Origin of the sequence: Micromonospora sp. NPDC000442 (assembly GCF_042898635.1) — a bacterium.
Taxonomy (GTDB): Bacteria; Actinomycetota; Actinomycetes; order Mycobacteriales; family Micromonosporaceae; genus Micromonospora.
Genome location: NZ_JBIAYZ010000004.1, coordinates 1 through 446321, shown reverse-complemented (window position 1 = coordinate 446321; position 446321 = coordinate 1). Strand labels below are relative to the sequence as shown.

The 446321-nt window shown below is 71.7% G+C and carries 405 protein-coding genes, 5 tRNA genes, 1 rRNA gene, 1 other RNA gene, 4 pseudogenes and 1 riboswitch; of the genes and pseudogenes, 167 read left to right on the top strand and 249 right to left on the bottom strand.

Annotated features, from left to right (window positions below):
- Positions 1–241 precede the first annotated feature (241 nt).
- Positions 242–691: a hypothetical protein gene (locus ACFY2A_RS09115; protein ID WP_387170076.1), complete on the top strand. Its 450-nt coding sequence runs from the start codon at positions 242–244 to the stop codon at positions 689–691.
- Here the strand turns inward: ACFY2A_RS09115 and ACFY2A_RS09110 are convergent.
- The 4 genes from ACFY2A_RS09110 to ACFY2A_RS09095 all read right to left on the bottom strand — a co-directional run bounded on the left by ACFY2A_RS09110 (position 675) and on the right by ACFY2A_RS09095 (position 3212).
- On the bottom strand, positions 675–1451 hold the full coding sequence (locus tag ACFY2A_RS09110) for a glycosyltransferase family 2 protein (protein ID WP_387170074.1): 777 nt from the start codon (positions 1449–1451) through the stop codon (positions 675–677). The two genes, ACFY2A_RS09115 and ACFY2A_RS09110, sit on opposite strands and share 17 nt — an antisense overlap.
- Positions 1439–2401, bottom strand: a complete 963-nt coding sequence (locus tag ACFY2A_RS09105; protein WP_387170072.1) for a GntR family transcriptional regulator — start codon at positions 2399–2401, stop codon at positions 1439–1441. The genes ACFY2A_RS09110 and ACFY2A_RS09105 overlap by 13 nt, the downstream gene beginning before the upstream one ends.
- Positions 2388–2732: a hypothetical protein gene (locus ACFY2A_RS09100; RefSeq protein WP_387170070.1), complete on the bottom strand. Its 345-nt coding sequence runs from the start codon at positions 2730–2732 to the stop codon at positions 2388–2390. The genes ACFY2A_RS09105 and ACFY2A_RS09100 overlap by 14 nt, the downstream gene beginning before the upstream one ends.
- A gap of 321 nt (positions 2733–3053) precedes the next feature.
- Positions 3054–3212 carry a hypothetical protein gene (locus ACFY2A_RS09095; RefSeq protein ID WP_387170068.1) on the bottom strand — a complete coding sequence of 53 codons (159 nt, stop codon included), beginning with the start codon at positions 3210–3212 and terminating at the stop codon, positions 3054–3056.
- 393 nt (positions 3213–3605) lie between these two features.
- Between ACFY2A_RS09095 and ACFY2A_RS09090 the strand changes: the two genes are divergently transcribed.
- Positions 3606–4028, top strand: coding sequence for a GntR family transcriptional regulator (locus ACFY2A_RS09090; protein ID WP_387170066.1), 423 nt, complete (start codon positions 3606–3608; stop codon positions 4026–4028).
- 306 nt (positions 4029–4334) lie between these two features.
- Here ACFY2A_RS09090 and ACFY2A_RS09085 read toward each other — a convergent pair whose 3' ends face one another.
- Positions 4335–5279, bottom strand: coding sequence for a helix-turn-helix domain-containing protein (locus ACFY2A_RS09085; RefSeq protein ID WP_387170065.1), 945 nt, complete (start codon positions 5277–5279; stop codon positions 4335–4337).
- An 84-nt stretch (positions 5280–5363) separates the two neighbouring features.
- Between ACFY2A_RS09085 and ACFY2A_RS09080 the strand changes: the two genes are divergently transcribed.
- Entirely contained in the window at positions 5364–6524 is a 1161-nt protein-coding gene (locus ACFY2A_RS09080) for a DNA cytosine methyltransferase (RefSeq protein WP_387170063.1), read from the top strand.
- Between the two features lie 1524 nt (positions 6525–8048).
- Here the strand turns inward: ACFY2A_RS09080 and ACFY2A_RS09075 are convergent.
- Positions 8049–8132: transfer RNA gene (locus ACFY2A_RS09075), tRNA-Tyr, on the bottom strand.
- Between the two features lie 148 nt (positions 8133–8280).
- Between ACFY2A_RS09075 and ACFY2A_RS09070 the strand changes: the two genes are divergently transcribed.
- Positions 8281–8775 carry a YajQ family cyclic di-GMP-binding protein gene (locus ACFY2A_RS09070; RefSeq protein ID WP_387170133.1) on the top strand — a complete coding sequence of 165 codons (495 nt, stop codon included), beginning with the start codon at positions 8281–8283 and terminating at the stop codon, positions 8773–8775.
- A 140-nt stretch (positions 8776–8915) separates the two neighbouring features.
- Here the strand turns inward: ACFY2A_RS09070 and ACFY2A_RS09065 are convergent, their stop codons facing one another.
- The 9 genes from ACFY2A_RS09065 to ACFY2A_RS09025 form a co-directional block, all read right to left on the bottom strand.
- Entirely contained in the window at positions 8916–9386 is a 471-nt protein-coding gene (locus ACFY2A_RS09065) for a GNAT family N-acetyltransferase (protein WP_387170061.1), read from the bottom strand.
- 409 nt (positions 9387–9795) lie between these two features.
- Positions 9796–11055 carry an MFS transporter gene (locus ACFY2A_RS09060; protein ID WP_387170059.1) on the bottom strand — a complete coding sequence of 420 codons (1260 nt, stop codon included), beginning with the start codon at positions 11053–11055 and terminating at the stop codon, positions 9796–9798.
- Between the two features lie 409 nt (positions 11056–11464).
- On the bottom strand, positions 11465–12340 hold the full coding sequence (htpX, locus tag ACFY2A_RS09055) for a zinc metalloprotease HtpX (protein WP_387170057.1): 876 nt from the start codon (positions 12338–12340) through the stop codon (positions 11465–11467).
- Positions 12341–12465: 125 nt separating this feature from the next.
- Positions 12466–13938: an NADH-quinone oxidoreductase subunit N gene (locus ACFY2A_RS09050; RefSeq protein ID WP_387170055.1), complete on the bottom strand. Its 1473-nt coding sequence runs from the start codon at positions 13936–13938 to the stop codon at positions 12466–12468.
- A 156-nt stretch (positions 13939–14094) separates the two neighbouring features.
- On the bottom strand, positions 14095–15633 hold the full coding sequence (locus ACFY2A_RS09045) for a NuoM family protein (RefSeq protein WP_387170054.1): 1539 nt from the start codon (positions 15631–15633) through the stop codon (positions 14095–14097).
- Positions 15634–15739: 106 nt separating this feature from the next.
- Complete coding sequence (locus ACFY2A_RS09040; protein WP_387170052.1) at positions 15740–17707, bottom strand: NADH-quinone oxidoreductase subunit L; 1968 nt, start codon at positions 17705–17707, stop codon at positions 15740–15742.
- On the bottom strand, positions 17704–18090 hold the full coding sequence (gene nuoK / locus ACFY2A_RS09035) for an NADH-quinone oxidoreductase subunit NuoK (RefSeq protein ID WP_387170050.1): 387 nt from the start codon (positions 18088–18090) through the stop codon (positions 17704–17706). Before nuoK ends, ACFY2A_RS09040 begins: the two co-directional genes overlap by 4 nt.
- Positions 18087–18698 (bottom strand): NADH-quinone oxidoreductase subunit J, encoded by a 612-nt coding sequence (locus ACFY2A_RS09030; protein WP_387170048.1) that lies wholly within the window; start codon positions 18696–18698, stop codon positions 18087–18089. The genes nuoK and ACFY2A_RS09030 overlap by 4 nt, the downstream gene beginning before the upstream one ends.
- The gene (locus ACFY2A_RS09025) at positions 18695–19330 is read right to left on the bottom strand and encodes a NuoI/complex I 23 kDa subunit family protein (protein ID WP_387170046.1); all 636 of its coding nucleotides are present in this window, start codon (positions 19328–19330) and stop codon (positions 18695–18697) included. The genes ACFY2A_RS09030 and ACFY2A_RS09025 overlap by 4 nt, the downstream gene beginning before the upstream one ends.
- 95 nt (positions 19331–19425) lie before the next feature.
- Between ACFY2A_RS09025 and ACFY2A_RS09020 the strand changes: the two genes are divergently transcribed.
- Entirely contained in the window at positions 19426–19998 is a 573-nt protein-coding gene (locus ACFY2A_RS09020; protein ID WP_387170044.1) for a Uma2 family endonuclease, read from the top strand.
- 144 nt (positions 19999–20142) lie between these two features.
- Positions 20143–21186: a glutathione S-transferase family protein gene (locus ACFY2A_RS09015; RefSeq protein WP_387170042.1), complete on the top strand. Its 1044-nt coding sequence runs from the start codon at positions 20143–20145 to the stop codon at positions 21184–21186.
- A 101-nt stretch (positions 21187–21287) separates the two neighbouring features.
- Here ACFY2A_RS09015 and ACFY2A_RS09010 read toward each other — a convergent pair whose 3' ends face one another.
- Entirely contained in the window at positions 21288–22250 is a 963-nt protein-coding gene (locus ACFY2A_RS09010; protein WP_363918370.1) for a complex I subunit 1 family protein, read from the bottom strand.
- Positions 22250–23065 carry an NADH-quinone oxidoreductase subunit C gene (locus ACFY2A_RS09005; RefSeq protein WP_387170040.1) on the bottom strand — a complete coding sequence of 272 codons (816 nt, stop codon included), beginning with the start codon at positions 23063–23065 and terminating at the stop codon, positions 22250–22252. The genes ACFY2A_RS09010 and ACFY2A_RS09005 overlap by 1 nt, the downstream gene beginning before the upstream one ends.
- A 263-nt stretch (positions 23066–23328) precedes the next feature.
- Between ACFY2A_RS09005 and ACFY2A_RS09000 the strand changes: the two genes are divergently transcribed.
- Positions 23329–24375, top strand: coding sequence for a glucose 1-dehydrogenase (locus ACFY2A_RS09000; RefSeq protein ID WP_387170038.1), 1047 nt, complete (start codon positions 23329–23331; stop codon positions 24373–24375).
- A gap of 18 nt (positions 24376–24393) precedes the next feature.
- Here ACFY2A_RS09000 and ACFY2A_RS08995 read toward each other — a convergent pair whose 3' ends face one another.
- Complete coding sequence (locus ACFY2A_RS08995; protein ID WP_387170036.1) at positions 24394–25710, bottom strand: DUF2252 domain-containing protein; 1317 nt, start codon at positions 25708–25710, stop codon at positions 24394–24396.
- A 130-nt stretch (positions 25711–25840) separates the two neighbouring features.
- Entirely contained in the window at positions 25841–26419 is a 579-nt protein-coding gene (locus ACFY2A_RS08990; RefSeq protein ID WP_210936482.1) for an NADH-quinone oxidoreductase subunit B, read from the bottom strand.
- A 135-nt stretch (positions 26420–26554) separates the two neighbouring features.
- Here ACFY2A_RS08990 and ACFY2A_RS08985 point away from each other — a divergent pair, with 135 nt between their 5' ends.
- Complete coding sequence (locus ACFY2A_RS08985) at positions 26555–27115, top strand: SigE family RNA polymerase sigma factor (RefSeq protein WP_387170034.1); 561 nt, start codon at positions 26555–26557, stop codon at positions 27113–27115.
- Positions 27108–28316: a hypothetical protein gene (locus ACFY2A_RS08980; protein ID WP_387170032.1), complete on the top strand. Its 1209-nt coding sequence runs from the start codon at positions 27108–27110 to the stop codon at positions 28314–28316. Before ACFY2A_RS08985 ends, ACFY2A_RS08980 begins: the two co-directional genes overlap by 8 nt.
- A 47-nt stretch (positions 28317–28363) precedes the next feature.
- Here the strand turns inward: ACFY2A_RS08980 and ACFY2A_RS08975 are convergent, their stop codons facing one another.
- The 3 genes from ACFY2A_RS08975 to ACFY2A_RS08965 are packed head-to-tail and all read right to left on the bottom strand — an operon-like array spanning position 28364 to position 31646.
- Positions 28364–29827, bottom strand: coding sequence for a pyridoxal phosphate-dependent decarboxylase family protein (locus ACFY2A_RS08975; protein WP_387170030.1), 1464 nt, complete (start codon positions 29825–29827; stop codon positions 28364–28366).
- A complete protein-coding gene (locus ACFY2A_RS08970) occupies positions 29824–31299 on the bottom strand; it encodes an MFS transporter (protein ID WP_387170028.1) in 1476 nt (491 codons plus the stop codon). The genes ACFY2A_RS08975 and ACFY2A_RS08970 overlap by 4 nt, the downstream gene beginning before the upstream one ends.
- Before the next feature lie 32 nt (positions 31300–31331).
- The gene (locus ACFY2A_RS08965; protein ID WP_387170026.1) at positions 31332–31646 is read right to left on the bottom strand and encodes an MGMT family protein; all 315 of its coding nucleotides are present in this window, start codon (positions 31644–31646) and stop codon (positions 31332–31334) included.
- Positions 31647–31707: 61 nt separating this feature from the next.
- Here ACFY2A_RS08965 and proB point away from each other — a divergent pair, with 61 nt between their 5' ends.
- Positions 31708–32817, top strand: a complete 1110-nt coding sequence (gene proB / locus ACFY2A_RS08960; RefSeq protein WP_387170024.1) for a glutamate 5-kinase — start codon at positions 31708–31710, stop codon at positions 32815–32817.
- Between the two features lie 28 nt (positions 32818–32845).
- A complete protein-coding gene (locus tag ACFY2A_RS08955) occupies positions 32846–34090 on the top strand; it encodes a glutamate-5-semialdehyde dehydrogenase (RefSeq protein ID WP_387170022.1) in 1245 nt (414 codons plus the stop codon).
- A gap of 183 nt (positions 34091–34273) precedes the next feature.
- Here ACFY2A_RS08955 and ACFY2A_RS08950 read toward each other — a convergent pair whose 3' ends face one another.
- From ACFY2A_RS08950 to ACFY2A_RS08925, 6 genes are all read right to left on the bottom strand, one after another.
- On the bottom strand, positions 34274–35194 hold the full coding sequence (locus ACFY2A_RS08950; protein WP_387170020.1) for a prenyltransferase/squalene oxidase repeat-containing protein: 921 nt from the start codon (positions 35192–35194) through the stop codon (positions 34274–34276).
- Positions 35195–35225: 31 nt separating this feature from the next.
- The gene (moeZ, locus tag ACFY2A_RS08945; protein WP_387170018.1) at positions 35226–36446 is read right to left on the bottom strand and encodes an adenylyltransferase/sulfurtransferase MoeZ; all 1221 of its coding nucleotides are present in this window, start codon (positions 36444–36446) and stop codon (positions 35226–35228) included.
- A gap of 99 nt (positions 36447–36545) precedes the next feature.
- Positions 36546–37262: a DUF3152 domain-containing protein gene (locus ACFY2A_RS08940; RefSeq protein ID WP_387170016.1), complete on the bottom strand. Its 717-nt coding sequence runs from the start codon at positions 37260–37262 to the stop codon at positions 36546–36548.
- Positions 37263–37452: 190 nt separating this feature from the next.
- Positions 37453–38250: a DUF3152 domain-containing protein gene (locus tag ACFY2A_RS08935; RefSeq protein ID WP_387170014.1), complete on the bottom strand. Its 798-nt coding sequence runs from the start codon at positions 38248–38250 to the stop codon at positions 37453–37455.
- A gap of 155 nt (positions 38251–38405) precedes the next feature.
- A complete protein-coding gene (locus ACFY2A_RS08930; protein ID WP_387170012.1) occupies positions 38406–39380 on the bottom strand; it encodes an alpha/beta fold hydrolase in 975 nt (324 codons plus the stop codon).
- A gap of 23 nt (positions 39381–39403) precedes the next feature.
- Positions 39404–41272 carry a hypothetical protein gene (locus ACFY2A_RS08925; protein ID WP_387170131.1) on the bottom strand — a complete coding sequence of 623 codons (1869 nt, stop codon included), beginning with the start codon at positions 41270–41272 and terminating at the stop codon, positions 39404–39406.
- Between the two features lie 1148 nt (positions 41273–42420).
- On the opposite strand from ACFY2A_RS08925, the gene ACFY2A_RS08920 reads away from it, so the two are divergent.
- Together ACFY2A_RS08920 and ACFY2A_RS08915 are read left to right on the top strand one after the other, a co-directional pair.
- The gene (locus tag ACFY2A_RS08920) at positions 42421–43059 is read left to right on the top strand and encodes a TetR/AcrR family transcriptional regulator (RefSeq protein WP_363918334.1); all 639 of its coding nucleotides are present in this window, start codon (positions 42421–42423) and stop codon (positions 43057–43059) included.
- Between the two features lie 63 nt (positions 43060–43122).
- Positions 43123–43350, top strand: coding sequence for a DUF3107 domain-containing protein (locus tag ACFY2A_RS08915; protein WP_111245996.1), 228 nt, complete (start codon positions 43123–43125; stop codon positions 43348–43350).
- A 109-nt stretch (positions 43351–43459) separates the two neighbouring features.
- Here the strand turns inward: ACFY2A_RS08915 and ACFY2A_RS08910 are convergent, their stop codons facing one another.
- A complete protein-coding gene (locus tag ACFY2A_RS08910) occupies positions 43460–44113 on the bottom strand; it encodes a ferritin-like fold-containing protein (RefSeq protein ID WP_387170009.1) in 654 nt (217 codons plus the stop codon).
- 334 nt (positions 44114–44447) lie between these two features.
- On the opposite strand from ACFY2A_RS08910, the gene ACFY2A_RS08905 reads away from it, so the two are divergent.
- The 3 genes from ACFY2A_RS08905 (at position 44448) to ACFY2A_RS08895 (ending at position 48147) form a co-directional block, all read left to right on the top strand.
- On the top strand, positions 44448–46169 hold the full coding sequence (locus ACFY2A_RS08905) for a DEAD/DEAH box helicase (RefSeq protein WP_387170007.1): 1722 nt from the start codon (positions 44448–44450) through the stop codon (positions 46167–46169).
- A gap of 231 nt (positions 46170–46400) precedes the next feature.
- Positions 46401–47576: a class I SAM-dependent methyltransferase gene (locus tag ACFY2A_RS08900; protein ID WP_387170005.1), complete on the top strand. Its 1176-nt coding sequence runs from the start codon at positions 46401–46403 to the stop codon at positions 47574–47576.
- 118 nt (positions 47577–47694) lie between these two features.
- Positions 47695–48147, top strand: coding sequence for a helix-turn-helix domain-containing protein (locus ACFY2A_RS08895; protein ID WP_363918325.1), 453 nt, complete (start codon positions 47695–47697; stop codon positions 48145–48147).
- Here the strand turns inward: ACFY2A_RS08895 and ACFY2A_RS08890 are convergent.
- Together ACFY2A_RS08890 and ACFY2A_RS08885 are read right to left on the bottom strand one after the other, a co-directional pair.
- Positions 48144–49169, bottom strand: coding sequence for a hypothetical protein (locus ACFY2A_RS08890; RefSeq protein WP_387170003.1), 1026 nt, complete (start codon positions 49167–49169; stop codon positions 48144–48146). The two genes, ACFY2A_RS08895 and ACFY2A_RS08890, sit on opposite strands and share 4 nt — an antisense overlap.
- Positions 49170–49238: 69 nt before the next feature.
- Entirely contained in the window at positions 49239–51419 is a 2181-nt protein-coding gene (locus ACFY2A_RS08885) for a DEAD/DEAH box helicase (protein WP_387170001.1), read from the bottom strand.
- Positions 51420–51511: 92 nt separating this feature from the next.
- On the opposite strand from ACFY2A_RS08885, the gene ACFY2A_RS08880 reads away from it, so the two are divergent.
- On the top strand, positions 51512–52309 hold the full coding sequence (locus ACFY2A_RS08880; protein ID WP_387169999.1) for a hypothetical protein: 798 nt from the start codon (positions 51512–51514) through the stop codon (positions 52307–52309).
- A 4-nt stretch (positions 52310–52313) separates the two neighbouring features.
- On the opposite strand, the gene ACFY2A_RS08875 is transcribed toward ACFY2A_RS08880, so the two are convergent.
- The 7 genes and pseudogenes from ACFY2A_RS08875 to ACFY2A_RS08845 all read right to left on the bottom strand — a co-directional run bounded on the left by ACFY2A_RS08875 (position 52314) and on the right by ACFY2A_RS08845 (position 59892).
- Positions 52314–53060, bottom strand: coding sequence for an SDR family NAD(P)-dependent oxidoreductase (locus tag ACFY2A_RS08875; protein WP_387169997.1), 747 nt, complete (start codon positions 53058–53060; stop codon positions 52314–52316).
- Between the two features lie 185 nt (positions 53061–53245).
- Complete coding sequence (locus ACFY2A_RS08870; protein ID WP_363918315.1) at positions 53246–54376, bottom strand: branched-chain amino acid ABC transporter permease; 1131 nt, start codon at positions 54374–54376, stop codon at positions 53246–53248.
- On the bottom strand, positions 54373–55263 hold the full coding sequence (locus ACFY2A_RS08865; RefSeq protein ID WP_093403525.1) for a branched-chain amino acid ABC transporter permease: 891 nt from the start codon (positions 55261–55263) through the stop codon (positions 54373–54375). Before ACFY2A_RS08865 ends, ACFY2A_RS08870 begins: the two co-directional genes overlap by 4 nt.
- A 134-nt stretch (positions 55264–55397) precedes the next feature.
- A pseudogene (locus tag ACFY2A_RS08860) lies at positions 55398–56120 on the bottom strand (ABC transporter ATP-binding protein); the annotation flags it as partial.
- Positions 56121–56181: 61 nt separating this feature from the next.
- The gene (locus ACFY2A_RS08855; protein WP_099849466.1) at positions 56182–56925 is read right to left on the bottom strand and encodes an ABC transporter ATP-binding protein; all 744 of its coding nucleotides are present in this window, start codon (positions 56923–56925) and stop codon (positions 56182–56184) included.
- 6 nt (positions 56926–56931) lie between these two features.
- Positions 56932–58137 (bottom strand): substrate-binding domain-containing protein, encoded by a 1206-nt coding sequence (locus ACFY2A_RS08850; RefSeq protein ID WP_363918312.1) that lies wholly within the window; start codon positions 58135–58137, stop codon positions 56932–56934.
- A gap of 633 nt (positions 58138–58770) precedes the next feature.
- A complete protein-coding gene (locus ACFY2A_RS08845; RefSeq protein WP_387169994.1) occupies positions 58771–59892 on the bottom strand; it encodes a glycerophosphodiester phosphodiesterase in 1122 nt (373 codons plus the stop codon).
- A 195-nt stretch (positions 59893–60087) separates the two neighbouring features.
- Between ACFY2A_RS08845 and ACFY2A_RS08840 the strand changes: the two genes are divergently transcribed.
- Together ACFY2A_RS08840 and ACFY2A_RS08835 are read left to right on the top strand one after the other, a co-directional pair.
- A complete protein-coding gene (locus tag ACFY2A_RS08840; RefSeq protein WP_387169992.1) occupies positions 60088–61422 on the top strand; it encodes a TrkH family potassium uptake protein in 1335 nt (444 codons plus the stop codon).
- Positions 61412–62083, top strand: coding sequence for a potassium channel family protein (locus tag ACFY2A_RS08835; protein WP_387169990.1), 672 nt, complete (start codon positions 61412–61414; stop codon positions 62081–62083). The genes ACFY2A_RS08840 and ACFY2A_RS08835 overlap by 11 nt, the downstream gene beginning before the upstream one ends.
- 9 nt (positions 62084–62092) lie before the next feature.
- Here ACFY2A_RS08835 and ACFY2A_RS08830 read toward each other — a convergent pair whose 3' ends face one another.
- The 7 genes from ACFY2A_RS08830 to ACFY2A_RS08800 all read right to left on the bottom strand — a co-directional run bounded on the left by ACFY2A_RS08830 (position 62093) and on the right by ACFY2A_RS08800 (position 71030).
- Complete coding sequence (locus ACFY2A_RS08830; RefSeq protein ID WP_387169988.1) at positions 62093–63751, bottom strand: serine/threonine-protein kinase; 1659 nt, start codon at positions 63749–63751, stop codon at positions 62093–62095.
- A 71-nt stretch (positions 63752–63822) separates the two neighbouring features.
- Positions 63823–65376: a fused MFS/spermidine synthase gene (locus ACFY2A_RS08825; protein WP_387169986.1), complete on the bottom strand. Its 1554-nt coding sequence runs from the start codon at positions 65374–65376 to the stop codon at positions 63823–63825.
- A gap of 36 nt (positions 65377–65412) precedes the next feature.
- On the bottom strand, positions 65413–66417 hold the full coding sequence (locus ACFY2A_RS08820; RefSeq protein ID WP_363918574.1) for a hypothetical protein: 1005 nt from the start codon (positions 66415–66417) through the stop codon (positions 65413–65415).
- Between the two features lie 324 nt (positions 66418–66741).
- Positions 66742–67551, bottom strand: a complete 810-nt coding sequence (locus ACFY2A_RS08815; protein ID WP_363918300.1) for an inositol monophosphatase family protein — start codon at positions 67549–67551, stop codon at positions 66742–66744.
- Complete coding sequence (locus ACFY2A_RS08810) at positions 67544–67996, bottom strand: response regulator (protein WP_363918298.1); 453 nt, start codon at positions 67994–67996, stop codon at positions 67544–67546. Before ACFY2A_RS08810 ends, ACFY2A_RS08815 begins: the two co-directional genes overlap by 8 nt.
- On the bottom strand, positions 67993–69783 hold the full coding sequence (locus tag ACFY2A_RS08805) for an ATP-binding protein (RefSeq protein ID WP_387169983.1): 1791 nt from the start codon (positions 69781–69783) through the stop codon (positions 67993–67995). The genes ACFY2A_RS08810 and ACFY2A_RS08805 overlap by 4 nt, the downstream gene beginning before the upstream one ends.
- The gene (locus ACFY2A_RS08800; protein ID WP_387169981.1) at positions 69780–71030 is read right to left on the bottom strand and encodes a PP2C family protein-serine/threonine phosphatase; all 1251 of its coding nucleotides are present in this window, start codon (positions 71028–71030) and stop codon (positions 69780–69782) included. Before ACFY2A_RS08800 ends, ACFY2A_RS08805 begins: the two co-directional genes overlap by 4 nt.
- A gap of 159 nt (positions 71031–71189) precedes the next feature.
- Between ACFY2A_RS08800 and ACFY2A_RS08795 the strand changes: the two genes are divergently transcribed.
- The gene (locus tag ACFY2A_RS08795; protein ID WP_387169979.1) at positions 71190–73568 is read left to right on the top strand and encodes a M28 family peptidase; all 2379 of its coding nucleotides are present in this window, start codon (positions 71190–71192) and stop codon (positions 73566–73568) included.
- 113 nt (positions 73569–73681) lie between these two features.
- Here the strand turns inward: ACFY2A_RS08795 and ACFY2A_RS08790 are convergent, their stop codons facing one another.
- From ACFY2A_RS08790 to ACFY2A_RS08780, 3 genes are all read right to left on the bottom strand, one after another.
- Entirely contained in the window at positions 73682–73936 is a 255-nt protein-coding gene (locus ACFY2A_RS08790) for a Smr/MutS family protein (RefSeq protein WP_013736060.1), read from the bottom strand.
- A 150-nt stretch (positions 73937–74086) separates the two neighbouring features.
- Positions 74087–74452, bottom strand: a complete 366-nt coding sequence (locus ACFY2A_RS08785; protein WP_363918291.1) for a tetratricopeptide repeat protein — start codon at positions 74450–74452, stop codon at positions 74087–74089.
- A 100-nt stretch (positions 74453–74552) separates the two neighbouring features.
- The gene (locus tag ACFY2A_RS08780; protein WP_387169977.1) at positions 74553–75305 is read right to left on the bottom strand and encodes an ROK family protein; all 753 of its coding nucleotides are present in this window, start codon (positions 75303–75305) and stop codon (positions 74553–74555) included.
- 61 nt (positions 75306–75366) lie between these two features.
- On the opposite strand from ACFY2A_RS08780, the gene ACFY2A_RS08775 reads away from it, so the two are divergent.
- From ACFY2A_RS08775 to ACFY2A_RS08760, 4 genes are all read left to right on the top strand, one after another.
- Positions 75367–77004 carry an ABC-F family ATP-binding cassette domain-containing protein gene (locus ACFY2A_RS08775; RefSeq protein WP_387169975.1) on the top strand — a complete coding sequence of 546 codons (1638 nt, stop codon included), beginning with the start codon at positions 75367–75369 and terminating at the stop codon, positions 77002–77004.
- Between the two features lie 37 nt (positions 77005–77041).
- Complete coding sequence (locus tag ACFY2A_RS08770; protein ID WP_093403497.1) at positions 77042–77353, top strand: hypothetical protein; 312 nt, start codon at positions 77042–77044, stop codon at positions 77351–77353.
- A 76-nt stretch (positions 77354–77429) separates the two neighbouring features.
- Entirely contained in the window at positions 77430–78155 is a 726-nt protein-coding gene (locus ACFY2A_RS08765; protein ID WP_387169972.1) for a methyltransferase domain-containing protein, read from the top strand.
- Between the two features lie 181 nt (positions 78156–78336).
- Entirely contained in the window at positions 78337–78873 is a 537-nt protein-coding gene (locus tag ACFY2A_RS08760) for a phospholipase (protein ID WP_387169970.1), read from the top strand.
- A gap of 68 nt (positions 78874–78941) precedes the next feature.
- Here ACFY2A_RS08760 and ACFY2A_RS08755 read toward each other — a convergent pair whose 3' ends face one another.
- Both ACFY2A_RS08755 and ACFY2A_RS08750 read right to left on the bottom strand, forming a co-directional pair.
- Complete coding sequence (locus tag ACFY2A_RS08755) at positions 78942–81770, bottom strand: adenylate/guanylate cyclase domain-containing protein (protein ID WP_363918281.1); 2829 nt, start codon at positions 81768–81770, stop codon at positions 78942–78944.
- Between the two features lie 166 nt (positions 81771–81936).
- Positions 81937–82155 (bottom strand): zinc ribbon domain-containing protein, encoded by a 219-nt coding sequence (locus ACFY2A_RS08750; RefSeq protein WP_387169968.1) that lies wholly within the window; start codon positions 82153–82155, stop codon positions 81937–81939.
- Positions 82156–82211: 56 nt separating this feature from the next.
- Between ACFY2A_RS08750 and ACFY2A_RS08745 the strand changes: the two genes are divergently transcribed.
- A complete protein-coding gene (locus ACFY2A_RS08745; protein WP_387169966.1) occupies positions 82212–83456 on the top strand; it encodes a lytic murein transglycosylase in 1245 nt (414 codons plus the stop codon).
- Between the two features lie 72 nt (positions 83457–83528).
- Positions 83529–84545, top strand: a complete 1017-nt coding sequence (locus ACFY2A_RS08740) for a GNAT family N-acetyltransferase (RefSeq protein ID WP_387170127.1) — start codon at positions 83529–83531, stop codon at positions 84543–84545.
- 19 nt (positions 84546–84564) lie between these two features.
- Here the strand turns inward: ACFY2A_RS08740 and ACFY2A_RS08735 are convergent, their stop codons facing one another.
- The 9 genes from ACFY2A_RS08735 to ACFY2A_RS08695 form a co-directional block, all read right to left on the bottom strand.
- Positions 84565–85071 (bottom strand): multiprotein-bridging factor 1 family protein, encoded by a 507-nt coding sequence (locus ACFY2A_RS08735; protein ID WP_387169964.1) that lies wholly within the window; start codon positions 85069–85071, stop codon positions 84565–84567.
- 483 nt (positions 85072–85554) lie between these two features.
- Positions 85555–86538, bottom strand: coding sequence for a porphobilinogen synthase (gene hemB / locus ACFY2A_RS08730; RefSeq protein ID WP_387169962.1), 984 nt, complete (start codon positions 86536–86538; stop codon positions 85555–85557).
- A gap of 35 nt (positions 86539–86573) precedes the next feature.
- The gene (locus tag ACFY2A_RS08725; RefSeq protein ID WP_387169960.1) at positions 86574–88154 is read right to left on the bottom strand and encodes a uroporphyrinogen-III synthase; all 1581 of its coding nucleotides are present in this window, start codon (positions 88152–88154) and stop codon (positions 86574–86576) included.
- Positions 88151–89122 carry a hydroxymethylbilane synthase gene (hemC, locus tag ACFY2A_RS08720; RefSeq protein WP_363918273.1) on the bottom strand — a complete coding sequence of 324 codons (972 nt, stop codon included), beginning with the start codon at positions 89120–89122 and terminating at the stop codon, positions 88151–88153. Before hemC ends, ACFY2A_RS08725 begins: the two co-directional genes overlap by 4 nt.
- On the bottom strand, positions 89119–90447 hold the full coding sequence (locus ACFY2A_RS08715) for a glutamyl-tRNA reductase (RefSeq protein WP_387169957.1): 1329 nt from the start codon (positions 90445–90447) through the stop codon (positions 89119–89121). The genes hemC and ACFY2A_RS08715 overlap by 4 nt, the downstream gene beginning before the upstream one ends.
- Complete coding sequence (locus ACFY2A_RS08710) at positions 90444–91214, bottom strand: redox-sensing transcriptional repressor Rex (protein ID WP_093403720.1); 771 nt, start codon at positions 91212–91214, stop codon at positions 90444–90446. Before ACFY2A_RS08710 ends, ACFY2A_RS08715 begins: the two co-directional genes overlap by 4 nt.
- Positions 91215–91557: 343 nt before the next feature.
- The gene (locus ACFY2A_RS08705; protein ID WP_363918269.1) at positions 91558–92220 is read right to left on the bottom strand and encodes an HAD hydrolase-like protein; all 663 of its coding nucleotides are present in this window, start codon (positions 92218–92220) and stop codon (positions 91558–91560) included.
- Positions 92221–92258: 38 nt separating this feature from the next.
- Complete coding sequence (locus ACFY2A_RS08700) at positions 92259–92510, bottom strand: glutaredoxin family protein (RefSeq protein WP_093403479.1); 252 nt, start codon at positions 92508–92510, stop codon at positions 92259–92261.
- Entirely contained in the window at positions 92503–94083 is a 1581-nt protein-coding gene (locus tag ACFY2A_RS08695; RefSeq protein WP_387169954.1) for an AMP-binding protein, read from the bottom strand. Before ACFY2A_RS08695 ends, ACFY2A_RS08700 begins: the two co-directional genes overlap by 8 nt.
- 462 nt (positions 94084–94545) lie before the next feature.
- Here ACFY2A_RS08695 and ACFY2A_RS08690 point away from each other — a divergent pair, with 462 nt between their 5' ends.
- From ACFY2A_RS08690 to ACFY2A_RS08680, 3 genes are all read left to right on the top strand, one after another.
- Positions 94546–94692 (top strand): hypothetical protein, encoded by a 147-nt coding sequence (locus ACFY2A_RS08690; RefSeq protein WP_363918265.1) that lies wholly within the window; start codon positions 94546–94548, stop codon positions 94690–94692.
- Positions 94689–95636 (top strand): ECF subfamily RNA polymerase sigma factor, BldN family, encoded by a 948-nt coding sequence (locus ACFY2A_RS08685; RefSeq protein ID WP_387169952.1) that lies wholly within the window; start codon positions 94689–94691, stop codon positions 95634–95636. The genes ACFY2A_RS08690 and ACFY2A_RS08685 overlap by 4 nt, the downstream gene beginning before the upstream one ends.
- A 282-nt stretch (positions 95637–95918) precedes the next feature.
- Positions 95919–96779, top strand: a complete 861-nt coding sequence (locus ACFY2A_RS08680) for a DUF5667 domain-containing protein (protein ID WP_387169950.1) — start codon at positions 95919–95921, stop codon at positions 96777–96779.
- A gap of 78 nt (positions 96780–96857) precedes the next feature.
- Here the strand turns inward: ACFY2A_RS08680 and ACFY2A_RS08675 are convergent, their stop codons facing one another.
- The 11 genes from ACFY2A_RS08675 to ACFY2A_RS08625 form a co-directional block, all read right to left on the bottom strand.
- On the bottom strand, positions 96858–97667 hold the full coding sequence (locus ACFY2A_RS08675) for a lysophospholipid acyltransferase family protein (protein WP_387170125.1): 810 nt from the start codon (positions 97665–97667) through the stop codon (positions 96858–96860).
- 164 nt (positions 97668–97831) lie between these two features.
- Positions 97832–98905: an NAD-dependent epimerase/dehydratase family protein gene (locus ACFY2A_RS08670; RefSeq protein ID WP_387169948.1), complete on the bottom strand. Its 1074-nt coding sequence runs from the start codon at positions 98903–98905 to the stop codon at positions 97832–97834.
- A 117-nt stretch (positions 98906–99022) separates the two neighbouring features.
- On the bottom strand, positions 99023–99124 hold the full coding sequence (locus tag ACFY2A_RS08665) for a 30S ribosomal protein bS22 (protein ID WP_007465623.1): 102 nt from the start codon (positions 99122–99124) through the stop codon (positions 99023–99025).
- A 221-nt stretch (positions 99125–99345) separates the two neighbouring features.
- Complete coding sequence (locus tag ACFY2A_RS08660) at positions 99346–99555, bottom strand: helix-turn-helix domain-containing protein (protein ID WP_007465625.1); 210 nt, start codon at positions 99553–99555, stop codon at positions 99346–99348.
- A gap of 226 nt (positions 99556–99781) precedes the next feature.
- Positions 99782–100966, bottom strand: a complete 1185-nt coding sequence (locus tag ACFY2A_RS08655; protein ID WP_363918257.1) for an ABC transporter permease — start codon at positions 100964–100966, stop codon at positions 99782–99784.
- Entirely contained in the window at positions 100963–101673 is a 711-nt protein-coding gene (locus ACFY2A_RS08650; RefSeq protein ID WP_387169946.1) for an ABC transporter ATP-binding protein, read from the bottom strand. Before ACFY2A_RS08650 ends, ACFY2A_RS08655 begins: the two co-directional genes overlap by 4 nt.
- Positions 101670–103055: an HlyD family efflux transporter periplasmic adaptor subunit gene (locus ACFY2A_RS08645; protein WP_363918253.1), complete on the bottom strand. Its 1386-nt coding sequence runs from the start codon at positions 103053–103055 to the stop codon at positions 101670–101672. The genes ACFY2A_RS08650 and ACFY2A_RS08645 overlap by 4 nt, the downstream gene beginning before the upstream one ends.
- Before the next feature lie 42 nt (positions 103056–103097).
- Positions 103098–104507, bottom strand: a complete 1410-nt coding sequence (locus tag ACFY2A_RS08640) for a hypothetical protein (protein ID WP_387169944.1) — start codon at positions 104505–104507, stop codon at positions 103098–103100.
- Between the two features lie 71 nt (positions 104508–104578).
- Positions 104579–105166 carry a TetR/AcrR family transcriptional regulator gene (locus tag ACFY2A_RS08635; RefSeq protein ID WP_387169942.1) on the bottom strand — a complete coding sequence of 196 codons (588 nt, stop codon included), beginning with the start codon at positions 105164–105166 and terminating at the stop codon, positions 104579–104581.
- Positions 105159–105959, bottom strand: a complete 801-nt coding sequence (locus ACFY2A_RS08630) for an alpha/beta fold hydrolase (RefSeq protein WP_387169940.1) — start codon at positions 105957–105959, stop codon at positions 105159–105161. Before ACFY2A_RS08630 ends, ACFY2A_RS08635 begins: the two co-directional genes overlap by 8 nt.
- Before the next feature lie 90 nt (positions 105960–106049).
- Entirely contained in the window at positions 106050–106970 is a 921-nt protein-coding gene (locus ACFY2A_RS08625; RefSeq protein ID WP_387169938.1) for a proline dehydrogenase family protein, read from the bottom strand.
- A 68-nt stretch (positions 106971–107038) separates the two neighbouring features.
- On the opposite strand from ACFY2A_RS08625, the gene ACFY2A_RS08620 reads away from it, so the two are divergent.
- From ACFY2A_RS08620 to ACFY2A_RS08610, 3 genes are read left to right on the top strand one after another with little or no spacing between them, the layout of a single operon-like run.
- Positions 107039–107347 (top strand): hypothetical protein, encoded by a 309-nt coding sequence (locus ACFY2A_RS08620; protein WP_363918243.1) that lies wholly within the window; start codon positions 107039–107041, stop codon positions 107345–107347.
- A gap of 2 nt (positions 107348–107349) precedes the next feature.
- On the top strand, positions 107350–108516 hold the full coding sequence (locus ACFY2A_RS08615; RefSeq protein WP_387169936.1) for a glutathionylspermidine synthase family protein: 1167 nt from the start codon (positions 107350–107352) through the stop codon (positions 108514–108516).
- Between the two features lie 18 nt (positions 108517–108534).
- Positions 108535–109092 carry a CGNR zinc finger domain-containing protein gene (locus ACFY2A_RS08610; RefSeq protein WP_387169934.1) on the top strand — a complete coding sequence of 186 codons (558 nt, stop codon included), beginning with the start codon at positions 108535–108537 and terminating at the stop codon, positions 109090–109092.
- A 25-nt stretch (positions 109093–109117) separates the two neighbouring features.
- Here ACFY2A_RS08610 and ACFY2A_RS08605 read toward each other — a convergent pair whose 3' ends face one another.
- Together ACFY2A_RS08605 and ACFY2A_RS08600 are read right to left on the bottom strand one after the other, a co-directional pair.
- On the bottom strand, positions 109118–109924 hold the full coding sequence (locus ACFY2A_RS08605) for a sugar phosphate isomerase/epimerase (RefSeq protein ID WP_363918237.1): 807 nt from the start codon (positions 109922–109924) through the stop codon (positions 109118–109120).
- A 75-nt stretch (positions 109925–109999) separates the two neighbouring features.
- A complete protein-coding gene (locus ACFY2A_RS08600) occupies positions 110000–110944 on the bottom strand; it encodes a Ppx/GppA phosphatase family protein (RefSeq protein WP_363918235.1) in 945 nt (314 codons plus the stop codon).
- 72 nt (positions 110945–111016) lie between these two features.
- Here ACFY2A_RS08600 and ACFY2A_RS08595 point away from each other — a divergent pair, with 72 nt between their 5' ends.
- Entirely contained in the window at positions 111017–111826 is an 810-nt protein-coding gene (locus ACFY2A_RS08595; RefSeq protein WP_387169932.1) for a hypothetical protein, read from the top strand.
- A gap of 112 nt (positions 111827–111938) precedes the next feature.
- Here the strand turns inward: ACFY2A_RS08595 and ACFY2A_RS08590 are convergent, their stop codons facing one another.
- On the bottom strand, positions 111939–112622 hold the full coding sequence (locus ACFY2A_RS08590) for a response regulator transcription factor (RefSeq protein WP_363918231.1): 684 nt from the start codon (positions 112620–112622) through the stop codon (positions 111939–111941).
- A gap of 56 nt (positions 112623–112678) precedes the next feature.
- A complete protein-coding gene (locus ACFY2A_RS08585; protein ID WP_363918568.1) occupies positions 112679–113944 on the bottom strand; it encodes an ATP-binding protein in 1266 nt (421 codons plus the stop codon).
- A gap of 225 nt (positions 113945–114169) precedes the next feature.
- Here ACFY2A_RS08585 and phoU point away from each other — a divergent pair, with 225 nt between their 5' ends.
- A complete protein-coding gene (gene phoU / locus ACFY2A_RS08580; protein ID WP_387170122.1) occupies positions 114170–114820 on the top strand; it encodes a phosphate signaling complex protein PhoU in 651 nt (216 codons plus the stop codon).
- A gap of 63 nt (positions 114821–114883) precedes the next feature.
- On the opposite strand, the gene ACFY2A_RS08575 is transcribed toward phoU, so the two are convergent.
- Entirely contained in the window at positions 114884–115651 is a 768-nt protein-coding gene (locus ACFY2A_RS08575; protein ID WP_387169929.1) for a phosphoglyceromutase, read from the bottom strand.
- A 151-nt stretch (positions 115652–115802) separates the two neighbouring features.
- Here ACFY2A_RS08575 and ACFY2A_RS08570 point away from each other — a divergent pair, with 151 nt between their 5' ends.
- Positions 115803–117110, top strand: coding sequence for an MDR family MFS transporter (locus ACFY2A_RS08570; protein ID WP_387169927.1), 1308 nt, complete (start codon positions 115803–115805; stop codon positions 117108–117110).
- A gap of 112 nt (positions 117111–117222) precedes the next feature.
- Entirely contained in the window at positions 117223–118491 is a 1269-nt protein-coding gene (locus tag ACFY2A_RS08565) for an MFS transporter (protein ID WP_387170120.1), read from the top strand.
- A gap of 370 nt (positions 118492–118861) precedes the next feature.
- On the opposite strand, the gene ACFY2A_RS08560 is transcribed toward ACFY2A_RS08565, so the two are convergent.
- The 3 genes from ACFY2A_RS08560 to mshA form a co-directional block, all read right to left on the bottom strand.
- Positions 118862–119782 carry a hypothetical protein gene (locus tag ACFY2A_RS08560; RefSeq protein WP_387170118.1) on the bottom strand — a complete coding sequence of 307 codons (921 nt, stop codon included), beginning with the start codon at positions 119780–119782 and terminating at the stop codon, positions 118862–118864.
- Between the two features lie 216 nt (positions 119783–119998).
- A complete protein-coding gene (locus ACFY2A_RS08555; RefSeq protein WP_363918225.1) occupies positions 119999–120532 on the bottom strand; it encodes a YbjN domain-containing protein in 534 nt (177 codons plus the stop codon).
- Between the two features lie 53 nt (positions 120533–120585).
- Entirely contained in the window at positions 120586–121935 is a 1350-nt protein-coding gene (gene mshA / locus ACFY2A_RS08550; RefSeq protein WP_387169924.1) for a D-inositol-3-phosphate glycosyltransferase, read from the bottom strand.
- 184 nt (positions 121936–122119) lie between these two features.
- On the opposite strand from mshA, the gene ACFY2A_RS08545 reads away from it, so the two are divergent.
- Together ACFY2A_RS08545 and ACFY2A_RS08540 are read left to right on the top strand one after the other, a co-directional pair.
- Complete coding sequence (locus tag ACFY2A_RS08545) at positions 122120–122884, top strand: SDR family oxidoreductase (RefSeq protein ID WP_363918221.1); 765 nt, start codon at positions 122120–122122, stop codon at positions 122882–122884.
- The gene (locus ACFY2A_RS08540; RefSeq protein ID WP_387169922.1) at positions 122884–123678 is read left to right on the top strand and encodes a class I SAM-dependent methyltransferase; all 795 of its coding nucleotides are present in this window, start codon (positions 122884–122886) and stop codon (positions 123676–123678) included. Before ACFY2A_RS08545 ends, ACFY2A_RS08540 begins: the two co-directional genes overlap by 1 nt.
- Positions 123679–123820: 142 nt before the next feature.
- Here ACFY2A_RS08540 and ACFY2A_RS08535 read toward each other — a convergent pair whose 3' ends face one another.
- On the bottom strand, positions 123821–124903 hold the full coding sequence (locus ACFY2A_RS08535; RefSeq protein WP_387169920.1) for a UDP-N-acetylmuramate dehydrogenase: 1083 nt from the start codon (positions 124901–124903) through the stop codon (positions 123821–123823).
- Between the two features lie 70 nt (positions 124904–124973).
- Here ACFY2A_RS08535 and ACFY2A_RS08530 point away from each other — a divergent pair, with 70 nt between their 5' ends.
- The 8 genes from ACFY2A_RS08530 to ACFY2A_RS08495 all read left to right on the top strand — a co-directional run bounded on the left by ACFY2A_RS08530 (position 124974) and on the right by ACFY2A_RS08495 (position 133689).
- On the top strand, positions 124974–125738 hold the full coding sequence (locus ACFY2A_RS08530) for a maleylpyruvate isomerase family mycothiol-dependent enzyme (protein WP_387169918.1): 765 nt from the start codon (positions 124974–124976) through the stop codon (positions 125736–125738).
- 237 nt (positions 125739–125975) lie between these two features.
- Positions 125976–127283: an ABC transporter substrate-binding protein gene (locus ACFY2A_RS08525; protein WP_387169916.1), complete on the top strand. Its 1308-nt coding sequence runs from the start codon at positions 125976–125978 to the stop codon at positions 127281–127283.
- 113 nt (positions 127284–127396) lie between these two features.
- A complete protein-coding gene (locus ACFY2A_RS08520; protein WP_387169914.1) occupies positions 127397–128404 on the top strand; it encodes a carbohydrate ABC transporter permease in 1008 nt (335 codons plus the stop codon).
- Positions 128405–128471: 67 nt separating this feature from the next.
- On the top strand, positions 128472–129305 hold the full coding sequence (locus ACFY2A_RS08515) for a carbohydrate ABC transporter permease (protein WP_387169912.1): 834 nt from the start codon (positions 128472–128474) through the stop codon (positions 129303–129305).
- Positions 129302–130675 (top strand): GH1 family beta-glucosidase, encoded by a 1374-nt coding sequence (locus ACFY2A_RS08510; RefSeq protein ID WP_387169910.1) that lies wholly within the window; start codon positions 129302–129304, stop codon positions 130673–130675. Before ACFY2A_RS08515 ends, ACFY2A_RS08510 begins: the two co-directional genes overlap by 4 nt.
- A 19-nt stretch (positions 130676–130694) precedes the next feature.
- Complete coding sequence (locus ACFY2A_RS08505) at positions 130695–131702, top strand: LacI family DNA-binding transcriptional regulator (RefSeq protein ID WP_387169908.1); 1008 nt, start codon at positions 130695–130697, stop codon at positions 131700–131702.
- Between the two features lie 26 nt (positions 131703–131728).
- The gene (locus tag ACFY2A_RS08500) at positions 131729–132649 is read left to right on the top strand and encodes an endonuclease domain-containing protein (protein WP_387169906.1); all 921 of its coding nucleotides are present in this window, start codon (positions 131729–131731) and stop codon (positions 132647–132649) included.
- A gap of 131 nt (positions 132650–132780) precedes the next feature.
- Positions 132781–133689, top strand: coding sequence for a GNAT family N-acetyltransferase (locus ACFY2A_RS08495; protein ID WP_387169904.1), 909 nt, complete (start codon positions 132781–132783; stop codon positions 133687–133689).
- On the opposite strand, the gene ACFY2A_RS08490 is transcribed toward ACFY2A_RS08495, so the two are convergent.
- Positions 133686–134201 carry an O-acetyl-ADP-ribose deacetylase gene (locus ACFY2A_RS08490; protein WP_387169902.1) on the bottom strand — a complete coding sequence of 172 codons (516 nt, stop codon included), beginning with the start codon at positions 134199–134201 and terminating at the stop codon, positions 133686–133688. The two genes, ACFY2A_RS08495 and ACFY2A_RS08490, sit on opposite strands and share 4 nt — an antisense overlap.
- 1 nt (position 134202) lies before the next feature.
- A complete protein-coding gene (locus tag ACFY2A_RS08485; protein ID WP_387169900.1) occupies positions 134203–135024 on the bottom strand; it encodes an EI24 domain-containing protein in 822 nt (273 codons plus the stop codon).
- Between the two features lie 128 nt (positions 135025–135152).
- On the opposite strand from ACFY2A_RS08485, the gene ACFY2A_RS08480 reads away from it, so the two are divergent.
- Genes ACFY2A_RS08480 through ACFY2A_RS08460 form a run of 5 tightly spaced genes read left to right on the top strand, consistent with a single transcriptional unit; the run spans position 135153 to position 139770 of the window.
- Positions 135153–136061, top strand: a complete 909-nt coding sequence (locus ACFY2A_RS08480; RefSeq protein WP_387169898.1) for an ABC transporter ATP-binding protein — start codon at positions 135153–135155, stop codon at positions 136059–136061.
- A gap of 10 nt (positions 136062–136071) precedes the next feature.
- Positions 136072–136806 carry an ABC transporter permease gene (locus ACFY2A_RS08475; RefSeq protein WP_387169896.1) on the top strand — a complete coding sequence of 245 codons (735 nt, stop codon included), beginning with the start codon at positions 136072–136074 and terminating at the stop codon, positions 136804–136806.
- Between the two features lie 4 nt (positions 136807–136810).
- Positions 136811–138130: a sensor histidine kinase gene (locus ACFY2A_RS08470; protein ID WP_387169894.1), complete on the top strand. Its 1320-nt coding sequence runs from the start codon at positions 136811–136813 to the stop codon at positions 138128–138130.
- Positions 138127–138777, top strand: a complete 651-nt coding sequence (locus ACFY2A_RS08465) for a response regulator (RefSeq protein WP_387169892.1) — start codon at positions 138127–138129, stop codon at positions 138775–138777. Before ACFY2A_RS08470 ends, ACFY2A_RS08465 begins: the two co-directional genes overlap by 4 nt.
- Positions 138778–138783: 6 nt before the next feature.
- The gene (locus tag ACFY2A_RS08460; RefSeq protein WP_387169890.1) at positions 138784–139770 is read left to right on the top strand and encodes a helix-turn-helix transcriptional regulator; all 987 of its coding nucleotides are present in this window, start codon (positions 138784–138786) and stop codon (positions 139768–139770) included.
- Here ACFY2A_RS08460 and ACFY2A_RS08455 read toward each other — a convergent pair.
- From ACFY2A_RS08455 to ACFY2A_RS08425, 7 genes are all read right to left on the bottom strand, one after another.
- Positions 139761–140681: an SDR family oxidoreductase gene (locus ACFY2A_RS08455; RefSeq protein WP_387169889.1), complete on the bottom strand. Its 921-nt coding sequence runs from the start codon at positions 140679–140681 to the stop codon at positions 139761–139763. The genes ACFY2A_RS08460 and ACFY2A_RS08455 overlap by 10 nt on opposite strands.
- Positions 140682–140799: 118 nt before the next feature.
- On the bottom strand, positions 140800–143454 hold the full coding sequence (locus tag ACFY2A_RS08450; protein ID WP_387169887.1) for a S8 family serine peptidase: 2655 nt from the start codon (positions 143452–143454) through the stop codon (positions 140800–140802).
- Positions 143455–143625: 171 nt separating this feature from the next.
- Complete coding sequence (locus ACFY2A_RS08445) at positions 143626–144594, bottom strand: helix-turn-helix domain-containing protein (protein ID WP_387169886.1); 969 nt, start codon at positions 144592–144594, stop codon at positions 143626–143628.
- A gap of 194 nt (positions 144595–144788) precedes the next feature.
- Positions 144789–145676: an alpha/beta fold hydrolase gene (locus ACFY2A_RS08440; protein WP_387169884.1), complete on the bottom strand. Its 888-nt coding sequence runs from the start codon at positions 145674–145676 to the stop codon at positions 144789–144791.
- The gene (locus tag ACFY2A_RS08435) at positions 145673–145987 is read right to left on the bottom strand and encodes a DUF2516 family protein (RefSeq protein WP_363918181.1); all 315 of its coding nucleotides are present in this window, start codon (positions 145985–145987) and stop codon (positions 145673–145675) included. The genes ACFY2A_RS08440 and ACFY2A_RS08435 overlap by 4 nt, the downstream gene beginning before the upstream one ends.
- A gap of 70 nt (positions 145988–146057) precedes the next feature.
- Positions 146058–146834, bottom strand: a complete 777-nt coding sequence (locus tag ACFY2A_RS08430; RefSeq protein ID WP_387169882.1) for a hypothetical protein — start codon at positions 146832–146834, stop codon at positions 146058–146060.
- A gap of 2 nt (positions 146835–146836) precedes the next feature.
- Positions 146837–147493, bottom strand: coding sequence for a helix-turn-helix domain-containing protein (locus ACFY2A_RS08425; protein WP_387169880.1), 657 nt, complete (start codon positions 147491–147493; stop codon positions 146837–146839).
- Positions 147494–147604: 111 nt separating this feature from the next.
- On the opposite strand from ACFY2A_RS08425, the gene ACFY2A_RS08420 reads away from it, so the two are divergent.
- Positions 147605–148402, top strand: a complete 798-nt coding sequence (locus tag ACFY2A_RS08420) for an alpha/beta fold hydrolase (protein WP_387169878.1) — start codon at positions 147605–147607, stop codon at positions 148400–148402.
- A gap of 194 nt (positions 148403–148596) precedes the next feature.
- On the opposite strand, the gene ACFY2A_RS08415 is transcribed toward ACFY2A_RS08420, so the two are convergent.
- The 4 genes from ACFY2A_RS08415 to ACFY2A_RS08400 all read right to left on the bottom strand — a co-directional run bounded on the left by ACFY2A_RS08415 (position 148597) and on the right by ACFY2A_RS08400 (position 152175).
- Complete coding sequence (locus ACFY2A_RS08415; protein ID WP_387169876.1) at positions 148597–149556, bottom strand: asparaginase; 960 nt, start codon at positions 149554–149556, stop codon at positions 148597–148599.
- 93 nt (positions 149557–149649) lie between these two features.
- On the bottom strand, positions 149650–150477 hold the full coding sequence (locus ACFY2A_RS08410) for a 3-keto-5-aminohexanoate cleavage protein (protein ID WP_387169874.1): 828 nt from the start codon (positions 150475–150477) through the stop codon (positions 149650–149652).
- Between the two features lie 160 nt (positions 150478–150637).
- The gene (locus ACFY2A_RS08405) at positions 150638–151750 is read right to left on the bottom strand and encodes a YgfZ/GcvT domain-containing protein (protein ID WP_387169872.1); all 1113 of its coding nucleotides are present in this window, start codon (positions 151748–151750) and stop codon (positions 150638–150640) included.
- Positions 151747–152175, bottom strand: a complete 429-nt coding sequence (locus ACFY2A_RS08400) for a Fur family transcriptional regulator (protein WP_210941211.1) — start codon at positions 152173–152175, stop codon at positions 151747–151749. The genes ACFY2A_RS08405 and ACFY2A_RS08400 overlap by 4 nt, the downstream gene beginning before the upstream one ends.
- A 68-nt stretch (positions 152176–152243) precedes the next feature.
- On the opposite strand from ACFY2A_RS08400, the gene ACFY2A_RS08395 reads away from it, so the two are divergent.
- Positions 152244–153092, top strand: coding sequence for an aminotransferase class IV (locus ACFY2A_RS08395; RefSeq protein ID WP_387170116.1), 849 nt, complete (start codon positions 152244–152246; stop codon positions 153090–153092).
- A 105-nt stretch (positions 153093–153197) separates the two neighbouring features.
- On the opposite strand, the gene ACFY2A_RS08390 is transcribed toward ACFY2A_RS08395, so the two are convergent.
- Together ACFY2A_RS08390 and mtfM are read right to left on the bottom strand one after the other, a co-directional pair.
- Positions 153198–153800, bottom strand: coding sequence for an FABP family protein (locus tag ACFY2A_RS08390; RefSeq protein ID WP_387169870.1), 603 nt, complete (start codon positions 153798–153800; stop codon positions 153198–153200).
- A gap of 63 nt (positions 153801–153863) precedes the next feature.
- A complete protein-coding gene (gene mtfM / locus ACFY2A_RS08385) occupies positions 153864–153968 on the bottom strand; it encodes a small membrane protein MtfM (RefSeq protein ID WP_387169869.1) in 105 nt (34 codons plus the stop codon).
- Between the two features lie 12 nt (positions 153969–153980).
- Here mtfM and ACFY2A_RS08380 point away from each other — a divergent pair, with 12 nt between their 5' ends.
- From ACFY2A_RS08380 to ACFY2A_RS08370, 3 genes are all read left to right on the top strand, one after another.
- Positions 153981–154355, top strand: a complete 375-nt coding sequence (locus ACFY2A_RS08380; protein WP_387169867.1) for a DsrE family protein — start codon at positions 153981–153983, stop codon at positions 154353–154355.
- Between the two features lie 94 nt (positions 154356–154449).
- Entirely contained in the window at positions 154450–154830 is a 381-nt protein-coding gene (locus ACFY2A_RS08375) for an SCP2 sterol-binding domain-containing protein (protein ID WP_387169865.1), read from the top strand.
- Complete coding sequence (locus ACFY2A_RS08370; protein ID WP_387169863.1) at positions 154827–156878, top strand: glycogen debranching N-terminal domain-containing protein; 2052 nt, start codon at positions 154827–154829, stop codon at positions 156876–156878. The genes ACFY2A_RS08375 and ACFY2A_RS08370 overlap by 4 nt, the downstream gene beginning before the upstream one ends.
- Before the next feature lie 34 nt (positions 156879–156912).
- Here the strand turns inward: ACFY2A_RS08370 and ACFY2A_RS08365 are convergent, their stop codons facing one another.
- Together ACFY2A_RS08365 and ACFY2A_RS08360 are read right to left on the bottom strand one after the other, a co-directional pair.
- The gene (locus ACFY2A_RS08365; protein WP_387169861.1) at positions 156913–157773 is read right to left on the bottom strand and encodes a hypothetical protein; all 861 of its coding nucleotides are present in this window, start codon (positions 157771–157773) and stop codon (positions 156913–156915) included.
- Positions 157774–157785: 12 nt separating this feature from the next.
- Positions 157786–158325 (bottom strand): winged helix-turn-helix domain-containing protein, encoded by a 540-nt coding sequence (locus tag ACFY2A_RS08360; RefSeq protein WP_387169859.1) that lies wholly within the window; start codon positions 158323–158325, stop codon positions 157786–157788.
- Between the two features lie 289 nt (positions 158326–158614).
- On the opposite strand from ACFY2A_RS08360, the gene ACFY2A_RS08355 reads away from it, so the two are divergent.
- Positions 158615–162991, top strand: a complete 4377-nt coding sequence (locus ACFY2A_RS08355; protein WP_387169857.1) for a S8 family serine peptidase — start codon at positions 158615–158617, stop codon at positions 162989–162991.
- A gap of 237 nt (positions 162992–163228) precedes the next feature.
- Here ACFY2A_RS08355 and ACFY2A_RS08350 read toward each other — a convergent pair whose 3' ends face one another.
- From ACFY2A_RS08350 to ACFY2A_RS08330, 5 genes are all read right to left on the bottom strand, one after another.
- Positions 163229–163564, bottom strand: a complete 336-nt coding sequence (locus ACFY2A_RS08350) for a DUF1416 domain-containing protein (RefSeq protein WP_357584044.1) — start codon at positions 163562–163564, stop codon at positions 163229–163231.
- A 1-nt stretch (position 163565) separates the two neighbouring features.
- Positions 163566–164414: a sulfurtransferase gene (locus ACFY2A_RS08345; protein WP_363918152.1), complete on the bottom strand. Its 849-nt coding sequence runs from the start codon at positions 164412–164414 to the stop codon at positions 163566–163568.
- Between the two features lie 211 nt (positions 164415–164625).
- Positions 164626–164703, bottom strand: a complete 78-nt coding sequence (locus ACFY2A_RS08340) for an Ms5788A family Cys-rich leader peptide (protein ID WP_311202345.1) — start codon at positions 164701–164703, stop codon at positions 164626–164628.
- 72 nt (positions 164704–164775) lie between these two features.
- Positions 164776–165561, bottom strand: coding sequence for a DUF2993 domain-containing protein (locus ACFY2A_RS08335; RefSeq protein WP_387169854.1), 786 nt, complete (start codon positions 165559–165561; stop codon positions 164776–164778).
- A gap of 107 nt (positions 165562–165668) precedes the next feature.
- Positions 165669–166700: a hypothetical protein gene (locus ACFY2A_RS08330; RefSeq protein WP_387169852.1), complete on the bottom strand. Its 1032-nt coding sequence runs from the start codon at positions 166698–166700 to the stop codon at positions 165669–165671.
- Between the two features lie 249 nt (positions 166701–166949).
- Between ACFY2A_RS08330 and ACFY2A_RS08325 the strand changes: the two genes are divergently transcribed.
- The 3 genes from ACFY2A_RS08325 (at position 166950) to mshD (ending at position 169622) form a co-directional block, all read left to right on the top strand.
- The gene (locus ACFY2A_RS08325; protein ID WP_387170114.1) at positions 166950–167693 is read left to right on the top strand and encodes a winged-helix domain-containing protein; all 744 of its coding nucleotides are present in this window, start codon (positions 166950–166952) and stop codon (positions 167691–167693) included.
- A gap of 87 nt (positions 167694–167780) precedes the next feature.
- Positions 167781–168638 carry a polysaccharide deacetylase family protein gene (locus ACFY2A_RS08320; RefSeq protein ID WP_387170112.1) on the top strand — a complete coding sequence of 286 codons (858 nt, stop codon included), beginning with the start codon at positions 167781–167783 and terminating at the stop codon, positions 168636–168638.
- Positions 168639–168695: 57 nt separating this feature from the next.
- Positions 168696–169622 (top strand): mycothiol synthase, encoded by a 927-nt coding sequence (mshD, locus tag ACFY2A_RS08315; RefSeq protein ID WP_387169850.1) that lies wholly within the window; start codon positions 168696–168698, stop codon positions 169620–169622.
- Positions 169623–169632: 10 nt separating this feature from the next.
- Here the strand turns inward: mshD and ACFY2A_RS08310 are convergent, their stop codons facing one another.
- Positions 169633–170463, bottom strand: coding sequence for an NUDIX hydrolase (locus tag ACFY2A_RS08310; protein ID WP_387169848.1), 831 nt, complete (start codon positions 170461–170463; stop codon positions 169633–169635).
- A gap of 69 nt (positions 170464–170532) precedes the next feature.
- Here ACFY2A_RS08310 and ACFY2A_RS08305 point away from each other — a divergent pair, with 69 nt between their 5' ends.
- Positions 170533–171501 (top strand): Gfo/Idh/MocA family protein, encoded by a 969-nt coding sequence (locus tag ACFY2A_RS08305; protein WP_387169846.1) that lies wholly within the window; start codon positions 170533–170535, stop codon positions 171499–171501.
- Between the two features lie 50 nt (positions 171502–171551).
- Here the strand turns inward: ACFY2A_RS08305 and ACFY2A_RS08300 are convergent, their stop codons facing one another.
- The 4 genes from ACFY2A_RS08300 to ACFY2A_RS08285 all read right to left on the bottom strand — a co-directional run bounded on the left by ACFY2A_RS08300 (position 171552) and on the right by ACFY2A_RS08285 (position 174866).
- Positions 171552–172556, bottom strand: coding sequence for an inorganic phosphate transporter (locus tag ACFY2A_RS08300; protein WP_363918140.1), 1005 nt, complete (start codon positions 172554–172556; stop codon positions 171552–171554).
- Between the two features lie 4 nt (positions 172557–172560).
- On the bottom strand, positions 172561–173187 hold the full coding sequence (locus ACFY2A_RS08295; protein WP_093403380.1) for a DUF47 domain-containing protein: 627 nt from the start codon (positions 173185–173187) through the stop codon (positions 172561–172563).
- Between the two features lie 133 nt (positions 173188–173320).
- Positions 173321–174253 carry a PPK2 family polyphosphate kinase gene (locus tag ACFY2A_RS08290; protein WP_387169844.1) on the bottom strand — a complete coding sequence of 311 codons (933 nt, stop codon included), beginning with the start codon at positions 174251–174253 and terminating at the stop codon, positions 173321–173323.
- A gap of 106 nt (positions 174254–174359) precedes the next feature.
- Entirely contained in the window at positions 174360–174866 is a 507-nt protein-coding gene (locus ACFY2A_RS08285) for a DUF402 domain-containing protein (RefSeq protein WP_363918136.1), read from the bottom strand.
- 139 nt (positions 174867–175005) lie between these two features.
- Between ACFY2A_RS08285 and ACFY2A_RS08280 the strand changes: the two genes are divergently transcribed.
- The gene (locus ACFY2A_RS08280) at positions 175006–177156 is read left to right on the top strand and encodes an ATP-dependent DNA helicase (RefSeq protein ID WP_387169841.1); all 2151 of its coding nucleotides are present in this window, start codon (positions 175006–175008) and stop codon (positions 177154–177156) included.
- A 55-nt stretch (positions 177157–177211) separates the two neighbouring features.
- Here ACFY2A_RS08280 and ACFY2A_RS08275 read toward each other — a convergent pair whose 3' ends face one another.
- Complete coding sequence (locus ACFY2A_RS08275) at positions 177212–178576, bottom strand: AI-2E family transporter (protein WP_387170110.1); 1365 nt, start codon at positions 178574–178576, stop codon at positions 177212–177214.
- A 100-nt stretch (positions 178577–178676) separates the two neighbouring features.
- Here ACFY2A_RS08275 and ACFY2A_RS08270 point away from each other — a divergent pair, with 100 nt between their 5' ends.
- Both ACFY2A_RS08270 and ACFY2A_RS08265 read left to right on the top strand, forming a co-directional pair.
- Positions 178677–179015: a co-chaperone GroES gene (locus ACFY2A_RS08270; RefSeq protein ID WP_093403375.1), complete on the top strand. Its 339-nt coding sequence runs from the start codon at positions 178677–178679 to the stop codon at positions 179013–179015.
- An 89-nt stretch (positions 179016–179104) separates the two neighbouring features.
- The gene (locus ACFY2A_RS08265; RefSeq protein WP_166458800.1) at positions 179105–179272 is read left to right on the top strand and encodes a hypothetical protein; all 168 of its coding nucleotides are present in this window, start codon (positions 179105–179107) and stop codon (positions 179270–179272) included.
- An 89-nt stretch (positions 179273–179361) separates the two neighbouring features.
- Here ACFY2A_RS08265 and ACFY2A_RS08260 read toward each other — a convergent pair whose 3' ends face one another.
- Together ACFY2A_RS08260 and ACFY2A_RS08255 are read right to left on the bottom strand one after the other, a co-directional pair.
- Entirely contained in the window at positions 179362–180858 is a 1497-nt protein-coding gene (locus ACFY2A_RS08260; RefSeq protein ID WP_387169839.1) for a PrsW family intramembrane metalloprotease, read from the bottom strand.
- 16 nt (positions 180859–180874) lie between these two features.
- Positions 180875–182137: an aromatic acid exporter family protein gene (locus ACFY2A_RS08255; protein WP_387169837.1), complete on the bottom strand. Its 1263-nt coding sequence runs from the start codon at positions 182135–182137 to the stop codon at positions 180875–180877.
- Between the two features lie 112 nt (positions 182138–182249).
- Here ACFY2A_RS08255 and ACFY2A_RS08250 point away from each other — a divergent pair, with 112 nt between their 5' ends.
- Entirely contained in the window at positions 182250–182888 is a 639-nt protein-coding gene (locus ACFY2A_RS08250; RefSeq protein ID WP_387169835.1) for a metal-dependent phosphohydrolase, read from the top strand.
- A 41-nt stretch (positions 182889–182929) separates the two neighbouring features.
- Here the strand turns inward: ACFY2A_RS08250 and ACFY2A_RS08245 are convergent, their stop codons facing one another.
- Complete coding sequence (locus ACFY2A_RS08245) at positions 182930–183244, bottom strand: DUF4031 domain-containing protein (protein ID WP_387169833.1); 315 nt, start codon at positions 183242–183244, stop codon at positions 182930–182932.
- A 66-nt stretch (positions 183245–183310) separates the two neighbouring features.
- Here ACFY2A_RS08245 and ACFY2A_RS08240 point away from each other — a divergent pair, with 66 nt between their 5' ends.
- Positions 183311–184711, top strand: coding sequence for an FAD-binding oxidoreductase (locus tag ACFY2A_RS08240; protein WP_387169831.1), 1401 nt, complete (start codon positions 183311–183313; stop codon positions 184709–184711).
- Between the two features lie 21 nt (positions 184712–184732).
- Here the strand turns inward: ACFY2A_RS08240 and ACFY2A_RS08235 are convergent, their stop codons facing one another.
- Together ACFY2A_RS08235 and ACFY2A_RS08230 are read right to left on the bottom strand one after the other, a co-directional pair.
- Entirely contained in the window at positions 184733–185257 is a 525-nt protein-coding gene (locus ACFY2A_RS08235) for a hypothetical protein (protein ID WP_363918124.1), read from the bottom strand.
- 85 nt (positions 185258–185342) lie between these two features.
- Entirely contained in the window at positions 185343–187166 is a 1824-nt protein-coding gene (locus ACFY2A_RS08230) for a glycerol-3-phosphate dehydrogenase/oxidase (protein WP_387169828.1), read from the bottom strand.
- 141 nt (positions 187167–187307) lie between these two features.
- Here ACFY2A_RS08230 and ACFY2A_RS08225 point away from each other — a divergent pair, with 141 nt between their 5' ends.
- The gene (locus tag ACFY2A_RS08225) at positions 187308–189992 is read left to right on the top strand and encodes a S8 family serine peptidase (RefSeq protein WP_387169826.1); all 2685 of its coding nucleotides are present in this window, start codon (positions 187308–187310) and stop codon (positions 189990–189992) included.
- 88 nt (positions 189993–190080) lie between these two features.
- On the opposite strand, the gene groL is transcribed toward ACFY2A_RS08225, so the two are convergent.
- From groL to ACFY2A_RS08210, 3 genes are all read right to left on the bottom strand, one after another.
- Complete coding sequence (gene groL / locus ACFY2A_RS08220; protein WP_203999680.1) at positions 190081–191703, bottom strand: chaperonin GroEL; 1623 nt, start codon at positions 191701–191703, stop codon at positions 190081–190083.
- A 275-nt stretch (positions 191704–191978) separates the two neighbouring features.
- Complete coding sequence (locus ACFY2A_RS08215; protein ID WP_363918116.1) at positions 191979–192881, bottom strand: hypothetical protein; 903 nt, start codon at positions 192879–192881, stop codon at positions 191979–191981.
- Between the two features lie 278 nt (positions 192882–193159).
- On the bottom strand, positions 193160–193363 hold the full coding sequence (locus ACFY2A_RS08210) for a cold-shock protein (protein WP_111217633.1): 204 nt from the start codon (positions 193361–193363) through the stop codon (positions 193160–193162).
- A gap of 212 nt (positions 193364–193575) precedes the next feature.
- Here ACFY2A_RS08210 and ACFY2A_RS08205 point away from each other — a divergent pair, with 212 nt between their 5' ends.
- On the top strand, positions 193576–194106 hold the full coding sequence (locus ACFY2A_RS08205) for a GNAT family N-acetyltransferase (RefSeq protein WP_387169823.1): 531 nt from the start codon (positions 193576–193578) through the stop codon (positions 194104–194106).
- Positions 194107–194170: 64 nt separating this feature from the next.
- Here ACFY2A_RS08205 and paaN read toward each other — a convergent pair whose 3' ends face one another.
- The 5 genes from paaN to ACFY2A_RS08180 all read right to left on the bottom strand — a co-directional run bounded on the left by paaN (position 194171) and on the right by ACFY2A_RS08180 (position 200228).
- Positions 194171–195847, bottom strand: coding sequence for a phenylacetic acid degradation protein PaaN (gene paaN, locus ACFY2A_RS08200; protein WP_387169821.1), 1677 nt, complete (start codon positions 195845–195847; stop codon positions 194171–194173).
- A gap of 53 nt (positions 195848–195900) precedes the next feature.
- On the bottom strand, positions 195901–196920 hold the full coding sequence (locus tag ACFY2A_RS08195; protein WP_387169820.1) for a GNAT family N-acetyltransferase: 1020 nt from the start codon (positions 196918–196920) through the stop codon (positions 195901–195903).
- A 50-nt stretch (positions 196921–196970) separates the two neighbouring features.
- Complete coding sequence (locus tag ACFY2A_RS08190) at positions 196971–197990, bottom strand: GNAT family N-acetyltransferase (protein WP_387169818.1); 1020 nt, start codon at positions 197988–197990, stop codon at positions 196971–196973.
- Between the two features lie 242 nt (positions 197991–198232).
- Positions 198233–199519 (bottom strand): threonine synthase, encoded by a 1287-nt coding sequence (gene thrC, locus ACFY2A_RS08185; RefSeq protein ID WP_387169816.1) that lies wholly within the window; start codon positions 199517–199519, stop codon positions 198233–198235.
- A gap of 9 nt (positions 199520–199528) precedes the next feature.
- A riboswitch (SAM riboswitch) is annotated at positions 199529–199664 on the bottom strand.
- A 117-nt stretch (positions 199665–199781) separates the two neighbouring features.
- The gene (locus tag ACFY2A_RS08180; protein ID WP_387169814.1) at positions 199782–200228 is read right to left on the bottom strand and encodes a DoxX family protein; all 447 of its coding nucleotides are present in this window, start codon (positions 200226–200228) and stop codon (positions 199782–199784) included.
- Positions 200229–200430: 202 nt separating this feature from the next.
- On the opposite strand from ACFY2A_RS08180, the gene ACFY2A_RS08175 reads away from it, so the two are divergent.
- Positions 200431–201168: a DUF4232 domain-containing protein gene (locus tag ACFY2A_RS08175; RefSeq protein WP_387169812.1), complete on the top strand. Its 738-nt coding sequence runs from the start codon at positions 200431–200433 to the stop codon at positions 201166–201168.
- Between the two features lie 75 nt (positions 201169–201243).
- Here ACFY2A_RS08175 and ACFY2A_RS08170 read toward each other — a convergent pair whose 3' ends face one another.
- Together ACFY2A_RS08170 and ACFY2A_RS08165 are read right to left on the bottom strand one after the other, a co-directional pair.
- Positions 201244–202143 (bottom strand): ABC transporter permease, encoded by a 900-nt coding sequence (locus ACFY2A_RS08170; RefSeq protein WP_387169810.1) that lies wholly within the window; start codon positions 202141–202143, stop codon positions 201244–201246.
- Complete coding sequence (locus ACFY2A_RS08165) at positions 202143–205010, bottom strand: alpha/beta fold hydrolase (RefSeq protein WP_387169808.1); 2868 nt, start codon at positions 205008–205010, stop codon at positions 202143–202145. Before ACFY2A_RS08165 ends, ACFY2A_RS08170 begins: the two co-directional genes overlap by 1 nt.
- A 368-nt stretch (positions 205011–205378) precedes the next feature.
- Here ACFY2A_RS08165 and ACFY2A_RS08160 point away from each other — a divergent pair, with 368 nt between their 5' ends.
- The 7 genes from ACFY2A_RS08160 to ACFY2A_RS08130 are packed head-to-tail and all read left to right on the top strand — an operon-like array spanning position 205379 to position 213713.
- Entirely contained in the window at positions 205379–206551 is a 1173-nt protein-coding gene (locus tag ACFY2A_RS08160) for a hypothetical protein (protein WP_387169806.1), read from the top strand.
- Positions 206538–209105 carry a nitrate- and nitrite sensing domain-containing protein gene (locus ACFY2A_RS08155; protein WP_387169805.1) on the top strand — a complete coding sequence of 856 codons (2568 nt, stop codon included), beginning with the start codon at positions 206538–206540 and terminating at the stop codon, positions 209103–209105. Before ACFY2A_RS08160 ends, ACFY2A_RS08155 begins: the two co-directional genes overlap by 14 nt.
- A complete protein-coding gene (locus tag ACFY2A_RS08150) occupies positions 209102–209572 on the top strand; it encodes a roadblock/LC7 domain-containing protein (RefSeq protein WP_363918092.1) in 471 nt (156 codons plus the stop codon). The genes ACFY2A_RS08155 and ACFY2A_RS08150 overlap by 4 nt, the downstream gene beginning before the upstream one ends.
- Positions 209569–210051, top strand: a complete 483-nt coding sequence (locus ACFY2A_RS08145; RefSeq protein WP_363918090.1) for a DUF742 domain-containing protein — start codon at positions 209569–209571, stop codon at positions 210049–210051. Before ACFY2A_RS08150 ends, ACFY2A_RS08145 begins: the two co-directional genes overlap by 4 nt.
- Complete coding sequence (locus ACFY2A_RS08140; protein WP_363918088.1) at positions 210029–210805, top strand: ATP/GTP-binding protein; 777 nt, start codon at positions 210029–210031, stop codon at positions 210803–210805. Before ACFY2A_RS08145 ends, ACFY2A_RS08140 begins: the two co-directional genes overlap by 23 nt.
- Before the next feature lie 41 nt (positions 210806–210846).
- Complete coding sequence (locus tag ACFY2A_RS08135; protein WP_387169803.1) at positions 210847–211380, top strand: hypothetical protein; 534 nt, start codon at positions 210847–210849, stop codon at positions 211378–211380.
- Between the two features lie 20 nt (positions 211381–211400).
- On the top strand, positions 211401–213713 hold the full coding sequence (locus ACFY2A_RS08130) for an AAA family ATPase (protein WP_387169801.1): 2313 nt from the start codon (positions 211401–211403) through the stop codon (positions 213711–213713).
- Between the two features lie 10 nt (positions 213714–213723).
- Here ACFY2A_RS08130 and ACFY2A_RS08125 read toward each other — a convergent pair whose 3' ends face one another.
- The 6 genes from ACFY2A_RS08125 to ACFY2A_RS08100 all read right to left on the bottom strand — a co-directional run bounded on the left by ACFY2A_RS08125 (position 213724) and on the right by ACFY2A_RS08100 (position 218977).
- The gene (locus ACFY2A_RS08125; RefSeq protein ID WP_387169799.1) at positions 213724–214230 is read right to left on the bottom strand and encodes a GNAT family N-acetyltransferase; all 507 of its coding nucleotides are present in this window, start codon (positions 214228–214230) and stop codon (positions 213724–213726) included.
- A gap of 103 nt (positions 214231–214333) precedes the next feature.
- Positions 214334–215290, bottom strand: coding sequence for a hypothetical protein (locus ACFY2A_RS08120; protein ID WP_387169797.1), 957 nt, complete (start codon positions 215288–215290; stop codon positions 214334–214336).
- A 111-nt stretch (positions 215291–215401) separates the two neighbouring features.
- On the bottom strand, positions 215402–215890 hold the full coding sequence (locus ACFY2A_RS08115) for a DUF3263 domain-containing protein (RefSeq protein ID WP_387169795.1): 489 nt from the start codon (positions 215888–215890) through the stop codon (positions 215402–215404).
- A 139-nt stretch (positions 215891–216029) separates the two neighbouring features.
- Positions 216030–217043, bottom strand: coding sequence for an ABC transporter permease subunit (locus tag ACFY2A_RS08110; RefSeq protein ID WP_363918076.1), 1014 nt, complete (start codon positions 217041–217043; stop codon positions 216030–216032).
- On the bottom strand, positions 217040–218050 hold the full coding sequence (locus ACFY2A_RS08105; RefSeq protein ID WP_363918074.1) for an ATP-binding cassette domain-containing protein: 1011 nt from the start codon (positions 218048–218050) through the stop codon (positions 217040–217042). Before ACFY2A_RS08105 ends, ACFY2A_RS08110 begins: the two co-directional genes overlap by 4 nt.
- 141 nt (positions 218051–218191) lie before the next feature.
- Positions 218192–218977, bottom strand: a complete 786-nt coding sequence (locus ACFY2A_RS08100) for a DeoR/GlpR family DNA-binding transcription regulator (protein ID WP_387169792.1) — start codon at positions 218975–218977, stop codon at positions 218192–218194.
- 194 nt (positions 218978–219171) lie between these two features.
- On the opposite strand from ACFY2A_RS08100, the gene ACFY2A_RS08095 reads away from it, so the two are divergent.
- Genes ACFY2A_RS08095 through nagA form a run of 3 tightly spaced genes read left to right on the top strand, consistent with a single transcriptional unit; the run spans position 219172 to position 222217 of the window.
- Entirely contained in the window at positions 219172–220101 is a 930-nt protein-coding gene (locus tag ACFY2A_RS08095) for an SIS domain-containing protein (protein ID WP_387169790.1), read from the top strand.
- A 41-nt stretch (positions 220102–220142) separates the two neighbouring features.
- A complete protein-coding gene (locus ACFY2A_RS08090; RefSeq protein ID WP_387170108.1) occupies positions 220143–221111 on the top strand; it encodes an ROK family protein in 969 nt (322 codons plus the stop codon).
- Positions 221108–222217, top strand: a complete 1110-nt coding sequence (gene nagA, locus ACFY2A_RS08085; protein ID WP_387169788.1) for an N-acetylglucosamine-6-phosphate deacetylase — start codon at positions 221108–221110, stop codon at positions 222215–222217. Before ACFY2A_RS08090 ends, nagA begins: the two co-directional genes overlap by 4 nt.
- A 4-nt stretch (positions 222218–222221) precedes the next feature.
- Here the strand turns inward: nagA and ACFY2A_RS08080 are convergent, their stop codons facing one another.
- Entirely contained in the window at positions 222222–223430 is a 1209-nt protein-coding gene (locus ACFY2A_RS08080) for a DUF4032 domain-containing protein (RefSeq protein ID WP_363918066.1), read from the bottom strand.
- 103 nt (positions 223431–223533) lie between these two features.
- On the opposite strand from ACFY2A_RS08080, the gene ACFY2A_RS08075 reads away from it, so the two are divergent.
- Both ACFY2A_RS08075 and ACFY2A_RS08070 read left to right on the top strand, forming a co-directional pair.
- Positions 223534–224295: a phosphatase PAP2 family protein gene (locus tag ACFY2A_RS08075; protein ID WP_387169786.1), complete on the top strand. Its 762-nt coding sequence runs from the start codon at positions 223534–223536 to the stop codon at positions 224293–224295.
- Between the two features lie 9 nt (positions 224296–224304).
- Positions 224305–225537: an APC family permease gene (locus ACFY2A_RS08070; RefSeq protein ID WP_363918062.1), complete on the top strand. Its 1233-nt coding sequence runs from the start codon at positions 224305–224307 to the stop codon at positions 225535–225537.
- Between the two features lie 5 nt (positions 225538–225542).
- Here the strand turns inward: ACFY2A_RS08070 and ACFY2A_RS08065 are convergent, their stop codons facing one another.
- Positions 225543–227333 carry an NAD-binding protein gene (locus ACFY2A_RS08065; protein WP_363918056.1) on the bottom strand — a complete coding sequence of 597 codons (1791 nt, stop codon included), beginning with the start codon at positions 227331–227333 and terminating at the stop codon, positions 225543–225545.
- A 92-nt stretch (positions 227334–227425) separates the two neighbouring features.
- On the opposite strand from ACFY2A_RS08065, the gene ACFY2A_RS08060 reads away from it, so the two are divergent.
- Entirely contained in the window at positions 227426–227944 is a 519-nt protein-coding gene (locus tag ACFY2A_RS08060) for an MSMEG_6728 family protein (protein ID WP_387169783.1), read from the top strand.
- Positions 227941–229467 carry an FAD-dependent oxidoreductase gene (locus ACFY2A_RS08055; RefSeq protein ID WP_387169781.1) on the top strand — a complete coding sequence of 509 codons (1527 nt, stop codon included), beginning with the start codon at positions 227941–227943 and terminating at the stop codon, positions 229465–229467. The genes ACFY2A_RS08060 and ACFY2A_RS08055 overlap by 4 nt, the downstream gene beginning before the upstream one ends.
- A 217-nt stretch (positions 229468–229684) precedes the next feature.
- On the opposite strand, the gene ACFY2A_RS08050 is transcribed toward ACFY2A_RS08055, so the two are convergent.
- Positions 229685–230452: an enoyl-CoA hydratase/isomerase family protein gene (locus ACFY2A_RS08050; RefSeq protein WP_387169779.1), complete on the bottom strand. Its 768-nt coding sequence runs from the start codon at positions 230450–230452 to the stop codon at positions 229685–229687.
- Between the two features lie 217 nt (positions 230453–230669).
- Between ACFY2A_RS08050 and ACFY2A_RS08045 the strand changes: the two genes are divergently transcribed.
- Positions 230670–231779, top strand: a complete 1110-nt coding sequence (locus tag ACFY2A_RS08045; protein ID WP_387169777.1) for a glycosyltransferase family 2 protein — start codon at positions 230670–230672, stop codon at positions 231777–231779.
- Positions 231766–232881 (top strand): glycosyltransferase, encoded by a 1116-nt coding sequence (locus tag ACFY2A_RS08040; protein ID WP_387169775.1) that lies wholly within the window; start codon positions 231766–231768, stop codon positions 232879–232881. Before ACFY2A_RS08045 ends, ACFY2A_RS08040 begins: the two co-directional genes overlap by 14 nt.
- 115 nt (positions 232882–232996) lie before the next feature.
- Here ACFY2A_RS08040 and ACFY2A_RS08035 read toward each other — a convergent pair whose 3' ends face one another.
- From ACFY2A_RS08035 to ACFY2A_RS08025, 3 genes and pseudogenes are all read right to left on the bottom strand, one after another.
- Positions 232997–234568 carry a hypothetical protein gene (locus ACFY2A_RS08035; protein ID WP_387169773.1) on the bottom strand — a complete coding sequence of 524 codons (1572 nt, stop codon included), beginning with the start codon at positions 234566–234568 and terminating at the stop codon, positions 232997–232999.
- A gap of 170 nt (positions 234569–234738) precedes the next feature.
- A pseudogene (locus ACFY2A_RS08030) lies at positions 234739–235542 on the bottom strand (hypothetical protein); the annotation flags it as partial.
- 125 nt (positions 235543–235667) lie between these two features.
- Positions 235668–235744: transfer RNA gene (locus ACFY2A_RS08025), tRNA-Thr, on the bottom strand.
- Between the two features lie 321 nt (positions 235745–236065).
- On the opposite strand from ACFY2A_RS08025, the gene ACFY2A_RS08020 reads away from it, so the two are divergent.
- Positions 236066–237157 carry a sn-glycerol-3-phosphate ABC transporter ATP-binding protein UgpC gene (locus ACFY2A_RS08020; protein WP_363918044.1) on the top strand — a complete coding sequence of 364 codons (1092 nt, stop codon included), beginning with the start codon at positions 236066–236068 and terminating at the stop codon, positions 237155–237157.
- A gap of 67 nt (positions 237158–237224) precedes the next feature.
- Here ACFY2A_RS08020 and rlmB read toward each other — a convergent pair whose 3' ends face one another.
- Both rlmB and cysS read right to left on the bottom strand, forming a co-directional pair.
- Entirely contained in the window at positions 237225–238346 is a 1122-nt protein-coding gene (gene rlmB, locus ACFY2A_RS08015) for a 23S rRNA (guanosine(2251)-2'-O)-methyltransferase RlmB (RefSeq protein ID WP_363918042.1), read from the bottom strand.
- A complete protein-coding gene (cysS, locus tag ACFY2A_RS08010; RefSeq protein ID WP_387169770.1) occupies positions 238346–239761 on the bottom strand; it encodes a cysteine--tRNA ligase in 1416 nt (471 codons plus the stop codon). The genes rlmB and cysS overlap by 1 nt, the downstream gene beginning before the upstream one ends.
- Before the next feature lie 306 nt (positions 239762–240067).
- Between cysS and ACFY2A_RS08005 the strand changes: the two genes are divergently transcribed.
- Together ACFY2A_RS08005 and ACFY2A_RS08000 are read left to right on the top strand one after the other, a co-directional pair.
- The gene (locus ACFY2A_RS08005) at positions 240068–240676 is read left to right on the top strand and encodes an IclR family transcriptional regulator (RefSeq protein WP_387170106.1); all 609 of its coding nucleotides are present in this window, start codon (positions 240068–240070) and stop codon (positions 240674–240676) included.
- Positions 240677–241027: 351 nt separating this feature from the next.
- Positions 241028–241930: a hypothetical protein gene (locus tag ACFY2A_RS08000; RefSeq protein WP_387169768.1), complete on the top strand. Its 903-nt coding sequence runs from the start codon at positions 241028–241030 to the stop codon at positions 241928–241930.
- A gap of 59 nt (positions 241931–241989) precedes the next feature.
- Here ACFY2A_RS08000 and ACFY2A_RS07995 read toward each other — a convergent pair whose 3' ends face one another.
- Genes ACFY2A_RS07995 through ACFY2A_RS07985 form a run of 3 tightly spaced genes read right to left on the bottom strand, consistent with a single transcriptional unit; the run spans position 241990 to position 245415 of the window.
- A complete protein-coding gene (locus ACFY2A_RS07995) occupies positions 241990–243666 on the bottom strand; it encodes a S8 family serine peptidase (protein WP_387169766.1) in 1677 nt (558 codons plus the stop codon).
- 35 nt (positions 243667–243701) lie between these two features.
- Complete coding sequence (locus ACFY2A_RS07990) at positions 243702–244442, bottom strand: HAD family hydrolase (protein WP_387169764.1); 741 nt, start codon at positions 244440–244442, stop codon at positions 243702–243704.
- Between the two features lie 13 nt (positions 244443–244455).
- On the bottom strand, positions 244456–245415 hold the full coding sequence (locus ACFY2A_RS07985; RefSeq protein ID WP_387169762.1) for a DMT family transporter: 960 nt from the start codon (positions 245413–245415) through the stop codon (positions 244456–244458).
- Positions 245416–245498: 83 nt separating this feature from the next.
- Here ACFY2A_RS07985 and ACFY2A_RS07980 point away from each other — a divergent pair, with 83 nt between their 5' ends.
- Entirely contained in the window at positions 245499–246044 is a 546-nt protein-coding gene (locus ACFY2A_RS07980) for a CGNR zinc finger domain-containing protein (RefSeq protein ID WP_387169760.1), read from the top strand.
- Between the two features lie 38 nt (positions 246045–246082).
- Here the strand turns inward: ACFY2A_RS07980 and ACFY2A_RS07975 are convergent, their stop codons facing one another.
- From ACFY2A_RS07975 to ACFY2A_RS07965, 3 genes are read right to left on the bottom strand one after another with little or no spacing between them, the layout of a single operon-like run.
- On the bottom strand, positions 246083–246478 hold the full coding sequence (locus ACFY2A_RS07975; RefSeq protein WP_387169758.1) for a pyridoxamine 5'-phosphate oxidase family protein: 396 nt from the start codon (positions 246476–246478) through the stop codon (positions 246083–246085).
- On the bottom strand, positions 246475–246663 hold the full coding sequence (locus ACFY2A_RS07970) for a DUF397 domain-containing protein (RefSeq protein WP_387169756.1): 189 nt from the start codon (positions 246661–246663) through the stop codon (positions 246475–246477). Before ACFY2A_RS07970 ends, ACFY2A_RS07975 begins: the two co-directional genes overlap by 4 nt.
- Positions 246654–247466 carry a Scr1 family TA system antitoxin-like transcriptional regulator gene (locus ACFY2A_RS07965; protein ID WP_387170104.1) on the bottom strand — a complete coding sequence of 271 codons (813 nt, stop codon included), beginning with the start codon at positions 247464–247466 and terminating at the stop codon, positions 246654–246656. The genes ACFY2A_RS07970 and ACFY2A_RS07965 overlap by 10 nt, the downstream gene beginning before the upstream one ends.
- Positions 247467–247814: 348 nt before the next feature.
- On the opposite strand from ACFY2A_RS07965, the gene ACFY2A_RS07960 reads away from it, so the two are divergent.
- A complete protein-coding gene (locus ACFY2A_RS07960; protein WP_387169754.1) occupies positions 247815–248084 on the top strand; it encodes a hypothetical protein in 270 nt (89 codons plus the stop codon).
- Between the two features lie 164 nt (positions 248085–248248).
- Here ACFY2A_RS07960 and ACFY2A_RS07955 read toward each other — a convergent pair whose 3' ends face one another.
- Complete coding sequence (locus tag ACFY2A_RS07955; protein WP_387170102.1) at positions 248249–249658, bottom strand: class II fumarate hydratase; 1410 nt, start codon at positions 249656–249658, stop codon at positions 248249–248251.
- A 195-nt stretch (positions 249659–249853) separates the two neighbouring features.
- On the opposite strand from ACFY2A_RS07955, the gene ACFY2A_RS07950 reads away from it, so the two are divergent.
- Positions 249854–252043 (top strand): hypothetical protein, encoded by a 2190-nt coding sequence (locus ACFY2A_RS07950; RefSeq protein ID WP_387169752.1) that lies wholly within the window; start codon positions 249854–249856, stop codon positions 252041–252043.
- A 60-nt stretch (positions 252044–252103) separates the two neighbouring features.
- On the opposite strand, the gene ACFY2A_RS07945 is transcribed toward ACFY2A_RS07950, so the two are convergent.
- The 3 genes from ACFY2A_RS07945 to ACFY2A_RS07935 all read right to left on the bottom strand — a co-directional run bounded on the left by ACFY2A_RS07945 (position 252104) and on the right by ACFY2A_RS07935 (position 256729).
- Positions 252104–253768 (bottom strand): fumarate hydratase, encoded by a 1665-nt coding sequence (locus ACFY2A_RS07945; RefSeq protein ID WP_387169750.1) that lies wholly within the window; start codon positions 253766–253768, stop codon positions 252104–252106.
- Between the two features lie 135 nt (positions 253769–253903).
- Entirely contained in the window at positions 253904–255340 is a 1437-nt protein-coding gene (locus ACFY2A_RS07940) for a hypothetical protein (protein ID WP_387169748.1), read from the bottom strand.
- 99 nt (positions 255341–255439) lie between these two features.
- Positions 255440–256729, bottom strand: coding sequence for an MFS transporter (locus tag ACFY2A_RS07935; protein ID WP_387170100.1), 1290 nt, complete (start codon positions 256727–256729; stop codon positions 255440–255442).
- Positions 256730–256810: 81 nt separating this feature from the next.
- On the opposite strand from ACFY2A_RS07935, the gene ACFY2A_RS07930 reads away from it, so the two are divergent.
- Positions 256811–257797, top strand: coding sequence for a helix-turn-helix domain-containing protein (locus ACFY2A_RS07930; protein WP_387169746.1), 987 nt, complete (start codon positions 256811–256813; stop codon positions 257795–257797).
- Positions 257798–257821: 24 nt separating this feature from the next.
- Here ACFY2A_RS07930 and ACFY2A_RS07925 read toward each other — a convergent pair whose 3' ends face one another.
- Positions 257822–258307 carry an Lrp/AsnC family transcriptional regulator gene (locus ACFY2A_RS07925; RefSeq protein ID WP_387169744.1) on the bottom strand — a complete coding sequence of 162 codons (486 nt, stop codon included), beginning with the start codon at positions 258305–258307 and terminating at the stop codon, positions 257822–257824.
- A 142-nt stretch (positions 258308–258449) separates the two neighbouring features.
- Between ACFY2A_RS07925 and hppD the strand changes: the two genes are divergently transcribed.
- Genes hppD through hisC form a run of 4 tightly spaced genes read left to right on the top strand, consistent with a single transcriptional unit; the run spans position 258450 to position 262495 of the window.
- Positions 258450–259655 carry a 4-hydroxyphenylpyruvate dioxygenase gene (gene hppD, locus ACFY2A_RS07920; protein WP_387169742.1) on the top strand — a complete coding sequence of 402 codons (1206 nt, stop codon included), beginning with the start codon at positions 258450–258452 and terminating at the stop codon, positions 259653–259655.
- A gap of 11 nt (positions 259656–259666) precedes the next feature.
- A complete protein-coding gene (locus ACFY2A_RS07915) occupies positions 259667–260407 on the top strand; it encodes an RDD family protein (protein WP_387169740.1) in 741 nt (246 codons plus the stop codon).
- 22 nt (positions 260408–260429) lie between these two features.
- Positions 260430–261398 carry an RDD family protein gene (locus ACFY2A_RS07910; RefSeq protein WP_387169738.1) on the top strand — a complete coding sequence of 323 codons (969 nt, stop codon included), beginning with the start codon at positions 260430–260432 and terminating at the stop codon, positions 261396–261398.
- Entirely contained in the window at positions 261395–262495 is a 1101-nt protein-coding gene (gene hisC, locus ACFY2A_RS07905) for a histidinol-phosphate transaminase (protein ID WP_387169736.1), read from the top strand. The genes ACFY2A_RS07910 and hisC overlap by 4 nt, the downstream gene beginning before the upstream one ends.
- 45 nt (positions 262496–262540) lie before the next feature.
- On the opposite strand, the gene ACFY2A_RS07900 is transcribed toward hisC, so the two are convergent.
- From ACFY2A_RS07900 to ACFY2A_RS07865, 8 genes are all read right to left on the bottom strand, one after another.
- Positions 262541–263461, bottom strand: coding sequence for a hypothetical protein (locus ACFY2A_RS07900; protein WP_387169734.1), 921 nt, complete (start codon positions 263459–263461; stop codon positions 262541–262543).
- Positions 263462–263690: 229 nt separating this feature from the next.
- Positions 263691–264233, bottom strand: coding sequence for a hypothetical protein (locus ACFY2A_RS07895; RefSeq protein WP_387169732.1), 543 nt, complete (start codon positions 264231–264233; stop codon positions 263691–263693).
- 59 nt (positions 264234–264292) lie between these two features.
- Positions 264293–264826, bottom strand: coding sequence for a hypothetical protein (locus tag ACFY2A_RS07890; RefSeq protein ID WP_387169730.1), 534 nt, complete (start codon positions 264824–264826; stop codon positions 264293–264295).
- 53 nt (positions 264827–264879) lie between these two features.
- Entirely contained in the window at positions 264880–266130 is a 1251-nt protein-coding gene (locus tag ACFY2A_RS07885) for a PQQ-binding-like beta-propeller repeat protein (protein ID WP_387169728.1), read from the bottom strand.
- Positions 266131–266385: 255 nt separating this feature from the next.
- The gene (locus tag ACFY2A_RS07880; RefSeq protein ID WP_387169726.1) at positions 266386–266856 is read right to left on the bottom strand and encodes an SRPBCC family protein; all 471 of its coding nucleotides are present in this window, start codon (positions 266854–266856) and stop codon (positions 266386–266388) included.
- Positions 266857–266946: 90 nt separating this feature from the next.
- Positions 266947–267156, bottom strand: a complete 210-nt coding sequence (locus tag ACFY2A_RS07875) for a DUF397 domain-containing protein (protein WP_387170099.1) — start codon at positions 267154–267156, stop codon at positions 266947–266949.
- A gap of 174 nt (positions 267157–267330) precedes the next feature.
- Complete coding sequence (fahA, locus tag ACFY2A_RS07870; RefSeq protein WP_387169724.1) at positions 267331–268527, bottom strand: fumarylacetoacetase; 1197 nt, start codon at positions 268525–268527, stop codon at positions 267331–267333.
- A 43-nt stretch (positions 268528–268570) separates the two neighbouring features.
- A complete protein-coding gene (locus ACFY2A_RS07865) occupies positions 268571–269437 on the bottom strand; it encodes a hypothetical protein (protein ID WP_387169722.1) in 867 nt (288 codons plus the stop codon).
- Between the two features lie 80 nt (positions 269438–269517).
- On the opposite strand from ACFY2A_RS07865, the gene ACFY2A_RS07860 reads away from it, so the two are divergent.
- Complete coding sequence (locus ACFY2A_RS07860) at positions 269518–270714, top strand: homogentisate 1,2-dioxygenase (protein WP_387169720.1); 1197 nt, start codon at positions 269518–269520, stop codon at positions 270712–270714.
- 43 nt (positions 270715–270757) lie between these two features.
- Here the strand turns inward: ACFY2A_RS07860 and ACFY2A_RS07855 are convergent, their stop codons facing one another.
- Genes ACFY2A_RS07855 through ACFY2A_RS07840 form a run of 4 tightly spaced genes read right to left on the bottom strand, consistent with a single transcriptional unit; the run spans position 270758 to position 273707 of the window.
- On the bottom strand, positions 270758–271960 hold the full coding sequence (locus ACFY2A_RS07855; protein ID WP_387169718.1) for a tetratricopeptide repeat protein: 1203 nt from the start codon (positions 271958–271960) through the stop codon (positions 270758–270760).
- A gap of 10 nt (positions 271961–271970) precedes the next feature.
- Positions 271971–272453, bottom strand: a complete 483-nt coding sequence (gene ispF / locus ACFY2A_RS07850; RefSeq protein ID WP_387169716.1) for a 2-C-methyl-D-erythritol 2,4-cyclodiphosphate synthase — start codon at positions 272451–272453, stop codon at positions 271971–271973.
- A 16-nt stretch (positions 272454–272469) separates the two neighbouring features.
- Positions 272470–273165: a 2-C-methyl-D-erythritol 4-phosphate cytidylyltransferase gene (gene ispD / locus ACFY2A_RS07845; RefSeq protein ID WP_363917985.1), complete on the bottom strand. Its 696-nt coding sequence runs from the start codon at positions 273163–273165 to the stop codon at positions 272470–272472.
- A gap of 56 nt (positions 273166–273221) precedes the next feature.
- Entirely contained in the window at positions 273222–273707 is a 486-nt protein-coding gene (locus tag ACFY2A_RS07840) for a CarD family transcriptional regulator (protein WP_007073334.1), read from the bottom strand.
- 372 nt (positions 273708–274079) lie between these two features.
- Between ACFY2A_RS07840 and ACFY2A_RS07835 the strand changes: the two genes are divergently transcribed.
- Positions 274080–274748, top strand: a complete 669-nt coding sequence (locus ACFY2A_RS07835) for a hypothetical protein (protein ID WP_387169714.1) — start codon at positions 274080–274082, stop codon at positions 274746–274748.
- Positions 274749–274785: 37 nt separating this feature from the next.
- Here the strand turns inward: ACFY2A_RS07835 and ACFY2A_RS07830 are convergent, their stop codons facing one another.
- The 4 genes from ACFY2A_RS07830 to ACFY2A_RS07815 form a co-directional block, all read right to left on the bottom strand.
- Positions 274786–275397 (bottom strand): hypothetical protein, encoded by a 612-nt coding sequence (locus tag ACFY2A_RS07830; RefSeq protein WP_387169712.1) that lies wholly within the window; start codon positions 275395–275397, stop codon positions 274786–274788.
- A gap of 26 nt (positions 275398–275423) precedes the next feature.
- A complete protein-coding gene (locus ACFY2A_RS07825) occupies positions 275424–276473 on the bottom strand; it encodes a type III polyketide synthase (protein ID WP_387169710.1) in 1050 nt (349 codons plus the stop codon).
- A gap of 92 nt (positions 276474–276565) precedes the next feature.
- On the bottom strand, positions 276566–277738 hold the full coding sequence (locus tag ACFY2A_RS07820) for an acyl-CoA dehydrogenase family protein (protein ID WP_387169708.1): 1173 nt from the start codon (positions 277736–277738) through the stop codon (positions 276566–276568).
- A gap of 47 nt (positions 277739–277785) precedes the next feature.
- Complete coding sequence (locus tag ACFY2A_RS07815; RefSeq protein ID WP_387169706.1) at positions 277786–278523, bottom strand: methyltransferase domain-containing protein; 738 nt, start codon at positions 278521–278523, stop codon at positions 277786–277788.
- Here ACFY2A_RS07815 and ACFY2A_RS07810 point away from each other — a divergent pair.
- The 4 genes from ACFY2A_RS07810 (at position 278522) to disA (ending at position 283128) form a co-directional block, all read left to right on the top strand.
- On the top strand, positions 278522–279409 hold the full coding sequence (locus tag ACFY2A_RS07810) for a UbiA family prenyltransferase (protein WP_387169704.1): 888 nt from the start codon (positions 278522–278524) through the stop codon (positions 279407–279409). The two genes, ACFY2A_RS07815 and ACFY2A_RS07810, sit on opposite strands and share 2 nt — an antisense overlap.
- A gap of 139 nt (positions 279410–279548) precedes the next feature.
- On the top strand, positions 279549–280277 hold the full coding sequence (locus tag ACFY2A_RS07805) for a hypothetical protein (protein ID WP_387169702.1): 729 nt from the start codon (positions 279549–279551) through the stop codon (positions 280275–280277).
- Positions 280278–280355: 78 nt separating this feature from the next.
- Positions 280356–281852, top strand: a complete 1497-nt coding sequence (radA, locus tag ACFY2A_RS07800) for a DNA repair protein RadA (RefSeq protein WP_363917969.1) — start codon at positions 280356–280358, stop codon at positions 281850–281852.
- Between the two features lie 97 nt (positions 281853–281949).
- Entirely contained in the window at positions 281950–283128 is a 1179-nt protein-coding gene (gene disA / locus ACFY2A_RS07795) for a DNA integrity scanning diadenylate cyclase DisA (RefSeq protein ID WP_363917967.1), read from the top strand.
- A gap of 73 nt (positions 283129–283201) precedes the next feature.
- Here the strand turns inward: disA and ACFY2A_RS07790 are convergent, their stop codons facing one another.
- The 3 genes from ACFY2A_RS07790 to ACFY2A_RS07780 all read right to left on the bottom strand — a co-directional run bounded on the left by ACFY2A_RS07790 (position 283202) and on the right by ACFY2A_RS07780 (position 285173).
- Positions 283202–283933 carry a hypothetical protein gene (locus ACFY2A_RS07790; protein WP_387169699.1) on the bottom strand — a complete coding sequence of 244 codons (732 nt, stop codon included), beginning with the start codon at positions 283931–283933 and terminating at the stop codon, positions 283202–283204.
- Between the two features lie 137 nt (positions 283934–284070).
- Positions 284071–284664 carry a peptide deformylase gene (locus tag ACFY2A_RS07785; RefSeq protein WP_387169697.1) on the bottom strand — a complete coding sequence of 198 codons (594 nt, stop codon included), beginning with the start codon at positions 284662–284664 and terminating at the stop codon, positions 284071–284073.
- On the bottom strand, positions 284661–285173 hold the full coding sequence (locus ACFY2A_RS07780) for an ACT domain-containing protein (protein ID WP_363917961.1): 513 nt from the start codon (positions 285171–285173) through the stop codon (positions 284661–284663). The genes ACFY2A_RS07785 and ACFY2A_RS07780 overlap by 4 nt, the downstream gene beginning before the upstream one ends.
- Before the next feature lie 95 nt (positions 285174–285268).
- Here ACFY2A_RS07780 and ACFY2A_RS07775 point away from each other — a divergent pair, with 95 nt between their 5' ends.
- Complete coding sequence (locus tag ACFY2A_RS07775; protein ID WP_387169694.1) at positions 285269–286171, top strand: A/G-specific adenine glycosylase; 903 nt, start codon at positions 285269–285271, stop codon at positions 286169–286171.
- 59 nt (positions 286172–286230) lie between these two features.
- Here ACFY2A_RS07775 and ACFY2A_RS07770 read toward each other — a convergent pair whose 3' ends face one another.
- The 4 genes from ACFY2A_RS07770 to lysS form a co-directional block, all read right to left on the bottom strand.
- Positions 286231–286884: a C39 family peptidase gene (locus ACFY2A_RS07770; protein WP_363918542.1), complete on the bottom strand. Its 654-nt coding sequence runs from the start codon at positions 286882–286884 to the stop codon at positions 286231–286233.
- A 340-nt stretch (positions 286885–287224) separates the two neighbouring features.
- Positions 287225–289759, bottom strand: a complete 2535-nt coding sequence (locus tag ACFY2A_RS07765) for an ATP-dependent Clp protease ATP-binding subunit (RefSeq protein WP_363918540.1) — start codon at positions 289757–289759, stop codon at positions 287225–287227.
- 439 nt (positions 289760–290198) lie between these two features.
- Complete coding sequence (locus ACFY2A_RS07760; protein WP_093409819.1) at positions 290199–290549, bottom strand: Lsr2 family protein; 351 nt, start codon at positions 290547–290549, stop codon at positions 290199–290201.
- 114 nt (positions 290550–290663) lie between these two features.
- Positions 290664–292172: a lysine--tRNA ligase gene (lysS, locus tag ACFY2A_RS07755; protein ID WP_387169691.1), complete on the bottom strand. Its 1509-nt coding sequence runs from the start codon at positions 292170–292172 to the stop codon at positions 290664–290666.
- A gap of 91 nt (positions 292173–292263) precedes the next feature.
- Between lysS and ACFY2A_RS07750 the strand changes: the two genes are divergently transcribed.
- Positions 292264–293004: a class I SAM-dependent methyltransferase gene (locus tag ACFY2A_RS07750; protein WP_387169689.1), complete on the top strand. Its 741-nt coding sequence runs from the start codon at positions 292264–292266 to the stop codon at positions 293002–293004.
- Between the two features lie 215 nt (positions 293005–293219).
- On the opposite strand, the gene ACFY2A_RS07745 is transcribed toward ACFY2A_RS07750, so the two are convergent.
- From ACFY2A_RS07745 to ACFY2A_RS07715, 7 genes are all read right to left on the bottom strand, one after another.
- Entirely contained in the window at positions 293220–293978 is a 759-nt protein-coding gene (locus ACFY2A_RS07745; protein ID WP_093409827.1) for a type III pantothenate kinase, read from the bottom strand.
- Positions 293979–293997: 19 nt separating this feature from the next.
- On the bottom strand, positions 293998–294894 hold the full coding sequence (gene nadC, locus ACFY2A_RS07740; protein ID WP_387169687.1) for a carboxylating nicotinate-nucleotide diphosphorylase: 897 nt from the start codon (positions 294892–294894) through the stop codon (positions 293998–294000).
- Entirely contained in the window at positions 294891–296585 is a 1695-nt protein-coding gene (locus ACFY2A_RS07735) for an L-aspartate oxidase (protein WP_387169685.1), read from the bottom strand. Before ACFY2A_RS07735 ends, nadC begins: the two co-directional genes overlap by 4 nt.
- A gap of 61 nt (positions 296586–296646) precedes the next feature.
- A complete protein-coding gene (locus ACFY2A_RS07730; RefSeq protein ID WP_387169683.1) occupies positions 296647–297543 on the bottom strand; it encodes a septum formation family protein in 897 nt (298 codons plus the stop codon).
- A 114-nt stretch (positions 297544–297657) separates the two neighbouring features.
- Entirely contained in the window at positions 297658–298077 is a 420-nt protein-coding gene (gene panD, locus ACFY2A_RS07725; protein ID WP_164448617.1) for an aspartate 1-decarboxylase, read from the bottom strand.
- Positions 298078–298104: 27 nt separating this feature from the next.
- The gene (gene panC, locus ACFY2A_RS07720) at positions 298105–298953 is read right to left on the bottom strand and encodes a pantoate--beta-alanine ligase (protein ID WP_387170097.1); all 849 of its coding nucleotides are present in this window, start codon (positions 298951–298953) and stop codon (positions 298105–298107) included.
- A gap of 38 nt (positions 298954–298991) precedes the next feature.
- Positions 298992–299954, bottom strand: coding sequence for a Rossmann-like and DUF2520 domain-containing protein (locus ACFY2A_RS07715; RefSeq protein ID WP_387169681.1), 963 nt, complete (start codon positions 299952–299954; stop codon positions 298992–298994).
- Positions 299955–300063: 109 nt separating this feature from the next.
- Here ACFY2A_RS07715 and ACFY2A_RS07710 point away from each other — a divergent pair, with 109 nt between their 5' ends.
- On the top strand, positions 300064–301305 hold the full coding sequence (locus ACFY2A_RS07710; protein WP_387169679.1) for an SAM-dependent methyltransferase: 1242 nt from the start codon (positions 300064–300066) through the stop codon (positions 301303–301305).
- A gap of 37 nt (positions 301306–301342) precedes the next feature.
- Positions 301343–302524, top strand: a complete 1182-nt coding sequence (locus ACFY2A_RS07705) for an NADH-quinone oxidoreductase subunit D (protein WP_387169677.1) — start codon at positions 301343–301345, stop codon at positions 302522–302524.
- 46 nt (positions 302525–302570) lie between these two features.
- On the opposite strand, the gene ACFY2A_RS07700 is transcribed toward ACFY2A_RS07705, so the two are convergent.
- From ACFY2A_RS07700 to ACFY2A_RS07685, 4 genes are all read right to left on the bottom strand, one after another.
- Entirely contained in the window at positions 302571–304241 is a 1671-nt protein-coding gene (locus ACFY2A_RS07700; protein WP_387169675.1) for a hypothetical protein, read from the bottom strand.
- A gap of 160 nt (positions 304242–304401) precedes the next feature.
- Entirely contained in the window at positions 304402–305403 is a 1002-nt protein-coding gene (locus ACFY2A_RS07695) for a glycine betaine ABC transporter substrate-binding protein (protein WP_363917939.1), read from the bottom strand.
- 260 nt (positions 305404–305663) lie between these two features.
- A complete protein-coding gene (locus tag ACFY2A_RS07690; protein WP_387170095.1) occupies positions 305664–306398 on the bottom strand; it encodes an ABC transporter permease in 735 nt (244 codons plus the stop codon).
- Positions 306395–307081, bottom strand: coding sequence for an ABC transporter permease (locus ACFY2A_RS07685; RefSeq protein ID WP_363917935.1), 687 nt, complete (start codon positions 307079–307081; stop codon positions 306395–306397). The genes ACFY2A_RS07690 and ACFY2A_RS07685 overlap by 4 nt, the downstream gene beginning before the upstream one ends.
- A 2-nt stretch (positions 307082–307083) precedes the next feature.
- Between ACFY2A_RS07685 and ACFY2A_RS07680 the strand changes: the two genes are divergently transcribed.
- On the top strand, positions 307084–308079 hold the full coding sequence (locus tag ACFY2A_RS07680) for an ABC transporter ATP-binding protein (protein WP_363917933.1): 996 nt from the start codon (positions 307084–307086) through the stop codon (positions 308077–308079).
- Between the two features lie 103 nt (positions 308080–308182).
- Here ACFY2A_RS07680 and ACFY2A_RS07675 read toward each other — a convergent pair whose 3' ends face one another.
- The 7 genes from ACFY2A_RS07675 to folP form a co-directional block, all read right to left on the bottom strand.
- Positions 308183–308674 (bottom strand): hypothetical protein, encoded by a 492-nt coding sequence (locus ACFY2A_RS07675; RefSeq protein WP_093409853.1) that lies wholly within the window; start codon positions 308672–308674, stop codon positions 308183–308185.
- Between the two features lie 77 nt (positions 308675–308751).
- Positions 308752–309057, bottom strand: coding sequence for a hypothetical protein (locus tag ACFY2A_RS07670; RefSeq protein ID WP_363917931.1), 306 nt, complete (start codon positions 309055–309057; stop codon positions 308752–308754).
- 55 nt (positions 309058–309112) lie between these two features.
- The gene (locus tag ACFY2A_RS07665) at positions 309113–310321 is read right to left on the bottom strand and encodes an ABC transporter permease (protein WP_387169671.1); all 1209 of its coding nucleotides are present in this window, start codon (positions 310319–310321) and stop codon (positions 309113–309115) included.
- Between the two features lie 191 nt (positions 310322–310512).
- Positions 310513–310998: a DUF3180 domain-containing protein gene (locus ACFY2A_RS07660; RefSeq protein WP_387170093.1), complete on the bottom strand. Its 486-nt coding sequence runs from the start codon at positions 310996–310998 to the stop codon at positions 310513–310515.
- Between the two features lie 109 nt (positions 310999–311107).
- Positions 311108–311635, bottom strand: a complete 528-nt coding sequence (folK, locus tag ACFY2A_RS07655; protein WP_363917927.1) for a 2-amino-4-hydroxy-6-hydroxymethyldihydropteridine diphosphokinase — start codon at positions 311633–311635, stop codon at positions 311108–311110.
- Positions 311632–311997, bottom strand: coding sequence for a dihydroneopterin aldolase (gene folB / locus ACFY2A_RS07650; protein WP_387169669.1), 366 nt, complete (start codon positions 311995–311997; stop codon positions 311632–311634). Before folB ends, folK begins: the two co-directional genes overlap by 4 nt.
- Positions 311994–312926 (bottom strand): dihydropteroate synthase, encoded by a 933-nt coding sequence (gene folP / locus ACFY2A_RS07645; RefSeq protein WP_387169667.1) that lies wholly within the window; start codon positions 312924–312926, stop codon positions 311994–311996. Before folP ends, folB begins: the two co-directional genes overlap by 4 nt.
- 342 nt (positions 312927–313268) lie before the next feature.
- Here folP and ACFY2A_RS07640 point away from each other — a divergent pair, with 342 nt between their 5' ends.
- The 7 genes from ACFY2A_RS07640 to ACFY2A_RS07610 are packed head-to-tail and all read left to right on the top strand — an operon-like array spanning position 313269 to position 321573.
- The gene (locus ACFY2A_RS07640) at positions 313269–313586 is read left to right on the top strand and encodes a hypothetical protein (RefSeq protein WP_363917921.1); all 318 of its coding nucleotides are present in this window, start codon (positions 313269–313271) and stop codon (positions 313584–313586) included.
- Between the two features lie 13 nt (positions 313587–313599).
- Positions 313600–313962, top strand: coding sequence for a hypothetical protein (locus ACFY2A_RS07635; RefSeq protein WP_164448629.1), 363 nt, complete (start codon positions 313600–313602; stop codon positions 313960–313962).
- A 49-nt stretch (positions 313963–314011) separates the two neighbouring features.
- Positions 314012–317311 (top strand): ATP-binding protein, encoded by a 3300-nt coding sequence (locus ACFY2A_RS07630; protein ID WP_387169664.1) that lies wholly within the window; start codon positions 314012–314014, stop codon positions 317309–317311.
- Between the two features lies 1 nt (position 317312).
- Positions 317313–319250, top strand: coding sequence for an MFS transporter (locus ACFY2A_RS07625; RefSeq protein WP_387169662.1), 1938 nt, complete (start codon positions 317313–317315; stop codon positions 319248–319250).
- The gene (locus ACFY2A_RS07620) at positions 319247–319807 is read left to right on the top strand and encodes a hypothetical protein (RefSeq protein ID WP_387169660.1); all 561 of its coding nucleotides are present in this window, start codon (positions 319247–319249) and stop codon (positions 319805–319807) included. The genes ACFY2A_RS07625 and ACFY2A_RS07620 overlap by 4 nt, the downstream gene beginning before the upstream one ends.
- Positions 319800–320966, top strand: a complete 1167-nt coding sequence (locus tag ACFY2A_RS07615) for a M23 family metallopeptidase (RefSeq protein WP_387169658.1) — start codon at positions 319800–319802, stop codon at positions 320964–320966. The genes ACFY2A_RS07620 and ACFY2A_RS07615 overlap by 8 nt, the downstream gene beginning before the upstream one ends.
- Positions 320967–320979: 13 nt before the next feature.
- Positions 320980–321573 carry a hypothetical protein gene (locus ACFY2A_RS07610; protein ID WP_387169656.1) on the top strand — a complete coding sequence of 198 codons (594 nt, stop codon included), beginning with the start codon at positions 320980–320982 and terminating at the stop codon, positions 321571–321573.
- Positions 321574–321575: 2 nt separating this feature from the next.
- On the opposite strand, the gene ACFY2A_RS07605 is transcribed toward ACFY2A_RS07610, so the two are convergent.
- Positions 321576–322130: a hypothetical protein gene (locus ACFY2A_RS07605; protein WP_387170091.1), complete on the bottom strand. Its 555-nt coding sequence runs from the start codon at positions 322128–322130 to the stop codon at positions 321576–321578.
- 198 nt (positions 322131–322328) lie between these two features.
- Here ACFY2A_RS07605 and ACFY2A_RS07600 point away from each other — a divergent pair, with 198 nt between their 5' ends.
- Together ACFY2A_RS07600 and ACFY2A_RS07595 are read left to right on the top strand one after the other, a co-directional pair.
- Positions 322329–324887 (top strand): FtsK/SpoIIIE domain-containing protein, encoded by a 2559-nt coding sequence (locus ACFY2A_RS07600; RefSeq protein ID WP_387170089.1) that lies wholly within the window; start codon positions 322329–322331, stop codon positions 324885–324887.
- Positions 324809–325588, top strand: coding sequence for a hypothetical protein (locus ACFY2A_RS07595; protein ID WP_387170087.1), 780 nt, complete (start codon positions 324809–324811; stop codon positions 325586–325588). Before ACFY2A_RS07600 ends, ACFY2A_RS07595 begins: the two co-directional genes overlap by 79 nt.
- Positions 325589–325609: 21 nt before the next feature.
- On the opposite strand, the gene folE is transcribed toward ACFY2A_RS07595, so the two are convergent.
- From folE to ACFY2A_RS07575, 4 genes are all read right to left on the bottom strand, one after another.
- Positions 325610–326272 carry a GTP cyclohydrolase I FolE gene (gene folE / locus ACFY2A_RS07590; protein WP_363918530.1) on the bottom strand — a complete coding sequence of 221 codons (663 nt, stop codon included), beginning with the start codon at positions 326270–326272 and terminating at the stop codon, positions 325610–325612.
- 38 nt (positions 326273–326310) lie between these two features.
- Entirely contained in the window at positions 326311–328329 is a 2019-nt protein-coding gene (ftsH, locus tag ACFY2A_RS07585) for an ATP-dependent zinc metalloprotease FtsH (protein WP_093409891.1), read from the bottom strand.
- A gap of 383 nt (positions 328330–328712) precedes the next feature.
- The gene (hpt, locus tag ACFY2A_RS07580) at positions 328713–329288 is read right to left on the bottom strand and encodes a hypoxanthine phosphoribosyltransferase (protein ID WP_363917904.1); all 576 of its coding nucleotides are present in this window, start codon (positions 329286–329288) and stop codon (positions 328713–328715) included.
- Between the two features lie 98 nt (positions 329289–329386).
- Positions 329387–329524 carry a hypothetical protein gene (locus ACFY2A_RS07575; RefSeq protein ID WP_387169653.1) on the bottom strand — a complete coding sequence of 46 codons (138 nt, stop codon included), beginning with the start codon at positions 329522–329524 and terminating at the stop codon, positions 329387–329389.
- A gap of 152 nt (positions 329525–329676) precedes the next feature.
- On the opposite strand from ACFY2A_RS07575, the gene ACFY2A_RS07570 reads away from it, so the two are divergent.
- Positions 329677–330639, top strand: a complete 963-nt coding sequence (locus tag ACFY2A_RS07570; RefSeq protein ID WP_387169651.1) for a GlxA family transcriptional regulator — start codon at positions 329677–329679, stop codon at positions 330637–330639.
- 25 nt (positions 330640–330664) lie between these two features.
- On the opposite strand, the gene ACFY2A_RS07565 is transcribed toward ACFY2A_RS07570, so the two are convergent.
- The 4 genes and pseudogenes from ACFY2A_RS07565 to dacB form a co-directional block, all read right to left on the bottom strand.
- Entirely contained in the window at positions 330665–332299 is a 1635-nt protein-coding gene (locus ACFY2A_RS07565) for a gamma-glutamyltransferase family protein (protein WP_387169649.1), read from the bottom strand.
- A gap of 68 nt (positions 332300–332367) precedes the next feature.
- Positions 332368–333360: pseudogene (gene tilS, locus ACFY2A_RS07560) on the bottom strand (tRNA lysidine(34) synthetase TilS); the annotation flags it as partial.
- A 16-nt stretch (positions 333361–333376) separates the two neighbouring features.
- Positions 333377–334444: a zinc-dependent metalloprotease gene (locus ACFY2A_RS07555; RefSeq protein WP_387169647.1), complete on the bottom strand. Its 1068-nt coding sequence runs from the start codon at positions 334442–334444 to the stop codon at positions 333377–333379.
- 153 nt (positions 334445–334597) lie between these two features.
- Positions 334598–336088: a D-alanyl-D-alanine carboxypeptidase/D-alanyl-D-alanine-endopeptidase gene (dacB, locus tag ACFY2A_RS07550; RefSeq protein WP_387170085.1), complete on the bottom strand. Its 1491-nt coding sequence runs from the start codon at positions 336086–336088 to the stop codon at positions 334598–334600.
- A gap of 540 nt (positions 336089–336628) precedes the next feature.
- On the opposite strand from dacB, the gene ACFY2A_RS07545 reads away from it, so the two are divergent.
- Positions 336629–337135 carry an inorganic diphosphatase gene (locus ACFY2A_RS07545; RefSeq protein ID WP_281582445.1) on the top strand — a complete coding sequence of 169 codons (507 nt, stop codon included), beginning with the start codon at positions 336629–336631 and terminating at the stop codon, positions 337133–337135.
- A 25-nt stretch (positions 337136–337160) separates the two neighbouring features.
- On the opposite strand, the gene eccD is transcribed toward ACFY2A_RS07545, so the two are convergent.
- The gene (gene eccD / locus ACFY2A_RS07540; protein WP_387169645.1) at positions 337161–338561 is read right to left on the bottom strand and encodes a type VII secretion integral membrane protein EccD; all 1401 of its coding nucleotides are present in this window, start codon (positions 338559–338561) and stop codon (positions 337161–337163) included.
- 101 nt (positions 338562–338662) lie between these two features.
- Between eccD and eccCa the strand changes: the two genes are divergently transcribed.
- The 3 genes and pseudogenes from eccCa (at position 338663) to ACFY2A_RS07525 (ending at position 344795) form a co-directional block, all read left to right on the top strand.
- Positions 338663–342598, top strand: coding sequence for a type VII secretion protein EccCa (eccCa, locus tag ACFY2A_RS07535; RefSeq protein WP_387169643.1), 3936 nt, complete (start codon positions 338663–338665; stop codon positions 342596–342598).
- A 73-nt stretch (positions 342599–342671) separates the two neighbouring features.
- Positions 342672–343994 (top strand): type VII secretion-associated serine protease mycosin, encoded by a 1323-nt coding sequence (mycP, locus tag ACFY2A_RS07530; RefSeq protein WP_387169641.1) that lies wholly within the window; start codon positions 342672–342674, stop codon positions 343992–343994.
- Positions 343995–344104: 110 nt separating this feature from the next.
- Positions 344105–344795 (top strand): annotated as a pseudogene (locus ACFY2A_RS07525) (phosphatase PAP2 family protein).
- A gap of 7 nt (positions 344796–344802) precedes the next feature.
- On the opposite strand, the gene ACFY2A_RS07520 reads toward ACFY2A_RS07525, so the two are convergent.
- From ACFY2A_RS07520 to ACFY2A_RS07495, 6 genes are all read right to left on the bottom strand, one after another.
- Positions 344803–345981 (bottom strand): MarP family serine protease, encoded by a 1179-nt coding sequence (locus ACFY2A_RS07520; RefSeq protein WP_387169639.1) that lies wholly within the window; start codon positions 345979–345981, stop codon positions 344803–344805.
- Positions 345982–346044: 63 nt separating this feature from the next.
- Entirely contained in the window at positions 346045–346749 is a 705-nt protein-coding gene (locus tag ACFY2A_RS07515) for a CoA pyrophosphatase (RefSeq protein WP_363918526.1), read from the bottom strand.
- Between the two features lie 2 nt (positions 346750–346751).
- Complete coding sequence (locus tag ACFY2A_RS07510; protein WP_363917886.1) at positions 346752–347360, bottom strand: TlpA disulfide reductase family protein; 609 nt, start codon at positions 347358–347360, stop codon at positions 346752–346754.
- Complete coding sequence (nth, locus tag ACFY2A_RS07505; RefSeq protein WP_363917884.1) at positions 347357–348136, bottom strand: endonuclease III; 780 nt, start codon at positions 348134–348136, stop codon at positions 347357–347359. Before nth ends, ACFY2A_RS07510 begins: the two co-directional genes overlap by 4 nt.
- A gap of 55 nt (positions 348137–348191) precedes the next feature.
- Positions 348192–349337, bottom strand: a complete 1146-nt coding sequence (locus ACFY2A_RS07500; RefSeq protein WP_387169636.1) for a CapA family protein — start codon at positions 349335–349337, stop codon at positions 348192–348194.
- Between the two features lie 58 nt (positions 349338–349395).
- Positions 349396–350058, bottom strand: a complete 663-nt coding sequence (locus tag ACFY2A_RS07495; RefSeq protein ID WP_387169634.1) for an adenosylcobinamide amidohydrolase — start codon at positions 350056–350058, stop codon at positions 349396–349398.
- Between the two features lie 220 nt (positions 350059–350278).
- On the opposite strand from ACFY2A_RS07495, the gene ACFY2A_RS07490 reads away from it, so the two are divergent.
- The 8 genes from ACFY2A_RS07490 to ACFY2A_RS07455 all read left to right on the top strand — a co-directional run bounded on the left by ACFY2A_RS07490 (position 350279) and on the right by ACFY2A_RS07455 (position 360358).
- Entirely contained in the window at positions 350279–350956 is a 678-nt protein-coding gene (locus tag ACFY2A_RS07490) for a Crp/Fnr family transcriptional regulator (protein WP_013736306.1), read from the top strand.
- Between the two features lie 115 nt (positions 350957–351071).
- Entirely contained in the window at positions 351072–351692 is a 621-nt protein-coding gene (locus ACFY2A_RS07485; protein ID WP_387169632.1) for a TetR/AcrR family transcriptional regulator, read from the top strand.
- A gap of 25 nt (positions 351693–351717) precedes the next feature.
- Complete coding sequence (locus ACFY2A_RS07480) at positions 351718–352506, top strand: TIGR03084 family metal-binding protein (protein WP_363917876.1); 789 nt, start codon at positions 351718–351720, stop codon at positions 352504–352506.
- A 55-nt stretch (positions 352507–352561) separates the two neighbouring features.
- Positions 352562–354304 (top strand): acyclic terpene utilization AtuA family protein, encoded by a 1743-nt coding sequence (locus tag ACFY2A_RS07475; RefSeq protein ID WP_387169630.1) that lies wholly within the window; start codon positions 352562–352564, stop codon positions 354302–354304.
- Positions 354301–355512 carry an acyl-CoA dehydrogenase family protein gene (locus ACFY2A_RS07470; protein WP_387169628.1) on the top strand — a complete coding sequence of 404 codons (1212 nt, stop codon included), beginning with the start codon at positions 354301–354303 and terminating at the stop codon, positions 355510–355512. The genes ACFY2A_RS07475 and ACFY2A_RS07470 overlap by 4 nt, the downstream gene beginning before the upstream one ends.
- Positions 355509–357110, top strand: coding sequence for an acyl-CoA carboxylase subunit beta (locus ACFY2A_RS07465; RefSeq protein ID WP_387169626.1), 1602 nt, complete (start codon positions 355509–355511; stop codon positions 357108–357110). The genes ACFY2A_RS07470 and ACFY2A_RS07465 overlap by 4 nt, the downstream gene beginning before the upstream one ends.
- A gap of 57 nt (positions 357111–357167) precedes the next feature.
- Positions 357168–359198, top strand: coding sequence for a biotin carboxylase N-terminal domain-containing protein (locus ACFY2A_RS07460; protein WP_387169624.1), 2031 nt, complete (start codon positions 357168–357170; stop codon positions 359196–359198).
- A complete protein-coding gene (locus ACFY2A_RS07455) occupies positions 359195–360358 on the top strand; it encodes an acyl-CoA dehydrogenase family protein (protein ID WP_387169622.1) in 1164 nt (387 codons plus the stop codon). The genes ACFY2A_RS07460 and ACFY2A_RS07455 overlap by 4 nt, the downstream gene beginning before the upstream one ends.
- Positions 360359–360435: 77 nt before the next feature.
- Here the strand turns inward: ACFY2A_RS07455 and ACFY2A_RS07450 are convergent, their stop codons facing one another.
- Together ACFY2A_RS07450 and ACFY2A_RS07445 are read right to left on the bottom strand one after the other, a co-directional pair.
- Entirely contained in the window at positions 360436–360771 is a 336-nt protein-coding gene (locus tag ACFY2A_RS07450; RefSeq protein ID WP_387169620.1) for a hypothetical protein, read from the bottom strand.
- Between the two features lie 154 nt (positions 360772–360925).
- The gene (locus tag ACFY2A_RS07445; RefSeq protein WP_387169618.1) at positions 360926–361279 is read right to left on the bottom strand and encodes a winged helix-turn-helix transcriptional regulator; all 354 of its coding nucleotides are present in this window, start codon (positions 361277–361279) and stop codon (positions 360926–360928) included.
- Positions 361280–361357: 78 nt separating this feature from the next.
- Between ACFY2A_RS07445 and ACFY2A_RS07440 the strand changes: the two genes are divergently transcribed.
- The 3 genes from ACFY2A_RS07440 (at position 361358) to ACFY2A_RS07430 (ending at position 364145) form a co-directional block, all read left to right on the top strand.
- Positions 361358–361969, top strand: a complete 612-nt coding sequence (locus ACFY2A_RS07440; protein WP_387169616.1) for a hypothetical protein — start codon at positions 361358–361360, stop codon at positions 361967–361969.
- 92 nt (positions 361970–362061) lie between these two features.
- On the top strand, positions 362062–363003 hold the full coding sequence (locus tag ACFY2A_RS07435; protein ID WP_387169614.1) for a transporter substrate-binding domain-containing protein: 942 nt from the start codon (positions 362062–362064) through the stop codon (positions 363001–363003).
- A complete protein-coding gene (locus ACFY2A_RS07430) occupies positions 363000–364145 on the top strand; it encodes a hypothetical protein (RefSeq protein ID WP_387169612.1) in 1146 nt (381 codons plus the stop codon). Before ACFY2A_RS07435 ends, ACFY2A_RS07430 begins: the two co-directional genes overlap by 4 nt.
- A 29-nt stretch (positions 364146–364174) precedes the next feature.
- On the opposite strand, the gene ACFY2A_RS07425 is transcribed toward ACFY2A_RS07430, so the two are convergent.
- From ACFY2A_RS07425 to ACFY2A_RS07390, 8 genes are all read right to left on the bottom strand, one after another.
- Entirely contained in the window at positions 364175–364909 is a 735-nt protein-coding gene (locus tag ACFY2A_RS07425; protein WP_387169610.1) for a hypothetical protein, read from the bottom strand.
- 97 nt (positions 364910–365006) lie between these two features.
- The gene (locus tag ACFY2A_RS07420) at positions 365007–366482 is read right to left on the bottom strand and encodes a serine/threonine-protein kinase (RefSeq protein WP_387169608.1); all 1476 of its coding nucleotides are present in this window, start codon (positions 366480–366482) and stop codon (positions 365007–365009) included.
- A 31-nt stretch (positions 366483–366513) separates the two neighbouring features.
- Complete coding sequence (locus ACFY2A_RS07415) at positions 366514–367050, bottom strand: hypothetical protein (RefSeq protein ID WP_387169606.1); 537 nt, start codon at positions 367048–367050, stop codon at positions 366514–366516.
- A gap of 241 nt (positions 367051–367291) precedes the next feature.
- Entirely contained in the window at positions 367292–370879 is a 3588-nt protein-coding gene (locus ACFY2A_RS07410; protein WP_387169604.1) for an adenylate/guanylate cyclase domain-containing protein, read from the bottom strand.
- Complete coding sequence (locus ACFY2A_RS07405) at positions 370876–371703, bottom strand: MBL fold metallo-hydrolase (protein WP_387169602.1); 828 nt, start codon at positions 371701–371703, stop codon at positions 370876–370878. Before ACFY2A_RS07405 ends, ACFY2A_RS07410 begins: the two co-directional genes overlap by 4 nt.
- Positions 371704–371815: 112 nt before the next feature.
- Positions 371816–372286, bottom strand: coding sequence for a RidA family protein (locus ACFY2A_RS07400; protein WP_387169600.1), 471 nt, complete (start codon positions 372284–372286; stop codon positions 371816–371818).
- Positions 372283–372438, bottom strand: a complete 156-nt coding sequence (locus ACFY2A_RS07395) for a DUF4177 domain-containing protein (RefSeq protein WP_013736319.1) — start codon at positions 372436–372438, stop codon at positions 372283–372285. The genes ACFY2A_RS07400 and ACFY2A_RS07395 overlap by 4 nt, the downstream gene beginning before the upstream one ends.
- A gap of 44 nt (positions 372439–372482) precedes the next feature.
- A complete protein-coding gene (locus ACFY2A_RS07390) occupies positions 372483–372977 on the bottom strand; it encodes a hypothetical protein (protein ID WP_387169598.1) in 495 nt (164 codons plus the stop codon).
- 326 nt (positions 372978–373303) lie between these two features.
- Here ACFY2A_RS07390 and ACFY2A_RS07385 point away from each other — a divergent pair, with 326 nt between their 5' ends.
- From ACFY2A_RS07385 to ACFY2A_RS07375, 3 genes are read left to right on the top strand one after another with little or no spacing between them, the layout of a single operon-like run.
- Positions 373304–373900, top strand: coding sequence for a hypothetical protein (locus tag ACFY2A_RS07385; protein ID WP_363917840.1), 597 nt, complete (start codon positions 373304–373306; stop codon positions 373898–373900).
- Positions 373901–373926: 26 nt separating this feature from the next.
- Positions 373927–374904: an ArsA-related P-loop ATPase gene (locus ACFY2A_RS07380; protein ID WP_363917838.1), complete on the top strand. Its 978-nt coding sequence runs from the start codon at positions 373927–373929 to the stop codon at positions 374902–374904.
- Between the two features lie 53 nt (positions 374905–374957).
- On the top strand, positions 374958–376109 hold the full coding sequence (locus tag ACFY2A_RS07375; RefSeq protein WP_363917836.1) for an ArsA-related P-loop ATPase: 1152 nt from the start codon (positions 374958–374960) through the stop codon (positions 376107–376109).
- 46 nt (positions 376110–376155) lie between these two features.
- Here the strand turns inward: ACFY2A_RS07375 and ACFY2A_RS07370 are convergent, their stop codons facing one another.
- Positions 376156–376476, bottom strand: a complete 321-nt coding sequence (locus tag ACFY2A_RS07370) for a WhiB family transcriptional regulator (RefSeq protein ID WP_363917834.1) — start codon at positions 376474–376476, stop codon at positions 376156–376158.
- Between the two features lie 402 nt (positions 376477–376878).
- Here ACFY2A_RS07370 and ACFY2A_RS07365 point away from each other — a divergent pair, with 402 nt between their 5' ends.
- The gene (locus ACFY2A_RS07365) at positions 376879–379338 is read left to right on the top strand and encodes a transglycosylase domain-containing protein (RefSeq protein WP_363917832.1); all 2460 of its coding nucleotides are present in this window, start codon (positions 376879–376881) and stop codon (positions 379336–379338) included.
- 114 nt (positions 379339–379452) lie between these two features.
- On the opposite strand, the gene ACFY2A_RS07360 is transcribed toward ACFY2A_RS07365, so the two are convergent.
- Complete coding sequence (locus ACFY2A_RS07360) at positions 379453–379908, bottom strand: GatB/YqeY domain-containing protein (RefSeq protein ID WP_363917830.1); 456 nt, start codon at positions 379906–379908, stop codon at positions 379453–379455.
- A 25-nt stretch (positions 379909–379933) separates the two neighbouring features.
- On the opposite strand from ACFY2A_RS07360, the gene ACFY2A_RS07355 reads away from it, so the two are divergent.
- From ACFY2A_RS07355 to ACFY2A_RS07345, 3 genes are all read left to right on the top strand, one after another.
- The gene (locus tag ACFY2A_RS07355) at positions 379934–380827 is read left to right on the top strand and encodes a metallophosphoesterase (RefSeq protein WP_387169595.1); all 894 of its coding nucleotides are present in this window, start codon (positions 379934–379936) and stop codon (positions 380825–380827) included.
- A 66-nt stretch (positions 380828–380893) separates the two neighbouring features.
- A tRNA-Pro gene (locus tag ACFY2A_RS07350) sits at positions 380894–380970 on the top strand.
- 135 nt (positions 380971–381105) lie between these two features.
- A complete protein-coding gene (locus ACFY2A_RS07345; protein WP_387169593.1) occupies positions 381106–381432 on the top strand; it encodes a hypothetical protein in 327 nt (108 codons plus the stop codon).
- A 39-nt stretch (positions 381433–381471) separates the two neighbouring features.
- Here the strand turns inward: ACFY2A_RS07345 and ACFY2A_RS07340 are convergent, their stop codons facing one another.
- Complete coding sequence (locus ACFY2A_RS07340) at positions 381472–381933, bottom strand: hypothetical protein (protein ID WP_363917824.1); 462 nt, start codon at positions 381931–381933, stop codon at positions 381472–381474.
- 113 nt (positions 381934–382046) lie between these two features.
- Positions 382047–382826 carry a phosphodiesterase gene (locus ACFY2A_RS07335; protein WP_387169591.1) on the bottom strand — a complete coding sequence of 260 codons (780 nt, stop codon included), beginning with the start codon at positions 382824–382826 and terminating at the stop codon, positions 382047–382049.
- A 188-nt stretch (positions 382827–383014) separates the two neighbouring features.
- Between ACFY2A_RS07335 and ACFY2A_RS07330 the strand changes: the two genes are divergently transcribed.
- Positions 383015–384433: a sensor domain-containing diguanylate cyclase gene (locus tag ACFY2A_RS07330; protein ID WP_363917820.1), complete on the top strand. Its 1419-nt coding sequence runs from the start codon at positions 383015–383017 to the stop codon at positions 384431–384433.
- 180 nt (positions 384434–384613) lie between these two features.
- On the opposite strand, the gene ACFY2A_RS07325 is transcribed toward ACFY2A_RS07330, so the two are convergent.
- Both ACFY2A_RS07325 and ACFY2A_RS07320 read right to left on the bottom strand, forming a co-directional pair.
- Positions 384614–385675, bottom strand: a complete 1062-nt coding sequence (locus tag ACFY2A_RS07325; RefSeq protein WP_387169589.1) for an aspartate-semialdehyde dehydrogenase — start codon at positions 385673–385675, stop codon at positions 384614–384616.
- 5 nt (positions 385676–385680) lie between these two features.
- Entirely contained in the window at positions 385681–386946 is a 1266-nt protein-coding gene (locus ACFY2A_RS07320) for an aspartate kinase (protein WP_363917816.1), read from the bottom strand.
- A gap of 222 nt (positions 386947–387168) precedes the next feature.
- Between ACFY2A_RS07320 and ACFY2A_RS07315 the strand changes: the two genes are divergently transcribed.
- From ACFY2A_RS07315 to leuA, 3 genes are all read left to right on the top strand, one after another.
- Complete coding sequence (locus ACFY2A_RS07315) at positions 387169–387999, top strand: hypothetical protein (protein ID WP_387169587.1); 831 nt, start codon at positions 387169–387171, stop codon at positions 387997–387999.
- Positions 388000–388084: 85 nt separating this feature from the next.
- Positions 388085–388633 (top strand): nitroreductase family protein, encoded by a 549-nt coding sequence (locus ACFY2A_RS07310; protein ID WP_387169585.1) that lies wholly within the window; start codon positions 388085–388087, stop codon positions 388631–388633.
- Between the two features lie 237 nt (positions 388634–388870).
- A complete protein-coding gene (gene leuA / locus ACFY2A_RS07305) occupies positions 388871–390628 on the top strand; it encodes a 2-isopropylmalate synthase (protein WP_387169583.1) in 1758 nt (585 codons plus the stop codon).
- 39 nt (positions 390629–390667) lie between these two features.
- Here the strand turns inward: leuA and ACFY2A_RS07300 are convergent, their stop codons facing one another.
- Positions 390668–392140: an MFS transporter gene (locus tag ACFY2A_RS07300; protein ID WP_387169581.1), complete on the bottom strand. Its 1473-nt coding sequence runs from the start codon at positions 392138–392140 to the stop codon at positions 390668–390670.
- Between the two features lie 108 nt (positions 392141–392248).
- Between ACFY2A_RS07300 and ACFY2A_RS07295 the strand changes: the two genes are divergently transcribed.
- On the top strand, positions 392249–392908 hold the full coding sequence (locus ACFY2A_RS07295) for an HNH endonuclease family protein (protein WP_387169579.1): 660 nt from the start codon (positions 392249–392251) through the stop codon (positions 392906–392908).
- A complete protein-coding gene (locus tag ACFY2A_RS07290) occupies positions 392890–393342 on the top strand; it encodes a hypothetical protein (RefSeq protein ID WP_363917804.1) in 453 nt (150 codons plus the stop codon). The genes ACFY2A_RS07295 and ACFY2A_RS07290 overlap by 19 nt, the downstream gene beginning before the upstream one ends.
- Before the next feature lie 82 nt (positions 393343–393424).
- On the opposite strand, the gene ACFY2A_RS07285 is transcribed toward ACFY2A_RS07290, so the two are convergent.
- From ACFY2A_RS07285 to ffs, 9 genes are all read right to left on the bottom strand, one after another.
- Entirely contained in the window at positions 393425–394528 is a 1104-nt protein-coding gene (locus ACFY2A_RS07285; RefSeq protein ID WP_387169576.1) for an ABC transporter ATP-binding protein, read from the bottom strand.
- 76 nt (positions 394529–394604) lie between these two features.
- A complete protein-coding gene (locus ACFY2A_RS07280; protein ID WP_363917800.1) occupies positions 394605–395720 on the bottom strand; it encodes an ABC transporter ATP-binding protein in 1116 nt (371 codons plus the stop codon).
- A gap of 63 nt (positions 395721–395783) precedes the next feature.
- On the bottom strand, positions 395784–396746 hold the full coding sequence (locus tag ACFY2A_RS07275; protein ID WP_164450034.1) for an ABC transporter permease: 963 nt from the start codon (positions 396744–396746) through the stop codon (positions 395784–395786).
- Entirely contained in the window at positions 396743–397747 is a 1005-nt protein-coding gene (locus ACFY2A_RS07270) for an ABC transporter permease (protein WP_093410022.1), read from the bottom strand. The genes ACFY2A_RS07275 and ACFY2A_RS07270 overlap by 4 nt, the downstream gene beginning before the upstream one ends.
- A 77-nt stretch (positions 397748–397824) precedes the next feature.
- Complete coding sequence (locus tag ACFY2A_RS07265; RefSeq protein WP_363917798.1) at positions 397825–399486, bottom strand: ABC transporter substrate-binding protein; 1662 nt, start codon at positions 399484–399486, stop codon at positions 397825–397827.
- A gap of 270 nt (positions 399487–399756) precedes the next feature.
- A complete protein-coding gene (recR, locus tag ACFY2A_RS07260) occupies positions 399757–400350 on the bottom strand; it encodes a recombination mediator RecR (protein ID WP_363917796.1) in 594 nt (197 codons plus the stop codon).
- An 8-nt stretch (positions 400351–400358) separates the two neighbouring features.
- Positions 400359–400667 (bottom strand): YbaB/EbfC family nucleoid-associated protein, encoded by a 309-nt coding sequence (locus ACFY2A_RS07255; protein WP_239093270.1) that lies wholly within the window; start codon positions 400665–400667, stop codon positions 400359–400361.
- A gap of 285 nt (positions 400668–400952) precedes the next feature.
- Positions 400953–404102: a DNA polymerase III subunit gamma and tau gene (locus ACFY2A_RS07250; protein ID WP_387169573.1), complete on the bottom strand. Its 3150-nt coding sequence runs from the start codon at positions 404100–404102 to the stop codon at positions 400953–400955.
- A 236-nt stretch (positions 404103–404338) separates the two neighbouring features.
- An RNA gene (ffs, locus tag ACFY2A_RS07245) (signal recognition particle sRNA small type) lies at positions 404339–404428 on the bottom strand.
- Between the two features lie 81 nt (positions 404429–404509).
- Between ffs and ACFY2A_RS07240 the strand changes: the two genes are divergently transcribed.
- Positions 404510–404594 (top strand) — tRNA-Ser (locus ACFY2A_RS07240).
- A gap of 88 nt (positions 404595–404682) precedes the next feature.
- On the opposite strand, the gene msrA is transcribed toward ACFY2A_RS07240, so the two are convergent.
- The 3 genes from msrA to ACFY2A_RS07225 are packed head-to-tail and all read right to left on the bottom strand — an operon-like array spanning position 404683 to position 406825.
- The gene (msrA, locus tag ACFY2A_RS07235) at positions 404683–405195 is read right to left on the bottom strand and encodes a peptide-methionine (S)-S-oxide reductase MsrA (protein ID WP_210940302.1); all 513 of its coding nucleotides are present in this window, start codon (positions 405193–405195) and stop codon (positions 404683–404685) included.
- A 26-nt stretch (positions 405196–405221) separates the two neighbouring features.
- A complete protein-coding gene (locus tag ACFY2A_RS07230; protein WP_387169571.1) occupies positions 405222–406121 on the bottom strand; it encodes a redoxin in 900 nt (299 codons plus the stop codon).
- Positions 406118–406825, bottom strand: a complete 708-nt coding sequence (locus ACFY2A_RS07225) for a DUF1223 domain-containing protein (protein WP_387169569.1) — start codon at positions 406823–406825, stop codon at positions 406118–406120. Before ACFY2A_RS07225 ends, ACFY2A_RS07230 begins: the two co-directional genes overlap by 4 nt.
- Before the next feature lie 151 nt (positions 406826–406976).
- Here ACFY2A_RS07225 and ACFY2A_RS07220 point away from each other — a divergent pair, with 151 nt between their 5' ends.
- Positions 406977–407342, top strand: coding sequence for a PadR family transcriptional regulator (locus ACFY2A_RS07220; RefSeq protein WP_387169567.1), 366 nt, complete (start codon positions 406977–406979; stop codon positions 407340–407342).
- A complete protein-coding gene (locus ACFY2A_RS07215) occupies positions 407339–408418 on the top strand; it encodes a hypothetical protein (protein WP_387169565.1) in 1080 nt (359 codons plus the stop codon). Before ACFY2A_RS07220 ends, ACFY2A_RS07215 begins: the two co-directional genes overlap by 4 nt.
- A gap of 102 nt (positions 408419–408520) precedes the next feature.
- On the opposite strand, the gene ACFY2A_RS07210 is transcribed toward ACFY2A_RS07215, so the two are convergent.
- Positions 408521–408763 carry a flavin reductase gene (locus ACFY2A_RS07210; protein ID WP_387169563.1) on the bottom strand — a complete coding sequence of 81 codons (243 nt, stop codon included), beginning with the start codon at positions 408761–408763 and terminating at the stop codon, positions 408521–408523.
- Between the two features lie 724 nt (positions 408764–409487).
- On the opposite strand from ACFY2A_RS07210, the gene ACFY2A_RS07205 reads away from it, so the two are divergent.
- The 4 genes from ACFY2A_RS07205 to ACFY2A_RS07190 are packed head-to-tail and all read left to right on the top strand — an operon-like array spanning position 409488 to position 411623.
- Positions 409488–410255: a Scr1 family TA system antitoxin-like transcriptional regulator gene (locus ACFY2A_RS07205; protein WP_387169561.1), complete on the top strand. Its 768-nt coding sequence runs from the start codon at positions 409488–409490 to the stop codon at positions 410253–410255.
- Positions 410246–410452 carry a DUF397 domain-containing protein gene (locus tag ACFY2A_RS07200; RefSeq protein WP_387169559.1) on the top strand — a complete coding sequence of 69 codons (207 nt, stop codon included), beginning with the start codon at positions 410246–410248 and terminating at the stop codon, positions 410450–410452. Before ACFY2A_RS07205 ends, ACFY2A_RS07200 begins: the two co-directional genes overlap by 10 nt.
- 43 nt (positions 410453–410495) lie before the next feature.
- On the top strand, positions 410496–411053 hold the full coding sequence (locus ACFY2A_RS07195) for a hypothetical protein (protein WP_387169557.1): 558 nt from the start codon (positions 410496–410498) through the stop codon (positions 411051–411053).
- A gap of 39 nt (positions 411054–411092) precedes the next feature.
- On the top strand, positions 411093–411623 hold the full coding sequence (locus ACFY2A_RS07190; protein ID WP_387169555.1) for a hypothetical protein: 531 nt from the start codon (positions 411093–411095) through the stop codon (positions 411621–411623).
- 6 nt (positions 411624–411629) lie between these two features.
- Here the strand turns inward: ACFY2A_RS07190 and ACFY2A_RS07185 are convergent, their stop codons facing one another.
- On the bottom strand, positions 411630–412859 hold the full coding sequence (locus tag ACFY2A_RS07185) for a cytochrome P450 (protein WP_387169553.1): 1230 nt from the start codon (positions 412857–412859) through the stop codon (positions 411630–411632).
- Between the two features lie 369 nt (positions 412860–413228).
- Here ACFY2A_RS07185 and ACFY2A_RS07180 point away from each other — a divergent pair, with 369 nt between their 5' ends.
- Together ACFY2A_RS07180 and ACFY2A_RS07175 are read left to right on the top strand one after the other, a co-directional pair.
- Positions 413229–413840 (top strand): hypothetical protein, encoded by a 612-nt coding sequence (locus tag ACFY2A_RS07180; RefSeq protein ID WP_387169551.1) that lies wholly within the window; start codon positions 413229–413231, stop codon positions 413838–413840.
- 9 nt (positions 413841–413849) lie between these two features.
- The gene (locus tag ACFY2A_RS07175) at positions 413850–414149 is read left to right on the top strand and encodes a hypothetical protein (protein ID WP_387169549.1); all 300 of its coding nucleotides are present in this window, start codon (positions 413850–413852) and stop codon (positions 414147–414149) included.
- 103 nt (positions 414150–414252) lie between these two features.
- Here ACFY2A_RS07175 and ACFY2A_RS07170 read toward each other — a convergent pair.
- A tRNA-Ser gene (locus tag ACFY2A_RS07170) sits at positions 414253–414339 on the bottom strand.
- A gap of 75 nt (positions 414340–414414) precedes the next feature.
- Here ACFY2A_RS07170 and deoD point away from each other — a divergent pair.
- The 3 genes from deoD to ACFY2A_RS07155 all read left to right on the top strand — a co-directional run bounded on the left by deoD (position 414415) and on the right by ACFY2A_RS07155 (position 416336).
- Positions 414415–415122: a purine-nucleoside phosphorylase gene (deoD, locus tag ACFY2A_RS07165; RefSeq protein ID WP_387169547.1), complete on the top strand. Its 708-nt coding sequence runs from the start codon at positions 414415–414417 to the stop codon at positions 415120–415122.
- Positions 415123–415248: 126 nt separating this feature from the next.
- On the top strand, positions 415249–415887 hold the full coding sequence (locus ACFY2A_RS07160; RefSeq protein ID WP_387169545.1) for a TetR/AcrR family transcriptional regulator: 639 nt from the start codon (positions 415249–415251) through the stop codon (positions 415885–415887).
- The gene (locus ACFY2A_RS07155) at positions 415884–416336 is read left to right on the top strand and encodes an acyl-CoA thioesterase (RefSeq protein WP_387169543.1); all 453 of its coding nucleotides are present in this window, start codon (positions 415884–415886) and stop codon (positions 416334–416336) included. Before ACFY2A_RS07160 ends, ACFY2A_RS07155 begins: the two co-directional genes overlap by 4 nt.
- A 4-nt stretch (positions 416337–416340) precedes the next feature.
- On the opposite strand, the gene ACFY2A_RS07150 is transcribed toward ACFY2A_RS07155, so the two are convergent.
- From ACFY2A_RS07150 to ACFY2A_RS07135, 4 genes are all read right to left on the bottom strand, one after another.
- On the bottom strand, positions 416341–416880 hold the full coding sequence (locus ACFY2A_RS07150; protein ID WP_387170082.1) for a nucleoside deaminase: 540 nt from the start codon (positions 416878–416880) through the stop codon (positions 416341–416343).
- Between the two features lie 145 nt (positions 416881–417025).
- Positions 417026–417556 carry a tRNA adenosine deaminase-associated protein gene (locus ACFY2A_RS07145; protein ID WP_387170080.1) on the bottom strand — a complete coding sequence of 177 codons (531 nt, stop codon included), beginning with the start codon at positions 417554–417556 and terminating at the stop codon, positions 417026–417028.
- 124 nt (positions 417557–417680) lie between these two features.
- Positions 417681–417848, bottom strand: coding sequence for a hypothetical protein (locus ACFY2A_RS07140; protein ID WP_170863604.1), 168 nt, complete (start codon positions 417846–417848; stop codon positions 417681–417683).
- 87 nt (positions 417849–417935) lie between these two features.
- Positions 417936–418316 (bottom strand): hypothetical protein, encoded by a 381-nt coding sequence (locus ACFY2A_RS07135; protein WP_387170078.1) that lies wholly within the window; start codon positions 418314–418316, stop codon positions 417936–417938.
- 29 nt (positions 418317–418345) lie between these two features.
- On the opposite strand from ACFY2A_RS07135, the gene ACFY2A_RS07130 reads away from it, so the two are divergent.
- From ACFY2A_RS07130 to ACFY2A_RS07120, 3 genes are all read left to right on the top strand, one after another.
- The gene (locus ACFY2A_RS07130; protein ID WP_387169541.1) at positions 418346–419119 is read left to right on the top strand and encodes a M23 family metallopeptidase; all 774 of its coding nucleotides are present in this window, start codon (positions 418346–418348) and stop codon (positions 419117–419119) included.
- Positions 419120–419282: 163 nt separating this feature from the next.
- Entirely contained in the window at positions 419283–422189 is a 2907-nt protein-coding gene (locus ACFY2A_RS07125) for a glycosyl hydrolase (RefSeq protein ID WP_387169539.1), read from the top strand.
- Between the two features lie 73 nt (positions 422190–422262).
- The gene (locus ACFY2A_RS07120; protein ID WP_387169538.1) at positions 422263–423321 is read left to right on the top strand and encodes a PHP domain-containing protein; all 1059 of its coding nucleotides are present in this window, start codon (positions 422263–422265) and stop codon (positions 423319–423321) included.
- A 35-nt stretch (positions 423322–423356) separates the two neighbouring features.
- On the opposite strand, the gene ACFY2A_RS07115 is transcribed toward ACFY2A_RS07120, so the two are convergent.
- Positions 423357–424367 (bottom strand): DMT family transporter, encoded by a 1011-nt coding sequence (locus ACFY2A_RS07115; protein WP_387169537.1) that lies wholly within the window; start codon positions 424365–424367, stop codon positions 423357–423359.
- 87 nt (positions 424368–424454) lie between these two features.
- Between ACFY2A_RS07115 and ACFY2A_RS07110 the strand changes: the two genes are divergently transcribed.
- Both ACFY2A_RS07110 and ACFY2A_RS07105 read left to right on the top strand, forming a co-directional pair.
- Complete coding sequence (locus tag ACFY2A_RS07110; protein ID WP_387169535.1) at positions 424455–425054, top strand: Uma2 family endonuclease; 600 nt, start codon at positions 424455–424457, stop codon at positions 425052–425054.
- A gap of 49 nt (positions 425055–425103) precedes the next feature.
- On the top strand, positions 425104–426774 hold the full coding sequence (locus ACFY2A_RS07105; RefSeq protein WP_387169533.1) for a DUF885 domain-containing protein: 1671 nt from the start codon (positions 425104–425106) through the stop codon (positions 426772–426774).
- A gap of 27 nt (positions 426775–426801) precedes the next feature.
- Here the strand turns inward: ACFY2A_RS07105 and ACFY2A_RS07100 are convergent, their stop codons facing one another.
- Entirely contained in the window at positions 426802–427773 is a 972-nt protein-coding gene (locus ACFY2A_RS07100; protein ID WP_387169531.1) for a helix-turn-helix transcriptional regulator, read from the bottom strand.
- A gap of 111 nt (positions 427774–427884) precedes the next feature.
- Between ACFY2A_RS07100 and ACFY2A_RS07095 the strand changes: the two genes are divergently transcribed.
- A complete protein-coding gene (locus tag ACFY2A_RS07095; protein ID WP_387169529.1) occupies positions 427885–428286 on the top strand; it encodes a RidA family protein in 402 nt (133 codons plus the stop codon).
- Positions 428287–428374: 88 nt separating this feature from the next.
- On the opposite strand, the gene ACFY2A_RS07090 is transcribed toward ACFY2A_RS07095, so the two are convergent.
- From ACFY2A_RS07090 to ACFY2A_RS07075, 4 genes are all read right to left on the bottom strand, one after another.
- Positions 428375–429517, bottom strand: a complete 1143-nt coding sequence (locus ACFY2A_RS07090) for a DUF3068 domain-containing protein (RefSeq protein WP_363917752.1) — start codon at positions 429515–429517, stop codon at positions 428375–428377.
- Positions 429518–429585: 68 nt separating this feature from the next.
- Complete coding sequence (locus ACFY2A_RS07085) at positions 429586–430407, bottom strand: class I SAM-dependent methyltransferase (RefSeq protein ID WP_387169527.1); 822 nt, start codon at positions 430405–430407, stop codon at positions 429586–429588.
- Positions 430404–434669, bottom strand: coding sequence for an alpha-(1->3)-arabinofuranosyltransferase (locus ACFY2A_RS07080; RefSeq protein WP_387169525.1), 4266 nt, complete (start codon positions 434667–434669; stop codon positions 430404–430406). The genes ACFY2A_RS07085 and ACFY2A_RS07080 overlap by 4 nt, the downstream gene beginning before the upstream one ends.
- On the bottom strand, positions 434666–436282 hold the full coding sequence (locus tag ACFY2A_RS07075; RefSeq protein WP_387169523.1) for a substrate-binding domain-containing protein: 1617 nt from the start codon (positions 436280–436282) through the stop codon (positions 434666–434668). The genes ACFY2A_RS07080 and ACFY2A_RS07075 overlap by 4 nt, the downstream gene beginning before the upstream one ends.
- A gap of 311 nt (positions 436283–436593) precedes the next feature.
- Between ACFY2A_RS07075 and ACFY2A_RS07070 the strand changes: the two genes are divergently transcribed.
- Positions 436594–437754, top strand: coding sequence for a glycosyltransferase family 4 protein (locus ACFY2A_RS07070; RefSeq protein ID WP_387169521.1), 1161 nt, complete (start codon positions 436594–436596; stop codon positions 437752–437754).
- 126 nt (positions 437755–437880) lie between these two features.
- On the opposite strand, the gene ACFY2A_RS07065 is transcribed toward ACFY2A_RS07070, so the two are convergent.
- On the bottom strand, positions 437881–438042 hold the full coding sequence (locus tag ACFY2A_RS07065; RefSeq protein WP_164449583.1) for a hypothetical protein: 162 nt from the start codon (positions 438040–438042) through the stop codon (positions 437881–437883).
- Positions 438039–439757: a hypothetical protein gene (locus ACFY2A_RS07060; RefSeq protein ID WP_387169519.1), complete on the bottom strand. Its 1719-nt coding sequence runs from the start codon at positions 439755–439757 to the stop codon at positions 438039–438041. The genes ACFY2A_RS07065 and ACFY2A_RS07060 overlap by 4 nt, the downstream gene beginning before the upstream one ends.
- 236 nt (positions 439758–439993) lie before the next feature.
- Between ACFY2A_RS07060 and ACFY2A_RS07055 the strand changes: the two genes are divergently transcribed.
- The 3 genes from ACFY2A_RS07055 to ACFY2A_RS07045 all read left to right on the top strand — a co-directional run bounded on the left by ACFY2A_RS07055 (position 439994) and on the right by ACFY2A_RS07045 (position 445647).
- Positions 439994–442381, top strand: coding sequence for a hypothetical protein (locus tag ACFY2A_RS07055; protein WP_387169517.1), 2388 nt, complete (start codon positions 439994–439996; stop codon positions 442379–442381).
- Between the two features lie 12 nt (positions 442382–442393).
- The gene (locus ACFY2A_RS07050; RefSeq protein WP_387169515.1) at positions 442394–443653 is read left to right on the top strand and encodes a polysaccharide biosynthesis protein; all 1260 of its coding nucleotides are present in this window, start codon (positions 442394–442396) and stop codon (positions 443651–443653) included.
- A gap of 179 nt (positions 443654–443832) precedes the next feature.
- Entirely contained in the window at positions 443833–445647 is a 1815-nt protein-coding gene (locus tag ACFY2A_RS07045; protein ID WP_387169513.1) for a VanW family protein, read from the top strand.
- A 416-nt stretch (positions 445648–446063) separates the two neighbouring features.
- Here ACFY2A_RS07045 and rrf read toward each other — a convergent pair.
- Positions 446064–446180 (bottom strand): 5S ribosomal RNA (gene rrf / locus ACFY2A_RS07040).
- Between the last annotated feature and the right edge of the window lie 141 nt (positions 446181–446321).

Sequence of the window (446321 nt, the reverse complement as noted above, 5' to 3'; positions counted from 1 at the left end):
CACCGCCGCCGACCCCCTACCCGACGACCTCCGCGACGCCCTCGAAGCCATCACCCGAGCCAGCCGACGTGCGCACTAACTTGAGCCAAGTCGGGTCGACCCCCAGATCTTTGCATCCTCACCTTTTACCGCACCCGTGGCGATGCTTGACTTGCATCCTCATGTCTTGTATTCGCGCTGCCCATGACCGGACGGCTGACGGAGCGGCTTAACTTCTTGAGGTAGGGGTATCGGAGCAGCCATGGCGGAACAAACAGGAGGTCGGTCCGTCGACGAGGCACACTCGCGGCCGGCAGGCATTGACTCCACGACCGTGGAAGCTCTCGGCGAACTGAGCAAAGCGCTGGAGACGATCCACCGCGTACGCGGTCATCTGTACTCCGCTCACCAGCTGGTAGGCGGCGCGGACCTGACCCTTGACCGGGTAGTCGAGCTGCTGCGGCACGCGGGGCACGACGAGGTGGCCGACCGGGTAGAGCGGGAGCTGCTGGGCCGCAACGTGCTACCAGGCCGGTGGACCTTCCAGATCATGGAGGAGTTCGACGATGGCTACTACGCGGCGTTCCAGGAGGTCGAGCGGTACGCCCGGGAGACTCTGGCCGGCGGTCGGCGGCACATCTATGAGGCAGAGATGAAGGAGCGTCGGCGCACCCATGGGATGCCGGGGCATGAGGCTACGCCGCAGGAGTGACCGGCAGTCCGTTCGGGAGCATCGAGGCCAGGGCTACGGCTCTGGCCTCGATGATCTTCATCCGTCCCTCGTACTCGACGGGTTCACGGTGGGCGGCTTGACTGGTGACCTGGCCGGGCCACTTGCGGTAGAGCAGGCCGTGTTCGCGGGTGAAGTAACCCTCGCTAACCGCGCTCGCGGCCAAAAGAAGGCCGGTGTCCTCGGAGGCCGGGAGCGCCATCCAGCCGCCGAGCGCCAAGAGCAGGTCCCGGCGAATGCAGAGGGTGGCGGGGTGGACCTGGGCGCGGTAGCCGTTGGCTTGCCAGAAGGCGAGGACGGCACCGCGGCCGATGGGTCCGCCGGCCGGGTCCTTGTCCCATCCGACTGTTGACCCGTCGGGCATCAGATCCAGGACGCGCGAAGTCGTCCATCCGATTTGCGGATGTGTCTCGAAGGCGGCGATGTCCCGGGCGAGCGCGCCAGCCATGAGCTGGTCGTCCGCATCCAGCACCTTGACGTATTGCCCAGTGACACGGGAAAGAGCGAGGGTACGGGCAACACCCGGGCCGCCAGGACGACCGCCGCCGATGCTGATGCGAGGGTCGTCCGGCAGCACCTGGGCCAGTGTTCCGGTCTGCCCGTCCTCCTGGACGAGCCACTGCCAGTCCCACCCGTCGGGCATGTCCTGCTTGACCAACGAGTCGTACGCGCCGGCCAGGTACTCGATACTCGGGGCGTGGACCGGGGTGATGACCGAGACGAGCTGCGTCACGTTTTCCACCGTTGCAGTTTGTGGGAGTAGACCAGTTCCGTTCGGTCCCCTGGCATCACTACATCGGCCACCTCGACGACGCGGCCGGTGGTGTCGATGGAGGTCTTGCGCACGGTCAGCACCGAGACGCCGGGGTCGATGTCGAGCAGTTCGGCCTCATCCGGCGACGGCGGACGCGCCCGGACCTCTTCGTCGATGCGGTCCAGCTCGACGCCGATCGTGTAGAGCTGGTGCTGTGAGCCGCCGGGCCAGGGCTCGTTGCTGGCGTCGAGCAGGCCCGGGTTCGCAGCCACCAGGTCATAGGGCAGGTACGAGTACGACATCGTCAACGGCGCGTTCTCATGCCGCGACGACGTCCAGTAGACCCGGCGCAGCAGCGGCGTTCCCGGCTCGACGTGCAAGGCCGCCGCCATGTCCGCGTCCGCCTCAACACGGGTGTACTCGGCGTGGAACTTGAGATCATCGACGGTCAGGCCGGTGTCATGCTCGGTCGCGCCGGTCTTGAGCCGCTCGTCCTGGTCGAGCAGGACCCGGTCCTTCTCCCACTGGTACCGCTCCGCATTGCGACGCCGTACCCGCTGGCGCGGTGCCCGCACGTAGGTGCCTCGCCCCTGCTCCGCGCGAACCAAGCCCCACTCCCGGAGCTGGCGGATAGCGTTGCGGACGCTGGTCCGCGACAGGCCCGACGTGTCGGCCAACTCCGTCTCAGACGGCATCAACGTGCCGGGGGCCAGTTCTCCGCTCGTGATCTTGACCCGCAACTCTTCGGCGAGTTGCAGGTAACGAGGGCGCCAGTCCCGGCCATGCACACCGGTCACCGTACCCCCTAGACGTTCCAACGACTGCCAGGTGGTCCCACCCGCCGGCCGCTCCGGCACCAGATCCACCGCCACCACCGGCCGACGCGGTCGATACGCGGGCACCGGAGTACGGCGGGAGCTGCGGTCAGTGACGGTCATAGTGTCCCTCCAACGGTTGTCCCTTGGTCATCACCCGCCACCGGGCGAAGGTCAGCTCGTAGATCAGCCGATCGAGCTGCACCCGCGACAACAGCACCGACTCCGTCGCACCGGAGCGGGTCGCGTCGACCTTGACAACCGGGTCGCGGCGTCGGAAGCGGTCCAGGAGCAGTTGCACGCTCACCCAGCCGCCGCCCTCGCTGCCGATCGTGGCGAGCAGCCGGCGATGCATCGGATCGTTCGGCCCGCAGCCCCGGCACCAGTCGGGACACGATGCCTCGTCTGCGGTGTTGGGCGTCTGGGTGTTGGTCGGGTCGTCACTGGCGCCCATGCCCGCCCTCCCCTGGGCTGGCGACTTGCGCTAGGAGCGAGCCGAGTTGGTCGACCAGTTGCCCTGCTTGCGGGAGGGTGAGTTCGGCCCAGCCAGAGCCGGCCCGGCACGAGGCATGCACCACGACCGTAGGCGGTGCGTCGTCGGAGCCGATCAGGTACGACACGACCAGCCCGGACGACCGGACCTCACCCACCCGCAGCAGCACACCCCGATGGCGTCGCGCCATGTGCGCCAGTACAGGCGGCACCAGATGCCCGCACCGATCCGGAGCACACCACGCAGGATGACTCGCCGCGACAGGCCGCCTGCTCGCCTGACTCATCGCGGCCACCGCCCACCGTCGCCCCGGAAGATCTGGCCCCGGCTGAGCAGCGGCGCATGATGCAACGCCGGCAGCTCACGGGTCCGCTCCATCGCCCAGCGCAGCGGAACGGTGTTACGAGCAGGAGCGGAACCGCCGGAGCGGCCCTCGGCCACGGATGCGGATCGGTCTCGCTGTTGGCGGGACCGCCAGAACGGGAACCAGGGACGTCGACGATGAGAGCCAGGCATCGCACCTCCAGATATAGGAGAGCCGGCGGCCGACCAGGGGGAATCAGCCGGCCACCGGCCCGACGCAGGGCACGGCGCACCGTCCGACACCGGACGGGTCGGGTATCACCGAGCCACCTTGTACGCGCGACTACCGCAACCGGCCCACCAGGACGCCGCGCCTCCCGCACGACCAGGCCGACGCAGCACCACCCCTGATACACACCGTCAACCCAGCCGTACAACCGGAAACGTACCTACAAGTGGACGACTTGTCTACACGTCAAAACGGCGCTCCGGCTGGCACTTGGTAAGACAAGTGCCAGGTACGGTGAACGAGTGCCCACCCCGCACTACGGACAGCCCCGCTACCGCGCCATCGCCGACGAACTGCGGAAACGCATCGAGAGCGGCACCATACCCCCGGGAGCCCTCCTCCCAACCGAGAAGGCGCTAACGGCTGAGTTCCGCGCAAGTCGGGGCACAATCCGGCAGGCCATAGCCGTCTTGCGCGAGGCTCGATTGGTCGCCACCGAGCACGGCCGTGGAACTTATGCGAATCCCAGCCGACCCGAAGGCGGTTCAGAGGAGTGTTTCGAAACAGAGACGCGCCAGCGCCAGGTGGACGCTGATCCGGAGCTTGCGGCTCTGTTCGCTGTTGAGGTGGGTGCGAGCCTGGTCGAACAACAAAGCGTCGTCCGGACAAGGGGATTCGTCGGAAAGGTCGTCAGAACCTATCAGCTACCGCGCGCTAAAAGATAAGGATTCGCTCGCCGCCTCGATTCGTCTAAGAGGCCAGGCGACATGGCTACATGACATGCGGGCGAGCTGCGCATGCCGCCGCTAGGGCACGCGGCCCGATCCCTCCGCAGCCGCGACGAAGGATACGCTGCTGCAGACAGCGAAAATCTCTTGTCTACGGCCTCAGACCGACAGCTGTGCGAACATGGGCTAGGTCAGTGTCCCGCACTGCGCTACGAACCGCACGCCCACCACACCGCCAGACGGGTGGGGTAAATTGCCGCGAAGTGCAACTTTGAACCCGCCAGCCACAACTCAGACCTGCGTTCATACCAATGGATCATCGCCATAAGGGCCGGAGCGACGAGCGTACGGCAAGAATCGCGGATCGTAGAAAACACGCGGCATCCGCAGGAAGGCTTCGCTCTTAATAACTGCGGTTTTCCCAGAGTCGCCTGCAGTATTGCTAATAGCGAAGTCCGACGCCATCAAGACACCTGCTCTAACCTCCCACACCCATACAGTGTCCCCACGACTTTCACGACCACGGGAAAAGCTTCCGTCTCTGCGACCCAAGACGTAGCGAAAGGTCAGATAGGTGCCCGGCTTTGGCAGGTGCCCCTTAGGGGGGTTGGACTCCAGCGCAGTCTTAACCTCAAGTTCCGGAAGCCCAGACCACTGAGGCATGAGGTCAGGAAAAGCGTGAGGTCGATTTCTCGAGTATGCGCCAGCAGACGCAGCCGCCAACCCAGCACCTACCAGGTTCCCAATCATCGACGACAGGTTGGCCAACTCTACTAAGCCAGAGACTGGCGGGGAGCCTCTACTGGTAAGTTCGTCGTCGATCAGATCAAGCGTCTCGTATGTGGATTCAATGGCCGACAAAATGGCGTCAGCGCCTAGGCCGGAGATACGACGCAACTCCGCCTCACGGGTGACCAACCTCGGATCAACGATCCGTTTCGATCCTCGCTCGACGATGGTGGCACCTGGGCGTGCGCTTAGAAGTCCTTCTTCTTCCTGGGCTGCCAAGGAGCGCTCAGCATGGGCCACTAGGTCGCTAAGCCGCATCCCTAGGGCAGCAGCGAGTCTAGCCGCGGAGTCAACCGACAGAGACCTCTCGCCGCGCTCAACCAGGCCGACACTCGTACGGTGCAGGCCCGCTCGGTCCGCCAGATCCTCCATGGTCAGGCCCGCTGCGCGCCTCAGCTCAGCTACCGCCCGCGCCGTCGCCGCCGCTAGATTGGGCCGAGGTTCATGATCAGCCGACACACGCACGAACCTAAGTGATTGAGGATCGCTTGACTACGAGACTATAGTCTCCACCGGACTGACTGGGCATCGAGAGGACCTCATATGCGCTTAAAGGTGATGGACCTATTTTGCGGTACCGGCGGTTTCTCGAAGGGTTTCGAAAACTCGGGGCATTACGAGGTGGTATACGGCATAGACGTTCTAGCGCCTTCGGTAGAAACCTTCCTGCTAAATCACCCTACGGCGCTTGGCATTCCCGGCGACATCCGCAAAACGTCGAGAGCGGAGGTGGCAGACCGCTTGGGACAGGGGCGAGGCGACATCGGGGTGATTATCGGCGGCCCGCCCTGTCAAGGTTTTTCATCGATCCGCCCTAACCGCTCGACAAACTACGATGATCCCCGCAACAACCTTTTCGAGGAGTTCGCGGCTTACGTCGGCTATTGGCAGCCGCTGGCCTTCGTGTTCGAGAACGTTGTCGGATTGGCGACCCACAACAAGGGTCTCGACATGGAGGCAGTCGAAGACACGTTCGGCAGGCTCGGCTATCAAACCGACTGGAAGATCTTGAATGCAGCCCACTTCGGAGTGCCACAGAAGCGTGAGCGGCTGATCTTAGTTGGCACTCAACCTGGGATTTCCTTTCACTGGCCGAAGCCGACTCACGCAGGTCGTTTCCGTACCATCGGATTCAAGGATTCCTCTCGGATGTTGACACCCTCCGAACCTAGCCTCTTGAACCAAGAGGCCGAGCCCCTGCCACCGGCAGTCACGGTCGCGGAGGCCATCGACGACCTCCCCCCAGTCGAGAGCGGCGAAACTGCTACCCGATACGATGCTCCGCCAAGGACCAGCTTCCAGAAGGAACGCCGAGCGGATGCCCTGGAGCTGACATGGCACGGATCCACCCGCCATACTGCAAAGATGCTTGAGATAATTAGGCACGCAGGCCCTAACATCTCCTCGATTCCGCCTCACCTCATTACGAGTGGTTTTTCGAGCTGCTATTCGAGGCTTGAGGCAGATGAACCATCCCCAACCATCACAGTAAATTTCGTTCACCCAGCGTCCAACAAGTGCATCCATCCGATACAACATCGCGCACTCACACCCAGGGAGGGGGCGCGACTTCAGTCGTTTGATGACACCTTTCTCTTTGCTCCGACGAACCGGAATCTCGTTGCTAAGCAGATAGGAAATGCGGTCCCACCGCTCCTTGGAAGGGTGATTGGCGAGGCACTCGCGGGCGCGCTTGGCTGTTGACATGACCCGCCTCGCGCCAAGGTCAGCAATGACTGGTAGCTGCGAGGATCAGGCGATAAAAAGGGTGACCGAGGAAGCGAGGGCGCGCGGGACGACGACGCAGGTCCAGTCGGGCCTGCTCGTCTATCTGTCTGGGGTGCGCTTCGTTTCGGATCTAGGACACCGAACTCCTGCTCGCTGAATGCGCAGGCCACGTCTCGGACGTAATCCTCGCTAGTTATAAATGGATGAGCCATGGCCGAACCCGGCTGCCCCTAGATGACATCAGCACCACGATCGCGTGTGCTGCTTTACGGGGTCCTTCAACTTCTGAGTAACTCACAGCCGCTGCACGTCGGCTGTCACACCTGCCAGACGAACACCCTTCGGGATCTGCCCACCAGTCACAATCTCCCAGCGTGAACGATGAGGACAACTGCCCGGCTGTCCTGAGCACCGACGGGCTACACGATCGACGTCAGCGGTCCGTGGTTACCGAGCGCCTTTGGAACTGCGGCTTGAACGGTACTCTCGCTCTGCTTTCATGCAGGGCTCGCACCGACATCCATTCGCATAGGTTGAGTAGCTGCCGTGGACGCCCGGGTAGTTGCCTGTCGCGGCCCACTCCGCACGCTTCGCTCTCGCGTAAGCCGCCCTTGCAGCACGGCACTCCGAACAGCGGCAACCCGCTACGTACCGCGTGGTCGTACCGTGGGCCGCCCTCGGCTTTGACATCAACGCTGGCCCTCATCAGGCCGGCTGCCACAGCACCTGGCAGCTTGAACACTCCCAAGCGCAACGCGACGCAGGACGTCCATCTCCCGTTCCCCTCAGCCGCATGGGTGGAAGCCACGCTTTGAGCACCCACATCTACCAGGCTAGCTAGCGAAACCTCTCCGCAGCAGTTCCCCATACTCCCACGCAGCGGGTAGAAGGCCAGCGAACGGTGGTCGACGTCAGTGAGACGCGTGACACTAACCACCCTAGATTCGTCTTGCGCGGCCGTGTCCGGCTTCCGGCCGTGCGCGGACGCGCTACGCGGTAGATGCAGGTAAACACTTTGCAAGCACGGTACTGCCGATTTCCCCTGTTCTGAATCAAGGCACCGCGCTTCGCGCGGTGCGGGGCGGTGAGCCCGGCCGGTGGCAAGCCGCCCCGGCCGCCTACGGCACCGGGGCGGTCAGCCACCGGCTGCCGCCGGGCAGCCGCCCTCACAACAGGGATCCCGACAGCGCCGCATCAGCTCCAGCCGGTACGGAAGCCGACCAACTCGGCTCAGGAAGCCGCTCAGGGCTTCCGTCTGCCGCGCCAGTCCAAACCCCGGACTGGCTTGCCCCCGACCCGTCTTCCGCAGCCATAGACCGCCTCAGCCGCCGAGATGTCACCATCCGCAACCTCAGCGCCGAACAACGAACGAGCCTTGATCAACCTGCCCACGATATGCCCACAACGAGTCGCAACGGGCTGGACTCAGCCGGACCGAGCTAGCTCAACGAGAACGGCCCCCGATCAGCATTTCTGCTGGTCAGGGGCCGTTGTCGCACCTGGTGGCGGGTAGAGGATTCGAACCTCTGTAGCTTTCGCGACGGATTTACAGTCCGCTCCCATTGGCCGCTCGGGCAACCCGCCAGGGCGTACCACCGCGCCGTGGCGCGGCAGCGGAAGCAAGGATAGCGGCTCCACCCGTTGCCGCCGCAACCGGGTACCGTCAGGGTTCGTACCCCTGGGCAACCAGGGCTAAAGGATCACAAACCAGCCGGACAGCAGGAGCATGAGTATGGCAGCGAACCCGTCGTTCGACATCGTGAGCAAGGTCGACCGTCAGGAGGTCGACAACGCCCTCCGGCAGACGGAGAAGGAGCTCGGGACGCGGTTCGACTTTCGGGGAACGGGCGCCGGGATCTCCTGGTCGGGCGAGGAGGCGATCAGCCTCCAGGCGGAGACCGAGGAGCGGGTCCGGGCCGCGTTGGACGTGTTCAAGGAGAAGTTGGTCAAGCGGAACATCTCGTTGAAGTCGCTGGACGCGGGCGACCCGCGCCCGTCGGGCAAGGTTTTCAAGCTCGACGCCAAGGTGATCCAGGGCATCGATCAGGACAAGGCGAAGACGATCAGCAAGAAGATCCGCGATGAGGGCCCCAAGGGCGTCCAGGCTCAGATCCAGGGCGACCAGCTGCGGGTCACCGGCAAGAAGAGGGACGACCTTCAGGCGGTCATCGCGCTGCTCAAGGCCGAGGACTTCGGCGTGGCCCTCCAGTTCACCAACTACCGCTGAGTCGTCTCGACCGGCCGCGCCGTCAGTCGTTACCAGCGACTGTTGCGCTCCGCGGCTTGAGGCGCGGAGGAAACCGCCAGCCGTGACCGCCGAGGTCGCGTTGCCGCGGATCTGGTGTGATCTCCAGAGCGTCCGGGGGTTCAGTCGTCGCGCCGGTGCCGCAGCCAGAGGTACGGGACGGGTTGGCCCTCGTTCCACTCGTCCGCTTGGTCCGGCGGCACCAGTTCGAAGCCGGCGGCGGTGTAGCACCGCAGCGCCGGAGCGTTGTCGGGGTGCGATCGCATCAGCACCGCCGGGTGGTGGTCCCGGGCCAGGTTGGTGAGCACAGTGACCATCCGCCGGCCCAGGCCCCGACCGCGCAGCGCCGGGGCCACGATGAGGCGGGCCAACTCCACCTCGGCCTCGGCGTCGTCGAGCCACAGCTCGCCGTAGCCGGCCGGCTCTCCGTCGACGAGCGCGAGGTACGCGAGCACGTCGGGCTCGTCGCCCCAGCGCCTGACGTCCTCCGATGTCACCCGGTCGCGTGAGCACCAGCGGCGGCTCTCCTCCGGTGAGGTCGCCCAGCTCGCCACGACGGCCGGGTGGGTCGGGCCCAGCGCGGTCAGCTCCATGACTCGCCTCCTCGGCGCGGGAGGCTACCGCCCAGCGTGCGGCCGGGGAAACCGGGTTTCGTCGGCGGCCGGCCCTGGCCGGAAGCCCGGGCCACCCGCAAGCCCTCCCCTCGCACGCAGGCGGCCTACCGGCCGGCGCGGTTCAGCACTAGAGCACGACCACGAGGAACCGCGCCGGCACCGAGGCGGTCCCGGCGGAGCTGCGCCACGTCCGCCGTGATCGTCAACTTCGCCTCGTGCGGATCTGCGGGAGCACCGATACGCGGAGCACGCGTCGGGTCCGGATCAACGGGTGAAGATCAGCAGCAGGACGACCGTCAGGATCGCGCTGACCAGGATCGAGCCAAGACAGCCGATCCGGTTGGAGAAGAAGAGGAACATCCGGTCGTCGTACCCATGATGGCGCGGGTCAGGCCGCGGCGGGCTGCTCGGCCCGGACGGCGGTGGCCTCCGCGCGGGCGATGGGGCCGGCCGGCAGCGCGGCGACCGCCGCCCCGACGGCGACTGCGGCCCCGGCGAACAGGAAGGCCCACGGCACCCCGCCGGCATGGTCGACGATCAGGCCGGAAACGGCGCCGCCGACCGCGCTCGCACCGACCGACATGGTCACCACCCAGGTGTACGCCTCGTTCAGCATGCTGCTCGGCGAGATCCGCCCGACCAGGGTGTTCTCCAGGGTCAGCGCGGGAGCGATGGCGGCCCCGCCGAACAGCAGGGCGGTGCCCAGCGCGCCCGGCGTGGGCATCACGGCGAAGACGGCGAAGCTGCCGGCGAGCACGGCGAGCAGCCAGGCGAACAGGCGGGTCATGTTGCGGGCCGGCCGGCGGACGCCGAACCAGAACCCGCCTATCGCGCTGCCGACGCCCCAGACAGCCAGCAGCACGCCGGCGAGGCCGTTCGGGTCGTCGGGGTTGTAGCGGGTGGCGAATGCCGGGACGGTCACGCCGGCCGCCCCGAAGGCGATGCCGATGCTGGCCACGCAGAGCAGCAGCGCCGGAAAGCCGGCGACCCGAAGCGGACCGAGGCCACGGGCATGATGTTCCCGGGAGTGCGGACGCCAGCCGCGCATGGCCTGGCCGAGTGCGACCGACAGGGTGCCGACCAGGGTCACCACCGCGGCGCCGACCAGCGCCGCCCCGGCGTCGGCGACCAGTACGAACCCGGCCACCAGCAGTGGACCGAGCACGAAAACGATCTCGAAGAGGGTGGTTTCGGCGGCGAGGGCGGTATTGCGCAGGTGATACCGACCGGAGTCGACGTTTGTCAGCCCGTTCCAGGCGCCACGGATCGCGGCGGTCATCGGCGGGTACGTCCCACCGGCCGCCGCCGAAGCGAGCAGGACCAGCACAAAGGGTGCGGCATCGGCGCGGGCCGCCCAGAGCAGCCCCATCAGGGCCAGCGGATGGGCGATCGCGGTGCCGAGGAGCACCGGGGTGGGACCGATCCGGTCGGCGACCCGGCCGGCCACCGGGCTCAGCGCGGCACCGGAGAGGGCGTAACAGCCGCCGGCCACGGCCGCCAACGAGTAGCGTCCGGTCACCCCTTCGACGACGAGCAGCAGCGCGAGCGGCGTCATGCCGATCCCGAGTCGTCCGATGATGCCGGTGATCAGCAGGGTCGGTGCGCCCGGAATCTGCCAGACAGCCAGATACCGGCGCAGCCCAGCCACAGCGGACCTCCACGAAATGTAATGAGCGAGACTCGGTTAGACCCTAACGCCCCACGCTCGACCGACCACCCCGTCCAGGTCTGTGGTGGCGCTCACCCACCCCCGGTGGCGGATGTGCCGAGGTTGCCGACGGTCTTCCTGGCGTCGTCGCCCGGCACGGCACGCCGCAAGCCCGTCTGCGAGCAGGACGTCGAGGTCCGGTGGCATGTCCGCACGGCTGCTCCCGGTTCCCGGGATGCCGCAATCTGCTCTCTCGAACCGCGTCCGAGCGGCCGACATACCGCAACTCGCGCCGCCCTTCCACCCCCGGCGAGACGGTGCCGCCCGCGCCGGGCGGACCGGGCGCGGGCGGCGACGGTGATGATCGGGCAGCGGCGGAGGCGCGCCGGCCCCGGCTGGCCGGGGCAGGTCAGCGCTGGTAGCGCACCGGGCCCAGCTGACTCGCCAACTGCTCCAGCCGGGCGACCCGCTGCTCCATCGGCGGGTGGGTGGCGAAGAGCGCAACCACCCCGCCGCCCCGGAACGGGTTGGCGATCATGAGGTGCGCGGTGCTGGTGAGCTGCCCCTCGGCCGGCAACGGCCGACGCTGGGCACCCATGTGGATCTTGCGGAGAGCGCTGGCCAGCGCCAGCGGATCCCCGGTCAGTTCGGCACCCGAGGCGTCCGCCTGGAACTCGCGACTACGACTGATCGCCAGTTGGATGACGGTGGCCGCGATCGGCCCCAGAATGATGGTGAGCAGCAGGACCAGCGGATTCGGGCCGTCCTCGTCGCTGTTGCCGCCCAGCGGGATGAACAGGGCGAGGTTCGCCAGCATGGTGATGATGCCGGCCAGGCCGGCGGCCACGCTGGAGATCAGGATGTCCCGGTTGTAGACGTGCGACAGCTCGTGACCGATGACGCCCCGCAGCTCGCGGTAGTCGAGCAGCTCGACGATCCCCTGGGTGACGCAGACGGCCGCGTTCTGCGGGTTGCGCCCGGTGGCGAACGCGTTGGGCTGGGCGGTCGGGCTCACGTAGAGCCGGGGCATGGGCTGCCGGGCCTCGGCGGCCAACTCCCGAACCATGTGGTACAGCTCGGGGAACTGTGCCTCGCTGACCGGTTGCGCCCGCATCGAGCGAAGTGCCAGCTTGTCGGAGTAGAAGTACGTGACGCCGTTCATCACCAGCGACACGAGAACGGCGATGACCAGTCCGCCACTGCCGCCGAACCAGTAGCCCACCGCCAGGATCAGCGAGGTGAGCAGGCCGAGCAGCGCGGCGGTCTTCAGACGGTTGTGGTGCACGATCACTCCTTCGGTGCACGGATGCCGGGATCCGCTGACCGGTACAACACACCGGTACCCGTCAACCATCCATCTCATGACTGAGAGTTACCTGAGGGGCGGATGGCGCGCTGGCCGGCCCGGGTTCAGCTCCCGGCGAGATCGAGCACGACCTGCGGTGCGAAGCCGACGACCAGGGCCACCACGGTCGCCACCGCCAGCGCCGCGGCCACCGCGCGGGCGGGTCGGGCGACAGGGGCTGTGAGGTCCCCGGCCGGGGCGTAGAGCAACGCGGCGGCCCGCAGGTAGTACGCCAGGCCGATGACCGCGTTGACCGCCACCACCAGGGCCAGCCAGCCGGCACCGCCGCCGAGCAGCGACCGGACCACCGTCACCTTGGCGAACAGTCCGGCCAGGCCGGGTGGCAGGCCCGCGAGGCCGATCAGCGCGAACGCCAGCCCGGCACCGACCCACGGGTGCCGCCGTGCCGCACCGCGCAGGTCTTCCAGGCTGCCGCCGTCCGCGCCGGCCGGGCGCAGGGCCACCACGCCGGCGAAGGCGGCCAGTTCCAGCAGCACGAAGAAAACGGCGTACGCCAGGGCGGCGGCGTACACGGCGGTGCGGGCGTCCGCGTCGGTGGTCAGGGCCAGCGCGCCGAGCGGGGCGAGAATGTAGCCGGCCTGGGCCACCGAGGACCAGGCGAGCAGCCGGACGGTACGCCGCTGGCGCATTGCCACCAGGTTGCCGACGGTCATGGTCAGCGCGGCGACCAGGGCCAGCACCGGCCCGGTCACCTCCGGCGGCAGCGCGTACCGCACCACCGCCAGCAGGGCGATCACCCCGCCGAGCTTCGACGCGGTCGACAGGTACGCGGCCACCGGCAGTGGTGCCCCGTCGTAGGTGGCCGGCGCCCAGGCGTGGAACGGCACCGCCGCCACCTTGAACGCCAGTCCCGCCACCACCAGCGTCACCGCGACCGTGGTCAACGGCAGGTCGAGCAAGGCCTCGTCGGCGAGGAGGGTGCCCAGCCGTTCCAGGTGCAGCCCGCCGGTCACCGCGTAGAGCAGCGCGGCGCCGAGCAGGGTCAGTGTGGTGGCGACCACGCTGACCACGAAGAAGGTCACCGCCGCCTCGGCGCTGGCCAGGCTGCCCCGGCGCAGCCCGACCAGGACGTACAGCGGCAGGGTGAGCACCTCCACCGCCACGATCAGGGTGATCAGGTCGCCGGCCGCGCCGAGCACCACGCCGCCGGTCATCGAGCAGGCGAGCAGGAAGCAGTACTCCCCCACCGGGGTGTTCCCGGCCCGCAGCAGCGGCCCGGACAACGCCAGCACGCCGAGCACGAGCAGCGCCACAAGGGCGGCGACCAGGGCGGCCCGGCCGCCGAAGACGTACGAACAGTCGGTGCCGACGCAGAACGTGCGTCGTTCGGCTCCCGAACCGACCACCCCTGCGCCGACCGCGGTGGCGACCGCCCCGGTGACCGCCGTGCCGACGGTGGCCGGCGGCCGGGCCGCCAGCAGGTCCACCAGCAGCACCAGCACCGCCGTCCCGGCGGCCAGGTACGCCGGCAGCAGCGCCACGTGGTCGACGGCCTGCACCAGACTCGACTCGCTCATCGCGCCACCTCGCTCCGCTCGGCGTCACGACGAGCCACCACCGCACTGAGCCGAATAACTCGCTCGCTACGCTCGCTCATCGCGCCACCTCGCTCCGCTCGGCGTCACGACGAGCCACCACCGCACTGAGCCGAAAGACTCGCTCGCTACGCTCGCTCATCGCAGCACTCCCACCAGGGCCTCGACCGGGGCTTCGGCGACGCCCAGCACCAACGTCGGAGCCAGCCCGACGGCCAGCGCGAGCAGCACCAATGGCGCCCAGGCGGCCAGTTCGACCCCGGCCAGCCCGGGCCCGAGCGCGGCGACCGCCGGGGTGGGCTCGCCATGGGTCACCCGCCGCAACAGTCGCAGCAGGTACGCCGCCGTCAGTGCCCCGCCGATCGCGGCCAGCACCGCCAGCGTGGTCCACAGCGCCCCACCGGACTCGACGGCGGCGACCACGGCGAACGCCTCACCCCAGAAGCCGGCCAGCCCGGGCAGCCCCAGCGAGGCGACCGCCGCGAACGCGAGCAGCCCGGACAGCCGCGGGGCGGTCTCCCGCAGCCCGGACAACTCGCTCAGCTCGCCGGTGTGGGTACGGTCCTTGATCGCCCCGGCCAGGAAGAACAGCAGACCCGTGATGATGCCGTGGGCGACGTTGCCGATCAGCGCCGCCTGGATGCCGGTGGCGGTCAGCGTGGCGACTCCCAGCAGGACGAAGCCCATGTGCCCAACGCTGGAGTACGCGATCAGCCGCTTCAGCTCCGTCTGGGCCAGGCAGACCAGCGAGCCGATCAGGATGGCGGCGACGGCGAGCACACCGAGCACGGGTGCCGCCCACCGGGCACCCTCGGGGGCCACCCCGACGGCGACCCGGATCAGACCGTACGTGCCCATCTTGAGCAGCACCCCGGCGAGCAGCACGCTGCCGACCGTCGGTGCCTGGGTGTGCGCGTCGGGCAGCCACGAGTGCAGCGGCCACAGCGGACTCTTCACCGCGAAGGCCAGCGCGAGCAGGGTGAAGGCGGCGAGTTGGGTGGTACGGGACAACTCCGTGCCGCCGGTCAGCGCCACGACGTCGGCGGTGCCGGCGGCGGCCACCACGACGTACACGCCGACCAGCAGCAGCACCGAACCGAACAGGGTGTAGAGGGCGAACTTCCGCCCCGCCCGCCGCCGCGCGTCAAGCGCCGCCGGGTCGGTGCCGTCGCCTCCCCAGCCGACGATGATCGCGTACATCGGCAGCAGGACGACCTCGAAGAAGAGGAAGAACAGCACCAGGTCGAGGGCGAGGAAGGTGCCGAGGATGCCGACCTCGACGACCAGCAGCAACGCCACCAGGGCCCGGCCGTCGCCGCCGCCCGGCACCCGCCAGAGGCTGTAGCCGCAGCACAGCAGGGTGAGCAGAGCGGTGAGCACCACCAGCGGCCAGGAGATGCCGTCCACGCCCAGGTGAAAGCGTAGGTCCAGCCCGGGCACCCAGGGTAGGTCGATCGAATGCCAGGGACGCACCGCTCCGGCGGTGCCCTGCGGCGCGTACGTCGACCAGGCGGTGTCCCGGCCAGCGAGCAGCCACACCGTCGCGACGAGGGTCAGCGCGGCGGCCACGGTGCCCACGATCCGGGCCGCCCGGCCGCGGGGCGTGGCCGCCACCGCCAGCGCGCCGAGCGCCGGCACCGCGAGCACCGAGACCAGCAGGAATTCCCCGGTGTTCATGCCCGCCCTCCGCTGACCTGCGGGCCGACGCGCGGCACCGAGACGCCGAGTTGATGGTTCGCTCGCTGGCGCTCGCTGAGTTGATGATCCCCTCGCTGGCGCTCGCTCATGCCGTCGCTCCGATCAGGGCCGCGGCCAGGCCGATCAGCAGCGCGCCGGCCAGCACCGCGGCCGCGGCCCGGGGCAACGCCGCCCGGTGCAGGACGCCCAGCCCGCCGCCGAGGGCACGGGCGGCGCGTCCGGTGCCGGTGACCGCACCGTCCACCACCCGCTCGTCGGCGGTACGCGCTGTTCGCGCCATCGCGGTGGTGGGCCGTACGACCAGGGTGTGCTGGACGTCGTCGAGCCGGAACGCGCGGGCGAAGACCGGCCGCAGCGGACCGAGCGTCGCCACCGGGTCGGCACCGCCGCCCCGCCGCCAACCGACCCACGCCAGTCCGGCGCCGATCACGAGCAACGCCAGCGGCAGCAGCACGGTCGGGGTGAGATGGATCAGCCCGTCCGACGGCATCAGGTCCGACATGGCGTCGGAATCAGCCGGCGGGGTGGGTTGCAGTTGGCGGGAGAACCAGCCCGGAAAGCCGGCCAGACCGAGCAGCGCCGCCGGCACGGCCAACGCCAGCACCGGCCAGCGCAGCACGGCCGGCGGGTCGTGCGGCGCGCCGGCCGCCCGGTGCCCGGGATCGGCCAGCGGGGCGCGGGGCGTACCGAGGAAGGTGCCCAGCAGCAGCCGGGTGGCGTACCAGGCGGTGACGGCGACACCGACCAGCCCGGCGAGCCACACCAGCCAGCCCACCCAGGCCGGTGCCGGGCCGTCGCCGTGCAGGGCGGCCTGCTCGGCGGCGGCGAGCACCCCTTCCTTGCTCCAGAAACCGGAGAGTGGCGGTACGCCGGCCAGCGCACCGAGCCCGATCAGGGTGCACCAGAAGGTCACCGGCATGCCGCGCCGCAGCCCGCCCATCCGGGACATCAGCGTGGTGCCGACGGCGTGGATCACCGCACCGGCGGCGAGGAACAGCAGCGCCTTGAACGCCGCGTGGGTGAGCAGATGGAACAGCGCGGCCGGCGGAGATCCGACGGCGAGTGCCCCGGTCATGTAGCCGATCTGCGAGACCGTCGACCAGGCGAGTACCCGCTTGATGTCATCCTGCGCGGTGGCGGCCAGCGCGCCGAGCAGCAGGGTCACCGAGGCCATCACGCCGAGTACGACCAGCGCGGTCGGGGTGGCCTCGAAAAGCAGCCACAGCCGGGTGACCGCGTACACGCCAGCGGCCACCATCGTGGCGGCGTGGATCAGGGCGGAGATCGGGGTCGGTCCGGCCATCGCATCGGGCAGCCAGGTGTGCAGCGGGAACTGGGCGCTCTTGCCGGCCACCCCGGCGAGCAGCAGCAGGCAGGCCGCGGTGAGCGTGGCGTTGCCGTGGTCGTGGGCGAGCACGTCGGCGATCCGGAAACTGCCCGCCGAGACGCCGAGCAACGCGATGCCGAGCAGGAAGCCGACGTCGCCGACCCGGGTGACCAGGAACGCCTTCATCGCGGCTGCCGGTGCCTCCGGCAGCCGCCGGTCGTGGGCGATGAGCAGGTATGAGCAGAGCCCCATCACCTCCCAGCCGACCAGCAGCAGGATCAGGTCCCCGGAGACCACCACCAGCAGCATCGCGGCGGTGAAGAGGCTGACCTGCGCCGCGTACGGCGGGTAGCGATGGTCGGGCTCGTCGGGCGGCCCCTGCCGGAGGTAGCCCGTCGAGTAGACCTGCACCGCCAGGGCGACCGCGGTTACCGCGACGGCGACCAGGGCTGCCGCACCGTCGAGACGTACCCCGAGGGTGACAGTGAGCCCGCCCAGCTCGATCCAGGTGGTCGAGGACTCGGCCGGGCCGTCCAGGGCGACCAGCAGGGCCACCGCCAGGGCGAGGGCACCGGTCGCGCCGGCCACACCGAGGGTGGCGGCCACCCGGCGGGTGGTCGCCGCACCGATGGCCGCGCCCCGCGGCGACGGAGGCAGCAGCAGGCCGGTCAGGCCGGCGAGCAGCGGTACGGCCGGCAGCAACGCACCAAACGTCGTGGCGCTCACCGCGGTCCCTCCGGTTCGCTTCCGGCGGCCGGTGACGCCCGTCCGCTCGTCGTGGCGGAGACCGGTTCTGCGGTGTGTGGTTCGGTCAGGGGAATCTCGTCGACGGCGACGCTGGCCCGCATCCGGTAGAGCTGGAGCACGATCGCCAGGCCCACCCCGACCTCGGCGGCGGCCAGCACGATCACGAAGAGCGCGAAGACCTGCCCGCCGTGCGGCAGCACCGCCTTCGCCGTGGTGTCGGCGGTGACCAGGATCAGGTTCACCGCGTTGAGCATCAGCTCGACGGCCATCAGCACCAGCACCGCGTTACGTCGCCGCAGTACGCCGTAGACGCCGAGGCCGAACAGGAGCGCGGCGGTGACGTACGGGATGACCGGTCTCACCGCGACCGCCCCCGATCGCCCGCCGCGTCGTCCCCGGCGGGCCCGTCGGCGGCCTCCGGGCGGGCGGCGCCGGTGGTCTCCGGGCGGGCGGCGCCGGTGGTCTCCGGGCGGGGAGCGCCGATGTCGGGGCGGGACAACACGATGGCACCCACCAGCGCCGAGAGCAGCAGCACCGACAGCACCTCGAAGGGCAGCACCCAGCTGCTGAAGACCTGCTCACCGAGGCGCTCGGCGGTGCCCGCCTCGGGCAGCTCCACCGTCGTCCAGCGGTACGCGTCGACAAGCAACGCCGCCAGCCCGAGCCCCGCCCCACCGCCGATCAGCGCGGCCGGCCAACCGGGACGGTCCAGATCGTCGGAGGCGCCGATCGGCGCGCGGGTCAGCATCACGGCGAACAGCAGCAGCACCACCACCGCGCCGACGTAGATCAGCACCTGCACCCAGGCGACCAGTTCGGCGGCGAGTACGAGGTACATGCCGGCCACCGCGCCGAGGCAGACCACCAGGTAGAGCCCGGCGCGGACCAGGTGCCGGGTGGCCACCACAAGCACCGCCGAGCCGACCGCCACCGCGCCGAGGGCGAGCAGCAGCGCGTCCACCCCGGTCATGCGGGCGTACCTTCGTCGTCGGCGCGGGGTGGTGCGGGTCGGCGCTCGGGGCGTACCGCCGGGGTGGTCGGACGGGCGGCGGGCGCGCTCGGGACGGCGGCCTTGCGCGCGGCGGCGGTCTCCTCCTTGGCCGGCTCGCCGTTGGGGTCGTGGGCCGGGGGCGGCGGCACCGTGGCCATCCACTCGCCCAGGTGATCCTTGTCGTGCAGCAGATCCTTGATGTCGTACTCGGCGTACTCGAACTCGGGCGACCAGTAGAGCGCGTCGAAGGGACAGACCTCGATGCAGATGCCGCAGTACATGCAGAGCGAGAAGTCGATGTCGAACCGGTCGAGCACGTTGCGCTGCCGGGCCCGGGCGGCCCCCGGCACCGCCACCTCCTCCTTGTGCGAGTCGATGTAGATGCACCAGTCCGGACACTCGCGGGCGCAGAGCATGCAGACCGTGCAGTTCTCCTCCAACAGCGCGATCACCCCCCGCGAGCGGGGCGGCAGCTCAGGGGCGACGTCCGGGTACTGCGCCGTGGTGGAGCGTTTCGTCATCGTCTTCAACGTGACGGCGAGCCCCTTGACCAGGCCGCTGCCGGGCAGACCGGTCGCCTCGCTTCGCTCGCGCTCGCTCATGCCGAACATCCTGCCCTGTGGGCACGGCGCGCGCGACCACCACCCGGGGGTAGCCGGTAGTACGGTGGCTGCGGGGAGAACGACGCACCGGAAAGGACCCGTCAATGACCGCCGCGCTGCACGACGACAACCCGGCGCCGGGCGAGTGGACGACGGACGCCCTCGACCGCCTGCCTGACGACGGCCGCCGCCGTGAGCTCCTGGACGGACAACTGATCGTGTCGCCCTCCCCCACGCGACTGCACCAATCCATCGCCGGCCGGCTCATGGCCGCACTGGAAGAGACCTGCCCCGCCGAATTCGACGTCACCCAGGGGGTGGCGGTGCGGATGTCCCGCACTCGGGCCTTCATCCCCGACCTGCTGGTCACCGAGCTGGACGCCGCCGCCCGCAATCCCTCCTCCTACCTGCCGAACGAGGTCCTGCTGGTGGTGGAGATCGTCTCGGAGGGTTCGCGCAGCATCGACCGGGTGCTCAAGCCAGCGCTCTACGCCGAGGCGGACATTCCCTTCTTCTGGCGGATCGAGACCGAGGCGGGGATCGTGGTGCACGCCCACCGGCTCGACCCGGTGAAGCGCGTCTACGTCGAACACGCCCGGATGAGCGACGGCATCCTGCTAGCCGATCCGTGGGAGATGGACATCCCGCTCGACCGGATCACCCCTAGGTCCCGCTGACCCGTCACGACGATCTCGGCCGGCTCTCCAGCCCGGCCGGCTCCCGATGCGCCGCCGGAACGCCGCACGCGCTCGCCCAGCCGGCGGACGGGGCATCAGCCATGATGGGACCGGACGGGAGCTGGCACGGCAGAGAGCGGGACGATGACGGAGAACAACGGCGCAGACCGGACGCAGACCGCCGGGAAGTACGTCGAGCCGGGTGAGTTCAAGCGGGACCAGAACTACATCACCACCCGGATCACCGCCGACGCACAGGACGGCTATCCGGTCGAGCCGGGTCGCTACCGCCTGGTGGTCAGCCGCGCCTGCCCGTGGGCGAACCGTCTGATCATCGTGCGGCGCCTGCTCGGCCTGGAGGACGCCATCTCGATGGGCGTCGCCGGTCCGACGCACGACGCACGGAGCTGGACGTTCGATCTCGACCCGGACGGACGGGACCCGGTGCTCGGCATCGAACGCATCCAGGAGGCCTACTTCGCGCGCTACCCGGACTATCCCCGGGGCATCACCGTGCCGGCCATCGTGGACGTGCCCACCGGGCAGGTGGTGACAAACGACTACGCCCGGATGAGCCTGGATCTGTCCACCGAGTGGACCGCGTACCACCGACCCGGTGCCCCGCAGTTGTACCCGGAACACCTGCGCGCCGAGATCGACGAGGTCAACGCCCTGGTCTTCGCCGACGTCAACAACGGCGTCTACCGGTGTGGCTTCGCCGGCAACCAGAAGGCGTACGAGCAGGCGTACCGGCGGCTGTTCGACCGGCTCGACTGGCTCAGTGAGCGACTGGCCGGGCAGCGCTACCTGGTCGGTGACACGATCACCGAGGCCGACGTACGGCTGTTCACCACGCTGGTCCGCTTCGACCCGGTTTACCACGGCCATTTCAAGTGCAACCGGCAGAAGCTGAGCGAGATGCCGGTGCTGTGGGCGTACGCCCGGGATCTGTTCACCACACCCGGCTTCGGTGACACGATCGACTTCGACCACATCAAGCGGCACTACTACGAGGTGCACCGGGACATCAACCCGACCGGCGTGGTGCCGCTCGGCCCCGACCTGTCGAACTGGCTCACCCCGCACGACCGCGAGTCCCTCGGTGGCCGCCCCTTCGGCACCGGCACCCCACCCGCACCCCCCACCCCCACCGAACGCGTAAACCCCACCCACACCCCCCTGCCCTAACCCACCCACCACCGGGTTGATCAAGAAGTTTGCATCTCTTTCGGCTCGAATCCAGACGCAAACTTCTTGATCAACGGGGCTGTCTCGGGCCCGGGGTGGGGTTAGAGGGTGAGGCGGATGGCGGCGGTGAGGACTAGCTGGGCCAGGGCGGCGGGGACCAGGACGAGCCAGCAGAGGCGTTGGAGTTGGTCCTCGCGGAGGCGGGGGTAGGAGACCCGGAGCCAGATGATCACGAAGCTGACCGCGGCGACCTTCAGCAGGGTCCAGAGCCAACCGAGCTGCGCGTCGGCGAACGGGCCCTGCCAGCCGCCGAGGAACAGCACGGTGGTGAGCGCGGCGATCACCACGATGCCGACGTACTCGGCCAGTAGCAGGAACGCGAAGCGCAGGCCGGTGTACTCGGTCAGATAGCCGAAGACCAGCTCCGAGTCGGCAACCGGCATGTCGAAGGGCGGCCGGCGGATCTCGGCCAGGCCGGCCACGAAGAAGATGACCATCGCCGGTGCCTGCCAGAGCAGCCACCAGGGCTGCCACGCCTCGACGATGCCGGAGAGGCTGAGCGTCCCCGCGGCCATCGCCACCGACGCGGCGGCCAGCACCAGCGGCAGCTCGTAGCCGAGTAGCTGCGCCGCACCGCGCAGCCCGCCGAGCAGGCTGTACTTGTTGGCCGACGCCCAGGCCGACATGAGCACGGCCAGCACGCCCACGCCGACCACCGCCAGTACGAAGAACAACCCGACATCGAGCGGCTGCCCGACCAGGTCGTTCGGGCCGAGCGGGATAACCAGCAGGGCCAACAGGTACGGCATCAGCGCCACCGCCGGAGCCAACCGGAACACCGGCCGGTCGGCGGCACGCGGAGTGACGTCCTCCTTCTGGACGAACTTCACCCCGTCGGCGATCAACTGCGCCCAGCCGTGGAACCCGCCCGCGTACATCGGGCCGAGCCGGCCCTGCATGTGCGCCATCACCTTGTGTTCCGCCTGCCCCACCAGCAGCGGCAGAACGAGGAAGGCGGCCAGCACGCCACCGATCCGGACAACCAGTTCCAGCCAGAGCGGCATCAGGCCCCACCTCCGTCATCCGGCGCCGGACCGTCCGTGGCCGCCGGGCCGCCGTGGGCTTCGGGCAGCGGACCGTTCTGGCCGGGCCGGGGCCCCGCCGGGTCACCGGGAGTGCCGGCAGCCCGGGGAGTACGCGGGCCACGGGTGCCCGGTGCCGGACGGGCCGGGCGCTCCCGGGCGGGGCGGGCCGGGGTGCCGCCGCGCGGGCCCTCCCCCATGCCACCGGCACCGGCGGGGGTCGGCACGACTCCCCACTCTCCGGGCGCAGGCACACCCGGCGGCCGGATCGGGCGGCGTCCGCCGCCGGCCTCCGACTCACCCGGCTCCTTCGCACCCGGCCAGGGCTTCGCCACCCGCGAGGCGAGTACGAACTCCTTGCGCAGCGGATGCCCCTCGAACTCCGGGGGCAGCAGCAGCGGACGCAGATCGGCGTGCCCGGCGAAATCGATGCCGAACATCTCGTGGGTTTCGCGCTCGTGCCAGGCGGCCCCCGGGTAGACCGCCACCACGGAGTCGACCGTCGGTGTCTGGCGGGACACCCGGGCGCGCAGCAGCACCCCGTGCCGGTGCGAGGTGGACCAGAGGTGGGCCACCACGTCGAAACCGTCGGCCAACTCGTCGACAGCCGACAGCCAGTCGAAGTAGTCGAAGTCCAGCTCGGTGTCGTCGCGGGCGGCCAGCAGCACGGCCCGCCAGGCATGCGGGGGTACGTCGACGGTGGCCCGGGAATGGACCTCACCGCCGGAGACCGTCGCGGTGGCCTCGACGGGCGCAAGCAGCGCGACGAGCCGCTGGCCGACCTCTTCCGGTGTCATGCCGCTGATCCTAGGCCCTGTGGCCGGAGTCCTCGGCCGAGCCGATGCGGAGCCAGGCGGCGGCCGGCAGGGGTGGGAACTGGTCCGGCCGGCGAGGTTCTGCCCGGAGCGGCACCCAACACCGCCGGGCATGTGCCAGGCCCGCTGCGGCGGCCAGGGGGTTCGACACCGGCCATTGCCGACCAACCGGTTCGGTGCACGCGAGCGGGTGACTCTCCCGCGCTTCGCCGGTGCCGATCGTCGGTGGCCACCAGGATGGACCCGTGCGCGCTGTGACCGTCATCCCCGGAGTACCCGGCTCGCTGCGGCTACTCGACGACTACCCGGAACCGGCCCCCGAGGAGGGGCCGATCCTGGTGGAGGCCCTCTCGGTGGGCGTCTGCGGGACGGACATCGAAATCATCGAGGGGCAGTACGGCGAGGCGCCACCCGACATCGACCAGTTGGTGCTCGGTCACGAGTCGCTGGGCCGGGTGCTGGAGGATCCGACCGGTACCCGGCAACCCGGCGACCTGGTGGCCGGAATCGTCCGGCACCCCGATCCGATGCCCTGCCCGAACTGCGCAGTGGGCGAGTGGGACATGTGCCGCAACGGCCTGTTCACCGAGCACGGCATCAAGGCGCTGCCGGGCTTCGCCCGCGAGCGGTGGCGGTTACAGCCCCGCTTCGCCGTGGGACTCGACCCCTCGCTGATCGAGGTGGGCATGCTGCTCGAACCGACGAGCGTGATGGTCAAGGCGTGGGACCACGTCGACCGGATCGGCCAGCGGGCGGAGTGGCAGCCTCGCACGGCACTGATCACCGGTGCCGGGCCGATCGGTCTGCTCGCCGCGCTGCTGGCCAGCCAGCGGGGTCTCGCCGTGCACGTGCTCGACCTGGCCACCGAGGGTCCCAAGCCGGCGCTCGCCGCCGCGCTCGGTGCGACGTACCACTCCGGGCCACTCGATCGTCTCGACCTCGAACCCGACGTCATCATCGAGTGCACCGGCGCGCCCGTGGTCGTCCTGGAGGCGATGTGCCGGGTCGGTCCCAACGGGATCGTCTGTCTGGCCGGGGTGTCCAGCGGCGGCCGGACGATCGACTTCGACGCGGGTGCGCTGAACCGGACCCTCGTCCTGGAGAACAACGTCGTCTTCGGCTCGGTGAACGCCAACCGACGCCACTGGGAGGGCGCTGCCGAGGCACTGTCCAAGGCCGACCCGGCCTGGCTCGCTTCGCTGATCACCCGTCGGGTACCGCTGGCTGAGTACGCCACCGCCTACTCGCCCGGACCGCAGGACATCAAGGTGGTCCTCGACTTCGCCGCCTGAACGGCCCGGGCGGGTCGGTCAGATGCCGGGAAGCCGGCCGTTGCGGAACAGGTCGACGAAGAGCTGGTGATCGTGGCGGGCACGTACCCCGTACGTGTGGGCGAAGTCGACCAGGTGCCCGACGAAGCCGGCGGTGTCCGCGTCGACGGCGGCGACGATGGCCTCCTCGGTCGAGTAGTCGACCAGGTCGTGGCTGGACTCGTCGTCGGCCACCGAGTGCATCCGGGCGACCGCCCGCCCGAGGTCGGCCAGCACCCCGGCCAGTTCCTCCGGTTCGTTGACGTCCGCCCAGTCGAGGTCGGCCGCGTACGGGGACACCTCGGCGACGAGTTGACCGACGCCGTCGAGTTCGGTGAAGCCCACCCACGGGTCGGCATGTGCCTGGAGGGCCCGCTGCGACTCGGCGGTGCGGTGTCCCTGGTGCCGGAAGTAGCCGCGGACCCGCTCGTCGTCGATGTACCGCGCCACCGCCGGCACCTGGGCCTGCTTCATGTAGATGACGACGTCGTTCTCCAGCGCCTGAGTGTGCCCCTCGAGCAGGAGGTTGTACGACGGCAGTCCGGCCGAGCCGATGCCCACCCCCTTGCGCAGCACCACGTCCTTGATCTGTGCGGCGAGCGGCCGGGCCTGGGCAGTGGTGGGCGGCAGCGTCTCCAGGTACGCCTCGAACGCCGCGCACACCCGCGCTCGCACGGCACCGTCGATCTCGTACACCCCGTCGCCGACGGAGAACCGCCGCTCGTAGTTGTCGATGGTGGTCTGTCCCCGCAGCAGGTCGACCCGGGTGTTCAGCCGCGCCTGCTGGAGCACCCGGCGCAGCACACCGTCGGCGTTGTCCAGGGTGATCGACCCGATGGCGTCGTCCCCGCCGGCGGCGATGGCCCGCAGTTCGACCAGGTACGCGTTCGCGAAGCAGGTCACCAGGTCGCTGATGACCCGGTCGGAGAGCGCCTTGGTGTAGCCGATCAGCGCCACGCTGGCGACGAACCGCCGCAGGTCCCAGGTGAACGGACCGACGTACGCCTCGTCGAAGTCGTTGACGTTGAAGACGAGCTGGCCGGAGCCGTTCATGTAGGTGCCGAAGTTCTCCGCGTGCAGGTCGCCGTGGATCCACACCCGGCTGGTCTGCGGGTCCAGGAAACGGTCGTCGGCGAAGTCGCCACGCTGGTCGGCGTAGAACAGGCTGGCACTGCCCCGGTAGAAGGCGAACGGTGAAGCGGCCATCTTGCGGAACTTGCGCCGGAAGGCGGCCGGGTCGAGCGCCATCAGGGTGCCGAACTCCTCGGTCAGCACCTCGATGATGAAGGCGGAACGCTGCTCCGCGACGTCGGTCATGATCCGTACGCTAGCGAAGCCGCACCACCCGGACGGCCAGCCGAGCGACCGGTCTCGCCGGACCGACCGGACCGCCACCCGCACCCGGCCGGGCACCGGCCGCGGCCCGACCCAGCAGCGCCGGCCCCGGTCAGGCGGTCGGCGGGCGTACCGGGGGCGAGGTCAGGGAGGCGACGGAGCGGACCGCGGTGCCGTCGCTGGGCGGCGCGTCGACCGGCGCGGCGAGCGGGTCGGTGCGGGGCACCCCACCGATGCCGGACTGCTCGGCGGCGATCTTCTCCTGAAGGCGGAGGATGCCGTGCAGCAGCGCCTCCGGTCGGGGCGGGCAGCCGGGCACGTAGACGTCGACCGGGATGAGCTGGTCGACCCCCTTGGTCACCGAGTACGAGTCCCAGTAGGGGCCGCCGCAGTTCGAGCAGGCACCGAACGAGATCACGTACTTCGGCTCGGGCATCTGGTCGTAGAGCCGCTTGATCGCCGGGGCCATCTTGTCGGTGACGGTGCCGGAGACCACCATCAGATCGGCCTGCCGGGGGCCGTGCGCGAACGGGATCACGCCGAGTCGCATGAAATCGTGGCGGGACATGCTTGTCGCGATGAACTCGATGGCGCAGCAGGCCAGGCCGAAGTTGAACACCCAGAGCGAGTAGCGGCGGCCCCAGTTCAGCACGAACCGGATCGGCTCACCGAGCACCGCAGGCAACTGCACCTCGGGCCTCCCTCCGCTGTCCCCGAGCCGACAGTCAACCACAGCAGCACGGGTGCCAACCGCCGCAACCCTCGTCCGTGTTCAGGCGTGTGACCGACGTCGATCGCATGACGGCGCGGTGAACGGGGAGGGCAGATGATGGTGACCAGGAAACCACGACTCGGGGAACCGCCCCCGGACGAGGCGACAGAGCCCGTGGAGCCGGCCGAGGGTATCGACTTCGACGGGCTCTACCACACCCATTTCCGGTCGCTGACGCTTCAACTGGCCGCGTACTGCGGCGACCTGGCGCAGGCGCAGGACCTGGTCCAGGAGGCGTTCTGCCGGGCGTACGCCCGCTGGTCCCGGGTGTCCCGGTACGACGATCCGGTGGGCTGGGTACGCCGAGTGGCCTGGAACCTCGCCACCAGCCGTTGGCGGCGGATGCGAACCGCCCAGTCGTGGCTGCGCCGGCAACGGCAGGAGCACGTGGCCGGGCCCGGACCGGATCGGGTGGCGTTGACCGCCGCCCTGGCCCAGCTGCCGCCCGCCCAGCGCAGGGCGCTGGTGCTGCACTACCTGGCGGATCTCAGTGTCACGCAGATCGCGGAGCAGGAAAAGGTGCCGACCGGCACCGTCAAGTCCTGGCTGCACCGGGGCCGAGTGACGTTGGCCGCGCAACTGACCGGCACCGGGGAGGTGCACGACCATGAGTGAGCCCAATGACATCCTGGTCAGCGGCGAGTTCGCCGCGTTCCGGGCGGAGTACGCCCCGGCGGTGCGACCGGCCGGCACCGACGCCGTACGCCTGACCGTGCGTCGGCGGCGTCAGCGGGCGGCCGTGGCCGTCGCGACGGCCGTGGTGATCGCCGTCGCGATCCCGATCGGCGCACACGCGGCCCTGAACCGCACCGACCCGACACCGGCCCAGACCGGCGAGCCGACGCCCGCACCGACGCCGCCTCCGCCGTCGGGAACGCCGACACCGACGGCAACGCCGGCATCGACACCGAGCGCTACCAGCCCCACCGCGACCAGACCGGACGGACGGATCAGCCGGGCGCAGCTCCTCGCGGCCCGTGTCGACCTGCCCGACTGGCCGCCGGGCGGCCCGTCGACCTGCATCACCGACAACGTTCGGCTGCTTGAGCCGCAGGACGAATCTCGGCCGGAGCTGTGGGACGAGATCCACTACGGCGACGTCGACGGCGACGGCGGCACCGACACCATCGCCCTGGTCGCCTGCCGGTACGGGGAGGCCCTGGACAAGCAGGTGGTCGCCTTGTCCCGGGACGACACCGGCCGGATCGTCACCCTTGGCCAGGTGATCGGCACCCACGACGGGCTGGACGACATCACCGACGTCGACTTGGGCGACGGTGGGTCGATCCGCGTGGCGGTGGCCGACATCCAGCCCTGCTGCGGCACGCCCAACTGGTGGCCACAGCAGCAGTGGCGGACGTACGCCTGGAACGGCACCCGTTTCGAGCAGACCGCCGGGCCGGCGAAGTTCGGGATCGACCCCCGGCTGACCGATCTCACCCTGAGCGCGGGTGAGCTGGTGCTCGACCCGCCTGACGCGCACGGCATCCGCACCGGTTCGGTGACCGTCACGGTGACCAACAAGGGCCCGGTGGATGTGCCCCGGCTCGGTTTCGGCGACTTCTACACAATCGGTGAGCCGGCCGGAGGCGACCTGTCCGGGTGCCGGATGGTGACGCCTGACGGCTCCGACACCTGCCTGCTCGATGGCCTACCCGCCGGTGAGGAGCGGAGCTTGACCTTCCGGTTCCAGATCGATCGGGACCCGGACGACCCTGCGCCGAGTCTGCGGGTAAAGCACATCGACGACCAGGATCGCGAGTGGAAGGACCGGAAGCCGACCGACAACTCCGCCGATCTGCGCATGAGCAACTGACCGCAGCGCTGCGGTCCCGACCTGTCGGGTGTCGCTGCGGGCCCGACCTACCAGGTGGGGCGTTGAAGCAGCCCGACGAACTCCACCAGCAGCCGCTCCCGCACCGCCGCCGGGGCGGCGTCGAGCAGCGTGTTGACCGCCGCCATCCGGTCCGGAGCGCCAGCGCCGTCGCCCAGGCCGAGCCCCTCGGCCAACTCCGCCACCAGCTCGGGTGTGAGCGCCTCCGGGGTGAGGCTGCCGGCGAGCGCCAGCAGGTCGGGCGGCAGCGCGACCGGCCCGGCGGCGCGGGCCGCGGCGACCGCGTCGACAAGCGCCGGGCCGAACTCGGCCACCCGCGGCGCCACCGCTGCGGTCACCGTGAGATGCACGCTGGCCGGCAGGTCGGCGTACCGGAGCTGGGGCTGGGTGTGCCAACCCCGCGCGGTCAGCTCGTCCACCAGCAGGAACAGGTCGAGCGTGGGGTCCTCGACGGTGAAACAGACCACTGTCGACTCCGGCTCGGCGACCAGCCGCAGCCCGTCGGTGGCCCGTACCGCGTCGGCCAACGTGCGCACCGCGGCCCAGGTGCGCCGGGTCAGCTCCAGGTAGCCATCGTCGCCCAGGTGCCGCAGGGTGGCGTACGCGGCGGCGATCGGCCCGCCGGAGCGGGTCGAGGAGATCACCGGGTTGATCATGGTGTACCCGGGCCAGTCGGCGTACGCGAAGTACTGCGGGGCGCGCAGTTGCGGATCGCGGTGCAGCAGCACCGAGACGCCCTTCGGCGCGTACGCGTACTTGTGCAGGTCCACCGAGATCGAGGTGACCCCGGGCACGGCGAGGTCGAACGGGGGCACCGGCAGGCCGAGACGACGCAGGTACGGCAGGGTCCAGCCGCCGAAGCAGGCATCCACATGGCAGCGGACCCCGGCGGCGGCGGCCACCTCGGCGATCTGTTCGACCGGGTCCACGACACCGTGCGCGTACGAGGGGGCGGAGCAGGCCACCAGCACCGTCTCCGGTCGAACGGCGGCGGCCACGTCGGCGACCGCCGGCCGCAGCGTGGTCGGGTCGACCGGCACCGTGTCGAGTGCCACCCGCAGGTAGTGGGCCGCCTTGGCGAACGCGGCATGGGCGCTGGCCGGTACCACGATCCGGGGTGCCGCGATGTCCGGCCGGGCGTCCCGGGCGGTCTTCACGGCCAGGATGAGCGATTCGGTGCCGCCGCTGGTGACGCTGCCGACGACCTCGGGAGCCCTCGTGCCCGGCCCGCCGCCGAGCAGTCGCGCCGCCGCAGCGACAAGCGCGTTCTCCATGGCCAGCAGGGACGGGAAGGCCGTCGGGTCGAGTCCGTTGACGTGGGCGCTCTCGGCGTACGCGGTAGCGGCGAGCGCGTCCAGCCCGGGCACCGCCGGGTCGTAGACGTACGCGAACAGCCGCCCCCCGTGCGTCGGCCGATCCATCGCCCGCAGCTGCCGGATCTCCGCCAGCACCTGCTCCGCCGGCATCCCGTCCGGTCGATTCTCGTCGATCATGGAGTTGTGGCGCCCTTTCCGTGGGTTTCAGCGGCTTCTGTTCCTGCCACGACTGCATGATCGGCGATGGCTGGGGGCGGGGTGGGGGCGGACAGGCGGTCGGGGGTGAGGTCGTAGGGGCGCAGCAGGAAAGTGGCCAGGCCGATGAGGAGAGCGGGGAGGATGGTGAAGCCGAGCAGGACGCCGAGGCGGGCGGTGTCGGACTGGGTGGCGGCGGTACCGGTGGTGGACGAGACGTAGCCGGTGAGGGCGAGCACCAGTCCGTAGATGCCGGGGCCCAGGGCCAGTCCGAAGGTCTCGCCGGCCGTCCACACCCCGGTGAAGACGCCGGCCTGCCGACGCCCGGTGCGCACGGTGTCGTACGCGATGCAGTCCGGGAGCATGGCCAACGCGAACACCTGCTGTCCGGCGTACCCGACGCCGAGCAACGCGACCAGCAGGTAGACCACGGCGGTGGGCAGCACCGGCGCGGCGACCAACGCCAGTCCACCGGCCGAGAGGATCAGCGACGCCGCCACCAGGGCGGCGAGCTTGCCCACCCGGGCGCCCACCCGGGACCAGAGCGGCATCACCACCAGCGCCGGGCCGACGAAACAGACGAAGAGCACGGTCGGGCCGGTCGTCGAGTCCCGGAGTACGTGGTCGGCGAAGTACTGGACCCCGGCGAGGATCGTGGCCACCCCGGCGGACTGCACCACGAAGCAGAGCAGCAGCGCCCGGAAGGGCCGGCTGCGGGCTGCGACGGTCAGTTGGGCGCGCAGGCTCGGCTCGCTCTCACCGGCCGCGCCCTGCGGGGCGGACCGGGTGCCGAGGAAGGCACCGACGGCGCCGAGCGCGATCAGGGCGGCCACGAAGACACCCATCCAACGGTGCCCGGGAACACCTCCGCCGGCCGCGTCGCGCACCAGCGGCGCCACCGCACCGGCGACCAGGATGGCCAGCGCCAGCACCGCGATCCGCCAGGTCATCATCCGGGTACGTTCGGCGTAGTCGCTGGTCAGCTCGGCCGGCATCGCCACGTACGGCACCTGGAAGAAGGCGAACGCGGTCGCGGTGGCCAGGAAGGCGACGGCGACGTACGCCCCGGCGGCGGGACCGGCACCGAACGGCGCGGCGAAGATGGCCCCGAAGAGCACGGCCAGTGCCAACCCACCGAAGAGCAGGTACGGACGACGGGCACCCCAAGGCGACCTGGTGCGGTCGGAGATCCGCCCGGCGACCGGGTTGACCAGCACGTCCCATGCCTTCGGCAGCAGCACCAGCAGGGCCGCCACGCCAGCGGCCACCCCGAGGGTGTCGGTGAGGTAGGGCAGCAGCAGCAGACCCGGCACGGTGCCGAAGGCCCCGGTCGCCAGCGAGCCGAGCGCGTAGCCGGCGTGCACCCCCCGGGGCAGCGCGCCCGGTGGGGCTGGGCTCTGCGCGGGCTGTCCGGGGGTGGGCGGTGGGCCGGAGCCACCCGGCGGCGCGATCATGGGTCCGAATGTTACTCACGTTATGGCGGGGGTCACATCCCCTGCCCGGGCCACCAAACGGCTGTCCGCATGTCCACCCCGGTACCGCGCAGCGGCGTCCCCTCGGCGAGCCAACGCGCCCGCGCCTCGCGGGCCAGCCGGGGCGGCAGCCCGCCGGACGCGTTCACCACCCGGTGCCACGGAGCCCCACCACCGTGGCGTGCCATGATCGCCCCGACCAGCCGCGCCGATGCCCGCCCGGAGCGCTCGGCCAACGCGTCGGCCACCGCCCCGTACGACATCACCCGGCCGGGTGGGATCCGGTCGACCAGTTCCAGCACCGCCTCGACGTACTCGTCAGGTGTCACAAGCGGCCAGACTATGGGAACGGCGGCGGGCCGTGCCGCGACGACAGCGCAGAATGGGCGGGTGCGCGACGCAGTCACGGCGGCCCGGCGGGTCGTTGTCAAGATCGGGTCCTCCTCGTTGACCACCGCCAGTGGCGGTCTGGACGACGGGCGGGTCGACGCGTTGGTCGACGCCCTCGGCCTACGGGCCGCCGACGGCCGCGAGGTGGTGCTGGTCTCCTCCGGCGCGATCGCCGCCGGCCTCGCCCCCCTCGGTCTGCCCCGGCGACCGCGCGACCTGGCCACCCAGCAGGCCGCCGCCAGCGTCGGCCAGGGCCTGCTGATCGGGCGGTACGCGGCCGCCTTCGCCCGGCACGGCCGCACCGTGGGCCAGGTGCTGCTCACCGTCGACGACGTGACCCGGCGGGCCCACTACCGCAACGCGTACCGCACCCTGCGCAAGCTGCTCGACCTGCGGGCGGTGCCGATCGTCAACGAGAACGACACGGTCGCCACCGAGGAGATCCGGTTCGGCGACAACGACCGGCTGGCCGCGCTGGTGGCCGCGCTCGTCGACGCCGACCTGCTGGTGCTCCTCTCCGACGTCGACGCGCTCTGGACCGGCGACCCGACCCGACCCGGCTCCCGCCGCATCCCCGAGGTACGCGACGAGGCGGACCTGGTCGGTGTCGAGATCGGCGGCAGCGGCCGCGCGGGGGTCGGCACCGGTGGCATGGTGACCAAGGTCGAAGCGGCCCGGATCGCCACCGGCTTCGGCATCCCGGTGGTGCTCACCTCCGCCACCCGGGCGGTCGCCGCGCTGGCCGGTGAGCCGGTCGGCACCTTCTTCCACCCCAGCCTCCGACGACCCGCCGCCCGGCTGTTCTGGCTCGCCCACGCCACCGCGCCCCGGGGCCGGCTGCACCTCGACCCGGGCGCGGTGGCCGCGGTGGTGGGGCGACGCAAGTCGCTGCTGCCCGCGGGGATCACCGCCGTGGACGGCGCCTTCACCGCGGGCGACCCGGTCGACCTCGTCGACACCTCCGGCGCACCGGTGGCCCGGGGGCTGGTCAATTACGACGCGATCGAGCTGCCCGGCCTGCTCGGGCGGTCGACCGCCGACCTCGCCGCGGCGCTCGGCCCGGCGTACGAACGGGAGGTCGTCCACCGCGACGACCTGGTGCTGCTGTAACAGACCGTCCAACCTGAGGAGTTGTGCAATGAGCGTGAGCGAGCAGGGCCGCCGGGCGCGAACGGCGGCGCAGACGCTGGCCGTGGCGACGCGTACCGCCAAGGACGCCGCGCTGCACGCGATGGCCGACGCGCTGGTGGCGCGTACGCCGGAGATCCTGACGGCGAACCTCGCGGACCTGGCGGCCGGGCGCGACGCCGGGCTGAGCGCGGCCGTGCTGGACCGGCTCGCCCTCGACGAGGGGCGGGTGGCCGGCATCGCCGACGCGCTGCGCCAGATGGCCGCGCTGCCCGACCCGGTGGGCGAGGTGGTCCGCGGCGCGACCCTGCCCAACGGGCTGGAGCTGCGGCAGATCCGGGTGCCGTTCGGGGTGGTCGGCGTCATCTACGAGGGGCGGCCCAACGTGACCGTGGACGCCGCCGGGATCTGCCTGAAGGCCGGCAACGCGGCGCTGCTGCGCGGCTCCTCCTCCGCCGCGCACTCCAACGCGGCCCTGGTGACGGTGCTGCGGGACGCGATCGACGGTGCCGGTCTGCCCGCCGACGCGGTGCAGCTGGTAGACGCCAGCTCCCGCGACTCGGTCAAGGAGCTGATGCGGGCCCGGGGCCTGGTCGACGTGCTGATCCCGCGCGGCGGGGCGTCGCTGATCCGCACCGTGGTCGAGGAGTCGACCGTGCCGGTGATCGAGACCGGGGTGGGCAACTGTCACGTCTACGTGGACGCCGCCGCCGACGTGTCGATGGCGGTCGCGGTCACCCTGAACGCGAAGACGCAGCGCCTGTCCACCTGCAACACGGCCGAGTCGCTGCTGGTGCACGCCGACGTCGCCGACGCCTTCCTGCCGGCGATGCTGGCCGCCTTCGCCGAGGCCGGGGTGACCGTGCACGGCGACGCGCGGGTCGCGGCCCACTCCGACGCCGTGGTTCCGGCCACCGACGAGGACTTCGGCACCGAATATCTCGCCGCGGACATCTCCGCCGCCGTCGTGGATTCGCTGGACGCGGCGGTCGCCCACATCCGGCGGTACGGCAGCGGCCACACCGAGGCGATCGTCACCGACTCTCAGTCGGCCGCCCGGGAGTTCGTGGCCCGGGTCGACTCGGCGGCCGTGATGGTCAACGCCTCGACCCGGTTCACCGACGGCGGCGAGTTCGGCTTCGGCGCCGAGATCGGCATCTCCACCCAGAAGCTGCACGCCCGCGGCCCCATGGGCCTCCCCGAACTGACCAGCACCAAGTACGTGGTAACCGGCACCGGCCACCTCCGCCCCTGACCCACCCACCACCACCCACCGCCACCCACCGCCACCCACCACCGCCCTCCACCGTCCTCCGCGATCTTGCACTTTCGGTCGGCAATACGAACCGATTGCCCCATTTTGAAGAGGCAAGAACTGCAAGATCGCGGGAACGCGGGGTGGGTGGGGGGGACGGGGGGGTGGGGGGTGGGGATGGGGTTAGCGGAAGGCGCGGATGACGGCGAGGGTGGCGTGTACGTCGAACTGGTGGCCGTCGTCGCTGCTCCAGCCGCCGTCGCTGCGCTGTGTCTCGGTGAGCCGGCGTCGGGCGGCCACCAGTGTCCACTCCTGATGGTCGACGCCCACCCGGCGCAGCGTCACCGCTAGCCAGGCGGCATCGGTCGCCGACGCCTGCGGCAGCCGCTCCGCCAGCACCGCCTTGATCTGCGCCGACTCGTAGAACATCTGCTGCCGGTGCAGGACGGCCGCGCTGAGCCAACCGGCAGCCAGGAAGGACGGCCAACTACCGTCGGGGCGCAGTTGGGTGGCGAGCGCCTGGCTGGCGGCCTGCACCACCCCGGCGTACGCCCCGCCGACCCGGTGGTCCAGCGGCCCGGCGGCCCGCGCGTCCAGGCCCGCCACGGTGAGCCAGAAGGCGGCGTTGGCGGTCAGGTACAGCCGCGCCTCCGGGTCACCCGGACGGGCCCACTCGGGCGCGGAGTCCGCGAGGGCCGGGTCCTCCTCCCAGCAGCCGTCGCGCTGCTGGCCGGCGGCGAGCCAGTCCAGCGCCCGACGGGCGCTCGGGCGGCCCAGCGCACCGAGGTCGTCCAGTTCGGCGAGGCGGAAGCAGGTGGCGTCGACCGAGGCGACCTCGTCGCCCCAGGATGCCGGCCAGCCGCCGCCGGGTGTCTGCCCGACCTCGGCGCTGTCGAGCACCTCCGGCGGTGGCTGCGTGCCGGTACGCAGCCAGGACAGGCGGGCACGCTCCACCGCATCTCCGTGAGCCACCACGAACCCGATCGCCGCGTCGATGTCGACCACGGCGGCCACGCTACCGGCGCAAACGTGATCTCGCCTCAGGAGGACGGGTAGGTGAGATCCGACCGACGGCAGGGCGGCGGCGAGGGGCCCCTCCCCCATGGACGTGGTGGAGGGGCCCGTCGGCTATGGATCAGTACGCGGGCAGCGAGGGATCGATCTGCTTGATCCAGGAGAGCACCCCGCCCTGCACGTGCACCGCATCGCGGAAACCGGCCGCCTTCAACGCGGCCAACGCCTCGGCGGAGCGGACGCCGGACTTGCAGTGCAGCACGATCTGCCGGTCCTGCGGAAGCTTGGACAGCGCCTCACCGGAGAGGATCTCGCCCTTGGGGATCAGGGTGGCCCCGGGGATACGGACGATCTCGTACTCGGCCGGCTCCCGGACGTCGACGAGGAAGATGTCCTTGCCGGCGTCCTGCCACTCCTTCAGCTCGGATGCGGTGATGGTCGCGTCGACCACCGCCTCCTGGGCCTCCACGGACACCGCGCCACAGAAGTCCTCGTAGTCCTCCATGAGATCGGTGAGTGTCGGGTTCTCACCGCAGAGCACGCAGTTCGGATCCTTCCGGACCTTGATCTTGCGGTAGCTCATCTCCAGGGCGTCGTAGACCATCAACCGGCCGACAAGCGGCTCGCCGATGCCGGCGAGCAGCTTGATCGCCTCGTTGACCTGGATCGAGCCGATCGAGGCGCAGAGCACGCCCAGCACGCCACCCTCGGCGCAGGAGGGCACCATGCCCGGCGGCGGGGGCTCCGGGTAGAGGCAGCGGTAGCAGGGGCCGTGCTCGGCCCAGAACACCGACGCCTGGCCGTCGAAGCGGTAGATCGACCCCCAGACGTACGGCTTGCCGAGCAGCACCGCCGCGTCGTTGACCATGTAGCGGGTGGCGAAGTTGTCGGTGCCGTCGACGATCAGGTCGTACTGGGCGAAGATGTCGCGGACGTTGTCCCGGTCCAGCGCGGTGTTGTGGATCTCGACGTTCACCAGCGGGTTGATCTCGCGGATGCTCGCCGCGGCCGACTCGGCCTTGGACCGGCCGATGTCGGAGACGCCGTGGATGATCTGGCGCTGGAGGTTGGACTCGTCGACGGTGTCGAAGTCGATGATCCCCAGGGTGCCGACCCCCGCCGCGGCCAGGTACATCAGGGCGGGAGAACCGAGACCACCGGCACCGACACAGAGCACCCGGGCGTTCTTCAGCCGCTTCTGCCCGGTGACCCCGACGTCGGGGATGATCAGGTGGCGCGAGTAGCGGCGGATCTCGTCAACGGTCAGCTCGGCGGCGGGTTCGACGAGCGGGGGCAACGACATGGTGGACTCCCCGGGATCGATGGTGGGCAACCGGGCCATTGTCGCTCGCCGACGCGCCCATCGACCATGAGCAGGGACACGTCGCCCGCTATGCGGGAGCGGGAATACCCACCGGGCCGGTAGCGCTCGCCGCCGTGGTCAGCCGATCAGCTCGCCGGCGTACCGGTGCCCGTCGAGGAGCGGCCAGGCGTTCGGCAGGCAGCCGTCCAGGCCGTACGTCTGCTGCTGCATGACCGGCGCCGGGTCCCCCGGTGCCGGACACGCCTCGTGCCCCTCCCCGAATTCGTGCCCGACCTCATGGTTGATCACGTATGCCCGGTAGACCTCCAGCGGTGCGCCGTAATCCGGTACCGCCTCCAGCCAGCGGGCCAGATTGATGATGACCTGCCCGGGCAGCCGGCACGAGGTGTAGCCCTCGGTACTCAGTCCCCCCTCGGCGCACATCGCCTCCGAGGTGCGCGGGGTGGCGAGATAGATGGTGAAGTCGGCCGATTCCGCCTCGGCGATCCGCTGCACGCGCAGCTCCCGGGTGCCGATCCAGCTACGCGGGTCGGCCAGCACCCCGTCGACCGCGGCGGCGAAGGCGGCCGGGTCCTGGCCGGTGCCGCGTTCGACGGCCACCCGGTAGCGGACCACCGGGCCATCCTCGCCATACACCGGCGAGTGGTCACCGGCCAGCGTGAAGCTGCCGGCACCCGCCCACGGATACCCGCTCGGCCCGGACCGCTCCTCGCCTCCCGATCCGGATGCGATCCGGTTGCCGAAGCCCTGGTCCGGGGCGGCCACCCGCTGACCGGTCCGGGCCAGCAGGACCGCCGCGGTGGCGGCCAGCACCAGCACCATGCCCAGCGTCACGACCCTCCGGTGCGGAACCACCGGCCTGCGGTGCCGATCCTCGGGCTCCGGCGGGTGGTCCGCGCGGCGATATTCCCGCCAAAGGGGTGAAGAGGGCATGTCATCATCGTCGCACCCTATTCCGGCACATCACCGCATTTTGATCGACTTGCTGCCGTTCGGACGCGATACCCGCTCAGCGCGGACGGGCTCAGAGCGGGGGACCCGCGTACCGCCGGCCGTCCAGGTACGGCCACGGGTTCGCGACGCAGCCCTTGAGGAAGAGCGTCTGCTGCATCATCACCGGAGCCGGGTCGCCACGGCCCGGGCAGCGCTCGTGCCGGTTACCCAACTCGTGCCCGACCTCGTGATTGACCACGTACGTCCGGTAGAGCGACAGTGGCACGTCGGCCTCGACGAAGTGCGGTACCGACAGCCGCCACCGGTCCAGGTTGATGATCACCTTTCCCGGTGCGCGGCAGGAGGTGTACGGCCGTCCACCGACCCGGATGTCGACACCCCCGGCGGCACACATCCGGCCCGCCGTCCCGGCCGTGGCCAGGTAGACGGTGAAGTCGTGACGAGCCGTGCGCTCGACCTGCCGCAGCCGCAGCCGACCGCTGTCCACCCAACTGCCGGGGCCGGCCAGCGCCGTCCGCACCGCCAGGGCGAACTCGCCCGCGTCCACGCCGGAGCCGGACTCCACCGCCACCCGGTAGCGCCGCAGGCCACCGGCCGTACCCAGCACCGGGCCGGTCCGGTCGTCGTACCCGAAGCGACCCGGGCCGGTCGACGGGATCGAACCGGGCTCCTGCAGGACGGGTGGCGCGGGCGACGGGGACCTCTCCGCAGGCGACGGGGACACCGGCGACGGCGTCGCCACCGGCGCCAGGGCCACGGCCGGCCCGGAGACCACCGGGTCGACCTCGTCGGCCGCCCCTGAGCCCACACCGGTGCCGCCGGCAACCATCGCCACCGCGGCACCGACGGCGGCCACCAGCGCCGCCACCCGGATCAGGGCACCGGTCCCGGGCCGCCTACGACGCCCCCCGCCCGCGGCGGACCCGGTCTGGTCCGCCGCCCGATACTGGTGGCCCCGCCGGACGGCATGACGGCCAGCGGAGTGAGCCGATCGACGACGGCTACCAGGGCTGCGCATCCCGGTCATCCTGCCAGGTCGGCCCGGCGGGCGGGTTCCCCCGTCTCGGCGAGCAGCCCCAGCACGGCCCGGGCCACCAGGCGCGGCACCTCAAGTTGGGCCACGTGACCGACACCATTGATCATCAGGAGTCGGCTGTCCGGGATCACCCGGGCGGCCTGCGGCGCGACCCGCACGTCGACCAACCGGTCCTGCCGTCCCCCGATGACCAGCGAGGGCGCACGCACCGTGCCGGCCATCCGCCACAGCGAGCCCGACCCGGGCAGGTACGACCGCACGAAGCTGGACACCAGGCCACGGAAGGTACGCACGTACGCCGCCGCGTAGTGCTCCGCCTCGTAGCGGACCCGGATCTCCTCCAGCGCCTCGCTCCGACGCTGGTCGCTGATCCGGGTGAGATCGGCCACGCACGCCTCCATCACCTGCTGGGCCATCACCTCCGGCGCGAGTTGGGCCAGCCGCCAGGCGGCCACCCGTTCGCCTCGGGGGATCGCCAGCAGCGGCAGCATCCGTCCCTGCAACGACCGGCGGAAGTCGAGGAACGGCAGGGCCGGCGACACCAGGGTCAGTGTCCGGACCAGATCCGGCCGGAGGGCGGCCACCCGTACCGAGATCGCCCCACCCAGCGAGTTGCCGAACAGGTGCACCGGCCCGCGGTCGGAGTACTCGATCCAGCGGATCACCCGGTCCGCGAAGACCGGCACGGTGTAGCGGCGGCCCGGCTCGCTGCGACCGAAGCCGGGCAGGTCGATCGCCTGACCGTCCAGCCGCTCGGCGAGCAGGCCCGCCAGGTCGGTCCAGTTCTGCGACGAGCCGCCCAGGCCGTGCACGTACAACGCCGGTTCGGCGTCCGGGCCGGTGGCCGGCGTCTCCCGGACGTAGGTGACAGCTCCGTCGAGTCGTACCTCGCGCCCCGGCCAGGGCGGCGGAACCGAGTGAGCGGGCAACAGCCGTTCGGGCCAGAGGGTGGCAGGCTTCACCGTTCCAGTCTGCCTGGAACGGCTCACGCCAGCAGCGCCTCCAGTCGACGATTGACCGCGGCCAGGGTCGCCCGCACCACCGCCTGCCGGGGATCGCCAGCCACCAGGGCGGACCCGGCCAACTGCTCGACCCACCCGTCGCAGACCAGCAGCACCACCACGGTGGCCACCTCGCAGTTGCCGAACGGCACCACCGCGGCGTGCTCCACGAAGCACCGTCCACGTTCCGCCGTGGGACCGGCGGCGTAGAGCAGCTCGTCGACCGCCGCCGCCGCCGCGACGCCGCACAACCGCAGCACGAAGCCGTCGACGGCAGGCCCGGTGGCGTACCCCGAGGCGTTCTGGTCGCCCGCGACCAGCCGGACCTCGACGTTGGCGTCAAGCCCGAACGTGCTCACCTGGACGTGGTCGAGTATCACCCGGGGGCCCGGCGCCCCGCCGGTGTCCAGCGGTCGCGACGGCGCGGACTCGGTCGTGGTGAGTTGCCCGCCGGAGTAGGAGGCACCGAGGGTCACCGGACTGCCCGGCGCACCCGGCTCGTCCACGACCGCGCGGCCCCGGTTCGGCGCCGGTGACTGCCGGCGCCGACGGGTGGTCTCCGGCACGGTCTCCGGCCGGCTCGGCGGAGTCTCCGTCCGGGTGCCGCCGGGTCGGGCCGACGGACGCCGTGGCTCGGCGGCCGGGCGCGTCTCACCCGCCTCGCTCCGGCTCTCCGCAGAGCGCCGACGCATCGGCACGGCAGGAACTCCGGGCAGGCCGCGCGGTGCCGCAGCCAGCCCCATCCGCTCCTGCAACAGCCGGGCGACCTGTCGACTCACCTCGGCCGGGTCGGCCCCGTCGGCGAGATCGAGACGCAGGCTGTGCGCACCGGCGGGGGTACGCCGCAGGGCGGCGTCGCGTACGCCCTCGACTCCTCGGACGGCAGCGAGGATCGCGTTGACGTCGAAGCCCTCCGGCCGGTCCCGCAGCGTGGCCGGCTCGTCGTCACGGCGGAGATGAGTGGCGATCCGGGCGAGTTCCGGGGTTTCGGCGGGTGGCTCCACAGCTGGCGGCTCCGGCACGACGGGCACGTCCGGTTCGGCAGGGACGCGCTGCGGCAACACCGCCGTGGTGCTGTCCCTCGAACGGTCGCCGGCCGGCTCAGTCGGCGGGACCGGATCGGGCGCGGACCGGCGTGCCGCATAGGGGGCTGCACTCGTCGGGACGGGCACAGAGGGGGTGCGCTCGCGGCGGCCGGGCTCACCTGGAACCTGGTCGGTCGCAGCCGCCCCGGCGGTCGGGTCCGGCGGGGCGGGAGCCGCGGCGGGCGCGGGTGTCGGCTCGTCCGGAACCGGCCGCAGCCGGAACGGTCGATACCCCGGAGGATCGGCGGCCGACCGGGCCTCGGTGACCGATGGCGTCGAGCCGGGCTCCGATGTCTCACGCCGGCTCGGCGGGCCAGGCTGCGGTGCGCTGCCGGTGGGGGCGGTCGATCGGGGTCCGGCCGGTGGGGCGCTGGTCGGATCGACGGCACCGGACGGCGTCCCGGCGGGCGGGGAACTGGCCGGATGCAGCGCCCACGGCAGGCGCTCGTCGGTCGACTGGCCGCCGGACCGGTTGCCCCAGGGCGGAGCCTCCTCGTGCCGGGTACCCCAGGGCGGGCCCTCGTTCGCCGGTGCACCGCTGACCGGCGGCAGCGCCCACGACGGACGCTCCTCCGCAGGCGGCACCTCGGACGCACGCGCCCACGACGGACGCTGGGGGGCCGGCGGTGCGCTGGTCGGGTCGCCGGCGGCCGGGGGCAGCGCCCAGGACGGACGCTCGTGGGCCGGCGGCACCTCAGACGCGCGCGCCCACGAGGGAGGTTGCGGGGTCGGGGGTGCGCTGCTCGGATCGGCGGCCGGCTTGTCCACCGAATCGGGCGCGGTGGATGACTGGCCTTCGGGGACGGGCTCGGCATCCCTGCGGGGTTCGTACGTTCGGGGCCGGTCCGCGCGGACCGGCTCGTACGGACGCGTCGGCTCGGCGCGGACCGGCTCGTACGGGCGGTTGGGCTCACCATCGTCGCGCGCCCACGGCGGCGCCCAGTCGCGGGCCGGGCCGGGCTGGGCCCAGTTGGGTCGGTCCGAATCGTCGGCGGGTTGTTCGACAGGCGACCAGCCGGCCGGCTGGTCAATGCCGCCCGACGCGTCCGACCAGCGGGCGGGCTGGTCGGTGCCGGCCGCCGAAGGGCGGTCAGCCGGCCCGGCGGCCTGCTCGGTGACCGGCACGGTCGGCCAGGGCTCGCCGACCGGCTCCGGCGGGAAACCGTCGTCCCAGCCCTGCTGCCGGCCGCCCGTCGGGCCCTCCCCGGACCGTTCGGCGGTGGGCGCGTGCAGGCCGGGCGGCATCTCGAAGCCGGAGGGGGCCGTGCCGACCGGCGGCACCTGCACGGCCGGGGGTGACGAGGTCGGCAGAACGGTACCGGTGGTGACCGGTTGCTCGCCGGACGGAGCCGGGCGGGGCGCCGGTACGACGAGCCGGTCCTGCCCGGGGTCCTGACCCGGCCCAAGCAGGCCGGGCGGTGCGCTGACCGGGGCATGCCGGTTGGCCGGCGTCTGGTCGGCGACGGGCGCGCCGTTCGTCCGGTGGCCGTTGACGTGGTTGCCGTTCACCCGCACGGGCCGCTCCGGCTCCGCCTGCTCACCGACGGGAGCGGGCAGGTCGGCGTGGCGTGACGAGGCGGTGGCCCAGCCGGACGGGACCTCCGGCCGCGGCCTGGTCGTGTCGGAGCCCGGCACGACCTCGGGGCCCCACGACCAGTCGACCGGCGGCGGCGCCCACCCGTTGCCGGAACGGGCCAGGTCATCGCGCTGACCCGTCCCGTCGCCGTGCTCTCCCGGGGTGGCGGCACCGGGTTGCCCTGTTTCACTCACCGCGCGCTCCTTGGTCGCCCCCGCTGAGGCTACCGTGTGGCGACAGTGGCGATAAGTTACAGCGGCGGGCCAATTCCGCGAGGGGCCGAGGGGCCCCGACCGGTTCGGGTGATATGCCGGCCCGTACGACAACCTCGGAGGTTCCCATGACCGCTGTGGGGAACGGCGCCCAGACCGCCGGACGACCCACGCGCCTGCCCCGTTCGGCGCGCCGCAAGCAGCTACTCGCCGCTGCTCAGGAGGTGTTCGTCGCGCACGGTTACCACGCTGCGGCCATGGACGACATCGCCGAGCGGGCCGGGGTCTCCAAGCCGGTGCTGTACCAACACTTCCCCGGCAAGATGGAGCTCTATCTCGCGCTGCTCGACACGCACTGTGACGCAATCGTCGCCAAGGTGCACGACGCCATGGCAAGCACCACCGACAACAAGGAGCGGGTCAGCGCGTCGGTGCGGGCGTACTTCGACTTCGTCGATCACGAGAGCGAGGCCTTCCGCCTGGTCTTCGAGTCGGACCTGCGCAACGAGCCGGCAGTGCGGCAGCGCGTGGAGCGGGTCGAGCAGGGCTGCATCGCGGCGATCACCGACACGATCATCTCCGACACCGGGGTCAGCCGGGCGCACGCCGAGTTGCTCGCCTCGGGCCTGGTCGGCGCGGCCGAGACCGCCGCGCAGTTCTGGTTGGCCGGCGGCCGTCAGGTGCCCAAGGCGGAGGCCGAGGCGTTGGTCGCGGCGCTGTCCTGGCGGGGCATCGCCAGCTTCCCGCTGCAAGGTGAGTCAGCCTGACCTTCGACCTTGTGATCGGATAGCCTTCGCAGGGCGGCCATTTCGCCCGATGGAGGAGGCACAGTGGAGGTCAAGATCGGCGTGCAGTACGCGCCGCGCGAGCTGGTCCTGGAGAGCGCACAGTCGCCGGCCGAGATCGAGCAGATCGTGACCGACGCCGTCGCCAGGGGCGAGGGCACTCTCTCCCTGACCGACGAGAAGGGGCGGCGGGTGATCGTGCCGGTCGGCAAGGTCGCCTATGTCGAGATCGCCGAGGCGTCCCCTCGGGCGGTCGGTTTCACCGTCCGCTGACGTTCTGACAGACCGGCGACAGGACCGGCCGGGCGGGGATGTCTCGCCACACCGCCCTGTTGCCGGTCTCTGCTCGGTTGCCGCGCTCGACTCGGTTGTCGAGCCCGACTCAGTTGTTGAGCCCGACGGCGGCCATCCGCGCGGTGTGCGCGGCGGTCAGCCGCCGGAACAATTCCGCCACGTCGACGTCACCACCTGCGGCGATCAGCCTGGTGAGGGCCCCCTGGTCGGCGGAGGCGACCCGCCCCGCCTGGGACAGCGCCTCGCCGACCAGACGTCGAGCCCACATCGACAGTCGGCCCGCCACGGTCGGATCGGCCCCGATGGCGAGCCGGATCTCGGCGGCGGCGAACTCCGCGTACCGCGACTCGTGCAGCACGTCGAGGACCAGTTGGCGGTCGGGCTCCCCCAGCGCGACGGCGATCTCCCGGAGGAAGTCGTCGGTGATCGCATCACCGACGTACGCCTTGGTGACCGCCTCCGCCCAGTCGCGGGGCTCGGTCGAGTCGTGGTACGCCTGCAACGGCGTGACGTACGCCGCCATCGCGTCGTCCGGCGGCACACCCAGCGCGGTGAGCCGGTCGGCCACCCGCCGGTAATTGGCGATCTCGGCAGCGGCCATCTCACTCAAGGCGGCCCGGCGGCGCAGGTCGGGCGCGAGCCGGGCGTCGGCCGCCATCCGGTCGAAGGCGAGCAGTTCGCCGAGGGCCACCAGGCCGAGCAGGTCGGCGACGGTCTGGCCGGGCGGGGTGGGGGCGGACACGTGCGCAGGCTACCGTCCGGCCGGAGCACCGGCAGGCCCGCACGAACCGCCCTCCCCCCGGCTATATGTGATACAGGTCACTTACAAACCTTTGCGCCGTCGCTCGTCGCCGCGGAATCGGGACTCTGTTTGGCCCGTTCAGGTAGCATGGAGGAGTTGCCGTAGGCGCCGATCCGGCCGGAGTCAACTCCGATCCGGTCGAAGTCCGACCCACGGCGCGCGTGCGGCCCGGTCGCGCCCGGCTCTCTGCCGCCGACCGTGTGGCCCGCGCCATACCGAACGCGCCCTGAGGACATGACGGGGCGCACCCACGAGAGGGCACCCCCAAATCCACATGAGTGAGCCGATTCAAGAAATCACCGACGGCCAGGAACTGGCCCCGACCGCCCCGGTCCGACCGGAGGCACCGACCTTTGCCGAGCTCGGCGCGCGTGCCGAGACCGTCGACGCGCTGGCCGCGGCCGGCATCACCCGCGCCTTCGCCATCCAGGAGTACGCACTGCCGATCGCGCTGCGCGGAGCCGACCTGATCGGGCAGGCACCGACCGGCACCGGCAAGACGCTGGGCTTCGGCGTCCCGCTGCTGGAGCGGGTCTTCGCACCCGACGAGGGCGGCGACGGACTGCCGCAGGCCCTGGTCGTCGTACCGACCCGCGAGCTGGGCATCCAGGTGGCCAAGGACATCGCCGCCGCCAGCCGCACCCGGGGCGTACGCGTGCTGCCGATCTACGGCGGCGTCGCGTACGAGCCGCAGATCGACGCGCTGCGCAAGGGCGTGGAGATCCTCGTCGGCACGCCGGGTCGCCTGCTGGACCTCGCCAAGCAGAAGCACCTGCGCCTGCACGGGGTACGCGCGCTGGTCCTGGACGAGGCCGACCGGATGCTCGACCTCGGCTTCCTCGACGACGTCGAGCGGATCCTGGCGATGCTGCCGGAGGATCGGCAGACCATGCTCTTCTCCGCGACCATGCCGGACCCGATCGTGACGCTGTCCCGGCGCTTCCTGCGCCACCCGATCACGATCCACGCCGGGCACAGCGCCGAGACCGGCCCCTCGCCGCAGACGGAGCAGCTCGTCTACCGCACCCACTCGATGAACAAGATCGAGATCGTGGCCCGGATCCTTCAGGCCGAGAGCCGTGGCCTGACCATCATCTTCACCCGGACCAAGCGGGCCGCCGACCGGGTCGCCGAGGACCTGGACTTCCGGGGCTTCGCGGTCGCGGCGGTGCACGGCGACCTCGGTCAGGGTGCCCGCGAGCGGGCCCTGCGGGCCTTCCGGGCCGGAAAGATCGACACCCTGGTCGCCACCGACGTGGCGGCCCGGGGCATCGACGTCAGCGGCGTCACGCACGTGATCAACTACGACTGCCCGGAAGACCAGGACACCTACACCCACCGGATCGGCCGGACCGGTCGGGCCGGCGCGAGCGGCGTCGCGGTGACCTTCGTCGACTGGGACGACATGCCCCGCTGGCGGATCATCGACAAGACGCTCGGACTGGACATGCCCGAGCCGCCGGAGACGTATCACACCTCGCCGCACCTCTACACCGACCTGCACATCTCCACCGAGATCACCGGCACCCTGCCGACCGCCGAGCGCACCCGCGCCGGGTTGGCCGCCGAGGTCGAGGAGGATCTGGGCGGTGGCCGTCCCCGGCGGGGTGAGCCGCGCGGCACCCGCCGCCGCGGTCAAGGCGAGGGCGGCCGTGGTGAGGGTGGTCGGAGTGAGGGCGGCCGTGGCGACGGTGGCCGTGGACGCGGCGGCAGCGGTCGCCGGCAGGACGGTGCCGACACCACGCCAACCGACGCCACCGGGAGTGACGCCGAGGAAGGCACCCGTACCCCCCGACGTCGCCGGCGTCGCCGGGCCGGCGAGGCGGTGGCGGGCGCCGAGACGGCCTCGACGGCCGTCGACAGCACCCCCGCCGAGGCGACCACCGGCCGCGGCGAGGACGTCGCCGGTGAGGCCGCTCCGCGCCCGCGCCGCCGCCGACGCCGCCGTGGTGCCGCTGCCGACAGCGGTACGCCAGCCGAGGCAACCACCGACTGACGACGTACCGCCCGAAGCAGCGGCGAGCGGCCAGTGCCACTGGACCGACCCGTCGCCGCCCGGGCGGTACTTCCTTGTCCGGCCCCTTTGCTCTGCTTCACTCCACGCACCGGCTTCGAGTCGAACCGGTGCGTCGGTTGAAGCAGAGCTGAGGGATGGCAGCGCGGGCGGCGGGCGGTTGCCGCCTGCCGGCTGACGATGCCGCCCAGTCGTCCCCGGAAAGATGGAGCGATGCCCGAACCACTGGACTCCGCGCTGGCCGAGGTCCGCTCGATGCTGCTCGGACCGGCTCTCACCCGGGCCGTGGCGGCCGGACGGCGGCGCGGCCAGCGTCCCTCGATGATCCGGGCCGAGTTGCGGCCGGTCGCTCTCAAGGCCGGTCAGCGGCTACAGATTTCCACCTCCGACGGGGCCCGGCCACACACCCGGAATCTGAGCCCCGGGCCGGAGGCGAACGCCGCGGTGGAGGCGCTGCTGGCCGAGCCGTTCGGCAACTGGCATGTGGAGACCGCCGACGCCACCCTGCAACTGCGGGTCACCAAGTCCGGTGAGGCTCAGGTGCACCGCAGCGCGGCGAGCCGGCCGGCCGCTCCAGCGGCAGCCTCCGGGCACGACCGGGCCAAGGAGTACCTGCTCGATCCGGGCGATCCGCTCTTCGCCGCGATCGGCGGCTCGGCGGCCAAGCGACGACAGGTGGACGCGTTCCTACGGGCGCTGACCGCCACCCTCCCCGACGGGCTGGCCGGGCAGTTGGACCGACCGCTACGAGTGGTCGACCTGGGCTGCGGCAACGCCTACCTGACCTTCGCCGCGTACCGCTATCTGTCCACGTCCGGCGTCGACGTCGAGCTGGTGGGTGTGGACGTGCGCGACGACCAGCGCCGCCGCAACACCGAGCTGGCCGAGCGGCTGGGCTGGGCCGGGCGGGTGCGATTCGTCGCCGGCACGATCGCCGACGCGGCCGTCGAACCGCCACCCGACCTGGTGCTCGCGCTGCACGCCTGCGACACCGCCACCGACGAGGCGCTGGCCCGGGCCGTGGGCTGGCACGCCCGTTGGGTGCTCGCCGCGCCGTGCTGCCACCACGACGTCGCGGCGCAGCTGCGTAACCGGCCGGCTCCGGGGCCGTACGACCTGCTCACCCGGCAGGGCATCCTGCGGGAGCGCTTCGCGGACGTCCTCACCGACGCGCTGCGCGCCGGGCTGCTGCGGCTGCACGGCTACCGGGCCGAGGTGGTCGAGTTCGTCGACTCCGCGCACACTCCACGGAACCTGCTCATCCGGGCCCGACGAACCGGCGCCGACCCGACCGCCGCCCAGCGTGCGGAGTACCGGGAACTGGTCGCCCAGTGGCAGCTCACCCCCCGGCTGGAGACGCTGCTCGCGCAGGTGTCGTCGGCGGTGTGACGGATTCGCGTCTCGCCACCGCAATCGTCTGGTCGATCAGTCAGTTGTCCGGCGTCGTTCCCGTACTACTCTCGAAGAGCGCACCGTCGGGTGCCGGTCGGGAGGGAAGACCCACCGGATGGGTTCGGCAGAGGTTTCGCCGCAGATGGCCTTCGCGCGTTTCGTGCGCCGTGCCATCGACGACGCCCGTGAGGAGCGCGGCTGGACCGTCACCGACCTGGCCGCCCACACCGGCGTCGGTCGCTCGACCGTCTTCCGCTGGCTCGCCGGTGACTGGCAGGACTATCCCGAACTGGCCAAGGTCCGCGGCTTCTGCGCCGCGCTCGACCTGCCGGTGGCGGCTGCCTTCCGCGCCCTCGGTCTGCCCGACGCCGGCCCCGGGTCGTGGCGACGCGGTGACGACGGCCCGGTGGAGGCCGATGTGCGGGTCATCCTGCAACGGCTGGCGGATCCGGCGGTGCCGGCGGAGGAGAAGCACCACATCCGCGACCTGCTGCGCTACCTCGCCCGACGGCCGATCCGCCGGTCGGTTGACCCCACCGCCGCACCGATCCGCCGGACGGCGGGCTAAGACACCGACACCGTGAACTCTGCCGTGCGTACCTCTCCCCCGGTCGCGAAGTCCAGGTAGAGGCGGTACCGTCCGGGCCCCGACGTGGTGAGCCAGAACCGGATCGCCCCGTCGACCAGCTCCGCCTCCGGGTGCACGTGCAGGTAGCCGAGGTCACCCTCGCGCAACGCGACGAGGTGACCGTACGCGCCGAGGTAGCGCTCCAGCGCCGGGCCCGCGCCGTCCGCCCCGGTGATCCGGAAGTCGACCGGCACGGTGAGCCCGGGCTGGGGAGCCCCCTGGTACTCGACGGTGAACTCGTCGGCCCTGGTCGTGGTCTCCGGACCGGGCAGGTCGCGGGGCGTGTAGCCACCGGGCGCGGCCAGATCCACCCCGAGCGTCGTCGCCGTCTGCCGGCCGTCGTCGGCGAGGGCGGTGAAGTCGGCGTACGCGCGCCAGACGCCGGGCGACGGCAGCGTCAGCGGCACCGACCAGGTGCCGTCCACCGCCATGGTCGGGTGCAGGTGCTGGTAGCCGGACAGGTCCCGACGTACCACGATCACGTGCATCGGCTTGTCGTGCACCACCGCGAACCGGGTGACCGTCCGACGCTGCCCGTCCCGGATCTGGAACCGCAGCTCACCTGCCTGCCCGGCGGTGAACTCGGCGGTCAGCGGGGTGAGGGTGTAACCGTCGCGGCTGACCGCCAGACCGCCGGCCTCGGCCGCCGCGCCCTGGTCGGCACCGTGCGAATGCGCGCCGGCACCCGGGGCGTGGGGGTGGTCGGCCAGCGCACTGTCGGTGCCGCCGGCCGCCGTGGAACCACCGCCCCCGTTGATCCGCCCGAGCCCGAACCCGAGCAGCACCGCCAGCACGAGCCCGCCGACCACCAGCGCCAACCGCAGTGTGGCCCGGTCCGGCACGGCCGAGGTCGCGCCAGGGTCCTGGCCAGCCGGAGTCGCGCCGGAGTCCTGGCCGGCGACTGGTCGCTCGGCGGTGCGTACCGACCCGAACGCGGGCGCGTCGGGTGCCTGGTCAGCCATGCGCCCACCGTACCGCCGGCCCGGTCGGGCACCCGGCGGGCCGATCGGATGGTGGTTCCGGTCGCATCCTCAGGCGGCCACGGCGAGAGCGAGTGGCAGCACGCCGGAGGCACCGGCGCGGCGGAGTTCCCGGGCCGCCATCGTCATGGTCCAGCCGGAGTCGACCAGGTCGTCCACCAGCAGCACCGGGCCGTCCAGGTCGGCGACGGCCTCGGCGAGGTCGCCGGGCACGGTGAGGGTGCCGTGCAGGGCGCGTACCCGCTGCGCGCTGTTGCCACGCGGACCGTCGGCGGCCACCGGCCCGGCGGGGATCACCTGGCCCAGCAGCGGCAGCCGGCCGACGGCGGCGATCCGCTCGGCCAGCGAACCGACAAGCGCCGGGCGGGTCCGCGAGCCTACCGAGACCACCCCGGTCGGGCGGTTGGGCCAGGGGTCGTCACCGTGCGCCCACGCCTTGAGCACCTCGACCACGGCGGCGGCCACGTCATCGGGCACCGGGCCGTCCGGCGCACCCGGGCCGACCAGCCCGCGCAGCCGACCACCCCAGCCGAGATCCGACAGCCGACCGACGGCGCGGCCCGGCAGTGCCTGTTCCGTCGGGGCGATGCGTCCCTTCAGCGGTACGCCGACCGGCTCCAGCCCGGTCGGCCAGAGCTTCTTCGGCGCGATCTGCACCCCGGGGCGGCCGAGGAAGGTCTGCGCAGCGGTAAGCGCTGCCGCCGACACCTCGGGCGGGAACAGCGCCTCGGCGCAACGGTCGCACCGGCCGCAGTCGACCGCTTCCGCATCGTCCAGGCATTCCCGCAGGTAGCGCATCCGGCAGCCGGTGGTCGCCGCGTACTCGACCATGGCTTGTTGTTCGGCGCTGCGGGCGGCGGCGACCCGGCGCAGCCGAGCCTCGTCGTAGGTCCAGGGCTCGCCGGTGGCGAGCCAGCCGCCCCGTACCCGCCGGACCGCGCCGTCCACGTCGAGCACCTTGAGCATCAGTTCCAACCGGGCCCGTCGCAGGTCCACCAGGGGCTCCAGGGCCTGCGTGGACAGCGGCCGGTCGGTGTGCAGCGCGGCCAGCACCGCGCGGACCTGCTCCTCGGGCGGGAAGGCCAGTGAGGCGAAGTACCGCCAGATGGCCGCGTCCTCCGCGCCGGGCAGCAGCAGCACCTCGGCGTGTTCGACGGCCCGCCCGGCCCGGCCGACCTGCTGGTAGTACGCGATCGGCGACGGTGGTGCACCGAGGTGCACGACGAAGCCGAGATCCGGCTTGTCGAAGCCCATGCCGAGCGCACTGGTGGCCACCAGGGCCTTGATCTTGTTGTCCAGCAGGTCCTGCTCGGCGGCGCGGCGATCGGCGTCGTCGGCCTGCCCGGTGTACGCGGCAACCGCCCAGCCCCGCGAGCGGAGGAATTCGGCGGTCTCGGTCGCCGAGGCCACCGTCAACGTGTAGACGATGCCGGAACCGGGGAGCTGATCCAGGTGGTCGGCGAGCCAACCGAGCCGGTGCGCCGGGCTCGGCAGGTCGAGCACGCCCAACCGCAGCGACTCCCGGTCCAGGCTGCCACGCAGCACCAGGACGTCCGGTCGCGGCCCGGTCGCCGCGGTCGGTTCGGTGCCCAGTTGCTCGGCCACGTCCCGGGTCACCCGGGCGTTGGCGGTGGCGGTCGTCGCGAGCACCGGGGTGCGGTCGGGCAGGTTACCGAGGAAGGTACGCAGCCGGCGGTAGTCCGGCCGGAAGTCGTGCCCCCAGTCCGACACGCAGTGCGCCTCGTCGACCACCAGCAGACCGGTGGTGGCGGCCAGCTGCGGCAGTACGGCGTCCCGGAAGTCTGGGTTGTTGAGCCGCTCCGGACTGATCAGCAGCACGTCCACCGTGCCGGCGTGGATCTCGGTGGTGATCGCGTCCCACTCGTCCAGGTTCGCCGAGTTGATCGTGCGGGCCCGGATACCGGCCCGGGCCGCGGCGTCGACCTGGTTACGCATCAGGGCCAGCAACGGCGACACGATGACCGTGGGCCCGGCGGGAGCGGCCCGGCCGTGCGTCTCGTCGCCGTCGCGCTCGCGCAACAGCGCGGTCGCCACGAAGTACACGGCCGACTTGCCCCATCCGGTGCGCTGCACACACAGCACCCGGCGCCGGTCCACCACCAGCGCCTCGATCGCCCGCCACTGGTCCTCGCGGAGCCGGGCCTGCGCGCCGGCCAGCCGCCGCAGCACCGCCTCGGCCCGCTCCCGTACCGCCGTCCGTTCCTGGCCCATCCGACGTTTCTACCAGCGGCGCGACAGCAGAGCCGGGCCGCGGCCGGAAGTGTGTTCTACCATTCCCGTTCGATACCGGAGAGAGAGACGAGATGACTCAGCGAACCGGCACCACCGCCACGACCCGCCGTCTCGCGGCCGTGGCCGCCGCCCTGCTGGCCGCGACCGTGGTGGCCGGCTGCGACGACGAGGCCACCCCGGAGGCGGCTCCCCCGCCGCCGGACCCGAAGCAGGAGTTGCTGGCGGCCGTGCCGGGTGAACAGGACCCGGCCTTCCGCTTCACCACAAGCGACTCCTCGGGTGACGTCTCCGGCGTGGTCGACCCGGCGAACCGGGGCATGGACATCGACACCGTCACCAAGGACAAGGACTTCACGCTTGAGATGTCCTTCCGGATGGTCGAGTCACGCACCTGGATGAAGGTGAACTTCAAGGGCGCCAAGGACATCCAGAAGCTGATGAAGCTGCCCACCAAGTGGATGGAGCTGGACCCGGCGAAGATCGAGGGACCGGAATCGCTGCCCACCTACGAGGGCACCGACCCGGGCAACGCCGACGCGATCATCCGCGCGGCCACCGACGTCCAGACCGGTGAGCCTGGCACGTACACCGGTGTGGTGGACCTGTCCGCCGTGCCGGAGCTGGCGGACGCGCTGGAGGGTGTGGCCGCGCTCGGCGACGGCGACGGGCAGCTACCGCTCAGCGCGGTGGTCGGCGCGGACGGCAACCTGTCCTCGCTGACGCTGGAGATCCCGGCCGCCGGCAAGAAGAAGGCGTCCGAGTACGTGGTCGAGTACTTCGACTTCGGCGCCGCCCCGGCGGTCGTCGCGTTCACCGAAAAGCAGGCCCAGCAGGCCCCGACCGCCGCCTACGACCTGCTCAACGGCTGATCGGTCAACGGCCGAGCACCGACCCCCCGTTGACCCCGAGCACCTGGCCGGTGACGTACCCGGCGGCGGGGCTGGCCAGGTAGCGCACCGACTCGGCGACGTCGTCCGGCACCCCGGCCCGTCCGACCAGGGTCGCGGCCACCCGCTGCGCATGGCCCTCCGGGGTCATCCGGCCGGCGAAGAACTCGGTCTCCGCCACGTAGCCCGGGCTGACCACGTTTACCGTGATCTGGTCCGGCCCGAGCTGGGCCGCGAGGCTGTACGCCCAGCCGTGCAGCGCCGCCTTCGCCGCCGAGTACGCGTCGCCGCCACCGCGCTGCGCGGCGATGGAGCTGACCAGGATCACCCGCCCGCCGGGCCGGCGCAGTGCCGGTCGCAACGCCTCGGTGAGCAGCACCGCGGTGAGCACGTTGGTGTCCAGGGTCGCCCGCCAGTTCGCGGCGATCCCGGCCAGCGTGCCGCTGTCCCCGCTGTGGTAGCCGCCAGCGTTGTTGACCACCACGTCGACCGGCCGTTCACCGACCGCCTCGACCACCTTCAGCACCTCGTCGGGGTCGGTGAGGTCCGCCGTCACGGCACGGATCGCCTCGGGACGGCCACATTCGGCTCCGATCCGCTCGGCCGTGGCCGTGAGCTTCTCCGCGCGCCGGCCCACGACCAGCACCGAGCACCCGTCCACGACGAGCGCCCGCGCCACGGCCGCCCCGATTCCCGTACCGCCGCCGCTGACCACGGCCAACCGCTCGCTCATGCTGTCCTTTCCCGCACCACTCGTCCCGTACCGGTCCGTCCGGATCCGCCACCGCTGTTCCGTAGCGCGAGGGTGGCCGCACCGGACACCGGGCCGGCCCGGACCACAGCGCCGGTCCGGGCCACCGATCATGAGGCTAGCGCGGCGGGACGACACGCCGTTGTGCCGTCCCGCCGACCTCGTGATCAGCCCTGGCGCCGGGTGCCGGGACGCAGGGAGTCACGGAGCAGGGACAGCCGAGGAGCGAGGCTGGCCAGGCCGCCGGGGAAGAAGTAGACGGCCAGGATGAAGACCGTGCCGAGCACGAACAGCGGCTGGGACAGCGGCCGGCTGAGGAACGCCGGCAACGCGTTCACCGCGTCGGAGGTGCCGAACGACACCAGTCGGTGATCGAGGTACATGTAGAGGATGCCGCCCAGCACCGGACCCCAGCGCGTACCGGGACCGCCGAGGACCACCATCACCAGCAGCGACAGGGTCAGTTCGCTGCTGGTGATGTGCGGCGAGGCACCACCGACGATCAGGCAGTAGACCACCCCGCCCGCCGCCGCGAGACCACCGGCCAGGGTGAAGGCGACCAGCTTGAACCGGTACGGATCCAACCCGAGCACGCCGATGCGGCGCTCGTCGTCACGCAGCCCGGCCAGCACCCGCCCGGTCGGCGAGCCACTGACCCGGTGCACCACGAACACCACCACCACGAGATACGCCAGCGCCAACCAGTACAGGTTGACCGTGTTGGCGACCCCTACCAGCCCGTCCGGCAGCCCGGCGACGTCCAGCGGCAACCCCTCCTCACCACCGGTGAGCCCACCGAAGTCCCGGGCCACCAGGATCGCCCCGACCTGCGCGAAGGCCAGCGTCACCATGGCGAAGGCGATGCCGACCGTACGCAGCGCCACCGCGCCGAGCAGCCCGGCGAGGATGGTTCCGCCGACGATGGCCAGCGGCGCGGCCTGCCACAGCGGCAGCCCGACCCGGGTGATCAGGATGTCGGTGCCGTAGACGCCGGCGGCGAAGTAGAGGGCGTGGCCGAAGGAGAGCATCCCGGTACGCCCGAACAGCAGGTCGTAACCGGCCGCCAGACCACCGAAGATCAGACACACGGCGAGCAGTTGCAGGGTGCCCGGCGAGTTCAGCGCGCCCTCGAAGATGCCCGGCAGGTGCAGCGTCGAGTACGGCAGGATCAGCGCCACCGCCAGCGCGACCAGCGGCAGAAACGGGCGGAGTCGGCCCCAACGGCCGGGTTGCTCGGTCAGCTCGTCGGGCACCGCCGCCGGCGGTGCCGGAACCTCGGGACTCTTGACCTCGGTCATGCCGTAACCGCCTTTCCGGCGATGCCCTGCGGGCGCAGCAGCAGCACCACGGCCAGCAACGCCACCACGCAGATGTCGCCCAACCCGGAGGTGCCGTAGTAGTTGACGAACTGTTGCAGCAGCCCGACCGCGACCGCCGCGTACGCGGAGCCGACCACCGAGCCCATGCCGCCGATGACCACCACGATGAATGCGAAGATCAGCAGTGAGCCGCCCTGCTGCGGCGAGACGGTGCCGAAGTAGACGCTGCCCAGCGCCCCGGCCAACGCCGCCGCCGCTCCGCCGATGGCGAAGACCAGGGTGAACGCCTTGCGGACGTCGATACCCAGCGCGGTCACCATCTCCCGGTTCTCCACCCCGGCCCGGATGATCAGGCCGTAGCGGGTCCAGCGGAGAAAGGCGAGGATAGCGCCGAGCACCAGCGCCGCGGCGACGATCAGCAGCAGCCCCCCGTTGGGCACCTGCGCGCCGAATATCGAAGTCACCTCGCGGGTCCATGCCGGGCGCGGGAACGGTCGCGCGTCCGCACCCCAGGTGGCCTGCAACAACGCCACGCCGGCAAGCGAGAGGCCGACGGTGACCAGCACCTGCTCGATGGTGCGCGAGTAGAGCGGCCGGATCAGGACCAACTCGACAAGCACCGCCATCAACGTGCCGGCGGCCACCCCGAAGGCGACCGCGACCACGAAGCCGAGGCCGTCGGGGCCGGCGCCGGGCAGGTTCCCCGCCGCCCACCAGGTGGCGTACGCGCCGACGCCGAGGAAGAGCCCGTGGGCGAAGTTGAGCACGTCGGCCAGGCCGAAGACCAGCGACAGCCCGGAGGCGACCAGGAAGTAGAGGGCTGCCAGGCCGAGGCCGGTCAGCGTCAACAGAATGATCGCGTCCATCAGCTACCGTCCTCCGGGGCCGACGCGGCGCCGGCCGGTCGGTCGGCGCTCCGATCGACGGCGGCGACCCCGGTGGGCTGGTGGTCGGCCGCCGGCCCGGTCGGGTGATGGTCGGCCGCCGGCCCGGTGGACTGGTGGCTCTCCGCCGAGCCGACGCCGAGCAGGGACCGGGTCAGCGCGGTCTCCAACAGCAACTCCTGGGCGTCACCGGCCCAGGCGACCCGCCCGGCGGCGAGCACCACCGCGTCGCGGGCCAGCCGCCGGACCACCGCCAGGTTCTGCTCGACCAGCAGCACCGGCACGGACTCCGCGACCCGTTCCAGCACCTCGGCCACCTCGGTCACCACCTTCGGCGCCAACCCCTTGGTCGGCTCGTCGACCAGCAGCAGCCGGTTGTCGTTGAGCAGCACCCGGCCGATGGCGAGCATCTGCTGCTGCCCGCCGGAGAGCGATCCGGCCCGCTGCCGGGAACGCCGGTCCAGCTCGGGGAAGAGTGCGAACACCCGGTCGTACGCCGGGGTGGTGCCGCGCCGCTCGGCGAGCCGCAGGTTCTCCGCGACGGTGAGTCCGGCGAAGACACAGCGGTCCTCCGGCACGTAGCCGAGCCCGCCGCGAACCAGGCGGTGGGTCCGCTGGGACAGCAGGCTCTGGGCCCCCATCCGGACCGTGCCGCGCACCTCGCCGTTACGCGGAGTCAGCCCCACGACGGCGCGCAGCGTGGTGGTCTTGCCCACCCCGTTACGGCCGAGCAGCACAGTGACCCCGGTCGGAGCGACCGTGAACGACACTCCCTGGAGGATGTGCAGCCCGGCGATCCGGACCGACAGGTCCTCGACGGTCAAGACCGGTTCGCTCATGCCGGCACTCCGCTTCGCTGCGCCCCGCCGCCGATCCTGGTGGTTCGCTGGCTGTACCCGCTCATAGCGACTCCCCGAGATAGGCCTCTTGTACGGTCGGGTTGGCCATCACCGTCTCCGGTGTGTCGCAGGCCAGCAGTGCGCCGTGGTGCATCACGGCGATCCGGTCGGCCAGTTCGAGGATCACGTCCATGTGGTGCTCGACCATCAGCACCGCCCGGCCGCTGTCTCCGGTCAACGACCGGATCACCTGGACCAGCTCCGGCACGTCCTCGGCGCTGACCCCGGCCATCGGCTCGTCGAGCAGCATCACCCGTGGCTCACCGGCCAGCAGCAGGGCGATTTCCAGCTTCCGCTTCTCGCCGTGGGCGAGGGTGCCGGCCAGCGCCGTACCCCGGTGGGCCAGGCCGACCCGGTCGAGCGCCGCGTCGGCGGCGGCGGCGACCTCCCGGTCGGCCGCCGCCCGCCGCCACAGTTTCAGCGAGCCCCCGCGGTGTGCCTGCACGGCGAGCCGGACGTTCTCCCGCACGCTCAGCGAGCCGAAGACCGAGGACGCCTGGAAGGTACGGCCCAGGCCCAGCCGGGCCCGCCGGTACGGCGGCAGGTCGGAGATGTCCTGCCCGTCCAGGGTGACCCGACCTTCGGTGGCCCGGCGCAGGCCGGTGATCAGGTTGAACAGTGAGGTCTTGCCGGCACCGTTGGGGCCGATCACGCCGAGGAACTCCCCGGGCGCCAGGTCCAGGTAGACGGAGTCGACGATGGAGACCTCACCGATCCGCCAGGTCAGACCGCGGGTGGCGAGCATTTCCGGTCAGCCCTTCATCGCCTGGACCGGCGGTGCGGTCTCGTCACCGGTGAGCGCCTTCTGTGCGGTCGCGCTGAAGGCGTCGCCGCTTCCGGTCAGGCTCGCCTGGTACATCGGTTGGAGCAGCGCGTGGTCCTCCGCGCGGATGGTCATGCTGCCCTTGACGCTCTCGAAGCTCCAGCCCTCCAGTGCGGTGACCATCTTCTCGACGTCGTCGCCACCCTCGGCCACGGCGCGGACCACCATCTGTGCGGCGGCGAAGCCGTCCGGGTGGAACAGGTCGAGCGTGCCGCCGGGAACCTTCGCCTTGGCGGCCTTGGCCGCCTCGGTGTCGCTGGCGCCGTCGAAGTAGTGCGACAGGAAGGAGATCTTGCTGCCGGCAGCGCCGAAGGTGGGCCAGGAGGCGCGGATGTCCAGGCCGGTGACGACCGTGGTGGAGGTGAGCACGCCCTGCTGGTCCAGGGTCTGCCACATGGCCGGGGCGGTGGTGCCGGCCCAGGCCACGAAGAGCAGGTCCGGCTTGGCGGACTTGATCTGGCTGGCGAACGGGGTGAACTCGGTGGCGCTGGCCGGTGCCCGGACGGCGCTGACGCTCGCGCCGGCTCCGCCGATGACGGCCTTGACCGCGGCCTCGTTGGCGTCGCCGAACGCACCGTCCTGGGCGAAGACCACGACCTTCTTGCCGGCCGGATCGCCGATGAACGACTTCGCGGTCACCACGTCCTGGTACGACTGCCGGCCGGAGCGGAACGTGTACTTGTTCGCGCCGGTCACCGCGTCGGTGGCCGCCGGGCCGGAGATGAAAAGCACCTTGTTCTGCGCGGCGATCGGGGCTACCTGGAGCGCCACGCCCGACGCCGTCGAACCAGCGATGATCTTGTTGCCCTTGCCGATCAGATCCTTGGCCGCCGAGACCGCCTTTGCCGGATCACCGGCGTCGTCGACCTCGGTGATCTCGATCGCCCGGTCGCCCACCTTGTTGGTGCCGTCGGTGGCGAAGTCCAGGCCGGCCCTGAACCCTTCGATGTACTGCTTTCCGTAACTGGCCAGCGCTCCCGACTGGGAGTAGACCAGACCAACCTTCACCGGGGCGGCGCTGTCGCCGCCGCCGTTGGCGGTGTCCTGAGGGCTGCCACAGGCCGTGGCGGCGATCGCCGCGGCCATCATCGTGGCGGCGGAGAGGAACACCCGCCGTGTCGTCCGGACCGTCATTGCGACTCCACGTGAGGACTCGGAGGGAGGAACCTTATGTGTCGGCTCACGCTAGAAGTGACGTCACCCACGGGCCATGTGGTCGAAACACACAAGTAACAGGGGTGGGGTGGGCTCGGGTTACAGCATCGACGACCACGTGGTGACGGCCGGCCGAGGCGACGGGCGTCCCGCCCAGGAGGCCGAGACACGATGTGTCGCCCACCCCCACGCTCGGGTCGGCCAGGCGGGATCGATTGCTGAGGCTGGCGTCACGATCATTCGGGTTCGAGCGCATCGTCGCCGCTCCGGATCTTGCTCCGCTCAGCGCCGGCGGCAGGGTCCGTCGTGATCGGTGTCCCGGGTACACACCGCCTGCCGCCGTCGAGCGGCTGGTCAGCGTCGACACCGCGTACCGAGCGATGTCCCTTCGGGACCACCTGACACCCGGTCGACGTCACCGAGTCGTCGGCCGCACAACGCCCGGCCCGGACCCGTTGTACACCGGTTGCGGCATGTCCGGGTATCCCGCCCGCTTGACGGCACGAGTTGCGGCATCCTGCGCACGACGGACCCCGGTGGGTAGGTCTGCGGGGGTGCCCGCCGGCCGGGGGGACGGCGGGCCGATCGGTGCGGGTGGGGTGACGGTCGGGGTCAGTGGCGGGGTAGGGCGGCGCGGGCCGCGACTGCGGTGTCGGGGTGGTCGGTGAAGACGCCGTCCAGGCCGAGGCGGTAGAACAGCTCGTACTCGGACTGGATGTCGCCGCGGGCGTTCGGATCGGTGCCGATCCGGAAGTCGGTCGGGAGGAACTGGTTCTCCGCCCGGAAGGTCCAGGCGTGCACGATCAGCTTCTCCCGGTGCGCATCCCGGATCAGAGTGGTCGGTGCGAGCAGGCCACCGGCGGCGTTCCGCGGCACGATCAGGTCCTTGTGCACCCCGATGCCGTCGGCGTATCGGGAGATCCATCGCAGGCCGGCGGGGGTCGCCAGGTCGCGGTACGTGCGGGTGTCCCCGGCCACGGTGAAGTCGTAGGGCTGGCCGGCGGCGTTGAGCAGTTGCGCCAGGCGTACGTCGATCATCCGGTCCAGCCGCCGCAGGTTGGCCGTCTCGAAGGACTGGATGATCACCGGTGAGTTCCGCTTCGACCACCCCACCCGGCGCAGCGCCTCGACCAGCGGCTCCTCCAGCGGCAGGCCGATCGAGGCGAAGTACGTCGGGTGCTTGGTCTCCGGGTAGACACCGATCACCCGGCCACGCGCCCTGCCCTCGACCCGGGCCAGGTCGATCACCTCCTCAAAGGTGGGCACCTGGAACTTGCCGTCGAACGCGGTGTTGGTCACCCGTACCTGGGGCAGCCGCTCCTTGGCTCGCAGCGTCCGCAGTTCGGCGAGCGTGAAGTCCTCGGTGAACCAGCCGGTCACCGACACCCCGTCGATGGTCTTCGTGGCCCGGCGGTCGGCGAACTCCGACCTGGCCGCCACGTCGGTCGTACCGCTGATCTCGTTCTCGTGCCGGGCGACCAGCACACCGTCGGCGGTCGCGACCAGATCCGGTTCGATGTAGTCGGCACCCATCCGGATCGCCAGCCGGTACGCCTCCAGCGTGTGCTCCGGCCGGTAGCCGCTGGCACCCCGGTGGCCGATGACGATGGGCTGGTCACCGACGCGGGCCGGGTCCGTGCCGGCTGTCGGCTTCGCCGTGGCGACCATGGGCGTGGCCACGGCGGCGGCGAGCAGGGTCACCGACACACCGAGGGCGGAAAGGGTACGTCGCAACGCGGTCTCCTGACTCGTCGGGGGGACCGCCTCAGCAGACCCGCCCGGGCTGACCGGCAGTTTGTCCGCGCCTGACCATCCGGTGAATCCTCCGTCGCTGCGTCCGGTGAAGCAGAGCAAGGGAGGGTCGACGAGACGGGGCGTCGGGATGCCGGTTCGGGCCCGGAACAGCGGGCAGAATCGGAAGATTGTCTGGTGCGTCGGTATCTTCGTCACCCGGTGCGGCTCGTGCCGCTGGTTTTCCTGGTGGCGATCCTGATCGGCACCGGCCTGTTGATGCTGCGACCGATGACCATCGAGTACCAGCACACCCCGTTCATGACCGCGCTGTTCACCGCCACGTCGGCCATCTCGGTCACCGGCCTGACCGTCACCGACACCCCGAACTACTGGTCCGGATCCGGACTGGTGCTCATCACCGTGCTCACCCAACTGGGCGGGCTCGGCATCCTGACCGGTGCCGCGCTGGTGATCCTCACCGTGTCCCGGCGGCTCGGCCTGCACAACCGGTTGCTGGTGCAGGCCGAGACCGCGGAGTACGGGCTCGGCGACGTACGCCGGCTGCTGCTGCACATCGCCACCACGGTCTTCGCCTGCGAAGTGGTGATGGCGCTCCTCGTCACGGCACGTCTCTGGCTGAGTTACGACTACCCGTTCTGGCGGGCCCTCTGGACGGGTTCGTTCCACGCCGTGCAGGCGTTCAACAACTCCGGCTTCTCGCTCTACAGCGACGGGCTGCTGGCCTTCTCCCGTGACCCGTGGGTCAGCCTGCCGTTGGCTCTCGGCGCGATCGTCGGCGGTCTCGGCTTCCCGGCCCTGTTCGAAGCGGTCCGCGAATGGCGGCGGCCGGCCCGTTGGGCGGTCGCCACCAAGTTGACCATCTGGGGCAGCGCGGCGCTTGTCGCGTTCGGTGCGGTCGCTTTCCTGGCCGCCGAGTGGGCCAACCCCTGGACGGTCGGCCAGTACGACGTACCCGGCAAGGTGGTCGCCGCGTTCACGCAGATCGCGCTGGCCCGCACCGGCGGCTTCGAGGTGGTGCCGACCGAACTGCTTCGGGAGGAGAGCTACACCCTGCTGATCGGGTTGATGTTCATCGGTGGCGGCAGCGCCAGCACCGCCGGTGGGATCAAGGTCTCCACCTTCTTCCTGCTCGCCTTCGTCATCTGGGCGGAGGTCCGCGGCGAGCCGGATGTCACGGTCGGGCACCGCCGGATCGCCACCGCCAGCCAGCGGCAGGCCCTCACCGTGGCGCTGCTCAGCGTCGCGATCGTGGCCGCCGGAACCGCCGCGCTGATCGCGATGACCGACAAGCTTCCGTTCTACGGCGCGCTGTTCGAGGTCACGTCGGCGTTCAGCACCACCGGGCTCTCGGTGGGCGTCCTGTCGTCCCTGTCGGACGGTGGCCAGTTACTGCTGATCGTGCTCATGTACGTCGGCCGGGTCGGGCCGCTCACCTTCGGCTCGGCGATCGCCCTGAACACCCGACGCCGGCTGTACCGCTACCCAGAGGAGCAACCCATTGTCGGATAGGAAGTCGGACGCGGGTGGCATCGCCGTGATCGGCCTCGGCCGGTTCGGCAGCCACCTGGCCGAATCGCTCTCCGCCCTCGGCCGCGAGGTGCTGGCCATCGACCGGAACGCCCAGCAGGTGCAGAAATGGTCGCCGATGCTCGATCAGGTGGTGCAGGCCGACGCCACCGACGAGGAGGCCCTGCGCCAGCTCGGCCTGACCGACCTACGCCGGGTGGTGGTGGCCATCGGCGCCTCCGTCGAGGCCAGCGTGCTCACCGTGCTCGCGCTTGTGGAGTTAGGCATTCCGCAGATCTGGGCCCGGGCGACGTCGGGGCAGCACGCGAAGATCCTCTCCTCGGTCGGCGCACACCGCGTGATCTTTCCCGAGGCGGAGACCGGCGAGCGGCTCGCCCACCTGATCATCAGTCGGATGCTCGACTTCGTGGAGTTCGGTGAGGCCTTCGCGGTGGCGCGGATCCGCGTACCGCGGTCACTCGCCGGTCACCCCACCAGCGAGGTCCAGTTGCTGGACCGCTACGGGGTACGGGTGATCGGGCTCAAACGGCCGGGCGAGGATCGGTACCGGTACGCCTCGGACGAGCTGGAACTCGCCGATGACACCATTCTCATCGTTGAGGGGACCATCGAGAAGATCCAGCGTTTCGCCACGCTGTCCTGACCGGTCAGCTCACCGACCCGGGCCCTTGCCGGGCTTGTCGGGCTGCGGCTTCCCCCCACCCTTGCCCTTTCCCTTCCCGTCCTCCGGCTTGGCCTTCTCGGGTTTGGGCTTCTTCTCCTTGGGCTTGCTGTCGCCGGAACCGGCCTTGCCGGCCGTTGCCTTCACCGTCTTCGCAGCCGACTTGGTGGGTGCCGGCTTGGTGGTGGGCGCGGTGCCGGCCACCCCGGAGACCTGTACCCCGCACACCGCCGTGCCTACCCGGAACTCCACCGGCAGCGGGTTCGTCCCGGTGTACCGCCCGGTCAGGTTCACCTTCTCGGTGGCACCCGGTGCCAGGGCAGGCCGCTGCGGAGCCGGTTGCACCGCCACCGCCCGGCCCTGCTGCCGCACCGGTGCCGGGGTTGCTGCGGTCACCTTCTGCTCGCCAGGAAACGCGAAGCTCATGGTCCAGTCGCGCAGTTCGCGATCCCCGGTGTTGGTCAGGCTCAACTCCGCGGTGAAGTCCTTGCCGGAATCCTTGCGCAGCGCGTACGTCACCTGGCAGGGAATCCCCTGTTCGCCGCCGATGCGCGCCTGGGTGGGCTGGTCGATTCCGCCGCTGGCGGGGCTGTGCGACGTGACACCCCAGACCGCCGCCGTGACGGCCATCAGCCCGGCGGCGGCCGTCACCGCCTCGATCCGGCGTCGGCGGCTCAGCCGGCGACGGGTGCGCAGGCCGGCCAGGGGCAGCGCGTCGGTCGCCGCAGACCAGGGCAGGATCGTGGTGCCGGCGTCGGCCAGCGACGACGGGCCGATGTCACCGACGCCGGCGCCCACCGGCACCGTCGGCACCTTGCCGGCCGCCTCACCGAGGACCCGGGCCAGTTCGGCGGTGGCCGGACGGTCCGCCGGTCGCTTCGCCAGGCAGCGCTGGACGAGGTCGGCGACGCCGCCGGGCAGGCCCGGCACGTCGGGCATCGGCTCCGGCTCGCGGTACATGTGCGCGCGCAGCATCTGCGTGGTGGTGTCGGCCTGCCAGGGCAGCCGGCCGGTGAGCATCCGGTACAGCAGCAGCCCGACCGCGTACACGTCGGTGGCCGGGCTGACCTGACCGTTGTCGAGCCGTTCCGGAGCGAGGTACGCCGGGGTGCCGAGCAGGGTGCCGTCGGGCCCCTTCTCACTCTCACCGACCAGCGCGGAGATGCCGAAGTCGACCACCTTCACGCCGGTCGCGGTGAGCATCACGTTGCCGGGGGTGACGTCGCGGTGCACCACACCCCGGGCGTGCGCGGTGGCCAGCGCAGAGGCGACCTCGGCCGCCACCGTCACCGCCTCCCGCCAGGGCAGGCGCCCGTCACGGGCCAACCGCGCGGTCAGCGGGCCGCCGTCGATCAGCTCCATCACCACGTACGGCACCGTCAACCCGACCTGTACGGACTCACCGTAGTCGTACACGTTGGTGATGTTGGGGTGGCAGAGCCGGGCGGCGGCCTGGGCCTCGATCCGGATCCGGTGCCGGAACGCCCGGTCGCTGGCCAGCCGGGAGGCGAGCACCTTGACCGCCACCTGCCGGCCGAGCACCTCGTCGTAGCCGCGCCAGACCACCGACATGCCGCCCGCTCCGAGCTGTTCGATGAGCCGGTACCGCTCACCGAGCAGTTGCGCTCCTCTGCTCACCGCACCACCCATGGTCGGCGTTGTTGCCCGACGTGAGGCCGCCTACACCTCTCTGGTCTGATTCGGTCACGGATGTCACCCGATCAGGCGGTGGCGAGCAGTTGGTCCACCGGGGCGTAGTCGTCGGTGAGCACCAGCGCATCGCCGACGAAGTCCGTCAGGTCACCGCCGCTGAGCAGGCTGGCCGGCTCGTTGGCGACGTCGAGGCGGGCCCGTACCGCGGCCAGCGGCAGCGGCGTGTCGGAGGCGACGATCAGGAAGTTGGCGCCCTGCTCGCCGGCCAGCGCCTCCGGCGGGGCGATCAGGGCGACGTGCGTGAACTCGGCGGCGACGGTGGCCACCTCGCTGCGGATGAACCGCAGCGGCGGGTAGTCGATGACGTTCTGCACGTACACCCCACCCGGGCGGGTCACCCGGCGGATCTCGGCGGCCATCTCCCGGGTGGCCAGGTGCCAGGGCACCACCAGGTGTCCGAAGGCGTCGCCCACCACGAAGTCGCGGCTGTCGGTGGCCTCGGCGGCCACCAGCAGCCGGGCGTCGCCCACCACCGCCCGCAGTTCCGGCCCCTGGCGTACGCCGAGCCGCCGCTCCCCCAGCTCGACGAGCCCGCCGTCGATCTCGAACACCAGGTTGTCGGTGCCGGGCCGGGTGGCGGTCAGGTAACGCGGCACGGTGAACCCGCCCCCGCCGAGGTGCAGCGCGTCGAGCCGCTGCCCCTCCGGTGTGATCACATCGGCCACCGCCCCGATCCACCGGGTGTACGCGTACTCCAGGTGGGTCGGGTCGGCCAGGTCCACGTACGAGTGCTGGGCCGAGTTGAGCAGCAGCGTCCGTCCGCTGGCCCGACCCGGATCCGCCTGGACGCGGGCGCAGTGGTACGCCGTCTCGACGTCGCAGGGATTCGGGGCGACCATGGTCAGCCCCGCCCCGGCCAGGCCGAGCACCGCCAGGGCGGCCTTGACCCGGGCCGGTCCGGGCAGGGCGGCCCGGTCCTGCCGGTGCAGGTACACCCCGAGCGCGATGCCGACGACGCCGAGCGAGGCGGCCAACCCGAACAGGATGACGGTGCTGGGCAGGGCGGCCACCAGCACGAAGCCGGTGACCAGGGTGGCCGTGACGGCGCCGAGCGTGCCGATGCCGGAGAGCCGGCCGACCACCTGACCGGTGCGGCGCAGGTCGGCGAGCTGGAGCTTGATCACCAGTGGGCTGACCGAGGAGAGCAGCATCGCGGGCGCGAACACGGCGACCGCGACCAACAGCAGGACGGCGCTGGCCGCACCGCCACGCAGCACCTCACCGGCGTACCGCACCGCCGGCAGGGTGATCGCGGTGGCGATGCCGGAGAGCACCAGCGCCGGGGCCAGGAGCGTCCGCGGGTTACGCCGGTCGGCCAGCCAGCCGCCCGCCCAGGCCCCGTACGCGATCGCCGCCAGGGCGATGCCGATGACCGAGCTGGTCACCTGGAGGGTGACCCCGACGTACGGCCCGACCAGGCGCAACGCGGCGGTCTCCAGCACCAGGACGGCACCGCTGGAGTAGAAGACCAGGAACGCGGCGAGCCCGTTCGGCAGGGCCCGGGGCACCTCCGGCGAGGACGGCGCGGACGGGGCCGCCACGTCAGGCGATGGAGAGTTCATCGTGGCGATGGTACGCAGCGACCCCGGGCCGGCGGGTCAGTACATCGAGAGATGAACGTGGTTCGTGTGGTCGGCGGCCGGGCTGCCACTACCGCTGTACGCCCGCCAGCCGGTGCCCGGGTGCCAGATCTGGCGGTACCAGATCACGTAGAGCACGCCGAGCCGGTCGGCGTTGCGGACGTGCCAGGCGGCCAGGCTGTCACCGTACGACTTGTCGCCACCGGTGGCGGTACGGTCCTCGAATCCGTTCGTCGCGGCGGAGAAGTCACAGGCCCGCCCCTTCGGGTGCTCGCCCGAGCCGCCGCTGCGGTAGCAGGAGACGTGCCGCTTGTATCCGGCGGCCTGGGTCTGCTTCAGCGCGTGCAGGGTGCGTGGCGTGATGCAGCCCGAGGTGGTCGGATCGTCCACCGAACAAGACTCGCCAGGCCAGGAACCGTCGGAGTTGCGGGGCGCCGGCTTCGCCGAGGTGGAACTGCCGCCGCTGAACCCGCCACCGCTACCCGAGCTGACCGCAGCCAGGGCCGCCTCGGCCTCCTTCTTCTTCTTCGCCATCACGGCCAACTGCTTGGTCTGCTCGCGCACCTCGGCGTTGATCGCGAGCTTCGCCTGCCGAGCCTGCTCACGCGCCTCGGTCAGCTCCCGGATCCGGCGGCCGTCCCGCTGGGCCATCATGTCGAGGTTGGCGGCCCGCTGCACGAACGCCTCCGGAGTCGCGCTGTCCAGCAGTACGGCAGCCGGACTGAGCCGGCCGACCCGGTAGGACTGCGCGGCCACCTCACCGACCATGGCGGTCAGCTCGTCCAGCCGGCCCTCCATCGCGGACAACTCCTTGGCCATCTGCTTCTGCCGCTTCTTGGAGCCGTCCAGCTTGCGCTTGGCGTCGATGTGCGCCTTGGCGGTGGCCTCCAGGGCGTCCCGCAGCTTCTTGCTGCCACCCTCGTTAGGCTCGGCGTACGCCGGCACGGCACCCACGCCGAGCAGCAACGCCACGGCGGCGAGCAGGGCGATCAGCGGCCGGTGGGCGTACCGCCGGACGGGCATGGAGCTGCGCACGAAAGCATCCTTTCGTCGGCCGCCGGCCCCCGATTGATACCTCTGCGCGGCGGCGGCCCCCGCCGGCGCCGGTCGGCGGCCTGCTGGCGGAAGGCCGCCGGTCAGGATACCGGAACCAGCCCTCCCGACCACTCCCCCGACCCGCAACCCCCCACAACCCTCGACCCCCCGCAACCGCCCCCTCACCCTCCGCCCACCCACCCAACCTCTGCGCCCCCCGCAGCCCGCGTTGATCATGAGGTTGGCGGCAATCTTGATCTCTCAAGGTGCCGCCAACCTCATGATCAACGCGAGGAAGGGATGAGGGAGGGATCAGGTGGGGAGGAGGGCGGTGTGGACCTCGGTCCAGACCTCTTCGTTGACGGCTACCAGCAGGCCGTGTTCCGTGTCGGCGGGGTGGTAGTCCGTGCCGTCGAGTCGGCGGGCGACGCCGCCCGCGGCCCGCACCAGCAAGGTGCCTGGGCCGTGGTCCCAGGGCAGGGTCCGCCAGAAGAGCACGAACTGCTGCTCGCCGGTGAGCACGTCGAGATACTCGCGACCGGCGCAGTGCTGCCCCGGTAACAGCTCGCCGAGCCGCGCACCGCCCGCCTCCACCGTGCGTCGTGAGGGCCCCGGCAGGAACTTCGTCATCGCAGCGCCCCGCAACTCACCCATCGGCGGTGCTCCGTCGGGCAGCTGCAACGGTGCACCGTCCAGGTACGTGCCCTCGCCGGTACGGGCGGTCGCCAGCGCGTCGGCCAGTGGGTCGAACACCCACGCGGCCATCGGCTCACCCTCGGTGAGCAGGGAGACCATCAACGCGAACGGGCGGCGGCCCGCCGCGAAGTTCGCGGTACCGTCGACCGGGTCGACCAGCCACACGTCGCCCGAGGCACGCAGGTGACGCAGCAGGTCGGGATCGTCGGCCACCGCCTCCTCGCCGACCACCACCGAACCGGGGCGCAGCCGGAGCAACCCGGCGCTGATCATCTCCTCGGCCCGCCGGTCGGCGACCGTGACCAGCTCACCGGGGGCCTTCTCGCTCACGTCGGCGGCGTCGAGATGGCGGAACAAGGGCAGCACGACGCGGTCGGCGGTCTCCCGCAGCAGCCCGGCGACGTCGTCGAGCAGGGTGTCAACCACGCGGCGGCAGCTTCACCACGCTGACGAAGAACTCGTCGATCTGCCGGACCACCGAGATGAACTGCTCGAAGTCGACCGGCTTGGTCACGTACGCGTTCGCGTGCAGCTGGTAGCTGCGCAGGATGTCCTCGTCGGCCTGGGAGGTGGTCAGCACCACCACCGGGATCCGGCAGAGCTGCTCATCCTTCTTGATCTCCTCCAGCACCTCCCGGCCGTCGCGCCGGGGCAGGTTCAGGTCGAGCAGGATCAGGTCCGGCGGCTCCGCGTCCGCGTACTGGCCCTCGCGACGCAGGTAGGCCAGCGCCTCGGCACCGTCGGAGACGACGTTGAGCCGGTTGCGCAGCTTGTGCTCCTCGAACGCCTCCTGGGTCATCAACACGTCACCCGGGTCGTCCTCGACCAGGAGCACCTCGATCGGGCTGTTGCCGTCCGCGGGCGCGGTCATCCCACCGCCTCCTTCATGCCACCTGTCCCACCGCCGGTCTGTGACAGGCCAGCGACGGCCGAGGGGCGCTCCGATTCGCCGCCGGCCTCGGCGCCGACGGTACCGTCACCCGCCGGAGCCTCGTCAGCGGCCCGGCCCGGCGCCGCGTCCGTGCCGACCTCCGCCGGATCAGGCCCGTCCGCTGCGTCCCCGTCCGCACCGGACCCGTCCGCACCGGTGGCGCTCGTCGCGGCCTCGACGTCGGCGGGCAGCGCGGGCAGGGTGAAACGAATCGCCGTCCCCTCGGGCACGTCGGTGTCCACCCAGACCCGACCACCGTGGTATTCCACGATCTTCTTGACGATCGCCAGCCCGATCCCGGTACCCGGGTACGCGTCCTTGGCGTGCAGCCGCTGGAAGATGACGAAGATCTTGTCGGCGAACTCCGGCTCGATCCCGATGCCGTTGTCCTGGCAGGTGATCTCCCAATCCTCGCCGATCAGCCGGGCCGAGACGTGCACCTTCGGCGGAACATCCGCCCGACGGAATTTCACCGAGTTGCTGACCAGGTTGACCAGCAGGTTGGTCAGCAGGGGCTCCTCGCCGCGGATCACCGGCAGCTCGCCCCAGGTCAGCTCGGCGTCGGCGTACTGCCGGGCCGGCTCGGTCTGTGCCGCCACCTCCGCCATCAGGCGGTTCAGGTCGACATCGGTGAAGCCCGTGGTGAGCCGGCCGATCCGGGAGAAGGCCAACAGGTCGTTGATCAGCCGCTGCATCCGCTGCGCACCGTCCACCGCGAAGGCGATGTACTGGTCGGCCCGCTCGTCGAGCCGCCCGGCGTAGCGCCGCTGGAGCAGCTGGCAGAAACTCGCCACCTTGCGTAGCGGTTCCTGCAGGTCGTGCGAGGCGACGTAGGCGAACTGCTCCAGGTCACGGTTGGACCGGGTCAGCTCCTCGGCCTGCTTCTGCAACTGGGCGTTGACCCACTCGATCCGCTCCCGTGCCTCACGCACCTCGGCCAGGTCCGCGGCGATCTTCTGCCGCATGGCGTCCACGTCCTCGCCGAGACGCTGGAACTCCGGCGGACCGGTGCCGGTGATGCGGTGGCCGTAGTCGCCGACGGCGACCTCCCGGACCTGCCCGGCCAGGCTGGTCAGCGGACGGATCACCATCCGTTCCAGCGAGGTGAGCAGCACGATCCCGGCGACCAGCACCACGAGCGCCGCGATGACCAGCAGCAGCACCAGCAGGTTGCTGGTGCTGCGTACGTCCGCGGCGGCCTCGTCGCGAACTTCGAGGATGCCGTTCTGAAGCACGTCGACGGCGACCCGGATCTGGTCGAACTGCTGCCGCGACTGGTCGGTGAGCAGTTGCTGACCGGCCGCGGCGCCACCGGTCTCGATGGCTGCGATGACCGGCAGGGCGACCGTCTGCCGCCACTGTTCCGCCCGCTGCTGCACCGTGCCGAACTCGTCGCGCAGCTCCGGGTAGCTGATCAACAGCCGGTCCATCGAGCCGGCCAGTTCCTGCTCGCGCTGCCTTCCGGTGTCGAACGGGGCGAGATCCTCCCGCTCGCCGGTCAGCGCGTACCCCCGGATCGCGGTTTCCTGGTCGACCAGGACCGCGAGCAGTTCCTGGGACTGGGCCCGCAGCGGACCGGTCTGGTTGAGCACCGCGTCGATGTGCGCCCGGTTGCGGGTGGCGACCACCGCCTCCGCGACGGCCACCCCGATCAACAGCAACCCGACGACCGCGACGAGCACGGCCAACCGACCGCGCAGGCTCCAGCCGGCACCCGTGGTCGTCACCGGCCACCACCCCGCGTGACCAGCAGCATCGCCACGTCGTCGGCGAACGGCCCGTCGTTGAGCTGCTCGGCGCGACCGACCAGCCAGGCCGGCAGGTCGGGCAGCGGAACCGCCCGACTGGCCGGCTCGGTCAGCAGGCGGGTCAGGCCGGGCACGTCGAGACGTTCGTCGCCCGCGCCCACCCGGCCCTCGATCAGGCCATCGGTGTACATCAGCAGAGACCAGTCCTCGGTGTCGAACTTCAGGTCGAAGGCGACGGGCCGGCGCGGCCGTACGCCGAGCAGCAGACCGCCCGGCGCCGGTACCGGAGTCACCCGCCCGCCGGCGAGCAGCACCGGTGGCGGATGGCCGGCCAGCCGCACCGTCGCCTGACCGGCGTTCAGGTCCAGCCGAGCCGTCGCCACGGTCGCGAAGATCTCCTGAAGCCGGCGCTCGCTCATCAGCACCTGTTCCAGCGCGGGAAGCACCTCGTCGTCCGGCACCCCGGCGAGGATCAGCGCCCGCCAGGCCACCCGCAGCTCGACGCCGAGAGCCGCCTCGTCCACGCCGTGTCCGCAGACGTCACCGATGATCAGATCCACCCGGTCCGGACGGGTCTGCACCACGTCGTAGAAGTCCCCACCGATCAGGGCGGCATGCCGGCCGGGCCGGTAGAAGGTGTGCACGGCGATCTGGTCGGTCGACATCAGCGGCTGGGGCAGCAGGCCGCGCTCCAACCGGGCCGACTCGGCCTGGCGCAACTCCACCTCACGCAGCCGGCGGGCGTTCTCGTCGGCCCGTTTGCGCTCCACCGCGTAGCGCAGCGCCCGGGTTAGCAGCACCCCGTCGACCTGACCCTTGACCAGGTAGTCCTGTGCTCCTTCGGCAACCGCCACGATGCCCAGGTGCTCGTCGGTGCGACCGGTGAGCACACAGACGGCCGCGCTGCGTGACATCTCCAGCACCTGCCGCAGCCCGTCCAGCCCCTGCGCGTCGGGCAGCCCCAGGTCGAGCAGGACGCAGTCGACCCCCGCGATCCGCCGACGGGCCTCGCTCAGGCTGGTCGCCACCAGCAGGTCGATCCCGGAGTTCGTCTCGGCCAGCAGCTCGCCGACCAGGAAGGCGTCACCCTCGTCGTCCTCCACCAGCAGCACACGCAGCCGCTCCCCGGGGGGCAGGTTCGGGTTGCCGCCCAGCCCTCCCTGCGGGTATGGCCACGACACGACGGAGGGACCGTTCATCCCGGTCCCCCGGGCCGGCGGGGTCACCGCCGCGACTGGCGGAAGATCGCTGGTGATGTCGGGCTCCTTCCGAGTGCCCTGCTGATCCTGTATTAGACAACGTTCGCACACAACACGACGGGGCACCCTCAGGTGGCATGGAGGATGATGTCCACCCCAGGACCACCCCCTCGCAAGGAGCCACCCGTGGGCGCAACCCCCAGCCCCGCCGCCGACCGCGCCCTCTCCCGGCCGCGTCGACGTCCCCTCGCCGCGCTGGCGGCGCTCGTCGCGCTCGTCGCCGTCGGCGCGGGCGCCCTGCTCGACCTGCGCCCTCCGGCGCCCCGGCCGGCCGACACGCCGACCGGCGAGTTCAGCGCCGGGCGCGCGTACCCGCACGTGACGCAGGTCGCCGGGCGGCCGCACGTCGCGGGCAGCCCGGCCAACGAGGAGGTCCGAGGCTACCTGGAAGGCGTGCTGCGTGACCTCGGGTTGGAGACGCAGGTGCAGGACACCGTCGCCGAGGAGGCCGGACAGCTCAGCGGCGCGGCGGGCGGCGCCACCCTGGCCCGGGTTCGCAACGTGGTGGCGCGACTGCCCGGCACCGACCCCACCGGGACGGTGTTCCTGGTCGCGCACTACGACGCGGTGCAGACCGGGCCGGGTGGCAACGACGACGCCGCGGGGGTCGCGACCATCCTGGAAGTGGCCCGTGCGCTGACCGACAGCTCGGCGCCCCGCAACGACGTCGTCTTCGTCCTCACCGACGCGGAGGAGGCATGCCTCTGCGGCGCCTCGGCGTTCGCCTCCGAGCATCCGCTCGCCGCCGGCAAGGGTGTGGTGCTCAACCTGGAGGCACGGGGCCGCACCGGGCCGGTCATCATGTTCGAGACCTCACCGGAGAACGCGCGCCTGGTCGAGGTCTTCGGCCGGGCCGCGCCGCACCCGGTGGGCACCTCGTTCGCGGTGGAGGTGTACCGCGCGCTGCCCAACGACACCGACTTCACCGCCTTCCTCGACGAGGGGCTCCTCGGGCTCAACTCGGCCTACCTGGACGGCGGTGCGACCTACCACACACCATTGGACACCCCGGCCTCGATGGACCGGGCCAGCCTCCAGCACCACGGTGACAACGCCCTGGGTCTCGTCCGGGAGTTCGGCCGGATCGACCTCGGTGACCTGCGGGCCGGTCACGACGCCACCTACTTCCCGGTGCCCGGCGGCCTCGCCCGCTACCCCGGCTGGCTGGTACTGCCGCTGGCGCTGCTGGCACTGAGCGGCGTGGTCGTGCTCGGCTGGCTGGCCCGGCGCCGGAATCGGGTCACGGCCGGTCGGCTGGCCGCCGGCTTCGGCCTGGCCCTGGTGCCGATCGTGGTGGCGCCGGTGGGTGCCCAACTCCTCTGGGCGGCGATCGCCGCTCTCCGGCCGGGCAACGCCGAACTGCTCGACCCGTACCGGCCGACCTGGTACCGGCTGGCCGTACTGTCGCTCGCCGCCGCCGTCGTGTTCGCCTGGTACGCGCTGAGCCGACGCCGGGTCGGGCCAGCCGCGCTGGCCATCGGTGGGCTCGGCTGGCTGGCGCTGCTCGGTGTGCTGCTCGCGTTCCTGGCACCCGGCGGGGCCTACCTGGCGACCCTGCCCGCCCTGGCCGGGGCGCTCGGTGGACTGGTGGCGCTGGCCACCCGCCTCGACGGCCCGGTACCGGTGATCGCGGTGACCGTCGCGGCCGCGATCGCGGTGATCCTGCTGCTCCCCACCGTGGTGCTGCTCTTCCCGGCGCTGGGCATGGCGATGGGCGGCGTCGCGGCGCTCTTCGCGGTGCTGCTCGGTCTCGCCGCGCTGCCCGTGATCGACCTGCTGCACCCGCAGGCCGGCGGTCAGCGGGGCATGCTGGCCCTGCGGGCCCGCCGACTCGGTGCCCTGCCGGCCGGGGCCGCCGCGCTGGCCGTGGTGGTCCTCGCCGGGACCGGCATCGCCGTCGACCGGTTCGACGCCGCGCACCCCGCGCCCACCCACCTGATGTACGCGCTGGACGCCGGCACCGGCCAGGCCCGCTGGCTCAGCCACGAGACCGAGCCGCAGCCCTGGACCGACGAGTACGTGGACGGCCCGGTCCAGGTCGCCGCCGAGTTCCCCGGGATCGGCGGCGACGAGTTGCTCGGCGGCCCGGCACAGCCCGCCGACCTACCCGCGCCCCGGCTGGACGTGCTGACGGACACCACCACCGCAGGTGAGCGTACGGTGACCCTACGACTCACCCCGCAACGTCAGGTGCGCCTGACCACCCTGCACGTCGACACGTCCACCGCGGAGGTGCGGCGGGCCGAAGTCGCCGGCCGCTCGGTCCCGGTCGAGGTCCGCGACGGCCGCTGGGGGTTCGGGGTGGTCTTCCACGCCCCACCGCCCGAGGGCATCGAGGTCACGCTCACCGTCGCACCGAAGGCGGACCGCATCGCGTTGCGCGCGATGGACGCCAGCGACGGCCTGGACGCCCTCCCCGGCTTCCGCCCCCGCCCCCCAAACGTCGGCGTCGCCGGCTCCCACACCTCCGAAATGCTCGCCGTAGCCCGCACCTACCCGCTCTAACCCCCACCCCACCCCCACCCCACCCCGCGATCTTGCACTTTTGGTCCCCGCAAATGCGGCGAAGCGGCCATAAGGCCGACCGAAAGTGCAAGATCGGCGAGGTGTGGGAGGGGTTACTTCCAGCGGAAGTGGACGAAGAGGCGGCCGAAGTTTTTGGAGTCCTTCTCGACCCGGTGGTAGAGCTGCTTGACGTCCTTCTGGTCGAGGAAGCGCAGCACGCGCTTCTTGAGCTGGCCGGAACCCTTGCCCGGGATGATCTCGACGAGGGTGGCCTTCTTGGCCACCGCCTCGTCCATGATCCCGCGCAGTGCCCGGTCGATGTCGTGGCCCTTGTTGAAGATGTCGTGCAGATCCAGCTTCAGCTTCATGCCACGTCCACCGCCCGGTCGGCTCTCATGCGGCCATCGTAGGCACGCCGGGCGCCGGCCTGGCCATCGTGGGCACGCCGGCTGCCGGGTCCCCGCAGACGTCGAGAGGGCAGCCCGGTCGGGCTGCCCTCTCGACGCGTGGGTCCGGGATCAGCGGCCGCCGACCCGGGTCTCGACCCGGCGCAGGGCCGCGGTGTAGTCGTCGTTGGACGAGTGCATGGCCGCCGCGATGCGCAGGTGACGCAGCGCGTCGGTGTACCGGTTGAGCCGTTCCAGCGTCCGGCCCAGCACGTGGTGGGCGTAGTGGTCGCTGGGGTTGCGGTCGACCAGTTCCCGCAGCTGCTCCTCGGCCCGGCTGAGCTGTGCCGACTGGAAGTAGGCCCGGGCCAGCAACTGTCGTACGGCGGCGTTGTCCGGCTCCGCCGCGATGATCGGTTCGAGCAGCCGGGCCGCGCCGCTGGGGTCGCCCGCCTCGAAGAACAGGGTCGCCCGCCGGTACTCGGCCAGAAGATCCATGCCGCCACCCCCTCCGTGTCGCACCACTGCTCCGACGCTGGCACAACACCGGCGGTACCGCGACTGTTCCCGGTCGCTTTCCCTACCTGAGAGACGGTCTTCAGACGGTGGCGAGGTCCCAGGCGCGGACGCCACCGACAATGCCGGCGCTGTTGGGGACCACCACGACGTCGTCACCCATCCGGGTGAGCTGCTCGGGCCGGATCCGCCGCGAGTTTCCTCCGCCCAGGTACAGCCGGTCCCATCGGAACACCGGGCGCAGCCCCTCCACCACCTGCCGGATCCGCCGGGACCAGAACGCGTCGCCCAGCCGGCGACGCTCGGGCTCACCGACGTACGTGTCGTAGGTGGTGCCCCAGCGCACCGGGGCGTGTGACAGTTCGAGGTGCGGGGCGAGCACCCCACCGTCGAAGAGGGCGCTGCCCAGCCCGGTGCCGAGGGTCAGCACCAGTTCGCAGCCGGTGCCGGCGACCACCCCGGCACCGTGCACCTCGGCGTCGTTGAGCACCAGCGCCGGCAGGCCGAACGCGGCCGAGAGCGCGCTGCGGGCGTCGAACCCGGACCACTCGGCGAGCAGCGCCGGGTCGACCCGGCTGCGTGGGCCCGAACGGGTCACGTAGTGCGGGGTGGCCACCACCACGCCGTGTCGGATCATGCCGGGCATCCCCACCGTCACCCGACCGGCCGCCGGCAACCGACCGCCGAGTTCCACGAGCGTCCGGACGAACAGCTCCGGCGGCAGGGGGTACGGCGTCGGCACCCGCATCGGCTGCGCCCGCATGGTGCCCGCGCCGTCGAGGACGGATGCCTTGATCCCGCCGCCCCCGCAGTCGATCGCCAGAGTGGTCAACACGCACGTGAGTCTGCCTCGTCCCGGGGGTTCACCGCGCGGCGACGGGTAGGCTCGGCTCCTTGTGAGCGCCACGCTGATCGCCAGGGACCTCGCCGCCGGGCACGGGGAACGAACCCTTTTCACCGGACTGGACCTCGTGGTCGCGCCGGGCGACGTGGTCGGCCTGGTCGGTGCGAACGGTGCCGGCAAGTCGACGCTGCTGCGTACGCTCGCCGGTCTGTTGCCGGTCGACGCCGGCAGCGTCTCGGTGAGCCCGCCCGGCGCGAGCGTCGGGCACCTACCGCAGGAGCCGGAGCGCCGCCCCGGGGAGACGGTTCGGGCGTTCCTGGCCCGCCGCACCGGTGTCACCGGTGCGCAGTCCGCCCTCGACGCGGCGACCGCCGCGCTCACCGCCGGCGCGCCGGGCGCGGACGACGCGTACGCCGTCGCACTGGAGAGCTGGCTCGGGCTCGGCGGTGCCGACCTGGACGAGCGGGCCGAGGAGGTGGCCGGCGAACTGGGCCTCGCCGTCGACCTCGACCAGGAGATGACCAGCCTCTCCGGCGGCCAGGCGGCCCGCGCCGGTCTGGCGTCGCTGCTGCTCAGCCGGTACGACATCTTCCTGCTCGACGAGCCGACGAACGATCTGGACCTGGCCGGGCTGGACCGGCTGGAGAACTTCGTCACCGGGCTGCGCGCCGGCACGGTGCTGGTCAGCCACGACCGCGAGTTCCTGGCCCGCACGGTGACCTCGGTGCTAGAGCTGGACCTGCACCAGCAGCAGGTGAACCACTTCGGCGGTGGCTACGCGGCGTACCTGGAGGAGCGGGAGGTGGCCCGCCGCCAGGCGCGCGCCGACTTCGAGGAGTACGCCGACACGCGGGCTGGGCTTCAGGCACGGGCGCGTACCCAGCGGGCCTGGATGGAGAAGGGGGTCCGCAACGCCCGGCGCAAGGCCACCGACAACGACAAGATCGGCCGCAAGTTCCGGTCCGAGGCGTCCGAGAAGCAGGCGGCGAAGGCCCGGCAGACCGAGCGTCTGATCGAACGCCTGGAGGTGGTGGAGGAGCCACGCAAGGAGTGGGAGCTGCGGATGGAGATCGCTGCCGCGCCCCGCGCCGGCGCCGTCGTGGCCACGCTCCGCGATGCCGTGGTACGCCGGGGCGACTTCACCCTCGGCCCGGTGAACCTTCAGATCGACTGGGCGGACCGGGTGGCGGTGACCGGGGCGAACGGTTCCGGCAAGTCGACCCTGCTGGCCGCCCTGCTCGGCCGCTTGCCGCTGGACGCCGGCCAGGCGGCGCTCGGGCCGGGCGTGGTGGTCGGCGAGGTGGACCAGGCCCGTGGACTGTTCCTCGGTGACGCGCCGTTGCTGGACGCGTTCCGGGCGGCGGTGCCGGACATGTCCCCGGCGGACGCGCGGACGCTGTTGGCCAAGTTCGGCCTGCGCGCGCAGCACGTGCTGCGACCGGCCGCGACGCTCTCCCCGGGCGAACGGACCCGGGCCGCGTTGGCCCTGTTGCAGGGGCGCGGCGTCAACCTGCTGGTGCTGGACGAGCCGACGAACCACCTCGATCTGCCGGCCATCGAGCAACTGGAGTCCGCACTGGCCAGTTTTCCGGGCACGCTGCTGCTGGTGACCCATGACCGACGGATGCTGGAGGCGGTACGTCTCGACCGGCGGTTGCGGGTGGACGCCGGGCGGATCACCGAGTTTTGATCCGGCGGGATCCGGACGACGGGGCGACAATGACCTCATGCTCAGGTGGGAGTACGCCCTGTTGGTGCGCCGCCGCCAGGCCGCCACCAACGACCTCGGCTTCGAGGTCATCTTCTCCTGGTACGGCCCCGACGGATCCATGATCGACGTCACGCCGTACGGCGACACCGCGCTGGCCCATCTCAACCGGGCCGGCGACCAGGGCTGGGAGCTGGTCGCGATGAGCGAGGACCCGTCCCTGCCGGGTAACAACGAGTTGCACCGCTATCACCTGAAGCGGCCCCGGACGGCGGCCGCACCGCGGCAGCGGATGCGTACGGGACGTCCCCGGCGGCCCATCGCGCGTTGACCCGGCACGAATTTCAGGGACAACCAGCGCATACCGGGCAGCTATCCGGGTAACGGGCCGGCCGGAGGTGGCCGGTATGGTCGCGTTGGCACACACTCCGTCCTCCGCCGAGCGACTGCGGGCGGTGGACGGGTTCCTCACCGAGGCGTGGCTGGACCAGGTCCGCCACGACGAGCGACTGCGCCCACTCGGTGTCGAGGTCCGCTTCGACCGGGGCGTCGCCCACCTGACCGGCGAGGTCGACGAGCCGGCGCAGCTGCGACTGGTACGCGAGCAGGTCGGCCGGTTGGCCGGCGTCTTCGGTGTCTGGTGCCGGGTGCGGGTCGGCGGACGCCACCCGGTGGTGGTCGACCTGGGTTGCGGCGCCACCAAGCAGTGGCCGGGCAATCTCGGGCTCGACATCTTCCCCGCCCCGGGGGTGGACGCAGTCGCCGACCTGTCCGGCTCCCTGCCGCTGGCCGACGACTCGGTCGACGTGCTGTTCGCGGTGCACATCCTGGAGCACCTGATGGACTTCCTGCCCCTGCTGGACGAGTGTCACCGGGTGCTCCGCCCCGGGGGCGTGCTGCACGTGATGAGCCCCTGGTGGGGGCATGTGAACGCGGTGGCCGACCCGACCCACGTGCGGCTGCTGGACGTGCAGACCATCAAGGGCATCTGCGTGATGCGACCCCCGGGGACCCCGCGCTGGTACCCCCTGCACGCCGGCAGCGACGGTGCGTCCATTTTCGCCGACCTCACTCCGCTGGGACCGGACGACGACGGCCCCTCCGCCACCCACCTGGCCCGCTTCTTCGACTAGGCGTCCCTGACCAGTGCCCTGACACCGCCGGTGTCCAGGGCATTCGTCTGTTTCGGCACAGGTCACCAATATTTCTCGCGGGTAACACCGGCAGGCCGCGCCATTGATCGAAACTGATCTAACCCCGGGTAACTTGCCGGTAACAGCTGGCTCCACCAGCCACCCCCGCGGAGGTATGACCGTGCCCAGACGTCTCGCCACCATCCTCGCCTCTGGCGTACTCGCGCTGCTCACCGCCCTCGCCGTGGCCTCCCCCGCCGCGGCGGCCGTCACTCCACAGCAGAAGCTGTCCGTCCTGTCCAGCTGGACCCAGACCAGCGCCAGCAGCTACAACGCCTGGTACTCCGCCCGCCAGAACCGCGCACCTTGGGCCGAGTACAACTTCGACTGGTCAACCGACTACTGCTCGTCGAGCCCGGACAATCCGCTCGGTTTCAAGTTCAGCCTCTCCTGTGCCCGGCACGACTTCGGCTACCGCAACTACAAGGCGGTCGGCCAGTTCAGTGCCAACAAGCCGCGCCTCGACAGCGCCTTCTACGAGGATCTGAAGCGGTCCTGCGCCACCTACAACTCCGTCGTCCGGCCAGCCTGCCTGAGCTTGGCGTGGACCTACTACCAGGCGGTCGCCATCTTCGGGTCGGTAGCCGCCGTCCAGCAGTCCGACATCGACCGGGCCGCCCGGATGAAGGCCGACGCCGAGCGCCGCGCTCGCGCCTGAACCATCGGTGACGGACGCCCGGCAGCAACCGCGGCCGGGCGTCCCGCCGATCAGAGACCGACGGTCGCTCAGGCGTGCTCGGTGTGCCGGTCGACGGTGCTGGGTTGAGGCGGAGCGGAGCGACCCGCCCCCGAGGCGAACCGCCCCGAATCGGCCGCCAGGTCGGGATGCTCGACGCCGAGCGCCAACGCGACCGCCTCGTCCAGCCCCAGTTCGGCACCCTCGCCGTACGCCTCGTCGAAGGGGGCGTCGCCCAGCACCCGCCGCAGCGCCGCCTGCCGCTCCGTCCAGTACGTCTCGAAGATGCCCGGTGTCGAGCGCAGGCCCGCCCGGGTCGCCTGGGCGGCACCGAAAAGCCGGGCCGCGGTCAGCGGCTGATCGCCGACCGCGCAGCGCACCGCGACCGCGTTCAACGTGTCGCAGGCCCGTCCGTGGAAGCCGTGATTCATCCGCGACCGGAGTGCCGCCAGCAGATGCTCATGCGCGGCCACCAGGTCTCCCCGAGCCAGCGCGACCATGCCGAGCAGCATGTCCACCGAGCGGCGCCCCCGATCGACCGGCCGGGACGCCTCCACCGGTCGGGCCGCGCCGAGCAGTTCCGCCGCCTCGTCCAGCGCGCCCCGCCGCCACAGCAACTCGGCCAGGCGGAACACGGCGAACAACGCCTCCGACTCGACCCCCTGATCCTGCGCCCAGTCGATGACCTCCCGGCAGACCCGCTCCGCCTCGGCGAACTGTCCCATGTCGACAAGTGGGGCGGCCCGACCGGCGAGCACCCGGGCCAGCAGACCGGCGTCCGCGGCCTGACGGGCCGCCGCCTCCGCCCGCTGCGAGAAACGCAGCTCCTCGCCGAACTCGCCGTCGCCGCCGGCGTGCAGCGAATGCATGTGGTACGCCGCCGCCAGCTCGTCCTCCGGGATCACCTCGCCGGTCTCGGCCAGCCGGCCGTACAACCGGAACAGCCAGAGCCGCCCTTCCCGGGCCAGTCCGCGCTCGCGCCACCACTGGTCCAGCCCGCCGGCCAGCCGCAGGCCGACCCGGGCGCTGCCACCCGTGGCACACCATCGCAGTGCGGCACGCAGCTCACCGGCGAGTGGATCCAGCGCGTACAGCGAGAGCGTCACCGGCTGCGCGTCCGGGCCGAGGTGTGCCCGCTCCAGGGCGTGCGCCGACCAGGCCACATGCCGGTCTCGGGCCGCCTGCTCCTCACCGGCCTCGGCGAGCCGGCGCGCCGCGTACGCCCGGATCGGGTCGAGCATCCGGTACGTGCAGCCGGCCGCGTGTGGCTCCGCCAGCACCATGGACTTGTCGACCAGCACCGACAGCGGGTCGAGCGGATCGTCGTCGAGCAGCCACTCCACCGTGGGCAGGTCGACCGGGCCGGCGAAGACCGCCAACCAGCGCAGCAGTCGGGCGGCCCGCGGCCCGAGCGTCCGGTAGGACCAGGTCACCGTCGCCTGCATGGTCAGGTGCCGTTCGACCGCTGAGCGGGCCGCCGCCCGGGTCACCGGGGCCGAAGGGTCGACACCGGTGGCCGCCGCGGCCAGGTCGACCGTGTCCCGCTGGTTGCCGGTGTTACCCCGATCGGCTGGTGGCGGCAGCGGATCCTCGCGGCCGGCGTCAAGCGTGCCGAGCACGTCGTCGAGACGCTCGGCGAGCTGACCGACCGAGAGCACCCGCAGCCGGGCCGCAGCCAGCTCGATGGCGAGCGGCAACCCGTCCAGTCGCCGCACCACCCGCCGTACGTCGGCCGACTCGGACGGGTCGGGCTGCCGCCCGCCGCGGGCCGCCGCCGTACGGTCCAACAGCAGCGCCACCGCGTCGCTCTCGGTGCCGTCCGGCGCCGGATCGACGGACAGCGGCGGAATCCGCCACACCACCTCGCCGGGCAATCCCAGCGGTTCCCGGGTCGTCGCCAGCACCCGCACCCCACCGCCGCCCGACAGCAGCCGGGACACCGCCTCGGCGCAGGACGCCGGCTGGGCGTCGCAGGTGTCGAGCACGATCAGCATCCGGCGGGGAGCCGCGTACTCCACAAGCGTGTCGACCATCGGGCGGCCCGGCTCCGGACGCAGCCCGAGTACGGCGGCGACCGCGAATGCGACCAGCCCGGGGTCGGTGACCGCGGCGATGTCGACGAACCAGACCCCGTCCGGGTACTCGTCCACCAGGTCGGTGGCAAACTCCACGGCCAGCCGCGTCTTGCCGCTGCCGCCCGCGCCCAGCACGGTGACCAGCCGGTGCCGGGCGACGAGTCGCCTCAGCTCGGCGCGTTCGGTCTGCCGACCGACGAACGTGGTGACCTGGATCGGCAGGTTGTGCGCCACCGCGTCGGCGGTACGCGGTCGTGGAAACTGCCGCTCCAGGCCGGGTGCGACGAGCTGGAAGAGCCGTTCCCGGTCGTCGAAGCCACGCAGCCGGTGCAGCCCGAGGTCGAGCAGGGAGGCGCCGGCCGGCAGTGGACGGGCCCGCCGCGCCGTGGCACCGGAGCAGAGGATCTGCCCGCCGTGCGCCGCGGCGGCGACGCGGGCCGCCCGGTGCACCTCGGGACTGGCGTACTCGCCGTCGCGTGGCTCCGCCCAACCGGTGTGCAGTCCCATCCGGACCCGGGGGGCCGCCTCGGGCGTCGGCCAGTCGTGCTCACCGAGCGCCCGCTGCGCGGTCAGACAGGCGGTCAACGCCGCTCCGGCGTCGTCGAAGGCCAGAAAGAACGAGTCGCCCTCGGTCAGCAGCTCCGCGCCCTCGGTCGCCGCGATCGTCCGCCGCAGCAGCCGTCGATGCTCGGCCAGCACCGGTCGGTAGCCCGACCCGAGCAGTTGCGCCAACCGGGTGGAGCCCTCGATGTCGGTGAAAACGAAGGTCACCCAGCCGGTCGGGAGGTGGATCCGTGGCGGCATGCGTGGAACCTCCCCCCCTGGTCTCGGCACCATACTTCCCGAGACCAGATCATCACGCATCGTGAGAACGGCCGGCCGAGACTCCGACCCAAGGTGCCATCGGACCCGGCGTCCGGGCAAGGGCGGCATCACCCGTACCACCCATTCACGAACGTTGCCGGCGCGGTCAGCAGCCGCAGCCGCCACCACAGCAACCGCCACCGGCCGGGGCGGACGAGGCACCGGACCCGCCACCACCGCGACCGGTGACCGCGACCGTGGAAAGCAGTTTCACCGTGTCGGCGTGCCCCTGCGGGCAGGGCGCCGGCTCACCGGCCCGCGCCATCGGACGGTTGACCTCGAAGGTGGCGCCGCAGGCGCGGCAACGAAACTCGTACCAGGGCATGACATCAGCCTACGACCGGACCTGACGTCGGCGGGGACATGGGTGATACTCAACGGGTGGCAGACGGCGAAGAGCGCACCACCCTTCGGCCCCTCCGACCGGCCACGCCGCGCGCCGACTCCGGCGCCGGCCTGGACGGGCCGGCGACCAGGCTGCCCCGACCCCGCCGGCCCTGGCTGAGTTCCGGCAAGCCGGCCGACGACGCGGCGGCCGGCACCGCGCCCGCCGGCACCCCAGCCGCCGGCACCGCGCCCGACACCACTGCGGCGGACGGCCCGAAGAGCGGCGCCACGACCGGGCCGGATGAGGTCTCCGACGCCGGATCGAAGCCGAAGACCACTGTCGAGGGGTCCACTCCGGAGTCCGGTGCACCGGTAGCCCGGCGTCGCCGGGTGCGCTTCGGGCACGCCGCACGCCTGCCGGGGCCTCGCGCCGCGGCCCGGGCGACCCGCGACTGGTCGCGCCGACCCAGTGGTCGGCTGACCCTGCCCGGCGTGTTTCTGCTCGCTCTGGTCGCCGCGACCGCCACGGCCGGCGCGCTGCTGGTGCCCGCCACCCTCGGTGCCCCGCGCCCGGTGGCGGCCGACGCCACCGCCGACGTGCCCGACGCGCTGCCCAGCGACCTGCCGCCGTCCGGTGCGGTACCGCCACCAGGGCAGTTCCCGCCTCCCACCGCGACCCTTCCGCCGGGCGTGGCCCCGCCGGGCACCGCCGGGCCGGCCGGTGGACGCCCGTCCGACGCCCTGGCCGGCTGGGCCCGCGACACGGGTGCCAAGGTCGGCATCGACCCGATCGCCATGCAGGCGTACGGCTACGCCGAGCTGGTGCTTGCCGAAACCGATCGCGCCTGCGGTCTGAGTTGGACCACGTTGGCCGCGATCGGTCTGGTCGAGTCCCGGCACGGCCAGGCCAACAACGCCCAGCTCGGCGCGGACGGCCGGGCGGTCCCGGAAATCATCGGTCTGCCGCTGGACGGTCAGGGCAACCGGATGCGGATCGCCGACACCGACCGGGGCGAGTTGGACCGCGACACCACCTACGACCGGGCGATCGGGCCGATGCAGTTCATTCCGACCACCTGGGAGGAGATCGGCGCGGACGCGGACAACGACGGTCGCAAGGACCCGCACAACATCCACGACGCCGCGCTCGCCGCCGGCATGTACCTGTGCAAGGGCGGCCGCAACCTCACCATTCCGGGTGACTGGTGGAACGCGATCCTGTCGTACAACGATGTCCGAAGGTACGCCCAGGACGTCTTCGACGCCGCCAACCGGTACGGACAGGCCAGTCGCACGTGAAGTGATCGTCCGCATACATTGGAGAACTGGACACTTCCCCCCGGCTGCGGTTAACGGCAAGCTAGACAGGTGATGGTGCGCGAGTGGGACCCCAGGACCGCGTCGTCCGCCGAGATCGCGTCGCTGCTGGACACGCTGAACGCGGTTCTGGCGGTCGATCTCCCGCAGGATCCGCCGTGGCGGGAGAGTTCCCTGCGGGAGTACCTCGCCGAGGTGATGCCGGGCGAACGGCGGATCTCCTGGATCGCCCAGGAGGATCCGGATGCCGACGGCACCCCGGGGGCGATCCTCGGTCAGGTGCATGTGCTGCTGCTCGGCAACATCGGCGTGCTTGAGGTCCTGGTTCACCCGACCGTACGGCGCAGTGGCCTGGGCCGTGATCTCGTCCTGCGCGCGGCCCGCCGCGTCTACCAGGAGGGCTTCGAGTCGATCGGGGTGGAGGTGGTCGGCGACACTCCTGCCGTGGCCTTCTACGAATCGCTCGGCTTCGGCCGGGAGTACGTCGAGACCCGCAGCGTCCTAGACCTCTCCGGCGTCGACTGGGCCGAGTTGGCGGAGATGTCCATCGGGCTCGGTGCGGGCTACCGCGTCGAATTCCACCCCGGCGGCCCGCCGGACGAGCTGATCGAGGCGTACGCGCGGGCCAAGGCCGAGATCCGGGACATCGAGGACGGCGAGCTACGACCCAGTTCGTATGATCCGCAGCGGCTCCGGGACAGCCTCGACTGCCTGCACCGACGGGGCATGAAGCCGTACATCGTGCTCGCTCTGCACGAGCAGACCGGCGAGGTGGCCGGTCTGACCGAGGTGGTCGTGCCGGCTCAGCACCCGACCCGCGCCGACCAGTACGACACGATCGTGGTGCAGGATCACCGGGGCTACGGCATCGACCGGGCGATCAAGGCTCGGATGCTGTTGGAGCTGCGCTCGGCCGAGCCGCAGCTGACCGAGGTGCAAACCTGGAACGCGCAGGCAAACGAGGCCATGCTCAAGGTCAACGCCGAGTTGGGCTACCGCACCGACCGGGACTGGTGCGAATACAGCATCGACGTCGCCGAGCTGGTCCACCGCCTCGACGCGACCCGCTGACCGGTCGGCTCCCCGGCCGTCAGTTCTGGTACCAGGTACGCGGGTCAGGCAGCGGCGGCACGTTTCGGTACCTGGCCACCCGCACCTCCCACTGACTGCGGCGCCGCCGCGCCTCCCGGTCGGCCCGGGAACGATGGTAGGTCTCCGGCGGTCGAGCCAGCCCATAGATGTCCGCCCACCATTCGCCGGGTTCGGGGTCGAGAATGGTGTTCAGGTGCGCCGGGTAGCGACGCTCCGCGCCGTCCCGGGTGTCGTCCCAGACCTCCATCGGCAGCACGACCCGCCCCTCCTGGTCGACGACCACGAGGTAGAGCCCGGCCGCACCCAGCAGCCGCTCCAGCACGGCCAGGCTCGGGGTCAGGCTGCCGGCCTCGACGCGCGCGACGGTCGACGGAGCGACCTTGGCGAAGCGGGCCATCCGCAGCTGACTGAGCCCGACGATCCGTCGGGCGCGTCGCACCAGACCGGCGATTGGAAACGGCCCCACCGTGGGACCAAGGTCCGGCGGCTCGAAGATACTGGACATGCACCAGACCTTGCCGCTGCCGAGACCAGCGCGGCAACCCCTGTGGAAAAGCCTGTGGATAACCCGCCCTCGCCGCACAGCCCGCGCCACCCCCGCAGCCGTCGGCTCGGCCGGGAGCGGCTCTCCCGGCGACGCTGGGGCACGGAGGCGACGATCGGCCCGCTACCATCAGCAACGATCACTTGGAGTGACGGCGGCGGCCGTTTTCTAGACCCCAACCAATAACACCTACGCGCCCTTTGCTCTGCTTCAATCCACGCAAAGGGCTGTGACCAGCGATGACTCAGGGCGCGGCGAGGCCGCCATCGCACTCTACAACTACTCTCCGCGAGCTGTGCGTGGGTTGAAGCAGAGCAAAGGATGTGCGGGGTAGGTCGGCGGGAGGAACAGAAGGTACTCAGGGTGACGGCTAGTCGGGCGCGCTCCGACCGGCTGTCGCCGGGCGCGCTCGGACGAAGCCGGGCGTGCGGTGCGGGCGGCCGGTCAGTAGCGCTGGCGGAGCAGTTGGGCAGCCTCGACGGCCCAGTAGGTGAGGATGATCTGGGCACCGGCGCGGCGGATCGAGGTGAGGGTTTCCAGCATCACCCGCTCCCGGTCGATCCAGCCGTTCGCGGCAGCCGCCTCGACCATCGCGTACTCGCCGGAGACCTGGTAGGCCGCCACGGCGACGTCAACGGCGGCGCGGACCGCCGCCACCACGTCGAGGTACGGCAGCGCCGGCTTGACCATCACCAGGTCGGCACCCTCGGCGACGTCCAGCGCGACCTCGCGCAGCGACTCGCGCAGGTTCGCCGGATCCTGCTGGTAGGTCCGCCGGTCCCCCTCCAGCGCCGATTCCACCGCGTCGCGGAAGGGGCCGTAGAAGGCCGAGGCGTACTTCACGGCGTACGCGAGCACGGCCACATCGGTGTGACCGGCCGCGTCGAGCGCCCGGCGTACCACCCCGACCTGGCCGTCCATCATCCCGGACGGCCCGACCACCCCGACCCCGGCGGCGGCCTGGGCCACCGCCATCTCGGCGTAGGCGGCGAGGGTGGCGTCGTTGTCGACCTCACCGGACGGGGTGAGCAGCCCGCAGTGCCCGTGCGAGGTGAACTCGTCCAGGCAGAGATCGCTCATCACCACCGTGGCGTCGCCCACCTCGGCCACCACGTCACGGATCGCGACGTTGAGGATGCCGTCCGGGTCGATGCCGCCGGAGCCGCGTTCGTCGCGCGACGCCGGCACTCCGAACAGCATGATCCCGCCGACGCCGGCCTGCACCGCCTCCACCGCCGCCTTGCGCAGCGAGTCGCGCGAGTGCTGGAGCACACCCGGCAGCGAAGCGATGGCGCGCGGCTCGGTCAGCCCCTCCTTGACGAACATCGGCACGACCAGCTCGGCCGGGTCGACGCGGGTCTCGGAGACCAGCCGACGCATCGCCGCGGTGCGGCGCAGTCGGCGGGGCCGAATCTCTGGGTACGGCACGAACCCTCCCTGACGACCAGCCGGAGCCGAGACGGCTACCGGAACCTCAGCGCGGTCGGCCCCTGCACCTTCGAACCGCGACGCTGCTTCGCCGGCATCGCGGCGAGCTTCTCCCGCAGCTCGACGGCGTAGCCGGCGAGCGCCTCCACCAGATCGGGCACCGACGCGTGCGGAGGCTGCACGTCGACCCGCAGGCCGAACTCCGTCGCGGTCTCCGCCGTCTTGGGCCCGATGACAGCGACAACGGTACGCGTGTGCGGCTTGCCGGCGATGCCGACCAGGTTCCGGACCGTGGAGGACGAGGTGAACAGCACCGCGTCGAACCCACCCGACTTGATCGCGTCCCGGATCTCGGCGGGCGGCGGAGCGGCCCGGACCGTCCGGTACGCGGTCACGTCGTCGACCTCCCAGCCGCGCTCGGTGAGCCCGGCGGCGAGCGTCTCGGTGGCGATGTCGGCACGCGGCAGCAGCACCCGGCCGACCGGATCGAGCACCTCGTCGTGCGGCGAGAACTCGGCCAGCAGCCCCTCGGAGGACTGCTCACCGGAGGGGATCAGCTCCGGCTGGATGCCGAAGGCACGGACGGCGTCGGCGGTGGCCTCGCCGATACAGGCGATCTTGACGCCGCCGAAGTGCCGGGCGTCCAGGCCGTGCTCGGCGAACTTCTCCCAGACCGCCCGCACCGCGTTGACCGACGTGAAGATCACCCAGGCGTACCTGCCGTCGACCAGGCCCTTGACCGCCCGCTCCATCTGCGCGGGGGTACGCGGCGGCTCGACCGCGATGGTCGGCACCTCGCAGGGAATCGCCCCGTACGCACGCAGCCGGGCGCTCATCGCGCCGGCCTGCTCCTTGGTGCGGGGCACCAGCACCTTCCAGCCGTACAGCGGGCGGTTCTCCCACCAGCTGAGCTTGTCCCGCTGGCCCACACCGTCGCCGACGGTCAGCACGACCCGACCGGTGAAGCCGAGTGCCGCCGCGACGAAGGAGTCCACGGTTGACGTGGTGGTGTACTGCGTCTCCCCGGTGCCGTCCCCGGTCACCCCGACGTCGGTGCCGCCGTCCACCCCGGCGGCGAGCAGCCCGTCACGGATCGCGGCCAGATCGCCGGCGTCGACCGCCAACGCCAGCGAGCCGCGCTGCACGGCCGCGGCCAGCGCGTCGAAGTCCAGGGCACTGACGTCCTCGACGTCGGCGGCGGTGCGTACGCCCGGCAGCGGCACACCCGCATAGGTGGCCACCCCCTCGGCCTGACCGACCCCGGGAACCACCTCGAAGTGCGCGGCGGTACGCGCCACCGCCTGCACCTCCTTGACCACCGAGTCGTGGCCGAACGGGTCGCCGGCCACCAGGTGCACCGCGTTCTGCCCGGAGCGGGCCGCCGAGATCAGGATCTTGGCCACGTCGCCCGGCGCGCCCTCGGCCGGGGTGAACTGGGCGTCGGAGCTGGCCTCGGCCCGGACGACGTCGAGCAGCGACTCGGGGACTCCCCGGTCGTACACCACCTGGTCGGCGTCGACCAGGGCGTCGTGCGCCCGGCGGGTCAGCAGGCCCGGGTCGCCGGGTCCTGCCCCGACGAACGCGATACGGCCTACGGGCTTACGGGTGCGGGTCATTCTGTGCTCCCAAATTGCTGGGTCCCCGGGCCGTCGTGTCCTTGCGGGCCGAGGATCGAGTCGGCGCCGAGGTCGAGGAGTTCGGCGGCGAGTGCCTTACCGATCTCCGCCGCATCGGCGGGCGTACCGGTGCGGGACAGCCGGACCTCATGGGTGCCGTCCGGGCTGATCACCGCCCCGCGCAGGTAGATCTCATCGCCGTTCTCGCCTTCCGCGAGTTCGGCGTGGGCGGCGACCGGAGCGGAGCATCCGGCCTCCAGGGTGGCCAGCATCGCCCGTTCCGCGGTGACCGCGGCGCGGGACGGCGCATGGTCGAGCAGGGCGAGCAGTTCGACCAGATCCGGGTCGTCGACCCGGCACTCGACCGCCAGGGCACCCTGGGCGGGTGCCGGCAGCATCAGCATCGGGTCGAGCGTCTCGGTGATGACGTCGCTCCGGTCGATGCGGGCCAGGCCCGCTCGGGCCAGGACGACGGCGTCCAGGTCGGCCTCCGGGCCCAGCACCCGGGCCAGCCGGGTGTCGATGTTGCCCCGGATCGGGGTGACCGACAGTGGCATGCCCAGCGCGTGCAGCTGGGCGATCCGGCGCAGCGCGCCGGTGCCGACGACCGCGCCGGGACGGAGTTCGGCGAGAGTCCTGCCGTCGCGGGCAATCAGCGCGTCGCGCGGATCCTGGCGTGCCGGCACCGCGGCGATGTGCAGCCCCGCCGCGGTCGCGGTGGGCAGGTCCTTGTACGAGTGGACCGCGAAGTCGATCGTCCCGGCGACCAGTGCGTCACGCAGCGCGGAGACGAACACGCCGACCCCGAGCCGGTGCACCGGCGCGCTGGACCGGTCACCGGCGGTCACCACCTCGATCAGTTCGACGGGGCGTCCGGTACGGGCCGTCAGCGCCTTGGCAACGTGCCCCGACTGGGCCATCGCCAGCTTGCTGCCCCGGGTACCGAGGCGCAGCGGGGCCTCGTTCATCGCTCGCCTCCGGTGGGTGGGGTGATGTCTGGCACGGTGTCCACCGGCGAGGTCTGCGGGACCTGGAGATCGAACAGTTCCCGCAGCAGGGCCGTGTACTGGTCACCGCCCGGTTCGGCGGCGAGCTGACGGACCCGGACGGTCGGCTGGTGCAGTAGCCGTTGGACCACTCGGTGCACGGTACGGGCCACCTCGGCGCGCTGGTCGTCGCTGAGGTCGGGACGGCGTTGCGCAAGCCGGCGCAGCTCGGCGGTGACCACGTCGTCGGCCCGGCCGCGCAGCGCGGCGACGGTCGGTGCCACGTCGGCACCACGCAGCCAGCTGAGGAAGGACTCGACCTCGCCGGCCACGATCCGCTCGACTGCGGCGGCGTCCGCGGCGACCGGACCGTCGGCGAGCAGCGCGGCCATCCGATCGATGTCGATCACCTCGACGTCGGGCAGCTCGGCGACGCCGGGGCCGACGTCTCGCGGTACCGCGAGGTCGAGCAGGACCAGCGGGCCACGTCCGGCGGCGCGGTCGGCAGCCGCAGCGGCGACCACCTCGCGGGTGAGGACCGGCTCGGGGGAGGCGGTGGCGGCCACCACGATGTCCACCGTGCAGAGCGTGTCGGCCAGCTCGGCCATCGGTCGCGCACCGGCACCGTACGACTCGGCCAACCGGACGGCGCGGTCGGTGCTCCGGTTCGTCACGGTCAGCGGCCCGGCGCCGAGCCGGGACAGCGTCGCCACGCCCAGCGAGCCCATCGCCCCGGCACCGACGATCAGCGCGGGACGGCCGGTGAGGTCGTCGTCGAGGTGACCGGCGGCGAGCCCCAGTGCGGCGGTGACCACGCTCTGGCCGGCGCGGTCGATGCCGGTCTCCGAGTGGGCCCGCTTACCGACCCGCAGCGCCTGCTGCATCAGCTCGTGCAGCAGCCGCCCGGCGGTGTCGGCTGCACTGGCCCAGTGGTAGGCGTCACGGAGCTGCCCGAGGATCTGCGCCTCGCCGATCACCATCGAGTCCAGGCCTGCGGCGACCCGGAAGACGTGATCCACCGCGGCCGCGTCGTAGTGCACGTAGAGATGGTTCGCCAGCGCGGCCGGCTGACAGCCCGCCTGCTCGGCGAGGACGGCGCAGATGTCGCCGAGGCCGCCGTGGAAGCCGGACACCGCCGCGTAGACCTCCACCCGGTTGCAGGTGGAGACGAGGACGGCCTCACTCACGTACGGCTGCGCGACCAGGCGCCCCAGGGTGCGGTCAAGCCCGCTGGGTGACACCGCGAGTCGTTCCAGGGTGGCGACCGGTGCGGTGCGGTAGGACGCGCCCACGACGAGGAGTTTCACGTGCCGATCGCCTCCTGGCTCTCGGTGACCGCGAGACCACCGGGCAGGGCGGTGAGGGCGGACCCACCGGCGGCGGGAAGCGCGGTCAGGGATGCCTTGCGGTGCTCGTGGAACGACAGGATCTGCAACTCGATGGCCAGGTCGACCTTTCGCACGTCGACCCCTTCGGGGACCGAGAGTACGCACGGTGCGAAGTTCAGGATGCTCGTCACACCGACCGCGACCAACTGATCCGCCACCCGTTGTGCGGCGGTGGCCGGGGTGGCGATGACACCGATCGCGATGGATTCCTCGGCGGCCACCCGGGGCAGTTCGTCGATGTGCTGTACGACCAGGCCGTTGATCTCCTCGCCGACCCGCTCCTGGTCGGCGTCGAAGAGGGCGGCGATCCGGAACCCGCGGCTGGCGAAGCCGTCGTAGCCGGCCAGGGCGTGACCTAGGTTACCCACCCCGACCAGGGCGACGGCCCGGCGCTGGGTGAGCCCGAGCACGTACTCGATCTGGTCGATCAGCAGCCCGACGTCGTAGCCGACGCCCCGGGTGCCGTACGAGCCGAGCTGGGAAAGGTCCTTGCGGAGCTTGGCCGAGTTCACCCCGGCGGCGTTTGCCAATCCCTCACTGGAAACCGTCTCGTGACCGGTTTCGGCGAGGTTGTGCAGGGCACGGAGATATTCGGGGAGCCGGGCCACCGTCGCCTCCGGCAGATCCGGGAGCGCCGGTACGGCACCTGCGCGACCGGGCGCGCCAGGGTGACGGTGCTGACTCATGAGACTCCGTGCGGTGCGATCCTCGACCAGCTCCACCGGCCGGCCGTTTCGGGACTCCCGCTGGCGACCGATGTTGCCGGCTGTGCTAGCAGGGCGCGTCGGAACTACAGAGTAGGCGCTTGTGAAGACGTGCACAAATCGCGATCTTGCTGGCACGGCCCGCGCCCCCACCGGCCCCTCCATCCCACAAGATCGATCACCACCTCGCCATAAGCACCCGCACGATTATCCCCCAATCCCGACTTCCCTGACCAATCACACGCAGCCCTCGGCTCCCATTCCAATTGGCCGATCATGAAGTTATCGCCCCGACACGCCGATTTTGCGCGCAACAACTTCATGATCAGCGCGGTGGGACGGGGGGATTGGTGGCGAGGGTCACGGCCTCGGTGAGGGTGTCGGCGACGGGGTGGCCGGCGGCGAGCAGTCGGGAGCGGTCGGTGAAACCGCCGGTGTAGAGGACGGCGCGGGCACCTACGGAAAGCGCCGCGTCGGCGTCGTCAAGCGAGTCGCCGATCAGCACCACCGACCGGCCATCGACACCCAGGGCGTCGAGATGCCGCGCCAGTGACTCTGCCTTGCGGTCGCCGCCCACCTGCGCCCGCAGCCCGTCGACCCGGGCGAACCGGCCGGTCAGACCGTACGTCTCGACGGTGGGTACCAACTCGTCGTGAAACCACATCGACAACAGGGACTGGCTGCCCGGCCAGGCCGCCATCGCGTCCACGGCGTCGTGCGCCAGCTCACAGGTGGTCAGACCCACCCGGTACGCGTCGTGGAAGATCTTGTCCAGCCGACCGAAGGCGTCGTCGTCCACCGCCCGGCCGAGGACCTCCGCGTAGTAGTCGGCGATCGGCCGGCGGAACCGGACCCGGTGCTCGTCCGGGCTGACGCTCGGCCCGCCCTCGCTGGCGAACACCGCGTTGGTGCAGGCCACCACGAGGCTGAGGTCGTTGAGCAGGGTGCCGTTCCAGTCCCACACCAGATGAGGGCTCGCAGGGGTCATCGCCGCACCCTATCCGGCCGCACGCTGGTGCGAGGGCCTCAGAGCTGCGGGGTGGTCAGGTCGCGCAGCAGCCGTTCCTCCTCGACCCGCCAGTAGCCGTGCTCCCTGCCGTCGAGCAGCACCACCGGCAGCCGGTCGCCGTACTCACGTTCCAGCTCCACGTCACCGCTGACGTCCCGTTCGGTCCACCGGTCGCCGGTGACCGCGACCACCCGGTCGAGCGCCGCCTTGGCGTCCTCGCAGAGGTGACAGCCGGGGCGGGTGATCAGCGTCAGGCGGGGTTCACGCATCGGTCTCCTCCGTCGTACCGAGCAGGGTCTTGCGTACCTTCCCGATCACCGAGCGCGGTAGCACGTCGACGAACTCGACCTCGGTCGGGCACTTGAATCTGGCCAGATTACGCGTGCAGTGGGCGATCAGCTCGGTACCGGCCACCGCGGCCTGCGGTACCGGCACCACGTACGCCCGGACAGTCTCCCCGGTCCTCGGGTGCGGCACGCCCACTACGGCGGACTCCGCCACCGCCGGATGCGCCGACAACACCAGCTCCACCTCGTGGGGGTACACGTTGAAACCGTTGACCAGGATCAGCTCACCGACCCGGTCGACCAGGAAGAGATCGCCATCGGCATCGGCGTACGCGATGTCGCCGGTCGCCCACCAGCCGTCGGCGTCCGGTCCGCCCGCGCCGTCCGGCCAGTACCCGGAGAACAGATTGGCGCCGCGGACCACGAGTTGACCCGGATCGGTGCCCGCGGCCGGGTCGGTGAGGTCCATCTCGTCCGGGTCGTCGTCGGGCGCGGCGACCCCGTCGCGCCACAGCTCCGTACCGTCCGCCCCGATCAGCCGCACCTGCACGCCGGGCAGTGGTCGGCCGATCGATCCGGGCCTGGGTTCGCCGCCTACCAGGGTCGAGGTGAGCACCGGCGCGGTCTCGGTCAGGCCGTACCCAACGTGCACCGGGCGACCGGCGGCCTCGGTGAAGCGCGCCGCGTCGGCCGGCTCCAGCGGCGCCGCGCCGCTGACCACGATCCGCACCGCGGCCATCGCCGCGGCGAGGCTGTCGGCGTCCGCCCGGGACCAGGTCTGCACCATCGACGGTACGCCCACCAGCACGCTCACCCGGTGCCGGGCGATCTCGGCGAGCGCCGCCTCGGAGCCCGGATCGTCGACGAGCACTCCGGTCGCACCGTGGTGGATCACCGCGCCCAGCCCGGCGTTCAGCCCGTAGGCGTGGAACAGCGGCAGGGCCAGCAGCACCGTGTCGTCCGGCCCGACCACCGGTGGCTCGATCCGGCCGACCTGTTCGTGGTTGGCCGCCAACGCCCCGTGCGAGAGCATGGCGCCCTTCGGCCAGCCCGAGGTGCCCGAGGTGTAGAGCAGCACCGCCAGGTCGTCGGCACCCCGGACCGGGAACCTCTGGTCGCCACCGGCCGTCGGCGCGCTGGTGTGCACCGCCACCAGCGCGGGCAGGTTCAGCTCCCCGACCAGAGCCCGGATCCGCTCGGTAGCGATCAGCACCGAAGCTCCCGAGTCCGCCAGGACGTGCTGTAGCTCGCGCGCGGTCAGGCCGGGATTCACCGGTACCGCCGTCATGCCGGCCCGCAGCGCACCGAGCAGGCTGATCACGAAATCCGGCACGTTGGGCAGCGCCACGGCGACCCGCGCGCCCGGCCGGGTCGCGTCGACCCCCGGCAGCGCGTCGGCCAGTGCCCGGGCCGCACCGCTCACCGCCTCGTCCAGTTCGGACCAGGTGATCGTCCGATCCTGCCAGTGCAGTGCGGGCTTGCCGGCCTGCAACTCCGCCGCCCGGCGGAGACGGTCGGCGAGGTTGGGACCGGAAACTGAGTCAGGATCCTGCACGGTGGCTGAGTCTGGCACAGCCCGATCCGCACGGCCACGCCCGCGAGACACCGGCCGCCGCCACTCGCCGCACCGGGATGAACGCGCCAACCGTCCACCAGGGCACGTCGAGTCCCGTACACGGAACCCGACCACGTCACCGACGGTGCGGTACAGCCGGGACGGCAACGCACCGCAGGTGTCCCGGTCCGGTTCCGGCACTGCCCTGCACCGGTCCGGGGCGCCCACCATCGATTCGGCCCCTCACCAGGACGAACATGGACTCCACTGGGGATCAGCCGGACCGCCAGTTGTCAACCACACCCGACGGACAACCGGTCCGCCAGGTCGGCGACACGTCGGGAAATACTTCGGCCCTGTGTAACGGACTTGCCACGCGCGGGTGACGTTGGCCCTATCATCACTCGGGTCGGCTCACCCCATTTGCCGTGAGTCGACACCCCTCAGCCCGAGGAGGCCCCCGTGCCGTTGAGCGCATTGGACCAGCACCTCAAGGGGATCTGCCGCCCGCCGGCACACCCCGGAGCCACCCTGCCCGACGGGGCAACGACCGGTCGGCCGGTCGTCGCCAGCCCGGCGGCCACCGGCGGAACGGAGGCGGCGCGATGACCACCTTCGGTTTCGCCGAGCGTCCGGTCGGCCTGACCAATCCGGCCGCCCGCACTCCGATGAACGAACGCGGCGGCGCGCACGGCGCACCCGACGCGTCGGCCAACCTCACCGTCCGGGGCGACGGCACCGCGCGTCGGGTGGGCAGCCGGCCCCATCAGAACGAACCGCCACATCGACCACCCGTACCCGGGGGGAACGCCAAAGCCGCCGGCGGGCGGGTCGCCTCCCCGAACCGCCCGACGATGCCGGCCCAGGCTCGGCGCAGTGGGGACGCACCGGTCACCGAGGTGTCCACCACCGAGACGGCGGTCCTTCCGGCGGTGCCGGAGACGACCGGCACCTCGACCGGATTCCCGAGCCGCCCGGATCCGTCCGACCCGGCGACCGAGGTCTGGGCCCTCGTCGAACGTGCCCAGGCGGGTGAGTCCGAGGCGTTCGGGCTGATCTACGACCGTTACGTGGACACCGTGTTCCGTTTCGTCTACTTCCGGGTCGGCAATCGACAACTCGCCGAGGACCTCACCTCGGACACCTTCCTGCGCGCCCTCAAGCGGATCGGTAGCTTCACCTGGCAGGGCCGCGACCTCGGGGCCTGGCTGGTCACCATCGCGCGCAACCTGGTCGCCGACCACTTCAAGTCCGGCCGGTACCGGCTGGAGGTGACCACCGGCGATGTCCTCGACGCCGATCGGGAGGATCGAGGACCGGAGGGCAGCCCGGAGGCGGCGGTGGTAGAGCACATCACAAACGTCGCCCTGCTCAGCGCGGTGAAACGCCTCAACCCCGAGCAGCAGGAGTGCATCGTGCTTCGCTTTCTCCAGGGCTTCTCGGTGGCCGAGACCGCCCGGGCGATGGGCAAGAACGAGGGCGCGATCAAGGCATTGCAGTACCGAGCGGTCCGGGCCCTGGCCCGGCTGCTCCCGGACGGCTTCCAGCCGTGATCTCCCCGTACCGCGACGATGGCCGCCCAGCCCCGCCCGCTCCGGGCTCCCATGACCTGACAGCGATCACTTTGCGTAATTTCGGCACCGGCCGGGCCGTAACCCGCCCCCGGCACGGCGCGTTTCTCCGGGTGCGACCGGTGACAGGTCGGGAACCCACGGGGTCCTCCGGATGATCTGCGACGGAGCCGACGACGGCCCTTCGCCGTGATGTCACGAGGTCATCGGTCGCTGGCGGTGAACGCGGCCGACCGGCCGTGACCAGCGAGAGGAGGTGCCACGGTGGACAACGCCCTCTTCTCCCGTCGGCGCGCCGAGCGCTTCGCGCAGCTTCTCGACGAAGCCAACGGCGGCCGACGTCATCACGTGCGATCCAGGGACGACGACCGGCTCGCGCCGCTCGTGACGCTCGGCCGGCACCTCGGCGCCAACCCGCCGGCCGCCGAGGTCGACCCGGAATTCCGCACCGGCCTGCGGGCGATGTTGCTGGCCACCGCCACTCGCGAGGGTGTCGGGACGCCTGCCGCGGCCCGGCCGGCCGAGAAGGCGGCTTCCAGCCGTGGGTCGCTACTGCCCGCGGTGACCGCCCGCCGGGCCCGCGCCCGCGGTGCGATTCTGATCGGCATCGCCGCCGGTGCGGTGGCCGTTTCCGGCATCTCGGCGGCCAGTGAGAACGCGGTGCCCGGTGACGCGCTGTACGGGATGAAGCGGGGCACCGAACGGGCGCAACTCGCACTCACCAGCTCCGACATCAGCCGGGGTCAGCTCTTCCTCGACTTCGCCCGCACCCGACTGGCCGAGGCGGCCACGTTGCGGGGCAACCCGAGCGGGTACAGCGCCGTGTTGGACGACATGGACGCGGACACCCGACAGGGCGTACGCGTGCTCACCGGGGCGGCCGCCCAACGCTCGGATCCCGCGGCGCTGGCCGCGGTCGACGCATTCCTCACCGACCAGCGGCGTTCGCTGAGCGCGCTGGAGGGTCGGGGCTCCCGGATCGACCGGGTACGCACCAGCGAATCACTGGCTCTGCTGGAGTCTGTCGCCGAGCGGGCCGACGCCATGCGCGCCGCCATCGCCTGTGGCGAGGCGCTCACCGTCGCCAGCGACACCCTGGGCCCGATCCCCGCCGTCTGCTCCTGACCGCCGGGCACTGCGAGCCTGCCGGGAATCGGTCCGTCTCGGCAGGCGCGCCCGGCAGCCGGTCACCCGTGCGACCGGTCAGGGACCGAACGGGTCGGGCCGGCGCTCCAGCAACTGGTGCAGGGTCTGCTGAATGGTCTCCCGTACCTGGTCGGCGAGGTTGAACACGACCAGCGGATCGTCTGCGGAATCCATCAGGTGGGCGGTCGGGATCGGCGGGCAGAACTCGATCAGCCACTTGCTCGGCAACGGCACCATGCCCAGCGGCCCGAGCCAGGGGAAGGTCGGTGTCACGGGAAAATAGGGAAGCTTGAGCAGCCGGGCCAGTGGCTTGATGTCGGCGAGCATCGGGTAGATCTCCTCGCCGCCGACGATCGCCACCGGGATGATCGGGGTGCCGGTGCGCAGCGCCGCCGAGACGAAGCCGCCCCGCCCGAAGCGTTGCAGCTTGTAGCGTTCCGCGTACAGCTTGCCGACGCCCTTGAAGCCCTCCGGGAAGACACCCACCAGTTCGCCGTTGCGCATGAGCCGCTCGGCGTCCGGGTTGCAGGCCATCGTGCCGCCGGTCTTGCGGGCGATCTCGGAGACCACCGGCATCCGGAAGACCAGGTCCGCACCGAGCAGCCGCAGGTAGCGGTGGTCGGGATGCTCGTGGTGCAGCGCGGTGGAGAGGATCAACGCGTCCAGGGCCACGGTGCCGGAGTGGTTGCCGACGATCAGTCCCGCCCCATCCGTGGGTACGTTCTCCAGGCCGGTGACGTCGGTGCGGAACCAGTCGCGGTAGAGCCGGCGCAGCAGCGGATGGAAGACCGCCGCGGTCAGGTCCCGGTCGAAGCCGAACTCGTCCACCTCGTAGTCGCCGGCCAGCCGTCGCCGCAGGAAGGCCAGGCCGGTGGCGACCCGGCGGTCCCAGACGTCGCCCGCGCCCGCCTGGTCCGGTACGGCCGGGCGGTGCCCGTTGCGCCGCGCCGGGTCCGCGTCGGGGCGCACCGGCGCCGGCACCGCGTACCGGTCGTCGAGGCGCCCCTCGTCATGCCGTTTCTCGGGCTCGGTCACGACCGCTCCCGGACGGCGGCGCGAACCTGCCGGATGTGGTCCAGCACCAACTGCTCGGCGGCGGCCAACTGGGCCCGGGTCACCACGGCACGCCCGTGGTGCGCCCGGATGAAGTCGTCGAAGGCGGCGGCGGTCGACCGGGGTGTGAAGCCGAACTCCCGTTCCAGCCGGGAGATGTCCACCACCCGGCCGTGCACGAAGAGGTCGACCTGGTCGAGGCCGTAGCGGCCGAAACCCATCACCCGGGCGAGCGCGACGGCACCGGACAGGCCCGGCTCCAGCACCGGCACGGCGACCCGCCCGGCTCGGCGGATCGCCTGGGACAGCGCCAGCACCCCCGGTCCTGCGACGTTGAAGGTGCCGGGATGGTCCTCGACCACTGACCGGTGCAGCACCTCCAGCGCGTCCTCGAAATGCAGGAACTGCAACCGGGCGTCCCGACCGAAGATGGTCGGCACCACCGGTTGCGCGAAGTAGCGGGTGAGCGTGGTGTCCGCCGTCGAGCCGATGAACGGTGCGAAGCGCAGCACGGTGGCGGTGACGTCACCGCGTCGGCGGCGGAAGCCTCGGACGTACCCCTCGATGTCGAGGATGTCGCGACCGAAGCCGCCCCGCGGTACCTCGCGCGGCTCGGTCTCTTCGGTGAAGACGGCAGGATCACGGAACGAGGCACCGTACGCCGCGGTGGAGGAGCGAATCACGATCTTGCGCAGCCGTGGTGCTCGCTGGCACGCGGCGAGCAGCTGCATGGTGCCGATGACGTTCTGCTCCTTCATCGCCATCCGGCCGCCGTGTTGCGGATCCGGAGAGCTGACCAGGGCCAGATGCACCACGGTGTCCACGTCGAGGTCGGCGAGGAGGCTACCCACCGAGCCGACGTCGACCCGGATCCGCTCCACCCGGTCGAGCAGTGCGTCGATCTCGGACCCCGGCTCCGGCAGGTCGATGCCGATGACCCGGTCGATCCCCGGGTCGGCGGCGAGCCGGGCCGCGACGTGCGCGCCGAGATAGCGACTGACCCCGGTCACGACGACGACCCCCGGAGGGCTCTGGGAGCCACCGGGGGTCATGTCTCGCACCTACCCCGGCAGGTGGGACCGAGCCGGGGCAGCCACGGCCTGATCACCTGAGCCTCCGAGGGTCGACAGTTGGCGAGGGACGGACGCCGGGACCAGGCCCGGCGTCGGTCACTTGCCGAGACGGCGACGCTGGACGCGGGTCTTACGCAGCAGCTTGCGGTGCTTCTTCTTAGCCATGCGCTTGCGGCGCTTCTTGACCACCGAGCCCATACGACAGCCTTTCGATGCAACGTGCGGCGCGACCGGGAGGACACCACGAACCCGTGGCGTCAGCGACCGCTTGCGGACAGGGATCGGACCGGCGGGGTGGGCGGCGGGGCGCACCAGCGGTCACGATCGGAGTCCAGCGTAGCGGGACTGCGTCAGCAGGACCAACGCGCCCCCGCTCGATGCCCGTTCGACCGGGTCCGCGCGACCCGGCCGCGCCTGGGTCAGGCGGTCTCCTGGAAGGCGCCGCGCAGGTACTCGTGCACCGCGTGCTCCGGCACCCGGAATGACCTGCCCACCCGCACGGCGGTCAGCTCACCGCTGTGCACCAGGCGGTAAACCGTCATCTTCGACACCCGCATGACCGTCGCCACCTCGGCGACGGTCAGGAACTTGACCTCCGACAGCCGACCGTCGGACTGCGACCCGGCCATGGCTCACCCGACCCATCCCATGCCCGGCGCGTGCCGCCACACGGGTCCTCCCGCGCGGCCGGCGACGCGCGTGTTACCAGTACGGTAGCGGGACGGCTGTGACCGGCGCGATCCCTTCCTGCAACTGATCATGGATCGGTTCCGGCCTGGCGGCGAAAAACCCCTGGTCGGGTGCCGTACCCGGGATTTCGGCAACGATCAACCTCGGCCGCGGGTATCGGAGATGTCACTCGGTGCGCAGGGCCACCACCGGGTCGAGTCGACCGGCCCGCTGCGCGGGTACCACCCCGAAAACGATGCCGACCGCCGCCGAGACGCCGAACGCCAGTGCCAGCGACCACCAGGTCACCGCCGCCGGGATGGGTGAGAGGGCGGCCACCAGCAGCGCGCCGCCCACCCCGAGGGCCATCCCGGTGAGTCCACCGACGGAGGTCAGCAGCACCGCCTCCAGCAGAAACTGCACGCCGATGTCCCGGGGACGGGCGCCGACCGCCTTGCGCAGCCCGATCTCCCGGGTCCGCTCCCGGACCGAGACGAGCATGATGTTGGAGACGCCGACCCCACCGACCAGCAGCGAGATGCCCGCGATGGCGGCCAGTACGCCGGTCAGGATGCCGAGGATGTCGCCCAGCACACCGAGGATCTGCTCCTGCGTGACGGCGCTGAACTCGGTACCCGGGTGTCGACCGTTCAGCTCGGCCACGATCCGCTCGCCCAGTTCGTCGATCCGTTCCCGGTCCGGAGCCTTCACCGCGATGGCGTCGACCCGCTGGGTGCCGTAGAGCCGTTGCGCCGCCGTCACCGGTACGTGCACCTCGTCGTCCCGGTCGACGCCGAGGCTCTGCCCGAGCGGGACGAAGACGCCGATCACCCGGAAGCGGACGCCGGCCACGTTGATCTGCTGGCCGACCGCCTCCCGGTCCGGGAAGAGGGACCGGGCCACCGAGTCGCCGAGCACCGCTACCCGCCGGCCGGTGTCCACGTCGGAACGGGTCAGGTAACGCCCCCGGGCCAGTTCCCGGGCGAAGACCGTGGGGGTCGTCTCCAACACCCCCTGGACGGTGGTGAAGTCCTCCCGGTTACCGGCCCGCACGGTCGCACCGGAGGCGACCGTCACGGCCACCCGGCTCGGATCACCGACCACCCGGCCGACGGCGTCCACGTCCTGGAGGGTGAGCGGGGAGAGCGCCGGCGCGCTGCCCACGTCCAGTCGCCCCGGCACGACCAGCAGCAGGTTGGAGCCGAGCCCTTCCACCTGCTGTTCCACCCGCTGCTTGGTGCCGGTGCCGATGGCCACCAGCAACACCACGGAGGCCACCCCGATGACCACCCCGAGCATGGTCAGGGCGCTGCGCATCCGGTTCGCCCGCAGCGCGTCCCACGCCACCCGCCACGCCTCGGCCAACCTCACGCGCCGGCCCCGCCGTCCGCCGCGCTGTCGGCGACGACCACGCCGTCCCGCATCGCGACCCGTCGCCGGGCCCGGGCCGCCACCTCCGCGTCGTGGGTGACCATCACCAGCGCCACCCCGGACTCGGCGTTGAGCCGTTCCAGCAGTTCCAGCACGGCGGCGCCGGTGGTGCTGTCCAGGTTGCCGGTCGGCTCGTCGGCCAGCAGCACCGTCGGGTTCGTGACCAGCGCCCGGGCGATCGCGACCCGCTGCTGCTCACCGCCGGAAAGCTGGTTGGGCCGGTGGTGCAGCCGGTGCCCCAGGCCGACCCGCCCGAGCATCGCGGCGGCGCGCTCACGCCGCTGGCGCGCGCCCACGCCCCGGTACACCAGCGGCAGTGCCACGTTGTCCACCGCGGAGGTACGCGGCAGCAGGTGGAACGCCTGGAACACGAACCCGATGGTCTCGTTGCGCAGCCGGGCCAGTTCCGGCGCGGAGAGGCTGCCCACCTCCCGACCACCGATCACCAGCCGGCCGCCGCTGGGCTGGTCCAAGCCGCCGAGCAGGTGCATGAGCGTGGACTTGCCGGACCCGGAGGGCCCGGTAAGCGCCACGTAGTCGCCGGCTGCGACGGTCAACGACACACCCCGCAGGGCGGGCACGGAGATCCCGTCCAACTCGTACGTCCGGGACACGTCGAACGCCTCGATCGCCGGCTCCCGGCTCACCCGATCTCCTGGCCCTCGCGGACCTGGTCGGTGCCCCGGATCACGATCCGGTCGCCGGCCTGCACCCCGTCGACGATCTGCACCAGGTCCTGACCCTGTACGCCGACGGTGACCACCGCCCGGTCGGCGCGGCCGTCGCGGACCAGCCAGACGGTGTCCCGACCGTCGACCGAGAAGACCGCCGACGCGGGCACGGTCACCGCGTCCGCCTCCTCCCGGACCCGCAGCCGCAGCACCGCGTTCATCCCGGGACGCGGGGTGGGTGCCGGCTCGGCCTCACCGAAGCTGCCGGGGCCGAGGGAGAGTCGTACCCGGTAGCTCACCCCACCCCGGGCCGACGTGGTGGGCAGTACGTCGATCGAGCGGACCGTGGCCGCGTAGCTGGCACCGGTGACGGCGTCCAGCTCGACGGTCCCGGTGAGCCCGGGCCGGACCAGCAGCACGTCCGTCTCGTCGACCTCGGCGAGCAGACCCAGCTCGCGGGTGTCCACCACGGTAAGCACCGGGGTACCGGCGGTGACCCGACCACCCACCGGTACCGCGGTGTCCACGCCCGGCGGCGGGCCGGCCGGCGCGCCGAGTGCCTCCGCGCCGGTCCCCGTCGGCATTCCGCCCGACTCCAGCAGGCCGGCGAGCGCCCCCGCCGAGCCACCGCCGGTGTTGACGCCGCCCGGTTGCACCACCCCGGCGATCGGCGCGCGCAGGGTCAACGCGTCGACGGTCGCCTTGGCCAGGTCGTACGCCTGCTGGGCCTGAAGTCGCTGGGCGGTGGCGAGCGCGCTGACGGCGGAGTTCAGGTTGCGGACACCGCGTTGCACCTCCCGTACCGCGCGGTCGGCGGCCCGGGCCGCCGAGTCGTACCGGCGCTGTGCCGCCTCGACCTGGGTGAGCAGCGCCTTCCGCAGCTCCGGATCGCTGATCTTCGCCGCCGCGGCACGGGCGGCGGCGTGCGTCTCGTCGGCGGCGCGGTCCGTACCGCGCAGGGAACCGGCGAGGTTGCCGCCGCCCCCGCCGCCGGCGCGCTTCGCGGCGGCCAGCGCGGTGCGCGCCTGACGGAGCCGTTCCCGGGCCGACGGTGAGCTGATCACGGCGAGCACCTGGCCCCGCTTGACCCGCTGCCCCGGCTTCACCCGGAGCCGGGACAGCGTGCCGTCGGCCGGAGCGGTCAGGGTGGCCGCCGCCCGGGCGACGACCGTCGCGGGGGCGTCGATCTCCTCAGCCACGGCGGCCCGGGCCGCGGCGGCGAGCGTGATCGACGGCTCGTCGCCACCACAGGAGGCGGCGGTGGTGAGGGTCAGTACGGTAACGGCGAGCAGGACGGTGAGCAGGCGAAGCCGCGTGGCTGGCAGCCGCGGCGAGTCGGAGCGGCGCACGCGACACATGCTACGAGCCCCTGTCGATGTCGCCCCGGCCAGGGCACCAGGTCAGCGCACGGCCGCGCGGATGTACGCGACACACTCCTTGTGCAGGTCGGACCAGGGCTCGTCGAAGATCTCCTCGGCGGTCTGCCGCGGAATCCGGCGGTCGTGCAGTACGACCTTGGCGAAGGCCAGCAGGCGTTCCTCACCGAAGCGCTCAAGGAAGTAGCGGGCGGCGAGGTACGCGATCCCGTAGCTGCCGGTCACCGCCTTGTCCGTGGTGTCCTCGTCCGGGGCGATCGTGTCGAGCTTGCCGTCCCAGTCCCCCTTGACCAGCCGCCGGGTGTCGCTCAGTCCGGCGTACCGGGCGACGGGCTGGCCGTCGACCGCCGCGAGTTCCGCCAGACCCTCGACCAGCCACCAGCTGGACTCGTCCGAGTAGTCCCGTTTCTCGGGCAACGTGGCGGCGTGGGCCAACTCGTGCCGGAGCACCTCGTCGAGGCCGGGGCCGTAGTCGAAACTGTCGGGCGCGAGCACCAGCTCGTAGTGCCCCCCACCGACATTCACCGCGTACCCGGCGCTCCACTCCGGATGGTCTCCGCCGTACCAGCGCTTCCACTCTTTCGTTCCGGCGTAGAAGATCCGGTATCGGTCCGGCTTCGTGCCGCCCACCACGTACTCGTCGGCCACCTTCGCCGCGGCTTCGGCCCGCTTCAGCAGGCCCGGCAGGCGGTTCCGGTGCGCCGGAGGAACGGCGACGATCGTGCGCTTACCCGTCTTGGTGGCCAGCGCGCTGACCTCCCAGGGCAGGCTGCCCGGCTGCCCGTTGGCCCGGTCACCGACGGTCGGTGCGGGCTTCGACCTACCGATGGCGAGCATCCGGGGCTCGGCCCCGTCGCGCCACCGGGTCTCGACGATCAGTGGGCTGGGCCGGCAGTCCGGCGTCACGAAGCAGTACTGGAACTCGACTGCCAGCCGCCACTCGCCGGCATTGCCGGCCGTCATGGGCAGGCTGCTCGGCCGGGCCTCCCAGCGGGTCACCCGCAGCGCCCGCAGCGCGGCGAACCGTTGGCGCAGGTCGCCCCGGGCGGCGGGGGCCGCGATCCCCAGGAACCCGGACCGGTCGCCACTGAGCAGTGCGGCGGACTGCTTGTCGAGCTGCGCGGTGATCCGTTCGGCGACCTGCCGGGCGGCGACTGTGGTCGGGTTCTCCGTCGGGGAGGCGGCCGTGGCCGGCTCACCGACCTCCACGTCGGACAGCGCGCCGGTCAGCAGCACCGCCGGTATGCCGCCGCTCAGCGTCAGCAGCACGGCACCCAGTGCCGCCCACAGTGGCCACCGCCGCCGAGGTCGGCTCGAGGGTGCCGGAACGTCGACGGGTGCCGGAACGTCAGCGGGTGCCGCCGCCATCGGTGGATGCGTCGTCTCGGACGCCGGCATCGAGTGGTCGTCGCCCGCGGGGCCCCCGTAATTCACCGGCGAAGGGTACGGCTTCCGGCGGCGGCAGCGAAAGGGCGATCGACCGGATGTCGCTGCCGTCCGCCAGGTCAGCCCGAGCCGGGCTCCCCCGAGGCGGGCCAGGACGAGAACGAGACGCCCAGCGCGGCGATCATCTGGTCGAAGGAACGGTCGAGTTCACGGGGCAGCCCGAAGTCGCCGGCCGCCTCCAGTGCGACGAAACCGTGCACGGCCGCGCGGAACATCCGGACCCCGTCCACCGCGGCGGCGCCGTCGATGCCGTACCCCCGCAGGATGGCGTAGACGACGCCGACCGCCCGCTCCCCGGCGGCCAGATGTGCCGGGTCGGCCGGATCCGGTACCCGCTGGGTGGCCGGATAGCGGCCGGGGTGCCGCCGGGCGTACGAGCGGTAGGCGGCGGCGACGGCCCGCAGAGCGTCCTCGCCGCTGCGGCCGGCGGCGGCGGTGGTCATCTCGTCGGCGATCTCGGCGGTGGCCAGCGCGGACAGTTGCTGCGCGAGCGCCTCGGCACCCTTGACGTGCTTGTAGAGGCTGGGCAGTGCCACGCCGAGCCGGTTCGCCAGCGCGGCCAGGGTGAGCCGGTGATATCCGACCTCGTCGACGAGCCGGGCCGCCTCGCGCACCACGACCTGCGCGTTGAGCCCCGCCCTAGGCACGGTTGGCCGCCGCGAGGAAGCCGATCAGCTCGTTCGCCATCGCCTCCGGACGGTCGGCGTGCGGGTAGTGCCCGGCGTCGGTGAGCATCCGCGCCTCGGCGACCGGAAAGAGCCGGCGGGCGGCGCGCGCCTCGGCACCCGGGTCGGGGAAGTCGGGGTCCTTCGTGCCCATCAGTACCAGCACCGGCTGGCGCACCTGCGGGGCGCGGGCGGTCCAGTGCGGCGGCACCGGGTGGATCACGCCCCGCACGGGCACCATCCGGCCGGGGCGACGCAGCGCCGTCACCAGCTGCCGGCGGTACTCCGCGTCATCGGCCGGACGGTGCACGGGAAAGAGCGTGCGGTGGAACAGGCCGAACAGCCGTGGACTGCGCAGCACCACGGGCTGCGCCAGCCGCAGGAAGGGGTTGAGCTTCGGCTGGTTGACGAACGCACCGACCAGCACGATGCCGTTGACCAGGGTCGGCGCGTCGGCGGCGGCGAAGACCACCGCCGCGCCGCTGGACGAGTTGCCCACCAGGACGGCCGGACCGCCACCGAGGTCGCGAACCACCGCGAGCAGGTCGCCACCCACCTCCACCGGGGCGTACGACGGCCAGTCGGCGCTGGAATCGCCGTGCCCGCGTACGTCGACCGAGGCAACCCGGTAGCCCGCCGCCACCAGCAACGGGATCAGATGCCGGTAGGAGTGGCGGTTCTCCCCCATGCCGTGCGAGAGCACCACCAGCGGCCCCTGCCCGTGCACCTCGTACGCGATCCGACCGCCGGCACGCTCGACCAAGCTAGTTGTCATAGCCATCAGGCTAATGGCATTAGCCAGTGCGGTCAAGGGCGTGCCGCGTACCGCCGACCGGCTCGATCGGCGGTACCGGTGCGGACGGGGTTACTTCTTCGAGGCGAGCGCGCGGGCGAAGAAGGCCAGGTTGGCGGGGCGCTCGGCGAGACGGCGCATCAGATAGCCGTACCAGTCGTCGCCGTACGGCACATAGGTACGCACCGTGAAGCCCTCGCCGACCAGGCGGGCCTGCTCCTCCGGCCGGATGCCGTAGAGCATCTGGAACTCGAAGCGGTCGGGGTCACGGTCGAACCAGCGTGCCCGGTCCTCACCGATGGCGATCAGGCGCGGATCGTGGGTGGCCAGCATCGGATAGCCGTCGCCGGACATCAGGATGTTGAGGCACCGGACGTACGACTTGTCGACCTCGCGGGCCGACTGGTAGGCCACCGACTCCGGCTCCCGGTACGCGCCCTTGCACAGCCGCACCCGCGATCCGGCCGACGCCAACTCGCGGCAGTCGGACTCGGTCCGCCGCAGGTAAGCCTGCAGCACCGCGCCGGTGGACGGGTGGTCCTTACGGAGCTTGGTCAGGATGTCCAGGGTCGAGTCGGTGGTGGTGTGGTCCTCCATGTCGAGGGTGACCGTGGTGCCCGCCGCCTCGGCGGCGGCGCAGATCGCCCGGGCGTTGTCATAGGCGAGTTGCTCGTCGAACGCCTGGCCGAGCGCGGAGAGCTTCACACTCACCTCGGCGGCGGGCGTCAACTTCGCCTCGGCGAGCATCCGCAGCAGCGTGAGGTACTCGTCCCGGGTGGTGCTGGCCTGTTCACCGGTGACGGTGTCCTCGCCGAGATTGTCGAGGGTGACCGCGAGACCGTCGTCGACGAGTTCGCGGGTCGCGCGCAACGCGTCGTCGGTCTTGGCGCCGGCGACGAACCGGCCAACGACGTCCCGGGAGAACGGGGCCGTCGCGACGAGCCGCTCGACCCGGGATGACCGGGAGGCGGCGAGGATGACGGAACGGAGCATGAGCCGAGCGTAACGCCCACCCGACCGCCAGGTACGTTCCCCGTCACCCCGGGCCCGGGGCGGACGGGATGGCGTTCATCGGTTACAACCATGTCGTGGAACAACGCCCCCGCCGCCGACTTCGATCGGCCTCCGTGCAGCTCGGCGCGCTCACCGCCCTGGCGCTCGCCCTCTCCGGCTGCAACATGACCTCCGACGACGACGATGACGACTGCGCCCTCGGCCCGACCGGTGGCGGCGAAACCGTGGCCCTGGCGCTGCGGGTGCCCGCGCCCGCTGCCGAGACCGGCGTCGGCCGTGCCGCGCCCGAGCCGGTCGGCTCGGCCGTGCCCGAACGCGGCGGCTTCGGCACCCACCTCGCCTCCTGCGGCGGCTGAGCGTGCGTCGCGAGCCGACCACACCGCGCACCGGCTGGGACGCCACCATCCGCGAGCAGGGTCTGGTCTACGTCGACACGGAACTGCCCGACGGCGGGGTGATGTCGTACTGGGACGAGACCGCCGCGTACGCCTTCGAGCTGGACGAGGTGCTGCGGCTGGAGGAGGCCACCGAGGAACTGCACCGGATGTCGGTGGCCGCCGCCGAACACGTGGTGGCGCGCAACCGGTACGCCGAGTTCGGCATCCCGGAGTGGGCCGCCGAGGCGGTGGCCCGCTCGCTGCGGGAGACGCCGCCGACCCTCTACGGCCGCTTCGACCTCTGGTACGACGGCAGCTGCCCGCCGAAGCTGCTGGAGTACAACGCCGACACCCCGACCGCGCTGGTCGAGGCGAGCATCATCCAGTGGTACTGGCTGGAGCACACCCGACCGGAACTGGACCAGTGGAACAGCCTGCACGAACGGCTCGTCGCCAGCTGGGCGAAGATCGGCGCCGGGCTGCACGACCGACGGGTGCACGTGGTCTGGTCGAACGAGGAGGAGACCGGAGAGGACCACATGACCGCGGGCTACCTGGCCGAGACCGCCCGCCAGGCGGGGCTGGACGTCGAGCTGCTGCCGATCCAGGATCTCGGTTGGAACGGCCGACGCTTCGTCGACACCGCCGACCGCCCGGTCACCACCTGCTTCAAGCTCTACCCGTGGGAGTGGATGCTCGCCGAGCCGTACGGCCCGCTGGCGCTGGAGCCGGGCACCCCGACCACCTGGATCGAGCCGGCCTGGAAGCTGTTGTTGTCAAACAAGGCGCTGCTGGCCGTGCTGTGGGAGTTGTACCCGGGGCACGAGCTGCTGCTGCCCGCGTACCTGGACTCGCCGCGCGGGATGCCCGAGTACGTCGCCAAGCCGCTGCTCGGTCGGGAGGGCGCCGCGGTGCGGATCGTCACCCCCGCCGAGGAGATCAGCAATCCGGGTGACTACGGCGACGAGGGCTTCTGCTACCAGGAGTTCCGGGCGCTGCCCGAGTTCGCCGGGAGCCGCATGGTGCTGGGCAGTTGGATCGTCGACGGAGAGTCGGCGGGTGCCGGGCTGCGGGAGAGCGCGAGCCTGATCACCGACGGCTACGCGCGGTTCCTGCCGCACTACATCGACGCGCCACGCCCGGGATGAGTCGTCTACGGTTGGGGCGTGAACTTCGACGCGTACGCCCGGACCGGGGTTGACCTCGTCAACGCGCGCCTGGACGACCTCGACGATCTGCGCGCCATCTTCTGCGACGACCAGGAGTGGATGCGCGACGAGGTCGCGGAACGGGACCTGCCGACCTTCCGGCGCGCGCAGAAGCGACTGCGTGACGTCTTCGAGTACGGCACCTCGGGGCGGGACGCCGAGGCGGTGAGCGAACTGAACTCCCTCCTGGAGACGTTCCCGGTGCAGCCGCGCATCTCGGGGCACGACTCCAGCGACTGGCACATGCACGTGACCAGCCGGGGTGCCTCGGTCAGCTCGGAGTATCTGGCCGGCGCGGTGTGGGGCCTGTCGGTGTGGCTGTGCGAGTACGGCAGCGCCCGATTCGGCGTCTGCGCCGACGACCGCTGCGGCAACGTCTACCTGGACACCTCGTCGAACTGCTGCCGGCGGTTCTGCTCGGAGCGCTGCGCCACCCGTTCACACGTGGCCGCTCATCGGGCCCGCAAGCGTGCCGCCGTGCCCAGCCAGCCGGACCCACTGGCACCGGTTCCCTGAGCCCCGTCGGCGGGGCTGGCGACGGTCAGGCGTCGACCGGGGACGGCGTGCTCAGGTGCTGACGGGCGAACGCCAGCGCCTCGCGCAGATCCGCCTCGCGGACCTGTCGGCTCTTCGCGCCCCGGGTGGTCACCTCCACCGCCACCGAACCGGTGAAGCCCCGCCCGGCCAGCGAACGCAGCAGCTCGGCGCAGGGCTGGTTGCCGCGTCCCGGCACCAGGTGCTCGTCGCGGCCCTCGCCGGTGCCGTCGCCGAGGTGCACGTGCGCCAGACCGTCGCCCATCCGGTCGGCCATCGCCAACGCGTCGGTGTGCGAGGCCGCACAGTGCGACAGGTCGAGCGTGTACGAGGCGTAACCGGCCTCGGTGGGGTCCCAACCGGGCATGTACGGGACGAACTGGCGGCCGGCCATCCGCACCGGGTACATGTTCTCCACCGCGAACCGCAGGCCACCGAACTCGCCGGCCACCCGGTCGAGCCCCTCGGCGAAGCCTCGCGCGTACTCCCGCTGCCAGGTGAACGGCGGGTGCACCACGACGGTCGGCGCCTCCAGCGTCTCGGCCAGCACCGCCGCCCGGCGGAGCCGCTCCCACGGATCAGGGCTCCACACCCGCTGCGTGACCAGTAGACACGGAGCGTGTACGGAGAGCACCGGCACCCCGTAGTGATCGGAGAGTCCCCGCAGCGCGCCCGCGTCCTGGCTGACCGCGTCGGTCCACACCATCACCTCAAGGCCGTCGTAGCCGTGCGTCGCGGCCAGCTGAAACGCCGCCGCGGTCCGCTCAGGGAAGACCGAGGAACTGGACAGGAGCACCGGGACGCGGGAAGTCACACCACCGAGGGTAGCCGGGATGCGTTCGGGCATCATGACGAGAACGGGCAAAGCGGACAGCCGGGACGATCAGGATCACACCGGAGCCAGTCGATCCATCCGGCTGAGGATCACACCCTCCCGCAGTGCCCACGGACAGACGTCCAGGGAGTCCACGCCGAGTCGACGCATCACCGACTCGGCGACCACGGCTCCGGCCAGCAGTTGGTGGGCGCGCCCCGCGCTGACCCCCTCCAACTCGACCAGCTGCACGGGCGGGATGTGCCGGATGAAGCCGAGCACCTGTCGCAGCCCGGACCGGGTGAGCCGGCGTCGGGCCCAGAGCCCGGCGCCACTGGGTGCCGCACCGGCGAGCCGGGCCAGCGTACGGAACGTCTTGGAGGTGGCCACCGGCCGTTCCCAACCCACCTCGGTCATCCGCTCGACCACCGGATCGAGGTGGGCGTCGACGTACTGCCGCAACTCCTCCACCGTCTCCGGTGCGGGCGGGACGGTGCTCTCCGGATCCACCCCGAGCCGATCGCGGGTCAGCCGACCGGCGCCCAGGGGCAGCGACACCGCGACGTCCGGGTCCTCGTCGATACCGGCCGCGATCTCCAGCGAGCCGCCACCGATGTCCAGCACCAGCAGCCGCCCGGCGGACCAACCGAACCACCGCCGGACCGCGAGGAAGGTCATCCGCGCCTCGTCGGCGCCGGAGAGCACCTCAAGCCGTACGCCGGTGGAATCCCGCACCCGGGTCAGGACGTCGGCCGCGTTGGTGGCGTCCCGCACCGCGGAGGTGGCGAAGGCGATCAGATCGTCGACCTTCAGTCCGGCGGCCGACGTACGCGCCGCCTCCACCGCCGTGACCAGGGCGTCCGCGCCGGCCTCGCGAAGCGCGCCGTCCGGGCCGATCTGCTCGGCGAGCCGCAGCACGGCCTTCTCCGAATGCGCCGGCCACGGGTGTGCGCCGCGGTGGGCGTCGACCACCAGCAGGTGCACCGTGTTGGAACCGACGTCGAGGACACCCAGTCGCATGGGAGAACCCTAGGCCCACCCGGCTCGCGCCATTCGGCGACCTGCCCGCCACACCACGCGTACGCTGGCCGGGTGACAGGGCAGATCGAACTCCGCGTGCTGGTGGACGACCCGGCCGACCCGCGCAGCCGGGAGGTGCCGCTGGACTTCCCCCGAGAGTGGATCGAGTTCGTCGACCCGGCGGACGAGCGGCATCTGATCCGGGCCGACCTGACCTGGTTGCTGTCCCGGTGGACGTGCATCTTCGGCCAGGGCTGCCACGGCATCATCGCCGGCCGGTCGGCCGACGGCTGCTGCTCGCACGGTGCGTTCTTCACCGACTCCGACGACGAGTCGCGGGTACGCGCCGCGGTGAAGCGGCTGACCCCGCAGACCTGGCAGCACTATCGGCGGGGGTTCAAGAACTGGACCGAGAACGACACCGTCGACGGCAAGACCCCGGCACGGCGGACCGCCACCCAGGAAGCGGACGGGCCCTGCGTCTTCCTCAACGACGCGGACTTCCCGGGCGGGGGCGGCTGCGCGCTGCACGCCCAGGCGCTGCGCGACGGGGCGCATCCGCTGGAGTACAAGCCGGACGTGTGCTGGCAGCTGCCGATCCGCCGTGATCAGGAATGGGTTAAGCGGCCGGACAACACGAAGGTGCTGGTGTCCACGCTGGCCGAGTTCGACCGGCGCGGCTGGGGGGCCGGCGGGCACGACCTCGACTGGTGGTGCACCTCCTCCACCGACGCGCACGTCGGGGCGGACCCGATGTACCTGTCGTACGCCCCGGAGCTGACCGCGCTCATCGGCGAGTCCGCGTACGCCAGGCTGGCCGAGCTGTGCGCGGCGCGGACCCGGCTGGGCCTCGTCGCCCGGCACCCGGCGGACGGCACCTGACGCGGACGTCGCGCGGCATGGGGTGGGTGGCTGCGACGTCACGCATCGCCACCCGCGCCGAGCCAGTGACAGATCGTCACAACGATGGCAGCCAGGTGCGGATCGGGTCGGCTCAGGGCTCGAACTTGTAGCCGAGGCCGCGCACCGTGACGATGTGGCGCGGGGTGGAGGGCTCCGGCTCGATCTTGGAGCGCAGCCGCTTCACGTGCACGTCAAGCGTCTTCGTGTCGCCGACGTAGTCGGCACCCCAGACGCGGTCGATCAACTGCCCCCGGGTGAGCACCCGACCCGCGTTGCGTAGCAGCAGCTCAAGCAGCTCGAACTCCTTGAGCGGCAACTGCACCGCGCCGCCGTCCACGGTCACCACGTGCCGCTCGATGTCCATCCGGACCGGCCCGGCGGCGAGGGTCGGCGCGCCCGACTCGGGTGCCTCCGGGGTCTGCCGGCGCAACACCGCGCGGATCCGGGCGACCAGTTCCCGGGGGGAGTACGGCTTGGTCACGTAGTCGTCGGCACCGATCTCCAGGCCGACCACCTTGTCGATCTCGCTGTCCCGAGCGGTGACCATGATGATCGGCACGGGCGAGCGCTGGCGCAGCTGCCGGCAGACCTCGGTACCGGACATCTCCGGCAGCATCAGGTCGAGCAGGACGATGTCGGCACCGGTCCGGTCGAACTCGGTGAGAGCCGACGTCCCCGTGGCGGCCACGGAGACCTCGAACCCCTCCTTGCGGAGCATGTACGACAGTGCGTCCGAGAACGACTCCTCGTCCTCGACCACCAGAACGCGGCTCAACGGCGTTTCCTTTCATCGGTCGGACCGGGCGGCGCCCGGTCTGATCCAGGTGCGGTTCAGACCTGCCGGAGCTCGGCCGGACCGGCCTCGATCCCAGCAGGCGGCAGTGTCGCCAGCAGGTCGTCCGGCGGGCGGGCGGGCAGCCGGAGGGTGAACGTCGACCCACCACCAAGAGTGCTCGCCACCTCCACCCGACCGCCATGGTTGCTCGCGATGTGCTTGACGATCGCCAGTCCGAGGCCGGTGCCGCCGGTTGCCCGCGAGCGCGCCTGATCGGCCCGGTAGAACCGCTCGAAGATGCGGTCGACGTCGGTGGGGGCGATGCCGATGCCCTGGTCGGTGACCGCGATCTCCACCTGCTCCCCGGCGGCCCGGGCGGCGATACGTACCGTCGTGTCCTCGCCGGAGTAGTTGAGGGCGTTCTCCACCAGATTCGCCACCGCGGTGGCGAGTTGGTTGTCGCTGCCGTACACGGTCAGGCCCCGCTCCGCTTCCACGGTCACCTCGATCCGGCGGGCGGCGGCGGCGGTCCGGGTGCGATCGATCACCTCGGAGATCACCCAGTCCACCGCGACCGGCTCGGGGGCCGGCTGCGGTTCGGCGCCCTGAAGTCGGGTCAGCTCCAGCAGTTCCTGCACCAGCCGCCCCAACCGGGTCGACTCGTGCTGGATGCGCTCGGCGAACCGCCGGGCGGCGACCAGGTCCTCGGAGAGATCCGGGCGTCCCTCGTCGGCCGGCTCGGTGGCGTCCAGCAGTGCCTCGGCGAGCAGTTGCAACGCACCGATCGGGGTCTTCAGTTCGTGGCTGACGTTGGCCACGAAGTCTCGGCGCACCCGGGCCAACCGGTGCGACTCGGTCACGTCGGCCGCTTCCACCGCGATGTAGCCGTTGCCCAGCCCCATCGCCCTCAGGTGAACGCCGAGCGGGTTCTCTCCGGCGTTGTCGCGACCTCGCGGCAGGTCGAGCTCGATCTCGCGCCGCACGCCGGTGCGCCGCACCTGCCCCGCCAGGGTACGGATCAGCGGGTGCGCCATGATCGAACCCGGCCGTCCACCGGTCCGCAGCAGCCCCATCGCCCGGGCCGCCGGATTGACCAGTACGGGCACATCGTCCGCGTCGAGCACCACGACCCCCGCACGCAGCGAATCGATCGCGCGGCGGCCGAGCCCGACCTGCACTTCGTCGACGATCGCGAGCCTCCCCTTACCGAACCGGAAACCGGCCCACCTGCTCCCCGTGGACCCGGTCGATCGGCGCGTCGTCGAGATCATGCGGGACAACCACAGGCCGGCGACCACCCCGACCACCAGGGCCGAAGCCATACTCACCGTCACCGCCCACGTCACTCGGCGATCGTAGGGTCATTGTTAACCCGGCTATCGCCCAGAACAGGACGAAGCACTCTCACTTCCGGGAAAGTTCACCCGCGCGTCCGGCGTAGTTCATCAGCGTTCACCTCCGGTCCGCCCGGGAGTCATAGCTTGGGCGGCGTACCTGCGCGAACCCCCGCCGGCGCGATCGCCGGCCCCGACGAACAGGACGTGAGAATGCGCGACGAGTTCCGGGCCGAACTTCAGGCCGTCAGCCAACTGCTGGTCGAGATGGCCGAGGGAGTTCGGGCGGCGCTACGGCAGGCGACCCGCGCCCTGCTCACCGCCGATCGCCGGGCGGCCGAGTCCGTGATCGACCGGGACGCGGAGATCGACGGGCTGTACCGGCAGGTGGAGGAGCGCGTCTGCGACCTGCTGGCCCGCCAGGCACCGGTCGCCTCCGACCTACGTGCCATGATCACTGCACTGCACGTCGCTGCCGATCTGGAGCGGATGGGCGACCTGGCCGACCATGTTGCCAAGACCGCACTGCGCCGGCACCCGTCGCCGGCCGTACCGGCGGAGCTGCGCCCGGTCTTCACGGACATGGCGGGCATCGCCGACCGGATGGCCGAGAAGATCGCCTCGGTGCTGGCCCACCCCGACGCCGACCTCGCCGCCGAACTGGACAGCGACGACGACGCCATGGACGAGCTGCACAAGGGGTTGTTCGGGGTGCTGCTCGGTGCGGACTGGCCGTACGGGGTGGAGACCGCGATCGACGCCACCCTGCTCGGCCGCTTCTACGAGCGCTTCGCCGACCACGCGGTCAACAGCGCCGAACACGTGGTCTACCTGATCACCGGCGAACCCGTCACCTCCCCCTGAGCACGACGAGGGGCCCCGGCCAGCGCCGGGGCCCCTCGGTCCGTCACGAAGTCCTCGGCCGACTCAGCGCCCCTGGTTGGCTACGGCGGCGGCAGCCGCCTTGGCGGCCTCCGGGTCGAGGTAGGTGCCGCCCAGCGTCTGGGGACGCAGCAGCGGGTCCAGGTCGTAGCGCAGCGGGATTCCGGTGGGGATGTTGAGCTTCGCGACCGCCTCGTCACTGATCTGGTCCAGGTGCTTGACCAGCGCCCGCAACGAGTTGCCGTGCGCGGCCACCAACACCGTACGGCCGGCCAGGATGTCCGGCACGATCGAGTCGTACCAGTACGGCAGCATCCGCTCGACGACGTCCTTGAGGCACTCGGTACGCGGCATCAGCTCGGTCGGCAGCAGCGCGTACCGCGGGTCGCCGACCTGCGACCACTCGTCGTCGTCCGCGATCGGCGGTGGCGGGGTGTCGTACGACCGGCGCCAGAGCATGAACTGCTCCTCGCCGTACTCCTCCAGGGTCTGCTTCTTGTTCTTGCCCTGCAACGCCCCGTAGTGGCGTTCGTTGAGCCGCCACGACCGGCGCACGGCGATCCAGTGCCGGTCGGCGGCGTTGAGCGCCAACTCGGCGGTCCGGATGGCGCGGCGCATCACGCTGGTGTGCACCACGTCCGGCAGCAGGCCGTGCTCGCGCAGCAGTTCGCCGCCGCGGCGCGCCTCGTCCTCCCCCTTCGCGGTCAGGTCGACGTCGACCCAGCCGGTGAAGAGGTTCTTGGCGTTCCAGTCGCTCTCGCCGTGCCGAAGCAGGACCAGCGTCCCGACGGTGGGCCCCTCGCTAGCTGTCATGCCGATCATCCTGCCGCAACCCGCAATGGCACGCGCGGGAAGGGTGGTGACGACCACCACGTGGAAATACAGGTGACCTTGATTCCGGCACGCCACTAGGTTGGTAAGGATCCAACAGATCACCAGGCATTACGGAAACGGGGGCGCGGGCGTGCGCGCGATGCGGGGTTGGTTCCGGGACACCACAGGTGGGCTACCGAGGACCTTCTGGTACCTCTGGACGGGCTCCCTGATCAATCGGCTCGGCTCGTTCGTCCTGGTCTTCCTCGCCATCTACCTGACCCAGGAACGGGGCTTCTCCGCCTCGCAGGCCGGTCTGGTGCTCGGCGCGTGGGGCGTCGGCGGTGCGGTCGGCACCACCGCCGGCGGCACCCTGACCGACCGGTGGGGTCGCCGGCCGACCCTGCTCACCGCCCATCTCGGCGCCGCGACCATGATGCTCGCCCTGGGCTTCGCCCGTGATCTGTGGACGGTCGCGGCGGGCGCGTTGCTACTCGGCCTCTTCGCCGAGGCGGCCCGCCCCGCGTTCGGCGCCATGATGATCGACGTGGTGCCGGAGCGGGACCGGCTGCGCGCCTTCTCGCTCAACTACTGGGCGATCAACCTCGGCTTCGCCTGCGCCGCCGTGCTCGCCGGGTTCGCCGCGCAGGCCGGCTACCTGCTGCTCTTCGTGGTCAACGCGGCCACCACAGTGGTCACCGCACTGATCATCTTCGTGAAGGTCAAGGAGACCCGGACGGTCACCGTCGGCATGCCGCGCGGCGGCGCACCGGCCGGAGCTCTGCGGACCATCCTGACCGACCGGGTGTACCTCGGCTTCGTCGCCCTGAACCTCCTCGGGGCGCTGGTCTTCCTCCAGCACATCTCGATGCTGCCGATCGCGATGGCCGACTCCGGCCTGAGCCCCGCCACGTACGGATCGGTGATCGCACTCAATGGCGTGCTGATCGTGGCCGGCCAACTCTTCGTGCCCCGGCTGATCAAGGGGCGCAGCCGGTCACACGTGCTCGCCCTGGCCGCGGTGGTGATGGGCGCGGGCTTCGGGCTGACCGCGTTCGCCGAGGTCGCCTGGTTCTACGGACTGACGGTGCTGATCTGGACCCTCGGCGAGATGCTCAACTCGCCGTCCAACGCCACCCTCATCGCCGAACTCTCCCCCGCCGAGCTGCGCGGTCGCTACCAGGGCGTCTTCTCGCTCTCCTGGCAACTGGCCGGGGCAGCCGCGCCGATCCTCGGCGGACTGGTCCGGGAACAGGCCGGCAACGCGACTCTCTGGGCCGGCTGCGCCGCGATCGGTCTGGTGATGGCGGTGGGCCACCTGCTCTCCGGGCCGGCACGGGAGCGGCGTGCCGTCGCCCTGCGTACCGCCGGTGCTGCCCCGGTGGTGACGGTGCAGTCGACCGCACCGCAGCCCGCCGCCCCGCAGGCGGCCGAGCCGGTGGCCACCTCCCGGGGGTGACCCCCACCACCCGACGTCGCTCCCGTCGGCCGACCCCGGCAAGATCTGTTAGGTGTCCGAACAGATAGGCGGGGTCGGGACGCCGACCGAACAGCAGCACGAACGGCCGCCGGTGGGGGCGCTTCGTCGCTGGCTGACCGACACCGCGGGTGGGCTACCTGCGACCTTCTGGTACCTCTGGGCCGGCCTGCTGATCAACCGGGCCGGCGCGTTCGCGATGCTCTTCCTGTCGCTCTACCTGACCGCGGCCCGGGGTGCCAGCGAGTCGCTGGCCGGCGTGGTGGTCGGCGCGTACGGCGCGGGTGGTGCGGTCGGGGTGCTGCTCGGTGGAGTACTGGCCGACCGTTGGGGTCGACGCTCGACCCTGGTGGCAGCTCACCTGGTCACCGCCGCCCTGATGGTCGCGCTGGCTCTCAGCCAGCACCTGGGCGTGATCGCGGCACTCGCCCTGCTGGTCGGGGTGACGCACTCCATGCCGAGCCCGGCCTTCGTCGCGGCGATCGTCGACGTGGTGCCGGAGCATCGTCGGTCCCGCGCCTTCAACCTGCAGTTCTGGGCGTTCAATCTCGGCATGGCCGTCGCGTCGCTGCTGGCCGGCCTGCTGGCCGAGGCGAGCTACGTGGCCCTCTTCCTGGTCGACGCGGTCGCCACGTTGGCCACCGCCGCGCTCATCGCCTGGAAGGTCCCGGAGACCCTGGCCCGCCGGCAGTCGCGGACGAGTCCGGCCGCCGGCACCCGCCGTGCGCGTCGCCCCGGCCTGCACACCGCCCTGACCGATCGACACTTCCTGGTTTTCGTCGGGCTGACCTTCGTCCTGGCCGTACTGACCATGCAGGCGTCGACGATCATGCCGCTGGCCATGCGTGCCGACGGGCTGGGGCCGTCGTCGTACGGCGCGGTGGTGGCCCTCGGCGGCGTCCTGATCGTGCTCGGGCAGTTGTTCGTACCCCGACTCATCGACCGCCACCGGAAAGCCCACGTGCTGGCCCTGTCGACGGCGCTGCTCGCCGTCGGCTTCGGCGCCCTCGCCGTCGCCGACGACCTCGTGTTCTACCTGGGCGCCTGCCTGGTCTGGACGGTCGGCTCGATGTTGGCCGCGCCACCCAACGCGCAGATCAACGCGGACCTGGCGCCACCGGCGCTGCGGGCCCGCTACCAGTCGGTGTTCTACCTGGCCTTCCCCGCGGCGTCATTCATCGCGCCGACGCTCGGCGGCTTCAGCCTGCAACGGTGGGGCGACGGGCACTGGCTGCTGATCGGCGCGCTGGGTCTGCTGGCTGCCGGCGCGCACCTGCTCGCCGGGCCGGCGCGGGAACGACGCGTGACCAGCCTGCGTCACCAGGGGGAACAGGCCGAGCCGTCGCTGGCCGGGCAGTCCTGAGCGCACGCGTAATGCCCGGCACGAAGTCGCACCGGGCATTTCACGTCGTACGACCGGCGGCGGCGGGCGACACTCACCCCCGTAAGCGACGCCCGCTCGCGCCGCCGGTCCAAACAGGTGGGCCACCGTCCCCCAACGGTGTCGGTCCACCCGTCCCCCGCGCCTCGCCCGGCTGCACAGATCTGATCGATCCGCCGCTCCCCCGAACGGTTCCGAGCGTGGCGCGGTGCAATAAAGTTAGTGCGGCCCGACCTCGCGATTCAACCTGAGCGACTGTCTCGCCCGTCACAGCGCAATCCCCTTCGAGACGGCGCTTAGGCCCTCGGTCAAGGCCAACAGCGGGTACCCGGGTGCTATTCCCGCAAACCTCTCACCCGTCCTCCCGATCGGGTGATTCGGTCCGGAAGAAGTTGCTCTGCCGGCCGTCCCGCATCTGCTCCTGGTAGATCAGGTTCAGCCGTCGCAGGTCGAAGGTGTGAAACCACTCGTCCCAGGTGATCTCGCGGATCCGGCTGCTTTCCCGGTAGCCCGGAATGTTGAACGTCAGCACCCCGGCCCGGCCCGCACGCTCGGTACCGCTGATCGTCGCCGGCTTGGCCCCCCGCTCCCGGGCCCACCGTCGAATCACGTCATGGTTGGTGGTGACCAGGCTGCGGCCGGGGCGCTCCGGCCGGTCCTGGAGCGAGGTGATCAGCTGCGACGACCGGACCGACCGCGAAGTCGACCGTCCGGTCCGCGCCGCGCCACCGCGGGCCGGGCGGGCCTCGGCCGGCCGGCGGGTGGGTGCCGCCTTTCGGGCGCGGGTGGCCGACGTACCGGTCCCACCGGCCGTCGTGCCGCTCGCCGCCGACTTGCGCGGGGCCGATCTCCTCGTCCCCGCCGTGCTCTTCCGCGCTGTACCCGTCGTGGACCGGCGCGCCGCACTTGTCGCCTTGCGGGCGGTGCCGGCGGTCGACCTAGCCGCCGCGCCGGTCGCCTTGCGCGCCGGAGCGGCCCGTTTCACCGGCGCCGTCTTGGCCCGCCCCGGTGCCGCCTTGGCTCGCCCCGGTGCCGCCTTGGTCCGCCCTGGTGCTGCCTTGGCTCGCCCCGGCGCGGTCCGGCCGGACGTCGGCTGTCTCGTGCCGGATGCCTTCGTGGCGCCGGCCCGACCGGCCGGACCGCTGCTGCGCCGCCCGGCGCCGCTGGATCGCAGCGTCTTCACCAGGGTCTTCACCAGTTCCGGCTTACGCAGGGCCGAGATGCCGGAGACCCCGTGTCGCCGCAGTTGTCCCCGGATGTCGTCCACCCGCATGCGGGAGATCTCCGCCTCGGAGATCCGTGGCGTGTTCGGGGTCTGGTTGCCCCCCTGCCGTTTGGTCCTGGTCGCGGTCCCGCCGCGACCCGAGCTGCTTCGCTGAGCCATGGACGCTCACGCTCCTCGCCACTCGCCGTCTCGGCGCGGCGGGTCCCAACGCCGCACCGCGCGCAGCGGCTTACCCGTCAGGAGCGGTCCGAACCTCCGCGTCCGTCAAGAGGCGTCCGAACCTCCGGCGGCCGGCGGAGCCGACCGGGCGGCCTCCGAGGGCTCGAACAGGTGCGCGAAGGCGGCCAGATTGGCGGTCGACTCCCCCCGCTTCACCCGCCACTCCCACTCCCGGCGGATCGAGCTGCCGAACCCGATCTCCAGCATCGTGTCGAAGGACTCGTCGGCGTAGGTCAGCACCGCGCCGAGCAGCCGATCCAACTCGTCGGCGTCGACACCGTCGGGGTTGATCCGGCCGGTGAGATAGACGTCGCCGACCGCGTCGATGGAGAACGACACGGCGTACATCTTGGCGTTGCGCTGCAACAACCAGGCCCACAGCTCCTCGCGCCGCTCGTCCGGCTGGCGCATCACGAACGCCTCGATCCGCAGCGCGTGCTCGCCGACGATCAGGTTGCAGATTGTCTTGAGCTTGTGCGTACCGGGCAGGGTCACCGCGTACGACCCCGGGCCGGTGGACTCGCAGGCGAGTTCCCGCTCCGCGCAGACGGACTCGATCAGTGCACCGAGGTCGCTCATCCGGCCAACTCTACGGCGATCACCACCGCACCGCCCGGCTGCCGGACCCGCGGTCAGCAGCGGGAGGCGGTGAGTTCGGCGGTGAGGCCGGCCCGGTGGTCGGCGATCGCCTCACCGTAGACGCTGAGCAGTCCGGCTGCGGTGCGATGCCAGGAGAAGGCCCGGGCGTGCCGGGCGGCACCGACGGACAACTCGGCCCGCCGGGCCCGGTCGGGCAGCAGGCGGGCCAGCGTACCCGCCCAGTCCGCCGGGTCGTGTCCGCGCACCAGCACCCCGCTGACCTGGTCACGCACCGCGGTCACCAGTCCGCCGACGGCAGCGGCCACCACGGGCGTACCGCAGGCCTGGGCCTCCAGCGCGACCAGGCCGAAGGATTCGTTGTACGACGGCACCGCGACCAGGTCGGCCGCCTGGTAGAGCAGGGGCAGTTCCGCTCCGGTGCGCGGTGGCAGGAAGTGCACCCGGTCGGTGACGCCGAGCGAGGCGGCCAGTTCGATAAGCGCGGTGGGCCGGTCCAGCCCGGTGCCACTGGGGCCGCCGCAGATCACCACCGCGACCTCAGGGGCCAGTTCGGGATCCCGCGCACGCAGGGCGGCGATCGCTCGGATGAGTACGTCGGGTGCCTTCAGCGGTTGGATCCGCCCGACGAAGGCGACCAGATGACCACGGGTCGGCAGGCCCAGCCGAGCCCGAGCGGCCGTGGTCGCCGCGTCCCGGTCGCCGGCGGCGGGACGGAACCGCTCCAGGTCCACGCCGGGCTCGACCACCGTGACCCGGGTGGGGTCCGCGTCGTACCGGCCGATCAGGTCCCGCGCCTCGACGCGGGTGTTCGCCACCAGCCGGTCCGCCTCCGCGACCACCTGTTCCTCACCGATCACCCGCGCCTTCGGCTCCGGCCGGTCACCGGCGGCGAGCTGCGCATTCTTCACCTTGGCCAGGGTGTGCGCGGTGTGCACCAGCGGCACCCCCCAGCGATCCTTGGCCAGCCAGCCGACCTGCCCGGAGAGCCAGTAGTGGGAGTGGATGAGGTCGTAGTGGCCCGGCGGGCGGGCCGCTTCGGCCCGCAGCACGCCCGCGGTGAAGGCGCAGAGCTGACCGGGCAGTTCCTCCTTGGTCAGGCCCTCCAGCGGGCCGGCCATCACGTGCCGGACGTGCACCCCGGGCGCCACCTCCACCACCGGCGGCAGGTCGCCCGAGGTGGCCCGGGTGAAGATCTCGACCTCGACGTTCGCCTCGGCCAACCGCCGGGAGACCTCCAGGATGTAGACGTTCATGCCGCCCGCGTCCCCGGTGCCCGGCTGGTGCAGCGGCGAGGTGTGTACCGACAGGGTCGCGATCCGCCGGGGTCGCGGCCACGGCAGGGAACCGCGCTGACGACCGACACCGGTGTGCTCTTCCGCCACGTCCGCTCCCTTTGCCACGGTTGATGCCGTCCCCGCACGACCGGCGCTCCTGCGTCAACACTCCACGCCGGATGTCATCTTCCCGATCGGCGGCGGGAAATACGTCGGGCAGTCCCTCGGGCGTGACCGACCTCATGGCGACCGTGCCGCCCGCCGTCCGACGGCGGGGAGCGAGAATGGCCGGATGAGTCGTGTCGCGATCGTCACCGGAGCGTCCAGCGGGATCGGCGCCGCCACCGCCCGGCGGCTCGCCGGTGAGGGTTTCCACGTGCTCGCCGCGGCACGGCGTACCGACCGGCTGGCCGAACTGGTCGCGGAGATCACCGCCACCGGCGGGTCCGCCACCGCAGTGGCCTGTGACGTCACCTCCGACGATTCGGTGGCCGACCTCGCCCGGGCCGCGCAGCAGGCCGGTGGGCCGGTGACCCTCCTGGTGAACAATGCGGGCGGAGCACGTGGGCTGGATCCGGTGGAGTCCGGCGCGATCGGTGACTGGCAGTGGATGTACGACGTCAACGTGCTCGGCACGCTGCGGGTCACCCAGGCGCTGTTACCGGCGTTGGAGAGTTCCGGGTCCGGCACCATCGTCGTCGTCTCGTCGACCGCCGGCTTCACCGTGTACGAGGGTGGTGGCGGCTACACCGCGGCGAAGCACGCGCAGACCGCGATCGCCGGCACGTTACGGCTGGAGTTGTGTGGGCGTCCGGTGCGGGTGATCGAAATCGACCCGGGCATGGTGAAGACCGACGAGTTCTCGTTGACCCGCTTCGGCGGGGACGGCGAGCGGGCGGAGGCGGTCTATGCCGGTGTCGCCGAGCCACTGCTCGCCGAGGACGTCGCCGACTGCATCGCCTGGTGCGCCACCCGACCGCAGCACGTCAACGTGGACCGTCTCGTGGTCCGGCCGCTGGCTCAGGCCGCCCAGCACAAGGTGCACCGGACGGGCTGATGGTGGCGCCGGCGCCCCGGCCGCTCGGTGCGGTGACCCGGGGGACCACGCATCCCAACCGGCTCCGCCGGGTCGACAACTGGATCGTGGAGTCCTGCGCCGAGTCGCTGCGCGCCGCACCGGACCCGCTGGTGGTGGACCTCGGTTACGGTGCGACCCCGGTGACCGCGGTGGAGTTGCGGGCCCGGCTCGCCGCCCGCGTCCGCGCCGACGTGCGGGTGGTCGGGCTGGAGATCGATCCGGTACGCGTCGCCGACGCGCAGTCCGCCGCCGATCCACCCGGGCTCACCTTCGCCCGTGGCGGCTTCGAGCTGGCCGGTCTGCGTCCCGCCCTGGTCCGCGCGTTCAACGTGCTGCGTCAGTACGACGAGAGCCAGGTGACCGGCGCGTGGGCCACGATGTGCGCCGGACTGGCACCGGGCGGGCTGCTGGTGGAGGGGACCTGTGACGAGTTGGGACGCCTCGGCGGGTGGGTGCTGCTCGATGCCGACGGGCCGCGCTCGCTGACCCTGGCCGCCCGGCTGGCCACCCTGGAAACGCCGGCCGAGCTGGCCGAGCGGCTGCCAAAGGCGCTGATCCACCGCAACGTACCGGGTGAGCGGATCCACGACCTGATCCGGGCCCTGGACGACGCCTGGCACGCCGCCGTCGGCTACACCCCCTTCGGCCCCCGCCAGCGCTGGCTGCACACCGTGTCGGCCGTACGCGCCCGGGGCTGGCCCATCCTGGACCGCCCCCGCCACTGGCGCCACGGCCGCCTCACCGTCCCCTGGCCCGCAATCTCCCCCACCTGAACCCCACCCCCACCCCCTGCCTGCCCACCCCGGCCTGCCGCGCCGATCATGAAGTTATTGCGCGGGAAAGGGCTTGCCGGATACAACAACCTCATGATCGACGAGGTGCTGAGGGTGGGACGGACGGACCCGGGTGGGGGTGTTAGAGGGTGCAGTTGATGAGGACGGGTTCGGGGTGGAGGGTTACGCCGAAGCGGGTCTGGACGCCGTCGCGGATCTCGCGGGCCAGGGTGAGCAGGGCCTGGGTGCTGGCGGTGCCGGTGGGGTTGGTCAGGGCGAGGGTGTGCTTGCTGGAGATGGCCGTGCCCTCGGGGCCGGGATATCCCTTGCCGAAACCGGCCTTGTCGATCAGCCATGCCGCGCTGACCTTGACCAGGTCACCGGCACCGGGCCACGCTGGCGGCTCACCCAGCCCGGCGGCCCGCTGCCGCAACTGTTCGTACGCCCCGGCGTCGAGGACCGGGTTGGTGAAGAACGAGCCGACGGAGCGGGTGTCGGGGTCGTCCGCGTCGAGCACCATGCCCTTGCCCGCGCGTAGTCCCAGCACCGTGGCCCGGGCCTGGGCCAGCGGCACCCGGTCACCGACCTCGACGCCGAGCGCCCGGGCAAGCTCCGCGTAGCGCACCGCGCCGGACAGCGGCGAGCGGGCCAGCCGGAAGTCCACCGAGAGCACCACCCAGCGCTCGTTGTACTTGAAGATGCTGGACCGGTAGGCGAAGCCGCAGTCGGCGGCCTCGACCTGCCCGACGGTCCCGGTCGTCCGGTCGTAGACCTGCACGGCGGTGATGGTCTCGGCGACCTCCTGCCCGTACGCCCCGACGTTCTGGATCGGGGTGGCACCGGTCGAGCCGGGGATGCCGGACAGGCACTCCAGCCCCGACCAGCCGTTGCGCACCGTCGCGGCGACCAGGTCGTCCCAGGGCTCGCCAGCCTCGACCCGTACCGTCACGGTCTGCTCGTCCTCGGTGAGTACCCGCAGCCCCCGGGAGCGGACGAGGACCACCGTGCCGGGGAAGCCACCGTCACCGATCACCACGTTGCTACCGCCGGCGATCAGGAGGATCTCGGAGCCCGCCTCGCGCACCCGGCTAACGATCTCGTCGGCGTTGATGGCGGTGACGACCCGGCCGGCGGGTCCCCCCAGGCACAATGTCGTGTATTGCGCCAGATCGTCCGTGCTGGCTGGTTGCGCGGCGGCTGTCGGCTGGGCGTAGACGTCAGACACGCCTCTCACCCTAGGCTGAGGGGTAGCCGTGGCACCCACTGGTGGCCCGGTCACCCCCGGGAGGATGGCGATGAGCAGAATGCACGGCACCAAGGATTTCTGGATCGGCGCGCTCCGGGCGGAGGGCCCGGCGTTCGCCGCCGCGGTGGCCGAGGCGCCACCCGAGACACCTGTGCTGTCCTGCCCCGGTTGGACCGTGACTGATCTGACCCGCCATCTCGCCGGGATCTACCGGTGGGTGCACGACGTGGCCGGCTCGGGCGATCCGTCGGCACCGCAGCAGAGCCAATCACAGCCGGTCGAGGCGGCGGCGGGCATCACCGCCGTCCAGCAGTGGCAGCAGGCGTACGACGAACTGATGGCGCTCTTCGACTCCCTCGACCCGGAGGCTCCGGCCTGGAACTGGGCTCCGCAGCCAAAGAAGGCGGCCTTCTGGCCGCGCCGGATGGCCCATGAGACGGCGGTGCACCGCTGGGACGCCCAACTCGCCATCGCCGCGGGTGAGCCGGTCGAGGCCAAGCTCGCGGCCGACGGGGTGAGCGAGGTGCTGGACACCTGGCTGCCGGCGGGCCGGCGCAGGTCGGGCGGCCCGTGGGCGGGCGTGGTCCGGTTGACCGCCACCGACGCCGACCAGGAGTGGTATCTGCGGCTGCGCGGCGAGGGGGTCGCCCTGCTCGACACCGGCACCATCCTCGACCACGACGACCACCACGCCCGGGTGCAGGTCACCGGCACCGCCAGCGACCTGCTGCTGGCGCTCTGGGGGCGGGTCAGCTTCGACACCCTGACCGTCACCGGCGACCGCACCCTGCTCGACGGGGTCCGCACCGGCTGACCCCCTCCCAGCCTCGTCGATCATGAGGTTGGCGGCGGAGTCGATCTACCCGGCTGCCGCCAACCTCATGATCAACCGGGGCGGAGGTGTGTGGGTGAGTGCGGGGGTTGTGGCCATTCTGTGATGGGTGGCGAGAGAGCGCTCTCTTGACAGCGGTCCGGGGCGGACCGCAGGCTACGAGAGAGCGCTCTCAGAAACCTTCGACCACCACCCCGACCTGAGAGGGGTCATCAGACAATGGGCACATTCCCGCGTCACCGCCTCGCGGCGGTCGCTCTGGCCGCCACCGGCGTCCTGCTCGTCACCAGCGGCTGCGGCGGCGACGACGAGGCCGCCGGGGACGGCAAGATAACGCTCACCGTCGACGTCTTCGGGCAGTTCGGCTACGAGCAGCTCTACCAGCAGTACATGGACGCCAACCCGAACATCAAGATCGTCGAGCGGGGCACCGGCGGCAACCTCGACGAATACTCGCCGAAGCTGACCCAGTGGCTCGCCGCGGGCAAGGGCGCCGGTGACGTGGTAGCCATCGAAGAGGGCCTGATGGTCGAGTACAAGGCCAACCCGGACAACTTCGTGAACCTGCTCGACCACGGTGCCGCCGACCTCAAGGGCAACTTCCTGGAGTGGAAGTGGAACCAGGGGCTCACCGCCGACGGGCAGAAGCTGATCGGGCTCGGCACCGACGTGGGCGGCATGGCCATGTGCTACCGCACCGACCTGTTCGAGAAGGCGGGCCTGCCGACCGACCGTGAGCAGGTCTCCGCACTCTGGCCGACCTGGGAGGACTACATCGCCACCGGCGAGAAGTTCAAGGCCGCCAACACCGGAGCGTCGTTCCTGGACGCGGCCACCAACACCTTCAACACCATCGTGCTCCAGACGGCCGGCAACGCGCAGGGCTACCACTACTACGACACCAGCGACAACCTGGTCGTGGACACCAACCCGGCGGTCAAGCAGGCCTGGGACATCACCATGAACATCGTCAACGCCGGCCTGTCCGGCAAGTACGGTTCCTGGTCGGAGGAGTGGGTCTCCGCCTTCAAGCAGGCCAAGTTCGCCACCATCGCCTGCCCCGCCTGGATGACCGGCGTGATCGAGGGCAACGCCGGGCCGGAGGCCAAGGGCAAGTGGGACATCGCCCGGGTGCCGGGCAACGGTGGCAACTGGGGCGGCTCGCACCTGGCCGTACCGCAGCAGAGCAAGCACCAGGACGAGGCGGTAAAGCTGGTCAAGTTCCTGACCAGCGCCGAGGGGCACATCGGCGCCTTCAAGGCCAAGGGCCCGCTGCCGTCCTCGCCGCAGGCGCTGGACGACCCCGCCATCGCCGAGGCCACCAACGCGTACTTCTCGGACGCACCGGTCGGCAAGATCTTCGGTGAGGGCGCGAAGACGCTGAAGCCGGTCTACATGGGCCCGAAGAACCAGGCCGTCCGCACCGAGGTGGAGAACGCGGTACGCACCGTCGAACTGGGCCAGCGCAACCCCGAGCAGGGCTGGCAGGACGCGATCAACAACGCCAAGAAGGCCGCCGCCAAGTAGCCGGCCCGACGGCCCCATCCCCGCCGCCGGTCCAGGTCCGCCGCGTCTCGACGCGTACGGCGACTCACCCTGGACCGGCGCGGGGCGGGGGCTTGGAAAGGAGTCAACGGGTCATGGCGTTGCAGCTCGACGCGCGACCGCCGGCCAGACCGGCATCGCGTGACACCCGCCCGTCCCGGGCCGGCCGGCTGAGCCGGATCGACGCGAAGTACTCGCCCTACCTCTACATCGCCCCGTTCTTCGTGATCTTCGCGATCTTCGGGGCCTGGCCGCTGGCGTACACCTTCTGGGTTTCCCTGCACGACTGGGACCTGTTGGGCAGCAATCCCACCTTCGTCGGCGCGGAGAACTACACCCGGCTGCTGGCGGACAGCGACCTCTGGCACTCGGTGGTCAACACCCTTGGCATCTTCGTCATCAGCACGGTCCCGCAGCTGCTCGCCGCGCTCTGGCTGGCGAACCTGCTCAACCGGCAGCTTCGGATGCGTACCGGGTGGCGGATGGCGGTGCTGGTGCCCAACGTCACCTCCACGGCTGCCGTGGCGATCGTGTTCGGGGTGCTGTTCGGCCGCGAGTTCGGCATGGTCAACTGGCTGCTCGACCTGATCGGCGTCGACGGCATCGGGTGGAAGTCCAACCGGTTCGCCTCCTGGGTCGCCATCTCGACCATGGTGGACTGGCGCTGGACCGGCTACAACGCGCTGATCTTCCTGGCCGCCATGCAGGCCATTCCCCGCGACCTCTACGAGGCGGCGGCGATCGACGGCGCGAACCGGGCCCGGCAGTTCTGGACCATCACCGTGCCACTGCTCAAGCCGACGATCATCTTCTGCGTCATCATCTCCACCATCGGCGGGCTGCAACTGTTCACCGAGCCCCGGCTGTTCCACTCCGGCACCAACGCGATCCGCGGCGGTCCGATGCGCGAGTCGCAGACGATGACCATGTACATGTTCGAGAACGCCTTCGCGCCCTACTACAACTTCGGCTACGGGTCGGCGGTCGCCTGGCTGCTCTTCGCCCTGATCGCCATCGTCGCGGCGATAAACGTGCTGATCATCCGCCGGCTCGGCGCCGGCGCCCGGCCGGACACCGGCAAGCGGAAGGGAGGCTCCCGATGAGCGAGCGAATCAGCCGGCTCAGTGCGGTGGTGGCTCATCGTGACGCCGAGCGAAGCGAGGTGGCGCGATGAGCCGGCTGTGGCGGGCGAGCCCGCTGACGTACTTCGCGCTTGTCGCCGCCGGTGGCATGTCGGTCTTCCCGATCTACTGGATGTTCGTGGTGGCCAGCCGGTCCAGCGACGCGATGGGGCAGCTACCACCGCCGGTGACTCCCGGCGGCAATCTGGGCGCCAACATCTCCCGGCTCTTCGGCAACACCGACGCCTACTTCCTGACCGGTCTGATCAACTCGGCGATCGTGGCCACGGTGGTCACCGCCTCGGTGGTGCTCTTCTCCACCCTGGCCGGGTTCGCCTTCGCCAAGCTGCGGTTCCGGGGCAGCAATGCGCTGCTGATGATCATCATTGCCACCATGATGGTGCCCACCCAGCTCGGCATCATCCCGCTGTACATGCTGATGACGAAGCTGAACCTGAACGACCGGCTGCCGGCCGTGATCATGCCCGCGTTGGTGACCGGGTTCGGGGTGTTCATGATGCGGCAGTACGCCGGGCAGGCGGTCAGCAGCGAGCTGATCGAGGCAGCGCGGGTGGACGGTTGCGGTACCGCCCGCATCTACTGGAACGTGGTGGTGCCGGCACTGCGGCCGGCCGCCGCCGTACTGGGCCTGCTCACCTTCATGACCACCTGGAACGACTTCCTCTGGCCGTACGCGGTGCTCAACGACCCGGAGAATCCCACCGTGCAGCTATCGTTGCGGGCCCTGTCTGACGGCTACTACCAGGACATGTCCCAGGTCTTCACCGGCACGGCCATCGCCACGCTGCCTCTGCTGCTGGTATTCGTCCTGTTCGGCCGCCAGATCATCGGCGGGATCATGGAAGGTGCGGTCAAGGCGTGACTGAGCTGAGATTCCCGGACAATTTTCTCTGGGGTGCGGCCACTGCGGCGTACCAGATCGAGGGGGCGGCCCGCGACGACGGGCGCGGCGAGTCGATCTGGGACACCTTCAGCCGTACGCCGGGTAAGGTGCACGCCGGCCACACCGGTGACGTGGCCTGCGACCACTACCACCGGTACGCCGACGACGTCGCGATGATGGCGGAGCTGGGGTTGCAGGCGTACCGCTTCTCGGTGTCCTGGCCGCGCATCCAGCCCGACGGCAGTGGCCCGGTCAACCCGCGTGGCCTGGACTTCTACGACCGGCTGACGGACGCGCTGCTGGGCCGGGGCATCGACCCGATCATCACGCTCTACCACTGGGACCTGCCGCAGACCCTTCAGGATCGGGGCGGGTGGACCAGCCGGGACACCGCGGAGCACTTCGCCACCTACGCCTCCGCGTTGTACGCCCGCCTGGGCGACCGGATCGGCACCTGGACCACGCTCAACGAGCCGTGGTGCTCGGCGTACCTCGGCTACGGCAACGGTGTGCACGCCCCCGGGGTGCAGGATCCGGGTGCCGCCTTCAGCGCTGTACACCACCTGCTGCTGGCGCACGGCCTGGCGACCCAGGCGTTGCGCGCGGGCGGTGCCGGTCGGGTCGGCGTCACGCTCAATCCCGCCGATGTGCGCCCCGCCGATCCCAACAGCGCCGCCGACGCCGCCGCCGCACGCCTGGTCGACGGTCTACACAACCGGATCTTCCTCGATCCGCTGCTGGTCGGCGGGTACCCGGACGACGTCCGGGAACATGTCGCGCGGTTCGTCGAACCCACCTTCGTCCAGGACGACGACGAGAAGATCATCGCGGCGCCGATCGACCTGCTCGGGATCAACTACTACGCGCCGACCTACGTCGCCGGCCGGACCGACGGTGCCGGTGGCGGCGGGGCGTACCCCGGAACCGACGGACAGGTGCAGTTCCTGGCACCGGTCGGGCCGTTGACCGACATGGGCTGGATGATCGAACCGGCCGGACTGACCCGGCTGCTGGAACGCATCGCCACCGACTACCCGGCGGTGCCGCTGCTGATCACCGAGAACGGCGCGGCCTTCCCGGACAAGGCCACCTCGGACGTGACCAGCCCGATGCAGGACACCGACCGGATCGCCTACCTCGACGGCCACCTGCGCGCCGCGCACGAGGCCATCGCCCGGGGCGTCGACCTGCGCGGCTATCTCGTATGGTCATTGCTTGACAACTTCGAGTGGGCCGAGGGGTACCGTAAGCGATTCGGCATCGTGCACGTCGACTACCTCACTCAGCGGCGTACACCGAAGTCCAGCGCCCGGTGGTACCAGGAGGTGATCTCCCGGAACGGGCTGTGACGAGGTGGTGGTTTCTCCGATGACGGGGGCGCAGCGGCCCACTCTGGAAGCGGTGGCACGACGGGCCGGGGTGTCCCGGGCCACCGTTTCCCGGGTGGTAAACGGTTCGACCACGGTCGCCGAGCCGATCCAGGAGGCGGTCCGCCAGGCGGTCGCCGAGCTGGGGTACGTGCCGAACCTGGCCGCACGTACCCTCGTCACCCAGCGGACCGACTCGATCGCCCTGGTGATGCCGGAGGAGGCCACCCGGGTCTTCTCCGACGACCAGGTCTTCCCGGGAATCATCCGCGGCGCCGCGCAGGAGTTGGAGGCCGCCGACAAGCAGCTGGTGCTGATGCTGGCCGGGTCGCCGGCCGGGCACGAACGGGTCGCCCGGTACACCACCGGTCGGCACGTCGACGGGGTGCTGTTCGCCTCGCTGCACGGGGCTGATCCGCTGCCCGGCCGGCTGGCCGCGCTGGGCATACCGGTGGTGTGCAGCGGCCGACCGCTCGACGGGGCGGACGTGCCGTACATCGACGTCGACCAGGTCGGCGGGGTCACTCGCGCGGTGCGGCACCTGATCGACAGCGGTCGACGCCGGATCGCCACCATCGCCGGGCCGCAGGACATGGTCGCCGGCATCGAACGGCTGGCCGGCTACCGGGACACCGTCGCCGCCGCCGGGCTGCCCGAGATGGTGGCGGTGGGCGACTTCACCCGCGAGTCCGGGGCGGCGGCGATGCGCGAGTTGCTCGCCGCCCACCCCGATCTGGACGCCGTCTTCGCCGCGTCGGACCTGATGGCCCACGCCGCCCTGCGTACGCTGCGGGAGGCGGGGCGGCGGGTGCCCGAGGACGTGGCGGTGATCGGCTTCGACGACATCGAGACCGCCGCGTACACCGATCCACCGTTGACGACCGTCCGGCAACCGATAGTGGAGCTGGGCCGGCAGGGCACCCGGCTGCTGCTCCGCCTCGCCGCCGGAGAGCAGGTCGAGCCGGCGCTCATCCTGCCCACCGAGCTGATCATCCGCGAATCCGCCTGAACCCGGGCTGGAGATTCAATCGACAGATGCGGATCCCCAGGGACGACGCCGACGCGTTGCAGTGGTTGCTGTTCGAGCAGTCGGGGATCGTCAGCTGGGTGCAGGCCACCGCCGAACTACCCCCGGCGAAGGTCCGGCACCTGCTGGCGACCGGGCGGTGGGGCAGGGTGTGTCGGGGAATCCTGCGGGCCGCCCCGACCGATGAGCCGTACCGTCGGGAACAGCACTTGTGGGTGGCGGTGCTGGCGGCCGGTCCGGGAGCGGTGCTGGCCGGGCTGGCCGCAGCCACCGCCGGCGGACTGCGCGGCAGATGGCGGTACGAGACGGTCGACGTGTTGGTTCCGCACCATCGCCGCCGGGCTGACCTGCTGCGCCGGCTACCGCTCGGCCTACCTGCTGTCCGAGTACGGCGGGGCCGCCCCGACCGCACCTCGATGGCCCGCTCGCTCGTGGACGCGGCGCAGTGGGCGCGTACCGACGAGGATGCGCAACAGATTCTCGCGGCCGGCTGCCAGCAGCGGCGGGCGACCCCTGCGGAGATCGGCGCGGTCCTCGCCCGACTGCCCCAGGCCCGGCGGCGGGTCCTGATCCGACAGACGCTGCAGGACATCGCCGGTGGCGCGGAGGCGCTCTCGGAGATCGATCTGATCCGGCTCTGCCGGCGCCACCATCTCCCGGCGCCTACGGCACAGCAGCGACGCCGCGACGCCGACGGACGGATTCGCTACCTCGACGCCTACTGGCCACAGTGGCGTCTGCACGTGGAGGTCGACGGCGCGCACCACATGGACGCCCGGCACTGGGCGATGGACCTGCGCCGGCAGAACCGAGTCTGGATCGAGGGCTACCGCATCCTCCGGTTCACCGCCTTCGACGTCCGGCACCGCCCCGACGACGTCGCCGCCCAACTCCGCGCCGCCCTGACCGCCGCCGGCTGGCGAGACTGAGCGTGGGTACGTTTGTTGTCGCCCCAGCGACAAGAAACGTACCCACCGCCTCGGTGCCGCGTCGGGCGTAGCGGAGTTGGGGGCGGGAAAGCGGGCGCGGAGGTCCGTGGGGTTTGGTTAGCCTGCCGCGCATGTCTGAACCGTCCGCGCTGATCCGTCCGGCCCACCCCGACGACGCCCCGGCTGTGGTGGCGCTGCGTACGCTCGTGTTTCCCTTTCTGATCCGTGGGGTCGCGTCCACCCGGCAACTGATCTCGACGCCACCGGCGGAGCAGCACTGGGGCGGTTTCGTCGCCGAGGTCGCCGGGCAGGTCGTCGGCTGGGTGTCGGCGTCCCGCAACACCAACACCAGCGCGGCCGTCGGCGAGGTGTCCCTGCTGCACATGCACCCCGACCAGCGGCGACGCGGGATCGGCGGGGCACTGCTGGGCCGGGCGCTGGAGCACCTCGCGCCGCTCGACCTGGCCCGGCTACGTGGACGCGCGCTGCCGGAGGCGCTGCCATTCGCTCGGCGGCACGGCTTCGCCCCGAGTCGCCAGGAGCACTTCTCGGCCCTGGAACTGCACGCGCTGCCACCGCTGCCACCGGCCCCCGACGATGTCCGGCTGGTCCCGCTGGCCCAGGTCGACCCCCGCCAGGTCCACCGAGTGGACGCGCTGTCCAGCGCCGACGAGCCGGGAGACGTAACCTCCGACGCCATCGGATACGCCACCTGGCGCGCCGACACCTGGGACAACGTCGGGCTGGACCGGGAGGCCAGCACGGGCGCCGAGGTCGACGGCGAGTTGGTGGCGATCAGCCTGGTGAAGCGGGACGGCGCACGGATGTGGTCGGACTACACCGGCACCGTGCCGGACTTCCGCGGCCGAGGGCTGGCCCGGTTGGCGAAGTTCGCCGCGCTACACCGGGCGGCGGCGCGCGGCGTCACCGTCGCGTACACCGGGAACGACGCGGCGAACGCGGCGATGCTGGCGGTCAACGACCGGCTCGGCTACCGGCGGGTGGCCAGCCAGTGGTCCTGCGTACGCGAGATGCCCTAGCCCTCCGCGTACACCCGCTCGGCGATCGCGTGGGTGTCGGCGCCGAAGAGCACCAGCCGGGCCTCGGTGATGTTCGTCGGCGTCGCCGCGCGCAGCACCGACAGCGCCTGACGGACGGCGTCCTCGACCGGCCAGCCGTAGACCCCGGCGGAGATCAGCGGGAAGGCGATGCTTGCCGCGCCCAGCTCGTCCGCGACAGCGAGGCTGCTGGTGTAGCAGCCGCGCAGCAGTGCGGCGCGGTCGTCGGTGGCCGACCAGACCGGGCCGACCGTGTGCACCACCCACCGAGCCGGCAGGTCACCTGCCGTGGTGGCCACCGCCTGCCCGGTCGGCAGGCCCCGCCCGTAGCGGGAGGCGCGCAGCGCACGGCACTCGGCGAGGATCGCCGGCCCGCCCCGGCGGTGGATCGCACCGTCGACTCCCCCGCCGCCCAGCAGCGACGAGTTCGCTGCGTTGACCACCACGTCCACCCGCTCGGCGGTGATGTCTCCCGCTACCAGGGCGATGTCCATGTCAGCCCTCCGTGATGGGTTGGCCGAGTGAGCGGCGGGCCAGCAGGGTGGCGCCGGCCACCGCGGCCGGCATCAGCAGTACCGCGCCGAGTGGAATCAGGAAGCAGACGAAGACCGCGACTCCGAAGCCGAGTGCGGTGGGGCGGTCGGCCTTCAGGGCCGCGCGCCGGTGCGGCAGTCGCTTGCCGCGCCGGGAGAAGGGCGCGCCGGTCAGCTCCACGGCGAGCAGCCAGCCGCCCACCAACGCGCCGATGACCGGCACCACGGTCTGGCCGACAAGCGGAATGAAGCCGGCGGCGAACAACGGCAGACCGAACAACGCCGCCAGCGCGACCAGGCGGAGCGAGTCGGCGGCGCTGCGTCGCAGCGACGGCCAGAACGGAACCTCGACCGCGTCCGGCGTACCGCCGTAGCGCCGCTCCACCCGCTCGGAGATCTTCTCGTAGAAGGGATCGCCGATGACCAGGGTGACCGCCGTGAAGGTGAGGACGGTGAGCAGGCCACCGAGGCCGAGAAAGGCCAGCGCCGCGATCACCCGGACCACGCTGCGCGGCGTCGCCGCCCAGTCGTCGGCGAACGGGGTGGCCGCGGCAGCCAGGTCGCCGACGAAGAAGATCAGGAGAGCGTACGCGGCCACGAAGATCGCCCCGGAGATCAGCGCCGGGACGACGCCGAGCAGCATCAGACCTGGGTTGCGTACGTACAGACCGACGCCCCGCAGCAGCAGCGTGGCCCCGCCGACGAAGCGGCGGCCCGCGCCCACGGCGGTGGAGGGAAGCTCGGATGCGTGCACGCCCAGGAGCGTAGTCACTCGCCAGCACATCCACCGGTTGACGGATCACCGGAATCAACCGGAGCGAGCCAAGATCACCTACAGCTGGTCGATTCGTCGCCGGCCGCCTCTGGCGACCCTTGAGCGGTACCCGGAACCGACGGCGAGAGGCGGCTGCCATGCCGGTGATCGAGGTGACCAGCCTGCACAAGCGGTACGGCGAGACGGTGGCGGTGCACGACGTGTCGTTCCACGTCGAGGCCGGCGAGATCTTCGGCGTACTCGGCCCGAACGGCGCCGGCAAGACCACCACGGTGGAGTGCGTCGCCGGGCTGCGCGTCCCAGACGGGGGCGAGGTGTCGGTCCTCGGACTCGACCCTCGCCGGGACGCCACCCGGTTGCGCCAGCAGGTCGGGGTGCAACTTCAGGAGAGCCAGCTACCCGACCGGCTCCGGGTCGCCGAGGCGCTGGAGCTGTACGCGTCGTTCTACCGCGAGCCGGCCGACCCGGCGCAGCTCATCGACGAGTTGGGGCTCGACGGGAAGCGGAACACCCCGTACGAGAAGCTCTCCGGTGGTCAGAAGCAGCGGCTCTCCATCGCGTTGGCACTTGTCGGCAACCCGCGGGTCGCCATCCTGGACGAGCTGACCACCGGGTTGGATCCGCAGGCACGCCGGGACACCTGGGGTCTGATCGAGAGAGTTCGGGACCGCGGGGTGACCATCCTGCTGGTCACCCACTTCATGGAGGAAGCCGAGCGGCTCTGCGACCGCCTCGCAGTGATCGACAAGGGGCGGGTGGTGGCTCTGGACACCCCGGCCGGGCTGGTTTCGGCCGTGGCGCCCGAGCAGCGCATCCGGTTCCGCCCGTCCGCACCACTGGACGACCGGCTGCTGACCGATCTGCCGCAGGTCACGGCCGTTACGCGCAGCGGCAGCCAGATCGTGGTGACCGGCACCGGTGACGTGCTGCACGCGGTCACCTCGGTGCTCGCCCGCCACCAGATCACCGCCGCCGACCTACGGCTGGAGCAGGCCACGCTTGACGACGCGTTCGTCGAGCTGACCGGGCGCCGGTTCGTCGACTGAAGGGGACACGATGCACGCCTTCGGCCAGATCCTCAAGACTGAGGCAAAGCTGCACCTACGGGACATCCCGACGTTGGTGCTCACCATCGCTCTGCCCACCCTGATCCTGGTGGTGCTCGGGCTGATCCCCTCACTCCGCGAACCCAGTCCGGATTTCGGCAACCAGTCGTTCGTCACGTACTTCACCCCGTCACTGCTGGTGATCACGCTGGCCATGGTCGGCATCAACGCCCTGCCCACCGTGCTGGCCACCTACCGGGAGCGCGGCATCCTGCGCCGGCTGGCCACCACCCCGGCAAGTCCGCTGGCGCTGCTGACCGCTCAACTCGTACTGGCCCTGGTGGGCATCCTGGCCAGCGCGGTGCTCCTCGCGGTGATCGCCCGGCTGGCGTTCGGCACCCCGTTGCCACAGCACCCGCTCGGGTTCGCGGTGGCGCTCATTCTGGGTACGGCCGCACTGCTCGCGGTGGGGCTGCTGGTGGCGGCGGTCGCGCCCACCGCCAAGGCGGCCCAGGCGCTGGCCGTACCGCTGTTCATGGTGATCATGTTCTTCGGTGGGGTGTACCTGCCCCGGTTCCTGCTGCCCGATTTCCTCGCCGACCTCGGCGCCTACACGCCGCCCGGGATCCAGGCGCTGCTCGACGCCTGGACCGGCACCGCACCGCACCCGCTGCACCTGGGGATAATGGCGCTGATCGCCGTGGCGGCCGGCGCCGCAGCGGCGAAGCTGTTCCGCTGGGAGTGAGCGCATGGTGAGCGGGGACGGGACGACCTACGGCGGCGGATCGACGGCCAGCCGCGACGAGAAGATGCCCACCGACGACGACCGGCTGGCCAACTGGCGGGCCCGGGAGGCGCGGCTGCAACGGGTGCTGCCCTTCGGCGGCCTGCTCGTGGGGTCGTTGCTGGCCGCCTTCGCACCGGCACCGCGCGGCCTGCCGATGCCGCTCACCCTGGTCATCGTTGGGTTGACCGCCTGCTGGATCACCTGGTTCGTCATCCTGCATCCGCGGTGGCAGGGGCGGCAGGGGCCAAGGACGGTCTACTACGTCGGGCTGCTCGCCTTCGCCGCCGTCCTGGTGGCCGCAAGCCCGTGGTACGGCTTCTTCGCCTGGGTCGGCTTCCTGCACGCCTTCCTCGTGCTAAACGGGCGGTGGCGGTTCGTCGGTATGGCCGCGACATCGGTGCTGGTCGCCACCGCGCAGGGCGGCGGACTGCCGTCCTCGTGGTCGAACTGGCCGCTGTGGCTGGTGTTGGTGCTGGTCAACGTGGTCCTGGCCGGTGCGGTGAGCTGGTTCAACCTCGTCGGTGAACGGGAGGACGCCAGGCGCAAGCGGTTGGTGGCGGAACTCGCCACCACCAACCGCCAGCTCGCCGAGACGATCCGGGAGAACGAAGGGCTGCACGCCCAGCTCATCACCCAGGCCCGCGAGGCCGGCGTACTGGACGAGCGGCAGCGGATGGCCCAGGAGATCCACGACACCCTGGCACAGGGTCTGACCGGCATCATCACCCAACTGGAGGCGGCCGAGCAGACCCGCGACCGCTCCGCCGACTGGCGCCGGCACGTGGACAACGCCCTGGCGCTGGCCCGGGAGAGCCTCACCGAAGCCCGCCGGTCGGTCCGGGCGCTGCGCCCCGAGCCACTGGAGACGGCCCGGCTACCCGACGCGCTCTCCGAACTGGGCGAGCGCTGGTCGACCCGGCACGGAGTGGCGGCCAGCGTCAGCACCACCGGGACACCCCGGCCGCTGCATCCGGAGATCGAGGTGACGCTGCTGCGCGCCGCGCAGGAGGCGTTGAGCAACGTGGCCCGGCACGCCGCCGCGTCCCGGGTCGGGCTCACCCTGTCGTACATGTCGGACGTGGTCACCCTGGACGTCCGCGACGACGGATCGGGATTCGACGTGACAAACCGGTCGACCCCGGATCAGAACGGTAGCTACGGCCTGACCGCGATGCGGCAGCGGGTCAACCGGGTCGGTGGCCAGCTGGCCGTCGAGTCCGAACCGGGCGGCGGGACCGCCGTCTCGGCCTCCGTACCGGCTCTGCCCGGAGCCGCCGCATGACTGATCCGGTACGCCTGCTCATCGTCGACGATCATCCGGTGGTGCGGGACGGGCTGCGCGGCATGTTCGCCGGCGACCCCGGGTTCGAGGTGGTCGGCGAGGCGGCGGACGGTGCCGAGGCTGTGACGATGGCCGCCCACCACCGCCCCGACGTGGTGCTGATGGACCTGCGGATGCCGGGGATGGACGGGGTGACCGCGATCGGCCACCTCGTCGACGCGGACAACCCGGCGAAGGTGCTCGTACTGACCACGTACGACACGGACGCGGACGTGCTCCCGGCGATCGAGGCCGGCGCCACCGGCTACCTGCTCAAGGACGCACCTCGCGACGAACTGGTCCGGGCGGTACGGGCCGCCGCCCGAGGCGAGTCGGTGCTCTCGCCCAGCGTGGCCGGCCGACTGATGGGTCGCCTGCGGACACCGCGCCAGTCGACCGAGGAACCGCTCAGCCAGCGCGAGTTGGAGGTGCTCACCCTGGTGGCCCGCGGCTCGTCCAACCGCGAGGCCGCCGCGCGCCTGTTCATCAGCGAGGCCACGGTGAAGACCCACCTGCTGCACGTCTACGCCAAGCTCGGGGTCAACGACCGGGCCGCCGCGGTGGCCGCCGCGTACGACCGGGGGTTGTTGACCCCGGGCGGACGGTGAGCGTCGGTGCGGGCGTCGCGGTTGCTCTCCCTGCTGCTGTTGTTGCAGGCGCGTGAGGCGCTGACGGCGGCGGAACTGGCCCGCGAGCTGGAGGTCTCCGAGCGGACGGTCTACCGGGACGTGCTGGAGCTCTCCGCCGCCGGGGTGCCGATCTACGCGGACCGGGGACGAGCCGGCGGCTACCGGCTGCTCGGCGGCTACCGGACCCGGCTGACCGGGATGACCCGGGACGAGGCGGAGGCGCTCTTCCTGGCCGGGCTGCCCGGCCCGGCCGGTGACATGGGGTTGGCCGACGCGGTAGCGGCGGCGGAGCTGAAGCTCCTCGCGGCGCTACCGCCGAGCCTGCGCGACGCCCCCGCGCGCACCGGCCAGCGGTTCCACCTGGACGTGCCAGGCTGGTTCCGGGAAACCGGGCCGCCGCCGTGGCTGAGCGACCTGGCCGGCGCGGTCTGGCGGGACCGGGTGGTACGGCTGCGCTACCGCCGCGGCGACCGCGAGGTCGAGCGGGAGCCGCACCCGTACGGGCTGGTCCTGAAGAGCGGCGTCTGGTATCTCGTGGCCCGGGTCGACGACGCGTACCGCACGTACCGGGTGGACCGGGTCACCCACGTCGAGGTGGGGACGGATACCTTCGACCGGGACGCCGGCTTCGACCTGGCGGGGTACTGGCGGGAGCAGGCCGAGGCGTTCCTGCGAAGCATGCTCCGGGTCGAGGTGACGATCCGGTTGAGCCCTGCTGGCCTGCGCCGGCTCCGCTTCCTCGCCGACGCCCCCTTCGTGTACGACGAGGCGTTCGCCGCCGCAGGCGAACCCGACGGGCAGGGTTGGGTGGTGACCCGCCTGCCCGTCGAGTCCGTCGAGGTCGCGTACTCGCAACTGCTGTCGCTGGGTCCTGAGGTGGAAGTGCTCGACCCGCCCGAGCTGCGCGCACGCCTGGCCGATGCCGCCCGGCGGGCCGCCGCGATCTACGGTGGCCCGCCGGCTCAGCGGTAGCCGGTCACGTCCGCCGGCTTGCCCGCCTCGACGACCTCGGTGAGGTACCGGAACGCGTCCGGCCGGCTCCCGTCGACGTCGGTGAACCCGTACACCTGGGACAGCTCGCCGGCCGAGACGGAGGACTGGTTCCAGCGGGCCCGGTCCTCGTCGGCGGCCAGCGCGGCGACCGCACGCCCGACGAAGGCCGGGGTTTCCGAGATCAGGAAGTGTGGATCCTTGGCGGCACCGTCGCGCCAGTTCTCCTCGGTGACGCCGAAGTGCTCCAGCATCGCTTCGGACCGGATCCAGCCCGGCGTCAGCGCGACGGCGGTGCCGCCGTGCGGCTTCAGCTCATGCCCCCAGCAGTACGCGAGCCGGTTGACCGACGCCTTTGCGAGGTCGTAGAAGACCGACAGCCGGTAGTGGGTGTCGTTGTACGCCTTCGTGCCGTCGCCGATCTCCACGACCAGTCCGCCGGGGCGACGAATCAACAGCGGGAGCGCGAAGTGGCTGGTGATGACGTGGGTGTCCACCGCCAGCCGCAGGGTGCGGAAGCCACCGTCGAGCGGCTGCTCCCAGACCGGCTTCTCCCATTTGATCAGCGGGTCGGCGCCCCAGACGTCGTTGACCAGCACGTCGAGCCGGCCCTGCTCGGCGTCGATCCGGTCGACCAGCGCGCGAACCTCGTCGGCGACCAGGTGGTCGACCCGAACGCCGACGCCCGTGCCGCCGACGGCCGTCACCAGTTCGGCGGTCTCCTCGATGGTCTCCGGCCGGTCCAGCTCCGAGCGGCCGGCGGTCCGGCTGCTGCGACCGGTCGCGTAGACCGTCGCGCCCGCCGCGCCGAGCTGCACCGCGATCTGCCGGCCGGCGCCCCGGGTGGCGCCCGCCACCAGAGCGACCTTTCCTGTCAGCGGTTTCGTTGTCATGCGTCCGACCCTGACAGCTAAACCTGACACCCGATGTCCGGTTTCCTGAACCGGTGTCATGAGAATGGACGGACCGGCCGGGCAGATCGCCCGGCCGGTCCGCCGCATCACCGCGTCGTCACTCCGTGACGGTCGCCTCCAGGTGGTACGGGTTCGCCAGCAGAGGGCTGGTGCGGCGTGCCTCGACGACGAACTCCCACACGCCCGGCTTCGGCTCGGCGTAGGTGCGGGTGAACGGGTCGCAGCCGTTGCCGTCCGCATAGTTGGTGTAGCAGTAGACGGTGCCAGGGCTGGACTTCTCCGCCTCGAGACCATCCGGCCCGTACGCCCACCAACGGGTCTGGCTGCCGTCGGCGACGCCGGAGAGGTTCACGGTCATGCTGGTGGCGTCGGCCGGAACCGCGACGCTGTAGATGACCGTGTCGTTGCGGTCGACGCGGCTGTCCACGGCCCAGTTCGTGCCCGGGGCCAGCGGGGTGGCGGCCTGGACGGCCAGCATGGCGAACTGCTCGACGGCCCGCGTCGCGGCGTTGTCGATGGTCAACACGGCGCTGTGAATGCCCTGGGTGGTCGGGGCAGCGGTCACCTTGACGACCGTCGGGACGTCCTTCACGAGGTTGACCTTGCTGGGCGCGGAGAAGGTGCCGCCGTCGCCCTGGATCCCGAGAACGTAGTCCGCCGCCCCATCCTTGCCACTGGTCCGGGTGAGGGTGATGTCGTAGGTGCGGGACTCACCCACACCCTGGCCGCCGCTGCCGGGTGCGCAGCTGTTGTACAGGCCGCTGCCGGTATGCGGCGTGACCAGCTTGTCGGAGAGGACGGTGCAGACCGGCGCGGAGACGGTGACGTCGTCGATGTCGGCCACGCCCTTGGACAGGTACTTCCAGGCGTGCACCACATCGAACTGGCCCCGGCCCTGGGCGATGGCCGGCTCGTCCTTGTTGAAGTCCGCCGTCGAGAAGATGGCCCGACGCAGCTCCGGCGGGGTGACGCCGATGCCGTTCTGCTTGGCAGCCGAGAGCAGCAGCGCGGCCGCACCGGCGGCCTGCGGGGAAGCCATCGAGGTGCCCTGCAGCATGGCGTAGCCGACCGGCAGGGTGTAGCCGGTGTCGGCCACCGCACCGCCGACGAGCCAGTTCGGGTAGGGGGCAATGGCCGCGCCGGGAGCGGTGATCTCCGGCTTGAAGCCGCCGTCCTCACGCGGGCCGCGGGAGGAGAACGGGAAGACGGACCGGACCTGGGTCACGAACGAGCCGTAGTTGGCCCACCACGTGTGCTTGGAAACCGAGGCACCCACGCTTACCACGTTGCCGGCGGCGGACGGATCACCGTGGCTGTTGGTGCCGGCGCCGGAGTTGCCGGCGGAGATGAACATCTGAACGCCGGTGGTTTCGATCAGCCGGTCGTACAGCAGCGACATCGCGCTCTGCCCGTCGTTCAGGGCGGGCACGGAGCCGATGGACATGTTGATGACGTCCACGCCGTAGTCGGTCGCCAGGGCCACCATGCCGTCGGTGAGAGCCGCGCTGGAGCAGCCGCCGCTGGAGCAGGCCCGCATGGAGACCAACTTGGCGCCGGGCGCCTGGCCGTCCATCTGCCCGCCGAGGATCCCGTTCGCGGCGGTGATGCCGGCCACGTGGGTGCCGTGGCCCTCGTCCAGGGTGTTGATGTTGACACCGATGAGCGCCGAGCTGAGGCGCCGGGCCTCGACGGTGAAGGGCTGGCGCTCGTTGAGCTCGGTCGCCGGATCGTCGGTACCGATGTAGCCGATCTGCTGGTTCTCCCGGTACGGCCGGTACCGCTCGTCGTCGGTGAACACGTAGTCCTGATTGAGGTCGATCCAGACCGCGTTGTCGGACTCCCGGTACACGACACCCAGGGTCCCGGTGAGGGTGGGATCGACGTAGCCGGCGACGGCGAGGTTCCTGCGGTTCAGGTACATGTCGTCGCTGCCGCCGTCGGGCAGCGTCCAGGTGATGTCGTACTTGTCGACCACCGGCCCGGTGACCTTGTTGCCGTTGGTGTACAGCATCCAGGTGCGGTCGATGAGCAGGTCGATGAGGTTCCGCGGATTGGTGCCGGTGACCGTGTCCACCAGCTTGCGCTCGCCGGTCGTGGTGGTGGCCAGCGCCGGGTGGGTCGGGTCGATGCCGGTGTCCATGACGCCGATGGTCACGCCGCGGCCGTCGTAGGTGGGGTACTCCGTCTTGAACGCCACCGAGCCGGTCTCCCGGGTCGGCATGTACGGGTTGTTGTCCGGAGTCGCCGCGGACGGCGCGGCCGGCCGGCTCCCTCCGTCGCCTCCGGCGCCGGCGGAGTCGACAGTCGTCTCCTCCAGCTTGAGCAGCTCGTCGGCGTCCACCCGGAGTACGGTGTCGAGGGCCACGACCTGGTCAACGAGGGCGAACGGCACGTTCGCCTTGACGTAGCCGATCTCCGGTTCGACCCCGGTGATCTCGGCCCCGAGCTCGGTGAGCTGCCGAGCGGCCTCGTCGGTGCTGCCCGACTTCACGGCGACCATCAGGGTGACGAAGTCGGGGACCGGCTGGTCGGCCTGGGCCGGCATGCTGCGGGTCCGGAACTGGGCGGCGTACTTGGCGATCAGGGCCCGGTCGTGGCTGCCCAGCTTGTCGGCCACGCCTCCCGGCGCGGTCGAGGGTTCAGCGTGGGCCGGGCCGGAGGACAGGGACAGGCCGGTCACGACGAGCGTGGCGGCGAGTGCTGCGGCGATGTGACGCGCGCGGCCCGATAGGCGTCTGGCAGGAGAGGTCACTCGGCATCCTTAGCGGCAGGGATGAGCTGACGCGCACACATTGCCATCGCCGACGGCGGATCCCGAGCCCCTGACCTGGCAGTTCATTGCCATGGCATAAATCTGCCAACGGCGGGAGCTCGCTGAGCGAAGGTGACGTCGGCAGCTCCGCTCGCGGTCTCGGGCCAGCTCTCAGATCCAGTTGCGTCGGGCGGCCTGCCAGCCCAACTGGATCCTGCTCTCCACCCCGGCAAGGCTCAGGAGCCGCTGCACCCGGCGCTGGACCGTCCGCATGCTCACTCCCAGTTGCGACGCGATCGCCTGGTCCGTGCAGCCGGCCAAGAGCAGGGCCAGCATCTGGCGGTCCTCCGCCTGCAGCGGGCTGTCGGGGAGGGAGGACAACGCGGCCGGCATCGGCAACGCCGACTCCCAGATCCGGTCGACGATCCAGGCGAGGCAGTTCACCACCGGGCGGGATCGGATCACGAGGAGCACAGGTTCCTCGGACGCCACATCGGGCGGCACGAGCGCCGCCTGCCGCCGGTCGAAGACCATCAACTTGAACGGGACGGGTGCCACCCGCATCTCCTCGCCGAGCGCGGCCCACTCCTCCAGCAGCAGCGGGATCTGCGGACTTCCCGGGTCCAACAGGTCGCGGTCGTACACCACGCGGTAGCGCACCCCGGCACGCAGCGCCTCCCGCTGGGCGACGTTGTCGGTGGCCGGTACCGCGACTGCAGGGCGCCTGGTGAGCGCACGGATGTCCTGGGTGGTCTCGCGCTGCAACATGGCGTAGCGATTTGCGATGGCCCGGGCACCCTGGATCACTTCGACGGAGTCGGCGCCGCGCCAGGCCGGGCCATAGGCTTCGAAGCGCTCGGCAAGCAGCGAGATAACGCTCTGCGCCCGGCGCAGCTCGTCCATCCGTTGCAGAGCCAGGAGTTTGAGGGCGGGGTCCGGAGGCGCTGCGCGAATCAGAACCGCCGGATCAGCCTGCACGTCCACGAGCCCTTTGCCCTGCAGGCCCGCCAGCGCGCGGTGGACCTCGGGACAGGGCAACCCCGTCCGCTCGGCGAGTTCGTCCGCGTTGGTCGCCGGCGCCGTGGCCAGCGCCAGATAGATCTGCTCCTCACACGCTTCGACGCCAACAGCCTCCAGCATTCTGGCCCCTCCACCCGGCAGTCCTGATCATGGGCGGCCCGCCGTGCAGCAGTGTAGCCAGCTGTCGGCGCAGGTCAAGGCCATGTCCGAGGACGGGTGGACCCGAGCCTCTGGGCCGACGTGCAGGTCGATCTGGAGCCGACCGGACAGCGAACTGGTCGGCATGCTGGCGTGACGGCCCATCGCAGGCGAGGCTACCCGTTGAGGAAGTCGGAGATTCGCCCGCGCAGGTCCGCGCGTTCCGTCCAGAGCACACCGGGGCGGTCGTACCGGTGCAGGGTGGCCTGGGGCAGCGCGGCGGCGAGCTGTTCGGCCACCTCCACCGGATGCAGGTCGTCCCCCTCGGCGGCGATGACCAGTGCCGGCGCGGTCACTCGGGCGAGCACCCCGACGTCGGGCAACGGCGCCTGCTCCGGCAGGTCGACCAGCCCGGCGGCGAGGCCGTCGCGCAGCAGATGGTCCAGCCGTTGCCGCAGGTAGGCCCAGCCAGCCGGCGTGTTGCGTACGGCCGGCGGCAGCTCGGTGGAGACGGCTTCCGCCACCGCCGAGGCGTCCCCGCTCTCCACGGCCGACAGCAGCTCGGTCAGCCGCGCCCGGGCGACCGGTCCGCGCGGCCGGTCGAGCGCTGCGGGAAGGAAGAAGACGAGCCGCTCGAACCGCTGCGGGCTCTCGGCGAGCAGGCGGCACAGCGCACCGGCGCCCAGGCTGGCCCCGAAGGCGCGCGTCGCGCCGCCGAGGTCGGCGATCGCCCGCAGGTCGCGGGCCAGGTCCAGGTAGCTCCACGGCCCGTCGGGCGCGTCGGAGCGCCCGTGGCCACGAAACTGGAAGAAAATTCGACGACCGGTGACACCGCTGCCGAAGGGTCGGGTGGTGGCGATGCCGTTGGCCAGCCCGTGCGCGAAGACGGTGACCGGGTCACCGACGCCGGTGACCAGCCGCTCCAGTCGTACGCCGTGCGGGGTGGCGACCAGTTCGGTTTCCGGATCGGGCAACGGCGGCCGGCCGGTACGCGGGGCACCCGGGCCGGGACCCCAGGTGCGTGGTCCGCCGTCCGGCGGTGGTGGCCAGCGGAAGGCTCTCACCAGGACCCTCTGTTGTCGCCCAGGTCGCGTAGCCCGACCCGGACGTCGAGCAGGTAGATCAGACCCGCCGCCACACCGATCAGCCCGAAGATGCTGAGGGTGGAACGGGTGAGCAGGGTGAGCAGGAGAGTGACCGCCAGGATCGCGATCCAGCCGCCCTTCGGCAGGGTGCCGATGGCCGGGAAGGCATCGGAGCGCTGCGTCACGGCGTGCACGAGAGCCACCCCCTGCACGATCAGTGCGAAGACGAACAGGATCAGCTCGATCACGTAGCGGACGTCGAAGACGAAGATCGGCGCGGCGTTGGCCATGACGGCAAGCTTATGCCGGCGACCCTGGATCCGTGGCGGCAGGACGGTCCCGGGGTCGCCGGCTGCTGACTCACTGGCTCCGCTTGGTGCCCCGGGGAAGCTTCGCCGACGGGCTGTCGGTCCGCTTGGCGCCGGTCTGCCGGGTGGTCGACTTCGCCCGGGTGGTCTTCTTCGCGGCGGCCGGCTTGGCCTCCACGATCTCGGCCACCTCGGCCGGGCTCGGTACCTCGGCCGGCGCGGACTTCCCGACGGTCGCGGTCGTCTCGACGGTCGCCGTCGGCGTGGTCGTCTCGGTCGCCTCGATGTCGGAGTTCACCGTGTCGGCGGCCTCCAGCACACCGGCACCCACGACCCGCTCACCCCGCGCCACCAGCGCGCCGTACGCGGCCAGCGCCCGCTCCTGAGCGGCCTGGGCACCGGCAACGACGACCGCCGCGTTGCGGCTGGCCAGCTCGCGCAGTCGGTCCAGGTCGGCCGCTTCCCGCAGCTTGTGCAGGTCGGCCGTCTCGCGAAGCTTGTTGAGATCCGCAGCCTCGCGGAGCTTGGCCAGGTCGGCGTGCTCACGGAGCCGGTTCAGATCGGCCGTCGGGGCGGCCTTCTGCCGCAGCGACTCGGCCGTCCGGTTGGCGTTGCGCAGCGTGTCGTTGGCCTTCTGGCGCAGCTCGAAGCCGGTGACGACGGCCTTGCCGCCGAGCTCGTTGACGACCCGACCACCGTCGACGACGACGCGGTCACGCAGCTCACCGACCACGGTAGGCAGTTTGCGCAGCTGCTGTAGGGCCAGTTCACCTGCGCCGGCCGCAGCGTAGATCGGGGCAGGGATGCGATTGGTCTTCGGCTGGGTCATGACTACTTCTCCTCCTGGACCGCGGTCGCGGTCTTGCGGACCACCTTGCGGGCGGCCTTCCTGGCTGGGGTGCTGTTCGGGGCGGGAGCGGAACCTGCTTCGGTCACGGCGACCGACTCGAGGACCGCCTCGGTCGGGGTGCCCGCCGCAGTGGTGGGTCCGGTGGCGGCCAGATTGGCCACGTCGGGGGCGGTGACGTCATCCGCGTCGGAGGTGCCGGCCTCGCCAGTCGCGCCGAATCTGCCGGTTTGGTCGCCCGCGGCCGGGCTGGCGGCCTCACCGCTCGCGCCGGGCATCGTCGCGGTCGCTTCGGCCAGTCGCGCGTTCTCTCGGCGAAATGTCTCGTAGATCTGGGTAAGGGACTGTTTCTGAGCCATCGTCAGGTCTGGATCGACGGCGATGGCGGCAAGCACACCCTGGCCCTCCTTGTCATCGAGCAGACCGGCCCGCAGGTACATCGCCGGAGTGGAGACCCGCAGCGCGCTGGCGAGTTGCTGAAGCACCTCGGCGCTCGGCCGGCGCAGGCCGCGCTCGATCTGACTGAGGTAGGGGTTGCTGACCCCCGCCTGCTCGGCCAGTTGCCGGAGCGAAATCTTCGCGTTCCGTCGCAGGTCACGAATGAACCCGCCGACGTCGGGAAGGTCCTTGGGAGTGGCCATGACTCAACGCTAACCCGCGCTGCTAGCAGCTGCAAGCAAAGTGCTAGCCGGAGTTAGCGATGTCTCATCGCCGGCTTGCGGACCCCTCACGCCCGGTCGTACCGTCCTGCGGTGACCAAGATCCAGGTAAATGGAGCCCTACTGGCGTACGACGAGGCCGGCAGCGGATCTCCGGTCGTCCTGCTGCACGCCGGGATCGCCGACCGCCGGATGTGGCGGGACCAGATCGCCCCGCTCGCGACCCGACACCGGGTGATCACCCTCGACCTGCGCGGCTACGGGGAGTCCGAACTGCCGCCGAGCGCGTTCGCCCACCACGACGACGTGGTCGGCCTGCTCGACGCCCTCGGACTGGCCGACGCGGCGCTGGTCGGCTGCTCCTTCGGCGGGGCGGTGGCGATCGACACCGCGCTCGCCCACCCGCACCGGGTGACCGCCCTCGCCCTGCTCGGTACCGCGGTGTCCGGCCACGAATGGTCGGAGCAGACGAACGATCTGTGGGAGGCCCTGGTCGGCGATGTCGACCCGGAGGATTTCGCCGTGACGGCCACGGGTGAGGTGCGGTTCTGGGTGGTCGGCCCGGAACGCGAGCCCACCGACGTCGACCCTGAGTTGGTCGCCTTCGCCACCGCGATGGACGAACGCGCACTCGCCGCCGAGTTGGCGCTCAGCGCGGTGGACGTGGCCGAACTCGACCCGCCGGCCATCGGGCGGCTTTCCGAACTGACCATGCCCGTCCTGGTCGCGGCCGGCGCGCTGGACCTGCCCGACATCCGCCACCTGGCCGATCGCATCGCCGCCGAGGCACCACACGCAGTACGCCTACCCGACGTACCAAACGCCGCCCACCTACTCCCCCTGGAACACCCCACCCAGATCAACCCCGCCCTCCTCACCTTCCTCCCCTGACTCCCCACCCCCACCCCCACCCGCCCCCGCACCACCCACCCCACCCCACCCCAGCCCCGCGCGATCTTGCACTTTCGGTCGCCGATACGCCCCTTTCGGTGCGCTTTGCGGGGACGGAAAGTGCAAGATCGACGGGGCGTTCGGTGGGTGGGGCGGTCGGTGGGTGGGGTGGGTGGAGCAGGGGTGGGGTGGGGTTACCAGAGGGGGCGGGTGGCGCCTACGGGGAGGCCGCCGCCGAAGATCGGCACCTCGGCGAACTCCGCCAGCACCGGCGCGTCGACACCGAGCCGGCGCAGGGCCGAGACCAGGACCGGCATCCGGGCACGGCCGGCGCCGTCGTCGATCTTCAGCGCCACGGCGCCGACCCCGGGCAAGGCCACGGCGATGACACCCTCCGCGCCGATCTTCGCCAGCAGCCCGGGTACGCCACGCATCAGCCGGGTGTCGTCCGCCTGCGTACCGCCGACCACCTCCGGGTGAGCCCGCATCGCGTCGGCCACCAGACCCGCCCCGGTGTCACCTTCGGCCGCGACCAACCGCAGGTAGGCCGTGGCCAGTCCGGTCAACGACGCGGACAGCACCGGAGCGCCGCAGCCGTCGACGCCGACGGCCACCGCCTCCTCGCCGGTGAACTCCGCCACCGTGTCGCGCAGCCGCAGTTGAAGGGGGTGGTCGGTCCGCCAGTAGCCTTCCATCGGCCAGCCGGCGACACGGCAGGTCAACAGCATTCCGGCGTGCTTGCCGGAGCAGTTCATCTGGATCCGGGTCGGGCCGCCGCCGGCCCGCAGTACCGCCATCCGGGCGAACTCGCCGGCCGGCAGGTCCGGCGGGCAGTGCAGGGCGTCCTCGCCGAGCCCGGCACCCGCGAGCAGCCCGGCGACCCTGGCCAGGTGGAACTCCTCCCCCGCGTGGCTGGCCGAGACGATGGCCAGGTCGGCGGGCTCGCTCAGGGACAGCCCGGTGCGCAGCATCCCGACCGTCTGCATCGGCTTGTTCGACGAGCGCGGGAAGATCGGCGAGGTGACGTCGCCCGCGGCGGCCAGCGGCGCGCCGGCGCTGTCGAGCACCACCACCGAGCCGCGGTGTACGCCCTCCACGAAGCCGGACCGGACCACCTCGGCGAGCGGTACGCCGCCCTCGTACGTCTTTCCCACAACGTGGACGGTACCCAGGTGTCCGGCCGCTCTCACGCCGGGGTGAGCAGGGACTCCACCTCCAGGCGTAAAGAATGCCGGGCGACTCGCGCCTTACAGGCCGAGCAGCTCACGGGCCTCGACGGTGTTCAACGGTGGACGCTGCGCGAGTTGGGCGAAGCCGACCGCACGCGCGACCAGCTGCATGTTCGACTCCACCGGGCGGCCCTTCGCGTACGTGACCGTGTCCTCCATACCGACCCGCAGGTGACCGCCGGCGGAGAGCGCGGCCAGCAGCACCGGAAGGCTGGTACGGCCGATGCCGGTCGCCGAGAACGTGGTGCCCTCCGGCAGATCCCGGAGCATCTGCTGGGCCGCGACGAGCGTCGCCGTGGTTCCCGGCATGCCTCCCGGCACACCCATCACGAAGTCGACGTGGACGTGGCCGCCGTGCGGCAGGCCATACTTCCCCAACAGGCGTTGGAGGGCGCTGAGGTGGCCGAGATCGAAGATCTCGTACTCCGGCACGATGCCTCGCTCCTGCATCCGGGTGTGCAGGTCGACGACGAACTCCCAGCGGTTGAGGAAGACCTCGTCACCGAAGTTGACCGTACCCATGGTGCAGGAGGCCATGTCCGGTGCCGCGTCCAGCACGGCGAGCCGGTCGGCCTCCGGGTCGGTGACCGCGCCGCCGGTGGACAGCTGCACGATCAGATCGGTGCTCTCCCGCAGCGCCGCCACGGTCGCCCGGAGCCGACCCTTGTCCAGGGTCGGCCGCGCCTCGCCGTCGCGGATGTGCACGTGGATCACGGAGGCACCCAGCGCCTCGCACTCCTTCGCCGTGAGCAGCAGCTCGTCGAGGGTCACCGGCAGCGCCGGCACCTCGGCCTTCGCCGACTCCGCGCCGGTGGGGGCAACCGTGATCAACGTCCCTGTCGTCATGCCGGCGATCCTAGAGCGCCCGCTGCCACCAGCGGTGTCGGTGGGCAGCCGCACCAGGCGACCGCCAGCTCCGGGACACCGGCGCGGGTCGTGCCGTCGGGCGGCCGGGCCGGAAGATGGTGCCCGTCCGGCCAGCGGCTGCCCGATCCGGGAACACGCTCTACGCGGGGTCGATGGCGGCGGCGCTGTCGCCGACGCGGAGCGCGGCATCGTCGGGCACCGAGCGCTTGACCACCGCGAGCGCGACCTGGCCCAACTCGTGGTGCAGCACCGCCGTGCCGACGAAGCCGACCGTACGGCCGTCCAGGGTCACCGGGGTACCGGCGACCGGCAGCTGGTCGGTGGACACCCCGTCGAGGTGCAGCAGGACCAGTCGGCGCGGCGGACGGCCCATGTTGTGCACCCGGGCGACCGTCTCCTGCCCCCGGTAACAGCCCTTGTCCAGGTGCACGGCCGGGGCGATCAGGTTCACCTCGGCGGGGATCGTCCGGTGGTCGGTGTCGACGCCGACCCGGGCCCGCCGGGCGGCCACCCGCACCGCCTCGTACGCCCACAGCCCGACCGGGGGCACCCCGTTGTCGCGCAGCCGCGTGACAACCTGGTCCATCGCGGGCCGGGACACCAGCAGGTCCACCCCGAGCGGGCCGCGCCGGGCCCACCCACCCTGCGGCAGCGGCTGCACGTCGTAACGGGCGGTCGGGCGGGGCGGCAGCTCACCGGACCGGAACTTCGGGCCGGGCAGCCCCACCACGTCCGGCTCGGCGAGCGGCGGCACGTCGAGCAGGGCCACCACCTCGGCGGCCTTCGGCCCGACCAGCGACAGCAGCGCGTGCTCGGCAGTGGCGTCGCGGGGGTCGACCTGGCTGAAGAACCGCATCTTCTCCAGGTAGGTCAGCAGCCCCGCGGTCGCCCCCGGCTCGGTATCGAGCCAGATGGTGTCCCCGTCCTCAGCCACCATGGCGTGCTGCTCGACATGGCCGTGCGGCGAGAGCACGAGAAGTTCGGTGCCCTGCCAGGGGCCCAACTCGGCCAGGTGCTGGGTGGTGAGGGTGTGCAGCCAGGAGATCCGCTCCGTACCCGGCACCGCGACGACACCCCGGTGGGACCGGTCCACCAGGCCGACCTCGGTGTCCAACTGGCGCTGCTCGCGCATCGGGTCGCCGTAGTGCGCGGCCACGCCCCGCACCCCGGCTGCGGCGTGTGCCGGCTCCGGCTGGTCCCGGCTGGCCTCGTCGATGCTCTCCACGGCCACTGCGCCCGCGATGTCGATCATGTCTGCTCCCCGTCTCCGCACCGCGCGCACAAGCCGAAGAAGGAGACGTGCCCGATGTCCACCCGGAAGCCCCGTTCCCCGGCCAGTTGGTCGGAGAGCGGACGCATCAGTTCCGGATCCATCTCGTCGATCGCGCCGCACTCGCGGCAGACCAGGTGCACGTGTTGGTCCTCACCGGCGGCGTGGTAGGTCGGCGACCCGTGCGAGAGGTGGGTGTGGGTGACCAGGCCGAGCCGCTCCAGCAGCTCCAGCGTGCGGTAGATGGTGGTGATGTTGACCCCGGCGGCGACCTCGCGTACGGCGGTGTGCACCTGCTCAGGGGTGGCGTGCCCCAGGTCCAGCACCGCCTGGAGGATCAGCTGTCGTTGCGCCGTCAGCCGCAGCCCACGGGCGCGGAGCAGTTCCGCGAGGGAGGATTCGGACACCCCCCGATCATAGTTCGGCCGTGCGCGTACCTCCCGGCACGACCGGCACCGCACTATGCTCGGCCCCCGTGGTGACCTCGCGGATCGGCGTGCTGGGTCGCGGGCGGCTGCCGGCCAATGAGCCGGTGCTGCGCGCCGACGATCTCGGCGTACTGCGAGGTGACGGGCTCTTCGAGACCATGCACCTACGCGACGGGCGAGCCTGGCTGCGCCAGGAGCACCTGGCCCGGCTGCGGATCGGCGCGGCCGCCGTGGAACTGACCCTGCCGGCGGACGCCGCCCTGGTCGAGCTGCTTGACCAGGTCGCCGCCGATTGGCCGGCCGAGGTGGAGGGCGCCCTGCGGCTGATCTGTACCCGGGGGCCGGAGAGCGGCGGCCCACCCACCGTGTACGCCACCCTGTCGGAGGTCGCCCCCGCGGCCCGGCGGGCCCGGCACGACGGGGTACGCGTGGCCACCCTCTCCCTGGGGGTGCCCGCCGAGGCCCGTCCGGAACTGGACTGGCTGCCGGTGGGCATCAAGTCCACGTCGTACGGGGCGAGCAGCGCCGCTCGGCGCTGGGCCGCCCGGGCCGGCGTGGACGACGTGCTGTGGATCTCCTCCGACGGGTACGCCCTGGAGGGACCGACCGCCAACCTCGTCTGGCTGGCCGGGGAGACGCTGTGCACGGTGCCCGCCCGACGCACCGGCATCCTGCCCGGCACCACCGTCGCCTGGCTGCTCGCCCACGCCGCCGACGTCGGCTGCGGGGCCGCCGAACGCATGGTCACCCCGGCGGCTCTGCGCGAGGCCGACGGGGTGTGGCTCACCTCGTCGGTACGCGGCCTGGTCGCGGTACGCACCCTCGACGGTGAGCCGCTGTCTCCCAGCCCGCTTACCCGGGCGTTGCAGGAGCTGCTCGGCTTTCCGCTGCCGTAGGCCGCGTTTCCTGAGGCTCACCGGAGCTGGTGCGGTGCCCACAACGTTCACCGGGCCCGGCCGAGGCCCCGGCGGGGCGCACGAACGGACCCGGTTCGGGGCGGATCAGCCGGCGACCCGGATGAGGCGGGCGGACAGGTGCGGGGACAACGGCTGGCCGACGGCGGCCATGTCCTGCGCGTAGAGCAGGGCACCCTCGACGATGCCGAAGAGGCGGTGACCGGCGGTGACCTCCTTGGCGGTGGAGGTGCGCACCACCGCGTCGGTGACGAACTCCACCTGGGTGCCCTTGCGCCGGCCGATGTGCAGCTCCATCACCCCGGTGGGAGTGGTCAGCAGGGCCTCCAACTCGTCGGTGGCCCGGTCGCCCTCCAGCACCGGGCGCCACCAGCCGACCTCCCGGCCGGCCGGCCGCACCGGACGGCTCTGCGCGTCGAGGATCCACGCCCGCGACTCGTAGTGCAGGAACGGCCGCCCGTCGTGGCTGATCCGGATCTCCTGGGCGAAGTCGAAGTCCTCGATGGTGGGGTAGCCACCCCGCCCTCGCCCCCGCCACACACCGATGTACGGCAGCAGGCCGTCGAGCGTGGAGTGCAGCTTCGGACCGACCCGCAGGTCGTGACTCTCCTCGAAGGGGTACGCCTCCACCGGCGGCGCGTTCAGCCAGGGCGGCGGCGCCAACGGATTGTCGTCACTCCTCGCACTCACCGGATCACCTTCGTTCGCGACTGCGGGGCTCGCAAAACCCGCTCACTCCTCGCACTCACCGGATCACCACTTGCCTCTCGATATGCGTACCGCTAGGTAGACCAGGCCACCGGCGAGCGCGCCCAGGCCGGCGACCACAAGGCTGACGAACCCGATCTCGGTGACCATCCGGGCCATCCTATGCTGGCAGGCATGGCCCGCACTCTTGTCGTCAAGGCCACCGCCGGCGCCGACGCACCCGAGCGGTGCGCCCAGGCGTTCACCGTGGCGGCCACCGCAGCCGCCGCCGGGGTGCCCGTCTCACTCTGGCTGACCGGGGAGTCGACCTGGTTCGCGCTGCCCGGCCGGGCGCAGAACTTCGAACTGCCGCACTCGGCCCCGCTGGCCGAGCTGCTGCACGTGATCCTCACCACCGGCACGGTGACGGCCTGTACCCAGTGCGCCGCTCGCCGGGACATCGACTCCGGTGACGTGATCCCCGGGGTACGGATCGCCGGGGCAGCCGTCTTCGTCGAGGAGACGATGACCGAGGGCGCGCAGGCGCTCGTCTACTGACTCGCCGGACAGTGCCCGGGCGGGCTCGCCGGGTACTGCCTGAGAAGGCGACGGAACCCGCCCGACAAGGCGGGCGAATGCCTACGATTCGGTTGTGACCGAGGCCACCCAGCAGTTCTTCGCGACCCTGCCGGCCCGCGCCCCGGAGGTGCTGCGTTCCCCGGTCGCGGGAACGCTGCGCATCGACCTGTCCGAGGGGCACCGCACCGAGCACTGGCTGGTCCGGATGCGGCCGGGAGCCGCCGAGGTCAGCCAGGGCGCGGATCCGGGTGACGCCACCTGGTACTGCGGCGTGGATCTCTTCGACCGGCTGGTCACCGGACGCGCGCAGGCGATCTCCGCGGTGTTCCGCAACGAGAGCACCTTCCGCGGAGACCCGGTGCTCTTTCTCGCCTTCCGCCGATTCTTTCCGTCCGCACCCGGCACCCGCGACCCGCGCGAGGTCGCCCGCGAGCACGCCAGGTGGACCCGGTGAAGGAACTGGTCAGCATCCTGGACGGCAACACCTTCCTGGTCAGCGACCGCCGTGGGGACGTCGAACCGTCGCTGGACTTCCCCACCGGGTTGTTCGCCTTCGACACCCGCTTCCTGTCCACCTGGCTGCTGCTGATCGACGGTGAACGGCTGCACGCCCTCTCCATCGACGACGCCGAGTCCCACCGGACCCGCTACTTCCTGGTACCGGGCGAGCCGACCCACTTCCTGGACGCGAAGGTCTCGATAATCAGGAGTCGGGCGATCAGCGGCGACCTGTCCGAGGAACTGACCGTGCTCAACCACTCCGGGCAGGAGATGAGCTTCACCGTCCGGATGGAGATTGCCGCCGACTTCGCGGACATCTTCGAGATCAAGGACACCCAGAGCAAGAAGGGGCACAACACCGCCTTACCCGGCGAGAACTCCCTGCGGCTGACCTATCAACGGGACGCGTTCCACCGCGAGACGACGATCCAGAGCAGCGCCGCCGCCCAGGTCGACCGCCGGGGCATGACCTTTCCGATCCGGATCGGGCCGCACGGCGAGTGGACCACCCGGCTGACCGTCACCGTCACCATCTACGGTGCCCGTGGGCAGGACGTCCGCACCCTGCTGCCCTTCGCCGGCACCCGGACGACGGCGGCGATCGAGGCGGAACACACCGAGTTCGTCGCCCGGGCGCCCAAGCTGGGTTGTGACTGCGAACCGATGGCCGGGGCGTACCGCCGCAGCCTGAACGACCTGGCCGCACTGCGGTACGAGTCGATCGCGCTCGGCGTCCGCCTGATGGCCGCCGGCCTGCCGTGGTTCATGACGCTGTTCGGCCGGGACAGCATCTTCACCTCACTTCAGGTGCTGCCGTTCGTGCCGGAACTGATCCCACCGACGTTGACCATGCTGGCCGGGCTCCAGGGCCACCGGGTGGACGACTTCCGCGACGAGGAGCCGGGAAAGATCCTGCACGAGTTGCGCTACGGGGAGACGGCCGGCTTCGAGGAGCAGCCCCACTCGCCCTACTACGGCGCGGCCGACTCGAGCGCCCTGTTCGTGATCCTGCTCGACGAGTACGAGCGGTGGACCGGCGACGTCGAGTTGGTCAAACGCTTGGAGGCCTCGGTACGGGGCGCGCTGACCTGGATCGACACGTACGGGGACCTGCTCGGCACCGGGTACGTCTGGTACCAGACCCGCAACCCCAAGGCCGGCCTGGAGAACCAGTGCTGGAAGGACTCCTGGGACGCGATCTGCTACTCCGACGGCCGGCTGCCGAGCTTCCCCCGGGCGACCTGCGAGTTGCAGGGCTACGCCTACGACGCCAAGCTGCGCGGCGCCCGGCTGGCCCGCCTGTGCTGGAACGACCCGGTCTATGCCGACCGGCTGGAACGCGAGGCCGCCGAGTTGAAGGAACGCTTCAACCGGGACTTCTGGCTGCCGGACAAGGAGTACTACGCGCTCGCCCTGGACTCCGACGGCAGCCCGGTCGACGCGCTCAGTTCCAACATCGGACACCTGCTCTGGAGCGGCATCGTCGACGATTCCCGGGCTCAGCGGGTCGCCGAACATCTGCTCGGTCCCCGGCTTTTCTCCGGCTGGGGCGTCCGTACCCTCGCCGACGACCAGGGTCGCTACAACCCGATCGGCTACCACGTCGGCACCGTCTGGCCGTTCGACAATTCGATCATCGCGTGGGGTCTGTGGAAGTACGGTCTGCGGGAGGAGGCGGGTCGGATCTGCGAGTCGATGTTCGCGGCGTCCCGCTACTTCTTCGGCCGGCTCCCGGAGGCCTTCGCCGGCTACGAACGTGACCTGACCGACTATCCGGTGGAGTATCCGACCGCATGCAGCCCGCAGGCCTGGTCGGCGGGCACCCCGCTGCTGCTGCTGCGGGTGATGCTCGGGCTCGAACCGCAGGGCGAGCACCTGATCATCGACCCGTACGTGCCGGCCGGGATGGGCCGGGTGGAACTGTTGGACATCCCCGGTCGGTGGGGCCGGGTGGACGCGCTGGGCCGCAGCCGCGACGAGGGGCCGAGCCGACCGTCATGAGCGACAGCCTGCTTCGGCGGCGAGGTGGCGCGGCTCAGCCGGCGCAACCCGTCGTCGCGGAGACCACCACCTGTTCCGGCTGGAAGTCGGCCAGCACCGCGACGCCGTCGCGCCGGTAGGCGTACACCTGCGGGGTTTCCACCACCGGTGTGCCGCCGGCCAGCGGCGCGAGCGCGGCCTGCGGCGCCGTGGCCAGCTGATCGACGACGGAGCGGATCGTACGGGTCACGCCGCCGTCGGGGCAGGGGGCGCTCCCCACCCACTCCGGGTCGCCGGCGCTGCCGTTAAGCGCGCGCACCGCCTCGGTCAGCGCGCCGACCTCGGGGCCGGCCTGGGCGGACCCGGCGCTGTCGTAGTCGTCGCCCACCGGACGGCACCCGGTGTCGACGATGAACCGGATCCGGCCGTCGGTCGCCGGCCGCCCGGTCACGGTGACGAACTCGCCCGCGTCGCCGCGCAGGCGGGGACCGTCGGGGGTGAGCCGGACACCGGCCCGCCACCGCGCGGGCAGCCGGTCGGCGACCTGCTGCAGCAGAGCCTGCTCCTCGCCGGCCGGCGCGGCCAGATCGACCGCGCGGGTCAGCGTCGCGCCGTCGGCGAACGGGCTGATCCGGCAGCCCCGGTCGACCTCCGGTGGGACCAGCGCCGGCACACCGCCGCCAGCCGCCGCCACGATTTCACCGATCGCGCCGTCGACCACCGGCCCGGCCTGCGTGAGGGTGCGTTGTTCCCGGACGGTCGGCGGATCTCCGTCCGACGAAATCCAGGTGAGGCCGGCCAGCAGTAGCGCCCAGACCGCCGTCACCGCGATCAGCCAGCGCGGCCACCGGGGGCCGGCGGCCGGTGGTCGGGGACCGGTCGGTGGGGGATACCCGGTGTGGACGGCGTTGCTCACCCGGCCATCGTGTCACGCCTGGTGCGACCGTCCGTCGGGACGCCCGTCGCCGGCCTCCGGCGGCACGCTCAGCCGGTAACCGACGCCGCGTACGGTCTGCACCTGCGGCCCGTCGGGCAGCGTCCGCAGCTTGCGACGCAGCCGCTTCACCGCTGAGTGCAGGATCGCGGTGTCGCCGAGGTAGGCGCCGCCCCAGACGGAGGCGAACAGCCGCTCGTAGCTCCACACCGTGACGGGTGGACTGACCAGGCGAGCCAACAGTTCCCGCTCGGTACGGGTCAGCCCCAGCGGCGCACCGCGCCAGGTGACCAGGTGACCCGCCCGGTCGACCATCAGGTCCCCCCAGGTCGCCGGACGGTCCGCGGGACGTTCGCCGGGCTCGTCGCCGGGCTCGCCCGGCTCCGCCGACGGGGCGGGGAACACCGCCCGCAGTTGGGCGAGGTCTGCGCAGATCACCACCGGCCCGACACCCTCCAGTCGCTGCACCACGCGCTGCCGGACGGTGGCGTCGGAGCTGACGCAGACCAGGATCGGAAACTCTGAACCGGACACGATGCCTCCCCCAAGGGCACCCCTGACCTGCGACTCCCACCGATCGCCAGTGACGGTCACCGATGGCGCCCAGTTTCAGCCTAACGGTCAGGATCGCGCCTCGTCACTGACCGAGTACTGACCGACGCCGTCCATTGATCACCGACGGTCGGGGCAAGAGCATGACTTTCAGCGGGCGGAGGCACCACCACCGGCCACCCACATCGCCCCGGCCGCTGCGCGCAGCCGCGTCGCGGCGCGCGGGTGTGCGGGCCCGAACGGATCGGGACCGACGACGTGGGGAGGAACCTTGTTCACACGACCATCCACCCGGTCGCCACGATGGCGGGCGGTGGCGGTGCTGACCGCTGCCGTGCTGGGTGTCACCGGCCAGCCCGCGCTCGCCGCGCCGGCCCAACCGCCGGTGGCGCACCGGGCCGCCGTCGACCCGGCGCTGCTCGACCAGCTCGGCACCACGTCGACCGCACCGTTCCTGGTCTATCTGGCCGACACCGCGCCGTTGGCGCAGACCAGCCGGATGCGTGACCCCGACGCCCGGGCCGGCGAGGTGCACCGCCTGCTCACCACCACGGCCACCCGCACCCAACGCGACCTGCGTACGCTGCTCGACGAGCGCAAGGTGCCGCACACCGCGTACTGGATCGCCAACGCGGTGCGGGTCGAGGGCGACAAGGCACTGCTCGACGAGATCGCCCGCCGGCCCGAGGTGGCCCGGATCGAGCCGAGTCGCAGCTACCCGCTGGTCCGGCCCACCGCGACCGAGACCGCTCGGGCGCGTACCGCCGCCGTCGAATGGGGACTGACCAACATCGGCGCACCACGGGTGTGGGACGAGTTCGGTGCCCGCGGCGAAGGCGTCGTGGTGGCCAACATCGACAGTGGCGTGCGCTACGACCACGCCGCCCTCGTCGACTCCTACCGGGGCAACCTCGGCGGTGGCAGCTTCGACCACGCGTACAACTGGTTCGACCCGGCCGGCGTGTGCGCCGGCACCGCGCCCTGCGACAACAACGACCACGGCACCCACACCATGGGCACCATGGTCGGTGACGACGGTGCGGGCAACCAGATCGGCGTCGCCCCCGGCGCGAAGTGGATCGCCGCCAAGGGCTGCGAGTCGGACGACTGCTCCGACGCCTCGCTGCTCGCCGCCGGTCAGTGGGTGCTCGCCCCCACCGACGCCAACGGCCAGAACCCCCGGCCGGACCTGCGGCCCGACATCGTGAACAACTCCTGGGGCGGTGACGGTGGTGACCCCTGGTACCAGCAGACCGTGACCGCCTGGCGGGCCGCCGGCATCTTCCCCGTTTTCTCCTCCGGTAACGACGGTCCGGCCTGTGGCAGCGCCGGCTCACCGGGTGACTACACCGACGCGTACGCCGTCGGCGCGTACGACGTGAACAACGTGATCGCCGGTTTCTCCGGGCGCGGCTCCGGAACCGACCCGCTGAAGCCGAACATCGCCGCCCCCGGCAGCAGCGTCCGATCCAGCGTCCCCAGCGGCGGATACGCCTCGTTCAGCGGCACTTCGATGGCCGCGCCGCACGTGGCCGGCACGGTGGCACTGCTCTGGGCGGCGGCACCCGGACTGCGCGGGGACCTGGCCGCGACCGAGGAGTTGCTGGACCGTACGGCCCGCGATGTCGACGCCACCACCTGCGGAGGCACGCCGGCCGACAACAACGTCTTCGGTGAGGGACGGCTCGACGCGTACGCGGCGGTGCGGGACGCACCCCGTGGACCGGTCGGCCGGGTCAGCGGGGTGGTCACCGACTCCGGTGACGACGACCCGTTGTCCGGCGCGACGGTGACCGACGGCACCCGCAGTGCCACCACCGACGCCGACGGGCGGTACGCGCTCACCCTGCCGGCCGGAGAGACCACGCTCTCGGTCAGCGCCTTCGGCTACGCCGACGAGTCGGCGACCGTCACGGTGCCCGACGGTGGCACCGTCACCCGGGACTTCGCCCTGCTGGCCACCCCGGCGGTCACGGTGAGTGGAAAGGTCACCGACGGTTCCGGCCACGGCTGGCCGCTGTACGCCAAGATCGAGGTGGCGGGTCGGCCCGGCGATCCCGTCTTCACCGACCCGGTGACCGGCCGCTATTCCGTCACCCTGCCCGGCAACACCTCGTACCGGATGACCGTGACCGCCCGGTACCCGGGCTACCGCACCGTCATCCGTGAGGTGGCGGTGGGCGGCGACGCCACCAAGGTCAATGTGGCGGTACCCGTCGACGCCGCCTGCACCGCCGCCGGCTACACGGCACAGTTCGGCACGCCGCTGCTCACCGAGAGCTTCGACGGGACGAGCGCGCCGCCCGGCTGGAGGGTGGAGAACCGCACGGACTCCGGCGGCTGGGTCTTCGACGATCCCCGCTCCCGGGGCAACCTCACCGGCGGCACCGGCGGCTTCGCCATCATCGACAGCGACGCCCTCGGCTCCGGCAACACGCAGGACACCGACCTGATCGCCCCGCCGGTCGACCTGTCCGCGACGGCCGCACCGGTGCTGCGGTTCCGCAGCGACTGGCGGGCCGTCGGCATCAGCGACACCGCCGACATCGACGTTTCCACCGACGGCGGGGCCAACTGGACCAACGTCTGGCACCAGACCGCCAGCCGGCGTGGCCCTCGGGTCGAGGAGGTACCGCTCGACCCGGCCGCGAACGCAGCGTCCGCGTTGGTCCGCTTCCGGTTCAAGGGCACCTTCGCCTGGTGGTGGCAGGTGGACGACGTGGAGGTGGTCAACCGCGAGTGCTCGCCCGTGCCCGGCGGGCTGGTGGTCGGCACCACCACCGACCGCAACACCGGTGACCCGCTCAACGGCGTGACGGTAGCCAGCGACCACCGGCCCGAGGACCGGGCGGTCTCGGCGGCCACGCCCGAGGACCCGGCCGAGCCGGACGGCTTCTACTGGCTCTTCTCCGGGCTCACCGGCACCCACCCGTTCACCGCCGACCGCACCCCGTACACGCCGGTCACCAAGGAGGTGGCGGTCACCGCCGACCGGGTCAAGCGGGCGAACTTCGCCCTCGCGGCCGGCCGGCTGACGGTCAACCCGACGTCGATCGAGTCGCATCAGCCGTACGGCAGCAACCGCACCACCCGGGTGACGGTTCGCAACACCGGTACCGCGCCGGCCAGCATCGACCTGCTGGAACGCGCCGGTCAGTTCGAACTGCTCAGGCGCGACGGCGCGCCGCTGCGGCAGCAGAAGATGAAGGGGATCAGCAAGGCCCGCACCGGCACGGCGTACGGCGGGGCGACACCGCAGGCCGCCACCGCCGAGGACGAGGCGTGGAGCGAGATCGCCAAACTGCCGGCGTCGATCTACGACAACGCCGCCGCCTGGCTGGACGGGAAGATCTACTCGGTCGGTGGTGGCGGTGGCACCGGCACCGAGCGCAGGGCATGGGTGTACGACCCCGCGCCGGGCGCCTGGACCGCCCTGCCCGACCTGCCGACGGTGCGCTCCAAGCCCGCCGCGGCGGCGGTCGACGGCAAGCTCTACGTGATCGGCGGCTGGGGCGCTGACGACGCCACCGTCGCCACGGTCGACGTGTTCGACCCGGCCAGCGGCACGTGGAGCACCCTGCCGGGGGCGACCAACCCGGACCCGGTCGCGGCGGCCGGCTCGGCAGTGGTCGGCGGGAAGGTGTACCTGGTGGGCGGCTGCGCCGACGCCACCTGCACCGACAGCGACGGACTGGTGGTGTTCGACCCGACGACCGGCTCGTTCAGCACCGGTGCCGCCTATCCACACCCGGTGTCGTGGTTGGCCTGCGGCGGGATCGGCGCCTCGGTCTACTGTGCCGGCGGCACGGGCAGCACCGAGTACACCGACGCCTACCGGTACGACCCGGCTGCCGACAGCTGGAGTCCGCTGCCGGAGCTGCCGCTGGAGCTGTGGGGCTCGCAGTATGCGGCAGCCGGCGGGCTGCTGGTGCTGGCCGGCGGGGTGACCTCCGGATCGACGGCGGTCACCAACCGTACGGTCGGCTTCGACCCGGTCACCGGGGCCTGGCGTGACCTGCCGAACGCCCAGTTCAGCCGGTACCGGGGGGCCGCCACCTGCGGCGCGTACAAGATCGGCGGGTCGCCCAGCTCCTTCGTGGGCAGCGCGGACAGCGAGCGGCTCGGTGGCCTGGAACTCTGCGCAGCCGAGGCCGATCTGCCCTGGCTGGACAGTTCCCCGGCCAGCTTCACCCTCGCACCGGGCGAGTCGAGGACGGTGACCGTCACCCTGACGGCCACCGAGGCGGCGGGCGTCGCCCAACCCGGTCGGTACGCGGGCGAACTCGCCATCGCCTCCGACAGCCCCTACCCGGTCACGCCGGTCTCGGTGGAGATGAACGTGTCGCCGCCGGCCAGCTGGGGCAAGATCCGGGGCACCGTCACCGGCACCACCTGCGGTGGCGTCACGGTCGGTATCCCGGCGACGGTACGGGTGAACCTGATCTCGGCCGGCACCGGAACCACCCTGACGGCCGACGGCAACGGTCGTTACGCCTGGTGGCTGCCGAAGGGCCGCTACGAGGTGATCGTGGCCAAGGACGGCTGGGTGCCGCAGGTGCAGCGCCACCGCATCGAGGCGGGCATCGTCGGCACGCTCGACTTCGCCCTGGAGCCCGCCTCCACCTGCACCAGAGCCACCGGAATCTGACCCCACCCGCACAGCGGGGCGCCGACCCTCACGGGCCGGCGCCCCGCCCGGGGCTCCCCCGCCGGGGCGCCCCGCGAAGGACGCCCCGCAGTTTCGGGGAGGTTGCTGCATCCGCCTGTGGACCTGTGGTCGAGGCAGCAACATCAGCGAAGTTGCGCGGCGCGGTGGTCGGTGCACGGCGCGTGGCCCGCATTCCTCCTCGGGAGGAGTGCGGGCCACGGGACCGATCAGAGCGTGTCAGTCGGTGACGGTGACGGCCACCTCGTTGATGCCGCGACCGGCGGTCACGGTGGTGTCTCCGTTGCCCTGGCGGGAGAGCGCCCGCAACGTCCAGGCACCCGGTGCGGCGAAGAAGCGGAACTGACCGGCCGGCGAGGTCACCACCTCGGCGGTGAACTCACCGGTCGAGTCGAGCAGGCGGACGTACGCGCCCGGCACCGCCTCGCCCTCGGCGGAGCGGACCACACCGGTGATGACGGTCTCCCGCTCCAGGTCGAGGCCGGCAGGCAGCGGGGCGGCCTGATCGGGGGCCGCGCAGCCGGCGGCGGTGCTCGCTGCGGTCGGTGCGGTCATCTCAGGCCTCCCCCGGCTCGTCGCCGAGCGCCACCGGCACACCGACCAGCGAGCCGTACTCGGTCCACGATCCGTCGTAGTTCTTCACGTTGCGGTGGCCGAGCAGCTCCTGGAGCACGAACCAGGTGTGCGAGGAGCGCTCGCCGATGCGGCAGTAGGCGATGGTCTCCTTGCTGTCGTCCAGCCCGGCCTCGCCGTAGATCTTGCGCAGCGCGTCGTCGGACTTGAAGGTCCCGTCCTCGTTGGCCGCCTTCGACCACGGCACGCTGATCGCGGTCGGGATGTGGCCGCCGCGCTGCGCCTGCTCCTGCGGCAGGTGGGCGGGGGCGAGCAGGCGGCCGGCGTACTCGTCGGGGCTCCGCACGTCGACCAGGTTCTTGGTGCCGATCGCGTCGACGACCTCGTCACGGAAGGCCCGGATGCTGGTGTCCGGCTCGCTGGCGACGTACTGCGTGGCCGGGCGGGTCACCGTATCGTTGACCAGCGGACGGGCGTCCAACTCCCACTTCTTGCGACCACCGTCGAGCAGCTTGACGGCGCGGTGGCCGTAGAGCTTGAAGTACCAGTACGCGTACGCGGCGAACCAGTTGTTGTTGCCGCCGTAGAGGATGACGGTGTCGTCGTTGCTGATGCCCCGCTCGGACAGCAGCGCCTCGAACTGGGTCTTGTTGACGAAGTCCCGGCGGACCGGGTCCTGGAGGTCGTTCTTCCAGTCCAACTTGATGGCACCGGCGATGTGGCCGGAGTCGTAGGCCGAGGTGTCCTCGTCGACTTCGACGAAGACGACGCCCGGGGCGTCGAGGTTCTTCTCGGCCCACTCGGCCGAGACGAGTGCGGTGTCGCGACTCATCAGATCACTCCCTGGTGAGGATGGATGGTGAGCCAGCGCGCGGAGATCGTGGAATGTGAAGGTGTCGCACCACGCGCGGGACCCATAGCTCGGAACGGATCACGGGTTCGTGCGACGGCGCCGCTGCCGGGCGTCCGGTGGGGTGCACCGGGAACGAGGTACGCGTGCCCTGAGTGCCTTGGCCGCTAGGCGGCCCGAGACAGCCCCGCCGTCAGATGACGGGGCGACACAGGCAGGTGGCCACGCGGCACAGGTCGACCGCGCGCCGTTTGGTGAGGAGCGTCCCCATGAGCACGGAGCCTACCAGCGATCCCAGATATCTCTACCGGGCCGACCAGCATCCGGGACGCCGAGCCGGTGGTCAGCCGACCGAGTTGATCGGCACGTCCCGTGCGTCCGCGGTCACCGTCAGCCCCTGCGGCTGCGGCCGGACCTCGCGAACGGTGAGCTGGAACGGCAACTCCGGCAGCGGCACGTCGACCGAGATGCTGCGGGCGAAGTTGTTCACCAGGGTGCGGGCCAACGGCACGTTCGGCAGCCCTTCGGCGTCCAGGTCGTCGAACTTCAGCGACACCTGTCCCTGCTCACCGACGACGATGTCGGCGGTGCCGGTGACGGTCAGCCGCTGGCCGAGGATGTCCACCGGCGCGGTGACGGCGAGTTGCCCGTCCCGCTCGCCGAGGGTCAGCCCCTCCCGGTCCAGCAGGGCCGACAGGCTCTGGTAGCTGATGGTGCCGGTGCCGTTTACCGTCTCGGCCACGACCTCACCCTGACCGGTGCGCAGGGTGTCCAGCGAGGCCCGCACGTTCCGGGCGTCGACGTCCAGACTGGGCAGCGCGACCGCGTCGCCCTGCACCGAGGCCTGCACGTCCCGCAAAATGATCGAGATGCGCTCGTACCGGCCGTCGAGCACCTGGGTGAGGAACGGGAAACCGCCCACCTCGACCTCGGGTGGCGCGGATTGCGCGCCCTGCTCGGCGACCTGCTGGCGCACCTCGTCGGCGATGGTGCGCTCGGCCACGCTCGCCGCCACCCGGTCGGCGATGGCGATCAGTCCGGCGAGCACGAGCAGCAGGACGACGAACCCGATCAGTACCTTGCGTCCACGTCGCCGCGGCCGCCGTTCGTACGTCTGCTCCTGCTCCACGCCGCCTCCTGTCTCGTCGTGCCTCGATGCCGCAAGCGGTGGACCGGTGGTACCCGTGGTCCGGACTTCTCAATCGCGCGGCCGGACGGCCGCGATGTTGCCGGTGGTCAGAGCACCAGCCGGCACATCAGGTACGCGGCTGGCGCCGCCATCGCGAAACCACCGAGTGGCCCCTGGACGTGCCGTACGGCCCAGACCGACGGCATTTCCCCGGCCATCAGCCGGCCCGCCTCCGCGTAGCTGACGGCGAGGTCGGCCAGCACGGCGACGACGGCCGCCACCAGGCCGATGATCGCGGCCCGGGTAGGGGTGAACGGAGTGACCAGGTAACCACCGAGAAGCGCGCTGATCAGCGTGCCGACCATGGCGCCGCCGACCACCCCCGCCGCTCCCCTGGGCACCTGGGGCGCCAGCCGCGGCCAGGCCGCGACGGCGTCGGTCACCCGGGCGACGGTGAGCGCCACGCCGGCCGCGGTCAGGCAGACGGCGATCGCCTGGGTGCCGGCCGGAATCCGGCTGAGCACGATGAGCGTGGCGAACGCGACCACTCCGAACACGGTGGTGGCGGTGGTCCGCAGCGAGTCGGTCACCCGGACCCGGTCCACCCGTCGGACCAGTTGACCGAGCACCGCGGCGAGCACCCCGCCGACCGCGATGTAGAGCAGCGGGGCCAACCGGGCCTCGGCCGACCGTACGGCCACCACGTCGGCCGCCACCGCGGTCACCGCGCCGACCCCGAGGACGACCGCCAGTGCCGGTGGCCGGGTGACCATGGTCCAGACGAGCACGAACAGCACCTGCCCGGCGAGCACCACGAGGGTGAAGGGCAGCCGGTGCCCGGGGCTGGACGTCTGCGCGGCAACGACCAGGCCGAGACCGAGCAGCGCGGCGAAGCCGCCGATGGCGAGGGAGAGCTGCCGGCGTACCTCGACCGGTGGTTCCGCCTCCTCCTCGTCGTCGGCGTCCGCCTCGTCGTCGACCCGGCGAGCCGAACCGCCGCGGCGCAGGCGGCGCGGGCCACGCGAGGGCCGCTCGTCGGTCTCCACGGCCGGACCGGTGCGCGGCGCCGAGCCTCCCGGGGCGGGCGGATCCTCGGCCCACGGGTCACGGCCGGTCTCGGGCGAGTTGGAGGGAAACACCCACCGATCGTGCCAGACCAACCTCACATCGCGGATGCCAGCGTTTCCGCGACGTTAAAACCTGGGCCGCGATCAGGGGCAGATGGGGCAAAGAGGAAACCGCGCCAGGGTCGTACGCGAGCAATCGGTTACGCTCAACGGCGAAACCCGCCCGTCAGCGACGCCGGGACCCACGGAAGTTCCCAGCGCCACACCTCCGCAGGAGTGCCGCTGGTCGCGCGCGGCCTGCAACGGGCCGCCGGGACGGAGGTGATCGTGGAGATCCTGCTGTTGGTGACCGCACGGGCAGGCGAACCATCCGCAGTGCTACCGGCACTGGACCTGCTGCCGCACTCGGTCCGCACCGCACCCCGCGATGTCCGCACTCTGGTCGCCGGCCCGAGCCCGGACGCCGTGCTGGTCGACGCCCGCTCCGAGTTGAGCGAGGCCCGGGCCACCTGCCGGATGCTGCACGCCACCGGGCTCGGCGTACCGCTGGTCGCGGTGGTCACCGAGGCCGGCTTGATCGCACTGAACGCCGACTGGGGCGTCGACGACGTCATCCTCGCCTCCGCCGGCCCGGCCGAGGTGGAGGCCCGGCTGCGGCTCGCGGTCGGCAGGCTGAGCAACGCGACCGCCGGTGCCGGTGGTTCCATCCGGGCCGGCGAGCTGATGATCGATCCGGACACTTACGCGGCGAAGCTCAAGGGCCGCCCGCTCGACCTCACCTACAAGGAGTTCGAGCTGCTGAAGTTCCTCGCCCAGCACCCGGGGCGGGTGTTCACCCGCGACCAACTGCTGCGCGAGGTGTGGGGTTACGACTACTTCGGCGGCACCCGGACGGTCGACGTGCACGTGCGTCGCCTGCGAGCCAAGCTCGGCTCCGAGTACGAGTCGATGATCGGCACCGTCCGGCAGGTGGGTTACAAGTTCGTGGTGCCGTCGTCGCGGAACCTGCCGGAGGCCGCCGAGCACGCGCCGCTGCCGATGCGAGCAATCACCGTCGAAGGCTAAATTTCCTATATGCCCTTTTTGGTCGACTAGTGCGTCTTATGGTGACTGCCAGTTGACCAGCGGGGGGCATTGGTGGGCGGTTACCAGATGGGGGCGGCGCGGGCCGTCGGGATCATCACGCTCGTGGTGACGGCGGTCCTCGGATCGGCGTACCTGCTCGGACGAAGCCTGGTACCGGACGCGTCGCGGAACGACACCGCCGTCACCGCGACCGGTGCCGACCACCCCGAGTACGCGGACCAGTCGGCTGCCATCGACGCCGAGCCCGTCACCACCCGTACGCCCGCTGCCGGGCCGAGCGGGTCGCAGCGCATCGACGAGCAGGAGCAGGACCCGACCGTCGGCCCGATGGGTACCCGGGTGAGCACCGGCACCGCCGCTGTCGCGCTCACCTTCGACGACGGACCGCACCCCGACTACACCCCTCAAGTCCTCGCGATCCTGCGGGAATACCACGTCACGGCCACCTTCTGCGTGGTCGGCAAGAACGCCCAGGCGTACCCCTGGCTCGTCGAGCAGATCGTCGCCGAGGGACACACCCTCTGCAACCACAGCTGGGACCATGACGTCGCCCTGGGCGCCCGGTCGTCCGAGTGGATCCGCGCCGACCTGATGCGGACCAGCGAGGCGATCCGCGCCGCCGTTCCCGACGCGCCGATCGCCTGGTACCGGCAGCCCGGCGGTGCCTGGACCTACTCGGTCATCTCCGTCTCCCGCGACCTCGGCATGGCACCGCTGCACTGGAACCTGGACCCCTCCGACTGGCGGGCGCCGGGCGCGACCCGGATCGCCGCCTCCGTGGTCAACGGGGTGCGGCCCGGCTCGATCGTCCTGCTGCACGATGCGGGCGGCGACCGCCAGGGCACCGTCGACTCGTTGTACCGGATCCTGCCCGAACTGGCCGGCCGGTTCGAAGTTCAGGCGTTGCCACCGCGCGGTCTGTGACGGGGGTACCAACCGTCCCTCCGGGCGGCGTACCCGTGGTGCGGTTACGGTGATGCGATGAGCAGCACCCAGTCGGGCATCGACCAGGTCAGCCGCGTCGACCGGCTCGGCCCGGCGGAGATCACCGAAGTGCTGGCGCTCGCCCGCACGGCCGGTGACGCCGACGGGGCGGACCCGATGGACGAGCACGTGCTGCTCCGCCTGCGCGACGAGCACGCTGCGGCGAGCCACCTGGTGGCCCGCTCCGCCGACGGCACGCTCACCGGGTACGCGCACCTCGACACGACCGACCCGGACCGCGGCGTCGGCGTGGAGCTGACGGTGCACCCGGCGTACCGGCGGCGGGGCACCGGACGGGCGCTGGTCCGGGGGGTGCTGGCCACCGCCGCCGGGCCACTGCGGGCGTGGGCGCACGGCGACCACCCCTCGGCCGCTGCCCTCGCGGTCGACCTCGGATTCCACCGCGCCCGGGTGCTCTGGCAGCTGCGTCGACCGCTCGTCGCCCCGCTTACCGAACCGCGCCTGCCCGACGGGGTCACGCTGCGCGCATTCCGCCCCGGCAGCGACGACGAAGCCTGGTTGACGCTCAACGCGCGAGCCTTCGCCGACCATCCGGAGCAGGGCCGGTGGACCGCCGAGGACCTGCGGGTACGCCTGGCCGAACCGTGGTTCGACCCGGCCGGTTTCCTGCTCGCCGTCGAGTCGGCGACCGGCCGGCTGCTCGGCTTCCACTGGACCAAGGTGCACGAGCGACCCGGCTCCGCCCGCATCGGTGAGGTGTACGTGCTCGGGGTGGAGCCCGCCGCGCACGGCGGCGGGCTGGGCCGGGCCCTGACCACGGCCGGGCTGGCGTACCTGCGCGACCGACGCGGGCTGGACCGGGTGATGCTCTACGTCGACGAGTCGAACACCGGCGCGGTGGCGCTCTACGAGCGGCTCGGCTTCGCCCGCTGGTCCGCCCACGTCAACTACCAGCTCGGCTGATCCGTCGGGGTCAGGGCAGGTAGAACCGGGGCCGGTCGGGGTCGGACAGATCGAGCCGGGGCGTGATCGGGGTGACCGCGTCGCGGTCCGCCGCCGCCGCTGCCACCGCGGCGAGATCGGTGCAGGCGGCCATCTCGCCGAGGGTGACCAGGGTTGGCGGGAGCATGGTCAGCGCACCGGCCGCGGCCCGCCTGCCCGCCTCGACGGGCCGGATCCACAGCGTGTGGTCGGCCTCACCGGAGACGTCGCGGGTCCGCTGTCCGTCGGGCAACAGCGCCACGAAGAAGTACGTGTCGAACCGCCGCGGCTCGAATTCCGGGGTCACCCAGCGGCTCCACGGCAGCAGCAGGTCCGACCGGAGGGTGAGCCCGCGCCCGGCGAGCAGGTCGGCGAACCCGGTTCGCCGCTGTTCCAGGTCGGCCCGGGCGGCCTCCCAGGCGTCGTCGCTGACGTCGCCGACGACCCGCGTCGCGTCCGGCCCGGCGAGCAGCACCCCCGCCTCCTCGAAGACCTCGCGGGCCGCCGCGCAGACCACCGCCTGCGCCGCGGCCGAGGCCAGCCCGAGGCGTACCCCCCAGTCCGTCGGTGTCGGGCCGGCCCAGTCCAGGTGCGTCGTGGAGTCCGAGGGATCCACGCCACCACCCGGAAAGGCGTACATGCCACCGAACGTCATCGCCGCGACCCGGCGGATCAGGTAGACCTCGAAGCCGCCGTCGGCCGGGCGGAGCAACAGCACGGTGGCGGCCACCCTGGGCACCGCCGGCACCGCGCCGGAGGCCCGGAACCGGCGGGCGTGCTCCACCAGCGCGGGCGGCGCCGGGAAGCCACGGTCGATCGTCATGCGCCGAGACTAGTCCCGACCCGTGGATGCCCAGTACAGCCCTCTGCTGATCTTCGGTAGCGTCGCGCCATGACTCGTTGGGGCATCCTGGCCACCGGCCACATCGCCGCCCGCTTCGCCGAGGATCTCCGGCTGGTGCCGGGGGCCGAGCTTGTCGCGGTCGGTTCCCGCACCGCCGAGACCGCGGAACGCTTCGCGGAACGGCACGGCGCACCACGGGCGTACGGCTCCTGGGCGGAACTGGCCGCAGACGCCGACGTCGACGTGATCTACGTCGCCACGCCGCACGCCGCCCACCACGAGGCGGCCCTGACCTGCCTCACCGCCGGCCGGCCGGTGCTGGTGGAGAAGCCGTTCACCCTCGACCTGGCCACCAGCACCGAACTCATCGACACCGCCCGCGACGCCGGGGTCTTCCTCATGGAGGCGATGTGGATGCGGTGCAACCCGCTCATCCAGCGGGTCTGCCAGCTGATCGCCGACGGCGCGATCGGCACGTTGACCGGGGTCCGGGCCGACTTCGGCGTCGCCGGCCCCTTCCCGCCCGAACACCGGATGCGCGCCCGGGCGCTGGGCGGCGGCGCCCTGCTGGATCTCGGTGTCTACCCGATCAGCCTGGCCCACCTGCTGCTCGGCACGCCGCAGCACGTACGGTCCTGGGCGAAGCTGGGTCCGGAGGGCACGGACGAGAACACCGGCCTGGTCTTCGGCTACGACTCCGGTGCCGTGGCCACGTTGAGCTGCGGCATGGTGGGAGCCACCGGGCTCACCGCCTCGATCACCGGCAGCACCGGGCGGATCGATCTGCCCGAGCCGTTCTTCCGGCCCGACGGGTTCACCCTGTACCGGGCCGACACGGAGCCGGAGACGATCACCGAGGAGCTGGTCGGCTCGGGCTACCAGCACGAGGCCATCGAGGTGCAGCGGTGCCTGGCCGAGGGGCTGACCGAGAGCCCGTTGGTACCGCACTCGGCCACCCTGGAGATCATGGGCCTGCTGGACGACATCCGCGCCCAGATCGGCGTCTCCTACATCTGAACGGCCGGTCGACGGGCCCCTGGGACGTCCCAGGGGCCCGTCGACACAGCTCAGCTGAAGACCGGACGGACCAGGAAGTACATCAGCGCACCGATCGAGCCGGCGGCCGGGAAGGTCAGGATCCAGGCTCCGATGATGTTGCCGGCCACGCCCCACCGCACGGCGGAGAGCCGCTTGGTGGCACCGACGCCCATGATCGCCGAGGTGATCGTGTGCGTGGTCGAGATCGGGGCACCGAGCACCAGGGCGTTGAAGTAGAGCACACCACTGGCCACGGTCTCGGCCGCGAAACCCTCCGGCGGGCGCAGGTCGATGATCTTCCGGCCCAGGGTCCGGATGATCCGCCAGCCACCGGCGTAGGTGCCGGCCGCCAGCACCGCCGCCGAGGTCCAGAACGCCCACTCCGGGATGTAGGTGGCGTCGTCCTGGAAGCCACCGACGAAGAGGGCGAGCACCACGATGCCGATGGTCTTGGCGGCGTCCTGCATGCCGTGGCCGACCGACATGGCCGCCGCCGAGACGGTCTGGGCCCAGCGGAAACCGCGGTTGAGCTTGCCCGGATGCCCGTTCCGGAAGACCCACTGCACCGCGATCATCACGATGTAGCCGAGGATGAAGCCGACCATCGGCGACAGGATCATCGGGATGATCACGCTCTCGCCGATGCCGGTCCAGAGCACGGTGCCGGAGGCGGCGACGGTCGAGCCGACCAGGCCACCGATCAGGGCGTGCGAGGACGACGAGGGCAGACCGAAGTACCAGGTGATGATGTTCCAGGTGATCGCGCCGATCACCCCGGCGAAGACGATGCCGAGGCTGGAGACGCCGGTGGGCAGCTCGACCAGGCCGCTGCCGACGGTCTTGGCGACCTCGGCACCGAAATGGGCGCCGATGAAGTTGCCGACCGCAGCCATGGCCAGGGCGACCCGGGGTGTCAGCGCCCGGGTGGAGATGCTTGTCGCGATCGCGTTGGCGGCGTCGTGGAAGCCGTTGGTGTAGTCGAACACCAGGGCCACCCCGATCACCGCCAGTACGGCGATGAGCTCGGGACTCACAGGATCAGGACTCCTTGACCGCGATGGTCTCGACCGTGTTGGCGACGTGCTCGAAGGCGTCGCAGGCGGCCTCCAGCTCGTCGGCGACCTCCTTCATCTTCAGCACGGTCAACGCGTCGTACTCCCCGGAGAAGAGCCGCACCAGCAGCATCCGGTAGGCCTGGTCGCCGTCGTTCTCCAGCCGGTTGATCTCGATCCAGTAGTCCTCAAGATCCTTCATCGACTTCAGTCGGGGCATCGCGTCGGCGGTCAGCTTCGCCTGCTGGTCGAGCACGTGCACCAGCTCGTGCATCTCCCGTGGCAACGACGGCAGCTTGGTCAGCCCGTAGAGGTAGAGCAGGTTGCCCACCGCCTCCAGGTGGTCCATCACGTCGTCGAGCAGAGAGCCGAGCCGGTAGATGTCCTCCCGGTCGAAGGGGGTGACGAAGGTGGAGTTGATCTTCTTGTACAGATCATGGGTGATCTGGTCGCTGTCGTGCTCCACCTCGGTGAGCCGCTCGCTCACCGACTGCACCTCGACATCGGGCAGGGCCAGCTCGTTGAGCAGCTCGGTACCCCGGACCAGATTCTGCGCGGCCCTGGTGAAGAGCTCGTAGAAAGCGCCCTCGTTGGGGCGGAAGGAAAACCTCACAGCACGGACCTCGTCGTGTCGGGTGGAAGGGGTGGCGGCCGCCGCTCCGGCGCCCTGCTGAGGGGAATGCTAGGGAACCGTCAGATCGGCGATTTTTCGGCCCACCCTTGGCCAGATTGCATTCACCGCTCGTTCAACTTCCGTTCACCTTCACCGGCCCCGTGGTTCCCAGCAGCCGCTCCCGTTCCCGCTCGATGTCGAAGTCGGCTGACGGATACCCCAGATCAAGAGTGTCGAACGTCTCACGCAGCAGGTGCGCCACCGCCCAGTCCCGGTACCACTTGCGATCCGCCGGCACCACGTACCACGGCACCCGGTCCGTACCGCACCTGGCGAGCACCTCGGCGTACGCGGCCTGGTAGTCGTCCCACCGGGCCCGGGCGTCGACGTCGGACGGGTGGTACTTCCAGTGCTTGGTCGGATCGTCCAGGCGGGCCAGCAGCCGGCTCGCCTGTTCGGCGTTGGAGATGTGCAGGAAGACCTTCACCACGATCACCCCGCCGTCGGTCAACTCCCGCTCGAACTCGTCGATCTCCGCGTACCGGGGCCGCCAGACGTCCTCCGGAGCCCGTTCCTGAACCCGGGGCACCAGCACGTCCTCGTAGTGCGAGCGGTTGAAAACCCCCAGGTTGCCGGGGGGCGGCAGGGCCCGGCGGATCCGCCACAGGAAGTGGTGCCGCAGCTCCTCGGCGGTCGGCGGGCCGAACGCCCGGATGTGCACGCCGAGCGGATTCATCGCCCCGACCACCCGTTTGATCGTGCCGTCCTTGCCACCGCAGTCCATCGCCTGGAGCACCAGCAGCACCCGCCGGCCGACGCCCGGGTCGGCCTTCGCGCCGGCGAACAGCATCTCCTGTTGCCCGGCCAGCCCCGCACCCAGCCGGGCGAGTTGCCGGCGGGCCCACGCCTTGCGGTCCGGCCCGGTCACCTCGGGGCCGGGCAATCCCGGAGTCGAGCGGGGATCTATCCCCGCGAGGTCCACCGGTCCGCCGGGCCGCACCCGGAGCAGGTCGCGTACCGCGCCGCCGTTCGGCGCCACCACCTCGAAAACACCGTCGTCCACCATCGGAGCATCATCACCCGCCCGCCGCCGGTCCGCGCGACGGAGTCGGGTCGTCCCCTGGGCTGGGAGCCGATGCGGGCGACGGTCCGCCCGCCGGAGCAGGCAGCGGTCAGACCACCAGGGCCAGCCACTTGCGGTACGAGGTGGCGAACGGCTCGGTGCCGTCGCCGAGCGCGCCGAACAGCCAGCGCGCCGCCGCCTCGGCCTCCACCACCAAGTCGTCGGGATACCCGTAGCGGGCCCGGTGCTCGGCGAACTCGTCCTCGTCGCGCAGCTCGACCAGGCCGGTCTCGCGACGCCGGACCACGTCCAGGTCGAGGTCGACCAGATGCACGGTGTCCTCGCCCTCCCAGCGGGCCGGGCTGGCGATGTCGCAATAGACCTCGCTGGTGCGTGGCGGTGGGTTGAACATGCCCGTCCACCAGGCGTGGTGGGGCACCAGCAGCACGAACGGAATCTGCTCGACGGACGGCCGGCCGTGGTAGACCGAGCTGGTGCCGGCCGACACGCCGAGCCAGACGCCGAGGTCGTCCTCGGCCAACCGACGGGCCGGGTAGTCGCGGTGGGCGCTGCCGTCGAACTTGCGGTAGATCACACGGATCACGTCGCTCGGCATGAGTCGCACCCTAGCCGATTCCGCCCACGCCTCGCCGTCGGGAAGTTACCGGACGACATGGCGATATTCGCGCTGCGCGCGAGCGCGACACGGCCTGCTCGGTACCGACCGCGTCCGCCCCGACGGGTACCGTGCCACGGTGACTCCGCCCCGCACCGCCACCGGCACCGGCACCGCCCGCGACAAGGCACGTCGGCGGGGCGACCGGCCGGGCGGAGCCGAGCTGCTGTCCGCCGCGGTCGGGGCCGTGCCCGGCGGTACGGCCCGTCCGGGCCAGCAGCGAATGACCGCGGCGATCGAGGAATGCGTCAGCACCGGTGACCACCTGCTGGTGCAGGCCGGCACCGGCACCGGCAAGTCCCTGGCGTACCTCGCTCCGGCGTTGACGGTGGACGGACCCGTGGTGGTCTCCACCGCCACCCTGGCGTTGCAGTCCCAGCTGGTGGAGCACGATCTGCCCCGGTTGGCCGACGCCGTCGAGCCGTTGCTCCGGCGCCGCCCCACGTTCGCCGTGCTGAAGGGCCGCCACCACTACCTCTGCCTGGCCCGGCTGGAGAACTCCACGGCGGACGAACCGGAGGACACCCTCTTCGACGCCCCGGCCGAGCGCCCCGGCGGCACGCGCTGGCTCGGTGAGGCCGGCCGGCTGGGCAAGCAGATCCAGCGGCTGCGGGACTGGGCCCTGGAGACCGACACCGGTGACCGCGACGAGTTGGACCCGGGCGTCGACGACCAGACCTGGCGGTTGGTCTCCATGCCCGCCCGCGAGTGCGTCGGTGCCTCCCGCTGCCCGTACGGAGCGGAGTGCTTCGCCGAGGCGTCCCGGGCGCGGGCCCGGGAGGCGGACATCGTGGTGACCAATCACAGCCTGCTCGCGGTCGACATGCTCGCCGGCCGGCACATCGTTCCGCCCCACCGGCTGCTGGTCGTCGATGAGGCCCACGAGCTGGCGGACCGGGTCTCCTCGGCGGCCCAGGCGGAGCTGACCCCTGAGCTGATCGACCGGTCCGCTCGACGGGCCCGCCCGCTGCTGCGCCCGGAGACGGCCGAGGCGTTGACCGCATCGGGTGACGCCCTCGCGGTCGGGTTGGCCGAGGCGCCGGTCGGGCGGATCACCAGCGGGCTGCCCGGCCCGCTGCGGGAGGCCTGCACGCTGTTGGACGCCGCCACCCGTACCGCCCTGGACAGCATCGGCGACGTCAAGGCCGACGACCCCGACCCGGTGCGCAAGCAGCAGGCCAAGGCCGTCCTGGACGAGTTGTCCACCACGGCCCAGCGGTTACTGGACGAGGCCGAGCACGACGTGGCCTGGGTGGAGCGCAACGACGTGACCGGACGGCGGGCACTTGTGGTGGCGCCGCTCTCGGTCGCCGGCACCCTGGCCACCCACCTCTACGACGAGCGGACCGTGGTGGCCACCTCGGCCACGCTCGCGCTCGGAGGGCGGTTCGAAACGGTCGCCCGGGCCCTGGGCCTCGACTCGCCCCCACCCAGCCCACCGTCGCCGGCCGCCGCCGCCCTCGCCGAGGCCACCCGGCGACCGACCGGCCCCGACGAGGCGGCCGCTGGCACCGCACCGAGCCGGCCGGACGACGCGGACGGGTTGACGGACTCCGGGCTCGGGTGGCGTTCGCTGGACGTGGGCTCGCCGTTCGACTATCCCCGGCAGGGCATCCTCTACGTGGCCGCCCACCTGCCCCGCCCGGGGGCTTCCGGGCTGCCCGAGGCCGCCGGGGAGGAACTGCTCACGCTGGTCACCGCGCTCGGTGGGCGTACGCTCGGGCTCTTCTCCTCGCGGCGGGCCGCGCAGCAGGCGGCGGAGCTGTTGCGCGCCCGGACCGACCTGCCGGTGCTGCTTCAGGGTGAGGAGGCGCTGCCGCTGCTGGTCCGACGTTTCCGCGAGGAACGGTCGAGCTGCCTGTTCGGGGTGATGTCGTTGTGGCAGGGCGTCGACGTTCCGGGCGATTCGTGCCAACTGGTGGTGATCGACCGGCTTCCGTTCCCTCGCCCCGACGAACCGCTCGCCGCAGCCCGCGCGGCGGCGGTCGACGCGCAGGGCGGCTCCGGATTCGCCGCGGTGAGCGTCCCGATCGCGGCGGTTCGGCTCGCACAGGGCGTGGGCCGGCTGATCCGGGCCAACGGCGACCGGGGCGTGGTGGCGGTGCTCGACTCCCGGCTGGAGACGGCCCGCAGCTACGGCTCGTTCCTCCGTCGCTCACTGCCCCCGTTCTGGTACACGACCCGCCCGGAGGTGGTCCGGGGCGCGCTGACCCGCCTCGCCGAGAGCTGAGGCGGCTGGCGGTGTACGCCGGCGATCGGGGGCCGCACCCGGCGCGCGACTGGGATCAGGGCGCCCGGGAGGCGACGACGACGGCGTCGGGCGGGGTGTCGGGGACGCGCCGGGCGGCGAGGCGGCGTACCGCCGTGTTGAGCACCGCGATGATGGGCACCGCGACCAGCGCGCCGGTGATCCCGGCGAGGACCACGCCGGCCGCCAGACCGATGATCACTGCGAGCGGGTGGATGGCGACCGCCCTACCCATGATCAACGGCTGGAGGATGTGCCCCTCCACCTGCTGTACGCCGATCACCACGCCCAGGATGATCAACGCGGTCACCGGGCCGCTGTCGACCAACGCCACAAGCACCGCCACGCCCCCGGAGAGGGTCGCACCGACGATCGGGATGAACGCGCCGAGGAAGACCAGGGCGGCCAACGGGAAGGCGAACGGGATGTCGAAGATGACCAGGAAGATGCCGATACCGACGGCGTCGATGAAGGCGACCAGCACCGTCGCCCGGACGTAGGCCACCAACGTCGCCCAGGCGGCCCGACCGGCGTCGTCCACCTTCCAGCGCGCGGCGACGGGCAGCAGCCGGACCAGAAACCGCCAGATGATGTTGCCGTCGCGCAGGAAGAAGAAGGTGGCGAAGAGGACCAGCACCGTGCCGGTCAGCACCTCGGCCAGCGTGGCAGCGGTGGAGAGCGCGCCACTGGTGAACCGCTCGGTGTTGTTGTCGACCCACCGCTGGGTCTCCTCGATGTACCGGTCGAGGTCGTTGTCCGACAGGTGCAACGGCCCGGTCTTGAGCCAGTCCTGGATCTGCTGCAGACCCTGGGTCGACTTCGCGGTCAGTTCCGGAACGCCCTTGATGAACTCGTTGACCACCAGGGTGAGCGTGCCGATCACCGCGGCCAGCCCGGCGACCAGCACCACCGCGGTCGCCAGGGACCGCGGCAGGCGGACGCGTAGCAGCCAGCCGACCGCGGGTGCCAGCAGCGCCGACAGCAGCAGCGCCACCGCCAACGGGATGATCACGATGCTGATCGTGCCGACGAGCTTCAGCAGCGCCCAGAAGACGATGCCGATGACGATCAGCCGCCAGCACCACGCGGCGGCGATCCGCAGCGCGTGCGGCACGTCGGCGTCGTCGCGACTGGAGGTGGAGTTGTGCAGCGGGGTGGGCGGCTCGACACCGACCACGGTCGCCGCCGCCGGTGCCACCGGCCCGGGGCTCGACGGCGAGGCCGGGCCGGCCGGCTCCGGTACGTCGGGCGGCGTCTGACGACCCGCTCTAACCGACTCCCGGCCCGACTCGTACGCGCGACGCAGCCGTCCGCGTATCCGCTCGAAGCGGCTCAAGCGCACCTCCCGGCAGATCGGCCTGCGCACTGCGTCAGGTCGGACAGGATACGCCCGACCAGGCAACGGTAGGACGAATTCGCCACCCACAGTGCCCCGCCCGACCGGTCCGCTAACCCGGTGACCACCGACGGCCGACGGGGGACGACACGGTAGCGTCTGCGGCGTGACCGCCGATCCGAACCTCGACTCCGGCCTGCCCATCCGGCTGCTGCACGACCGCGTGCTGGTGCGGATGGAGGGCAGCGAAGGCGAGCGGCGTTCCAGCGCCGGCATCGTGATTCCCGCCACCGCTGCGGTGGGCAAACGCCTGGCGTGGGCCACCGCCGTCGGGGTCGGCCCCAACGTGCGCTCCATCGTCTCCGGCGACCGGGTGCTCTTCGACCCCGATGACCGATCCGAGGTCGAGTTGCACGGCCGTGGCTATGTGCTGCTGCGCGAACGCGACGTGCACGCGGTGGCCGCCGAACGGATCGAGGAGAACGCGACCGGTCTCTATCTCTGACCGGGCTTCAGGACCCGCTCCCGGCCCACGCGTCGTTTGCCGCGCTCCCCGACGGGAAGCCAGCCGCACCACCGGCCTGGGGAGGGACGATGCCGGTATTCGTGAAGAAGGTGCTGGCCTGGGGAAGCCTCGCGTTTCTGATCTACTTCATGGCGTTCCGGCCGGAGGGCGCCGCACAGATGTTCAAGGCCATCGGTGCGGCCCTGATGATGATGGCCCAGGGACTCGGAGACTTCCTCACCAGCCTGATGACCTGAGCACCACAGCCTGATGGTCGGAGCACCACCGGCCGGCCGACCCGGTCACCGGCCGGCCCGGGATCAGCGGTGACCGGGTGGGCGGGCGGTCAGCGGTGACCGGGTGGCCAGGGAGCGGCGGGACGTGGGCCGTACCAGCCGGGTTGGCCGTAGCCGGCGGGGAACGCGGGCGGCGGAGGTGGCGGGGTGAGCACCACCGGGATCGGGACCACCGGCTCCTCGGGTGCCTCCACCGCCCGCTGCGAACCGTCCGGGAACCGCAGGTGGTAGCGGTGCCCGTCCCAGACGCCGACCGGCGACTGCGGGTCTCGGCCCACGAAGTACGACCGGTACGCGGCGATGGAGTTGAGCAGTTCCTGTTCCTCCCGGGCCGTCCGGTCCCGGTCGACGGGGCGGCGGTCCAGACCTCGGGTGGCGCCGTCCCGAAGCAGCGCCAACCGGGTCGCCGCGAACTGATAGCCGCGCATCGCCCGTAGACCGGCGTCGCCAGCCACCCGCCGGGCCCACACCCGCGCCGCGTGTCGTCGGCCGAGGCTGCTCAACGCGGCCACCTCCGGTGGCGTGAGCCAACCGGCCCGGACGTAGTCCGGCAGCACCCGCTCGGTGAGCCGCCCCTCCCAGGCCCGCAGCCACACCGCCAGGCCGACCATGCCGAAGAAGATCGGGACCATCACGCCGACGAAACCGAAGAGCGAGATCAGCACCTGACCGGTGGCCTGGGTCAGCGTCGGCAGCAGGTTCCACGTCCCGTGCAGCATCATCGCCAGCAGCAGCCCGGCGACCGGGGCGAAGAACCGCACCCGACGGTCCGCCGACCGCGCGGCGATACCGAGCCCGATACCGGCCATCGAGGTGAACAACGGATGGGCGAACCCGAAGAGCAGGATCCGGACGATGAAGATGGCGATGACCTGTTGCGCCCCGGTCGCCGGCCCGTACTGCTCAACCCCCGAGGCGTATCCGTACCCACCCAGGTAGAGAATGTTCTCCACCATCGCGAAGCCGATCGCGGACAGCCCGCAGTAGACCAGGCCGTCGGTGATGCCAGACCATTCCCGCCGCCGAAAGATCAACAGCAGGATCGGGCCGAGAGTCTTGGTCAGTTCCTCGATGAAGGGCGCGACCAGGACGGCGGTGAGGGCGACGGGCAGGCCCTGGTCCTCGAACCAGCCGGCCGCCGTCTCGTTCACCGTCAGGGACGCCGCAGTGGAGACGAAGGCACCCCAGGCGAAGCAGAAGACCAGGTACTTCAACGGCTCTGGCTCGTAGCGGTCGAGCCAGAGGAAGCAGGCCACAAGCACCGGGACCGGCAGTACCGCCGCAGCGGTACCGACCAGCAGCGCCTCCGGGCCGAGGCTGGTGCCGAGCGTGAAGAGCATGAAGATCGCGCAGGCCGCGATCAGGATGATCACCCCGATCAGCACCAGCGCCCGGCGCCAGCTCAGGCGGCGTCGCGGCATTCCGGGTACGCCATCACCCACGCCTGGGGCGGCGGGCACGGACGGCGACGGCGGCAGTGATCCGCCGGACGGGGTGACGGCCATGCGGTCAGCGTAGTCATGCCCGGCCCGCCGGGCCGGGCGCATGGCCGCCCCCGGTGACTCAGCCGACCGGGGGCGCGGTGGGCCGCTGCACGGCCGGTTCCGGCCCGGCCGGTGCCCCCGGTCGCTCCAGTTCACCGAAGGAGCGCCGCACCAGCCGGTTCGCCTCCTCCTGGCTGATACCGGAGGCCACCAACAGGTCACTGGCGGTGGTACGCACCTGCGCCACCACCACGCTGCCGGAGAACCCGACCCCTTCGCCGTACGCCCGACCGGCCTCACTGACGGCGCGCAGCGACCGCTCCCGGGCCTGTTCGGGCTCCTCGCCCTGGGCGAACTCCTGCTGGAGCAGGCGTACCGCCTCGGCGAGGTGACCGACCGCGTCCGGCATCGGTTCCGGGAGTGGCTCGTCGTCCTCCACCAGGGTCACCGCGCGACGGATCAGCGTGCCGCTGTTACGCATCGCCCGTTCGATCGGGTCGGCCGCCTCCGCGTAGTGGGTGAGTTCGCTGCGTCGGTGCCAGCGGGCCGGGGAGAGCATTGCGGTTTCCTTGGCACCCTCGATCGCCTCGGAAAAGGTGGCCAACTCCTCCTTGTTGTCACGCAGCCGCTCCAGCGCACTCTGGATCTTGTCGCGATCCTGTTCCCGCAGCCCCTCGGCGGCGAGGTCGAGCTGGTCGGCGAGCAGGCTGAGCGCGGGCCTGGCGGCTCGGTTGAGCACCCGTAGTGGGTTGAGCGGCAGCAGGATCGCGGTGACCAGCAGGGCGATGCTGCCGCCGACGATCGCGTCGATGAACCGGGGTATCTCCAGGTCCTCGACCGACGGGCTGAGCGTCACGATCAGCACCGCGGTCGCCGCGGCCTGGATGACGATGGCGACGCTGCCCCCGGCGAAGACGGTCAGCACGATGGCGGAGGTGACCACCAGGCCGAGTTGCCACGGCCCGGTGCCGAGGAAGTAGATCAGCAGGTCGCCGACGAACACCCCGACGCCGACCCCGAGGATCAGCTCGATGGTCCGGCGGAACCGCTGGCCCACCGAGACGGCCAGGGTGCCGACGGCGGAGATCGGGGCGAAGACCGGTTGCGGGTTGCCCAGCAGCTCGTGCGCGGCCACCCAGGACAACCCGGCCGCCAGGCCCGCCTGCGCGGCCAGGCCGAGTGACAGGCGCACCCGGTGCAGGCGGTCGCGCAGGGTCGCCTTGCCCCGGTCATGCAGCTGCGCCACGGTTCCGGCGATCCGGGCCGTGTCCACGTCGGACCGGCCGTCGCGCGCGCCGTCTCGGCGCAGCAGCCGAGAAAGTCCGCGCCGGGCCACCGTCATGGCCGGGACTACCCGCCTGAGGCCCGGACATTCCCGCCGAACCGGCACATCCCGCCGGACGGGCGGCAGCACCTCCACCGCACCCCTCGCCGGATCGGGCAGACTCGGGCTGGTGACGGGGTTGATCGCACGATGGCGTACCGCCGCCCGGGCGGCCGGAGCGGGTGACCCGGCGTCGGTCGAGGCCGCCGGGGCGGAGTTGCTCGAACGGTGGCGGGAGCCGCACCGGCACTACCACACGGTCGCGCACCTGGTCGCCGTGCTCGACGTGATCGACCAGCACGCCTCGACCGCGCCTCGACCCGATCTGGTGCGACTCGCCGCGTGGTGCCACGACGCGGTGTACGACCCCCGCGCGTCGGGCGACCGGAACGAGCGCGACAGCGCGGCGCTCGCCGACGCCCTGCTCACCCGGTTGGGGCTGCCCGCCGTCGCGGTGGCCGAGGTGAATCGGCTGGTCCTGCTCACCGCCGGTCATGTGGTGGAGCCGGCGGACGCCGACGGCGCGCTGCTCTGCGACGCCGACCTGGCCGTGCTCGCCGCCCCTCCACCGGAGTACGACCGCTACGCCACCGCGATCCGCCGGGAGTACGCCCACGTCCCCGAGCCGCACTACCGGGCCGGCCGCGCCCGGGTGCTTTCCGACCTGCTAGCCCTGCCCGCCCTGTACCGCATCCCCGCGCTGGCCGCCCACTGGACCCGCCCCGCCCACACCAACCTCACCCGCGAACTGACCCGCCTATCCCCATAACTCCACGTCGATCTTGCACTTTCCGTCGGGACATAACGGTGTCAAAGCCGCGAATGGGGGACCGAAAGTGCAAGATCGCGGGAGTCTGGGTGGGGGCGGGAGAGGTGTTTGGGGCGGCGGAGGTCGGCGGCGTGCAGGAGGCGGACGATGTCGCGGCTGGGCACGATCTGGGCGCCGAGCCAGACGGCCATCGGAAAGCGCTCGGCGGGAACGTCGTAGTGGTCCCGGTCGAAACCCCGCCCGGGGGCACCGAGCATCTCGGCGAAGGCGTGCAGTTCGGCGAGGGAGACGTCGCTGATCAGGTGCGACCAGAGGCGGCCGCGCCCCGGCCAGGTCGGCCGGTCCACGTAGATCACGCAGCCACCGTACCGGGCGCCGGCCCAGGTTGATGATCACCAGTGGCCGGTCGTAGCCTCGGCCGCATGGCCACCTCCCCGCTCCTCGACGACCTGCGCGCCGCCCTCGGGCCGGACGCGGTGCTCACCGATCCTGACCTGCTGCGTGGGCACGAGCGGGACGAGGCCGACCTGTGTGCGTCGGCGACACCGCTTGTGGTTACCCGCCCGCGCAGCACCGAGGAGGTCGTCGCGGTGGTCCGGGCGGCCGGGCGGCACGGCGTACCGGTGGTGCCGCAGGGTGCCCGTACCGGGCTGGCGGGCGCGGCGAACTCCGTCGACGGCGCGGTGGTGATCAGTACCACCGCGATGAACGGGATCCTGGAGATCGACCCGGTGAGCCGGATCGCGGTCGTCCAGCCGGGAGTGGTAAACGCCGCGCTCACCGCCGCGGTGGGCGAGCACGGTCTGTGGTACCCGCCCGACCCGGGTTCCTGGGAGTCGTCCACCATCGGCGGCAACGTGGCCACCAACGCGGGCGGGATGTGCTGCGTCAAGTACGGCGTGACCACCGAGTACGTGCTCGGCCTGGAGGTGGTGCTCGCCTCCGGCGAGGTGCTGCGCACCGGGCGGCGTACCGCCAAGGGCGTGGCCGGCTACGACCTGACCCGGCTCTTCGTCGGCTCGGAGGGCACCCTCGGAGTGATCACCGAGGTGACCGTGGCGCTGCGGCCCGCGCCGGCGGAGTCGCTGACCCTGGTGGCCGTGTTCGGCTCGACCGCGGACGCGGGCGACGCGGTGGCCCGGATCGCCGCCCAGGGCCTCTCCCCCAGCCTGCTGGAACTGCTCGACCGCACCCACCTGGCGGCGATCGAGGCGTACCGGCCGATGGGGTTGCGCACCGACGCCGAGGCGCTGCTGCTGGCCGCCGCCGACACCGGCCCCAGGGCGGCGGCGGACCTGGCCGAGTTGGCTGCGGTCTGCGAGGCGGCCGGTGCCGAGGAGGTGTACGCGGCCAGCGACGCCGTGGAGGCCGCCGCGCTGTTGCAGGCCCGCCGGTCGGCTCACCCGGCCATGGAAAAGTACGCAGCGGAGGCGTACCCGGGCGGCAGCGGTGGCCTGATCATCGACGACCTGGCGGTGCCCCGGGGAGCGCTCGCCGCACTGCTCGACGGGGTGGCCCGGATCGCGGCCGAGTGCCAGGTGCCGATCGGGGTCGTCGGCCATGCCGGAGACGGAAACATGCACCCCAACATCGTGGTCGACCGAGCCGATCCGGCGAGCCTGGAGCGTGGCCGGCGGGCCTTCGACGAGATCATGCGGTTGGGATTGGACCTGGGTGGCACGTGCACCGGTGAGCACGGCGTCGGCCTGCTGAAGCGGGACTGGCTGGCCCGCGAGATCGGTCCGGTGGGCGTACGGGTGCACCAGGCGATCAAGGCGGCGCTCGACCCGACCGGCCTGCTCAACCCCGGAAAGGTGCTCTGACCTCGCCCGGCGGCTCGGCCGTCAGCCGACCATCTCGGCGGGCGTGTTCTGGGTGAGCAGCAGCAGGATCTCCTCGGCCACCGGCGGTCGCTCCTCCCCCGGGCAGTCCTGCGAGGTGATCAGGCCGGCCGCGGTCAGCAGGCTGGAGGTGAGCGCGCCGACGCAGCTGACCCGGTAGCCGCGCGCCTCGTCGGTCTCCCGGGCCAGGTCCGGTTCGGCCAGGAGCTGCTGAAGCCGCTCCCGCTGCTCCTCGCTCAAAGCGCCGGTCGAGGTGACTCCGTCGCCGGCACAGTCGATGCATTCCCAACGCCCGTCCGGCTCCACGTTCAGCGTGCGCAGCGGACCGTCGGGCCCGTCGTTCTGGAGCAGGCTGACCCGGCCCTTTCCGGTGGTGGTGGCCCCAGCGCCGCCGGGTTGCCCGGCAGCCGGCGCGCTCGCCTCGACGGGCGGTTCGGAACGATCACCGAAGGGCGCACAGCCGCTGAGAACGATCGCCAGCAGGACGATGCCGGGCAGGAAGGCCAGTCGTGATCGGGAAAGCGCCATCACTCGCGGAACTTACCCCACCGTAGGTAGGGAGCGTAACCCGTCGGAAGGATATCCATGCCCGGCGATCTCCAGAGTGGATCCCTCAGCGGGCCAGGCCCGCCGCGCCGTCGTCGGCGCCCCGATCCGCAGCGTAGCCGCGCACATCCGGCGCACCGAGGCGCGCGGCGTCGGCGGTCGCGTCGTCCGGCATGAGCTGGGACTGTCGCTCGGCCTCCACCCGCGCCCGGTAGTGGGTCACCTCCCGCGCCTGCCGAGCCGCGTCCCAGCCCAGCACCGCACCCATCAGCTCGGCCGCGTGCTCGGCCGACTCCAGGCCCCGGTGGGTGGTCTCGATCGAGATCCGGGTACGCCGGGTCAGCACGTCCTCCAGGTGCAACGCCCCTTCGGCGCGGGCCGCGTACGTCACCTCGGCGGCGAGGTACTCCGGCGCGCCCGCAAGCGGGGAGGCCAGCAGCGGGTCGGCGTCGATCAGGGCGAGCAGGTCGAGGGTCAGGCTGCCGTAGCGCTCCAGCAGGTGCTCCACCACGCCCACCGGCAACCCGTGGCGGCGGGCCAGGTCCGCCCGGTCCCGCCACATGGCCGCGTACCCGTCCGCGCCGAGCAGCGGCAGATCGGCGGTACGCGACGCACGTTGGCCGCCGAGCCGGCGCACCGCCCGGTCGACCACGTCGGCGGCCATCACCCGGTAGGTCGTGTACTTGCCGCCGGCCACCAGCAGCAGCCCGAGCATCGGCTCGATGACGGCGTGCTCCCGGGAGAGCTTCGAGGTGCTGTCAGCCTCGCCGGCCAGCAGCGGACGCAGCCCGGCGTAGACACCTTCGATGTCGGCGGTGGTCAGCGGGCGGTCCAGCACCGTATTGACCTGCCGGAGCAGGTAGTCGATGTCACTGGCGGAGGCCGCCGGGTGTGAACGGTCCAGCCGCCAGTCGGTGTCCGTGGTGCCGATGATCCAGTGCCCGCCCCACGGGATGACGAACAGGACACTTGTGGCCGTACGCAGGATGAGTCCGGTCTCGCCGGTGATCGCCGAGCGGGGCACCACCAGGTGCACGCCCTTGGACGCCCGGACCCGGACACCGGGCCGCAGTCCGACGTCGTTGAGCATCCGGGACATGTCGTCGGTCCAGACACCGGTGGCGGCGATGACCGTGCGGGCGCGTACCTCGAACTCGGCCTCTGGTGAACCGGCGGGTGCCTCCAGGTCGCGGACCCGGACCCCGGTGACCTCCCGAGCCTGGCGGATCAGCCCGACCGCCCGGGCACTGCTCACCACGGTCACGCCCAGGCTGGCGGCGGTGCGGGCCAGGGTGACCACCAGGCGGGCGTCGTCGACCTGCCCGTCGTGGTAGCGGATCGCGCCGGCCAGACCGTCGGAGCGCAGGCTCGGGAAGACGCGGCGGGCACCCTCCCGGCTCAGGTGGCGATGCAACGGCATACCCCGGCCGCCGCCGAAGAGGCCGGCGAAGGCGTCGTACGCGGCCACCCCGGCGCCGTAGTAGACCCGCCGCAGCAGTCGGGCGGGCAGGTCGCGGACGCCCTGGCCGGCGGGGAGCGGCACCAGGAACGGCACCGGCCGCACCAGGTGCGGCGCCAGCCGGGTGGCCAGCAGCCCGCGCTCGGTCAGCGCCTCGTGCACCAGGCCCAGCTCCAACTGCTCCAGGTAGCGCAGGCCACCGTGGATCAGTTTGCTGGACCGGCTGGAGGTGCCGGCGGCGAAGTCGCGGGCCTCGACCAGGGCCACCTTGAGGCCCCGGGACGCGGCGTCGACGGCCGCCCCGGCGCCGGTCACCCCGCCCCCGATCACCAGCACGTCGAACCGCTCGGCGCGCAACCGACGCAGGTCGGCGGCGCGGCGGGCGGGCGAGAGCTGCCCGGCAACGGACCGCAGAACGTTCGGATCACGCACCCGTCCACGTTAACCGGCCCGGCCCTCCGCCGACATGCGCCAGCCCGGGCACCTCGATCACATGTGCCGGCCCGGGCACCTCGATCAGTCGCCCGGCGGATCCGTACCGGCGGTGCGGCGGCTGCGCCGTACTGTGTGCGGATGCGGGCGGAACCCACCACACCCGGCTCGACCGGTAACCCCTGGGCGATCGTCGCGGCGGCTCTCGCCGGCTGTTGGATGGTCGCGGTCACGGTCCTGGCGCAGACCGGCGGCTGGGCCGTGGACCAGGTGGTGCTGATCGGCGGCCTGGACCGGCTGGTGCCGCTCTGGCCGGTGGTCTGCCTGCTCAGCGTGCTGCTGATCGCCGCTGCGGCGCTGCCGCTGGCCCTCGTTCCCCGCTCGGCGGCGGTCCGCGTCACCGGCCGGGTCTGGTTCACCGGCGCGCTCGTGCTCGGCCTGCTCGGGCTACTGCGGACGATCCCCCCGGTGCACCATGAGGCGTATCTCGGCGCGCTGGCCATCGTGGCCGCGCTGCTGACGGTGGTGACGAGCCGGCTGCCGTCCCACGTCCTCGGCCCCGGCCGGCTCGCCGAGACCTGGCGGCCCGCGCACCCATCTGGCGACCCGGGTGCGGAGACCACCACGGCCGGGGACGGCTATGTCGCTGACCTCCGTACCGAGGTCGGCGGTGCGGAGACCACCACGCCCGGGGACGACCCGGGAGCAGGGACCACCGAGCGCGGGGACGACCCGGGTGTCAGTGCGGGTGACCCGGCCGGGCGTCAGGCGCGACTGGGCGCGCAGCCGTCGGTGGCGGCTCTGCTCGCGGTGGCCGCCGGGCTCGCCCTGCTGCTGCCCTGGGTCTGGTGGGGCGCGCTCGGCGGGCTGTTGGAGACCATCCTCGCCGGGTTGGCTGCGGCGGCCGTCGGCGCGCTGGCCGCGACGCTGCTCGACGCTCGGTTCTGGGGCCGCTTCGAGGCCGACGAACCGCCTCGACCAGCCCGCCTGGTGCTCGTGGGCGGGCTCGTCGCCGGGGTGGTGCTGCTGCTGGTGGGCGCCGGCACCGGCCACTCCGGCGCACAGCTGCCGCTACTTGTGACGCTGCCGCCGGCCGGTTTCGCATTGGCCGCGCTGCGGGCCGTGCACCGCCGGCCGGCCGACGGGCGCGGCGTCGCCCACCCGGGCACGGGGCACGGCCTGCCGGCTCACCCGGTCGCCGGTGGCGTCGTGACCCACTATCCGGCCGGGGCGGGCGGTCGGGCACCGACCGCCTGGCTGGTCGGGCTCGGCGTGTTCGGCCCGCTTGCCTACACCGATCCGGAGGAGGTCAGCCTGCTGCTGGTCGGCACCCGCGACGTGCCGTTCTGGGTGGCGGCCGCGACCGGTGCCGGGCTCGCCGTCGGACTGGTGCTGGCGGTCGGGTACGGCCTGCTGCTGGCGCGACGCTCGGCCCGCACGCCGAGCCGGGTGCTGGCCGCGGCGAGCGCCCTGACGCTGCTGGTCACGGTCGGTCTGGTCGGCGCGACCGCCGGACAGCCGGGGCTGCACGGGGAGCGACTCTTCGTACTGCTTCGGGAACAGGCGGACCTCAGCGGGGTGAGCGGCGGGCCAGGTCGGGCGGGCCGGGACGCCCGCGCCGGGGAGGTCTACCGGCGGCTGGTCGACACCGCCGACCGGACCCAGGCCGACCTGCGGCGGGACCTGCGGCGCGCCCGACTGCCACACACCCCCTACTACCTGGTCAACGCGATCGAGGTGGCTGGTGGGCCGGCGGTACGGGCCTGGCTGTCCAGCCGGCCCGAGGTGGCCCGGGTACTGGTCAGCCAGCGGCTGCGTCCGTTGCCGGCGCCCGCCGACAGCGCCACCGGTAGCGCCTCGCCCCCGTCCGGCCCGCCTTGGAACATCACCATGATCGGCGCGGATCGGGTCTGGTCCGAACTCGGCGTCACCGGCGCCGGGGTGACCATGGGCAGTTCCGACTCGGGAGTGGACGGGCGGCATCCGACCCTGGCCCAGGGTTTCCGGGGCGGCGACGACTCGTGGTTCGACCCGTGGAACGGCACCGAAGCGCCGACCGACCGCAGCGGACACGGCACCCACACCGTGGGCAGCGCCGTCGGGCGGGACGGCATCGGTGTGGCCCCCGGCGCACAGTGGGTCGGCTGCGTCAACCTCGACCGCAATCTGGGGAACCCGGCCGCCTACCTCGACTGCCTCCAGTTCATGCTGGCGCCCTTCCCGCCCGACGGCGATCCGTTCCGACAGGGGCGGCCCGCCCGGGCGCCCGAGATCCTGACCAACTCGTGGGGCTGCCCGCCGATCGAAGGCTGCGACCCCTCGGCGCTGCTACCGGCCACGACAGCGCTGGAGGCCGCCGGAATTCTCGTCGTCGCGGCGGCCGGCAACACGGGCCCGTTCTGCGGCTCCGTGCAGGACCCGCCCGCACCGTACGCGGACGTGCTGACCGTCGGTGCGGTGGACGACCGGGGGCGGGTCACCGCCTTCTCCTCCCGTGGCCCGACGGCCACCGGGGCGACGAAACCGGATCTGATGGCGCCGGGGGCGGAGGTCCTCTCCGCGATGCCCGGCGGCGGGTACGCGGTGCTCGACGGCACCTCGATGGCCACACCGCAGGTGGCGGGTGTGGCCGCGCTGATGTGGTCGGCCAACCCGGAACTCGTCGGCGACCTCGACCGGACGCGGCGGATCCTGCGCGAGACGGCCGCCCCGATCGAGACCAGCGACCCGGCCCAGGGTCAGACCGACGAATGCGGCGGGCCGGCGAACCTCGTCGGCGCCGGCCTGGTCGACGCGTACGCGGCCGTCTCGGCGGCCCGTGGGTGATCGTCACCGGACTTCGATGATGCCGCCGACACAGCGGAAGGGGCGGACCGCTGACGCGGCCCGCCCCTTCCGGCGTTGGGAGCTGGACTCAGAAGTCCATGTCCCCGCCGCCCGGGCCAGCCGGTGCGGCCGGGGTCTTCTCCGGCTTGTCCGCCACGACGGCCTCGGTGGTGAGGAACAGCGCGGCGATCGACGAGGCGTTCTGCAGCGCGGAACGGGTCACCTTGGCCGGGTCGATGATGCCCGCGGCCAGCAGGTCGACGTACTCGCCGGTCGCGGCGTTGAGGCCGTGACCCGGGTCGAGGTTGCGGACCCGCTCCACCACGACGCCGCCCTCAAGGCCGGCGTTCACGGCGATCTGCCGCAGCGGGGCGTCCAGCGCGATCTTCACGATCTGCGCACCGGTCGCCTCGTCGCCGGCCAGGTCGAGCTTGTCGAAGGCGGTCTTGCCGGCCTGAACCAGCGCGACACCACCACCCGGGACAATGCCCTCCTCGACGGCGGCCTTGGCGTTGCGGACCGCGTCCTCGATACGGTGCTTGCGCTCCTTGAGCTCGACCTCGGTGGCCGCGCCGACCTTGATCACCGCAACGCCGCCGGCCAGCTTGGCCAGCCGCTCCTGCAGCTTCTCCCGGTCGTAGTCGGAGTCGCTCTTGTCGATCTCGGCCCGGATCTGGTTGACCCGGCCCTGGATCTGCTCGGCGTCGCCGGCACCGTCGACGATGGTGGTCTCGTCCTTGGTCACCACGACCTTGCGGGCACGGCCCAGCATGTCGAGGCTGACGGCGTCCAGCTTGAGGCCGACCTCCTCGCTGATGACCTGGCCACCGGTCAGGATGGCGATGTCGGTCAGCATGGCCTTACGGCGGTCACCGAAGCCCGGCGCCTTGACGGCGACCGACTTGAAGGTGCCGCGGACCTTGTTGACCACCAGCGTGGCCAGGGCCTCGCCCTCCAGGTCCTCGGCGATGATCAGCAGCGGCTTGCCGCCCTGCATGACCTTCTCCAGGATCGGGAGCAGGTCCTTGACCGACGAGATCTTGCTGTTCGCGATCAGGATGTACGGGTCGTCGAAGACGGCCTCCATACGCTCCGGGTCGGTCATGAAGTAGGCCGAGATGTAGCCCTTGTCGAAGCGCATACCCTCGGTGAGCTCCAGCTCCAGCCCGAAGGTGTTGCTCTCCTCGACGGTGATGACGCCTTCCTTGCCGACCTTGTCCATCGCCTCGGCGATGATCTCGCCGACGCTGGTGTCACCGGCGGAGATGGAGGCGGTGGAGGCGATCTGCTCCTTGGTCTCGACGTCCTTGGCAAGCTTCAGCAGCTCCTCCGAGACGTTGGCGACCGCAGCCTCGATGCCCCGCTTCAGGGCCATCGGGTTGGCACCGGCGGCCACGTTGCGCAGGCCCTCGCGAACGAGTGCCTGGGCCAGGACGGTCGCCGTCGTCGTGCCGTCACCGGCGACGTCGTCGGTCTTCTTGGCGACCTCCTTGACCAGCTCGGCGCCGATCTTCTCGTAGGGGTCCTCGAGCTCGATCTCCTTGGCGATGCTCACACCATCGTTGGTGATGGTGGGGGCACCCCACTTCTTCTCGAGCACGACGTTGCGGCCCTTGGGGCCGAGGGTCACCTTCACGGCGTCGGCGAGCTGGTTCATGCCCCGCTCGAGGCCGCGGCGCGCCTCTTCGTCGAACGCGATCATCTTGGCCATACGGCGTTGTCCTCCTGGACACTCACGGGCCACCCGAGTGTGTGCCCCGGATGGGCCGTCTGGTGTACGCACCTTGGGACGTCGCCACCTGGCGACGGCGACGTCTCCTCGGCCGGGCCGGATAGCCCGCGACGACCGGCCACGTGCCCCACCCGTGGTTATGTCACGAGCGCGACCGCGGCCCCACCGTCCCGACCAGCTGGCACTCACGCCATGCGAGTGCCAATGACTTGTTTAGCACTCTGCCCTGCCGAGTGCAAGCACGATGGCCCGGGTCAGCCGAGTTCGGCCGCCAGTTGGGCGGCGTTCACCGGACCCTCGTGTGCCCGCTGCTCGGCGTATGTGACAACGAGCCCGACCAGCTGCGCGAGGTACGCCGGCAGGGTCAGTACCGCGACCACCGTGACCGTCAGCACCGCACCCACCGCCGTACCCGGCGAGTCCAGCGGAGTGGCGCCGAACGGCAGGATCGCCAGCGACTCGACCACGCTCGCGGCCAGCGAGAAGCCGATCACGGCGGCGCCCACAAGTGCCACCCGACCGAGCAGCAGCCCCAGCCGGTCACGCAGCATGCGATGCGACCTGCTGAGCGGGTCGTGCCGCTCGAAGAGGTAGACCGGGCCGGCCATGGCCAGCGCGAACGCCGCGTACACGCCGGGCAGGAAACACAGGCAGAAGCCGAAGGTGACGATCAGGGTGATGAGCAGTGTCCAGCCCCACAGACCGAACGCCCGACGCAGTCCGTAACGCAGCGCGGCACCGGTGCCGACCGACTCGCCGATCGCCTGCCGGCTGATCACCCAGGTGCCGGCGGCCCAGCCGACCGCCTGCACCACACCGAGCAGCAGGCTGCCGCCGACCAGCACGAGCAGGAGCGTCGCGAGGTCGGACCAGAAGTTCGCCGGCAGCGCGGCGGAGTCGCTGGCGAGTTGGGCGTCCCAGCGGGCCGAAGGGTCCACGGCCAGCACGAGCACCGACAGCACCGCGGCCGGCAGCGCCTGGGTGAGTACGAGGATCGGCAACAGTGGTCGCCAACCGCGACGGGCGGCGCCCACGCAGCGCGCGAACCAGCCGCCCAGACCGGCCCCGGGCGGGGTGACCAGGGTGTCGGAGGGGTCGAGGCCGTAGCCGCCCGGGGGGTACCAGCCGTAGACCGGCTGGCCGGGATACGGCGTCATGCCGACGTGGGGCGGCTGCGCGGGATGAGCCGGCGGCACACCGTACGGAGGCTGGCCGGGGAGGGGCGGCTGGCCGACCCATCCGGCGGGCGACTGCGGCTCACCCGAAGGCGAGGAGGACGGACCTGTCGGGGGCGGCTGGTCGGACATGGGATCTCCTCAGCGACGGCTGGATCGGCCCATGATCTTCCCTTGTGGGGCACCGGCACCGCAGCCCCCTCCGGCGATGGTCACGCCACCCCGACGACGATCGGTCGGTGGGGGTGGGCGGTCGGCGCTCAGGCGATGACGCGCACCTGCTCGGCCTGTGGGCCCTTCTGGCCCTGGGCGATCTCGAACTCCACCCGCTGACCGTCGTCCAGCGCCTTGTAGCCGTCCATCTCGATTGCGGAGAAGTGAACGAAGACGTCCTGCCCGCCGTCGACGGCGATGAAGCCGTAGCCCTTCTCGGCGTTGAACCACTTCACGGTGCCTTGTGCCACGGTGTTTTCCTCACTCTGCACGGCGTTCCACTACCTCGGGTCGCCGGCGCACCGGGGACCCGGAAACCACCGGTTTCGGCAGTCGTCGACGACCGCTGAAACGGGTGACCGAAATCGCACGCTACACGAGGAGTGACGACGGCGCACGACCACAAATCGGGCGTATTACAGTCGACCGTATCGTCGTACGTCATTGTGATAAGCATGCGGGCATGACGATCGTCACCGACGGAACGGGCGTGCGCCGGGCCGTCATCCGCCGAGTCGAGCCGGCCGACGCAGCTCGGATGCGCGCGCTACGCCTGGAGATGCTGGCGGACGCGCCGCTGGCCTTCCTGGAGACGATCGCCGAGGCCGCGGCCCGGCCCCACGCCGAGTACGCCGCCCGGGTCGCCCGGGTCTCCGCCGGCCCGGACACGGCGCAGTTCGTGGCCGATCCGGGCGGCCGGCTCGTCGGGCACGCCGGTGGGATGGCGCACCCGGCCGAGCCGGGGGTGACCGTGCTGTACGCCGTCTACATCACTCCGAGCTGGCGGGGCACCGGCCTGCTCGCGGATCTGGTCGGTGGGGTGGCGGGCTGGTCCCGGGCCTGCGGACGGAAGGAGCTGATGCTCGAGGTGGTGGTCGGCAACGACCGGGCCTACCGGGCCTACCGGCGGCTGGGATTCGTCGACACCGGCGTCCGCGTCCCGCACCCCAACATCCCGACCCTGCGCGAACTCCAGATGCGCAGGGCCGCCTAGACCCCACGGACGATCACCGGACCGGGCGGCCCCGGGGCGGCCCCGGAGCCCCCAGCGCAACCCCTCAGACGTGCCGGCGGCTCTGCACGATCCGGAACCGGTTCGCCACGTACGCCCCGTCGGTCAACGCCGAGTTGGCCGCCGCGTTCGCTCCGCTGCCGTGGAAGTCGGAGAAGGCCGCCGACTGGTTCACGAAGACGCCGCCGGTGAGGTTGGCCGACAGGTGCACCCCGACCTCGATCGCCGCCGCCTCGGTGGCGTCCAGCACCGCGTCGTCGGTGGAGTAGACCGCTGCGGTGAGCGCGCCCTTCTCGCCCACGGTCGAGCGCAGGATCTCCAGGCTGTGCGCGGTGGAATCGGTGGCGATGGCGAAGGAGATCGGCCCGAACCACTCCCGCGAGTAGGTCTCGGTGTCGCCGGCGTCCAGCTTGACGATAGTCGGCGTACGCACCACGGCCTCGGGGAACGACGGGTGCTCGACGGTACGCGACTCCAGCACCGGCGAACCGACCTTGGCGACCTCGTCCAGCCGCTCCAGCACCCCGTCGTTGACGATGGCGCCGGTCAGCTCCACTCCCCGGGCCGGGTCACCGGTGAGCTTGCCGACCGCCGTGGCGATGCCGCCGGCCACCTCGTCGAAGCTCTTGTGCCCCTGGTCGGTGTCGATGCCCTCCCGGGGGATGAGGATGTTCTGCGAGGTGGTGCACATCTGCCCGCTGTAAAGGGTCAGCGTGAAGCCCAGGTTGCGGCACATCCCGGCGAAGTCGTCGGTGGAGTCGATCACCACCGTGTTGAGGCCCGCCTTCTCGGTGTACACCGCCGCTTGGCGGGCGTTGGCCTCCAGCCAGTCGCCGTACTCGGTGGAGCCGGTGAAGTCGACGATCTTCACCGCCGGATGCAGGGCCAGCGTCGAGGCGAGCTTCTCGCCCGGTGCCTCGGGGGCCAGCAGCACCAGGTTCGGGTCGAAGCCGGCCTCGGCAAGCACCTCCCGGGCGTACCGCACGGTGATGGCCAGCGGCAGCACGGCGCCCGGGTGCGGCTTGACCACGACGGGGTTGCCGGTGACCAGCGAGGCGAACAGACCCGGGTACGAGTTCCAGGTCGGGAAGGTGTTGCAGCCGATGACCAGGGCCACTCCCCGGGGCACCACGTGGAAGGTCTTGGACATCCGCAGCGGGTCGCCCTTGCCGGCGGCCTTCTCCCAGCCGGCGGTGCCCGGGTGCCGGGTCATCTCCGTGTACGCGTAGGCCAGCGCCTCCAGCGCGCGGTCCAGGGCGTGCGCACCACCGGCCTGGAACGCCATCACGAACGCCTGACCACTTGTGAACTGCACCGCGTTGGCCAGCTCGAAGACGTTCCGGTGCAGCCGGTCGAGGATCTCCAGACAGACACCGACCCGGGTCCGCGGGCCGGCGTCCCGCCAGGCGGGCAGCGCCGCCGACGCGGCGGCGACCAGTTGGTCGGCGTCGGCGTGCGGGTAGCGCACGTTCAGCGCGACGCCGAACGGGCTGTGCTCGGTGGCGACCCGGTCGCCGCCACCATCCGGCTGGTCGAGCGGGAAGTCCCTGCCGAGGTACGCCTCGAAGGCGGCCTTGCCGTCAGCGGCGGCGGTCTCGCCGTACACCCGTGGGCTTGGTGATTCCGGGTAGGCGGACCAGTACCCCCGCTCCGTGATCGCGGTCAGCGCACGGTTGAGGGTCTCGGCGTGCCTGTCGTAGAGGGGGTGCGGGGTCTCCGTCATGCCCGCCATCATGCAACACGAAGCCCTCAGATCAGTAGGGGCGTGTCACAACTTCAGATGGTCAGCTGCCAATCGGTCCAGGCGTCGACCGGGCGGAACCCGAGCTGCTCGTTGATGCTGATCATGTGATCGTTGACCGCCGCGTTCCAGGTGTCGATCGCGGCCAGGGCCGGCTCGTGGGCAAGTGCGTGCCGAAGGTTCTCGACCTTGACGAGCAGGCCGAGGCGGTGCCCCCGGTGTGCGGGGTCGACGATGGTGATCTCCTGCCAGGCATGCCACGGCGTGGACGGCCCTCTGTCGATCATCGTCCAGGCCACCATCCGGCCGGTCGCCTCGTGCACCGCGCCGACGTGGTAGCGCCGTCGGCCGCGCAGCCGCTGGATCCGCTCGATCTCCCGGAGCCGCGCGGCATCAACCTGCTCCGCCTCGATCGCGAGATCGCCCATCGGCGCGTCGGTGAGCAGCCGGCTCTCAAGCCGGGCGATGTCGACCACGTACTCCTCGGCCACCGGCCCCCGCCAGGCCACCGTCCGGTAGCCGGCGGCCCGGGCGCGGGCGGCGTCGTGCAGCGCGGTCAGGGCCGCCTGGTCGAGCCGCGTGGTGTCCAGGCGGCGTCGCACCTCGGCCAGCGCGGCCTGCGCTCCGGCCGCCGCCGCGAAGGCCGCCCCGGGCGCTTCCCGCCCCGGTCCGTCGGGCAGCGGCCCGGGAGTCTCACCGATCAACCGCTCCCGGCCGTGCTCGGCGGCCACCTTCCGGGCGTACGCCAGCAGGGTTCGGCCCACTCCCCGCCGCCGTTGCGCCGGATCGACGGTCAGCTCGACGGTGGCGATGCCGGTGTTCTCCAGTTGCGGCAGCCGCATCCGCAGGTGGCCGGCCACCTCGCCGTCCCGCCGGGCCAGCGCCTGGTGAATCACGTTGCCGTGCGGCGGATGGACGACCAGGAGCCCGAACTCGGCCCGGTCCCCCACCGGCAGGTCGGGCAGGTCGACCGCCTGCGCCGCCGCGACGACGCGGTACGCCTCGTCGAGCGCTGCCTCGTCGGTGGACTCGTACGGCGTGACGGCGATGTCCATGGCGGTGAGCGTGCCGGCACCGCCCGGCCACCGCCACCGGTTTTCGCTTGTCACACGTCTAGCTGCCAGTTGCTCCAGCGATCCCGCACCCGGAAACCGAGCTGCTCGTTGATGGCGATCATGTGGTCGTTGCTGGCCGCGTTGAAGGTGTCGATCACCCGCACGCCCGGCTCGTGGGCGAGCAGGTGCCGCAGATTTTCGATCTTGGAAAGCAGGCCCAGCCGATGACCCCGGTGCTCCGGGTCGACGATGGTGATCTGCTGGAACGAGTGCCATTCCGCGGACGCCCCGACGTCCAGCAGCGTCCACGCGACCAGCCGACCGGACGCCTCGTGGCGGACACCGACGTGGTAACGCCGCCGGCCCCGCGCCTCCAGCGCCAGCTCGGTGCCGCGTAGGCGTTCGGCATCGACCTGCTCCGGCTCCCACGCCAGGTCGCCCATTGGCGCGTCGGCCAGCAGCCGTCCGTCGAGGTACGCCACGTCGGCGGCCAGGTCGTCGGGAGTGCCGCCGCGCCAGCGCAGCACCTCGTAGCCGACCGCTCGGCCCCGGGCGTCGGCCAGCAGCGCGTCCAGTGCCGCCTGATCGAGGTCAGCGGTGTCGAGGCGCCGCCGCACGTCGGTCAGAGCATCGACCGCGCCCATGGCCGCGGCGAACGCGTTACCCGGCGACGGACGGCCGGGCTCGCCGGCAAGCTCCGCCCGGCTCATCGCACTCACCCGTTTACGCCCGCGCCCGCGCAGCAGGCCGAGCCCGTGTTCGGCCAACGCGCGGCCCACGCCTCGGCGGCGTTGCGCCGGATGAACGATCAGCTCAGCGGAGGCGTTCTCGGTGTTGTCCAGCTGCGGCAGGTCCAGCCGGAGAAAACCGGCCGGCTCACCGTCGATCCGCGCCAGCAGCATGGTGGTCTCGTAGCCCGGCATCGGATGGCGGAGCAGGGCGGTGAATCGTCGCCGGCATAGGGGCGGGAAGTCCGGCTCATCGGCGGCCACCTGTGCGGCACCGATCTGATACGCCTGCTCGACGGCCACCTCGTCGGTGGCCTCGACAGGGGCGATGGTGATGGTCATGCCGGCAGCCTGCGCCAGCGACAGACGAGCGGGCCAGCGAATTTTCGCTGGCCCGCTCGGACGTTGGTCGGGAGGGACGATCGCACAACGCCTCCGGCGCTGGGTCGTAAAGACTGAAAGTCTACGGCGAAGCGCCCTCCCGCACGGAGCATCTTGCGCCGTCGGTTTGCGGTCGTCAAGTCCCTGGCGGCGTGTTTCGCTCACTCCCTGCGAAATACCGCTTACTCATCCGTTCGCCGTCGTCAGCTCAGCAGGCCCGCGTCGCGGGCGGCCCGCAACGAAGGCTTGATCCGGTGGGTGGGGCCGACCTCACCGGCGACCGCGTCGAGTGTCTTCAGCCCTTCGCCGGTGTTGAACACCACCGTCTCGGCGGTCGGGTCCAGTCGGCCCGACTCGACCAGCTTGCGCAGCACCGCCACAGTGACCCCACCGGCCGTCTCCGCGAAGACCCCGGTGGTACGCGCCAGCAGGCGTACCCCCGCCCGGATCTCGTCGTCGTCGGCGTAGTCCATCCAGCCACCGGTGCGGCGCACCGCCTCCAGTGCGTACAGCCCGGCCGCCGGGTCGCCGATGTTCAGCGACTTGGCGATCCCGGTCGGCTTGACCGGGGTGATGGCGTCGGTTTCCGCGTGCAGTGCGGTGGTGATCGGGTTGCAGCCTGCCGACTGCGCCCCGAAGACCTTCCAGCCACCGGCCGGGGCCTCGACCAGGCCGATCTCGACCAGCTCGCTGAACGCCTTGTCAATCTTGGTGAGCAGCTCGCCCGAGGCCATCGGGATGACCACCTGGGCGGGGATCCGCCAACCGAGTTGCTCGGCCACCTCGTACCCGAGCGTCTTGGACCCCTCCGCGTAGTACGGCCGCACGTTGACGTTGACGAAGGCGGTGTCCTCGAACTCGTCGGTCTCGACCAGTTCGCCGCAGAGCCGGTTCACGTCGTCGTACGACCCGTCGATGGCGACCAGGTCGCCGCCGTAGACGGCGGTCGTGACGACCTTGCCCTGCTCCAGGTCGCTGGGGATGAAGACCACGGACGGCGTACCCACCCGGGCGGCGTGGGCCGCCACCGAGTTGGCCAGGTTGCCGGTGGAGGCGCAGGCGAACCGGGAGAAGCCCAGCGCGCGGGCGGCGGTCAGCGCCACCGACACCACCCGGTCCTTGAAGGAGTGGGTGGGATTGGCGCTGTCGTCCTTGACCCAGAGCGGAGCGGTGATGCCCAACTCGGTGGCGAGCTGGTCGGCGGCCACCAGCGGGGTGAACCCCGGATCCAGGGTGACCCGGGTGGCCGGGTCCTGGCCGGCGGGCAGCAGGGCGGCGTACCGCCAGAGATTGCGCGGACCGGCCTCGATCTGCTCGCGGGTGACAGTGGCGAGCGCGGCCGGATCGTAGTCGACCTCCAGCGGGCCGAAACACTCGAAACAGGCGTGCTGGGCGGCGAGCGGGTAGCGGGCCGAGCAGGCACGGCAGACCAGGGCACGGGCGGGGCTGGCGGCGGTGTCGATGCCGGACGGGGCGAGCGTCGACGTCATGTCGAAGTCCTCTCATCTTTCCCCGCATCGCACCCTGCGGCGGGGACGGAATTGGCACCTGCCCCGCCGGACGCTCAACGGTGAGCGCGCGAGGTGGTTGCCGGGGCGTCGTCGGGCCGTATCCCTCAGCCCCTCTGGATGAGGTATGCAGTTGTATCGCCGAGTCTAGGCAATCCGGCCGCAGCCGTCGCCGGTCAATCCCAGCTTGTGAGCGAATCCTCAGCGGCGCCGTCGCGTGCCCCGGCACCGCTGAGGACCGCCGTCAGACCGGGACGGATCGCGGTTCAGCCTGATCCAGGGCGACCGTCGCCGCCCCGCGCCGCCACAGGTTGTCGACTGCCCAGGTGCCCGGGCCGAGGACCGCGACCAGGAAGAACGACCAGCAGAAGAGCACCGACAACTCGCCGTTGTTGCGCAGCGGCAGCAACGCGTCGGGCTGGTGGACCACGAAGTACGCGTACGCCATGGAGCCCGACGCCAGCAGGGCCGCGGGCCGGGTGAACAGCCCCAGGAGCACGAGAGCGCCGCAGACCAACTGGATCATCGCGGCGTACCAGCCCGGCCACTGGCCGAGCGGCACCGCCTCGCCGGTGCCACGGTTGCCGCCGAAGACGCCGAAGACGGACGACATTCCGTGAATGAGGAACAACAAGCCGATGACAATGCGGAACAGGGACAGAGCCGGCCCGCCGAACCGGTCAGTGCGCATTGGTACCTCCTACGAGTGGGGTGGTGGTACCAGAATGCGGACTTTATAGATAGTTGTCGATGCAATCTCTCTTGGTGGGAACGCTCCCAGTCATTCTAGCGGCCGAAACTTCCGGGGGCAGCACCGTGACGGAAACCTTATCGGCTGCTGACGCGGGTGCCCGGGGGCATCGGCCGCCGCGACCGGGTGCGACGATGCACCGATGCCACGCACAACGGTCCGCAGCTCGACCGCCGGCGGCCGTCGGCTCGTCACCGTGCCGGTCTCGATCGCCGCAGCGTTCGGTCTGCTCGCCGGCTGCGCCCCGGCCGGCGACATCGCAGGTGCGCCGCCCGGCCCGGTCCCGGCTTCCAGCGGGCCCGGCGGCACGCCGCCCGGTGACGCCGGTCTCGGCGGTACGCCCTCCCGGGACGGCGATCTCGGCGGGGCCAACGGCCCGACGTCCGGCTGCCCCGACTCCGGCGTCCGGATCAGCGCCGGCGACGTCAACGCCGCCATGGGGCTGCGGGCGATGGGCCTGGAACTGGTCAACTGCGGCGACCGCCCCTACCGGCTGCACGGGTATCCGGAGCCGCAACTGCGGGACGCGGACGGCGAGGTCATCCCGGTCCGGGTGATCCGGGGTGCCGAAGGAATCACGTCCGGCTTCGACGATCCACCCCGGCCGCTGGTGCTGGCCCCCGGTGAGGCCGCCGGCACCGCCCTGCTCTGGCGCAACCTGGTCGACAACCCGACCGTGGTGGCGACCAACGCCGAGCACCTCGACGTCGCCCCGCTGCGCGGCCGGCCTGCGCAACGGGTCGTCATAGCGGGGCGGATCGACCTGGGCAACACCGACCGGCTCGGGGTCAGCGCCTGGCAGAAGCGGGAGCCGAGCACGCCGGAGCCGACGCCCTCGACGCCGAACCCGCCGCCCACCACACCGGTGCCGCTGCTCTGAGCTGTTCCGGCGCGACAAGATCCCGTGCCGGGACAGCCCACCGCGGACGGCGCGAACCGCGCTCGTGACCTGCGTTCAGCTGGTGATGTCCTTGCGGGTGAAGCGCCAGAAGGCCAGGCCCCAGAACACGGTCGCGTAGCAGATCGCCGAGACCGTGCCCCGGACGATGTCGTCGGTCTGCACGGGCGTGGAGAGCAGTCCCAGCCACGCGGTGCTGTAGTGGGTCGGCAGGAACGACCGGATCGCGCCGAGCGCGGTGATCTGATCCAGGATGCTGGAGAGAATCCACAGCAGCACCGCACCGCCTACCGCGCCCAGCGCCGCGTCGGTGGTCACCGAGAGCAGAAACGCCAGGCCCGCGACCACCAGCAGGACGATCGCCAGGTAACCGAGCACCGCGAGCAGCCGCAGCAGCCCCTCACCCGGCTCCAACTGGGCGGCGACCGTGCTGCGCAGCGGCGACCAGCCGTAGCGCAGGGTGCCGATGGCCAGCGCGGTGCCGGCGAGCAGGATCAGCGTCAGCGCCGAGTACGCGAGCGCGACCAGCAACTTCACCGTGAGCAGTCGGGCCCGGGGCACCGGGATCGCCAGCAGGTAGCGCAGACTTCCCCAACTCGCCTCGCTCGCCACCGTGTCACCACAGAACAGCGCGACCACGACGACCAACAGGAACGAGGCCGACACGAAGATGGTGAAGAGGGTGAAGTTCAGCCCACCGGAGGTGGCGAGATCGATCAGGCTGCCGAACTCGCCCCCGCCGTTGTCGTCGTCGTTGGTGTCGAACTGGAACGCGATCAGGATGATCAGCGGCAGCAGCACCATGAAGCCGAGCGCCAACTGGGTACGCCGGCGCGACGCCTGCCGGCGGAACTCCGCCCCGAACGGCAGCGTCCGGGCGGGCCGGTAGCCGGCCGCCGCACCCGAGGCGGCAAGCGTCGTCGTGTCCCGCGTCGGCTCGACAGTCGATCCCGCCATCACCGGTCCCCGCTTCCCCGAGAGTTCTCGCCCACCAGGGCGAGGAAGGCGTCCTCCAGGCGGCGCCGGGGCACCACCCGGTCCACTGCGATCCCGGCCCGGACCAGCTCGGCGACCACCTCGCTGCGGGCGGTGCCGTTCGTGTCGACCACCAACTGCCCATCGGCGTCGTCCAGGACCCGTACGCCACCGAGGCCGTCGAGCACGGTGCGGGCCGCGGTCGGGTCACCCACCTCGAACAGCACGCTCGGCGAGTCGCCGACGATCTCCTCGACCGGTCCGGAGGCCACGATCCGGCCCTTGTTCACCACCACGGCGTGGGTACAGGTCTGCTCCACCTCGGCGAGCAGGTGGCTCGAGACCAGCACCGCCCGACCGTCGGTGGCGTACCGCTGGAGCACCCGGCGCATCTCGGCGATCTGCGGTGGGTCCAGCCCGTCGGTCGGTTCGTCGAGCACAAGCAGTTCCGGTAGGCCGAGCATGGCCTGGGCGATGGCGAGGCGCTGCTTCATGCCGTGGCTGTACTTACGCACCCGCCGGTGCACCGAGGAACCCAGCCCGGCGATCTCCAGTGCCTGCTCGAAGTGGGCGTCGGCCGCCGGCCGGCCGGTCGCCCGCCAGTACGCCTTCAGATTCTCCAGACCGGACAGATGCGGCAGGAACCCCGGCCCCTCCACCAGCGCGCCGATCCGCGAGAGTACGGGTGAGCCGGGCACCAGTCGGTGCCCGAAGACGTAGATCTCCCCCGCGGTCGGCTGGGTGAGCCCCATCAGCACCCGCAACGTGGTGGTCTTGCCGGCGCCGTTGGGCCCGAGCAGGCCGACCACCTGACCGGGGTGCACTTCGAAGTCCACCTCGGAGACCGCGACGAAGCCGTCGGCGTACTCCTTGCGCAGCCGGCGTACGGCCAGCGGGGTGTCCGCGTACTGCGGATGCACGGAGCTGTCCTGACGACGGTGCCGCAGGCGCAGCACGGCCACGAGCACGACGAGGCCGACCACGATCGCGGCGAGCAGCCCGACCAGGATCCAGCGCCAGAGCGCCGCCTCGGTGGGGATCGGGTCGCTGTCGACCGTCGGCAGGCTGACGGGCGTGTCGCCGACCGCCACCGTGTAAACGGCCGGCTCGATCGGCGTCGTGTACGCCTGGTCCGAGGTGGCCACCACCAGCCGGAGCCGATGCCCGGCCTCCACCCGGTGCACGATCGCCGGCAGGGTCACGGTGACCGGTGCGGCGGCGTCGACGCTCGCCGGCAGGCCGCTGAGCCGGATCGGCGCGATCAGCCCGCTGGGCAGGGTGGCCGCCCCTTCCGGGTCGACCACGTAGAGCTTGGCGAAGAGGACGGCCTCGCCACTGCTCGACGCGGCGCGCAGCGACACGGTCGGCGCACCGACGATGTCGACCGCCTCGGTCAGCGGCTCGGACTCGAACCGGGCGTGCTGTCCGGGTATGTCGCCGGCCACCCCGCTGAGCAGCGAGCTCAGCGAGCCGGCGAACGGTACCGAGGAGATCGCGGCGGGATTGCCGCCGGGCGGGTTGGCCACCGGCTGGGCCGGGCCGGCCACAGCCAACTCGACGCGAAAGTCGCCGCCGAGACCGGGGTAGTCGTCGGTGCGGTACCCGGTGGCGACCAGGCCCCGGTCCATCGCGTCGAAGCCGGCGATCCGGGAGAAGGTGAAGGTGTCGCCCGGCGCGTCACCGTCGCCGGCCACGTAGTGGTCGAGCCACTGCGCGGTGAGGAACTTCACCCGATCGGAGTCGGTCTGCGGTCCCGCACCGCCGTCGTGGCCGCCGGTGAACCAGGCGACCCGGACCGGGGTGCCGTTCGCGGCGATGCCCCGGGCGTTGGCGTCGGCCTCGCCGAGCGGGAAGAGCGTATCCGCCGCGCCCTGCACCAGCAGGGTGGGCGCGGTGATCCGGTTCAGCACCCCGGCCGGGCTGGACCGCCGCAGCAGGTCGACGGCGGCCTGGTCGCCTCGCCCGGTGGCGGCGATGCGCAGGTACGCGGCGCAGACGTCGGCGGCGAACCGTCCGCAGGAGGGATCAGGCAGACCGCCGACGGTCGGTGCACCGGGTGCGGTGCCGGGCCCCTGTCCCGGGGCGGGGCTGGGTGGCCCGGCGCCCGGCGCGCCCTCCGGTGTCTCGGCGCCGGTGCCGGAGATCCCGGCCGGACCGGAGCCGACGTTTCCGCCGCCGCCGAAGAAGATGCCGGCCCAGCCGGACTTGAACACACCCTCGGCCGGCTCGCCGCCGGTGCTCTCCGGCAGGAAGGCGCGGGACAGATCGTTCCAGGTGATCATGGGAACGATCGCGTCGACCCGCTGGTCCTGGGCGGCGAGCAGCAGTGACAGGGCACCACCGTAGGAGCCGCCGACCACACCCACCCGGGGGTCACCGGTGGCGTCGGTGCGGACTTCCGGACGCGCGGCGAGCCAGTCCAGCAGCCGCTGCGCGTCGCGTACCTCATGGTCCGGACTGTCCAGATGGATCTGGCCACCGCTGCGACCAAAGCCGCGCGCGGTCCAGGTCAGTACGGCGTACCCCCGGTCGGCCAGGTCCTCGGCGTCGGTGCGGACCGACTCCTTGGTGCCGCCGAAGCCGTGGGCGAGCAGGACCGCCGGCACCTCGCGGCCGGCGGCGGCGTCACGCGGGAGGTACAACGTGGTGTCCAGGTCGACCGGCTCGTCGCCGTCCGGTCCGGAGCGGACGGTGAGCATCGCGGACTCGGTACGGAAGCCCGGCCGGTCCGGCCAGACCGCCCACACCACGGCCGCCGCCAGCAGAACGACAACCGCGGTGGCGGCGACGGCCCGGCGACCGGTGGGCAGGGCACGTCGGATCCGCGCGGCCGAGAACGGCGATCTCATTGGGCACACGGTACGGCCCGAAACCTGAGTATTAGCTGAGATCCGCCGTACGTCCGTTCTGGTAGCCCGATCGTCATCCGGCGAAGGTCATCCGCACAGCGTCCAGTCGGCGAACCTTTGGGATGACTTCGCATCGCGGAAATTCCTGCCTTTCATTCGAATCCATACTCAAGTGCGCCTATCTCCTACATCAGCGGCACCCACCGTGAGCGAATTGATCGCCGTGAGTCACATCGCTCGAAGTGACGCAAAGCCGACGGTTGCCGACCGACCGATAGCACCAGGCTTCGATTAGTTTTCCGGTCCGGCGCACGGGACCGGCTCGTCGACGCCGTCGGACAACCTGCGCCATGCCGGAGGAGACAACCATGACCGTTCCCGCTCCGCGGGTCCGTCGCCGGCCCCGGACACCGGGCCGGCTGTTGCCGCTGCTACTCGCCACCGCGCTGCTGCTGCCGGTGGCGTTCCTCGTCGTACAGGCACACCAGTTCGTCGACACCGACCGCGACGTCGTCGCGCGGGAACGACTCGGCGTCGAGTATCTCCGCGCCCTCGGTCCGGTGACCGACGCGCTTGTCGACGCGCAGAGCGCCGCCGTCACCGGTCGGTCACTGCGCCGGGACACCCTCGACCAGGCGGTCGAGCGGGCCGCCACGGTCGACGCGCGCATCGGTGGCGAGTTGAGCACCAGCGAGCGGTGGGCCGGGCTCCGCGCGAAGTTGGAGGCGCTGCCCGAACGCCCACTTACTGACCCGGAGGCTGCCTTCACCGTGTACGGCGAGGTCACCGACCTGCTGCTGGCCCTGCACGGCAAGGTCCGGGAGACCTCCGGCCTGATCCGGGACCCCGGTGTCGACGCGTACTTCCTTCAGGACGGCGTCGCGGAGGAGATGCCGGAGGCGATGGTGGCCGCCGGCCGCCTCACCGACCTGGCCGTACTGATGAACCGCCGGCCCGCGGCCGAACGGATCCAGTCGCTCAGCCAGCTGGCCACCCTCCGGGGCGCCGCCCTGCAACCCGCCAACGACCTGGCCAACAACCTGCGGGCGGTGGTGGAGAACACGGAGAGCGCCGACCTGGGCACAAACGTGCTCACCCCCTTCGACGCCTACCAGCGGGCCGTCGAGACGATGGCCCTGCACTCCCAGCCGGTCGACCGGGCGGGCACGGTCGACACGACCCGGCTCCTCGCCGCCCGCAACGACGCACAACAGGCCGCGAAGCAGCTCCACCCGGTCCTCCTCGACGAGATCGACCGGCTGTTGGTGGAGCGACTCGACGGGTTGGACCGGGATCGCCTGCTGATCCTCGGCGCGGGTGGCCTCGCCGCACTGCTGCTGCTCGGGCTCGCGGTGGGCAGTTGGATGTCCCGCCCGAGTGACACCTCCGCCGCGCCGGCGGGCGGCGGCGTGCCGCCTCCGCCGCCCGGTGTCCGATGGGACGCCGTCGGGTCACGCCCCGTCGGACCGCCACCGGCGCTCCAGCCCGTCGGACAGGTCCACGAGCCGGATCGGTGGAGGCCCTTCGATGCTGCTCGGTAGGCTCCGCATCCGGGGCAAACTCACCCTGCTGGTGACCATTCCCCTGCTCTGCATGCTGGGGCTGACCCTGCCGGTGGTCTGGGAACGAGCCGGTGTGGCCCAGCGGGCCGGCGACATCGACCAGACCGTCCAACTCGCCAGCCGGGTCGGCACCCTGCTCCAGCACCTGCAGCGGGAACGCATGCTCGCCGTCGGCCTCCTGCTCGGGCAGGTCGAGCGCAGCGCGCTGGTGCAGGAGATCGCGGAGGTGGACGACCGGATCGTCGATCTGCGGGTCGACTTCGACGACGACCTTCCGACCGAGGTGGGCAGGGCACTCGACGGCGTAGCGCAACTCGCCGAGGTACGCACGGCCGTACTGGCCGGACAGGCGGCGCCGCCACAGGTCATCGGCGCGTACGGGCCGGTCCACCTCGCCCTGATCGACTCGTTGCGGCTGCCGCACGACGTGGACACCCGGACCCCCGCCGGACGACAGACGCTGGCCCTGGACAGCATCCTGCGCAAGAGCGAGGGACTCAGCAGCGGCGGTGCCCTGATCGTGCTGGTCGCCGCCTCGCCGGACCCACAGTTCGCCACCGCCTTCGTGGCCAACATGGCCACCCTCCAGTCGGAGAGCGACAAGATGCTCGGCCTGCTCACCCCGGAGCAGCAGGCGCTGGTGAACATCGAGCAGACCGCTGTGGACGCCCGGACCAGCCCGGAGTTCCTCCAACAGAGCGTCCTGGACCCGGTGGCCGCGGTGGGGGACATCCCCATCCAGGCCCTCTTCCCCACCGTCTCCTCACTGATCACGCTGGGTCAGTTCGTCGAGAAGAAGCTGGTCGCCGACGTGACCGCCGAGGTACGCGCACAACGGCAGACGGCGCTGGCCGGGGCGTACTGGGTGACCGGGCTGGTCGTGGTGATCCTGGTCGGCGTGGTGCTGCTCGCCCTGGCCATCGGCCGCACGGTGACCGGGCCGCTGACCCGGCTCACCCGCTCCGCGGACCGGGTCGCCCGGGTCGCCGAGTCCGAGCTGGTCCGGGTGGCCGACGACGAGGCCGACAACGCCCAACCCGTCCGCCTCGATCCCGTCGATGTCCGCGCCCGGGACGAGGTCGGCGACCTGGCCCGTGCCTTCGAACGGGTGCAGAACACGGCCGCGCGGCTGGTGGAACGGCAGGCGGCGAGCCGCCGCAACGTCGCCCAGATGTTCGGTCACGTCGGCCGGCGTACCCAGAACCTGGTCGGTCGGCAGATCGCCCTGATCGACCGGTTGGAGCAGCAGGAGACCGATCCCGGGCGGCTGGAGAACCTGTACCGGCTCGACCACATCTCCAGCCGGCTGCGGCGCAACGCGGGCAACCTCGTGGTGCTCTCCGGCGCGGTGGGCGACGTCGCGCACGTCGCGCCGGTTCCGCTGGCCAATGTGGTCCGGCTCGCCCTCGGCGAGATCGAGGACTACACCCGGGTGGACGTGCAGGTGCCGACCGAGGCCGCAGCGGCACCGGCGATCGTCGGCGACCTGGTGCTGGCGCTCGCCGAACTGATGGAGAACGCCACCGTCTTCTCACCGCCGCACGCCCGGGTGCTGGTCAGCGGTGAACTCACCGAGAACGGCGTACAGCTCACCGTGGTGGACCACGGCATCGGCATGACCGAGGCGCGACTGACCGACGAGAACGCCCGCCTCACCCGACGGGAGCGGCTGGACCTCGCCCCGACCGAGGTGCTGGGGCTGTTCGTGGTGGGTCGGTTGGCCCGCCGGCACCGCTGGGCGGTCGGTCTCTCCGCCACCCCGGGCGGCGGCGTCACCGCCACTCTCCGGATTCCCCGCACGTCGCTTGTCGTCGGGACGCCCGAGCCGGCCGGCCCTCCGGTCACGCCGGTCGGCCGGGCCGCACCGGTGGCCGCCCTCCCGGCCCGGCACCAACTCGAACCGGTGCCACCGACCCGGGACAGCCCGGCAGCGGTAGACCTGGCCGCCCCCGCGACGGCACCACCCGGGCTCAACCCCACGCTGCTGACGCGAGCCACCGAGAGCATGGAGCTGTCCGAGTCCTGGGACGCGTTCGCCACCGGTCCGGAGCCCGCCGAGAGAACCGGCGCGGAACCGGCCGGGATCGACGCGGCGACCGTGACGGTGCCGCAGGTCGCACCGGCGTCGGCGGCCCCGCCGGCCCCGATGCCCGGCATCCGGCAGCGGGTGCCGGGTGCCAGCCTGCCGAGGACGGCACCGAAGGTGGGCCCGGTCGACACCACCGGCGTGGACCCGAGTGCCGCTCGCGCCGCTGTCGAGGCGTTCGAGTCAGGGGTACGCCGGGCCGAGCTGAGCCAGGCCGACGCCCTGCCACAGCCGGTCGAGCCGCCCGCTCCCCCGGGTCTGGCCCAGCTGTCCCGCCGGGTGCCCGGCGCCAACCTGATCGAGCAACTACCGCAGCAACCGCTCACCCAGGACCCGGGCGATCCGGCCGAGGTCCGCGATCGCATCAACGCGTTCGAGACGGGCGTCGCCCGGGCTCTGCGCGATGTCCGTAACGACCGCAGCGACGACGAAGGAACGCCACGTTGACCAGCCCGCACGTGCACGACAACCTCGACCACCAGAGCCATCCGGCCGGCGACCTCAGCCCCGAGGCCCGCACCTTCAACTGGCTGCTGGATTCCTTCACCTCCGGGACCGCGGGGGTGCTGGAGGCGATCGCCGTGTCGTCGGACGGCCTGCTGATGGCCATGTCCGCGATCAAGGACAGGTCCAACGCGGAGCGTCTCGCCGCGGTCGTCTCCGGTATGACCAGCCTGGCCGGCGGGGCCGCCAGTTGGTACGCGTTGGGCGGCCTCAACCGGGTCGTCGTGGACATGGCCGAGGGGTATCTCCTGATCAGCGCGATCAGCAGCGGGTCGGTGCTCGGCGTGGTCGCCGACCGGTCGGCGAACCTGGGCACCGTCGCCTACGAGATGACCCTCTTCGCCGGCCGGGCAGGTGGTGCGCTCACCCCGCGCCTGATCGCCGAACTCAAGAACTCCGTACAGCAATGACTCCCGACGCCGCCGGTGCGGAACAGGAGCCGGTTATCCGCATCCGGCCCTACCTGCGCGAGTCCTCCCCGGCCGGCTCCGCCGGCCCGGCGGGCGCACCGGCGGCGATCGGACCGGAGCCCGAGGAGGCCGGGCCGACCGGACCTCGCCCCTTCGTGCTGACCGCCGGCCGGGTGGCCGGCGCCGACCCCACGATCGGCCTGGAGACCCAGGTGACCGCCCGACCGACCACCGAATCGTGGAAGGTCACGGCCGCCCGGTTGAGCCCGGAACTCCAGGCGATCGTGGCGCTCTGCGGTGAGCCGATCTCGGTCGCCGAGATCTCCGCCAAGACCCGGTTGCACTTCGGCGTGACCCGGGTGCTGGTGGGCGATCTGCGCGCCGCCGGCCACCTGGACGTACACGTGACCGACGCCGACGACGCCCTCGACCCCGACGTCATCCTGCGAGTGATTGATGGACTCCGTGCAATCTCCTGACTGGCCCGCCGCGCCGCCGGGCGCGCTCGCCGCCAACAGCGCCGCGGCCCGCTACGGCGGTCCGGCACCGACCCCACCGTCCATCGGCCGGGCCGCCGCGCCAGCGCCACCACCACCGGCCCACGCCGCCCCGGCACCGCCGCCGTACCGGCCGCCGGCCGCGACGCCCGCCGCCGCGGGTACCCCGAGGGCGACGCCGCCGATCCCGGTGAAGATCCTGGTGGCCGGCGGCTTCGGAGTCGGCAAGACCACCACCGTGGGCTCGATCTCGGAGATCGCCCCGCTGACCACCGAGGCGGAGATGACCACCGCCGGGATCGGGGTCGACGACCCTGGTCAGCGCTCCGGAAAGACCACCACCACGGTTGCGATGGACTTCGGTTGTGTCACCATCGACCGAAGCCTGAAGCTCTACCTGTTCGGCACGCCGGGCCAGACCCGTTTCGGCTTCATGTGGGACGACCTGGCCCGAGGTGCGCTCGGCGCGCTGGTGGTGGTCGACAGCGCCCGGCTCGACGACTGCTACCCGGCCATCGACTTCTTCGAACGGGCGGGACTGCCGTTCGTGGTCGGGGTCAACGCCTTCGACGGGCGCTTGGCGCACGACCTGGGTGCGATCCGGTGGGCTCTGGCGATCGGCGAACATGTACCCCTGGTGCAGTTCGACGCGCGGGACCGGCTTTCGGTCCGGGACGCCCTGCTGGTCGTCCTGGACCGCGCGCTGGATCGGGCCACCCGGGAGAAACGGGCCTGAGCCGACCGGCTCGCAGGCCCCTCGTGGGAAGGGGTGAGGCGATGAGAGGCGGACTGGACGAGACTCTGGCCCGGATGCGTCGGCGCGAGGAGGCGCTGCGTCGACGGGCCGCGGACCCGACCATGCCGGCCGACGACCAGCCCGGTGCGGAGCCGGGCCCGAGCCACGGGTCCGACTCCGGTTGGCGGCCCGACAGCCGCAACGCGGGACCCGGCTGGTCCAACGTTCACGAACCGGTCCACGAGGCACCGCCACGGCACCCGGTGGAGGACGTGGCCGAGGCGCTGCGCGCGGCCGTCGCGGCGCACCCGGGGGCGTCCGTCGCCGCGCGGGTCGAGCACGACGGGCAGGCGTACGACCTGCGGGTGGCCTGGGTCGACCAGCAGGTCACGGTCAGCGGACAGCCAGCCGCGCCCCCACCGTCCTGGCCGCTGTCGGTCAAGACGGTGCCCGGCTGGCCCTCCGCCCAGGACGGGCTGAGCGACGACCCGGCGGCCCGACTGGCCGAGCTGATCCGCCGGGATCCGTCGCTGCTCACCGGGGAGGAGCCGGCCGGCCGACCGGACGAGGTGTGACCAGGCGCTAGGGTCGGGCGGTGGGCGAACCCGAGCTGACCCTGATCGCGAGCCTGCGGCCGGCCGCACTGGACGCCCGGCGGGGCATCGTCCGGCTGCATCCGGAGGCGCTCACCGCCCTCGCGCTGCGCCCGGGTGACCCGGTCCGGCTCGCGGGACGGCGGGTGACCGCCGGCCTCGTCGCGGCGGCCGAGGGCACCGCCAGCGCGGCCCTGCTGCACGCCGACGACCTGATGCTGGGCAACCTCGGCGTACGTGACGGCGGACAGGTGCGACTGAGCCCGGCCCCGGTCACCCCGGCCCGCCGGGTGCTGCTCGCCGGGCCGGCCGAGATCGTCGCGGTGGTCTCGCCGGAGATGCTGCGGCTGGCCCTGCTCGGCAAGGTGGTCACCGCCGGGGACGATGTCTCCCTGCTGCCCCAGGACGTGCTGCCGGACGCGTCGACCCGCACCCTGGTCGAGGCCGCCCGGCGCAGCCTCTCCACCCGGGTCGGCTACGCCTGGACCAGCACCCTGCTGCGGGTGCTGGCCGCCGAACCGGACCCGGGCGCGCTTGTCACCATGGACACCCTGGTGGCCTGGGAGCATGGCCCGGCCACCTACGGCGGCACCGGCTCGGGTGGCTCCCCGGTGGCCGGCAGCGGGACGGCGGTGGACGCCACAGGCGCCGGCGGCAGCCGTACCCGGCCCGCCGTGCGGGGCGGGAACGCCCGGCGTGCCGGCGTCGGGCCGGACATCGACGGTGCCGGGGCCGACGAGTCGAGCGGGCAGGACGTGCCGTCGGTGGACGAGCTGCCGGGCCTGCGCGCCCAGGCCGAGGAGCTGACCGAGCTGCTCGACCTCGGCTTTCACCACCGGGAGGTGCTCAGCCGGCTGGGCACCACCGTGGCGCTGGGGGTGCTGGTGAGCGGGCCGGCCGGCTCGGGCAAGGCGGCGCTGGTCCGGGCGGTGGCCGCCCAGGTCGGTGCCCGGGTGCATCCGCTCTGGGCACCGGAGGTCGCGGCGTTGACAAACGACTCGGCCGCGGCCCGGCTCCGGGCGGTGACTGCCGAGGCGCTGGCCGGCGGGCCGGCCGTGCTGCTGGTCACCGACGTGGAGGCGCTGGCCCCGGCGGAGGCTCCCGGACCGGTCGCGACCGTGTTCCGGCAGTGCGTGGCACAGCTCGTACGGGCCGGAGCGGCGGTGGTCGGCACCAGCAGCCGGCCGGAGGCTGTCGACCCGACCCTGCGTGCCCCGGACCTGCTCTCGTTGCGGATCGACGTGCCGCTGCCAGACGCCGCCCTACGCCGGGAGCAGCTGACCGTGCTGACCCGTCCGGTGCCGCTCGCCGACGACGTACGGCTGGACGAGGTCGCCGCGCGTACCCCCGGTTTCGTCGCCGCCGATCTGGCCGCGCTGGTTCGCGAGGCCGGCGTGCGCGCGGCCCTGCGGCAGAAGTCGGCGCAGACGCCCACGGTGCTGATGGCGGACTTCACCGCCGCTCTGGAGGTGGTGCGGCCGACCACCATGGCCGCCGCCACCCTCGAACTGGCCCGGGTCACCCTCGACGACGTCGGTGACCTGATGGAGGTCAAGCAGACGCTCACCGAGTCGGTGCTGTGGCCGCTCACCTATCCGGACACCTTCGCCCGGCTCGGCGTGCAACCACCACGCGGGGTGCTGCTCTACGGCCCGCCGGGCTGCGGCAAGACCTACCTGGTGACCGCGCTGGCCGGGACCGGCCGGGCGAACGTGCTGTCGGTCAAGGGCGCGGAGCTGCTGTCCAAGTGGGTCGGCGAGAGCGAACGCGCGGTACGGGAACTGTTCCGCCGGGCCCGGGAGGCCGCCCCGACGCTTGTCTTCCTCGACGAGGTGGACGCCCTCGCCCCGGTACGCGGCCAGGCCACCGACGGCGGCACCACCGACCGGGTCGTCGCCGCCCTGCTCACCGAGCTGGACGGGGTGGAGGCGCTGCGCAACGTCGTGGTGATCGGCGCGACGAACCGTCCCGACCTGGTCGACCCGGCACTACTGCGCCCGGGTCGACTGGAACGGCTGGTGTACGTGCCGCCACCGGACGCCGAGGCCCGGACGGAGATCCTGCGGGCCGCCTCACGCAACGTGCCACTCGCCGAGGGCGTCGACCTACCCGCGCTCGGTACGGAGTTGGACGGGTTCTCGGCCGCCGACTGCGCGGCGCTGATCCGCGAGGCCGCACTGGCCGCGATGCGCGAGTCGCTTACCGCCTCCACGGTCACCGCCGAGCACGTCGCGACGGCCCGGTCCCGGGTCCGCCCGTCCCTGGACCCGGCCCAGGTCGCCTGGCTCGCCGCGTACGCAGAACAGCGCAGCTGAGCGCGCCTCGTCAACAGGCCGCCACGTCGTCCAGCGAGATCTCGGCGTACACCCGGTCGTCGGCCTCGCGCAGCTTCGCGCCGCACCTTTCGAGGACGGAGAGCGCACCGCGGTTCTCCGACGCGGTGTCCGCGACCACGGTCCGCATGCCGGCCGCTGCCGCCAGGTGCAGCAGTTCCCGCAGCGCTGCCGCGCCGATCCCCTGGCCACGGGCCGACCGGCCGAGCCACATGCCGACCTCGGCAACCCCGGGCTCGTCCCGCCGGCTCATCCGGATCATTCCGACCACCTCGCCGCCCGCCACGATCGCGTACATCGCACTGCGGGCGGACGCGTCGAGCCCACCGAAGCGGGCCCGGTGGAACTCGCGGAACGCCTCCCGCCGCGCGTTCGACCAGCCGGCCGGCGCCTCCACCGGCGGCATCACGTCGGACGGCTCCGCCTCGGCCACCGCCACCGAGAGCAACGGTTCGAGGTTTCGCTCGTCCACCGGCTCCAACCGGACCGCACCAGTCACGTGCCGCAGTCTTCCGCGCCCGGGGCCGCGCGTCCACCCGGTTGGCGACGACCGACCCCTCCGGCGGAGCGGACCGACCGGTCGGGTCGAATCACCTCCCGGGTCACTCTCGGCGATCGTCCGGCCGGCCGAACTCGCAGTAGACGGCGGAGGCGTCGTCGGCCGCCTTGTGCCGGCGTCGCCGGTCGGGATGGTCCCGTTCGGCGGCGCGTACCCGGTCGATGAGTGCGTCCGGACCCTCCGTGGCCACCACGTCCAACAGGCCGGACCAGTCGAGCAACCCGAATTCCTCGACCGCGGCGGAGGCACCGTCGGAGAGCAGCACGGCGCGGCGCAGCGCCGCCGGCCCGTGTCGCGGCACCGTCCCGACCACCGCGTGGTAGGCCGCGTCGGGATCGGCGGCGGCGACCCAGTAACCGTCGGTACGGTTCATCCGCTCCCGCTGCACCGTCACAGCGCGCCGGAACCGGGTGGCCCAGTCGGTCGGCTCGGGCAGCAGGTCGGCGGTCTCGCGCAGGTCGGCCGCCGAGGCGGCCAGCCGATCGTCGACCACCACGTCGACCCGACCACCGGTGTCGAGCACCAGCGGGCTGTCACAGAGCACGAGATAGTCGACCTGGTCGCCGCCGTCGCGGAGCAGGCACACCGTGCTCGACGGGGTGCCGGGGTGGTCGAGGTCGCACTGCTCGCCGTGGTCGGAACGGACCGCGAGGATCGCCGCGGCCAGGTTGCTCACCAGCGTCGCGGCCGGGCGGGCGGCCTCCGCCAGGCCGAGCCGGGCGGCGAGGTGCCGGACGTACCACTGCGGCCCGTGTACGCAGCCGGTGTCGAAGCCTTCCGGCACGGTGGCGCCGTCCAGCACTCCGACAAGCGAGCCGAACCGGAACACCAGGTCCTCGTTGACGGCCCGGCCGGGTGGCGGGGCGGACGCGGATCGTACCCGCATGGTGCTTGCGGTCCCGACCACCGCGCCCCGCCGACGCTCGTCCGGGGCCGCCTCGGGCACGCCGATGTCCGGATGCGCCGTTCGTCCCGGCTGTCTGGGGCCCCCGCTGCTCATCGCCACCTCCCCGCGCCCCGGCTACCCACCTCGCGCCGGACGACACTCGTTTGTCATACGGCACGAGGTGGGCACGTCGCTGATCGGCGGCCAGCGGTGTTGCCGGCCCCGTCAGCGGCGGCGGTTGCGGGTCCGGGAGGCACGCAGCCGCACCAGCCGGCCCACCAGCACCGGGTCGGCGGCCAGGGCCGCCGGATTGTCCAGCAGCGCGTTCAACAGTTGGTAGTACCGGGTGGCCGAGAGCCCGAACCGGTCGCGGATGGCCTGCTCCTTGGCACCGGCGTGCCGCCACCACTGCCGCTCGAAGGCGAGCATCTCCCGTTCCCGCTCGTCGAGCCCACCTGCCGGGGCCGCTTCCCCGCCCGCACCGGCATCCGACCTGACGGGTGATTCCCCAGCTTCCGGCGACGCGGTCGGTGACTCCCCGGCCTCCGCCGCGACAGCCGATGTCGAAGCGGCGGCCTGCGGCGACGCGGCGGAGGGGTTGCCCTGCGACGTCGACTCGACCTCGGGGGCGGATCTCGGCGGTGGCACCGTCACGGCGTCCGGACCGGTCTGCGCTGCCGGGGTGGCGTCGGCGGGCTGCATCGTGCTCCTCATCCGGGGGCGGCCGGCACGGCAACGCCAACCTGGCCCATCAGCCTAACGAGGGCCATCACCTGCCGCATCCCGCCGGACGGCGGCACCATCGCGGGGCATGGCGGACCGCCCCGGCGAGGACGGTCCGCCACCGGCCGGCTCAGGTGATGTCGCGCCGCCGCATCGTCCACAGCGCCGCGCCGAGGAAGAGCACGATCCCGACGGTGAACAACACCGACGAGTGCTGCCAGGTGATGTCCAGGGTGGCGGGCTTGCACTCACCGGTGTAGGTGGCGTTGCAGGCCTGCCAGTCCTGGAGCGTGACCTTCTTGGTCATCCAGGCGATGGCGTAGGTGGGCAGCAGCCACGCCTCGGCGAAGCGCACCTGCGCCATGGAGAGCAGGATGCCGAGCCCGATCTGGCCGACCACCATGACGGCGATCGCCCCGCCGAGCGCCATCGCGGTGTGCCGGCCGAGCGAGGCCAGGGCGAAGCCCACAGTCGCCGCGACCAGCGCCAGCACGATGCCGCGCAGCCCGGTGATGAGGAACGACTGCCAGGCGCCGGAGGTCATCCCCTCGGTGGTGCCGCGCCAGTTGGCGATCAGCCACATGCTGCCGAACCAGGCCGCCGTGGCGGGCAGCGCCAGCGCGAGCAGCCCGGTGAGCAGTGCGCCCAGCTTTGTGAGCAGGACGGTCAGCCGCTTCGGCCGCCAGAGCAACAGGTTCATCATCCCGCCGGTGTTCCACTCGGCCCCCACGAAGGAGGCACCGACCACGAACCCGACCAGGCCCAGGATCGCGGCGAGCGGGATCAGCATCTCGCCGAAGCTCTTCCGGAATTCGAAGGTCGAGGGCAGGAACCACTGCTCCTCGATCGACTCCCGAGGCGGCGCAGTGATCTCGGCGCAGTCGGCCGGGTAGTAGTCGACGGTCTCACCCGCCGCCTTGGCCCGCTCGCAGTTCGCGCGTTCCTGTTCGGCCCAGCGGACCTGCTCCTGATGCTGCTGGTCGGCGGCCCGCCGCGCCTCGGCGAGCTGGTCCGGGCCGATCTTCTGGTTGGTCAGGAACATGCCCGCCGCCACCAGGACCAGCACCAGCAGGCCACCGGCGGTCATCCAGCGGGCGAAGCGCCGCTTGGCCAACCGGCGCAGTTCGGTACGGAAGAGACTCACGCGCCCCAACCTCCTCCGGCGGGCGCCGACGGTGCCGTCCCGTCGACTCGTACGGACTGGTCGACCTGTCGGTGCTGGCCGGGTACCGGCGCGGTGGCGGTCAGTTCGAGGAAGACGCTCTCCAGGTCGACCGCGATCGGCGCGAGTTCGCTGACGTAGAGGCCCTGCTCGGCCAGGAGTCGGGTGACCGTGGCCGGCTTGTCCACTCCGGCGAGCATCAGGTGGTCGTCGTTGGTGGTGACGCGTACGCCCGCCCGGGTCAGTGCGGTGGCGGCGACCGGAAGGTCGGTGACCGCCTCCAGCCGCACCCGGACCGCGCCGGACGAGTGCTGTGCCAGCACCTCGTCGACGGGGCCGAAGGCGACCCGCCGGCCCAGCGAGATGATGGTGACCGAGTCACAGATCAGCTGGATCTCACCGAGGATGTGGCTGGACAGCACCACCGTCATGCCGGCCTCGGAGAGGTTGCGCATCAGCGTCCGCATCTCCCGGATGCCGCCCGGGTCGAGGCCGTTTGCCGGCTCGTCCAGGATCAGCAGCCGCGGGTTCTTGAGCAACGCCGAGGCGACCGCGAGCCGCTGCTTCATGCCGAGCGAGTACGTCTTGACCCGCTCACCCGCCCGGTCGCGCAGACCGACAAGTTCCAGCACCTCGTCGACCCGCTGCTGGGGCAGGTCACCGGCGCCGGCCAGCAGCGACAGCGTGTCGCGCGCGGTGAAGTGCGGGAAGAACTGCGGGCTCTCCACGATCGCGCCGACCTGCGGTGCGACCTGATCCAGCGTGCCGGGCACCTCGTGCCCGAGGATCGCCATCCGGCCGCCGTCCGGCCGGATCAGGCCGAGCAGCGTACGCAGCGTGGTGGTCTTGCCCGACCCGTTGGGCCCGAGGAAGCCGTGCACCTGGCCCGCCTCGACCCGCATGTCGAAGCCGTCCAGGGCGTTGCGGGTGCCACGGCGTCGGCTTCGGTACGTCTTTCGTAGACCTTCGATTTCCAGGACAGCTGGCAAGCTGCACCTCCCCCGTTGGTTGTGGGCGACGACGACACCATACGCGGTATGCAGCCGTGGGCAATACCCGGTATGCAACGCCACGCCGAAACGGGGAATCTCGAAACCCTAAGCGTCGACCACGCGACGACGCGTCAGCTCTCAGGCACAGATGACGTGGACGCCGGCCGCGCGGAAGGCGTCGACCACCTCGGGCTCGGCGCCGGAGTCGGTCACCAGCGTCTCGACCCGGTCGACCGGACAGATCCGGGCGAAGGCGTGACCGCCCAGCTTGGACGAATCCGCGATGATCACCACCCGCTTGGCCCGCGCCACCATGAGGTTGTTCATCGCCGCCTCGCCCTCGTGGTGGGCCGCCGCACCGAGCAGTGGATCGATGGCATCCACCCCGAGCAACGCCACGTCCAGGGTGACCTCACGCAGCAGCGCCCCGCCCAGCGGGCCGACCAGTTCGAAGGACTTGGGCCGCACCACGCCGCCGGCCACCACGACCTTCATCCGGGACCGGACGAGCAACTCGTTTGCGATGTTCAGCGCGTTGGTGACCACTGTCAACTGGGCACCCTCGGCGTTGGTGTTGAGGTCCGGCCGCACGGCCAGCGCCCGGGCCACCTCGGTACTCGTGGTGCCGCCGTTGAGGCCGACCACCGTGCCCGGCGAGACGAGCGCCGCCGCCGCCGCGCCGATGCGCTGCTTCTCCGCCGAGTGCTTGGCCGTCTTGTAACGCAGCGGCAGGTCGTACGAGACCCCGTTGGCGACCGCCCCACCCCGGGTACGCGTGATCATCTGCTGTTGCGCGAGTTGGTCGAAGTCCCGACGGATGGTCGCCTGGGAGACGTCGAGCCGTTCGGCGGCCTCCTCCACGGTGACCCGGCCCGAGTCGGTAAGCATTTCGAGCAGGGCGTTCCATCTCGCGTAGCGGTCCACCCCGGGCCTCCCGTGTCTGCACGATCGGTGCTTGGTTGCGTGCACAGTAGTGCTCGAAACTACGAAGATGCAAAAACCACCTCTGCTCGATCGCTGCCGTGGTTGCCATTTCCGGTAGGTTTCACGCAGAATGGCGCGCGAAAGACGGGATTAACGAGCCGTAATGCGCAAGGCTCCGCCTGCGAGGAGTTCTCATGGCGTACGTCCACGCGGAGATCGCGAGCCAGCCGGACTGCTGGCGCCAGGCGAGCGAGCTGGCTCCGGCGATGCTCGACCGCCTCCCCCACCCCGGTGAGCGGGTCGCCGTCGTCGGCTGCGGCACGTCATGGTTCATGGCCATGGCGTACGCGGCCCGCCGAGAGGCCGCCGGCCAGGGTGAGACCGACGCCTTCCAGGCCAGCGAGTTCCCCGCCGGCCGCCACTACGACCGGCTGTTGGCGATCACCCGCTCCGGTACCACCACGGAGGTGTTGGACCTGCTCGCCGCGCTGCGCGGCCGGATCCCGACCACGGTGCTGGTCGGCGATCCCGGTTCACCGGTGGTGGAGACCGCGGACGCCGCCGTCACCCTGCCGTTCGCCGACGAGCGCTCCGTGGTGCAGACCCGCTTCGCCACCACGGCGCTGGCGCTGCTCCGCGCCCACCTCGGCGACAACACGACCGCCCTGGTCGCCGACGCGGAGGTCGCCGTCAGGGCTCCGCTGCCGATCGACCCGAGCCTGATCGAGCAGGTCACCTTCCTCGGTCGGGGCTGGACGATCGGGCTGGCCCAGGAGGCCGCGCTCAAGTGCCGCGAGGCGGCCACCTTCTGGGCCGAGGCGTACCCCGCGATGGACTACCGGCACGGCCCCATCTCGGTGGCCGCTCCCGGCCGGCTGGTCTGGGCCTTCGGCGACTTGCCCGACGGGCTACCCGAGGACGTCGCCGCCACCGGCGCGTCCTTCGCACACAGCCGCACCCACGGCTACCGCACGGTGCTCGGCCGGTGGGCCGCCGGGCGTACCCCGGTCGACCCGATGGCCGACCTGATCCTGGCCCAACGCTTCGCCGTCGCGCTGGCCACCAGCCGCGGCCTCGACCCCGACGCGCCCCGGCACCTGAGCCGGTCCGTGGTTCTCACGTGATCGGAGAGGTTGCCGTCGCGCTGGACGTGGGCGGCACCGGGATGAAGTGCGCGCTGGTCGACGCGGACGGTGCCGTGCGGCACGCCGAACGACACCCCACCGACGCCGGGCGCGGTCCCGACGCCGTGGTCGAGACGATCCTGACAGTGGCCGAGGGACTCGCCGGCAGGGCGCGCGCGGACGGGCTCACGCCGACCGCGCTCGGCATCGTGGTGCCCGGCGTCGTGGACGAGGCGCGCGGCGTCGCGGTCTGGTCGGCGAACGTCGGCTTCCGGGACGTGCCCCTGCGCGACCTGGCGTCCGCGCGGCTCGGCCTACCCACGGCGCTCGGCCACGACGTGCGCGCCGGTGGTCTCGCCGAGGCGCGGTTGGGCGCCGGCCGGGACGCCGGGCACGTGCTCTTCGTGGCGATCGGTACCGGCATCGCCGCCGCGCACGTGGTGGCCGGCTCGGCCGCCACCGGGGCACACGGTGCCGCCGGGGAACTCGGTCACATTCTGATCCGCCCGGACGGGCCGGTCTGCGGTTGCGGACGGCCGGGCTGCCTGGAGGCGCTCGCCTCCGCCTCGGCCGTCGCCCGCCGCTACGCCGAACTCACCGCCGGCGACAGGCGAGCCGGCACCGCCACGGACATCGCCACCGGCACCGGCACCGCATCGGACGACGGGTCCGCCGCCGGACCTGGCCCGGGGCGGAGCATGGTGACCGCCGCCGAGGTGGCCGCTCGGGCAGCGGCCGGCGAGGAAGTGGCCACCCGGGTCTGGCGGGAGACGGTCGAGGCACTGGCCGACGGCCTCGCCACCGCCCAGGCCCTGTTCGACGTGGCGACAATCGTCCTGGGCGGCGGCCTGGCCCAGGCCGGCGCCGGGCTGTTCGACCCGCTGCGTGCCGCGCTGCGGGACCGGCTGACCTTCCACCGGGAGCCGCGACTGGTCCCGGCCGTCCTCGGCGACGAGGCGGGCTGCCTCGGTGCCGCCCTGCTCGCCCTCGACCAGTTGGAGACGCCATGACCGTACGGGTGAACGGCAAGGTGGTGACCCCCGGCGGGGTGATCTCGCAGGGTTGCGTCGAGGTCAAGGGCGACCGGATCAGTGCGGTCGCCGAGTACCCGTCGGTGCGCGACGGGCACTGGATCGTGCCCGGGTTCGTGGACATCCACAGCCACGGCGGCGGCGGGCACACCTTCACCACCGGCGACGCCGACCAGGCACGGGCCGCCGCCGCGTTCCACCTGCGGCACGGCACCACCAGCCTGCTGGCCAGCCTGGTCAGCTCCCCGTTCGAGCTGATGCGCTCGGCCACCGCCGCCTTCGCGCCGCTGGTCCGCGACGGCGTGCTGGGCGGCATCCACTTCGAGGGGCCCTACCTCTCCGCCGCCCGGTGCGGCGCGCAGAACCCGGAATTCCTGCGGGATCCCTCCACCGACGAGCTGACCGAGCTGATCAAGATCGGTGACGGAACGGTCCGAATGGTCACCCTCGCCCCCGAGCGTGCCGGCGCGCTGGAGGCCATGGAACTGCTCACCCGGCACGGGGTGGTCGCCGCCGTGGGCCACACCGACGGCACGTACGAGCAGACCCGCGCCGCCGTGGCGGCGGGCGCGACCGTCGGCACCCACCTGTTCAACGGAATGCGCCCGGTACACCACCGCGAGCCCGGACCCGTGGTGGCGCTGCTCGGCGCGCCGAACGTGATCTGCGAGCTGGTCGCCGACGGGGTGCACCTGCACGAGGGGACGCTCACCTTCGCCACCTCGACCGCCGGACCGGAACGGTGTGCGCTGGTCACCGACGCGATGGCCGCCGCCGGCATGCCGGACGGCGAGTACGAGCTGGGCGGCCAGGCGGTAACCGTGAGCGACGGGGTGGCCCGGCTCTCCCGCGACGGGGCGATCGCGGGGAGCACGCTGACCATGGACGCGGCGCTGCGCAGGGCGGTCGCCGCCGGAGTCTCGGTCCCCGACGCGGTACGCATGGCGTCCACCACGCCGGCCCTCGCCGTCGGCCTCGGTGACCAGGTGGGCACCCTCCAGGTCGGGCTCCGCGCCGACCTGGTGGTGCTCGACGACGACCTGGAGATCGTCCGGGTGATGCGGGCCGGCGCCTGGGTGGAGTGACCCGTCAGCCCGCGGAGATCTCCACGCCGAGGACGGCCTGCTCGTCGGGGCGGTGCACCAGCACGTCCGACAGGAACGACTGCACCGCGTGGCGCATCCCGACGTCCCGACCGGCCTGCTCGGAGAGCAGCCACTTGTGCTCGATGATCTGGGCGAACAGCTCCTGTGGCTCCAGCTTTCGTCGCAGGTGCGCGGGTACCGCCCGGACCACCGGCTCGAAGACCTCGGTCAGCCAGCGGTGCGCGGCCTGCTGCTCGTCGGTCAGGTCGCTCTCCGCCCGGTACGCGTCGAGGTCGTTGAGCAGCTTGCGGGCCTGGTTCTCCTCGGCGTCCAGCCCGGTGAGGCGGAGCAGCCGACGATGGTGGTACCCGGCGTCGACCACCTTCGGCCGGATCAGGTAGCGACCGTTGTCGATTGTCGACATGGCCACCTCCGCCACGTCGAAGCCCAGCTCGTTGAGCCGACGGATACGCCCCTCGATGTCGTGCCGGGCCGCACGCTCGACCTGCTGCTCGTAGGTGATCTCGTGCCAGAGCCGCTCGTAGCGCTGCACCACCTCCTCGCAGACCACCTCGGGGTCGATCGAGTCGTGCAGCAGACCGGCGGCCTGAAGGTCGAGCGCCTCTCCGAAGATGTTGACCCGGGCGATTTCCAGGTCCTCGCCACGCTGGCCGTTGGAGAGCACGCTGCGCAGTGCGCCGGTCTCGGCGTCGACCAGGTACGCGGCGAAGGCGCCCGCGTCCCGCCGGAACAGCGTGTTCGACAGCGAGCAGTCGCCCCAGAAGAATCCGGTCAGGTGCATCCGGACCAGCAGCGCGGCGAGCGCGTCGAGCAGGCGCCCCATCGTCCCCGGCCGCAGCGTGTGGGAGAACAGCGCCCGGTACGGCAGCGAGAACTGGAGGTGACGGGTGATCAGTACGGGGTCCAGCGGCTCACCGGCGTCGGACTCCCGGTCGGCGACGATCGCCACCGCCTTCACCGACGGGAAGTCGATCCGTTCCAGGGCGCGCAGCAGGTCGTACTCCCGCTCGGCCACCCGTTCGCCGGTCTCTTTGACCGCGTAGACGTGCCCGCCCAACTGCACGAACCGCACCACGTGCCGGGAGATGCCCTGGGGCAGCGCGACCAGGTGCTCGGCCGGCCACTGCTCCAGCGGTGTCGACCAGGGAAGGTCGAGCAACGCCGGGTCGACGAGGGCCGAGGTGATCCGCACGGCGTCAAGTTTGACGTTTCCGCCGCCGGAACGCCTCCCTACGTGGCTCGGCCCACAGTCGCCACCCACCGGACGCACCGCGCGGGCCGGTAGCGTGATCGGCGTGCGGGAGACGACATCGGTACGCCGCAGCATCCGCCTGGCGCCGGTACGCCCGGCCGGCTGGTGGTTCGACGCCGTCCTGCTGGCGGGGTTCGTGGCACTGACCGCCGCGCTCGCCCGCGGTCACCTGCTCGGTCTCGACCTCGCCGTCAGCGAGTGGGCCTTCACCCACGACCCGACCCCGCTGTACTGGACCGCCCGGGTGTTCAACCTGCTCGGTCAGGGCGGCGGCCTGCTGCTGCCGCTCTCCGGCGCGCTGGCGGTGGCGGTGGCCTGGCGCCGCCGCACGATCCGGCCGTTCCTACTGGTCGCGGGCGCCTTACTGGTCACCATGGTGACAATCGGTCCGCTCAAGCTCTGGACCGACCGGGCGGCACCCACCGCCTCGGTCAAGGAGCCGTTCCTGTCCCCGGACGAGGCCGTGCAGATCTTCAATCACCTGCCGGCCGGTGCCTACTCGATGTCGTACCCGTCCGGGCACGTGGCCAACGCGATCGTCTGGTACGGCGTGATCGCCCTGCTGCTGGTCTCGCTGACCTTCGGTCGGCTACCGGCCGGCGTGTACCGGCTGGTGCGTTACGCGCCGCCGGGGATCCTGCTGGTCACCACCACCTACCTCAACTTCCACTGGCTCACCGACGGGCTGGCCGCCCTGCTGCTGGGGCTGCTGCTGGACCGGCTGCTGCACCGGGTGCCCTGGGACGATCTGCCGCTACCCGGTCGCCTTCGGCAGTGGAACGGGCCGTTCGCCCGGCACCGGTAGGGTGCCGGCGTGGACCGACTCGCGCGCCGGCTGGGTGTACCGGACGCCGTCGTCATCGGCCTCGGGTCGATGCTCGGCGCGGGCATCTTCGTGGTCTTCGCGCCCGCCGCCGCAGCGGCCGGCGGCACCGGCCTGCTGGTCGCCCTGGCCCTGGCCGGGTTCATCGCCTTCTGCAACGCGATCAGTTCCGCCCGGCTGGCCGCCCGCTATCCCGAGTCCGGCGGCACGTACGTCTACGGTCGGGAGCGACTGAACCCGTTCGCCGGATTCCTCGCCGGCTGGGGTTTCGTCATCGGCAAGACGGCCAGTTGCGCGGCGATGGCGCTGACCATCGGCGCGTACCTCTGGCCGGGGCAGGCCCGGCTCGTCGCGGTGCTGGCGGTGGTCGCGGTGACCGCGGTGAACCTGCGCGGTATCGGCAAGACCGCCGCCGCCACCCGGATCCTGGTGGTCCTGGTGCTCGCCGTGCTAGCGCTCGTCGCGGTGGCCGGTACGACAAGCGTCTCGATCGACCGGATCGGCCAGCCCGGCGGGACCGTCCGGGGCGTGCTCACCGCTGCCGGACTGCTCTTCTTCGCCTTCGCCGGGTACGCCCGGATCGCCACCCTCGGTGAGGAGGTACGCGATCCACAGCGCACCATTCCCCGAGCGGTGCCGTTGGCGCTCGGTCTGGTGCTGGTGATCTACCTGATCCTGGGGGTGGTCGCCGTCGGCGTCCTCGGCGCGGACCGGCTGGCCGCCTCCGCCGCGCCTCTGGCCGACGTGGTGGGTGCGGTCGGGCTGCCCGGCCTGGAGTGGGTGGTCCGGGCCGGCGCGACCGTCGCGGTGACCGGGGTGCTGCTCTCCCTGCTGGCCGGGGTGGGTCGCACCACGCTGGCGATGGCCCGCCACCGGGACCTGCCCGCCGGGCTGGCCGCCGTGCACCCCCGGCACCAGGTGCCGCACCGGGCCGAGCTGGCGGTGGCCGCCGTGGTGATCCTGGTCGTCGTGCTCGGCGACGTGCGAGGGGCGATCGGCTTCTCCGCCTGCACCGTGCTCGTCTACTACGCCATCACCAACGCCGCGGCGTTGACCCTGGGGCGGGAACCGGAGCGGAAGCTGCCGGTGCAGGCACTCGCCGTGGCGGGGCTGGTCGGCTGCGTACTGCTCGCCGTCAACCTGCCGCTGTCCAGCGTGCTCGCCGGTTTCGGCGTGCTCGCCCTCGGCGCCGCCTGGTACGCCCTCCGGTCAGCCCGTCGCTGACCAGGTCACTCCGTCGCTTCGCGCGGTACCGGTGTGCCGGAAGGCGGTAGCGGCTCCGGTGGTGCGACTTCGCGCAGCAACGCGTTCAGGCCGGCCCGGCGGGCCACCACGGTCAGCCGGTCGCCCGCCACGATCACCATCCGCGGGTCCGGCGACCAGTCCAGGCGCTGCCCGGCCCGGGCGTGTGCGAGCAGGCGTACGCTGCCGGCCCGCCCGACGGTCGCGAGCGTACGACCGTCGAGGTCCGAGCCGGCGGCCACCGGGACCTCGGTGACCAGCAACGCGTGCCGGCCCACCGGGATGGTGGCGATCACCGCCCGGTCCAGCAGGGCGGCGGCGAACGACGGCGCCGCCAGGTAGGAGACGCTGCGTGAGGTGCCGATGCCGAACGCCCGCTGCACGCGTTCGGCGAAGTCACCGTCGAAGAGCCGCAGCACCACGCGGAGCTGGTCGTCGAGGGCACGGGCGTTGAGCGCGGCCCGCAGGTTGGCCCCGTCGTCGGTGGAGACCACCACCAGCGCCTGGCAGGTCGCCACCGAGGCGGCCCGTAGCGTCTCCTCCTGCGCCGCGTCGCCCACCACCAGCGGTACGCCGAGCCGCCGGGCCAGCCCGGCACCGCGCGCGTCCGCGCTCTTGTCGATCGCCACCACCTCGACGCCGAAGTCGTTGAGCTGGGCCATCACCCGGGTGCCGATGTTGCCGAGCCCGACCACCACGACATGCCCGGAGCGCTCGGGCAGGATCCGCCCGGTGTGCAAGGCCAGTCGGGCGTTCACCACCCCGTCGACCACCACCGCCGTGATCAGCGGGATCAGCGCCAGCCCGGCGAGGTTGAGCACCACCTGCATGACCTGCTCGGCGGCCGACTTGGCGGTGTCCGGATCCTGCCCGGTCAGGGTGGTGACAAGCGTCAGGTAGAGCGCGTCGCCCCAGCCGACGTGGGCCGCGTTGGCGTACAGCCCGCCCAGGGCGGCCACCATGGCGAGCAGCACGAGCACCGCAATCCCGATCTTCCGGGTGGCGAAGCTGCGGATCGCCCGGAGCACCATCGCCACCGGCCGACGCCGCCGCCGTGCCCGGACCAGCCGCCGCGCGGCCAGTTCGGTGCCGGCCGGCCGGCCGACCGCCTCGGCGAGTACCACGTCGGCTTCCCGGTCGTCGGCCGGCAGCACCAGATCCTGCTGGGCGTCGCGGGTGTCGGCCACCCCGCAGACGATCTCGCTCGGGCGTACGTCGTCGCGGCGGGCCACGTAGAGGGTGCGCCCGCCGTGCCGGAAGTGCGTCGGCGCGACCTCGCCGAGCGCGGCGGCCACGAAGGCCGGCGCGGCCATCGAGGCGTCCGAGAGCACCGCCGAGTCGGGGAAGATCTGCCGTACGCCGTTGGCCAGGCCGGTGTTGAACATCCGCACCACCAGGCGCAGCCGAGGCTCCACCTCCTGTGCGCAGAGCGCGGCATGCATGTTGCCCACGTCGTCCTGGTGCAGCAGGGCCAGCCCCGCGGCCTCGGCCAGCCCCGCCCGGCGGAAGGTGACCTCGTCCAGCCGGTCGGCCCGGATCACCTCGATGCCCGGCAGGTCACGGCCGTCCGGCCCGGGAGAACGCCGACGGTCCGGCACGATCAGGGTGATCCGTACCCGGCCGGCCTGTGTCTCGCCGGCGAGCATCGTCCGCACCACCCAGTAGGCGAGTGGATCCTGCCCACAGATCACGTAGTGCGCCCGGGACTCCCCGTTGACCCGCAACCGGCGGCTGGCCCGCAGGGCCCGATCGAGCAGCGGCTCCGCCATGCCCCGCATGGTAGTCAGCCGGTCGCAGCCCGCGCAGCCCGTCATGATCGTGGCTGCCGCGACGCGGCATGTCCTGGCCGGCGACGGGTAGGGGCAGCGGCATGCAGACCTTCCTGCCGTACCCGGACTTTCTGGCCAGTGCCCGGGCGCTGGACCAGCGACGGCTCGGCAAGCAGCGGGTGGAGGCGATCCAGGTGCTACGCGGGCTGACCTGGCCCACGTACGGCTGGCGCAACCACCCGGCGGTGAAGATGTGGGCCGGGTACGAGGAGGCCCTGACCCGGTACGGGCTGGACATCTGCTCGGTCTGGTGCGCGGCCGGCCGCGCCGACACCTGCGCCACCACGTTGACCGTCGACCTGGCCGCCGCCTGCGGCGTCGAGCAGGTCCGCAGCCAGCAGGAACTCGCCCTCGCCGGGGAGCTGCCACCGTGGCTCGGCCGGACCGAGGTGCATCTGAGTCACCGTTCGTCGCTGCTCCGCAAGGATCCGGCGCACTACCGCCCCATCTTCGGCGACGACGTCCCCGACGACCTGGACTACGTCTGGCCGAACTCCGACCGCCCTCGCCGCTGCCTGCGCTGGACGGAGAGGCACACTGACCGGGGAGGTTCCCCATGACGCTGTCGCAGTTGGCCGGACGGTTCATCGGCGTACGTCGGCACCGGGTCGACCCCGGCGGAGGTGGTGCCCCCCGCGTGCCGCATCCGGTCACCGCGGTGGTCGTCGGCGGCGGCATCGCCGGCATGTCCGCAGCGGTGGTACTCGCCGAACGCGGCGTCGAGGTGACCGTGCTGGAGGCCGCACCCACCCTGGGCGGCCGGCTCGGTGCCTGGCCGGAAACCCTCGCCGACGGTACCCGTCAGGTCAACGAACACGGCTTCCACGCCTTCTTCCGGCAGTACTACAACTGGCGGAACATCCTGCGCCGGGTCGACCCGGCGCTGCGTTTTCTGCAAGCCGTCCCCGGCTATCCGGTGCTCAGCGCCCAGTGGCCGACCGAGGAGTTCGGGCGGCTGCCGCCCGCGCCACCGGCGAACCTGCTCACCCTGCTCGCCCGCAGCCCCAGCCTGCGCCTGCGGGACCTGCGCGGGATGGACCGCGACGCGGCCCTGCCACTGCTGACGTACGACCCGGTCCGCACCTACGCCGAGTTCGACCACACCACCGCCGACGACCTGCTCGACTCACTGCGCCTGCCCGATCGGGCCCGGGCGATGCTGTTCGAGGTCTTCTCCCACTCGTTCTTCAATCACGAGGCGGAGATGTCGGCCGCCGAGATGATCGCGCAATTCCACTTCTACCTGCTCGGCAACCCGGAAGGGCTGGCCTTCGACTGCCCCGACGAGGACTACGCCACGTCGATCTGGGGGCCGCTGGCCGGGCACGTCGAGCGTCACGGCGGCCGGGTCCGCACCGGCGAGCCGGTCACCGGGCTGCACCGTGATCTCGACGGCTGGCAGGTGCACAGCGCGCGCGGCACGTACCGGGCCGGACACGTCGTGCTCGCCGTCGACCCGCCCGCACTCGCCGCCCTGGTCGCGGGCTCGCCGTCGCTGACCGAGCAGGCCCCGGCGCTGGTGGCGGCGATGCCCGCGTACGGTCGGCCCGGCCCGCCGTACGTGGTCGCCCGCTACTGGTGCGACGGGGACGTCGACCCCGGGCGGGCGATCTTCAGTGGGGTCTCCCGACAGGCCACGTTGGACTCGGTGACGCTGTACCACCGGCTGGAACGCGAGTCCCGCCACTGGGCCGAGCGGACCGGCGGCTCGGTGGTCGAGTTGCACGCGTACGCCTGCGAGCCGGACGTGCCCGCCACCGAGCTGGCCGAACGGATGCGTGCCGAACTGGCCGTGCTCTGGCCGGAGACGACGCGGCTACGGGTACGCGAACTGCGTGCCCGGGTCGAGGCGAAGGCGCCGGCCTTCACGCCGGGCAGCCACGCGGGACGTCCGGGTGTCCGCACCGACGCCGCCGGTGTCTACCTGGCCGGCGACGGCATCGGCACCGACTTCCCCAGCGCCCTGATGGAACGGGCGGCGGCCACCGGCGTCCTCGCGGCGAACCACATCCTGCGTGCCGAGGGCGGTGCCGCCGAGCCGATCCACTCGATCCGGCCGCGGGGCCTGCTCGCCCGACGCTGACCTCCAGGGACGGCGTCAACCGCCGACCCGGCCATCGAAATGCGTTGCCGCCTCACCTCGGCCGCACCTACCGTGATCGCGCAAGGTCAACCGTCGTTCCGGGTTCGCCAGGTCCGGGCCGGCCGGCGGGCACAGGGGGCGGCGTTGCATTGGCGCCGCGCCCGCCGGCCCCGGCCCGAGCGCCGCCGGCCCGGCCCGAGGCTGGCCCGTCGGCGGCTCAGCGGGCGGCGGGCGGCGTCCAACCGAAGCGTGGTGCGCGACGCTCGTGGAAGGCCGCCACGCCCTCCCGGGCCTCGCCGCTGGCCCGCACCTGCCCGTGCCACCAGGCCATCCGCCCCTCGTCGGCCCGACCGTCGACGATCTCCTTGGCGGCGGCGACGCTGAGCTGCGAACGTTCGGCGATCACACCGCTGAGCCCGTCGACCCGGGCGGCCAGGTCGGCACCGGGCAGCACCTCGTCGACCAGGCCGATCCGCAGGGCCCGGTCGGCGTCCACCAACTCGCCGGTGAAGAGCAGGTGCTTCGCCGCCGCCGGGCCGATCAGTCGGGCAAGCCGGTGGGTGGTGGGTGCCGGGTAGACCAGCCCCAGCCGGGCCGGCGGTACGCCGAAACGTGCGTCGGCCGCGGCTACCCGCAGGTCGCAGGCGACCGCCAACTGGCAGCCGCCGCCGACGCAGGCACCTCGAACGGCGGCCACGGTCGGCTTGGCGAAGGTGGCCAGCCGTTCCTCCGCCGCGACGGCGATGCTGCCGTCACCGGCGGCCAGCAGCTCGTCCAGGTCGCCCAGATCGGCACCGGCGCAGAAGGTGCCGTCGGCACCGGTGAGCACCACGACGCGTACCGCCGGGTCGACCTCCAGACCGTCGAGCAGCGCCGGCAGCCGCCGCCACATGGCCGGGGTCATCGCGTTACGCCGGCCCGGATTGCGGATCACCACCGTGGCCACCGCACCCGCGACCTCGACCACCAGGTCCGCGTCCGCCACCGCCCACCGTCCCTCCGCCGCACCACGCCGTACGTCACCTGCGGCGACCTTAGCGACGTCGCCCGCCGCCCCGGCCGGGTGGGCCCGATCCGGTGAGTCCCACCCGACGACCGCCGCTGTACGCCTGGTCGCAGCCCGGCATTCACCTCGGGGCCGCCCGCGCCTCCTAACGTCACCATGCGCGCATGTCGTAGCCGGCACGAGTGAGCAGGTGGTCATGCCATCCACACCCAAGGTCAGCGTGGTCATCCCCACCTTCGCCCGCCCGGAGCTGGTGAGCCGCGCGGTGCGCAGCGCCCTCGCGCAGACCGTCACCGACATCGAGGTGATCGTCGTGGTCGACGGTCCGGACGAGGAGACCGGCAAGGCCCTGGCCGAGATCGGTGACCCCCGGCTGCGCACGGTCGAGTTGCCCGGCAAGGGTGGCGCGCCCAACGCCCGCAACACCGGCGTACGCGAGGCGCGTGCCCCCTGGACCGCCCTGCTCGACGACGACGACGAATGGCTCCCCACCAAGCTCGCCGTCCAGTTGGAGCTGGCCCGCAGCGCCACGGTGGGCAGCCCGATCCTCGCCAGCCGACTGATCAACAAGACGCCCCGGGCACAGTTCGTGATGCCCCGGCGGCTGCCGGAGCCGGGCGAGCCGATCTGCGAGTACCTCACCCTGCGGCGCGGGCTGTTCCACGGCGACGGGTTCATCCAGACCTCGACCATCATGGCGCCGACCGAGCTGCTGCGCCGGGTGCCGTTCACCGTCGGTCTGCGCCGGCAGCAGGAACTGGACTGGACCGTACGCGCGATCAGCCACCCGGACGTCGAGCTGCTCATCGCCGCCGAGCCGCTGGTGCTCTGGCACCAGGACGAGGACCGGCCACGGATCAGCCTCAGTTCTCCGTGGGAGGCCCAGCTGGAGTGGCTGCGCGGGATCCGGCCACTGATCACCCCACGGGCGTACGCGGCCATCACGATGAGCATCATCAGCTCGATGGCCGCGCCCACGCGCAGCTTCCGGGTCTTCCGGCTGCTGCTCGCCGAGGCCCGGCGGCACGGGCGGCCGGGTCTGGTCGACTACCTGACGTTCGTGCAGATCTGGCTGCTCCCGCCGCAGCTGCGACACCGGGTGCGTGACCGGATCCTCGGCCGTGGCCGGCGCGGTGGTCCGGCCTCGCCTGGGCAGCCCCTGAGCCCGGAGCCCGGTGCCGGGACCGGCCGGCGAGCGCCAGATGGCACGGCGACCGGCGCGACGGGGATCGCCGGCTCCTTGACGTCAACGGGAACGGCCGGCAGCGCCGGGGCGGCGGGGATCGGGGCCGATGTCCGGCGATAGGGTCGCCGTGATCTGGCGCAGTTGCCTGCTACCCGGCTCGGAGACGTTCATCCGCAACCAGGCCGACGCGCTGCCCACCTGGCGTCCGGTCTACCTGGGCGCCGTCCGGGTGGCCTCACCGCTGTCCCGGGACAGCGACGTGGTGCTGTGCCCGGACACGCCGCGTGGCCGGCGCGAGTGGCTGCGGTTGCGGCTGACCGGCGGCTCGCCCCGGCTGCGTCGGCTGCTGGCCCGCCTGCGACCCGGGTTGGTGCACGCGCACTTCGGCGGAGACGGCTGGTTGGTCAGCCGCACCGCCGAGCGGCTGGGCATCCCGCTGGTCGTCACCCTGCACGGTCTCGACGTCACCCGGCAGGCCGCGGCACCCGGTCCACGCGGCGCTCGGCACCGGCGGAACCTGCGGATCATGTTCGGTCGGGCCGCGCTGATCCTGGCCGTCTCCGAGGCGATCCGGGACCGGGCGGTGGCGCTGGGAGCGGATCCGGCGAAGGTCCGCGTACATCACACGGGAGTGCCGGTGCCGCCGGAGCCGGCGGCCGGGCCGAAGCGGTGGGACGTGGTGTTCGTCGGTCGGTTCGTCGAGAAGAAGGGGATCGAGGATCTCGTCGAGGCGCTGGGCATGCTGTCCGAACTGCGCCCCCGCGTGCTGCTCGTCGGCACCGGCCCGCTGCACGAGCGGGTACGCGTCCGCGCCGCACAGTTGGGCGTGAACGCCACGTTTCCCGGCGCGCTGCCGCCGCCCGAGGTGATGCGGCACATCGCCGCGGCCCGGCTGCTCGCCGCGCCGTCGCGTACCGCGTCGGACGGCGACACCGAGGGCCTGCCCACCACGATCCTGGAGGCCTTCAGTCTCGGCGTGCCGGTCGTCTCGACGTACCACAGTGGCATCCCCGAGGCGGTCACCCACGAGTCGAACGGTCTGCTCTGCGCGGAAGGCGACCGGTCGGCCTTGGCGGCCAACCTCCGCCGTCTGCTCACCGACGCTCCGCTGTGCGACCACCTGGGCAAGGCCGCCCGTCACACCGCCGAGACCGACTTCGACCTGCACCAGCAGACCCGCCGCCTCGAATCCCTCTACGACTCCCTGCTCCCCCCACGCTGACCGCCACGCGACGACCCCCGCGTCCGGCGATCATGCAGTTGTGGTCGCCGATACACCCCTTTCATGGCGTTGTGTCGCTGCCACAACTGCATGATCGCGGGGAGGGACGGAGCCGTCAGTTGGTGGGGCGGAGGCGGCGGACGGCGGAACGGGCGGTGCGGGCACCGGCCAGCAGGAGCCGGCCGGCCCGTGCGGTGGGGGTGCCGTGCAGCAGTGAGACGATCCGGCGCAGCCGTTTCAGCTCGTCGTCACGCTCGGTCAACGTCCGTTCGTACCAGCCCTGGAGCGCGCGCGCCTCGGCCAGCTCGCGGGCCAGCCGGTCCCGGTCCATCAGCAGTTCCCGCCACCCGCCGGCACCGGCACCCGCCACGTGCTCGGCCGACGCCCCCGGTTTCCGGCCGGCCATCGTGGTCAGCATGGCGACCAGCTCACCGGCCGGCCAGAGGTCGGCGAGCCCGGCGTCGATCAGCCGGGACGCCAGCCGTCGCAGCGCGAGCATCGGCTCGGTGGCCTCGGTCAGCCCGTGCCAGGCGCCGGCCGGGGTGACGACGACCGCGTCCGCCGGCACCCCCGCCTCCGCACCGGACTGCCAGGCGGCGAGCAGCGCCCGCACCGCCGGCAGGTCCCGGCGCAGCGTCGCGGCCACCACCAGATCCTCGACGGTACGCCCCGACGGAACCGCCGCGCCGTCGGTGAACCGCCACCCGCCCACCGGATCCCGGCGCACCTCGCGGAGCCGGCCGTGCTGCACAAGCAATGCCGCAGGCGGCGCTGCCCCGGTCTGGTCGGCCTCGACCGGGCGGGCGGGCGCGGCGTGCGGATCCGCCCGGGTCAGCGGATTCGGCAGGCGCTCGCCGAGCAGCACCCAGGCCGGCGCGAGCTCGACGGCGATCCCGTTCCGGACGGCGGATCCGGCCAGCCGAGCCGGGTCGGCCAACAACGGTGCGGCCGGCACCGCCGGCACCGGGCCCTCACCGTCGGGCGCCGGGCCGCGCGTCCCGTCGCCGAGGACGGCCTGGAGGAACCCGGTCAGGTCCGGGTCGGCCAGTAGTTCCGTTCCGACCAGGGCGGCGGGCGCGAGCGGAGACGGGAAGGCCGCCCAGGCACCGCCGATCCGCAGCCCCGCCGCCGTCAACCTGGCCCGTAGCCGGGCCGGGCCGGCCGGACGGGTGTCGTCGTACTCGCCGAGTGCCGCCCAGTCGGAGTCGACGCTCGACGGCGGCGACGTCAGCAACCGGTGCAGCCCGAGTGGATTCTCGGCCCCGAGCAGCAACCGGCCGCCGGGCCGCAGCACCGACACCAGCAGGTCGAACGCCTTGCCCCAGGACAGCTGCGTCCCCTCGACCGAGTCGAGGCGGTCCAGCCCGTCCAGGGCGACCACGGTGTCGTACGGGGGTGTGCCGGCGAGGTTCTCCGGGCCGCCGCAGCACACCCGTACCCCGGGGCGGTCGGCGTAGCGGACGGCCAGTGCCTCGGCGTCGGGCAGTCCCCGCACCAGCACGGTCAGGTCGGCCAAGGGCAGCGCGTCGAGCAGGTGGTGATCGTGCGGTCCCACCGCAAGCGTGCGGCCGGAGGCGACGGACAACAGCGCCGCCAGCCCCGGCCCGCGTACCGGTCCCGGGCCGTGCGCCCCGTCGAGGTCCGACCAGGCGAGCATCTCGCCACCGAGCAGGTGCACCTCGCTCATCGACCAGCCTCCGTGCCGTGCCGCTCGGGTGCCGGAGCAGGCCGCGTCGCCTCGCCGCCGGTCACGCCGCCGTGATGCGCGCCGCCGGCCACGCCGCCGTGGTGCTCGTCGCCGCGGTGCTCGTCGGCGGACCGGACCGTGGGGGCCTGGTGCCGGTCGGCGGGCTCGGGCCAGCGGAACAGCCGGCGCAGCTCGGCCGGTGGCAGCAGCCGGTCGGCACCCAACTCGGCGACCGCCAGGGCTCGGGCGCTGTCCGGGTCGACCTGCGGGCCGTGCAGCCCCGCCCACTGGCGGCGAATCCGTGGCTGGCCACCCCAGATCGGCGCCTCACCGGCCAGCTGCATCGGATCGGCGTAGACGGCCGGTTCACAGCCGGCCAGGATGCCGTAGAAGACCGCACTGCACAGCCGGTTCGAGGCGACCCGGCGGTGCCGGCGCAGCTCGGCCAGTTGCCGGTGGAGGAATCCCGGGTCGAGATCACGCCACCGGCCACCCCGGTAGCCGTGGCAGACGACCCGGAAGCCGGCCCGCTCGTAGTGCTGGCGTACCCGGGTCGACCGGTACTCCTGCCAGTAGAGGCAGACCGTCACCGGCCCCGGTTCGACCGCCCGGATCTCGTCGACCAGCCGGTCGTGGTCACCGACGACCCGCTGCCCCTCCCAGCCGTGGAAGGGGTACCAGATGGTGCCCTCCCGCCGTTGCGGGTCGTCCGGTTCCATCGCCAACAGGTACGCCCACGGGGAACCGACCACGTACGTCTGTCGGCGGCCAAGGGACCAGGCTCGCCGCCGGGTCCGTTCCGACCACAGGAACAGCGGTACGCCCGGCACGAACTCGTGGTCGTACGCCATGCCGTCGCCGATGTTCCAACCGTGCTGAAGGTAGCCGTGGATGCGGGGTGGATCCCGGTCGTCGAGCCCGCAGTAGCGGGCCAGCACGTGGGAGTGCCCGTAGTAGTGGTTGGCATGGTGCACGGTGGCGGGCGCCCCTGGTCGTGGTGACGGGTCACGGCGTGACGGGTGGAGGCGGAGCCTAACGGGCCCGTCTGAACACCCGGCCACGCCGAGATGTCCGCCCGGTGTGCCATGCGTGATACGGATGGAGCCCCCGGCCGGGATCGAACCGGCGACATCCCGCTTACAAGGCGGGTGCTCTGGCCAGCTGAGCTACAGGGGCATTGTTTCGTGGCCAGCATAGCGACCGGCGTCAGGTTTTCCTGCTCGGCAGGGGTCCCGAGCATGGGAAACGTCAACATCCCGACGCGTGGACGTCGATTCGTGTCCGACCGTGCCCGAGTGACCGGAATGCGAATGCTTCGGAAGTACCGGTCGACCGTGGACCTTGGCATTGTGGCGAAAGCCGTTTACCGTGCAGTGACACGGCCGACACGGGTCCGCCCCGCGCTGGCTGTGGCGCCGGTACGGGCATCCGTACCGGTCGCTCCTTCACTCGGATCGTCCGGCACGTTCCTGCCGGTGAAAGGAAGCGTCCCCCCTCATGGCTACGGTCACCTACGCGAAGGCGTCCCGGATCTACCCGGGCACCGAACGCCCCGCGGTCAACCAGCTCGACCTCCAGATCGGCGACGGCGAGTTCCTCGTCCTCGTCGGCCCCTCCGGTTGTGGTAAGTCCACCAGCCTGCGCATGCTCGCCGGCCTGGAGGATGTCGACGACGGCGCGATCTACATCGACGACCGGGACGTCACCCACCTGCCGCCGAAGGCCCGCGACATCGCGATGGTCTTCCAGAACTACGCCCTCTACCCGCACATGACGGTGTACGAGAACATGGCGTTCGCGCTCAAGCTGCGCAAGACCTCCAAGTCGGAGATCGACCGGCGGGTCAAGGAGGCGGCGGCGCTGCTCCAGCTGGAGGAGTACCTCAGCCGTAAGCCCAAGGCGCTCTCCGGCGGTCAGCGCCAGCGGGTCGCGATGGGCCGGGCCATCGTCCGGGAGCCGCAGGTCTTCCTGATGGACGAGCCGCTGTCGAACCTCGACGCCAAGCTGCGGGTGCAGACCCGTACGCAGATCGCGTCGCTGCAGGCCAAGCTCGGCATCACCACCGTCTACGTCACCCACGACCAGGTCGAGGCCATGACCATGGGCCACCGGGTCGCGGTCATGCTCGACGGCGTGCTCCAGCAGGTCGACACTCCGCGGACGCTCTACGACACCCCGGCCAACGTCTTCGTCGCCGGCTTCATCGGCTCGCCCGCCATGAACATCAAGACCGTGCCGTTCAGCGAGCAGGGCGCGTCGTTCGCCGAGATGTCCGTGCCGCTGACCCGCGAGCAGGTCGAGGCGGCCAACGCCGAGGGTGGCAACGGCAAGGTCACCGTGGGCTTCCGCCCGGAGGACTGCGACATCGTCAGCCCGACCGAGGGTGGCATGCCGGTCGTGGTCGAGCTGGTCGAGGACCTGGGCTCCGACGCCAACGTCTACGGCCACGCCGCGCTCGACGGTGCCTCCGAGCGGTTCGTGGTCCGCACCGACCGTCGGACCATGCCGAACATGGGCGACACGATCTTCGTGAAGCCGCGTACCGGCCAGAGCCACGTCTTCCACGCCGCCACCGGGCAGCGCATCTGAGATAGCAACCGAAAGGGGCGGTCCGCCGATGGCGGGCCGCCCCTTTTCGCGTACGCTCTCCGGTTTCTCAGCCCTCGACGGCCCGGCGGCGCGCCACCTCGGCCAGGGTGACGGCGGCGGCGACGCTCGCGTTGAGCGACTCCACCTCGGAGATCATCGGGATGCTGACGGTGAGGTCGCAGGTCTGCCCGACCAGGCGGGACAGCCCTCGCCCCTCCGAGCCGACCACCACCACCAGCGGACCGACGGCGGCCTCCAGGTCGTACAGGTCCGTTTCCCCGTCGGCGTCCAGGCCGACCACCATGAACCCGGCGTCCTGGCAGGCCTTCAGCGAGCGGGTCAGGTTGGTCACCTGGGCCACCGGCACCCGGGCTGCCGCGCCCGCGCTGGTCCGCCAGGCGGTCGCGGTGATCCCGGCCGCCCGCCGCTCCGGTACGAAGACACCCTGCGCGCCGAACGCCGCAGCGGAGCGGATCACCGCGCCGAGGTTACGCGGATCGGTGACCCCGTCCAGCGCCACCAGCAGCGGTGCCGGCTGTTCCAGCGCGGCGGCGACCAGGTCCTCGAAGGGCTCGTAGGCGAACGGCGGCACCTGGAGACCGACGCCCTGGTGCAGCACACCCCCGGTCATCCGGTCCAGCTCGGCGCGGCTGACCTCAAGGTTCGCGATGCCCCGGTCAGCGGCGGTACGGATGATCTCCTTGACCCGGTCGTCGACGTCGATGCCCTGCGCCGTGTAGAGCGCGGTCGCCGGAACCTGGGTACGTAGCGCCTCCAGCACGGGGTTGCGACCGACCAGCAGCTCCTGGGTGTCCTTCGCCGGGTTGGACTTGCGGCCCGGCGCTACCCGGGGGCCGCTGCGCCCCGCGGGCTGCTTGCCCCGGACCGGCTTCGCGACGGCCGCGCCCCGGCCGCCGCCCTTGCCCCAGGTGGTGTCCTTGCTGCCGGGCTGGCCGATCTTCGGGGCACGCCCCTCCTCGGCGGCCGCCCGGCGCTCCTTCTCCTGCTTCCAGGCGGTGCGCTGCGGCAGCTTCTCGGTGCCCGAGTACGCCTTGTGCCAGGGCCGCTCGTCGGCCGGCAACGTCCGGCCGCGCCCGGCGAGGGAGTCCCGGTTCTTTCCGCCGGACCCCTTCGGGGCACTGGACTTCGACGCCACCCGCCGACCACGGCGCTGCGAATTGCCGGCCATCAGTCCTGCTCTCCAATAGTCCAACGCGGTCCCTGTGGGGTGTCCTCGACCACCACTCCGGCCCGCTTGAGTTGATCCCGCAGCGCGTCGGCGGCGGCCCAGTCCTTGCGGACCCGGGCCTGCGCGCGCTGTTCCAGTGCCAGGGCGATCAGGGAGTCCACCACACCACGGAGGTCGCTCGCCCGGGCTCCGCCGGTCCAGGCCGGGTCGAGAGGGTCGACTCCGAGGATATCCAGCATCGCGCGGACGCTGGCGAGCGTGGTGCGGACGGTCACATCGTCCCCGCTGGCCAGCGCGTTGTTGCCGTCCCGCAGTACCTCGTGCAGCGCCGCCAGCGCGGCCGAGGTGTTCAGGTCGTCGTCCATCGCGGCGACGAACGCGGCCGGCAACTCTCCCAGCCCATTCGCGCCGACCCGTTCCACGGCCCGCGTCACGAAGCCCTCGATCCGCCGGTACGCGACAGCCGCCTCGCGCAACGCCTCCTCGGAGTAGTCGATCCGGGAACGGTAGTGGGCGGCCACGTAGTAGTAGCGCAGCTCGACCGGGCGCACCCCGAGGGAGGCGACGTAGTCGAGGTCGAGGGCGTTGCCCAGCGACTTGCCCATCTTCGCCCCGCCGATGCTGAGCAGCCCGTGATGCACCCAGTACCGGGCGAAGGGCAGGCCGGCGGCCTGGGACTGGGCCAACTCGTTCTCGTGGTGCGGGAAGGTCAGGTCGAGCCCCCCGCCGTGGATGTCGAACTCCGCGCCCAGATAGCGCCAGCACATCGCCGAGCACTCGATGTGCCAGCCGGGTCGGCCCCGCCCCCACGGCGACGGCCAGTAGGCGTCCGCCGGCTCATCCGGCTTGGTGCCCTTCCAGAGAGCGAAGTCGCGCGGGTCGCGCTTGCCCCGGTCCGGTGCGTCACCGGCGGACTGCATGTCGTCCGGCGACTGGTTGGACAACGCCCCGTACGACGGCCACGAGCACACGTCGAAGTACACGTCGCCCGAGCCGTCGGTGGCCGGGTAGGCATGCCCCCGCTCGATCAACTGCGCGATCAGTTCGTGCATCTCGGAAATGTGACCGGTGGCCCGTGGCTCGTAGCTCGGTGGCAGCACGTTCAGCGCCCGGTACGCCTCGGCGAGCTTCAACTCGTTCGCGTACGCGATCGACCAGAAGGGTCGCTGCTGCTCCTGCGCCTTGACCAGGATCTTGTCGTCGATGTCGGTCACGTTGCGGATGAAGGTGACCTGGAAACCGGCAGCCGTCAGCCAGCGACGCAACACGTCGTAGTTGACGCCGGAGCGAAGATGACCGATGTGCGGCGGTGCCTGGAGGGTGAGACCACACAGGTAGACCCCCACCTTGCCGGCTTCCCGCGGGACGAAGTCCCGCACCGATCGGGTGGCGGTGTCATACAGGCGTAGCGTCACCGTACAAGGGTAGCCGTCCGCTGTTGCCTGCTCGGTCGGAGCCTGGTGGCACCCGGCCGCTGCGCGCCTGCCGATGCCCACCCCGCTGGCCGTACGCTGCTGGTCGTGAGCACTCCAGCGACGCCCGGCGCTGCCGTACCGCCGCCGAACGACCCGGCACCGAACCGCTCAGCACGCGCCGGTGAGCCGACGTCAGGCGGGCCGACGTCAGGCGGGCCGACGTCAGGCGGGCCGACGTCGGGTGAGTCGGCGTCAAGCAGCTCGCCGTCAGGCGGATGGGCGCGGGGTGGCGAGGCATCGCAGACGCTGGACCGGGGGCTGCGGCTGCTGCACCTGGTGGCAGACGTCCCGGGTGGGTTGACCGTCACCGAGGCCGCGAACCGGTTGGGCATCGGTCGGGCTGCTGTCTACCGGCTGGTCGGGCCGCTGGCCGGGCACGGAATGCTGCGTCGTGCCGCCGACGGCCGGCTGCGCCTCGGTGCCGGGGTGCTGCACCTGGCCCGGCGGGCCCAACCGCTGCTCGCCGAGGGCGCACTGCCCGCGCTGCGGCGGCTCGCCGAACAGGCCGGAGCCACCGCCCACCTGACAGTGGTGGAGGGTGGCGAGGGGGTCGCGCTGGCGGTGGTCGAGCCGAGTTGGACGTCGTTCCACGTCGCGTACCGGACCGGGGCCCGGCACCCGCTGGAGCGGGGTGCCGCCGGGCGGGCCATCCTGGCCGGCCGGTCAGGCGACGCCGGCCCGGTGAGCACCGCCGGCGAGTTGCAACCCGGCGCGTACGGGGTGGCCGCGCCGGTGCTCGGAGTGCCCGGCCTGGAGGCGAGTGTCGGGGTGGTGGCGCTGGCCCCCCTGGACCCCGAGGCGGTCGGCGCCCAGGTGTTGGCCGCCGCCACCGCCATCGCCACCGCCCTGACCTGACTGCTACCAGCCCCACCCACCGCAGCCCCACGCTGCCTGGCGCGACTTGCGGCAAGTTGCGCCCAAACTCCGGCTTGAAAGCCCAACTTGCCGCAAACCGAGGCGACACCCGGCCGGGTCACGCGGGCCGGGCCCGGCCGGGCCGGCGGGGCGGGTGGGCCGGGCCAGTGGGGGCCAGTGCGGGCCGGGCCGGTGCCGACCAGTGCGGGCCGGGTCGGTGCGGACCAGTGCGGTGCATATAGCACACCTGGCGAGGGTCGGAGCACTTATCCACAGGGGACGGTCGAGGCCCAGTCTGCGGTTGTCCACAGGGGCTGCCGAGGGGGCCCCAGGACGCGCAGGATCTCGTGCATGCCAGCTCAAGCACACCGACCGGGAGCCCCGGCGTGGCAGGTCTTCCGCGGCTCGGACGCCGTCCGTCAGGGCCTGCTCACCGTCCACCAGCTTCGCAGTTCCGCCTGGGCTCGACTACGGCGGGACATCTACGCCGATGCGCGGCTTGATCGCGATCACGACCTGGCCTGCCGCGCCGTGGCGTTGCAACTGCCGGTCGCGGCAGCGTTCGCCGGCCCGTCAGCGGCTTACCTGCACGGGGTCGAGCATGCCGCGAGCTTCGCCGACAAGGTTCACGTGCTCGTGCCGGCCCCAGCCGGGCTGCGCAGCCAACCCGGCCTGCAAGTGCACACGACTTCCCAGGGGCCACGGATCCAGGGCATCGGCGCGGGCACACTTCCCCGCACGGACCCGACCCGGGCAGCATGGGAGAGCGCCGTCTGGCTGCCGCCGACCCACGCGATCGCCATCATCGACACCCTGCTCGGCCGGGGACTCACCACGCGGGCGGCTCTCGCCCAGTTCGCGGCCCTGAACGACCGCCGTCCCGGCGTACGCCCGGCGAGCTGGTTGTTCGATCTGGCTGAGCCGGCGGCTCAGTCGCCGGCCGAGTCACAGCTGCGCATCCGTCTGGTGCTGGCCGGTCTGCCTCGACCGGTGGTTCAGCACCCGGTGCAGGTGTCCAGCGGTCTGGTCCTGCATCCCGACCTCGCCTGGCCCGCCTGCCGGGTGGCGGTGGAATACGACGGGCACTGGCATTCGGACCACGAGCAGTTCCATCGGGACCGACAGCGACTCAACCGTCTCGTCGGTGCCGGCTGGCTGGTACTGCACGTGACCAGTCGCCGTCTCCACCAGGACTTCCCGGGGATCGTCCGGGAAGTCCGCACCGCGCTGTTCGACCGGGGGTGGCGCCGATGACAGCAGGTGGCCGGGCTGAGGATTCCAGCCCGGCCACTGTGCCCCTGATCAGAGGGGTGCTATCGGCGCGGCTTGACCGTCACCGCCGCGTACGCGTCGATGATGCCGTGCCCGTAGAAGCCGTTGAAGCTTCGCGAGCCGTCGCAGTAGGCGTCGAACTCGGCCGGCCGGTCCTCATTGGCGTAGCTGAACAGCCGCGGCTCTGGGCAGGCACGCTCGGCGGCCGTCCGAAGGAGTTGCCGCTCGACCAGGTCCGGTGCCATGCCGTAGCCACTGCGGCCCTGCTGCTTGCCGTAGCGGCTCACGATGAGCGCGGCCACCCCGGAGGCGTGCGGTGCCGCCATCGAGGTGCCCTGGAGGTAGGTGTAGTACCCGCACTCTCCGTTGCGCTTGCAGTCCTTGAACACGAAGGTCTCGGCGCCGGGCACGATGTTGCCGTCCTCGTCGACCGCACCCTCCTCCTGGAGGACCTTCTTCGGGTACGTGGAGAGGATCATGTTGGCGTCGGTACGGAACGTGTCCGTGCCGAAGCCGTCGCGGTACCAGCCACCCGGAGCGGCGACAGCGGTCTGCTCCGTGCCGTAGTTGGAGTAGTCGGCCTTCTTGCCGGACGGGCCGACGGCGGAGACGCTGATGACGTGCGGCCCCTCCGTGGGCAGGTCCCAGCAGCTGTCGTTGTCGATCTCGCGCGGGTAGGGCGCGACGTCACCGTAGTTCGGGCTGGAGACGTCGGTACGCGGGTCGCCCAGGTCCTCGTGGTTGTTGCCGAGCGCGCCGACCAGGGTGACGCCCCGGTTGTGGGCGAAGGTCAGCGCCCGCTTCATCGCCCGGATGGTGGCCCGCTGCGCCGCCTGCGCCTCCGGCGAGTCGGCCGGGTTCGCGGTGCAGTTGTAGAGCCACGGATCGACGTAGAAGGACATGTTGACCACGTCGAGCCCCGACCTGCCCGCGTGCAGCAGGGCGTTGACCACGGGGTTGAGGAAGAAGTAGCCGGAGTCCTGTCCACCCTTGAGGTTGACCAGGGACACCTTCGGCGCGACGCCGGAGAGACCGAACCCGTTGGCGGCAGCGCCGATGGTGCCGGCGACGTGGGTGCCGTGGCCGCCGTCGTCGGTGCCGACCGGGTCGAGGCAACTCGCCACCTCGCACTCCCCGTCGATCTCGGGAATGTCGGGGGCGAAGTTACGGGACAGCGCCCAGTCGAAGTTGGGGGCGATGTCGGGGTGACCGGCGTCCACGCCGGTGTCGAGGACGCCCACGGTCACCCGGCGGTCGCCGGGCTCCACCTTGCGCGCCTTATCGGCCCGGATCATCTCCAGACCCCAGAGCTTGTCGTCCAGCGGGTCCAGCTTCTTGCCCCGCTGCTTACCGGCGCCCTTGGCGGCCGCCGCGGCCAGCAGGTGTTCCTGCTCGACCCGGTCGAGGCGCGGTTTGCGCCCGATCGCCTTCTCCTCTGCCGCACCGATCAGGGCGGCGGCGGAAGTCGCCTTCGTCGCGAAGTCGGCCCGGTCGGTCGTCACCTGGTAGACACCGACCTCGTCGCTGCGGGACACCACGGTCCCGCCCGCCGACCGGATCGCGGCGATCGCCGCGTCGGTGGAGACGCCGTCCTCGGCGACCACGGTGAAGGTCCGCAGGTCCGCCGGCTCGGCGCTGGCGGGCACTCCCAGACCTGTGACCGTGAGTGTCAGCGCCGTCGCGGTCGCGACGGCACCGACGGTGAAGCGCTTGCTCACCACATCGGATCCTCTCGTTGAGGGACGTGGCGTCATCAGACATCAATGCGTGAGGTTTCGCCAGAGCAGCGCCGGATTAACGGCGGAAGATCCGCTTCGCCGGAAAGCTCGGCCAACACGCTGGGCAGCTCGGCCAGGCCCGAGACCACGGCGTCCGGCACCACATCGGCCGGCAACCGTTCGCCTCGGCGGTTCAGCCACACGGCCCGCAGGCCGGCCTGCTGCGCTCCGACCACGTCATTGGCCAGGTTGTCGCCGACATGCACCACCTGAGCCGGCTTCACCCCGGCGGCAGCGCACACCGCCGCGTAGAAATCCGGGGCCGGTTTCTTCGGCACACCGTCGCAGTGCGCGTACACCTCGAAGGCGAACTCGCCGACGAGACCGCAGCGTTCGGCGCGGCTGTTGCCGTTGGTGGCGAAGCCCAGCGTCCACCGTTGGCGAAGGGCGGCCAGCGCCGGCAGCGAGTCGGCGAACGGCCGGGTCAGCGCGAAGCGGCGGGCGAAGAAGATCGCGCTGATCTCGTCGAGGTGGGCACCGAGCCCTGCCCGGTCCAGGGACCGAGCCAGGGCGGCACGCCGGATCTCGGCCACCGGCGCGGCGGCCAGCGCACCAAAGACCGCACCCCAGTCCGATTCCAGGTCCGCGAGGGTGACGCCGGCCGCGACCGGGGTCAGCCGCCGCATCTGCGCCAGTACGGCCTCCAGCCCTGCGGTGACGGCCGGACGCAAATCGATCAGGGTTTCGTCGGCATCAAACACCACCGTGGTCAGCATGCCGTCCAGCTTGTCACCGCAGGGCCGGCTCCGTCGCCTCCGTCCGGGCCGGCTGGACAGGGATCCGCAGCTCGTCGAGGCGGACCAGCGCCACACCCGCGACGATCAGCAATCCGCCGAACAGTTGCACCACCGTCGGTAGCTCCCCCAGGACCAGCCAGGCGATCAGGACCGCGAACATCACCTCGGTCAGCCCGACGAACGAGGCCAGCCGGGAGCCGAGTGTCCTTACCGCGGCGATCCCGGCCAAATAGGCGACCACCGCGGCCACCAGCGTCAGACCGGCGATCGGCACCAGCCAGCTGGTCTGCGCGCCGGCGAATTGCACGGTGTCGAAGGTGGCCCGCAACGGCAGCGCGCCGGTGAGACCGAGCACCAGCAGCACGCCGGCACCGGCGGCCATCCCGCCGCTGGCCATCACCATCGACGGCAGGGCCGGGTCGACCCGGCCGGCGAGCACGAAGTACCCGGCCAGCCCGACCGCCGCACCGAGTCCCCAGAGGACGCCGACCGCGTCGAGTCGGCCCGCCCCGGTCAGGTCGAGCACGAAGACCAGCCCGACCATGGCCGCCACCGAGCCGGCGACGGTCAGCCGCCGCGGGCGCTGGCCCTGCACCAGCCAGGTCCATCCGACGACGAGGACGATGCCGAGGTATTCCAGCAGCAGCGCGACGCCAACCGGCAGGTAGCGCACGGCGTTGAAGAAGCACGCCTGGGCGACCGCGACCCCGAGCAGCCCGAAGACGCCGATCGAGGCGAGATTGCGGCGCAACACCGGCCACTGCCCCCGCAGGACGAGCATGGCGGGCACCATCAGCACCAGGGCGGCGATGCCGACCCGGGCGACGACGACCGCCTCGGCCGACCAGCCGGCGTCGATCAGGGATCGGGCGAAGGTGCCTGAGGTGGCGAAGGTGACCGCGGAGAGCAGCGCCAGCGCGAGGCCGGCACCTGCGGCGGGCGGTTGACGCATTGGCTCTCCTTGGCACGACTGCCCGCCATGGGCAAAATAGGTTACGCCGATGACGCTAGACGGGGACCCCGACAGGAGTCAAGTTGCTTTTCGCCCATGACACCGAGTGCTCGCTGGTCGCCGCCGCGGCGCTTGTCAACACCGCCGGATCCAGCGGGGAGGGGCTCCCGGATGTCGCCGCCCTGGACGCCTTCTACACCAGTCACTCCTACAGCGGCCGGCACGAGCACACCGAGACCGAGCTACGGGCGGTACGCGCCCTGCGCCCCCGCCTCCGCCGGATCTGGTACGCCGAGGTCGACGAGATCGTGTCGATCGTCAACTCCCTGCTTCGCGAGCACCGTGCGCTGCCCCAGCTCATCACGCACGACGCCGAGCCGTACCATCTGCACGCCGTACCCCGGAACGCCCCGCTGGCCACCCGGATCGCGGTCGAGGCCGCGATGGCGGTCGCGGACGTGGTACGCGGTGGCGAACTGCGCCGGCTGCGCACCTGCGAGCACCCCGACTGCGACAACGTGCTGGTCGACCTCTCCAAGAACCGCTCCCGCCGGTTCTGCGAAGCCGGCTGCGGCAACCGGGCCGCCGTCAGCGCCTACCGCGCCCGCAGGGCCGCCGCCCGCTCCTGACCGCTGGTGTGGGGCCCGTCCGGAGCAACCGACGCAGGTCAGCGGGCGCGGCCGGCCATCAGCCAGCGGGTCACCACGACCCGGAGCAGCACGTAGCGGCCGTCCGGGCCTTCCACCGTGACATCCCAACCGTCGTACCGGCGGCGAAGCGCCTCGACCACGTCGGGCGGGAAGGGCTGGCGGACGATGCTCGCCTCGCCCTCCGCGACGACCGGCGCGTTTCCGTCGGGCAGTGCCAGCGACACCCGGGGCTCGGCGGCGACGTTACGGACCTTCCGGTTGCGCTCGCCGGTGCCGATCCACCACTCAATGTCGACGTAGTGGAACCAGACCGGCGTCAGATGCGGCGAGCCGTCCGGCCGCAGCGTGCAGATCCACACGACCCGCTCCCGCGCCAGCCGTTCCAACACCTCCGCGCCGGGCGAGGTGGTCACGGCCGGCTCGGCGGTGCCGCGACAAAGACCCGCCAGGCGTACGCGTCAAAGCTCAGCACCGGCCCAGCCGGATCCTTACTGTCCCGCACCCCCACCCCCCGAGAAAGACCGACCGCGACCTCAACACACTGGTCGTTGGACCCACTACGGCGGCTCTTCTTCCAGCGCACGCCGGTCAACTCCATGCTTCCGCCAGTTCCTTCAACAGCTCGATTGATTCCTGTCGGGGCAACGCCGCGGCGAGAGTAGCCTCCCAGGTCCGTTGCAGTCGCATGAGATCTGCCGCTCCGTCCAACTCGCGCCCGCCGATCTGGCCTCCAAGGAAGGCGGCCTCCACACCGTCGGCCATGCTGGAGAGGATGAAAGGGCCGTTCAGGCCCGGATACTCCTCTGCCGACCTGGGCACGACCTGGATTCGAAGGTGTGGGTGCTCGACAGCGAGGCGGACGAGGTGCAGCACCTGCTCGCGCATGGCTTTCCGACCACCGACCCGTCGTCGCAAGACCGACTCGTCGAGCACGGCCGCGATCCGAATCAATTTTTCGGCATAGAGCACTTCTTGGCTGCTCAGCCGATCAGCCAGCCGCCGTTCGATCTCGCCGGGATCGAGCAGCGGGTCGGACTCGAAGACCGCCCGCGCATACGCTTCCGTCTGCAGCAGGCCGGGCACGTGGAGCGGTTCGAACCAGCGCAGGGCCCATGATTCCGCCAGGATGGCGCGCCAACCGCGTTGCCAGACCTGGGCTTTGTCGAGGGCTACCAAATCGGTGAGCATGCGACCGAAGATGCCCCCGGCGTCCAGGGCCTTGTCGACCAGGTCCAGGTACTTCGGGGTGGGTGGCTGCTGGCCCAACTCGACCGCGCTGACCATCGACGGCGAGTAGTTGACGGCCTTGGCCAACTCTTCCTGACTCCATCCTCGCCGGACCCGAGCCCGGCGCAGCTCCGCCACCAGGAACGCCGCCGCCGTCAGCTGTCCACCCGCCATCTCCAACCGCCCTCCGATAACCGGCCGATCGACTCCAGCGCCACGCCACCGGCAACCCGGCCACCGGCAGTGGCTCTCGGACAGCAGGCACAAACACTTCCGAACGTAGTGGTGTCCTCAGCAGACTGTGAAGTGCGACGCTCGCCGCTCATCTCCCGAGTGCGGCGTCGAGGTGGGACCGCCCGCTCCCCGGCCGGGCGGTCCCACCGCCGGGGCGATTTACGCAAACGACTCAGCCCGACAGGAAGGCTGTCCCATGTCCCGACCTGCCCGTCGAACCGCCTCCCGAGCCGGGTACCGAGGCGCCTCCCAGACCGACCGGCCGGACGGCGGCCGAGGGTGACAGGCATGGCCGCGTCGCCCCGGACGCACCTGCCGTTGCGTCCGCTCTGGCTCTGCCGGGTCTGCGCCGCACCGTGGCCCTGCGCCGCCGCACGGCTCGATCTTGTCAGCGAGTACGCCGACGACCGGGTCGCGCTCAGCATCTACCTCTGCGCGGTACTGCACGAGGCTGCCGCCGATCTGTACCGCCTGAACCCGCAGGACGGTCCGGCCCCAGCGGCGCTCTTCGCCCGCTTCCTCGCCTGGGTGCCCAGGCCTCGAATGGCCGATGACTGATCGACTCCGGTTGCGGCATCCTGCGGCCATCGGCCGTCCGGACAGGCCGAGATGCCGCAACCGGAGTCGATCAAGCCAGCCCGACCGGCGGGCGCGGGCGGACGCGAGCCGACCGGCGGGCGCGGGTGGGCGTGGATCGGCGGGCGCGGGTCGGCGGGGCCAGGTCAGGGGTGGGTCATGCGGAGCAGGTCGAGCGCCTCCTCCAACTGGGTTTCGGAGAGTTTGCCGGAGTCGAGGTGGCCCCGCGAGATCACCACCTCTTTGATGGAGATCTGCTTGGCCAGCGCCTCCTTGGCGATCGAGGCGGCCTCGTCGTAGCCGAGGTGGCGGTTGAGTGGGGTGACGATCGACGGCGAGCCCTCGGCGTACGACAGGCAGACCTCGGCGTCCGCGACCAGGCCGACCACGCACCGGTCGGCGAGCAGGCGGCTCGACGCGGCGATCAGCCGGATCGACTCCAGGATGTTGCGACCCATCACCGGCAGCATCACGTTCAGCTCGAAGTCGCCCTGCGAGCCGGCGAAGGCCACGGTCGCGTCGTTGCCTACCACCTGCGCGCAGACCTGCCGGACGGCCTCGCAGACCACCGGGTTGACCTTGCCGGGCATGATCGACGAACCCGGCTGAAGGTCCGGAATGCGCAGTTCACGCAGGCCGGCACGCGGGCCGGAGCCCATCCAGCGGATGTCGTTGGCGATCTTGTAGAGCCCGACCGCGACGGTACGCAGCTGCCCCGACGTCTCGACCAGGGCGTCCCGGGCACCCTGCGCCTCGAAATGGTTGCGCGCCTCGGTCAACGGCAACCCAGTCGAGGCGCGCAGCTTCTCGATCACCCGGGCGGCGAAACCGAGCGGCGTGTTGATGCCGGTGCCGACCGCCGTACCGCCCAGCGGCAACTCGGCCAGCCGGGGCAACGCGGCCTCCAAGCGTTCGATGCCGTAGCGGACCTGGGCGGCGTACCCGCCGAACTCCTGCCCGAGCGTCACCGGGGTGGCGTCCATCAGGTGCGTACGCCCGGCCTTCACGACGGTCTCGAACTCCGACGCCTTCGCCTCCAGCGCGGCGGCCAGGTGGGTCAGCGCCGGGAGCAGATCCCGTACGACGGCCTCGGTGGCCGCCAGATGGATCGAGGATGGAAAGACGTCGTTGCTGGACTGCGAGGCGTTGACGTCGTCGTTGGGATGAACGCTGCTGCCCAACTCCCGCCCGGCCAGGGTGGCGATCACCTCGTTGGTGTTCATGTTGGACGAGGTACCGGAGCCGGTCTGGAACACGTCCACCGGGAACTGGTCGTCGTACCCGCCGTCGGCCACATGCGCCGCCGCGGCGGCGATCGCCGCGGCCACGTTCGCGCCGATCACCCCCAGGTCGCCGTTGACCTCCGCCGCCGCGCCCTTGATCTGGGCCAGTGCCCGGATCTGGGCCGGCTCGATGCCTCGGCCGGAGATCGGGAAGTTCTGCACCGCCCGCTGCGTCTGTGCCCGCCACAGTGCCTCAGCGGGCACCTCCACCTCGCCCATCGAGTCGCGTTCGATCCGGTAGCCCGTCGCCTCTGGAGTCGTCACGCATACCATCCTGCCGCGCACCGCGACGACGTGCAGATGTTCGCCCCAGCCGCGCGATTCCGGATGAGCCACCGAGCCGGCCGGGAGCCAGCTTCCACCCCAAAGTCTGGCGCCTCCCACGCAGTGACGCTCTTAAGATCGTCGAGATCTCGCCACTCCGCTCAGGAGGTTTGCACGTTGCATGACAACGGGGGTACCACCGGCGTGCGCACCGCACGCCAGTGGCGCGCACCGCGCCGATTCCTCGTCACCGGGGCGGTCGCCCTGCTGACCGCACCACTCGCCGTGCTCGGTACCACCACGCCGGCAACCGCCGGCGTGACCAGATTCGAACGCGCGACGAGCATCAGCTACACCGATGCCAAGCAGCCCTCCGTCGCATTTCCGGTCGGCACCACCGACGAGGTGCCGGTCGGTACCTGGACATCCGACGAGGGCAACCACACCTCCCGGGCGTACTTCACCTTCGACCTCACGCCCTATCAGGGCAAGGACATCATCCAGGCCGGCGGGGTCATCGGCGAGTCGTCGGTGACCGACTGCGAGAAGCCTCGCAAGATCGAGATCTGGCGTACCGACACGCCGGCACAGCCCCCGACCTGGAAGACTGCACCGCAGGTGCACGAGCGTGCCGGTGACGTCTTCAATTCCCCCGCCTGCCCGGCCAGCTACCTGGAACTCGACCTCACCGAGACGCTGCGCCAGGCGGTTGCCGACGGGCAGGACAAGCTCACCCTGATGGCCCGGGTCGCCGGGAACCACGAGAAGAACAAGCGCTTCAGCCGGTGGCTCACCCCGTTGGGCATCTCGATCGAGGCGAACGCCGCGCCCGACGTACCCAGCGCGCTGACCGTCGAAGGTCGGACCTGCGCGGACGGCCGTCTGATCGGCACCACCAGGCCGGTGCTCAGCGCCGAGATCACCGACCCGGACAAGGTCGAGGGGGCGGCCGGCGATCAGGTGACCGCGACCTTCGCCTGGTGGCCGGTCGATCGGCCCACCGAGCGCACCGAGTGGACGTCCTACCACTACTACGCACCGACCCGCTTCACCTACACCGTGCCGGAGGGTGCGTTTGTCAACGGCGGTACGTACGCCTTCTCGGTGCGCGCCGCCGACCAGCACGCCAGTTCCGACTGGTCACCGGAGTGCCGGTTCACCGTCGACACGGTGCGCCCACCGGCCCCGACGGTGACCTCCACCGACTACCCGTCCGGCTGGAATCCGCCAGGCCACGGCGGCCCGGGCATCCCCGGCACCTTCCACTTCACCGCGCCGGGCGCGGACGACATCGCTGGCTACTACTACGGCGAGAGCGGCCCGATCTCCTACGTGGCCGCCGACGAGTCGGGGGCCGCCACCATCAGCCACGCGCCGACACGCAGACACAGCAACCGGCTGTACGTGCAGGCCGCCGACCAGACCGGCAACCGCTCGCCACAGACGATCTACGAGTTCACGGTGCGCGATACCGCCCCCCGGATCACCGACGGAAATCCGGACGGCGCGATCGGGGAGCCCCGCGAGCTGACCTTCACGCCCGGCATGGAGGACGTGGTCGAGTACACCTACCGGCTCAACGACGACGAACCGGTCACCGTGCCGGCCGGCGCGGACGGCACGGCCACCACGACGATCACTCCCCGCAAGTCCGGCTCGAACCGGATCACCGCGACCAGTCGGACCTCCGACGGGCTGCCCAGCGGCGAGGCGCAGTTGTCCTTCTACCTGTCGACCGAGCCCACCGTCTCGTCGGAGCAGTACCCGATCGGGGGCGGCGAAGGTGCCCTTGTCGGTACGCCCGGCACGTTCGTATTCCGCCCCGGCATGCCCGGCGTGACCGAGTACGTCTGGTCCGTGGCCGGCGGACCGGGAGTGGCCGGCGAGTTCACCTTCCGCCCAGCCCGCGACGGCGTGACCGGCTACGTCTACACCTTCGAGGGTGAGGAGGAGCGGACGGTCACGGCCGGGGCCGACGGGGTCGCCACGATCAGCTGGACGCCGCAGTCCTACCCCGCCGACCGGTCCGGCTGGGTGCGGCTGACCGTACGCGCCACCATGGGGTCGATGGTCTCGGACGGGACCGAGCACTCCTTGATACTCAACCGGCTGGCCCCGACCGTGAGCAGCTCGGACTACCCGCCCACCGGCGGGGGCGGCCCAGGCGTTCCGGACGAGTTCACGCTTACCGCGCAGATGCCCGGCAGCACCGAGTTCGTCTACCGGTACAACGGGGAGGAGCAGACGGTCGCCGCCGGAGCCGACGGCACCGCGACGATCACGTTGACCCCGCAGTACGACGGCAGCAACTACCTGTACGTGTCGAGCAGGACCACGTCGGGCATCACGTCCGGCGAGGACTACTACTACTTCAACGTCAACTACCCGGGCTGAGGTCCGGGACGACGAGGGGCGTCGGGCTTCCGCCCGGCGCCCCTCGTCATGTCGGTGCGGTCAGCGGCTGCCGATGGTGAGGACCGGCTTCGTGACCTCGGCGAAGAAGTCGTTGCCCTTGTCGTCGACCACGATGAAGGCGGGGAAGTCCTCCACCTCGATCTTCCAGACCGCCTCCATGCCCAGCTCGGCGTACTCCAGGACCTCGACGTGCTTGATGCAGTCCTGGGCGAGCCGGGCCGCGGGGCCGCCGATCGAGCCGAGGTAGAACCCGCCGTGCTGCTCGCAGGAGCGGGTGACCTGCGCCGACCGGTTGCCCTTGGCGAGCATCACCATCGAGCCGCCGGCAGCCTGGAACTTTGCCACGTACGCGTCCATCCGGCCGGCCGTGGTCGGGCCGAACGAGCCGGAGGCGTAGCCCTCCGGGGTCTTCGCCGGCCCGGCGTAGTAGACGGCGTGATCGCGCAGGTACTGCGGCATCGGCTCACCCGCATCCAGCCGCTCGGCGATCTTCGCGTGAGCGATGTCCCGGGCCACCACCAGCGGACCGCTCAACGACAGCCGGGTCTTCACCGGGTACTTGGACAGTTCGGCGCGGATCTCGTCCATCGGCCGGTTGAGGTCGACGCGTACCACCTCGGTGGCGTCCAGCTGCGCCTCGGTGACCTCGGGCAGGAAGCGGGCCGGGTCGGTTTCGAGTCGTTCCAGCCACACGCCCGACGGGGTAATCTTGGCCACCGCCTGCCGGTCGGCCGAGCAGGACACCGCGATCGCCACCGGGCAGGACGCGCCGTGCCGGGGCAGCCGCACCACCCGCACGTCGTGGCAGAAGTAGCGCCCGCCGAACTGCGCGCCGATGCCGAAGTTGCGGGTCAACTCCAGCACCTCGGCCTCCAGCTCCAGGTCCCGGAAGCCGTGCGCGGTCATCGAGCCGGAGGTGGGCAGGGCGTCGAGGTACTTCGCGGAGGCGTACTTGGCGGTCTTCAGGGCGTACTCGGCGCTGGTGCCGCCGATCACCACGGCGAGGTGGTACGGCGGGCAGGCCGAGGTGCCGATCAGCCGCAGCTTCTCCTCCAGGAACTGCATCATCCGCGTCGGATTCAACAGCGCCTTGGTCTCCTGGTAGAGGTACGACTTGTTGGCCGAGCCGCCACCCTTGGCCATGAAGAGGAACTTGTACGCGTCGGGGTGGCCGTCCGGGTCCTCCGCGTACAACTCGACCTGCGCGGGCAGGTTGCTACCGGTGTTGCGCTCCTCCCACATGGTCAGCGGGGCGAGTTGCGAGTAGCGCAGGTTCAACCGGGTGTACGCCTGCCACACGCCCCGCGAGATCGCCTCGGCGTCGGTTCCGTCGGTGAGCACGTGCCGGCCCCGCTTGCCCATCACGATCGCGGTGCCGGTGTCCTGGCACATCGGCAGCACCCCACCGGCGGCGATGTTGGCGTTGCGCAGCAGGTCAAGCGCGACGAACCGGTCGTTCGGGGAGGCCGCCGGGTCATCGATGATCGACCGAAGCTGGGCGAGGTGCGCGGGGCGCAGGAAATGCGCGATGTCGTGCATCGCCTCGGCGGTCAGCGCGGTCAGGGCGGCCGGTTCGACCGTCAGGAACCGGCGACCACCGGGGCCGTTGACCACGTCGACGCCCTCGTCGGTGACCAGGCGGTAGTCCGTCTGGTCCGGACCGGTCGGCAGCAGCGGGGCGTACGCGAAGTCGGCGGCGCTCACGACGGCACTCCGCTTCGCTCCGTGCCGCCGTGAGGCACCACCGCGCTGGGCTGAAGATCCGCTCGCTGCCGCTCGCTCATGACGGCAAAGCCTAGGGCAGAAGGTTCGGTTCGTCCCACCCGCCGGGGGGCGCGATCATTTACCGGGGTCAGGGGCGGCGCACTGCTCGTTCTTCGGACCGCAACTGTCCTGGGGCTGCGGCGCCGCGCCGCTGCCGGCGGGCCCGGGGCCCGCCCCGTCGGCCTCGCCCGGCGTGCCGCCGGCCGTCGCGCCGAACCGGACGTACCCGATCTCCCGGCCCTCCCCGATGACCATGCCGGCGGGCCCCACGGCGAGGGCGTTCGCCGAGGTACGTAGCACGGCCAGTTCCCGCCCGCTGCGCGGATCGAGCGCGACCAGCCGGTTGGGCTTCTCGTCGGCGACGATCGCCGCGTACGGGGTGAGGGCCGCGCCCGCCTTCTTCCCTGCCGGCCGGCTCCACCGGGTCCGCCCGGCACCGAGTTCGCGGGCGGAGACGGCGTCGCCGTCGGCGGCACGCACCAGCGCGTACCGGTCGTCGACGGCGAGCACCCGTTCGGCGTTGGCGGTGACCAGCAACAGCCGCCCGTCGTACCCGTCCAGGACCGCCTCCCGGCCGTCCGGCGAAACGCCGAGCACCACGTTCCGGGCACCGTACGGGTCCTCCCGCTGCACGCAACCGGCGCTGTCGGCGGTGCGGAGGTTGAGCCCCGACTGCTGCCACGCCTCCTGCCCGGTGGCCGAGTCCCGACCGGAGATGGTGTAGTAGCAGCTGCCGTCCTGCGACCGGGCGGTGATACGCAGCAGGCGCCCGCCGATCACGGCGAGCCGCTCCTCCCGGCCGGGTTCGACGTTCTGCAGCACCCGGCCGGTGGCAGTGTCCACCACGTGCACCCGGCCGTCGACCGGGAAGCCGAGCAGCGGCGGTACCGCCTCCGGGCCGGCCACGTCGCCGTCGATCCGGTTGCTTGTGAGCCGTCGGCTGTCGAGCAGATTCGGGTTGTCGGCGAGCAGTCCGGTACTGACCCCGGGCAGGAAGGCGGTCCACAGCGGAACGGTGCCGCGCGGGTCCCAGGCACTCAACGTGCAGTCGGTGGCCGCCACGCAACGGGCGTCCAGCAGCAGGTTGCGGTACGTCCAGACGGCCACCGCGTCATCGTCGCGGCGGCGGGTCACGCCCGTGGTGGGGTCGAGCACTTCGTACCCCTTGACCAGCAGCTTGCCCACGACGACGACGGCTTCCTGCCCGGCGCCGGTGACCGCGCTCCAGTCGGCCTTGCGCTCCCAGAGCTGCGTGCCGGCGGCCAGGCTGCGGGCCTCGACCCGGGTGCGCTGCTCGATCACGACGCTCTCCCCGGCGATGGTGACGCTGCGCGGGGTGCCGCCGATCCGTTGCTGCCAGACCACGTCCGGCTGGGAGATCGGCTGGGGCCGGTTCACCCAGTCCCACATGGTGGGGAACGGGTTCCAGACTCCGGTAGCGGCGAGCACCACCACCGTGATCAGGCCGAGCAGCAGCCAGCTACGTACGCCGAGGCCGCTCCCCTTCGCCACCGGGACACGGTAGCCATCCGTGCTCACCACCGCCCGCACCGCCCCGCGTGTCGCGTCGGAAAGATCGCGTTGGCGGCACCGCGGGCACGGTGGTTGACCTCAGCGGTCAGCGGACACCGCAGGGGCCGGCGCGGTCGGCGTGGGGTCCGCCGGAAGCGCAGGTGAGCGTCGGCGACCGGGGGCGAGGACCGGCCAGAGAAGCAGCGTCGCGATGATCGAAGCGGCTCCGGCGCCGGCCATCACCACACCTGGCGCGAGCACCTCGCTCAGCGCGCCGGCCCCGGCGGCGGCCAGCCCCTGCGCGGCCATCATGCCGGTGCTGACCAGGCCGAACGCCTGTCCTCGGCGTACCTCGGGGACCGCGTCGAGGAACCGCCGGGCCAGCCCGAGCTGGTAGGCGAACCCCGCGGTCGCCACCGCGAAGAGGGTCGCCGCGGGCAGCAGCGCCGGTCGGGCCAGGAACGCCAGCATGGGTACGCCGAGCAGCAGGGCCAGCCACGGCGTCAAGCGTTCCCGCCGGGCCGGCACCACGAACCGTCCCACCAGCAGGTCGCCGACCAGCATGCCGCCCGCACCGGCCATCAGCAGGATGCCGGCGTTGGCACCCGGCCCGAGGTCGGCCGCGTACGGCACCGCCACCCCCTCGGCACCTACCAGCAGCGACCCGGGCAGCCACTGGGCGAGCAGCAGCCCACAAATCCTGCGGTCGGCGAGTAGCTGCCGGTTCACCCGCAGGGTCTCCCGGAAGGCGCCGGCCCTCGGGCCGCCACCCATCCGCCCAGCGCGAGCCGGGCGGTGGTCGAGCCCGAACCGCACCAGCAATGCGGAGAGGCCACAGGTCGCCGCGGTCAGCCAGAGCGCGCCGTACGGGCCGACCAGCCCGAGCAGCAGACCACCGACGGCGAAACCGGCCACCTGCGTGCCCCCGGAGGCCACGGTGAGCAGCGAACGACCGAGCACGTACGTGTCACCGTGCAGCATCTCGGGCAGCAACGCGGTACGCGACGCGCTGCTCACCGGACCGAAGAGGGCCACGACGGCGACCAGGCCGAGCATCGCCGACGGGGATAGCGCACCCAAGGCGAGCACCGCCACCATGGCGAGCCGCACCAGGTCGTAGCCGACGATCAGGGCGCGGGCCGGCCACCGGTCGGCCAGGGCCAGCAGGAACAGCCCACCCAGTGCGTGCGGCAGGAATCCGGTGACGTACGCGAGTGCGGCCAGCAGACCGGACCCGGTGCGCTCGTAGACGAGCACGGAGAGGGCGAGCATCTTCACCGTCTCGCCGATTATGAAGATCCCGTAGCTGGCGAAGATCACCCGGAACTCGGCGACGGCGAAGACGTCCCGGAAGGTGGCCTGCCGGTCGGCCACCTTCGGCGCGTTCATGCTGGTGTTGTCCACGCCGTCAAGCGTGGTGGCGGGTACCGGACCGCTCTATCCTTTCGCTGGAGTACGAAAGGTCGGGCGATGCGGATCGAGGTCACCCCGGCGGACGTGGCGGCCAGCCGGTACGCCATCTCACCGCTGGGCGAGGCGGTCTGGGCGCTGCGCGTCCACGCCGGCCAGCACGCCGTGCCGGGGCTGGCCCCCTGGGTGGCCCGCACCCGATCGGTGTTCGAGCGCCTGCGCCGGGACTGCCCGGCGGTGGGCGCGCTGATGGCGCTGCTGCGCCGGGGTGGCTACAACGCAGACTTCATCCAGCCGCCGCCCGACGGCATCGGTCGCACCTTCGCCGACGAGTTGGCCGTGGTCCGGGCCACGCCGCTCGGGCAGGCCCGCGACGAACTGTCCCGCAACCTCGCCGGGTTGCGCACCCCACCGGCGTACGCCCGCCGGATCTACGAGTCGCCGGACGTTGTCGACCGGCTGGCCGACGCGATCGAGGCGTCGTGGATGGCCCTGGTACAGCCGGACTGGCCGCGACTGCGGGCGGTGCTGGAGCGGGACCTGGTGCATCGCGCGGGCCGCCTGCTCGCGTACGGCTGGGGGGCCGCCGTGGCGGACCTGGACCCGAGGCTGCGCTGGGTCTCCGGCGGCGGCCTCGGCGCGATCGAGGTGGCCGACCGCGACCCCCGCAGCTACTCGCTGGACGGCCGGGGTCTGCTGTTCATCCCCACGGTCTTCGGAATGATGATCAACTATGTCGAGCCGCCCTGGCCGTTCGCGATCGTCTACCGGGCCTCCGGGGTGGCCGAGCTGCTCGGGCCACCCGACCCGGGTAGACCCGAGGACGCGCTGGACCGGCTGGTCGGGCGGTCCCGAGCGGCGGTGCTGCGGGCACTCGCCCTGCCCGCCACGACCAGTCAGCTCGTCGTGCAACTCGGGATGAGCCTGGGCGGCGTCGGTGACCACCTGTCCGTGCTGCGCGAGGCGGGCCTGATCACCCGGGTCCGCTCCGGCCGGTCCGTCCGCTACCGCCGCACCCCGCTCGGCGACGCTCTCACCGCCGACTGACCCCGCTGCTCGGTGTGCCCTCCTTCACTGCACCGCCGAGCGCAGCAGCGGCAGGACGCGGTAGGGAATCTGCTCGGCGAGCGCGATGATCGTGGAGGCGCGAGTGATTCCCTCGTACGCCACGATCTGGTCGATCACCCGCTGAAGGTCGGTGTTCGAGCGGGCCACGATCCGGCAGAGCAGGTCGCCCGATCCGGTGATGGTGTGCGCCTCCAACACCTCGGGGATCGCCGCCAGATGGCGGGTGACCGGGTCGTGCCCGTGCCGCTGGCTGATCTCCAGGGTGACGAAGCTGGTCACCGTGAAGCCGAGCGCGGCCGGGCCGAGATCCGGGCCGAAGCCGGCGATCACCCCCCGCCCGACCAGCTTGTCGAGCCGCGCCTGGACGGTCCCCCGGGCCACGTGGAGCCGGCGCGAGCACTCCAGCACGCCGATCCGTGGTTCCTCGGCGAGCAGCTCGATGAGTCGCACGTCCAGCTCGTCGAGCTGGGCAACCTGACCAGTGTTCATGCGTGGACACCATACCGTTTGTGCAACCTGACCAGCGTACGTCGTGAGGGTTGCCCAGTGGGCCCGGTCACCGCGATGCTCGGCACCAGCAGCACACGATCCGTCGGCTCACGGAGCCGGGCGGTACGCGAGGGAGGCCACCATGACCCAGGCGATCGACCGACCCCAGCCGACCGAGGAGGTGGACGTCGACGCCCTCGTCGGCGCCGTCGACCACGACACCAGCAAGGACCCGTTCCCGGTCAAGGGCCTCGACCACGTGCGGTTCCTGGTGGGCAACGCCAAGCAGGCCGCCCACTACTACTCCACCGCGTTCGGCATGACCTGCGTGGCGTACCGGGGGCCGGAGCAGGGCTACCGCGACCACGCCGAGTACGTGCTGACCAGCGGGTCGGCCCGGTTCGTGCTCACCGGCGCGGTACGCCCCGACGCCGAGGGTGCCGAGCAGGTCGCCCGGCACAGCGACGGCGTCAGCGACATCGCGCTGGAGGTGCCCGACGTCGACGCGGCGTACGCGCACGCCACCGCGCAGGGCGCGACCGGCCTGGTGGAGCCGCACGACGTGACCGACGAGCACGGCACCGTACGACTGGCCGCCATCGCCACCTACGGCGACACCCGGCACACGCTTGTGGACCGGTCCCGCTACCAGGGCCCGTTCCTGCCCGGCTTCGCCAAGCGGCGCCCGATCGTGGACCGGCAGCCGATGATCGACGCCGGGGTCCAGCCGAAGCGCTTCTTCCAGGCGGTCGACCACGTGGTCGGCAACGTCGAGCTGGGCCGGATGGACGAGTGGGTCGAGTTCTACCGCCGGGTCATGGGCTTCACAAACATGGCCGAGTTCGTCGGCGACGACATCGCCACCGACTACTCGGCGCTGATGAGCAAGGTCGTCGCGAACGGCACCCGCAAGGTGAAGTTTCCGCTAAACGAGCCGGCCATCGCGAAGAAGAAGTCGCAGATCGACGAGTACCTGGAGTTCTACCAGGGCCCCGGCGCCCAGCACATCGCCGTGGCCACCAACGACATCCTGGCCAGCGTGGACGCGATGCGAGCGGCCGGCGTCGAGTTCCTCGAAACCCCCGACTCGTACTACGACGACCCGGAACTGCGCGCCCGCATCGGCGAGGTACGCGTACCGATCGAGGAACTCAAGTCCCGCAAGATCCTGGTCGACCGGGACGAGGACGGCTACCTGTTGCAGATCTTCACCAAGCCGGTGCAGGACCGCCCGACCGTCTTCTTCGAGCTGATCGAGCGGCACGGCTCGCTCGGCTTCGGCAAGGGCAACTTCAAGGCGCTCTTCGAGGCGATCGAGCGGGAGCAGGAGAAGCGCGGCAACCTGTAACACTGTCGAGCGTGACCCAGCCACCAGCGCACCCGACACCGCCGGCCAGCGAGCCCCCGGCCGGCGGTGCCGCGCCACCCGCCGGCCCGCCCCAGGTTCCGGCACAGTGGGCCCCGCCCGTCCAGCCGCCGCCGGGACAGCCGGGCCCGCAGGGGTACGCGTCCCAGCCGCCCTGGCCGGTGGGACCGCCTCCGCCCGGTTGGGCTGCCGGGCCGCCACCGCCGGTGCTCGGCCCGGGCGGGCAGCCGCTGGCCAGCTTCGGTGACCGGCTGCTGGCCTACCTGATCGACACGGCCATCGCGACCGGCATCATGATGGTGCTGTTCTTCCCGCCGTTCCTGTTCGTCTGGTTCCGGATGTTCACCGAGATGACCCGGGCCAACCCGGACGGCACGTTCGGTCCGACCGAGGCGGACGTGTTCGGGGAGTTCTTCGTGCTGATCGTGTTGCTACAGCTCGGGCTGGTCGCACTGATGCTCGGGATCTACTGGATCTACCACGTGGAATACCTCAAGCGGACCGGGCAGACCCTGGGAAAGAAGGTGATGAAACTGCGCGTGGTCTCCCTCAACCCGACCCGCACCCTGGACCGTCGGATGGCCGGAAAGCGGTACCTCGTGCAGTTCGTCGGCGGATCCCTGGTGCCCGGCGGCAACTACGTCGACGGCCTCTGGCAGTTGTGGGACAAGCCCTGGCAGCAGTGCCTCCACGACAAGTTCGCCGAGACCGTCGTCGTTAAGGTGTCGAGGTGAACGAGCGCAGCGAGGCCGCGACGTGAGCGTGGCACCCGGTTGGTACGTCGACCCCGCCGACCCGGAGACCCGTAGGTACTGGGACGGCGAGGGCTGGATCGGCGCGCCCATCCCGGTCGACGCCACCCCACCCGAGGGCCCACCCCCGCCCGAGCCCGAGCCGACACCGGAGCCCACCACGCCGGCGTCCGCCTCGGCACCGCCCGCAGCCGACCTGCCCCCCGGCGGCACCCCGCCGGCCACCTGGCCACAAGGCCCGCCGACAGGGCAGCCGGGCGGCGGAACGCCACCGGGCTGGCCTGTCGGTCAGGGGCCGCCGGGCACACCGCCGACCTGGCCGACAGGTGACAGCCCGCAGGGGCCGCCGCCCGGCTGGCCGTACCCGACCTGGCCCGGGCGTCCACCGGCACCTCGTCCGCACGGGATGCCGCTCGCCTCGTTCGGTGCCCGGCTGGCTGCCCGGCTGATCGACTTCGGCGTCGTCCTCCTGCTCAACGCCCTGGTCAACGGCTGGTTCGTCTGGCGCTACCTCCAGGAACTCTCGGCACCGCTGAACGAGTTCTGGCGTCGGGTGCAGGACCAGGACCGCACCACCGACCCGCTGCCCGCCGCCGGCGACCAGGCCGGCGCGCTGGTGGTGACGATCCTGCTCATCGCCACCTCGCTCTGGCTGGCGTACGAGGTGCCGTCGATGGCCGCCCGCGGGCAGACCTTCGGCAAGCGACTGCTGCGCGTCCGGGCGGTGCCGGTCGAGGCGGACGCACCGCTGGGCTTCGGCCGCGCGCTGCGCCGCTGGAACACCCTCGGCCTGCCCACGCTGCTCTGGTACTGCTGCGGCCTCGGCCTGCTGCTCCAACTGATCGACGCGCTCTCACCGCTGTTCGACCATCCGCTACGGCAGGCGCTGCACGACAAGCGGGCGCAGACCGTGGTGGTCCAGCTGCCGCGTACCCCCGACGACCGCGCCAACCCCCCGGGAGAGACCCCATGACCGACGGACGACACCAGGCGGTGGTGCGGCTGACCCGCGCCGACCTGGACGCGCTGCCCAACTACGTGCCCGGACGCAGCCCGGCCGACCTGGCTCGTGAGCTGGGCCTGCCCGAGGCCATCAAACTGGCCAGCAACGAGGTCCCGTACGGCCCGCTGCCCGGCGTGGTGGAGGCGGTCGCCGAGGCCGTCGCCGGCGTGCACCGCTACCCGGACATGGGCGTCGTCGCGCTCCGCCAGGCGCTCGCCGAGCGGTACGGGGTGGACGCCGACCGGGTGGCGACCGGCTGCGGCTCGGTGGCGCTGGCCGAACACCTGGTACGCGCCACCTGCCTGCCCGGCGACGAACTCGTCTACTCGTGGCGCTCGTTCGAGGCGTACCCGATCATCGCGGCGACCAGCGGCGCGACAAGCGTGCAGGTGCCCAACGACGCCGGGCACGGGCACGACCTAGCGGCGATGGCCGCGGCGGTGACCGACCGCACCCGGATGATCCTGGTCTGCAACCCCAACAATCCGACCGGCACCGCGGTACGCCGGGCCGAGTTGGACCGCTTCCTCGACGCCGTACCGGACGACGTGCTTGTGGTGATCGACGAGGCGTACCGCGAGTTCGTCACCGACCCGGAGGTGCCGGACGGGCTGAGCTACGCCGACCGGCCGAACGTGGCGGTGCTGCGCACCCTCTCCAAGGCGTGGGGGCTGGCCGGTCTGCGGATCGGCTTCCTGGTCGCGCAGCCGCAGGTGGCGGCGGCGGTCCGCAAGGTCGTCACGCCGTTCTCCACAAGCATGGCCGCCCAGGCGGGCGCGCTGGCCGCGCTGGCCCAGGCCGATGAGGTAGGCCGGCGGTGCGCGCTGGTGGTGGCCGAACGCGAGCGCGTCGGCGAGGCGTTGACCAAGCTCGTCCCCGGCGTGCCGGCCAGCCAGGCGAACTTCGTCTGGCTGCCGCTGGGCGACCGGTCGGTGGAGTTCGGCAAGGCGTGCGAGTCGCGGGGCGTGATCGTGCGCCCGTTCCCCGGCGACGGGGTGCGGGTCACCATCGGCACGCCGGCCGAGAACGACGCCTTCCTGACGGCGGCCGAGGCCGCACTGAGCTGAACCGGGCCGGTCCGCCATCCCCGAGCGGACCGGCCCGGAAGTCTCCTACCCCTGCGGCACCGGCTCCCGCTGCTGCGACCGCCGCCGGTACGCGAGGCCGAACAGCAGCGCCAGCACCAGTCCCGAGGCGACCAGTCCGCCGGCCAGCACCGTGCTCGACCGGCCGGCGCTGGCCGCCGCCGGGACGGTCTGGCCCCCGAAGCTGACCGTGCCGCTGGCACTGCGCTTCGTCCAGCCGCTGGCCAGGTCGAGCTTCGCCGACCAGGTTCCGTCCGGCAGGCGGCGATCCAGCGCGACCCGGACGGTGGTGCTACCGCCCAGGGGCAGCGTCGCAGCCTCGACCCGTACGGGATCGCTGGACAGGCCGCCCGGCCCGCCCGTGAGCCGGAGTTCCCCGGCCAGGTCGAGCGCCCGCTTCCCGGTGTTGCGCACCTCGGTCGTCACCACCGGCGTGCCGTCGGCCTCCCGGAGGCCGGTCAGCGGCCCGATCTCGAAGCCGGACGGCGGTTCCCCGCCCGGACCCACCGAGAGGTAGATCCGGATGCCGACCCGACCGACGCTGCGCAGGTTCTGCCCGTCAGCGCCGGAGACCTCGGCCCAGACCACCGCGTACCGTTCGCCGGCCTCGGCGTTGCGGGGCACCGCGATGGTCACCAGCACCTCGGCCTGCTCGTCGGGATTCAGGTCCAGTTCCGGCCGGTTCACCGTGACCCAGCTGCTCAGCTCGTTCTCGGTGCGCCCGGGCGCGAAAACGAAGCCCTGGTTGTCGACGTCGGCGGCGGCGGCGTACAGCGCGACCGGGCTGCGGGACTCGCCGCGGTTCTGGACCATCACCCGACGCTCGAATTCGGTGCCGGGCCGGACGTGGTCCACGATGTACTTGTGTGCCCGGCTGTCGTCGCGTCGGTCGACCGGCGCGTCGAGCAACCGGATGCCGACCGCTGGGGCCGGGCCGACCGGGCTCACGCTCGCACTCGGTCGATGGGACGGTTTGGGTGCCCGGTCCTCCCGGCGCGGCTCTGCCGCCGCCGGCTCGGCGACAGGTGCCGCCCGCACGGTGGATCCGGCGGGCTCGACCTGGCGGACGGACGCGACAGCCGGGCCACCATGCCGCTCGACCGATGCCGCGAAGGAGGGTGCCGTCGCCCCGGCCGTGACCAGGAGAGTCACGGCCAGACCGGCGGGGCGGGCCGCGTCACGCCACCGAATGGGTCACCGTCGCACTGTAGGTGCCGGCCACGGCGGTCGGCGGCACGTTGACCCGCAGGCCCGGATCCCAGGTGGCCGAGTTGTTGCCGCTACCGGAGGTCTTCGAGAAGGCGGTCCGAGGCACGGCAAGGGTCACCCGGTCGGCAGCCGTCGGTTGACCGGGAACGAAGGTGCCGAGGCCGGTGGTGGAGGTGGCCGGCCCGGACCAGTACTCGACCTGGCTGGGGGCGATCAGTTCGGCCGCACCACCGCCACCGGTGACGAACTCGGTGATGCTCACCGTCGTCGTCCAGGTGGCGGTCAGGGCGGCCCGCTGGTCGACCACCTGTACCGGCCCGATCTGCCCCTCGACGAAGGTGTCGGCGAAGGTGGATCCGAGGTTCACCGAGGGCGGCGCGAAGACGTCCAGATTGGCGGTGCCAACGGTGAAGGTGACGATGGTGTCGTCGGTCGGCGAGGCGGCGGCCGGTGTCGCCAGGGCCACCACGGCGGCCGCAGCGACGGTCAGGGCAAGCAGTGGCTTCTTCATGTCGTCGACGCTAAATTCGCGTGTAGGCTGTAGAGGGCATCTTTTGGACATATCACCCTTTAGGCGACGGAGTGCGTGATCGTCCCGGTGTAGACGCCCGCCACAACGCTGGACGGAATGGCGACGCGGATGGTCGGCACCCAGCGGACCTCGTTGTTGCCGTTGCCCGAGATTTTCCGAAAGGCCTCCCGGGGCACGTTGAGCGTGACGGCCTGGGCCTGGGTCGGCTGTCCGGGCACCAGGGTGCCGCCACCGGTGCTCCGGGTGGCCGGGCCGGACCAGTAGGAGACCTGCCCGTTGGCGATGGTCCGCTGCGGCCCACCACCACCGGTGACAAAGACGGTGGCCGAGACGGTCGCGATCCAAGCGTTGGGATTCACCGGACCCCGTACGTCATTGACCTGCACCGGGCCGAGTTGGCCGGTAAGCGTGCCGCCCGTGAAGCCGGTCCCCAGGTTGACCGACGCCGGCGCGGTGATGTCCACCCCCTCCGTGAGGGCCGACACGACGCCCCGACCAGACGGCGCAGCGTCGACCGGCGGAGTGGCCGGAAGAACGAGGGTCGCCCCCAGCAGGGCCGCAAGCAGTCGCACCCGTGTGACTATAGGCTACTTATGTCCGATTTAACGCTTTTTGTGGCGTACCTTCAGGTGGCGGCGATGATCAACGGCTCGGCGGTCAGGTAGTAGCGCTGGTCGTCCCCGTCCGGGTCGACCGGGCGGCGAAGCCGCTCCACCGCCACGTACCCGTCGGCCGCGTACGCGTCGCCCGGCGCCCAGCCGATGCCGTCGGACCCGATGTTCAGCACGAACCGCGACCGCTGCGCGCCCGTGGCCGGGTCCAGCGTGACGAGTTCGTTTCCCTCGGTCAGCACGTGCACCCGGCCCGGTTGAACGGCGATCACCCGGCCCGGGCCGACCTCGACCCGCCAGCGTTGCCTGTCGTCCGTCGCAGAGCGGCCGACCAGCGCCCCGTCCACCATGCCGACCGTTGTCTCGTCGACCAGCTCGACACCCGGGTCGTCCAGAGCCGTTGACGGGATCGGCTCCCCTGAGCCGAGCAACCAGCCTCGGGCGGACGCGTCGCCCGGCCCTGACGTCCGCAGCGCGGCACACCCGGCGCCGCCCGGCGCGCAGCCGATCAGCGTCGCCGACAGCTCGTCACCGGCATCCGGCGGTCGCCACCGGACCTGCACGATCCCGGTGGCCGGATCACGGAACTCGATCACCGTCGGCCCGTCGCAGCTGTCCACGCTGAGCAGCTGGCCCCTGGCACTGGTGCCCACCGGCTGGTGGCAGCCGGCACCGATCGCGGCTCGCCACAGCTGCCCGCCATCGGTCAGGTCGACCGCCCGGACCTCACTGTCGCCGGAACTGACAACCACGCGGCGGCCGTCGAAGGTCCGGCTCACCGCGAGTCCGCTCGGCCGCCAGACGACGGCCGTGCCGGTACGCCGCGCCGTACGCTCCGACGCCGGCTCCGGCCCGTCCGCCCGCCAGACGACCCGACCGGTACGTGCGTCGAGCGCCACGAGCTGGCCGTCCGACCACCGGCTCACCACCGTCGTCCCGCTCGCCACCACCGCGTCCAGGCTCGCCGGCCAGCGCCGGAAGGACCAGTGCGGGGTGCGTCGGCTGCGGCTGTCGACCGGTTGGTCGGCGTAGACCTGCCGAGGCGCGGCGTACACCCGCAGCCGACCGTCGACGATCAGCGGAGCAACCGGCAGGCGGCCGGTCACCCCGGGGGCCGGCATGCTCCGCGCCGGGTAGTCGTCCCGGGCGAAGGTGCTCACCTCTGCCGGCGCCAGGACCCGGTACGCGACGACCCCGACCGTCGCGGCGACACCCACCGCCGCCACCGCCGCCACGAACCGCCGCCGACCCGCCGCCCACCCCATGCCGCACCTCCGCACGGCACCCTACCCAGCCGCCTCCGGGCCCGCCCCCGAGCCGCCCCGCCAAACCCGCCCACCAAGCCCGCCGAGCCGCACTCGCCCGCCGAGCCCGCCGAGCCCGGACTCGCCGCCGGCCCGTCCCGACATGCGGCATGCCGCGGCCTCGCGATGGGCGTGATGCCGCTGTTCGCCGCAACTCGCGAAAACATCGCTCGGGCCCCGGGGCGTAGAGCGGGAAGACGGGCGACGAGGGCTGGGTCAGGCGACTTCGGCGTGGCGGGCACCGGCCGCGGCGGCCAGGGCGGCTATGTCCTGCCGCAGTACCTTTTCCGCAGCTCGCACTGCCAACCCGCCGAGCAGCAGTGCCAGCGCCCGGCTGGTTGTCGCAGCCGGCTGAGCCCGCACCGTCACCGTCACCGAGGTGTGGCGACGCCCGCGACTGCGGACCTCCCGTAGCGCCCAGATGATCCGGTAGTCCACACCGTCACCGGGCGAGCCGAGGATCAGCCGCCGGGGCGGCTCGGCGGCCAACACGACAAACTCCTCGGCCACCGTGCCGCCGCCCGGTCGCGTTCGGATCTCCCGCCAGCTCGTACCCGGGCCGAACGTTCCCGGCGTCAGCAGTTGCACGGGCCGATCGCTGCACCTGGACCGGGACAGGTCGGTGAGCACCCGCCACAGATCGGCCGCGGATGCCGCGACCAACCCGTTTACCGCAACGGTCGACATGCCACCTCCCGTGGCACCGACGGTACGCGGCGTGAGCGTGGCGCGGGGTCCCCGAGCGGAGAATCCCCCACCGGAGACCCCCTGCGGGCATCAGCCGACGAACCGGCCGTCCCGGATCGCGTCGACGAATGCGGTCCAGCCCGGTGGGCTCACCACGAGCACCGGTCCGTCCTGGTCCTTCGAGTCGCGGATGCCCACCACACCGTGGACAGCGGCCAGATTGTCGGCCACCTCCACGCAGAGGCCCTGGTCGTTGGAACGGCTGCTGGTCCGCCAGACCGCGTCCACGAGATCGTGCATCGTCGTCATCTCCCTCAGTTTCGACGTTCCGCCAGCCGGGGCCGGGCCGACCGGAAAGGGGAGCACCGGCCGGCCCGGCGCGGCATGGCGACGGAATTCCGAGGCGATCAACGAAGGCGGTGACGGTCCTCGATCGCACCCGCTGTGCGATCAAGGACAGCTGTCGGGTTCAGGTCAGTTCGACGCCAGGACGGTGCCCGTGACCTCGCCCAACGTGAGGGTGGTGTCGTCCGGGCCGGGTGCGGTCGCGGTGATCGTCACTGTGTCACCGTCGGCCAGGAAGGTGCGTTCCGTCCCGCCCACGGTGACCGGCTCGGTGCCGCCCCAGCTGAGTTCCAGGAACGAGCCGACCTGGTCGCGCCGCGGGCCGGAGACGGTTCCGGAGGCGTAGAGGTCGCCGGTGCGTAGCGAGGCACCGTTGACGGTCAGGTGCGCCAGTTGCTGAGCCGGGGTCCAGTACATGCCGGCGAAGGGCGGCTCGCTGACCGGCTCCCCGTTCCAGACCACCCGCAGCTGTAGGTCCAGTCCCAGGTGCGGCTCGTCACGCAGGTACTCGGCCACCGGCGGATCCTGCGCCGGGCCCGCGACGAACGCGTGCCGCAGCGCGTCGAGCGGAGTGACCCAGGCGGCGATCGAGGTGGCGAACGACTTGCCCAGGAACGGCCCGAGCGGCTGGTACTCCCATGCCTGGATGTCCCGCGCCGACCAGTCGTTGACCAGCACCACACCGAAGACGTGATCGGCGAAATCGGTGGCGGCCACCGGCCGGCCGAGCGGGCTCGGTACGCCGACCACGAACCCGACCTCGGCCTCGATGTCCAGGCGCGCTGACGGGCCGAACGTCGGCCCATCCGAGCTGGGGCGTTGGCCCTGCGGACGCACCACCGGGGTGCCGGAGACCACCACCGTGCCGGCCCGGCCGTGATAGCCGATCGGCAGGTGTTTCCAGTTCGGCAGCAGCGGAGGCTGCCCGGGGCGGAAGATCAGGCCGACGTTCGACGCGTGGTGTTCCGAGGAGTAGAAGTCGACGTAGTCGGCGACCTCGAAGGGCAACTCCATCCGCACCTCGTCGACGGGCACCAGCAGTGGCTCCACCGCCGCCCGGTGCGTCGGCTCGGTGAGCAGCTCGGTGATCCGGTCCCGCACCGCGGTCCACTGCGGCCGCCCCAGCGCCAGGAACGCGTTGAGCGTCGGCCTGCGCAGCGCCCCGCCGGCCAGCACCAGCTCGGCGGCCTCCGCCCCGGCCAGGTCCAGCACCAGGTCGCCGACGCGGACGCCGATGCGCGGCTCGCCGTCGCCCACCCGGAACACCCCGTACGGCAGATGGTGCACCCCGTACCCGGAACCCGCCACACCCGGAACCCAGCTCATGCCGGCCCTCCGCGTCGCTCCGCGCCGCCGCGCTGACGCTCGCTCATGCTTCGAAGCCTCCGTTCACCAGCCCAAGCCGGATCAGATCGGTAAGTGGTTCCACGATGCTGCACGACCCGAACCCCACCCACAGCGGGCGCGCCGAGTCGTGCCGGCCGTCGACCGTCTGCACCAGCGGTCGCTCGTCGCGGACGGTGAGCAGCTCGGCGACAGCACCGACGGTCGCGCCGTCGGCGGCGGCCAGGGTCGCGGCGAGCACGTTGCCGAACCCGTGGTGGGTGAAGCCGGTCTCCGGGTCCACGTGCCGCACCGCATGGTGCAGCCCGGCGGTCAGCTTGAACGGCAGGTCCCGGTCCCGGCAGGCGCAGATCACCGCGGCCAGCTCGGCGGGGTTCGGGAACAGTTCGGCGGCCAGTCCGCCGGTACGGAACTTGGCGGCGACCGGTATCCCGCGGGTGCGCGCGTCGGCGAGCGCGTCCAGGGCGCCCATCAGCCCGAAGGTGAGCGGGATCTCCGCGTAGACGGGGACGTCGTCCAGCCGCTCGGCGAGCTTCACCAGCTCGGTCAGTCCAGGTTGCGGGTCCTCGCCCCGGCGGGCGACCGGTGCTTCGACCTGTCGTGCGGTCACCCCGAGCGGGGGCAGGAGCGACAGCGCGAAGGGCAGCCGGTCGAGGCCGGTGTCGCCGATCAGCCCGATGGCGAGGCCCTCGGCCGGGTCGACCAGGCCGCTCAGCCCATCCGCCGTGATCGCCGAGGCGGGTAGCAGCAGCGGGCCGACCAGGTCGGCGTACCACGCGGCACGTTGCCGCCGGTGGGCGCCGACGGCGTCGGGCAGCGGAGCGCTGCCCGGCGGAAAGACTGCGGCGTCGTCGACCAGACCGGCGACAAGAGTGGGCAGCTGCGTTGACACGAGACAAGAATGTACGGGACGCTTCAAGAAGCGGACAACAGTGTCCGATTATCGGACGCACGGCGGACCGGGAGGGCGAGATGCCGTACTACCGCAGCGTCGGCGAGCTGCCACGCAAGCGCCACACCCAGTTCCGGCAGCCGGACGGCAGCCTCTACACCGAGGAGCTGATGGGCCAGGAGGGCTTCTCCTCCGACTCGTCCCTGCTCTACCACCGGTACGCCCCGACCGCGATCGTCGCCGCCGAGGAGTTCACCCCGCCGGCCGTGACCCGGATGCCGAACCTGCCGCTCAAGCCCCGGCACCTGCGTACCCACAAACTCGACGGAACCGGTGCGGACCCGGTCCTCGGCCGGCGGTACCTGCTCGCCAACGACGACGTGCGGATCGCCTACGTCCTGGCCGACCGCCCCTCGCCGCTGTTCCGCGACGCCACCGGCGACCACTGCCTGTACGTCGAGGCGGGCACGCTGCGGGTCGAGTCGACGTTCGGCGTACTCGACGCGGTGGCCGGCGACTACGTGATCATCCCGACCTCGACGGTGCACCGCCTGGTGCCCACCGGCGACACCCCGACCCGGCTACTCGCTGTGGAGGCGTCCGGGCACATCGGCCCACCCAAGCGCTACCTCTCCGTACGCGGTCAGTTCCTGGAACATTCGCCGTACTGCGAGCGCGACGTCCGGGGGCCGGACGCCCCGTTGCTGGTCGAGGGCACCGACGTCGAGGTGCTGGTCCGCCACCGGTCCCGGGCGGCACGCGCGGGTGGTGACGGCACTGTTTGGACGCGACATGTTTTCGCCAACCATCCGTTCGACGTGGTCGGGTGGGACGGGCACCTCTACCCGTGGGCGTTCTCCATCCACGACTTCGAGCCGATCACCGGCCGGATCCACCAGCCGCCGCCGGTGCACCAGACCTTCGCCGGCCCGAACTTCGTGATCTGCTCGTTCGTCCCCCGCAAGGTCGACTACCACCCGGACGCCATTCCGGTGCCCTACCACCACCACAACGTCGACTCCGACGAGATGCTCTTCTACACCGGGGGCAACTACGAGGCGCGGCGCGGCTCCGGCATCGAGCAGGGCTCCATCTCGCTGCACCCGTCCGGCTTCACGCACGGACCGCAGCCAGGCGCGGCGGAACGCGCCATCGGGGTGGACTTCTTCGACGAGCTGGCGGTCATGGTCGACACCTTCCGCCCACTCGACCTTTGCGACGCGGCGGCCGAATGCGAGGACGACGGGTACGCCTGGACCTGGGCCCGTCGCCCCTGAGGTCGCGCCGTGGCGCGACCGTGCGGAGCCGGGCTGTCGTCGGTCAGGCGACCGGCCGGCCGACGATCGCCAACCGGGCGGCGGTGGCGATCGCGATGGCCAGGACCAGCGGCCACGGGGTGCCGAGCAGGGCGTAGAGCAGGATCAGCACCGGCGCGGCGGCGGCAGCGTAGACGGCCAGGGCGAGCGGTCGGTCGGTGCGCCGCAGCACCGGCAGGACGGTCCGGGTCAGGCCGGGCAGCCGGGACGCGTGCTGCCGGAGCACGATGGCACCGCCAGCAGCCGCCACCACGGCCAGCAGTCGGGAGAACCCGGAGCCGGTCGCGGTCGAACAGGCGACCACTGTGGCGGCAACCACCGACCATCCGGCGCCCCAGAGCACAAACTGCCGGAGTGCCGCCGGCACCGGCTGGCGTGCGACGACCGGCCCGATGCCGTGCTGTCCCGGCCAGGCTGCACCACGCCCGGCCGGTTCGGGATCTCCGGCGCGTGCCGACCGACCCGACTCCTCCTGGGCGGCACCCGGCCGGTCCTGATCGTCGCTGGCCTCGTCCGGCCGGGTTGATTCGTCCCGCACCTCGTCAGCGCGGCGCGGATCGGTCGGCGGCAGGTTCGCCACCGCCGCTTCGGCCAGTCGCTCCAGCGCAGCGCTCCACCGGCGCTGTTCCAGCCGCAGTACCCCGACGTCGTCGCCCGTCTCCGCGAGGCGCGGGTCCAGCCGCAGCGCCTCCCGGTAGGCCCGCTCCGCCAGGTCGTACATCCGCATGTTGGCCGCGACCAGACCCAGCACCAGGTGGCCCTGCGGTTCCTCGGGGGCCAGCTCCACCCCGCGCCAGGCCGCGTTCAACGCCGGCTGGCCGTTGCGGGAGCCGGCCAGGATCGCCGCCGCGCTGCGCTGGGCGTACGCGTCCGCCGGGCCCAGGGCCAGGATCTCGTCGGCGGTACGGGCGGCCTCGGCATACCGTTCGAGGTCGCCGAGGGCCAGCCCACGTACGACAAGCGGGGGCACCTGTCCCGGCGCGGCGGTCACCGCGGCCTCGGCGGCGGCAAGCGCCTCGGTCGGTCGGCCGGCGGCCAGGTGAACCCGGGCCAGCATGGTCGACACGCTGGCGGCGGCCGGGTCGAGGGCCAGTGCGGAGCCTAGTTCGGCCACCGCCTCGTCGTAGCGGCCCAGCTCGGCGAGGAGCGTGGCGCGTTCGAGGTAGCCGTCGGCGGCGGGCGGGTCGGTGGGGACGTCGGCGGACATCGCGGCGAGCCTAGGCGCTCGGCTGCTCGTACACCAGGGCGACCGCGATCCCGGCGAGCCCCTCGCCGCGCCCGGTGAAGCCCAGGCCGTCGGTGGTGGCGGCGGAGACGGTGACCGGCGCGCCGACGGCCTCGGACAGCACCTGCTCGGCCTCGTCCCGACGTGGGCCGATCTTCGGCCGGTTCCCCACCACCTGCACGGACACGTTGCCGATGGCGAAGCCGGCGGAGCGTACCCGGCGGGCTGTCTCGGTGAGCAGGGCCACCCCGCTCGCTCCGGCCCACTCGGGCTGCCCCACCCCGAAGTTGGCGCCGAGATCACCGAGACCGGCCGCGGAGAGCAGCGCGTTGCAGGCGGCGTGGGCGGCCACGTCCGCGTCCGAGTGCCCGGCCAGGCCGTCCTGCTCCGGCCAGTACAGACCGGCCACCCAGCAGGGTCGACCGGCCTCGAAGGCGTGCACGTCGGTCCCGATGGCCACCCGAGGAACGATCATGAGCCGAGGGTACGCGCTAGCGTCCGGTCGCCAGCAGGTGCTCGGCCAGCGCCAGGTCGAACGGCCTGGTGATCTTCAGCGCGTGTTCCGAACCGGGCACGCAGTGCACCGAAACGCCCTGCTTTTCGACCAGCCCGGCGTCGTCGGTGAGGGCGTCGGCGGCAGCGGCGTGGGCTGCGGTCAGCACCGCCCGGCGGAATCCCTGGGGGGTCTGCACGGCGCGCAACGCGGCCCGGTCGACGGTGCCGAGCACCTTCTCGTCCGCGTCGACCTCCTTGATCGTGTCGACGACCGGCAGCACCGGGATCACCGCGTCATGGCCCGCCCGGACCGCCGCGGCCACCGATTCCACAAGCGCGGGCGGGGTGAGTGCGCGAGCCGCGTCGTGCACCAGGACGATCTCGGGACCGGCGGGTACCGCGGCGAGCGCGGCGGCCACCGACGCCTGCCGTTCCGCGCCGCCGGGAACCACGGTCACCGGGGCGATCGGTGCGAGAAGTTCACCCACGGCCGCCACCTCCGCGACCGGCGCGGCCACCACGATGCTGTGCACCGAGGGGGCTTCGGCCAACCGACGGACCGCGTGCACCAGCAACGGTTCACCGGCCAGCAGCCGCAGTGCCTTCGGCCGACCGGGCCCGAGGCGCACACCGGCTCCGGCCGCAGGCACGAGGACCGCGACGTCACCGCACGGATTGAGCTGCGCGGTCACGTCGCGGTCCTCGACGGTTTGTTCGCTACGAATCGGGTACGACGATGCTGTGCGGCCTAGGCCTCCGTCAGCACCTTGTCGAGCAGCGTCTCCGCCTCGTCCTTGGTGCTCTTCTCGGCCAGCGCGACCTCGCCGACCAGAATGTCGCGGGCCTTGGCGAGCATGCGCTTCTCGCCCGCGGACAGCCCCCGCTCCCGCTCGCGACGCCACAGGTCACGGACGACCTCGGCCACCTTCAGCGGGTTGCCGGAAGCCAGCTTCTCCAAATTCGCCTTGTAACGCCGCGACCAGTTGGTCGGCTCCTCGGTGTGCGGAGCCCGGAGAACGTCGAAGACCTTGCCGAGGCCCTCTTCGCCAACCACCTCGCGCACACCCACGATCTCGGCGTTCTCGGCTGGTACCCGGACCGTCAGGTCACCCTGCGCGACCCTCAGGACGAGGTACTGCTTGGGCTCGCCCTTGATGACCCGAGTCTCGATTGCCTCGATGAGTGCGGCCCCGTGGTGGGGGTAAACAACGGTCTCGCCGACACTGAAAACCATAGGTTCGAAACCCCTTTCGCTGTGTCTAGGGTAACACGCTCAGGCACCGATGTCTCACCGCTGTCCTGACCGTTGGCGCAGCTCAGGGGCCCTGTGAGAGGTATTTCTTCGGCTTGACAGACCATCCAGACAATGATTCGAACACGTTGAGTAACCTTGGGATGACCCCCGGACACCGCCGCCGTGGACGTTGAGATCCGGGAGAACAAGCGCCGAGGCCCTGCAACACACCCGCTGGAGATCAAGGGCTACGCACCCGTTCCATGATATCGCGCCGCAGCCCGACGCGGGCAGCGGTAGCGGTACCCGGCCCGGTGCGGGACGCTTGAGGAGTGCCGCGTCCGCGTACCCGTGAGGTTCCAGGGGGTCGTAATGGGCAAGGCTGACGCCGATGGTCCCGGGCTGCCCGACCTGCCGCCGGAATGGGGCCGGGTGGTCATCCCGGACGACCTGGCGGCCCTGACAGACGAGGCCGAACAGGTCCGTCGTGAGCTGCGCCGGGCGGCTGACCAGCGCCGCCGGCGTCCGCCCACCGGACTGGTGATCGTGCTGATCGTCGCGGTCCTGACCACCCTCGCCGGCCTGGCCGCCGTCACCTGGCCCAGGGCCGGCCGGACCGGACCGGGGGCCAGCACGCCCGACCCGGCACCGGCGCAGCTGACCGGTCGCCCCCTGCCCGCGCTCGACCTGGTCGACGGCGGGCAGTCACCGGTGGCGCTACGAGGGCTGCTGCCGGTGGTGGTGCTGCTGGTGGACGGTTGCGCCTGCCCGGAGCAGGTCGCCGAGGCGGCGACGGCGGCACCGGCCGGGGTGACCGTGGTCACCGTGGCCGCGGCCCGGCCACGGGCAGCACCGCCGGGGACACAGGTGCGTTCGCTCGCCGATCCGGCCGGAGGACTACGTGCCTTCCTGCACCTGCCGGCCAGGCAGGACGGCGTGACCGCCCTGCTCGCCGACCGCACCGGCCGGATCACGCTTGTGGTACCCGAGGTCACCTCGATCGCCGACCATCACGCCGCACTGTCCCGACTCGCCGACTGAACCCCCGCGACCGGACCGCCGGAACGGTCGCCACGGCTCACTTCAAGGCGATCAACCGGGCCTCGATCTGGACCGGCTCCGACCCGGCTGGCGAGAACGACAACCGGGCCGCAGCGCCGGTGCCGGCGAGTTCCATCATGACCTGCCCACCGTCGCAGCCCACCGTCATCGGGGCCGCTGACCGGGCGCCGCTGACGGCTACCAGCAGCTCGCCCGGACCAGTGCAGCGCAGGCGCAACAGGTGCCGCTCGCCCCGCTCCATCCGGGTCTGCCGGACAACCGCCCCGCCGGAGCTGAGCCTCGCCGACTCGGTCCAGACCAGGTCGGTCCCGCCCGCCCGCCAGCCGCTCGATCCGGCGGAACCCGTCACAGTGCGCTGCGCCGGCCCGTCGTGCGTTCCGGCCACCGCACCGGTGCGCGCGTCGACCAGGACGGAGGAGGTGGCATTGGGAAGCTCGGGCACCGTGTCGCCGGTGACCGGGTCCTCCCGCCAGTACGTGACGGACGACGACCCGTCCGGCGCGAGACCCGCGCCGGTCGGCCACTCCGGTGCCGCTATTTGCCACCACCAGCCGCCGAGGGTCAGCGCCGCCACCGCGACGGCGGCCAGCAGTGCCCCGCGCAGCCGATGGGTGGCATCGACGTCCATACCAGAAGGGTAGCTCTACTGGATGATCAGGCGTGCCGCTCCAGCAGGGCGGCGTAGAGGGTCAACCCAGGCCCGAAGGCCAGCATCACCACCCGGCGCGGTGCCGGTGCCGACCGGAACAGGCGGTCGAGGATCAGCAGCACTGTCGGCGAGGAACAGTTGCCGTGCTCGTTCAGCGTCTCCCGGGACGCCGCCAACGCCGTCGGCGCCAGCCCCAGCTCCCGCTCCACCACGTTGAGGATGCGTGGACCACCCGGGTGCACGGCCCAGCCGTCCACCTCCGACCGCCGGGTGCCGTGCCGGGCCAGCACCTCGTCGACCAGCCCTCGGACGTGCGCCGACAGCACCTGCGGCACCTTCGGCGACAGCCCCATCCGGAAACCGGTGTCGGTCACCTCCCAGGTCATGTGGTCGGCGGTGGAGGTGTCGGTCACCGAGGCGACCTCACGCACGGCGTACCCCCGCCCGCCGGGAACGACCACCGCGGCGACCGCGGCATCGGAAAAGAGCGCGTGGGAAACGATCTGCTGGGTGTCCATCCGGGCCGACGAGGGCTGCAGGTGCAAACTGGTCAACTCGGCGCAGAGCAGCAGCGCGGGACGCCCCCGCGCGGTGACGAAGTCACCCACCGCACCCAACCCCGGCAGAGCCGCGTAGCAGCCCATGTGACCGACGAACATCCGCTGGGTCGTCGCGGCCATGCCCAGATCCCGGGCGAGCAGGATGTCCAGCCCGGGAGTGGCGTACCCGGTGCACGAGCATACGACGAAGAGGCCGACGTCACGGGCGTCCAGCCCGGCGGCGGTCAACGCCCGGCCGACCGCCTCCTTTCCCAGCGGCAACGCCTCGACCTGGTAACGGAGCATCCGTCGCTCGGTCGGCCACTCGGAGACGTCCTCAAGCAACGGGTTGACCGCCGCCTGCCGCCGGGTCACTCCGGAATGCGCGAAGATCCGCTCGGCCAACGCGCGGGTGGAGCCGGAAAAGTGCTGTGAGAAGAACTTCTCCCACAACTCCTGCTGGTCGGCCGAGGGCGGATGGGCCGTGCCCAGGCCCGCGATCACCGGTACGGACACGGTCCCACCTTCCTCTCGCAAGCTCACATCCGACGCTCGCCAGTCCCGCCCCGGTTCGCGACCGCGGGGCTCGCAAGCTCATTCCCTCACGCTCACCAACGAGGACTCGATCCGTCACGGTCCGGGTCACCGCCGAGTGTGGCGATGCCGAGCCAGTCGGCGCAGACGTCCGAGGTGGCCGGGTGCAGCGACCCGCAGCGGGCGTCGCGGTACAGGCGTTCCAGCGGATGACCCCGCCGGGTGGCGGAGGTGCCGGCCGTCTCCAGCATGGACGCGGCCACGTCCGCCGCGGTGGTGCCGGCCAACAGCTTGGCCCGCCACACCCACCGGTTGGTCTCCTCGTCGCCCGGCGCCTCGTCCACTCGTCGAGCCGCCTCGGCGACCACCAGCTCCGCCGCCGCCACGGCGGCGTCGGCGCGACCCAGGCGGGCGCGTACCGCCGGCAGCCCGGCGAGGTTCCGGGCGTTGAGGTGTTCCACGGCCGCGTCGATCGCCGCCCGGGCCACCCCCACGTAGACGGCCGCGTAGCTGGCCACCAGCCAGTGCGGCATGAGCTGGGCCACCACCAGGGCCAGCCCCTCGACCCCGCCGAGCAGCCGGTCGGTGCCGACGGTCACGTCGAGGTGCAGGTCGTGCGAGGCGGTGGCGCGCATGCCGAGGGCGTCCCAGGTCGGCTCGACGGTGAGGCCCTCCCCCGCCGGAACCAGGAACTGCGAGACCACCGACGAGTCGGCGGCGCTGCGGGCCGCCACCAGGTAACCGTCGGCGTGACCGGCACCGGAGCAGAAGGTCTTGCTGCCCTTGATCCGCCAGCCGCCGTCGACCGGTTCGTAGACCGTGGCGAGCTGGGACAGCCGGGCACCCGCGCCCCGCTCGCTCATCGCGACCGCATACCACGCCCCGTCGGCCGCCGCCCGCAACAGGCGGTCGCGGGCGGCCAGCGCCTCCGCCGGTACGCCGAGCGCCTCGGCCAGTTCCTCGGTGACCGCGCCGAGCGCCCCGGTGACCGAGGCGTGCATGTTGAACACCAGCGCGGTGGCACCATTGCCCCGGGCCAGTTCGGTGGCGACGGCGGCGTAGGCCGCGAAGGTGGCACCGGTGCCACCCAGTTCGGCGGGGACCATCAGCCCGAACAGCCCCGCCTCTCGCAGGTCGGTGAAGTCGTCGACGGGAAACGAGCCGTCCCGGTCGTGCGTGGCGGCCCGCGCCGCCAGCCGGGGCGCCAGCCGCCGGGCCGCCGCCGGCGCTCCACTGCGCTCGGTCATGGATGGAACCCCCTCTTCGGCCATTGCCATACCCTCACCTGAATCAGCTATCCGTCGCGTACCCCGTGACCCTGGTAGAGCACCGCTCTCGACCCGGTCGGCACGATGCGCGGTGCCTGACCGGCTGGCGTCGCGGCACCCGTCGCCTGCCGCAGCAGCCACCGCAGCAGCCCCGGTACCCCTGGCCGGACACCACGGACCCGCAGGTCGACGCCGTGTCGGGCGCACTCGGCGACCAACTCCCGGTCGTCCACGAACAACCGAGGATCGTGGATGCCGCGCGGCACGGTGGGCAGACGTTCGGCGATTCGGACGGCGACCAGCCGGGCCAGCGCGGTGTCGTTGAGGGTGTCCAGCACCAGCAGGCCGCCGGGCCGCAGCAGGCGACACGCCTCGGCCACCGCCGCCCGCCAGTCCGGGACGTGCTCCAGCAACTCGCCAGCGGCGACCACGTCGGCACAGCCGTCCAATAGCGGTACCGCCGTGGCGTCGCCGTTGACCGCCGTCACGCCGCGCACCGCCGCCTGCGCCAGCGCCGAGCGGGTCAGGTCCACCCCAACGTGTCGGTAACCCTTGCCGACCAGGTGTGGGGCGAGCAGCCCGGCCCCGCAGCCCAGGTCGACCAGGAGCGCACCGGGTCGTGCCGCCGGGGGCACCAGCGCGGCCCGCGCCCGGGCCAGCCAGTGCAGCATGGCGAACACGCCGTCCGGCCGCCACCACTCGTCCGCCAGGTCGTCGTACTGGCGCGGATCGTTGCGGGGCAGCACGCGGCCGGCGTCACGCATGGCAACGAGCGTGGCACGACTCGCCGGTAACGACCAGACTTCCGTTATGTCGTCGACGGTGTTAGGGCTGGTCAGAGCGAGCCATCCGGAGCCGACCGCGGCGGTCACCACAGTGGCAGGTCTGCTCGCCGTCGGTGTCGGGCATCCACCCGGCGGCGTCGTCGCGGTGGTGCTCACCGTGGCTGCCAGCCAGTTCACCGTCGGGTGGACCAACGACCTGCTCGACGCGGATCGCGATGCCGCGGTCGGGCGTACCGACAAGCCGTTGGCCGCCGGTGCGCTCGGCCGGCGTACCGTGGCGGCGGCCGCCGCCGTGGCCGCCACCGCGACCGTGGCGCTGGCCCTGACCACCAACCCGACGGCGGCGATCTGCGCCATTGTCGCCCTGGTCTCGGCGCTGCTCTACGACTGGCCGCTGAAGTCCACCCCGATCTCGGTGCTGCCGTACGCGATCTCCTTCGGCGCGCTCCCCGCCTTCGTGGTGCTGGCGCTGCCCGACGCTCCGCCGCCCCCGGCCTGGCTGGTCGTCGCGGCGGCGCTGCTCGGCGCGGGCGCCCACTTCGCCAACGTGCTGCCCGACTTCGCCGACGACGCCCGGACCGGGATCCATGGACTGCCGCACCGACTCGGTGCGACGGGAAGCCGGGCGGCCGCCGTCGGGCTGCTGATCGCCGCGACCGTCACGTTGGTACTCGGGCCGCCCGGACCACCGTCGGGCGTGGGTCTCGCGGCGGTCGGCGCCACCGTCGTGATCTTCATCGTGGCCTGGTACGCGGGCAGGACCGGCGATCACGCCGGAGCCCGGCCGGTGGCCGCCTTCCGGGCGGTGCTGCTGGTCGCCCTGATCGACGTCGCCCTGCTGGTCACGAACGGTCGGCTCGGCTGAGTCTCACCCCGGCAGGTGGCCGCACCGGGTCGGCGTGCGGGCCACGATCAGCTCCAACTACCCTGGAGCCCGGTCTGCGCGGGCATGGCCAGCGGTTCCGGCGGGCAAGCCGGGTGTGATCGTGACGAGGAGGACCGACGTGAGGCGCTCGATCAGGGGTTCCCGGCGGGCTGCCGTGCTGCTGCCCGGGATCGCGGCGGCCGGGCTGCTGCTGTCCGGATGCGGCGCCGGCCAGATCTCCGAGACGGCCAACAAGGTGCCGTCGGTCCAGGGCGCCAACTTCGTGGCCGGCGACGGGAAGTACGCCGTACGCGGTGCCCTGGTCGCCTACCCCGGTGTCGAGGGCTACCAGGCCGGCGACAACGCCCTGCTCAACGTCGTCCTCTACAACGACTCACCGGATCCGGTCACGGTGACGGTCACCTCGTCGGACGCCCGAGAGGTGGTGCTCACCTCGGTCGCCGCCGCGACCAGCCCATCGCCCACCACGTCGCCGGAGCAGTCCCCCGAGGGCTCCCCCTCGCCGGACAACTCCGCCTCGCCGGGCAACTCTCCCTCGCCGGACGACTCCCCCTCGCCGGACGATTCCCCGTCGCCGAGCCCGACCGAATCGCCTGCGGCCGGTCCGGCCCGGATCGAGATCCCCCCGCTGAGCTACGTGCAGCTCAACACCGAGGGTGAGCAGGTGCTCCAGCTCGTCGGTCTGAACGAGGCCCTGCTCGCCGGCCAGAGCGTCACGCTGACCTTCGACTTCGGTGGCGAGACGGTCACCAGCCCCGCACCGATCGCCGTACCGCTCACCCCCGCGCCTCAACCGTCGCCGATCATCGAGCGGCACACCGAGTACGAGGGCGAAGGCGGCCACTGAGCACGTCGGCCCGGCATCGCCTACCGCGACCGGGCCGCTCCAGGTACGCACCGGCGGCGTCGTCGGCGTGGTGCAGCCATGCCGACGACGCCCTCGTCGTACCCGGGGGTTAGCGTCGGTCGGGTGAGCATCTCCCGATCGACCCCGTCCCGGGCGGGCACCGGCTCGCGAAGCCGCGCCGCTGCTCGCGAGCCCCGGCCCGCGTACGAGTGCGACGCCTGCGGACACCAGCCACCGAAGTGGGTGGGACGCTGTCCCGAGTGCGCCGAGTGGGGCTCCGTGGTCGAGTGCACGATCACCGGCCCGACCGTCTCGGGCCGCGTGGTGAGTTCCCGGATGCCCGCCGAGCCGGCCCGGCCCATCGCCACCATCAGCGCGGCACCGGCCCGGGCCCGGCCCACCGGGGTCGGCGAGCTGGATCGCGTCCTCGGTGGCGGCCTGGTCCCCGGTGCCGTGGTGCTGCTCGCCGGGGAGCCGGGGGTGGGCAAGTCGACTCTGCTGCTCGACGTCGCCCAGCAGTGGGCCGCCGGAGCGGGTAGCCCGTCGCTGGTGGTCAGCGGTGAGGAGTCGGTCAGCCAGGTGCGGCTGCGGGCGGAGCGCATGGGCACCCTGCACGATCAGCTCTTCCTGGCCGCCGAGAGCGACCTCGCGGCGGTGCTCGGTCACCTCGACGCGGTCAAGCCCGGCCTGCTCGTCCTCGACTCGGTGCAGACCATCTCCACCACCGGCACCGAGGGCGTACCGGGCGGGGTGACCCAGGTCCGGGCGGTCACCGCCGCCCTGGTCGCGGTCGCCAAGGAACGCGGGGTCGCCACCGTGCTGGTCGGCCACGTCACCAAGGACGGCCAGGTCGCCGGTCCCCGGGTGCTCGAGCATTTGGTCGACGTGGTGCTGCACTTCGAAGGCGACAAGCACTCGTCGCTGCGGATGGTGCGTGGGGTCAAGAACCGGTTCGGCGCCGCCGACGAGGTCGGCTGCTTCGAGATGCACGAGGGCGGCATCAGCAGCCTCGCCGACCCCTCCGGGCTGTTCCTGACCCGTTACTCCGAGCCGGTCCCGGGCACCTGCGTGACGGTGGCGATGGAGGGGCGCCGGGCACTGCTCACCGAGGTGCAGGCACTGATCGGTGCCACCGTGGCCGGCTCGCCCCGGCGTACCGTCTCCGGGCTGGACTCCGCCCGGCTGGCGATGGTGCTGGCGGTGCTCCAGCGCCGTACCGAACGGCTCACTCTGCACGACCGGGAGGTCTTCGCGGCCACCGTGGGCGGCATCCGGGTGGTGGAGCCCGCAGCCGACCTCGCGGTCGCCCTCGCCGTCGCCTCCGGAGGGCTCAACCTGGCGATCGCACCGCACCTGGTGGCGATCGGTGAGGTCGGTCTCACCGGCGAGGTGCGCCGGGTGGGCGCGGTGCCGCGCCGGTTGGCCGAGGCGGCCCGGCTCGGTTTCCGACTGGCCCTCGTGCCGCCGGGCTGTGGGCCCGCCAGCACCGGTGCCGGCCCGGAGCAGATGCGCGTGATCGAGGTCACCGACGTCCGTTCGGCGTTGCAGGCCGCCGCGCGGGCGTCGGCGGAGTGAGCCGTCCACCGGGCAGGTCGGGCAGCGCGGGCGGAATCGTGACACATCACAGTAACCGCGAGAGCACCCACCGCAGGGCAGTCCGTAGACTGTGCCCGTGCCGATCGACCGCGATACCACCAAGCCAGCCGGCGCGACGCCCCACGCCCGCACCGCTGCCGTGGGCTCGCCTGCCCGACCCATCAGCGTGAGCGTGACCGGGGGCGGCGTCGCCGGTGACCCGCTGCGCGCCAATCTGGCCCTGATGGCACCGGGCACCGCACTACGCGACGGGTTGGAGCGGATCCTGCGGGGTCGGACGGGCGCGCTGATCGTCCTGGGCTACGACAAGGTGGTCGAAGGGCTCTGCACGGGCGGTTTTCCGCTGGACGTCGAGTTCTCCGCGACCCGGGTCCGGGAGCTGTGCAAGATGGACGGCGCGGTCGTGCTCTCCAGCGACGGCACCCGGATCGTCCGAGCGGCGGTCCACCTGATGCCCGACCCGACCATCCCGACCGAGGAGTCCGGCACTCGGCACCGCACCGCGGAGCGGGTCGCCCGGCAGACCGGCTACCCGGTCATCTCGGTCAGCCAGTCCATGCGCATCATCAGCCTCTACGTCAACGGTCAGCGGCACGTGCTTGACGACTCGGCGGCGATCCTCTCCCGCGCGAATCAGGCGCTGGCCACGTTGGAGCGGTACAAACTCCGCCTCGACGAGGTTTCCGGCACCCTGTCCGCCCTGGAGATCGAGGACCTGGTCACCGTACGCGACGCGGTGGCCGTGGTGCAGCGGCTGGAGATGGTCCGCCGGATCGCCGACGAGATCGCCGGTTACGTGGTCGAGCTGGGCACCGACGGGCGGTTGCTCGCCCTTCAGCTGGACGAGCTGATGGCCGGCGTCGACGCCGACCGCACCCTGGTCATTCGGGACTACCTGCCGACCGGTCGCAAGTCCCGGACCCTCGACGAGGCGCTGGTCGAGCTGGATCTACTGAGCGCCACCGAGCTGATCGATCTGGTCTCGGTCGCCAAGGCGATCGGCTACCCGGCCGCCTCGGACGCGCTGGACGCGGCGGTCAGCCCTCGCGGTTTCCGGCTGCTGGCCAAGGTGCCCCGGCTTCCGGTGGCCGTGGTCGACCGGCTGGTGGTGCACTTCGGCAGCCTGCAACGGCTGCTGGGCGCCACAGTGGAAGACCTGCAAGCGGTCGACGGCGTCGGTGACGCTCGGGCCCGGGGCGTACGCGAAGGACTGTCGCGACTGGCCGAGGCGTCCATCCTGGAACGCTACGTCTAGGCAGCAATTTGTAAGGGCTCGCCCGACCGAGCCGAGGCCGAGCCGGCGGTCGGCACGGCGGCCCAAGCATCGACTACCTGAGGACCAGCTTCGCGGGCTGGCTGAGCTTGGTGCCCACCCGGGCGAAGACCTGGTACGACCCCGCCGGCACGGCCGGTCCGTTCGCCACACCGTCGGCACACCGGCTGCTGTCCCTGCCGTTCCAGTTGACCTGGTAGGAGCGTTCGAAGCCGGGGGTGAAGGACTGCACGTCGGACCCGGCGGCCGTGCCACAGGTGTCCGAGGACCAGACCACCTCGGCACCGGCCTTGATGTACAACTCCTGGGCGGTCGCGCCGACGTCCCGGCTGCACGTCCGGTCGGACCTGTTACGGATCTTCAGATTCAGGTCGACGTGGGCTCCCGAGGCGGCCTGCGCGGGCAGCGCCACGGCGGTCACCGAGAGTTCAGTGTCCGCGCAGTTGCCTTCGTCCGCGACCGGATCGACCGCTGGCGGGTCATTGCTGAGGCTCGGTTCGTTCTCCGGGGCAGAAGGATCGGCCTCGTTTCCTGGATCGGCGGGGTCGGCCCCGGCATCACCGGACGGCGGCGAACCGGTCTGCGGAGTCAGCACCGACCCGGTCGGATCCGGCGTGCCGGTCGCCACGCCCGATTCGGGTTGGCCGTCGCCGGTCGCGTCGTTGCCCCCGGTGGGCCCGTTGCACGAGTAGAACAGGACAATCAGGAAGAGCAGCACCGCACCGAGCACGACGGCGCGACGCCGCCAGTACACGGTGGGAGGCAGGGGGCCGACCGTCAGACGCATGATGTCCCCACCGTAGCGGCGGCGCGTGCGGCGGACGGCAGCGACGCGCCGTGGCTCCCCCGTCCCATCGGATCGGACCCTCCATTCACGACGGTTCGCACCGACCACGGTCACTCAGCGCGACCATCCGGGTCGATTCAGAGGTAGACCTTCCGCTGGTAGATCGCGTGTGCGCCGGCCACCCGATCCAGAAACAGCAGGCCAGCGCAGTGGTCGATCTCGTGTTGCAGGGCACGCGCCTCGAAACCGTCCGTCACCAGGCGTACGGTCTCAGCACTGCCGGGCAGCGCCCCCTCCACCACCAGCCGGCCCGCGCGCTTCACGTCACCGGTCAGGTCCGGCACCGACATGCACCCTTCCCGACCCGCCTTCCACCGGGTGGCCTCGATGACGCGGGCGTTGCACAGCACGAAGACGCCGTGCCCGGTCACCGTCTTCGGATGCCCGGTGACGTCCACCGCGAAGATCTGGGCGCTCACCCCGACCTGCGGGGCGGCCAGGCCCACGCAGCCGGGCGACACCCGCATGGTGGCGATCAGGTCCGCGGCCAGCCGCACCGTCTCACCGGCGGTCGGATCGACCTCGTCGCCCGGCCGGCTGAGCACCGGGTCCGGGGCGGAGACCACCGGGATGACCCGACCGGCGCCCAGTGCCTCGGGAGTCCAGTCACCGAGGCCCACGTACGCGTCGGCCTGCGGGTCCGGGTTCGACCCGTCCGGTGCGCCGCTCACAGCAGGTCCGGTTCGGCGGGCCGGAGGGTCACCTCGACACCGAGACCGGCGGCTGCCTCAGCCAGCCGGCCGCCGAGCGCGTCGGCGGTACCGGGGGGCAGGTCCACCTCGGCCACCACCACGTAAAGCGTCCCCGCCAAGCGGGTGCTCAGGTCGGTGACGTTGCCGCCGGCCTCGGCCAGCACCCGGGTCATCGCGGCCACGATGCCCATCCGGTCGGCGCCGTGCACCGCCATCACGTACGGCTCGCCGGCCGGTGCCGTCTCACCGTCGGGCGTCACCGCGCGTACGGTCGCCAGCAGTTGACCGTCGGCGGCCAGCGGCGCCAGCGCGGTCTCGACCTCGGCGGCGGCCGGGCCGACGCAGATCAGGGTCATCGCGAAGTGTCCCCGCAGGCGGGTCATGGTGCTGTCGGTGAGGTTGGCGCCGAGCCGGGCGAGCACCTCGGCGACGTCGGCCACGATGCCGGGCCGGTCCCGGCCGATGACGGTGATCGCAAGCTCGTTCATCCGGGCATTCTGCCCGATCGTCATGGGCCGTCGGTGTCGGCCCGCCCGACCGTCCGAACGACGGGATCCGCGTGCGTGACATCATCGGCGACGCGATGACAGAACCCACATTCGCCGGCCGGGTGAGCCGGTGGTACGAGCAGCACGCGCGGGATCTGCCGTGGCGCAGGCCCGAGGCGAGCCCCTGGGCGATCCTGGTCAGCGAGGTCATGCTTCAGCAGACCCCGGTCGTCCGGGTGGTGCCCGCCTGGCAGGCGTGGCTGGAGCGCTGGCCGACGCCGGCCGCCCTGGCCGGGTCCAGCCCGGCGGAGGCGATCCGCATGTGGGGACGGCTCGGCTATCCCCGCCGGGCCGTCCGGCTGCACGAGTGCGCGGTGGCCATCGTGGAGCGGCACGGCGGTGCGGTGCCGGACCGGCTGGACCAGCTGCTCGCCCTGCCCGGCGTCGGCACGTACACCGCCCGGGCGGTCGCCGCCTTCGCGTACGGCCAGCGTCACCCGGTGGTCGACACGAACGTACGTCGGGTGGTCTGCCGGGCGGTGGCCGGAGAACCGGATGCCGGCCCGACCACCCGTCCCGCCGACCTGGTCGCCACCGAGGAACTGCTGCCCGCCGAACCGGCCGCAGCGGCCCTGGCCAGCGCCGCCATCATGGAGTTGGGAGCGGTCGTCTGCACCGCCCGGTCGCCTCGCTGCGAGGCGTGCCCGGTCGAGTCGACCTGCGCCTGGCGAGCCTCCGGGCGCCCGGCTCCAGCCGGTCCGACCCGCCGCCCCCAACGGTACGCAGGCACCGACCGCCAGGTACGCGGCCTGCTGCTCGGAGTGCTCCGGGAGGCCACCGGGCCAGTGCCACACCAGCGCCTGGACCAGGTGTGGGCGGACGATGTGCAGCGGGCCCGGGCACTCGCCGGACTGGTCAGCGACGGTCTGGTCGAGTCGATCGGTGAGACATCGTTCCGGTTGATCGGCGACGGTCCTCCGGCACCGGTGGCAGGTTGAGAGCGTGCTTGAGGGCCGGCCCCGATCGGGGCCGGCCCTCAAGCATCTGACGGGCTGGATCAGGCGGAATAGCCGCGGCTGGCGATCCAGTCGGCCAGCGCGTCGGTGCTGATCCAGTACTCGGCCCGGGCAGCGTCGGCCGAGTCGGCGATCTTCATCTGGTCACCACCGTCGCGGTAGCCGGTCACCGCGATGTAGTGGCCGCCATCGAAGGTGTGGCTGCCCCCGCCGAGGTCGGTGGCGGTGCCGACGACGTTGGCCACCACGCCCCGGCCGCTGTCGACGGCGCGGACGACGTCTTCACGCAGCCGGTCGGTCTCGGCCCGGTTGGCGGCCTGATCGGGGATCTCCACCGTGCGGTAGACATCCTTGCCGGCCTTCCGGTTGAGGGCCTCGGTGATCAGGTACGCCGAGTCGGTGCCCCGCTCGGTGGTGCCCATCTCGCGGGCCAGGTCGTCCTGGGAAACGTCCTTGTTGAGGATGCTCAGGGTGTTACGCACCGCAGCCGGACCGCAGTAGTAGAAGTTCGGCTGGGCCTCGTAACGGAGCTTCAGCTGCCGCTCACCCTTGCCGTGCCCCCGCTCGGTCACGGCGGCCAGCGGGTCGGAGCTCGGCGGGGCAGCGACCGCGCCCACCGGGCCGGCAATCATCCCACCGGCGCAGACGGCACCGGCGGCGGTCAGGGCAGCCTTGCGGATCGGACTCGTCATGATCGTTGCCTTCCGTCTCGGGGAATCGACACGACACCAGGAGATGGGAGGAGGCGGATACCGCGTCGGATGGAGGCGGCGCGGGTGCGCCTGCTCCGGGTCTGCAACGACCTGGTCGGGCCCGGCATTTCCGGGTCGGGCCGACCGGTGCGGCCGTCGCGGTTACTCCCCGTACAACGACCCCCAGGACCGGTCCATGCCCAGGCAAACCGTGACCGCCGTCACGACAAACAACCACAAAGCGGACGATCGGATACGTCGGGCGGACAGCCCCTGCGATCTCAGATACGACGGCGGCCCGGTGGCATTTCGCCACCGGGCCGCCGTCGCTTCGGCTGACGACCTACTCGTCCGCGCCCGCCGCAGCCGTCCTGCCGCCGAGGTCGGCCGGCACGGCGTCCGGCACCTCCACCGGGCGGTCGGACCCCTTGAAGACGAGCTTGGACTTGTCGATGTCGTTCGGGTCGCCCTCGCAGTCCACCACCACGATCTGACCCGGGGTCAGCTCGTTGAACAGGATCCGCTCGGAGAGGTTGTCCTCGATGTCGCGCTGGATCGTGCGACGCAGCGGACGCGCCCCCAGCACCGGGTCGAAGCCCTTCTTCGCCAGGTACTTCTTGGCGTTGTCGGTCAGCTCCAGGCCCATGTCCTTGTTCCGCAGCTGGGTCTCGATCCGCTGGATCATGATGTCCACGATCGAGAGGATCTCGCTCTCGCGCAGCTGGTGGAAGACGATGGTGTCGTCGATCCGGTTCAGGAACTCGGGCCGGAAGTGCTGCTTGAGCTCGTCGTTGACCTTCTGCTTCATCCGGTCGTAGTTGGACTCGGAGTCTTCCGACGCCTGGAAGCCCAGCGAGACCGCCTTGGCGACGTCCCGGGTGCCCAGGTTGGTGGTCAGGATGATGACCGTGTTCTTGAAGTCCACGATCCGGCCCTGGCCGTCGGTGAGCCGACCGTCCTCCAGGATCTGGAGGAGCGTGTTGAACACGTCCGGGTGGGCCTTCTCGATCTCGTCGAACAGCACCACGCTGAACGGCCGACGCCGCACCTTCTCGGTCAGCTGCCCGCCCTCGTCGTAACCGACGTAGCCGGGAGGGGCACCCACCAGCCGAGAGACCGTGTACCGGTCGTGGAACTCGGACATGTCCAGCTGGATCAGGGCGTCCTCGCTGCCGAACAGGAACTCCGCGAGAGCCTTGGACAGCTCGGTCTTACCCACGCCGGACGGGCCGGCGAAGATGAACGAACCCGACGGACGCTTGGGGTCCTTCAGACCAGCCCTCGTACGCCGGATCGCCTTCGAGACGGCCTTGACCGCGTCCTCCTGGCCGATGACGCGCTTGTGCAGCTCGTCCTCCATGCGCAGCAGGCGGGAGGTCTCCTCCTCGGTCAGCTTGTAGACCGGGATGCCCGTCCAGTTGCCCAGCACCTCAGCGATCTGCTCGTCGTCGACCTCGCTGACGACGTCCAGGTCACCGGCCTTCCACTCCTTCTCCCGCTGCGCCTTCTGACCCAGCAGCTGCTTCTCGGTGTCCCGCAGCTGCGCGGCACGCTCGAAGTCCTGCGCGTCGATCGCGGACTCCTTGTCCCGACGCACCTGCGCGATCCGCTCGTCGAAGTCACGCAGGTCCGGCGGCGCGGTCATCCGACGGATCCGCATCCGCGCGCCGGCCTCGTCGATGAGGTCGATCGCCTTGTCCGGCAGGAACCGGTCGGAGATGTACCGATCGGCCAGAGTCGCGGCGGCCACCAGAGCGGCATCGGTGATCGACACGCGGTGGTGCGCCTCGTACCGGTCCCGCAGGCCCTTGAGGATCTCGATGGTGTGCGCCAGCGACGGCTCGCCGACCTGGATCGGCTGGAAGCGCCGCTCCAGCGCGGCGTCCTTCTCCAGGTGCTTGCGGTACTCGTCGAGGGTGGTCGCGCCGATGGTTTGCAGCTCGCCACGCGCCAGCATCGGCTTGAGGATGCTCGCGGCGTCTATCGCACCCTCGGCGGCACCCGCGCCCACGAGGGTGTGAATCTCGTCGATAAACAGGATGATGTCGCCCCGGGTGCGGATCTCCTTCAGCACCTTCTTCAGGCGCTCCTCGAAGTCACCGCGGTACCGGGAACCGGCCACCAACGCGCCCAGGTCGAGCGTGTAGAGCTGCTTGTCCTTCAGCGTCTCGGGCACCTCGCCCTTGATGATCTTCTGGGACAACCCCTCGACCACGGCGGTCTTACCGACGCCGGGCTCGCCGATCAGGACCGGGTTGTTCTTCGTACGGCGGGAGAGCACCTGCATCACCCGCTCGATCTCCTTCTCGCGCCCGATGACCGGGTCGAGCTTGCCCTCCCGGGCCGCCTGGGTCAGGTTCCGGCCGAACTGGTCCAGCACCAGGCTGGTCGACGGCGCGGCCTCACCCGGCGCGGTACCCGCCGCGGCCGGCTCCTTGCCCTGGTAGCCGGAGAGCAGCTGGATCACCTGCTGGCGGACCCGGTTCAGGTCGGCGCCGAGCTTGACCAGCACCTGGGCGGCGACGCCCTCACCCTCGCGGATCAGCCCGAGCAGGATGTGCTCCGTGCCGATGTAGTTGTGGCCGAGCTGCAGCGCCTCGCGCAACGACAGCTCCAGCACCTTCTTGGCCCGCGGCGTGAACGGGATGTGCCCGCTCGGCGCCTGCTGGCCCTGGCCGATGATCTCCTCCACCTGCTGGCGGACGCCCTCCAGGGAGATCCCGAGGCTCTCCAGGGCCTTGGCCGCGACGCCCTCACCCTCGTGGATCAGGCCCAACAGGATGTGTTCCGTACCGATGTAGTTGTGGTTGAGCATCCGGGCCTCTTCCTGGGCCAGGACGACAACCCGTCGCGCTCGGTCGGTGAACCGCTCGAACATGCCCTCGTGCTCCTCACGTGCCGTGCGCACTCGATCTTGGTGGTCAAGACTCTCGGCGGGGCCGGATACGCGAGCGCCCGGGACGGGCGTCCGCGCCTCATTACTCTATCGCCGCGAGCCGACTCGGCTGACCTCGTGTGTCTGCGTCGTAGGCCCGGTACGCGTCGTTTTGCACAACCATCCACGCTCAACGGGTGTTCCGGGCATGGTCTGTGTACGCGCAGAGCGAAATTCGGCCCGCTGGCCGGGACCTCCGGGAACGCCGCACGGGGGCGCCCCGGCCCGGGGACGGCACCGCCACGGCGCCATCCACAGGTTGTGGACAAGACATCCACCGGCTGTGGACAACGCGCGGTACGCCCCGAATAGTCCCGCGACGACGACGCCGGCCCGGAGAGCGTCTCCGGGCCGGCGTCGTGCTCACTCCTGGTGCCTGGTCTCAGTGACCGGCCTTCGAGTGGTACTCGTCGACGATCTCCTGGGGGATCCGGCCTCGGTCCGAGATGTCCTTGCCCGCCTTGCGCGCCCAGGCCCGGATGGCCTTGTTCTGCTCGCGGTCGGCGGTCGCGCCACCGCGACCACGGGCGGCCCGACCACCGACGACCACACCGCCGCGACCGACCTTCGTGCCGTGGGCGATGTACGGGGCAAATACCTCGCGCAATTTCTCTGCGTTCGAACCCGACAGGTCGATCTCGTACTGAACACCGTCGAGCGCGAACTTGACGGTCTCGTCCGCGTCCCCGCCGTCCAGGTCATCGACCAGCTTGTGAATGATCTGCTTGGCCACGTCCCACATTCCTTTCGAGCAGGGTTGCTCCTGCCAACTGCACAAGCACAATAACCCGCCGGATGCTTGTCGCGTCAATAGGATGCGGTAACGACGCGGTAAGTTCTCGTACGACTACTCGGGGCGGACCAACGGGAAGAGGATGGTTTCCCGAATTCCCAGGCCGGTCAGCGCCATCAGGAGGCGGTCGATTCCCATTCCCATGCCACCGGCCGGTGGCATTCCGTACTCCATCGCCCGGAGAAAGTCCTCGTCCAGTCGCATCGCCTCGTCGTCGCCCCGAGCGGCCAGTTGCGCCTGGGCCATCAGGCGTTCCCGCTGCACGACCGGGTCGACCAGTTCGGAGTACGCGGTGCCCAGTTCGAAACCGAGCACGTACAGGTCCCACTTCTCGGCCAGGCCCGGCTCGCTGCGATGGGAGCGGGTCAGTGGACTGGTCTCCTCCGGGTAGTCCCGCACGAAGGTGGGCGCCTCCAGCCCGGGTACGACCAGTTCCTCGAACAGTTCCTCGGCGAGCTTGCCCGGCCCCCACTTCGGGTCGACGGCCAGGCCCACCTTGTCGGCGTACTCGACCAGGCGCACCCGCTCGGTGTGGACCGTGACCTCCTCCCCGAGCGCCTCGGAAAGCACGCCGAAGAGGGTGACCGAACGCCACTGTCCGCCGAGGTCGAACTCTCGACCGTCAGCGTGGGTGACCACCGTCGATCCGGAGACCGCGATCGCCGCCCGCTGGACGAGATTGCGGGTCAACTCGGCCATCGTGTTGTAGTCGCCGTACGCCTCGTACGCCTCCAGCATGGCGAACTCGGGCGAGTGCGAAGAGTCGATGCCCTCATTACGGAAGTTGCGGTTGATCTCGAAGACCCGCTCGACACCGCCGACGACGGCACGCTTCAGAAATAGTTCCGGCGCGATTCGAAGATACAGATCGGTGTTGAGTGCATTGCTGTGGGTCACGAAAGGCCGGGCCGCCGCACCCCCGTGCAGCAACTGCAACATCGGGGTCTCGACCTCAAGGTAACCCTCGCCGTGCAATGAATCGCGCAGGCTGCGCATCGCCGCCGCCCGGGTACGCACCATCTGCCGCGCCTGCGGTCGGACGACCAGGTCGACGTAGCGCTGCCGGACCCGGGCCTCCTCGCTGAGCGGCTTGTGCGCCACCGGTAGCGGGCGCAACGCCTTGGCGGTGACCGCCCACTCCTCGGCCAGCACCGACAACTCACCCCGGCGACTGGTGATCACCTCTCCGGTGACCCCGACGTGATCGCCGAGATCCACCAGGCGCTTCCAGGCTTCCAGCCGATCCGCGCCGACCCGGTCCAGCGACAGCATGGCCTGCAGTTCGGTGCCGTCGCCGTCGCGCAGGGTGGCGAAACAGAGCTTGCCGGTGTTCCGTACGAAGATCACCCGGCCGGTGACCGAGACCCGGTCGCCGGTGGCCGTGTCCGTGGGCAGCTCCGCGTAACGTTCGCGCAGCTCGCGCAGCGTGCTGGTACGCGGGTAGCCGACCGGATAGGGCGGCACACCGTCGGCGAGCATCCGGTCCCGCTTCTCCCGACGGACCTTCATCTGCTCGGGAAGGTCATCGGCGGGGTCGACTGGCACGGGGCTCTGTTGGGTCACGGCACGCTTCCTCAGCGGGAGAATTCGGGCGGGGTCAAGCCCCGAGCGTACTCAAACGCCCCGGCGACCGTTACTGGATAGCCTGCCGGTCATGACCGACCCCACTCAGGCCCTCTCGTTCGGCACCGCCGCCGTCGACTACGACCGGTACCGTCCCCGCTATCCACCGGCGGCGCTGTGTTGGGCGCTGGCCGGCATCGACGTTCCCGCGCAACTGGTGGACCTGGGTGCCGGGACCGGCATCCTGGCGCGTGGGCTGCTCACCCTGGGCCACCGGGTGACCGCCGTCGAGCCCGACCCCGGCATGCGGGCCCAATTGACGTCGGTCAGCACCGGCGTGCGCGCACTGGCCGGCGGCGCCGAGGCGATGTCGCTGCCCGACGGGTACGCCGACGCCGTCCTCACCGGGCAGGCGTACCACTGGTTCGACCGGCCACGCGCACACGCGGAAATCGCCCGGGTGCTGCGGCCCGGCGGGGTCTTCGCGCCGCTGTGGAACCTGCGGGACGACGCGTACGCCTGGGTGGCCGAGCTGAGCCGGATCGCCGAAATCGGCGACACCGTCGAGCACCTACGGCAGAGCGTGACCGACTTCGGAGACTCCTTCACCAGCCCGGAGTGGGCCGAGTTCACCCACACCACGACGCTGACCCCCGACGAACTGCTCGGACTGGTCCGCACCCGCTCCCACTACCTCACCGCCACCCCGAAGCGGCGAGCCGAGGTCGACCGCGAGGTCCGCACCCTGCTGCGCACCCACCCCGACCTGGCCACCAGGGAGACCATCACCCTCCCGTACACCACCCTCGTAGCCCGCGCCCGAAAGACCTGAACCAACCCACGCGCCAGCACCACACCAGACCAGATTGCGCCAGACCCGGACGAACCCGCGCCACCCCAACAACAGACCCCACCCCCACGGACGGATGGCGCTGGCCCACCGAAGGTTTCCGGGCAGCCCGACCGGCGCAGGGATCAAGCCTGACCGCCCGGAGCCGGTCGGGCTGCCCGGAAACCCCACCGCAACCACAGAGCCAACCCAAAGCGTCAAACGTTCCGCTCGTACACCATGCGCAACCCGATCAGCGTGATCATCGGCTCGTGGTGCGTGATCGTCCGGCATTCGTTCAGCACCAGCGAGGCCAGCCCACCCGTCGCGATCACCGCCTTCAGCTCACCCATCTCGGCGGCCATCCGCTCCACGATCCGGTCCACCTGACCGGCGAACCCGAAGTAGAGGCCCGCCTGGAGGCACTCGACGGTGTTCTTTCCGATCACCGACCTGGGCCGGGTCGCCTCGACCTTGCGCAGTTGGGCGGCGCGGGCGGCGAGCGCGTCGAACGAGATCTCGATGCCCGGGGCGAACGCACCGCCGAGGAACTCACCCCGACCGCTGATCACGTCGAAGTTGGTGGTGGTGCCGAAGTCGACGACGATCGACGGCCCGCCGTAGAGGGTGTACGCGGCCAGGGTGTTGACCACCCGGTCCGCGCCGACCTCCTTCGGGTTGTCGATGGCCAGCTGCACCCCGGTCCGTACGCCGGGCTCGACGATGACGCTCGGCAGTTCACCGTAGTAGCGGGTCAGCATGGTCCGCAGCGAGCGCAGGGCCGCCGGGACCGTCGAGCAGGCGGCCACGCCAGTGATCTCGACGGCGTCGCCGGCGAGCAGCCCCCGGAACATCAGACCCAGTTCGTCGGCGGTGGAGCGGGCGTCGGTCTTAATCCGCCAGGAGTGCACCAGCTTGTCGCCGTCGAAGGTCGCCAGCACGGTGTTGGTGTTCCCGATGTCGATGCAGAGCAGCACGCACGCAGCCTAGACGGGTTCACTCCGTGCGCAGGTCCAGGGCGATGTCCAGGATCGGTGACGAATGGGTGAGCGCGCCGACGGAGAGGAAGTCGACGCCGGTGGCGCCCACCGCCGCCGCGTCGGCGAGGGTCAGTCCGCCGGTCGCCTCCAACTCGGCCCGGTCACCGACGGCGGCGACGACCTCGGCGAGCACGGCCGGGAACATGTTGTCCAGCAGCAGGAAGCCGGCCCCGGCCTCGACCGCCTCCACCGCCTCGGCGAGGGTGTCCACCTCCACCTGCACCGGCACGTCCGGGAACGCCTCCCGGACCCGCCGGTACGCGGCGGCGACGCCGCCCGCCGCGAATTTGTGGTTGTCCTTGACCATGGCGACGTCGTGCAGGCCCATCCGCTTGTTCGTGCCCCCGCCGGCCCGGACCGCGTACTTCTCCAGGGCCCGCAGTCCCGGAGTGGTCTTGCGGGTGTCCAGGACCATCGCTTTGCTGCCGGCCAGCGCGTCGGCCCAGGCGCGGGTGTGGGTGGCCACCCCGGACATCCGGCAGAGCAGGTTGAGGGCGGTCCGCTCGGCGGTGAGCAGCACCCGGGTGGGTCCGGTCACCGTGGCCAGCACGTCCCCCCGGGCCACCTGCTCGCCGTCGTGGACCACAAGCGAGACCGCGACGGTACGCCCGATCCCGGTGGCCTCCGCGGCCAGCTCGAACACGGCGGCGGCGACCGCCAGCCCGGCCACCACGCCGTCGGCGCGGGCCACCACGTCGGCGGTGTCGGTCTGAGCGGCCGGGATGGTGGCGACGCTTGTCACGTCGAGCCCGTCCGGGCCGAGGTCCTCGACCAGCGCGTTCTCGATGATCCGGCGCACCTGGTCCGGGTCCAGCCCGGCCGCACGCAGCATCCGCTCCGTCTCGGCGGTCATCGCGTCTCCTCCCACCGGGTGGTCAACCGTCCCTGTCCGCCGACCGCACCGATCAGGTGGCCGTGCCACCGCTCGTCGGCCGCCGGGAAGTCCTCCCGCCAGTGGCAACCCCGGGTCTCCCGGCGGGCGTACGCCGCGCCGACAAGCGTGGCGGCCACCGTGAGCAGGTTCGTCGCCTCCCAGTCGGCGGTACGCGGGGTGCCCCGGGCGACGCCCAGCTCGACCAGTTCGGCCGCGGTCGCGGTGAGCGTCGCGGCCGAACGGAGCACTCCGGCACCCCGGGTCATCGCCCGCTGCAACACCGGTGTCGCCGCGGCGGGCAGCACCCAGCCGCCATCCCCGCGCCATGCTCCGGTGTCCGCCGGGCGGGCCTGCGCGGGCAGACCGGTGGCGATGTCGTCGGCGATCCGACGGGAGAAGACCAGCCCTTCCAGCAGTGAGTTGCTGGCCAACCGGTTCGCGCCGTGCACGCCGGTGCAGGCGACCTCGCCGCAGGCGTACAGACCGGGGATCGAGGTCCGGCCGTGCAGGTCGGTGCGGACCCCACCGGAGGCGTAGTGCGCGGCCGGCGCCACCGGGATCAGGTCGGTGCCCGGGTCGACGCCGATGGCCAGGCACGACGCGACGATCGTGGGGAACCGGCGGGCCAGGAAGTCACCGCCGAGATGGCGGGCGTCGAGGTGGACGTGGTCGTCGCCGGTAGCCAGCAGCACCCGGTGGATACCCTTGGCGACCACGTCCCGTGGCGCCAGCTCGGCCAGTTCGTGCTGGCCGAGCATGAAGCGTTTGCCGTCGGCGTCCACCAGGTACGCGCCCTCGCCCCGCAACGCCTCGGAGACCAGCGGCTGCTGGGCGTGGCCGGCACCGGGCACCCGGAAGTGCTCCGGCACGATCAACGCGGTCGGGTGGAACTGCACGAACTCCACATCGGTGACCGCCGCACCGGCCCGCATGGCCAGGGCGACCCCGTCGCCGGTGGAGACCGCCGGGTTGGTGGTGGCCGCGAAGATCTGCCCCATGCCACCGGTGGCCAGCACGACCGCGCGGGCCAGCAGGGCACCGACACCGTCCTCGCTGCCCTCGCCGAGCACGTGCAGCGTGATCCCGCACGCCGCACCGAGCCCGCCCGGGCCGTCGCCGGGAGCCCGGAGCAGATCCAGGACCAGCGCGTGCTCGACGAGCCTGATCCACGGGTCGCGGCGCACCGCCTCGTGCAGCGCCCGCTGCACCTCCGCACCTGTCGCGTCGCCGCCGGCGTGCACGATGCGGTCGGCCCGGTGCCCGCCCTCCCGGGTGAGCATCAACGAGCCGTCGGCGTTGCGGTCGAACTCGGCACCGAGGCGCATCAGTTCCCGCAGCCGGGTCGGCCCCTCCTCCACCAGCACCCGGACCGCCGCCGGGTCGCACAGGCCCACGCCGGCGATCTCGGTGTCGGAGGCGTGCATCGCCGGGGTGTCGGTCGGGTCGAGCACCGCGGCGATGCCGCCCTGCGCCCAGCGGGTCGATCCCTCGTCGATGTCGACCTTGGTAACCACGGTGACGTGCAGGCCCGCCTCGCGCAGATGCAGCGCGGCGGTCAGCCCGGCCACCCCGGAGCCGACCACGATCACGTCGGTGGTCTCCACCCAGCCGGGCGCCGGGGCGGCCAGCCGGCTCGGCAGCGCCGGCAGGCCGACGGTCGGTAGGTCCATGCCCACAGTCAACCCGAATGCCTTTCGCCTCGGGCGGCGGGGGCGGGACGAGTGGTTCCGGCTACTTCGTCCGGACCGGAAGCGCGGCCGGACCGGCACCCTTGAGCGTCCCGGTCACTCGACGGTCACTGAGCCACAGATAGCAGCGGATCCCCCGGTCGCCCACCCGCCACCGACCGGCGCTGGGCGGGCGCACCACCACGTCGGTACGGAAGACCAGGTCGTCGTCGTCCGGCAGATCGGCGAAGCGGGCGAGGAGTGAGCGGCAACCCGCGTAGAAGGGCGCCCACTGCGCGCTGCGTGTCGGGTACGGACGGTCCGGGGCCGGCCAGACCCCGGCGAACTCGGCGTCGTGGCGCTCGGTACAGGCCACCGGAACCAGGGTCTGCACCACGCCCCCTCCGCCGGTACGCGTCTGCTGACAGCCCAGTCGCAGCGGCGACGCCGTCCGGAGCACGTCGCGCAGCGAGCCGGTACGCAGCACGACCCTGGCACCCGCCTCCACCGTGCTGACCTCCATCAGGTCGCAGCGGTACCAGCGCGAGCCGGCCGCCCAGCCCGGCTCGGACGGCACGGCGACCGCCAACCGGAGCCGCCCGGCCCGCCAGTTGTCACCGACGTAGCCGTTGGCCCGGTTGTCACACTCGGCGAAGGCGGTACGCAGTTGCGCCGAGCCGGTGGACGGCGGTTGATTCCGGTCGGCAGGGAAGGCCCCCACGTGCACCGTTTCCACCCGGTGCGGTGCGGCGCAGTCCACCGGCGCGTACGCCCCGAGCGGCACCACCTCGGCGAAGTCGGCCTCGTGACAGGTCCCGGCGACCGGAGTGAAGGGCCCGGGCGGCGGCAGCGCGGCCCAGTCGTCCACCAGGTCGCCGTCCAGCCCTGCGGCCGACCCGCAGCCGGCCAGCAGCACCGCCACGGTGAAGGCTGTGACCAGGGTCCTCGTCGCACGCTGCATGGCGCCGCCTCCCCCAGTCAGCGGCCGTCCCCCGACGGCGCCTTCAGGGTAACCAGAAATGACCTTCCGGTGACAGACCGGAATCGCGGCGCGATCGTGGTGACTGAACCCCCGTTACACGGACAGCGGGTTCGGCACCGGAGCGCCGGCGGTGCCGGGCGCGGCGGTCGACGGATCGGCGCCGAGGTCGACGACCTTGTTGTCCGCGTCCACGTGCACCACCCGAGGGCGGTACGCACGGGCCTCGGCATCGTCCATCTGCCCGTACGAGATCAGGATGACCAGGTCGCCCGGTTGCACCAGGCGGGCGGCGGCACCGTTGATACCGATCACGCCGCTGCCCCGCCGGCCCGGAATGACGTACGTCTCCAGCCGGGCCCCGTTTGTGATGTCGACGATCGCCACCTGCTCACCGGGGAGCAGGTCGGCGGCGTCGAGCAGATCCTCGTCGACGGTCACCGAGCCGACGTAGTGCAGGTCCGCCTGGGTCACCGTGGCCCTGTGGATCTTGGACTTCAGCATCGTGCGGAACATCAGGACGCCTTTCGCGGATACGTGTGGTCAGGAAGCCGGGTCGAGTCGGATCGGAGCGTTGTCGATCAGTCGGGTGTCGCCCATCCAGGCCGCCACGAGCAGCCGGGCCGGACCGCGCACCGGCCCGGGCTCCAGATCCGGATCGGTGAGCACCAGGTAGTCGAGCCGTGCCCCGGAGTCGCCGGCACCGAAGGCGACGTGCGCGGCGGTCAGGACCGCCGCGGCGTCACGACCGGCCTCGGCGGCCTCGGCACCGGCCCGCAACGCCCGGGACAGGCTCAGCGCCACCGAGCGCTCGGCCGGCGAGAGATAGCGGTTCCGGCTGGACAGGGCGAGGCCGTCCGGTTCCCGGACGGTCGGCACCCCGATCACCTCGACCGGAACGTCCAGGTCCCGGCACATCCGCCGGACCAGGGTCAGCTGCTGGTAGTCCTTCTCACCGAAGAAGGTCAGGTCCGCGCGGCTGAGCTGGAGCAGCTTCAGCACCACGGTGAGCACGCCGTGGAAGAACCCCGGCCGGCTCAGCCCCTCCAGATCCTCGCCGAGCGCCCCCGGATTGACCCGGACCGCCGGCTCGCCGCCGGGGTACATCTCCCCCACCGAGGGAGCGAAGACCAGGTCCGCACCGGCCCGCCGGCACACTTCAAGATCGGCTTCGAGGGTACGCGGGTAACGGTCGAAGTCCTCGTTCGGACCGAACTGCAACGGATTCACGAAGATCGTCACGATCACGTGGTCGGCGCGCGCTCGGGCCTCCCGCAGCAACGTCTCGTGCCCCTCGTGCAGCGCGCCCATGGTCATCACCACCCCCACCGTCCCGGTGCGGGCGGCTCGCGCCCTGGCCAGGTCGGCACGGGTGTGCACCAGCTCCGTCACGTGATCCACCTCGCTCGGCACCTGTCCTCCGCCGACGGTCACGCCGCCACCTCGCTCCGGTAGTCGTCCAGGACGCCGAGCAGTGGTGCCGCGTCGACCGGACGCAGCCGACCGGCCGCGACGGCCCGATCGGCGGTACGCCGCGCCAGGACGAGATAGGGCTCGACCGACTCGGGCGCGGTGGCGGCGAGCTGCGCCAGGTGTCGCCGCACCGTACCCGCGTCGCCACGGGAAACCGGGCCGGTCAACGCGTCGTCACCCAGGCGCAACGCGTTCTCCAGCGCGGCACGCAGCAACGGGGCGAGCACCTTCTCGGGCTGACCCACCCCGGCGTCGCGCAGCCGGTCGGCCGCCTCGTTGACCAGGGTCACCAGGTGGTTGGCACCGTGTGCCAGTGCCGCGTGGTACAGCGGTCGGTCCGCCTCGGCGATCCACTCGGGCACCCCGCCGAGGTCGACGACCAGCCGGGCGGCCAGCGGGCGCAGGTCGGCCGGCGCGGTCACCCCGTACGAGATGCCGGGCAGCCGGCCGAGGTCGTCGGGCGTACCGGCGAAGGTCATCGCGGGATGCAACGCCAGCGGTCGGGCACCTGCCGCGCTTGCCGGTGCCAGCACCGCCAGGCCGTGCGCACCCGACGTGTGCGCGACCACCTGCCCGGGACGCAGCGCGCCGTCGGCGGCCAGACCGGCCACCACCCCGGCCAGCGCGTCGTCCGGCACGGCGACCAGCAGCAGGTCGGTGGCGGCCTGAGCAACCTCGGCGGCGGGGCGGCGGGAGACGGTGGGCAGCAGCAGTGCCAGGCGGGCCTGGGAGGCACCGGACGTCCCACTGGCGGCGATCACCCGATGGCCCGCGGCGGCCAGCGCGGCGCCCAGGGTGGCACCCACCCGCCCGGCGCCGATGACACCGACGGTGAGCACGGAAGCGTTGGCGACCTGGGCCGATGCCACGGTCGCGGGCCGCCGACGGACGGCCGAGTAGGTGCGCGGCGGTGCGCTCATGTCACGATCCAGTCCTCGAGGCGGGGTACCGGTCGGGGCAAGTATGCGTCGCTGACGCGGATCTGAAACAAGGATGTGTGAAATCGTTCACCGGTGTGAGGAGGGCCCCATGTCGATGCGCTGGCGGGAGGCGATGCGCCGGGCGCTCTACGGACCCGAGGGCTTCTTCGTCTCCGGGGCCAGACCGGCCGCGCATTTCCGCACCAGCGTGCACGCGTCACCGATCTTCACCTCGGCGCTGCTCCGGCTGATCCACCAACTCGACGCCGCCCTGGGCTTTCCCGACCGGTTCGACGTGGTGGACGTGGGTGCTGGGGGTGGCGAACTGCTCAGCGCACTCTCCGTGGGGGTTTCCGGGGAGCCCGCGGCGCCGGTTCCGCTGGCTCGGCGGGTACGGCTCACCGCCGTCGAACTCGCCCCGCGCCCCGCCGATCTCCCCGACCAGATCACCTGGACGAACGAGATCCCCACAAGCATCACCGGCCTGCTCCTGGCCACCGAGTGGCTCGACAACATCCCCCTCGACCTGGCCACCCACACCAATCACAACTGGCGCTACCTCCTCGTCGACCCCACCACCGCAGCCGAGACGACAGGCGAACAAATCAGCCCCGCTGACCTCGACTGGCTGACCACCTGGTGGCCCACACCGACCGAACAAACCCCCGGGGCGCGGACCCGCACGGACGACCCGGACCTCCCCCCGCAGACCGCAACGGACGGGTCGGCCTCGACCACGTCGGGTTTCCGGGCAGCCCGACCGGCGCAGGGATCAAGCCTGACCGCCCGGAGCCGGGCGGGCTGCCCGGAAACCCCCACGAACCGCACCCCCACAGACCGCACCCCGGCTGTGGACAGGGCGGAGATCGGACGGACCAGGGACGAGGCGTGGGCTGACGCCGTAGGACGGGTCGACCGAGGGCTGGCGTTAACCGTGGACTACGGCCACCTACGCGTGGAACGGCCGATTGATGGGACGCTGACCGGGTACCGCAACGGGCGACAGGTACCACCGGTGCCGGACGGCTCCTGCGATGTCACCGCGCACGTCGCCATGGACTCGGTCGCCTCCGCCGGTGAGCGGGTCGCCCGGTGTGCGTACGTCCTGACCTCGCAGCGGGAGGCGTTGCGAGCGCTCGGGGCCGACGGCGGACGACCGCCGCTGAGCCTGGCCTCCAGTGACCCGGCCGGCTACCTGCGGGCGCTGGCCACCGCCTCGGCGGCGGCCGAGCTGACCGACCCGGCCGGCCTCGGTGGCCACTGGTGGCTGTGGCAGCCGGTCGGCCTGCCCGCCGACCGGCTGCCGCCCCTCGCGGCCCTGAGCGGTGGTGCCCACGAGCTGAGCCGCTGACAGGCGACCACCGCCGCACCCGGTGGTTCATGGCACGATGGCGGGCATGACCACTGGCGATCTGCGCGAGCTGACCGTCGGCACCGGCGCCGGGCTGGTGGCGGGCACCGGCGGGGAGCAGCTCGGCGCGGACATGGTGCTGAACATCGGACCGCAGCACCCCTCCACGCACGGCGTGCTGCGGCTCAAGCTCGTGCTCGACGGCGAGCGGGTGCTCGCCGCCGAACCGGTCGTCGGCTACATGCACCGAGGTGCCGAGAAGCTGTTCGAGGTACGCGACTACCGGCAGATCATCGTGTTGGCCAACCGGCACGACTGGCTCTCGGCGTTCGCCAACGAGCTGGGCGTGGTGCTCGCCGTGGAACGGCTGATGGGCATGGAGGTGCCCGAGCGGGCCACCTGGCTGCGGATGGCGCTCGCTGAGCTGAACCGGGTGCTCAACCACCTGATGTTCCTCGGTTCGTATCCGCTGGAGATCGGGGCGATCACCCCGATGTTCTACGCCTTCCGGGAACGGGAGACGCTCCAGTCGGTGATGGAGGAGGTCTCCGGCGGGCGGATCCACTACATGTTCAACCGGGTCGGCGGCCTGAAAGAGGAGGTGCCCGCCGGCTGGACCGGTCGGGCCCGGGCCGCCATCGGTGAGGTACGCCGCCGGATGCCGGACCTGGACAACCTGATCCGCCGGAACGAGATCTTCCTGGCCCGTACCGTCGGGGTGGGGGTGCTGTCGGCGGCCGACGCGGCGGCGTTCGGGGCGTCCGGTCCGGTCGCCCGGGCCTCCGGACTCGACCTGGACCTGCGCCGGGACGAGCCTTATCTGGCCTACGACCAGCTCGACGTGCCGGTGGTGACGAAGACGGCCGGCGACTGTCACGCCCGCTTCGAGGTGCTGCTCGACCAGGTGTACGCCTCGCTCGATCTGGCGGAGCGGTGTCTGGACCGGGTCGACCAGCTCACCGGACCGATCAACACCAGGCTGCCGAAGGTGCTCAAGGCACCCGAGGGGCACACCTACGCCTGGACGGAGAATCCGCTCGGCATCAACGGGTACTACCTGGTGTCGCGGGGCGAGAAGACGCCGTGGCGGCTCAAGTTGCGCACCGCCTCGTACGGGAACGTGCAGGCCCTGGCCACCCTGCTGCCCGGCTGTCTGGTGCCGGACCTGATCGCCATTCTCGGCTCGATGTTCTTCGTGGTCGGCGACATCGACAAGTGACGGCCCCTATCCGGCGCCGCTGACGGGCGGCGGCGCCGTCCGGGGGTCAGCGCCAGCGGCCAGCGCCGGTTTCGTACCCGGCCGGGCCGTAGCCGGGCTCTTCCACGCGGTGCCGGCGGCCGTACGACTCCCCGCCCGGACGCTGTCCCCGCGCCGGTTCGGACGGATACCCGTACGCCGGATCCGACGCGTAGCCGCGCACGGGTTCGGGCTGGTGGCCGCTCACCGATTCGGGCTGGTGGCCGCGCTGACGGGGCGGGCGCCACTCCTGCGGCACCGGCACCCCACCGGCGGGTAGCGCCGGGCGACTCTCCGGCTCACCCCAGCCGTCCCGCCACGCGTCCTCGCCCGCCGCCTCCCGGCGTGGCTCGTCGCGACGTACGCTCGCCCAGCGATCCTCCACCCGGTATTCGGTGCCGGCCGGATCGGCGTGCAGCTCGGCCCGGCGTTCGCCGACGCGCAGCTCGCGACCCCGGTCGTCGTCGCGTACCGCCGCCCACCGGTCCCCGGCCCGCAGTTGCGCCCAGTACTCCCCGGTGTCGTCCGCCCGATGCCCCCGGGCCGCCGGTACCGGCTCGGCGGGGGCCTCCCAGTGCTGGTCACCCGCGTCCCAGCCCCGGTCGTCACGCGAGCCCGCCCAGTCGCGATCGTCCCGGTCCACCAAGGGCCCGTCCGGATAGCCCGAGCCGCCGTCGCGGGCGGTGGACCAGTCGTCGTGCGCGGCGGACCAGCGGCTCTGCTCCTGCGGCGGTGACCAGGAGCGTTCCTCTTCGCGAGGCGAACCGGACCAGGATCGGTCGTCCTCACGGGACGGTCCGGACCAGGGGCGCTTCTCCTCCTGGGCCGCCCCGGGCCAGGAGCGGTCGTCGTACCGCTCCGCAGCGGACCAACGACGGCTTTCGTCCCGATGGGAACGGTCGTCGCCGTCGGACCAGGAGTGGTCGTCCCGGTCACTGCCGGATCCCTGCCCGCGCTCCCCGGCCTGGGCTCCGGACCACCCCGCCGGGTACCCGCCGTACCGGCCGCCGGACTCGCCCACGATCGTGTGCCGGGTGGTCACGTGCACCGTCTCGGTGTGCCGGACCACCCCGAGCGGCCTCGGCCCCGACTCGCCCGGGCGATTGTCCTGCTCCGGACGAACTGGCGAACCGTAGACGCTGGCCGAGCCGCCGGCCGGGCGATCGGTGCCGGGCCGGGAACGCTCCCCGCCATACCCGCCGGCCGGGCCGTGACCGGGCTGGGCGGTGCCATAGACCCCGGTCTGCACGGCCGGCCGGTCGGCCTGCCGCGACGGCGCCTCCGGTGTCGGCACCCGGGCCCGGCCGGGGCCGGGCGGCTCGTCGTTCGCGACCGCATTGACGCCACCCGCGTCGACCCGCCGACGCAACCCGGCCAACCCCTCCTGAACCCGCTGGACCTCGTCGAGCGCCTGGTTACCGCGCTGGGCGGCAGCCACGATCTCGCCGCGCAGCTCCCGCCGCAGCTCATCGACCTCCGCCCGGAGTTCCTCGGCGTGCTGTCCGCCGCCGTCGGTACGCAGCGCGATGGAGAGCCCGATCAGCACCACGGCCAGGATGGCCAGCACCGCGGCGAACCGCAGCGGCCCGTTGCCGTCAGCGACCAGCAGGATCAGCGCCGCGACGGGAGCCAGGGCCACACCGCCCCAGAAGAGCACGGTGAGCAGCTTGCGCGTGTCGGCGGGCACCGGGGCGGGCATGGGTCCGCAGCCTACCGAGAGTTGCGTCACGTGGGAACGGCTTGACGGCAGGTCTCCGTCGCGAGTGCCGACGACGGCTTACCGCTGCGCGATGCGGCCGGCAACGACATGGCGCCCCGGCCGGGTCGGCCGGGGCGCCATCGCGGGTGGCGCGGCTGTATCAGCTCTGCGCGTACGCCGCGTCGGTCGAGAAGACCAGGCCGACGCTGATCGTGCCGTTGCGCAGGCCCGTCTTGGTCAGCGGGCCGCCGCCGTCGAGCGAGGAGAACGAGCCGACCGTCAGCCCGTAGGTCTGCTCCAGGCCGGGCTTGCAGAACGGTCGCTCCTGGCACTCCGGCGGGCCACCCAGCACCGTCGCCGTACCCGAGCACTTCTCGGCCAGTTCGGAGAGGGTCCGCACGCCGTACTTCTCGGAGAACTCCTGGGTCACCGCGAAGGCGTTCTGGGTCTGAGCCGCTGCCGGCGCGCCGAAGGTCAGACCCACCTTCTCGCCCAGGTCGCGCAGCGCGGTGACGGTCTTGTCGACGTCCGGCGAGGACACCGGCTGGCCACCGCTGTTCACCTTGCCGTTGAGGAACTCGGCGAGGGTGGCCGCGTACTCCGGGACGACCTGGATCTCGCCCTTCTCCAGCGCCGGCTCGTACAACTCCCGGTTGCCGATCTGCTGCACGGTGACCTGGTAGCCCGCGGCGGCCAGCTGGATCTTGTAGAGCTCGGCGATGATCTCGCTCTCGGTGAAGTTGCCCGCCCCCACCGTGATCTGCCCGCCCGGTCCCTGCTCCACGCCGTCGGTCAGCGAGTTCGCGTCGGCGAACTCCTTTGCCGCGGCCTGGGCGCTCTTGCGGTCGACGTCGACCGCCTTGTTGAGCTGTACCAGCTTCGGCGTGTCGAGCACCGCGGAGACCTTGTCGAGCGCGGCGATCAGCTGCGGGGTCGCCACCTCGCTGTTGACCGCCGGAATGATGTTGTCGGCGTTCTGCAGTGACTTGTCGTCTTCGAGTGCGATCAACTGCTCACCGGCCACCGGCGCACAACCCTCGCCGGAGGCACCCTGCTGGGGTGCCTCGGTGCCGGAGGAACCGGCGTCGCCGCAACCCGCCAGGACCGTCGCTGCGGCGACCGCCCCCACGACCGCGATGGACAGTCTTCTACCTGCGCGCATGAGCCCGCCTTCCGTGTCCCGGCGCGGCCCGGGTGGGCCGGCCGCGTGTCCGACGGGCGATCCGCCCTCCGGCCGCCCGCGTTTCCACCCAACATCCTGACGCGGCCCCCCGACAACCCGAGGAGGCGTTCGTCACCGGAACGTCACCCATCGGTGTCATCGCGCCCGCCCGTCACCCCGCGGGCGACGTCGATCGCGAGACCGGCGCGATGGGCCTCGGTGTTCGGTGCCGTGGCCGCCAGCCGTGGGGGGTCTCCTGGTCAGGAGCCGGCGACGGCATCCGCCGCGCGTCGCCCGGCACCGCGCCGGGCGCGGCGCAGCGGCCGGGGGGTGACCAGCCGTTCGACAAGTGCGAAGAGCAGTTCGACGCTGACCGCGAGCCCGGCGACCAGTAGCCCGCCGGCCAGGATCTGGCCACCACCGACCGCGATGCTCAAGCCGAACCCGAACCGGATGATCTCACCCAGACCACCCCCGTTGACGAAGGTCGCCAGCGCCGCCGTGGCGACCACCTGGACGGCGGCGGTCCGGAAACCGGCCGCGAGGTAGGGCACCGCGAGCGGCAGTTCCACCCGACGCAGCACCTGCGCTCCGGTCATGCCCATGCCACGGGCCGCCTCCCGGGTCTGCGGATCGACCTGGCGCACCCCCGTGTACGCGTTCGCCAGCAGCGGCGGCACGGCGAAGACCGCCAGCGCCACCACCACCGCCGGCCGGCCGAAGCCGAGGAAGGTCAACGGGAGGATGGTGAGCAGGGCGAGCGTGGGCACCGCCAGGGTCAGGTTGGAGACGAGCACCACCAGCCCGCCGCCTCGGCCGGTGTGCCCCAGCCACAGACCCAGCGGCCAGGCCACCAGGCAGCCGACCAGCACCGCAGCGGCCGACATGCTGACGTGCTCGCCGAGCCGGTCCAGGATGCCGCCCGGGTTCGTCCAGTTCAGCGGATCGTTGAGCCAGACCACCGCCTGGGACACCGGGTTCATCGCGGCGCTCATCCGGTCCGCCCGCGCAGCCATGGGGTGAGCAGCCGACCAGCCCCCACCAGGAGCAGGTCGAGTACCAGCGCCAGCAGGACACAGAGCAGCGTCCCGGTCATGATCTGGGCCTTGTAGAGGTTGTTCTGGAAGCCGGCGAAGATGATCTGCCCGAGCCCGCCTCGCCCGATCACCACACCGACGGTGACCAGGGCGACCGTGGACACCGTGGCCAACCGCAGGCCGGTCAGGATGCCGGGTACGGCGAGCGGCAACTCGATCCGCAACAGTCGTCCCCAGCGGCCGTACCCCATGCCCTCGGCCGCCTCCCGGACCTCCGCCGGCACCTGGTTGAGCCCGGCCATCGTGTTACGGACGATCACCAGCAGCGCGTACAGCACCACCACGCTCAGCACGGTCGCGACACCGATGCCCAGATAGGGGGCGACGAATGCGAACACGGCCAGGGAGGGGACCGTGTAGAGCACCCCGGTCAGTGCGAGAATCGGCCCGGTGAGCGGCCGGAACCAGTACGCCACCACCGCCAGCGGGACGGCGATCAACGCGGCGATGAGCACCGCCCGGAGGGTCAGCGTGGTGTGCTCACGCAGGGCGTTGAGCACGGTTTCGGAGTTGTCCCGCACGTACTGCCAGGAGAACCACGGGTTACCCGGATCAGCCCGGTAGCTCAGGCGGAAGGACATACGTGGACGTTACCCCGGGTGCCGACGGCGATCGACGTGCGGCGTCGATCACCCTCGACGGCATCGGCAAGCGCTACCCGGACGGCACCGAGGCGGTCCGGGAGCTCAGCCTGCATGTCGACGAGGGCGAACTGGTCGTGCTGATCGGCCCGTCCGGTTGCGGCAAGTCCACCCTGCTGCGGATGATCAACCGGTTGATCGAACCGACCGCTGGCCGGATACTGCTCGGCGACTCCGACGTCACCCGGGTCGACCCGGTGAAACTGCGCCGCCAGATCGGCTACGTCATCCAGAACGTCGGGCTCTTCCCGCACCAGACGGTGGCCGCAAACGTCGCCACCGTGCCCCGGCTGCTCGGCTGGGCCAGCGGTCCCGTCAAGCGTCGGGTCGAGGAACTACTGGAACTGGTCGGTCTCGACCCGGCGCAGTTCGGCCGGCGCTACCCCCACGAACTCTCCGGCGGCCAGCGGCAGCGGGTCGGGGTGGCCCGGGCACTCGCCGCCGACCCGGTGGTGCTGCTGATGGACGAGCCCTTCTCCGCCGTCGACCCGATCGTGCGTACCCGGCTTCAGGAGGAGTTCCTGCGGTTGCAGGCAGAGGTACGCAAGACCATCGTCCTGGTCACCCACGACCTGGACGAGGCCGTTCGGCTCGGTGACCGGATCGCGGTGCTTTCCGAGGGCGGCCGGTTGGAGCAGTACGACACCCCGGCGACGCTGCTCGGCGCTCCCGCCACCGGGTTCGTCCGCGAGTTCGTCGGAGCCGACCGGGGCATCCGCCGGCTTGCCGTCACCCCAGTGACCCGGGAGGTGCTCGATCCGCTGCCGGTCGACGGCGGTGCGGGCCTGCCATCGGTGCCGCTGGGCGGGTCGGCGTACGACGCACTGGCCGTGCTGCTCACCTCCGCCGGTGGCCAGGCCGTGGTCACCGAGGACGGACAGCCGGTCGGGACGCTCAGCCGGGAACGCGTCCTGACGCTGGCGGAGTCGGCCGGCTGAGCGCCACGAGAGCGTCGCCCGGCTGACCGGTGGGCGGAGTGCGGCCGGACGGGCGGCACCGGAGTAGGCCGGGTCCGTCGGCACGACGGACCCGGCCGTACCGTCAGCGCCGGCCCCGGTAGCCACCCAGGGTGGCGATGCCGATGATCCAGCCGACGAAGAGGCCGTACTCCGCACCGTCCCCCGCCGCCTGAAAGGCGCCCAGCAGCGACGGATTGGTCCGGATCAGCGTGGTGAACAGGGCCGCGAAGGCCCCGGCGAAGACGAACGCCGCCCAGCCGGCGAAGAACTGGCTGATCGTGCCCCGGGCACGGGCGAGCTGGGATCCCGGCAGCAGGTAGAGGAACAGGAAGGTGAGGACGACCACGAGGATCGCCCGCAGGTCGTCGGCGAAGATCTCCTGGATCGAGTCGGAGGAGTCGAATCGCCAGGCCGGCCAGGCGAGCAGTCTGAGGAACCAGCCGCCGGCACTGTCCGGATCGGTGTTGTCCCTGGCCCAGTCGACGTACCAGGGGCTACCGAAGACCAGGACCAGGATGAGCGCGGCGAGCGTGCCAGCGCCCGGTGCGGACTTGTATCGATTGGTGAGAGCCATGGCCCCGCTAATTCCCAGCGGATCGACGCAGGCAAACGCGAGGCGTCATTTATGGTGGTACGCGTGTTTGATGATGCCTAGTGCTTCATCAGGTAGTCGATGAACGCGGCGCGCAGCAGCGGCGCCGACTCCTCGTAGCCGTGCCCAGTCATCTCGCGCCAGAGGGCCACCGCCTCGTCGACCGTCGGACCCACCGAGTTGGGCGCGCCGTCCAGCGCGGCGGCCTCGTCCGCATTCGGCAGGTGCCGCAGCACCGACCAGAAGAACCGTACGTCGCGGCGCTCCCGAGCAAGGGTGAACGCCCGTTCGCGCAGCTCCTCGGTGGAGAGGACGTCCAACTCCTCGAACGACCGGTCGCCGGAGATCGATGATGTGTCGGTCATGTGCCGAGCCTAACCGTCGAGATCACGCTCGGCGCGCCGACGAGCTGCCGACCCGTCACCGGTCGTCGGCCTCCCAGGTTCGCGGGTCGGTCTCCCAGCGCCGAGCCCCCCACGGGTCGGTGCTGCCGGCGGTGGGTTGGGCCGGCAGCACGGGCGGCCAGTCACCGACCGGTTGCGGCTGCGTCACACTCCACCCTCCGCCGGTGGCCGGCTCGGCGGGCGGCGGGGGCAGTGCCCCGAGCACCGGCAGTGGACGTCCGTACGTCTCGACCAGGCGCGTGACGATGAGTCCGATGGCCAGCGCCGCACCACCGACCGCCCAGTAGCTGACCGTCCAACCGCGCGCCCGCGCGTACGCCAGGAACAGCCCGATCGCGCCGGCTGTCAGCAGCGTGCCGAAGACGCCGCCACGCAGCCCGAACGCGCTGGTGCCGGCGAGCAGCGTCGCGCCCACCGCCAGCACCGTCCAGTCCAACCCCGCCGCCGGTGACACCGCACCGTCCGTCGAGGCGATCAGCACTCCGGCGAGGGTCGCGAGCACGGTGGAGCAGACGTACCCAGCGGTGGCCACGAGGGCCGCCGCCGCTCCCCGCCGCCGGGCCGGGTCGGCGGCCGGACGGAACCGGCCGACCAGCCGACGGATCGGGCTCACCGCTCCGAAGAGGCCACCGAACACCGCGATCGCGGCGAAGCCCACGAAGAGTTGTCCGGCGGTCCCCCGCGGGTCGTAATCCCCCTGCACCAGTACAGGCGCGGAGCGTTGCTCGATGTAGACGACGACGGCGGCCGCACCACCGAGGCTCGCCGCCCAACCGGGCACGTGCAGCAGCACGACCACCAGCCCGAGCAACAGTCCACCGATCGCAGCCACCGCGGTGGCCGTGCCGACGGTGCCGAGCAACCCGCGGTCGCTCTGTTCGGCGAAGTGCAGCCCGGCCGCGACGGCCACCGGCCCGACTGCGAGGTTGACCGCGGCGGTACGCAGCGTCAACCCGACGGCCAGTGCCAGCAGACCCAGACCGACCACGTCGACGATGAGCTCCCGCAGCCCGCTTCCCCGCAGCACGGCCGGATCCTCCCGCCACACCAGGTAGACCAGTGCGCCGAAGCCGAACAGCAGGAGCGTCTCCCAGACGATGTAGACGCCGAAACGGTCCCGGCCCGGCTCGGCGTCGGGTTCGTCGACGACGGCCTCCGCCCCGGTCGCGGGACCGGCCGAGGTGGGCTCCGGCGGTCCATCACGGCCCGGTTCGTCGTACCCCATATTCCTGCCTCCCAGCGGCCGCCCGGACTCCACCGACGCACGGGCGGACCGGCGGCGGGGCGTTGCCTTTCGGTCGCAGGCACCGTACCCGCGCGCGGGAGCGGGCGTAACCCCCTGCCTGGGCGGGTGTGGGCGGCCCAGACCGCGTTGACAAGACCGGGCCCGACCGGGCGAGCCTCGTGCGGCAGGACCTAACGGTGGCCCGGGTCGCTTTCCCAGTCGTCCGGCTCGTGCTCGTCGTCGGGCCGCTCCGGAACGCGGCAGGCCCGCTCCAGCCAGAGCGCGGCGGCCACCAGGGCGGTCGAGGCCAGCAGGCCGGCGATGGCAGCCGGGCGGTCATCGGCTGCCGCCCGCGTCGGCTGTACGAACAACCAACCCGTCAGCCCCGCGTACCCTCCGGCGAAGATGGCACCGACCAGCGCGGACGCCTTGGCCAGCACGACGAACCGAGCCACCATCAACGGATTGACCGGGTCACGGCCCGGTCGACGGTCGATCCGACTCCGGGTGTTGATCGCGGCGTACGCCTCCAGCACGGCCAGTCCGGCCAGCGTCACCACCGGCAGCCAGGGCAGCGGCGGCAACCGCTCGTAGTAGATGCCGCTGATCAACAGCCAGGTCACCGCAGCGGCGGCGAGGGCGGCCACCACCAGGGTCGAGATGCGGGTGGGTCCCATCCGCGACCCGTCGGGCGGCGGGGAAACGCTCATGCCGGCGCCCCGCTGCACGTCGCACCGCCAGGAGACACCGTCGCGCTGAGCCTGATGATCCGCTCGGTGCGCTCGCTCATGCCGTCGACTCTAACGTCAGATCGGGTCGGGGGCTCAGTTCCGGTACCTCGACGGCGAGCGGGCCGGTGGTGAGCAGGTCGGTCAGCGGACCATGTCCGGGCAGTTGGCCGTAGGGCTGGATATCGATCCACGGTCGCAGCACGAAGGCCCGCAGATGTGCCCGGGGATGCGGCAGAGTCAGTTCGGGGTCGTCGTTGAACACCGGGCGGTCGTCGTCGGTCCACACCGCGACGACGTCGACGTCGAGCGTACGGGGACCGAAGCGCCGCCCCGGGTCCCGGACCCGGCCGGCGGCGGCCTCCGCCGCCCGCGCCCGCGCCAACCAGTCGTACGGTCCGGCGCTCGCGTCCGCGGCCAGCAGCACGGCGTTCAGGTACGCCGGCTGCTCGGTGTCACCCCACGGCGGGGTCTCGTAGATCCCGGAGACCACCAGAACACTGTCACCGAGGACGGTCAGGGCGGTGCGCAGGTGACCGAGCCGGTCACCGAGGTTGCTGCCCAGGGAGAGCACGGCGCGGGTCATCGGGCACGCGTCCGGCGCATCGTCACGGCCACGTCGGTGAAGGCGTGCGGAACCGGGGCCTCGGGCTTGTGCACCGTGACTGTCACGCCGGACACCCGCGGATCCGCCAGGCAGACCTCGATCAGCCGATCGGCGAGGGTCTCGATCAGATTGACCGGCTCGCCGGTGATCACCTCGACCAGCCGCTCGGCCAGTTCGCCGTAGTGCACGGTGTCGCGCACGTCGTCGGACCGGGCGGCCGGGCCCAGATCGAGTTCGAGCACCGCGTCGACGACGAACTCCTGACCGTTGGCGCGTTCGAAGTCGTACACCCCGTGCCGGCCGTGCGCCCGCAGGCCGGTCAGCTCGATCCGACCGGTCATCGTCGCCCCCGCCCGTCGACCGCGGACCCCTCGGCGGCGGCTGACCACACGGCCCCACCAGCGGTCGGCCCGCCGCCGGGGATGGTGTCGGCGGCCAGGTGGGGACGGCCGGTGGCCTGCCAGACGGCGAGGGCGTCGACGGTGGCGCGTACGTCGTGCACGCGTACCCCCCAGGCGCCGGCGGCGACCGCGAGCAGGCTGGTGGCGACGGTGGCCGTCTCCCGCCCGCCGGTGGGTCGAGGCACGCCGTCAGGGCCGGCCAGCAGTTGGCCCAGGTACGACTTGCGGCTCGCGCCGAACAGCAGCGGGTAGCCGAGTTCGACCAGTTCGGGCAGCCGGGCGCTGAGCTGCCAGTTGTGGGCGGCGTTCTTGGCGAAGCCGAGGCCCGGATCGACGATGATGCGATCCGGGTCGACCCCGGCGGCCAGCGCCGCGTCCACCCGCTGGCCGAGTTCGGCCCGGACGTCGGCGACCACGTCGCCGTAGCTGGCCAACTCGCTCATCCGGCGGGAGTGGCCGCGCCAGTGCATGAGCACCCAGGGGCAGCCGGCGTCGCTTATCACCCGGGCCATGTCGGGGTCGGCGAGCCCGCCCGAGACGTCGTTGACCACGACCGCGCCAGCATGCAGCGCTGCCACGGCCACCCGGGCGCGGGTGGTGTCGATGCTGACCGGGACACCGGCCGAGGCGAGTTCCCGGATGACCGGTACCACGCGGGCGGCCTCGGTCTCCGCGTCGACCCGGTCGGCACCGGGTCGGGTCGACTCACCACCGACATCCACCAACCCCGCTCCCTCGGCTCGCAGCCGGACGCCATGTGCGACAGCGGCGTCGACGTCGGCGTAGCGTCCGCCGTCGGAGAAGGAGTCGGGCGTGACGTTCAGAACGCCCATCACCACCGGGGCCGGGGCCCGCACCAGATCGGTCACGAGTAGGACGGTACCGGTCCCATCGCCCGTCGCAGACCACCCCGTCGACAGCCCTGACATGGCAATTGGAACAGGTGTACGATCGGTCGTCCGGGACGGTTCGGGCAGTATCTTCGCGGCTTGTCGCAAAGGGGGGCGGCCCGTACGCTGTGAAATTGCCCAGCATCGAGATGGCGACGGTTGGAGGGAGGGCCGAAACGGGACAACCTGCCCAAAAATCGCCACCCTTCGTGGCGGTTGTCGTACGCAGGGTCTCGAGCGCTGCGCACAGGAGCACCGATCCCGCCAGGCTTGCCTACTGCACCACCGCGGCGCCGCCGGCCGCGACTTGGGGAGGTTTCAGTGATCGCCATCGAGCTGATGGAAACGGCGTCCACCAACGCCGTCCACCTGCTCTCCACCCTGGCGTCGTCGATTCCGTTCGCCGCCGAGGAACCGAAGGGGATCGACACCGAAGGCGTCGTCACCTTCTTCGCCAGCAAGATCGCTCCGATCCTGCTGGCCGTGCTGGGCGTCATCTTCATCGGCCGCGCCAGCCGGGGCGAGATCTCCAAGGTGCTGACCAGCTCGGCCATCGCGATCGTCGGGTTGGCCTTCATCGCCGGAGCCGCCACCCTCTTCTTCATCGGTGACTTCCTGATCAACCTGATCTTCGAATAGGCGCGGGCACGAGATGCGGCTGCGCACCGACGACGACATCTACCGGGCCCGCCTGGTCTATCTCGGCCCGCCCGGCTACACCCTTCCGGTCCACCTGCCGTACGCCCAGTACGGACTGTTCATGCTGCTCGTTCCCCTCTACATGTTCATCCACTGGCTGTTCACGCTGCGGGTCGAGCTCTTCCCCGCCTGGGAGATCGCCCTCGCCATCGTGACCACCTCGTTCGTCTTCCGGTACGTCGACCCGGACCGTCCGGCGCGCATGGTGATCCGTACCGCGCTGACCGACTGGCGACGCACCCGGGAGCCGGCCGCCGAGCAGCGCGATCCGCGCCTGGTCGGCAGCAGGATCAGGATCCGGGAGGAACTGGCATGACCGGCTGCACGCCGTACGGGCCGAACGAGGACACGGGCAGGGCGATCGCATGAGCCGCTCCGCCACGCCGGGATCCCCGGCCGGACGCTCGGCCGCACCACACGGTAACCGTGCGCGATCATTCGACTACCCTGAATCAGACGAGCGGGACGAGGCCACGCTGGATCCGGCGCTCGCCACCACCCCTGGTCACGGCAGCGTCGGTGTGTTCCAGGCGCCTCGCCCGCCGCAGCGCCGGGCGGTTGCGGCCGACCCGGCCCCGGCCAGCCGGGACGGCGCAGACATCGACTCTCCGTTCCTCGATCTGTTCGGTGGCGCGTACCCCCGGCCCGGTTCCGCCCAGCGTGGCAACGGGCTCCCCGCGCGGACCCTGCCGCAGCAGCCGCACCCGACGCCACCACCCGCCGTCGGGCCCACACCGGCAGCCCATCGGGCGGCTCCGCCACCGGCACCCCCGCGACCGCCCGACCCCACGCCGGCCGCGCCGCCCGTCCACGTGGTCGACGACGCGGTGGCAGCCACGAGCCCGCCGCCGGCCCCCTCCCGGGTGGTGCCAGCCTCCGGAGACCGGTTGCCGAGCGCCCGACCACCCGCCGACGATCGTCCCGCCGGTGACGACCGTTCGGTCCGCGAGGACCGCCGCGTCCGTGACGACCCGGCATCCGCCGACGCCGAGACCCGGACGCCACGCCGGGTGACGCCCCCGGCCAACCGCCCGGCCCCCCGGCAGCGGTCCGTCGACCACCGGGACCGGCCGGTCAAGCCGGTCCGCGTCCGGCCACCGAAAATCAAGTTCGGCGATCGGGATCCGGCGGTCGAGCTGGCCATCACCGAGATCGCCGGTCACCTGACCTTCACCCCCAACACGGTCACCGCCTGGTACTGGCTGCCCGAGGTGCGCTGGGCCTTCCGCCCCGACGCGGAACGCGAGGCGTTGCTCGCGGCCATCTCCGAGCAGTACGCCGGCCTGGCCGGCTTCCGGCTGCACCTGCGCCGGACCACCCGGCCCTTCCCGGCCGACGAGTGGGCCCGCACCATCGACGCCAACACCGCCGCACCGCTGCCCGACGTCCCCGGCACACCCGGCTGGGCCGAGCACCTGGTCGCCGCGCAACGACACCTGCTCTCGGTGAACCACGCCGAGGGTCAGACGTACCTCGGCGTCACCTTCGCCCGCCGTTCCCTCGGTGACTCGCTCACCGAGCGGCTGCTGCGCACCTTCGGCCGCGGCGTCGCCGATGGCGAGCGGCGCAAGCTCGGCCGCACCGTCGAACAGTTCGACGAGGTGCTCGGCGCCTTCGGCATGCGCGGGCGGCGGGTCACGGCGCACGAGCTGGAGTGGCTGCTCTACCGGTCGGTGGCGCTCTGCATGGCGCCCCCCGGCACGCTCTCGCCCATCACCGACGGGCGTTGGGAACGCGGCGACCTGCTCGCCCTCACCGAGCAGGTCGAGCGCTACCGCACGCCGTACGGGTCCACCGTGAAGCTGGTGCACCGGATGACCGGCGAGGAACGACACGTGGCGGTGCTCGCCGTGGGCCGGATGGAGCCGCTCGAGATCCCCGAACGACACGAACCCTGGCTGCACTTCCACGAGCGGCTGCCCTGGCCGATGGAACTCTCCACCAGGGTCGACATCCTCGGTTCCGGCGACTCCTTCCGCAACCTGGAACACCGGCTCCGGATGATCCGGTCACAGCAGTTGGACTACGCCGAGCACGGCATCGACGCCCCGCCCGAGCTGGAGCGACTCGCCAAACGGGCCCTGGTCATCGGCGACGAGATGACCACCGGACTGCCGGTCGACTCGGCCCGCGCCCACGGCTGGCACCGGATCGCGGTTGGCGGCCGTACTCGGGAGGAGTGTCTGGAACGGGCCCGGCGACTCATCCAGCTCTACTCCCGCGAGCTGCGCATCTCCCTGCAGCACCCGAAGAACCAGGACTGGCTGGCCCGCGAGTTCATCCCCGGTGAGCCGATCGCCAACACCGGTTACGTACGCAGGATGCCCGTCAACCTGCTCGCGGCGGCACTGCCTCAGGCCGCCTCCACGGTGGGTGACCGACGTGGCGACCTGATCGGGCGTACTGCCGGCACCTGCCGCCGTCCGGTCTTCCTCGACCTGCACTTCCCCATGGAGGTGCGTGAGCGCTCCGGCCTGGCGGTCTTCGTGGCCGAGCCGGGCGGCGGCAAGTCCACGCTGCTCGGCGCGTTGGGCTATCTGGCCGCCCGCCGCGGCGTGCAGGTGACCCTGCTCGACCCCTCCGGCCCGCTGGCCCGGCTCTGTGCGATGCCGGAGCTTCGGCCCTACTCGCGAGTGCTGAACCTGACCGGCTCCGAACACGGCACGCTGGCACCGTACTCGCTGATCCCGACACCGTTGCGCAGCGAGTTCGGCACCGGAGCCGCCGGCGACCGGGAGTTCGAAATCGCGGTCTCCAACGCGCGGGCCGAGCGCCGGATGCTGGTACAGGACATCTGCATGATGCTGGTGCCGCCGCAGGTGGCCAGGGAGGCATCGACCGCCACCCTGTTCCGGCACGCCGTACGTCAGGTGCCCGCCGAGGAAACCTCCACGCTTGACGATGTGGTCACCTGTCTCGGCCAGTTGGACGACGACGCCGGCCGGGAACTGGCCAACCTGCTGCTGGACACCGCCGAGATGCCGCTGGCGATGCTCTTCTTCGGTCGCCCGCCGGAGGGGCTGCTCGGGCCGGATGCCGCGCTCACCGTGATCACCATGGCCGGTCTGCGACTGCCCGACCTCAAGATCGAACGCGAATACTGGTCGGCCGAGGAGGCGCTCGCCCTGCCGATGCTGCACACCGCACATCGGCTCGCGGTCCGCCGCTGCTACGGCGGCTCGATGGCTTCGCGGAAGCTGGTCGGCCTGGACGAGGCGCACTTCATGGAGGGGTGGCGTTCCGGCCGATCCTTCCTCGTCCGACTCGCCCGCGACTCCCGCAAGTGGAACCTCGCCGCGCTGGTCGCCTCGCAGAACCCACGGGACATCCTCGGTCTCGACGTACAGAACCTCGTCTCCACCGTGTTCGTCGGTCGGATCGCCGAGGACGCCGAGATCGCCTCCGAGGCGCTGCGGCTACTGCGCGTACCGGTCGACGACGGCTACGAGGCCACCCTCGCCTCGCTCTCCACCGCCGATGCGACCTCCGCCAACCGGCTCGGTTTCCGGGAGTTCGTGATGCGCGACGTCGACGGCCGGGTCCAGAAGGTCCGGGTCGACGTCTCCTACGTGGATGGACTGCTGGATCACCTCGACACCACCCCCGCCGCCATCGCCGCCGCCGCAGGGGTGCTGCCGACCGTGCTGCCTGACCTGGAGGCGTGACATGGCGAGGGCCCGGGCACGGATCACGGCGCTCCTCCTGGCACTCGGCGTCCTCGCCGCAGCCACGATCAGTTGGCCCGGGCTCACGGCCACACCGGCGTACGCGGCCCCGGCGGCGTACCAGGCCGCTGCGGCCGAACTCTGCACGACCGAGGAGTGGCAGGTCGACTTCCGCGCCTGCGTCGGCAAACTCGATCAGGTGGTTTCGGATCAGGCAAACTGCCGTCAACCACCAACGCCGAGCGCACCGGACTCCGGGATCGCCGGATGGTTCGCTTCCCGACCCGAGGCCTCCAAGCTCCCCGGCCCGAAGGGTTACTACACCGACTACGGCTACGCCGGCTACAGCTACAGCACCTACGACATCGAATCCGGCTGCGCGACCGGACTACTGCATCCGGACTACAAGTTCACGAACACCATCGCCAACGGCGAGTTCATGATGGCGACGGCGATCATCGGCGCCTCGAACGCGCTGCGTGAACGCGCCTGGGAGCCGGGCACCATGTGGGGCTGGGCGGATCCACTTGTGGACCAGGCCACCAAGGCGATCTACCAGAAGGTGTTCAGCGTCTTCGGCATCGTCACCCTCTGCGTGGTCGGGCTCTACCTGCTCTGGCGCTCCCGCCAGTCCGACATGAGCAGCGCGATGACCACGGCGGGGTGGGCGTTGGTGGTGATGGTGGCGGTCACCGCTCTGGCCGCCTGGCCGGTCAAGTCCGCGAACCTCGCCGACGGCGCCCTCGTCTCCACGCTCGGCGTCGTGCACGACGCGGTGGGCCCGGCCGCCAAGGACGTACCGCCGGACCGGTGCGCGATGCCCAATCCGGACGCCTGCACGGACAAGCGTCCACCGGCGGTCCGGGCCAGCGACACGGCCGCCGAGGCGATGCTCTACCGGAACTGGCTGCGTGGCGTGCTCGGCTCGGCTGACAGCGAGACCGCCAAGAAGTACGGCGCGGCGCTCTACGACGCCAAGTCGCTGTCCTGGGAGGAGACGGAGAAGATCCGGGCTAATCCACAGACGCGCGAGGCCACCATCAGCGCCAAGAATCAGCAGTGGATGACGGTGGCGCAGCAGATCAAGCAGGAGGATCCGGAGGCCTACGAGTACCTCAAGGGTGTCCGGGACATGGACCGGGTGGGTGCCGGGTTCATCGCGGTGCTCGCCGCCCTGCTCTTCGCGATGTTCGACCTCACCGCGTCGGTGCTGGTGCTGCTCGGCTTCCTGATCTTCCGGTGGGCGGTGATCGCGGCACCCATCCTGGGCACCATCGGCCTGCTCCGGCCGGCCAGCGCCGGGCTGCGGCGGCTGGGCAACGCGGTGGTGGCGGCGCTGTTCAACATCGCGATCTTCGGTACCGGTGCGGCCATCTACCTCTTCGCGGTCGACCTCATCATGAGCACGGCCACCCTCCCCGGCTGGCTTCAGGTGGTGCTGGTCTGGCTCTGCGGGGTGGTTGGCTGGCTGCTGTTGCGCCCCTATCGCCGGATCACCCAGCTCGGCGGCAAGGACAACAGCGAGGCGGTCAGTTCGGCAGGCTCCTGGCACCGCCGGTTCTTCCGGGACATGCGCACCGCGGCCCGGCTCGACGTCGCCGAGCCCGGTGGCACTGCCGAGCCCACCATGGGACGGCGTCGGGCGATCGCACCGGAGCAGCCGAAGGTGCGTCCGGAGGCTCGTCCGGACCCGGTCCCCAGCGGCGCACCCGCGGCCGCGAAGCGGGCGGACGGCCGCGAAGCCGGCGGTGCCGACGACCAGAGCCGGGAGCGGCCCGCCAAGGGGGCCGTCGCGCCCCGGCCCCGTCGCCGACAGCCGGCCTCCTGGACCGAGCCGGACGTGCCGGATGAGAACCCCTCCTACGCCATCTACCGTCCCGGATCGGCCGAACGGGCTCCCGAGAAGCCGACACCGCGGGTCCGCTCCGAGGCCCGGTGACCGTCGTGCGGCGGGCGATCGAGTTCCTGTTCCTGCGGTTGCTGCGGTCCCGGCTAGGTGTCGCACTCGGCATCGCCGTGCTGGTGCTCGGGGTGGTCGGGGCGGCCAGGTTGGTGGCCGGCCCGACCGACCCGTCGACCGGGCTAAGCAATCGACCAGCCGACCCGATCACCACGGTGCACCCGACCACCGGGGACGACGGCGCGATCTCCACCACCACGGCACCGTCCCCGGTCACCCGGCCCGGCCAGTCGGCACCGGAACTGGTCGCCGAACGCTTCGCCGCGGCCTGGATAGGCCGCCCGGGCCAAACCACGGAGGACTGGAACGACGCGCTGCGTCCGCTCTCGACCGCCGGCCTCACCGAGAAGCTCTCCGGCGTCGACCCGACCGATGTGCCCGCCGGCGCGGTCACGGGTGATGTGACCCTCCGCCCACGCGGCGATACCTTCGTGGAGGCGACGATCCCGCTCGACAACGGCCAACTCCGGCTCGAACTGCTGGCGCCCGACGGGCGATGGTTGGTGGACGCGGTGGACTGGAGCAGGGATGAGTGACCAGAATCGTCCCCGTCGGCCGGCCCGGATCGGGGCTCTCGCCACCGCACTCACCGCGGCGCTTACCCTGCTCTGCTGCACCGGGGGCGCTGGTGCCTTCTTCCTCACCGAACTGGGGGGCGACGCCGCCGAGCAGCTTGCCCCGGCCAGCATGGACTGCACCGGCGACTTCGAGGTGGACGTCAGCGGCAAGATGCCACGCTTCGCCGAGTACGGGGAACGCCAGCTGCGGAACGCCGCCGTGATCATCAAGGTCGGCCAGGAGATGAAGGTGCCGCCGCGGGGCTGGGTCATCGCGGTGGCGACCGCCATGCAGGAGTCGCGCCTGCTCAACCTGGCCAACAGCACGGTCGGCGAGTCGCGGGACATTCCGAACGAGGGAATCGGGGCCGATCACGACTCCGTCGGTCTCTTCCAGCAACGGCCCTCGTGGGGCACGGTCGCCCAGCGGATGAACCCCGAGTACGCGTCCCGCAAGTTCTACGAGAAGCTGGTCGACGTGGCCGACTGGCAGAAGCTGCCGCTGACCGTGGCCGCCCAGCGGGTTCAGATCAGCGCCTTTCCGGACGCGTACGCCAAGCACGAGGAACTCGCCGCCCGCATCGTGGACGCGTTGGCCGGGGGTGCGGCACGCACCGCGCTGATCGCCGGACGCGAGGAGTGTGATGCCGCCGCGGGCGGCGAGATCGCCGCCTCCGGCTGGACCGCGCCGATTCCGGGCGGGGTCGGCTCCGGATTCCGGACCGCCAGTCGGCCCGGACACAACGGTGTGGACATCGCCGCGCCGAAGGGCACCCTGATTAGAGTCGCGGCGACCGGCCGGGTACTGGTCTCCCGATGTGACCCCGACCGGAGAGGGCGACTCAGCTGTGATGTGGACGGCTGGCCCGGCAAGGGAGGCTGTGGTTGGTTCGTCGACGTGCTGCACGCTCAGGGCTTCATCACCCGCTACTGTCATCTGGTGAGTCGTCCCCGGGTCGCCGCGGGCGACACGGTGCAGGCTGGTGAGGTGATCGGCGAGGTGGGCAGCAGCGGCAACTCCTCCGGGCCGCACCTGCACTTCGAGGTGCACGTCGAGGGCGACCGCAGCAGTCGGGGCGCCATCGACCCGGTGCCGTTCATGCGGTCGAAGGGTGCACCGTTGAAGGGCGCCGGGTGAACCACGAGCCGTCATGACCGAACCACTTCCGGACCCGTTCGCCGACCAGCCCGACTGGGCCCCCCAGCCGCCCGGCCCGATCGAGGTCGTCCCCGCCGCCGAGAGCGTGGAACTGCGCGGACGACGGGTGCTGGTCGGGTTGCCCGGCCTGGGTTGGCGTGCCGACCTGCGGGCCGACGAACGGGTAGTGCAGAACAGCCGCACCTACGTCCCGGTCATCCCGGAACACGAGTGGTACCGCGCAGAGGCGGACCAGGTCGAGGTGTTCGCCCCACTGGTGCCGGTCGAACGGGTCTGGGTCGAGACGGTCGGCCGAGCGACGACGCCGGCGACGGACGGCGGCCTGCGTCTCGTCTCGCTGGACGCACCGACCCGCCGGGCACCTACGCCGGTCTTCGAGGCGGACTCGGTCACCGGACGACGGGTCGTGCACATGGTCGGTTCGGTCGAGCACCGCGATCTGCGCGCCGTCACCGAGACGTACTCGGGCGCCGAGGGCGACATCTGCGTACGGGTGACACCGGAGATGGAGTGGTACCGCTGGGCCTGGCGCGGCCAGTCACCGACCACACTGGAGGTTCCGGTCCACATGCTCTGGGTGGAGTGAGGCTAGCTGGGTATAGCTGAGCAGACCCGCCAGTCCTCGTCCAACCGCGTGGTGAACGTCCACGACTGCCGATCACTCTGTCGGATACCGTCCACCTGTGCCGCGAAGGTCAGGTCGACCCGCACCTCGGCCTCATCTTCATCCCGATCCACTTGGAGCATGCCCCAGACCGTCGACATTGTCGTCCCGAATCGCACCTCCCGGGCCGCTAGGTCATCCCTAAGCCGATGAAGCTGATCCAGATCGGTGCTGCCCTCGCAGGTAAAGAGCGACGCGCGTACGTCATTGCGATCGACCAGAAACGCACGAAGGTAGTTGTCCACCACCACGTCTGGGGCGCTGCGGTCGGGGGTGGTGGCGCGGTCGTAGACGAAATAGCCGACCACCCCTCCGGTCAGGCACAGTGCGGCAACCACCCCAGCGATCACGGTCAGTACCGTACGCAGGCGTCGCCGGGGCCGGCGCGGGGCCGGCGCGACCGCGGGCGGTGCCAGTTCCTCCGGCGGTGTCCTCTGCGCCGGTACGCGGGAGACCTGGGAACCGGCGGGGGGCGGCACTGATTCCACCCCCTGAGGCTATCGGCTGGCGGCCCAGGACCCAATGCCCCAGATTTGGCAGATCGTGACCGAACCCTGCCGATGGGTGAGATCCATGACAACACCGGCGCAGCGCCGTTGCGCATCCCGGAGGTGGAGCCCTCGCTGGGATACCGTCGTTTCTGCCCGGCGAGTGGGTGCCGACCTCGGGCGGAGGGGGTGGACACGGTGGGCGGTCCGAAGGCACGGACGCTCCGCGCCGCCGCGCTGCACCGCCGGGCCGCCGCGACGGTCACGGCGGCGACGAATGTTCTCGACGAGACCCGTCCGGTCCCGGCCGATCAGCGCCGCCAGTACGCGCTGGCCGAGCGGCTGCGCGAGGCGGCCACCGTCCTCGCCCCTGGTTGGGCCGGGTCCACGCTGGACGCGGTCGAGCCGGCACATCCCGCCGGAGAGGGGCCACCTCCGTTCGTCCGGGTGGGCACCGCCGCCCCGCTGGACGACGCACGCTTCCCGGCTCTGGTGCCGATCTTCGGCAGCGGTCACCTCGTGGTGGACGCCGATGCGCACGATGCACGGGTCGCCGGGCTGCTGCGGGCCGTACTGCTGCGGATGCTGGCGGCGACACCGGCCGGGGCGCTGCTGGTACGGGCGGTGGACGCGACGGGTGGCGTGCTGGCACCGTTCGCGGCGCTCGGTGACGCCGGGGTGTTGGCCCCGCCGGCCACCGACGCCGAGGGACTGCAGGCCGTGCTGGCGGAGGCGGAGCGGTGGGTGGCGCCGGACGCCTCCGGTCCGCGCCGGCACGACCGTTCGCTGCTGCTGGTGCTGGCCGCGCTGCCTGAGCCGCACCGGCCGAGCGACCTGGCGCGGGTCGAGGCGCTCGCCGAGCAGGGTCCGGCGGCCGGGTTGCACCTGGTGGTGGCGGGGTGGCCGCCGGCCGGTCGGGTCGCACTGCCCAGGGCTACGCCGCTGGCGATGCGGACGGCCTACGCGTTGCTGGGTGATCCGCCGGGCGCGACGTTCGCCGGTGCCGGCACCGACGGAGGGCTGAACTCTCCGGTCTTCGTCGACCCGGATCCGCCGGCCGAGTTGGTCGACGGTGTGTGCCGCCGGATCGCCGCCCAGATCGAGGCCGGCAGCCGGCTCTCCCTGTCGCACCTGCTGCCGCCTCCGGACGAGCTGTGGCAGGCGACCGCGACGGAGGGGCTCAGCAGCACCGTCGGTGATGCGGGTGGGCGGCCGGTTTCGCTCGGCTTCACCGAACTGACCCCGCACTGGCTGGTGAGCGGCCGGTCGCGCGGCTGCCGGTCCACCTTCCTGACCACGGCGTTGCTCGGGCTCGTCGCGCGGTACGGCCCGGACGAGCTGTCGCTGTACCTGGTGGACCTCGGTGACGGTGAGTCCTTTGCGGAGTTCCTGCAGACGGAGCGGGACCGGTCCTGGGTCCCGCAGGTCCGGGCGGCCGCGATGGCCGCCGACCGGGAGTACGTACTGGATCTGGTGGACCAGTTGACGGCCGAGGTGCACCGGCGCGCGGAGGCGTCCGCCCGCGCGGGTGGGCAGCGTTTCGCCGAGTTGCGGAAACATCGCCCGCTCCCCCGGGTCGTCTGTGTGCTGGAGAACCTGCCGGTCCTCTTCGCCGAACGGGACCGGCTGTCCGCCGAGGTGGCTGCCCGGTTGGACGCGCTGGCCAGGACCGGGCGGGCGTACGGTGTCCATCTGGTGCTGGCCGGCGAGGGTGACCTGGGCCTGGCCACCCGCCCGGACGGCGGGCAGCGGGACGCCCTGCTGGGCCAGTTTCCGGTGCGGGTGGCGCTGCCTGGCGGCGGGGCGGTGCTGGCACCCACCAACGACGCCGCAGCCGGTCTGCCGGTGGGCAGCGCGGTGGTGAACACCGCGGGCGGTCTGGGCGGTCCCCGCGGAGCGATCCGAGGTCATGAGCGGATGGTCCGATTCCCCGACCCGGCAGACGAGCTGGAGACGGTGGCCGGGCTGCGCCACCGCCTCTGGGCGGCCCGCCCGCCGAGCGCGGCGCCGCCCGTCGTCTTCGCCGGGTACGCGCGCCCCCTGCTGGGCAACGATCCCCGTTACCGGGCAGCCGTCGCGGGGCAGTCGACGGCTCCGGCCGCGTTGCTCGGGCGGGCGGTGGACGTCGCACGCAGCACCGTGGCGGTGCCGTTCGGACCGGGTGCGGGGCGTAACCTCGCGGTACTCGGTCCACGGCCTGCCGCGTGTCGCCTGCTGGCGACGGCCGCACACAGCACGGCGGCCCACCATCCGGCGGGTACGGCGCGCTTCGTCGTCGCCGTACCGGACGCCGAGGCTGGGCACCTGGCCGACGATCTTGTCGCGGAGTTGGCCGAGTCCCACCAGGTTGACCTGGTGGACCTCGCCGGGCTGGTCGCCGTGGCGGACGCCGGCGAGCCGGCGTACCTGGTTGTCTTCGGCCTGGACGTGGCACCGGCCGAGCAACTGCCGCCGGCCCGGCTGCGGGCCCTGCTGCGCGACGGGCCACCGGCTGGGCAGCACCTGCTCGGCTGGTGGCGTACGGTGCCGTCGTTCGCGACGCTTGTGGAACCGGACGAGACGGTGGACAAGCTGACCGCCGTGGCGGTGGCGGGCGTGCCGGGGGCTCAGCTCACTCCGGTCTTCGGCCGCCCGGTGGAGTGGCGACCTCGCCCCGACCGGGTGGTGCTCTGGGACGGGCCGGCAGAGCGCGGCGTGGTGCTGGTTCCGTACGACGTGCCCGGCAGCCTGCAGGGGGAACCCGGATGACGCTCGATCACTCGTCGGCCACCGTCGGCGGTCCGGTCAGGCAGCGGTCGGCCGGGGAGTCGGGGGATCCGGTGCGGGCCGCGTGGGCCGACTACCTCGCCGCGGCCCGGCAGCTCGACGGGGTACGGCGTGGCGCGGCGACCGCTGCGGGCGAGCAGGCCCGCGCGGTCCAGGCCGCCCGGGAGGAGCTCACCGGGGTACGCACCCGGCTGGTGCCGCAGGAGAGCCGACTACGGGAGCTGGGTGTACCACCGATCTCGTTGGTGCCGACACCGCCGGAGCTGGCCGAGGCGACCCGGTCGATGAGCGGCGGTCCGGCGACGGTGTTGACAGCATTGCGGGATGCCCGACGGTGGGCTGTCGGAGCGGACGACACGCTCACCGCCCGTGGCCTGTCCCGGGTCGCGCACTGGCCATCCCGCGCCCGCAACCTGCTGGTGTACGGGCCGCTGGGGTTGTTCGTTCCGGTGCTTCTGGTGGTGGTGTATCTGCTCGCCGGCACCGGTGCGGTGACCGCGTTGGCGGTGCTGGTCGGGCTGCCGGCACCGGCGGTCGCGTTCGGCCTGGGGTGGTTCGCAGTGGGCCGTTGCTTCCCGCCCGGGCCGGGGGAGCGGGTGGACCGTACGCCACGGTTCGGCGCGCTGACCTGCCTGGTCCCGGCCGTGGTGGTCAACGCGGGAATCGTGCTGGCGATGCTGTAGTCCGGTGCGACCGACCGCCGGTCAGCGGGGGATGATCAGAGCCATCGCCTCGGCCCGGGACTTGGCGTCGTGTTGCAGGGTGCCACGCACCGCAGACGTGATCGTCCTGGCGCCGGATTTCTGGATGCCCCGCATCGCCATGCACATGTGTTCGCACTCGAGCACGACGACCACGCCCCGGGGTGCCAGCCGCGTCATCAGCAGGTCCGCGATCTGTGAGGTGAGCCGCTCCTGCACCTGGGGCCGCCGGGCGAACACCTCGACCAGCCGGGCCAGCTTGGACAGCCCGGTGATCCGGCCGTCGGGACCGGGGATGTAGCCGATGTGGGCACTGCCCCGGAAGGGCAGCAGGTGATGCTCGCAGAGGCTCATCACGTCGATGTCCCGGACCAGCACCAGTTCCTCGTGGTTGGCCTCGAAGGTGGTGGTGAGCACCGTGGCCGGGTCGACGCGCAGGCCGGCGAAGAGTTCCGCGTAGGCCCGGGCGACCCGGGCCGGGGTCTGCTGGAGGCCGTCGCGGTCCGGATCCTCCCCGACCGCGATGAGGATCTCGCGGACGGCCTTCTCGATCCGGCCGAGGTCCATGGTGTCCTCGACGGGACGACCGGTGAGCCGACCGTTGACCAGCCGCGCGGCGATGTAGTCGAGGCGGTCGGTGTCGGGTTCGGTGGCGGAGGCGGCCAGTCCCCGCTGTGGGGGACCGGCCGCCGTGTCGTCGGTGCTCAGTGCGAACCGTCCGAGGAGTTGTTGGAGCTGCCGCCGCCCACGGTCGCCTCTGCGCCGTCGGCCTCCGCCTGCACCTTCAGCGCGTCCTTCTCCGCCGGGGTGAGCACGGGCGGTTCGGTGGAGGGCTGCCGCTTGCCGAAGCCGTTGTACGGGGCCATCGGCGGACGCTTCACCACCCGGGCGCAGATCCGGGCCATGTCGGCGGTGGAGAGGGTCTCCTTCTCCATCAGCTCGAGCACGATGTTGTCCAGGACGTCCCGGTACTCGACCAGGATCTCCCAGGCCTCGTCGTGGGCAAGCTCGATCAGGGCCCGCATCTCGCCGTCGATCTCGGCGGCGACCGCGTCGGAGTAGTCCCGCTCGTGGCCCATGTTGCGGCCGAGGAACGGCTCGTCACCGCTGGTGCCGTACTTGATCGCACCGAGCTTGGAACTCATCCCGTACTGCGTGATCATCGCGCGGGCCAGCTGGGTGGCCTTCTCGATGTCGTTGCCGGCACCGGTGGTGGGCTCGTGGAAGACGAGTTCCTCGGCGGCCCGGCCGCCCAGCGCGTACGCCAGGGTGTCGACCATCTCGGCGCGGGTCTGGGTGTACTTGTCCTCGGTCGGCAGCACCAGGGTGTGGCCCAGGGAGCGGCCCCGGGACAGGATCGTCACCTTGTGCACCGGCGCGGCGTGCGGCAGCGCCCAGGCGACAAGCGCGTGCCCACCCTCGTGGTACGCGGTGATCTTCTTTTCCTGGTCACTCATCACCCGGGTACGCCGCTGCGGGCCGGCGATCACGCGGTCGATCGACTCCTCGAGCGAGTCGTTTGAGATGGCCCGCTGGTCCTTCCGGGCGGTCAGCAGGGCCGCCTCGTTGATCACGTTGGCGAGGTCGGCACCACTGAAGCCCGGCGTCCGCTTTGCCACCGAGTCGAGGTCGACGTCGGGCGTGAACGGCTTGCCCTTGGCGTGCACCCGCAGGATCGCCTTGCGGCCCTCCATGTCGGGAGCGTCGACCGGGATCTGCCGGTCGAACCGGCCCGGACGCAGCAGCGCCGGGTCGAGGATGTCCGGCCGGTTGGTGGCGGCGATCAGGATGACGCCGCCCTTGACGTCGAAGCCGTCCATCTCGACGAGGAGCTGGTTCAGGGTCTGCTCGCGCTCGTCGTGGCCGCCACCCATGCCGGCTCCGCGGTGCCGGCCGACGGCGTCGATCTCGTCGACGAAGACGATCGCGGGCGCGTTCGCCTTGGCCTGCTCGAACAGGTCGCGGACCCGGCTCGCGCCGACGCCGACGAACATCTCGACGAAGTCGGAACCGGAGATCGAGTAGAAGGGCACCCCGGCCTCGCCGGCCACCGCTCGGGCGAGCAGGGTCTTACCGGTGCCGGGCGGGCCGAAGAGCAGCACGCCCTTCGGGATCTTTGCACCGAGCGCCTGGTACTTCGCCGGGTTCTGCAGGAAGTCCTTGATCTCGTGCAGCTCCTCGACGGCCTCCTCGGAGCCCGCCACGTCGGCGAACGTCGTCTTCGGCGTGTCCTTGGTGATCATCTTCGCCTTGGACTTGCCGAAGTTGAGCACCCGGGAGCCGCCGCCCTGCATCTGCGACATGAAGAACAGCAGCAGTAGCACGAGCAGCACGATGGGAAGCAGGTTGACCAGCAGGCTGACCCAGATGCTGTCGGACGACACCTCGGTGTCGGCCGGCCCGGTGACCCGATTGTTGGCCTTGGCGTCGAGGACCTGGTTCCAGACCTCGTCGCCGACCTCGTAGGGGAACTGGGCCTCGATCAGCTTCGTGGTGGTGTCGCCGAACTCGGTCTCCTCGGCCAGCTCGAGCTGGATCGTCTGTTCCTTGTCCTGGAAGACGACCTTCTCGATGCCACCCTTGTTGAGCTGGTCGAGCGCGACGGACGTGTCCACCCGGTGGTAACTGGGTCCACCGGTGAACAACTGACTGAGCACGACGGCGCCGAGGATGACCAGGATGACCCAGAACACCGGTCGGCGGAAGAAACGCGTACGTTCCATGCTGTTGTCGAGCGCCGAGACGCCCGCATCCTCCTGATCGACGTCCTGACCGACTGTGGGTGTCGCCGCCTGGGCGGCTGCCGGAGCCGCCGTGCGGGCCGGCCTCGACCCCGGGGCGCGATTGCCGCGCCACGGTCATTCGACGGTACACCGTGCGAGACCGATATGAGCTGGCGAGCCCAGCACTTACGCGCACGGCGAACCGGATGTCAGCCGGCGTGGCCCGGAGTCGGATCTCCGGGTCACCGTGGCAAAGGTAGTCCGATCAGCTGAAAGTCGGCTGAACGTCGGGCGGACGCGCCCACGACCGCAGTCGGGCCAGCGTGCTGCGGACAAGGGCTGGCGGTCCGGGGGGCGCCGTGGCGTGGCGGGAACCCGCACGGTCAGGAGCGGGCGTAGACCTCCGGCTTGAGCACCCCCACGTACGGCAGTTCCCGGTAGCGCTCACCGAAGTCGAGGCCGTACCCGACCACGAACTCGGTCGGGATGTCGAAGCCCACGTACCGGACCGGCACCGTCACCTTGACCGCCTCCGGCTTGCGGAACAGCGCGACCACCTCGACGCTCGCCGCCGACCGCGACTCCAGGTAGCGCAGCAGCCAGGACAGGGTCAGCCCGGAGTCGACGATGTCCTCCACGACAACGACGTGCCGACCGGCGATGTCCCGGTCGAGGTCCTTGAGGATCCGGACCACGCCGGAGGAGGTGGTGCCCTGCCCGTACGAGGAGATGGCCATGAAGTCCAGCTCGGCCGGAGGGCCGTGCCGGCCCAGCGCCCGGGCGAAGTCGGCCATGAACATGACCGCGCCCTTGAGTACGCAGACGAGCAGCAGCCCGTCGGTGACGTGCGCGTAGTCCGCGGAGACCTGCTTGGCCAGCTCCGCGGTCTTCTCGCGGATCTGCGCCTCGGAAATGATCACGTGGTCGATGTCGGCGTCGTACCAGGAGCCGTCAGCCATGACCATAGCCTGCCGTACGCCCCGGGTTCGCCGTCGGCGGGGCCGCCCGTTTCGGGACAACCCCGCCTGGGATTTTCCGGATGAAGGGAACATTCGGCTCAGCAGCGGCGCGACTGCCACCTGTGGCCCCCGTCGGAGGGCTTCCAGTCCGCGGAGTCACGGCTGTCGGCGGTCAGCCCCAGGGCGGACAACAGGGCGAGGGACAGGAAGAACAGCAGGAAGAACAGGAAACCCATGGCGGCGCTCGCTTTCTGGCGTCTGCGGTTGTCGTGTCGCCGCCGGTGCGCACCGGACATCTGCAAGTCTGCGTACCCCGCCAACTCTCGGACAGTGGCAGGAATGCCAGTCCTGCTCGATTTCCTGCCACTCGTGCGGTTACCCTCGTCACATGCTTCGTTCAGTGGCCGTACTCGTCCTGGACGGTGTCGCTCCGTTCGAACTCGGCGTGCTCGCTGAGGTGTTCGGCACCGACCGCACCGCCGACGGGCTGCCCGGCTACCGCTTCGACGTGTGTGGACCTCGACAGGCCCCGGTACGCACCTCCGCCGGCTTTCACCTGGTGCCGAACGCCGATCTGGATCCGCTGGAGCAGGCGGACCTGGTGGCCGTGCCCGCCCACGACCCGACCACCACCGCACCGGCCGAGGTCCACGAGGCGTTACGCCGGGCCGCCGATCGGGGCGCGTACCTGTTCAGCGTGTGTGCCGGCGCGTACCTGCTGGGCGAGGCAGGACTGCTCGACGGACGGGAGTGCACCACCCACTGGCGGCACGTCGACGAGTTGCAGCGCCGCCACCCGAGCGCCCGGGTGCGCTGCAACTCGCTCTACGTGCAGGACGGCCGCCTGCTCACCAGTGCCGGCACCGCCGCCGGCATCGACGCCTGCCTGCACCTGGTGCGCCAGGCGCACGGCTCGGCCACCGCCACCCGGCTCGCCCGACGGATGGTGGTGCCCCCACATCGCGACGGCGGGCAGGCCCAGTACATCGAGGCACCGATCCCGAAGGCACCGGAGGCGCCCACCCTGGAACCGGTACTGGAATGGCTGATGGGCCATCTGGACCGGCAGACCACCGTCGACGAGTTGGCCGCGCGGGCCGGGATGGCACCCCGGACGTTCGCTCGCCGGTTCCGCGCCGAGACGGGCACCACCCCGCACGACTGGCTGACCAACCAACGCGTCCTGCTGGCCCGCCGGCTGTTGGAGGACACCGCAATGACCGTGGAGGCGGTCGCCGATCGGGCCGGCTTCGGCGACGCCGCCGTCCTGCGGCACCACTTCACCCGCCGGGTCGGTGCCACGCCACAGGCGTACCGCACCACGTTCCGCGATCGTGCTCCCACCGGCTGACCTGTCGCCCGGCCGGTCACGCAGGTCACAAGCCTCCGGCGGCGCCGTCACCCCGGGGCTCCGAACCGACGACGTATCCCCCGTCGGCGCGTCGCCAGATCGCCTGCCCGTAGCCGAAGACGGTGGAATCGGGCGCGACGGCGACCTGGTGGCTCCGGTCCCGCAGGTCGGCGATGAGCGCGGCACCACCGGGCCCGGCGATCAGCTCCTCCTCGACCAGCAGCGAGCGTCCCGCGTGCCAGTACCAGCGCGGGGCACCCAGCGCCGCCTGCGGATCGAGGCCAGCGTCCACGGTCGCCGAGACCAGTTGAACGTGGCCCTGGGGCTGCATGTGCCCACCCATCACCCCGAACGGCCCCACCGGCGCGCCCTGGCGGGTCAGGAAACCGGGAATGATTGTGTGATACGGCCGCTTGGCCGGGCCGACCACGTTCGGGTGGTCCGCCTCCAGCCGGAAGCCGAGACCACGATTCTGCAGCGCGAAGCCGTACCCGGGCAGCACGACGTGCGAGCCGAAGGCGAGGTAGGTGGACTGGATCAGGCTGACCATCATGCCGCTCTGGTCAGCCGTGCAGAGGTAGACCGTCCCACCGCGCTCCGGGGTGCCGGCCACCGGGTCGGCCGCCGCCTCGGTGACCGCCGCGCGGCGTCGCGCCAGGTGCTCCGGGGTGAGCAGCCCGGATGGGACCGGGGCATGGTCGGGATCGGCGACGTGGGCGTGCGCATCGGCGAAGCCGGCCTTGACCGCCTCGATCTGCCGGTGCAGCCACCGCGACCCGTCGGCCGGATCGAATCCGTCCAGGATGCCCAGGGCGAGCAGGGCGGCCAGTCCCTGCCCGTTCGGCGGCAGCTCCCAGACCTCGTGGTCCCGGTAGCGAACCGACACCGGATCGACCCAGACGCTGGCGTGGGTCTCCAGGTCCGCCGGGGTGAGCAGGCCGCCGGTACGGGCGGCGTGGTCGGTCAGGGCGGCCGCGATCCGCCCCCGGTAGAACTCCTCCGCCCGGCTGTCGGCGATCAGTCGGAGCGTCCGTGCCGCGTCCGGGTTGCGCCACCGCTCGCCCGCGCGGGGAGCCCGCCCGTCCGGTGCGAACACCCGCCCGAACTCCGCGTACTCGGGACCGGTCAGGCCGGCGTGCCCGGCGACCGCGCGGGACCAGGCCGCCGCTGTCGCGGTGGAGACGGGGTGTCCCTGCTCGGCGTAGCCGATGGCGTCGGCGAGCAGGTCCGCGAACGGCAGCGATCCGAACCGCTCGTGCAGGTCGCGCCAGCCCGCAGGCACGCCCGGTACGGTCACCGGCAACCAGCCCCGGGCCGGCATAGCCGGGCCGACCGCCTGAGCCCCACCCAGCGCGTCGGCGGGTTCGGCACCTCGACCGTCGGTCCTCGCGAGCACCAGATCCCGGGTCAGCCCGGCGGGCGACCGGCCGGAGGCGTTCAGGCCGTGCAGCCGCTCGCCGTCCCAGACGATGGCGAAAAGGTCACCGCCGATGTCGTTGGAGGGTGGTTGCACGACGGTGAGGGTGCTGGCGGTGGCCAGCGCGGCGTCCACGGCGTTGCCACCACGACGCAGCACGGCCAGGCCGGCGGCCACGGCCAGCGGCTGGCTGGTGGCCACGGCGCCACGCGGCGCGTACAGCGGTGGCCGGGGATGGGTCATCCTTCGACCACCGCCTCGTCGGGCGCTGCCCCCGCCGCCTGAGGCGCCGGTGCTCGGCCGGCCGGCGAGGCCGGTGGTGACTCCGACACCAGCCGGTCGGCGCGGCGGAGCACCCGCAGCCCGCCCGGCAGGTAGCTGGCTCCTTGGCCGCGCCACGCCGTGACCAACGCGTCGAGCGCGGCGACGTGGCGATGCGACAGTGCGGCCGGCGGCGCACCCAACTCGTGGGCCCAGGCGCGCAGCACCCGACCGCGTACGGCGGGCGCCAGGTCCGCCAGAGTCCGGGTGACCAAGCCACCGTCGGGATGCCGGGCCTGGCTCAGCGCCACCACGGCGAGTTCGTCGAGGACCGCGTTGTCCGCCGCCACCAGCGCGGCGGTACGGGCGAGGTTGTCCAGCACGCCCGGTCCGAGCGCCCGGATCAACACGGGCAGCACGTCGGCCCGGACCCGGGAGCGGGCGTACGTCGGGTCGCTGTTGTGCGGATCGTCCCACGGCACCAGACCGAGGGCCGCGCAGGCGGCACGGGTCTCCGCCCGCCCGATCTCCAACAGCGGTCGTACGAGTGGGGTGCCGGCCAGGTCCCGGCGGGCCGGCATGCCGGCGAGTCCGCGCGGGCCGGCGCCCCGGGCCAGCGCGAGCAGCACCGTCTCCGCCTGGTCGTCCCGGGTGTGGCCGGTGAGCAGCGCCGAAGCGCGGTGCCCGCCGGCAGCCTCGGCCAACGCCTGGTAACGGGCGTCCCGGGCCGCCGCCTCCGGGCCACCGGGCCGGCCGGCGACCTCGACCCGGACCATTTCCACCGGAGCCAGGCCGGCCTCGACCGCCCAGCGCGCCACCGCCTCGGCCCGGCGCCGCGAACCGGCCTGCAACCCGTGATCGACGGTGACCAGCCCGGCGGCGCGGCCCGCCCGGGGTGCCACGAACGCGGTGGCCGCGGCCAGCGCAAGCGAATCGGCTCCGCCCGAGCAGGCGACCAGCACCGGACCGTCCGTCGGCAGGTCGGCCAAGGCGCGTCGGACCGCGATCCGGATCGCGGCCACCGGCGGGGCGAGCGGGGCCATCGGTGCGGCGACGCGCTCAGCCGGCGGTCGGCACCGGACCGACCGGCCCGTGTACCCGCGCCACCCAGGCGTCCGGTTCGCTCAGCTCGGACAGCCGGGGCAGGGTCAACGGCGACTCGAAGACCCGGTTGAAGCCGGCCATACCGACCCGGTCCACCACGGCGTGCACGAACTTGCGGCCCTCGGCGTACTGCCGCATCTTGACGTCGATGCCGATCAGCCGCCGGATCGCCTTCTCCACCGGGTTGCCGGCCTCGCGCCGCCGGTTGAAGCCGGCCCGGATGCGCTCCACGCTCGGGATCACCTGCGGGCCGACGCCGTCCATCACGAACTCGGCGTGCCCCTCCAGCAGCGTCATCAGGGCGGTCAGCCGGTCCAGCACGGCCCGCTGCCCCGGCGTCTGCACGATGTCCAGCACGCTGGACCGGCTCTGCGGGTCGCGGACCGCGTCGGCGAGGGTGCTCACCCCCCGGCGCAGCCGCTCCAGCAGGTGCTCGCCACCCTGGGCGGCGTCGACGAACGCCTGCACCTCACCGAGGAAGTGGGCCCGCATCCAGGGCACGGAGGTGAACTGCGTCCGGTGGGTCACCTCGTGCAGACAGACCCAGAGCCGGAAGTCGCGCGGATCCGCGCCCAGCTTGCGCTCGACCTCGACGATGTTCGGCGCGACCAGCAGCAGCTGCCCCGGGTCGGCGGAGAAGACCTCGTACTGCCCGAGGACCCGGCCGGAAAGGTAGGCCAGCACGGTGCCGGCCTGCACCCCGGTCACCCGGGAACCGATCGCCTCGGTCAGCGCACCGGGCTGCTTGTCCTGCGCGAGCCGGCCGACCAGCGGGGTGATCACCTCGCGGAGCCCGGCGATGTTCGTCGCCGCCCAGTCACGCCGATCGACCACCCGCACCGGCGGATGGGTGACCTGCGAGGTCAGCCCGGTGTAGTCGGCGACGTGCCCGGCTGCCTCGTCGGTCAACCGGCGCAGCTCGGAAACCACCTCGGTGGCTTCGGCGTACGTCACCCGGGGGCCCGACTTGCCCAGAGCCCCCGCCGTCGCGGTGGCCAGATCCCAGTCCACGAACTGCGCCATGCAACCCACCGTACCCGCGCCGCGACACCCCACCCGGCGGGGCCGACGCAGTGCCGGTCCCTCCGACAGGGCGGCGAGGGCCCGCCGCGGGACCAGTTGCAACCCGCTCCACCGGGGCGTGAGCAGCCTTCCGACCAGTGCCCGTCGATCCGCTCAGCGACAGCCGCAGCCGGCCAGGGCGGCGGCGATCCGGTCCAGCGCAGCCCGGGCCGGCTCCATCCCGTCCGGCGGGACGTCGTCGGTGAGCACCGCGAAGGTGAGCAGGCGTCCTTCGGTGGTGGTCACCACTCCCGCGATGGCGTGCACCCGGGTCAACGTGCCGGTCTTGGCCCGGACCACACCGGCACCGGCGGACGTGCCGGGTGCCGCTTCGTACCGGTCGCGCAGGGTGCCGGACCAGCCCGCGACCGGCAGGCCGCCGAAGATGCCGGCGAGCTCGGGCCGGTCCGGGCTGCCCGCGAGCGCCAACAACTCGGTCAGCAGGACCGGGCTGATCAGATTCTTCCGGGACAGTCCGCTCCCGTCCGCCAGGTCGAGTCCAGTCACCGGCAGGGCCAGCTCGGACACCACCTCGGCCATCGCCGCCGCCGCACCGGCGAACGAGGCCGGCCGGTCGCGGGCCAGGGCGACCTGACGGGCCAGCGCCTCGGCGACGATGTTGTCGCTCTCGCTGATCATGATGTCGACCAGCCGGATCAGCGGCGGCGAAAGCACCACACCGAGTTCGACACCGGGTCCGCCGCCGACCGACTCCGTCGCCCCGGTCGACGCTGGCGGGGCGGTGCCCCGGCGTACGGTGTCGACCGGCGCCCCGAGCAGTTTGGCGAAGGCACGGCCGGCGACCAGGTCCGGTTCAGCGACCCGCTCGGCCCAGCCCCGACCGGCCTTCGGATTCTTGCGCGCTCCGTCCAGCATCAGCGCGGTGATCGCCCCGCCGAAACCGCCGGTGGGGATGTCGTCGTCCCAGCCGGGTTCGTACACCGGACCGGAGTAGCGCGAGGAGTCGACGACAACTCTGGTGGGTGCGACCCCGCCCAGCGCGTCACGGACCTGATCGGCGAGGTCGGTGAGGTTGGCCGCCCCCGGGTAGAAGCCCTTCGCGTCGGCTGCCAGCGTCGGATCCCCGCCACCGACCAGCACCACCTCGCCGGGCTGGGTACCGGCCACCGCCCGGGTCGGGATCCGATGGCCGGGACCTCGGGCGGTCAACACCGTCACGGCGGTCACCAGCTTGGTCACCGAGGCCGGCACGGTCCCCTCGCCGCCACCGCGATCGAAGAGCAGCTCCCCGGTGAGGGCGTCGGCCACCGCCACGTTGACCCGGCCACCCAGCGCGGTGTCGTCGATCAGCGGTTCGAGCGCGGTTCGGAGCCCGTCCGTGCTGGGCGGCGGCGCGCCGATGTCGGCGGCGGCCAGCACCGCGACCGGCGCGGGCTCCACCGCCCCGGTGGCCGCCGGTGTCGCGGGCGCGTCGCCCAGCCAGCGGCCCACCGGCCCCGGCCGGACCACGACCAGACCCACCGCGACCAGCACGAGCACCAGCACGGTGGCGAGCACCAGCGGCAGCCGCCGGCGCGGTACCGGCCCGACCGGTGACGGCGCGGCACCGGCCGGCGGATGACCCGGCGCACCGGCCGCCGGCACGCCCGGTGCCGAGCTGACCGCTGCCGGGCTGACCGGCACGGATGCCGATCCGGTCGGTGGCCCGGCCGGACTCGTCGGGACGGCAGTACCGGCAGCCGGGCTCGTGGGGGCAGCGGCACCCGGCCGGGGGGCCGGGCTGGCAGCGCCGGGCGCGACGGCCCGTCCGGAGGCGGTACCCCGGGGCGGTGTGGCCGGCGGCGACGCGTCCGGGGGCGGATTCGCCCCGGATCGGTTCACGGATGTCGGTGTGACGGGCGGCGTCGGAGGTTGTGGCCGGAGGACCTGCGCGTCCGGCACCGGTACCCGCCCGGCGACCGGCTTGGCCGGCGGTCGGTTCGCACCGTCCTCGGCGTCACCGCCTGGACGGTAGTGTGAATCTTCCCTCCCCACGACCCCCTCCTCCCCCACCGGGAACCGGCCTGGGTGACACTACTTCGGTCCGAAGACTATGCGGCGGCCGGAGTCGGCGGGTGGCAATCGCCTGCCCGGCTCTGCCGCCGGTTCCGTCAAGCCAGCGTGGGCCAACGAGGGAGCGTGCAGATGGATTTCGACGTCACGGTTGAGATCCCCAAGGGTCACCGCAACAAGTACGAGGTGGACCACGTGACCGGGCGGATCCGGCTGGACCGCACCCTCTTCACCTCCACGCAGTACCCGGCCGACTACGGCTTCATCGAGGGCACCCTGGGCGAGGACGGTGACCCGCTGGACGCCCTGGTGCTGGTGCCCGAGCCGACCTTCCCCGGCTGCCTGATCCGATGCCGCACGATCGGCATGTTCCGGATGACGGACGAGAAGGGTGGCGACGACAAGGTCCTCTGCGTCCCCTACGAGGACCCGCGGCAGGAACACCTGCGCGACATCCACCACCTCGGCGAGTTCGACCGGCTGGAGATCCAGCACTTCTTCGAGGTGTACAAGGATCTTGAGCCGGGCAAGTCGGTCGAGGGTGCGACCTGGGTGGGGCGCACTGAGGCCGAGGCCGAGATCCAGGCTTCGTACCGGCGCGCCAGGGAGGCCGAGGCGCGCGGCGAGTCCACCCACTGAGGTGTCCGACGGGTCCGGGGGTCGCTCAGCCGAGCAGTCCCCGGGCCCGCTCGTAGAGGCCGAGCACCGCGCAGGCGACCGGCACCACCGAGACCACCAGCAGGGTGTCGGCCAGGTCAGCGATCCGTCCGAGGTACGGGGAGACCGGCCGGCGGGCGTACGTCGTGCCGCCCGCCACCACCAGCAGCGCGACCAGCAGCCCGCCGGTGACCAGGATCAGCCGGACCGCCGCGTCGGCGGCCCCGGCCAGCACCCCGCCGAGGACCGCGTATCCGGCCAGGCCGGCGAGCACCGGCGCGACCCGGTGCCGGACCGTGGTGAAGAGCCGGGCGCGTAGCAGCAGCACCGTCGCGGTCACCCCGACCAGCAGCCGACCGGCGACGCCACCGGTGCTGAGGAGGATCACCGCCGCGCCGACGGCCAGCACAGCCTGGCCGATCAGCAGGCCGGTGAGCATCTCCTCGGTGCGGGCCACGGCTGCGTACACCCGGCCACGGTCCGGCAGGTCACGGGCCTGGTCCGAGTCGGCCGGCCCGTCGGTGGGCAGGGTCGTCGGCGGCAACGGCACCTTGCCCAGCCGGATGGCCAGCAGCGGAACGGCACCGACGGCGAAGGTCAGCGCACCGAGCAGGACGGCGGCCGCGCCGGCCGGGCCGAGCAGCAGGCCGCCGAGAGCGGCTGATCCGGCGCCTGCGCCCACCACCGTGCCGGCCACGAAGATCCGTAGTCGGGTGGCCACCCCGACCAGCCCCAGCACCGAAACCAGCAACAGCGCCACCGACCCGGCGAGCAACTCCGGCGCGCCCACCCAGCGCAGCGGGCCGATCGGTCCGACCGGGTCGCCCGAACTGACGGCGAGGGCGCCGGCCAGCGCCGCGTAGGGCAGCGCGTGTCCGCCGAGCACGGCGGCGGCCGTCCCGTCGCCCTGTGCGCGGGACAGCACGGTGCCGGCCAGCACCAGCAGGCTGGCCACCACGGTCGCGGCCGGCCAGCCGGCGGAGTCGCCGGGCCCACCGGCGGCCAGGGCCAGCAGGCCGACGGCGAGCGGAACACCGGCACCGGCCAGGGCCGCCGCCCGGGTGGCACCGGGTGACCAGGCCCCGCCCCGTCGGCGGGCGGCGTCGGCGATGGCCTCCACCACGTCGTCGTACTCGAACTCCGGCCACTCGGTGCGGGCCGGCACCAGGTGCAGCACCTCACCGTCGCGGACGCCCTGGGCACGCAGCGCCTGCCCGCCGGTCAGCACGGTGCCGTCGGCCCGCCGCAGCAGCCAACCGCCGTGCTGCTCCCCGTCGTCGGCGAGCCCGTCGCCGGCGTGACGCAGCACCTCGGGCAGCAACTCGGCCAGGGGCACCTGTTCCGGTAGCGCCACGTCGACCCGCCGTCGGGGCGTGCTGACGGTGAGTCGGGCAAGCCCGACTGTCATCGGCTCACCTCCCATCCCGAGCGGGCCTGCTGCTGCGCGGACGACAGGACTTTACCTACGATGAGCCAGGCTCGGGTTACCGTACGCAGTCGGGAGGTCGAGTGTCCACTGTCGTCATCCGGCGGCCGGCGCGACGCCCGGCGCCCGAGATACCCGTCGGTGACCTGCCGGTACAGGCGCCCCCGGAAATTCCCGCCGACACCGGCACCCGCTGGCACCAGTTGCTGATGCTGCTGCCGATGCTCGGCGGTACGGTCGCAATGGCGATGATGTTCGGCCGGGGCGGCGGGGCGTACGCGTACGTGGTCGGCGGCATGTTCGGCCTCTCCTCCCTGGCGATGCTGGCGACCTCCTGGGGCAGCGCCTCCGGCAGCCCGAAGAAGTCCGAGATGATGACCGCCCGCCGGGATTACCTGCGGCACCTGGCCACCCTGCGCCGGCAGGTTCGGCAGACCGCGGAGCGGCAACGCGCCGGCCTCTGCTACCGGCACCCCGATCCGTCGCTGCTCTGGTCGACGGTGCACAGCCACCGGGTCTGGGAGCGGCGGCCCACGGACCCGGACTTCGCGGTGATCCGGGTCGCCGTCGGGCCGCAGACCCTGGCCACGCCGTTGGTGCCGCCGGTCACCCGTCCGTTGGAGGAACTGGAGCCGATGACGGCGGGGGCGCTGCGCCGCTTCCTGGACGCGTACTCGGTGGTGCCCGACCTGCCGGTGGCTCTCTCGCTGCGCAGCTTCGCCCGGGTCTTCGTCCGGGCCGCTCCGGTCGGCCCCACCGGGTCGTCGGCCGCGCAGGCGCTGGCCCGGGCCATGCTCACCCAGCTCGCGGTCTTCCACGCCCCGGACGAGCTGCTGGTCGCCATCTGCGCCGGGCCGGAACGACGCGGCCGTTGGGAGTGGGTCAAGTGGTTGCCGCACGCCCAGCACCCCACCCGCACCGACGCCCTCGGTCCGGTGCGGCTGGTGGCCAGTTCCGCGGTGGAGCTGGAACGACTGCTCGACCGGGTGTTGGCCAGCCGGTCGAGGTTCAGCCCGGTCGGACCGGCCACGGACGGACCGCACCTGGTGGTCGTCTTCGACGGCGGCGACCTCACCGGTGCCACCGAACTGGTCGGGGACGGCGGGATCGACGCGGTGACCCTGATCGACCTGGACACCCCACCGCCGCGTCTGCTCGACCGGTTCTCGCTGCTGCTGGAGCTGCGCAACGGCCGGCTGCACTCGCATTCCTCGGACGGGCCGGCCGAGGTGGGCACGGCCGACGCGCTGGAGGTCGCCGAGGCCGAGGCGGTGGCCCGTCGGCTGGCACCGCTGCGGCTGGCTGCCAACCCGGGCGCCGACGCCGCGCCCGGCGTCGAGCCGGGTCTACCGGAGCTGCTTGGCATCGGCGAGCCGGAGGGCTTCACCGTCGAGCAGGGTTGGGTTCCGCGGTCGCCGCGGGACCGGCTGCGGGTGCCGATCGGCGTCGGCGTGGACGGCGGCGCGGTCGAGTTGGACCTGAAGGAGTCGGCGCAGGGCGGCATGGGCCCGCACGGGCTGCTGATCGGAGCGACCGGCTCCGGCAAGTCCGAGCTGCTTCGTACGCTGGTGCTCGGGCTGGCCGCCACCCATTCCGCCGAGCAGCTCAATTTCGTCCTCGTCGACTTCAAGGGTGGGGCCACCTTCGCACCCTTCGACCGGCTGCCGCACACCGCCGCTGTGATCACCAACCTGGCCGACGCGTTACCGCTTGTCGATCGGATGGTCGATGCGATCAACGGGGAGTTGGTCCGCCGGCAGGAGCTGCTGCGCCGCGCCGGCAACTTCGCCAGCCTGCGCGACTACGAGCGGGCCCGGGCGGCCGGCAACCCGCTGCCCCCGCTGCCGTCGCTGCTGCTGATCTGTGACGAGTTCTCCGAACTGCTGTCGGCGAAGCCCGATTTCATCGACCTGTTCGTCCAGATCGGCCGGCTGGGCCGCTCCCTCGGGGTGCACCTGCTGCTGGCGAGCCAGCGGCTGGAGGAAGGACGACTGCGCGGGCTGGACACCCACCTGTCGTACCGGATCGGTCTGCGGACCTTCTCCTCGCTGGAGTCCCGTACCGTGCTCGGCGTGCCGGACGCGCATGAACTGCCCCCGTCGCCGGGGCACGGTTTCCTGCGCTTCGGCACCGAGCCGCTGCTGCGTTTCAAGACCGCGTACGTCTCCGGTCCGGTGCGTCGGCGCGCCCTGGCGACCGACCCGGCCGGACCCGAACGTCCCCGCCTGCTTGCCTTCTCCACCCACGTCACACCAGTGCCGCAGCCGCCCGTCCCACCGGCTGTCGAAGACGAGGCGGACGCCACGGAGACCCTCCTGCGTCTGCTCGTCGACCGGTTGGCCGGGCAGGGCGTGCCGGCCCACCAGGTCTGGCTGCCGCCGCTGGATGCCGCCCCGGCCCTGGACGAGTTGGTCGGTCCGCTCACGGTCGACCCGGTCCGTGGGCTCACCTTCGGCAATCCTGAACTGCACGGTGCCCTCCAGGTGCCGGTGGCCGTCGTCGACCGACCGTTCGAGCAGCGCCGCGGCCTGCTGTGGTTGGCGTTGGACGGCGCCGCCGGCCATGTCGCGGTGGTCGGTGGTACGCAGAGCGGCAAGTCCGCCGCGCTGCGCACGCTGATCTGTGCCCTGGCCCTCACCCACACGCCGGCCGAGGCTCAGCTCTACTGCCTCGACTTCGGTGGCGGTGGGCTGGCCTCGGTGCGTGACCTGCCGCACGTCGGTGGGGTCACCGGTCGGGCCGACCCCACCGGCGTACGCCGCACCGTAGGCGAGATGTCCACCCTGCTCACCGATCGGGAACGCCGCTTCGCCGAACTGGGCGTCGAGTCGATGACCGCCTGGCGACAGCGACGCGCCAGCAGCGGCGCGGGCGATACCGACGATCACGGCGACGTGTTCCTCGTCGTCGACGGCTGGACGACCCTGCGGACCGAGTACGAAGATCTGGAGCCGCTGATCACCGACCTGGCGACCCGGGGGCTCTCCTACGGCGTGCACGTGGTGGCCACCGCGGTGCGTTGGCTGGATTTCCGGCCGGCCATCCGGGACCTCTTCGGCTCCCGGCTGGAACTGCGCCTCGGTGATCCGTCCGACTCGCTGGTCGCCCGACGGGCCGCGGCGCAGGTGCCGGAGCAGACCCCGGGGCGTGGCGTCACCGCGGAGAGCCTGCACTTCCTCATTGCGCTGCCGCAGACGACCGGCACGGACACGGCGGGGCTGGTGGAGCAGGTCAACGACGCGTGGCCCGGCCGGGCCGCACCCCGGGTCCGGCTGCTCCCGGCCGTGCTGCCGTACGCCGACCTCGACCTCGACGCCACGACGGGGCTGCGGATCCCGGTCGGTGTCGCCGAGGCGGACCTACGTCCGGTGGTTCTCGACTTCGCCACCGAGCCACACCTCGTGGTCTATGGCGACGCCGAGAGCGGCAAGTCGTCGTTCCTGCGCGCGCTGGCCACCTCGATCGTGGCCCGGTTCACGCCGGAACAGGCGCGGATGATCCTGGTGGACTATCGACGCAGCCTGCTCGGTGCCGTCGCCACGGAACACCTGATCGGCTACGGCACCGCGGCGGCACACACCGCCGACCTGATCGAGTCGGCCGCCGGTTACCTGGCGGGCCGCGCACCGGGCCCGCAGGTCAGCCCGACCCAGCTGCGGGAACGGTCGTGGTGGTCCGGGCCGGAACTGTTCGTGCTGGTCGACGACTACGACCTGGTGGCCAGCGGGCCGGCGAACCCGCTGCGGGCGCTGGAGGAGCACCTGCCGCACGCCCGCGACGTCGGGCTGCACCTGGTGCTGGCGCGCCGCTCCGGCGGTGCCGCCCGCGCCCAGTACGAGCCGCTGGTGCAGCGGTTACGGGAGCTGTCCACCTCGGGCCTGGTGATGTCGGGCAGCCCGGAGGAGGGTGCGCTGGTCGGTCCGGTCCGTCCCGGTCCGTTGCCGCCCGGGCGCGGTCGGCTGTTCACCCGACGCGAGGGCGTACGGCTGGTCCAACTGGCTCACCTTCCGCCACAGTGACGTCGACTCCACGGAACGTCCCTCCAAGCGGGTCGAAACCGGTAATCTCCGATCGTCATGTGTCCCGCGACGAATGGCTGAGGATGTGACGAGGCTGCGGCACAGCGGCCCGGCGAGGGCCGGCCGGTTCGCCAACCGCGCGCTGCTCGCGGCGGTCGCCACCGCGCTGTCGGCCGCCGTCGCGGTCGTGCCCGCCGCCGCCGTGCCGGTCCACGCTCCCGCGTTCGGCACGCCGGTGGCCCACAACCCCGACTCGGCGCGACGCGCCGACCAGGTCCGCGACGAGCAGTGGCAGCTCGACAAGCTGGGCGCGCGGACGGCATGGCGTACCTCGACCGGGCGCGGCGTCGTCGTGGCTGTGATCGACTCCGGGGTGGACGGTTCCCACCCGGACCTGACCGGTCAGGTGCTGCCCGGGCTCGACCTGGTCGCGCCGAACGGGGCGACCGAGGCGGATCCGGTCGGGCACGGCACCACGGTGGCCGGCCTGATCGCGGGGCGCAACGACGACCGCCGTGGGGTGGTGGGGCTCGCGCCGGACGCCCGGATCCTGCCCGTGCGGGTGCTGGACGCGGAGAACCGCTACGACGACGCGCTGATCGTGGCCAAGGGTGTGCGATGGGCGGTCGACAACGGCGCGAAGGTGATCAACCTGTCGCTCGGCGGTAACGGCGACAGCGCGGCGCTGGCAGCGGCGATCGACTACGCCTTCGCCCGGGACGTGGTGGTGGTCGCCTGCACCGGAAATCTCGCCACCTCGCCCGAGGCGAAGGTGTGGTATCCGGCCCGCGAACCTGGCGTCATCGCGGTCTCCGGCCTGGAGCGCAACAGCGACAACCTGTGGAGCGGCGCGATCACCGGCCGCGCCACGGTCCTCACCGCACCCGCCAGCGGACTGGTCGGCGCACGTCCTCCGGGTGGCTACTGGCGGGTGCAGGGCACCAGCTTCGCGGCACCGCTGGTCGCCGCCACCGCCGCCCTGGTGCGGTCGCGCTACCCGCAGATGTCCGCCGGAGACGTGGTGAACCGGCTCCTGGCCACCGCCAGGGACATCGGGCCCACCGGGCGGGACGAGCGGTTCGGGTACGGTCTCGTCGACCCGGTTGCGGCGCTGACCGCGGAGGTGCCGCGGACGTACCAGAACCCGTTGGACGACAACGACCCGCCCGGGGTGACCGGCTTCGGTCCCGCGCCCGGCTCCGCGACCACGGCTGATCCCGATGCCGAGCAGCTCGGGCTGACCGGGTCCCGGCAGGAAACCCAGTGGCGGGCCCGGGCCGCCGGTTCGCAGGACGACGCCGGCTCGGAGCGGCTCTGGATCGGCTCGGCCATTTTCGTCGCGCTGCTCACCGGAGCGGCGCTGATGGTGCGCCGGTTCCGGCAGTCGCACCGCTGACCGACCCCGGTCGACGTAAGGCGCGGCAAATTCCGCGCAACCTCGCGAGGCGGGCCCGGCCAGCGGGGTACAACCATCGCCGTGGACACCTTCGAACGAGTCGACCCGGCATCGCCCGCCGGCCCGGATGGTGTCGGACGGCGGGACGACCGGCCAGGTGTGCGGCCGGCCCACACCGTTTCCGGCATGTTGCTGGTCGTGCCGTTCGCGCTGCTCGCCACGCTGGTGCTGGCTGACTGGCCGCCGCTGCGTCGGCTCGACCTGGCGATCACCACTCACCTGCACGGGTACGCCCTGGACCACCCGGTCTGGGCCCGGGCGATGAGCTTCTGGACCGACGCTTTCGCGCCGATGCCCCTGCGGGCCGTGGCGCTGATCCTGGTGATCTGGCTGGCCCGCGACGGTGCGCGGCGGCTCGCCGGCTGGGTCGCCAGCACCATGGTGCTCGGTGGCCTGCTCGGGCCGTTGCTCAAACTGCTCGTCGGCCGGCAGCGACCGGATCTGCCCGACCCGGTGGCGCAGGCGCCCGGTCTGGCCTTTCCGTCGGGCCACGCGCTTAACGCGACGCTCGCCGCCGGGATCCTGCTGGTGGTGTTCCTGCCCCGGACCAGGCACCGTTCCGCGACCCGCGCGGCGGTCTGGCTCGGTGCGCTGACGATCGCCCTGGTGACCGGGTTCAGCCGGGTGGCGCTCGGCGTCCACTGGAGCAGCGACGTGCTGGCCGGGTGGCTGCTCGGGGCGACGGTGGTCGTCGCCACCGCCACCGCGTTCGCCGTCTGGTCCCGACGCCGGTCAGGCTGACCCCACGTCAGGTGCAGTCGCCGGTGTCGGTGCCCCGGGTGCGTTCGGCACCGGCCAGCGCCACCGGTCGGGCCTCGGCGGCGGTGACCGCGAACCCGGTGTTCGGGTCGTCGGCCGCCGCCGCGAAGATCACCCCGAGCACCAGGCCGTTCGAGGAGACCAGTGGACCGCCCGAGTTGCCGCTGCGGACCAGAGCCCGGATCGTGTAGATCTCCCGGTTCACGTTCCCCGACGAGTAGATGTCCGGCCCGGTGATCCGGTCCACGTCGCGGATCCGCGCCGACTGGGCGTTGTACGGCCCGTCCAGCGGGAAGCCGAGCACGATGGCGTCCGCGCCGGTGGAGGCGTTGCCGGCGGCGAACCGCATCGACGGGCCGGGCAGCCCGGGCACGTAGAGCACGGCCAGGTCCCGGTCGGGGTCGTAGACGACCACCTCACCCTCGTACCGGTCACCGCGCAGTTCCACCGCGACCGAGCGGGTGCCGGCGACCACGTGCGCGTTTGTCATCACCCGGTCGTCGGCGTACACGAAGCCGGACCCCTCGATCCGGCGCGAACAGCTCGGTGCCGACCCGAGCACCTTCACCACCGAGCGCTGACCCCTGCTCACCACCTCGGAGCCGGCGAGCGCCGGATCGGGCGGCTCGACCTGCCGGGCCTGGGTACGTCGCAGCCCGTCGAAGACATCGGGGAAGCCGTTGGTGTCGACGGTGTCGCGTAGTGCGGTGGAGAGCTGCTGGGCCTGGTCGGGCAGCACCCGGTCCACCACGTTGAGCAGCGCGCTGCTCTTCACGGAGGCGGCGAGCCAGGGCAGCGAGGAGGAGCCGAGCGGCACGGCGACCAGCCAGGCGACCAGCAGCACCGCGAAGAGCGAGACGAACGCGCCACCGACGTCGTCGGCCCGCCGTCCCACGTCACTGGCGATGGTGCGGCGCAGGTGCGATCCGAGCCAGCCGGCCAGTGCCTGACCCACCACGGCGAGGCCGAAGATGGCGACCAACGAGATCAGCACCCGGGTGCCGCTGTCCACGAACTGCTGAGCGAACATCGGGCCAACCTGCAGGCCGATCAGGGCACCCAGGAAGAAGCCGGAGAACGAGAGCACCCCGATGACGAACCCCTGTCGGTATCCGCTGATCGCGAACACGAGCATGAGCAACAGCAGGACGAGATCCACGGCCGACACGGCTCAAGCGTACGGGGCGAGGGCTCGCGCGAAGACGATCGCTTGCGGAAGGTGACGGTCAGATCAGCGCAGGGCGCTCTCGTCGACCTCGTCGGTGCCGGCCGACGGGGCGGGCGAGGCACCGACCGGCGGAAGATCGATAACTCGGCTGCGGGGCCACGGGCGGCTCCAGCCACCCATCTCCAGCAGTGCGGCCAGCACCCCGGCCGTGAACCCCCAGACCAGCATCCCGCGTACGGAGAAGGCGGGGCCGACCCAGCCACTCGAATGGCGTACCCGGACCCGGTTGTCCGGGTCGACCAGCTCGGCGATCGGCAGGCGGGCCACGTGTGCCACCTCGGCCGGCTCCCGGGAGTCCACCGGATGCGGTGCGTGCCACCAGGCCAGCACCGGGGTCACCACGAAGTCGCTTACCGGTATCCACAGCCTCGGCAGTTGGGCCAGCACGGTGACGCTTGTCGGGTCGAGCCCGACCTCCTCGTTCGCCTCGCGCAGCGCGGTGGCGGCGGCGTCGGCGTCCTCCGGGTCGGCCGCGCCGCCGGGGAACGCCGGTTGGCCGGCGTGGTTGCGCAGCGTCGCGGCCCGCTGGAGGACCAGCACGTCCGGGCCGGTGACGGTGTCCTCGCCGAGCAGCACCAGCACCGCGCTCTCCCGGCCGCCCCGGTCCGGCGTACGCAGCTGGGTGAAGTCCTCCGTACGCGCGGTGCCGAGCCGACCCAGCAGCGGCCCCAGCCAGCCCGGCGGCTGACGATCCGCTGGTTCGTGCACGCTCACGCCGACACCGTGAGGCCGAGGTGCCGACGGACGAGTTCGCCGAGGCGGGCGTCGTCCAGCGCGCCGGAACTGTCGATGTGCCGGATGCGACCCTGAGCGTCCACGAAGACGGTGAGCGGGACGGCGTTGCGACGCAGTGCCCGCTGCACCGCCTCGCCCTGGTCGACAAGCATCGGGAACCGTACGCCGAAGTCCTCGCCGATCGACTGGGCGCCCTCGCGGCTGTCCCGGCTGTTCACCCCGATGACCCGCAGCTGCCCCTCGGTGCGTTCGTGCAGCCGTTGGAAGGCGGGGAGTTCCTTGCGGCAGGGCGGGCACCAGGAGGCCCAGATGTTGACCACGGCCGGTCCGCGGAGATCCCGCAGGGCGACCGGGGCCCCACCGGTGAAGCAGGTAAGGGTCAACTCGGGCAGCGGGTCGCCAGTCGCCTCGCCGTCGCCCGACCCGGCCGGGCCGCCGGTGAGGGTGGCACAGTCCTCGAACGGGGACGGACGGGCGGCCGCCGTGCCCTGCCCGGCCGGTGCGGGGGCCTCGGAGTCGGTGGTGCAGGCGGTGGCGAGCAACAGCAGCAGGGGCAGGGTCAGCAGCGCGAGCCGGCGGTTCACGGTGCCTCCGCCTGAACCGCCTGCGCCGGCACCAGCGTGGGATCGACACCAGCGGCGGCCGCGAGGTCACCGGCGCGGGGGCCCTTGAGCAGTTTCGCGGCAGCGGCTGGTTCGGTCGGTCCGGTGCCGTACGAGGGGCAGAGCTTCGCCAGCGTGCACGCGCCGCAGGCGGGCTTGCGGGCGTGGCAGACCCGGCGGCCGTGGAAGATGATCCGGTGCGACAGCATGGTCCAGTCGCGCTTCGGGAACATCGCCCCGATCTCGTGCTCGATCTTGACCGGGTCGGTCTCGGTGGTCAGGCCCCAGCGCCGCACCAGCCGTTGAAAGTGGGTGTCGACCGTGATGCCGGGCACGTCGAAGGCGTTGCCGAGGATGACGTTGGCGGTCTTGCGACCGATCCCGGGCAGGGTGACCAGGTCGGCCAGCCGGCGGGGAACCCGGCCGTCGTAGCGCTCGACCAGGGCCTGGCCCAGTTGGATCAGCGAGTTGGTCTTGTTGCGGTAGAAGCCGGTCGGCTTGATCATCTCCTCCATCTCGCCGCGATCGGCCCCTGCGTAGTCCGCGGCGGTCGGGTAGCGGGCGAAGAGTTTCGGAGTGACCTCGTTGACCTTCTTGTCCGTGCACTGGGCCGACAGGATGGTGGCGACGGCCAACTCCAGCGGGCTGCGGTGGTCCAGCTCGCAGTGCGCGTCGGGATGCGTCTCGGTCAGCACGCGGCCGATCCGCCGCGCGCGACGGGTGCGTCCCAGGTCGGTCTCGGTGGCGCTTCTGGTCACGACGGCCAGCCTACGTCGCCGGTCCGACTGGCTCGGACGCCTGTGCCGCCGGAGATCAGTCCGCGTCGGGCGGGCTGATCTTTCCGGAGTCGGTGAACCGGGCTCCGGTCTCGGCGAAGTCGAGCTCGGTGAGGTCCCGGAGCAGCCCGAGACCACGGTCGTCGGGGTCGACCGTCGGCTTGCGGGCCCCGTCCATGTAGGTGGAGGTGAAGGAGCCGCCGGCCCAGGTACCGTCCGCTTCGAGTGACACCTTCAGCACGCCGCCCCAGCCGAGCCGACCGTTGTTGCTTAGCGAGTTGCCGCCGCCGGCGAAGTTGCCCAGGCTGTACGCGATCAGCCTGCCCTTGTAGAACTCCATGCCGCGCAGCACGTGCGGGCCGTGCCCGACGATCAGGTCGGCACCGGCGTCGATCATGGCGCGGGAGAACTTGATCGGGTCGCCCCGGTTCTCACCGAGGAACATCTCGGTGCCGGGCCGCACCCGCGTCATCTCCGACCCTTCGGCCCCCATGTGCACCTGCACCACGACGATGTCGGCCTGGCCGGCGGCCTTCTTGATCACCTTCTTCGCGGCGGGGATGTCGGTGAGGCTGTTCGACCACTGGTACGACGAGAAACCGGCGACGGCGACCTTGACGCCCTTCACCTCGACGACCGTGATCTGGTCGGGTGCGCCGGTGTGCTCCAGCCCGTGTTCCTCAAGCGCCTTCTGGGTGTTCTCGTAGCCCTTCGGCCCGAAGTCGTACCCGTGGTTGTTGGCCTGGTTGAGCAGGTCGAAACCGGCATCGGCGAGATGGGCGGCGTACTCCGGCGGAGCCCGGAACTGGAAGCAGCGGGTGGAGTTGGCACCGCACTTGCCGGTCCCGGTGTCCACCGTCAACGGCTCTTCCAGGTTGCCCATCACCAGGTCGGCGGCGAGCGCCTTCTTCACCGAGTTGAAGAAACCCTTGCCGTTGTTCGGGGGCAACCGATCGGGTGCCATGGCCATCACGATGTCGCCCGTGGCGGAGAGCGAGATCTTCTTGACCTCGGGGGCGGCCGATTCGACAGGTGCGCCCTCGCCGCCGCCCGTACCGGGCTGCCAGAGCGGCCCTTCGTCGGTGCTGGCGCAGCCGGCGAGGAGGAGGGCGGCAAGCAGCGCCCCCAGTGCGGCCAGGGTACGGCGGCGGGGTCGGGGCGCGAAGGGGGCGGCAGCGTACATCGTGCGCGACCCTACCGGGCGGGTATCGCGGAAACGACCGCCGATCGGGTGGGGAGATTCAGCCCTGGAGCCGATCCGACCATGGGACGACGGTGTCGCGGCCCACCGCCAGCACGGCGGCGTGCACCGCCCGAGCCAGCGGCGCCCCCCAGGTGGAGCGGGGTCCGCCGTAGGCGTTGACCGGACCGTCCGGTGGGCAGAGCACGGCGACCGCGTCCGTCGGCGTACCGGTGCCGGCCAGCCCCAGGTCCGCGATCGCCTGCGCCTTGGCCTCGGTTGCCGTGGCGACCGCGTTGACGAGTGCCGCGTCGCCGAGCCGCGCCGGAACGTACGCCACGATGTTCACCGTGCCGACCGACTGCGCCGGTGCCGCCACCGTGGGTGTCGCCGCCGGCACCGGAGTGCCCAGACCGACGGTGGCCCAGACCTGCACGCCGGTGTCGGTCCGCCGCACCACCTCGGCCACGTCGACCCCGGTCATCAGGCCCACGCCGGGCCCGTCCAGGCCGAACTCCCGGGCCAGCTCCGCCAGGTGGTCGGCGGGGTCGTCCCGGTCGTACGACATGGGCACCGTCGCGTTCAGCACCCACCGTCGTACGCCGATTCCACCGCCCAGCGGGGCGGAACTGACCGCCCGCAGCGGTCCCCCGGCACGCCAGATGAGCACCGGAATGTCACGTTCGTCCTCGCGCCGGGTGGTCAGCAGGGGCTCGGGCAGCACAGGGTGACCCTACGTCCGGGTGTCCGCCCCGCCGACCCCGGTCTGACCAGGCGCGGGATTCTAAAGGGTGATCACGACGGGCACGTTACGCCCAACGATCAAGATTCCAGGGGTGCACCTCTGATTACTGCTCACGTGCGCCTAGACTGGTCGGCGCGCGAGGGATCAGCGGACGGCGGACCCAGGCCGAGCAGACGGCACGCGCAACCGGAGGTGCGCGATGGACGAGGTACTGGCCCGCAGCGGGATCTTCCAGGGTGTCGACCCGGAGGCGGCCGAGGCGCTCGCCAAGGAGATGGAGACGATCGAGGTCCGCAAGGGCGAGGTCGTCTTCAACGAGGGCGAGCCCGGTGACAGTCTCTACATTCTGCTGTCCGGCAAGATCAAGGTTGGTCGTCGGGCAGCGGACGGACGGCAGAACCTGATCGCCGTGATGGGTCCGTCGGACATGGTCGGTGAGCTGTCACTCTTCGACCCGGGTCCGCGTACGGCGACCGCGACCGCGGTCACCGACAGCCGGCTGGCCCGACTGCGCAAGCAGGCGCTGCGCCCGTGGCTGAACAACCGCCCGGAGATCGCCGAGCAGTTGCTGCGGGTGCTCGCCCGCCGGCTGCGCCGGACCAACGACGCCCTCGCGGATCTGATCTTCACCGACGTGCCCGGCCGGGTGGCAAAGAACCTGCTCCAGATGGCGGGGCGCTTCGGCACCCGCGACGGCGGCGTGCTGCGGGTGACGCACGACCTGACCCAGGAGGAGATCGCCCAGCTCGTCGGCGCCTCCCGGGAGACGGTCAACAAGGCCCTGGCGGACTTCGCCTCGCGCGGCTGGCTCCGGCTGGACGGCAAGAGCATCATCATCCTCGACCCGGAGCGCCTGGCCCGCCGCGCCCGCGTCTGACCCTGAGTTCATTTCCTGCGCGGTGCCGACGGACCTCGTCGGCACCGCGCAGACGTTTGCGGCAACCTAAAAAGTCAGTCTTGACTGTTTGTTTCTTGGGCGGCAGGCTGTCCGCATGCCCGTCGCATCGACCCGCGTCCCTCAACAGGAACGCAGCCGAGTCACCCGGGCCCGGTTGCTGGAGGCGACCGTCGACTGCCTGGTCGAGCACGGCTGGTCCGGCACCACCACCACGGTCGTGGCAGCCCGGGCCGGCGTCTCCCGGGGTGCCCAGTTGCACCACTATCCGACCCGCACCGCCCTGGTCACCGCCGCCGTCGGGCACCTCACCGAACGGCGAGCGGCCGAGTTGCGGGCCGAGGCCGATGCCCTGCCGGCCGGTGCCGACCGGCTGGACCGGGTGGTGGACCTGCTCGCCGCCGCCTTCACCGGGCCCCTCTTCGTCGCCGCCCTCGAACTCTGGGTGGCCGCCCGCACCGACGCCGAACTGCGGGCCGCCCTGCTGCCGCTCGAAGCCCGGATCGGCCGGGAGATGCACCGACTGACCGTCGAACTGCTCGGGGTGGACGAGCGGCGCCCCGGCGTACGCGAGGCGGTGCAGGCCACCCTGGACCTGCTGCGCGGGCTCGGCGTGGCCAACCTGCTCAGCGACGACTCGACCCGCCGGGCCGCGCTGTTGCAGTCCTGGAAGACCCAGTTGACGGCGCTGCTCACCAGCGCGGAGACGGCATCCTGACCGGCCCAACCCGCCCGGAGGCACAATGGTCGACCTGACCGCCCTGCTCACGGATCTGGCCACCGAGTCCGCGCAGCTCGACACGCTCGTCGCGCCACTGCCGCCGCAGGAGTGGGAGCGACCCACCCCCGCGGCGGGCTGGACGATCGCCCACCAGATCGCCCACCTGGCGTGGACGGATCACGTGGCCCGGCTCGCTGCCACCGACGCCGATGCGTTCTACGCCTCGGTCACCTCCGCACCGGACCTGGCCCGGCTGGTCGACGACGGCGCGATCGCCTTCCTCGCCCCGCCCGACACGCTGCTGGCCCGCTGGCGGGAAGGCCGCTCCGCGCTCGCGGCAGCCCTCGCCGCCGCCCCCGCCGGGGAGAAGCTGCCCTGGTACGGCACCCGCATGTCGCCTGCCTCGATGGCGACGGCCCGGATCATGGAGACCTGGGCGCACGGCGAGGACGTGGCCGAGGCGCTCGGCGTCACCCGGCCCGCCACCGACCGGCTGCGGCACATCGCGTACCTCGGCTTCCGTACCGTCGGGCACAGCTTCGCCGCCCATGGCCGGCCGGTGCCTACGACACCGGTCCGGGTGGAGCTGGCGGCACCCGGCGGGAAAACCTGGGCCTTCGGCCCGGCGGACGCGGCCGACCGGGTGACCGGTCCGGCGCTCGACTTCTGCCTGCTGGTGACCCGGCGTCGGCACCGCTCCGACACCGCGCTGGTCGCCACCGGGCCGGTCGCCGACGGGTGGTTGGACGTGGCCCAGGCCTTCGCCGGCCCACCCGGCACCGGCCGCGCTCCACGAACGGCGATCCCGTGAGCACGCGGAACGCAGCACGGCGGGGCCCCGCAGCCGCGACCCGAAAGGGCTGTTGATGAGCGACGTGCTGCGGGTCGGCAACGCCTCCGGTTTCTACGGCGACCGGTTCTCCGCCTGGCGGGAGATGCTCGACGGCAGCGAACTGGACGTGGTGACCGGTGACTACCTGGCCGAGTTGACCATGCTCATCCTGGGCCGCGACCGGATGCGTGATCCTGATCTGGGCTACGCCAAGACGTTCCTCCGGCAACTGGAGGGCTGCCTCGGCGCCGCGCTCGACCGTCGGGTCACGCTGGTCACCAACGCCGGTGGGCTCAACCCGGCCGGGCTGGCCGCCGCGATCCGCGCCCTCGCCGACCGGCTCGGGCTGCCCGTCCGGATCGGGTACGTCGAGGGCGACGCCCTGGCCCGACCGGATGCGCTGACCGCGAACGCGTACCTTGGCGCGTTCGGCATCGCCGCCTGCCTCGACGCCGGGGCGGACGTGGTGGTGACCGGCCGGGTCACCGACGCCTCGCTGGTCGTGGGCCCGGCCATCGCCCGCTTCGGCTGGGGGCGCGGCGACCTCGACGCGCTGGCCGGGGCCACCGTCGCCGGGCACTTGATTGAATGCGGGGCGCAGGTCACCGGGGGCAACTTCAGCTTCTTCACCGAGCTGCCCGACGGCGGTCACCGGCCGGGATTTCCCGTGGCCGAGCTGCGTACGGACGGCTCGGCGGTGATCACGAAACATCCCGGCACCGGCGGCGCGGTCAGCATCGAGACGGTCACCGCCCAGTTGCTGTACGAGGTGGACGGGCCGGCGTACCTGGGCCCCGACGTGGTGACCCGGCTCGACTCGGTCCGGCTGAGCCAGGACGGTCCGGACCGGGTGCTCGTCAGCGGTGCCCGCGGCACCCCGCCGCCGGACACGCTCAAGGTGGGCGTCAACAACCTCGGTGGTTTCCGCAACTCGATGACGTTCGTGCTCTGCGGTCTGGACATCCCGGCCAAGGCCGCCCTGGTCCGAGAGCAGTTGACGGAGGCGGTCGGCCCGGACGGGCTGGAGTTCACGCTGGCCCGTACCGACCATCCGGACGCCACCGACACCGAGACAGCCAGTGCCCTGCTGCACGTGAACCTGCGCGACGGTGACCGGACGCGGGCCGGGCGGGCGTTCTCGGCGGCGGCGGTCGAGCTGGCCCTGGCCTCCTACCCGGGTTGCACCCTGACCACTCTGCCCGGCGACGCCACCCCGTACGGCGTGTTCACCGCCGACGCCGTGCGGCAGGACGCGGTCGTCCACGTCGCCGTGCTGCCCGACGGCACCCGGGTGCCGATCGACCCGCCGCCGGTGACCGAGGCCGTCGCCACCGAGCCGGCGGCCGAGGTGACCGGCCCGGCGGCGACAGGTCCGACCCGGCGCGGGCCACTGGGTGAGGTGGTGGGCGCGAGGTCCGGCGACAAGGGCGGCGACGCGAACCTGGGGGTCTGGGCGCGTACCGACGCCACCTGGGCCTGGTTGCGTGGCTGGCTCACCGTGGCGCGGCTGGCGGAGTTGCTGCCGGAGACCGCGCCGTTGACCGTCGAACGGTACGAGCTGCCGAACGTGCGTGCCGTCAACTTCGTGATCCGGGGGCTGCTCGGCGCCGGGGTCGCCGCCTCCACCCGGTTCGACCCGCAGGCCAAGGCCCTCGGCGAGCTGCTCCGATCCCGGATCGTCGACCTGCCCGCGGAGCTGCCGGCCGGACCCGCAGCCAGCACCGCGCCAGCGTCGACGACCCGACCGGTGCCGGGTGACGGCGAGGTGCGGTCATGACGATCGTGGACACTCCCGAGCGGCGGCAGTTGCGGGAGCTGACCCGCGCCTTCGTCACCCGGGAGGTGCTGCCGCAGCTGGCCGACTGGGAGCGGGCCGGCGAGGTACCCCGCGAGCTGCACGCGACCGCCGCGAAGACCGGCCTGCTCGGCATCGGCTTTCCCGAGGCGGTCGGCGGCAGCGGCGGCGACCTGCTCGACTCGATCATCGTCACCGAGGAGATCATCCGCTCGGGTGGCTCGTCGGGGCTGGTCGCTGCCCTCTTCACGCACGGCATCGCGCTGCCACACATGGTGGCCGCGGCCGGGGCCCGGTCGGGCGGCAAGCTCCCCAGGCCACCCGGTGACACCGTCGAGAGCGTCGACCCGACCGGCAGGGAGTACGACCTGATCGATCGGTACGTCCGGCCGACGCTGGCCGGGTCCATGATCGGCGCACTGGCCATCACCGAGCCGGACACCGGCTCGGACGTGGCGGGCATCCGCACCCACGCCCGCCTCGACGGTGACCATTACGTGGTCAACGGCGCGAAGACCTACATCACCAGCGGGGTCCGGGCGGACTTCGTGACGACGGCGGTCTGCACCGGCGTGCCGGGCAGTGGGGCGCTGAGCCTGCTGGTCATCGACAAGGGCATGCCCGGCTTCACCGTGGGGCGGCGGTTGGAGAAGCTCGGCTGGCACTGCTCGGACACCGCCGAACTCTCCTTCGTCGACGTACGCGTGCCGGTGGCGAACCGGATCGGCGAGGAGGACACCGGCTTCCTCGCGATCATGCAGCAGTTCGCGGCCGAACGCCTCTCCCTGGCCACCCAGGCGTACGCCATCGCGCAGCGCTGCGTCGAGCTGGCCACCACCTGGTGCCGCGACCGGTCCACCTTCGGCCGGCCCCTGGCGAGCCGGCAGTTGGTCCGGCATCGGCTGGCCGAGATGCACACCCGGGCCGAGGCCGCCCGGGCGTACGTGCACCAGGTGGCCGCCCGGGTGGCCGCCGGTGAGCCGGTGGTGACCGAGGTGGCGATGGCGAAGAACGTGGCGGTCGAGGCCGCCGACCGGGTCGTCGACCAGGCCCTGCAACTGCACGGCGGCTTCGGCTACCTGCGGGATGCCGAGGTGGAACGGCACTACCGGGACGCCCGGATCCTCGGCATCGGCGGCGGCACCACCGAGATCATGAACGAGATCATCGCGAAGGGCATCGGCCTGTGACCACACTCGACACCGCGATCGACCCGTCCGCGCCGGCCTTCCGCGCGAATCGGGACGCCCTGCTGGAACGCCTCGCCGAACTGGACGCCGCGCTCGACACCGCGCGCGGCGGCGGTGGCGAGAAGTACGTGGCCCGGCACCACCAGCGCGGCAAGCTGCTCCCCCGCGAACGCATCGAACTGCTGCTGGACCAGGACAGTCCCTTCCTCGAACTGTCACCGGTCGCCGCGTTCGGCACGGACTTCCCGGTAGGGGCCAGCGTGGTGACCGGGATCGGTGTCGTCGAGGGTGTCGAATGCCTGGTCGTCGCCAACGATCCGACGGTACGCGGTGGTGCGGTGAACCCCTGGTCGCTGGCGAAGACCCGGCGGGCCGGCGAGATCGCCCTGGCCAACCGGCTGCCGATGGTGAACCTGGTCGAGTCCGCCGGCGCGGACCTGCCCACCCAGGCGGAGATCTTCATTCCGGGTGGCCGGGTGTTCCGCGACCTGACCCGGCTCTCGGCCGAGCGGATCCCCACGGTCAGCGTGGTCTTCGGCAACGCCACCGCCGGCGGCGCGTACGTGCCCGGAATGTCCGACTACACGATCATGATCCGGGAACGTTCGCAGGTCTACCTGGCCGGGCCGCCGCTGGTGAAGATGGCCACCGGCGAGGACGCCGACGACGAGTCGTTGGGCGGCGCGGCCATGCACGCCACGAAATCCGGCCTGGCCGACTTCCTCGCCGCCGACGAGCGCGACGGCATCCGGCTGGCCCGACAGTGCGTACGCCGGCTCAATTGGCGCAAGCGAGGTCCGGCGCCGCGCAACCCGATGCCGCAACCGCCGAAGTACGACCCGGAGGAGCTGCTCGGCATCACCAGCGCCGACCTCAAGGTGCCGTTCGATCCGCGCGAGGTGCTCGCCCGGGTGCTCGACGGCAGCGAGTTCGACGAGTTCAAGCCGGCCTACGGCACCGCGCTGGTCACCGGCTGGGGTGAGCTGCACGGGTACCCGGTCGGCGTGCTGGCCAACGCGCGGGGCGTGCTGTTCAGCGAGGAGGCGCAGAAGGCGACGCAGTTCATCCAGCTCGCCAACGCCACCGACACCCCGCTGATCTTCCTTCAGAACACCACCGGCTACATGGTCGGCACCGAGTACGAGCAGCGCGGCATCATCAAGCACGGCGCACTGATGATCAATGCGGTGTCGAACTCGACGGTGCCGCACCTGACGGTGAACCTGGGTGCCTCCTACGGCGCCGGCAACTACGGCATGTGTGGCCGGGCGTACGAGCCGAGATTCCTGTTCACCTGGCCGAACGCCAAGTCGGCGGTGATGGGCCCGGCGCAGCTGGCCGGGGTGCTGTCCATCGTGGCCCGGCAGGCCGCCGCCGCGCGGGGCCGCGAGTTCGACGAGGACTCCGACGCGGCGATGCGGATGATGGTCGAGCAGCAGATCGAGTCCCAGTCCGGCGCGCTGTTCCTGTCGGGTCGGCTCTACGACGACGGGGTGATCGACCCCCGGGACACCCGTACCGTCCTCGGCCTGTGTCTGTCGGCCGTCCACAGCGGTCCGGTGCAGGGCGCCGACGCCTTCGGCGTCTTCCGGATGTGAGCGCGAGGAACGCAGCGAAGCGGAGTCCCGCAGTCGCGAACGAAAGGGGTACAGCAGATGATTCGCAAGCTGCTGGTCGCGAACCGGGGGGAGATCGCCCGCCGGGTCTTCGCCACCTGCCGGACGCTCGGCATCGAGACGGTCGCCGTGCACTCCGACGCGGACGCCGATGCGCCCTTCGTCGCCGAGGCCGACCAGGCCGTCCGGCTGCCCGGAAACACCCCTGCGGAGACGTACCTGCGGATCGACCTGATCCTGGATGCGGCCCGCCGCTGCGGTGTGGACGCCGTCCATCCCGGCTACGGTTTCCTCGCCGAGAACGCCGAGTTCGCCACGGCGGTGACCGACGCCGGGCTGACCTGGGTCGGCCCGGCGGCCAAGGCGATCGCCGCGATGGGCGACAAGCTGGCCGCCAAGGCGCTGCTCGCCGAGGCCGGCGTACCGATGCTGCCCACCTGGACCGACCCGGGACCGGTGCCGAGCTTCCCGGTGCTGGTGAAGGCGTCCGCCGGGGGCGGCGGGCGTGGCATGCGGGTGGTCCGGGACGCCGCCGGGCTCGCCGAGGCCGTCGCCGGTGCGCGCCGCGAGGCGGCCTCGGCGTTCGGCGACGACACGGTCTTCATCGAGCGGTACGTCGAACGTGGCCGGCACGTCGAGGTGCAGATCTTCGGCGACAGTTTCGGGACGGTGGTGGCGCTGGGCGTGCGGGACTGCTCGATCCAGCGCCGGCACCAGAAAATCGTCGAGGAGGCACCCGGCGTCCTTTCCGACGAGGTGCGGGAGCGGCTGCACGAGGCGGCGGTGGCCGCCGGACGGGCGGTCGACTATGTCGGGGCCGGCACGGTCGAGTTCCTGCTCGCGCCCGACGGGGAGATCCACTTCCTGGAGATGAACACCCGCCTCCAGGTGGAGCACCCGGTCACCGAGCTGACCACCGGGCTGGACCTGGTCCGACTGCAACTGCTGGTCGCCGAGGGCGCGCCGCTGCCGCTGGCCGCGACACCGCCGGCCACCGGACACGCGATCGAGGTACGCCTCTGCGCCGAGGACCCCGCGCACGGCTACCGGCCCGCCACCGGCACCCTGCACCGGTTCGCCCTGCCCGGCGTGGCGGCCGAGTTCGGGCCGCTGACCGCGCCCGGCCTGCGGCTGGACTCCGGTGTGGTCGACGGGTCGGCGGTGAGTGTCCACTACGACTCGATGCTCGCCAAGGTGATCGCCTGGGCACCCACCCGCGCGGAGGCGGCCCGCGCCTTGGCCGGTGCGCTGGCCAGGGCGGAGTTGCACGGCGTGGCCACCAATCGGGACCTGCTGGTCCGTGTCCTGCGTAGCCCGGAGTTCGCCGCCGTGGACATCGACACCGGCTTCCTGGACCGGCACCCGGGGGTCTTCGCTCCGCTGCTGCCGGCCGAGCAGCTCCCTCTGGTCGCGCTGGCCGCCGCCCTCGCGTCGGCGGCCGACCGCCGCGCCCGGGCTGGCGCGCTCGCCGGGCTGCCTTCGGGCTGGCGCAACGTGCCCGCGTTCCCGCAGGTCACCCGTTTCAGCAGCCCGGACGGCAGGGAGATCGAGGTCCGCTACCGCCTGGACCGCTCAGGCGGCCTCGTCGAGTGGTCGATGTCGCCGGTCCCTGGCACCTCCGGCAGCGCGCCGACCGGTACGGGCGAGGCAGCCGACGCAGCGCCGATCGTCACCCCGGTCGAGGTGGCCCCGGAGCGGGTCGTGCTCGACGTTGACGGGGTGCGGTGGGTGTACCGCGTACACCGGGTGGGGTCGGAGGTCTTCGTGGACGGCCCGAACGGGGCGACGGGCCTGGCCGAGTTGCCGCGTTTCCCGCTGCCCACCGCGGAGCTGGCCGCCGGATCGCTGCTCGCGCCGCTGCCCGGCGCGGTGGCCCGGGTGCACGTCGAGGTGGGTCAGCGGGTCGCCGCCGGTGACCTGCTGCTGACCCTGGAAGCGATGAAGCTGGAACACCCCGTGCTCGCCCCCACCGATGGTCTGGTCACCGAGCTGCCGGTACCGGCCGGCGGTCAGGTGGACACCGACGCCGTGCTGGCCGTGGTCACCCCCGATGAGGAGTCGCCGTCATGAACTTCGACCTCACCCCCGAGCAGGACCAGCTCCGCGACGCCGTGCGGGCGCTGGGCAGGCGGTACGGCCACCGGTACTTCGTGGCGAAGGCGAAGGCCGGCGAGCACACCACCGAGCTGTGGCAGGAAGCCGGTCGGCTCGGCTACCTGGGCGTCAACATCCCCACCGAGTACGGCGGTGGGGGCGGCGGCATCACCGACCTGGCCATCGTCTGTGAGGAACTGGCCGCCACCGGCTGCCCGCTGTTGCTGCTCGTGGTCTCCCCCGCCATCGCAGCCACCGTCATCAACCGACACGGCACCGAGGAACAGCGCAAACGCCACCTGCCGGGCCTGGCCGACGGCTCCCAGAAGATCGTCTTCGCGATCACCGAGCCGGACGCCGGCTCGAACTTCCACCGCCTCGCCACGGTGGCCCGCCGCGACGGTGAGGACTGGCTGCTGTCCGGCCGCAAGTGCTACATCTCCGGCGTCGACGAGGCTCAGTTCGTCCTGGTGGTGGCCCGGACCGAGGATTCCTCGACGAGGAAGTTGAAGCCGGCGCTGTTCCTCGTGCCGACCGACGCGGCCGGGCTGACCTCGTCCAAGCTGGACATGGAGATCGTGTCCCCGGAGAACCAGTTCCTGCTCTACCTGGACGACGTGCGGCTGCCCGGTGACGCGCTGGTCGGCGGGTCGCTCGACGCCGGGCTGCCGGCGCTCTTCGCCGGGCTCAACCCGGAGCGGATCACGGTCGCCGCGATGGGTGCCGGCACCGGCCGGTACGCCGTCGAACGCGCCTCCGAGTACACCGCGACCCGTTCGGTGTGGGGCGGCCGGACGATCGGCTCCCACCAGGGAGTCGCACATCCCCTCGCCCACGCGGCTGTACAGGTGGAACTGGCCCGGCTGATGATCCAGAAGGCGGCGGCACTCTACGACGCCGGCCGCGACCTGGAAGCAGCCGTCTCCGCAAACATGGCGAAGTACGCGGCCGGTGACGCCGCCGCACTCGCCGTCGACACGGCCGTGCAGGCACTCGGCGGTGCCGGCATGACCACGGAATACGGGGTGGCTACCCTGCTCGGCGCGGTACGGGCCGGCCGGATCGCCCCGGTCAGCCGGGAGATGATCCTCAACTTCGTCGCCCAACACGTCCTCAGCCAGGACAAGTCGTACTGAATCTGGCGGTCAGCATCGAAGCTGACGCAATGGCGCGGAGCACCTAGTGGGCCACCGACCTGCCGCACCGGCGGGCGTCAGCGTTCCCGCCGATCGCGTCGATGCCGGTCGCGCATCGCGCGGACCGCCTCCTGATCGCCCAGGGTCTCCAGTGTGTCGGCATCGATGCCGGACGGCTCGATCCCCGGCACCACGGAAGGCTGCCCGCGATCCGGTCGAGCATCCGCGTCGCGTTGCCGGGCAGCGGTTACGGCCACCCCCGCGACGGTGGCGAGCAGCACGCAGAGCAGCGCTCCCGCGACGCCGAGCAGATCCTGCCGGCGCCCCACCACCAGCGCTGCGAGCAGCCAGAACGCCGCCAGGGCCGCAGCCACCGCCACGGTCCGCGCGTCGGATGCTGGGAACCGTCTCACCCGTCCAGAATGTCGGAGATTGTCGATCTGTCAACAGCAGGCAGCTTCACCACGCGGAACAGCTGACAAACAACAGCTTGCCGAATGGCGGGGGCCTGCGCCAGTGCGGCTTGCCGCCTGCGGGTGGCCGGCGAAGGGCAGCGCCGGCAGCGGGTCAGCCGGCACCGAGACGTCGGGTGCCGGGCAGGTGGGTGGTGCCCCAGGTGGCGATGCTGTCCAGCACCGGCGCGAGGTCCCGGCCGCGTTCGGTCAGTTGGTACTCGTACCGCCGGGGCCGCTCGCGGTAGGGGCGGCGCACCAGAATCCCGCACTCCTCGAGTCGGCGTAGCCGGTCGGTGAGCGTGTTGGTCGGCATTGCCTCGGTCGAGGCCGCCAGGTCCGCGAATCTGAGGTCGCCACGGAACAGCAGGTCACGCACGATGAGCAGGGACCATCTGTCGCCGATGAGATCCAACGTGCCCGCGATCGCACAGTCCGAACGGGGAGCCGCCTTCCGGGCTGATGGCATCAGTACCTCCGAGTAACTTGCGTTATACAAGCTACCTCCATAGAGTCACTTGCAAAACACAAGTGACTGGAGGGGGCTGTGACCGTGCCCGCACGTACCCGGTCTTCCAGGTTCCTGACCCCACCGGCGCTCGCCGTCGGCTGGTTCTGCGCCGCGCTCGTGGCGAGCGCCCTGGGCGCCTTCCGCACGCCACCGGGTGACCCGCCGGTGGCTCTCGCGCTCGCCGCCGGCGTCCCGCCGCTCACGGTGCTCGTCCTCGCCGTGCGCTCGTCGCGATTCCGCGCCTGGGCCCGCCGACTCGACCTGCGGTTCCTCACCCTGTTGCAGACCTGGCGGGTCGCGGGGCTGGCATTCCTGGCGCTCGCCACCGTCGACGCGCTGCCGGCCGGGTTCGCGCTGCCGGCCGGCATCGGGGATGTCGCCATCGGGCTGAGCGCGCCGCTGGTGGCGGCCTTCGTGGTCGACCGCGCCAACCGGCTCTTCGTCTTCTGGACAGCCCTGGGCATCGCCGATCTGATCCTCGCCGTCACCCTCGGCGTCCTCTACTCGGCCAGCCCGGCCGGTCTCCTGCTCACCGACATCGACACCGGACTCATGTCCACCCTGCCGATGAGCCTCGTCCCCGCCTTCGGCGTTCCCGTCACACTTGTCGCCCACCTGCTGTCGCTGATCAACCTCTCCGGCCGCTGAGCCCACGCCGGAATCGACGGCCGGATGATGGTGCCTCGACACAGACGACTACTTTCAGTGCCAGACGAAACTCGAAACGTAGCGAGGTGGCCATGGCTGTAAGCCTCTCCAGCTCCCGGTGGCGGGCGGCGGCGACCACTGCGGCGGTCGCCCTGACGCTGCTGCTCGGCGCGGCGGCCGGCTGCGACAGCCAGCGGGAGCCGGAACTGCCGTCCGTGCAGGAGAAGCTCCGCGAGTCGCACATCTGGGGCCAGCCCGTCCTGCGGATCGGGGTGGCCGACGACGAACCGCTGATGGGCGAGATACGCGACGGGAACCACATCGGTTTCGACGTCGAGATCGCCCGGTACATCGCCGCCTCGCTCGGCTACGAAGGCGAGCACCGGCTGGAATTCGTGGCGGTGTCCACGGAGGACCGGATTCCGGCGCTTCAGGGCGGAGTGGTGGACCTGGTGGTCTCCAGCTTCTCGATCACGGAGGAACGCAAGAAGCTCGTCAGCTTCGCCGGGCCGTACTTCGTGACCACGCAGGAGGTGCTCGTTCCGACCCGCCACAAGGACACCATCCGCACCATCGAGGACCTGCGGAACCCGAAGTACCGGATCTGCACCAGCGGCGGCTCCACCACCGAGGCGGAGTTGGAGAAGAACCAGGTCCGCACGCTGGTGGTCAAGGACGTGTGGGACTGCGTCAAGGGCATCCGCGCCGGCAAGTACGACGCGGTCAGCTCCGACGAGACGATCCTCGCCGGCTTCCTGGCCCGCTACCCGACCGAGTTCGAGATCGTCGACATGCCCTTCGGCACCAGCGAACTGCTCGGCGTCGGCGTGCCGATCGGTGACCCGGCGCTGCGCGACCTGGTCGCCTACTTCCTCGATAAGAGCTACCAGCAGGGGCGCAGCGGGGAGGCCAGCCCGTGGCTGACCGCGTACAACCGCACGTTGGGGCCGTGGCTGCGGGGCGAGAAGCGGCAGCCGCAACCGCTCGAGGTGCCGAGGCTTGTCGACTTCGACGACAAGGCACCACAACGATGAGTGCGGCACCCGCCACCGCCTCCGACGAACCGGGGGCCGGCGGCCCACCGCCACCCGTACCGCGGGCCCCCGCGCCGCCGTCCGCCACGCCGCCTTCGGCACCGCCGACGATGTCGGCGAGCACGGCGGGTGGGGTCGAGCCGGCCGCCGCACCGACGGCGGCCGGCGGCTGGGATCCGGCCGAGCGCCGGGCGCGGGCCAGCCAGTCGTTCTGGACGGCGGTGGTCGGCGTACCGGCGATCTTCTCGGTGCTGCGGCTCGGCATCGAGGCCGGCGGCGAGTTGCAGACCACGTTGCTGCTGGTGGCCAATGTGGGACCGGTCAACCTGCTCGCCGGCTTCCTCACCACGGCGGCCCGGCTGCTCTCCACCGTGCTGGTCGCGGTGTTCGCGCTCGGCGGTGTCCTCGCCGCCAGCGGGCACCGGCTGACCCGCCGGCCGCTCTTCGCCCGGTGGATGGAGATCACGCCGGGCTGGTTCGTCGCGGCGAGCTTCCTGATGGCCCTGGTGACCTGGCCGCTGCTGTACCTCCCGCTGCTGTTGCCCACCGTCGCGGCGGCATTCCAGCTCCGGCCGGAACGCCTGCACGAGCGCCCCGCCGTCCGTGCCCTGATCGTCGTCGCGGCGTACGCCGGCTACCTCTGGCTGCTCGTGCCGACGCTGCGCGACGCCTGGCGGCAGGGCGAGCCGCTGCCGATCGTGCTACTGGTCGTACCGCCGCTGCTGGCTCTCTTCGTCGCCGGGCCGCTGCCCCGGGTGGTCATCCAGCCACTCGCCCCGGTGACCCAACTCGCCGTGCTGGTGGTGCTGGTCTGGGCGGCGCTGCCGGTGATCAGCACGCCGGTACTGCCGCTGACGGTGACCACGGTGGGCGAACCGGGCGCGACCTCTGCCGATGCCACCGAGGAGATCCGTGGGCACGTGGTGACCACCGACGACGTCAACATGGTGATCCTCCAGGAACGCGGCGGGGTGCGCTACGTGCCGGTCGACCAGGTACGCGGTCAGGTGCTCTGCCCCTCGGAGGAGGAACTGCCCCGGTACCGGCTGCGAATCCACGACTTCCACGTCGAGGACTCGCTTCTGGAAGGGCTGGGCCGCCGCGTACGTCCGGTCCACCGAGTCGACGCCGCCTGCCGCTGAACCCGCCGCCGCTTGTGAATCTGCCGAGCTCAGTCCGGTCGTAGACCCTGCTCGCGCAGCCAGCCGCGGAGCGTCTCGGCCTGCTGGCGTGCCCTGCTGATCTCCTTGACGGTCGCCGGGTCGGTGACGTGCGCGGCGGTGCCGTCGAGGACGGCGAGCGGCTCGTCCCCGGTCAGCCAGCGCTGAAAGGTCGCTCGGCCGTCGTCGGGGATGGACGAGAAGACGCACCAGTCCAGGATGTCGGCCAGGTGGCGGGTAGCGGCGACCCCGCCGACCTCGGTGAACGCGGCAAGGTAGGGCGCGAGGTCCATGTCGCACTCGATGACGGCGTCAAGCAGTTGCCAGGCGTCGTCGTCGCGGTCGAAGGTGTGCAGCATGCGTCGCCACCAGGCCGCCAACAGACCCGTCACCGCGTCCCGCTCCGCTGCGGACCAGTCGCGCCACTGGGAGGCGATCCGGCTCGTCACCGTGGCCGGTCTACTCCAACCGACCATCTCGTTCCTGGCGTACAGTTCCAACAGCCTGGGCAGCAGGTGCGGGAACTCCGTGTGGTCGCCGAAGGTGCCGGGGTTGAGCAGGTAGGCACCGAGCTGATCCGGGGTGAGCTGGCGCAGCGGCGTACGCCGGAAGAGATCCAACTCCTCCGGGCTCACGCAGTGGTCGCAGGCATCCAGGTCGGCCGGCAGGTGGCGGTGGGCGAAGGCGACGTACCCGGTCTCTATCGCGTCGTCCAGAGCCTGACCGATGGCCACGGTGTTGTCCACGACGCGAGTATGCGCGCATGAGCCGATGAGGGCGATCGAGAAGCCGAGACCGCGCCCAGCCGGGCCGCTATCTGGCCGCCGGCCCTCCCGGGAAGGGTCAGCCGCTGGTGAGCGTGGGCGAGGCAAGGCCGTCAAGGCCCCGCCCGGCCAGGCAACGGTAGGTGAGGTTGGTGTCCGCGTCAGCCGGCGGTAGCACCTCAAGATTCCATCCCGCCGCCTGACGCAGCCCGCTGACCAGGCGGAACGTCTCGTCGTTGCAGACCTGGCGGACTCGGGGATCCGCGACGATCTCGTCGTGGCCGGCATCGGCGAGTGCAACCGGCAACTGCCCCTGGGCGTAGCTCTCCCAGGTGTGCCGGGCGTCGCAGGGCATTCGGCTGGCCTCGGCCCGCTGGCCACGCACCTGCACCGGCCCGAAACACTCCAACTCCGTCGCGCACTGCGCACCGGCGGGAAGCGCATCCTGGTGGGTGGCGCAGCCCGGGCGAAGCAGCCCGGTTGCCGCCGGACGGGCCGGAATGCTCGGCTGTGGCGACGGCCCACCACCGGCCGCCCAGGCACCTACCCCCGCCGAGGCGACGAGCGCGACCACCCCTGCGGCACCGAGGAACCAGCGTCGGCGACGACTGCGCTCGGTGGAACCGCCCTCGGTCGGCGGGACGGGACGGCCGGCATCGTGGACACTGGCGGCAGCCCCGCCGATCGGTGCCGCCGGAGCGTTCGACCCGCCGCCCGCCACGGTCGAGCCGTCCAGCGTCAGGTTGGTGAGCATGTCGCGCAGTTCCGCGGCGGACGGCCGGTCGCCGGGATCGTTGGCCATGCCGGCACGCAGCACGTCGACCAGGTCCTCCGGGATGCCGGGCAGACCGGGAATCGGCTGGTGGAACATCTCCAGCACGGTGACCAGGCTCGGGTTGCGCTCGCTCTGCCAGCGCGGTGGCCGGCCGTGCATGACCGCGTAGAGGGTGGCGCAGAGCGCGTACACGTCGACGGCCGGCGAGGGCGGACTGTGACTGAACATCTCCGGCGGCGCGTACGCCGGGGTGAGCACCTCCAGCGCGACGGAGGCGTCCCGCATCTCGGCGACCACGGCGAGCCCGAAGTCGGCAAGCACCGCCGGGTTGAAGTGCGAGTGGAGGATGTTGGCCGGCTTGACGTCGCGGTGCAGCACGCCGGCGGCGTGTGAGTGGGCGATGGCATCCGCGATCTTGACGCCGAGATCGCGGGCCTCGACGGCACCCAGCGGCGAATTGCGCATCCGCTCGGCGTACGAACCGTCGCAGAGCTCCATGATCAGGTAGGGGTGCTGGTCGATGGTGACCCCGACGTCGAACAGGTCGACCACGTGCGGGTGGGACGACATCCGACCGGCGGCACGCGCCTCGCGCAGGAAACGGGCCTGGTCCCGGTCGCTGGCCAGGGTCCGGTTCTCCACCTTGACGGCGACCTCGCGACCCACCGAGATCTGCGTCGCCCGGTAGACCGTGGCGTAGCCACCCCGGGCAAATACCCGCAAGTCAGTCAGACCGGGCACAATGGGCGTCGGCAGGGCGCCGGGCGGGGTGTCGGTCACAACCTCGAAAATACCGAACTCTGCCGGCCCCTCAGTGAACCGCATCGGTGGCCGGCCCCACACCCGATGTTCCGGCACGGCGCCGGTCGTCGTCCTGCTCCGGTTCGTCGGGAGTCGATCCGCTCCCGCCCGCCGGGGCGGTCACCCCGGGCGGGCCAGTCGTGCCCGCGGACCGGCGCGCGTCCCACCAGAGGCCGACGGCGGTGGCCACCGCACCCAGGCCCTCCCAGGCCGCCACCCCGAAGAACCGGCCCGGTGCGATGTCGGCCAGCACCGCGAGGGTGAAGACCGTGAACGTGACCAGCCGGAACACCACCGTGAAGCGGTAGAAGGCGCGCCACTCGGTGGCCGTGGCGAGCAGGTAGTAGACCCCCATGTTGAACGAGGCCATCGAGGAGGCCGTCACGAAGACACCCGTGTAGTCCCCGGGTGCTCGGCTCTGCGGGATCTCGAAGCCGAGCATCCGCAGCAGCGCCTCCGGCCAGAGCAGGCCGACCGCCCCCATCACCAGCGCCAGCACGCCGAACACCGCGATCGTCCACCCCGCGACCGAACGCGGCAGCCTCATCTTCGCCCCCCTCGACGGCACGACCGACGACATCGACGGTCGCATGCACCAGTCACGCTAGCGGCCTGCCCCGACCGGCCACATCCCCGAAACCGTCAGATCCGCACCGGTCACCGACCGACCGGACGAATCGGGCCGACGGCTCGGCCCGACCTGACGACGTGTCCGGACACCGGACCAGAGCGCGGGCACACCGGTGGTCCCGTCGGGCGGGGCCCGTCGAGGTCGCGGGCGGCTGCGGTCAGCCGGGGGTACGCAGCCGGTTCAGCAGCGCTTCCGCGGCGGCCCGCTCACTGCGCTGCTCGGTGGCGTACGCCAGCCGGACCGCGTCCTCGGCGCTGGCCTTCGCCTCCGCCGGCCGCCCGCACGCGGCCAGCGCCTCGGCCAGTACGCTCGCCGCGATCACCTGGCTGCGGACGTCCTCGGCCTGCACCCGCACCGCCCGGCGGGCCCAGTCCAACGCCTGCTCGCGCTGGCCGTGGGCGAGCAGGGCCGAGGCGTAACGCGCCATTGACTGCCGGCGGGAGAAGAGCAGGGACGGGGTGGTGGCCGCCATCGTGGCGACCGGGGCGAGCAGGCCGACGGCGGTACCGGAGTCACCGGCCGCCAACCGGGCGGTGGCCAGCAGCACCCGGGGAGCGACCTGGGCCGGTGCCTGCGGATTGTGCGGTTCCACTGTGGTGAGCACCGCGCGGGCGTGTCGCTCGGCACCGGCCACGTCACCCATTTCGAGCGCGACGAAGCCACGCAGCGTGCCGGCCATCCCGGTGAGCAGTGGGTGAGCGGTCCGGTGGCCGTACGCGAGCGCGTCGGTGAGCAGGTCGGCGGCATGCTCCGGCTCACCCAGCCCTCGGGCGACCACGCCCCGGACCACAAGCGCGAAGCCCTGCCCCCAGTCGTCGGAGGCCGCGGCGAAGTCCCGGTACGCCCGCCGGGCCTCCCGGTCGGCGTCGATCAGCTCACCCAGCTCGGCGTTGGCGTACGCGTCGACCGCCCGCAGGGTGCCCACCGCCCACGCCTCGCCGACCCGTTCACCGAACGGCAGGAAGACCCGGGCCAGCCGACGCGCCTCCCGCAACCGACCGGCGAGCAGCCGGGCGAAGGCGGTGGTGCCGCGCAACCACGCCCGTCCGTACGGGTCCTTCAGTTCGGCGAAGAGCCGGGCGGCCCGGCCGAGCACCGCGTCCGTGCCGGCGAAGTCGCCCCGGGTGGTGGTCACCCAGGCGAGGTTCTGCAACGACCACGCCTGTCCCCGGCGGTCCCCCGCACTCAGGCTCACCTGGTACGCCGCCGCCAGTCGGCTGCTGGCCTGGCCCAGCCGGCCGACCAGGAAGTCGGTCATGCCCAGGCGGCGCATCGCCGACGCGCGCAGGGTGGGCAGGTCGGCGTCGCCGGCCACCTGAAGCGCCTCCCGCCAGCAGGACTCGGCCCGCCGTAGGTCACCCATCACCTGCTGGGCCTGCCCGGCGAGCAGCAGGGCGCTGGCCCGCGTCGCCGGATCCCCCGCGTTCGCGGCGATCTTCTCGGCGGAGGCCAGGGCATCGGTGGCCCGACCCACCTGGAGCAGTGCCCGGGCGTGCGCCACCCGGTCGACCGCGGGAATTCCGTCGCGGGCCAGTTCGGCGGCGCGTTCGGCGTACTCGACGGCCAGCGCCGGCTCTCCCGCGTGCAGGGCCCGGCGGGTGGCCCGACCGAGCGCCGCCACGCCCAGCGGCGCGACCGCCCGGGCCGGCGCGTCCGGACGTAGCGTGACCGCGTCGGCCAGCGCGGTGGCCCGCTCGACGTGCTCGGCCACGAAGTCGTCCCGGGCCGCCTCCAGAAAACCACCCGGTCCGGTCCCGACGCCGCTCGGGCCGGCGGCCTCGGTCCCCGGAGCCGCCCAGCGAGCCAGCGCGGCGTGCCGTTCCGCCAGCTCCGCCTTGCTGATCCCGGAGTACACGGCCTCCCGCATCAGCGGGGTGGCGAAGGCGTACCCGCTGCGGGTGCGGTGCAGCATCCGGCGTTGCAGCAACTCCTCCACGGCCCGTTCCAGCTCGACGGCGGCGACGGCGGCCGGACGGCCGTCACCACCGGTGCGCTGCTCGCGCAGCGCCTCCAGCGCACCGTCGGGCACGGTGTCGCCGACCACCGCGGCGTCCCGCAGTACCGAGCGGGCCTCGGCGGGCAGGGCGTCGATCCGGGCGGCGAGCACCGCCGCGAGGTCCCGGGAGAGCAGTCGGCTGCCCAGCGAGCCCGGTGCCAGCCGCCAGGCGTTGCGGGCCCCGGCGGTGAGCGCGCCGCGCTCCATCAGCAGGGTCACCAGTTCCGCCAGGTAGAAGGGATTGCCCTGGGCGGTGGCGAGCAGCCGGTCGGCGTCGGCCTGGGGCAGCCGTCCACCGCCGAGGTAGCTGGTCAGCAGCCGGGCCGCGTCGGCACCGCGTAGCGGCGGCAGGGGTTGCACCTCGGCGTCGGACACCCGGGCCAGGGTGCCGGCGGTTCGGACCAGTTCGGGCCGGCCGAGCAACAGCACCAGCACCGGGCCGGTGAGCCGGGACAGCGTGACCTCCAACGCGCCGATGGTCTCCGCGGTGGCGTCGTGCAGGTCGTCCACGATCACCACCAGCGGCGCCTCCTCGGCGAGCGCGCTGAGCAGGTCGGCCACCGCGTTGGGCACCGCGTCGACGTCGGCCGGAGCCTGGGCGGTGCTCCACTCGCCCTGATCCGCCGGGCCACCGGCGGGTAGTTCCGCGTACCCGAGCAGCGCCAGCAGTTGGTCGGTGGCGACCGGGGCCGGCTCCGTCCGGGTACGGCTGAGCCGTTGCCCGAGCCGGCGCAGCCGCTCCTCCACCGCGGCCCGGGTGACCGCGGTCGCGGCGTCGTTCGGCAACCCGGTCGCGGCGCGCACCAGGTCCGCGAGGGGAGCCAGTCGGCGCCGCTCGCCGAACGCCGCGCAGCGCACCGAGAGAACCCGGGCACCGGTGTGCGCGGCGTACCGGCCGGCGCCGACGTCGTAGCCGGCGGCGAGGCGTTCCACCTCGGCGGCGAACCGGGACTTGCCGATGCCCGCCTCAGCCGTCATCAGCAGCACCCGGGGCTCGGTACGGTCGATCACCTCGGCGAGCCGGCCGGCCACCCGACCGATCTCCGTCTCCCGGCCCACGAACGGTGCCTCGTCGCCCAGACCGGAACGGGTGCCGGGCGCGTCCAGCAGGCCGAGCAGCTCGTACGCCTCGACCGGCTCGCGCTTGCCCTTGAGCCGCAGCGGCCGCAGCGCCCGCCAGCTCGCGACGTGCCGGGTCGCCGCGGCGGTACGCCCACCGGCGTAGACCGCGCCGACGGCGGCGGCGTCAGCCAGCCGGGCTGCGGTGTTCACCGTGTCGCCGATGACTGTGTACTCGATGGCGGCCTGGATGCCGGCGATCACGTCACCCGTGTTGAGCCCGACCCGCAGTCCCAGCGGCGCGCCGCCGCCCCGCTCGTCGTCGAGCACCCGGCGCACCGCCCGCTGCATGGACAACGCGGCGCGTACCGCCCGCTCGGCGTCGTCCTCGTGCGCCACGGGGGCACCGAAGACCGCCATGATCCCGTCACCGGTCAGTTTGTCGACGTGCCCACCGAAGGTCTTGACCGCCCCGGCCAGCGCGGCCAGCACCCGGTCGGTGACCGCGCCGACGCGTTCCGGGTCGAGATCCTCCGACCAGGAGGTGAAGTCGGACAGGTCGCCGAAGAGCACGGTCACCACCCGGCGCTCGGCGGCGGGCAGGGTCGCGGCGGCCGGCAGCGCGGCGCCGCAGTTGTGGCAGAACCGGGCGCCGGGCACGGCTACGGTTCCGCACACCGGGCAGGTCACGCTGGATCCAACCTCGCGTCGCCGCCGTCGGATTCCCGGCCCAGGTATTCGAGTTGGGCGCGCACCGACCATTCCGCCGCCCACCACAGCGACCGGTCGACGTCGGCGTAGACCGCGGCGACCACCTCGGCCGCGGTCCGCGCCCCCGCGTCCAGCGCCGTCCGGACCTGGTCCAGGCGGGCGCGGCGATGGGCGAGGTAGAAGTCGGCGGCGGCGCCGCATTCGGCCAGCGCCGGGCCGTGCCCGGGCAACGCCGGTGTTCCCCGGTATGTCGAGAGCAGCTCCAGGCTGGCCAGGTAGTCGCCGAGGTGCCCGTCCGGGTGCGCCACGACGGTGGTGCCTCGGCCGAGGATCGTGTCACCGGTGAGGACCACCCGCTGGCCGGCCCGCTCGGCCAAAAAGCAGACCGAGTCGGCGGTGTGCCCGGGGGTGGCGAGCAGGCGGATCTCCAGGCCGAACCCGCTCAGGTCCTGCCCCGGCCCGGTCAGCGGCTCACCGCCGATGGTGTGCGCCGGGTCGGCGGCGAGGACGGCGGCTCCATCGAGCAGGTCGTGCAGGCGCGCCGAGCCCTCGGTGTGGTCCGGGTGGCCGTGGGTGATCAGCACCAGCCCGACCGGCCCCTGCGCGACGATCGCCGCGAGGTGCGCCTCGTCCGCCGGTCCCGGGTCGACCACCACGGCCGGCTCGCCGGGCCCGGCCCGCAGCAGCCAGGTGTTGGTGCCGTCCAACGTCATCGGCCCCGGATTGGGTGCCCGCAGCAGCGCCGCCCAGTCCGGCAGTTCGCTGGCGAGGGCGGTCACCGCCCCCGTCACATGCCCTCCCATGGCTGCGATCGTACGACTCCGCGAACGCACCCCCGCGATCTTGCAGTTCCGGTCCCCGATTCGTCCTCGTTAAAGGTCTTCGTCCGGGCAGGAACTGCAAGATCGCGACAAGTCAGGAGACCTCGACGATGACCTCGACCTCGACCGGGGCGTCCAGGGGGAGTTCCGCGACTCCGACGGCCGAGCGGGCGTGCCGGCCAGCCTCGCCGAAGACGGTGCCGAAGAGGTCCGACGCGCCGTTTATGACGCCGGGCTGCCCGGTGAAGCCGGATGCGCTGGCGACGAAGCCGGTCAGCTTCACGACCTTGACCACGTTCTCCAGACCGACAAGCGAGTCGATCGCGGCGAGCGCGTTGAGTGCGCAGCGTTGGGCCAACTGCTTGGCCTGCTCGGCGGAGACGCCGGCACCGACCTTGCCGGTGGCCAGGAGCTTGCCCTCGGCCATCGGCAGTTGCCCGGAGACGTACACGTGCTGCCCGGACTGCACCGCCGGCAGGTAGCTCGCCACCGGCGGCACCACCTCCGGCAGTTTCAAGCCGAGTTCCGCCAGCCTGGCGTGAGGTCCGTTGGCCACGACACTCATGCCTTCGGGCGCTTCAGGTAGGCGACCAGTTGCTCCGGATTCGGCCCGGGAACGACGGAGACGAGTTCCCAGCCGTCCTCACCCCAGTTGTCGAGGATCTGCTTGGTCGCGTGGACCAGCAGCGGGACGGTGGCGTATTCCCACTTCTGCATCGGTGGAGGGCTCCCTCGGTGGCGTGGACACTTCGGGACACAGCCTACGGTCCGCCGGCCGGCCGGGACGCGGGACGCTGTTCAGCATCGGGCCACTGCTCGGTACCGGCCCGTTGCTCGGGCGCGGGCGACAGTTCGCCGCAGGGGCCGGCATGGTCGTAGGGCTGGGGACAGCGCGTGCGATCCGGCAGCAGCAGGTCGCAGAAGACCCGGTGCCGGTTGTTCTGGTCGTCGGCGGTCGACACCTCGGTCTCACCGGCGTCGAGTTCGAGCAGGAAGTTCAGCGAGGTGGCCAGCCGACCGGCCAGCGCGGTGGCGGCGGCCAGATCGGTCACCCGGATGGGCAGGTGGATGACGTACCCGGGGCCGTCCTCTTCCCGCCCGCCAGCCGGCTCGGCACTCGTGACCGGGTCGCCGGGACGCCGGTACGACCGCTCGTTGACCGGCAGCCGGCCGGAGGAGTCTCCGCCAGCCGTCCGGCTACCCCGCCGCAGCCCGGCGGGGAACTGGGCTCGGGGGGTGTTGTCCGTGTCGCGCATGCACTGCCTCCGGGCGTCGTACCTGGTCACGGCACCGCCCACCGATCCGGGACCCATCCGTCCGGCCCGAGCCGGAGCGTGCCGGAGCGACCGTAGAACCGGGGCACCGGTCCCATCAACAGGACGCGCGCGCCCGATCGCGTTCGGTCACATTTGCGACACCGGACCAGCGGAAAGTTGATCGCGATCGCCGTACCGGACACACCGGGCCCTCCGCAGCGGGACCGCGGACCGCTACCCTTCCCGTCTGGACGGGCGCCCGGCCCGGCCACCCGATCCCACGCGCACCGCCTCGACGCGGTGCTGCGCCGCACCCGGGGGGACCGATGACCCAGCCACCCGCCGGCGGCCCGACCGGCCCGACCGACCTCCCGCCGGCCGGTTCACCGGCCCAGCCCTCGCCGCCGGCCATCGGCCATGGTGCGCCGCCCGCACCGCCGGAGGGCGGGTATCGGCCGCAGCACTCGCCGGCCGGACCGCCGCGCAAGCGTGGGCCGCTGCTGGCCTCGCTCACGCTGGTCGTGGTGCTGCTGCTATGCGCCGGAGGCGGGGTGGCCGCCTTCCTCACCCTGCGCAACACCGAGTCGGGTGAGGGCGCACCGGACCCGTCGGTGGCGGTCGACGACTTCCTGACCGCGATCTACCAGGACCGGGACGTCGCCAAGGCGGCGGGTCTGGTCTGCACCGCCGCGCGTGACCAGGACAAGATCCGGGCCAAGGTCGCCGAGGTCGAGGAGTACGTCTCGACCTACCGGAACCCCCGGTTCCGCTGGGACACCCCGACCGTGGACAACGAGACCGGCGACCGGGCGACGGTCACCACCACGGTGACCGTCACCACCGCCGATGAGAAGATCGCCGATCAGGATCTGCGCTTCACGGTGGTCCGTAAGACCGGCTGGTGGGTCTGCGAGGTCGCCTGAGCACGCCGGATGGATAGGCTCGACGGGTGGGAGCAGCGCAGCGACCGACTGAGCGGGCCGGCATCGACTGGCCCGCCCGCCTGCACGTGGTGACCGGCAAGGGCGGTACGGGCAAGACCAGCGTGGCCGCCGCGCTGGCCCTGGGCCTGGCCGCCGGTGGTCGACGCACCCTGCTGGTGGAGGTGGAGGGGCGACAGGGTATCGCCCAACTCTTCGGCACCGATCCGCTGCCGTACGCCGAGCGACACCTTGCCGACGCCCCCGGTGGCGGCGAGGTGTCGGCGCTCGCGGTGGACGCCGAGGAGGCGTTGCTCGAATACCTCGACATGTTCTACAAGCTCGGCGCGGCCGGCCGGGCGCTGCGCAAGTTCGGTGCGATCGACTTCGCCACCACGATCGCTCCGGGTCTGCGCGACGTGCTGCTCACCGGCAAGGTCAAGGAGGCCACCACCCGCACCGTCGATCAGCGGCGGGTGTACGACGCGGTGGTGCTGGACGCGCCACCCACCGGCCGGATCGGGCGCTTCCTGAACGTCACCGCCGAGACCGCCCGGCTGGCCAAGATGGGGCCGATCAAGACGCAGAGCGAGGGAGTCTCCGCGCTGCTGCGCTCACCGATGACCGCCGTGCACGTGGTGACCCTGCTGGAGGAGATGCCGGTACAGGAGACGGTCGACGCGATCGCCGACCTGACCTCGCTCGGCTTCGGTGTGGGGCGGGTGATCGTCAACGGGACCCGGGCACCGCTGCCGACCGGGCGGTTGGTCACCGAGGCGGAATTGACCCAGGGACTGCGCGCGGCGGGGCTGTCGGCCAGCGAGGGGATCGTCACCGGTCTGCACGACGAGGCGCGGGACCTGATGATCCGCCGGGAGTTGGAGGATTCGCTCCGCACCGATCTGGTGGACCTCGGCGTGCCCCTGGTCGAACTGCCGCTGCTGCCCGACGGGGTGAACCGCGCCGGCCTGGAGGTGCTCGCCGCCGCGCTCGTCCAAGGCGATTGACTCACACCTCAGCTCGGCCTGGCGCGCGGAGCCGGTCAGCCCGATACGCTCGATTGGTGCCTTCCGACAACGCCGCGCCGCCGCTTGACGTCGACCGGATCCTGGCTGATCCGGGAGTCCGGATCGTGGTCTGCTGCGGCGCGGGCGGGGTGGGCAAGACGACCACTGCCGCCGCGCTAGCGCTGCGCGCCGCCGAACAGCACGGCCGCCGCACGGTGGTGCTCACCATCGACCCGGCGCGGCGACTGGCCCAGTCCCTCGGCCTGACCGAGCTGGACAACACGCCCCGGCAGGTCAAGGGGATCGACGTCGAGGACAGCGGCGGCGAACTGCACGCCATGATGCTCGACATGAAGCGAACCTTCGACGACGTGGTGCTGGCGCACACCGATCCGGCGAAGGCGGCGGAGATCTTCGCCAACCCCTTCTACCAGGCCATGAGTTCCACCTTCGCCGGCACGCAGGAGTACATGGCGATGGAGAAGCTCGGCCAGTTGCACGCGCGGGGCGAGTGGGACCTGATCGTGGTGGACACTCCCCCGTCGCGCTCGGCACTGGACTTCCTCGACGCGCCGGCCCGGCTGTCGCGGTTTCTCGACGGGCGGATGCTGCGGCTGCTGCTCGCTCCGGCACGCACCGGCGGTCGCAGCATGTTCAGCCTGGTCACCGCCTCCTTCGGGATGTTCTCCCGGGTGGTGCAGAAGGTGATCGGCACCCAGCTGCTGACGGACCTGTCCGGCTTCGTCGCCGCGCTCGACTCGATGTTCGGCGGGTTCCGGCAGCGCGCCGAGCAGACGTACCGCATCCTGCAGGCGCGGGAGACGGCGTTCCTGCTGGTCGCGGCGCCGGAGCCGGACGCGGTCCGGGAGGCCGCCTACTTCGCCGGTCGGCTGCGCGCGGAGCAGATGCCGCTCGCCGGCCTGGTACTCAACCGGGTTCACCAGCCGACGGTGGCCGAGTTGGGCGCGGCGGAGAGCCGCGCCGCCGCTGACCGGCTGGCTGCGGCCGGTGGCCATGAGGGCACCGTCGAGGTGTTGCGGGCGCACGCCGCCCTGGCCGAGCAGGCGGTACGTGAGCAGCAGGTGGCGGCGCGGTTCACCGAGGCGTTTCCACAGGTGCCGGCCGTGTCGGTGACGGCGCAGCCCGCCGACGTGCATGACGTCGACGGGCTACGGACGATCGCGGCGGCGATCAGCCAACCCTGACCGACGGTCGGTACGGCGGGGAGCCGCAGCCGACCGCGCCGGTTGTTCAGTTGCCGGCGGCGGCCAGGATCTTGTCCTTGCCGGCCTGGTCCTTGGCGTTCTTCTTCATCGCCGCCTCGAACATCTTGCGCCAGCTGGTGACCTGGGGGTGGCGACGCAGCAACGCGCGACGTTCCCGTTCGGTCATGCCACCCCACACGCCGAACTCGATCCGGTTGTCCAGCGCGTCGGCCAGGCACTCGTACCGCACTGGGCAGCTCCGGCAGATCCGCTTGGCCACGTTCTGTTCGGCGCCCTGTACGAACAACGCGTCCGGGTCCCCGTTCTGACACGCCGCCAACGACGGCCAGTCAGTGATCATGCCCATCTGTACACGTCCCCCCTTGCTGTACTACCGACGCCGTCGCGGGCCAGCCGGCAATCCCCCCGGGTCGTCCGGCGCGCCTTACCCCAAGGCGGCACAGACGACATGTGGCGCTGTCGCCGCCTACATCATGCTCTGTAGTCGCACGATTACGCAACGTTGTCGGCGAAATCCATCATTCCGGACACTCCCGGCTTCTCGGGCCTGGGACCGCCGCTTACCCCACCGAGGTCGGCGAAAACGCTGCGAGCCACCTCCATGAGGAGGAAACTCGGCTCGAATCCACGCAACCGGACACCCGGTGCCACGCGTCTAGCACAACGAGGACGGCGCGCGCAGGAAATGGGGAAAAGACGCCCCAGCGCCCCTCGTTACCTGTTCGCGTACCCTGTCGAGGTGACCTGGATGCGGAAACGTGACCACAACGTACTGACCAACGCCGCATCGCTGCTTATCTGTGGGCTACTGGCCGGCGTGGTGGTCGCCGCTGCGGCTTTCCCCGCGGTGGCGATGTCCGGCCTGGCCGCGAAGGCCGGCGCGGAGACCTTCGGTGCGCTACCGAAGGAACTCACCGTGGCCCGCGCACCACAGATCAGCTATCTGCTTGCCTCCGACGGCAAGACACCGCTGGCCACCATGTACGACGAGAACCGGCGGGACGTGAAGCTCGGCGACATCTCGGAGAACATGCGCAACGCGATCATCGCCGCCGAGGACCACGACTTCTACAAACACAACGGGGTCGACCTCAACGGCGTGGCCCGGGCCTTCGTCAACAACAGCCAGGCCGGTGCCGACCGGCAGGGCGCCTCGACGTTGACCATGCAGTACGTCCGGATGGGGATCGCGTACTCGGCCACCCACCCGGCCGACGTGATCGCCGCGACCGAGGACACCAGCGCCCGGAAGCTGCGCGAGATGCGGTACGCCCTCCAGCTCGACAAGGAGATGTCGAAGGACGAGATCCTGGAGCGCTACCTGAACCTCGCCGCCTTCGGCAACGGCGCGTACGGCGTCTACGCCGCCAGCCAGGTCTACTTCAACAAGCCACCGAAGGACCTGAAGATCGAAGAGGCGGCCATGCTGGCCGGCCTGGTGAAGGCCCCCACCTCGTTCGATCCGACCACCAAGGACGGTTACCCGCACGCGGTCGACCGGCGCAACTACGTGATCGACAACATGGTCAAGACCGGGGCGATCACCCAGCAGCAGGCCGACGAGGCCAAGGCCGTCAAGCTGGTGGTCAAGGGCAAGCGCGCCCCGAACGGCTGCGTCGCCACCAACAAGAACGCCTGGGGCTTCTTCTGCGACTACTTCTACCGCTGGTGGATGTCGCAGGAGACGTTCGGGTCGACCTCGTACGACCGGGAGCGGCGGCTCAAGAGCGGCGGCTACACCATCATCACGACGCTGGACAAGCAGGCCCAGACCGGTGCCGACAAGGCGGTGCGCAAGGCGAAGCCGGTGACTGCCAAGGAGGCCGCCATGGTCGCGGTGGTCGAGCCCGGCACCGGGCGGGTCCGGGCGCTGTCGGTGAACCGGAACTTCAAGCTCGACAACCCCGACAAGCCCAAGAACAAGCCGCACAGCGACCCGAAGCAGCGCGAGAAGGGCAAGCGGGGCAACTATCCGAACACGGTCAACCCGCTGCTCACCGGCGGTGACGGCATCACCGGCTACCAGGGCGGCTCGACCTTCAAGATCTTCACCATCGTGGCCGCGTTGGAGAAGGGCATCCCGCTCAGCTACACCATGAACGCACCGCAGCAGTTCAAGTCCGAATACATCATCGACAGCAGCAGTCCCGCCGCCTGTCCGGGCACCAACCTCTACTGCCCGACCAACTCCGGCAAGAAGGCCGGCGGCGTACAGAACATGTGGAGCGCCTTCTCCGCCTCGATCAACACGTACTTCGTCCCGTTGCAGCAGCAGGTCGGCGCGGAGAACGTGGTGGACGCGGCCAAGCGCCTCGGCATCCAGTTCCGGCAGAGCAAGGACGCGGAGTTCGCCAACACCAAGGAGGCCGCGCACCAGTGGGGCGCGTTCACCCTGGGCGTCTCGCAGGTCACCCCGCTGGACCTGGCCAACGCGTACGCCACCCTGGCCGCCGACGGCAAGTACTGCGAGCCGATCCCGGTGCAGGAGATCCGGGACCTGGACGGCAACAAGCTGGACGTGGCCAACCCGCGCTGCGAAAAGCGGATCAGCACCGAGGTGGCCCGCGCGGCGGTGGACGCGGCCCGGTGCCCGGTCGGCGACAACTCCTCCACCAGCAAGTGCGGCGGCAGCCGGACCGCGGCCCAGACCAAGTACATCGTCGACGCCCCGGTGGCCGGCAAGTCCGGCACCACCGACTCCGAGAAGAGCGCCGCCCTGGTCGCGATGACCAAGCAGTACGCGGTGGCCGGCATCATGGCCGACCCGGACTGGCCGCAGACCAACGTCAAGATGAAGCACAACCGGCCGGACGGCATCAACCCGCCGGTGTGGGAGACGCTGCGCGACGCCATGAAGGGCAAGAAGCGGATCAACTTCGATGCGCCCGGTAAGAAGATCTCCCTCGGTGACCAGCGCACCATCCCGGGCGTCGGATGCCTGGACCTCGATCGGGCCAAGTCCCGCCTCTCCGGCGCCGGCTTCGAGCCGATCGTCTCCAGCAGCCGGATCGCCTCCGACTGCCCCGCCGGCACGGCCGCCGGTACCAGCCCCAGCGGACGCACCATCAAGGGCGGCATCGTGACGATCATGGTCAGTGCCGGTAAGCCCAGCAACGACAACGGCGGCGGTAACGGCCGGCCGGGCAACGACTCGCCCTCCAGCCCGCCCAGCAACCCCGGCCGTCCGCCGGACCGGCCCGGCGGCTGACCGGCCTCAGCAACGCTCGAACGGGCGGGCACCCCGAACCAGGGGGTACCCGCCCGTTCGTGTTCCGGTCAACACCGCAGCAGGGCGTACGCGGCCGGTGCGCGGCAGGACGATTCAGAGGCCCAGTTGGCGGCGTACCTCGGCGGCCACCCGGCCTCCCTCGGCCTGGCCGGCCACCGCAGCCTGAGCCGCCTTCATCGCCGGGCCCATCTGGGCCTTGCCGGTGAAGCCGCCCGCGGTGAGCGCCTGCGTGACCAGCTCGGTCAGCTCGGCGTCGGAGAGCTGCTTCGGCAGGTAGCGGTCCAACACCTCACCCTCGGCGCTCTCCCTCGCGGCCTGCTCGGTGCGGCCCGCGTCGGCGAAGGCGGTGGCGGCCTCGCGGCGCTTCTTGGCCTCCTTGGTCAGCACGGCCACCACCTCGTCGTCGCTGAGCTCCCGCTTGGCCTTGCCGGAGACCTCGGCAGTGCCCACGGCGGCCAGGGCCATTCGCAGGGTGGAGGTGGTCAGCTCGTCGCGGGCCTTCAGGGCGGCGCGCATGTCGGCGGTGAGGCGGTCCTTCAGCGTGCTCATGGACGGTCAAACTACCCTGATCGGCATGCGAAAGCGCACACTATTCCGGCTCGCGACCGCAACCGTCGCGACGGGTGCCGCCGCCCTGGCGTACGCCTCCCTTGTCGAGCGCAACATGTTCACCCTCCGCCGCTTCGACGTGCCGGTGCTGCCGACCGGCACCGAGCCGCTGCGCGTGCTGCACCTGTCGGACCTGCACATGACCCCCAACCAGGTACGCAAGCAGCAGTGGGTAGCCTCGCTGGCCGCCCTCGACCCCGACCTGGTGGTGGTGACCGGAGACAACATGGCGCACCCGGGCGCGGTGCCGGGGGTGCTGCGGGCACTGCAACCCCTGCTCGACTACCCGGGTGCGTTCGTGTTCGGCTCGAACGACTACACCGGGCCGGTCTGGAAGAATCCGTTCACCTACTTCCTGCCCGACCGGGAGTACACCGAGGGCGTCGAGCTGCCCTCCGAGGAACTGCGTGACGTGCTCGTCGGGGCCGGCTGGGTCGACCTGAACAACCGGCGGAGCACGGTCAAGGCCGGCGGCCGGGCGATCGACATGGCCGGGGTGGACGACCCCCACGTCGAACGGGACGACTACCCCTCGGTCGCCGGGCCGGTCTCCCCCACCGCCGACCTCTCCATCGCGCTCACCCACTCCCCCGAGCCGGCGCTGCTCGACGACATGGCCGCCGACGGCTTCGGGCTGCTGCTCGCCGGGCACACCCACGGTGGCCAGGTGTGCGTACCGGGGGTAGGAGCGTTGGTGACCAACTGCGGACTGCCCCGGTCGATGGCGAAGGGCCTGCACCGCTGGCCCGGATCGGATTCCTGGCTGCACGTCTCCGCCGGGCTCGGCACCCACCCGACCGCCCCCGTCCGGTTCGCCTGCCCCCCGGAGGCCAGCCTGCTCACGCTGATCCCGCGCTGACCGCCCGCGCCCCGGGTACCGAGTTTGAGCCTCGGGACGGGTGGGCTACTATTTGTCGGCACGCCTCGGGGTGTGGCGCAGCTTGGTAGCGCGCTTCGTTCGGGACGAAGAGGTCGTCGGTTCGAATCCGGCCACCCCGACCAGGTGAGGGGCACATCCAGTCGCTGGATGTGCCCCTCTTTTCGTGCTGTGGCAACGCCTTCGCCGGCCAGCGCATCGGGCGCGGTGAGTTTCCCGGGGGCCAGGTTTGGCCGGTGGGTCGGCGGGGATGCCCGATCATGCGCATCGACGTGGACGAGCCGGACGCCCGCGAACGGTTCTGGGAGGGCATGCGGGAGGTTGCCAATGCCGCCGCACGTCACCAGGATCAAGCCCTCTACCAGGCAATCGTCAAGATCGGCAGAGCGGCTCTGGCACAGGGCATCGAGGTGGTGCCGTCGGGCGGGCTGTTTATTCAATGCCCGATCTGCGCCGCCCTGCCCGGTCAACGCTGCATCAACGTGGCCGGTCACCCGCTCGAAGATCGCGCCTGCCACCCGGAGCGGGTGGAGTTGGCCGCGAAGGCGCTCAGCGGAGAGGTGCCCTTTCCCCCTCCACTGCAGTGACGTCCTGGTTCGGCCTGCCGACGCCGAAGCTCGCCCGCCTCAGCCGACCCGGCGGCGATGCTCGCGGCGCAGCCGAGCCATCTGTACGGCGGCGATGCCGAGGAGGATCAGGAGCACCGGGCCACCGCCGAGAACGACGAGGCCGGCACCGATGTTCGCACCGATCGCTCCGGCGGTCACGATCCGCCAGGCGAGCCCGATCAACACACCGGCGACGATCAGCGGTACGAGCGCGAACCACAAGCGCGGATCGAGTTTGCGGGTGACTGTGGCGCGAATCAGCAGCGCCAGCGACACCAGCATGAGCGCGCTGGCCACGACCACCAGGACCCGGTCGCCGGTCGCGCCCAGGCTGACCGGCTCCACCGCGTAGTCGAGCGACTCGCCCTCGGCCGCGAGCCGCCGGGCCGCCTCACCGGTCAGGTCGCCGACGAGCCAGGCGGTCACCACCGGAGTGCTCAACAGCAGGGCCACCACCAGCACCGCAAGACCACGCCTCATCCCGACACCCCTCCGTCCCGCTGGGCCGTCGAGTCGGACGGCCCGGAGCAACCACCGGCAACCTCAGCGAACCACGATAGTGATCCACGTCGTTCTCCGCCCCGGTGCACAGTTCAGAAGCCGCAGGTCATGCCGGCGGTGTGGCTTACCTGGACGGTGTGCGTGACACAGCCCGCCCCGGACACCGCGTGCAGCAGCAGGGCGGTCGGCTCGGCGACCCACCCGATCCGCTCGTCGTCGCTCATGGTCAGCGTCGACTGCCGCCAGGTGCTCGGTGCGACCGACAGCACCGTGCCGGCGAAGGTGGCGGTCACCGGACGGTGCAGGTGGCCTGCGGCGACGCGTACCACATGGGGGTGTCGGCGCAGCACCTCGGCGAGCTCGGCACCGTCGGCGAGCCGGATCGAGTCGGCGATCGGGATGCCGACCTCGATCGGTGGGTGGTGCAGGCAGACCACGGCCGGCACGTCGGGGCGTGCGGCCAGCACCCCGTCCAGCCAGGCGAGTTGCTCCTCGCCGAGCCGCCCGCCGTCCGAGCCGGGGACCAGGGAGTCGAGCACGACCACGGTCGCCGCAGGGTGGTCGACCTGGTAGTGCGCGGAGAAGCCGCCGCCGAGCCAGGGCGTGCCGCCGAAGGCGTCGAGCAGCGACTCCCGGTCATCGTGGTTGCCGGTGACCAGGTGCACCGGCAGCGGGAACCGCCCGAGCACCTCGCGCAGCACGGCGTACTCGTCGGGACGGCCGTGGTCGGCCAGGTCGCCGGTGATGACCACGCAGTCGGGCCGGGGGTTCAGCGCCAGCACCCGGCCGAGCGCCCGGTGCAGGCCGGCAGCCGGCTCGGCACCGAGGACGCCGGTGGTCAGGTGCGGATCGCTGAGGTGGGCGATGAGCATCGGGCCTCCACTCGACCGGAGATCCCCACGCTATCGCCGCCGCGCCCTGCGCGTGGCCCCACCGGCCGTGTCCACATCCTGTGGATAGCACATGTGTACGACCACAGCCGGCTCTCAGTCCCGCGTGAGTACGCTTGATCCGCGACCCGGCGCCACCGGGAACCGATCCGACCTGGAACGACGTGCGAGTGGATCACCAGCGAGTCATCCGTGACGTCACGGTCCGCCTGCCCATGGCGTCGACCGTCACCGAGGTCTGCGAAGCGGCCGTGGACGCTCTCGCCCGGCACACCCCTGCCACGATCGCCGTCCTGCTGCACGTGCACGGCCGGCTCCGCTGCGTCGCCGCCACCGGTTCCTGGCAGGTCTTCGCCACCGTCGCGCCGGACGCCGGCATCGTCGGGCGGGTCTACACCGGTGGGCGTTCCACAGTCGTCCCGGACGTCGCCGCCGACGCCGCGCACATCCCGGTACGCCCGGACGTCACCGCCGAGGTGTGCGTACCGGTCCTGAATCCGGCGGGCCGGACCATCGGCGTACTCGACCTGCAGTGGACCGGGCCGGCCGACCTCGCCTCCTGGCGGGTGGTCGCCGAACGGGTCGCGGGCCGCCTCGGCGCCCGAATCTCGGCACTCGGTGGGCCGGCGGAGAGCCGCAGCGAGAAGCTGCTCCGGCACGTCTCGGCGATGACCGCCGCCAGCACCGAGTGGGACCTCATGACGGCCGCGATCGCTGCGGCCCGGGACGTGTCGACCCTCGCCGCGGCCGTCCTGCTGCTCGGTGGCCGGGGCGGCCCGCGACTGGGTGCCCCGACCGTCGCCCCGGGCGAGTTGGAGACCCGGATGCGTACCGAACTGGCCGAGCTGGATGCCTCGGCGATCGGGCGCATCATCGACCGGGCCCACCGCTACGGGGCGGGCTACACCCTCGGTGAGGCCGGTCATCCACCCACCGACGAGCATCAGCCGCTGGTCCGGGTCGGCGTCAGCACGTTGGTGGCGGTGCCGTTCGGGCCGCCGGAGCGGGGTGGGGTGCTGCTGGTCGCCGACGAGCGGCTGCTGCGGCCGGACCCGACCACCGTCAACCTGTTGGAGCTGCTGGCCGGGCAGGCGTGGAGCTGCCTGGACCGGCTACGCACCCTGGAACGGCTGCGCGAGCAGGCCAGTTCCGACCCGCTGACCGGGCTGCGGCACACCGGCCCGTTCGGGCAGCGGATCGCCACCGTGACGCCGGGTCGCACCGCCCTGCTGGCGATCGACGTGGACGGCTTCAAGGCCGTCAACGACACGTACGGCCACCAGGTGGGCGACCGGGTGCTGATCGGGCTCGCCCGGGCGTTGGAGGATGCGCTGCGCCAGGGCGATGAGTTGTACCGGATCGGCGGGGACGAGTTCGTCGCGGTGATCGAGGTGAGCCGCCCCGAGGAAGCCGTACGCGTCGCCGAACGGCTCACCGAGGCGGCTCGCCGGGTGGGTCGCACAATCAGCATCGGAGTGGCTCTCCCCCGCCCCGGCGAGTCACCCGAGCTCGCCCTGCGCCGCGCCGACCAGGCCCTCTACGCGGTAAAACGACAGGGCCGCGACGGCGTCCACCTCTCCGCCGCCTAACCCACCCCCTACACCCCCTACACCCCCTGCACCCCACCCCCGCCCACTCCCCGCCTCGCCCCACCTGTTGATCATGAGGTTATTGCTCCGGAGAGCGCTCTCGGCCGACAACAACTTCATGGTCAACACAAGCGGGGTGGGGTGGGGCCGAGCGGGGAGGGGCTGGCGGGGTGGGGGGTGTCAGGGGTGGGTGAGGTCTTTGGCGAGGAGTTCGGCGATCTGGGCGGTGTTGAGGGCGGCACCCTTGCGGAGGTTGTCGCCGGTGACGAAGAAGTCCAGCGCCCTCGGGTCGTCGACGGCGCGGCGGATCCGACCGACCCAGGAGGGGTCGGTGCCCACCGCGTCGATCGGCATCGGGAACTCGCCGGCCGCCGGATCGTCGACCACGATCACGCCGGGCGCGTTGCGCAACACGCCGCGGGCGCCCTCGGCGTCGATCTCGGTGGCGAAGACGGCGTGCACCGCGACCGAGTGACCGGTCACCACGGGTACCCGTACGCACGTGGCGGAGACCTTGAGGTCACGCAACCCGAGGATCTTGCGCGACTCGTTGCGCATCTTCATCTCCTCGGACGACCAGCCGCCATCGGCCAGCGAGCCGGCCCAGGGGACCACGTTGAGCGCCAGCGGTGCCGGGAACGGGCCGAGGTCGTCGCCGACCGCCTGCCGCACGTCGCCGGTACGCGAACCGAGCAGCCGGTCACCGGCCACCTTGGTCAACTGGTCGTGCAGTGCGTCCGCGCCGCCCTGACCGGCGCCGGAGACCGCCTGGTACGAGGCGAGCACCAGTTCCCGCAGGCCGTACTCGCGGTGCAGCGGGGCGACCGCGACGATCATCGCGAGGGTGGTGCAGTTCGCGTTGGCGACGATGCCCCGGGGCCGGTTACGCAACTGCTCCGGATTGATCTCGGGCACCACCAGCGGCACGTCGGGATCCATCCGGAAGGCACCCGAGTTGTCCACCACGATGGCGCCGCGACCGACCGCGATGGGTGCCCAGTGGGCGGCGACCTCGTCCGGCACGTCGAACATCGCCACGTCGACGCCGTCGAGCGCCTCCTCGGTGAGGACCTGGACGGTCAGTTCCTCGCCCCGACAGCGGACCTTCCGACCGGCGGACCGTTCGGAGGCCAGCAGCCGGATCTCGCCCCAGACGTTGCGCCGCCCGGTGAGCAGCTCACACATCACCGTGCCGACGGCCCCCGTCGCCCCGACCACGGCCAGGGTGGGCAGCCCGGCCACCCGCGCTACCGCCCCGTCCCCGCGTACACCACGGCTTCGGTGTCGCCGCCAAGGTCGAAGGCCTCGTGGATGGCACGGACCGCCGCGTCGAGGTCGGTGTCCCGGCAGACCACCGAGACGCGGATCTCGGAGGTGGAGATCATCTCGATGTTCACCCCGGCCTGGCCCAGCGCGGCGAAGAAGCCGGCGGCCACCCCCGGGTGCGACCGCATCCCCGCGCCGATCAGGGAGACCTTGCCGACATGGTCGTCGTAGAGCAGGCCCTTGAAGTTCACCGTCTCCTGGATCTTGCTCAGGGCGGCCATCGCGGTCGGACCGTCGGTCTTCGGCAGGGTGAAGGAGATGTCCGTACGGCCGGTGCCCTCGGTGGAGACGTTCTGCACGATCATGTCGATGTTGATCTCAGCGCCCGCGACGGTGTCGAAGATGCTCGCGGCGGCGCCGGGCTCGTCGGGCACCCCGACGATAGTGATCTTGGCTTCGCTACGGTCGTGGGCGACCCCGGTGATCAGTGCCTGCTCCACAGAGAGCTCCTCCATCGATCCGGTGACCATGGTGCCGGTGTTTGTCGAGTATGACGAACGGACATGGATCGGCAGCCCGGCCCGCCGGGCGTACTCCACGCTACGCAGGTGCAGCACCTTGGCACCGCAGGCGGCCAGTTCCAGCATCTCCTCGTAGGTGATCTGCCTGATGTGCCGGGCGTTGGGCACGATCCGCGGATCGGCGGTGAACACCCCGTCGACATCGGTGTAGATCTCGCAGACGTCCGCGCGCAGCGCCGCCGCCAGCGCCACGGCGGTGGTGTCGGAACCGCCCCGCCCGAGGGTGGTGACGTCCTTGGTGTCCTGCGACACGCCCTGGAATCCGGCGACGATGACCACTGCACCCTCGTCCAGTGCGCCCTTCAGGCGACCCGGGGTGACGTCGATGATCCGCGCCCGGCCGTGCACCGACGTGGTGATCACGCCGGCCTGGGAGCCGGTGAACGAGCGGGCTTCATACCCCAGGTTGTGGATCGCCATGGCGAGCAGCGCCATGGAGATCCGTTCGCCGGCGGTGAGGAGCATGTCCAGCTCCCGGCCGGGCGGCAACGGGCTCACCTGGTTGGCCAGGTCGAGCAGCTCGTCGGTGGTGTCACCCATCGCGGAGACCACCACGACCACGTCGTCGCCGACCTTGCGGGCCGCGACGATACGCTCGGCCACCCGCTTGATCCGCTCGGCGTTGGCGACGGAGGACCCGCCGTACTTCTGCACCACGAGTGCCACGACGGTGCACTCCCTCCCGGTTGCCCTGAGCGTGCCGACGCCGCCGGCACCGGGGCCGGCGGCGCGGGTCGGACGACCTCAGGGTATCGGGCGTCTCTGACCGCCAGGTCAGGTGATCCCACCATCCGGCCCCGGGGCACGGCGGAAGTGGCCGGCGACACGCCGGAAACGCCAGCCTTTCCGGGGCTGTCCCGAGCCCTGCCCAACGCCCAGAATGACCGGGTGCCCGCCGCCCATCATCCGAACCGTCAGCTGACCGTCGCGCTCGCGCTCGCCGTGCCCGCACTCCTCGCCGCCTGCTCGCCCGACCCGCCCACCGACCCCGCACCGCCGCCGACCGCCGCGCCGCGTCCGGCCGGTCCGGATGCGGCGCGGGACGAGTTGGCCGCCCTGGCGGCGGCCGCGCAGGACCGGCACCTGGTCGCCCGGTACACCTTTCGGGCCGACGGGGCCGCCGACCGTCTGGTCGTCTTCACCAGCGCGAACGACGGCAGTTGGCGGGTGGACGTGCCGGGCGGGGCGCTCGGCGGCACCGCCGACATCACGCTGGCCGCGATCGCGGACGGGTTGTTCCAGTGTGGGCTGCCGTCGGCCGCCCGACCGGAGCCGGCGAGCTGCGTACGCCTCGGTGAGCGGGACGACACGCTGCCGCGCCGGCTGGATCCCCGCGTGCAGCACCCGTTCACCGACTGGCTCGACGTGCTTACCGACCGCCGCGCCCCGCTGGCGGTGTCGCCGGCCATGGCACCCGCCGACGCGACCGGCAGCTGCTACTCGGTGGAGACCACCGCGGCATCGATCAACCCGCCACTGGACGTCGGCATCTACTGTTTCGACGCCGACGGCACACCGACTGCGGTACGGGCGCCGTTCGGCACGCTGACGCTGGCCGCCCCACCCGAGCCGGCCCCGGGCACGGTGCAACTGCCCGGTCCGGTGGTCGAGGGCGAGCCGCTGGGCATGGCCGCGCCGGTGGACCCGGCCACGCCCCTCGGCACGGAACCGACCGCCACGGACCCGACCGGTACGGACGAGCACGCGGGAACGCCCTGACGACTCATCCCGTTACGGGTGTCATTGCCCACATTCGCACCCCCCTACCAGTGCGACCAAAACGCCCATACGGGACGCTTTTCCCATGACCGACCTCACTCCACTGCTCGCCTTCCGCTGGAGTCCCCGCTCCTTCGACCCGATCGCGGAGTTGACGCCGGCCGAAGTGACGACCCTGCTGGAGGCGGCGCGGTGGGCGCCCTCGGTCGACAACCGGCAACCCTGGCGGTTCGCCGTCGGGCACCGCGAGGACGAGACCTTCAAGCGGATCCTGGTCAACCTGCCGGCGGGCGAACAGCGGTGGGCCGGGCGGGCCAGCGTGCTGCTGCTCGCCGCGTACCACTCCACCGACAACCCGTTCGCGGCGTACGACCTGGGGCAGGCGGTGGCCCACCTGACCGTGCAGGCCACCGCGCTGGGGCTGCACGTTCGCCAGGTGACCGAGCTCGACCGGCCCGGTTTGGTCGCCGACCTCGATCTGCCCTCCGAGGTGCGACCGTACGTGGTGACGGCGGTCGGGCAACTCGGTGATCCGTTCAGCCTCCCGGCCGATCTGCTGGTCCGCGAGACGTCGCTACGCCACCGCCAGCCATTGGCCGAACTGCTCCTGAGCTGCTCGAACATCCCGCGTTGAGGATGCCTTTGCGAATCTCGTCCCAAATTCCGGACGAGCCTTCCCAGACCTGACGTCCATCACGTAGTGTCACTCTGTCATGTGGCAGGCGCACCTTCTCCTTGGTCGCCGCGACGAGGCCTGACGGCCGGCACCTCGTCGCGGAGTTGAACCGCGCCGCCAGCATTTCCCGGATCCTCCTCGGCCTCGCTGCCGACCTCCACCGCTGACGTCACATGACCACGGGAGAACTCCGCCATGGCTCACCCAGCCGGCACCACCGACATCGACTCCGATCCGATCGCGCGGCAGCGCCCGAGCCGGATGCCGTACACCCGTTACCAGCCGTACCGGGAGCAGTTCCGGATCGACCTGCCCGAGCGCACCTGGCCGACCCGGCACGTCGAGGCCGCCCCGCGCTGGTGTGCGGTCGACCTGCGGGACGGCAACCAGGCCCTGATCGACCCGATGTCGCCCGAGCGCAAGCGTCGGATGTTCCAGCTGCTGGTGCAGATGGGCTACAAGGAGATCGAGGTCGGCTTCCCGTCGGCCAGCCAGACCGACTACGACTTCGTCCGCCAGCTGATCGAGCAGGACCTGATCCCCGAGGACGTCACCATCCAGGTGCTGACCCAGTGCCGGGAGCACCTGATCGACCGCACCTTCGAGTCGCTGCGCGGGGCCCGCCGGGCGATCGTGCATTTCTACAACTCGACCTCGACCCTGCAACGCCGGGTGGTGTTCGGGCTGGACCGGGACGGCATCACCGACATCGCGACCAGCGGCGCCCGGCTCTGCCAGAAGTACGCGGAGATCCACACCCCGGACACCGAGATCTTCTACGAGTACTCGCCGGAGTCCTACACCGGCACCGAGCTGGAGTACGCACTGGAGGTCTGCGCGAAGGTCATCGAGGTGATCGACCCCGCCCCGGACCGCAAGCTGATCATCAACCTGCCGGCCACCGTCGAGATGGCCACGCCGAACGTGTACGCCGACTCGATCGAGTGGATGCACCGGCGCCTGCCCCGACGCGACAGCCTGGTACTCAGCCTGCACCCGCACAACGACCGGGGCACCGGGGTGGCCGCCGCCGAGTTGGGCCTGCTGGCCGGCGCCGACCGGATCGAGGGCTGCCTGTTCGGCAACGGCGAGCGCACCGGCAACGTCGACCTGGTGACGCTGGGGCTGAACCTGTTCTCCCAGGGCATCGACCCGATGATCGACTTCTCGGACATCGACGAGATCAAGCGGGCCGTCGAGTACTGCAACCAACTGCCCGTGCACGAGCGCCACCCGTACGCCGGCGACCTGGTCTACACCGCCTTCTCCGGCTCCCACCAGGACGCCATCAACAAGGGGTTCACCGCGCTGGAGGCCGACGCGGCGGCGGCCGGGGTACCGGTCGACGGGTTCACCTGGGCAGTGCCGTACCTGCCGATCGACCCGAAGGACCTGGGCCGCAGCTACGAGGCGGTGATCCGGGTCAACTCGCAGTCCGGCAAGGGCGGCGTCGCGTACGTCATGAAGACCGAGCACCAGCTCGATCTGCCCCGCCGGCTCCAGATCGAGTTCTCCGGCGTGGTGCAGCAGGTGACCGATCACGACGGCGGTGAGGTCGACCCGGCCACCATGTGGCAGATCTTCGCCGGGCAGTACCTGCTCGACCACCAGCGCGAGCCTGCGGTGGCGCTGTCCGAGTACGCGATCGGTACCGCCGACGGAAAGGTCGAGATCACCGCCCAGATCCACACCGGGGGACGGGACCGCTCCATCACCGCGATCGGCAACGGCCCGATCGACGCGTACGTCAACGCGCTGGGCTCGGCCGGTGTGAGCGTCCGCGTGCTCGACTACCACGAGCACGCGCTCTCCTCCGGTGGGGACGCGCAGGCCGCCGCGTACGTCGAGTGCGAGGTGCAGGGGAACACCGTCTGGGGTGTCGGGATGGACGCCAACATCGTCACCGCCTCCATCAAGGCGGTCACCAGCGCCGTCAACCGCGCCCGAGGCTGAGACGACACGCGGGGCTCCGCATTGGTGCGGGGCCCCGCGTCATCTCGATGTGGAGACCGGCAACGAGTGGCAGGGCTGGGCCGGTGGCGGGCGACGGGCCGGCCGGTGCACCAGCAGGGCGGCGATGAGGGCACCGGCCAGCAGCAGGCCGGCACACCAGAGCAACGCGCCACGGTAGGCGGCGGTGAGTTCCGCGGGTTGTTCGTACCCGGTGCCGGTCAGCCCGACCAGCAACGGCAGGGCCGCCACCGCGAGCAGCCCACCGACCCGCGAGGCGGCGTTGTTGAAGCCGCTGGCCACTCCCGCGAAGCGGTCGTTCACGGCGGCCAGCACCGAGGCGGTCAGCGGCGCCACGACCAGGGTCAGCCCGACTCCGAAGATCGCCACCCCGGGCAGCACCTGCCGCCAGTACGACGCCCCCGGCTCGATCTCGCGCAGCATCAGCAGCCCGACGGCGGCCAGCAGCGGCCCGACGGTCAGCGGCAACCGGGGTCCGATCCTCGTCGACAGCGCACCGGTGACCGGCGAGCCGACCAGCAGCAGCAGGGTCATCGGCAGCAACGCGAGGCCGGTGAGCAGGGCTGACCAGCCGATCACGTTCTGTAGGTACACGGCGATGAAGAAGGTGAACCCGCCGAGAGCGGCGTAGACCAGCACGGTGAAGAAGTTCAGCACCGAGAACAACCGGCTGCGGAACAGGCCGGTGGGCAGCATCGCGGTCTCCCCACGGCGCCGCTCCAGGACCACAAACGCCACCGCGGCGACCACCCCGGCCAGGGCTGCCACCACCACCGCCGGCGAGTCCAGACCCCGGTCGGGGGCGTCGACCAGGGCGTACGTGACACCTGCGAGGGCGAGTGCGCCGAGCAGAGCGCCGGCCACGTCGAACTGGCGGGTGCCCCGCTTCCGGGACGCGTTCTCGTCCCGGCTCTCCGGAACCCAGCGGAGCGTCGCCAGCACGACGAGCACCGCCAACGGCACGTTCAGGAAGAAGATCCACCGCCAGGAGAGGGCGTCGATCAGCCAACCGCCGATGAACGGCCCGAGCGCGGTGGAGACACCGGAGAGTCCCGACCACGCTCCGATCGTCTTCGCCCGGTCGTCGGGATGGAAACTGGCCTGAAGCAACGCCAGCGAACCCGGGGTGAGCAGGGCACCCCCGGCACCCTGGAGGAACCGCGCGGCCACCAGCCAGTCGGTGCGCAGCGCGAACCCGCAGAGTATGGAGGCGACGGTGAACCAGACCACGCCGAGCAGGAACACCCGCCGACGCCCGAAGCGGTCGCCCAACGCCCCACCGAGCAGGACGAACGCGGCGAGGGTCAGCAGGTAGCCGTTGATGGTCCACTGAAGACCTGCCACCGACGCGCCGAGATCGGCACCGAGGTGGGGCAGCGCCACGTTGACCACGGTGCTGTCCAGGAAGACCATGCCGGAGGCCAGCACGGCGGCGGCCAGGGTGCCCCGGCCGGCGCTGCTGCGCAGGCGGAGGGCGGACGAGGGTTCGGGCATGGTTACCAATCTGCCGTGCACCATCCGCCAGACACCACGAAACGCCGAAACCCTGGCCGGGTACTGTGCGGGATCGCCGGAAGCCCGCAAGCTGGAAAGGTGTCGTCTGTGCGTACCAGATCAGGACCCCGCGCCCCGGGGGCGCTCGCGCTCGTCGCGGCGCTGACCCTCGGCGCCGCCGGCTGTGTCCCGCTTGAGGAGGAGCCGGTCACGCCGCCGAGCGGCGGCGGCAACATCAACCAGATGCTCGCGGAACTGACCGTCGCCGAGGCGGGCTCGATGCGCGGCTACAGCCGCAACCGCTTCCCGCACTGGCGCAAGACCGGCCAGAACTGCGACGTCCGCGACACCGTGCTGGAGCGCGACGGCAAGGCCATCGAGCACTCCGGCTGCAACGTGGTCGGCGGGCGGTGGGAGAGCGTCTACGACGGACGCACCTTCACCGACCCCTCCGACGTGGACATCGACCACATGGTCCCGCTGGCCAACGCCTGGCGCTCCGGTGCCGACGAATGGGACGACTCGAAGCGCGGCGACTTCGCCAACGACCTCGACCGGCCGCAGCTCTTCGCGGTTTCCGCATCCTCCAACCGGGCAAAGGGTGACCAGGACCCGTCCCAGTGGAAGCCATCAAACCGGTCATACTGGTGTCAATATGCCGGGGACTGGGTGGCGGTGAAGCACCACTGGCAGCTGACGGTGACCAGTGCCGAGCAGGCCGAGCTGGCCGACATGTTGGAGGGCTGCACATGGGAGAGCAAGCCGTAACCGGCGCCGACGGCGCACCGGCGCCCGAGCGCATGCCGGATCCGGGCGGTGAGGACGCGGCGGCGGCCACCGGCAGCCCGCCACCCGGCCCGGCCACGGCCGGCATGACCGCCGACGGTGCCGCCGCGGGTGAGGTGGAGGTGCCGGGCGCCGGGATGACCGCCGACGCCGGCGGGGCCACCGGCCCGCAGAGCCGCAGCGCCGACATCGTGCCGGGACCGGGCGGGGTGATGACCGACGAGGTCGGCGTGGTGACCGGCGAGTTGACCCTGCGCACCGACTTCGCCGACGGGCGGGTCAGCCTGCACGTGCAGTACAAGGACGCCGACGAGTGGTACGCGGTCACCGGCGCCAGCACGCCGCTGGCCGACGTCGCCGGGCTGGACGCGGTACACAACATCGCCATCGGCCTGCTGCACCGCCCGGAAGGCTGATCGCCGCCGGGTCGTCGGCAATATCCGGGCAAGGGCCCCTTCCGGCAGCTCAGGCGTCAGGAAGGGACCCGCTGCTCCGGAACTACACGAAGGAGCCCGGCTCGGTAGGGGCGGAGACGACCGAGGGCTCCTCGCCCTCACCCGCCGGCCGGGTGATCTCCACGCTGACCTTGTGCCGACGCAGTTCCCCGCTGGCGATCTGCTCGGCCCAGTGGCAGGCGACCCGGCTGCCGCCGATCTCCCGCAGCTCCGGCCGCTCGTCGGCGCAGCGGGTCGGCTGCGCCCACGGGCACCGGGTGTGGAAGCGGCAGCCCGACGGCGGATTGGCCGGCGAGGGCAGATCGCCGGCGATGAGGATGCGCTCCCGGCGATCCTCCACGTCCGGGTCGGGCACCGGCACCGCCGACATCAGTGCCCGGGTGTACGGGTGCAGCGGTTCGGTGTAGAGCCGGTCGCTCGGCGCCTCCTCGACAAGTGCACCCAGATACATCACGCCGACGGTGTCGGAGATGTGCCGGACCACCGCCAGGTCGTGCGCGATCACCAGGTAGGTCAGACCGAGATTGTCCTGAAGCTCGTCGAGGAGGTTGACCACCTGGGCCTGAATCGACACGTCGAGCGCGGACACCGGCTCGTCCGCGACGATGAGTTCCGGCCCCAGCACCAGCGCCCGGGCGATACCGATGCGCTGCCGCTGGCCGCCGGAGAACTCGTGCGGGTAGCGGGACAGCGCCCAACGCGGCAGCCCGACCTGGTCCAACGTCTCGGCGATGATCTTGCGACGACCGTCCCGGTCACCACCGATACCGTGCGCCTGTAGGCCCTCGGTGAGGATGGACTCGACGTTCTGCCGTGGATCGAGGCTGGACATCGGGTCCTGGAAGATCATCTGCATCCGGCGGCGCATCGTGCGCAGCTTGTTCGGTGCCAACGTGGTCAGCTCGACCCCGTCGAAGCTGACCTCGCCCGAGGTCGGCGGGGTGAGCTGGAGCAACGCCCGCCCGAGCGTGGACTTTCCGCAGCCCGACTCGCCGACCAGGCCGTACGTCTGGCCGCGCGTGATGCGCAGGTCGACGCCGTCGACCGCCTTGACGTGGCCGACCGTACGGTCGAACAGCACCCCCCGCTTGATCGGGAAGTGCACCTTCAGGTCCCGTACCTCGACGAGGGTGTCCTCTCCGCTCATGACGGCACTCCGCTTCGCTGCGTGCCGCCATGAGGCACCACCACACTGAGCCGATTGATTCGCTCGCTGCGCTCGCTCACGGCGTCTCCTCCTCGCTGGGGGCGGCGGCCAGGCCCGGCACGGCCGGCGGGTCGTCCGGCACCGCCTGCGCGGGCACCGAGCCCGGCGTGGCCTGTCCCGGTTGCGCCTCCCGGACCTCCTCGCCGCGGGTCAGGCCCGGCACCGGCGCCGGGTTGACGCACCGGTAGCTGCGACCGTCGTGGGTCAGCACCAGGTCCGGCGGCTCGCCGACGCAGGCGTCCACCCGTCGGTCGCAGCGCGGGGCGAAGGCGCAGCCGTCCGGCCAGGGCAGCAGGTCACGCACCGAGCCCGGAATCGGGTTCAGCCGCTCACCGCGTCCCGCGTCCAGGCGCGGCACCGAGCCGAGCAACCCCACGGTGTACGGATGCCGGGGCTGACGGAACAGCGGACGTCGCCGTGCGGTCTCCACCACCCGACCGCCATAGAGCACGTTGATGGTGTCGCACATGCCGGCCACCACGCCCAGGTCGTGCGTGATCATCACCAACGCGGTGCCGGAGTCCCGGACCAGATCCTTCAACAGTTCCAGGATCTGCGCCTGAATGGTGACGTCCAGCGCGGTCGTCGGCTCATCGGCGATGAGCAGCCGGGGTTGGCAGGCCACCGCCATGGCGATCAGGGCACGCTGGCGCATCCCACCGGAGAGCTGGTGGGGGTACTCCTTGAGCCGCCGCCTCGGGTCGGGGATGCCGACCCGGTCCAGCAACTGCGCAGCCTCCTTCGCCGCCGCCTCCCCCCGCATCCCACGGTGCCGGGTCAGCACCTCGGTCACCTGGAGCCCGATCGGCACGACCGGGTTCAGCGACGACAGCGGATCCTGGAAGATCATCGCGACGTCCCGACCCCGGATGTCCCGCCGGGACCGGTCGTCGAGCTGAAGCAGATCGGTGCCGTCGAAGACGGCCTTGCCGGCCACCTGAAGACCGGGCTGCTTGGGCAGCAGGCCCATGATCGCCAGTGAGGTCACCGACTTGCCGCAGCCGGACTCGCCGACCAGGCCGACGACCTCGCCGGCCTCCACGGAGAAGGAGACCCCGTCCACGGCCCGCACGGTCCGCTGACCGCGCCGGGCAAAGGTCACCGAAAGATCTTCGACGTCAAGCAGTGCCATGTCGCACCGCCCTTTCGTTCACAGCCACGGAATTCAAATGCGCGCTTCTCATGCTCGGCATGCCTACTTCCGCAGCTTCGGGTCGAGGGCCTCACGCATCGACTCACCGAGCAGGGTGAAACCCAGCGCGGTGATGATGATGGCGACCGCCGGGTAGATGGCCAGCTCGGGCCGGATGCCCAGGTACTGCTGCGCGTCGGCGAGCATGACGCCCCACTCGGGGGTTGCCGAGTCGGGGTTGCCGAGCCCGAGGAAGGACAGTGCTGCCGCTTCGATGATCGCTGTGGCCAGGGTCAGCGTCGCCTGGACAATGACCGGGGCGAGCGAGTTGGGCAGCACGTGGGCCAGGGCGATCTTCGACTTGCGTACACCGAGCGAGGTGGCGGCCAAAACGTAGTCGCTGTTGGACTGGGCGATCATCGAGCCACGCAGCAGCCGGGCGAAGACCGGCACCGAGACCATCCCGACCGCAATCATGACCGTGGTCAGGCTCGGTCCGAGCAGTGCGGCGATGCTGACCGCCAGCAGCAGGCTCGGCAGCGCCAGCAGCATGTCGATGAACCGCATCAGGGTGCTGTCGACCCATCGGCCCCAGCGCCCGCCGAGGCCGGCGGCGGCACCCGCGACACCGCCGATCAACACGCCGACGGCGAGACCGATCAGGGTCGCCACCACGCCGACCAGCAGGGTCTGCCGGGCCCCGACGATCATGCGGCTGAAGACGTCCCGACCCTGGTGGTCGTAACCGAACCAGTGCTCGCTGGAAGATCCGGGGATGAGCCCCGGTTTGATGACGCCCTCCCGGATGCCCATCGTGTCCGTCGGCCCGTACGGCACCAGGAACGGGCCGATCAGCGCGACCAGGACGAAGACGGTGAGGATGACCGCGCCGATGATGGCGGCCGGGTTGCGCCGCAGCCGACGGAAGGCGTCCTGCCAGAGGCTCACCCCCCGCTCCTCGTCGCGGGCGGCCAGTTCGGCGAGTCGGTCGATCTTCTCTCGCTTCTTGCCACCGATGGTCGTCATCGGACCCTCACCCTCGGGTCGATCAGGCTGTAGGAGAGGTCCACTATCAGGTTCACCAGCACGTAGACCACGGCGATGATCATGATGAAGCCCATCAGCACCGGATAATCGCGCTGGTTGATGGAGTCGGCGAGAAAGGCGCCGATCCCGCTGAAGGCGAAGACCGTCTCGGTCAGCACCGCGCCGGAGAGCAGGCCACCGGTGAGCAGACCGATCGAGGTCACCACCGGGAGCATGGCGTTGCGCAGCACGTGCCGGCGGCGCACGACGTTCTCGGTCAGGCCCTTGGCCTCGGCGGTACGCACGAAGTCCTCGTTGAGCACCTCGAGCACACTGGCCCTGGTGATCCGGACGATGATCGCCAAGGGGATGCTGGCCAGGGCGAGCGCCGGCAGCACGAGATGCATGAGCGCGTCGGCTGCGGCGTCCCACTCCCGGGTCATCAGTCCGTCGAGGACGAAGAAGTTGGTGATCCGGGTGGCGCCGATGGTCGGGTCCTGCCGGCCGCTGGAGGGGAACCAGCCGAGGTTCTCCGAGAAGATCGCCTTGAGGATGTACGCGAGGAAGAAGACCGGGATGCAGATGCCGATCAGCGACCCGCCGACGGAGGCGTGATCGAGGAAGCGGCCACGACGACGGGCGGCCAGGTAGCCCAGCGGAATGCCGATGCCGACCGCGATCACCATCGCGGTGATGGTCAGCTCGACGGTGCCGGGGAATCGTTGCAGGAACTCCGTCGTCACCTCGCGCTTCGTCGAGATGGACGTACCCAGGTCGAGGCGGATCATCCGACGGACGAACCGGCCGTACTGGATCAGGATCGGCTCGTCGAGACCGAGATTGCGGCGGATCGCGGCACGCATCTCGGGTGTGCCCCGCTCGCCGAGAATGGCGGTCTCGGGGCCTCCGGGCAGTCGCCGGAGCCAGATGAACAACAGGATGGAGAGCCCGAACAGCGTGGGTATCAACTGAAGCAGGCGTCTGACGATGAACCGGAACACGGCGGCCTCGGAAGGGGGCAAGGGATCACGGGCGGGCGCTGTGGGTCACAGCGCCCGCCCGTGGTCGGTGCGTCAGATCAGGACTTGAACTCCGCGGTGGCGAACCGCTCGTCGGTGAGCGGGCTCGCCTTGACCCCGGTCACGTCCTTGCCGAACACGATGGCCGGCGGCGAGTGCGAGATCGGCACACCGGGCAGGAAGTTCATGATGTCGGCGTTCAACTCCTTGTAGAGCGCCACCTTGGCCGCCTGGTCCGCAGTGGTGTCGGCCTGCCGGAACTTGTCGAACAGGGCCTTGTTGTTGAAGCCCCACTCGTCCTTCTGCCGGTCGAAGAACGTGCCGATGAAGTTGTAGCCGTCACCGTAGTCGCCGGTCCACCCGAGGAAGTGCAGGTCGTGCGCGGTGCCCGAGGTGGTGGCGTTGAGGTAGTCCGGGCTCCACTTCAGCGGGATCGGCTCGATCTTGATGCCGGCCGCCTGGAGGTCCGCCGAGACCAGCTCGAACAGGTCCTTCGGGTTCGGCATGTAGGGCCGGGTGACCTCGGTCGGGTAGTGGAACCGCAGGGTCAGGTCCGACGCGCCGGCCTCGGCCAGCAGCGACTTCGCCTTCTCGACGTCGTACTCGTACTTGGTGACGTCGCCGTTCCAGCCCTCGACCGTGTCGGGGAAGAAGTTCACCGCGACCTGGGCGCCCGGAGGCAGCTTCGAGTCGACCAGGGCCTGCCGGTTGACGGCGTGGGCGAGCGCCTGCCGGACCTTCAGGTCCGCCAGCTTCGGGTTCCCCTTCTGGTTGATGGCCAGGTAGAGGATGTTGAAGGCCGGACGGGTCAGGAGGTTGAAGCCCTCGTCCTTGAGCGGCTGGACGTCGGCCGGGCCGACCAGGTCGTAGCCCTGGATGTCGCCGGAGCGCAACGCCTGCTTACGGGCGTTCTCGTCCGAGATGGTCTTGAAGATCAGGCTCTTGAGCTTGGCCTTGTCGCCCCAGTAGTCCTCGTTCCGCTCCAGGGTCAGCGTCTTGTTCGCGATGTCCCAGGTCTTGAACTTGAACGGGCCGGTACCGGTGGGGTGCTCGGTGGCGTAGGCCGGGTACTTGATGTCGTCCGCGCTGCCCGAGACGTTGCTGGCGTCGTACTCCTGGAGCGCCTTCGGGCTGTGCATGGAGAAGGACGGCAGCATCAGGGCGGCCGGGATCTTGCTGGAGACCCGGCTGAAGGTCAGCGCGACCGTGGTGGGGTCGGTGGCGGAGCAGGACTTGAAGAGGCTCTCGCCGAGGGTGTCGTCCTCGTTGGCGGCGAAGCCACCCATGACGTCCTGCCAGTACGCGGTCACGTCCGGGCTCTGCATCAGGCCCTTGGCGTTGTACCAGCGGTCGAAGTTGACGCAGACGGCCTCGGCGTTGAAGTCGGTGCCGTCGTGGAACTTCACGCCGGAGCGCAGCTTGAACGTCCACGTGGTGCCCGCGGCGTCCGGCTCCCAGGACTCGGCGAGGCCGGGGCTGACCTTGGTGCCACCCTCCTCCGGGCGGACCAGCGTCTCGAACACCTGGCGGGCCACGCGCAGCGACTCACCGTCGCTGGCGAAGCTGGGGTCGAGCACCTTCGGGTCTCCGGCGACGCCGAAGACCAGGGTGTCCTTGCTACTACCGCCGGAACCTTCACGGTCGCTCTCGGCACAGCCTGCAACCGCGAGGGCCGCGGCCGCCACGGCCGCGATAGCGACCTTCGGCCTGGATGCACGCATGGTGCTTCACCTCGTCCTTAGGGGTACGGACAACGTGGTGACAGGGTCACCGATGGCCGTGACCTTAGCTCCCGTTCGGACCGGCGGGAAATGGCTGTCGAAGCGGTTGGTACCGGATCGTGTCTTAATCGCTGGGACGGCAGCGAAAGGCCAGCACAGACGACCGACAAAGAGACTTTTTGTCCGGTTTGGGTGATGCGGATTTGTTACATCGACTGTCGGCCAGCCGGCCCACATGTTAGAAACCACAGTGGACGCGGGACCCCGTCCTCAGACGGCGCGGCGACCCTCGAAGGCCCGACCCAGGGTGATCTCGTCGGCGTACTCCAGGTCGCCGCCGACCGGCAGCCCGCTGGCCAGCCGGGTCACCGCGATCCCCATCGGCTTCACCATCAGCGCGAGGTAGGTCGCGGTCGCCTCGCCCTCGGTGTTCGGGTCGGTGGCCAGGATCAGCTCACGGATCGCACCACCACCGAGACGGGTCATCAGCTCGCGGATGCGCAGATTGTCCGGCCCGATGCCCTCCAGCGGGTTGATCGCACCGCCGAGCACGTGGTAGCGACCCCGGAACTCACCGGTCCGCTCGATCGCCACCACATCCTTCGGCTCCTCGACCACGCAGATCACCTCGTCGGTGCGGCGCGGGTCGCGGCAGATCCGGCACTGATCGGACTCGGCGACGTTGTAGCAACTGGTGCAGAACCGCACCAGCTCCTTGACCTTGCGCAGTGCGCCGGCCAGCCGGTTGACATCGGCCGGGTCGGCGGACAGCACGTGGAAGGCGATCCGCTGGGCGCTCTTGGGGCCCACGCCGGGCAGCCGGCCCAGCTCGTCGATCAGATCCTGGATGGCACCCTCGTACATCTGCGGGCTCAGAACCCGGGCAGGCCGAGGCCGCCCATCCCGCCCGCGACCGGGCCCATCTTCTGCTCGGTCAGCTCGCGGGCCGCCTCGGTGGCGTTGTGCAGCGCGGCGACGACGAGATCCTCCAGGGTCTCCACGTCGTCCGGGTCGACAGCCTTCGGGTCGATCTTGATGCTCTTGACCTCGCCGGAACCGGCGACGACAGCGGTCACCAGCCCGCCGCCGGCAGTGCCGGTCACCTCGGCCTCGGCCAACTCGGCCTGCGCCTTGGCGATCTGCTGCTGCATCTTCTGCGCCTGCTTCAGCATCTGCTGCATGTTCGGCTGTCCACCAGGCCGCACGATGACTCCCTCAACTCGGCTCTCCTGCCGCCGCCCACCCTAACGCCCTCCACCGACCACCCCCGCACGCCGCACCCCACCCCACCCCCGCCCCACCCCCACCCCACCCCCGCCCCGCCCATGCCCTCGCCCCCTCGGCGTCGATCTTGCACTTCCGGTCGCCCGAATGTCGGTTTCGATGACATTTGTCGGGGCAAGAAGTGCAAGATCGACGCCGAGGGGTGGGGGGTGGGGTGGGGGTGGGGTGGGGTGGGGTGGGGCTTAGTCGCTGAGTTTTTCTACGCTGCCGAAGGTCTCGCGGAGTAGGCGTACGGCCTGTTCCTCGCTCGACTCGCGGGCGGTCTTCTCGTCGATGATCTCGTCGAGTGGCTCGTCGCCCGGGTCGAAGCCCTCGTAGGTGGGAGTGGCGGCCGGTCGAGCACCGCCGGCACGTTCCGCGCCACCGCGCAGCGGGCCGTCGAAATCCGGGTCGTACGGCGGCTCGCCGGCGAACTCCGCGTCCGCGGTCTGCCGGGTCGCCTTGGCGGTACGCGCGCCCCGCCCGGCCGCTGCCGCCCGAGCCGCCGCGATCGCGCTGCTCACCGGGGCACCACCGGAGCCGCCGTTGCCGTTGGGTGCCGCTGCCTGGCGCGGCGCGGCACTTGACCCACGACCGCCCGAGCCGACATTCGCCCGAGCCCCACCCGACCCGGCAGTTGTCGTCGCTCCGCCTGAGCCGACGGGCATCCGCGCCCCGTCCTGTCCGACGGCCGTTCCGCTTCCACCCGGCCCGCCGCTCGGTCCGCTTCCACCCGGCCCGCCGCTCGCCCCGCTCGCATCCGGCCCGCTCGCACCCGGCCTGACGCTCGGCCCGCTCGCACCCGGCTCGCCACTCGCCCCGCTCGCACTCGGCCTGACGCTCGCCGCCACCCGGCCCGACGCCGCATGCGTCCCCGCGCCGTCGGTACCGGCGACCGGTGAGCCATCACCCGCGCCACGGCTCGACGGGCCCGGCACAATCGGGTCCGCCGAGGTGTGCGAGGCAGCCGCTCGAAGGTCGTCCGACGGGTCCGCCGTCGCATCGGCGGACCCGCTCCCGGGGCGGGCCGCCTCCGGCCAGTCGTCGGCGGCCGAGGCGCTGCCACCTGGGCGGGCTGGCTCGGGCCAGTCGTCGTCGCTGTTCTCAGCCGTGGTGGCGGCCGGGTCACCCGACCGATGAGCGCCGGAGGCACCGCCGGAGCGGCCTCGATCGGCCCGCCCTGCGGGCACTTGCGAACTGGCGGCGACCGGAGCAGGGGCCGGGCCGGGAGCGGCTGGGCTGCGGTGCGGACCAGGCGACGCCCCGCCCCGTTCGCCGGCCACCTCGCAGCGAATCTGCCAGCGTCCGCCCAACTCCTCGTAGAGCGCGTCGGTGAGCACCTGCGCGTGGTCGGACATCATCCGGGCCAGCACCGCCGACTTCACGGTCAGCACGAGAGTGTCCCCGTCGAGGTCACGGACGACCGCGTCGCGCATCAGCGCGGCGATCCGCTTGTTGCTCCGGTTGACCTTGCCGACCACCTCCGGCCAGACCCGGCGCACCGCGACCGCGTCCAGCGCGCCGGGGGTCGTCGCACCGGGGCGAGGAGGCTCCGGGGTCGCCGGATCAGGCATGATCGCCGACGCCGGCACGGGTCGCCGGGACGTGGCGACACCGTTGGCCGCATCGCTCTGGGTGCCATCCGGTCGCCCCGAACCGCCCCCACCGGGTCCGCCGGCCGGACCAGTGCCGGCCCCGGTCATGCCGGCCCCGTTCCCGGCGGCGCCATGACCCGCGTCGGCCCGACCATCCGCTGCGGTACCGCCCGTCCCCGGACCGGCGGTCGAGGTCGCTCCCACACGACCGGCGTTCTCGGCACCTCCGTCAGGACCGCCCGGGATCGCGCCGCCACGACCGGCCTGCTGAGTCGTGCCGTCCGGACCGGCCGACGACACCCCGTCACGACCGGCGGCCCGGGTCGCGCTGTCCGGACCAGCCGACGACCCGTCGCCACGAGCGGAGTACGAACGGCCGCTGCCGCGCTCGGCCGACGAGGTTGCGCTGTCGCGGCCGATCACCGAGGTGGCGCTGTCCCGGCCGGTCGGGGAGGTGGCGGTAGCCGGCGCGGCAGCGTCGGTCCCGGCCCTATTCGCGGCGGCAGCCGCGGGCGCGGCGGGAGGCTGGGTGCGTACCGCCGGGGGGTTGGTGGCGGGCGCGGAGCCGGCGGTGGCCGGCGGCGCGTCGGTGCCGGCGAGGGTGAGCCGGCGCTCCATGCGTTCGAGGCGCTGGAGCAGACCGCCGGTGGCGTCGTCGACGCCCGGCAGCAGCATCCGGGCGCAGATCAGTTCGAGCAGCAGCCGGGGCGCGGTGGTGCCGCGCATCTCGACCAGGCCGTCGTGCACGATGTCGGCGCAGCGGGACAGGGTGCCCGGGCCGAGTTGCTGGGCCTGGGCGGCCATCCGCTCGAGCTGGTCGTCCGGCCCGTCGATGAGGCCCTTGGCCGCCGCGTCGGGTACCTGCTGGAGCACGATCAGGTCGCGGAGACGTTCCAGCAGGTCGGAGGCGAACCGGCGGGCATCGTGCCCGGCCTCGGCGACCCGGTCGACGGTGGCGTACGCGGCGGCGCCGTCCCCGGCGGCGAGGGCGTCGCACATCTCGTCGATCAGCGCCGCGTCGGTCACCCCGAGCAGCGCGGCGGCCCGGGCGTAGCTGACCCCTTCGGGGCCGGCACCGGCGATGAGCTGGTCGAGTACGGAAAGGCTGTCCCGGGCGCTGCCGCCACCGGCGCGCACCACCAGGGGGAACACCGCCGGTTCGACAGGTACCCCCTCGGCCTGGGTGAGCTGCTCAAGATAGGGCCGGAGCACCTTCGGCGGGATCAGCCGGAACGGGTAGTGGTGGGTCCGCGACTTGATGGTGCCGAGGACCTTCTCCGGCTCGGTGGTGGCGAAGATGAACTTGACGTACTCCGGTGGCTCCTCGACCAGCTTGAGCAGGGCGTTGAAGCCGGCCGACGAGACCATGTGCGCCTCGTCGATGACATAGATCTTGAAACGGCTGTTGGCCGGCGCGAAGAACGCCTTCTCCCGCAGCTCACGGGCGTCGTCCACGCCACCGTGGCTGGCCGCGTCGATCTCGATGACGTCGATCGAGCCGGCCCCGTCTCCGGCCAGCGAGCGACAGGAGTCGCAGGTGCCGCAGGGCTCCGGGGTCGGGCCATGTTCGCAGTTGAGCGAGCGGGCCAGGATGCGGGCGCTGGAGGTCTTGCCGCAGCCGCGTGGGCCGGAGAAGAGGTACGCGTGGTTGAGCCGCCCGCTGCGCAGCGCCTGCGACAACGGCTCGGTGACGTGCTCCTGCCCGATGACCTCGGCGAAGGTACGCGGCCGGTACTTGCGGTAGAGCGCCAGTGCCACGGCGTCCCGCCTCCTCTCGACCGAGCCATTCTGCGCCGACCTCGCCCGCCTGACCACCCACCCCGCCGGGCCGCCCTGGGTGGCCCGCCCGGATCGCGGTATGTCGGGCCGCGGCAGGTCGTGGTGTCGGGGTGATCCACTCCGGTTGCGGCATCTTGCGGTCTCCACCGGCCGGGAAACCCCCAGATGCCGCAACTGGAGAGCGCCGGGGGCGCGCCGGAGGGCGCCGGAGACAGAAAGGCCCCCCGTGCACCCGGCAGAGCTCGCTTATCCTTGCTGCCTTCCGGCCCTGGGGAGGTTCACGAGATACCGCCGCACGGGAGGTGCCCCCAGCCTACCCGACCGACGGTGGATCTTCAGGGGGTGGTGGGGTGGGAAGCCCGGCGCGGACCTGTATCCTGGCTCGCGGAGGATTCGCCTAGAGGCCTAGGGCGCACGCTTGGAAAGCGTGTTGGGTTAACACCCTCACGAGTTCGAATCTCGTATCCTCCGCTCACCTGAGCAGGAAAAACGACAGGGCCGGCCCCCAGGGGGCCGGCCCTGAGTCGTGGCCGGCCCCGCGAGCCGGGCACGGTCTCGGTCAGGTGCGGTCTTTCGCTCGCCGGGGCAGCTTCCAGTCCGGCCGGGGGAAGTGGCAGGTGTACCCGCCGGGGTGCTTCTCCAGGTAGTCCTGGTGCTCCGGCTCGGCCTCCCAGAAGGGACCGGCCGGGCTCACCTCGGTGACCACCTTGCCGGGCCACAGGCCGGAGGCGTCGACGTCGGCGATGGTGTCCTCGGCTTCCCTCCGCTGCTCGTCGTCGCCGTAGAAGATGGCCGACCGGTAGCTCACTCCGACGTCGTTGCCCTGCCGGTTCTTCGTGGTCGGATCGTGGATCTGGAAGAAGAACTCCAGCAGGTCCCGGTAGGACACCTGCGCCGGGTCATAGCTGATCTCGATCGCCTCGGCGTGCGTGCCATGGTTGAGGTAGGTCGCGTTCGGCACGTCTCCGCCGGTGTAGCCGACGCGGGTGTCGAGCACGCCGGGCCGCTTGCGGATGAGATCCTGCATGCCCCAGAAGCAACCGCCAGCCAGAATCGCCTTCTGCGTCGTCATCGCTTCCTCCCTGCGCTAGAAAAATCCTACGGACCGAAGGTGAAGACGTACGCACGCAGACCCGGCTGGTCGGTGACGAGCGTCAGCAGGCGGTCGCCTCGGGACGCACCGGCGACGAGTCGGATCATGCGTGCCCGGTCGATCCGCACGACGCCGTCCGGCCCGACGTCGGCGCCGCGCTCGTGGCCAATCGGGTTCCCGTCGAGCAGCACCTGGACGGTGGCCGGCCCGTCAGGTCCCGGGTCGACGACGAGGTTCACCTCGCCGGCGTCGAAGGGCAACCCGAGTTCCCCGCCGCCGCTGGCCAGCTCGACGTACTCGCCCTCGCTGCGCCAGTCGCCGGCCACGGCGTAGCTGCCCGGTACGCCCCGGTCGGCACCGAGGTACGTCTCGGGAGTGATGCCGAGGTAGGAAGGCTCGCCGGTGGCGGCGAACTCCGTCGTCTCCCGGCTGACCGGCGGCAGTTCGGCACCTGGTGCCCGTGCCTGAAGCAGCCGCCGGATCTCCGACTCCACCTGCTCGTAGGCACCCTCGCCGACCCACCTGTCGACGAGTCGCCCGTCGGTGTCGAAGAGGTACTTCGCCGGCCAGGCGTCGTTGCGCAGGGCACGCCAGAACGCGTACGCGTTGTCCATGGCGACGGGATAGGTGAGCCCCTGGCCCCAGACGGCCTGCTCGATGTTGCTCGGGTCCCGGCCGAAGGCGAACTCGGGCACGTGCACACCGACGACGGTCAGCCCGAGGTCCGTGTAGTCGCGGTGCCACGCCTTGACATACGGGGCGGTGCGGATCCAGTTGATGCAGGTGTACTCCCAGATGTCGATCAGGGCCACCCGACCGTGCAGGTCGTCGGGCGTCAACGGCGGCGAGTTCACCCACCGGTCGACGGTGATCGGAGGAAGCCGCAGGGTCAGGCCGGTCGTCATGCGGGCACCTCCACCGCCGTGGCACCGACGATGGCCTGGTCGCCGTCGTTCTGGACGTAGCCGACCACCATGGCCTGACGGGGATCGAGTTCCAACGGCACGTCGAGTTCCATCCGGCCACTGGTCAGGTTGAGATTCGCCGCCGTGAAGGCGCGCACGACGCTGTCCTGCCGCAGTCGTCGCCCGGCGTTCTCACCCCGGGGTACGTCGTTCGCCAGGCCGTCTTCCACGACCGCCACATTCACCATGCCCAACGCGGGTGGCCGATCCACCTGGTAGTCCACCGCGACCCGACGTCCGCCATCGCTGGTCTCCACTGACAGCGTCACCGACGTGACAGGCGCTGCCGACAGGGCGGAGGTGATCGCCGACGACGCCGCCTGCTGGTTGGAGCCGACGAACTCGACGGTGCCGTTGACCACCATCTGCGGCGTGTACAGCCCTCCGGCGCCGAACGCGCGTGCGTAGTCCTCCTGGCGACGGGTGTGCGCCGGATCGCCGTACGGGTCGGCCCAGCCCAGGTGATCCCAGTAGTCGACGTGGAAGCCGAGGGTGAACACGCGCTGCCCCCGTTCCCGGGCGGTGCGTTCGATCTCGGACAGCACCTCCTCGGCCGGCGGGCAGCTGTCACAGCCCTGGGAGGTGAACATCTCCACGACGGCGAATCCGCCGTCCACCGCTGCGGAACGCGATGGGTCCGCCATGGCGTGCGTCCTCTCGGTCCGGTCTCCTGGCAGCGCTGCCTTCCCGCCGAGCCCGCGTTCATGTCCGAACCGCGAAGAGCCCACCCGTCCAGACAGAGACCGCTCGGACAGAACGGTAGACGTTATATACCGTCGGCCGTACTATCGCGGTATGCAGGAACCCACATTTCTGATCCTCACCGCGCTGGCGGCGCAGCCGCTGCACGGGTACGGGGTGATCCGGTCCGTCGACGAGCTGTCGGCGGGCGAGGTCAAGCTGCGGCCGGGCACCCTCTACGGTGCGCTGGACCGGCTGGCCGAGCAGGGCCTGGTCACCGTCGACCGGGAGGAGGCCGTCGAGGGCCGGCTGCGCCGCTACTACCGGCTCAGCGACACCGGTGCCGCCGCGTTGCAGGCGCAGGCCGAGCGGCTGCGCCGGCACGCCACCGCCGCCGAGATCCAGTTGGGCAGGCGCCTCGGCGGTGCGCTGAGCTTCGGCCCGGCGAGCGCCCCCGCCTTCGGCACGGTGACCGGATGACCGCGGCCTGGCCGACCGCCGATGACCGGCTGGAGCGTGGCTACCGCAGGCTGCTGCTCGCCTACCCGCGTCGACACCGGCGGCGGCACGGTACCGAGGTGGTGACCACTCTGCTGGAGATGGCTGAACCGGGCCAGCGCCGCCCCCGGGCCGGTGAGGCTCTGCACCTGATCGGCAGCGGCCTGCGGCTGCGGTTCCGGCTGCCCGCCGGCCGGCCGTTCATGGCGATCGCGGCGCTGCTAACCGCGCTGGTCATGGGGGGTTTCGGTGCCGCCGCCGGCTCCTGGCTCGGTGCCCAGACCTTCGCCGACCTGCCCGACCAAGCCGGCATGGCCAGACTCACCCAGCAGGCCGGCGGGGACGAGACCCTTCACTCCTTCTACTCGTCATCGCCGTGGACCGCCGAGGCGGCCCATTCGTTCAGTCGGGTCGACGGCGTCTGGGACGCCGAGCAGGTCCGGCAGCGGTTGACCGCCGACGGCTGGTCGGTTTCCGGCTTCACCCCGGTCACCGGCATGTCGGGCACCCGCGACGAGGCTGGCTCGTTCATCGAGGTCCCGTTGAACGGCACGCGTTTCACAGCCGAGTCGGCCGACCTGAGCATCATCGTGATGGGCTGGAACCCGGCAGAAAACAGCTCCATCGCCATCCGCAGCGACGTCTCGCTCCTCGCGATGCCGCAGCGTACCGCCGTGTTTCTGCCGCTTGTCGTCGTCGGCACCGCCGCCGGGCTGCTCGCCGGTTGGCTGGTCGCGGCGGCCGTCGCGTACCGGATGGCGGCAGCGCCGCCCGGACGCCGCCACGCCGCCGCGCTCTGGGGCGGGGCCCTGGTGGCGCTGGCCCTGCCGGCTGTCGCTCTCTACGGCAACGTCATGCGGGTGTTTCGGGACGGCAGCGTCCACGAGGGATCTCCGTTGACCGTGCACAGTGCCTTCACGCCCGGCGAGTACTACCCGTTCGGTCCGCACTGGCTGGTGCTCGGGCTTACCGTCGCCGGGCTCGTGGTCGCCGTCGCCGCGATCCTCACCGCCCGTCCCGGCGAGCAACCACCACAGCCCAGCGTCGTACCGGGCTGACGCGCGACAACGGGGGCAGGGGCCGTTCCGACCGGGAGCGGCCCCTGGGCATGCGCCGGGCACGTCCCGGTCCGGCTCCCGCGACGGTACGCGGACAGCCTCCTAACCTCGCACACGCGCCCAGGACACGAAGCGGTCGAACAGCCCGACCGTCGACGTCGAGTCACCGAGTTCCGCGCTGGCCTGCGCGTACAGCGTCGCGAGGTGCACGAGCAACGCGGCCCGGTCCTCCCGGTACTCGCCGAGCAGCCGGAGCTTGGCCGCGCTGCACGGCCACCTGACGCCGCAGTTCCGGCAACGCCAGGTAGGGCGGGACGGCACATGTTCCGGGCGACGGCGGCTCATCGGCGAGCCACCCCGGCCGGACGGCCTGACCGGGCACGGGACGCCGACGGGTGATCTCCGGCCCGGATCAGGCCGGCCGGCATCAGGAACAGCTCGCGGCGCTCGACAGCGTCACCCCGGGAGTCAAGCTGGTAGCACTCGATCCAGGTCCACCCGTCGTAGGTGACCCGGTCGGTGCGGTGCCGGATGACCCGGACCGTGATCGGGCGAACGAACTGCGGGGACGCCGCGCTGCTCAGCAGGAAGAGTTCCCCCGGAGTGATCGAGCCAGCGCATACGCACGGGCCGGGTCGGCGGCACGGATGCGGCCCGACGGCATCCCGACCGACGACGCCCCGACCGACGGCATCCCGGCCGAGGACGTCGCGGCCGGGGAGGTGCCCGACCCGACGGCCATGCGATCGCGGGCTTGCGGTGTGGTGCGGCACTGGTCACCTCGCTCCGTCCGGCGGTCGAGCCGGCCGGCACAGGTCGCCCGGTCCCGCGTCCGCCAGCGGGCTTGAGTCGTCTGTGCTCTCAGCTCGACAGCGCGTCGAGTGGTGGATGGGGGCCGCCGTGGTTGCTCGCCCGGCGGCGGCCCCCCGATGTCACGACCGCCGGGTCAAGGGGGATGAACCTCCACCGGCCGCGCCATCGATACCCCAACTTGCCGCATGTAACGGGACAACTACATGGCGTGTGGGTATGGTCGGCGGATATTCGAGACGTCCGATGGGAGGCGGCCATGAACGACGCGCTGCGAGTGGCGCTGCGGGACACCGGGCACACGATCGAGTCGCTCGCGGAACGCGTCGGCGTCGACCCGAAGACGGTGAGCCGGTGGTTGCTCGAAGATCGGATCCCGCATGCCCGGCACCGGCTCACGGCGGCAGATGCGCTCCAGAAGAATGTCTCGGACATTTGGCCGGACATTTCGAGACGTCGGGCGCTGGTCTGGTTCCGCCCCTGGCAGGAGATCGAGCGCGAGGCGACCACGCTGCGATCCTTCGAATCCATGGTCGTACCCGGCCTGCTCCAGACCGAGGCGTACGCCCGCGCGGTGCTCGCCGGCGGCGGCCTGATCCCGCGCAGCGAGGTGGCACGACTTGTCGACCACCGGATGTCCCGCCAACTGATCCTGCGCCGCGAGGAGCCGCCGCTGCTCACCGCAGTGCTGGACGAGGCGGTGCTGCGCCGGCCGGTGGGCGGCCCGGCCGTCATGCGCGAGCAACTGCTGGCGCTCGCCGAGGCGTCCACCCAGCCGCACATCCGGCTACATGTGGTGCCGTCCACAGTGGGCGAATACGCTGGGCTGAACGGCCCGTTCGTGCTGGCGACCGCGCCCGATCACCGCATCGCCGGCTACCTGGACAACCAGTTGCAGGGGCAGGTGGTGAGCGAGCAGGCCGAGATCGCGGCCATACTGGCCGCCTGGGAGAACGTGCGCGGCGAGACGCTGTCGCACTGGCAGTCGGTCGACCTGATCAGGGAGGTGGCGCAGTCATGGCACTGAACGACATCCCGGCGCTTGCCGGCGCCCGGTGGCACAAGAGCAGCCGCAGCAGCGGCAACGGTGGCAACTGTGTCGAGGTCGCCCGGAACCTGCCCGGCGTGGTGGGCGTACGCGACTCGAAGGACCCGACCGGCCCGGCACTGGTGTTCAGCCCGGCCGCCTGGCGCGCCTTCGTCGCCACCGTCGACAAGACCTGACCACCGTCGTACACATGTTCTATCCACAGGCTGTGGACGCCGGGTGAGTTACCAGCTCAGCGCGGTCGTCGCGGACGCCGAGCTGCTGCGCGAGGAGACTCGCGAGCTGGATCATGCCGTGCTCGGCGAGCTGCGGCAGGACTTCGCGCTGCTGCCGGTCACCCCGCAGCTCGTGCTGGAACTGACCGGCACCCCGCCCGACTACGCCACCGACGAGCCCGGCCCCGCGCAACCGTTCGAGCTGATCCTCTCCCCCGCGCTGACCGAGGTCCTGGCCCGCTGGTCACTGCGCGGCCCGGTGGCGTACGTCGAGGCGGAGTTCGCCGGTGGGGCCGGGCACCAGGCCGCGGCGGTCTGGCTCGACGCTGCCCTCACCTGGGGGCCGCGCTTCGACGCGGCGCTCGACGGGCCGCGCCCGGACTGGCCGATCAACGCGGCGCTTGTCGAGCTGGGCGTGGAGCCGGGCCGGTGGATCGACCCCTTCGCTGAGCTGGGGTTACACGTCGAGCGGAGCACCGAGGGATGGCTCGCGCACGGGCGGCGAGGCCTCAGCGCCGACTACTGGGACGAATTGGCCGACGATTGGGAAGCTCGGCAATAACCTCAGCGCCCCCGTCACGTTGGGGACTGGGGGATTCTGATGAAATTGCGACAATTCGGCTTCATCGCCGCACTGCTTCTGGCTGCCTCGGCATCGGGCAGCGGAGTCATGCCACCGGACACCATCGCCGTCCGCGAGCCCGTCGCATCGGTGAGCGTCGTCGATCTCGACGGAGTGGCCGATGTGGACTTCGGTGACTCGGAGAGCGAGCTGACCCGGCGCGGCATCCTGCGCACCGACGTCGACGCCTGCGGCCCGACGCTGGCCGGGTACGACGAGATCAGCCCGATCTTCATCGAGGATCGGCTGGTGCTGCTCTGGGCCGGCGACCCGGTCCGCACCCCGGAAGGCATCGCGGCCGGCTCACCCGTCGCCGAGGTCCGGGCGAGCTATCCGACGATACGCGAACTGCAAGCTCCACAGGGGACGTACCGCTTCGACGGCCTGCTCGCCCGCGACGGCGACCGCGCCTACCTGTTCCTGCACGACGGCCAGACGGTGCGAAAAGTCATCGCCGGGTACGCCGACTGGGCCCACCGCCTCTTCATCGAAGGTCACGCCCCCTGCTGAGTCGCGTCACCAGCTGACTGGCAGTTCCACCGGGCCGAGGATGGCGTGCCCCTGCTTCCACCGCACCTCGTCCGGTGCCACGGCCAGCCGCAGCGTCGGCAGTTCGCGCAGCAGCAGCGCCAGCGCGACCCGGACCTCCAGCGCGCCCAGGTGCGCGCCGACGCAGTAGTGCGGGCCGTAACCGAAGGAGAGGTGCGGGTTCGGGTCCCGCCCGAAGTCCATCCGCTCCGGGTCAGCGAAAACCCGCGGATCCCGATTCGCGGCGTCATGTGACGGGATCACGATGTCGCCCTCAACCAGCCGCGCGCCGCTGGGCAGCGTCACATCCGCCATCACCCGGCGGGGCATCTCGTCGCCGTTGGAGGTCGAGTGCAGCCGCTCCAACTCGGTGACCGCCCCGTCGACCTGCTCCGGATGCTCCAGCAGGTAGTCCCACGCGAAGTCGTGCCCGGCGTACGGGCGGGTGCGCAACAGGTACACGAACGTCGAGATGGAACTGGCCGTGGTCTCCCACCCGCCGACGATCAACGAGAGGGGAAGTTTGACCTGGACGTCCACCGGCTGATCCGCCGCCGCCGTGGCGATCCGGGTCATCAGGTCATCGCGTGGGCAACCGCGCCGCCCGTCCAACTGCTGCCACAGGTAGCCGCCCATCTCCTCGGCGGACCGGGCGGCCTCGGCCCGGGTGAGGTCGGCGGTACCCATGAACATGTCGCCCCAGCGACGGAACTGCGCCCGGTCCGGCTCCGGCAGGCCGAGCAGGTCGGAGATCACGTTCAGGGCGAACGGTACGGCGAAGTCACCCACCAGATCCGCCGAGCCGCCCTTGGCGGCCAGCACCGCGAGCTGAGCCTCGGCAGCCGCGCGCACCGTCTCGCGTAGCCCGGAGACGGCGGGCTTGGTGAAGCTGTCCTTCACCGTTCCCCGGACCGCGGCGTGCTCCGCTCCGTCCATGCCGAGCATCGTCCCGGACACATCTACCTGGTCGGCGTGGGCGGCGGCAGCCCGGGAGAACAGATCCTGGCGGCGGAGCACCTCCCGGACGTCGTCGTACCGGCAGATCAGCAGCGCCGGCAGCCACTCCCCGCCAACCTGACGGACCACCGGCAGGACGCCGGATTCCGAGGCAGCGAGCTGGGCGTAGTAGGGGTGCTTCTCCGGGCCGCGCGTCCGGTCGATGCCATCCGCGTCGACGTTCAACGGGTGCCGTACTGGATCATCCTCGACCGAGACCATGCAATTACCATGGCATTACTTCCCAACGAAGGCAATCGATCACTTTGAGTAACCCACGCCCAGGTATCCCACTCTACGGCCGGAACTGACGCCGGGAGCATCTCTACCTGCCGCAGTGGCGACGACCTGTCTGGAGCCGCCGCCTCCGAGGTCCACGATCGACCGTCCAACAGCTGACCGGACATCGACGTAGGGCATTCGAACCCACTAGGGTGGGGCCGGACCGGCTAGGTGTACGGGGGTGCCGGCATGGAGCTCCGTGGTCGGGCGCGGCGGTGGCTTGTTGTAGTGGCTGTCGCATTGGTGCTAGCCGGCTGCGGGTCGGCCGACGAACGTCCTACAGCCCCTGACAATCGAAAGTCGCCGAGCGTGATGGCTGACGCCACGGTCGGCGCGTCTCCCACCCCATCCGATCCTTCTGCGGCGCTGAATTCCGCTGCCCCATCCAGCTCGGACTGGCTGGAGATCTTCAAAAGGAACATTCGCATCGCGCACGACGCATGCGGCGGGTGCGGCGGTCAGCAGCAGGTCAACCTTCCCCCCGCAGAACGCGCGGCAGCCATCGAAGAGATGATCAAGGATTCGAAGCCGGACTTCCAACTCACCAAGACCAATGCGGATCTCGCCCTGCGGGGGCCAGAGGGGACGGTACCTAAGGTCGCCGGGCCGGGCGGGGCAGGCGCGGATGTGACCTTCGTGCACCCGGACGGCACCGGCACGTTCCGTCGCGAAGTCAAGTGCACCGACGGTCCAAACTTCCAGAAGGTGCTGACCAGAGCCGCCAAGCAGGTCAAATACGACGGTGAGATTTTCGTGCAGGTGCCGGCGAGCGTCCGGGTTGATGGCATGATCAAGGGCTTCTGGGGTGCCCGGACCGACGAGCAGCTGCTGAAGTTCCGGCATGTGTGGGTGGTAGTTCACGATCCAAGCGGTAAGCGGGTGGCAGCGGCGATGCTGGGCCTTCGTGGCATGGTGTTCTGAGGAGGGCTGATGTCGCTGGACGGCTGGCTGGCGTGCACCGAGTGCCGGATCTGCCTCGCCCTGGGCAAGCCGATCCGACCCGATGGCGACAACATCCGCTACTTCCAGGTGGGATACACGGCGAACTCCGCCCAGTCCGACCTGACCCGAGCGCTCTGGAAATTCCTCGCCGACCACGCCGGCCACCCACTCCGGGTGCTCGTCACAGGCCAGCCCGGCTACGACGACCTTGAACACTTCATCGAAATCGGCGGTGACGCCGCGCCGGACATCCCGTTCGAGGAGTACCTGCAGGATTTTCCGGGCTGACTTCGGGCGGGCCGCAGACCGCCCCCTGAGCACCGGCTGAGACCGATTGCGCAGCGCCCGGCCGGTCCTCGCGGACCTGCCGGGCGTTCTCGCATCTCAAGAGCGGTGGCGGAGGGATTTGAACCCTCGGAGGGCGTAAACCCTCACACGCTTTCGAGGCGTGCTCCTTAGGCCGCTCGGACACGCCACCGCCGACGAGGGTACAGGACCACAGGTTCCGACGCCGAACCGGTCCCGGCCAGGCCGGCCTGGCAGGATCAACGCCATGAGTACGCACATCGGCGCGAAGCCGGGCGAGATCGCCGAGCGGGTCCTGATGCCGGGTGACCCCCTGCGGGCCAAGTGGATCGCGGAGACCTACCTCGAGGGCGCGAACTGCTACTCGACGGTCCGGGGCATGCTGGGCTTCACCGGCCGCTGGCACGGCGTGGAGGTTTCCGTGCAGGGCTCCGGCATGGGCATGCCCTCGGCTTCGATCTACGCCCACGAGCTGGTAAACGAGTACGGCGTGAAGTCGCTGATCCGGGTCGGCTCGTGCGGCGCGCTCACCGAGGATCTCCAGCTGCGCGACGTGATCGCGGCGATCGGGTCGTCCACCGACTCGAACATGAACCGGATGCGCTTCGACGGGCTGATCGACTACGCCCCGGTCGCCGACTTCGGGCTGCTGCGTACCTCGGTGGAGGTGGCCGAGCGGCGCGGCATCGCGATGCGGGTCGGGCCGATCCTGGCCGCGGACGCCTTCTACACCGACCGGCCGGACCTTTACGACAGCCTCGCGGAGTACGGCGTGCTGGCGGTGGAGATGGAGTCGGCGGCGCTTTACACGATCGCGGCCCGGTTCAAGGCCCGCGCCCTGACCCTGTTGACGGTGAGCGACCACATCAAGACCGGCGAGAAGACCACCTCCCAGGAGCGGGAGCAGACCTTCAGCCAGATGGTCGAGATCGCCCTGGACACCATCACCGCCTGATCCGGTCGAGCCCGACGTCCCGCCACCCCCCGTGCGGTGGCGGGACGCGCTGTGTCGGGGTCGGTGTGACGGCCTCCACTCGATAAATGTATACGACCGGTCGTTCTTATTTAGTAGTCTCGCCGCATGAACGTCGACGGCCGGCTCGCCCGGGGGCAGCGCACCCGCACCGCCGTGCTGGACGCCGCCGTCAGCCTGGCCTCCGCCAACGGCCTCGACGGGCTCTCCCTCGGGCATCTCGCCGAGTCGCTCGGCGTCAGCAAGTCCGGCCTCTTCGCGCACTGGCGCTCCAAGGAGGAGTTGCAGCTCGCCACCATCGACCGGGCCGTCGCCCAGTGGCAGGAACGGATCATCGGCCCGGCGCTGCGCACCCCCCGGGGCGTACGCCGGATCCACGCCCTGCACGAGGCCCGGATCGACTTCTACGCCGGTCGGGTGCTGCCCGGCGGCTGCTTCTTCGCCACCACGGAATTCGAGTTCAACGCCCGGCCCGGTGCCGTCCGCGACCGTCTCGCCGAGGTCTTCGCCGCCTGGACGAGGTTCCTGGAACGGCTCGTCACCGAGGCGGTCGAGCTGGGCGAGCTGCCCGCCGGCACGGATGTCGCGCTGCTGGCGTACGAGATCGACGCGTACGGCATCGCCGCCGCCATGCGCTCCCGCCTGCTCGACCCGGAGGTCACCTACCGGCACGCCCGCCTGGGCGTGCTGGGCCGCCTGCGGGCACTCTGCCCCGATCCTGATCTGCTACCGGAAGGCCCGTCATGAGTCACGCAGTCGCCGAACAGCCCGCCGTCGAGTACGGCCACGTCGAGCGCACCATGGTTCACTTCGACGACCTCGACGCCCTCGGCATCCTGCACAACGCCCGGTACGCGCTGCTGCTGGAACGGGCGCTCACCGCGTACTGGTCCGACCGTGGCGTCGCCTACCAGGCCGGACGGGCCAGCACGCCCGATGTGTTCCACGCGGTACGCGAGTTCACCATCAGCTACCTCGCGCCCGTCACCGGCACCGGCCCGGTCGCCGTGCACTTCTGGCTGGACCAGCTCGGCACCAGCAGCGCCCGGTACGCCTTCCGCTTCCACTCGATCGACGGCACCACGACGTACGCGGAAGGACACCGCGCGGTCGTCCGACTCGACCCGGCCACCCTGCGGCCGGCCCCCTGGACCGACACCGCCCGGGCGGTCGCCACCACGCTGCTGCGCTCCTGAGGGCTCAGCGGAAGAAGGCGCGCAGGACGGCGGCGTTCTCGGCTTCCAGGATGCCGCCGTACACCTCGGGTCGGTGGTTGAGCCGGCGGTCACGCAGCACGTCCCAGAGCGAACCGGCGGCGCCCGTCTTGGGTTCCCAGGCGCCGAAGACCACTGTCGAGACCCGGGCCAGCACCAGCGCCCCGGCACACATCGTGCAGGGTTCGAGGGTCACCACCAGGGTGCAGCCGTCCAGCCGCCAGCGGCCCAGCCGCTCGGCCGCCCGGCGTAGTGCGAGCACCTCGGCGTGCGCGGTCGGGTCGCCGGTCAGCTCGCGTTCGTTGCGACCGATCGCCAGCTCACGGCCGTCCGGCCCGTAGAGCACCGCACCCACCGGCACATCGCCGGACTGGCCGGGCTCACCCCTGACGGCGTCACCGCCCGCCGAGCCGGCCACACCACCGCCCGGGCCGGAACCGGCCGCACCGCCGCCCGGGGCCGAACCGGCACCGCCTTCCGGGGACGCAACACCCCCGGTCACCGCGACTTCGAGGGCGCGGCGCATCCAGAGTTCGTGCCGCTGTCGCCGGCCGGCGCCGGTCGGGTCGGCCAAGCCCTCGTCCGCCCCCGGCCCGCGCCGGTCGACCGAACCGGGCGTGGGTTGCCCCGGCCGGACCGTCTCCAGCGCCGGATCGGTCACGTCGTAGGGCTCAGACCTCACGCAGTTCCTCGACGTCGTCGACGCAGCCGAGCACCTGGCAGATCTCGGCGGTGACGTCGGCCGGCATCATCCCCTCGTGGGCGCAGAGGGCGAGCAGCCGTTGCGCGGGGATGCCCAGGTCGGTCAGGAGATCCGCCTCGCCCACCGGGTCCGCCTCCGGATCGACGGCCGGCTGGTCGCCGTCTTCGCCGTCGCCGGTCGTGGTCGGACGCGCCTCCTCGGTGTCGTCGAGCCCGGTGACCGACGTCTTCAAGTCACCGACTAGCAGGGCACCCAGCCGGGACTCCTCCGCGTACGCCGAGTCGGAGCCGAAGACCCGCAGGTCCTCGCCCTCGTCGAGGCGCAGGATGACCAGGTAGGTGTCGTCCGCCTCAACGAACAGCAGCGACAGGTCCGCGTCCGGGGCGACATCGCGGAGCCGCTCGGCGACCTCGTCGACGTCGGCGGCACCCCGCAGACTCAGCTCGGCGGCTGTCCAGCCGCCCTTCTCGCGCACGACGGCCGCAGCGAAGTACGACACGTTTCCCCCAAGTTGCCTCGGCACAGCACTCGCCGATCCGTTACGCGTGCACGTTAGCCGGTCGGGTCGGCAGGCGACCGGTCAACGCCCCGAAGGGCCGGTCATTCCTGGGGAAGGATCTCTCTCAGCCGGCGAGGCGTCGGCGAGTGGCGATCAGCTGGCGGAGCTGTGCGGTGCGGGCGCGCTGTGGCCGTTCGCGTTCCCGTACCGCGCGCGCGTCCGCCAACTGCGCCAGTAGCTGAAGGCGGCGGCGGCTGCGATCGGGGTCCAGCCGCGGAGTGGTCCAGGCCATACCGGGAGAGTGCCGAGTTACGGCCATCCAGTCAAGACGGGTTTCGGTGTCTGCCCGACGACGCACCGCAGTCGCCGCCGACGTGGCTCACCAGAGCGGCCAGTCACCGCTGGTCGTCCAGCGGGTGAGGACCGCAGCAGTGGCGATGCTCCACCCTCCGGCGGTGACGATCGCGATGCCGGCCGCCACTCCCCGGTCGCCGTACCTGACCAACGTCAGGGCCGCGAGCCAGGCCAGCGCACCGGCGAGCACCGTCCACCAGACGTACCCGACGAGGCTGCCACCGAGCAGGCCGAAGATGACCAGCCAGGCGAGGGTTCCGACCGCCCCCGCCGCGACACCGGCACCGCCGACCGGGTTCGGCTCACGGTAGGTGGGGCGCGGTGGCCGCCCGGAGGGAAAGAGGCCCGACGGGTTGTACGGCAACACCGGTACCCACTCCTCCACACGCACGGACGCTGTGCTCACCACCGTATCGAGTCTGCCAGGATGGCCGGATGGTTCCGCTGACGATCGGACGCCGGCGCGCGTACGCCCTGTTGTTGCTCGTGCCGGTGCTCGCGGCGAGCGGCTGCGGTACGCCCGGCGCGCCGACGGACGCCGGCCCGACCGCCGTGACCAGCCCGACGGCCGCGGACAACCCGACGGCCGCGGACAACCCGACCGCTGCGGCCACCACCGGCGCACCCACCGTGACCAGCACGGCGCCCGATCTCACGGACCAGCCGGCGGCGACACCGCGCAAGGGCCTGCCGCACGTCTTTCCGGTACGCGCCAGGAAGGTGTCGTACCACCCGACCCACTCGGCGTACCCGGGGACGGACATCTTCGCCGACTGCGGTGAGCCGGTCGTCGCGGTCACCGACGGCACGATCGGTGAGGTCAGCCGACGTGACCGGTACAGGAAGAGTGGTCCGCAGGGGCCGTACAACGGCGGCCTGTCCGTGTCTGTCATCGGTGACGACGGGGTGCGCTACTACGGCTCGCACCTGACCGAGATCGCCGAGGACATCGAGGCGGGGGTGCGGGTACGCGCTGGTCAACGGCTCGGCACCGTGGGCCGGACGGGCAACGCGAACAACGTCTGCCATCTGCACTTCGGCATCTCTCCGCCGTGCCTGGGTGAGGACGGCTGGTGGATCCGCCGGGGTGTGGTCTGGCCCGCTCCGTACCTCGACTCGTGGCGCAAGGGCGGCAACCGGGAGCCGGCGGCCAAGGTGGCCGCGTGGCATCGCGAGCACGGCTGCCCGAGGAAACCGCCCGCGCGCTGATAGGCGTCATCCGCGTTTCATCAGTCCGAAACATTGACGCAGGTCTCGCCGGTGAACTACCGTCCGGCATAGCCAGAGAGCGCTCTCTCGGGTAACTAAATTCACAATACCGACGAAGCGTGCGCCGACCGGCGCGGCCGGGCCGGCACGCGTTGGAGGAAAGATGAGACCTCCCGTCCCACGCCGCCCCCACCACCGGATCCTGGCCGCCACCGCCGCCGCGACCCTCGTCCTCGGCGGGCTGGCCGTCATCGCCGGCTCCGCAGCACAGGCCGCGCCGGTCGGCGCCGGCAGCTACACCACCACTCCCGTCGGCCCGCTCCCCGGCGGCTGCGGAAACCTGACCACCAACCCCCGGCAGTTCGCCACCAACGCCGCCCCACCGGGGCCGGTACCCACGAACGACTGGTGGTCGTCGCTGCTGTGGAAGCGCCTGAACTGCGCCTTCAGTGAGCCGTTGCACGCGCATCCGGTGTCCTACCAACCCGTCACCGACGGGCTCGGCCTCTCCGCCACCTCGACACCCGCCATCTCCGGCACCGCCACCGGGGTGGGCGAGTTCAAGTACCCCTACGTCGAGGACATCCGGGTCGGTGTGGCCGGGCTGTCCGCCCCCAACGTGCTGGTGGACGACTGGACGGACTGGACGGTCACCCCGTACTGGAGCGACGGTGCGCGGACGATGCGGGCCACCGTCGGCCACGGGCTGCCGCTGGCGTACTTCCGCACCAGCGGCGGCGACGCGGTGATCAACGCGACCGGCGGTAGCCCCACGATCTGGTCCAACAACGGAAGCAGCATCGGCTTCACCGTCCGTGGCCACGACTACGTGGCGTACGCGCCGAGCGGCGCGACCTGGACCGTCAGCGGCAGCCGGATCAGCTCCAGTCTCGCCGGACGGGGCTACTTCAGTGTGGCGCTGCTTCCGGCCACCGGTGGCGGCACCGCCCGCACCCAGCTCGCCGGCACCTACGGTCAGTACGCGCACGCCCACGTCACCGGCACCCGGGTCAGCTACACCTACAACGCGTCGACCAGCCGGGTGGAGACCCGGTACACCTTCACCACCACGCCCCGCGAGGGCACCGAGACGCGAACCGTGGTCAGCCTCTACCCGCACCAGTGGCGAGCGCTGTCCGGTGCCACCCCGATCACGCCGACCTACCCGTCCGCCCGGGGACGGATGAAGGTGGTCACCGGCGTCGGCGAGTTCCGCACCTCGATGCGGTTCAATGGCGTACTGCCGGAGCTGCCCGCCGTCGCCACCGGGGCCGGCGCCGACCTGACCACGCTGCGGCAGCACCTGGCCGCGGTGCGGAGCAACCCGATGGACCAGCGCGGTGGCGACACCTACTGGACCGGCAAGGGGCTCGGCCGGGCGGCCCGCATCGCCGAGATGGCCGACCTGGTCGGCGACACCGAGACCCGCACCTCGGCACTGAACGCCATCCGCTCCACCCTCAACGACTGGCTCACCGCCTCGTCCGGGGAGACCGAGCGCCTGTTCTACTACGACCAGCGGTGGGGCACGCTTATCGGCTACCCGGCGTCGTACGGCTCCGACCAGGAACTCAACGACCACCACTTCCACTACGGCTACTACATCGCCGCCGCCGCGACGCTTGCCAAGTTCGACCCGGCCTGGGCCCGGGACGACCAGTACGGCGGCATGATCGACCTGCTCATCCGGGACGCCAACAACTACGACCGGTCGGACACCCGCTTCCCGTACCTGCGCGACTTCGACATCTACGCCGGACACGACTGGGCCTCCGGGCATGGCGCGTTCGCCAGCGGCAACAACCAGGAGTCGTCGTCGGAGGGGATGAACTTCGCCAACGCCCTCATCCAGTGGGGGCAGGCAACCGGTGACACCGCGGTACGCGACGCCGGCATCTACCTGTACACCACCCAGGCCGCCGCGATCCACGAGTACTGGTTCGACGTCACCGGCGAGAACTTCCCCACCGAGTTCGGGCACTCCAACGTGGGCATGGTCTGGGGCGACGGCGGCGCGTACGCCACCTGGTTCAGCGCGGAGCCCGAGATGATCCAGGGCATCAACCTGCTGCCGATCACCGGTGGGCACCTCTACCTGGGCCAGCACCCGGACTACAACTCGGTGAAGTACGCCGAACTGGTCCGCAACAACGGCGGCGAGCCGACCGTGTGGCAGGACATCCACTGGCAGTTCCTCGCCCTCGGTGACGCCGACGCGGCCCTGGCCAAGCTGCGGGCCAATCCGGGCTACACCCCGGAGGAGGGCGAGAGCCGGGCGCACACCTTCCACTGGGTCCGTAACCTGGCCGCCCTCGGCCGGGTCGACACCGGGATCACCGCCGACCACCCGCTGGCCGCGGTGTTCAACCGCAACGGCGCCCGGACGTACGTGGCCAGCAACATCTCCGGCTCACCGCTGACCGTACGGTTCTCCGACGGCACGCAGCTGACCGTGGCGGCCGGACGCACCACCACCAGTGGGGCGCACACCTGGAGCGGGGGCAACGCCGGTGGGGGTACGCCCCCGAGCCCGACGCCGACGCCAACGCCGACGTCCACGCCGACGCCCACTCCCACGCCGACGCCGACCGACCCGCCGTCCAGCTCACCCGTGCGCTACCTGCTGTCCGGGGGCGGTCTGGGTGCCTCCGGCACCGCCGGCACCACCACCGTGACCAGCGCCGGTGGCGCGAACCACGACGGCACGCCGCGTAACCCGGTGGTCTTCACCGCGACCGGGCTCAACCTCAACCACAACGGCGGGCAGACCGCGTTCGACCTCTTCCTGGACGCCGGCACGGCGGTCGGCAACGGGGTGCAGGCCCGGGTCTCGTACGACCTGACCGGTGACGGCAGCTGGGAGCGGGTGGAGACGTACCGCTACTTCGCCACCGACCCGGTGCCGGGCTGGGAGCACTACACCCAGGCCGCCGGGCTGCACTCCAGCAGCGGCTCCCTCGGCAACCTGCGTGGCGGCACCGTCCGGGTGGAGGTGTGGTCCGCCATCGGCAACAACCCCTCCACGATCGGTGTCGGTGACCGCTCCCTGGTGCGGCTGCCGTACGCCTGATCCGGCAACCCTGATCCACCCCGCGCCGCCGGTCGTACCGCGACCGGCGGCGCGGACGCGTACGTTTGCCATCATGCGGGACCCCATCGCTGATCTACGTCGGATCGCCTTCCTGCTGGAGCGGGCGAACGAGGCCACCTATCGGGTACGCGCCTTCCGTTCGGCGGCCAAGGCGCTGGCCGCGCTGCCCGTCGAGGAGGTGGCCGAGCGGGCCCGCGCCGGCAAGCTCACCGAGCTGGCCGGGGTCGGCGACGTCACCGCCCGCTGCGTGGCCGAGTCGGTGGCCGGGGAGGAGCCGGTCTACCTGCGCCGGCTGGTCGCCACCGAGGGCACCGACCTGGACGCCGAGGCCACCGCCCTGCGTACCGCCCTACGCGGCGACTGCCACACCCACTCGGACTGGTCCGACGGTGGGTCACCGATCGAGGAGATGGCGCTGGCCGCCGTCGAGCTGGGCCACGAGTACCTGGTGCTAACCGACCACTCGCCCCGACTGAAGGTGGCCCGGGGACTGACCGCCGACCGGTTGTGTAGCCAGCTCGACCACGTGGCCCGGCTCAACGAGGCGCTACCGGAGGGGTTCCGCATCCTCACCGGCATCGAGGTGGACATCCTCGCCGACGGTTCGCTCGACCAGGACGAGGAGTTGCTGGCCCGGCTGGACGTGGTGGTCGGGTCGGTGCACAGCGGACTGAACGACGACCGGGCGAAGATGACCCGCCGGATGCTGGCCGCCGTCGCGAACCCGCACCTGGACATCCTCGGCCACTGCACGGGTCGGATGGTTTCGTCGCGGCCGGCCGGGGTGACCGGGCCGGGCGACCGGGGGCACCGCGCCCGGACCCGGGCCGAGAGTGACTTCGACGCCGACGCCGTCTTCGCCGCCTGCGTGGCACACGACGTCGCCGTGGAGATCAATTCACGCCCGGAGCGGCAGGACCCGCCGAAGCGGTTGATCCGGCGGGCGCTGGAGGCCGGTTGCCGGTTCGCCATCAGCACCGACGCACACGCCCCGGGCCAGTTGGACTGGCAGCGCTTCGGCTGCGAGCGGGCCGCCCTGTGCGGAGTCCCCGCCGACCGCCTGATCAACACGTGGACGGCTGACGAACTGGTCGCCTGGGCACGCAACTAGCGCGTGCCCAGCCACCCGGCCCCGCCCGCGTTCGATCAGCGGGTGGCCGGCTCGACGACGGGTGCCGCCGGAGTGCCCACGCCCGGTGCCACCCGGCGACGCCGTCGGCCGAGCAGACCCTGGGACACGGCGACACCGAGCAGCACGATCAACGCGCCGACCGGCTGGTGCCAGGTGAGTCGCTCGCCGAGCACCACGGCACCGATCAGCACCGCGAACACCGGGATCAGGTACGTCACGGTGGAGGCGGTGGTCGCGCCGACGATCCGGATGTTCCGAAGGTGGATCACGAAGGCGAGCCCGGTGCCGAGCGCGCCCAACGCCAGCACGGCCGCGAGCACCCGCGGCGACAGCGCGGTCGGCAGCGGCGGCGCACCGGCCACCACCGGCGCCACGATCGCGAGCTGGACCGTCGCGACGATCAGCTGCGCCGCCGACAGGGACAGCCCGGACAGGGTGCTGCCGGCGATGAACTTCTTCTGGTACGGGATGGCCAGGCCGTAGCAGGCGGCGGCACCGAAGCACATCAACTGGCCGACGAAGTGCGCGCCGCCGACGCCCTGCCAGACGCCGAGCACCACCATCACCCCGGTGAAACCGAGCGCCAGCCCGACCGCACCGCGTGCGGTCAGCCGCTCGGTGCGGAACACAAGCACCGCCAACGGCAGCACGACAAGCGGAGTGGTCGCGTTCCAGATGCCGGCGAGCATCGACTCGACCCGCTGCTCGCCGTAGCCGAACAGGGTGAACGGCAGCGCCACCCCGAACGCGGCGATCACCGTCAGGTGACCCCAGACCCGCGGGTCGCGGGGCAACCGGTCACGCAGCACGGCGAGCACCACGAGCAGGGTCAGCGCGCCGGAGCCGACCCGGTAGAGGGTGAGGTGCAGCGGGTGCAGCTCGGCCACCCCGACCTTTATGAAGAGAAAGCTGGAACCCCAGATCGCGGCAAGGGCGATAAAGCCGGGCAGCCAGCTCCGCAGCGCCGGCCGGTCAGGGGTGAAGTCGCCTGTCACCCCTGACACTCTGCCCCCGGGGTCCGACATTGTCCTGCGGTTTTCGGCCGTCGTGTCGCGCGCCACAGAAACCACATACATTTGTAGAGCGTTGACCGACCGAGGAGGTGTAACTCCATGGCGATGCCGATCCGCTTCGACCCGCTCGTCGATCTCGACGGCATGTGGACGACCCAGTTCGCCGACCGCTACCTCCCGTTGCCTGAGCTACCCGATGCGCGGTACGAGTGCATCGACGGAAGGTTGGTCATGACGCCCGCTGAGGTCGGCACGAACAGCTACGGCGAGCTGAAGCTCGCCCGCCTACTCTCACCCGTTGCCGAGGCCCACAACTTCTACGTCTTCGGTCAGGTGAACCTGACCTTTTCCGCGCAGCGGTGGATCCAGTCGGACATCACAGTGCTGCACGCGTTGCCGAAGACGGACGAGGAGGATCGCTGGATCCCCGCCCACCTCTGCACCATGGCCGTGGAGTTCGTCTCTCCCGGCAGCCGCCGGCAGGACTTCGTCGACAAGCCGAGACGCTGCGCCGAGGGGCGGGTGCCGTACTTCATGCGGGTGGAGATCTCGCGCCGGCTGCGGCACGTCGCGGTGGAGCTGTTCACCCTCGGCAAGCTCGGCGGGTACGACCCGCTCGCCAAGGCGGTGAGTGGTGACCGGCTCCGCGCCGACGAGCCGTTCCCGATCGACTTCGACCCGGCCGACCTGCTGCCCTGACCGGTTTGGCGACACCCTCTCGGCGTGCGCCTCGCGTAGGGTGCGCAGCGTGGGAAGAATCGACGATCTCGCGGACCGCTACGTCGCCGACTGGGCCGCGCTGAGCCCGACCGGCGCCACCTACGTCGGCATCGCCGGCTACGACGACAAGTTCGACGACCTGTCCCCGGACGGGTACGCGGCACGCGCCGAACTGACCCGACGCACCCTGGCCGAGCTCGACACCATCGAGCCGGCGACGGAAGCCGAGCGCACCGCGCGGGAGGCGATGCAGGAACGCCTGGGCCTCGAACTGGACCGTTACGACGCCGGGGAGACCGCCAGCGAGGTGAGCGTCATCACCAGCGGGCTGCACGAGATCCGGATGGTCTTCGACCTGATGCCCACCGACGGGGAGCAGGCCCGAGCCAACCTGGCCGCGCGGCTGAACCTCTTCGCGAGCACGTTGGAGGAGTACAAGACCACGTTGCGCGAGGCGGCGGCCGCCGGACGGGTCAGCTCGCGCGCACAGCTGATCGAAGTGGCCAAGCAGTGCGACACATGGGTCGATCCGGACGGTGACAACGTCTTCCACGGGCTGGTCGAGCGGCTGGGCGAGGAGAGCGCCCTCGGCTCCGAGTTGCGTCGGGGTGCGGCGGCGGCCACGGCGGCGACCGCCGAGTTCGGGCAGTTCCTGCGTACCGAGCTGGCCCCACACGGGCGGGACAAGCAGGCTGCCGGCCGCGAGCGCTACGAGCTGGCCTCCCAGTACTTCCTCGGGGCCCGGATCGACCTCGACGAGACGTACGCCTGGGGGTTCACGGAGTTGGCCCGGCTGGAGGCCGACATGCGGACGGTGGCCGCCCAGATAGCCGGTCCGAGCGCCACCATCGACGAGGCCGTGGCGGCGTTGGACGCCGACCCGGCCCGCACCATCCGGGGCCGGGACGCGTTCCGCGACTGGATGCAGGAGTTGGCCGACCAGGCGATCAGCGACCTCAACGGCACCCACTTCGACATCCCCGAGCAGGTCCGCCGCATCGAGTGCATGATCGCGCCGACAAGTGACGGCTCCATCTACTACACCGGCCCGAGCGAGGACTTCGCCCGACCGGGTCGGATGTGGTGGGCGGTACCGCAGGGCCTCACGGACTTCTCCACCTGGCGGGAGGTGACCACCGTCTACCACGAGGGGGTCCCCGGGCATCACCTCCAGATCGGCCAGACCGCCGTCCGGGCCGAGTTGCTCAACCGCTGGCAGCGGCTGCTCTGCTGGGTCTCCGGGCACGGCGAGGGCTGGGCGTTGTACGCAGAGCGGCTGATGGAGGAGTTGGGTTACCTGGACGACCCGGGAAACCGGCTCGGGATGCTGGACGGCCAGGCGCTGCGGGCGGCCCGCGTAATCGTGGACATCGGCATGCATCTGGAGCTGGAGATTCCCAAGGACAACCCGTTCGACTTCCACCCGGGTGAGCGCTGGACCCCGGAGTTGGGCTGGGAGTTCCTGCGGGCGCACTGCCGGGTGCCCGACGAGATGCTGCGCTTCGAGCTCAACCGCTACCTGGGCTGGCCGGGGCAGGCGCCGTCGTACAAGGTGGGCGAGCGGATCTGGCTTCAGGCGCGGGAGGACGCGAAGGCCCGCAAGGGCGCCGACTTCGACCTGCGGGAGTTCCACCGCCAGGCGCTCGACCTCGGCGGGCTCGGTCTCGACCCGCTCCGCCGGGCGCTGGCCCGGCTCTGACACCGGGGCATCGCCCCCGCGGAACCCTCACGGCGTCTCCTCGTAGCGGGCGGCGAAGGCGGCGGCGCGGTCGCGCAGGACGGTGCGCAACCGAGGCGGCGACAGGGCTTCCGCACCCATGCCGAGTTGCCACAGCGCCCACTCGGCGTGTCGTAGGTCCTGGAAGGTGACCTCCAGCCGCAGCCAGCCGGCTGCGTCGGGCTCCTCGGCGCGTACGGCCACCGCAGTGCTCAGCAGGTCCTCCCGTCGCGTCTGGTGCACCCGCACCAGCACGGCGATGTGGTCGCTGGACAGGAACTGCGCACAGCGTTCCCGCCAGGCCCGGTCGAGATCGACCCGGCTCGGTCGCTGTGCCGGTTCGGGGAGTTCCTCGGCGGCCAGCATCCGCGACAGCCGGTAGGTGCGGTCCTCGCCGGACTTCGTGGCCAGCAGGTAGACCCGATCGCGTACGGTGACCAGGCCGATCGGGTCCACCGTGCGCCACCGTGCTGGTTGGCCGGTGGCGGCGTAGTGGATGCGTAACTTGTGTCCGGCCAGCACCGCCCACCGGACCACGATCATGGTCATCTCCGGCACGTCCTCGGTGACCGACCGGCGGGAGAGCAGATCGGTCTCCGGCTCCACGAGAAACCGCTGGGTCACGTCGCTCACGGTGGCCCGATGGCTCTCGGGCAGCGCGTCGACCACCTTGCGCATGGCCGAGGCGAGCGCCGACCCCAGGCCGAACATCTGCTCTCCGCGCGCCGATCCAGCGGTCAGCAGGGCGACGGACTCGTCGTGGTTCAGTCCGGTGAGCTCGGTCCGGAAACCGGGCAGCAACGCGAAACCGCCGTGCCGCCCGCGTTCGGCGTAGACCGGGATGCCGGACGCGGACAGCGCCTGAATGTCGCGCAGCACGGTACGGGTGGACACCTCAAGCTCACGGGCCAACGCGTCGGCGGTCAACCGCCCGCGCTGCCGCAGCAGCAGGACCATCGATACCAGTCGTTCTGCTCGCATCGGAGAACTTTATTCGAATACACGACAAAGGGTGTCGTGATTCGTTGGCAGCATCCTCACCGCGTCGTCCGTGATGGCGTGCGGACTACCGACCAACCGAATGGAGCAGATGTGGCGACGGAACGCACGGCGGTCAACCCGTGGACGTGGTCGGCGGAGCTGGGGTTCAACCAGGGGGAGGTGGTCTCGGGGCACACCCGGACCCTGTACTGCTCCGGGCAGACCGCGATGAGCGACGAGGGCAAGCCGCAGCACGAAGGCGACATGGCCGCACAGCTGGCACTGAGCATCGACAACCTGGAGGCCGTACTCGCCGGGGCCGGCATGTCCCTGACGAACCTCGTCCGGCTCAACGTCTACACCACCGACGTCGACGCGCTGTTTCCGCACTACGGCGTGCTGGCGTCGCGTCTGGGTGCCGCCGGGGTGGCGCCGACGACCACGATGCTCGGGGTGACCCGGCTGGCGATCCCCGGCCAGTTGATCGAGTTGGAGGGCACCGCCGTCGCGTGAGGTGACTCTCGTCAGCTGATTCGCGGTTCGCGGCTGACGTTTGCGGGGGCGGGCCGACGGCCCGCCCCCGCAAACGTCACATCTGGTGCTACTGCTTCTCCGACTCGCCCTGCGCCGACCGCTGGCTCGGCACCGTGGACTCCTCGGACTTCCAGTTGGTGGAGGCCGGCGGGATCTCGTCGGTCAACGGCCCACCCTCCCGCGCGTCGTCCCGCACCGGCGGCTGGTCGACCCGGGTCGGCGCCGGGTCCGCGGCGGCGTGCCGGGCCACGGTGGCCGGGGTACGGCTGCGGGAGACCAGCAGCCCGACGAGGATCAGCACCAGGCCCAGTACGGCGAGCCCGAGCGGTGCGAACACTCCGAGGATGTTGAGCTGGTTCCGGCTCTCCTTGGCCCGGTCCACCGAGGACGCCACGGTCTCCTCGTTGTAGGCGAAGTCGGCGTCCAGCAGTGTCACCGGGGTGCCCGTGTTCGGCACCAGCACCTTCTTCTGCTGCTCCCGGACCTTCAGGTAGGAGCCGGTGACCGGGTCCACCCAGACCGTACGGGTGTTGCTGTAGACGACGTCACCCGACGTCGAGCCGGGGGCGAGCGCACCGAGCAGCAGTGCCACCCGGTCGGTGGCCAGCGGCAGCTTCTCGTCGGTGATGACCTGCTCGTACCGGTACGCCTCGATGCCGTTGATGTCCTCGGTGCCCTTGAACTCGGCCATCCGGGTCTGCCGCAGATCCCGGTCGAAGACCTCGTAGTTGCCCTTCGCCGAGTTGAACGGGAACTTGTAGACCTGGCCGGCGAAGGTGACCTTCTCCGGCGTGCCGCTCTCGTCGAGGAACTGCTCGTTCCAGTCGACGGCCGCCGCGGAGACCCGGTCCAGGGCCAGCTCGGCACCGTACGCGCTGACCAGTTCCTTGGAGTCGGTCCGCTCGACGGTCTGGCCGACCCGCCAGACCACCGCGTCACCGGCGAGGTCGCCGCTGAGCGCCGCGGTCTTGGCACGCTCCGGGGTGACCTGGACGGTCGACCTCAGGTCCGTCTGATCGACGATGTCGACCGCGCCGTTGGTGATCTGCAGGAACGTCGCCGCCCTGGCCTCGGCCACCGACGTCGACGACTCCAGGTCGTAGGGCAGTTTGGTCATCGCGGGCTTGACGACGAACACCAACCCGGCGGCCAGCGCCAGGAGCAGGACGCCGCCGCCGAACAGCACGGCACCCACGGCGCGGTGCTTCATGTTTCCTCCCTGAGGAGCTCAATATCGTCGATGTCAATCAGTGGGATGGCCGCGAGGTTACTACCAAGTCACATAGCCACGCGACCCCCGGTCAGCTCTGATTTCTCCACCGCACCGGGCTGCCGTTCGCCAACCCTGCGCAGTACGAGCACGAAGTTCCACGCGGCCACCTCCCGAACGCCGGGCACCCGGATCACCCACCGCGCCCACCAGGGGTGATAGCGCGGCAACGCGTCCAGCACCTCGACGTCACCATTGCCCCGCGCCCAACGCAGCGTGTCCGCGATCGAGACCGGGAACAGCGTCTCCCGGTAGCGGTTCTTCGGCGGTCGTCCCATCCGCCGTTCGTAGCGACGGCGGGCCCGGTTGCCGCCGAGGTAGTGCCAGGGCGCGGTCTCGTGGCCGCCCCACGGCGACAGCCAGGGGGTGTACGACACGAAGATGAGCCCGCCGGGCCGGGTCACCCGTACCATCTCGTCGAGCATCCGGGGCGGCTCGGCGACGTGTTCGACGACGTTGGACGAGAACGCCACATCCACGCTGCCGCTGCGGATCGGCAACGCCGTGCCGCTGCCCCGCAACATCCCCGCCACCGACTCACCGGCCGCGGAGAAGTCCCCGACGTCCGGATCCAGCCCGAGGTAGCGGGCGCCGGCCGCGCGGAAGGCGGCCGCGAAGTAACCCGGGCCGCCGCCCACGTCGAGCAGCGTCCGGCCGGCCAGCTCGGTGTAGCCGGACACCTGACGCACCGAGTCGGCGGCCAGCAGGCCGTAGAAGTGGTCGGGGTCGGTCTGCTCCACGAGGAACGCCCGGAACAGGGCCACCGACCGGCGCAGCGAGGCGAAGCGGCGCCGCTCCGCCCGCCGCGTACGGTCGTCCGCTGCCGTCACCGCGCCACCGTCCCGTCCTCGTCCTCACCCCGGCCGGCAGCCGCGTCCGGCAGCCCACCGGACGTGCCCGGCGTCACATCATGCGGGATGGTCGGACCGGGGCGTACACCGGGGACCGGAACGACCGCGGCGACCACCGCGCCGATCGCGACCAGCATCGCCGCCTGCACCCACGACCGGTACGCCCAGTCCTGCCCGTGGCCCTGCAAGCGACCGGCCACGGCGGTCACGGTGGCCACGGTCAGCCCGCCGAGCACCACCACCGGCAGGGCACGTACCGCCAACTGCCGCAGCAGCATCGCGGCCAGCACGATGGCCACCGGAAGCACCCCGCCCAACACGGCGAGCAGCATCACCAGCAGCACACCGATCGCCCAGGCCGGCGCCTCGGCGGCGATGGCGTCCGCGGCGTCCCCGCCGGTCACCACCCGGCGGCGCACCGGCCAGACGGCCAGCACCAGCACGCCGACCACCGCCACCGCGCCGGCCGCCAGACCGCCCCGGTACGCCCGGTCGGGGGCGAAGACGAGCCGGACCTCGCCGCCGGAGCCGGCCGGCAGCACCCATGCCTGCTGCCACCCGTCCACCCGGGAACTCGCCAGCGTCTCTCCGTCGAGAGTGGCCGTCCAGCCGGCGTTGGCGTTCTCCGGCACCACAAGCAACGCCTGCTCACCGGCGGCAACCCGGACGGTACGGTCGGTCGCCGCCCAGTCGAGCACGGTCACCTCCCGATGCCGGGGCCCGGAGTCCGCGTCGTCCTCGGGCCGCAGGGTCGCGTCCTGGACGACGAACCCCGCCGACGGCGAGGTGGCCAGCCGGTGCCCGCCCGCCGGCAGGTCCAGCACCGCGCCGTCCTCCCCGCAGATGCGGACCGGCACCGGCCGTCCGGCCAGCACGTCCGCCAGGCTGGCGGAGACCGAGGTGTCGTATCGGAAGCCGCCCAGTTCGACGGTTGGTCCGGTCCCGCAGCGCTCCACCACCCGGATGTCGGTGTCGACGGGGCCGAGCAGGCTCGCCAGTGCCGGGATCTCCACCTCCGCGATGCCGGCCGTGGCGGGCCAGCCGTTGCCCCGCAGATCCGCCAACCGGTGCTCGGTCTCCCGCACCACGATGTCGAGCCGGTCGGTACGCACCGCCGGGAAGCTGACCGTCCCGTCGGCCTCGACCGGCACCTGCACCTCGCGGCCGGGCGTGTGGATTTCCACCTGCCGTGGAAGCGATCCGATCGGCAACTGGCTGCCCCGCAGCCGCAACCGGTCGATGCGACGCGCACCGGACCAGCTCAGCTTCAGGGTGGGACGTAGGTCCCCGGTGCCGGCGAGCCAGGCCGTTGCCGGGTCACCGTCAATTGCCGCGTACGCGGCGACCGCCGGGTCACCGCTCAGTCGGGACGACGAAGCCGCCCGCACCTTCGTACCGGAGAGCGTCAGCTCACCACCCGGACGCGGCACCGCCGACAGCTCCATCCGATACGTGCCGGCGGCCGGGTTACGGAACAACCGGTCCAGGCCCAGTGGCTCTTCACCGACCCGGGCCAGGAAGCGGTCGCACCGGATCACCGTGCCGTCCGGGCCGGTGGACGCCCCGCCGGAGCCGCCAGCGGGCACCGGCTCCGGGCCAATCTGCTGCGCCGGATAGCACGCCGGCCGGTCCGCCGGTCCACGGCTGAACGCCCAGCTGGCCGGCGTCGACAGACTGTCCGGCAGATCTGCCGGAGCCCGCAGCGCCCGGCGCGGTTCGGTGTCCGGGATGGTCAGCTCCTGGATGCCGACGGCACCGTCGAGGCGGCCACCGGCCACCGCCAGCACCGTCACCCGGATCCGGCTGGTGGGGCCGGGCAACGTGTAGTACGAGTGACCGCCCAGCGTGGGCGCCACCTCGTGATCGACCGAGCCCCGATCCGTGGTGAGCCGGAACCGTTCCACCGGCCAGCCCACCGCCAGATCGCTGACGAAGGCGAGTCGCACGCTGTCGACCTGGCGTGGGGTGTCCAGATCCACCTGAAGCCACTGTTCGACCGGTCCAGCCAGCGGCGCCGAGTGCCAGGCCGTGTCGGGCTCCCCGTCGATGGCGGCGAACGGCAGGTGCGAGGTGTCGGCCGGGCCGAGGCTGTCCACGAAGCTCGCGGCCGAGGACGCCGTCACCTCGCGGATGCCCTGGTAGGTCGCGGTCGTCTGGTGCTGCTCGCCGGGGAAGGGAAGCACGTCGAGGGCGACCCGGCGCTGCCGCCCCGCCTCGCTCGCGGTCAACGTCTGGGACAGGTTGTCCCGGACCCGGCCGATGTCGCGTTCCCGGCGACGCAGGCCGTCCGTGACGATCCACCGGTCGCCGACGGCGTCGTCCGGGGACGCGTCCCGGTCACCGGCGAGCACCACGGGTCGGTCCCGTTCCACCACCCCCTGTTCCAGCAGGGGCAGCAGCGACTCCGGACCACCGCTGACCGTCGGCACGTCGGCGGTCAGCACCGCCGAGGCGGTCGGCACCGGCCGCTGCACCTCGTAGACCTCGATCGCCGGTGGGGAACCGGCACCGTCGTCCACCGGGCTGCCGAGTGTCCGGGACAGTGCCTCGGTGGTGCCGAAGGTGGCCACCCGGGCGATGCCGGGCGAGTCGGCCAGCGCCCGACGCAGCACCGTCACCGGCGGCGCGTCCACCTGGGTCCGGTCGATGTCGTTGCGCAGCAGCAGGTGCCGGAAGCCGGAGCGGGCGAGCAGGTCGGCCAGGCCGGCCGAGCCCCGGCCGCTGGCCAGTACCTCCTCGACGGTGTCCATCATCCGGGTGTTGCCCGCCGAACCCAGCGGGATCTGGTTGCGGACCGCCCACGGCGCCTCGGCCAACGCCTGCAACGGCTCGTCGACCGTGCGTCCCCAGTCGTACTGCCCGAAGCCGGAGCCGGGTATCACAAGCGTGCGGGCCAGCGCGTCGCGGTCGGCCAGCCAGGTCGCCGCCGATCGCCAGTGCGGCGGCAGGTCGGACCAGCCCGGACCGGGGCGCAACAGGCCCAGCCACGCCGGTGCGGCGGCACCCAGCACGAGCAGCAGCACCGGTACGAAGACCAGCGGACGCAGCCGGATCCCGGGCCTACGGCGGGCCAGCGCGTGATGCATCCGGGTGGCCACGGCGTCGACGCCGTGCGCGAACCCGAGCATCAACGGCAGCCGCAGCACCGGGTCGAGCTTGTGCACGTTGCGGAACGGCGCCAACGGGCCGTCCAGCAGATCGCGGACCAGCTCGGAGACCGGGCTGTCCACCGCCCCGACGTAGCCGATGGTGAGCAGGGTCAGCCCGGTGAGGAACCCGGTCACCAGGAAACGCCGCTGGGGCAGCAGGTTGCCGGCCAGCCCGGCCAGCCCGATCAGCGCCACCACCGCGGTCAGCGCCATCAGTACCGGGTGGTCGATCAGCAGCCAGCCCGCCGGCCACCACGGCTCGCCCTGCACGATGTACGCGACCCATTGGTTGGTGCCGCGTACCGCCTGGAACAGCGAGGCCACCGCGGTGGTCGTGGTGGACGACTCGATGTAGTCGAGGAAGGGGAGGCTGTACTGACCGAGCAGCAGCAGCGGCACGATCCACCACAGGCAGACCGCGACGACGCTGGCGCACCACCAGGCGACCAGACGTACGTGCTGCGCGTCCCACCGTCGGGTGAGCAGCCAGACGCCGGGCAGCAGCAGCGCCATCAGCACCACCGCCGCGTTGATCCCGCCCATGCCGAGCACCGCCAGGGCGGAGAGCGCGGCGGCCCGGCGCGGAGAACCGATTCGGCGTACGGTCACCAGCGGCAGCAGCACCCAGGGCAGCATCGAGGCGGCCAGCGTCTCCGAGGAGAGCGCACCGACCTCGGTGAGGATCCGCGGGGCCAGCGCGTAGCCGAGCGCCGCCGCGTACCGGGTCGGTTCGGTGCCGATGTGCAGCGCCCGGGCCAGCCGCAGCAGGCCGTAGAAGGCGGCGGCCAGCAGCAGTGCCGTCCACAGCCGCTGCGTGATCCACGGCGGTACCGCCAGCCACTGCCCGGCGGCAAAGAACGGTCCCATCGGGAACAGGTAGCCGTACGCCTGGTTCTGCAACTCCCCCGAGGTGGCTTCCGGGTTCCACAGGTGCAGCGCCCGGGCCATGAAGTGGATCGGGTTCGCGGCCAGGTCGAGTTTGGTGTCGAAGGTGACCTGACCGGGCCGCTGGCCGAAGGCGATCGCGGTGAGCAGCAACAGCGACAGCAGCGTGCCGGGCGAGCGGCGCAGCCGCGCCGGCATTCCCCTCATCGGCGGCACTCCGGTGGCAGGCAGCTCAGGTCGGCCAACGCCGAGAAGAAGATGCGCCGCATCCCGCCCGGCTGCTCGGTGACGAAGACCCGCCCGCCGGTGACCTTCGTGATGGCCTTCAGCTCCTCCGGGTCGATGTCCGCGCCGAGACCGATGAAGATGATCGGCAGGGGGCGGCGTGGTTCCTGCAACCGCCTGAGTTCGGCCAGGAAGGCGGCCCGCCCGACGGTGTCGTCGTCCTCGTTGCGCCCGTCGGTCATCACGAGCACCAGGTTGATCCGGCCCGGTGTCCAGTTGCGGCGCGCGTCGCGGTACGCGGCCAGCGTGCTGTCGTACAGCCCGGTGCCACCCTGCGGCTTGACCCGGATCTCAGCCAACGCCTCGGTCAATCGTTTGCGCTGGCCACCCAGTGGGCGCACCGGCAGGACCTCGCGGTAGTCCCGGTCGCCGTCGACCTTGGTGGAGAAGGCCCAGATGCCGAGTTCACTGTTGTCCAGCAGCAGCGCCGCCCCCTCCCGAGCGGCCCGCACCGTGGCGTCGAGTCGGGTGCCACCGGCCGGTACCGGCGCGGCCATCGAACCGGAGATGTCCAGCAGGGTGAGGATCCGGGCGCTGCGCTGTACGCCGCTCCAACCGGTCAACACGTCGCTGACCGTCTCCTCGGCGGGTAGCGGCACCGGACGGCGTTCCTCGGCCCGCAGGCGGTCGTCCTCCGGTATGGCCGGCGGAAAACCGGCTGCGGTCCGGAAACCGTAACCGGCGAACACCTCCCGGGCCTCGCCGGTCAGCAGCGTGTCGAGGAACGCGCCGGCGGCGTCGCGGGCCTGGCCCTGCGCGGCGGGCAGCACCGCGTACGGCAGGTCCAGCCACGGCACGTCGACCTCCGGGTACGCTGCGACCAGCTTGCCGGTGGCCGCCAGCGCGTTGTGTTCCAGCACCGCCTGTTCGCTGGCGGCGACCACGCTCACCCGGCCGGGCAGGTCCTGATTCGGGGTCAACGAGCTGGCTTCCTCGGCCGGGCTGAAGGTCCGCTCGGCGAGACGACGCAGCGTGGCCGCCACGGTCGCGGCCGAGTCCCGGTTGTCGTCGGCCAGTGCACGGGCGCCGAGCAGGGCACCGACCCCGGCCGGGTCAGCCGCCGGATCGGGCAGCCCGACCTGGACCGTTCTCGCCCGGGTACCCAGGAGCGACGCCCAGTTCAGCGGCTTGTCGGGCCAACCGGATCGACGCGCGACCCGCTCGGTGACGGCCAGCACCACCGGGGTGGTCGCCACCGACGTGCCCTGTCCGGGTACCTCGAACGCACCGGCGGCACGGGCCCGGCGCAGCCAGAACGTCGACTCCGGCAGCCACGCGTCGGCGACGTCGCCGTCGTTGGCGAGTTCCCGGGCGACGGCCGCCGACGGACGGGCCTGCACCTCGACGGACACGCACGGTTGATTTCCGGCGTTGGCTCGGGCCACCCGGTCGACTGCCGGGGCGATCACCGGCGCGGCCACCACTCGGAGTCGAACCTGTTCGACGCAGGTCGGGGTGCCCCGATCGGCCCGGATGTACGCCACCGCCGCCCAGCCGGCAAGCAACAGCACCAGGGCGGCACTGAGCAGCACCACCGGTGAACGGTGGGACAGGACGCGCGCCGGCGCGGGACGGTCGGCAACCACCGCCGCCTCACCTCCTCGTCACGCCTGCGGACGATGTCCCACCGCAGGTCACAACACCTGCCGCAGCGAGATCGGCCACCAGACACCGGGCATCGCACGCGGTTGCGCTGCACACCCTGCCAAGGTTTCCGCCCGTCGGCAAACCCCCCGTCCACGACCCGTTACCGGATCGTCGCCCGCCGGATCTGCCCATTGCGCAGCCGGGCCGGACCGCCCTAGGGTGGCGCGATCGTGCTCACTTACTCACCAGTAGGAGCAGCGTGGACAACACCGACACCCCCTCCCGCCACGTCCTGTTCCTCAACTGGCGAGACACCACCAACCCCGAGGGCGGTGGCTCGGAGGTCTACATCGAGCGGATCGCCGCCGAGCTGGTCACCTTCGGTCACCGGGTGACTCTGCTCTGTGCCGCCCACGGCAACGCCGGACCGGCCGGAACCACCGAATCCGGCGTACGCGTGCTGCGTCGCGGCTCCCGGATGACCGTGTACCTCCGGGCGGCGCTGATCTGCCTCGCCGGCCGGTTCGGGTTGGGCGCGCTGAGCCGGCGCGGTCTCGGCCGTCCGGACCTGATCGTCGACGTCTGCAACGGGGTGCCGTTCTTCGCCCCGCTCTACGCCGGGCGGCCGGTCATCGCGCTTGTCCACCACGTGCACCGGGAGCAGTGGCCGGTGGTGTTCGGGCCGTGGATGTGCCGGCTCGGCTGGTGGATCGAATCCTGGCTCGCGGTACGCATCTACCGACGGTGCCGCTACGTCACGGTCTCCGAAGCGACTCGCGCCGAGCTGGCGGCCCTCGGCGTCGACGCCGAACGCATCGACGTGGTGCCCAACGGGACCCCTCCGGTGACCGGCCCGCTGCTGCCCCGCACCCCCAACCCGTCGCTGCTGGTACTCGGCCGCCTGGTTCCGCACAAACGGGTCGAGATCGCCCTGCGTACCGTCGCCGAGCTGGCCCCGGAGCTGCCCGAGTTGGAGCTGGTGGTGGCCGGGCAGGGGTGGTGGGATGAGCCGCTGCGCGAGCGGTGCGCCGCCCTCGGGATCACCGACCGGGTACGGTTCACCGGCTTTGTCAGCGAGGAGGAGAAGCACGCCCTGCTCTGCTCCGCCTGGCTCGCGCTCACCCCGTCGCTCAAGGAGGGCTGGGGTCTGACCATCGTGGAGGCCGCCGCACGCAGCACCCCGACCGTGGCCTTCAGGTACGCGGGCGGGGTCGCCGAGGCGATGGTCGACAGGGAGACCGGCCTGCTGGTCGACGACGAGCAGGAGTTCACGGCGGCCGTTCGGGAACTGCTCGCCGACGATGTCCGGCGCAAGGCGATGGGCGAGGCGGCCCTGTCCCACGCGGCCCGCTACACCTGGACGGCGACCGGTGCGCGATTCGCACAGCTGGTCGCGGCGGCAACCGTCCGCACCGGCTGACCGGCCGACCAAGCCGGCTGATCAGACCCGCTGATCCGGCCGGCTTGATCGGCCGCGCTCAACCCGTCGACCCCGGACACGACGGAAGGCGCCCGCATACCGCGGGCGCCTTTTCGCCGTTCGAGGTCAGCGCGTGCCGTACAGCGGGGCCTCGGTCTGCTCACTCACCTTGGTGTTGGCGGCCTCCTTGGCGGACGGGCTGAGCACGTTCGCCAGACCGACGCTGCCGAGCATGCCGAGCACGACCCCGAGTACCCCGACGGCGACGAACGCGGGCAGGTTCCTCATCCACCTTCTCCTTCCGCGGGACTCGCGTGCCGGGACGCTACCACGCGGTAGCACCATCGCGCAGTGCCCGAAAAAACGAGTGCCAGCACCACCGTTCCGGCCAACAGATGCGCCAGGCCCACCGGGCCGGGGTGGCTCGGCCGCGCTGCCGGCCGCCACGCCGGATTCTCGTACAACGTCAGCTCGTCACCGCCGTACACCTGTCGCAGTCCGGCCAACGTCGCCGGGTTCGGGGTCGGGCCGGCGGCGCGCTGCACCAGCACCCAGCGTGGACCCGCCGCCGCCACCGGCTCGCCGGCCGCGAGCAGCTCACGCAGCCGGGCGGCGCGAGGGTCCTCCCCGGCGACCGCCGTGTCGTCCACCCGCAGCGTGTCGTCGATCAGGACCGGCACGCCGAGGTAACGAGGCGCCGGGTCGATCACCACCCGGCCACCGTTCCACGCGTAGCTCTGATACTCCTGGAACGGCAGCGACACCACCTCGCCCGGCCGCTCGTCGACGAGCCGCGCCACCGTCTCCCAATCCGCCGGCCACGCCACCGGCCACAGCCGTCCCGCCGCGCCGACGGCAAGATCGGGCAGCACGGCCAGCGGCAGCAACGCCGCACCGGCCACCAGCACCCGGCCGGTGGCCAGGTCGAACCGGGCCGCGAGGCGTCCGGCCAGTCGCTCCGCTCCGAGCGCCCCGACTACCGCCAGCAGCAGCACGTACGGCACCAGCAGTTTCTGCCCGTCGCGGAGCAACCCGGCACCGGGCACGGCGGTGACCAACCAGCCCAGCAGACCGGCCCCGCCGGGCAGCGCCCCGAGCGCAGCGCCCAGCCACGCAGCGACCGCCAACAACCCGAGCCGACCGACGACCGGCCGCGACCAGCGGCGCCACAGCACCGGCACGCCGTATCCGGCGACCGCCAGCACCAGCAGCGTCGCCAGTGGTATCAGCCATCCGCTGCGGGAGGCCGGGGTGGCCTGTCCGTTCCAGATACCGCCGGTGCCGGCCAATGCCACAAGCGGCCCCGCCCAGTTCTCCGATCGGGCGGCGAAGACCGCCACTCCGGCCGGGTCGGACCGGCCGGTCCCTGTGCTGACGAAACCGGCCACCAGCCACGGCGCGTTCAACAGCACCGTCGTACCCACCCCGGTCAGCGCCGTCCGGGCCGCCCCCGGGTACCGCCCGACCAGCAGCACGGTGACCACGACCAGGGCGAGCAGCCCGCCGGTCGGGGTGATCGCGGACGCCGCCGTCGCCAGCAACAGCCGGCGCAGGGCACCCCGCTCGCCATCACGCACCCCGATCGCGGCCCGCACCAGCCAGGGCAACGCGGCGTACGCGACCAGCAGCCCCCACTGCCCGATCAGCAACCGCTCGGCCAGGTACGGCGTCCACGCGTACCCGAGTGCGGCCACCACCCGCACCCCGACCCGCTCCGTCGGCACCAGCCGCGCGGCACCCAGTGCGGCCAGGTAGAGAATCGCCACCAGCACCAGTCGTTGCAGCAACCACCCTGGGAACAGCTGCGAGGCCAGCGCCACCACGGCGTCCTGCGGGACGGCCCGGGGCAGGGCCGTGGCCGGGGCGATCACCTCCCAGCTCAACGCCGGCCGGGGCACGAAGACCATGTCGTAGCGCAGCACGTACCCGGGCAGGGCCAGCGGTGCGAGCACCACCGTCGTCACGGCGGTGGCCACCGCGTGCGGCACCAACCTTTCCCGCATCCGTCGACCTCACCAATGCCGGTGCGCGGCGATCGGCCACGCTGGTGGCGGCCACTGTACGCGGCCGTCATCGGCCCGATGACCATCGAACCATCCGTTGACCTGATGCAAGGCGCGACGGTCGGTGTGGCAGTGTTCCCGCCATGGCGTCGAACCCTTCTCCACCTCCCCTTACGGTCGACCGGGCCGCTGGGCCGGACGCGCCGCGTCCGGGCCGGGTTGGTGAGGGTTCGTCGATGGCCGCGGACGGTACGTCCGTGGCGGACCGCACCGGCGGTCGGCTGGGTGCGGACCGGATCCGGACGGTGGCCCTCGCCATCGTCGCGCTAAGCGTGTTGTGGCGTGCCCAGGTGGCCTCGCGCGGCTTCCTGGCGGCCGACGACTACGTGATGATCACCCAGGCGGCGGAGTCCGACCTGACCGTCGAGCACCTGCTCACCCTCTACAACAACCACCTCATGCCCGCTGGCCGGCTGCTCACCTGGCTGATCACCGAACACGTCGGGCTGGCCTACTGGCCGTACGTGCTGCTGATGGCGATCGGCCAGGCGATCCTCGGCATCACCTTCTTTCAGCTGCTGCGTCGACTGCTGCAACCGTCCTGGCTGTTGCTCCTGCCGCTCGGCGCGCTGATGTTCAGCCCGCTGACCCTGGAGGCCACGTCCTGGTGGGCCGTCGGGGTCAACATGCTGCCAATGCAGATCGCCATGGTGCTCGCGGTAGGCGCGCAGGTCGGCTATGTGCAGACCCGGCGCAAACGGCATCTGGTGACGCTGGCCCTCTCCGTCCTGCTCGGCCTCGTCTTCTTCGAGAAGGCGATCCTGGTCGTGGCGCTGGTCTTCCTGCTCACCGCCGCCCTCTACGCCGACGGCGGCTTCTTCCGCACCGTCTGGACCACGATCCACCGCTGGTGGCCGTCCTGGTTGCTGCTGACCGCGCTTTCCCTCGGCTTCCTCGCCGCCTACCTGAGCAACTCGGAGTCTTCCCTGCGGCGGCCGACGTCGGTCGGCGAGGTGTTCACGTTCCTCAGCCAGATGCTCGGGTCCACCGTGATGCCGGGCCTGGTCGGCGGGCCGTGGCGCTGGTTGGGAGCCGGCGATGGCGCACCGGTCGCGGCACCGCCGGAACTCGGCAGATGGGTGGCCTGGACGCTGGTCGTGGCCCTGATCGTGGCGACCGTACGCCGTCGTCGTCGCGCCGGCCGCGCCTGGCTGCTGCTCGGGTCGTACCTGGTGCTGGTGGCGGGCATGCTGGCCGCGACCCGGCTCGGCTCGACCTTCAGCGGGGTCGCCGGCGGCGTGCCCCGGTATGTCAGTGACGTCGTCGTGGTGGCCGCCATCTGTCTCGGTGTCGCCGTGGTCGGGCTGGCCCGGCCGTCCCGGGTCTCCGGCAGGACCCAACCGGCCAACCCCGACACACCGCCAGCGAGACCGGGGGCCCACCCGGAACCAGCGGAGGTGACGCCTCCGGAGCACGCCGGCCCCCGGCCCGTGGCCGCACCGGACGCCGGCTCGACCGCCCCGGACGCCGGCTCGACCGCCCCGGACGCCGGCTCGACCGCCCCGGACGCCGGCTCGGCCGCGCCGCCGGCCGGCTCGGCCACACCGGTGCTCGCCGAGTCGGTCCGGACCGGAGCGCCGAAGCAGGTGGTGGCCAGGCTCGGCGTCATCCACGCCGAAGCGCCCGTCGATCCCGAGCCGGAGCCAGCAGCAGCAGCCGAGCCTGCCGAGCATGTGCCGCCTCCACGGACCGCCGACCCGGTGCCGGATGACGAAACCGGGCGGGTCGACCCCCCGAGTCCGGTCGCCAGCCAGCACCCGGCCGGTGGGCCGGATCCGGGCGGCGCGACGGCTCCAACGCCGTCCCCGCGCCGGGCCGTCGAGCAACCGGCCGAGCCGGATCGGCGACCGCTGGCCGCCGACTCGCCTCCTCCTCCCGGGCTGCTCGGTCCGCTGCCCGAGCGTTACCGGGAGGCGGTGCACGTGGTGCTGGCCCTGGTGCTCGTCGCCGTCTGCCTGGGCACCGTGTGGACCACTTCCCGGTACAGCGACGAGTGGGCGGCCAAGTCCGGCAGGTCGTACGTCGACACCGTCCGGATCGAGATGGCCAGCGCACCGCCTGGCACGGTGTTCTTCGACGGCCCGGTTCCGAACGAGGTCGTTCCCGACCTGTCCTGGCCGTACAACCTGCAGTCCCGGTTCTTCCGCGCCTTCGGCGCCCGGCCGACGTTCGTGGACGAGGCCGACAACCTGTCGGTGCTGGACTCCCTCGGTCGGATCCAGGTGGCCACGGTCGTCGGTAGCACCGTCCAGCCGGGGCCGCAGGAAGGCTGCGGCTACCTGGTCTCCGGCGGGCAGAGCGTACGAATGCCGCTGAACGAGCCGCGCCAGGACTGGCACTGGGTGGTCCGGATCGGCTATCTCAGCTCGGCTTCCGGCACGGCGACGCTGCGGCTCGGCACCGGCACCGGCACCGCCGAGTTCCCGGTCAAGAAGGGCCTCAACCAGCGATTCTTTCGCATCGTCGGCGGCGGGGACTCGGTCGAGTTGACCGTACACGGGACCGACATCTCGTTCTGCACCAACGAGATCGCGATCGGCAACCCGGCGCCGAAGCCCGAGTAGGTCCGAGTCGGCATGGCCCAGACCACGAGCAGGGACGTCGCACGGTTGCGACTCGGCGCGGCGGGTGCCGCGGTCACCGTCGCGACCGTGGTGACCAACGCGCTGGCGTACGTCGTCCCGATGCTCGGTGCGCGCCGGCTCAGCGCCGCCGATCTGGGCGCGCTGGCTACCGTGCTCGCGCTGGCCGCGATCGCGGCGGTACCCGGTTTCGGTCTACAGATCGCGGTGGCCGCCCACCGGGCCCGTAGCGGCACCGGTGACACCTCCCGTCTCGGGTTGCGAACCGCCGCCCTCACGGCTGGGGTGACAGTCGCCGCGGCGCCGGCGTTGACCGTCGCCCTGCGGCTGCCGTTGGCACTCACGCTGCTACTCGCGACCACCACGTTCGCCACCGTGCTCAGCGGCCGGTGGCTCGGAGAACTCCAGGGCGACCAGCGTTTCCTGCGGCTCGCCGCGGCGATGGTCGCGGTGGCCGTCGGCCGCTACGGCGGGCTGGTCGCCGGGCTGTTGCTCGGCCGGGGACCGGAAATGTGCCTGTTCCTGGCGACCCTGACCGGTCTGCTGGTGCTGCCGCTCCTGGCCCGTCTCGCCAGTTCACCCGAATACCCGCGACCACCCGAACCGGCCACGTCCGGCCGGCCTGACGTCGAGGCGACCGGAACGTCCGCTGCCCCGAGCACCGCTGCGCAGCGACTGGGGGCGCGGCAGGTGATGACGGCGTGCGGAGCGACGCTGGCGATGCTCACCATCTCGTACGCGGATCTGATCCTGGCCCGCCAACTCCTACCGGTGGCCGCCTCCGGTGCGTACGCCGTCGGCGCGGTACTCACCAAGGGTGCGCTCTGGGCTCCTCAGGTGGTCACGCTGCTGGTGCTGCCCCGGTTGGCCCAGGGCGATCGGCGGGCCCGACTGGTGGCGTTGGCGCTGATCCTGGCCTGCGGCGCGGTCCTGGTGGTCAGCTCAGCGGTCGCCGGTGAGCTGGCCTTCCGGCTCGTCGGCGGTGCCGACTACCTGCACCTGGCCGGAACGGCTCCGATGTTCGCGGCCGTCGGGGCGCTCTACGCGGTGGTGTTCATGCTGGTGAACGATCGGGTGGCGACCGTCGCCCGATGGCCCGCCGCACCGCTGTGGCTGGCAACGGCCGGGTTGGCGGCCGGAGCCGCATTGATCGCGCCACGCACGGTGACGGGGGTGTTGACCTGCTCACTGACAGTCGCCGCCCTGGCTGCCCTGGTGATGGCCTGGCTGGTGTTCGGACGCAGGCGACGCTGACGCGCGGGACATCCGACCGTCACCGGGAGTGAAAATTCGGGACGCACGCCACGCCGAACGGGCGCGACTGGCGATCCATGTCGACTCGGGCTGCCGGGTGGTGGTCTGGTTGGCTACCGTAGTTCTCTTCCGGAGTAGGATCCCCGGCTCCGCATGCGGTATGTCGCTAAGAGGTAGTTGTGACGCTGTACGGCGAAGAACGTCCCCCGCCGGCCGATGACCGGCCCACGGTGCAGGTGACTGCGGTCAACTGGCCGATCGAGGAGCCGGCACGCCCGGCACCCGTCCCGCCGGGCGGTGACCGGCCCCGGTCTCGCCGGTTCCGGCTGCTGCTCGCCTCCGGCGTGGCCACCGCCGTGCTCGGCTCGGTGGGTGCGGTGGCCGTCTGGGCGTACGCGGGCGACGTGCCACGTGGCACCAGCGTGCTCGGCACCGAACTCGGTGGGCGCAGCCGGACGGACGCGGCGCGGGAGTTGCGGGCGCAACTTGACCGGCGGGCGGCCGAACTCCAGGCCCCCATCCAGGTACGCGTCGGCGAGCGGACAGCTGAGATCAACCCCGCCGAGGTGGGGCTCACTGTCGACGTGGACGCCACCGTGGCCGCCGCCGCCGCGACGAACGCTCACGCCGTGGACCGCCTGGTCGGGTCGCGGGAGGTCGAGCCGGTTGTCTCGGTCGACGTGCCGAAGCTGGAGACCGCCCTGACGAAGCTCGTGGGCGACCAGGGCCGGAAGATGACCATGCCGGCGATCACGTTCTCCGGCACCAAGCCGAAGGTGCGCTACCCGAAGCCCGCCCTCACCATCGACCCGGAGCACTCCGCCGAGGCCGTAAAGGAAGGCTGGTTGAGCGGGCAGCCGGTGACCGTCCCGCTGGTCGAGAACCATCCGGCCACCACCGCGGAGGAGGTCGACCGGCTGGTCGCCGAGCTGGCCAAGCCGGCGGTGGCGGCACCGGTCAAGCTGACCACCGATCGTGGTTCGGTCACCATCCCGCCGGAGGCCATCGCGAAGGGTCTCCGTTTCAAGGCTGACAAGACCGGAAAGCTCACGCCCAGCGTGGACGTCAGGAAACTGCGGGCCGCGCTCGGAGACAAGCTCGGCACCGTCGAGGTGGCCCCGAAGGATGCCACGATGACCATCTCCGGCGGAAAGCCGAAGGTGGTCGACGGGCGGGCGGGCAAGCAGGTCGACACCGGCAATCTCGGCCCCGACCTGCTCGCCGTGCTACCACGCGACGAGGGTCGTACGGTCTCCGTCGAGCTCAAGCCGGCCGAGCCGAAGCTCACCGCGGCGAAGCTCCGTGGCCTGGGGATCAAGGAGAAGGTTTCGTCCTTCACCACCAACTTCACCGGCGGGCTCTCTTCGCCGCGCAGCCAGAACATCGTGACGATCGCCAACGATGTGAAGGGCACGGTGGTGCTGCCCGGCGAGACGTTCTCGCTGAACGGTCACACCGGCGAACGCGGCTACGCGCAGGGCTACCGTGACGCGCCGGTGATCCTCGACGGCAAGCTGGTTCCGGGGGTCGGCGGGGGCACCTCGCAGTTCACGACGACCCTCTTCAACGCCACGTACTACGCCGGCCTGGAGGACGTCGAGCACAAGCCGCATTCGTACTACTTCAGCCGCTACCCGGCGGTCATCGAGTCGACCATCTTCTGGCCCAACCTCGATTTCAAGTTCCGCAACAACACCGACTACGGCGTTCTGATCGACACCTCCTACACCGGCAGTTCGGTGACGGTGTCGATCTGGAGCACGAAGATCTGGGACAGCGTGAAGACCCAGTACGGCCCCCGGCGGAACATCACCTCGCCGAAGACCGTCTACCTCGAACCAGGACCGAGCTGCATTCCCGCCAACGGCAGCCAGGGCTTCACGCAGGACGCGTTCCGGGTCATCAAGAAGGACGGCAAGGTCGTCAAGCGGGAGAAGTTCAGCTGGACCTACAGCGCGGAACCGCGCTTCATCTGCGCCAAGGAACCTGCCTGACGCCCGCCGGGCACCAGCTTCGTCACGGGCCCCGCCAGCTTCGCGCCGGCGGGGCCCTTCCCTGCGGTACGCCCCAAGGCTGACGCCGCGGCCGACTTCGGTGTCGTCTCCGGAGGATCCGCGCCTCCACGCTCTTACCCTGCGGTGTCGCGGAGAGGCAGGTTTCCGGCTGCCGGAGCAAGGCCCGGGCGTGCCACATACCCGGCTGGCGTGTTCGTCGAGATGCGCCTTGCCGTCATCGTAAGGGCGATTGTGCGGTGCCCGCGTATGCGGCTGGGCCGCTTTCCCGGTCCCACCGGCCCCGATGGCACTCGCCACACCGCGGCGTGTCGTAACGCGGAGATCGCGGGGCCGGGGACCCGGTGCCCTGGAACGCGTTTAGGGCCACCCTGTGGGTGGCCCTAAACGGGAAGAATGTCCGGCGGTGTCCTACTCTCCCACACCCTCCCGGGTGCAGTACCATCGGCGCTGGAGGGCTTAGCTTCCGGGTTCGGAATGAGACCGGGCGTTTCCCCTCCGCCATGACCGCCGTAACCTTATCAACATGTCAAACAACACCAACACCAACTGCTTGTCGGGGTGTTGTTTGTTTGTTGTGAGTTACACAGTGGACGCGAGCAGAATCTTTGTGAGCAAGTCCTCGGCCTATTAGTACCGGTCAACTGAACCCGTTA

Coding starts and splice junctions, on each gene's coding strand:
- ACFY2A_RS09045 (WP_387170054.1), bottom strand. CDS start 15,633: ATGAACACCGGGGAATTCCTGCTGGTCTCGGTGCTCGCGGTGCCGGCG.
- ACFY2A_RS08265 (WP_166458800.1), top strand. CDS start 179,105: ATGCCGGTATTCGTGAAGAAGGTGCTGGCCTGGGGAAGCCTCGCGTTT.
- ACFY2A_RS09070 (WP_387170133.1), top strand. CDS start 8,281: ATGGCAGCGAACCCGTCGTTCGACATCGTGAGCAAGGTCGACCGTCAG.
- hppD (WP_387169742.1), top strand. CDS start 258,450: ATGACCCAGGCGATCGACCGACCCCAGCCGACCGAGGAGGTGGACGTC.
- ACFY2A_RS07435 (WP_387169614.1), top strand. CDS start 362,062: ATGGCTGTAAGCCTCTCCAGCTCCCGGTGGCGGGCGGCGGCGACCACT.
- ACFY2A_RS08875 (WP_387169997.1), bottom strand. CDS start 53,060: ATGAGCGAGCGGTTGGCCGTGGTCAGCGGCGGCGGTACGGGAATCGGG.
- msrA (WP_210940302.1), bottom strand. CDS start 405,195: ATGACGACGCAGAAGGCGATTCTGGCTGGCGGTTGCTTCTGGGGCATG.
- ACFY2A_RS09100 (WP_387170070.1), bottom strand. CDS start 2,732: ATGGGCGCCAGTGACGACCCGACCAACACCCAGACGCCCAACACCGCA.
- ACFY2A_RS08855 (WP_099849466.1), bottom strand. CDS start 56,925: ATGCTCGCCACCCGCGGTCTGACCTGGCGGATCGGTGAGGTCTCCATC.
- ACFY2A_RS07555 (WP_387169647.1), bottom strand. CDS start 334,444: ATGGCGCAGTTCGTGGACTGGGATCTGGCCACCGCGACGGCGGGGGCT.
- ACFY2A_RS08970 (WP_387170028.1), bottom strand. CDS start 31,299: ATGATCGCGCCGCCGGGTGGCTCCGGCCCACCGCCCACCCCCGGACAG.
- ACFY2A_RS08490 (WP_387169902.1), bottom strand. CDS start 134,201: ATGGACATCGCCCTGGTAGCGGGAGACATCACCGCCGAGCGGGTGGAC.
- ACFY2A_RS08350 (WP_357584044.1), bottom strand. CDS start 163,564: ATGACCGCACCGACCGCAGCGAGCACCGCCGCCGGCTGCGCGGCCCCC.
- ACFY2A_RS08020 (WP_363918044.1), top strand. CDS start 236,066: ATGGCTACGGTCACCTACGCGAAGGCGTCCCGGATCTACCCGGGCACC.
- ACFY2A_RS08765 (WP_387169972.1), top strand. CDS start 77,430: ATGGTCGCGTTGGCACACACTCCGTCCTCCGCCGAGCGACTGCGGGCG.
- ftsH (WP_093409891.1), bottom strand. CDS start 328,329: ATGGAACGTACGCGTTTCTTCCGCCGACCGGTGTTCTGGGTCATCCTG.
- ACFY2A_RS08710 (WP_093403720.1), bottom strand. CDS start 91,214: ATGAGTCAGCACCGTCACCCTGGCGCGCCCGGTCGCGCAGGTGCCGTA.
- ACFY2A_RS07275 (WP_164450034.1), bottom strand. CDS start 396,746: ATGACGACCATCGGTGGCAAGAAGCGAGAGAAGATCGACCGACTCGCC.
- ACFY2A_RS07130 (WP_387169541.1), top strand. CDS start 418,346: ATGGTTCCGCTGACGATCGGACGCCGGCGCGCGTACGCCCTGTTGTTG.
- ACFY2A_RS08555 (WP_363918225.1), bottom strand. CDS start 120,532: ATGAGCGACCTCGGTGCACTGATCGAGTCCGTCTGCGCGGAGCGGGAA.
- ACFY2A_RS07390 (WP_387169598.1), bottom strand. CDS start 372,977: ATGCGCGACACGGACAACACCCCCCGAGCCCAGTTCCCCGCCGGGCTG.
- ACFY2A_RS07670 (WP_363917931.1), bottom strand. CDS start 309,057: ATGACCGACACATCATCGATCTCCGGCGACCGGTCGTTCGAGGAGTTG.
- ACFY2A_RS08445 (WP_387169886.1), bottom strand. CDS start 144,594: ATGCTGGAGGCTGTTGGCGTCGAAGCGTGTGAGGAGCAGATCTATCTG.
- ACFY2A_RS09080 (WP_387170063.1), top strand. CDS start 5,364: ATGCGCTTAAAGGTGATGGACCTATTTTGCGGTACCGGCGGTTTCTCG.
- ACFY2A_RS07460 (WP_387169624.1), top strand. CDS start 357,168: ATGATTCGCAAGCTGCTGGTCGCGAACCGGGGGGAGATCGCCCGCCGG.
- hemC (WP_363918273.1), bottom strand. CDS start 89,122: ATGAACGAGGCCCCGCTGCGCCTCGGTACCCGGGGCAGCAAGCTGGCG.
- ACFY2A_RS08190 (WP_387169818.1), bottom strand. CDS start 197,990: ATGACCATCACCATCGCCCCTGTCGAGGCCACCGACGAGGTGGCCGTC.
- folB (WP_387169669.1), bottom strand. CDS start 311,997: ATGACCGGTCGGATCGAGCTGACCGGCCTGCGGGCGCACGGCCGGCAC.
- ACFY2A_RS07140 (WP_170863604.1), bottom strand. CDS start 417,848: ATGGCCTGGACCACTCCGCGGCTGGACCCCGATCGCAGCCGCCGCCGC.
- ACFY2A_RS07290 (WP_363917804.1), top strand. CDS start 392,890: ATGGGAGAGCAAGCCGTAACCGGCGCCGACGGCGCACCGGCGCCCGAG.
- ACFY2A_RS07570 (WP_387169651.1), top strand. CDS start 329,677: ATGCTTCGTTCAGTGGCCGTACTCGTCCTGGACGGTGTCGCTCCGTTC.
- hpt (WP_363917904.1), bottom strand. CDS start 329,288: ATGGCTGACGGCTCCTGGTACGACGCCGACATCGACCACGTGATCATT.
- ACFY2A_RS08525 (WP_387169916.1), top strand. CDS start 125,976: ATGGGCACATTCCCGCGTCACCGCCTCGCGGCGGTCGCTCTGGCCGCC.
- ACFY2A_RS08455 (WP_387169889.1), bottom strand. CDS start 140,681: ATGACAACGAAACCGCTGACAGGAAAGGTCGCTCTGGTGGCGGGCGCC.
- ACFY2A_RS07965 (WP_387170104.1), bottom strand. CDS start 247,466: ATGGCGGGTGGACAGCTGACGGCGGCGGCGTTCCTGGTGGCGGAGCTG.
- ACFY2A_RS07665 (WP_387169671.1), bottom strand. CDS start 310,321: ATGGGGTACGACGAACCGGGCCGTGATGGACCGCCGGAGCCCACCTCG.
- ACFY2A_RS08225 (WP_387169826.1), top strand. CDS start 187,308: ATGCGGGCGGAACCCACCACACCCGGCTCGACCGGTAACCCCTGGGCG.
- ispF (WP_387169716.1), bottom strand. CDS start 272,453: ATGATCGTTCCTCGGGTGGCCATCGGGACCGACGTGCACGCCTTCGAG.
- ACFY2A_RS08900 (WP_387170005.1), top strand. CDS start 46,401: ATGCCCGAACCACTGGACTCCGCGCTGGCCGAGGTCCGCTCGATGCTG.
- mycP (WP_387169641.1), top strand. CDS start 342,672: ATGGCTGAGGATGTGACGAGGCTGCGGCACAGCGGCCCGGCGAGGGCC.
- ACFY2A_RS08170 (WP_387169810.1), bottom strand. CDS start 202,143: ATGGCGGGATCGACTGTCGAGCCGACGCGGGACACGACGACGCTTGCC.
- ACFY2A_RS08410 (WP_387169874.1), bottom strand. CDS start 150,477: ATGACGACAGGGACGTTGATCACGGTTGCCCCCACCGGCGCGGAGTCG.
- fahA (WP_387169724.1), bottom strand. CDS start 268,527: ATGAGCTGGGTTCCGGGTGTGGCGGGTTCCGGGTACGGGGTGCACCAT.
- ACFY2A_RS07820 (WP_387169708.1), bottom strand. CDS start 277,738: ATGACCGAGCGCAGTGGAGCGCCGGCGGCGGCCCGGCGGCTGGCGCCC.
- ACFY2A_RS07875 (WP_387170099.1), bottom strand. CDS start 267,156: ATGCACGATCTCGTGGACGCGGTCTGGCGGACCAGCAGCCGTTCCAAC.
- ACFY2A_RS07880 (WP_387169726.1), bottom strand. CDS start 266,856: ATGTCGACCGTTGCGGTAAACGGGTTGGTCGCGGCATCCGCGGCCGAT.
- ACFY2A_RS07610 (WP_387169656.1), top strand. CDS start 320,980: ATGACCGAACCACTTCCGGACCCGTTCGCCGACCAGCCCGACTGGGCC.
- ACFY2A_RS07470 (WP_387169628.1), top strand. CDS start 354,301: ATGACGATCGTGGACACTCCCGAGCGGCGGCAGTTGCGGGAGCTGACC.
- ACFY2A_RS08345 (WP_363918152.1), bottom strand. CDS start 164,414: ATGAGTCGCGACACCGCACTCGTCTCGGCCGAGTGGGCCGAGAAGAAC.
- nagA (WP_387169788.1), top strand. CDS start 221,108: ATGACCGTACGGGTGAACGGCAAGGTGGTGACCCCCGGCGGGGTGATC.
- ACFY2A_RS09065 (WP_387170061.1), bottom strand. CDS start 9,386: ATGGAGCTGACCGCGCTGGGCCCGACCCACCCGGCCGTCGTGGCGAGC.
- ACFY2A_RS08820 (WP_363918574.1), bottom strand. CDS start 66,417: ATGCCCGTCCGGCGGTACGCCCACCGGCCGCTGATCGCCCTGCTCGCC.
- ACFY2A_RS07860 (WP_387169720.1), top strand. CDS start 269,518: ATGCCGTACTACCGCAGCGTCGGCGAGCTGCCACGCAAGCGCCACACC.
- ACFY2A_RS07490 (WP_013736306.1), top strand. CDS start 350,279: ATGGACGAGGTACTGGCCCGCAGCGGGATCTTCCAGGGTGTCGACCCG.
- ACFY2A_RS08120 (WP_387169797.1), bottom strand. CDS start 215,290: ATGAGCAGCGGGGGCCCCAGACAGCCGGGACGAACGGCGCATCCGGAC.
- ACFY2A_RS08850 (WP_363918312.1), bottom strand. CDS start 58,137: ATGACGGTCCGGACGACACGGCGGGTGTTCCTCTCCGCCGCCACGATG.
- ACFY2A_RS07700 (WP_387169675.1), bottom strand. CDS start 304,241: ATGCCCGCCCCGGTGCCCGCCGACACGCGCAAGCTGCTCACCGTGCTC.
- ACFY2A_RS07200 (WP_387169559.1), top strand. CDS start 410,246: ATGGCACTGAACGACATCCCGGCGCTTGCCGGCGCCCGGTGGCACAAG.
- ACFY2A_RS07210 (WP_387169563.1), bottom strand. CDS start 408,763: ATGAGCCGCCGTCGCCCGGAACATGTGCCGTCCCGCCCTACCTGGCGT.
- ACFY2A_RS08670 (WP_387169948.1), bottom strand. CDS start 98,905: ATGACCCCCGGTGGCTCCCAGAGCCCTCCGGGGGTCGTCGTCGTGACC.
- ACFY2A_RS08870 (WP_363918315.1), bottom strand. CDS start 54,376: ATGACCGAGGTCAAGAGTCCCGAGGTTCCGGCACCGCCGGCGGCGGTG.
- ACFY2A_RS07080 (WP_387169525.1), bottom strand. CDS start 434,669: ATGAGGGGAATGCCGGCGCGGCTGCGCCGCTCGCCCGGCACGCTGCTG.
- ACFY2A_RS09010 (WP_363918370.1), bottom strand. CDS start 22,250: ATGCCGCTCTGGCTGGAACTGGTTGTCCGGATCGGTGGCGTGCTGGCC.
- ACFY2A_RS08115 (WP_387169795.1), bottom strand. CDS start 215,890: ATGAGGAGCACGATGCAGCCCGCCGACGCCACCCCGGCAGCGCAGACC.
- ACFY2A_RS07175 (WP_387169549.1), top strand. CDS start 413,850: ATGTCGCTGGACGGCTGGCTGGCGTGCACCGAGTGCCGGATCTGCCTC.
- ACFY2A_RS07780 (WP_363917961.1), bottom strand. CDS start 285,173: ATGAACGAGCTTGCGATCACCGTCATCGGCCGGGACCGGCCCGGCATC.
- ACFY2A_RS08405 (WP_387169872.1), bottom strand. CDS start 151,750: ATGATCGACATCGCGGGCGCAGTGGCCGTGGAGAGCATCGACGAGGCC.
- ACFY2A_RS07385 (WP_363917840.1), top strand. CDS start 373,304: ATGACCCAGCCACCCGCCGGCGGCCCGACCGGCCCGACCGACCTCCCG.
- ACFY2A_RS08560 (WP_387170118.1), bottom strand. CDS start 119,782: ATGCGGGTGGACGACATCCGGGGACAACTGCGGCGACACGGGGTCTCC.
- ACFY2A_RS07790 (WP_387169699.1), bottom strand. CDS start 283,933: ATGCGTCTGACGGTCGGCCCCCTGCCTCCCACCGTGTACTGGCGGCGT.
- mshD (WP_387169850.1), top strand. CDS start 168,696: ATGAGCAGCACCCAGTCGGGCATCGACCAGGTCAGCCGCGTCGACCGG.
- ACFY2A_RS08160 (WP_387169806.1), top strand. CDS start 205,379: ATGACCGTTCCCGCTCCGCGGGTCCGTCGCCGGCCCCGGACACCGGGC.
- thrC (WP_387169816.1), bottom strand. CDS start 199,519: ATGACGTCGACGCTCGCCCCGTCCGGCATCGACACCGCCGCCAGCCCC.
- ACFY2A_RS07895 (WP_387169732.1), bottom strand. CDS start 264,233: ATGAAGAAGCCACTGCTTGCCCTGACCGTCGCTGCGGCCGCCGTGGTG.
- ACFY2A_RS08625 (WP_387169938.1), bottom strand. CDS start 106,970: ATGCTCCGTTCCGTCATCCTCGCCGCCTCCCGGTCATCCCGGGTCGAG.
- ACFY2A_RS08980 (WP_387170032.1), top strand. CDS start 27,108: ATGAGTGAGCCCAATGACATCCTGGTCAGCGGCGAGTTCGCCGCGTTC.
- ACFY2A_RS07120 (WP_387169538.1), top strand. CDS start 422,263: ATGCGGGACCCCATCGCTGATCTACGTCGGATCGCCTTCCTGCTGGAG.
- ACFY2A_RS08575 (WP_387169929.1), bottom strand. CDS start 115,651: ATGACAGCTAGCGAGGGGCCCACCGTCGGGACGCTGGTCCTGCTTCGG.
- mtfM (WP_387169869.1), bottom strand. CDS start 153,968: ATGGTCACCGAGATCGGGTTCGTCAGCCTTGTGGTCGCCGGCCTGGGC.
- ACFY2A_RS07455 (WP_387169622.1), top strand. CDS start 359,195: ATGAACTTCGACCTCACCCCCGAGCAGGACCAGCTCCGCGACGCCGTG.
- ACFY2A_RS08380 (WP_387169867.1), top strand. CDS start 153,981: ATGCTGGCAGGCATGGCCCGCACTCTTGTCGTCAAGGCCACCGCCGGC.
- ACFY2A_RS08065 (WP_363918056.1), bottom strand. CDS start 227,333: ATGCGGGGCATGGCGGAGCCGCTGCTCGATCGGGCCCTGCGGGCCAGC.
- ACFY2A_RS07855 (WP_387169718.1), bottom strand. CDS start 271,960: ATGTCCGCCGACGTCCCCACCGACCCGCCCGCCGCCGACGGCTACCTC.
- ACFY2A_RS08425 (WP_387169880.1), bottom strand. CDS start 147,493: ATGGCCACTCCCAAGGACCTTCCCGACGTCGGCGGGTTCATTCGTGAC.
- ACFY2A_RS08240 (WP_387169831.1), top strand. CDS start 183,311: ATGGCCACCTCCCCGCTCCTCGACGACCTGCGCGCCGCCCTCGGGCCG.
- ACFY2A_RS08090 (WP_387170108.1), top strand. CDS start 220,143: ATGAAGTGCGCGCTGGTCGACGCGGACGGTGCCGTGCGGCACGCCGAA.
- ACFY2A_RS08145 (WP_363918090.1), top strand. CDS start 209,569: ATGACTCCCGACGCCGCCGGTGCGGAACAGGAGCCGGTTATCCGCATC.
- ACFY2A_RS08135 (WP_387169803.1), top strand. CDS start 210,847: ATGAGAGGCGGACTGGACGAGACTCTGGCCCGGATGCGTCGGCGCGAG.
- ACFY2A_RS08305 (WP_387169846.1), top strand. CDS start 170,533: ATGACTCGTTGGGGCATCCTGGCCACCGGCCACATCGCCGCCCGCTTC.
- ACFY2A_RS07090 (WP_363917752.1), bottom strand. CDS start 429,517: ATGAAGCACCGCGCCGTGGGTGCCGTGCTGTTCGGCGGCGGCGTCCTG.
- ACFY2A_RS07365 (WP_363917832.1), top strand. CDS start 376,879: ATGCGGAAACGTGACCACAACGTACTGACCAACGCCGCATCGCTGCTT.
- ACFY2A_RS08000 (WP_387169768.1), top strand. CDS start 241,028: ATGCCAGCTCAAGCACACCGACCGGGAGCCCCGGCGTGGCAGGTCTTC.
- ACFY2A_RS08095 (WP_387169790.1), top strand. CDS start 219,172: ATGGCGTACGTCCACGCGGAGATCGCGAGCCAGCCGGACTGCTGGCGC.
- ACFY2A_RS07990 (WP_387169764.1), bottom strand. CDS start 244,442: ATGCTGACCACGGTGGTGTTTGATGCCGACGAAACCCTGATCGATTTG.
- ACFY2A_RS07205 (WP_387169561.1), top strand. CDS start 409,488: ATGAACGACGCGCTGCGAGTGGCGCTGCGGGACACCGGGCACACGATC.
- ACFY2A_RS07220 (WP_387169567.1), top strand. CDS start 406,977: ATGCAGGAACCCACATTTCTGATCCTCACCGCGCTGGCGGCGCAGCCG.
- ACFY2A_RS08430 (WP_387169882.1), bottom strand. CDS start 146,834: ATGACCCAGCCGAAGACCAATCGCATCCCTGCCCCGATCTACGCTGCG.
- ACFY2A_RS07100 (WP_387169531.1), bottom strand. CDS start 427,773: ATGCGAGCAGAACGACTGGTATCGATGGTCCTGCTGCTGCGGCAGCGC.
- ACFY2A_RS08035 (WP_387169773.1), bottom strand. CDS start 234,568: ATGAGCGAGGTGCACCTGCTCGGTGGCGAGATGCTCGCCTGGTCGGAC.
- ACFY2A_RS07310 (WP_387169585.1), top strand. CDS start 388,085: ATGACCGACCTCACTCCACTGCTCGCCTTCCGCTGGAGTCCCCGCTCC.
- ACFY2A_RS08755 (WP_363918281.1), bottom strand. CDS start 81,770: ATGCCGCCACGGATCCACCTCCCGACCGGCTGGGTGACCTTCGTTTTC.
- ACFY2A_RS07480 (WP_363917876.1), top strand. CDS start 351,718: ATGGTCGACCTGACCGCCCTGCTCACGGATCTGGCCACCGAGTCCGCG.
- ACFY2A_RS08475 (WP_387169896.1), top strand. CDS start 136,072: ATGCACGCCTTCGGCCAGATCCTCAAGACTGAGGCAAAGCTGCACCTA.
- ACFY2A_RS07810 (WP_387169704.1), top strand. CDS start 278,522: ATGGCAACGAGCGTGGCACGACTCGCCGGTAACGACCAGACTTCCGTT.
- ACFY2A_RS07335 (WP_387169591.1), bottom strand. CDS start 382,826: ATGCTCATCGCCCACCTCAGCGATCCGCACCTGACCACCGGCGTCCTC.
- ACFY2A_RS08045 (WP_387169777.1), top strand. CDS start 230,670: ATGCCATCCACACCCAAGGTCAGCGTGGTCATCCCCACCTTCGCCCGC.
- ACFY2A_RS07370 (WP_363917834.1), bottom strand. CDS start 376,476: ATGGGCATGATCACTGACTGGCCGTCGTTGGCGGCGTGTCAGAACGGG.
- eccD (WP_387169645.1), bottom strand. CDS start 338,561: ATGACAGTCGGGCTTGCCCGACTCACCGTCAGCACGCCCCGACGGCGG.
- ACFY2A_RS08905 (WP_387170007.1), top strand. CDS start 44,448: ATGAGTGAGCCGATTCAAGAAATCACCGACGGCCAGGAACTGGCCCCG.
- ACFY2A_RS08645 (WP_363918253.1), bottom strand. CDS start 103,055: ATGTGTCGCGTGCGCCGCTCCGACTCGCCGCGGCTGCCAGCCACGCGG.
- ACFY2A_RS07675 (WP_093409853.1), bottom strand. CDS start 308,674: ATGGCTCTCACCAATCGATACAAGTCCGCACCGGGCGCTGGCACGCTC.
- ACFY2A_RS07055 (WP_387169517.1), top strand. CDS start 439,994: ATGGCCGCGGACGGTACGTCCGTGGCGGACCGCACCGGCGGTCGGCTG.
- ACFY2A_RS08985 (WP_387170034.1), top strand. CDS start 26,555: ATGATGGTGACCAGGAAACCACGACTCGGGGAACCGCCCCCGGACGAG.
- hisC (WP_387169736.1), top strand. CDS start 261,395: ATGACCGACGGACGACACCAGGCGGTGGTGCGGCTGACCCGCGCCGAC.
- ACFY2A_RS08040 (WP_387169775.1), top strand. CDS start 231,766: ATGTCCGGCGATAGGGTCGCCGTGATCTGGCGCAGTTGCCTGCTACCC.
- ACFY2A_RS07445 (WP_387169618.1), bottom strand. CDS start 361,279: ATGCCATCAGCCCGGAAGGCGGCTCCCCGTTCGGACTGTGCGATCGCG.
- ACFY2A_RS07735 (WP_387169685.1), bottom strand. CDS start 296,585: ATGGACCTACCGACCGTCGGCCTGCCGGCGCTGCCGAGCCGGCTGGCC.
- ACFY2A_RS07835 (WP_387169714.1), top strand. CDS start 274,080: ATGGGCAAGGCTGACGCCGATGGTCCCGGGCTGCCCGACCTGCCGCCG.
- ACFY2A_RS08155 (WP_387169805.1), top strand. CDS start 206,538: ATGCTGCTCGGTAGGCTCCGCATCCGGGGCAAACTCACCCTGCTGGTG.
- ACFY2A_RS07635 (WP_164448629.1), top strand. CDS start 313,600: ATGCGGCTGCGCACCGACGACGACATCTACCGGGCCCGCCTGGTCTAT.
- ACFY2A_RS08700 (WP_093403479.1), bottom strand. CDS start 92,510: ATGCGTGAACCCCGCCTGACGCTGATCACCCGCCCCGGCTGTCACCTC.
- ACFY2A_RS07750 (WP_387169689.1), top strand. CDS start 292,264: ATGACCGACCCCACTCAGGCCCTCTCGTTCGGCACCGCCGCCGTCGAC.
- phoU (WP_387170122.1), top strand. CDS start 114,170: ATGCGCGACGAGTTCCGGGCCGAACTTCAGGCCGTCAGCCAACTGCTG.
- ACFY2A_RS07960 (WP_387169754.1), top strand. CDS start 247,815: ATGGCCGCGTCGCCCCGGACGCACCTGCCGTTGCGTCCGCTCTGGCTC.
- ACFY2A_RS08515 (WP_387169912.1), top strand. CDS start 128,472: ATGAGCCGGCTGTGGCGGGCGAGCCCGCTGACGTACTTCGCGCTTGTC.
- ACFY2A_RS08520 (WP_387169914.1), top strand. CDS start 127,397: ATGGCGTTGCAGCTCGACGCGCGACCGCCGGCCAGACCGGCATCGCGT.
- leuA (WP_387169583.1), top strand. CDS start 388,871: ATGGCTCACCCAGCCGGCACCACCGACATCGACTCCGATCCGATCGCG.
- recR (WP_363917796.1), bottom strand. CDS start 400,350: ATGTACGAGGGTGCCATCCAGGATCTGATCGACGAGCTGGGCCGGCTG.
- ACFY2A_RS08540 (WP_387169922.1), top strand. CDS start 122,884: ATGGTGGCGCCGGCGCCCCGGCCGCTCGGTGCGGTGACCCGGGGGACC.
- ACFY2A_RS07065 (WP_164449583.1), bottom strand. CDS start 438,042: ATGAGGAACCTGCCCGCGTTCGTCGCCGTCGGGGTACTCGGGGTCGTG.
- ACFY2A_RS07060 (WP_387169519.1), bottom strand. CDS start 439,757: ATGCGGGAAAGGTTGGTGCCGCACGCGGTGGCCACCGCCGTGACGACG.
- ACFY2A_RS09050 (WP_387170055.1), bottom strand. CDS start 13,938: ATGAGCGAGTCGAGTCTGGTGCAGGCCGTCGACCACGTGGCGCTGCTG.
- ACFY2A_RS07775 (WP_387169694.1), top strand. CDS start 285,269: ATGACAGAACCCACATTCGCCGGCCGGGTGAGCCGGTGGTACGAGCAG.
- ACFY2A_RS09020 (WP_387170044.1), top strand. CDS start 19,426: ATGACCGCCGCGCTGCACGACGACAACCCGGCGCCGGGCGAGTGGACG.
- moeZ (WP_387170018.1), bottom strand. CDS start 36,446: ATGGCCCGGTTGCCCACCATCGATCCCGGGGAGTCCACCATGTCGTTG.
- ACFY2A_RS07050 (WP_387169515.1), top strand. CDS start 442,394: ATGGCCCAGACCACGAGCAGGGACGTCGCACGGTTGCGACTCGGCGCG.
- ACFY2A_RS08825 (WP_387169986.1), bottom strand. CDS start 65,376: ATGAACTCTCCATCGCCTGACGTGGCGGCCCCGTCCGCGCCGTCCTCG.
- ACFY2A_RS07300 (WP_387169581.1), bottom strand. CDS start 392,140: ATGCCCGAACCCTCGTCCGCCCTCCGCCTGCGCAGCAGCGCCGGCCGG.
- ACFY2A_RS08340 (WP_311202345.1), bottom strand. CDS start 164,703: ATGGGGACGCTCCTCACCAAACGGCGCGCGGTCGACCTGTGCCGCGTG.
- ACFY2A_RS07710 (WP_387169679.1), top strand. CDS start 300,064: ATGTCGATGCGCTGGCGGGAGGCGATGCGCCGGGCGCTCTACGGACCC.
- ACFY2A_RS07625 (WP_387169662.1), top strand. CDS start 317,313: ATGGCGAGGGCCCGGGCACGGATCACGGCGCTCCTCCTGGCACTCGGC.
- ACFY2A_RS09015 (WP_387170042.1), top strand. CDS start 20,143: ATGACGGAGAACAACGGCGCAGACCGGACGCAGACCGCCGGGAAGTAC.
- ACFY2A_RS09030 (WP_387170048.1), bottom strand. CDS start 18,698: ATGACCGGGGTGGACGCGCTGCTGCTCGCCCTCGGCGCGGTGGCGGTC.
- ACFY2A_RS07340 (WP_363917824.1), bottom strand. CDS start 381,933: ATGAGGCGTGGTCTTGCGGTGCTGGTGGTGGCCCTGCTGTTGAGCACT.
- panD (WP_164448617.1), bottom strand. CDS start 298,077: ATGTTCCGCACGATGCTGAAGTCCAAGATCCACAGGGCCACGGTGACC.
- ACFY2A_RS08895 (WP_363918325.1), top strand. CDS start 47,695: ATGGGTTCGGCAGAGGTTTCGCCGCAGATGGCCTTCGCGCGTTTCGTG.
- ACFY2A_RS07690 (WP_387170095.1), bottom strand. CDS start 306,398: ATGAGCGCCGCGATGAACCCGGTGTCCCAGGCGGTGGTCTGGCTCAAC.
- ACFY2A_RS09005 (WP_387170040.1), bottom strand. CDS start 23,065: ATGACACCGGAAGAGGTCGGCCAGCGGCTCGTCGCGCTGCTTGCGCCC.
- ACFY2A_RS07545 (WP_281582445.1), top strand. CDS start 336,629: ATGGATTTCGACGTCACGGTTGAGATCCCCAAGGGTCACCGCAACAAG.
- ACFY2A_RS07840 (WP_007073334.1), bottom strand. CDS start 273,707: ATGGTTTTCAGTGTCGGCGAGACCGTTGTTTACCCCCACCACGGGGCC.
- ACFY2A_RS07185 (WP_387169553.1), bottom strand. CDS start 412,859: ATGGTCTCGGTCGAGGATGATCCAGTACGGCACCCGTTGAACGTCGAC.
- ACFY2A_RS08530 (WP_387169918.1), top strand. CDS start 124,974: ATGAGCAGAATGCACGGCACCAAGGATTTCTGGATCGGCGCGCTCCGG.
- groL (WP_203999680.1), bottom strand. CDS start 191,703: ATGGCCAAGATGATCGCGTTCGACGAAGAGGCGCGCCGCGGCCTCGAG.
- ACFY2A_RS08885 (WP_387170001.1), bottom strand. CDS start 51,419: ATGGGCCAGGAACGGACGGCGGTACGGGAGCGGGCCGAGGCGGTGCTG.
- ACFY2A_RS08545 (WP_363918221.1), top strand. CDS start 122,120: ATGAGTCGTGTCGCGATCGTCACCGGAGCGTCCAGCGGGATCGGCGCC.
- ACFY2A_RS07705 (WP_387169677.1), top strand. CDS start 301,343: ATGGCGGGCATGACCACTGGCGATCTGCGCGAGCTGACCGTCGGCACC.
- ACFY2A_RS07345 (WP_387169593.1), top strand. CDS start 381,106: ATGCGCATCGACGTGGACGAGCCGGACGCCCGCGAACGGTTCTGGGAG.
- radA (WP_363917969.1), top strand. CDS start 280,356: ATGCCGACGACGCCCTCGTCGTACCCGGGGGTTAGCGTCGGTCGGGTG.
- ACFY2A_RS07155 (WP_387169543.1), top strand. CDS start 415,884: ATGAGTCACGCAGTCGCCGAACAGCCCGCCGTCGAGTACGGCCACGTC.
- ACFY2A_RS08705 (WP_363918269.1), bottom strand. CDS start 92,220: ATGACCCCTGCGAGCCCTCATCTGGTGTGGGACTGGAACGGCACCCTG.
- ACFY2A_RS08600 (WP_363918235.1), bottom strand. CDS start 110,944: ATGCGACTGGGTGTCCTCGACGTCGGTTCCAACACGGTGCACCTGCTG.
- ACFY2A_RS08290 (WP_387169844.1), bottom strand. CDS start 174,253: ATGGTGGACGACGGTGTTTTCGAGGTGGTGGCGCCGAACGGCGGCGCG.
- ACFY2A_RS08865 (WP_093403525.1), bottom strand. CDS start 55,263: ATGGACGCGATCATTCTGTTGACGCTGACCGGCCTCGGCCTGGCAGCC.
- paaN (WP_387169821.1), bottom strand. CDS start 195,847: ATGACGGAGACCCCGCACCCCCTCTACGACAGGCACGCCGAGACCCTC.
- ACFY2A_RS08620 (WP_363918243.1), top strand. CDS start 107,039: ATGGCGTTCATCGGTTACAACCATGTCGTGGAACAACGCCCCCGCCGC.
- ACFY2A_RS07830 (WP_387169712.1), bottom strand. CDS start 275,397: ATGGACGTCGATGCCACCCATCGGCTGCGCGGGGCACTGCTGGCCGCC.
- ACFY2A_RS08285 (WP_363918136.1), bottom strand. CDS start 174,866: ATGCCGAGCGACGTGATCCGTGTGATCTACCGCAAGTTCGACGGCAGC.
- ACFY2A_RS08785 (WP_363918291.1), bottom strand. CDS start 74,452: ATGGATCTTCTGGCCGAGTACCGGCGGGCGACCCTGTTCTTCGAGGCG.
- ACFY2A_RS07395 (WP_013736319.1), bottom strand. CDS start 372,438: ATGCAGAAGTGGGAATACGCCACCGTCCCGCTGCTGGTCCACGCGACC.
- rlmB (WP_363918042.1), bottom strand. CDS start 238,346: ATGGCCGGCAATTCGCAGCGCCGTGGTCGGCGGGTGGCGTCGAAGTCC.
- ACFY2A_RS08830 (WP_387169988.1), bottom strand. CDS start 63,751: ATGGGTGGTGCGGTGAGCAGAGGAGCGCAACTGCTCGGTGAGCGGTAC.
- ACFY2A_RS08505 (WP_387169908.1), top strand. CDS start 130,695: ATGACGGGGGCGCAGCGGCCCACTCTGGAAGCGGTGGCACGACGGGCC.
- ACFY2A_RS08465 (WP_387169892.1), top strand. CDS start 138,127: ATGACTGATCCGGTACGCCTGCTCATCGTCGACGATCATCCGGTGGTG.
- ACFY2A_RS07575 (WP_387169653.1), bottom strand. CDS start 329,524: ATGGGTTTCCTGTTCTTCCTGCTGTTCTTCCTGTCCCTCGCCCTGTTG.
- folK (WP_363917927.1), bottom strand. CDS start 311,635: ATGACCCGCGCCGTGCTCTCCCTGGGCAGCAACCTCGGTGACCGGCTC.
- ACFY2A_RS07360 (WP_363917830.1), bottom strand. CDS start 379,908: ATGAGCACGCTGAAGGACCGCCTCACCGCCGACATGCGCGCCGCCCTG.
- ACFY2A_RS07150 (WP_387170082.1), bottom strand. CDS start 416,880: ATGCGCCGCGCCCTCGAAGTCGCGGTGACCGGGGGTGTTGCGTCCCCG.
- ACFY2A_RS07415 (WP_387169606.1), bottom strand. CDS start 367,050: ATGAGGCTGCCGCGTTCGGTCGCGGGGTGGACGATCGCGGTGTTCGGC.
- ACFY2A_RS07930 (WP_387169746.1), top strand. CDS start 256,811: ATGCGGATCGAGGTCACCCCGGCGGACGTGGCGGCCAGCCGGTACGCC.
- ACFY2A_RS09105 (WP_387170072.1), bottom strand. CDS start 2,401: ATGACCGTCACTGACCGCAGCTCCCGCCGTACTCCGGTGCCCGCGTAT.
- ACFY2A_RS07355 (WP_387169595.1), top strand. CDS start 379,934: ATGCGAAAGCGCACACTATTCCGGCTCGCGACCGCAACCGTCGCGACG.
- ACFY2A_RS07730 (WP_387169683.1), bottom strand. CDS start 297,543: ATGCAGCGTGCGACGAGGACCCTGGTCACAGCCTTCACCGTGGCGGTG.
- ACFY2A_RS07255 (WP_239093270.1), bottom strand. CDS start 400,667: ATGCAGCAGATGCTGAAGCAGGCGCAGAAGATGCAGCAGCAGATCGCC.
- ACFY2A_RS08725 (WP_387169960.1), bottom strand. CDS start 88,154: ATGACCCGCACCCGTAAGCCCGTAGGCCGTATCGCGTTCGTCGGGGCA.
- ACFY2A_RS08195 (WP_387169820.1), bottom strand. CDS start 196,920: ATGGACATCGCCGTCACGCCGTACGAGTCCACCGACGAGGCAGCGCTC.
- ACFY2A_RS07660 (WP_387170093.1), bottom strand. CDS start 310,998: ATGGGACCCACCCGCATCTCGACCCTGGTGGTGGCCGCCCTCGCCGCC.
- ACFY2A_RS08180 (WP_387169814.1), bottom strand. CDS start 200,228: ATGCGCACTGACCGGTTCGGCGGGCCGGCTCTGTCCCTGTTCCGCATT.
- ACFY2A_RS08665 (WP_007465623.1), bottom strand. CDS start 99,124: ATGGGCTCGGTGGTCAAGAAGCGCCGCAAGCGCATGGCTAAGAAGAAG.
- ACFY2A_RS07925 (WP_387169744.1), bottom strand. CDS start 258,307: ATGAACACTGGTCAGGTTGCCCAGCTCGACGAGCTGGACGTGCGACTC.
- ACFY2A_RS08735 (WP_387169964.1), bottom strand. CDS start 85,071: ATGTCCAGTATCTTCGAGCCGCCGGACCTTGGTCCCACGGTGGGGCCG.
- ACFY2A_RS07815 (WP_387169706.1), bottom strand. CDS start 278,523: ATGCGTGACGCCGGCCGCGTGCTGCCCCGCAACGATCCGCGCCAGTAC.
- ACFY2A_RS08165 (WP_387169808.1), bottom strand. CDS start 205,010: ATGAGATCGCCGTTCTCGGCCGCGCGGATCCGACGTGCCCTGCCCACC.
- ACFY2A_RS07125 (WP_387169539.1), top strand. CDS start 419,283: ATGAGACCTCCCGTCCCACGCCGCCCCCACCACCGGATCCTGGCCGCC.
- ACFY2A_RS08500 (WP_387169906.1), top strand. CDS start 131,729: ATGCGGATCCCCAGGGACGACGCCGACGCGTTGCAGTGGTTGCTGTTC.
- deoD (WP_387169547.1), top strand. CDS start 414,415: ATGAGTACGCACATCGGCGCGAAGCCGGGCGAGATCGCCGAGCGGGTC.
- ACFY2A_RS07970 (WP_387169756.1), bottom strand. CDS start 246,663: ATGGAGTTGACCGGCGTGCGCTGGAAGAAGAGCCGCCGTAGTGGGTCC.
- ACFY2A_RS08470 (WP_387169894.1), top strand. CDS start 136,811: ATGGTGAGCGGGGACGGGACGACCTACGGCGGCGGATCGACGGCCAGC.
- ACFY2A_RS08750 (WP_387169968.1), bottom strand. CDS start 82,155: ATGCCCTGGTACGAGTTTCGTTGCCGCGCCTGCGGCGCCACCTTCGAG.
- ACFY2A_RS08890 (WP_387170003.1), bottom strand. CDS start 49,169: ATGGCTGACCAGGCACCCGACGCGCCCGCGTTCGGGTCGGTACGCACC.
- ACFY2A_RS08175 (WP_387169812.1), top strand. CDS start 200,431: ATGCCACGCACAACGGTCCGCAGCTCGACCGCCGGCGGCCGTCGGCTC.
- nadC (WP_387169687.1), bottom strand. CDS start 294,894: ATGACCGCCGAGACGGAGCGGATGCTGCGTGCGGCCGGGCTGGACCCG.
- ACFY2A_RS07115 (WP_387169537.1), bottom strand. CDS start 424,367: ATGTCGGACCCCGGGGGCAGAGTGTCAGGGGTGACAGGCGACTTCACC.
- ACFY2A_RS07765 (WP_363918540.1), bottom strand. CDS start 289,759: ATGTTCGAGCGGTTCACCGACCGAGCGCGACGGGTTGTCGTCCTGGCC.
- ACFY2A_RS07695 (WP_363917939.1), bottom strand. CDS start 305,403: ATGCGCGCAGGTAGAAGACTGTCCATCGCGGTCGTGGGGGCGGTCGCC.
- ACFY2A_RS07280 (WP_363917800.1), bottom strand. CDS start 395,720: ATGGCACTGCTTGACGTCGAAGATCTTTCGGTGACCTTTGCCCGGCGC.
- ACFY2A_RS08880 (WP_387169999.1), top strand. CDS start 51,512: ATGACTCAGCGAACCGGCACCACCGCCACGACCCGCCGTCTCGCGGCC.
- ACFY2A_RS07285 (WP_387169576.1), bottom strand. CDS start 394,528: ATGAGCGGAGAGGACACCCTCGTCGAGGTACGGGACCTGAAGGTGCAC.
- ACFY2A_RS08495 (WP_387169904.1), top strand. CDS start 132,781: ATGTCTGAACCGTCCGCGCTGATCCGTCCGGCCCACCCCGACGACGCC.
- ACFY2A_RS08630 (WP_387169940.1), bottom strand. CDS start 105,959: ATGACAACTAGCTTGGTCGAGCGTGCCGGCGGTCGGATCGCGTACGAG.
- ACFY2A_RS08975 (WP_387170030.1), bottom strand. CDS start 29,827: ATGATCGACGAGAATCGACCGGACGGGATGCCGGCGGAGCAGGTGCTG.
- ACFY2A_RS07190 (WP_387169555.1), top strand. CDS start 411,093: ATGAAATTGCGACAATTCGGCTTCATCGCCGCACTGCTTCTGGCTGCC.
- ACFY2A_RS09025 (WP_387170046.1), bottom strand. CDS start 19,330: ATGTTCGGCATGAGCGAGCGCGAGCGAAGCGAGGCGACCGGTCTGCCC.
- ACFY2A_RS07405 (WP_387169602.1), bottom strand. CDS start 371,703: ATGGGAGGGCATGTGACGGGGGCGGTGACCGCCCTCGCCAGCGAACTG.
- ACFY2A_RS07215 (WP_387169565.1), top strand. CDS start 407,339: ATGACCGCGGCCTGGCCGACCGCCGATGACCGGCTGGAGCGTGGCTAC.
- ACFY2A_RS08790 (WP_013736060.1), bottom strand. CDS start 73,936: ATGAAGCTGAAGCTGGATCTGCACGACATCTTCAACAAGGGCCACGAC.
- ACFY2A_RS08435 (WP_363918181.1), bottom strand. CDS start 145,987: ATGGCCAACGCCGCGCCGATCTTCGTCTTCGACGTCCGCTACGTGATC.
- ACFY2A_RS08255 (WP_387169837.1), bottom strand. CDS start 182,137: ATGACGGTGGCCCGGCGCGGACTTTCTCGGCTGCTGCGCCGAGACGGC.
- ACFY2A_RS07230 (WP_387169571.1), bottom strand. CDS start 406,121: ATGACGACCGGCCTGACCCTGCGGCTTCCTCCGATCACCGTCGACCGG.
- ACFY2A_RS08660 (WP_007465625.1), bottom strand. CDS start 99,555: ATGGCCGGGTCGCAGTCCGACGGTCGGCTGTCGGAGGTCAAGTTCCTG.
- ACFY2A_RS07500 (WP_387169636.1), bottom strand. CDS start 349,337: ATGTACGCTGCCGCCCCCTTCGCGCCCCGACCCCGCCGCCGTACCCTG.
- ACFY2A_RS07400 (WP_387169600.1), bottom strand. CDS start 372,286: ATGAGTGTCGTGGCCAACGGACCTCACGCCAGGCTGGCGGAACTCGGC.
- ACFY2A_RS07935 (WP_387170100.1), bottom strand. CDS start 256,729: ATGAACGCGCCGAAGGTGGCCGACCGGCAGGCCACCTTCCGGGACGTC.
- ACFY2A_RS07225 (WP_387169569.1), bottom strand. CDS start 406,825: ATGGCGGACCCATCGCGTTCCGCAGCGGTGGACGGCGGATTCGCCGTC.
- ACFY2A_RS08770 (WP_093403497.1), top strand. CDS start 77,042: ATGCTCAGGTGGGAGTACGCCCTGTTGGTGCGCCGCCGCCAGGCCGCC.
- ACFY2A_RS08060 (WP_387169783.1), top strand. CDS start 227,426: ATGCAGACCTTCCTGCCGTACCCGGACTTTCTGGCCAGTGCCCGGGCG.
- ACFY2A_RS08235 (WP_363918124.1), bottom strand. CDS start 185,257: ATGGCGCTTTCCCGATCACGACTGGCCTTCCTGCCCGGCATCGTCCTG.
- ACFY2A_RS08055 (WP_387169781.1), top strand. CDS start 227,941: ATGACGCTGTCGCAGTTGGCCGGACGGTTCATCGGCGTACGTCGGCAC.
- ACFY2A_RS07885 (WP_387169728.1), bottom strand. CDS start 266,130: ATGGGGTGGGCGGCGGGTCGGCGGCGGTTCGTGGCGGCGGTGGCGGCG.
- ACFY2A_RS07160 (WP_387169545.1), top strand. CDS start 415,249: ATGAACGTCGACGGCCGGCTCGCCCGGGGGCAGCGCACCCGCACCGCC.
- ACFY2A_RS07485 (WP_387169632.1), top strand. CDS start 351,072: ATGCCCGTCGCATCGACCCGCGTCCCTCAACAGGAACGCAGCCGAGTC.
- ACFY2A_RS08585 (WP_363918568.1), bottom strand. CDS start 113,944: ATGGCTTCGGCCCTGGTGGTCGGGGTGGTCGCCGGCCTGTGGTTGTCC.
- ACFY2A_RS08955 (WP_387170022.1), top strand. CDS start 32,846: ATGAGCGTGAGCGAGCAGGGCCGCCGGGCGCGAACGGCGGCGCAGACG.
- ACFY2A_RS08485 (WP_387169900.1), bottom strand. CDS start 135,024: ATGTGCTGGCGAGTGACTACGCTCCTGGGCGTGCACGCATCCGAGCTT.
- ACFY2A_RS08205 (WP_387169823.1), top strand. CDS start 193,576: ATGACGATCGTCACCGACGGAACGGGCGTGCGCCGGGCCGTCATCCGC.
- ACFY2A_RS08140 (WP_363918088.1), top strand. CDS start 210,029: ATGGACTCCGTGCAATCTCCTGACTGGCCCGCCGCGCCGCCGGGCGCG.
- ACFY2A_RS08215 (WP_363918116.1), bottom strand. CDS start 192,881: ATGACGCCGTATCCCGGCCAGCCGGTCTACGGCTGGTACCCCCCGGGC.
- ACFY2A_RS08260 (WP_387169839.1), bottom strand. CDS start 180,858: ATGCGCCCGGCCCGGCGGGCCGGGCATGACTACGCTGACCGCATGGCC.
- ACFY2A_RS07110 (WP_387169535.1), top strand. CDS start 424,455: ATGGCGATGCCGATCCGCTTCGACCCGCTCGTCGATCTCGACGGCATG.
- ACFY2A_RS07475 (WP_387169630.1), top strand. CDS start 352,562: ATGAGCGACGTGCTGCGGGTCGGCAACGCCTCCGGTTTCTACGGCGAC.
- ACFY2A_RS07715 (WP_387169681.1), bottom strand. CDS start 299,954: ATGAGCGCACCGCCGCGCACCTACTCGGCCGTCCGTCGGCGGCCCGCG.
- ACFY2A_RS08740 (WP_387170127.1), top strand. CDS start 83,529: ATGGTGCGCGAGTGGGACCCCAGGACCGCGTCGTCCGCCGAGATCGCG.
- ACFY2A_RS08480 (WP_387169898.1), top strand. CDS start 135,153: ATGCCGGTGATCGAGGTGACCAGCCTGCACAAGCGGTACGGCGAGACG.
- ACFY2A_RS08995 (WP_387170036.1), bottom strand. CDS start 25,710: ATGACCGACGTCGCGGAGCAGCGTTCCGCCTTCATCATCGAGGTGCTG.
- ACFY2A_RS08920 (WP_363918334.1), top strand. CDS start 42,421: ATGACCGCTGTGGGGAACGGCGCCCAGACCGCCGGACGACCCACGCGC.
- ACFY2A_RS08310 (WP_387169848.1), bottom strand. CDS start 170,463: ATGACGATCGACCGTGGCTTCCCGGCGCCGCCCGCGCTGGTGGAGCAC.
- ACFY2A_RS07565 (WP_387169649.1), bottom strand. CDS start 332,299: ATGACCCATCCCCGGCCACCGCTGTACGCGCCGCGTGGCGCCGTGGCC.
- ACFY2A_RS09115 (WP_387170076.1), top strand. CDS start 242: ATGGCGGAACAAACAGGAGGTCGGTCCGTCGACGAGGCACACTCGCGG.
- ACFY2A_RS07430 (WP_387169612.1), top strand. CDS start 363,000: ATGAGTGCGGCACCCGCCACCGCCTCCGACGAACCGGGGGCCGGCGGC.
- ACFY2A_RS07955 (WP_387170102.1), bottom strand. CDS start 249,658: ATGGTATGCGTGACGACTCCAGAGGCGACGGGCTACCGGATCGAACGC.
- ACFY2A_RS07630 (WP_387169664.1), top strand. CDS start 314,012: ATGAGCCGCTCCGCCACGCCGGGATCCCCGGCCGGACGCTCGGCCGCA.
- ACFY2A_RS07685 (WP_363917935.1), bottom strand. CDS start 307,081: ATGTCCTTCCGCCTGAGCTACCGGGCTGATCCGGGTAACCCGTGGTTC.
- ACFY2A_RS08320 (WP_387170112.1), top strand. CDS start 167,781: ATGGGGGCGGCGCGGGCCGTCGGGATCATCACGCTCGTGGTGACGGCG.
- ACFY2A_RS08810 (WP_363918298.1), bottom strand. CDS start 67,996: ATGACCGCGCCCGCGGACGGCAACAGCCCGATCGAGGTGCTCCTGGTC.
- ACFY2A_RS08685 (WP_387169952.1), top strand. CDS start 94,689: ATGACCACCTTCGGTTTCGCCGAGCGTCCGGTCGGCCTGACCAATCCG.
- ACFY2A_RS07265 (WP_363917798.1), bottom strand. CDS start 399,486: ATGCGTGCATCCAGGCCGAAGGTCGCTATCGCGGCCGTGGCGGCCGCG.
- ACFY2A_RS08950 (WP_387170020.1), bottom strand. CDS start 35,194: ATGGGGGAGGGGCCCCTCGCCGCCGCCCTGCCGTCGGTCGGATCTCAC.
- ACFY2A_RS07985 (WP_387169762.1), bottom strand. CDS start 245,415: ATGCGTCAACCGCCCGCCGCAGGTGCCGGCCTCGCGCTGGCGCTGCTC.
- ACFY2A_RS07615 (WP_387169658.1), top strand. CDS start 319,800: ATGAGTGACCAGAATCGTCCCCGTCGGCCGGCCCGGATCGGGGCTCTC.